This is a genomic window from Vibrio sp. ED004, assembly GCF_023206395.1.
In the GTDB taxonomy this organism is placed as follows: domain Bacteria; phylum Pseudomonadota; class Gammaproteobacteria; order Enterobacterales; family Vibrionaceae; genus Vibrio.
The window spans coordinates 2,537,367-2,998,739 of sequence record NZ_CP066149.1 but is presented as its reverse complement, the minus strand read 5'-3'; the positions used below and the strand labels follow the sequence as shown (position 1 = coordinate 2,998,739).

The window sequence follows — 461,373 nt, the reverse complement described above, 5'->3', positions numbered from 1 at the left end:
CCTTACTTTCTCTTGCTTAGCCTTACTTAGCCGAACTAGCCTGAATAGATAAACCCTGTAATCTTCACCACACTAATAATTAGAAAGTCCCGATTTAGGTAGTTTATGCAACACGACAACAACATGTACGCGTACGTTTATTCAGGTAACGATGGTACAGAAAACACACTCATCGCCACTGTCGATAACCAAGAGCAGCCACTTATCTCAAGCTGTGTTCACGAGATAAAACGCATGTCGAGCTTGGCGATCGATTTGGCGGCGCAACACAACCTGAAAGTGAAGCTCATCAAATATCAAAGAGAACAAGAGATCGACTTCGGTCTCTTCGTAAAGTAGTCCGTCAAAAGCACAAATTTGGTGGAATGATCATAGGCAGCGACTGCAACGGCGTTACGGACGCTGCCTCAATAGCAATAACAATGGCTGCCTAATTCGATCTGACAACCTTAACTGTGAAGCGTTATAATAAAGACAACGGTGCCTTTGCCGCTTTCCATTGTCCTAACACGGTCCACTATGCCCTCTCCAACCTCAAATCAAACTTATGTCTCTAAGTATCGCTCAAAGCTAAAGGCCTACTTCAACGAGTTATTGGATTTCCAATCGCGTATTTGGGTTGTGCATATTTTTGAAGATTCCATCACTGACCAATCATTTGTGATAAACGAAGATAGTTTTAAAGAGCCGTTAGAGTGGATGAAAAAACGTGATTACCAAGCCAAGATGCTTGATCGTGTTGATAAGATGAAAATCTCACAAGTGATTGAGATTCAATTTGAAGATAAGATGCACCGACTGATGCGAGTTAAATAACCTCTAGTATCGGTTCATTGTCGGCAATGCCTATATCAGAAAGGTGCTCACGACCAATCATACGCAAATGAACCAGAAACATATGAAGCAGCCACAAAAATGTATGGTCCGCCCCGTGATTGCAACTACAATTAAGTAATAACGGAGTTGGTTTGCGCTAATGTATTCGGAGTCCTTGTTGGGAGCACTAGCTTCCCAGCTCCACGATGATATCCGCGCCAGATTATCCTTAAAAAGCCCAAAGCATTGATTGCTATTTTTTGTGTCAGGTTCTTAATCTGGCCGATTGACCGTTTTTGTCATCACGTTCATTGGCGTTGCAAACTTGGTTATAGCTAAGCAGCCTTAAAAGCTTGGCGGTGATATAACACCGCCCAAGCTATCCTCACTAGCTTATTGGCTAATGCGACTACCACTACATTAAATGGTTTGGTAGCTCGTAAGTTCACAAGCCATTCTCCAAACACTTTCCCTGTCGTCTCTAGCCTAGAGAGTACAGCTCTTGCGCCATGGACAAACAGAGTTCTGAGGTGTTTATTTCCTCGTTTACTCATACCAAGTAGCTTGGTTTTTCCTCCTGTTGAGAATTGCCTTGGTACAAGCCCCAACCAAGCAGCCATCTCGCGGCCATTGGTGAAGTTACTCGGAGAGCTTACATCGGCAATACACAATGTGGATGTAAGATCGCCAATTCCAGGGATAGTTTTTAATAATTGAGCACTTTCGTTGTTATTAACAATTGTTTGAAGCTTGATATCTTGGGTTTTGATTTGTTCATTGAGGTACTTGTAGTGTTCGTGGATAGATATCAATTCACATAGCAAGCTTTTTGGTAGTGATACTGTTTGTTCTGCTAACCATTGAAACAGAGACTTCATCTTTGCATGCCCTTTGGGAAAGCTAAGGCCGAACTCAAGTAAGATCGCTCCGATCCGCGACATAGTGGCGGTTCTCTCCTTGATATAACTATCTCTGACTCGATGAATCGCTGCGATGACTTGAGCCTCCTCACTTTTTACAGCTACAAACCTCATGGTCGGTCGACTCGCAGCCTCTGCGATCGCTGATGCATCGATGAAATCGTTTTTATTGCCTTTGACATAAGGCTTAACATACTGAGGAGGAATAAGTCGGGGGTGATGACCAAGCTCACCACACTTTCGAGCAAGCCAATGAGCACCGCCACAGGCTTCGAAAGCAATAGTTGTTGGTTCTATTTTACTAAGAAAGATTAAGAGTTGGTTGCGATTAAATTTACGACGAAGCACCTCCACACCACAACGGTTATGTGCGATAGCATGGAAGCAGTGTTTACCTAGGTCGATACCTAAAATATGAATAGAAGACATATGGTTCACCTCATTCTGAGAGCCTACTCTAAGCTTAAGGGCTTGAGAGTGAGGCGGACCATATAATTAAGGCCAGCACTCGCTGACCTTCTCTTAATGATTTTTCGAACCGCTTTACACTTATGACCAAGTGCTAGCGCGCACAATACGCATCCCAAAGGCGGATTGCTTTTGTGTAGGCTTCGGTTTTATCGTGCGTTTCAGCGAAAAGAATCGCCGTCATACTGTCGACAACCGTGTTTGCCATCAATTCCATCTCATCTTCCGGCGTACCCAGTACACACTCGCTCGGCAATGAAATATCAGAGTTCATAATCTCTTCCCAATAGAAAGATTCAACCTTGTCAGGAGAACTCATCCACACTGTTTGGCTAACCTTAGGGTTGTATTCCGACTCGCCGTTCATGCCTTTAAATGAAATCACCGAGTGGGATTTATTGCCAATTACATTCTCTACTTCTGCATGAAGTTGTGGGAAGCCAGGGTGGAAACTGCCGCGCAAACCTAAACGACCACCGCCAGGGTTTAATGCACGAACCACAGTGTTGATTGGCGTACGCAAACCATAACGGTGTTTCCAACCAATCATCGTTTGAGCTTCCGGCGCAAAGTTGGCGAGAGGTAAGTAAGCAATACCATCCGCTTCTAAAATCTGCTTGGCCTCTTGCGGATCAGCTGCACTACGAACACCAACAAGGTCGAGGTGAGTCTCTACGTGTGTGCGTCCACTTGGCTTGTCCATGTAGCCATGCATCAATACCTTATAACCATCGTCAGCCAGTATCTTCGCTGCCAATAGATTCCAAGGCTTACCACTCGCACTATCATTACGCTTACCCGCATAGCAAGGCCAATCAATGTCGGCACCCAAGTCAGGTACACGAGATTGAAATGCTTTTACAAAGCCTGCAATTTCTTCATTGGTCTCATTCTGCACACGAATCAACATAAGTAGCATTGCCATTTGGTCGTCGCCGACCTCACCGCTTAAATACTCATCCATGATGCGATAGGCTTGTTCGAACGATAAAGGCTTGCGCCCTCTTTCCCCTCGTCCAACAGTACGAATACACTCTAAAATACTACTCATTGACTATTAATTCTCTTCCGTAGACATCAATAAAATTTAATACCTCTTCGATTCTATGACACCAATAGCGCGTTGCATAGCGATTCAAGTACTTCTCATCGCTATCCCACTCCACTTCCTCAATCTAAAGGCAACTGAATTCGGAGGAGAAAAGGAAACGGACTGCGGTTCTAAAAGTAAACTTAGTGGTGTAAAATTGGCGTATGCAATACTAACCGCCAGATTGAGTAGTACCCAAATGACTGTCAAAAAAACACTGAGCCAGAAGAAACGTGAATCTATCGTTGCTGCCGCTATCGCAGAGTTTACCGAGCGTGGTTATAAGGCCACCAGCATGGATAAAATCTCTAGCCGAGCAGAAGTGTCGAAGCGCACGGTGTATAACCACTTCGCCAGTAAAGAGCTACTACTGGATGAGATATTAGACAGCATTTGGAGCAAAACGCTCGCGGCGACCCATTTCCCATACCAAGCAGAACAACCACTGGCCGAACAACTTGCGTCTATTGCCAACCAAGAGCTTGAGCTTTTAGAGTCCGAAGGCTTCATCGACTTATCTCGTGTGCTGTTCTCTGAGTATTTCCATAACGCTGAACTTGCTCATCAAGCGATGGAGAAGTACTCCCAAGCCGAGAGTGGCCTGACGATTTGGATCAAAGCCGCTTTAGCTGACGGTCGTTTAGTCGAGCTCGACCCACTGTTTGCCTCAACTCAATTCATCGCCTTGCTTAAGTCGTTTGCCTTTTGGCCGCAGATCATCGGCCATGCACCGTCACCGGACGCACAACACAAGCAAGTGATCATTAACTCTAGTGTCGAGATGTTCCTTAAACAGTATCAAGCGTAATACTGGCGGTTAATAGGAATTCAACCACAATGAAACCATCACTGGTATCCATGGTGATTTTCCCTATACTGCAACCCAATTTCGTGACTCACGATTCAACAAATTCAAACTTTAGGTAGCCCTATGATTACTTTCACCACCAACTTTGGCGATATCGAGATTGAACTCAACCTTGAGAAAGCACCTGTAACCTCGAAAAACTTCCTGAAATACTGCCAAGATGGCTTCTATGAAGGCACCACATTTCACCGTGTGATCGAAGGTTTTATGATTCAAGGTGGCGGCCACACTATCGACATGACAGAAAAGCCAACGCGTGCACCTATCGTGAATGAAGCAAACCGCGGTCTAAAGAACGTGATTGGCTCTGTAGCTATGGCTCGAACCGACGCACCACATTCGGCAACGGCGCAGTTCTTTATCAACCTTGATGACAACGATTTTCTAGACCACACATCAACGACCAACGCTGGCTGGGGTTACGCTGTGTTTGGTAAAGTGTCGGCAGGTATGGATGTGGTAAATAAGATCGCAGCAGCGCCAACGACTATTCGTTGGGGACATGAAGATGTGCCGTGCGAAGACATTCTGATCTCGAAAGTCACCATCAACGACTAAATCAGATTCAATAAGCTACGAGCTATAAGTAGCAAGCAAGAAACAACTCTCAAATGGTGGGCCCCCTTCTCACCATTTTTACTGTCCATGTTATCAATTGCTCTTATATTTGTACGGTATATTTTCAATACCTACCATTCCCCTGCTATTAATCAGTATTAATGACGTGTTATTATCGCCGCTCGCCGACTATGAAAGTTGAATGCGATTCACTATACATTGGACGTAACACCAACCATGACTCGACACTCTTTTCTGACAGCAGCCTTCTCTTGCTCTGTTGCCAGTTTCTCTGTATCAGCCTTTGAAGTTGATACCAGAGAATCACAAGAACCTGAACTTGATGACCAATTTCGTGTCATTGCGATCCCCTTTTATGATCCAAGTGTCGACACTGGGCTTTCTGTTATTCCCATCTATAACTTCTATGCAGATGGTGAAACCAAAAATGCATCAACGTTATCAGCAACACTGACTTATACCCAGAACGACAGCTACTACATAAAAGGTAATGCCGACCTTTTATTGAACGGTGATTCCCTGCGCTTTACCGGTGAGATGGGCTTTTCAAGCACTAACATTACCTTGGTCGATTTGGTCGATACTAACCACCAAGAGTACAGCTTCGATGGTGACTTCTACTTTAAGGTTTACGACAACATCTACTTGGGTATGGGTTTAGACTACTCAACGGCTCGCTATCTAGCAGATACACCACGCGACAAACTTTTGCTTAAACTCACAGGGTTCAGTGAAGAGTATGAAGCGGACACGGGTGCCAAGCTTTCATTCTTATGGGATGAGCGAGAGCATTACTACTACCCGTACCATGGCTTCTTATTTGAGCTGACGTACGAAAACCACGGCGCGTGGCTTGGAAACGATGAAGACGCGACCTACTCTTCGCTATTCACTGACTATCGTTTTTTCTACAGCTTGACTCATAATGATAACCACATTATCGCTAGCCGATGGGTAACGCGTTACCTACTTGATGCCGAGAACGCCCCAAGCAGTGCCTACAGTACCTATGGTCGACAAGGACGAAACGTTCAACGCGGTTTTGTTGCCGGCGACCACATCGCCTCGCACATGACCAATCTTGAAATGGAATATCGCTACTCGATTTCAGGCTCGTCGATTAACTTCTTGAACAACGTAGCCGTCGTAGGTTTAACGGGTATAGGCAAGGTGTTTGGTGAAAGACTTAACCCGAAAGACCCTTATCATAGCTTTGATGATGGAGACCTTCTGACCATGGTTGGCCTTGGATTGCGCTATCGACTAATGCGCCAAGAACGCATCAATGTACGTATGGACTTCACCTACAACAACGAAGATGAAGTGCTGGCGTATTTTAGTTTGGGTGAGAACATTTAGCCTAGCTAACCTAAGCTCTGTACTTGCTAACTATTGATATTCCGTACCAAGCCTGTCGCGATTCGATTCGTACAGGCTTGATGTTTTTAAAGCCTCTCAAAATGACTTACCAACGCGAACGATAAGTACGATGGCATGCTCGGCATGTGTTGTTGGCCGCATCTAAACCACGTTCAGCCTTGCTAAGATCCTGTTCAATACTCGCTTGTTGTAACTCCGCAAAGCCTTGGTTCATCTGTAGCATCAGTTGATTGAATTTCTCCGGCTTACTCCACACCGTTTCTTTTGCCTTGCCACCCGTGTCGCTCTCAGAAAAACTGCTGTTCAATACAATTCCATGTTCAACCAAACTCTCACTTAACTCCTCAACCTTTTTCCAATCTGTATTTCGGTTTCCTAATTCTGAAGACACTTGTTTATTGAGTTTTTCAATTGAGCTGAAAGCCTGTTGGCGATTATTCACAACTTCAGTTGCAGCAATCGCCATTACAGGCACGGCGATAAGCAAAGCGATAGTCAGTTTTTTCATAGTGTTATTCCTATTCATTGGTCAGTTGATTTGTTGCTCTTTCAATCGCGAATCGATGAGATGCATTTAATTTACACAACAATAGTTGTGTGCGCAACTGTTGTTGTGTAAATTGATCTCACTTTGAAAATGACAAGCAGGAAATTGAACAATGAAAATTTGGGATCTACCAACTCGACTCTATCACTGGCTGCAGGCCGCTCTGTTTATTGGCCTTGCTGGATCAGGCTTTAGTGGCAATGGCCCGCACATTTATCTAGGGCTCGCACTGTTTAGTTTGATTCTGTGGCGCTTGGTCTGGGGAATGATTGGTAGTGATACCAGCCGGTTTTCGCAGTTTATGAGTTCTCCTCGATCTGCTTGGCAATACCAACGAGGCCGAGTTCAACCTAAGCCGGGGCATAATCCTCTAGGTGCTTGGATGGTTGTGGGGATGATTACAACCTTATTGGTCCAGTGCATCACTGGCCTAGCGATAGCGGGGTTCTTCGACACATTGCCGTATTCAGAAGTCATCATCACAGACGCTGTTTTTGACCTACTCGTCACCGCTCATGCTATTGCCGCACGTATGTTAATCGCTTTTGTAGCACTGCATTTATTGGCTATCTTGGTCTACAAACTGCACTCAAAACCTTTAGTGCTCGCTATGATCACAGGCAAACAAAATCAATCGTTATCTACCGCTCATTTCGGAAATGGCACTCAATTGGCTTTTTCATCAAATAGAAAAGCTTTGTTGGTGCTAATTGCGTCGGTATTAGTTACGATGGCAATAGTTGTTATGTCATAAGAATTAGGGACTAACCAATGCCAGAAGAGTTTGATAGACAGAATAGTTTTGGATGGATGATCAATGTGATCGCCAACAAAGCGACCAAAGATTTCGATCTTGAGCTAAAGAAACACGGCTTAAGCATCGCATTGTGGCCAACCCTGATGTGTTTATGGGAAGAAGAAGGCGTTACCCAGCGTGATATTGCCGCTAAGTCGAAAGTAGAAAACTCAACGACAACACGAACCTTAGATAAGTTGGAAAAGCTTGAACTAGTAGAACGCAGAGCGGATCCACACAGTCGCCGCTCTTTTAGAATCTACCTAACAGAGAAAGGTAAAGCACTTGAAGAAGTGTTAATACCCATCCCTGTGAAGTTGAATGAGGAGCTAATGGCCGCGCTTGATGCAAAAGAGCAGCAACAGATGATCGGTTTACTTAAAAAAATGGTCGCCGCTGTCTAGCTCAATAACTTAATAGTTCAATAGCGCACGCTAAAGTAACCACTTAGAAACTGAATAAAGCCCTCGCCCTCAACGAGGGTTTATTTTTTCCGCGACCATTTGATATAGCAAAACAGCGAAGCAATGATCACCGCTCCACCAATCAGTTTTTGCACCTCAACCGTTTCACCTAACATGCTCACACTGAGTAGCAGTGTCCATACTGGTTCTAGAATCATGATAAGTGCCGCCACTTCCATGTTCACCGAGTGTTGCCCTACCGTTTGTAATAGGTAGCGAATAGACGTCGCGACTACCGCCGACACAATGAACCAGAACACTAACGTTTTGGTGATTTCAAATTCCGGCTGTGTCGTCATAGACGCAAACGCCAAACCACTGACTCCTACTACGAAAAGCTGAATACAAATCGAGGCAATTGGCTTGATGTTGGTGATCACACGCTTGTTCATCACAAAATGAATCGAGAGCAACATTGACGCTAACAAGAAGTAGATCTGGCTTTGCTCAACATGCCAACCGTTGGTGAGAGTAAGCAGCAACATACCAAGGATTGCGATAGGAAATGACATCCAGAATGCACGATTTGGCTTAACTCGGAATAGAATCCAAGAGACAAACGGCGCAATAATCATCGCCAAGCTCATGATGAAAGCCCCTTCCGATAAACTCTCCGTAACCGAAACGGCAAACACCCACACCTGAAGTGAAGCAGACAAGAGTAAACCGACACCACACAATGATAGAATCTGCTTAAATGACAGCTTGCGAATATGATGAATACAGAATGGCATTAGAATCAGGCTCGCGATAACAAAACGCACACCAATGAACACAGGGCCCGGCATTTCCATGACCACCAGCTTAGATGCAATCCATCCTACCCCAGCCAGTAAAGTGGCACACAAGAGGTAAAGCTCGCCACGCATCGCTTTTACGTTCATCATTTTTATTCGTTCCAATAACAAAAAAGCAACCCGACTCTGCAAGGTTGCTTTTTATAAACTCTTAACAGGATCAAGATACTATCTTAATACTCTGTTTCAGGCAGCAGTTTTTAGCCTGCGTATTCAGGGTAATCCGTTAAGCCTTTTTCAGCACCGCCAAACAGCGTGTTTGGATCGTGCGGAGCTAGAGGGAAACCATATTGAATACGCGCTGGTAAGTCTGGGTTTGCTACGAATGGACGACCAAAGCCAACCATATCTGTCACGCCTTCAGCGACGGCTTGTTCGCCACGCTCACTGTCGTATTTACCTGCGTAAATCAGTACACCTTTGAATGCTTCACGAACCGCAGCTTTGAATGCTTTTGGCGTTTCAGGCGCATCGTCCCAGTCTACTTCAGCAATGTGCAGGTAAACAATCTTGTATAGGTTTAAGTACGCGGCTGCCGCTGTGTACGTTTCAACTGGCGTCGCGTCAACCGTGCCATTTAGCGAAGTAAACGGAGCAAGACGAACACCAACACGGTCAGCACCAATCGCTTCAACCATCGCTTCAACCACTTCACCTAAGAAACGTAGGCGGTTTTCAGTTGAACCACCGTATTCGTCGGAACGGTTGTTGGCTTCAGAATCAATAAATTGGTTAATCAAATAGCCATTTGCTGCATGAAGTTCAATGCCATCAAAGCCTGCTTCGATTGCATTAAGCGCCGCTTGACGGTATTGCTCAACCACTTCTTTGATGTCTTCTTTGGTCATTTCACGAGGTTCAACCACATCAACAAACCCCGGCTCATCAGTGCCGTTATCGATGAAGACTTTTACGTTTTCCGCTTTGATAGCAGAAGACGAAATTGGCTGTTCACCACCGATGTTATCTGGGTGTGTTACACGACCTACATGCCAAAGCTGAGCGAAAATAACGCCGCCTTTTTCATGTACTGCATCGGTTACTTTTTTCCAACCAGCAATTTGCTCGTCAGAGTAGATACCCGGTGTCCAAGCATAACCCTGACCCAATGGAGAAATCTGTGTGCCTTCTGCCACAATCAAACCCGCAGAAGCGCGTTGAGCGTAGTAAGCCGCCATCATTTCGTTTGCTGAGTTACCAGGTTGCGTTGCACGAGAGCGAGTCATCGGAGGCATAACAATACGGTTTTTTAGTTCGATATTACCAAGTTGAATTGGTTGAAATAGTGCGTTTGTCATTGTCATTTCCTCGATTAACCTAGTTGAATCAGTTCGATTTGGTAGCCGTCTGGGTCAGTGATAAAAGCGATGTGTGTTGAACCACCTTTTACAGGGCCCGCTTCACGAGTCACATTACCACCCAGCGATTTAATCTTGTCACATGCCGCGTAAATATCTTCCACACCCAATGCTAAATGGCCAAATGCGTTGCCCATTTCGTATTCGTTGGTATCCCAGTTGTAAGTCAGTTCGATGGTTGTGCCACCTTGCTCGTAGCCAACAAAAACCAACGTGTAGCGGTAATCATTATTGTCATGACGCTCAAGCTCTTTCATACCCAATACCTTGGTGTAGAACTCAATAGACTTGTCTAGATCAGCAACTCGAATCATTGTGTGTAGGAATTTCATATTTCACCCTTTTTAAGCCCAGCAACCTGAGCCGATATAATCGTGAGCGGAGCTTATCCACTTCTTTGTTAGGGTTAATATACGATTCGACAGCAAATAAATTAAATTATCATAAATTCTCATTGTGATAATTTTTTGTTATGACGAGTTCAATACAGATGGTTTGCTATGGAGATATGTGGCAAACAAAAGAGAGGGCTGAAATCAGAAAGTGGAACGCCAACTGTTTAGCGATTTAGACATGTCATTCGTAGTATTGATGATCTGCTCTCTGAACCACTTATGTGCCGGATCGGTGTTCTGCTTTTTCAACCAGATAAGATAATGAGAGATAGGTTGGTAATCGAAAGGCGGTTTGAACAACTGTAAACCAAGACGTTCCTGAAACTGGATCGCCATCGAGAGCGGCGCAACTGTGATGTAATCAGTCTGACTACACAGCATTAGATTACTGGCCATAGAGCTGCCGTGAATCACAATCTTACGCGAGGATAAGTCTAACGAAGTGTAGTGAGTCAAACTTCTTACTTGGCGACGTGTTCTGGCTAAAACCGCATGTTGCTCACTCAGATATTGCGCCTCGGTGATCTCACCTTTGATCCTAGGGTGTCCATTTCGGCAAACGATCACAAACTCACTGTCGTAGAGCTTCTCACTCATCATGCTTGGATGCTCAGGCAATACAATGTCGATCATCAAATCAAATTTCTGAGTTAATAGATCCTCATGGACTTGATCATCACTATCCGGTTGATCATACACCTCAAGAGATAAGCCTTGATTGGGTAACTGAGAAAATCGATCGAGCAACATCCACTTTAAATGCTCGGGAACCGAAGCCACAAACCTGCGCTCTGTACTCGCTTCATCAAACCCAGCCATACCTTGAAACACGCCGTTGAGCTCGTGTATTGGCGCTTTGATTTGCTCATACAAGCTTTGCGAGTAAGCCGTAGGCACAACCCCTCGGCCACTGCGCACAAACAACTCTTGGCCAATTTCATTTTTCAGTCGGCCGAGCGCTGTGCTGATCGTCGATTGATTGGTATTCAAATGATCGGCAGCCTTACTCAAGCTGCCTTGCTCCATCACCGCAGAGAACACAGCCAATAAGTTAAAATTCGGAATGTCATTACTCATGGTTCAGTGCTCATTTAGGCGATAGATTCAATTATCTTATCGTAAAACCGATAGAATAAAACAGCGAATGCTCATTGAGAAAACGAAACTGAGAAGGAAGCATCATGCGGTAAAGAGCAAAAATGTAAGAACAACTCACTCTTCCGAATAGCTGCCACATTCACCAGATTGGAGTCTAACGCTCTTCGCTGTGCCAGTAACGCTTAATCCATCCAGATCCCACATAGACTGGTCGGAGTATTTAATATTTCTTACCTGCCTTATTGATACTTTTATAGCCACTTCTATGATCCAGGCTAATTAAATAGACATATTTTATAAGCCGAGTTTGAGCCTGTTCAAATAAACCCACCTCACCTTTAAACAACCAATCAATTCATCGTAATTACGATAATTCAATATCGCAATAATGCGTAGATAACACCAGTTACACTTCCTATTATTTCGCCAACAAATCAATTCTTAACCTAAACAGAAAACCTAAAAATGTGTAGATGATGGTGTTGCACACATCACGGACGACGGCCTTAAAACCCAATGCAGCAAACGAACCTATCAATGGTTGACGTTACTTAAGAATGATTTCGCCAGGTGTTTTTAACACTCTATTCGCGAGAATGCGTTGTCTACGTGGTCAAAGCGATTTTTAATTGTCATCTAGTACTTTTGACTCCGTAGATCTATGCGGTTACGTGAGTTCAACACCTCTTTCAGATGTCATCTAAAAGTCTTGTACCAAGGCTGCACTTTCTCTCTCCTTATTTAGGTTGAGATATGAAATTTCTTAAAATTGTTCTGCAGAAAGTTGGGGCCGTCGCGATGGTTCTCATCAAATTCTGTCTATTTATGGCACTCATGCTAGCGGGTGCGTGGGCACTGGCTCCGATGGGTAAGATCCACTCCAAAGACATCGATCTCTCTCAGTTCAATAACCACCCGAACGAAATGATGATGAACTTCTTTCAAACCGAGTTCTTCTCTGGCTACCTATTCTCTGTAACGCTTGCTGTGGTTCTTGCTGCGATATATGGCATGTGGCAAGTCCACGAGTTGGGTGTTCATAAAGCAAAAGAACACAAAAGTGCACACGTTCAAATCGTCTTCGCACTCTCTCTTTGTGGCCTATTCATTAGCAAAACCTTCTGGGTTATCGCTTTGGTTATCGCCCTTGCCAACTGGAAACACATTGGTCAGTCGATCAGTGACGTGATTCGCCGTGGTATTCAACCTAAGTCTTCCGAAAATGAGTCTTCTAGTAATGAGGCTGTAAAAGCTGAAGGTTCGTCCAAGGTAAATAATGAACACAAGGTAAATAACGAGCAAGCAGCAATCGACGAGCAAGAGACAGAAAAAGCAACGTCTGAGCAGGCACCAACCAAACACGAGGCCGCATAATGAAAGAGATGATGATTCCATACATTTTGATTGTATGGTCCCTATTTGCGACTGGCGCATTAAAGAAGACGATTAAGAACTACACTTGGGCTGCCATTGGCGGTGCTGTGATTCTTGGATTATTGGCTATCGTGTCTCGCCTGTGGGCACCGGTTGATATGACCAACTCATCGACAGTGAAAGCACCACACGCTGTGATGTCTCCAATCTTTGGTCAGCAAATCGATAAAGTGTTTGTCGACCACAACCAAATGGTAAAAGAAGGCGACATCATCTACACACTCGTTGATATCGATTCTGCTGCAGACAAAGCGAAGATCGAATCTTCTATCGTGCAGAAAGAAGAAGAGATCAAACAGATGACTCGCGATTTAGACCGCGCAGAAACATCGCCAGAGATCTTCAACATGCGCGACGTAGAGAAATACAATTCAGACCTTCGTGTCATGCACGCTGAACTGACGTCATTAAAAGCCGACCTGCAGAAAGTTAACTGGGCACAAGAGAAGAAAACCATCCGAGCTGAATTTGATGGCCAAGTCTCTATCGTGAACATTGCGGAAGGCTCTGTCATGGGCAACATGCACCTTTATAACACCAGTAAAAAGTTCTTAGAGATGCGTATCTCAGATCAAACATACGGCTATGTTCAAGTAGGTGACTTTGCTGAGTTCTTCGTAGACGCTTATCCGGGTCACGTGTTCCGAGCAAAGGTACACAGTTTTACCGCGGGTACGGGTGAAGCAAGCATTTCACCACTTCAAGGACCACAAAGCGTTGGCCAACACGTAGTGCAAAATGGCAATGGCTTAGGCCGTACAATCGTCCTCGAAATCTTTGAACCAGAAGGTTACAACATCCCGATTGGCGCAGCGGGTTCGGCTTGGATTTCAGCAGAAAAGCCGCATCCATTTTGGGGCTTCATTGACGTGATTGGCGCAGCAACCGTTCGTCTACAATCGTACAAGTCTTACCTAGGAGCTTGGTAAACAAGCTACGCGTAAGAGTTAAATAAAAGACAAACAAAAATACCCCGCTCGTCGGGGTATTTTTGTTGCAGCAGCGCATAACTCTCAAAATTAACAAACGAAGAAACAGCATACCTCTCCTTTAAAAATACACAGTTAATCGACTCCTTCCCTTAAAGATGCACTCTTAATCAAGTGGTTCTCACACCCAACCTCAACAGCCACAAAAAACAAATCACAATTATAAAAAAGTGGCAATCAAACCAACCACTTATTTATGGGAGCAATGTTTTAATTTCACCAATAACCTTGTAATTTCCGTTCAAAAAACACCCTCATTACAAACAGTTACAAAATATGCGATCAAACTGATGTAAAAACGAACTGTTTCATCTAATCCCACATTAAAAGTGTGATTTCCTGCCATTCTTTGAAATAAATTTGTGATTAAATACGATAAATATCAATTAGAGATGGAGGAATAACGTGTCAGCAAAAGCGTTCGGTGATTTTTATTGTTACTTACATTGCCTCAATTTACTTTCAATCAAAGAGCAAGGAATAACGTCAAAAGAGTACCTAGATGATGTGCGAAAAGAGCCTTTTTACTACCGTGGCGGAACCTCTAAAGAAGCCCAACAAAAGTGGGCGGAACGCATCTTAGATTCGATCTACAAGTATCATGGAGCCCAGGGTGACGGACCAAACGGACACAATGATCTTCTGGTTCGAGAAGGAATCGCATCAAAAGCTCGCTATAAGGTAAAAGAAGGCGCGGAATTCAATGTGAACCCAGGGCTGAATGAATCGATCTCGATCCTAGGTATCATCGGTAGCCAAGTACTTGAACGTATACTGCCGTCCGCAGGAACGAAACTAAGTGAAGCGTTAACACTGCTTTCCAGAGCAAAGAATTTATCAAACTCGGCACCTTTTAAAATACAAGTCGGCAGTTACGATGTTGTTGCTCCCAAGGCCGATTATACAGTGCTAAGTAAGCTCGAGAGTGCGCTAGAAAATCGCAAAGTGGTCTCATTTGAATATGAAGGAAGCCGTTGCGAAGTCGACCCTTATGCCTCTTTTGTTTACCAAAAAGCCTTTTACCTCGTTGGATTAGAGCGTTATAAAAAAAATGCTGAGAGCAGTTCAATGCCCGGTAAATATCGCACCTACACTGTGCATAACATTAGCCATGTTGAGCTTCACTCAGGTCAGAACTTCTCTATGGGTAACCAAGAGAATTTTTGCCTCACAACTTACCTCTCAACAAGCAAAGGTAAAAAGGTCAACGGTGGTGAAACCTGTGAAGTGCTTTTAAAAATGACAAGAGATACTGATGGCAAAAACCGATTTGTCGACGAGTACAAACTCAGTGAATGTCAAAATATAGAAGAGACAGCTCAAAACCACTACATCGTAAAAGCCCAAGCTCAAGATAGTGTCGATTTCAAAAGATGGCTTATTAACAATGCCGATTGCGTTGAAATTCTAAAGCCAAAGCAGCTACGTACTGATGTAATACAAGATATTAAACACGCAATGAACGTCTATGCACATTAAGTTCAAACACCACCACATATGAAGTTCAATATTGGATCCTCCAATATTAAAAACCATTATAAATACAACATAAGCCAGTTATAATAAACACAAATACATAACAACGAACAATAGCATTCTAAATGCTACTCGATAATATTAAATTTAGTAGTTTTTGTTGTTTTAGACAGAAAATGTCAGATTTTGTTGCCACAATACTATTCCAAATAAAAATACAATTAGGCTTAACCGTGATAGACACTATAAAAAGATCATTTATTGATGAGCTTTATCACCTTAATTATAAATCAAACAGCTTAGTACATCGTCTTCCTTTTTATTGGTATCGACCTTTAAAAATATTTAGCCGACTGCTTGCGTTACCTGTTATTTTATTCTTCATGGTGTAAAAGTAATGAACCGTAATTTATCAAAGGTAGAATGGATTCTGCTGGCAATAGCTGCGATTTTTCTAAGCTTAAGCTTATTCCTCTACTACTCACTCTGTAAAAACCTATTCTATGGTGGCTTCAATGACATCATTGAAATCATTGTCGTTTTAGGGCTATTTTACTGCTCATTTGTTGCCGCAAACTACAGTATTACCATGCTTGCCGAGAAGTACTGCAGCAGGAGAAACCGTTATGAAGAGCTTTAAGTTACTTCTATCAATGTCGACTTCGCTTGCGTTATGGATATTCGTGCTATTTTACTTTTTCTCTAGCTCAATCAATACCAATACGGGATTAAGTATGGCGCCAACCTTTGAAGGTAAATACTGGACAACGGTAAGTGTCGTTCGACCGGGGCGATATACGCCAGAGTATGGCGATGTCATTAGGTTTCGACATCCACCTAAACATCGAAGTGAAAATATAACCTTTAGAAAGAGAGTGATTGGAATACCTGGAGATACTGTCACATTAGACAATGGTGATCTTTATATCAATGATAATAAATTATCCCATGGTGTCACTAAAAAAGAAAATGGGTTTGTTTATATAAAAGAACAAATAGGTAACAGCCAATATAATGTTAGGTATCTCAAAGAAGATTCAAACATACTTGAAAACAATATTACTTGGCATGTACCAGAAGGAAAGTTATTTGTTCTTGGCGACAATCGAGACTACTCATACGATTCAACCTATGAGAGCTTTGGTTATGTCGATATAAATAGCGTTAATGGTGTCTATAACAAAGTTCTACTCAATGTTGCCAATGGAAATCGCAAGTTCAATTGCTCCTTAACCATGGTCGAGAGCTACTCGCCTTTCCAAAGAACATGTTAGAAAGCACAGATATTAAATACACACCAAGCGACTAGCGCTGCTCAATCAGCAATAAGCTGAAAAAGAAAAACCGAGCTATTCAATATAGCTCGGTTTTTGTCATACTCGCGATTTATCTTACGAAAAAGGCAACGGAATCAGTTCTAGTCCGAGTACGCCACTGATGCTCATCACTACTAGCAGAGAGACCTTGAAAACGGTCTTTGACCATTGAATGTAGTTGAGGCAATCAACTTTGCGGAATGTCACTTTGGTCCACATAAAGCAAACGGCCGCCGACACCGCTAGGTATTCGTAACCCGCTTCTCCGAGCAAAAAGAGCCCCAGAGCAACTGCGCCAAACGCGACTACATACGCTTTCATGTGCTGATGTGCTTTGTCGACCCCCTCTTTCACCGGTAACACAGGAATGCCTGCATCACGGTAGTCTTGAATGCGGAACATAGCAATCGCATACGAGTGTGGCATCTGCCATAAGCAGAACATGATGAACAGTAGGACGGCTTCTAAGCTCAGATAGTTCGTCACGCCAAGGTAGCCAACCAATGGTGGAACCGCGCCAGAGATGCTTCCCACTAAGGTGCCGTAAACCGAATTACGCTTGTACCACATGGTGTAGAAAAAGACGTAGAAGACGTAGCCAAGCAACACCACCACCGCAGACATCGGATTAACGAATTGAAACAGCAACGCCGTGCCTGCCAACAACATGACTAACGAATAGATAAATGCCACGTCTGTGTTGATGTTACCCTGAACCAATTCACGGTTCTGGGTACGTTTCATTTTCTGGTCGATATCTCGATCAAAGATGTTGTTCACCACACAACCTGATGCAATCACAAGCCCTACACCCGCTAATGTCGTCAGTAACAACATCACACTGGCTGGTTCTGTTTTTGCAGCGAGGAAGAACCCCGCCGCAACAGAAATCAGGTTGCCGAAAATGATGCCCGGTTTGGTAATAGACAAATATTTTTTCAGCATACCTTGGCCTACAACTTCATGTTGACGTTCATGTTGTAGATGATCCATACCGAGCCAGCGATAAGAATCAATACAACAATGGCAGTAAACATCAATGACACCAAGTTCCAACGCCCATCGGAAGATTTCGCTTCCATATGCAAGAAGTACTTAAAGTGCACAAAGATTTGCACCAGCGCACAACCGAACAAGATCACGTAAGTTTCCGTGCTTGGTAGCGCATGTGACCACACAATGTAGAACGGAATAATGGTCAGAATTAGTGACGCAATAAAGCCTTTTACATAATCCGTTGCACCGCTGTCTAGATGCTGTTCCATTACATCACCCCCATTAAGTACACGATGGTAAATACACAAATCCAAACAATATCAAGGAAGTGCCAGAACAAACTCAAGCACTGGAAACGCATCGACATGTTGTCGTTCAAGCCTTTGGTTGAAAGCTGGTGATACGCCACCGCCATCCAGATAAGGCCGAACGTTACGTGCAAACCGTGTGTACCAACCAAGGTAAAGAACGCAGAAAGGAACGCACTCTCTTGAGGACCATAGCCTTCCGCAATCAAGTGATGGAATTCATAAACTTCCATGCAGATAAAGGCTAAGCCCAATACGAAAGTAACTTTGATCCATCGCTTCAATCCGGTCACGTCTTTGCGCTTCATTGCGATCATGCCAAAGCCAAAGGTGATACTACTGAACAGCAGCATCATGGTTTCGACAAACACGAACGGCAGTTCAAAGATGTCTTTGCCTGTCGGCCCTGCGATTGATCCACTCTCAAGCACGGCATAAGTCGCGAAAAGCGTGGCAAACAGGACACAGTCACTCATCAAGTAAACCCAGAAGCCAAATAACTTGTTGCCCGCGGCTTCGTGGTGATGATCATGCGAATGTGCAAGATCATAAGTGTGTGACGGAGTATTAGCTTGCATACGTCGTCTCCAAATCATCTTTGTTTTCGTTGTTATCACTGTCACTGTTACCACGACCTGAGTTGCCGCCTTTCACTGACTGTTTCTTAGCTTCCTCAAGCTGTGCACGTCGAGCCGCTTCAATCGCTTTGATCTCTTCAACTTCCACGTAGTAGTCCACATCGTCGTTGTAGCTGTGTTGAATACACGTCACCACGATGCCCACTAAGCTTGCTGCTGCTAGCCACCAGATGTACCAAATCATTGCGAAGCCAAATGCCAACGCCCATGCCGACACATAAATACCTGTCGGTGTGTTCTTCGGCATATGAATACGTTCGTATTCTTCTTCCTGAGTTGGGTCAAACTCGCCACTTTGCTTTTGGTACCAGAACGCGTCTAGTTCATCGCCCTTAGGCAGTTTTGCAAAGTTGTAGAACGGCGGTGGTGACGATGTTGCCCATTCAAAGGTACGTCCACCCCATGGGTCACCGGTTAGATCTCGGTTTTGGTCGCGGTCACGAACACTCACGTAAATTTGAACGAACTGACAAACAACACCCATCGCAATTACGCCTGTACCTGCAGCAGCAACCGCCAGTAGAGGGAAGAACTCAGGGTTGATGTCTTGGCTCAAACGACGCGTCATACCCATAAAGCCCAGAGCGTAAAGCGGCAAGAACGCCATTAAGAAACCAATGATCCAGCAGTAGAATGCGCGTTTGCCCCAAAGCTCGTTCAGAGTGAAACCGGTCGCTTTCGGGAACCAGTAACCAATCGCTGCAAAACAACCGAATACTACGCCGCCGATGATCACGTTGTGGAAGTGAGCAATCAGGAATACCGAGTTATGCAGAATGAAATCTGCGCCCGGAACCGCCATCAATACGCCCGTCATACCACCTACAGTAAAGGTGATTAGGAAACCGACCGTCCACATCATTGGTGTGGTAAAGCGGATACGACCTTTGTACATGGTGAATAGCCAGTTGAAGATCTTAACCCCGGTTGGGATAGAGATAATCATGGTTGCGATGCCGAAGAAGGCATTCACATTGGCGCCAGACCCCATGGTGAAGAAGTGATGCAGCCAAACCACAAACGCTAAAATAGTGATAGCCACCGTCGCCCATACCAGTGAGGTATAACCAAACAGTTTTTTGCGAGAGAAGGTTGCAGTCACTTCAGAGAACACACCGAAGATAGGCAAAATTAGGATGTACACCTCAGGGTGTCCCCATGCCCAAATCAAGTTCACATACATCATCACGTTGCCACCAAGGTCATTGGTGAAGAAGTGCGTGCCGATGTATCTATCCAAAGTCAGTAACGCGATGGTGACCGTTAGGATTGGGAAAGAGATGATGATCAGGATGTTGGCACACAGAGATGCCCAAGTGAATACGGGCATCTTCATCATTGGCATAGATGGAGTACGCATGCGCAAAATGGTCGCGAAGAAGTTCACACCCGTTAACGTGGTACCCACACCGGATATTTGCAGTGCCCATATCCAATAATCGACCCCGACTCCCGGGCTCGCCTCAATGCCAGACAACGGCGGATACGCCAACCAACCCGTACGGCCAAACTCACCCAAGCCAAGCGACATGTTGGTTAGGATAATACCCACCACAAACAGCCAGAAGCTCAAGTTATTCAGATAAGGGAATGCAACATCACGAGCACCAATTTGCAGCGGCACAATGATGTTCATCAGGCCAATAACCAAAGGCATCGCAACGAAGAAAATCATGATCACGCCGTGAGCCGTGAAGATCTGGTCATAGTGATGTGGCGGTAAATAGCCTGTCTCACCCGCTGCAGAAAGCAATTGCTGACTACGCATCATGACGGCATCGGCAAAGCCACGAACTAACATCACCATCGCGACCGCAATGTACATGAAGCCCAATTTTTTGTGGTCTACAGAAGTAAACCATTCATTCCAAAGGTATTGCCACTTACCGGCTTTTGTTACCGCATACACCACTAAACCACCCACTAAAGCGATCATGGTTAACGTGAACAAAATAATGGGTTCGTGGTAGGGAATTGAGTCTAGAGTTAATCTTCCAAACATGACGATTATCCTTGGGTTTCCGGCAAACAGTTCATTGAACCAGGGTGCTGGGTCACGACATCAGTGAATAAAAATGGTGGGATACTGGAGAACAAAGTCACAGGTTCAGCGATACTAGGCGCAGCCAATGAACGGAACTGTTCCCAATCTTCAATACGATCAGGACTTGCTTTCACTTTCTCTACCCAGTTTAGAAACGCCACTTGATCAGGCATCGCTGATGCAGTGAATTTCATCTGTGAGAAACCTTTGCCACTGTAGTTCGATGCAAAACCTTTGAAGTCACCTTCATGGTTAGCGATCAGGTTCAGCTTGGTCACCATTCCCGGCATCGCGTAGATCTGCGAACCAAGACGCGGGATAAAGAACGCGTTCATGATGTTGTCTGAAGTTAGCTTAAACGTCACCGGTACATCTTTCGGGAACGCAACATAGTTAACCGTCGCAATATTTTGCTCCGGATAGATGAACAGCCACTTCCAGTCCAGAGAGACCACTTCGATCACCATAGGTTGCACATCACTTTCCAAAGGCTTTGAAGGCTCTAGTTCGTGTGTTGTTCGCCAAGTGATGGTGGCAAGAATCGCGATGATGATGATTGGAATCGTCCATACCACCACTTCGATCTTGGTTGAGTGCGCCCAGTCAGGTGCATACTCTTCTGTGGTATTACTTTCTCGGTATCTATAAGCAAAGTAGATCGTCATCAGAATCACGGGGATAACGACAATCAGCATCAGCAATAGAGCTGTGATAATCAGCTCCTTTTCCTGAACGCCAACGCTACCTTTTGGGTCGAGCAATGCGGAGTTACATCCTTCGAGCATCAGGACGGTTCCCACCAAACCAATCCTCGACAGATTTGCTCTCGATAAAATGCGTTTATATCTTGAAGCTTCCATTAACTTTCTCGATGGTTATCCAGCCTCAGAACAAACGCTCGAGTACTGGTTGTCATGGTCATTAGAATATTTATGTGTTGAGCATGTGAAACGACGCATCTCAAAGCGAAACTGAATTAAACCCATCTCAGCACAGTTAAAACTGCCAAATTAAAACGACAGCACAGCGCAGCCGAAACATTGCCGCACGGTTAAAACCACACAAAAAATATGACTTAATTGTCACACTTTGAAACACATTGTTACATTTGGCGCATTATGAGGAGTCGAAATTGAAAGCTCACCAAACAAACTTGGAAACTAACCTTCCAGTTATGAAAGTAAGATGTGGGAAATTGATGCAATTCAGACGCACAATATGAACGTGCCACAAGAGTCGAACCATGTTCGGAAAAGGATTAAAGCGAAACGGGAGAGAAAAAGTAAACACGCAGTAGAAACAACAATGATTGATTACATTAGAAAGAGCGAATTAAGCAAAATGTGATGACTGTCAAATTTATGAATTCACATAGGATTTAAAAGGTATTTAGAAAAGGAATCATTTCAGACAGCAACCCATCAGGCACTCGAATGACACGTTGATTTTTATGATAATAATGTCAGCTATGTGCAGCAAAAAACGGCCAAAGATGAAGATAAAAAGCCAATTTTTGGGGTATTAAGATATGTTTTAAGCGGGTATTACTCCCCTCAAGGGAGAGGAGTAATAGTCATTAAGAGAGAGATTATGCTGTAGCTGTGACGACTTTCTTGCGCTGATTTTTAGTCATCAAGTGATAAACCACGGGTACAAAGTAGAACGAGATAAGAGTGGTTAATACTGTACCGCCAACAATCGCGACCGCGAACGGAGGCCAGAAGCCACCACCTGCAATGATCAGTGGCATAAAACCACCAACGGTTGTGATCGTGGTTGAGCTGATATGACGAGTACACGACATCACAGCTTCTACCACCGCATCCACATTGCCTGATGAAGCTTGTTCATCGAGTTTCAATTCCGTCAGAATCACGATGGCGGCGTTAATCGCTAAGCCCGCAATCCCAAGCATGGCGATGATCACCGTAAAGCCAAATGGATAACCGAAGATCCACACCGACAGCAAACCTAGGCCACCAGCCAATCCTGCTACCATGAAGATGATGCTACTCATTCGGAACGAGTTAAACGACATCACCACTACCAACACCATCAATACCACCACAACGGCGACATTCGAGATAAGGCTGTTGACTGAATTGTCACGCTCAGCGGATTCACCACCAAAACCAATCGTATAACCCGATGGCATCTCATAGCTTTCTAAGCGTTTCTGGAACTCATTAAGCACGGTTTGAGGTAAAACCCCCGCTTCAATGTAACCTTCAATAGTATTCACTCGTTGCCCGTTACGACGAGTAATCGCGCCGCGACTGGTCGTCAGTTCAAGCTCTGCTAAAGTTGAAACGTTAATCCCCGTCGAGTAGACCTCAGAGCTGATTGGCAAACGAATATTACTTAAGTGCGCCAAGTTTTCACGCGCATCATCCGCAACACGAACACGAATCGGCACCGACTCACTGCCCTCAATTACAGATCCACTTTCACGACCAGTCAACGTAGTTTGCAGCATGCCAGCAAACTGATTGAGTGAAATACCGTTAAGTTTCGCGGTGTCTTCATCGACCTTCAGCCACACCTTAGGCGTACCCGGTTGCAGTGTTTCCCTTGTGTGGGTCACATGAGGAACACCCGCCAGAATCAGGCGAACATCTTCGCCAATCATTTTCAGTGTATCGAGGTTTTCACCATAAACACGCAGCTCCACTGGCGCAGTAAATGGAGGCCCTTGGTTTAGCTTACGTACCAAGATTTGTGCTTCCGGCACCTCATTATCCAGCACCTTTTGTAGCTGCGGAATTAGCGCATTGGCTTGGTCAAAGTTCTCTGTTTTCACCATCGCTTGCGAGAAGTAAGGCGCGTTGTTTTGCCTTGCTTGCAAGTTGTAATAGAAAGATGGGAAGTTAGCGCCCACTAGCCAATCAATGCGTTCCACTTCTGGATAGCGATGAATGATATCGTCTATTTTTTCAGAGGTATTTTTCGTCGCATAAATGCTGGCTTGAGGCGGCATGTACACCTGAATCTCAAACATATCTCGGTCTGATGGCGGGAAGAATTGCTCTGTCAGCTGAGACATACTCCAATAGCCAGTAAACGGAACCAACAACACCAAAGCAATAGTGATGATTGGATGCGTTACACCAAAGCGGACAGAAGACGAGAACCAACGTGTTAAAGCAGGAATTCTTAAGCCCGTCATGTACCAATGGTGCTGGCCTTTCTTATCAACGTCGCTGAGTTGTTTCGGTAATAACTTGGTCGCCAAGCCTGCGATTAAGGTGTGCGAGATAATGTAAGAGCCGATCAACGAGAAAGAAACGGTAATCGCAATACCGCCGACAAATTCACCCGATGCACCCGGCATCAAAATGATTGGTGCAAATGCCAAAACGGTAGTCAAAGTGGAACCCAACAACGGCACCCATAAATGTTTCAACGCATTCATGGTTGCTTCGGCTCGCTGTTGCCCTTTGAGGCGGTAAGCTTGAATGGTATCGACCATCACCACCGCGTTATCCACCATGATCCCGAGCGCTACGATTAAGCCCGTCACCGACATCTGGTTGATTGGCACACCGGTCATTTTCATGATCGACAACGTAAGCAGTGAAGTTAATGGCAGAGAAATCGCCACCAATATTGCAGCGCGGACACCCAAGGTGACGAACAGCACAATTAAGATCAAGCCAAAACCGATCATCAAGCTCTTGCCTAAATCGTCTAAGCGGGTTTCGGTATAACCTTGTTGGTTGAACAACACAGTGACATCGATATTGCTGGGCAATTCTTGTTGGAATTTCTCAATCAGAGCATTCGCTCGTGATGTCCAGTTATCGACACGAAGATCAGGATGCATTCTTGCCGCGACAATCACACCTGGCTCACCATCAATAATGGCAATCTGATCTTGTGGGGTTTTCTCACCCCGTTTCACAGAAGCAATGTCTTCCATACGGATGATGTGACCTTTGCTATCAGTGGCTATTGGCACTTGCTTAATGCGTTCAATAGAATCGAGTTCAGATTTAATTTCTAAGCCAAAGCGAGAATAATCACTCACTAATTCACCTGCCGAGTTCTTAGCGTCTGCCCCTTCTAGCGACTCAGCAATATTGGCACTTGAGCGCCCTAACGCCGCTGCATCGGCAGTACGCAAGCTGATTTGAATCTCTTCTTGTGGCATCCCGTATTCATCAACGAATTCAGTACCCGACAAAGTTCTTAGTCGCTTAGCGAGTTCTTTGGCATAACGACCCAGCGTTAACCTGTCAGGCTCGCCTGAACCAGACCAAGTTAGAGATGCGATGGTCGTGAAAGCATAGGTGTGGTCACTGTCGAGATCGGGAGAATGAGAGCCCGCAGGCAAAATGGATTCGATGTCAGATAGCTTGTCGCGAGCTTGAGACCAAACCGGCTCTGGCTCGGTGATGGTGTCATTCAATTCTAGCGTGACAATAGACACGCCCGGCCTTGAGGTTGAGCTCACCAGTTTAACTTCACTCAGCTCACGCAGCTTATTCTCGATCACCTCAGTAACTAAGGTTTCAACTCGCTCGGCACTGGCACCGGGAAAACTGGTGGTAATGTTGGCGTAACGGTTGATGATGACTGGATCTTCTGCGCGAGGCAGCGTCATGAACGCAGAAATACCACTCACCATCAGCAGTGCGGTCATCAAAATAAGCAGTCGAGTATTGGAAATAGTCTCTATGATTTTCATACTATTTCCTATTCAGCCGTCACGCTGGCTGGCTTCACTGTTTGTCCGGGAACCAAACGATGTAAACCACTGGATATCACCTGCTCGCCTTCGCTGATTGCACCGCTCACGTAGGCTTGTTGGTTGTTGGCAAACAATACCTGCACGCTTCTACGTTCAACCTTATTATCTTGACCAATAACGAAGATATTCCACACACCACGTAGGCCGTCAATCAAACCCGTTAATGGAACCCAATAACCTTGATCATCAATTTGCTCATCAAACTGAAGATAAGCAAGCTGCCCTTCTAATACTGAAGCTTGCTCAGGAAAAAGGTAACGTAAACCGACACTGCGAGACCGAGTGTCGACCATTGCGCCGGGATTCAATAGCTCCACGGCATAATCTGTTCTCCCAACTCGGATGTTAGGCGCAGAAAGCGAGGTAACTTTTTGCATTTGATGTGCAGGAATACCAATGAACGCTTCTTTACCTTCAGAGGCAAGCAGTGTCAGTGTTGGGTTGCCCACATTCACTACATCTCCCAAAGAGACAAAACGCGTTGCAATAGTGCCCGAATAAGGCGCAAGCACTGTCGATTTCACCAGTTTCAATTGATTGCCTTTTACCGAAGCATCAATGCGCAGTAAGTTGGCTTGCAACACGCGTTGTTCACTGGTTAACGAATCAATTTCCGCCTCAGCACTGAAGCCTTTTGCTTTCAATGAACGCTGACGCTTTAAGTTCGCGGCAACAAGGCTCAGTTGAGCTTTCACTTCTTCGGCTTGTGCTTTCAATTGGCTAGACTCGGTTTCCAATAGTTGGGTATCCAATCGAATCAACGGCTGACCAATTGTGACTGTGTCACCGACATCCACCAGAATCTCGTTTACTTTGCCCGCCAGTTCGAAACCTAGATTAGCCTGCTGACCCGCCTTAACCACACCCACATATTCACGCTGCACTGCATAAGAGGAAGACAGCGCCAAGGCCATCGTTTCCACAGTTAAAATGGTTTGGACGCTCGAAGCCGTTTGATTGGTTGAATCAACCGACTCTTGGGCTTGTTCCTTTTCGCCACATCCAACAAGAAAAGCCGATAGAGACAACGCCACCGCACTTCCCTTCATCAATTTATACATACTCACTGTTCCTATGCAGTACTCAATCATGTTCTTTTTTTAGACTAACCAAACCAAACTAGACTGTCTAGTTTGATTGTGTTAAAAATAAGTTTCATCGTTAATGATTGATAAAACCATCACAAAAAGCATAATGCTTAGCGCAGAACGAAATGCATTGAACTGAGCAACACCAAGTACCAAGCAAGTAACGAGAAACAGCACGTGACAAAAATCATCAAGAGTGAACAGAAGAGATCGCAGATCCTAACCGCAGCAAGCCAGCTTTTCTCTGAGCATGGCTTCAAGATCAATATGGATCAGATAGCGAAAGCAGCGAACGTTTCAAAGCAAACGGTCTACTCTCACTTTAAAAACAAAGACGAACTTTTCGAAACCTGCATGCAAACCAAATGTGCGGAGCGCGAACTCAGCCCTGCAGCCTTTGATATGAATGCCACTTTGGAAGAAGAATTGGTGAAGTTTGGTGTGAAGTTTCAAGATTTGTTACTTGATGAGCAATCTAGACAGACCTTTCAGAATGCGGTTAGCCAATCCAACACACATCCAGAGATCGCCTCTATTTATTTAGAAACAGGGCCACAGAAGACCACTAAGTTACTCGCTGATTATTTACAATCGAAAATAGATTCGGGTGACTTAACGCTTTCAACATCAAGTTCACCAATCATTGCTGCACGCCAACTGTTGCTGATGTTTCACGGCAAATCGGCGTATTGGGGATTCTTCGGACACGATAGCGGTGAGTCACAAAATGAAAGACTTCACTACACGCGTGAATGTGTCGCACTATTCTTAAATGGCAATCAGCCTCGTTAATAGCTCATAGTTAATAGGTCATAACTAAGTTTCTCATAGCACTTAGTCCGCATTCTGGGCTGATTCAAGAAGCAGTTCATAGAAACGTTTTGCAGCTGGGCCTGTCTTCGCACCTTTCGGCAGAGTCAGATGCAGCGGCACTTGATAGCCACTGCCATTTTCCACATTTAACACAGTGATCTTGTCACTTCCTCGGCTATCGACAATATGTTTAGGCAGCCTGCAGTACCCTACACCCTGCTCTACCGCACCAAAGGCATGGTCGAAATTATCGACCGTAATACGCTGACTTGACTTCAACCAGCCCACATCCTTTTTCTCGCCCAACTTTTCAACCGAACCTAAATCTCTCACCACAATTTGTGGCAACGACGACAGCTGGTTGAGCGATATGGATGACATGCTAGCCAAAGAGTGCGAACTTGCGACAACAGGTTCCATCTTGGTAAATCCAAAGGCTTCTGCCGAATAATTGGTAATTGGCAGGTTGATGATGGCAACATCGGCTCGCTCTTGAGTGACCACTTCGATGGTCTTCGACAGCGATGTTTCAACCACTTGGATTGAGGTGGTGTTGTTCTCTGCCATAAACGCAGCCATCGGCTTATAAAGGCGCTCAAGGCAGCACAAATGATCAACAGCGACTACTATTTCAGATTCCACACCCTTTGCTAACTGTTCACTGATCAGCTCAAGCTCTCGCGCTTGTTCCAGCATGCTGCTCGCCCTACGCAGTAAGGCTTTGCCATCTTCCGATAACACAGCCCTGCGACCTTCAACCTGCACCAAAGACACACCCAATTGATCTTCCAATTTTCTCAACGCATAAATCAGCGTGGTGTGGCTCTTATTCAATTGCAGTGCCGCCGCCTGAATGCTGCCTGCGCGGTCTATCTCATAGAGTGTTTGCCATTGGTCGAGGGTGGTCTTTAATCTCATCGGTCTAAAATCCTGACAGTTAATGGTAATATTATAAACTTTTCTGTCTGTTTTTTACAGGTAATATCTATTTCAACAGGCAATATAAATCTCAACAACAAACGAGAATGGCTTGTTTGTCTTACACACCTATTTTTAAGCGAATTTTGTTAAACGAAATTTGTTAAACGGAGAAACACCATGAAACTACTACAAGTTGATTTTGAATTTAACGGCCCTTTCGGTGAAGAAATGTCGAACGCACTCGTAGACCTAGCTAAGTCCATCAACAACGAACCGGGCATGATCTGGAAAATCTGGACAGAAAACCAAGCCGAAAAACTGGGCGGCGGTGTCTACCTTTTTGAAGATCAACTCAGTGCTGAGGCTTACTTAGCCATGCATGCTGCTCGCTTGAAAGAGATGGGCGTAGAAGAAGTTCGCGGCGTGATTTTTGACGTAAACCAGCCATTAACTACCATTAACAAAGGCCCAATCAACGGCTAATGGAATGAATAAAGAATTAGCGAAAGGCACGAGATAGAGAGATAACAAATGAACAATAAAACGTTTTTAAGCCTACACGGCATCATTTACGCAGGGTTTGCCTTCGCGTTGTTTTTCCTACCGACGGTCATGTGGCCTATGTACGGCGTGGAAATTAATGACAAGTACGCTTATTTTCTATCTCAACACACCAGTATCTTCCTTGGTGGTATTGCTGCGATAACATGGTTATTGCGAGATATTGAAGCGGGCATCAGTGCTAAAAAACTCATCCAAGGCTTGGTTGTCACCAATATGCTGGGTGCCATTATCACTCTGTATGCCGCTTTCACGGGTATCTTTGTTGGCTTTGGTTGGAGCGATCCTGCGTTCTTCCTTTCGCTATCAGTACTGAGCGTATTGCAGGTTCGCAAGCAAGCTTAGTGAGTGTGATTTATAGGTAGCACAAACTAAAAAACACTCGGTATATGCCGAGTGTTTTTATATTCATCTTTCTATCAAGATTAAAGTTAGATTCGCTAAATAAGAGGTAATCTTGATGTCTGACTTTACTATTTGCTAGCAGACGATGAACGACCAAGCATACGGCTCAGTGTGCCATCTTTGTCCACTAATTGGTGTTTCAATGCACCCAAAACATGCAGAGCAAACACCACCATAATCAAGTTCACCGCATTCACGTGAACGAAAGAAGCCGCAGACTGCAACCACTCCGTTTCCTCACCAGCAGCAATCAACTCAATGCCGAATAGCTCTAATGCACGTCCACCAGCAACACTCATCACGACGCCAGAGATTGGCATCGCTAACGTCACGAGTAGCAAGAAATGATGAACGCCTTTCGCAGCAAGTTCTTGCGCTCTTGTTAATACAGCCACACTCTCAATTGCCCCTTCTTTCAAACGCCATACAAAGCGTGAAAGTGCGACAACTAAAACAATCAAACCTAACGATTTGTGCAGCCCCATTAACTCGCCTTTTTCGGGACCTCGAGGCATGCCTTCGAATTGAAGTCCAATAACAAACACAGCGATAAACAAAATGCCGGTAAGCCAATGGAAAATAACCGTCTGTTTCGATAATGATTTATTCATAATGACCACTCTATGTCTCTGACCTAGGTGTTATTTTTACTCATTATCATTACACTTAATATGGTCTTTTCGTAAAGTTACGTAAAGACCAAGAAACCGCTACATACCGTTATTTTGAGTGCTCGACGTAAATCAATTCATCGGTGTTAAAGCCACGCTCTTTCGACATCGCTTTAAACTTCTCCATGACCTCAGATGAGACTTCCGGAGTTCGAGAAAGCAGCCATAAATAATCGGTATCTGGGCCAGAAACAAACGCGTATTGGTAGTTCTCTTTATCCAGCTCGAACACCACATAAGCGCCATAGAATGGACCAAAGAACGACACCTTCAAATATCCCTGATCGCTGCCTTCGACAAAATACGCCTTACCTTCCGCTTCATTCCATTCGCCATCTTCATCCGAATAGCCGCGGTTAATCACCTTCACGCCACCATCATCACGCAGGCTATATTCAGCGCTAATGCTATTGAGGCCTCGCTCAAACGAGTGGTCCAAACGAGCCACCTCGTACCATTTGCCTAAGTATCTATCCAATTCAAACTGTTGAACGGGCTTTACTGTTTCGGGCATGCCCACGCATCCACCCAACAGAATGACACTCAGCAGCAATAATATTTTCTTCATCCTAACCTCGACTTGTTTTCATAGTAATTCGAGTAAGTCATGTGAGAGCCCTAACTTACATCCTTGGTAATACGTTAAATCCATTTTTATAGTTCATATAACAGTAAATTATTCAGAAGCTTATGGGAATTGTTTCGTTGGTGAATGAATCAGTGATGCTTCATTGCCGCGCGATATTGAGTCGGTGTGACCTGTTTATAAGATTTAAACTGGCGATTAAAGTTAGCTTGGTTGTCGTAACCCACCTTCTCCAGAATCAAACTAATAGGCAGTGATGTGTTGAGCAATAAATCACACGCCACGTTCAACCTAATTTTCTTTAACCGTTGGCTAAAACTCTCATTGTAGTGCTTTTGAAATAGCCGCCTAACGCTACTCTCACTGATATAGAGATGCTTGGCTAAATCGTTAACTGAGATATCGCGAATAAAGTTGTTCACCAAGAAGGCTTCAACCTTGTCCAACTTATCGCTAGCCTCATCTTCATCATCCGAATTGAAGACAGGGTTTATCAACTGCACCACGTCTTGATCCTCAAGCAAAAGCGCAAACAGAGAGAACAAGGTCAGCAGTTGTTGATGTGGCGACTGATCCATCACCTTGTTTAACAGTTCCGTCGCTTTCTCTGCGGTAACAGGCGAAAACTGCAGCCCTTTCTTTGAATCTTCCAACAAAGCACGCAGCGGTTCGAGCTCACGGCAGCACGCGATTAATTGCTCTATCCAGTCTTTGCGAAACCAAACCACATGCGTTTCACATATTCGTGAGTCGTCTGCGCTCTCTTCTGAATAGATAGCATGTGGCAAATCTGGGCCAACCAAAATCATGTGATTGTGGAACACATCGCTTTGGTGATGGCCGATAAAGCTATGTCCAGCAAAGTGACGATGTATCGCTATCTCGTACTCTTCATGTCTATGCCAACCGTAGCTTTTACTGTTCTCGACAATTTTCTTATAGCGCCATGATGTGCCAATTCGTTGTGGCACTTTTTCCAAGTAACCCTTCATTGCGATGCTCAGTGACTTTTTAATATTGAAAGTATACGCATCAAACCATTCAAATGAGCACATTGACTGAAAAGTATTGAACATTGCGCTAACGATACTCATCCGGAGGTCACCGATAAATATACTGCAGGTGAACTTAATCAGGAGAGCAACTATGGACACTTTATTATTAAAAATCCGCGCTATGATTCTTGCCACACGTCAGCAGTGGATCGGAGAGATCACCTACAACCACAACATTAAGGGTGCTCACACTTGGAAACTCTATGGCTATAACTCTTATGAGGAATACAAAAAAGATCTGCGTAAAAGCCTAAGGCAAGAGTCGTAAAAGCTCATTCAAACGACAGCTTGTTGATTAATCGCAGTTTTTATTTGTCATTCATGTAGAGTTTCACACTGGCCACTCGCTTTCTATACTTATTAAACAGTGGAACATGGGATACATAAGAATGAACAACAAGCTCACTTTGCCACACACTGCATGGATTGTATTACTCGCTAGCTTAGGCGCTGTTTCGCCCGTATTTGGACAAGACAACACCGTTGTGCAGCAGAAAGCAACTGCCCAAAGCCAAACTGCTGATCAAATCTTTACTAATGCCGACATCTACGGACATCGTGAATCGTATGTGTGCGAGCAAGGTTTGAATGCGACACCTCATAAGCATTAATTCTGATCAATAGAGTGCCTAATTAAAATACACTAACTACAGTCCTGCATAATCATCGACTTCAATATCTCTCTAATAGAAGTGAATACATTGTCAATAACACCAACATTCTGAATAATATCAACATTTTCAACCCATCCTAGATGTTCATGTTCTAAGACTAAAGGAACTAATTTCCCTTCTTCAACTGCCGACTTAGCAATAGGTGCAGGCAAAATTGTCCAACCTAAGGAAGCTTTAGCCATCTCTAAGAGAACATAGTAGTTATCGGCATACCAGATATCAGGAGAAATAGGTAACTGTCGAAATTTGTTCTCATTATTCTTAGATTCTATTTTCAGCTGTCTATGTAGCTTTAATGAGTCTTTAGTAAATTGAACACTTCCAGCTAAGGGGTGCTGTGAGCTCACATAAGCCTCGAATTTAATTGACCCTATATTCTCAGAGTTCATTTTATTCGGTTGTAAATGCTGACTGAATACAACACCCACCTGTGCTCGATCGTTAGACACCAGTTCTAAAACATCATGACTATTAGCAATAAGTACTTCGAGTTGTAACTGAGGATAATTGTTAACTAACTGGGGGAGTAGAGCGGCTAGTTGCGTATATGGAGCTCCTTCATCTAAGGCAATGGTAACCTTTTTCGACTCATTTACACCGAGTGCTTCCAATTGCATCTCAAGCCGATTGTGTTGCTCGACAACAGCTAAGGCATATGGAAGCAAGTTCATTCCTGCTTCGGTCAACTGAGGATAGCGACCAGTTCGATTAAACAAGATCTGATTACAATCAATTTCCATATTAATAATATTTTGACTAATTGTAGATTGTGCTTTGCCTAGCTCTCGCGCTGCTTTAGAAAATGAGCCAACTTTCACTGTAGTCGTAAAAGAAAGCAGTTGCTCCAATTTCAACATATCGTCCCAACCGATGGATTGTAATTTTCATAAAGATTAAAGGTCAGTGATAATTCTTGCAATAGCTTTATCAGACTTACTAATTTTTGGAGAATTAAATGAATGTACTAGGTTATCTACAACGGCTCGGCAAAGCCCTAATGTTGCCTATCGCCACCCTCCCAATTGCCGGGATTTTGTTACGCTTGGGGCAACCCGATGTATTTGATATCCCTTTCATTGCAGAGGCGGGCAATGCCATTTTTAGCCAGTTGCCGCTCTTATTTGCCGCAGCCTTAGCTGCAGGCCTGAATAAAGATAATGATGCAGCAGGAGCGATTGCTGGTATTGTTGGCTACTTTGTATTGACCGAAGCTCTTGCTGTTTTGGACCCGAGCCTAAATCTAGGTGTCTTTGGTGGCGTCATTATGGGTATAACTGCGGGCGAGTTATATCGTCGCTTCCATACTATTCGCCTTCCTGAGTTTTTAGGGTTCTTTGCTGGCAAACGGTTTGTTCCAATAATCACCGGAGTGAGCGCATTAGTGATAGCTCTCATCATGAGTGCCGTATGGCCGACAGTCAGTTCCGGTATAGACATCATGAGTAATTGGATGCTTGAGAGTGATATTGGAGGTAAGTTTGGTTATGGCTTCGTTAATAGGATGCTGTTGCCCATTGGTTTACACCATATTCTAAACTCAATTGTTTGGTTTGGTATGGGCGAATATGAGGGTGTTACAGGTGAAATGCTACGTTTTGCTGCAGGTGACCCATCAGCAGGCCTAATGCTATCTGGTTATTATGTCGTGACTTTATTTGCTCTACCTGCTGCCTGTTTAGCTATTTACCAATGCGCGCACAAAGATAAAAAAGCTGCAGTTGGTGGAATGTTAGCCAGTATCGCGTTTACCGCATTTTTAACAGGAATAACAGAACCGATAGAATATACATTCATGTTCTTAGCACCAGTTTTGTACTTCTTCCATGCAATATTAACTGGTCTAGCATTAGTTATAGCTGCTGCACTTAATATTCATATGTCATTTGGCTTCTCTTCTGGCCTAATTGATTACTTCATTTTCTTTAATGCACCTGCCGCCAATAATGCATGGATGCTACTTCCACTGAGCCTAGTGTTTGCACTTATTTATTACACACTATTTGTATTTGCAATCAAACGTTTTGATATCAAGACACCAGGCCGAGAAGATGAAGTAGAAGCAACGGTTGTTGCATCAAAAAATGAAGATGAGTTAGCACAACAATACTTATTGGCCTTAGGTGGTAAATCTAACTTAGAGTCAATTGATGCATGTATTACTCGCTTACGTTTAACGCTTATTAACCCAAGTTTAGTTGACGAAGATACGTTGAAACAACTAGGGGCAAAGGGAGTCGTCAAAGTGGGTGAAAAGAATTTACAAGTAGTTCTGGGACCCCTTGCAGAAATTATGGCTGGTAAAATAAAAAATACGTCAGCTTAACGAATCAAAGGGAATTCCCTCCCCTTTGCTGCACTCTAGTCAAGTGCGGGAGGGCTAATCAGCCCTTCGATTCAGGTGGTCATTTTATGGCCACCTTCTTCACTCTAATATCTTCAAAACGGGACACATCGAGTAGGGTGAGGCGTTACCGCCTCATCCCTCTCACAGAACCGTACGTACGGACCTCGTATACGGCTCATGCACACTTCCATTCAGCATATTGGCTGAACACATGCCCTGTCCTTATTGTTCCAAGATTTACCAACCCTTGGTCATTAAACCATTGATTTGGCATCGCATAGCTTGATAGGGGACTCGCTGCACTGACCCAACTTGTCATTGAGATATGTTGGAACGGCGGCTTATACCCTAACTGTTTTAACCTTCGGTGTAACCGTTGAGGCTTCTTCAAAGTTTCAACTGGATACTACGAAGTCTTCTTCGTAGCCACCTGCTAACCTTGAAACTCTCTGCTGCTATTGGTGATCCTGAAGTATTGACTGAACCCTCTTAACACTGGGTTTAAAGCTTTTATGACTTGCTCAAGTGGCTTACCGCACCTCGCTTTGTCAGTCGCTTTAACACTTTTGAACCCTTTCAGTTTCTTAGTTTGAATGCGGGTAAATTGACTCCCGATTTCTACACCTAAGAACTTCACGCCATCACGGCTGTGCGCTATATGTGATTTCGTCTGATTCACTGTGAGTTTAAGCTCTCCTTCTAGGATCTTCGTCGCTTGTGCAAGGGCATTCTCTGCTCCTGCCTTGCTACGACAAAAGATGAGTATGTCATCCGCATAACGAACGAGCCTATGGTCACGCTTTCGCATTTCCTGATCGAACGCATCAAGGTAGATATTGGCAATCAAAGGACTGATAACACCACCTTGTGGACTTCCTAGCTCTGTCTCCTGCCAACTACCGTCTATCATCACGCCACTTTTCAGAAACTGTTTTATCAGCTCTAACACGCTGCTATCTGTGACTCGCCTTCTGATGCTCTTGAGGATCAACTCATGGTCGAGTTTGTCAAAGCACTTCGACAAGTCCATATCTACGACGTGCTGTAATCCGTATCGGCGGATAAACATCGTGGATTTGTTGATTGCATCGTGACAACTTCGATTCGGTCTATACCCAAAACTTGATGGGTGAAATTGCTCTTCGAAGATGGGGGTGAGGATATCATTGAGTGCTTGTTGGACAACTCTGTCCCTAACGGTTGGGATCCCAAGCAATCGTACCCCTCCGTCTTCTTTGGGTATCTCTACTCGTTTGACTGGCTGAGGTTTGTATTGCTTGGTTTTGAGTTCAGAGAGGAGTTGATCGAGGTTATCACTCAGATTTTCGGCGTAGTCGCTCAGGCTCTGCTCATCTATTCCAGCCGCGCCTTTCGCTTTCTTTACCTTTTTAAACCCTTTATACAGCCTCTCTTTGTTGAGCAGATGACCATATAAACTGTAATAAACTCGCACTTTCTCTCCTTGGGTTGTGTGCTGTGTGGGGACAAGTGTTTCATGTCCAGTGTGGGTGTTATTTCTCTCTGCTATTCAGCCTTCTAGCTCAATGGCAATTTACTGAAGTGTGTCAGAGTTACTCCCCTATACGGTTTCTTAGCTCAGTATCTTGCTTCCACAATCAACCAAACTAGGAATACCCCGATAGCGATTCGGTTTGGGTATCACTGAAAAAAAAAAAAACATCTGTTCATCACAGACTTAAAGTGTACTTCCTCCCTTCGCAGCACTGAGTGCTTTTGGCATTTCAGTGCTCCATCAGACTTGATGCTGATGGTCAGCTAAGTTTTCTCCTCCACACCATTACTGGGCTTCTCGGGCTTAGCCTTACTCACTACTACGGATTCATCTGCCACCTCGCACCAACACAGCTCTTAGCTTTCGCTTCGAGTTTGTGCTTCCAGACTTTTGGATGTGGTGTCAGGCTTCCCAGTTACTGCACTGGCTCCCTGTTAACAATGCCACCCTCAAGCACAGCATAGGTCTGACTGAGTATAGGGCTTCGCGCTATTTCGGACGCTTACCCACCTATACTGCCGAAGCAGGTTTACTTGCGTTGTGTACTGTTAACTTCCTATCGCTTCCTTCAGACCCTGCCGTTAGCCAGCAACGCCCTTGCGATTCGGATTATCTTCCCCTCAGTCGGGGTGATTCAGGTTTCTTTCAACCTAACGGGTTTGCCAGCTTCGCTGGGCAAACAAAAAAAGGACTGGTATCTCTACCAATCCTCTTTAGGGGGTTTTTCTACCTATGGAAGGCAGTAACGCTATTACTCGTAATCAGTCGCGTACGTATCTTCGTATGTGTGCGAGTAGAATTCGAATAGGTTGCCAAACGGGTCTTCTAGGTAAACCATTTGTGCTTGTTTTAGTTCGTCTTCTGGGTGGTAACGGTGAATATCCATGCGTACCTTACCGCCAAACTCTTCAACGCGCTTGATAGCTGAATGAAACTGTTCTTTCGGAAGTTGTAAGCAGAAGTGGAAGATGCCTAGGCGAGAAAAATCTACTTCATGACGCTCTTCACGGTCAACCATCTCGAACAGCTCAACACCGATACCGTCTGAAGTTACTAGGTGTGCAATGTTGAAGCCTTTGAAGCCTTCGCCAAATACTGCAATACACATGCGGCCGATTGCTGATTCGCGCTCTTCCATCACTTTGGTGTTGTTCATTACAACTCTTAGACCTAGAGCCTTAGTGTAAAACTCAACAGCTTGGTCCATGTCGCCTACCATGATGCCTACGTGATTCATTTTCATAACTTTCTCCAATTCGTTTTTTATTCTGTGCTTTTCGAAGTCTAGCTTCGGTATTTCGTTTCGATGAAGAGAGTATAGGGAGAGACCGTGATTAACTGAAATTATCATAAATTATATTAATGATAATATTTCGTTATTTACAGATTGATAGGGGATCTCAGCTCACTTAAAGAAACACTGTCTACATAGATGTTCACGCTATACATAGATACTCACACTAGAAATAGACGTTAGCGCTAATAGAGATAAACCAAATGTAGAGGACAGCCTAAAGAGCATAGCTCCTCAAATGGGTGATGCTGATGTTTGATGGGTTTTGTTAATGTTTTTTGTTAATAGCTTTTATCGATAGCTTTCTTTTATCAAAGATAGGATTTGCCTATTGAATCTATAGAAATGTCCGATTTCACTAATTTACGGTGCAGATGCAATATATCTCCATCGACGCGGGATAGCGTTAAACACTACAAATTAGAAAGAGAGTCCAACATGATCAACACAGAAATCAAACCATTCAACGCAACAGCATTCAAAAACGGCGAATTCGTAGAAATCACTGAGCAAGACGTTAAAGGCAAGTGGGCTGTATTCTTCTTCTACCCAGCAGACTTCACGTTTGTATGTCCAACTGAGCTAGTTGACCTACAAGAAAAATACGCAGAGCTTCAATCTCGCGGCGTAGAAGTTTACTCAGTATCAACTGACACGCACTTCTCTCACAAAGCATGGCACGATACTTCTGACAAAATCGGCACTATCGAATACTTCATGGTAGGTGACCAAACAGGCAACATCACAAACAACTTCAACGTTATGCGTGAAGGTCAAGGCCTAGCAGACCGTGCTACGTTCCTAATCGACCCAGAAGGTGTTATCCAAGCAATGGAAATCACTGCTGAAGGTATCGGCCGTGACGCTGAAGACCTATTACGCAAGGTTAAAGCAGCACAATACGTAGCCGCTAACCCAGGTGAAGTTTGCCCAGCTAAATGGAAAGAAGGCGAAGAGACTCTAGCTCCATCTCTAGACCTAGTAGGTAAGATTTAATCTAAGCCTATCTAAAAAGAACAAATAAAACGGTTCTACAGGCGCGCTTCGGCCCCCCTCCTAAAGGGCAGTTGCGCGCCACCCTTTCAAAACATCAACACCACAATATTTGCCGACTTGCGCCCCCTTTTTATTTTCCTTTTTCAGCAAGAAGGTATTGGTCAATACCAAGACACAGAATTTAAGAGCAGGCACGATTATGTTAGATCAAGCAATGAAGCAGCAGCTAAAAGCATACCTAGAAAACCTAAAAACCAATGTTCAGTTAGTGCTGAGCCTTGATGACAGCGATACCGCAAACAAACTGCAAGACCTAGCGAATGATATCGCCTCTCTCACAGACAAAATTGAAGTAACTCGCGATGACAGCGCAAGCACTCGCAGCCCTATCATGCAGGTCGTGAACCAAGAGAAAGGCACTGCGATCGGTTTCGCTGGTTTACCAATGGGTCACGAGTTCACATCTCTGGTACTGGCACTGCTTCACAGTGGTGGTCACCCAATCAAGCTTGAAGCTGACGTTATCGAGCAAATTAAAGAATTAGATCAAGAGCTTAATGTAGAGATTTTCATCTCACTATCGTGCCAAAACTGTCCAGAAGTGGTCCAGGCATTCAACATGATGTCGGCAATTAACCCTCTGGTTAAGACTACCATGATTGACGGCGCTGCATTCCAAGAAGAAGTGAAGTCTCGCGACATCATGGCAGTACCAAGCGTGTTCATTAACGGTGAGCTATTTGGTCAAGGCCGTATGTCATTGGCTGAGATCCTTAACAAAGCTGATTCTGGCGCAGCTGAAAAGAAAGCAGCGAACCTAAATCAACAAGCACCATTTGATGTGTTAGTTGTCGGTGGTGGCCCAGCTGGTTCTTCAGCAGCAATTTATGCAGCACGTAAAGGCATTCGCACGGGTGTAGTTGCTGACCGATTCGGTGGCCAAGTCATGGATACCATGGCGATTGAGAACTTTATCTCAGTGAAAGCGACAACGGGTCCTAAGTTGGTAGCTAGCCTAGAAGAGCACGTAAAAGAGTACGGTGTTGAAGTCATGACTGAGCAGCGCGCTGCCAACATCATTGCTGCAGAAGACACGGAAGACGGCTACATCCACGTTGAGCTAGAGAGCGGCGCAACACTGCGAGCTCGCACCGTCATCACAAGTACAGGTGCACGCTGGCGTGAAATGAACGTTCCGGGTGAGCAAGAGTACCGCAACAAAGGCGTTGCTTACTGCCCACACTGTGACGGTCCACTGTTCAAAGGCAAGAAAACAGCCGTTATCGGCGGTGGTAACTCAGGTATTGAAGCCGCTATCGACCTAGCAGGTATCGTGGAACACGTAACCGTGCTTGAGTTTGCAGACACACTGCGCGCTGACCAAGTGCTTATCGACAAAGCGAACGCAACGCCAAACATCGAAATCATCAAGATGGCTCAAACCACACAAGTGTTGGGTGATGGCAACCGCGTAACGGGTCTGGAATACAAAGACCGCAACACAGACGAACTGAAACAGATCGAACTCGCGGGTATCTTCGTTCAAATCGGCCTAATGCCAAACAGCGAATGGTTGAAGGGAACGAAGGTAGAACTATCACCACGCGGTGAGATTGAGATTAACGCTCATGGCGCAACATCTATGAAAGGTGTATTCGCAGCAGGTGATGTAACAACCGTGCCTTACAAACAGATCATCATTGCGATGGGTGAAGGTGCTAAAGCAAGTTTAGGTGCGTTTGACCACCTAATCCGTAACTCAGCTCCGGTTAAAGAGGCTGAAACCGCTTAATCTTTTAAGCAAACATTCCTTAAAACGTTCTTGTTAACTTGCGAGTTATTAGTAACTTACTAATTATTGTTAACCACTTAGTCGATTTTTAGACACCACTCCTATGGATTTAGGAGTGGTTTTTTTATTTGTAGCGAAGCTTTATGCTGGTTGATAAAGCATAAAGGCAACCACTAGTGCGAGGCTTCCGCCCAAACAACGGTTTACCACCATCATCTGTTTTGGTGATTGAAGCAGCTTTTTAAGCATAGTGCCGCAATAAGCCCACACCAACATGCACGGTACGCCCGTGATCACCATGCCTGCAATAATGGTCACCACTTGAATCAAATAGTCTGCGTTCGGAGTGATGAACTGAGAAAACACAGTTAACGAAGCAATCCAACCTTTAGGGTTCAACACCTGAACCAACACACCCGACACAAAGCCCGAACGATTATCGGTGGTGCTCTCTTCGATTTGCATATTGGCAATCGACCACGCCATGAACAGCAAATAAGCCGCGCCCGCGTACTTCAAAATGTTATATAGCTCTGGGTAAAGAGTGAATAGGCTCACCAAACCGACACTGGATCCTGCCAGTACGATGATGATGCCAAAAGCGTTCCCAGAGATAAAAGGCAAAGTTGCAGCAAACCCATAACGACTTGAAATCCCAAGTAATGCGATATTCCCTGCCCCAGGTGTAATTGCAATCGATGTTGAAAATAGCAAGAACGCCAGCATTAATTGAGAGCTCATTTCCTCTCACTCCTAATAAGTAAAGTATTGATAGGGAGAGAGTTTACAGATTCGACTAGGAATTAAATTGCTATATAGGCTAATATTAATGCAAATTTGAGCAAGATTTTTCTAAAATTACCATGAAACAGAAAGAATCCACCAAAGAAGTATTAGATGACACAGATATCGCCATCTTAGGACATATCCAACAAGACGGTCGCATGAGCAACAGTAAGCTCGCCGAGAAGGTAAACCTCAGCGAAACCCCATGTTGGCGCCGTTGGAAACGCATGGAAGAAACAGGCTATATCGACGGTTATGCCGCCAAGCTCAATCGCAAGAAATTAGGCTTCCATGTAGCAGGTTTTACCTTAGTCACGCTAGGCAACCACGAAGTTGAAAACACAGAACCATTCGAAGAGTTTGTTGAAGTCACGGATTGGATTCCGATGTGTCACTGTATCGCAGGCGGTGCAGACTACATGGTGCAAGTATTAGCAAAAGATTTGGAAGAATATTTTGAGCGTATTAGCTCAATAAGACGAGTAAAAGGCGTGAGCGCGATTCAATCCAACATCTCAGTGAAAGAACTGAAAAACAGCTATCAACTTCCTCTTGAGGACTAGCTCACTTCTCCTGACAGTCCTTTTCTTTCAGCAAAACAAAAGCCTAGCTCCCTAGATTTCTAAAACTTAGGGACTGGGCTTTGTTTGAAACGAATATCGTTTAATTACGCTTTCTATTCACAAGGGTGAGCTAAATGAATCAGCGCTAAGCCACCAAGAGACGTTTCACGATACTTTTTATTCATGTCTTTACCCGTTTGGTACATGGTCGCGATGACCTTATCCAACGAGATCAAAGATTTGCTATTGCGTTTCAATGCCATGCGAGACGCATTAATCGCCTTCATCGCACCCATCGCATTTCGTTCAATACACGGTACTTGTACTAGGCCACCAATCGGGTCACACGTCATACCGAGTGAATGTTCCATTGCGATTTCCGCAGCAATGCAGATCTGCTCGTTACTACCACCGCGCAGCGCAGTTAAACCAGCAGCCGCCATAGAAGATGACACACCGACTTCACCTTGACACCCTACTTCGGCACCTGAAATCGAAGCGTTGGTTTTGTACAAAATACCAATCGCACCCGATACCGCTAAGAAGTCTTTGAGCTGCTTGGTATCCAACTCTTTAATGAAGCGATGGTAATACATCAGTACCGCAGGAATCACGCCCGCGGCACCATTGGTTGGTGACGTCACCACTTGGCCACCAGCCGCATTTTCTTCACTGACAGCAAAGGCAAACAAGTTAATCCAATCCATAATCTCCATTGGATCGTTTTCAACGGCTGCATTCGCTTCTAGCTTTTTCAATAGGTTTGGCGCACGGCGAGTGACATTCAACCCACCATCAAGAATACCTTCAGTTTCAAAACCACGTTCCATACAGCGCGACATCACACGCCAGATCTGATCCGCCTTTTCCGCAATCGTACCTGCATCTTGGAAGGCCGACTCATTTTTCAGAATCATTCCACCTAGGCTCATGCCGTTGTCTTCAGCTTGTTTCAGCATTTCATCGGCGTTCTTAAAAGGGTAAGTCACTTCTACCGATTCAGTTTTGGTACCGTTTTGCAGCTCATCTGCAGTTGCGATAAAACCACCACCGATCGAGTAGTAGGTTTCATCGATAATCGCATTTCCAGCTTGATCAAACGCGGTAATCATCATGCCATTTTCATGCAGGGGCAGATTGTCTTCATGGAATAACATGTCGGTTTGGTAGTTAAAGCCAATCGCGTGGCTGCCACTCAATTGCATTTCACCACTGTCGATAGCGCGTCGCATCGCTTCATTAGCACTGGTGATCTTAATCGTATCTGGCTTATTGCCAAGCAAACCCAAGATGGTCGCTCTATCGGTGTGGTGACCTATTCCGGTTAACGATAACGAACCATAAAGATCGACCTGAACACGCACCACCTCTGTGATTCTGTCTGCGACTAATTGAGTGAAATGGAAACCCGCAATCATTGGGCCGTTAGTGTGTGAGCTCGATGGCCCCACACCAATTTTGTAGATATCAAAGATCGATAACATAGATATACCAGTAAAGAATCGGTCAATTAAGAAAGAGCGGCATAAAGCCAATCAGGAATAACAGTACAAGCAGCAATCGTCACAACCGCAAAGACCAACAAGCCGTAATGACTCGCGGTAGGCTTAGCGAACAAATGCTTTTGCTTGGCAATAAATTCGTGTTGTTGCTGTGTCACCTCTCCCCAGAATCGGCTCACAACAATACCTAGAACTAAGAAAACCACCGTACCAATTAAGGCAAACCAAGGCCAAGATATACCACTGTATTTGGCAATAAATACCACTACGACACTGCCGATACTGCCCGCTATAACGCCTTTTTCATTCGCTTGCTTGAAAAACAACCCAAGGATGAAAGAGCCAAGGCGAATACCGACAAAAATCGAAGTCAGGCTGGCAATGGTTTTGAGTACAGATTCGTTAGAAACCGCAAGTAAAGCAGGCACAACAACCGAAGCGGCAGAAACGAGGCTCATTTTTCTTGCCACCGACTCATAGTGTGCGTCAGAGGCTTGCTTACGGAAAAAGCGCTTATAGAAATCGAACGTTGCGACTGTCGCCATTGAGTTATAAGTGGAATCCAGTGTCGACATCGCCGCTGCCGACAATGCAGAAATCACAAGCCCAACAATGATTGGGTTAGTGTGGTTAAACACGAAATCGAGAATCACTTCATTACTGTTCTCAAAACTGGTGTCTTGATAAAAGACACTCAACAGAACGCCCATCACAGCAAAAAACAGATAGATAAAGAATGCGCCGTAACCACAAAGCAGCATGGATTTTTGCGCTGTCTGAACGTTTTTTGTCGCCAGTGTTCTTTGGATAATCAGTTGGTTAGTGCCATAAACGCTCAGATGTAAAAAGCTCACCGCCACAACACCCGCCCACAATGTGGTGTCGACGCCTAAGTCAAAATCGAGGTTGATGATATTCAGATGCTCAGGAGACAACATCTCGCCCGCATCGATTTTCATCAGCAATAAAACAAAGATCGCAATGCTGCCAATAATCAATACTGCCGACTGCAGCATGTCTGTCCATATGACGGTTGAGATGCCCCCCGCATAGGCATACAAGGCCGTAAACAGGCTGATGTAAATGATCGCCTCGGAGATACTCACCGGCAACACTTGCACCAAGATCAATGCCACCGCATACAAAATCACCCCTGCCGAAATACACTGAACCACAATGAACACGATGGAATTGATCGTGCGAGCAACAACGCCAAAGCGGTGCTCCAGGTATTCATAAATCGAGGTCAGGCCAAGTTTGTAAAACACTGGAACAAAGAAAACCACAGCGAAAAAGATCACTATTGGGTAATTCAGATGAACGCTCATCGCTTCCATGCCTGAGCTATAAACCCAGCCCGGCATACCCACGAACGTCATCGCACTGATGTAGGTTGCAAGAATCGACACACCCGCCGTAAACCAACCAAATTGTTTTCCACCAGTCGAAAAGTCGCCACCAACGCTATAGCGCTTATTTACTAAGTAGCTGATAAATAAAGTACTTAACACATAAAGAGCAATAACCACAAAACTTGAGTACGTAACCATTTTTAGATTCCGTTTATTGTATTCTTCTAATCATTCGCCGCCAATATTACTCAAAATTGGATATATTCCCTCAAAAACCCACAGTAAGTGTGAGTATTGTCACTAATATAGACGAATAAACGCTCAAAACGCCCCAAAAAGCCCAAACGAACGATCTAACGGGATCCAGATCACTAAAATACACAAAATGGGTACGCACTCATTTTAAAATTGACTTTGATCACGGATCTAATAACCACAAAAACTCTATTATCTCTCCCGAAACGAAGACGGTGTAGTGAATATCAATAACCACTGCACAATAATCAAAACTAAAACCACCCTATATAAAATAAAGGTTTATCGGTCATGACTACTAAAAAACACATGAGCGAAGTTCCTATGATTCAAAGGGTAGCTGCTTATCTTGCAATTCTAGTGGGCTACTTTTTCTATTGTTATAACTTTGTAATTATTGACTACGTACGCCCATACATCGTTGATGCGTATGATGGTATTAACTTGGCGGATACCGCTCAGTTCTATACATGGCAGTCGGTTGGCGCACTTATTGGTGCCCTAAGCTGTGCATGGGTGGCATCAAACTTTGGTAAGAAATCGACTCTTATTGTCATCACTGCACTAAACGGTGGCGCAACCATCATCAACATGATGTTTACCGACTACGCGATGTGGGCAGCGATGCGTTTCATCATCGGTATTTCTTTGGGTGGTTACTTCACAGTAGCAGTAAGCCTGATGATCGGCCTATTCACACCAACCGTGCGCGGTAAGTTAACGGCATTCGCTTCTTCTATGTTCTCTGTTGCGCTAATGGCAATGGGTGCATACGCAGCGTTCATTTCTAGCATCGACGCACCTTGGCAGAGCCTAATGTGGGTGGGTGGTATTCCTCCTCTAGTTGCTGCTGCACTGATGATCTTTATCCTGCCTAGCGACAAGAAAGTGATCGCCTACGGTGAAGAAGATCAAGCCGCGGCGGAAGCATCTAACGCACCAGCGAAGAAAGGCTCTTGGGGTGAAATGCTAAGCGCGCCTTACCGCAAGCTAACGATCACTTGTCTATTACTGGCTGGCCTTAACTTCTACGGCTACCAATTCTTCTCTGGCTTCGTGACAACGTACCTAAAAGATGTTCGCCAATTCGACGGTGCGACCATCGGCATCATCTTCTCTATCTCGGCATTCGGTTCTCTATTCGGTGCTTGGGTATGGGGTGCAATCGCCGATAAATACGGCCGCAAAGTGAACGCGTTTGGCTTCATCCTTGCGGGTGTTATGGCTTCAGTATTCTTTGTCGCACCAAGCGACGTGATGATCGGCAGCCTAAACATGCTGGCTATCCTAGGTCTTATCTACAACTTCGGTCTGTCTGCTTCTGCGGTATGGGGTGGTTACTTCTCAGAGTTGTTCCCTGCTCACCTACGTAGCTTTGGTGCAGCTCTATTCCACGGCGGTCGTATCATCGGTATGTGGGCGCCAATGGTGTTGGTATTCATTCAAGAACGTAGCGACCTTGCTACAGCAATGTGGGGCTCACCAATCGTATGGATTGTGGCTGGTCTACTGTGGCTATCACTACCAGAGACATTGAAAGGCGGCATCTTCGACAAGAGCAAAAAAGCGGAAACAGCAAAAGCTTAATCCCCTTTAGTTGAAAACTCAAAAAGTTGAACGCCTCTAAAGACACGAAATAAACATCAATCCGGCTGAGTAGTCAGCCGGTAACAAAATCCAAATCGAGTCCTGTTCCGAATGTTGACTCGACAACAAAAAGAGAATGAATTATGTCTAAATATCAAGAAGCTAAACGCATTGTTCGCGAATACTTTGATGCAATGGAAAACGCAACTCACGAGAACGTTGCTGAAGTTTTAAAAGCACACACTTCTGAAGACTACTTGTGGCGCGGCGTTTACCCATTCCGTGAGCAAGAAGGCGCTCAAGCTGCGGCTGACGTTTTCTGGGCTCCAATGATGAAATCAATGACACGCATGCAGCGTCGTCAAGACATCTTCATCGGCGGTAACAACGAAGTTAACCCAGATGAGATTTGGGTAATGAGCATGGGTCACTTCATGGGTCTGTTCGACGCTGAATACCTAGGCATGCGCCCTACAGGTAAAATCATGAACGTTCGCTACGCAGAATTTAACTGTGTTGTTGATGGCAAAATCACAAAGACTGGCCTGTTCCTAGATCTACTAGGCATGATGGACCAAGCGGGTTGCTACCCACTGCCACCATCAACTGGTAAACACTTCGTATACCCTGGTCCACGTAACCACGATGGTCTGTTGTTTGAAGATGCAGATCCAGAAGAAGGCGTTGCAACACTAGCGCTTGTAAACAAAATGGTTGATGACCTTTCAGCTCTTAACGACAGCGGCGCGATGGGTTGCCCACCAGAAGTGCTAGCGAAGAGCTGGTCAAAAGACATGATTTGGTACGGCCCATGTGGTATCGGCGCGTCTTACACCATTCCTCGCTACCAACAACAGCACCAACTTCCTTTCCGTAACAACCTGAAAGATAAGAAGTTCAACGGCCACGTTTGTCGTTTCGCTGAAGGTAACTTCTCTTGTTTCTTCGGTTGGCCAAACCTATCAAACACACCAACAGGTGGCTTCCTAGGTATGACTGGCGGCGAAGTACGCGCAAACATGCAAGTGGTTGACGTTTACTACCGTGACGGCGACAAGCTATCTGAAAACTGGGTTCTTATCGACCTTCCTTACTGGCTGCAACAGCAAGGTCTAGACGTTTTCGAACGTACTTCAACCATCATGAACCCAACGCTATAACTGTGTCCTATTGTCTATCTAGTCCATACCTACACTAGATAAACATGACTGCCGAGGGCTCCTTCTCGCCCTCGGCAACTTGCTCCACCCAAGATAACCAACTTGTGCCTAACGGATGGGCACACCCTGCCAAACCATTACCTATATAACGGGCTTGAAAGCACGGCGGCTTTCTACGGCCTGAATAAAGAGAATAACAATGAAAAAGTCGATTCTTTCAGCAGTGATCCTGATAGCACTTACTTCGGGTTCTGCTTTTGCTGCACACACTTTTACCAATGACGCAGGCGACAGCCTGACTCTAGATGGCCGTTTTGACGTTCGTTACCAAGACAAAGGTGGCGACCATAACGGCGAATGGAACAGTGGTAGTTCTCGTTTCGGTCTTAAAGGTCAAATGGGACTAGATAACGACTGGACTGGCTTTGGTCATGCCGAATGGGGTTACAACTCAGGTGCTAACGGCGACAATATTTATGACCGACTTCTATACGCTGGCGTAGAGCACGAAAAATACGGCAAGATTGCTGCGGGTACTAAGCAATGGTCGACCTTCTACGATGTGGCTTGGTTTACCGATATGGGTCGTGTGTTTGGTTCACGTGGCTCTGGCTACTACAACCTATCTGACTGGGGTATTGCTTCTGGTACAGGCCGTGCTGAGAACTCAATCACTTACCGCAACAACATCAGCGACAACTGGAAATACGGCTTCACGTACCAAACCACTCGTGAAGATGTTGTCCTAGCTGACGGTTTAACCGCGACGCTGAAAAACGGTATGGGTGCGTCAACGCTTTACACTGTGATGGATGGCTTAACAATTGGTTTAGCTTACCACCAGAATGAGTTTGATGATGTTGATGCCGGCGTGCAAAACATTAAAGATGGCGATACCCAGCGCATCGGTTTATTAGGTGTAAACTACACCAATGATGGCCTATTTGTTGGTTTCACCTACAGCCAGGGCTCAAACTGGGAAACCACCAGCCAAGCTGAATTCTACGACCACCGTGGTGCTGAATTCTTCACGTACTACCACTTTGAAAACGGTCTGCGTCCAACCTTTAACGTTAACTACTTAACAGATACAGACGACAACGCTAATGGCTACGAGCGTCAGCTGATTATCCCTGGTCTTGAGTACCACTTTAAGAAAAACAAGTTCTTAGTGTGGACGGAATACCAATTCGACAACGGCAACGACAAGTCAGTGGGTAACCGCTACGAAAACAGCGATGACCAATTCGCGGCGGGTATTCGTTACTACTTCTAATGGCTGAATAAGGCGTTAGATAAGTAAGACGTATTGAACAACACTGTCCAACTAAAGCTCTACAATCTGCTGATGCATGTACGTAGAGCTTTCTTTTGGGTCATACCCAAGGTAATACCCAACAACCTCAATTAGCCCTTATCTTTCATAACATTCTCATGCATTGCTTTTTTGAATACGTACCTATCTATGATACTCTGTAGGTCGTTAAATTGGCTTAAAAGCATGGTCTATGAACTCACCAAAACACTCCACGGCGTCAAAGCCAACCGTTACCTCAAAAGATGTCGCTAAGCTCGCTGGCGTTTCTCAATCTACCGTTTCTCGTGTATTTGTTCCGGGCAGTTCGGTATCTGAAAAGACCAAGCAGAAAGTATTTGAAGCCGCGAAAGCACTCAACTATCGCCCTAATGCCTTTGCTCGAAGCCTAACCACCAACGAGTCTAAATTGATTGGCTTGGTCTTCCCTGATGCTGACTACCCAATTCACATGAAAACCCTGCAGCTTATCTCTACTGAGTTACAAAAACAGGGCTATTCTGCGGTGCTTATTCCGTGGCAAGTCGATGGTAATGACAACCACTCGATTCCTAACATCTTCCAGTATCGAGTTGATGGTGTGATTGCCGCTTCTGCAACCTTCAATAAGTCACTTTATGAAGAGTGTGAAGAGTTCGACATCCCAATTGTTCAGTATGCTCGCGTGGTTGAAGGTACTAAGAGTAGTCATGTGGTGAGCGATAACTATGCGGCAGGCCAAGTTGCTGCTCAGCATTTGCATAGCGTTGGAACAAAGTCAGCGGTTTATCTAACAGGTAACGTACCGACTTACACCAATGGCGAACGTGAAGCGGGCTTTTGTTCAGAGTTCGAAGACCTAACTGGCAAGCAAGCTCGTGTCATTGAAGCGGATTATGACTACCTTGATTCACTGGACACGATTCGCGCGATGTTTTCCGAGCCGACACAGCCGCAAGCGATTTTCTGCGCGACAGATAACCTAGCAATGGCGGTCATGGATGTAGCGCGCTTAGAGTTCAATCTGCGTATTCCTGAAGATCTGCAAGTGATTGGTTTTGATGATATTCCACAGACTCAGTGGTTAAACTACCAACTCACCACCTTTAAGCAAGATTTCAGACGCCTTGCCCGCGAGTCAGTGAAAATTGTCGTTAGCCAAATTCAAGAGCAAGACACCAGCTTGGTTAAGTTGATGGTGCCAGTGAAGTTCATAGAGCGAAAAACAACGCTAAAATAGAGCTAAATTTAAGACGCATTCCAATAAAAATCCCGCTCACACAGAGCGGGATTTTTTTTATTATGTTTAACTAATTCCCCACACCACCGGTTTTCTCGGCCGGAGATTCAGGAGTGACCGGCGGCCACTCTTCGAAGGTCGCTAAGTGTTGCTGAATAGCAGCTTGAGCAGGGCCAAATGCCCACATCTTCTGCCCCATCCATTTCAAGTACATACCCGACTCTTCAGCTGCTCGCTCGTAAGGATCACGACGCAGGTTGAACAGTAGTGGTGCGTTAAGTTCTTCTTTCGGGCCACTCCAACCGTGATTCTGAACCACGAAATGTGCTTTCCAATCTCCGACTCGAACGGCTTGTAGCTTGTCTCGTTCGTAGTAGTAAATCTCTTTACGATTCGACTCGCCTTTTTCCGTCAACATATCGACTTGGTTGTAACCATCGAGATGTGCTTTAAAACCATCGTGACCTTTCAACATTTTCTCTTTCAGATCTGTTGGGCCACCCGCCGCTGCAATCAGTGTTGGTAACCAATCCATACCGTCAAAGATGCCATTGCCGACACTGCCAGCTGGGATTTTGCCCGGCCAACTCACCAATGCAGGAGCACGAACACCACCTTCCCATGTTGTGCCTTTTTCGCCATGGAACGGTGTCATACCGCCATCTGGCCATGTCATGATTTCAGGGCCATTATCGGCCGTAAAAATGATGATGGTGTTATCTGCAATGCCGAGCTCTTCCATTTTGGCAAGCATCTCACCAACGTGATCATCGAGATCTTTCATCACCACTTCTTGCAGTCCCCACCCGTTCTGGCCAAGCATGGCTTCGTACTCTTCAGAAAGATGCGTCCAAACGTGACCTCGTGATGGGCAATACCAAGTAAAGAATGGCTTCTCCGCTTCAACCGCCCTTTCGATGAAGTTGATAGCGTGTTTATTGACTTCATCATCCAGTGTACGCATACGCTCAATCGACAGCGCACCATCATCCTCAATGGATTGTCCGCCCTTACCATCCGCTCTTGAATAGATCACGTTACGAGGTGCAAAGGCATCTAACGATCCATCTTTTGGCCAATCAGGGTCTTCGGTGTATTCCATCGCATTCAAGTGATACAACCAACCCCAATACTCATCAAAACCGTGCATTGTCGGTAGGAATTCATCTCGGTCACCTAAATGATTTTTACCAAACTGCCCCGTCACATAGCCCATGCTCTTGAGCATTTCTGGAAGCGTTGGGGTATCCGCACTCAAACCCACAGGGCCACCCGGTAATCCAACAGAGTGCATGCCCGTTCGTACTGGTAATTGCCCAGTTAAGAAGGCGGAACGACCCGCAGTACACGATGGTTGAGCGTAGTAATCGGTGAGTAACATGCCCTTCTCGGCAATACTGTCGATATTCGGTGTTTCACTGCTCATCACGCCATTGTGATAGGCACTCAGGTTTGAGATCCCCACATCATCAGTGAAGATAACAAAGATATTTGGCTGCTCTTGAGCTGACCATGCTGATAGCGAAAAGCTACTCAACACACTCAGGATAAGAAGATGGAAAATCCTTTTCATAGAATGTCCTTATACTGTTTCAGATTGCTCGTTATGAATCATTTTTAAACCGACTAAACCAAAGCCCAGTTCCAAGATCAGATAGACGAAAAGTAGCCAATGCGGCATACCATCCACCACCAAACTGATGACTCGTCCGGCAGCTAAACCCAACATGAAAACCACCAAACTATAGAGCGCTGGCAGCCGATACTTTTTGAACAGTGCGCCAAACACCCAAAACAACGCCAGAGCCAAATAAAGCCCCATTACTGCACGAAAGATATGAGTCACATTGATAGGGCTCGCGTCGATCCCAAAAAGGTAATCAAGAGAGACAACTGGCGCATAGCCGTAAGACAACGCAATGGGTGTTAGTCCCACAACTGCAACTAACAGGAAAATACTTTGTGGCTTCATACCCTTACTCTCAAAATTTGGCTCTTTAAAAAAAACATAGTCTACAATCAGGGATATACAAGTTGCATATAATCAAAGTAACTCAAAGATCTAATCATTCATTAAGGCGCTTTTTCACATCGAATATAGGGATATCAATATGGCTAAGTGGCATTACCTAATCGCACCAATGTTAGTTGTCAGTTCAACCGTTATTGCTCAAGAAGCAAGCTCAGAAACGAGCATGAAAAAATGGCAGCACAGCATTGAGATCTATGCTCAAGCTCTGAATATTCGTGGTGATACCACCATTGGAAATCTATCTAGCGATGTGGATGTAGACCCAGCATTCATCATGGATAATTTAGATATGGGCGCGATGCTTCGCCTTGAAGGCATTTATGACAATCAATGGGGTTACTACCTTGATTACAGCTTTATGGATCTCAGTGCTAAGTCCAACTCGGTCATAGGCAATGCGGGGCTCCTCAATGGTAAACTTGAGATTAGGCAAGGCGTGTTAGAGGCAAAAGGTTTCAAACGTTACCAATACGATATTGGTAATATTGATTACATGGTCGGATTACGTTGGTGGGACAACGATATTGATTCGAAGCTCTATACAAGCAACGGAACAACTTTGAACTCAAGGTCTTTGGAAGAAGATTGGATTGATTATCTTATCGGCGTTCGTTGGACCAAAGCACTCCACAAAAATTGGACCGTACACACCAGCCTAGACGTCGGGCTTGGCAGCGATACCAACTTCACCAGTTCATTACTTACCGGGGTTCGCTATCAAATCAACGACTGGTCAGATTTAAATATCGCGTACAAATCCACTTGGGTTGATTACGAAAACAAAGGCACTTATGAATACGATACAGCGACACAAGGTTTCTTAGTGGGCTGGGCTGCTCACTTTTAATCCAACCTTAGCGGGTGATTGATGAACCTCTCCCGCTAGATTTCGCATTAGGCGTTTAATACTTATTAAAATGTTGCCTCCACATGATCTAAGTTCCGGCGATAACTCAATCGCTGGAACTCACTCCAACGAATGTGAACCACTCCATTAAAAAATAAAAACACCTATAAATCAAACACAAAGACTCACCAACGTATCAGTCACAGATCTAAAAAAATATCTTTTTTGAACTAGAGAACCAATCTTCAAGTTTTGATTAATTTAATCTTTATTGAATATCTCACACATCATTTGAACAGTGTTTTTTATTTTTAAAATGTCGCTAGAATCCTCTCCCGAAATTTACAAACTTCGGGAAATAATATGAAAAAACTACACTTAGCAGCACTGACTTCTTTGGTGGCGATGGCAGCCACTTCGGCATTCGCGTCAAATGAGATGTATGTATTAGGTGGTGTCGCGATAGACAACAATGACATTGGTGGCGAATTCACATTCGGTAGTCAGATTGTACAAAGTAACTGGTATATTGAATCATCACTGCTCTTAATAAACGCCAATGACAAATACGGCTATACCAATAACCCAGCAATCACAGTCGAGCAAGATTTAGATTCCTTACTTGTTTCAGTAGCACCTATGTACAAACACAACATCAACAATAATTTTGCTATTTACGGCAAGCTAGGGGCTTACCATATAAAGTCAGAAATAAAATCAACATACGGAGACGGAAGAAGCAGTAAGAGCTCTACAGTTAACTTCGGCGCAACTTACGGGATTGGCGCAGAGTACAAGTCTCAAACGCCAATATTCGGTCACTCTCTATTCCTAGCTCGTGTTGGATATGATTGGTATGAGTTCCGTAGTGGTGACGCTTGGCATAACAGAGATTCAACCTTCGGTATCCAAGCTGGCTTTACCTTTTAAGCGTTATAAAACCATTAAGATAAATAAGCCTTGTGCTAAACAAGGCTTATTTAACGACACACTCTTTCTTCATGATCGTTAGACCAGCATCGAGAGTTTGCGCCCATGCTTGTTCAACTTGATCATTATAGTGTGGGTCGTATTTCTTGACGGTATTCAGTAAGGAGTGAAACCACTCGTTGAGCTCTTGTTCAGAAATGTCCATCCCGAGATCTTTGTGTTGCTTACCAAGCCTTTTTACGGAGCTCCGCACACTGGGTAAACCAGAAGAGTTATAAATCAGGATGATTGAGGCTTTGAGCATCTTAGTTTGTTGCTCTAACCCTATGTTTTCAAAACGCTCTGAAAACCTAGGATTATGCTCACAGAAATCAGCCAAGAATGTTTCTAGGAATTCCTGGTCGATTCTGCAACGCTCAAAGCTCTCATAAAACAGTTCGTTTGGTGTCATCTAGCCAATCCTTTGCAATGGTTCGTTCACCCTGAACAACCGAGATGACTTAATTATACGCCACTGTGGCATAAAATGAACTATGCCTTAAACCGAACTGAGGCATAAAACAAACTGAGGAATAAGGATAACTAAGGCATAAAGTGAGTTGCACAGATCTTGTTTCCATCAGGATCTCGCAAGTAAGCCATGTAAAGTCGACGCTCGTCAGAGCCTCTCGCTCCCGGACCATTTTCAATGCTCGTGCCGCCATTTTCTACACCAACACGATGCCATTCATCCACTAGCTCAGGAGAAGATGCTAAGAAGCCGATCGTCATACCATTACCGTGCGTTGCAGGCTGACCATCTATCGGTTTGGTTAAACCTAATACACCGGTTTGGCTCACGTAAATACAGCGACCTTTAGGGTCGACAGAACCTTCGCTGTAGCCGAGCACCTTCATGATTGGGTCATAGAAAGACTTCGCGCGTTCAATATCTTCGGCTCCAAGAAAAACATGGCTGAACATAACTAACCTCTTCTTATAGTGAAAGAACATCCTAAACTAGACCCTTAGTTCCGGTTTGTCTAGAGGCGCCTCTACTACAACTGCTGCTTCATCCATTGAGCAAAAACCTGGAACTTGGTGCGTTGTTCCATCCCTTTCGGGCACACCAAATCATAACCCTTACCAGATTCAATACTCATCAATGGAGCCACTAACAGCCCCTGCTCTATTTGCGGTTTCATAAACTCTAAACGCCCTAATGCGACGCCCATCGACAATATTGCAGCATCCATTGCTAGGCGGTTATCACTGTAGTAGTCGCACATTAGCGTGCAATCGACATCACTTTGCTTTTCAGCTAGCCAACGTTGCCAAGAGGTGACATCTCCACTATGAATAAATTGCACACCCGCTAATTGTTGCGAGCCCTTCTCAAGGTTAAACCTCTTGGCATATTCAGGACTACACACCGGTGTTCTAACCCCGGAAAAAAGCCGCTCACTGTAATGATTGGGGTAGTGACCCTCGCTGTAAAAAATCGCCACGTCATAAGGTTCAAATTGGAAATCAGATTGGTTCTGTTTGGTTTGCAGTTTCAGGCTTAAGCTTGGGTAGAGTTTTCTAAACTCAGGCAGTCGTGGCATCAACCAAGAAGATGCAAAATAAGGAGAGGTTGCGATATAAAGCTCACCACTCAGCTCACCCGTTTGAATATCCATCAGCTCTGAGAATATCGATTCAAAAGAGACATTAAGCATAGATAGAACTCTTTGCCCTTCCGGTGTGAGTTCCAGCTTGCGAGTTTTGCGCACGAATAAGCTGAATTTCAGCTGTTGCTCCAACTTTTTAATACGATGACTGACGCCACCCTGAGTTAAAAACAGCTCATCAGCAGCTACAGTAAAACTCAAATGTTTGGCAGCGACACTGAATGTGTGCAGCAATGACAGCGTTTGTTGTCTGTTCTCAAACAACCCCATGGATTACCTCTACTAATTCATCTGCAGCCAATACTGGTTTGCCGGCTTAGTTACTCATCATATAGATTAAACCACGTAATCTACAAATCTGATGGTGAAGAACATGAAACAAGAACAGAAATTGAAAGTCGTCGTGATTGGTGGTGGTTCAAGTTACACCCCAGAGTTAGTTGAAGGCTTGTTAAAAAGTCATCACGAACTGCCTATCTCGGATCTTTGGTTAGTTGATATCGAAGCTGGACTAGAAAAAGCACAGGTGATTGCAGATCTAACTGAGCGCATGATCAATAAAGCCAACTGTCAAATCAAAGTGCATCTCACCACTGACCGAAAATTAGCTTTGAAAGACGCGGATTTCGTCTGTTCGCAATTTAGGGCGGGTCGAATGGAAGCAAGATTACGTGACGAGAGGATTGCTCTGAAGTATCGCATGATAGGACAAGAGACCAACGGTTTAGGTGGTTTTTCGAACGCCTGTCGCACTATCCCCATTGCATTAGAAATCGCAAAAGAGATGGAAACACTGTGCCCTAATGCATGGCTACTTAACTTTACCAACCCATCAGGCATGGTCACTGAAGCGTTGGTTAAGCACTCAACCATCAAAACTGTCGGCTTGTGTAATGTCCCAGTGAACATGGAGCGCGGCGCAGCCAAAATGCTTGGTGCGAAACGTGAAGATATGACGATGCAAATTGCGGGCTTAAACCACTTAGTATGGGCTCGTAAAGTGCTTCACGAAGGCCAAGATAAACTTGGCGAGCTGATCGAAGAGCTTATTGTGGGAAATGACCAAATGATGCCGAAAAACATCCCACCTTTCGAGTGGGACGGTGAGTTGATTCGCTCACTCAACATCGTTCCGTGTGCTTACCTACGTTACTACTACCAGTCACGAGATATTCTAGACAAAGAGTTTGCAGCTTCAGAGAGCAAAACTAACCGTGCCGACTTAGTCGCTGAAGTTGAACAACAGCTGCTTGAGATCTATCAAGATCCGAAGCTAGACACCAAACCTCAATTGTTAGAAGAGCGTGGTGGCGCATACTACTCTGAAGCAGCCTGTGAGTTGATGAGCAGTATCTACAACAACAAACGTTCTATCATGCATGTAAACACCCGCAATAACGGCGCGATTCAAGGCTTGCCGAATGATTGTGCGGTCGAAGTGAGTTCCGTGATCACCAGTAGCGCAATCTTGCCACTGAACGTCGAGCCTTTTGACAGTGATACGCTACGCTTGATCCAACAAATGAAAGAGTTCGAAACCTTAACAGTGAAAGCGGCCATGACCGGAGATATTGCGTTAGCCAAGCGCGCTCTGATTCTAAACCCTATTGTCGATTCAGGCTCACACATCGATGAGGCTTTACTAGAAACGATTCGTGAGAACTTAGACTTCATGCCTGCATTTGCTCACCGACTCGCTCAAAGTGAGCAATAACCCAGCCCATATTAGCTCAGTTTACGCTGGGCTAATTTAAGTCGCTTAGCCCAACATAGCCAAAAGAATCTAACCATGAAACTGATACTCAACGCCGATGATTTCGGCCTCACAGAAAGCGTGAACCTTGGCATCATCGACTGCTTTAAAGCGGGTATGGTCAAATCCACCACCATTATGATGAACCAACCAGGCACACAACATGCCATCGAACTGTATCACCAAGGTATGGTTCCTGAAGTGGGGCTGCATTTTACAGTCACAGCGGGTAAACCCATAAGCTCACCAGAACTCATACCCAGCCTCGTCGATCATCAAGGGTACTTTTTAGATAAAACAACCCTACTCAACAAAGCAGATGTTGTCGAAGAAGAGGTGGTACTTGAGCTTAATGCACAATACCAAGCTGCACTTGATGCCGGTTTAAAAATCAATCATATCGATAGCCATCACTTCGGAGGCGTCTTTCAACCTCTTAAAGCTGCATTTACTCGGACCGCCAATGATATCGGCCTGCCCGTGAGACGAATCGACAATATTGTGAACGGGCAAGATTCACTTTTAGTGCCAACGCCAGATGCGTTTGATATGCGATTTTTTGATGACGGGGTTTCACTAACCGGCTTGCAAGATTTGTTGTTGAGCCACCAAGCCATGATGCCTAACGGCACGGTCGAGTTGATGTGCCATCCCGCGCTTTTTGCCAGTGACGAACTGAGATCACTCTCGAGCTATCTCACTAAGCGAGTGGAAGAACACGCCTTATTGACGAACCCGGCCTTACGACAGTGGCTCTCTGACAATGGTATTGAATGTATTGGATTCGATCAGCTTTGAGCTAAGGTTTTAACCTAGCTTAATCAACAATGCGCTGAGCACCCTGCCCTTGGTCATGCAGGATGTCTTCAGGATTTAATAGATGGCACTTCTGCATGCTCAAACAGCCGCATCCGATACAGCCTGTAAGGTTCTCTTGTAGTGAGCGAATTTGCGCCATCTTACTGTCGAGTTGTCCTTGCCATTTCTTCGCCACTCGCTCCCAATCACGCTTGGTTGCGGTGTGGTTCATCGGCAAACTAGACAGCTCTTCAGTGATCTCTTCAAGCGTAAACCCTATTGACTGGGCGACTTGAATCAAAGCGATTCGACGCAGCATCGCAGATTGATAACGGCGCTGATTACCATTGGTTCGAATAGAAGCAATTAACCCTTTGGTTTCGTAAAAACGCAGCGCTGAAGGTGCCACACCACTGCGCTCCGAGAGTTGGCCAATCGTTAAATACACGATGTTTTTCATGTTGTTTACTTTCCCTGAATGTATTGCTGATAGATTCAAATCCATTCTGGATTATAGCTAAAGTTAACCTTAAGTTTAGCCATATTGACTAAATTACGTTCACAACACGCAAACATCTTTACCTGACACAAAAAACAGCCGTCAAATGATGGCTGATTTAGCTTAGTGTGAAATATAAATCTTATATTCAGACCTTCTTCATGATCATTTTAAGATTGTCGATCATCTCTAGGTTGGTCATCTCCCCCGTCTCCATATCGAAGTTATCGTAGAAGCTCGGCACTGACATCGAACCTTTCACGTCAGCATCGAAGTAAGGCGCAGAATTAACCGCAGAAGACAACACCGAGGTCGCACCGCCCGGGCCCGGAGAGGTAGCTAGCATGACCACAGGTTTGCCTTGGTACACTTTCATATCAATGCGCGATGCCCAATCAAATACGTTTTTAAAGGCCGCGGTGTATGAGCCATTGTATTCCGCAAAGGAGATGACTACCGCGTCTGACTCTCCAATCTTCTCAAAGAAGCGTTGAGCGTGTTGATGAACACCTGAATCTTGCTCTCTTTTCTCGCTGTAAATTGGCATCTCGAAATCATTAAGGTCGAGCACCTCGACTTGCGCGCCTTCGACTAAACCTGCGGTGTACGCTGCAAGTTGTTGATTAATTGATGTTGTACTGTTGGTCGCGCCAATCGCTAATACTTTCATTATTTATCCTCAAATTTGATTAGAAACATTTCTTTAAAAGTGAAAAAGGTACGTTGAGTGTGAGCCCAAAGTAGGTTTGTAGGGCTGCAAAGTAAGACGCCTCGTCCTCTAATAACCACTCTTCGGTAATGCCATTTTTTGTCACCTTGATGGTTTGGTTGAGTAGCGTGACAATCCCATCGTCAATAGGCAGCGCCGCAATACAGTTCGATGTAAAAATCGATTTCGGGCTGTTAGAGGTAAAGAAGTTGCTCGACTCTAAATCGTTCGCACACACGTGAGTCATGTCTAGGCTGTATACCTTCATCCACTCTTCGCCCTGCTTGATTTGCAGTAGCAAGCCGTATAGCTCGTCTTCTACGAAGCGGAAGGTTTGTAAGTCATTAGATTGTTCAAGACCGGCTTCTAGCAGCAATGGAGCACGTGGTGTAAAAGTGCCAAAACCCGCATCCACCAACCACTGCTTGTCATCGATGGTCACCATGGTCACTCGATGGCTGCGCCCTGTCGGCTCGCCTGCTAGGTGAACACGGCCAAGCAGGCTTCTCGCTTCAAAGCCCAAGTGCGTCAGCACGTTCAACAACTGTCCATTTAACTCTTGGCAGTAACCACCTCGCTGATTCACCACCAGCTTTTCATGCAGTGCCTCTGCTGAAAGCTGAATCGGTAAGCCCTGAACCACATCAAAGTTTTCAAACGGGATATTTCTGTGTTGATGTTGATGAATCGCATTTAGGCTTTCGATTGCGGTGTCACTTGGCTGAGATAAGCCGATTCTTGAAAAATACTCGGTGATCTGACGCTGTTCCATACCTAACCCCTGATTCGTTTTCATCACCTAATGACTGACGTCTTCCAAGCTTACAATGCTCAAAAATGACAAGGTGATTGTTTCTGTTTTTAGATTGGGGATGATAATAAAACCTCAAGTTAACTTGAGGTAAAGCGATATTTTAAAAAAATAGAAAATAATTTAAAAGCGCTTATAAAGCAGATAATTACGATGGTTGGAGTATGGCGTTATATGACACAGGCAAAAATAAGCACACCCACAAATGCAGTAGGTGTGCTTTATTGAAAGGTTATTTACTTAAGTTTATTTAGTGAACTGATACCAGAATAAGTCACGCCCGATAGCTCCGCCATTTCGCGATTCCATGTTGCCAAATCATGAGGGTTAAATTGATTCAAATGATCATGCCCACACGCCCTCGCTATCACTTGCATTAATTCTGTCGAGGCTTCGAAAAAGTTCTTAAGCTGATTCGATGCCTTCTCGACATTTAAACGCTGGCGTAAGTCGGCCTTTTGAGTCGCAATACCCGCCGGACAATTATTGGTGTTACACATTCTCGCCGCCACACAATCTATCGACTGCATGGCACTGTTCGAGATAGCGACACCATCTGCACCAAGCGCCATGGCTTTTACGAAGTCCATCGGAACACGAAGCCCACCGGTAATGATTAAGGTGACTCTGTCACTTACGCCTTGCTTGTCTAGATAGGCTCTGGCACGAGCAAGCGCTGGAATGGTCGGCACACTGATATGATCACGGAACATCTCTGGCGCCGCCCCTGTACCGCCGCCACGTCCATCCAAGATAATGTAATCGGCACTGGCATCAAGCGCGAACTGAATGTCTTCTTCGATGTGATTGGCACTTAACTTAAAGCCGATCGGGATACCGCCTGTCACCTCTCGAACTCGGTCAGCGAACTTTTTGAAATCCTCGACTGTTTTAAGGTCGACAAAGGTGGGTGGGGAAATCGCAGCCGTGCCCGCTTCAATGCCACGCACCTCCGCGATTTTGCCTATGTTCTTCGCGCCCGGTAAATGTCCGCCCGTTCCGGTTTTGGCACCCTGCCCGCCTTTAAAGTGGAAGGCTTGAACGTTTTTGAGCTTAGCTTCATCGTAACCAAACTGAGCACTGGCTAACTCATAAAAATAACGAGAGTTTGCCGCTTGCTCTTCGGGTAACATACCGCCTTCACCTGAGCAGATGCCCGTCCCTGCAAGTTCAGCCCCTTTCGCCAATGAGACTTTTGCTTCTTCAGATAGCGAGCCAAAGCTCATATCAGACACAAACAAAGAGATGTCCAATTTAAGCGGCTTCTTCGCTTTGGGGCCAATAATCAGTTCGGTACCAACGGGCACATTTTCTAGCAAAGGCTTGGTGGCCATTTGCGCGACCATCACTTGAATATCGTCCCAGTGAGGCAACAAGTGTCTTGGCACACCCATAGAGGTCATTGGCCCATGATGCCCGACCTTGGATAAACCATCACGCGCTAGCTGATGAATAAACTCGACGGTAGGCTCTTCTTTGGTTGCGCTCGCAGCAGGAGACAAATCTGGCGCAGCCGCTTGAATATGAACCTCTGGGCCTTCTTGCCCAACTTGTTCAGCAGTAAACTGTTTATGAGTGCCATCGCAGAAAGGAAGGTTGTTGGAATACTTACAGCGGCAAAGGTTGGCGTCTCCGCTCTCTTCGGCGACAAAGCTTTTCGGTTTGAAACCCGTACCGGCATGGGAACCGTCACAAAAGGGCTGACTTTTAGATCGGCCGCAGGTACAAAAGTAATACTCTTCTCCCTCTGTCAGCTCGACTTTGACGGGTTTATTATCCGCGATTACTGGACTCTTCATAGTTCGTTCACCTTTTCTTTTTATGATTTGATGACTGAAGCGATGACTTGCTCACAAGAGTAAAGTAAAGGTGAGATACGCGGCTAATTCAATAAATGAGACAAATAGACAAGGTGGGTAAACCGACTAAAAACAGTCATGACCGACTCAACAGAAACAAAAATGGCCACCCAGTAGGCAGCCATTGTGTGTGAGAGCTTAGTCTAAACTAATGCATGAAGGGTTAATCGAACAGCTCGATGACCAGCTTATTGTCTCTGATCACTAGATTCGGTTCCGACGATTTAATCAACGACTCTTGAACCTTGTTGCTGTCGAGTTTGTAAACGGGAGACTGAGACAAAGCAAAACCGATCATCGATACCGCAGGTTTGAGTAGTGTCTCTATTTCTGGCGAAAGCTGTTTGCCCTTTTCTTCAAAGCGCTCTAATCGCAGCGACTTTAGATACACCTCGCCGCTTTCCTTGTCGTATTCAGGAATCGCGCTGAACTCTAAGTCTAAATCCAACCCCATGTTAGGCATATTGAACACTTGAACTTTTGCATTGGTATTCGCCAACACAGACACGCGTTGCGCATCGGCTCGGCCAATTTGTACTTCTAGATCATCCACAGCCACTTGTGCGTACATCACACTTTGCACACCAACCTCTTGTTCGAGCATCACGGAATCTTCAAGGTACTTCGTCATTTCTTGTTCGGTAATGCTATAGCTAACACAACCACTGAGCATCAGGACTGCCACAGCTATAATCAAACGGTTCATTAACTTTGTTGTCATTGGAGATAGGCTCTTATTTTTTAAATGCATGGAACGGATGTTACCTCGAGATGATACTGTAAATTAGTTGTCACAATAACAGTGTCGGATAACTGGGCAGAATGATCCACCTAAATGGTTATGTCGTATCAATGGGAATTGACAAAAATGGTAAGGAAAACAATGACTGCATTAACGATATTTTACGATGGAACCTGCCCACTTTGTGCAAAAGAGATGGCAGGGCTGACTAAGTCTGATTCCAAAAACCGGATCCAGACCATCGATATCTACAGTGAAGCGTTTTCAAACTATCCGCAAATAGATGCCGAGGCAGCCAATACAATCTTGCATGCACTGGACGAAAACGGAAAGCTACTGCTCGGTTTAGATGTGACTTATCAAGCGTGGAAGCTAGTAGGAAAGGGCTGGCTTTATGCCCCATTACGTTGGGCGATTTTCAAGCCAATGGCAGATTGGTGCTATCTACGGTTTGCCAAGAATCGATATAAAATTTCGTTCTGGCTAACCGGAAAGTCGCGTTGCAACGGAAACAGCTGCACTAAATAGCTGTACTAAATTGCATTGGAATTAAGACATGCCGCTAGCGACTTTGTAGTACACGATGCCAAACAGAGCTGCGAACACCAATACCGTAACGGCCACTTTCAACCAAATAAATTTCATGCTTTGTCCTTTTAATTCTGTTTACTGTTCCACGCGACAAGTTATCACAGCAAAACATAACGTTGTGTAATGATTGATAGAACTTTGTAGTCAACCTTGATTCCCAGAGAGAACCTTTATGTCCGCAAAAGAGAGAAACCTTCCCACACATCGAATTTCTAGATTCAGTAAGTTTGCCTCACTAGCGACAAGGGTAGCGGGTAATGTGCTCACGGAAGGCACCAAGCAGATAGCACAAGGCAACAGGCCCAAAGCAAAAGACTTACTATTAACGCCACAAAACATTGCTCGCTTGACCGATCAACTCGCACACCTGCGCGGCGCTGCGATGAAGTTAGGACAAATGCTGTCAATGGATGCGGGCGATGTCCTAGAACCTGAATTAGCCGACATTCTCTCTCGCCTGCGCTCAGACGCTGACCCACTGCCAACAAAGCAGCTCAATCAAGTCTTAGAAAGCTCTCTCGGAAACCATTGGAAAACCGAATTCCTTTCCTTCAACTTTAAACCGATCGCCAGTGCCTCCATCGGTCAGGTTCACCAAGCCTATAGCGATGCGGGGGACAAACTCGCCGTCAAAATCCAATACCCAGGGATTCGAAAAAGTATCGACAGTGACGTAGACAACGTCGGCACACTGCTCAACATTGTTGGCTTGATACCAAAGTCGGTCGACTACAAAGGCTTGTTAGAAGAGGCAAAGAAACAGCTCCACGATGAAGCAGACTATGCTCGCGAAGCTGACTACGCGACTCGTTATCATGATGCATTAAAAGCGCACCCTCACTTCGTCGTACCTAAGATTCATCCGCAAGTCTCTTCAGAATCGGTACTCGCTATGGATTTCATCGAAGGCGTCTCAATAGAACAGATAGAAGGTTACGATCAAAGCACCCGTGACTTTGTAATGCACAGCTTGCTCGAGCTTTTGTTCAGAGAATTGTTCAATTTCAAAATGGTGCAAACCGACCCCAATTTCGCCAACTATCTTTACGTTGAAAACACTCGCCAGATTGGGCTATTAGACTTCGGAGCAACCCGTGAATACAGCGACCGCTTCAGCGAGGGTTATCGCTTAGCCTTTTCATCGGTGATTAATAACAATGAACAAGGGCTCAACCAAGCGTTAGAACAAATTGGATTCTTCAGCGAGACGATTCTTCCCGATCAACGCCAAGCGATTCTAAACCTCGTAAAAATGGCGTGTGAGCCGATGTTGGTTGACGAAGAGTACGACTTCAAAGCGAGTGGATTGGCACAAAGGCTTCGTGAAGCAGGCACCATTTTGAGCATGGAGCAAGAGTATTGGCACACACCGCCCGCCGATGCGCTGTTCCTGCACCGAAAAATTGGTGGCATGTATCTACTCGCGGCTCGCCTTGGTGCAAAAGTGAATATCAGTCGTTTGGTCACTCCATATCTTATGTCAGAGAGCAAAAGCACAACTAAGAACGATAGGGAAAACGACAGTAAATAATGAGCAAAGTGATCATTTCAACGTGCTCAAGAGTAATAACCATTACGCCAACTAAAATGAGCCAAACCTATGAAATGTTCACTACTTTGCTCAACCGTATTGATTACCAGCCTAACAAGCTCTTTCGCTTTCGCAGCGAGTTGTCCTGAGATACTTAATGGCAAACAGCGCTTGTTAAACTCAACCGAAGAAATCGCCCTGTGTGATGAGTTTCAAGGCAAGACTCTCTTGATAGTTAACACTGCAAGCCAATGTGGCTTTACTTCGCAATTTGAGCAACTCGAGCAACTTCATCAAACCTATAAAGACCAAAGCTTCACGGTTATCGGCTTCCCAAGCAATGACTTTCGCCAAGACAAAGGAAGCGAAGAGAAATCGGCTAAAGTGTGTTATCTCGACTACGGTGTGACCTTTCCTATGATGGCGCGAGCTTCACTGTCTGGCAGTAGCGCCAACCCAGAATTTGCCGAGATACAGCAGCAAGCAGGTGTAACGCCCAAGTGGAACTTCTACAAATTCTTGATCAGTAAAGAAGGCAAAGTGGTCGCCACCTTCCCTAGCTCAACATCTCCAGTGAGTGCCACACTCAAAAACGCGATTGAGCAACAGTTATGAGGGCGGATTACATGGCGACAACTCAAACCCGCAATACCATGGCCAAGCTAGGTTATATGGGGCTAATCCCGTTTCTATTTGGCCTACTGCTGTCTCTGACCGACAGCCAACTCCTAGGCCTGAGTGGCGAGACACTCTTCATCACCTACAGCGTGGTTATCTTGAGTTTTCTTTCAGGAATCTTGTGGGGAAATGGCATCGAAAACTTCGAAAGCCAAACCAGTAACAAGGCGCTGATTCTCAGCAACGTGATTGTATTAATCGCATGGTTGGCAATGTTGCTTGGAGAGCAAAAAGAGTTTCTCACTACCCTGATTCTGATCCTTGGCTACATTGCGGTTTGGCGAGCAGAAAGAGCTATGAGAGAAGAGAACCAGAGCCAAGGCCCCGATGGCTACTTTGATATGAGAACTCGGCTCACCTCTAGCGTAGTATTAATGCACGGTATCGTGATGCTGACCTAGAGCTACGAGACTGTCTTTGAACTGTGAGCCTTCGATTAAAAACCGTTAGCAACAATCTAGATGATGAGCTGCATCACTAACCTCGGCTCATCATCACCGAAATAGTTTTCTTCTTGTTTGATCGTGGAAAACCCCATTGACGCGTAGAGCGCGCAAGCGGATGTGTTATTTGGATCTACAGTGAGCAAAAGCCTAGCGTCTCGCGGCAACTGCTCAACCGCATGTTGCATCAATTTCCGGCCAATTCCCATACCACGATAATTCGGGTCTACCGCTAATGATAGGACCCAAAACTCATTCTGCGTGTCCGTAGATGTCGTTAAGGCATAGCCCGCAATCTTTGAGTCTTACTTAGCAACTAATAAGCCTTTTCCCCAACAATCAAATGCCTGACGAATGAAAATTTGCGGATAGGCATGGTCACCAAACAAAGCATGTTCAAGCTGGTAAATTTCAGCCAGTTCCTGTTTTTCCGCACAGACAATATTCATAAATAGACCTTTATAGATTTGACTCCAACCTTGTTATAGCTGACCTTCCACAGTAGCTAGCCAAGTTGGCAATTGCTCCCTAAACCAGTGGATGTATTTCGAAGCTTCAGGGTTGTTACGCGAGACTAATATATTCGTGACTTCGACTACGATCCAGCTTTTCGCGATGATCAATTGCCTTAATAGATCTTCTCGGGAAATCAGATTGTTATGAAGTAGGTACTGGTCAACAATAAACTCATAGTCAGACAAAGTCCCCATACGAGAAACGAGCGGTGCCAAATCGATAGCTGGGCTGCCATAACCAAAACGCTCCCAATCAAATAATACGAGCTCACCATTGTCTCTTCGGCCCCAATTACCTTCGTTCGCATCACCAGAGATCAAGGTTCTATGGTCGAACAAAGTACCACTCAATTGCTGAATACGAAGTAAGCTGTCTTGAGTCACTTGAGGTAAATTCAGAGACATGAGCGCAGCTTCAGTGGCACAGGTACTCCATCTATGCTCTTTCACTGCAAAACTCAGCGAATATTGAGACTGATGAATGCGAGATAGTTGCTGATACACCTCTGGAGAGGCTTGAAGTTCATTTAATGTCAAAGAGAGTGGTATGTTCTCGATAAAGAGGTCGTTCCCTTGTACAGCCAACAATTTAGGGCTGTGTACACCAGACAAGTGCTGTGCAGCGTTTTGGTAAAAAGAAATCTCAACCTCACCCGCCCCTTGCTTTCGAATACAAGGTACGCCATTACGATTTACAAGAGTTACCTTAGCCGAACCCATTTTAGATAGATCTTTGTTACTCATTAGAGATCCCTGAGAATACAATGAAACACCTTACCGTTATCGCTTATTTACCAAGCGCGACTCTATCAATAACCATTGCTGAGCAAAAGGCAAAAAGTTCTTATGAGGTATGAATTTACGAGCGGCTAAGTTCTGTTTTAAATACACCTCTTCCAACGCCCAAATATGGTGGTCAGCAAAAATGCCCCAAGCATAGACTCCATCACAAATGCTCGTTTTTGAAAGTTCATTAATGGACAAGTAACCGCTCACAAATTCGACCGACTTCTTCACATCCATGTCAAACATGTACATGCAAGCCCGGGCTATTTCGTAGGCTGGTGGCATGTATTGAACTAAGTCCCAATCGATAATACCACTCACCTTAGAATGATTATCAAAGAAGAGATTATATTGATGAAAGTCGCCGTGAATCAGTACTCGCTCAGTTTTGGTCTTATAAGAGTGAACACTTTGATCACTTGCTAAAAAACAACGTTGCTGCATAGACCTTCGTCGCGCCCAGGCATCCTCCACGTTTTGCTCCCCTTTTGCTTCGATAGCAGCAATGATCTTATCAAGACGCTGTAGCCATTGCTCTCTATCCCATGACAGTTGGATAACTGGAAACATCTCGTTTTGCATTCCATTTCTAGGGTAGAGACTCAACTGACGATGAAGCTTCGCAAGGATAATACCGGCTTCGAATGCATGCTTGTCTGTCAAAGCATGCTTCTCAATCAAGGAGCCATGAGCCTCTGGAAACAACGCGTAGTATTCACCATTGACCTCAACAAAACTTTGGCCATATGAAGTGAGGCAGGGCGAAACAACAGTGGGTACTTTTTGAGATAAAAAGAACAGCAGTTTATGCTCATTAACTATACGGCTGACATCATGAGCCCTGTACTTCCTCAAAAAGAAAGCTGGTGTGGATTCAACCTTATACACTGTATTGTTTGCCCCAAGAGTAACTTCAGTTAGCGACATATGGGGTTTAGTTTCTAGCCAATGAGAAAGGATATCTGTGCTTACCATATTGCTTTCAGCCCTAATTCGTTACTGACGACTCACCAACAGATTCGCACCGGATAGAGCAAGAAAAACCGAGCACGCTTTGTTGAAACGCTTAGCCATTTGCGGCTTGGAGAACCAGTTTCTGAGGTATAAACCAAAGGCAGCGTAGATAGATATCGCGAGTAGCTCTAACACTAGGAATGTGCCACCTAGAATGAAGAACTGTGTGTTTACATTGGCTGAAACATCAACGAATTGAGGCAGGAATGCGGTAAAGATAAGTATCGCTTTGGGGTTACCAGCTGCAAGGGCGAACTCTTGTTTAACTAGACCAAACCAATTTTTATTGCGCTCGATGTCCGCGACAGGGCTGGCTTGTGAACGCCATAAGTTGAACGCAATCCAAAGCAAATACATGGCACCAAACAACTTGATAAGAAAGAACAAGGTCTCAGAAGTATAAAGCACCACGGCCAAGCCAGACGCCGCCAACGCAATCATTCCTGAGAAAGCAACGATTCTACCTAACCCAGCTATAAATGCGGCTTTAAAGCCATAGCAACGGGCATTATTCATCGACAAAAGATTGTTTGGGCCAGGCGTCATATTCAGCGCAAAGCACGCTGGAATAAACAGCAGCAACTTCCATATTTCCATCGGGGTGTCCTAGTCGTCATGTATTACGTAATTGAATCATAAAATGCGATAGAAGCTTTTATAACAGTATTTTATGTACTTTGTAATAGGACAAAAAAGCGCCTCTCGGTATATATAACCTCTCAGCTAGTTCTCAAAGAATTTTTCATATTCTGGAGTCGATAGGTTTTCAGCAACGCCCATTTCACCCAAGAAGTAGATTGCGCTGGTTATCGTATCTATCGTTGGGTTCGATTCGCGTTCAGGAAAATCCCCCGCAGAAGAAACTGATTGTGGTTCGGATATTGAACTACAGACAAGGCTGCTACAAACGCTGTGTTGCGTTTCCAGAGATGAGAGCTCTGGGGCATCAAAATGGTGAGACAATAAATCTTGGCTGACAAGCTCAGCAGAAGCATACGATAGAGTTGAGCAAAACGCTGAAAGTACAATCCACTTATTCATATATCTTTCCATAGTTAGCATTCATTGAATTTATAAATACTATCTAACTCAGCCAATAATGAACAGTGTTTTATTTAGTTTGCGTGCGAATGCTTTCCCGGTGTGAGCTTATCAAGTAGAGCCTGAGGGATAACGATCACCGAGTATTTCACAAAGACCACCAGCGTGATTAAACCAACAGCAGTACCCAGAATAAAGTCATGAACATCAACCAAAACCAACCCCAAAAGTTGATCACTAACTATCGCCACTAATGCGATACTGACTGCCATGACCCACTTGCTATGCTCGTAAGGCAACGGTTCCATCATTTGGCTTACAATATACAAAAGCATGAGTCGCACAATATAAGTGACGCAAAGAACAGTGATAACACCCCACACTCCATAAATAGGCGCTACCGTAAAATAGCCTATGGCAGCCAATACCGCACAACTACTTTGTATCCACATCTGTGATTGACTTGAGTCTCCCGCACTTTTAATAACAGTAATCGCTAGCAGTGAGACCACAATAACCCCAGCCTGATGATAGCTGCTTGGTAAAATAAGAGAAATGAAGCCCGGAACAGTTAAGATCATCAAGCCCCCTAACACTATGGCTAGGTTAACTCCGATTAACGCTCTGTCGCACACATTTTGCTGCCGTCGGGTAGCTGAAGCATGGCGACTCGGTTTGGAAACCACCAAAGCGCGTAAGGTTGCAGCAGCAAGCCTAAAATTAACGCAAACTTACCACTAACCGCATAAATGGCCAGCTCCTCTACTCCAACCAAACTTGCCATCACCCAGCGATCTAGCCCGGTGATCATGTAAATGGATGCCCCGCCAACCAAAGTTGGTAACCCAAATTTCAAGATCTTCGCTGAATATTGAAAACAACCTAAACTGCCCATTTGCTGCCACTGATAACTCACCAGACAAAGCATCAATAGCACACTGGAAGCAGCGGCAGAGATCAGCACGCCATCAATGCCATAACCCGCTTCAAGCAAGACAAACGTCATAATAGCCTGAACACCGGCTTTCAATACATTGAGTTGGCAGAAACGTTTCGCCATTGAGTTCATACGCATCAAAGTAAGCGGGATGGATATTGCCCCGTCAAGCATCGTAGGAATGAGTAGAAGAACGATCTGATAAGGTTTGAACTCAACAGGCAACATCAGTAGCAACAGAGGCATGCTGAGCGCGATGAGCACGCCGCCAAGTACACACACCACTAAACTAAGCGTAAAGCAGTTAGATACCAGCTTGCGCTTTTCATCGCTTTCAGCAACGCCAACGTAACGATACATGGCGTCGACAATACCGAAGCTGAACAATATCGTCCCAATGTCTGCCAACAAGACGATGGCTTCTAAGGAACCATACTCTGCCAACGTCATATTGTGCGTAATGTACGGGATCATCACCAATGAGATCCCTTTCATCATTAATATGCCGATGGCGTAATAAGCCGACTGCTTTAATGAACCCATAGTCGTCACCTATTCCTTACCAAGCTGGCTTTAGGAAACTTTTACAGTCTCCAATTAGGTGTCGCAATGTGCGTTTTTGAGGTGACATGACCAAAGAACGGAAACTGTAGGCAATAGCCTGTCTGTTCTGTTGTAAACCTCGATAATAGTCAGCGTAACCTTCAAGTATTCTCGCCTTGGCAATATTGAAGCTAGACTGCGGTAGGTTCCAACTTTCGCTATCATCTTGATAGCGTTGGAGAATGGATTCTATGGACTGCAAGTTCCTAAGTTTGAGAGTTTCAGTTTGGGTCACTGAGGTGGCTCTCATCAGGTAACCAACCTGCACTGAGTTCAACACACCTATCTGATGATTTTCACTCATTCTGAGCCATAACTCCCAATCTTCACCGTACTTGATGTCTGCATTAAAGCTGTCTGTTTTAGAGAACACCTCAGCCTTGACCATAACGGTCGAGGTCCCAATCACGTTGTTTTCTATGATGAACTCTAAAGGGTTTTCGATATTGATGAACAACTCGTCTTGGTCTTGAAATTGTGACCAATAACTAAAGCAGTCAACAATGACTTCGTAATCTTCAGTTAAGTGTTCGTAATTGGTAAAGCTCATCGCCAGATCAGGGTATCGCTGGTGAAACTCAAGTTGGCGTTCGATTTTTTCTGGAAACCAAAAGTCATCCGCATCTAAAAATGCGATGTATTCACCGGTCGCTTTCTCAATACCAAGGTTTCTAGCTTGAGGCGCGCCAACACCTAAGGTCGATAATTTAATAATGCGTTCGTCGTGTATCGTCGCAAGATAGGTCGACGTCCCATCGTTGCTGTTGTCGTCAATAATGATCAATTCGACGTCTTGATGAGTCTGTTTAAGCACACTACCGATCGCTTTCGGTAGATAGTCTAAACAGTTGTAGGTAGGAATAATGATACTTACTTTAGCCATAATGACGCTCTCGCAGTTATACGTTATATGACCAACATTGCATGTTCTGTGCCGATCGCTTATCTCTACTGGATTGCTTTTATATCAGCGACCTACAAGCCTATTCGCAAAATGACGACGAGACGTAAACAACGGAGAAACTCAAAATTCCAATTTGATTTCCATTTTGAGAAAACCGGCTCTATTTGAGCGATAACCGCAGGAAAATCATCCCTATCCCCTCTAAAACGCCCTTTAAAACCCCATTCAATCTTGGTTCGTATTTTGCTTTATTCCTTTTAATGACATGGATTTGAGGAGTAAGGAATGAAGAAAGTAGCATTTGTGGCGCCAACCTACCCAGTACTCAGTGAGACATTCATTCAAACAGAAGTCGAGTCTGTGAAAGCTTGTGGGCATGATGTTTGTGTAATGACGTTCAAAATTGAAAACAGTGATAAGCAGTTCGACTACGACATTGTCGAAATAGGTAAAAATGTTCGGATGGGTAAAATCCCCAGCATTAACTGGGTAGGGTTCATCAAGGCTGTTTCTTTTGTCTCCAAGCAAAACAGCATGCCCAAAAGATCGCTTTTCGTTTATGGCTTTAAACTGGCTCTGCAATTAGCAGAAAAAGACATCGATCATGTTCATGCACACTTCTGCCAACACACAACCGCGCATGCCATTGTTGCCGCGAAACTTCTCAACATTACTTGCTCGTTTGTCGCCCACGGACACGATGTGTACGAGTTTGCTTATGATATTGAACACAAGATTTCATCGAGCGATTTCGTGGTTGCGGTCTGCAAAGACATGCTCACCGATTTCAATAACATGGCAAAAGGCAACATCAAACTGCTGCATTGTGGTGTGAACACCAACCAATTTAAGCTGCAACCCAAAACGGATACCAAGCTTCTGCGCCTTGTGTTCCTTGGTCGACTCGTCGAGCAAAAAGGCATTCATTACTTGATAGATGCGTTGGCACCGATTGCTCAACCTCTGAATATCCACTTGGACATCGTTGGGACTGGGGATATGGAGCAGCAATTGAAAACCCAAGTAGATCAACACGGACTAACTCAACATGTCACCTTTCTTGGCGCACAACCTCACGAATGGGTAAAAGAGAACCTACCCAATTACGATAGCCTGATCGCCCCATTCTGCTTTTCAGAAACAGGCTGTGTCGACACAGGGCCACTCGTGTTAAAAGAAGCGATGGCTGTGGGTACGCCCGTGATCACGACCAACATTATGGGATGTAAGGAGATTGTCACGCCAGAGACTGGATTTTTGGTCAATGAGAAAAGTGTCGAGGAATTAAGAGATACCATTGAGCGTTTTGCACAGCTCAGCAGCAACGACAAAACAGAAATGGGGATGAAGGCAAGAACAAGAGTCGAGCACAACTTCAATTCATTTAAACAGGCACAACAGCTGTCTCACTGGATAGAGAACCCAGCTTAACGCCATAAGCAATAAGCAATAAGCAATAAGCAATAAGCGTTATAAAATGAGGCAGGAACAAAGCGTTACATTGATGCACACTGTAACGCTATGGCTGTGATGCTTTAACTATCGAGCCTTCTTATCCGGCGCGCAAAGCTAAGATTTCGGTGAGATCGTCAGTCTCTGAATATCGACTCAGGTTTTGCTCTTTAGAAGAAATCGCCACAATAGACATGCGGTCGGCCAGTTCGTTGCCTTCAATACCTACGTGACCATTAACGTGGTGGATGGTAATTCGAGAAGCAAGTTCTTGATAAAGCGCATAAGCAGGCTTGATGATATCGAGGTTTTTGATCTCGTCGCCCTGCTTCGTCCAACCTTTTTTCTCCCAACCTGATGCCCACTTAGTGATGCAGTCTATCGAGTATCTCGAGTCGCAATAAATCGCCACAGACAAACCGGATTGCAGCTTTTCTTGCGCGAGGATGAAGGCTTGCTTTAAGCCTTGCAGCTCTGCGGTATTATTCGTGCCCATCGGTTGATACAAGCCATACCACAACTCGGTTAGCTCATTATTCAAGTAGACCGCTAACCCCGTTCCTGCTTCACCAGGGTTTGGCTCACAGGCCCCATCGGTAAAGATCTTGATGTCAAAAGGCATATCCGTAATTTGCTGCTGAGAAAGAGGCGGAACCTTCGCTTTACTGGCTGTACGTGGCTTCGCAAATGCAGGCTTAGTACCTGAACTCGACTGAGATGCAGAAGACGCTTTACCACCGAAAGCAGACTCAGCTTCGCCTAGTGTTGGAAACGATTTATATCTTGCGCCTGCAAAGCCATCGACTTGCGCTTTACACTCGTTCCAAGTGGTAAAAATACCCGGTGTGCGACCTTTCCAAACCACATAATATTTCTTAGCCAAATTAACTCCTTACCAAAACCTAAATACACAGATGGTGAATCAATACATTAGAAGTCACCGCGCCATGCGTTGCAAGGTCAATCAGTCAAAAACAGGTCTAAAGAAGCTACGCTCATAGCTAACAATGCAATCGACTTCATCGGCATATTCAAAGGCCTTGATACACTCAGGATCGCTTAAAGACTGAATTCGGTACTCTTCATAAGCCGCCAAGCTATCAAAAGAGAACAGCGCCAAGGCTATATTGTTCGCGCCCTCTGATGGCAAGAAGTACCCATTTTGTTGACCGCCAAACTTAGCCACCAACGGAATCCACATTTTTGCGTAGGTCTCGAACTCCTTAATCTTTTTAGGATCAATTACATATCGAACATAACAAGTAATCATATTTATACAGCCCTTAAATTATGAGGAAGAAATAAACCTATATGGCAATTAAGAAAAAAGATAATCAACCGCGACAAGATTGTAGAACAAGAACACCGCCATGCTGACACCGATCGTTAGTAGTACATTGCCGGTTTTCCATATCAACAGACCTGTCACCACCGCGCCAATCAGGTATGGGTTCTCTAGGCTTGGCCAAAATGCTTGTTCTGGTGCAAACACAATCGGCCCCCAAATCGCAGTCAACACTGCTGGGCTTGAATAACGTAGCAAGCGTCGCGCTGTTTGGTTTAGTCGAAGCGGGATTGCAGGTTCTAGAAACAGATATCGGCTAAAGAACACAATCGCTGTCATGAGTAATATCGTTAACCAAATCATCTCTATTTCCCTTCCACTGCTGGCTTGTTGCCATTGTTTCGCTCTTGAAACGACTCACTGAAAAAGCCCGCTAACATGCCAGCAATCGCTGCAACCATGAGTCCACCTTCAACGTTGTTGACCGACATAGCAACCGATGTAACCAGTGAAACCACAACACACACGACAACAGGTAAAGTTCTGATTAATGGAAAAACCAACGCGATAAAGGTCGCAGCTACCGCAAAGTCGAGACCGATTTCATTGAGTGACGGGATTTGGCTTCCTGCGACAATGCCAACGAAGCTCGCGATATTCCAAACCAGATAAAAACCGCCTCCTACACCCGCCGCGTACCAACGATTAAACTCTTGTTGAGATTGCCCACTGCATATCGCAAACAGTTCGTCGGTGAGCCAAAAACCGAGCAACAAACGCCAACGCGTAGGAAGGTGACTGATTTTGTCGCGCATCGATACGCTGTATAAAAAATGCCTTGAGGTGATGAACAACGTGGTCAGCAACATAGTGCCAAGGCCAATACCCGCTTTGAACATGCCCGCGGCGACCAGTTGCGCTGAGCCTGCGAACAGAATCGCTGACATCGCTTGTGCTTGCAGTTGATTCAATCCGGCGTCTATCGCGTATGAGCCCGCAAGAATTCCCCACGGGATCACGGCGATACTCAGCGGCATTCCAGCTAAAACGCCCTTCCATAACTGAGTGCGCCTATCCATTTTTTGATTATCCATATGATTCTTTTCTCTCTTCACATTGGCTATTCAATGTAAAAACACCTGAGTGGGTTCGATTGTACAAACTTGCTCGATTTCGCGACCGAATTAACGTGTACGATTTAAAGCATTTTGATGTATTGCCCCGGCGTGTAGCCATTGGCTTTTTTAAAGTGTCGATGAAAATGGCTTTGGTCGTGAAAGCCACATTCTTGAGCGGTATCAGAAATCGTATGCCCTTGCTTCAGTAACTTGCGAGAAAGCCTCAACCGAGACTGAATCTGATACGCATGTGGCGGAAGACCGAACTCTTTTTGGAAAGAGCGCACCAAATGAAACGGGCTTAAAGCCGCCAGTTTAGAGAGTTCTTCTAAGGAGACATCGGCTTGCGGAAAATCATCTAAAAACTCTTTCACCAAAACAAGCTGACGCTGAGTTTTTCCATCCAGTTGAGGCTTAAGGCTCGATTTCCCATGTCGGCTAATCAGCTTAACCAACATTCCGTACATCAAGGTTTCGCGTAACAGGCGATTATCCGATTCATCAATCGCGTTGAACACCAACCTCAACTGATTAGCGAGTTCAGGGTCTTCAACCACAGCTCTAGGGAAATAAGGTGCACCATAATTGGGTAAGTTAAGCTCTTGAGTGATTTTGGCGAGTTGCTCAGGAAGTGGATACATCGCACGATACGCCCAACCACCTTCAGTGGCAGAGTGTCCGCTGTGAACTTCGTCGGCATTGACCAGAATGATGGCATCTTGTGGTGCAACATGATGCCCGCCCGTTCGATAGAAACGTTGAGCGCCCTGCTCGATAACACCAAGTGTATAGCCCTCATGGCTATGGCGTGAAAAGTTCTGCTTTTCATATTCAGCATTAAGAATTTCAAGGCCACCGAGTTCTTCTGTGATCTTATATTCGGCCTTTTCTTTAGAGCGTTTCTTGTTCTCCATAACAATTCCCAAGCCTGTTAATTATCGAGCGACTTATCAGTCTACTCTATAGGCTCTTTCAGCTTTTGTACAAAATTGCGCATTTGGTCGTTAATGCATTTTTTGACCGAGGAATTAAACGGCTCAATAAAGCGTTCTAATTGCGAGCAAGATCGTGCTCTTTAAGCAGTTGGCGAAGAATTGACAAATCAGTGACTTAATCATGCTCATAATTCCCGCCAACTATTGGTAACTGTTCAGAGATATGATGAAGAAAGCCTTAGCATTGATCTTTTTCTTGAGCCTTACAGGCTGTACGCACAATCAATCCAAAGCACTAAGCATGAACTCCTCGTCGGTTAATACATACCCACAGTCGATGTCGAACCTGCAACTGTGCGACACCTTGTATTACGGGCGCTCGAGCAATCAAACACTGGCGGCAATTGGCAGTGAGTTTAATCGAAGAGGATTATCGAAGAGTTGGTGTGATACCGAAACCAACAAACTTTATCTGACAAAGACAATTGATTGGGTAGCTGAACAAGTCGAAGATAAGGAAGATTCAGAGGAAGAAGCATCTGCGGTTGTGTTGCCTGCGAATTAAATTAGGAAATTAGAACTGAACGTCTCTTCGCACTTAATTACCTCGTTTTGCTTAGGTAACTGTGTGACCTATTTTTACTCAAAAACTCCCAAGTTAACCTTGCTGCGTTCGAAGAAAAACAACCACCTCTTTTCGCCACACAAATATTACGAGGGTACTCCGGCGCAAGAGGAATAACATTTACGCTGGGATGAGATTCTGGAACGGCAAGCTCTGCAACAATAGAAACACCTAAGTCCGCTCGAATCAAAGCAAGTATTGAGGTCAGTTGAACAATGGTGTGTTTTTCTTTAAGGCGAGATTTTGATAGCTTAAACCATTCTCTAATGAGCGCCTCGCTGCCCCCTTTACTCAATATAAAATCTCGGTCTTCGATATCCACAGCCGACAAAACTGGCAACTGGGATAAAGGGTCATCTTCATGGACTAAAGCCACCATTCGGTCAGTAAAAACTGGGATGATATCTAGATCCAAATATTCTTTATCAACCGCGATTGCAAAATCTACGCGCCCCTCTCGCAATGCCAATAATGCTCCCTCGTCAGTAAACTCGCTTATTTCAATTTTAATTTGAGGTAAGTGTTGGCTGATCGCATGAATTAGGTTAGGTAAAATATGCGTGGACGCGGATGCGCCAAAAGAAGCCACTTTCACCTGTCCAGCACCATCTTTTTGAATAAGTCGAAGCTGTCTCAATAACACTTCTTCCTGTAATTCTTGCTGTTTAGCGAACTCAGCAAATAGCCTTCCTTCCTCAGTTAACAGTAACGGACGACTGTCTCTTCGAATTAAAGCGAAACCTAACACATCTTCAGCACGTCGAAGTGCTTTGCTCGCAGCGGGTTGACTGACTCCTAATATCTGAGCGGCATCAGTGATACTTCCGAGCGCTATTAGCTGTAGAAGTAATTTAGGAGCTAATGATGGAATGCTCTCCAAGTCTTCAACCATTTATATAACCTCAAGTTATTTTGATATCTATCTCTATGCTAGCAGACTACTTTTTCCGAAAAATAGAGACTAGTCACCCGGAGAAAACAAATGACTATAGAAACATGGCTAACCTTCTGCCTCGCTTCACTTATCTTAACCATGACGCCAGGTCCCAGCATTTTGTTGGGAGTCATTCATTCAATGAAATATGGCGTTAATAAAGCTATTTTTACGGCACTAGGTGATATCTCAGCAAACTTCATACAGATGATCATTGTTGCAATTGGACTTGGCGTCATAATGTCAGCGTCTGAACTAGCGTTCGCCGTTATCAAGTGGCTTGGGGTCACAACATTGCTGTATATGGGTATCAAGATGTTGTTTGATAAACCTGAGTGTGAAGCACAAATAGTCAACAATCCTCCCACCGCGATTTCAGGCCACAGACTCTATTTAAGTGGGTTCTTCGTTGCAGCAGGCAACCCCAAAGCGATTGTGTTTTTCACCGCATTCTTCCCCCAATTCATTGATCCAACCAAACCCTTGTTATCACAAATGTTGGTGATGTGCCCCACAATGGCAGTGTTGGATTTTACGTGGGTTATGATTTACGCCATATCTGCCAAGAAACTTCTTGGATTTATGCAAGATCACCCAACATACCTGAATAAAATCGGTGGCTCAGCGCTGTTAATCGCAGCGGTTGTACTCGCTGTCACAAATCACGGTTCCAACCTATAGTCGAGCTAGTAAAGGAAAAAAAGTAAATTGGATTTCATTTGAGAGGAAAAATCGTCTGCTGTAGTGCTGCCTGCAGATTAAGAGGATAGCGTATTTAACATCCTTAAATACGCTAACAGTACTTCTGGCAAAAGAACTGGGGCTAACTAATTAATATGCATGCCTTTGCTCACATCAATATGTATTCGCATTGAAAAATGTTAACAAGTGGTTAATTATCAGTATCCATTATTACTATAAGGAAATAACAAATGAAATGGATACTTGTTGCATTCGTCAGTGTTTTCTCTGTGTTCACATACGCAAAAGATTGGAAGCAAATCCGATTTACGGTGGAAGGAGCATACCCACCATTCAGCTGGACGACACAAGACGGCCAATTAGAAGGATTTGAAGTCGACTTGGCTAATGCTCTATGTGTTGAGCTACAAGTAAAATGCGTCATCTCAAAAACTGACTGGGACGGGATTATCCCTTCGCTTTTAAGCAGAAAAAACGACGCAATCATTGCAGCGATGACTATCACTGAAGAGCGAGAAAAGAAAGTTAACTTCACCATTCCATATGCCAAAGTTCCTACTCGTTTTGTGATGAAAAATGATAGAGAGATCAACATGAATGATGACAGTCTCAATGATCTTACTATCGGGGTTCAACGTGCCACCATCGGTGACAAATATCTTTCGGAGATCTATCCAGATGTCGATATTCGCCGTTACGGTACATTCGATGAGGCCTTTACCGATTTGTTAAACGGTCGTCTCGATACTGTATTTGGCGGCTCTATGGGGCTCAACGCGGGCTTTCTTGAAACGGAACAAGGCAAGGACTATCACTTTACGGGTCCTAAATTTACAGAAGAAAAATGGTTCGGGCGTGGTATTGGTGTCGCAGTACGAAAACAAGATAATGAACTCAAAGATCTTATTGATGACGGTATCCAGCGCTTGATCGACAATGGTCAGCATCAAAAAATCGCAAGTAAGTATTTTTCATACAGTATTTACGAATAGTATGGTGGCTTTCAAACAGTGTAGACAATGATTGTTTGCACTTTTTGACAGGCTTTGCATTGATAGGATTTTGAAAATATTGAACTGGATAATCTGAAAGATTTAGACAATATTTGAAGAAACGATTTAAAAAGCTTCAGATAGCAAAAAGCCGCTCATTAAGAGCGGCTTTTTATATGGTGATGCTTGCAACGTAGAGTAAATTGCAGGCTTCAGAAGGTGATGCTTGCAGGATAAGTCAGCATAACTCGAACAAAACATCAAAGACTTACAATACTATTTGCAGCATAAGTTCGCATAACATTGCATCGAAAGTCTGCAAATTTGAACAACGACTAAGATTCAACGTAGTAAATTTACTACGCTCCAATTAATCCTCTAGCAGGACATAATCGACAAACATAATCGACATGTGTGTAACAAACTTTTGGACAGTTCCGAGTTGCGCATTTACTAATTTAGCAAAGCATAATAAATTAGATGAGATATGGCAAAACTCGCTTAGCCGAGTATCGCTTACGACTGAATTGAAGCAAAAACAGACCTGAATTAGTACACCAGACAGATGTTTTTGCTTCACACAAGAACGTCTATATATTTTTACCTTGATCGCAAAACTGTGTGAGGGTGGTCACTCTTGTCTTGAGATCGTCAGCTTTGTACGTCAATACGATGCTACCATCGCCAACACCATAAGTAATCGTCGCTTTGGGGTTCACTTTTAGGTCTTCGATATTGATGAGACTGCCCTCCATGGTGACAAAGACATGATTCAAATCCGACTTTTCTGTTACTTGACACGCCCCTTTAGCCACACTTTTATCATCAATTTTTACATCACAGTTCACCGTTTTTTCGGCATCTTTCTCTACATTCTGGGAAAAGGTCACTCCCATACTGTATGCATCGCAATGTGAACGATGAGTACGCGTTATCATAAGTTGCTGAGACTGTGTTTGATTAACGGTGAAATAGTAACCTTTCTCTTGATTGCTGCTTGATTCCCACGAGCAAGATTGATTAGTGTGATCGCCACATAAGTCATCATGTTTCGTTGTTAAATATTTCACATACCCCGCATTCATCTCGTCAATTAATTTGTCATAGGAAAATTGGCCACCAGCTTTGACCTGATTTTGATAACGCCATAGTAACTCATCCCTTAGATAAGACGATTCAGTGCTAATCGTCCCTGGCTCATTAACCGTTGTAAATTTTTCGGGAAAAACAGTAACACCGTGATTGGCATAAAACTCGACGATTTTTCTCTTACGACCAAAATCGGTCTGCAACAAATCGTCCCAATGCTGAGCGTTCTCTATCGTATATCTCTGTAATTTTTCACCATATGCCGTTGTAAACGTCAATATCTCAGGGAGTTTTTCGAAAAAATAGGGCACATGCTGTTTTACAACGTAAGGGTTTTGGTACGCATCCAACGTAGTTTTATCATCACTAAAGCTGTAGTCGAGATGGTGTTTTTTAAATGGACCTATGCTGTAGTTTAATCTACCAATTTGATGGCAAGATATATTGAATTGCTCATATGTCGGATCTTCTCTTAACTCATGACATGCTCGAAAAGATGCCGTTGTTACTAATTTATAAGGGTCTAGTTCTTCTGCGTTCCTATGAAATAGTTGAGGTTCTAAATCAAATACAATATTTCTTTTCCCTAAATACTCTTTGTAAAGCGCTTTATACTCTTCTTCACTCAATGATGAAGAAGTACAACCATTTAAAAGCATCGCAACAATGAGACCAAGTCCTCTAAACAACATAATCATCCTTAATATTTGAGTTCTAGACAGATTATACATATAGAAGTGATAGGTATTAGTAAGTATATAATTTATTTTTAATAAATAATTAATAAGGTGACTTTTTAGCAGTTTCGAATTTTGTGATTACGGCTAAATTCAGTTCATGAAAGTGGTTACCTCTTTGTATGGACATACTTTGGTATTATGAAAAGCAAGTCAAATGATGCTTGGGTGAAGTCAGTGTTTCACGTTCGAAACACATTTTGCGGCAATGTCGCGTTACGAATCGAAACAACACTAAACCCATTTGCATGAGAATATGGCCAAACCCTATCTCATTAGCCAATTTTTATGAACCACTACAGTTCTATGTTGTTGTCTTTGTGTTCTGAATCGATTAACTGTAAAAATTGATGACACTCAAGTACTAGTACTCTGCCGATAAGTTAGACTATGCCTCTTTACGAGGCAACCACACTTTAGGCGGTAGCGTATAATGACGCAGTGGACACTTACCACAAACTTTTTCGGTCGAATTTTCAAGAATCAGCTTGTCGTTGAGATCAGTGATGTAGGTATACAAGCTGATTCAGACGGAGAGGTGAGTTTCTTCAAATGGGAGGATTTGGATAGCGCCCCAAGTTTGAAAGCTACAATCGCTGGCGGTTGCTTAAGCTTTAGTGTTGGCGGTAAGCAACACAGCTTCTCTATGTTAAGCTATCTACTCCCTTTTAAATACCCACACAATTTTTTTCCTCACTGGGCTAATCAAAATGCAAAGCATTTGGTTGGGTTCTTAGATTCAGTGGAGAATCAATGCCAATCCAGATTTCTTCGCGACTCATCCATACAGAACATACAGAGCTTTGCCAAAACAGAACACAAGCGGTGGCGAGGTTGGAACAAAGCTTCGGGTCTATCCGACTCCGCAAAAAATACAGCAGCCCAGGTAAGTCGCATTGCTAATTGGAAAACGGCGGATGTTGAGCGTATTAGAAGTGAGTATGTGGAGCGCGAGCTTAACGCTTTTGATTCATTTTTTAACAGCGTGGAATCTAACCCGCTCACCACTAAGCAAAGAGCTGCTTGCATCACCGACAATGATAATAACCTTCTTTTAGCTGGAGCTGGTACAGGTAAAACTAGTGTAATGGTTGGTAAAACTGGCTACCTAGTGAAAAGCGGGCAAGCGCAACCAAACGACATTTTGATGCTGGCGTATGGTCGAATAGCTGCGGAAGAGATGGATGAGCGCATCAGGGAAAAACTAGGATTTGAAGATGTAAAAGCGAGTACCTTTCATAGTCTGGGCGTGAAGATAATTTCACAAGTTGAAGGCAAGGCGCCAAGTTTATCGCCCTTGGAGAGTGACGTACGCGCAAAAGTGAAGTGGATGAATGAGGCTATTGCCTCTCTGATGCAAAATGTTAGCTATAAGAAAGCGTTACTAGATTATTTCAGTGCGTATTATTTCGTAGATAAAGATCCATTTGAGTTCAAAACCCAAGGCGAACACTTAAAGTATCTCAATGATAACGATATCCGCACGCTGAAAGGCGAGAAGGTTAAAAGCTTTGGTGAAATGGTGATTGCCAACTGGCTTTATAGAAAAGGCATCAATTATCAATACGAAGCTAAGTATCGAATCGATGTAGCTACGGAGCAATACCGACAGTACGAACCCGACTTCTATCTTCCAGATTATGATATTTATATTGAGTATTACGGTACGGATGAAAACGGAAACCCTCCACCATATATCGATAAAGAGAGATACCAACAAGGCATTAAGTGGAAGAGAGAAACGCATTCCAAGTATGGAACAGGGTATGTTGAACTGTATTACCATCAACACCGAAATCGCTCGATGTTAGAAATTTTGGAGCGAGAGCTAATCACTCGCCAAGTGAATACAAATCCACTGCCCAATAATGAGTTGTTCGAAAGTTTAGAGAAAACAGGCCTAGTCACAGAACTGGCTCGCCTTTTAGGTTCGTTAGTTGATCTGTATAAAGCTGCTTGTCTTGATGAAATTGGTATTCAAAAAATAATAAAAAACTCTCTAGACCCCAAGCAAACAGCTAAGGCTTTGGAATTGTTGATGCCATTGTACCAGCGCTACCAAGATTACCTTTCAGAAGAGAACGTGATTGATTTTAACGATATGATTTCAAAAGCCTTGTCGTATGTCGAAACAGGTCAATTCGAGTCGCCTTGGAGTTACATACTCGTTGACGAGTTTCAAGATATCTCAGAGCCTAGGGCAAGGCTTGTAAAGGCACTTCGAGACAATAAAGAAAACTCTTCGTTATTCTGTGTGGGTGATGATTGGCAGGCAATCTATCGCTTTAGTGGTGCTGATGTTCGCTTAACGACAGACTTTGAAAAGTACTTCGGTGCAGCGTCTAAAACGACGCTTGATATGACCTTCAGGTTTAATAGCGCTATCGGAGATGTGGCAACGCGTTTTGTTACTCAAAACCCCGTTCAGCTTAAAAAAGAGATTAAGTCTTTAGTTCAGGTTAGCAAACCAGCGGTAAGCGTCATTCGACAGGGAACCGAGGAACAAGGGATAACGGCATTAGATAAAGCGTTAACATCGATTGCAAACCACGTACACCAATCCAACTCGCCACATAAAAACAAAGTCTATTTACTAGCAAGGTTTTGGTACCAAATGCCAGATGCTAATTACCTACAGTGGTTAAGACAGCGTTACCATATGTTAGACATTGAGAACCAGTCGTTCCACGCTTCTAAAGGTAAAGAAGCGGACTATGTTGTGGTTATGGGACTGACAACAGGCAAACATGGTTTCCCCTCCGAGAAACAAACCCCTACGCTTATTAATGCGTTATTACCGCAAGGAGATACGTTTGAACACGCAGAAGAGCGGCGATTATTCTATGTGGCGCTAACCCGTGCGAAACACAGAGCATACTTAATCGCGGACATGACCGATGCAAGTGACTTTGTTACAGAGCTGATTAAAGGAAACTATCCAGTAGAGACTAATGAGTTTGATACTTCCTTAACGCAACTGAATGCGGACAAAATGGTTTGTCACTCTTGTAAAGTTGGCGTTCTCAAGCCACGAGTTGGCCAATATGGTAAGTTTATGTCTTGTACACTTTACCCACGTTGTAAGCACAAGGAAACGCCTTGTGATAAGTGCGGTAGTGCCATGAGTCGTGAAACTAAAGATGATTATCAAGTTTGCATTAACTCCAGTTGTGAACATGAGCGCCCAATGTGTTTGAATTGTGGTAATGAGATGAAATTGAGGCGTGGTAAGTATGGTGAGTTTTGGGGGTGTTCTACTTATCGTAGAAACGTTGAGAATAATTGTTTGAACAAAATTAACGTCGATTAGATAGCGAAACCCAGAAACAACAAAGGGCTATCAGCCACTAGCTTTCTAGCCGTTTTAATATGACGCTCCCAACAGGATTCGAACCTGTGACCTGCCTCTTATGAGGGGCAAGTCAACCGCTCGATGGTCATCGTTTTGGGCCAAACGGTGTGTTCGAAAAAGCGTAAGAGAACACAAGTAAAAGGTTGTTGAATTTGACCATCTATCTAATTGTTGAAACACACAATGGGGCAAAGGTGTGTTTGCCCCGATCGGCTTCAGCACACCTCTGGACAGAAATCAGTTTCGGAAAATTGAACATTAGCAATTCATGGATAACTACAGGTATGGGTGAGTGACTCCTCCCGTCTCACTGATGAAGAACAGTCTCTTTTTAACGGTTACTATTATACTTATAGTAACCGTTAAGCTTTTGATGAGTTAGAACACAAAACTTAACATAATGGTGTAGAGCACAGCATCTTTATCATCAAAGCCAGTCATTGGATTAAATTGCTCGATAAAGGGGCCATTTTCTTTGCGAGCTTCGAAGTATTGAACCTCACCATTTATAGAAACATTAGGTAACACATCATAATCAACTCCTATTAAATAACTATTGCCTTCTAAGTGCTCGTTCGAGTCAAATTCTGCACCATAAACAATATAAGGCGTGACTGAAGTAAGCCTGTATCCCAAGCTTGCGTACAGTGATGATGAGAAATCATTAATTTGACCTTCACTTGTAAATACAGCTTGGCCAAATTCATATTCTGCACCTAATGACCAAAGCTGAATATGTATGTTTTCTTCTTTGTACTCAAATGGAACAGTAATTTCAGTCAATGTTCCTGGGATTTTAATTTTAGATGTACCAGAGGCGGTTTGATCAAAATTAGAATCGAGGAACGAGAAATTCCAACGATAGTGTTCAGCGCTTAATTGAAAGTTAGCACCAAACGTTCGATTGGTTTCAAACTCTAAATCTATACTCGAATTAAACTCAATATCATTTTTGTCTTTCACACCAAAAAATGGAGAGATGTATAGAGTCGTTTCGTCGCTCACATCATATGTCCAGTTGACTTTTATACCGTTGAAAGCAGTAATACCAAGAATAGCGTTATAAACCTCAGATGGGGGTCTAGCGGTCATGTATGCTTGGCCCACATAGTAATATTCAGATGAGAGGAAAAGGGGAATTCGTAGACGCCCAACATTGACATCGTAGTCGTTGAATTCATAACCAATATAAGCCCACTCCAGCTGAGGGTCACTCCATTCAAACCTTGGTACTTTCACAACCTGAACCGACGCTTTAAATGAATTGTAAAAGTAGTCCAATTGAATACCAAAAGTTATGTCACAATCGTAACAGTTCTCATCAGTAAAACTTCGAGTCAACACTAATGGGTTTTTATTGTCTGATTTTGTCCAAGATGTTGAACCAAAGCCACTCAAGGACAAGTTATCGGTGAGTTCAATGGCCGCCAAAGCCGGAGAGGATATTGAGGCACAGAGCATTGATATCATTATTCTTTTCATTTTATTTCTCCGCTTTTACAACGTAAAGTACATTGGCATTTTGAGGGATTAAAGATAGAGGAGAGTATCCAATGCGGTATGGTTTATCACCAAGCCAACCCACTAAACTGTTGATTGATGCAGTTTTGATTTCTCTTGGATGACGAGCTTTACCAGAAAAAGATAATCCCGCCCAGTGAGCATTCATTTGAGCTGCGTTTTTTCCAAGTAATAGCTGATAAAAGCGCTCTCTCTCGGCGCTGTTTTCCGGCCAATCAGATAACTCTACACGATTGCCATTCAGACGTTTAGTTTTTCCTCTGTATAGCTTTCTAGCTTTGTTGATTGATATCTTCTCAAACCCTGAATCTAAAGAGAATATGGCGTAATCTTCCGCTGCATGAACAGGGCTTATCAAGAGTAAGCTCCCTAGTAAACCGATAACTGCTGATAGCAGTGCTCTGCATTGGAGTGTTTTTAATGTTTTTTTCCAATCCATTGGTTTCTCCTAACTAATCGCGCTGTCTATTTGATGAAATAATTTTTCTTTCCTAACGGGCTTTGCTACGTAACCATCCATTCCGGAATCAAAGCACTTTTGTATATCATCATCGATAACGCTGGCGGTTAACGCGATAATAGGAGTTTTGCATAAGTTTAATTTTTCTTCGTGTTCGCGAATATTCTTCGTTGCAGTGAAGCCATCCATCACCGGCATCATGCAATCCATTAAAATAATGTCAAAGCTATTATCCTTCTGGTACATATCCACAGCGATTTGCCCGTTGTCTGCGATTTCAAATGTATACCCTGCTTTCTTAAGCATGACTGACGCGACTTTTTGATTGACACGATTATCCTCGACCAAGAGAATTTTCTCAGACTTCGTGGTTACTTGAACTTCCTCAGCTTCTTCTGGTCGTGTGTTCTTAGCAGAATTTGTCTTGTGTGTGGGGGCGGTTGTTGAAGAGGTGAGTGCTTGCTTTACATTATGCGCAGTCGGCAATGGCATAGCATCCACAGCAGTAAGGACTTTCTCTTTTAACACTTCGAATTTGAAGGGTTTTGGGACGTAGTCGTCCATCCCCACATCGAAACATTTTTGAATATCGTCATCAATAACACTGGCAGTTAGGGCGATGATTGGGATACGACGCGTCGCTTTGGTCTCTTTTTCGATGCGTCGGATATGTTCTGTCGCTTCAAAACCATCCATAACGGGCATCATGCAATCCATCAGTATCGCGGCGTAATTAGGGGTAGCGGTAAACATGTCCACCGCTTCTTGCCCATTATTCGCGAACTCAAATTCGTATCCACTTTTTCCGACATGCAACCCGGCAATCTTTTGGTTTATTTTGTTGTCTTCAACAATCAATATTCTATGTTGAGCGGTATCGGGTTGTTGGTTGGCTTCTAATAATTCAGCTCGCCCCTGCGTATCGCAAAGCTCTATAGCTTTTATCAGGCGTGAGCCAAGTAAGGGCTGTGACACTTGAGCGGTAATACAGTTGCCTATATCAGCAGCGTTTCCTAAAAAAGAGCGAATTAAACAAATCGTCGCGCCGCTCTCATGAAGTTTATCTAGGCTGTCAGAATAGCCACTCGCTTGAAAATCATCGTCTTCAGCAAAAATGACCGTGATTGGCTTTGCTTGCTTGGTCGCTGAAATCTGCTTATGGATGCTATCGACACTATTCGTTTGTTGAGTCACCTTCAAACCATAAAGATTGAGGTCGCTTTCTATGCGGTCGGAGAGTCCATTATCGTTACCCAGAATGTAGATATTGGCTGAGGCAGTGCTTTGCTTTGCTTGCATCATGTCTATAGGTAGCGTTAGGTCAAAGTAGAAGCAACTGCCTTCGCCTTTCACAGAATCGAGTTGTATCTGCCCCCCCATCAATTCGACAAGTTGGGTACTGATAGCTAGGCCAAGTCCGGTACCTCCAAATTGTCGGGTTGTGGAATCATCTTCTTGAGCAAACGGTTCGAATATTTGTTTTTGTTGCTGCTTATCGATGCCAATCCCCGTATCACGCACCGCAAAACGCAAGGTGACATTGTCATCGGACTGATTCAGGGTCTTAACTGATAGAGTAGCACCACCTTTTGACGTAAATTTAACCGCATTCGACATAAAGTTCATCAAGATTTGTCTTAACCGGTGATCATCGATCATCACTCGTGCGGGGGTATCTGGACTGATATCTACGTTCACAGAGATCTTTTGTTCTTTCGCTTTTGGCGACACAATCGATGCGATGTCGTATATCGACTCTCGAACAGACGTTGAGTGAGGGCTGATTAATAACATACCAGACTCTATTTTAGAGAAGTCTAATATATCATTAATTAAACTCAAGAGCAGCTGAGATGAAGTCTCAATGGTATCAACATAATCACGTTGTGTTGCTGTTAAGGGGGTATCAGAAAGGATTTCTGAAATGCCAATGACGCCATTAAGTGGTGTCCGTATTTCATGGGACATGTTGGCCAAGAAGCTACTTTTAGCTTTACTTGCTTGAATTGCGTGCTCTTTAGCTTCTTCCGCGTTTCTTCTGGCGTTTTCTGCCTCTTCCTTTGCAATGGTGAGCTTTTCTTTTGCCAGCTCTCGTTCGAGCGTTAACTTTTCTACTTGCTGAGCAAATAGGCTAAGTTCGTCTTTACCTTGGATCAGTTGATATAAACAAGGTCTATTAGTTTCATCCTCATTTTTTAAGAAATCCAAGACTAATTTTAAATTATTGGTGACCTGCCTTGCCAAGCTGAGAGCTAAGCCCATAACGATGGCCGCAAGTACGGCAACGATGGAGATGAAGAGTGTTCGCTGTATTTTTGCCTCAGAGATGGACTCATCAACCTCTTGCTGGAACTCTTGTTTGATAACATTGCCAAGAGTTTGTAACAAGCTGAGTCGTTCTCTCATCGCTTCGAGACCAACAGACATCTGTTGTGGAGTAAGTTGCCTAAACATATTAAGGTTAAGCAACGCATTTCTAATCTCTTGGCTTTGAGCAAACACTTCACTTCTAAAGACTTCGACCATTAGGGAAACTTGATTTTCATTCGCGTTTAAAGAGACAAATCGCTCTAGAAACAATAGTTGCCTTTCGCTCAATGTCTCTATCTGCTCGGCAAGCTCAGGGTCGTATTCTTGGCTGCTTTGGAATATCTCGATTAATGAGGAACTCAGTTTGAACTCTTCCTTAGACCAAAACATTAACCATTCAAGTTGTTGTAATGCCGTGAGATGTTGTTGTATTTCGAGCTTAGTCTTTTCGAAGGGGACTTTTTCTGTTTCAAGCAACAACTGTTTGTATAAATCGCCCTGCCATTCCAGAGCATCCAATTTATCGTAACTATCAGTTGCCTCTATTGTTAATAAAGTCGCTTCACTGAAATCATCGACCAATTGATTCATTTCCTCAGAAGCGTCTAAAAAAATGGTAGGTGAGAGAATTTCTAATTCTGTTTTTACCTGACTACTTTGCGTAGAAAACTCATCCTGAGTGGAGGAAAGTGAGCTTTGATACAAAACTGAAATGTCTTGAAGATACACAGACAATAGATTAGCTCGTTCAAAATCGGCTAATTGAGTAGTTAAGAAATAAACTTGTCTACCAGCAAGGAAAAGCAGCAAAGAAATGGGAAGCAGAACTAGGCTAAATATTTTATGTTTAACTGACAGGTTATTCCAGACTTTGGTAATCATATATGAGGGTCCATCCAAATGATTCTTTTAAGTTTTTATTTTAGGGTGGAAATGTTGAGGTGGATACCTTAAGCAGCATAATTTATTGAAAGTGTGCGCAAGGATATATAAACCATTGGTTTTGGGATAACGCTAAATTCCTTGAACTTGAATGCCGGAGGAGCTTATTTAGAATTATGATTATAGCTTTTGATTGCTTACCCTTTCTTCAAATCGGATTAGATTTGGTAGGGGAATGCACATTAACAAGATGTGAATGAGTATTTACTCTGTGTGATAATGGGGCAAAAATGCGCTAGCTGAGATCAAGCTAGTATTGAGATCAAGCTAGTATTGTGATCATCAAGCGCTTAATTACCGAAGGCGCTTGTCAAAATTCGATAACTAAGAGCTTTCTTTACTTTCCTGATCTCCACCATCATCATCGGCTACGGTTAAACATATCTTCTCAACCTGGTTTAACGTTGCTTGATCTACAGCACCACTTTCGTATAAGTCGTTTACTGTCTCATGCACCATATTCAAAACATCACTCATCTCATACTCACTTTACTACTTAGAAAAATTTTGTCTTAACAGTTTAATATCAACATGCCCAACAAAAAACCATCAAGCCTAAACATGATGGTTTTGATTATTAACTGCTTGTTCAGCAGGAAGGTTGCTTTCTTCCTGGCCTATTCTTAGCTGCCTATTCGGCAGGACACCACGAGCTTAATTCTATTTCTTGTTGTTGATGTTTCTTAGCTGCCTATTCGGCAGGACACTGTAGAATATAGTCTCTAACCTTCTGATTCTGCGTGCTTAAGGTCACAATTTATCAAAATACCCTTTTTCTCCTTACTTCTGTAAGCCCTTGTTTTTACTTCTCTAAAAAAGAGCTTTAGAAAAAGGGGTTAAAAACGTAACTCAGGTACTGTGCCTTTTCTTTCTTGATTGGTGGCTAAACCATAGCTGTTAAAGTTTGCTGCATCGCGCTCACTAACAAGCTCCTTTTGTACAAACAAAATATAACTTTCCCCTGATGAACCGCTGGAGATTGGGATTCGATGAAAACTATCGATGGCACGCTCTTCATTAGTGGCTGGTAACGATGGTTCAACACCAGATAGTTCGGATCTAGCCATGCTACGTTTGATTCGACGTTTCTTGGAGCCCAGAAAACTTTTCCCAATCGTTTGATTACGGGTAAACCTCACCTCAACCGCAATGTCAGGCACCTCACAAACACTGGAGATCTCAAACAAACCTTCATTTACCATCACAGAGAAATAGGGCTGAAAAGAGAGTCCAACCATCATATCTTTATCTTCGGCAACAAAAGCTATGGTTTGACCAACCGTAACATCACTCCAGTAGGGAAAGCTCACACCTATTTTATTCATGGCTTGTCGGTTATTCACCATAAACAAGTGCATTTGGGAGATACAACGCCCTGCTAACAGCTCATAGTCGGCTTGTGCAGGTATGTAACGTATTAAGAAGTAGTAACGCTTAGTCATAGCTCTCCCTTACTTAGCCTTCGTTTTAGACTTTGAACTTGAGCAATTGAATAGGCCGCCTTTGATCAAGACAGACATGATAAAATGAACATCATTGGGAATGGCCTGAGTAGCAGTCATGCTTTCAGTCCAATTCTCGGTATTTCTAAGCAGCTGATAGAAATCGTTCTTAAGTGTTACGTGTCGCCTTGCTATAACGTATTCTCTATCAGCGCCATACTCATTCACTCTTAATGGCTTATCTGCGTCTTCATGCCACCAATCGTCAATCGATTGCAAAGCTGCACCAATTTTTTGACCATGAAATGCAACAGTTTCCTGTCCGTTCAATAGTTTTATGGTGGCAAGCTGCTTAGTAGGAACACCATCTTCTTGGCTATCTAAAAACTCTTGGCTTGGGTAAACCTCATCTCCCCAACCAACTCCAATTTTAGCTTTGACATCCATGTAGGAGTATTCGGTTGGGTCAGAAAGGGCTCGCATCAAATAGGCTGTGAGCTTTTCTAGACATCCTGCTGAATCTTCGTCCCAATGACCATACCAAGAAAGCCTTGTTGCGTTTTCTATAATCAAGGTTTGTGAATCACTGGTGGTCACTTCTATCGACAATTGTCGACACTCTCTGTTTCTCCAAAGCCAAGTGCCAAGCAGGATGTTCTTTGCGTATCGATGAGCTAGCTCCTGATACCCATTGAGCTCTTTGTAAGTTTTAGCCAGTAATGAAAGTTTACCGCGTACTTCACCGTCACTACAGATATATGGGGTTAGAGAATTGGCTCGAATTCGAAGGGGGAATGCACAGTAGATATCATCTACACCCGGCTTTACATAACACTCTTCAATGAACGGACGATTGGAATAAGCTAAATCTTGTGGAGCAACATTCTTTTCAGCAAACTTGTCTCCCTTATATGCTTCTGCATAACCCCCTTTTGGTGCGCGCAACCTAGTTCTATCAATTTCAAGGGGACACATCTCACCACTTTTCGAAAGATGGTAGAAATATGCTTTGCCAGCGGAAAGAGAGCGTACGTAGTTCAGCTGAGTACAAAGTTCCATAAACGATTAATCCCTATAGTTTTTTATAAGAATAGTTTCGCTACTGCATTCTATCGACCAAAAGGCATGGTTTAAAAAGTGATCTCTTCCACTAAAACGTACTTCTATTGGATTCACTTTTTTAGCTAACCCTATCGCATTCTCTGCATAAGCGTGATAATTGGTGATTGAGTTGCACCGTTTAGTGGGGCGTTCTAACAAATAGTAGCCAATAGAAACTGGCAAATTATCAGCGTCTTTCGTTATTAAATGCTCTAGGTCATCAAAGTCACTCGGCTGGTTCTCACTTGGATATAACCATCGTCCGTATGCTGGCAACCCTTTTATGACATGGAAAAGCTCGCTCTTACTGGTAAACGTCCTTAGCCACTCAATCTGCGTCGATAGCTGTGGTTGGTATAATGCCCCTCCGGCAAAAACTACGGGAAGAGCTGTTTTAAGCGCTGACTTAAAATCTGAAATACGACTATCACTATGGACTCTGATAACTAAGTCTATTTCAATATCCGCCAATCGTTCTGTGCGGATAGCAGGCCGTTTTACGCTAGAAACCGTTCGCGCTTTGGCGACTGAGTTAGGTTCTGTAAGCTTAGCTGTCGGTTGAATGTTCTCGCTTCGAACATAAAAAGAGAAACTCGAAAACTCAAACGGGGAATCACAATTAACTAGCTTGTTAAACTCTCTTTGATAGCGGTGCATAAAACCCCAAATAGCCGTCAAAGAAGGAGCACCACACAGATATGGGCTACTCATTGCGACCGCATCTTGCACTCTCATTGATGACAAATAGATATACTGCTCACCCGCTACCTTATCTTCATTGCCATTTGGTTTACTAAGTTGTTCAAGTACCCATACAATTTGGGCTTTGGCGACCTGCATAAGCTTAGGGTGATAGGCAAACTTTGCGGCATACGTATTATTCTGAAACGTGAGATGCAAGCGACGGTTAAACTCATTAGCTAAAGAGCCTAGATCCGATTCTGGTAGCGCCAAAAAGGCTTGAGCTAAAGTGTCATCATGTTCCAATTGCTGTTGATTAGAGTCAGCATCAACGATATCTCTTAACTCAATTAATGGTAGCATCCACAGGGCTATCTGCTTTCGCAATATCTTACTTCTAACCTTACGAGCGTTCTCTCTTTGCTTCTGTGTTTTTGATGGCTCTGAACCAATTAGATGATTTAACACCTGACAACTTTTAGCGTTAGTTACCTGATAGTCATCAAAGTAGTGGCCACTCTTTTTGCGACTTTCAGTTAACGTCCCACCCTGCGCTGGTTTGACGTCTAGCGGGTAGTTTAGGACTTTCATATGCCCACCTAAACTGCCACACAGATTCCCGATACTTGCCGAGTTTGGCAATGACGAAGACACAAAGCAGAGCTTACTTTCCTGACTTCGCGATCTCACTTCTAGCTCACTTTGGATGGTATGACTGACCACTGGGGTCACCGAAACATAATCATCCCCCCATGGAAACCGTAGTTGCTTGCTGTAAGTACTGACTCTGTCAGGGAGGCTATTTTCAGGTAGCTGTTCTGCCATTGTGTTTTGTAAGCGAGCAAGTGACTTAGTGCCTAAACCAAAACCTTTAAGCAGCTCGAGCCAAACAGGGGTTTCTTGCTGAATAAGTGAATGAAGACTCACGGACTGTGATTGCCAACGAAAAGGATTCAATAACCACAATGTATGGCGATACACCGCAGAGTTATGCGCCCACCCCAAACGTTGCTCTAATACTAAGCTTGAGATAAACGCCTCGGTTGTAGCAAGAGGTTGTGCAATTATCCGCTGATCTTTAACTCGGCAGTCTGGAAACTTGAGATTATGAGTATGGAACCATTTGATTTCATCAAGGGACGCCTCTAGGTTCTCAGCCGCTTTTAAATGCCTTTTAGCGCGGGTAATATCCAACCAATCCGAGCATCTATCCGCTTGATGGCTTGAACTGAGATTGAGCAAAATCGTTAACGCTTCTTTTTCACACCCTTCAACACAGACATCTTCCGTATAGGCCATGAACATCTTCTTTAGCGTAATCTGCTTTACTGTCTCGTCTTCAATTGCTAATAAGTCTCTTAATTTCGTCATAATTACCACTCAGGTAGATACACACTTAAACCATCACTTTCAGAGCTCATTCGAGTCAACTTTGTCTCGATGACACTTCTTAAAGTAAATGCCGATTCATGACTTGCAATTTTGGTATGCATTCGCGGCCTGATAGCGGCTTTGATCTCACCAAACTCATACAACCGATATACCTCATCTGTTGTACAAGAAAGCAATGTAGAAGCTTCTAAGGGGCTGAGCAGTACATCACCGATATTTCCTTTCGCGCTTGGAGGCACTGTTGCCATTAGCTTTGTAAAGTAAGCTAACACCTGTGTCAGTACGATATTGTGACTCAACTGCCGACTGGGTAACTGACGGCAATCTTTAAGCAGAGCACCAAAAGCTTCATTGAAAAACATCTTCTTCCAATCTTTTACTCGGACGAGCTCTGCCTTCTCTTTCAAAACATCGAGGTCTTGCCACAATGACGTTGGCCAAGCGCCACAATATTCAATGAATGACTCAAAACAGAGATCATCATCAAACTCACCATAGCGATTTACATACCAAAGTAAAAAACCATAGCGCTCAGATAACGTCATTTCTGTTTTTAGTAATCCCAAGGGTTTTGAATCATTTCCCGATAACCATCTAGCGACCAAAAGCTCAGCCTCTGGCGCATCTTCGACTGGCGAGTTTCGGAGTTCAAAACCACATTCACATTGGCTACTACTCTCGGTACTTTGGTATTCAAGCCTCGACTTACACTCAGGGCAGTGATGAATCAGTTTACAGCCATGATGCTCACAGGCTTGGTGAGAGATAAATTGCCACTGCTGATGAATGTAAGGAGCTTCGCCAATACATAGGGGACAAATAGGCGTGAAGCGCTTACGAACAAAAGCATAAGGGTAATCAGCCCCGAACCTATGTACAGCTTTATATTGCGGAGAGAATTGAGATTTTGAATGTGATAGCGCTAGGCGCAATACACCAAAGTTGTTGAGCTTTAATTGGTTCTCAAGGTGGATAAGAACCCGCACTCGCATTTGGCTTGTGGTTTGAGCGTGGTAGATATTGACTCGTTCGAGCTCTAAGGGGAAAGCACCAGCAATCGCCTCATGCTGATCCATGGTGTCGAACCAGATATCTTCGGCGAAATGAGAAAATCGCTCGTAGCCTTGTTCTTGCGATAAACGCAACAAGAAGCTTTCGAGCGATTCGTCAGGGTAAAGTTGAATATCCGCTTTCACATGCCACCACTAAAACTTAGAGTATCTAAGTTTTAGTGTGAGCCTAATTCCCTGAAAAGCAAATCTAGTTATGTGAATTTGTTAAGTGGTTGCGAACTTTAGTCAAAATCATCCAAAGAACCAACCACTTGGCCTTCTTCTACCGCTCCTAATCCATACTTACCGACAATAACATCACACTTCATTTCTACGGAGATAGTCATCGTTCTTCCAGGTATTCCACTTTCTCTTCGATGTTCTCCACTAGCTGCAACTATAACCTTTGCAGAAAAACCCTCATCAAAAGTGGAACTATCAACATGTATGTCGTCTATATCTCCAAAGATCGTATCGGATTCAGCCCTTCCACCTGAAGTTCCTTCCCCATTCAATAGGTCATAGGAATTATTCTCTATTGCCTCTCTACTATATTCTTCCAGTCGATCACTAGTAACGAGCTCAAAGGGTTCATCTTCGAAGAGGTTCTGTAGGTGATCAAAAATTAGGTCAGCTGATAAGTCTTCATTTTCTGAGTCTTCACCTAAAATAATTTGTTCCAATCTTTTCGCAAGCCCATCATCGTAGTAAACATAATTAACTCTTTCTAACGAATCATTATTAAATTTTTCATCTGCTAAGACTTCTTCAAAGTTCTCATATCCAAATAACGCCGCTACAATTTCGCCTGACGCTTTCAAAGAAAGTTGAACATTATCTTGGCCAAGGCTTTCCTCTATTTTGAGCATAAGAAAATAAACCGATGGGAAGCGATGTGATGCTAGTGTAGCTCTTGCTTTAGCACTGTTACTTTCAAACCGGACTCGTTCTAATTCTGCTTGTTTGGTCTTTTTATCTAGTTCCAACTCCATCGCTTTAGCATTACTTTGAGCTTCTTTGGTTTTAGCCTCTTGTTCTTTTTCTTGGCTCAATGCTTCATTAGCTTTAGCTTCAAGACGCACCGTTCGTTGTTTTATGTGCTCAAGTATTTCATTTCTTTTATCGATATCTTGCTGAACAAGTTGTTCCAAAAACTGTTTATCTGGGTCAGCCCTAAGTCTGGCTTTACTCAAACTTTCTTGTTGATCAACTTTATCTTCTTCAATCTCGACGGCTTGTTGATGCAGTTTATCATTAACCGATTTTTGTATCCTTTTCACGCACAGTGACAACCAAGGGAAAGCAAACAAGTAAAATAGAGTCACTAAAAAAGGAAAGACAAAAAGGCTATTCCACCCTAGGATCGATGTCCTTGAAAGGTAGATGTAAAAAGCGCCAACTCTCTCAGTAGCATTTCCTTCTCCCCAAAAAAGCAGAGCAACATAATTCCAATTACATACAAACCAAGAAAATATGAATGTTCCTATAAATGGGTCACTCACTCTTGTTTTTGCCGTTCCTGCTATGGAGGAACAAAAATCTTCGATTAACTTCATCATTTCTATAAAGCTCTAATTAATGACATTGCCCAAACTACTTTATTGCTTCTCAAATTTGATCTCGCAGAACCTTAATCATCACTTTTTCATGATTCTGAATATTTTCACGTGCCACACCATCGGGTCCCCAATCGTCATAACTCATCATGATGGCTTGCTTTAAACTCTCTGCACGATTGTTTTCTTTATAGAATTTCTTCTTATCTTGAGGAGAGTAATTGCTAAGTCTTGAGTTGCTGCTTGGCGAAATAAGGCAAAGGTTACCGAAACGATCCACGTCCTGCATCTTACTTGCACCAGATGGGTCGGTTTGTGGGAAGTAGTGCTCAACTGAAGTCCTGAACGCAAAATGAAAGCTTGTGAAGTGGGCTCCTAGAGTCTCTTTAGTAATGTCGCCAACTGGCTTCCCGTCTGATAGGTTGCGCCAAAGTAGGTAATCCAAACGGTTAAATACGAAGTTCTGAACACCTGTACCTTGATGTAATACACCGACATTGTTCTCTGTAAACTCAAGTTGAGAGCCACCACAGATCTCATCAAAATACTTGTCACTCTGCTTTTCAAGTGCAGCTAAGTACGAACTACCATCAACTTCCAATCGGTCTTCTGTAGCGAGATCGTTCAATACCCGTAAAGCGTCATTCAACCAACGCTTATATACCAAAGCAGGATTCGATACATGGAACATTGCCAAGATCATACGAATCTTTTCGTTGTTATCGCTACTGAAGGCATTTGGGTACTCTGGACTCAAACTATTTTTGTTTATGTAAGAGCTAAGTCTTAACAAGCTCCACTTACGCTTTTCATCGTGCTGGTCAGGCTTAATTACGTAACTATCAAACAGAATTCGGCATTTAAGCAGTTCATAGACAAAAGCTTTAGCGCCAACCTTCAGACCATCATCTTTAGAGATAAATGCGTCGATCAACTTCTTATCATCAAGCGAAACGTTCTCTTCCATCTTCATCAATTTTAAGACATGAAGTAAGAAGTTTGAGAAGTCGATAACCGAACCAAAGCGTTCTTCTTTCTCTCGCTCGTCATCGTCAGTATTTGAGCGAGATGCCTTGTTACTGATGATTTCTCGCAGCGTCATTGCATCTTCTTTTTGCTGCTTGCTCGTGTGCTTTTCTTGAATCGCTTCAAAGCTTGTTGGCATTGTCTGCCAATCTGAGCCAAATACGTCTTTTCGTAAGTCCGATTGGAAACCCATTTGGGTATAGCGCGTCATATTCGCACAAGCATCCCAAACAGTGGAAAAGCAGCCTCTTTCCTCATCATCACCAAGCGTTGCCATGAATTTTGCTTTCAATACTTCATGCTTTTCTAGCTGCTCACCACGGTTATTCATGATCTCAAAGTAGTGGTTAAGATCGGTTTGTGGTGGCACGACGACTCTAAGGATAGTGACGCTTTCTAATAGATAATCAAAGAACTGTTGAGTCTTCGCTTGTGCATCTAAGCCTTTGGTTTTGAAATAACGTTTAATGATGTTGAAAGCAGCATGGATGTTAGGCTCTTCTGACTCACCATTGGTTCTGCCTGTATATATGTCATCTAATGCTCTGGAGGATTTTGGACGACTATCAAAGGTGAGATTAATGTCTAACCCTTCTAGCTCATTCTCTGCGAGCACATTACGATTTTTGAGGTACGCCAACAAGATAGAGAGCGTTGTATGTCTTTGCTGTCCATCAATGGTTTCGTATACCACATTCGATTGGTGTGAATGCGTTGTGCGCTGATAAACCACAAGGCTACCTAGATAATATTTTACTTGTTTGGCAGTAGCGGTTTCATCAGATTGAGTTATAAGCCCTGCAGCATCACTGATATCTTGGATAAGCTGCTCAATCTCTGTCGCGCCCCAAGCGTAGTTACGCTGATAGATAGGAATGACATATTGGGTTTTGCTGTCGAAAAGTGCTCTAACGGATAACTGCTCTACTTGGTTCGAATCACTCATTTACACTTCCCGATTTCATTGCGTCAATAGATGCCTGCACGTTCTTCGCGTTCTTGAACTTAGGCTCTTGAATGTAAGGAGGCTGAAAGTTCAACACCTGTTGAGGGTGAACAGCTTTGCTGATTGCTCTAAACAGCCCACTACGATCCTTAGCGTGGTTATCTACCGACTCCATACCGATACGTTGTAGCTCAAGGCGAAGGAAATAACTCCAGCGATAACAAACCTGTGCGGCTTTCTCTAACTCCACATCACCGAACTTGTCGTAGTAATACATCACCACACACAAAAATAGGTTTCGTACATAGCTATCCCCTTTACGGCTACTGCCTTTGTACTTAGCGTGCTTATCGACGAATGAAGATAGCCTTGCATCATCACCAACGAACAAGGTCGAGTGAATCGCCATGTAGTGCTGAATGTACTCAAAGAAGCGCTTGCCGTTGATCATCACCTGATCCACTTGGAACGGATAGCCCTTGGTTTGCTTGTCCCATTTACGTGCAGGATCGGCATTAAAGGTTTCAATCGCATAATCAAGCGCAAGCATAGAATCTACATAGGCGTATTGAGTGCTGTCTAGGTTAATGCCTTTGAATACATCAATGTTATGGCGACTGAACTGTATACCGTAGTCACCATCAATCCAGCGGCGTATACGGAACAAGAACTCTCCCATGATAGTGTGCAAATTCGCAGAGTCATCATCTGGGTTAACGCCCTGCTCCCACAAGCTTACATGGTGTAGGCGCTCTGTTTGCTCTGTCGAGTCCATCATTTCACGTAGATGGTAAGCTTTGAGCAGATCATGAGGTGCAAGCGCTTTACCGCGAGCATTTTGTGAATCGAAAAACTGGAAGGCTTCACTGAGATAATCTAGCGTAACTTGAATAAGCTCGCACTTGTTAAGAACGAAATCGAGTAGTTCCTGCTTTTCTGTAGATGAAAGACTTGCTACTCGCTCAGAGATGACTTGCGCATTATTCTTAAGGTTTTCGATACTGACTGATGATTCAAATTTGTGCTCAAGAAGCGTTGATGAGATACGTTTCTGTTCAGTATCCAGAATGGTGCAAATTAACGTTAGGGTAAGAAGACGCTGCTGACCATCAACGATGTTGAGAGCCTGATTTTCTTCGCCACTTTCTGAATCTTTATCTTGATGCAGTACCACCGTACCAAGCCGATAACACGGCTTAGTGCGGTGGTTAAAGATGTCATCAATCAGTTGATTTACGTGCTTTGGCTGCCACTTGTATGGGCGCTGGTACTCAGGAATTGTAAGCCTTTGTTCCAGTAACTGAGATATCGTTTGAGGCTGATTGAAGACAATTGCCATGCTTACACCGCCTGCTCAACAATAGCGTCAGTGAGGTGTAGCTGCGTGCTTTGAGACTCTTCTAAGCGAGTTTTTAGAAACTTACATAGATCTAATAGTATGTCGACTAACTCAACTAACCTTTTTTGCTCTTCAATACCAATAACTGGAATAAGCAAATCACGGCATTGTTCTAAAGACAGATTGTCTTGCCCAGCAGTCCCTTTCACTTCTTTTAAAACTGAGTTTAAAGTCAAGTCACAAGATAATACGTAATAAAGGTAACGGTTGAAAACTACATCTACTGGTTTAAAAACAGCTAATGCCTGATTCATATTCCATTGTGTATATTGATCAGTAAGAACCGTCACTTTACCTAAAGGCGGTCCAACAATGTTCATTATCACATCTCCAGGGCTTGCCATAGATCGCTTTAGTTTTCCTTCATGTACACCTTGAGAAATAAAAATTGGTCTGTAATCAAAGTCTAATTGATTATCTACAATGTTATAAACTTTTAAGAAAGGCACATCTCCGATTTCTAGTAACTCTGTTTTACTTGGTGTTGTTCCCTTTGTAATGAAATCACAAAAACATCGGGCTTTTAACATAACCCTGTTAGTATCAACTTCAACTTTGGTATTTGCTAGTTCAGCCTCTATGAGCTTAAACTCCTTGGCTGAAGCAGTTAGCTTTTGTTGCTCTAGGATACTATCCAAATGATTTGAAACAGGTGTATCAGAATCTAGAGGCTTTGATAGCTTACCCATTACCGCCAGTTGCAAGATGGTTTGTTTTAGCTGTTCGATGCTCGCTTCTGTGGTGAACAGAGTATCGAAGTGCTCGCTGATGCGCTCCCAGTTTTGCATTAGCTCGTCGGCATCAGCAGAGTTGGTGAGCGTGTCTAACAGCGTTGTAACCAGTACCTGATGCGCTTCAATGCTGGCTTCGGTTTGTTGCTCTAGTTGGTCGCAGAGAGTCATGAGTTCATCGACTTTGGCGACGATGCGGTTTTGTTCAACTTCAGAAGGAACAGCAAGCACAAAGTTATTCATAGCTTTTAAGCCGAGGTTTTTTATTGTGCTACCAGTAGCTGCAGAAAAAGCATAATTCCTAAAGTAAGGTGATTCTATTAAACGCTTAATGTAGTCCTTTGAAATACCTTGGAATAAGTTAAAGTAGCAAGCACTCTTTCCAAGCATTACTGCTTCATTGTTATAGAAACCAACATTACCCAGCGTTCCATTGATTGAAACTAATACAGTTCTGTCATTCAAATCTTTTTTATGTTTCAGATATTGTTCTTCGGAGACTCGTTTTGTTTCAGGTTTGATTTGTATCGAACCATTCGACAGATTATTCCCATTGACGAAAAAATATTCACCATTTTCAGAATATTCGGGAGTACCATGTAAGCCATCACCTAAAACTGTCACGAGATGAACTAGTCTTCTCCACTCCCAACCAACAGGAAGTTCAAACGGAGCTTCATCACTACCAATCTGTTCCGTTTTTAAAGGTTTTCTTATTTTCTTTTCTTTGATTAGGCTGTCTTTTTCTTTCTCTATTCTCTCAAGCAAAACAGAAGCAGGCTCATCATTCGAATCTTGCGGTACCAACTTACCGCGCACCGCCAATTCTAAAATCAGCTCACGTAGTTTCTTCACGCCATAAAGCTCACGCTTTTTGCTGCTACCGCGACCAGAGGCAGATTTGGTTTTAACGGTTGAAGTCCAAATGTCGATATTGTCTGTAATCAACTGGTTCATCGAGGTTTGTTCTACACTCATTATTTACTCTCACCTGTTGTTTCTGATGTTGAATCTACAGATGATTTAAGCGCACTGCCTAGAATGTCTTTCAGCAGATTACGAAGCTGTGAGATCTCTTGCTGTTGCTGTTGGTAGTTTGCGAGCAGCTCTTGTGGATCGTGGCTTATCACTTCACCTTGATATGGGTTTTTAATATCTAGGTTGAAGTTACGCTCAATGATGTCGCCGATTGGCACTTTCCAAGCGTGGTTGTTTTCAACGCGGCTTGCAAAACCGTCTTCTTCATTGCCCCACCAATCAATTTCTTGTTGGAACTCTTCAAACTTCATTGGTTTGGTTTTGCTGTAGTTCTTCACGCCTTCTGGGTATGGGTGCTCGTAGAACCATACGTCTTTAGTTGGCTTGCCTTTGGTGAAGAACAGAATGTTGGTTTTGATGCCTGTGTATGGGTTAAATACCCCATTAGGTAAACGCACAATGGTGTGCAGGTTACATTCTTCGGTAAGCATCTTTTTGATTTTGGTTTTAACGCCTTCACCAAACAATGTGCCATCTGGCAGTACTACGCCTGCTCGACCGTTGTTTTCATCAAGTACTTCAATAATAAGCTGTAAGAACAGATCGGCAGTTTCACGCGTCTGCATTTCTGCCGGGAAGTTTTTCTCAATGCCATCTTCTTCGGTACCACCAAACGGCGGGTTGGTCGCAATCACATTGATGTTGCTGTCCCAGCTTGAAAGCGGCTTGTTGAGCGTATTGCCGTGTTTGATTTGCACAGGTACTTCAATGCCGTGCAGCATCATGTTGGTGATACACAGTAGGTGTGGCAGTTGTTTCTTTTCGACACCGTGGATCTGCTTTTGCAGTGTTTGGTGATCCGCTGCAGTCTTCACGTAGTTGTCTTTCACATGGTCAAACGAACACGCTAGGAAGCCGCCCGTACCCGTTGCTGGGTCCATAATCGCTTCGCCCAGTTTTGGGTCTAAACGATTAACGATGAAGCGTGTAACAGCACGTGGAGTATAGAATTCCCCCGCGTTACCTGCACTTTGTAGGTCTTTTAAGATCTGCTCGTAGATATCACCAAATAGGTGGCGCTCTGAAGAGTCAGTAAAATCAATTTCATTCAGCTTGTTGATCACTTGGCGCAGCAACGTACCGTTTTTCATGTAGTTAAACGCATCGCTAAAGGCTTCTTTCACCACAAAGCCTCGCGGGTTTAGATCAACAGGTGCAGTTAAGTTTTTCAGTTTGTAGAACAAGTCATCGTTTACGAACTCAAGCAGCGCTTCACCGGTAATGCCTTCGGCATCTTGCGCCCAATTACGCCATAGATATTGTTCTGGGATTGGTGATTTGTAGTCGTCCAGTTCTAGTTCTAACTCTTCTTCTTGAGCGTCAAATACTTTAAGAAAAAGTAACCAAGACATTTGACCAAGGCGCTGTGCATCACCGTCGACACCCGCATCTTTACGCATGATGTCTTGAATGGATTTGATAACTGAACTGCTAGACATGTTTTTCTACTTTTAAACAACTGAAATTTGTGGCGAATTATAGCAGAACTAGGTCAAAAAAAATGAAGTTAGTTCTATGAAACCATAGATATAAGATTCATTAATCTATAGCCTGAACTTATAAAATCATAATTATAATCATAAATACAGTTGGCTAAATAATGAAAATAGAATGCCCTCGTTGCCAGAAGGACAATGAGATTGAATTTGCAGAAAACATATCGTGTTCAGAGTGTGAGAAGAGTTTTAAAGGGTTTAAGTTCAGCAAGCGAAAGCTCGTTTCTGCTAGCTCCGCTTTACTGGTTGGAGCCCTAGGAGGTTACGCTGTTGAAAGTGGGTTAGACAAAGAAAGGTATCCTCTCGAAGTGGAATACGCGATTGTCGATACTTGCGTGAATTCTAGCAAAAACATGGTGTCCGTAAGTTGGTATGAAAGTAAACGGGAAACTTGTTTATGCGCATTAGAAAAAACAGAAAATGATGTGGCATATTCAGACTACAAATCAGATCAAGCTATATTTCTTCGCACATTCAAGCAACACGCCAACAGATGCTCATAAAAAGAGAGGCAGCATAATGCTACCCCTCCTTTAATTATTAGCGCTTAGGTGTGTTTCCGCGGCCATCGCCTGATGGTTTGCCCGTCGTGCTTGGGTAATTTGGATTCGGCTTAGCGCCACCTTTTGGTGTACTTGAAGCGGGTTTATTCATGATGAACTCCTATTTCCCTTGTTTTTGGTTGTGAGCAGCTGCGCGTTGAGCTCGGCCAGCAAAGTCGCCTTTAGGAACTTGCCCACCGTTTTGTTTTGCGGCATTACCTTGAATGCGAGCAGCGGCTTCTGGTGTCATTGGTGCTTTTGATTTAGTCATGATTTTATCCTTAAAAATATCGTTATTAATGTGTCTTCGCTAAGACCAGGTAATATTAACTAAGGGGTTGGGGAACTATGGGGACAACTACAAAACAAAAGCAAAAACAGATTCAAAATACTTTAGACGCATTAGGTTGGAGCCATCATCGGTTTGCTGATGTACTCTACGAAGAGCTCAATGATAACGACGATTTTAAAGAAACAGACAAAGAGAATATCCGTAAGCTTGGTCAAAACATCAAAAAGCAGCTAAAGCGTGATTCGACGCCTGAAGAGCGCCTTAATAAGTATTTACAAGTACTGTTTGAACACCCTGACTACCAAGCCCTCAACTTAGGCAATATTTTACCTAGATATATTGATCACAACTGCATAAGCGGAATGTTAGCCGATCAGCTTGCACTACTCTCATCTGAACTGGATCTCTTCGATGAAGACAAAAAAGGCCGCTAAATTAGCGGCCTAAAGGTTTTCGTATCTACACGGTGTGAATATTGTTAAGCAGATTGGTAGATAGCAGCTTCCAGTTCATTAACCGCTTCTAAATATTGCAGTTTGCCACCAAAGCCTTTCTTAATGATTTCTAACGGTCTGCCCATTTCATCGAAAGGTTTCACTTTAAGAACATGAATGTTTTCGATCTCTTGCACACCTTCATCAGCATACTTATCAAGAAGGTTGTTCAGCACCTGCTGCGCTGTATCACCATATTTAGTGAAGTAGTTACGCTTCTTCACGTTATCGGCGCGCTCTTTACGAGTTAAAGCGGGTTGATCGTAAACGACATGGCAAATCATATCGAATGGGTCCATGTCTTTACCCACTTCGTCTTCTAGCGCTTCCCATAGAATACCGGCTTCGGCTAGCTCATCGATAATAGCTTGCTTGCGGTCAGATTCGTTCCAACGCTTGGTGAACTCATCTAAAGAGGAGAACTGTTTCACCATAGTTTTACGGGTGTAATCTTTAAATGACTCGGTTACAAGCTTACCGTCTGAATCGTAATATTGGACACGTTCAGCGAGCGCTTTTACTGGAACTCCATTCACATGGAATTTGCGAACTCGATTCTCATCATCCCAATCGTCTGCACCGCCTGTACTTTCAGGGGAGTTTCCAAAATCTTCGCCATAGGTAGCCTCTGGCTCTTGAATTGAATCAGGGTCAATGTCTTCATCACCGAACGGGTTATCAGCATCGACATCATCAACACCGTCGATGATGTCATCTAAATCGTCTTCATCTTCAAACTGCTCTGGCGTAGTGACCTTCACGCGTTCCGGAGTTCCGTCGAAGCGTTCATCAGCAAACAGTTCTGTCGCTTTTTTGAAATCCAAGATAGTGAACCAAAGCTTGCCATAGCGATCATCAATACGAGTACCACGACCAATGATTTGCTTAAACTTGGTCATCGATTGAATACCTTGATCAAGCACCACTAGCTTGCAGGTTTTTGCATCAACTCCCGTCGTCATTAACTCCGAAGTCGTGGCAATAACAGGGTACTTTTTCTTAGGATTGATGAAGTTGTCTAGCTGATCTTTGCCAATGTCATCATCACCCGTAATTTTCATTACGTATTTATCGTTCTTCTTAACCTGTTCTGGATTCAGGTTTACTAACGCACGGCGCATGCGATCAGCATGATCGATGTCATTACAGAACACGATGGTTTTGGCCATTGGGTCGGTACGTTTCAGATAGTTGGTGATGGTTTGTGCGACAAGCTCGGTACGCTCATCAATAACCATAGTGCGATCAAAATCTTTTTGGTTGTAGATTCGATCTTCAATCACTTCGCCATTTTTGTCAGTTTGCCCTTTGGTTGGTCTCCAACCTTGGACGTCCACATCAATATCGACACGAACTACCTTATAAGGGGCTAAGAAGCCATCCTCAATACCTTCTTTAAGAGAGTAGGTATAAATTGGGTCGCCAAAGTACTCGATGTTAGATACTTCATCGGTCTCTTTTGGTGTTGCCGTCAAACCGACTTGAGTCGCACAGCTAAAGTATTCAAGAATTTCACGCCAAGCGCTGTCTTCTGAAGCACTACCACGGTGGCACTCGTCAATGATGATTAAGTCAAAGAAGTTAGGGTCTACTTGCTTGTAGGCTTTTTGTTCTTCTTCTGGCCCCGTAAGCGCTTGATAAAGGGCTAGATGAACCTCAAAGGCAGGGTCGACTTTGCGACCTGTAATCTTGGTCATCGCCGTCCCAAACGGTTGAAAATCATTAGTTTTAGTTTGATCGACAAGAATATTTCTATCCGCTAGGAACAGAATTCGCTTCTTGGCTTTGGCTTTCCAAAGTCGCCAGATAATTTGAAATGCGGTGTAGGTTTTACCTGTACCCGTCGCCATGACCAGTAAGGCTCTGTCTTGGCCAGCAGCAACGGCCTCTACTGTTTTGTTGATAGCTTGAAGCTGGTAGTAACGCGGTGATTTACCGCTGCCATCATCATGGTAATCTTGGGTGATAATTGGCAGATGTTCTTCTTTATACCCTTTCCAAGCACAATACTTTTCCCACAACTGTTGAGGTGTTGGGAAATCCTCTAAACGAATTTCCGTTTCAAGTTGAGTTGGGTTGGTTAAGTCTCGGAAAATAAAACCATCACCATTCGATGCAAAAACGAATGGCACCTCTAGCAGGCCAGCGTATACCATGCCTTGTTGCATGCCTTTGCCAACTTCATGCTTATTGGCTTTTGCCTCAATCACTGCAAGCGGCATACTAGGCTTATGATAAAGAACGATATCAGCTGATTTTACTTTCTGACGAGCAGCAGCTTGGCCTCGAACAATCACTTTACCATCTCGCAGCTTCACCTCTTGGCGAATCTGAGTCATATCATCCCACCCTGCCTCTTTAATCGCAGGAAGTATGAATTTGGTAATGATGTCGGTTTCAGATAACTTAGCTTTATTAATGCTGCTGACCATTAGGATTACTCGTAGAGAGACTCAATAGCTAATCAGTATATCGTAAAGCCTATATAAATCCGAGTGCGCATTATTCACGGTGTGATTAAGTGAATGTTGCGATAACTCTTTGTTTAAAATCACCTAAACGTAACTCATCATAACCTTCGAAATCAGAGTAAAAAGCGTTTTGAACCCCATCGATTTTTGACCAGTTTAGTTGAATTGAGGACTCCCCAGATACCATAATCTTATCGTTCGACAAATCTGTAGGAGTAAAACTCTGCGCCTTATCTGATTCATCAGTCTGTTCATTCGATTTAATAAATAGACACGACTCTGGAATGTCCTGCTCTATTCTTTCAGCAAACCCAATCAAACTTTCTTCGGCAAAGGTATACAACCACGCTTCTTGATTGGGTGAATCATTGATTCTTAAAATTCGCCCGAGCACTTGCCTAAAATAGAGTTCCGTTTTTACCGAACTCATATGGCAGCAAACTTGAAGCCTTGGAATATCCGTTCCTTCACTTATCATCCCAACGCTGACTATCCACTGAACCTTTGAGTGACGAAACGACTCAATTTCGTGTAACGGATTATCATGATGATAAGTCACTATGCATGTTGATTGATTAAAGTGCTCAACAAGTCGCTTTTGAATGTCTTTAGCGTGCTTAATAGAAGCGGCAACTACTAAGCCTCCAGCACTTGGAGACTTTTGCCTTAACTGAGCTAGCTTTTGGCACCCACTATTTAATATGTAATTCATAGCGTCTTTGTTGTGAATGACGCTTTGATAAGAGACATCGGATTGTTTAAGGCAATCAAGAATAGAGGCGAAGTGTTGACTGTCACTGCCAGCCTTAACGCTGAGGTGTTCATTATCTATTAGAACAACTTTAGGGCGGCGGCATACCTTATCTTCAACAGCCTGTTGCAAGCCGTATTGATAATCGCAAACAACCTTACCCTCAGGGTCGGAATATTCAGCCATGACAATCGGTAGTCGATCAGAACGCCAAGGAGTACCCGATAGCGCCAGAGTGTAACGAGCAAAGCCTTGGATCTTCGAGACAATTTCTAGCCCCCATGAGTTTGACCGCCCCTCACCATCAAACGAACAATGGTGAATCTCATCAAATACGACTAAGACTCGATATTTACTGACGGTGTTCCAAAAGTTCTGTTCTAAAAAACGGATTGATTGATAGGTGTAAGAGCCCCCAAGAGAACCCAAGCCTCCATTAAAGGAACATTCTAGTTTCCATGAAAAGGTCTTTTTCATCCCTTCCGCAACAGTCAGTGAAGGAGAGAAACACAGCACTAAGTCAATCATGCCTTGTTCAAATAACCTACTCGCCACCTCGGCGGCCATAACGGTTTTACCAGCTCCAGGAGTCGCTTGGCAGAAGAAGTGTGAATGCTTGTTTGAAGTGAATTTCTCGATAGCTTGAGCTGCACACTCGGCTTGCCATGCTCTTAACATTGAGGAGCCTTACTTTGGGCGACTTGCATCCAGTTGGTTAGTGCATTAATTTTGCCTAATAGCTTGGCTGAGCGTTCTCTTGCCGCATTAAATAGCGGCTGCATATCTTGCTTGTTATTTGGGAAACGCGTCAATAATGATTGGTACTCCTCAATCTCGCCTAGAGTAATCGCCAACTCGCCTTCATGTTGCTTCTTCTCTTGCGCTAATGCATTTAGAGAGCACTTTGGAGTTTGATCATCCATTGAATCGACCTTAGCTTGCCTATTTCTAGCTACTCTAGGCTCAATTGTGAGCGCTTTGAATTCGTTAGTTTGATGGTAGCGTTTGTCTCTACGAGCCCCAATGACAGAAAGCCAGCCTTTCTCCTCAAATGATAGAAGTTGCTTATAAACATACTTCCGCGCATCGTCCTTGCTCGGGAAGGCTGAAGCACTGTTTAGCAAAGCATCTCTAGCTTCTGTGACGGAGAAATTATCCATCCCTTTTTCAATCAATAGGTTAAACATGTGAGGGTTAATTCTGGTTACTTTCTTCATGTGACTCTTACAGGCAATAAAAACTTAGGATTGCTAAGTATACAAAAATCAGTAAAACTTAGACAATCTAAGTTATCTAAAGGTTGAAAAGAAATGTGTAAGTGCAAAAAGACAACCCCATCCCTGCGAGGCTCAAAGCTGCGCGTAAAAAAGCCAAGATCACCCAAAAAGATTTAGGGGTGAAAATCGGTATGGAACAAAGTTCTGCTAGCGGTCGTATGAATCATTACGAAAAAGGCAGGCATGTACCTGATATTGGTACGCTTGAGCGCATGGCTGAAGAGTTAGATGTGCCACTAAACTACTTTTTCTGTAGGAGCGAATTGAGCGCTGAGTTAGCGTGCGCCATTGATAAGATGAGTGATGAAGAGAAGGTGGTGCTGTTGGAGAACCTAAAGAGCGAGAAGTAATACTTAAGCTTTAAGTCCATTTTTGCTCAATAACATACTCAATGGAATTGCATCCGTAAATCGCGGAGCAAGTATCTTATCTTCTACGGCAATGGCATTCAGGTTGTAAGACGATCCAGAGTCAATTTGATGAAGACGAAGCTCCTCGATAGAACAATTAAAAGGGTTGTCCAAGTAGGGGAACTTAAATGAAAAGGTACGTGACAATATCTCTTTGTCTATCGTATCAACGTTCTCACTGAAACTCATAAGTAGTGCGTCTTTCAAGAAGTGCTTTAACGCTCGGCACTCCCCTCTACACATAATAAACAAAGGATATAACACTTCATTTTTTGTAAGCACCGGCGGTTCATCAAAGCCCATTCTCGCACTCAAACCAGCGACAAATTTAGCAAAGTGCTTTTTTTGCTCCAAGTCAAAACTATAAGATGCCGTTCCACTCGAATGGCTGTTAGCTTTCAACAGCTTGAAATAGTTAATCTTTCGTCTCCAACTTAATCGTGAGTTCCATTGCGGCTCTGTCGCTATCACATCAGCATAAGGCATACCAACCAACACAAACGAGACTTTTGCTTCTTCACTTATGTATTTGAACGTATTAGCAATAGCCTGCCTTTCTTCTGCTGTAGAAAACTCCACAAGCTCTTGAATTTCATTGACGATAATCAGCTCAACAGATTTACGTTTAAGTTGCTTTACGACAGCCTCACCAAGAGCAATTTCATTACGTCGTCGGGTACCTCTTCCACCTGACTTTCCATCTAAATCGACTAAAAACTGCGTAAGCGTGTTCTGTTCATTTATGCGGCTTGGAACTCTAGTGCTAAGAACAGGTTGTTTACTCCAAGTTGAACTCGGCGGAAAGCGTGATAGATAGTTGTTAATCAAAGCCGTCTTTCCACTTCCGGCCTCACCAGTTAACAAGAAAGACTCCGGTTCACCGCCAAGGGAGTGATTAACACGAAGCTGATCGAAAATGGAGTAGATTTCAGTTATAGCTGGATACTCGATAAAGCTGGTTTCAAAGAATTTTAGTTGCTCAAACTGTCTAGATGTTAAGTTCAAATCAATACCCCTCAATATCTTCAAAATCATCATCAGCTACTTGTTCTGAAACATCGAACACGACCGCAGCTTCTTTTTTGGCCGGAGCCGTACTGATTGAGCTTGGTCCCTCTGAGCCCACATCATTAAATTTTGCTAATTTCGAAGTGTTACCCGTTTTAGGCAAGCTACCCTTATTACTTTTGGCACTGCGGAACCTATCGGTTTCTTCCTGAATACGCTTCTTCATATACAGAAATGTATCCACAAGCGCCTCATCATCAGCAAGCTGCTTAGTGTTAAGCCTGCGTACTTTTTGTATGCGCTCATGTTCAAAAAGGGACAGTCCTTTTGTATATCCACAGTTGTCTACCGCTGGAACTTTTATGTACCTCTTTTCCGATTCTAGGTAAACATGGATGTAGCTGATATCAGAGGGGTCTGTTTTGGTCCTAACAAAAAGCTTTTTACCATTGTTAGATGCCCAATATTTACGGTATTCAATAAGTTCGGAGGACTGATAACGTAAGTTATGTAGTCTAATCCCTACCACTCCAATAGTTCGGTGTCTAAGCAAACCTAGCTCAACTCTCAACTGCTCCTTCTCAGCACCAACGTAGTAGGAGGGAGTCCATTCCGATTGGTTCCACTTGTGGTATGGAATATCACGTTCTCTTGAATCTGGTGCCATGTGGTAATAATCGACAATCCATTTATGAAGTAATTCAAGAAATACAGAAACTCTAACCACCGCATCCTTCTTTGGGTTGTAATCTTGTAGTTGAGTAGGGTTGGTGAATGTTTTTCCAGGTAGTGAATTCACTAACCCTTTATTCATCTGATCAAACAGCTTTTCGATCCCTGACTTTCGCCAAGGTTTAGCTGCTTGACTGTATTGGATGTCAGACACTAGAGGCCGTAACGAATCTTCCAAGCTTTGACTCCAAAATTCAGCACCATTATCGACAACTAAACAGTCAATTTTGCCGTGACAAGGCCATTCATTATCAATGGATGGATACCTTTGCTTTACCCAACTCTTATCTAGTAGCGAGTTCAATAGCGCCTTTCTGACAGAGTCAAAACTAGGCTCTCTAAAGTTGATACTGCACCCAACGATACATTTACTGAAGCGGTCATATAGCATCGTCAGATAGGGTCGTCCCAAAGGAATATCTAGCTCGTCATCAATCAAAATTACTGGGACTGGTGTATGGTCAATTTCGACATACTCCATTGGTTTGGTCGAAACTACTTGCTGACCAACCGAGCGAAATTCTCGGTCTGCGTATCGTTTACCAAACCTTGCAATCGCTACCTCATAAGGAGGTAAGTCGTGTATTCGATTGTAAAAAGAACGTTCGGAAATTGGTTTTATTTTCCCCTCGACAATCCCACGATTTAATTGAATCACTCGACTCTTATAGTATCGGTATGCTTCAGCAGCACTTAAGCGTTCACGAGTCAGGTATACGCTGTTAATTGCTTCATCAACTAAAGATTGAGAATCGAACTCTTTTTGTCGATTGCCTTTAAACGTATGCTTAGGAATAAGCGCACATGGGTCTTTACCCACTTCAAAGTAAGATTTTTTCCAAGTTGCTAAAGTTCGCCAACTCGGGGGAATGAGTTGTAATTCCGATTCCACAAGAGTTAAGAGAGGGTTCAAGTTTTTCTCGGTCCATCCGCCTTTTAAACGCTTCTCTACGAACGCGATGATTTTGATACGACGGATAACTTCTTGCTGTACCTTCGGTGATTGAGAATCAATAGTTGAGGAGATTTCAATAGGTTCATGAATTAGCTCTATTGGAAGCTGCTGAGACTCTCCCTCTGAAGCTTCAAATTCATCAAAGAACCCAAATATGTTGTTAGAGTCCGATGGCATAGTTAACACCAAACGTAGGTTTCGAGGCCAAAGCCAATATTGTTGAGGTCTGTTTTGATTTGCCCCGAAGAGATCCAAGGAAGAGTAGAGATAAGTGTGTCTTGCTCCGATAAACCGAAATACAAAGACACCTCTTGTAGCTGCACCATTTGTTTTCGTTGAATAAACGCCAATACTAGCTTTTGAAACTCAGTCACGGTTCGCAATCCGGAATAACGGTGTAGTAACTTAAAGTTATCTAACGTCGGTCCCATTCTAATTTGTTTCTCCGTAACCAAAACTAAGCGTCTGTTGAACTCATTCAACGCAACCCTTTGTTTCTCTTCAAATCTATTCCTGAAATCAGGTTTGAGAATCTGACTAGAGTGTTTTACTTCGAAGAGGGTTGACTGCTCGTTGTGATCTGTTACTAAAAAATCTGGGGTATATCGGCACTTACGATTATTGAATTGATAGTGGAAGCCAAAAGGTTGAGAGGTAAAACTTTTAATGTTTGCGTTATATTCGAGGTGAAAGCAGAAATCGAACTCCAAAATGGAGAGAGTGCGAACAACAGCATCATTCTTCAAGCTCATGAACTTACAGATGTTGTGTACGTGAGATGATTTCTTGGTTTGGTCGAACATAGCAAATCACTTTTGTTGTAAACCTACAACAAAAAATAGACTATGAAGACTTATGGTGCAAATATGAAGACTTATGATGCAGAAATGAAGAAAGCCTGCAATTTATGCGAACATATATTGCAGGCTTCAGAAGGGTGGAAGCCCCAGCCACATCCCGGCACACACGTCGCCTGCTGCGGCTGCTCCCTTCCAGGCCTGACCGAGTTCACAAGTTAGTGTTGCGGGAGGACCAGAGCCTCCATAGATTCTTTTTCTAAGAGGCTTGCCTCAAAGAGTGATTGGATTATTAAGCATCGCAGCAACCATTGCAAGCACAAAGCGACTCTTTTTAAACAAATGTGGTTTAAGTGATTACCCTTTACCCAACACACGGTAAAAGTGTCGGATAAAGCATCACCTTTGTCCTTGTTTCATAACACATTCATTCAAGCTGCCAGTGCTTAGCTCTGTTCAGGAAAAACGAACCATTACCGACTCACAACTAGAGATCGGCGTCTTCGTTCTCTTCCGTTCGAATGATGTAGTCTGTCATCCATGCAGTACCCAACAAACACAACCACACCACAAACACAGGGCTTGGTACTTCAATGCTTGGCGTTATCACCAGAGCAGCAAAGCCGACCGTGGGCAGAGTCCAACACAAGAGCTTGTTCCAACGGAAAGTTTTCAATCGATTGAGCGTTTCCATCGATGCCATTATACCCGTGACACACAAGGCCACCAAAGCTGCATAAGGTAAGTCGGCTATCCATAATGGCAATATCAAGCCCAATGACCACCAGCTGTGTCGACTCGCGGGTTTCAGATGATTCGCTGCCCACCAAATCACGATAATAGACAGCGTCTGCAGCGTGGTGATCCAAGGTGCGCCATCAAGCTTTCCTGCCGATTGCGTAACCATGATCCCGACCTGTAAGGTGGTGACAATCAAACCTGAAATAATCACGACGGACAAACTGCTGCGTCTTGAGAAAACAACCATAAGCAGTGGGAATAGCACCCATGCACTGACTGAAAGCGTGATTGGCTGTAAAGGAAGGGTTAAACCGTAAGTCGTCATGGCTGCAAGCAAAGCTAAACCTGCGATACCACCCTGCGGCAGAATCCATAATGCAGGAATGACCATAGCAAGCACTGGGATGTCCCCTTCACTTAAACTGATTGCTCTAGCGCAAACAACGGCTAATAATGTTGTAATTAGAAATTGAAATGTCGAAAAAACCATAGCTCTCTCCTTCTACCGATCCGTGGTATTAATGAACTAGGAACATTTAGTATGGACCAATTTTTGAGCCAAATCTTTGCTGTGATTCACCAAATTCCATATGGGAAAGTAACAACTTATGGAGACATAGCACGTTTTTCAGGATTTCCGGGCTATGCTCGACATGTAGGAAAAGCGCTGGGGAATTTACCAGAAGGTAGCAAACTGCCTTGGTATCGGGTGATCAACAGTAAAGGCGAGATCTCTTTGAAGGGTGATTCGTTTGATCGCCAGAAGAAACATCTGGTTGAAGAAGGGATTGAAGTGAGTGACGCAGGAAAGGTCAAACTCAGAATATACAAATGGCAGCCCTAGAGCTGCCATCTATCGAAAGACGTTAATTAAGATGCCTTAACAGTGGCATCCATTTCTAATTAACGAACACCAACCAAGCGTAGGTCTGCTTGTTGCGTGTTTTCTACATCTGTAATCACTGACTTAATCGTGTCCGTTGTGAAACGCAGTTTGCCGTCAACATGAATCGATGCGCGCATGTTGTAACGGTGGTTAGGTTGAATTTTGTTGTTGTCGTAGCTCAGCTCGAATGCGAACGGTACTTGCTTACCGTCAGTGGTGAATTCTTGAGTTGCGATAACAGTCGATGGTGCGTCAGCCAGTGAAATATCTTCTAGCGTTACGGTAACCACTGCATTCTCTGGCAATGCAATTCTTTCGCGATAGCTTACTGTTCCTGAAATCACTTGAGTGTTCTCTGCAGCCACTTCCTGAGAAGCGTTCGTTTCTGATGTTGCTTGGCAGCCAACAAGTAGGCCAAACGATACTAAAGACGTAATAAGAATTAGAGCCTTTTTCATATTCAATTTCTCTCAACATGTTTGCCGGACTCGGCAAATCTACCCACCAATTATAAGAGAGCTTTCATACTCTGTCTTGAAACCCTATGATTTATTGACAGATATCTGACTAATCTTAATGATTAACACCATAATCTGACATCCATTTTACGAAGAGGAATGCTGGCGATGAGTCAACCTTTACAAGAATTACTAAGTTTACTTCAGCTAGAGAAACTGGAAGAAGGTTTATTCCGTGGGCAAAGTGAGAACCTTGGCCTGCCACAAGTTTACGGCGGTCAGGTATTGGGACAAGCGCTTTCGGCTGCTCGTTACACTGTTCAAGATGACCGCAGTGTTCACTCGTTCCACAGTTATTTTCTGTTTCCCGGCGATCCTGAAAAGCCAATTATTTACGATGTTGAGAACCTAAGAGATGGACGCAGCTTCAGCACACGCCGTGTTAAAGCGATTCAAAATGGCCGCCCTATTTTCTATCTCACGGCTTCTTACCATGGTGACGCTCCAGGTTTTGAGCACCAGAATGAAATGCCAAACATCCCCGGGCCAGAGAACTTTGCCTCTGAAACTGAGCTCGCGAGCCACATTGCTGAGTTCTTGCCTGAAAAGCTACGTAAGACTTTCTGTGGCGAAAAGCCGATTGAGATGCGCCCAGTAACGGTTGTTAACCCGCTAAAGCCTAAAAAGACCGAAGCAAAGCAGTACCTTTGGGTGAGAGCGAACGGCGCGCTGCCAGATAACCAACTTATTCACCAATACCTGCTAGCTTACGCATCGGATTGGGGATTCTTGGTGACGGCGCTACATCCTCATGAAGTTTCTATCATGACGCCCAACTTCCAAGTTGCGACGATTGACCACTCAATCTGGTTCCACCGTCCATTCAAGATGGATGAGTGGTTGCTTTATGCGATTGAAAGCCCGACAGCGGCTAACACTCGTGGCCTAGTGCGCGGCGAGATCTATAACCAGAAAGGTGAGCTAGTAGCGACTGCTGTTCAAGAAGGTGTGATGCGCTTTACTAAGTAATGAGCCGACGCTTTTTACCAACACAGCACTGCACCACCAATTAATAAGGGGCTAGGTATCATACCTAGCCCCTTTTCTTTTTCATTACGTCAACGAAAAGCCGTTGTTCAAGAATCAGTAACTTCTATTCAGCTTCAAGCGTAGGCTCGAATTCACTTTGAACTCGCGTTTTAATGCCGTCTCCCGCATCTCTAAGCAGGTTGAATGGTGACAGCACTACCCCTTTCACAGCACCTTCGGCAGCGCCCTGAGCGAGTGCTTTACTCTTATCTGCTAGTAAGTTTGCTTGATCCAAGATACCCGGCACTTCGGCTCTCAGCATTTCAGATTCAGCCACAACAACAGGGATAGTTTGTTCGCGGTAAGATTTACTTTCCGCAAGCATTGGTGGCATCACATCGACACGGTAGCGTTTCAATTCAGTCAGCGTTGGTGGGATAACTTCGGTTCTTACCTGCTCAACTTCGGTGCGAACGTTTTTCACTTCATCCAAAATCGCGGGAATTTTGCCATCAACAGACGAAACGGTTTGGTTAACTTGGTCAATGGTCTTTCTCACTTCATCAACCGTGTCTAACACCTGAGGAGCCAACTCACTCACATGCTCAGCAAACGCTAACATTTCTTCGACTTTTAACCCTTTGGTGAGGCCTGATAAATCCTCGATAACCTGAGGGTAAGTATCGACGATTTCACCGACTTTATTGGTGAACGAGTAGATGGTGTAGCCCAAATAAAAAATGGAGACAGCTAACACCAATTGGATAGCGGTAGAGACTTTTGCAAACATGAATAATCCTTTTCTTTATCGCAGAGGCGATGTCTAAACTGAGACAAGATGTAGCGTGGTGCTAAGGCTAACTATAGTGGTAATGCAGTTGTGTATTTCAATGGTTCCATAGCAAACGTTGAGGTCACATTTGAAATCCCATCAATGCTGTTAACTAAGCGCTTATAGAAGTCATCAAAGCACTTCATGTCTTTAACCTGCACCTTCATCATATAATCATACTCACCAGCCATGCGATAGAACTCCATCACTTCTGGAAAGTCCGACACAGTATTCACAAAGCGCCCATACCACTCATGAGAATGGTCACTGGTCTTCACCAATACGAACGCGGTAAAAGAAAGATCTAACTTCTCAGGATTCAGCAGCGCCACTCTCTTTTCGATGATTCCGTTCTCTTCAAGACGCTTGAGACGCTTCCAGCAAGGCGTTGTTGTGAGGTTAACGGCTTCAGAAATATCGTTCAGTGACAGCGTGCTGTCTTCCTGTAACAACCCTAATATTTTTTTATCTACGGCATCTATCACACTTTCACCAAATCGCATTTAAATAGAATAATTTTCTACATTTTAGTCAAAATAAAGCAAATATGGCAAAGTTTTTCTCTCCAGTTCTAGCTACATTATAACCATACCAATTACAAAGAATTCCTACACAAGATCAGGAGAACGCTTATGTGCACTGACCATCAATGGATTAACAACGCGATTCGTAAAATTGAAGCCGACTACCAACGCTCAGCGGATACGCACCTTATCAAACTAGACCTTCCAAGCATCGAAGGCATTGATATCTACCTTAAAGATGAAAGCACACACCCAACAGGCTCTTTGAAGCACCGTTTGGCGCGTTCTCTGTTCTTATACGCTATCTGTAACGGTTGGGTTGGCCCAGAAACAACAATCATTGAATCGTCATCTGGTAGCACGGCTGTGTCTGAGGCGTACTTTGCTCGCCTACTTGGTCTTCCATTTATTGCGGTAATGCCAAAATGCACAGCGAAAAAGAAGATTGAGCAGATTGAGTTCTACGGCGGCCAAGCACATCTTGTTGATCGCTCAGATGAGATTTACGACGAGTCTCGCCGCTTAGCGACGGAACTTAATGGCCACTACATGGACCAATTTACTTACGCTGAACGCGCAACTGACTGGCGTGGTAACAACAACATCGCGAACTCGATTTTCAATCAAATGCAGATGGAAGATCACCCGGTTCCAACTTGGGTAGTAATGAGCCCGGGTACAGGTGGCACTTCCGCAACGATCGGCCGTTTCATTCGTTACCAACAACATGAGACTAAGCTTTGTGTTGTCGACCCTGAGAACTCAGTATTCCATGAGTACTTCAAAACGGGCAATACCAATGTGAAAGGCAACACATTCAGCAAGATTGAAGGCATTGGTCGCCCACGAGCAGAACCAAGCTTCATTCCAGGTGTGGTTGACGAAATGCGTAAGATTCCAGACGCAGCAAGCATCGCTACCACACATTGGTTATCTGACATTCTAGGTCGCAAGGTTGGCGCATCTACGGGTACGAACATGTACGGTGTGCTTCAACTGGCAAGCGAGATGAAAGCGCGCGGTGAGAAAGGCTCTATCGTGACTTTGCTTTGTGATAGCGGCGAGCGTTACCTAGACACTTACTTCAATGACGAGTGGGTGAACAACAACATTGGTGACCTACAGCCTTACGCTGCGAAGTTGGAAGCTTTCTCGCAAACCGGTGAGCTAGCGTAAGCGCGAGAATAAGCACCCGTTCCAAAATAAAAAAGAGCCCTTAATGGGCTCTTTTTGTGTGTCATCGGTGACCAATGACACGAGATTATTCTGGTTTTTGCTTCGCTTCAAAAGCGGCCAGTTGTTCTGGTGTTGCTTTTGGTTGGTGGTTTTGTTTCCACTCATCGTAAGTCATGCCGTATACACGCTCACGAGCGTCATCGATATCAAGATCTAGTCCTTGTTGCTCAGCTTCCGCTTTGTACCATTTGCTGAAACAGTTACGGCAGAAGCCAGCCAAGATCATCAGGTCGATGTTTTGTACATCTTTGTTGTTGTCTAGGTGTGCTAACAAGCGACGAAAGGTTGCTGCATCCAGCTTGTCTTGTTCTTCTTGAGAAAGATCTTTGTATTTAAATTCAGCCACTTTGGTGTCCCTTAATAGTTTTCATTTTTTAATGTGTTGAGCAGATATTGTTATACAAAAAAAGCCCGCATTTCGCTAGGAGCAAACGCAGGCTTTTCAAAACATTCATCAATAAACCAAGCCTATTACACCTCGTGTGATGGGCATTTTTTGTCACTACACCGATAAACCGGAACTCCCATGAAACAATTTCAAGCCATACTTTTCTTATTAGCGTCTATCATTTTTAGCTCAGTCACTTATGCGTCTCCTACCGAAGGAGAGCAATACACACTTCTAAAGAATCCTTATTCTACAGACCATCAGATAGACAAGTTTTTCTCATTAACCTGCACACCTTGTTGGCAGATGACTGAGCTACTCAAAGATAAAGAAGCTTCTGGCGAACTAACATTGCACCGTACTCACGTTATTTTTAATGAATCGACACAACAAGCGGCCAGCCTTTACTACACGGTATTGGTTCAACAGCCGAACCTATCTCACGAAGTGCTCAATGAACTGTTCTTGATGGTTCAAACCAAGAGCCCACTCCAACCGACCGACATCGATACGTTTTTTAAAAAGCATAAGCTTGTGAAGCTAGAAGATATGACGGAAAGCCAACAGCAACAATGGGCCAAGTTGATGGAAGAGGCAGCATCGAAAACAGAACAAACCGCCATTGCTAGCATTCCTACTTTCATCGTCAATGGCCGCTACATGGTGAACTTGAGAGGTCATCGCTCGATGGATGAACTGCTTGAAACCCTCAAATACCTAAGGATTCAATAGATAAGCTTGTCTTTCTAAACTCATATCTCATATCTCATATCTCATATCTCATATCTCATATCTCATATCTCATATCTCATATCTCATAAGCAACAAAATGTATGGTCCGCCCCGTTATTGCAACTACAATTAAGTAATAACGGAGTTGGTTTGCGCTAATGTATTCGGAGTCCTTGTTGGGAGCACTAGCTTCCCAGCTCCACGATGATATCCGCGCCAGATTATCCTTAAAAGCCCAAAGCATTGATTGCTATTTTTTGTGTCAGGTTCTTAATCTGGCCGATTGACCGTTTTTGTCATCACGTTCATTGGCGTTGCAAACTTGGTTATAGCTAAACAGCCTTAAAGCTTGGCAGTGGTATAACACCGCCCAAGCTATCCTCACTAGCTTGTTGGCTAATGCAACTACCACTACATTAAATGGTTTGGTGGCTCGTAGGTTCACAAGCCACTCTCCAAACACTTTCCCTGTCGTCTCTAGCCTAGAGTACAGCTCTTGCGCCATGGATAAACAGAGTTCTGAGGTGCTTATTTCCTCGTTTACTCATACCAAGTAGCTTGGTATTTCCTCCCGTTGAGAATTGCCTTGGTACAAGTCCCAACCAAGCCGCCATCTCGCGGCCATTGGTGAAGTTACTCGGAGAGCTTACATCAGCAATACACAATGTGGAGGTAAGATCGCCAATTCAAGGATAGTTTTTAATAATTGAGCACTTTCGTTATTATCAACAATAGTTTGAAGCTTGATATCTTGGGTTTTGATTTGTTCATTGAGGTACTTGTAGTGTTCATGGATAGATATCAATTCACATAGCAAGCTTTTGGTAGTGATACTGTTTGTTCTGCTAACCATTGAAACAGAGACTTCATCTTTGCATGCCCTTTGGGAAAGCTAAGGCCAAACTCAAGTAAGATCGCGCCGATCCGCGACATAGTGGCGGTTCTCTCCTTGATATAACTATCTCTGACTCGATGAATCGCTGCGATGACTTGAGCCTCTTCACTTTTACAGCCACAAATCTCATGGTCGGTCGACTCGCAGCCTCTGCGATCGCTGAAGCATCGATGAAATCGTTTTTATTGCCTTTGACATAAGGCTTTACATACTGAGGAGGAATAAGTCGGGGTTGATGACCAAGCTCACCACACTTTCGAGCAAGCCAATGAGCACCGCCACAAGCTTCGAAAGCAATAGTTGTTGGTTCTATTTTACTAAGAAAGATTAAGAGTTGATTGCGATTAAATTTACGACGAAGCACCTCCACCCCACAACGGTTATGTGCGATAGCATGGAAGCAGTGTTTACCTAGGTCGATACCTAAAATATGAATAGAAGACATGTGGTTCACCTCATTCTGAGAGCCTACTCTAAGCTTAAGGGCTTGAGAGTGAGGCGGACCATATAATTAAGCCCGACAACGAGTAAGTTGTCGGGCTTTATTAATTAGTGTTGCTGCTAATCAGCGTTACTAAGCAATCAGATTAACCGTGGCTGGTTCTGCCCACGTTGTCATGGCTTAGCTCTTTGTTTAGAAGCGCTTCTACGTGACCCGGAGAACGTGTTGTGCCAGAAATCAATCGATACATCGCAGGGATTACGAACAGAGTAACCAAAGTCGCAAAGCCCATACCGAAGAAGATAACCGTACCCACTGCCACTCGGCTTTCATAGCCCGCACCCGTTGAGGTAATCAATGGAATTGCGCCTGCTAACGTAGTAAATGCCGTCATCATGATTGGACGTAAACGTCGAGCCGAAGCATCAATGATCGCCTTTTCAAACTCGATACCACGGTCGCGAAGTTGGTTGGCAAATTCTACGATCAAGATACCGTTTTTGGTTACCATACCGATCAACATGATCATACCAATCTGGCTGTAGACGTTGAGCCCTTGACTCATCACCACTAAGCCTAAGAAGCCACCAAAGATCCCCATAGGTACGGTGAACATCACGACTAGTGGGTTAATGAAGCTTTCAAATTGCGCGGCCAGCACCAAGTACGCGACTAGCATCGCCAGCGCAAATACCACTAGGATACTTGATTGGTTCTCTTTGAAGTCTTTTGACTCGCCAGAGTAGCTCACTGAAATATCACCCGGTAGCTGTTCAATCGCTTGTTCATCAAGGAAATCGAGTGCGTCACCCAGCGTGTAACCTTCCATTAGGTTCGCTTTGATGGTCACCGATTTCTGCTTGTTGTAGTGCGATAAACGAATCGATGAAGCGACTTCTTCAATGTGCGTCAGCGTATCAAGCGTTACTAGCTCGCCAGACTGAGTTCGCATATAGATTTGGCTTAAATCGTTGGCGTTATTGAAGCTGTTCTCATCACCACGCAGGTACACGTCGTACTCTTCACCACGGTCAACGAAGGTGGTTTCACTGCGTCCACCAAGCATGATTTCTAACGTATCTGAAATATCTGAAACGCTAACACCTAACTCTGCTGCACGCTGCTTATCTACGGTTACCAATAGCTCTGGTGTTTTCTCAGAGTAATCGATGTCCGCGCCTTCCATCATTGGAGACTCTTCAGCGGCTTGCTTTAATAGCTCGGCCCATTTTTGAAGTTCAGTGTAATCAGAACCGCCAAGTACAAATTGAACTGGCTCATTTGAACCACCTTTGAAGCCAGGCATAAATGGGAATACACGCACATCAGGAATGCCATTCAAAGATTTGCGAACTTCGTTCAACGCTTCTTGTGCTGTAACGTCACGCTCATCCCAGTCTTCTAGGATCATGATAACGAAGCCCGTTTGGTCGCCCGCATTACCACCAAATGCTGGTGATTGAATACTGAATGACTTTAAGAATCCTTGACCAAGCAATGGCATTAAGCGCTCTTCAACGATGTCCATGTTGGCAGACATACGGTTGTAACTGGTTGCATCGGCACCACGAACGAACGCAAAGATAACACCACGGTCTTCTTGTGGCGTCAGTTGCGACGGTACTTGTTGCATCAAGCCATAACTACCGCCCATACACGCGATAATGATGATTGGAGCTGCCCAACGCCAGTTTAGAGCACGACGCAAGACCGAGCGGTATCCAGACTCAAGCTTGCCAAATACGCGCTCGACAAACAGGTTAAAACGGTTTGGTTTAACGTTCGCTTTTAGGATTTTACTACCTAACACTGGCGTTAACGTTAATGCGACTAGCGACGAGAAAATCACCGACATCGCGAGCAATACAGAAAACTCGGTAAATAACAGGCCAACCATGCCGTCCATGAACGAGATTGGTAGGAATACCATTACTAATACAAGCGTGGTTGCGATTACCGCGAAGCCTACTTCACGTGTACCTTTATAGGCAGCAAGCAGCGGTGACTCACCACGTTCAATGTGGTGGAAAATGTTCTCAACCACTACAATCGCGTCATCTACTACCAGACCGATAGACAGGATAAGTGCCATCAAGGTAATCAGGTTGATAGAGAAACCAAAGTAGTACGCCGCAATAAACGACGAGATCAGAGATACAGGCACGGTTACCGCAGGAATAAGTGTTGCACGTGCTTGACCAATAAAGATGTAAAGCACAAGGATAACCAAGCCACCCGTGATAAAGAGTGTGTTGTAAACTTCTGAGATTGAACGGTCGATGAAGACTGTTGAGTCATAGTCGACCGCCAGACGAGTACCATCTGGCAAGAACTTTTGAATTGCTTCGACTTCTTTATGGACTAAGTCAGCCACCTCAAGTGGGTTCGCATCTGACTGAGGCACGATACCCATACTTACGTTAACAACGCCGTCACTCTTAAAGGTCGAGTTCTCGTTTTCTGCGCCAATGTAAACATCCGCTACGTCTTTCAAATAGATAGGTGTGTTATCAGAGGCACGTTTAACGACTAGGTATTCGAAATCTTCCGCTTCAGTGTAAGAACGAGCAGTACGAACCGACATCACAATCGCATCGTTACGAACTTCACCGCCCGGGCTTTCAATGTTCTCACTGTTCAACGCAGATGTGATGTCCGAAGTCGTCACGCCACGACCCGCCATCTGCGCAGGTTTCAGCTTGACGTACATTACTTTGTACAAGCCACCTGAGATATCCACCGAGCTCACGCCAGAAATCAAACTAAAGCGGTCAATCAACACACGTTCGGTGTAATCGGTTAACTGCGTTCGGTCCATCTCCGTCGAGCTTAAGTTGATGTAAACCGATGCTTCGCCACTACCGTTGTTCTTATAAACAATTGGGTCGTCGGCTTCATCGGGCAATGAACGCTGCGCACGAGCTACGGCATCACGAACATCACTCACACCGGTATTGAGGTCGTAACCAAGCTCAAAGGTAATGGTGATACGCGACATACCGTTACGGGTAGTAGACTCGATCTCGTCAATACCACTGATGCCGGATAACTGGTCTTCAAGGTTGGAGGTTATTTGGCTCTCAATGATGGTAGCCGAAGCACCCTCATAACGAGTACTGATCGATACCACCGGGCTTTCAATATCTGGCATCTCTCGAACCGCAAGCTTATTGAAAGAGACAAGACCAAACACAACCAATAGTAGGCTCAATACGACAGCCGCTACTGGTCTCTTTACAGAAACATCAGATAACAACATTAGTTAGCGCCTTTTTGTGCTTTTTTATCACTTGCAGCATCCGCTGGGCGATTAACAGCAAGCTCTTGAACCAATACGCCGTCACGCATGTTCACGATACCTTGCACCACGATCTTCTGACCAATCTCGATACCTTTGTCGATCACAACTTCGTTATCAATACGAGCCCCAAGGAAGACTTCTGTACGAGTTGCTTTGTTATCTTCGTCGATAACATAGACAAAACGCTTCGTACCTGAGTATTCCAACGCTTGTACAGGGATGATCGGCGCTTCAACCGGTGGGAAGTCCATATCCGCTGCCACTAGCATGCCTGGTTTTAGATAATCATTATTGTTGTCGAAGTGAATTCGAACTCGAAGGTTCAAGGTTTCAGCGTTAATACGAGAATCAATGCCTACGACAGTACCAGTGAACTGAGTGTCGCCCCATGCACTGGTACGAGCCGTCACTTTCATGCCTTTTGATAGCATAGAAAGATAACGTTCAGGGATCTGAAGGTCTAATTGCATGACTGAAAGGTCATCTAGAGTCACCAGCTCAGTACCTGCTGTCACCATTTTGCCGCGGCTAAAATCGATAAAGCCGACTGTGCCTGAGAATGGTGCACTAATGTGAAGATCTTTTAGGTTGGCATTTGCAGCAGCTAAACGAGCATTGGCGATTTCTACATTGGTTTTCTGAGCGTCAATTTCAGTTTGCGTGATCGCGTTACGTTTCACTAGGCGTTGAAATTCCGCTAGCTTACGTTGCTCGTCTTTTAGATACGCTTGCGCTTCTGCAACTGCCGCTTTTGCCTTATCGTCATCTAACTGAACCAACATCTGACCTTTAGTCACATCTTGATTAGCTTTAATGTTAATTGAGTCAACGCGTCCAGCCACCTCAGAGGTAATGATCACAGATTGTTCTGCTTCTAACTTACCGACCAACGAAAGAGATTGGCTAACTTGGTGAATATCAACCTGCTCAGTAACAACAGTGACAGTGCTAGGGCCCATACGCTTTGCAAGTACGGCCGGAGACGCCATAAGAATAGACAAGCTAAGCAGGGTTAAAACAGATTTATGCTTCATAATAATGGTCTGCAAGTAAGGTTATACCAATCACAGTGAGCGAGTGGTCAGAAATAGCGCAGGAAAAAGGCTTGAGAACAAGGCAGGATTTTCGATAAGTAGTTATTCTACAATCAAAAATTCTAACGCCGTTATCGAGCATTTTAACAAGCTAAGATGACACCTTGATTTACTACAATTGGTATTATTATCTATAAATGAAATTAACCGTATTCTATCAACTAATGAATACTGTAACGTCAAGAAGTGTAAATCTAGATTAAATTCCATTTACGTTTCATCACGCTTTAGACACATTGAACACAATACAGAAATCCAGTCACCTCAAGGTGTTACCCCTCAGTACGTAAACCTTAGTACAGATGTTCACTTCACGAGCAATATGCGTACTTTTCGCCATCTTTGCCCAAAAAGGCAGCATTTAACACAAAACCATAAGAAAAACCCTTTACACGTTTAACGTGTTTGCTATGATGCGCTCCGCACTTGAGAGATGCGTTGGGAAAAACATCTCTTTAGCCTATCCATTATGAGTTAGGAAAAAACACCCTGGAGGGGTTCCCGAGTGGCCAAAGGGAGCAGACTGTAAATCTGCCGGCACTGCCTTCGATGGTTCGAATCCGTCTCCCTCCACCATATTTCTTCTTACCTCTTTTAAGAGTTAAGAGAACAACCTGATTGATGGGCTTATGGGAAAACATCAATTTAGGCTTACTTTGTGAAGAGTAAGACACACCCTGGAGGGGTTCCCGAGTGGCCAAAGGGAGCAGACTGTAAATCTGCCGGCACTGCCTTCGATGGTTCGAATCCGTCTCCCTCCACCATATTCTTCTTACCTCTTTTAAGAGTTAAGAGAACAACCTGATTGATGGGCTTATGGGAAACATCAATTTAGGCTTACTTTGTGAAGAGTAAGACACACCCTGGAGGGGTTCCTGAGTGGCCAAAGGGAGCAGACTGTAAATCTGCCGGCACTGCCTTCGATGGTTCGAATCCGTCTCCTCCACCATATTCTTCTTACCTCTTTCGAGAGTTAAGAGAACAACCTGATTGATGGGCTTATGGGAAAACATCAATTTAGGCTTACTTTGTGAAGAGTAAGACACACCCTGGAGGGGTTCCCGAGTGGCCAAAGGGAGCAGACTGTAAATCTGCCGGCACTGCCTTCGATGGTTCGAATCCGTCTCCCTCCACCATATTCTTCTTACCTCTTTCGAGAGTTAAGAGAACAACCTGATTGATGGGCTTATGGGAAAACATCAATTTAGGCTTACTTTGTGAAGAGTAAGACACACCCTGGAGGGGTTCCCGAGTGGCCAAAGGGAGCAGACTGTAAATCTGCCGGCACTGCCTTCGATGGTTCGAATCCGTCTCCCTCCACCATATTCTTCTTACCTCTTTCGAGAGTTAAGAGAACAACCTGATTGATGGGCTTATGGGAAAACATCAATTTAGGCTTACTTTGTGAAAAGTAAGACACACCCTGGAGGGGTTCCCGAGTGGCCAAAGGGAGCAGACTGTAAATCTGCCGGCACTGCCTTCGATGGTTCGAATCCGTCTCCCTCCACCATATTCTTCTTACCTCTTTCGAGAGTTAAGAGAACAACCTAGTTGATGGGCTTATGGGAAAACATCAATTTAGGCTTACTTTGTGAAGAGTAAGACACACCCTGGAGGGGTTCCCGAGTGGCCAAAGGGAGCAGACTGTAAATCTGCCGGCACTGCCTTCGATGGTTCGAATCCGTCTCCCTCCACCATATTCTCCTTAATTGGAAAATCGAAAAGCCAACTAATTGAGTTGGCTTTTTTCGTTTCTGAACGCTTTATTGGTAAGCCCTGCCTTATCAAGGTTAGACTTAAAGTCGCTTCTGTCTAAGTTCAACACTTCAAACTTCTATCCGTCGATGTCACAACAAGATTGAATCTCTTTAAGATCACTGAGCGCTCAGTCTCTCCAGACTTCCATGTGGCGTTCACATACCAAGTAAGCAGCGCAACCTAAGCAGTTTGTTGATACATACTCCTCACACTCATCCGCTATTTGTTGTTTCTGCTGTAGTGGTATTTCAGGTTCTAGTATCGGCTCGAAAAACTCAGTCGTCACGATTAACACCTCTATTTCGGTTAGATACCCCGATTGAATATCTAAATAGAATGAGTAACTTACGTTCAGCTTAACTCACCATTAGCACAAAGTATCACTCTAAATAATTGTCGTGATGATACTTTTATTACAAACGCGAATATCGACAGAACTGCATATTCTGTAAGCTGAAAGCATCCGCCCTTCTTAAAATTTACACTTCCAAACAACCGGACACAAAAAAGGTTCATCGCGGCTTTCCGGGGAAAGCCGCTTTTATCTTCAAGAAGAAGTAGTCTGTATCTCGATATCCATACCCCATTCGCTTGATTAACTTTATTTTGTTGTTTATCCCTTCCAATGTGCAGGTGTTGAGCGGATAAGTTGCCGATGCAATAATACCGTGAAGATAAGGCCTCAGTTTTCGTGCAAACTCTTTCAATGGCTTAATTCCACTCTCTTGCACTTGTGCCCACCATACCTCCCAGAGCCCCTTAGCATGTGCTTCTGATTTACAGTACCAAAGCTCTTTGAGTTGTGAGCCGAGTATATAAGTGGCCATCAAGTCCTTATTGATATTCAATATTTCAGTAAGATAGCTATCTTGTCGTGCATTTAAATTACCTCTGTTTTTCAGCAGTACCCAGCGTGAGCGCTTCACCCATTGCCTCGCTTTTTTATCCTGCTTGAGTTTGTTAGCTTGGTCGACTCTGACTCTATCCATCACCTCACGACCGAACTTAGCAACAACATGGAATAAGTCGTAAACGATTTTTGCATTCGGGCAGTGCGCTTGAACTTCAAGGTCAAAAGCCGTATTCATGTCCATTGCGACCGCTTCGATATTGTTACCATGCTTGCCTAACTGCTCGAAAAACGGTCGTATGTCCTTGCGGCTACGACCTAACCCTATCAAATGACTTGGTGAGTCTTAGCATCAGCGATGACTGTGGCATATCGGTGCCCTTTAAAGATGGCTCGTCCATGACGAGTTGCCTTAGCCCTTCCCATTTCACTGACGGTACCACTTGGCGAAGTCGACGTTTATCTATCTCTTTAATGGTGTGCCAATGAACGCTCGTTAACTGGGAGATATGCTTAATGGGAAGAAGAGGCAGTAGTTGTTCTATATAGCTTTTTAGACGCGTCGTTATACGAGCATAAGGCTCTAACCAAGATAGAAACTCTGTTTTTATGCCGCAGTCACGACACTTGATCCTTCGAGTTTGAACGGAAAGCTCAACAGGAACATTGAACAACATGGCCTCTTTCACATGACGCCATTGATACTCATGGATAGCCTCAGCTTCAAGACCGCAAAGGCATTTAGCCTCAGAATTAGGTTTAAGAGTTAGTGTAACAAGTGATGCTGTCTGGTGAGACTTTACTATTTTAAAGCCTTCCCAGAATGAAGATAGGAAAGTATGATTCGGCATGAAAACGGTAGTTTGTGTATGATTTTTGTTTGGCGACTAAACCATATCACTTACTACCGTTTTTTTGTTTTTAGTTCCCGCTAATCCGCGATGAACCACAAAAATGTATGGTCCGCCCCGTTATTGCAACTACAATTAAGTAATAACGGAGTTGGTTTGCGCTAATGTATTCGGAGTCCTTGTTGGGAGCACTAGCTTCCCAGCTCCACGATGATATCCGCGCCAGATTATCCTTAAAAAGCCCAAAGCATTGATTGCTATTTTTTGTGTCAGGTTCTTAATCTGGCCGATTGACCGTTTTTGTCATCACGTTCATTGGCGTTGCAAACTTGGTTATAGCTAAACAGCCTTAAAAGCTTGGCGGTGGTATAACACCGCCCAAGCTATCCTCACTAGCTTGTTGGCTAATGCAACTACCACTACATTAAATGGTTTGGTGGCTCGTAGGTTCACAAGCCACTCTCCAAACACTTTCCCTGTCGTCTCTAGCCTAGAGAGTACAGCTCTTGCGCCATGGATAAACAGAGTTCTGAGGTGCTTATTTCCTCGTTTACTCATACCAAGTAGCTTGGTATTTCCTCCCGTTGAGAATTGCCTTGGTACAAGTCCCAACCAAGCCGCCATCTCGCGGCCATTGGTGAAGTTACTCGGAGAGCTTACATCAGCAATACACAATGTGGAGGTAAGATCGCCAATTCCAGGGATAGTTTTTAATAATTGAGCACTTTCGTTATTATCAACAATAGTTTGAAGCTTGATATCTTGGGTTTTGATTTGTTCATTGAGGTACTTGTAGTGTTCATGGATAGATATCAATTCACATAGCAAGCTTTTTGGTAGTGATACTGTTTGTTCTGCTAACCATTGAAACAGAGACTTCATCTTTGCATGCCCTTTGGGAAAGCTAAGGCCAAACTCAAGTAAGATCGCGCCGATCCGCGACATAGTGGCGGTTCTCTCCTTGATATAACTATCTCTGACTCGATGAATCGCTGCGATGACTTGAGCCTCTTCACTTTTACAGCCACAAATCTCATGGTCGGTCGACTCGCAGCCTCTGCGATCGCTGAAGCATCGATGAAATCATTTTTATTGCCTTTGACATAAGGCTTTACATACTGAGGAGGAATAAGTCGGGGTTGATGACCAAGCTCACCACACTTTCGAGCAAGCCAATGAGCACCGCCACAAGCTTCGAAAGCAATAGTTGTTGGTTCTATTTTACTAAGAAAGATTAAGAGTTGATTGCGATTAAATTTACGACGAAGCACCTCCACCCCACAACGGTTATGTGCGATAGCATGGAAGCAGTGTTTACCTAGGTCGATACCTAAAATATGAATAGAAGACATATGGTTCACCTCATTCTGAGAGCCTACTCTAAGCTTAAGGGCTTGAGAGTGAGGCGGACCATATAATTAAGCCCCTGCTGATTTCTCAGCAGGGGCTTTCAATTATTTGGTGTCATTCCGAATAACTACATCATATTGATGTTGAGTTAAATCTTGGAATTAGCCTTGAATACCAACAATTAACCAAGGTGCATTGTCAGTTATTAGGTCACGCTCTAGGTGCCAGATATCTGTGATATCTTCTTCAACGCCATCCGCAGTGTCACGGTAACGACCACTAAACTGAAGGCTTAGCTGTGCTTTGCTACCATCGTGGTCTGCACGAACGATTTCAGCATCAACGTACATTACGTCTGTGTGCTGATCACCGTCTAGCTTATTACGCTCAGCTTTTAGGTCTTCAAATAGGCTTGGAGATACGTATTCTTCAATCGTGTTTAGCTCGTTGTGGTTCCATGCACCTTGTAGTGTACGGTAGTGCTCACGAGAACCATTGATGAATGCCGCTTGATCAAAGCCCGGTGGGTAGTTATGTGGAACATCGCTTTGTGCACCAAAACCGAAGCCACCAGCAGTGCCTTGTGATTGAGGTTGTGCTTGCTCGAAGTTATGAACATTTGGTTGTTGCTTAGGTTGTTCAAACTTGTTCTGACCCATGCCGCCGAATGCTGGCTGTTGGCCACGTGCATTCTGCTGATTCATTGAGCCCTGCTTCGCACCCAACATTCCGCGTAGGAATTTGAACGCAAGGAAAGCAATCAGACCCATGATCAGAATATCCATGAACTGGATACCTTCAAATGCGCCACCAAAGAATGCTGCTAATAGACCACCCGCAAGTAAACCACCTAGCATACCGCCCATAAGCCCTTTACGGCTAGAGTTAGCTGCTGTGTTCTTACCCGTTTGATCTTGACGGATCGAATTCGTGTTTTGTTGTTTTGGTGCTGGAGCCGTTTTAAAGCTTTTGCCAAATGACTTACCACCACCAAACTTTTTCGCTTCCGCGATTGGCGTCACCGCGACTGTTACCAACAGGATCGCGACTAGTGAGAAAAATCGTTTCATTATTATCCTTTATAGGTTTTTTATCTTTCGACACCTTAATCATACTCGTTAACAAAGAACAATGAAATATTCACTGTGTTTACACATGTATCATAATATTGCGGCTATTAATTGATTACTAAATTAGCGAAGGGATTGACGGCACTCTGGGGCAGCATTAAAATATTGAACGATGTTCATTTAATAGAAAGTACCCATGGCAAGACGAAACGATCATACTCGCGAACAATTAGTGCAATTAACCTTAAAAACGGTGACCGACTTCTTAGAAGAGCACTCTTATCACGAGTTAAGTCTACGTAAAATTGCCAATATGATTGGTTACGTTCCAAGTACGTTAGTGAATGTATTCGGTAACTACAACCTACTGCTTTTACATGTGGTAGCTCAAACATTAGATGAACTGGCGTCAGAATCTGCTGTAGCTGTTGAACAATCGAGCAATCCTCAACAAGCTCTATTCAACCTTGCCTACTGCTACCACGATTTTGCACAGAGAAACCCTCACCGTTGGCAGCTTATCTTTGAGCACAACATGAACGGTGAAAACCTTCCTGAATGGCAATCAAATCGCATCGATAGAATGACAGGCATGCTAGAACAGTTGCTAGTAGCGATTGCTCCTGAACATACTAAAAGCGAAGTTGTTAAAGCCAGTCGTGTATTATGGTCTGGAGTACACGGAATTACTCTTCTTAGCGTTGATGATAAATTTTTCGCCTCTGAGCCCATTGATGGTAAAGAGCTGATCAATAACCTAGTCTCAAACTACTTAACCAACTGGTAATCATCCAAGGAAAGACAATGAACAACAGCAGCCAATCTTCGCTGTTAACGCAAAAAAGGTTCCTCCCCTACTTTATTACCCAATTTCTAGGAGCCTTTAACGACAACATATTCAAAAATGTCCTGTTACTGTTTGTTGCTTTCGCAAGCGTAGACACGCTGCCTATTTCTAGCAATCTATTCATTAATTTGGCCGCAGGCCTTTTTATTCTGCCCTTCTTCCTATTCTCTGCTTTAGCCGGTGTACTGGCCGACAAATACGAAAAATCGTGGTTTATCCGTAAAGTTAAGCTCCTTGAAGTAGTGATTATGTCACTGGGTGCGATCGGCTTTATTTACGAAAGCTACGGAATATTACTTCTGCTCCTATTCCTTATGGGAACGCAAAGTGCTTTCTTTGGCCCGGTGAAATACGCCCTGCTTCCACAACAGTTAAAAACAAAAGAACTGGTATCAGGTAATGCTCTTGTCGAGACAGGTACATTCTTGGCGATCCTGATTGGTACTCTAGGCGCAGGCATCATTGCGTCTGAAGAAGGCGCGAAGCTCATTGCTGCGGTGTGTATTGTTTCATTCGCTGTGCTTGGCTATGTATCAAGCTGCTTTATCCCACAAGCGCCAAGTAATGCACCAGACCTTAAAGTAAAGTGGCAGCCTGTAAAACTAACTCGCGCGACACTGGCGATTGCCAAAAAAGACCGCCCGACCTTTCGAGCACTGATGTCTATCAGCTGGTTCTGGTTCCTTGGTGCGGCTTACCTAACTCAGTTTCCCAACTTCACCAAACTGCATCTAAATGGCACTGAAAGCTCAGTCGCCTTTTTACTGGCATTGTTCTCGGTAGGCATTGCAATCGGCTCTTTGGCTTGCGATAAGTTATCTAATCACCGAATTGAAATCGGCATCGTGCCAATGGGCAGCTTAGGTATCTCGATCTTCGGTCTTTTGATGGCGATATCCATTCCGGAGTCTTTGCCTGACTTTAGCTCTTTCCACCAATTCGTCACCCACTCAGAACTTTGGCCACTGTTTGCTTACCTTCTGCTACTGGGTATCTCTGGTGGTATCTTTATTGTTCCTCTGTATTCACTGATGCAGTTACGTGCCAAGCCAGATGAACGTGCCCAAGTGATTGCCGGACTCAATATTTATAACTCACTGTTCATGGTGGGAAGTGCGGTTTTAGGTATTGTTTGCCTTAGTGTTCTAGAGCTTTCTATTCCACAGCTGTTCGCGTTGCTCGCGATAGGCAACACTTTGGTGATGCTGTACCTGTTTTATCAGGTGCCTATCTACGCTTTCCGCTTTTTTACGTGGGTGGTCACTCACACCATGTACCGAGTTAAACATAAGAACTTACATCACCTGCCAGAAAAAGGCGGCGCGTTGATTGTCTGCAACCATGTGAGTTATATGGATGCACTGCTGCTGAGTGCGGTTTGCCCTCGCTTGATCCGTTTTGTGATGGAAGAGGATTACACCAAGTTGCCGCCAATTCGACGCTTCTTGAAAAGAGCAGGGGTTATTCCAATCTCCGCGACCAACCGCAACTCGATTCGAAACGCTTTTAAAGAAGTAGAGCGTGCCTTGCATGAAGGCCATATCGTGTGCATTTTCCCAGAAGGAAAGTTAACCTCTGATGGAGAAGTTGCTGAGTTCATGCGTGGTATGGAGCTGATTATCAAACGCTCCCCTGTCCCAGTGATTCCAATGGCTCTCAAAGGATTATGGGGCAGTTACTTTAGTCGTTACAAAGGTCGTGCCTGCAAAGGGTTACCAACTCGCTTCTGGACCAAGTTAGAGATAGAAGCTGGCGAGCCTATTTCACCTAAACAAGCATCTTGTGAAACTCTTCGACAGTCAGTGTATGACCTTCGCGGCTCACTACGCTAAATAACCAACTCTTTATTCATATCAGCTGAACAAACGTTAAGTTTTCCTTAACGTTTGTTCAATTCATTTAGACTTACTTATCATTTTATTGAACGTATAGTGGTCTCATCATAATAACGCCACAACCAAACAAGACTCTAAACACAATGAATCTAAAAAAGTCTGTTCCATTTTATCTTGCTGCTCTGTTTTGCTTAACCCCATGGGTGAGTTCACCAACGGCACTCGTGATCGGTTTCCTTCTTGCGAGTTTAGGTTTAGTCCCTGAGCACCTAGAAGTAGGCAAGCTCACCAAGAAGCTCTTGGCCTACTCGATTGTCGGCTTAGGTTTTGGTATTCAGTTTGAAAAAGCACTGGCAGTAACAGGCGACGGTATCGGTTTGATTGTCACGACCATCATTGGCACACTAGTCATTGGTTGGTTCTTGGCGAAACGAATGGGACTAGACCGCACAACGGGCTACCTTATCTCTTCTGGTACCGCGATTTGTGGTGGTAGTGCGATAGCAGCTGTGGCACCTGCGATTAAAGCAGACGATGAACAGATTGGCTTGGCGTTAGCCACTGTATTCGTGTTGAACTCGGTCGCTCTATTTTTGTTCCCGATGATTGGTCACGCGCTTGAACTCAGCCAACAAACATTCGGAACTTGGGCAGCCATCGCGATTCACGACACATCTTCTGTAGTTGGCGCGGCTTCAGCGTATGGCGAAGAAGCACTGACGACAGCGACCACATTGAAGCTCGCTCGTGCACTTTGGATAATCCCAATCGCTTTGGTCAGCTCGATGATCTTCAAGAACGATCAAAAGAAGATTACGATTCCTTACTTCATTTTCTTCTACTGCGCTGCTATCGCTGTCAGTGACTTATTGCCACAGTTTGAGATGGTGTATCAGGGGATCTTTGATGTGTCTAAGCGTGCGTTGGTTGTGTGTCTATTCTTGATTGGCTGTGGCATCTCTGTAGAGAAACTGAAAGCGGCCGGACCAAAGCCATTGATGTTTGGTATTTCGATGTGGGTGATGATTTCTACAGGTTCGTTAGCTTGGTTAACCCTCGCTTAATCTACCTAAAACTTAGCCGCTCGTAAAAATGGCGAACAACAAAACAAAAAGGCAAAGCTCGTATGGGCTTTGCCTTTATCGTTTGTCATCTATATTGACTAAACTACTATCCAAACAGGGGCTTATCACTCTTCTTGCTCTCTCTTTTCATCAAAACAAGTACCACAACCAATACAAATGCGGTGAGCTCTGCCAACGATCGCGTAAGCCCAGACGAAGTCACTGCTTGGCCTATCTGCAGTAAAACCGCAATGATGAGGGCAATTTTCATAATAAGACCTTATTCTATAATCCGTTATTTATAGGGCTTATTATGATGGATGGTTATAAAGATAATAAATTCTGTTTTGAACTATCTAATTGCTAAATTAACTAACCGTCTTCCAATCTAGCAAACCACAAACACCCTCCAGAGATGTGCGGCTTTCTAGTTCCTATGCTGAAACAACCAAGATCTTAAGCCCGACCTAGATACCTTAATGCCCTGCTGCTCTTGCTCAGGCATTTGATAATACTCGATAGGAAATTTGAATCGCTCTAAGCTCCCTTGTAACTGTTTTGCAAACCAGTCTTTGGTCGGTAGTTCATCACAGTCAACGATCGCAATCGGTCTAAAGCCAAATTCACTGTCTTCAATAGGGATCACAAAGGCTTGTTTAACTTCAGGTAATTGGTTGAGTGCTCGCTCAATTTCTTCACAGTGGATATTCTCTCCCCCAGAAATAAACTGGTTATCAGCACGACCAATAATCGATACTTGTTCGCCATCCCATTCGCCGAGGTCTTTGCTATCGAACCAACCTTGGTCATCCACCAGTGGCGTTAAATCACCTTGATAGTAATAACCAGAAGCAAGCGTATTTCCGCCAATAAAGATTCGTTGATCTTCAATTTTCAACTGGCGTTGGTCGAGAACAAAACCTGCAGTATTACTAGAATCGACTTGCTTCGCGGTCACTGTTGAAGCCGCTTCTGTCATGCCGTATCCAAGCCAAGTTTCAATGCCCATTTGTTGAGCTTCAAGCCCTAGCGCTTCTGGGATATGGCTACCGCCTAAAAGCACATGAGTTAGAGTAAGTGCTTGCTTACTCTGCAATAACCTATGTAGTTGAGTAGCCACTAAAGAGGCATGACTGCAACCTTCGATGTCTGACTCAAGCTTACCTGACCCTATTTTGATGCAGCCACCAGCCGCCAACCAACGATGGACAATCGCCAATCCTGACACATGGTACATAGGTAGGCTAAGCAACCAAGTGTCAGCTTGTTCAAAGCTGAAAACGTCGAGTAAACCCTGAGCTGAACATAAGTGTTGCTGCAGCGTGTGAGCCACCGCTTTCGGGTTTCCGGTAGAGCCAGAAGTAAATACGATGCTCGCAAGGTTTTGAGGATTAAAATTAGGATTTTGCGGTGTTGTTGGTTTGTCATCACCATCGATCTTAACTTCGTTCAAGCAAGGTAGCGTCACCAATACAGTCTTGAGGTCAACAACATCAGAATGATCTAACCCACAGCTATCTAATAGCCAAAGGTAACGTCTGCCTAGCTGACCATAGAGGGATTCAAGCTTCTGCGTTAAACGAGCTTTCGGCTGAGGCATGGTAAACGCACAAACCACACCCAAATTGAGTGCGGCAAGATAAACCGGAATCACTTCAGCTTGGTTCTTACCGACAATCGTCAGTACATCACCTGCAGATAGGCCTTGATGAGATAGCTGTTGTTGGTACTCACTCACCAGCACAGACACTTGCTGCCAAGTGTAAGCGCGGTTAGGAATCACTAACGCTGTTTGATGTGGGTTCTGCTGCGCCCACTGTACCCAGAGCGGGTGATGATTAGATTGTGGGCGCATCATAAGATAACCAAGTTATAGATTGAGAACGGTCTAAGCCAACCGAAGAGTCGGCCTAAGAAGACCAAATCAGTTGCTGCTGTTCAAGAGTCGCAACAGGAAGTTGGCAACTTGGCCATGACACTTCTAGCTGTTGTTGATACAAGCCAATCGTATCAAGCCCCGGCACTTCATTAGGTAAGTATTGCTGTGCTAATCGTGCAATCTGAGTTAAGCCAAGACTCGACTCAATGCTTGAGCTTAATACTGGTTTAATCCCAAGCTTCTGTGCACGCTCAATAATTGCCACACAGCGCTCTACCGAGCCAATCAAGGTTGGTTTAATCACCACAGCCTTAACACCGGTTAAGTCGCTGAGATCAAACTCTGGGCTTCTTACCGCTTCTTGCAGGGTTTCATCCCACGCAATTGCAACGCCGTGGTCGATGGCAAATGCCAAGCTGTCTTCTGGTTTTTGGCAAGGCTCTTCAATAAAGCTAATACGCTGACGCAGTGACGGCGATATGTACTTGATGAACTGCTTTGCTTTTTCTGGTTTCCAAGCTCGGTTAGCATCAAGCCTTAGCGTTAAGTCAGGAATCGATTCAAGGAATAAGCTCACCAGCATACCATCACGGATCGCTTCATAAAGGCCAACTTTTACTTTAGCGACCTTCTCACCTTCCATCTCATTAAGCACCGGAATAAGTTCATCAGGGTCACCGGTACATAAAGGTGCAGCTCGGTAGTTACCTTCCGCGTTGAGTTCGCCTCTCAGCTCCATCAATGCCATTGAAAAGCCAAACGCCACTGACGGATATAACTCATCGAATGAGGTGTGAGGCTTATTGTGACTCCAAAGCTCTAGCTCGTTTTGCAACTGAATACCGGCTTGCTCAGCATCTTCTTGACTAAAACCTGGCAAAGGCGCAACTTCACCAAAACCAGTTTTACCATCACACTCAAGTTGGATGATGTAACCAACGCGCTCGTTCAGCTTATTGTCACGCAGCACCACACCGCTATCCATAGGTAATTGATAACGGTAGAGTTTAGCGTGACGCTGGGAATTCATTGAATTCATAAGATTTCCTAAAAAACGGGAATATCAAAACAAAACGAGCCGCTATTTAGCGACTCATTTTGAAGAGGATAAAGCTATGGGTTACGCGGGAATTTGTCGAAATCAGGTCGACGTTTCTCGTTAAATGCGTTTCGGCCTTCTTGGCCTTCTTCTGTCATGTAGAACATCATGGTTGCGTTACCCGCCAACTCTTGAAGACCGGCTTGGCCGTCACAGTCTGCGTTTAGTGCGGCTTTCAAGCAACGCAGTGCCATTGGGCTGTGTTGAAGCACTTCACGACACCAACGAACGGTTTCTTTTTCTAGGTCTGCGACAGGAACAACCGTGTTCACGAGGCCCATGTCCAATGCTTCTTGAGCATCGTAGAAACGACACAAGAACCAGATTTCACGCGCTTTCTTTTGGCCAACGATACGAGCCATGTAAGAAGCACCCCAACCGCCATCGAATGAACCTACTTTAGGACCCGTCTGACCGAACTGAGCGTTTTCAGCGGCAATAGTAAGGTCTGCCATCATGTGAAGTACATGACCACCACCGACTGCCCAACCCGATACCGCTGCGATAACTGGTTTTGGACAAGTACGAATTTGACGCTGGAAATCAAGCACGTTCAGGTGGTGTGTACCTGAATCATCTTGATAACCGCCGTAGTCACCACGGATACTTTGGTCACCACCAGAACAGAACGCCTTCTCACCAAGACCCGTCAAAATGATTACGCCAACCTTCTCGTCATAACGAGCATCAGCCAGTGCATTGATCATCTCTTTTACGGTTTGTGGACGGAACGCATTGTGGACTTGAGGACGCGCAATCGTGATTTTCGCAATACCGTCGTCAGACTTATGGTACTGAATATCTTCAAATTGACTGCTTTCATCGCGCCAGTTAACTGCTGCGTAAAGTTCTTCTTCTGTGATGCCTACTGTTTTAGCCATGGTGATTCCCATTGTTCTATTAGAGACCACGACTAACAAATAGTCGTGACGGTGTTGCTCTGCTTTTGATAGTGCTTGATACGAGAGAATCGCTCAGTCAGATTAACGACGACTGGCGATACATTGGATGATCAGGTTGGAAAACAGCTCAGGTTGCTCAAAATGAACATTATGACCAGCGTAATCAACCTGACTATATTCAAAGCCACTATTCTCAGCTAGCTCCATGAATTTACGATCTTTTTCACCACACACATAATGCAATTGATGCTCATGAGACTTCAATGTGGCACGTAAATCCGGTTGCTTAGCTAACGAAGTAGATAACAACATATTTGCTACGGATACTCCAAGGTTACCACTACGCTTTATGACCAAAGTTTGTCTTTGCTCATGATTTAGTGAAGAAAAGACGCTTTGTTGATACCAATCGTCTAAAACATCTTCAATCGACTGCTGCGCAAAGCGGACAGCCCATTGCGTATCATGTACTAACCTTTGTGCTCGTTCTTCATCACGCTCCAGACCAAAGTTGCCACCTTCAATAATGACTTTCTCAAGATTGAGTGTTTCGAAGCAAGGGCTTGTCACCCCATACATGGCAAGCCTGCCACCCATAGAGTAGCCAATCACCACGATAGGGTAATCCGCAGGAAGATCGTTGAGCGCAAGTTGAGAAGTGATGCACTGAACGATTTTCTTGCAGCAATGATCAAAGCCTACCGGATCGATAAAGCGACTTTGTCCGTGCCCGGGCAAATCTATGCAAAGACGAGGAAAATCCTCTAGATATGGATGACATGCGCTCCAATCATCCCCGCTTCCGAGTAAACCATGTAGAAAAACAAGCAAAGGTTCGTCAGAAGATTCTTGTACAGCTGGGTAATAATTGGAGTAAAGCATGTAAAGTCCTTAGGCTAATGCCTCGGTGAGCATTGAACTGAATTGTTTCAGCAAAGTAGACGCTTGTTCGGGAGGCGTCTTAACTTCAACGAGCAAGGTACCCTGACCCTGTTCGAAATGTTGTTCGACAATCGTTTGATAGCAATTCAAAGTTTCTGGTGCCGCATAACCAAGCTGGAATTGCGCAGCGGCATGTTCAAAACCGAAACCATGGGGCATTTGATATAGAGATTGTTTTTGCTGCTCAGGAACGGGCAACAAGTCAAAGATTGCACCGCCATCATTGTTGGTCACAACTATAACCATCGGCGTTACATTGTGAGTAAGCAGAGCCAGTGAGTTGAGGTCGTACAACAAAGAGGTATCGCCAATCAACATAATCAAAGGGTTCTTGTTGGCTTTTACCACGCCCGCAGCCGTCGCCACCAAGCCATCAATGCCTGATGCGCCACGATTACTGTAAACTTGATTCGCAGATATTGATGACAGCATATCCACCAGCCTTACCATCAAACTATTTCCCACAAATAGCTCTCTGTCTTTAAGTCTAGTCGACAAGTCAACTGCAACGCTCAACTCGGTTAGCTGGTCATTATTGGATATTTGCGCCAACGCTAATTGTTGAACCGTATTCGCGATTTCGACCAAAGGTGCCGCCCAACCTGCATGTTGACCTAACAAGGTAGGTAAATGCTGCTCTGACACCCATAACTCGATATCAGCAACGATATGGGTTTGAGGCAGATGATCTTGGTTGATTCGGTGCGAATCCGGTGACACAACAATGTATTGTGATGAGCAGAATGATGATGCTTGTGACTTTATCCAATGATTAAGGCGCTTAGAAACAATGCGCTCACCGAACTGAAGAATGAAATCACATTGGTTAAGTTGTTCTTTCGCTACGTCACTCTGCATCCACAGATCATAATGTTTCCAATCACTTGTGACACCTGATTGAGGATCGCAAAAAACTGGCCAACCTAATGCTGCGGCAAACTGCTGAGCTTTTGTCGCTTGTTCAATATCTAGCGAACCGAGAATAACCACACCCTTACGCCCAAGGTACTCACCTAGAGCGATGGGTTGCATGTTCAATTGATTAGGTAAAAACGTTTGGCTGTAACAACTTATTCCCGATTTCCACCCAGCGACACTAGAAGTGTATTCCGCATACATTTCCGCGCTATTCGCAGAATATAGAGGTTCTGGAAACGGACAGTTGATATGAATCGCACCACCAACATTACGTTGTTTCGCCAGCACGTTATCAACTGATGTCAGTAGCCAGTTCAAAGAAACTTGTGTACTCGGGCTTGGTAGGTTTAAAGTACTTTCAACATGGGAAGAAAAGATACCCTGTTGCTGAATCGCTTGATTAGCACCACAGTCGACCAAGTCGATGGGTCTATCAGAGGTCAGCAAGATCAGTTTTTCTCGTGTCAGCCCAGATTCAGCCGTCGCAGGAAGCAGGTTTGCGACAGCAGTACCGGAGGTCACAATCACGGCAACGGGCTTATCGCTGGCTTTTGCTAAACCTAGCGCAAGAAAACCAAGCCCACGTTCATCAAAGTGCGTATGTAAGGTTAGCTTAGGGTTGGCTTCAGCTTCGAGTGTTAATGGTGTTGAGCGCGAGCCCGGCGCAACACAAACATGTTCAACGCCACTGCGTGCTAACTCTTCAAGTAATGTGTGACACCAAACTCTGTTTAATACGGCTTGGTCGTGGTTCATGACGCCACACCCAATGGTGGGTGATCAGAAATGAGGCTGAGTAAAGTCGACATCTTCTTGTTCAGCTCTTGCCACTCATGCTCGGCAACCGATCCCGGCACGATCCCCGCGCCAGCAAATAGCTGTACTTGATCGTTTACAATCAAGGCACTGCGAATCGCCACGCAGAATTCCGCTCGCTGATGACTGATATAACCCACAGAGCCTGCATACCAACCTCGAGCAAACGGTTCGTGTTCAAGAATGAAATCCATCGCCTCTTTACGCGGCAAACCCGCTACCGCAGCAGTTGGCTGTAAGGCAGCAAGTAACTGCACACCATTAACGCCAGTATTAAGCTGAGCATGGATATTGCGCTTAAGATGCTGCACCTTACGCAAACGCACTAGGCGAGCGTCTTTTTCAACATCGACCGTTTGAGAATGAGGAGTGAGACGCTCAATGATGTCGTCGACCACATACTGGTTCTCGTTGAGGTTTTTGCTGTCTTGAGAAAGCCAGTTGGCCAGTTCCATATCCTCAGTAGCACTCTCTCCGCGACCAATGGTTCCAGCAAGCGCTTCTGTATCGAGCTCAGTACCGTGTCGGCTATATAAGCGCTCTGGTGTTGACCCAATGAAACTATGTTTAGAATCTAGCACCAACATAAAGTGGAAACTGTGGTGATTTTGCAGATAACTGGCTTTAAGTAATTGAGCTGCGCAAATAGGCGCGTCGAGTTGCAGTGTAGTTTTACGCGCTAAAACGACTTTTTTATACTCTTCGTCGCTAATGCCTTTGAGCACTTTATCGACAAGGTTGTCCCATTGCTCTCTTTCTGGAACGTGGTTAATCTCTTCGATATGAGCAGATAACGGTGCCAATATCGCCGCTTCAACAGATAGCTTATTTAATGCATTGATAGAAGCAACGCGATCAGGAGATAAGTTAACGGCCAGTGACCAAGTATTGTCAAAGCGGATCAATTCAACCTGAGGAAGGAAGAAAAACGATTCCATGCAACGGCGATTCTTTGCGGTATGCCCGTCAAATGAGCGCCCACCCCAGATGCGTTGATCTTCACCTAAAATCGCATACGCGGGTGCTGGGTCAGAAAATGTATGTAACTGCCCGAGCGCAACAACCTCTTCACGAGTGTCGCGTGACTGCCAGTAGAACTTAGGAAAGAGCGGTTGAGCATGAAGCCATTCAATAAATGCAAACGATGGGTTTTGCGTTAGAACTTCAACACAACGAACTTCGCTTACTTGGGCATTTTGTACTCGCTCAATCAAAGCGGAGATAGTTTGCTGGAAATGTGACAAATCGACCTCGTTCACATCTAAATTATTATTATATTAGTTTGATACTTTAAGGAGAGCACCCACTTAGATCAAGAATGTACTGTATCTTTTCAACATTCCTGTGATTTTAAGCGATCCTACCCCTTTATTCATTTTAGCCAATAACCAAGAAAGCGATTAATTAAAATTTAGAAAACAGTGACAACAAAAAGACCAAACGTGACACTGAAATGCGACATTCATCAGATTTTTATTCTATCAAACGCCATTTTGCGGTACTTTAATAAAGTATTTAAATTAATTTCAGGAAATCGGCAATGCAAAATATCGGGATGTCGTCAAAACTCAACAGCGTATGCTACGAAATCAGGGGGCCTGTACTCAAACATGCTAAGCGCATGGAAGAAGAAGGGCATAAAATACTAAAGCTTAATATTGGTAACCCCGCCCCATTTGGTTTTGACGCCCCTGATGAAATCCTTGTTGACGTAATCCGTAACCTGCCGACATCTCAAGGTTACTGCGACTCAAAAGGCATCTACTCAGCCCGTAAAGCGGTTGTTCAACACTACCAGAAAAAAGGCCTACGTAACCTTGACGTAGAAGACGTTTACATCGGTAACGGTGCGTCTGAGCTTATCGTTATGTCTATGCAGGCGCTACTGGATAATGGTGATGAAATCTTAGTTCCCGCTCCAGACTACCCACTATGGACAGCATCAGTGGCACTTTCTGGCGGTACTCCGGTTCACTACATGTGTGATGAAGATGCCGATTGGTATCCAGACCTTGATGACATGCGCGCGAAGATCTCTCCAAAGACTCGTGGCATCGTTCTTATCAACCCGAACAACCCAACAGGTGCGGTTTACAGCCGTGATTTCCTGCTGCAAGTTGTCGAGATTGCCCGTGAACACGGCCTAATCATCTTTGCTGATGAGATTTACGACAAAGTACTTTACGACGGTGCGGTACATACCTCTGTCGCAACGCTTGCTGAAGACGTATTAATGGTCACGTTCAACGGTCTGTCTAAGGCTTACCGTGTATGTGGTTTCCGTGGTGGTTGGATGTTCTTAACGGGTCCTAAACACCTAGCAAAAGGTTATGTCGAAGGGCTAGAGATGCTCGCCTCGATGCGTTTGTGTGCCAACGTACCAATGCAGCATGCAATCCAAACGGCATTAGGTGGCTATCAGAGTATCAATGAGTTGATTCTTCCTGGTGGTCGACTGCTTGAGCAACGTGACCGAGCATGGGAACTGATTAACAAGATCCCTGGTGTTTCTTGTGTGAAACCAAAGGGCGCGATGTACCTGTTCCCTAAGATCGACACCAAGATGTACAACATCAAAGACGATCAGAAATTCGTACTCGACTTCCTGAAACAAGAGAAAGTGTTATTGGTTCAAGGCACTGGCTTCAACTGGCCTAAGCCTGATCACTTCCGTATTGTGACTTTGCCACATATTGAAGACCTTGAAGTGGCAATTGGTCGCCTAGAGCGCTTCTTGCAAACTTACAGCCAAGACGATCTCGTCGACGCTAAATAAACACTACGAGTGATGGCTACAATTTGCTGTTTTAAAAGACTTTAACTTGTATTCAATCACTTCTATGCTTAAAAGGCTCCTGTTTGGGAGCCTTTTTTGTATCCGCTGTCTCGTACTGTTTGAGTTAACATAAGGTACGAGTGGAGCACTGTTTATACCAATCACAGTAAGTAAGTGTTCAGAAATAGCGCAGGAAAAAAACTTGAGAACAAGGCAGGATTTTTTGGTAAGTAGTTATTCTACAATCAAAAATTCTAACAAAGTTATCGAGTTTTTTAACAAGCTAGGATGACCAGTTACTTACTACGATTGGTACTATAAGGACGCTTATGAAACAGAGCCATTTCTTCGCCCATCTCGCACGCATGAAACTAATCCAACGCTGGCCTTTGATGCGCTCAGTCTCAAGCGAGAACATTTCAGAACACAGCCTACAGGTCGCTTTCGTTGCCCACGCCTTGGCGCTTATCAAAAACAAGAAGTTTGATGGCAAACTCAACCCAGAACACATTGCCCTACTTGGCATGTACCATGACACCAGTGAGGTGCTTACTGGAGATCTACCAACGCCGGTTAAATACTACAACCCAGACATTGCCCAAGAATATAAAAAGATAGAAGCCGCAGCAGAGCAAAGACTGCTTTCGATGCTGCCAGAAGAGTTTCAAGACGACTTCGCCCCCTTCTTAATTTCAGGAACAGCCAGTAAAGAAGAACAAAGCATCGTAAAACAAGCCGATACTATCTGTGCTTACCTCAAGTGTTTGGAGGAGCTCAGTGCGGGCAACCATGAATACGAGCAAGCCAAGCGCCGACTCGAAGAGACACTCGAACAGCGTAAAAGCCCAGAAATGGACTACTTTCTCACCACATTTGCGCCGAGCTTTGAATTATCACTAGACGAGATAAGCTAGCTGGGTATAAGTTGTTTTTAATTAGCTAAATAAAATCAATTTGATAGGTGCTATTTTGAATTCTCAACTCGAACCACCCTTTGTACTCGAACAAGAATGGCAACATCGAAATGACGATGAACATAAGATAAGACGTGACGATCACCGTAGCCCGTACCAACGAGATCGTGCGCGCGTGCTTCACTCTGCTGCTTTCCGTCGCCTACAAGCTAAAACCCAGATTCATGGCACTACGGTGAACGACTTTCACCGTACACGCCTCACCCACTCGCTCGAAGCAGCGCAGCTTGGCACTGGTATTGTCGCTCAGCTTAAGAAGAAGCAGCCCGAGTTTAGAGACCTACTACCCTCAGACAGTTTGATTGATTCTTTGTGTTTAGCTCACGATATTGGTCACCCACCCTATGGGCATGGCGGTGAAGTGGCGCTGAACTACATGATGCGCGATCACGGCGGCTTTGAGGGTAATGCCCAAACGTTTCGCATTGTCACTCAGCTAGAGCCTTACACCGAACACCATGGGATGAACCTGTCTCGACGCACGCTACTCGGGCTAATTAAATACCCTTCTCTGCTCAGCCAAGTCCAAGCGAGATTACAGTCGGAACCTGTAAAACATCAGCGTCAGTTAAGAGCAAAAGATTGGATGCCAGCAAAAGGCATCTACGATCATGATGAAGAGCTGTTCAATTGGGTACTTGAGCCGCTTTCAGCTAACGACCAACAGCTTCTCAAACAGAAAAGAAAATCACACACCGAGCCTCTTGAGCACAATAAAACCAAGTACAAATCACTCGACTGCTCCATTATGGAGTTGGCTGATGACATCGCTTATGGCGTGCACGATTTAGAAGATGCGATTGTGCTCGGTTCAGTGACCAAAGCGCAATGGGTTGAATCTGCTTATCCTCAATTGAAAGAGATGGCCGACCCTTGGATTTGCGAACACCTAGATTCAATTACTGAAATGCTGTTTTCTGGAGAGCAATACCGCCGTAAAAATGCCATTGGCGGAATAGTTAATGCGCTGCTGACCAGCATCTCGATTAAGCGAGTGGATGAAGATTTTGAGAATGTGCTGCTTGCCTACAATGCCGTACTTGAACCAAGCATGGACGCCACGCTTGATAAGCTGAAACACTTTGTCAGCGAGTTCGTGATTCAAGTGCCACAGGTTCAGGTGATCGAATACAAAGGTCAGCAGATCATTATGGATATGTTTGAGGCATTCAGCGCCGATCCTGAACGCTTGTTGCCACTACCGATCAAAAAGCAGTGGCTACTGCATGACGATGAATCGAGAAAGATGCGAGTGATCGCTGATTACATCTCATCAATGACCGATGATCTTGCGCAGAAAATGCATCAGCAATTGTTCTCCGCTCATACCGAGTTTTAGCTGCTGATTCATTCGACTAAAGCAGCTTAATCTAGGTAGTTTTTCTCAAATACACCGGGCGGCATTTGATTAATTTGAAATTGAATCATTTGGTCAAATGCCGTTAGCAACGGACTGAAGTCTCGGTCGCCCTCTAATAAACTCAACAAGTGGTATCCGGCTTCTACCGTCGACAAGCTGTTTTCACTCGGCGCCTTACGGATTCGATAGTTACCTTTAAGATCTTTGGGTAGGTGAACGGTTTCCAGCTCGTGCAAGTTACTCGACACCTGCCACATCTTGAATGCCTTCTTCCACGTACCATCCAATAAAATCACACGCATTTTTTTGCTTGGGTGTGTTGCAGACTCAACAGACACAGAATGCTCACTTGGATACAAAATCACGTGTTGGTAATCCTCATCGTCCAGCAACGCGTTCAGTTTTGTATTATCTGAAAAGTCTTCCCCAACAAGCGTCACGCTGTTTTTTAGAGATAACGAGAGAATACGCGCGGTTCCCATCGGGCGATGCTCTTCTGATGAGTGCTGAAGAATGATAAGCTCAACGTTCGATTCTAGTGGCGTAACCCACTGACAAATACAAGCTTTCAAAGCCTTGCTGCATTGGCGGCAATAACGAGACATGGATTTAATGTGTACCCTGTTTTAATTTTCACTTCACTTTTATGCGTCTTATTCCAACTAGAGCCTGTGCAGGCTTGGGTAGTTTGGAATAACAATGCGATTGCCGATGGGCAATGGTGGCGGATCCTAACAGGAAACTTTTCACATACCAACTACTCGCACCTTGTGATGAATTTAGTAGGCTTGTGGATCATCAGTTATCTGTTTCAACCGAGCAAAACACAGCTTGTTGTTGCTTTGCTTGTGATTAGTTTAGTCATGGGATTAGCGCTGTTGCTGTCGAGCATTCAAATCTATGTGGGTTTGTCGGGAACCTTACATGGGCTGTTTAGTTTATTCGCACTCAGAGAAGCGTTAAACGGCAGAAAGTCGAGTTGGCTGTTAGTGGCAGGATTAGTAGCTAAGATAGCGTGGGAGCAGTTTGTCGGCCCTTCTAGCACGACTGGCGAGCTGATTAATGCTCGCGTTGCGATTGAAGCCCACCTAGCAGGAGCACTGGCTGGAGGCTTCATGGCTATCGCTTCATTCGTAATGAATAAAAAAACCGATCAAAGCTGAATTCTTTCGCGGTTCTTTTCAACCGTTGCCTCACCTATCCCTTTCACATTAACCAAGCTATCTGCCGAGGAGAACTCTCCGTTCTTCTCTCTGTAATCGACGATCTCTTTCGCCTTCTTATCACCCACGCCCACCAATAATGCTGATAGCTCTTCTGCTGTCGCTGTATTGATGTTTACCGTGATCTCAATACCATCGTAAAGCTCAGCCTTAGTCGGGCTGTCTGCAAACACGGCAGAGCTGAGAGTAATAAGAAATGAAATCAGTAGTGTTGAATATATCGCGCGCATAAACCGTTCCTTTGTACAAAAAACGTAACTTATGCATTTGTAACGAGAGAGAACACAATCGCTAGATAAAAATAAAGCGGGTCACCTAAATGACCCGCTTTGTTATACATCTTGTTTTCATCAGCTTGCTTGTTGGCTCACAAATCTCTTTTATCACCCAACCATCGCATGATGAATCTCGGTAGTCAGTCGTTAAACAGGCTTAACTACCAAGGTAATCGATGCTTACTGACCTTGACCTACTACGTAGTATTCAACGTCTGCGTTTTTGCGTAGTACGTTAAGTACGTTAGTTAGGTCTTGCTGGTTACCAACACGCTCTAACTGTGCACCAATTTGAGTGCTGTAAGCTGGGTTGATTTCAGCTGTCACTTTAGAAAGCTCAACAACAACGATGTTGCCGTCTTGGTCTTTCGATTGACCGAACACCGCTTGGCCTTCTTCTGGTTTCGCTAGAGCGAATACAGAAGCTGCTAGTGGAGAGTTACGGTCAATGGTTTCAAGTTCAGTGAACTCAAGGTTATTGTCCGCAAGCACTGCTTCATTGCCAGCTTTAAGTTCGTTCACTAGAGAAACACCTAGCTCAACCGCTTGTTGCTCTGCTTGTACCGCAGACAGTGCAGCCACAACCTGACCTTTCACTTCAGCTAGAGGAAGAACAGTCTCGTCACGAGTCTCTTCTACACGAACAACAATTACGTGCTCAGGAGCTACTTCGATAACTTCAGAGTTTAGACCGTCTTCTTTCACTTCAGGACTCAAGATAGCTTGCATTACTGCAGGCGTCATCAGAACTTCTGGCGCATCAGCTTGAGAGATAAAATCAGTCGTCGTAATCTTCGCATTAATCGCTTCAGCAGAATCATCTAGAGAATCTGGGAACTCAAACGCTACTTTTTCAAGTTCAGTTTGTTGCTCGTAGAACTGATCAACTGCATGTTGGTCTAGAAGCTCTGTCTTAATCTCTGCCGCTACTTCTGCGTAAGGCTGAGCTTGAGACGCTTTTAGTTCGTCTAGCTTAATGATGTGGTAGCCGAAATCAGATTTAACTAGGCCAGTCGTGTCACCAATATTCTCAAGAGCGAAAGCCGCGTCTTCGAATGCTGGGTCCATAACATCACGTTCGATCCAACCTAGGTCACCGCCAACGTCAGCACTGCCAAAGTCGTCAGATTTCTCTTCCGCTAGCGTAGCAAAATCAGCGCCTGCATTTAGTTCGTCTAGGATAGACTGAGCTTTCGCTTCGTCATCGCCTTGAACTAGGATGTGGCTAACTTTACGTTGCTCTTCAGTTGAGTACTTGTCTAGGTGCTCTTGGTAGTATTTCTGCGCTTCTTCATCGCTTACTTCAAGCTGAGACTTAAGTGCTTCAGCAGAAAGCTCAATGTAAGATACCTTCGCTTGCTCTGGACGAGTGTAAGCTGCAGGGTTCTCTTGGTAGTACTGTTCGATCTGTTCGTCAGTTAGCTCGATGCCTTTCGCAAGGTCAGCAACAGACAGTGTCACTGTACGAATGTCACGAGTTTGAGCAATCAGTTTGCTTTGCGTGTCGATTTCGCCTTCAAGAACAAATTCACTGCCTTGAAGTGCAGTCACAAGCTGGTTGCGCATTAGGTCACGACGCATGTATTCAGCGAAGCTTTCTGCGCTGAAACCTGCACGACGTAGTGCTGATTGGTAAACTTCTTGGTCGAATTGACCAGCCGTTTGGAACTGAGGCATTTCTAGAATCATGGTACGGATTTGAGAATCACTGATTCGTAGGCCTAGAGACTCTGCTTGCTGCTCAAGTAGAACGTCGTTGATCATGCGATCAAGGACTGATTTACGGAAAGACTCTACGTATGCAGGGTCTGCAAGCATTTGAGCAAAGTAATCGCCAAGTTGAGATTGCATGCGATTACGTTCGTTTTGGTAAGCTTGTTCGAACTCACCACGAGCAATTTCTGTGTTGCCAACTTTAGCTGCTGCGTTGTTACCGCCACCGGTGATGTAGCTGCCTACACCTGCGAATACGAATGACAGGATAATCAACCCAAGGATAATTTTTACCGCGATGCTATTCACGCCTTCGCGTAATCGATCCATCATAATTTAAGTGCTCTCCGGATATGAAGCATTGGCTTCAAAATAAAAATCTATTCACGCGATATTATCAGAAAAAGAAATGCGCATCAGTAGGATGCGCATAATTTAAATAAGTTCAATGTGCTTTGCACACTTACTGTTTAAGAATGAAACATCATTTTTCAAACAGTAAACGCATTTTACAGCCTTCCCCTCGCAAAACCGAGGTTTCAGCCGTAGAAATTAGTTACATGCGTCTTTAAGTGCTTTACCCGCTTTGAAGCCAGGTACTTTAGCTTCTGCGATTTGGATCTCTTCACCAGTTTTTGGGTTACGACCTGTACGAGCAGCACGAGTACGAACACTGAAAGTACCAAAGCCAACAAGTGCAACTTGGTCGCCTGATTGTAGCGTTGTGCCAACTGCTTCGATGAAAGCGTCTAGAGCGCGACCAGCTGAAGCTTTAGAGATGTCTGCGTTTTCTGCGATTGATTCTACTAGTTGTGTTTTATTCACTGTTTTTCCCCTATGTGTCATCTGTGACTACTTCTCGATGACTGTACGTTCCATTTTGGTTTTAATTTAGCCGCAAGCCTTATTGCAAAAGGGCTGCCGCTTTAGTCAAATAACTTAGCGTCCAAAAAAAACGCTGACAAGCCTTTTCGAGCCTATCAGCGTAATTCTTTACTTATTTTTGCTATGCATCACTATTTTTTCACGTCAAACTCGACCCCTGACGGATCTCGTTCTAGCGCGACTTTCAGTACTTCATCAATCCATTGGACCGGGATCACCTTCAGGTCAGCGATTACGTTGTCTGGAATCTCTTCCAAATCACGCTCATTGTCCTTAGGAATCAGTACAGTTTTGATGCCGCCACGGTGTGCAGCAAGCAGTTTTTCTTTCAAGCCACCGATAGGTAAAACTTCACCACGAAGGGTAATTTCACCTGTCATACCGACCTCTGCTTTAACCGGGTTACCCGTTAAGCTAGAGACAAGTGCCGTACACATTGCGATACCCGCACTCGGGCCATCTTTCGGTGTAGCACCTTCCGGTACGTGAACGTGAATGTCGCGTTTTTCGTAGAAATCCGAGTTGATACCCAGTTTTTCAGCGCGAGAACGAACCACGGTCATTGCCGCTTGAATCGACTCTTTCATCACGTCGCCAAGTGAGCCAGTTTGCGTTAGCTTACCTTTGCCCGGCATTGCTTCAGTCTCGATAGTCAGTAGATCACCACCCACTTGAGTCCACGCTAAGCCCGTTACTTGACCAATACGGTTGCTTTCATCCGCTTTACCGAAGTCGTGACGTTGAACGCCTAAGTACTCTTTCAGGTTATCAATGTTAACCGTTACAGACTTAAGGTCGCTGTCTAGCAAGATGTTCTTCACTGCTTTACGACAGATCTTAGAGATTTCACGCTCTAGGCTACGTACACCCGCTTCACGCGTGTAGTAACGAATGATGCCGATGATTGCAGAGTCTTCAATCTCAATTTCATGAGGCTTAAGACCGTTGCGTTGAACTTGCTTGTCCAGTAAGTGGCTCTTAGCAATGTTCAGCTTCTCATCTTCTGTGTAACCAGATAGACGAATCACTTCCATACGGTCCAGTAGAGGCCCAGGAATGTCCATCGAGTTCGATGTTGCCACGAACATAACATCTGACAGATCGTAATCTACTTCTAGGTAGTGATCGTTAAATGCGTTGTTTTGTTCTGGATCTAGTACTTCTAGAAGCGCTGAAGACGGGTCGCCACGCATATCAGAAGACATCTTATCGATCTCATCTAATAGGAACAGTGGGTTCTTAACACCAACTTTAGACATCTTCTGAATCAGTTTACCCGGAAGTGAACCGATGTACGTACGACGGTGACCACGAATCTCAGCTTCATCACGTACGCCACCTAGTGCCATACGTGTGTACTTACGACCCGTTGCCGCAGCAATCGAACGACCTAGTGAGGTTTTACCTACACCAGGAGGACCAACAAGACAAAGAATTGGGCCTTTTAGCTTATTGATACGGTTTTGTACCGCCAAGTATTCAAGAATACGTTCTTTAACACGCTCTAAGCCGTAGTGATCTTCGTTTAAGATCTCTTCCGCTTTCGCTAGATTCTTCTTAACTTTTGAACGCTTAGCCCAAGGAACGCCCACCATCCAATCAATGTAGCTACGTACTACTGTTGCTTCAGCAGACATTGGCGACATCATTTTCAGTTTTTGCAGTTCTTGCTCGGTTTTTTCACGAGCTTCTTGAGGCATCTTCGAATCTTCGATCTTCTTCTTCAAAGTCTCGAATTCATCAGGAGCGTCGTCCATCTCGCCAAGTTCTTTCTGAATCGCTTTCATTTGCTCATTCAGGTAGTACTCACGCTGAGATTTTTCCATTTGCTTCTTAACGCGGCCACGGATGCGTTTTTCAACTTGCAGGATGTCAATTTCTGACTCCATTTGGCCCATCAAGAATTCCAGACGTTCTGTCACATCTAAGATTTCTAGAACGTGCTGCTTGTCTACCAGTTTAAGTGGCATGTGCGCAGCAATCGTATCAGCAAGGCGAGCTGCCTCATCAATACCGTTCAGAGATGTTAGAACCTCTGGTGGAATCTTTTTGTTTAGCTTAATAAAGCCTTCGAATTGATTGATCGCACTACGAACAACCACTTCTTGTTCTTTTTCGTCAAGTTCTGAGGTTACAACGTATTCTGCGTCCGCTAAGAAAAACTCACTTTCTTTGAATTGGTGAATTTTTGCACGCTGCTGACCTTCGACAAGTACTTTAACAGTACCATCAGGGAGCTTTAGTAACTGAAGAATGGTAGCGACAGTACCTACTTTAAATAGGTCGTCAATTGAAGGCTCATCAGTGTCCGCTTCTTTCTGCGCTACAAGTAGTACTTGTTTGTTAGCTTCCATTGCCGATTCAAGGCAAGTAATCGATTTTTCACGACCAACAAACAATGGAATAACCATGTGTGGGTAAACCACTACATCACGTAGAGGTAGCACGGGGATTTCGATACGCTCGGAACGTTCCAAGTTCATATATTTCTCTCTTCCGCTTTAACTTATAAAGCAGTATATGGGGCTTAAACGACTGGATTCAATGGAAGAATAAAAAAAAGGAGGTAATTGCTTACCTCCTTTTTCAATTTGAGTGACTTGTCTAAAAAAGACCTACTCTGCAACAGCTGCTTGGTTATCTGAGTTGCTGTAAATTAATAGTGGTTCTGACTCACCATTAATTACCGACTCATCAATCACAACCTTGCTTACATCAGTTGAAGATGGCAGTTCGTACATAGTTTCTAGTAGAACACCCTCCAAGATAGAACGTAGACCACGAGCACCTGTTTTACGGTTCATTGCTTTCTTAGCAATGGCACGTAAAGCGTCTTCACGGAATTCTAGCTCTGTATCCTCAAGCTCAAATAATGCAGCGTACTGTTTTGTCAGTGCATTCTTTGGCTCACAAAGGATTTGGATTAGCGCTTCTTCATCAAGCTCTGTCAGTGTTGTTGTAACAGGTAGACGACCAATGAATTCTGGAATTAGACCATACTTCACTAGATCTTCAGGTTCTACTTGAGTGAACAATTCACCGATAGTTTTGGTTCCGTCTTTTGAACGCACTTCTGCGCCGAAGCCGATACCTGAACCTGTTTCTACACGCTGCTCAATCACTTTATCTAGGCCTGCAAATGCACCACCACAGATAAATAGGATCTTAGACGTGTCCACTTGCAAGAATTCTTGCTGTGGGTGCTTACGACCACCTTGAGGTGGAACTGAAGCAACTGTACCTTCAACAAGTTTTAGTAGAGCTTGCTGTACACCTTCACCAGACACGTCACGCGTGATTGATGGGTTTTCAGCTTTACGAGAAATCTTGTCGATTTCATCGATGTAAACAATGCCGCGTTCCGCTTTCGCTACGTCGTAATCACATTTCTGAAGCAACTTCTGGATGATGTTTTCAACATCTTCGCCCACGTAACCGGCTTCGGTTAGTGTTGTTGCATCTGCCATTGTGAAAGGAACGTCTAGGAAACGAGCCAGTGTTTCAGCAAGTAGCGTTTTACCACTACCAGTAGGACCGATAAGAAGAATGTTACTCTTACCTAACTCTACGCCTTCAGCCGTTGTATCACCATTGCGTAAACGCTTGTAGTGGTTGTATACCGCAACTGCTAGCACTTTTTTCGCGTATTCTTGACCGATTACATAGTCGTCAAGATGCTCACGAATCTCACGCGGCGTTGGCAGCGATTCCGATTCTTTCTTAGGAAGAACATCTTTAATTTCTTCACGAATAATGTCGTTACAAAGATCGACACATTCATCACAAATGTAAACAGAAGGACCTGCGATTAACTTGCGAACTTCGTGTTGGCTTTTGCCACAGAAAGAGCAGTAAAGCAGTTTACCGCTACCACCCTCTTTGCTTTTATCTGTCATTCGCTAACCTCTTAGCCTTAACTCTCTATGCTTGAGTGTATATCAATTTGAATCACTTTGCGTTAAACAATTGCCCTGCAATTATTGACCGCGGTGATTAAGAACTGAATCCACTAAGCCGTATTCTACTGCTTGATCAGCAGACATGAAGTTATCACGATCTGTATCGCGCTCAACAACTTCTAGAGGCTGCCCCGTGTGCTCTGCCAATAGTTTGTTTAGCTTTTGTTTGATCGTTAGGATCTCTTGCGCGTGAATTTGAATATCAGACGCTTGGCCTTGGAAGCCGCCAAGTGGCTGGTGAATCATTACACGTGAGTTTGGAAGCACGTGACGCTTACCAGGAGTACCACCTGCTAGTAAGAATGCACCCATAGAGCAAGCTTGACCCATACATACTGTGCTCACGTTTGGCTTGATGAACTGCATTGTGTCGTAGATAGACATGCCTGCTGTTACGCTACCGCCAGGTGAGTTGATGTAAAGATAGATATCTTTGTCTGGGTTTTCTGATTCCAAGAAAAGCAGTTGCGCCACGACAAGATTTGCCATGTGGTCTTCCACTTGACCTGTTAAGAAAATGATACGTTCTTTTAATAGACGAGAATAAATATCGTAAGAACGTTCACCACGGGAAGTCTGTTCAACCACCATAGGAACTAGTGCGTCCATAATCGATGGCATTGTGTTTTTTTCTTGGTAGCTCATATTCTTATGTCCCTAAAATAAATGGCCCGAATGATTAAATCATACGGACCATTGTTAGCAGAATTGTTGACCGTACGTCAACCTTCTACGTCAGATATTACTATATTAAGCAGGTTGCTGATTCATTAGCTCGTTGAAGCTAACTTCTTTATCAGAAACTTGAGCTTTAGCGATGATTGCATCAATAGCTTGCTCTTCTAGAGCAACATTGCGCATGTTGTTCATCATTTGCTCGTTTTGCTCGTAGTAAGCAATAACTTCTGTTGGATCTTCGTATGCTGTAGCCATCTCTTCAATGATAGCTTTAACTTTCTCGTCGTCAGCTTTTAGCTCTTCAGTCTTGATTACTTCACCAAGAAGAAGACCTACAACTACGCGACGTTTAGCTTGCTCTTCGAACAGCTCACGTGGAAGTTGGTCAGCAGCTTCAGTGTTGCCACCGAAACGTTGAGCAGCTTGTTGACGTAGAACACCGATTTCTTGATCGATAAGAGCAGAAGGTACGTCGATGTTGTTTTCGTTAACTAGACCGTCGATAGCTTGCTCTTTGATGCGGTTCTTAACAGCTTGCTTAAGCTCACGCTCCATGTTCTTACGAACTTCAGCTTTAAGGCCTTCAACACCGTCAGCAGCGCCGAACTTAGAAACGAATTCTTCGTTTAGTTCTGGAAGTTCACGAGCTTCAACTTTATTCAGCTTGATAGAGAACTTAGCCGCTTTACCTTTTAGGTTTTCAGCGTGGTAATCTTCTGGGAAGTTTACGTCGATTTCGAATTCCATACCTGCTGTTTTACCAACGATACCGTCTTCGAAGCCAGGGATCATGCGACCAGCACCCATCTCTAGTGGGAAGTTCTCAGCTTTACCGCCTTCGAACTCTTCACCGTCGATAGAACCAACGAAGTCGATAGTTGCACGAGAACCAGCGTCAGCTGCAGCTTCAACTTCAGTCCAAGTTGCTTGTTGCTTACGTAGAGTTTCGATCATCTCTTCAACGTCTGCGTCTTTAACTTCTACTGCTGGTTTCTCAACAGTGATGTTTTCTAGACCTTTCAGCTCAACTTCTGGGTAAACTTCAAAAGTTGCGTTGAATACTAGGTCAGCGCCTTCGTTGTTTTCAACTGGTGCGAAAGTTGGTGCGCCAGCTGGGTTGATTTTCTCTTTAACGATCGCTTCGATGAAGTGACGTTGCATTACTTCGCCCATCACGTCTTGACGTACTGCTTTGCCGTACATTTTAGCAACCATCTTCATTGGCACTTTGCCTTTACGGAAACCATCGAAACGACGGTTTTTCGCGATGTTGCGTAGTTCAGCTGTAACTGCATCTTCGATGTTAGCAGCAGGAACAGTAATATTAAGACGGCGCTCTAGGCCTTCTAGCGTTTCAACAGTAACTTGCATTATATAAACCTCAAAACTGGCTCAGTAATCTGAGCATATGAGCCGTAACTTAGCTTTAATTCAAAAGCCGACGTTGTTGGCTGCATCCTTGTGTAGTGCTCTATCCGAACACCTAATTTAAAATCGAGCATTGATGTCTGAATTGATTATTCAACCAAACACCAGACTAATCAGCGATATCTTCGTTCTTCACGCGCCAATTAAAACGCAACAAAGCTTGTTTTCAGAAACAAGAAAGGTATCTCCGATTAGCCTCAGGACAGAAATTTTAGACGCGACATTCTAGCGATCTGTTTAATCTCTGTCGAGCCGTTCACCTCTGCTTGATGATGAATGCTCTAAATTCGTCCAACTAAATGATACAAAAACGATCAAAACATCACTTAGCACAACAGAAATGGGGACAATAGCGACTTTTTCAAGGGAATCGAGGGCTTTTTTTCCTAAAAACCTTAAAAAGAGATCTTGCTCTTGTTTTACCCCTCAGAGTCGATAACTTTTTCAACAATCCCCGTTACAAACCCTTAACCTACACCCATCTGTTCACTCTCGGCTTTCAGCAAAAACTACCGCTATTTGCTACCATAAACGAGAGAAGACAGGCTTGATTGTCTACCAAAGAAATTAGCGGAGAGCCTTCATGTTTCAAGCTTTTAGAATCCCAATACTGTTAATGGCCACATACAGTTTACTGATGGTGTTTGGCGGTCATTGGGTGTGGAGCACAAGCCATGAAAGTTTGTTAAATGATCATCAATCTAACTTAGACCGTTTTTCCGTTCACGTTGCCAGCCAATTGGACAAGTTCGCCCACATCCCAGAACTACTTTCAAAAGATAAAGAGCTGATCGATGCCCTACACTCGCCAAGCAATTCTGCCCAGATAGAGCTAACCAACCGCTATCTAGAGCACGTCAACACAGTGATTCAGGCATCCGATACCTATTTATTGGATAACATTGGCACCACTATCTCGGCCAGTAATTGGGACTTAAAGCACTCATTTGTCGGGCGTAATTTCGCCTTTCGCCCTTATTACCAACAAGCCATTCAAGGGCATGAAAAACAATACTTTGCCTTAGGCTCAACCTCGGGCAAGCGTGGTTACTATTATTCTTACCCTGTTTCCTATGCCGCTGAAATCATTGGTGTAATTGTGGTAAAAATGGATTTGTCTTTGATTGAAGCAAGCTGGCAAGGCAAACAGAGTTTTTTTGTCGCTGATGATAAAGACCAGATTATTTTCATGTCGAGCAATCCAGAGTGGCTATTCAAAAGTCTTCAACCTCTTGATGCAGCACAGCAAACTCGCATTCGAGAGAATCAACAATACCTCGATACTCAAATTGAAAGCCTGCATTTCTCTGGCGACCTAGAAAGCCCCACCAGCAGTATTCGCTCGTCTCACCGCTTAGTTAAAGAGAAGTTCTTCACCTCTTCACGCTTTCTACCTGATCCTGGATTAACGGTTAGGGTCTTCTCTCCCACCCACTTGGTTTGGTGGGACTTGGTCGCCTATATGGTGGTGTTGAGTTTGGTCTTTGCGATCATTTATCTGGTCATCCAACTTAATCTGCACCGTCAACATAGGCGTGCTCAGATCGACAGGCTGCAGTCAGAAGCTAACCAAAAACTAGAGTTTCAAGTACTCGAAAGAACCTCTGAACTACACGTTGAGATCAAGCAACGTATCGAAACCGAGCGGGTACTCAGACACACTCAAGACGAGCTCATCCAAGCGGCAAAATTGGCGGTATTAGGTCAGATGTCAGCAAGCATCAGCCACGAACTGAATAACCCACTCGCTGCGATTCGTAGCTACGCCGACAATGGCCGACTTTTTCTCGCCAAAGAGAAAACCGATCGTGTCGATGACAACTTATCGCGTATTTCAGCCCTCACCGATCGCATGGCGAAAATTAGCCACCAGCTTCGCTCCTTTGCTAAAAAGTCGACCGCGGAAGAGCTGCACATATTACAGATCCTCCCTGTATTGCATTCATCTAGGGAATTGATGAAGCCACAACTCAAGAGTGAGCGAGTCAAGACCAATGAGCTGCCTGAAACCTTTGATGCATGCATACTCGCCAATGCCATCCAGCTCGAGCAGGTCATTATTAACCTACTCACCAACGCGATTCAGGCGATGGAAAGCCAAGACGACAAGCAGTTGGCTATCCTATTAGAAGTTAAAGAGACAGATGAAGCCAACACGCTACTGATCCACGTCGATGATAATGGCCCCGGCTTTACTTCCTCTTCGAGCGGAAACTTTTTCGAACCCTTCCATACGACAAAGAAGAATGGCTTAGGGCTTGGGCTATCGATATCTCAACAGATAATCAGCGGGATTAACGGCAAGCTCACGACAGGAACAAGTCCACAAGGCGGTGCTCGATTTAGCATAGAGTTACCCGTTATGAAACAACAGTAAGAGCAACAGAAAGAACAAGAACAGCAAAGAACAAAAAGAATAAAACCCAGCACACGAAGCAAAAATAACAGACTGAGATGAGTCCGTTCAAATACGGCCTAATAAACAAACTCAGCGATAATCAGCATAAAAGAGTAAAGGAACAACTATGTGTCACGTCTACTTCATTGATGATGAATCTGACCTAAGAATGGCGATTGAACAGAGCTTCGAACTCGCGGATATTGATGCCGAATTCTTTCCCGATGCGGAATCGGCCCTGATCGCGATTCAAGAGAATGGATTGCCTCACGTGATCATCACTGATATCTGCTTGCCGGGTATCTCTGGGCATGACCTGCTCAACACCGTCATGCATAAAGACAAAGAGATTCCCGTCATTATGATCACTGGCCATGGTGACATCTCGATGGCGGTGCAAGCGATTCAAGACGGGGCCTATGATTTCATTGAAAAACCGTTCGCTAATGAACGTCTTATCGAAACCACCAAACGCGCAATAGAAAAGCGCCAACTGACCTTGGAAAATCTTGAGCTTAAGCGTTCGCTCAAAGCCAGCAAAGCGCTGGGCCCGAGAATCATTGGTGACACGCAATCCATGACCGAGCTGCGTTCCATCATCACCCATGTTGCCGACACCAATGCCGATATCTTGCTCTTTGGTGAAACAGGCACAGGTAAAGAGCTGGTTGCACGTTCTCTGCATGAACAAAGCAGCCGCCGAGAACAAAACTTTGTCGCGGTCAACTGCGGTGCGGTGCCTGAGAACCTCATTGAGAGTGAACTCTATGGCCACGAGAAAGGCGCGTTTACTGGCGCAGAAAGTAAGCGTGTCGGTAAGTTCGAGTTTGCTCAGGGCGGCACCCTATTTTTAGATGAAATCGAATCCATGCCGATGCAAGCACAAATTCGTTTACTGCGTGTATTGCAAGAACGTGTCATCGAAAGGGTTGGTTCAAACGGGTTAGTTCCCTTAGATATCCGCGTAATTGCGGCAACCAAAGTCGACTTAAAAAAAGCGGCTGAAGAAGGCACCTTCCGCCAAGATCTTTATTACCGACTCAATGTCGTCACCCTAGACTTACCCCCATTGAGAAACCGACAAGAAGACATCCCTGCCCTTTTCCACCACTTCCTATTGGTGGCGGCGGCTCGCTATGGCAAGACAGCCCCAGCACTTCCTCAAAAAGAGCTTCATGCCCTTCTCGCTCATGATTGGCCGGGAAATGTTCGAGAATTACGTAATACTGCAGAGCGTTTTGTGCTTTTAGGTAAGCTTTCTCACTTATCAGACAGCATCAGTAAAACGGCTCAAGAGCTGTCCTTAGCTGAACTGGTATCTGACTTCGAAAAAAACACGCTGAAGCAAGCACTTATTGAATGTAATGGCAGCATAAAAGAGACCATGGAGAGACTGCAATTACCTAGAAAAACCCTCTACGACAAGATGCAAAAACACCAGCTAACGAAAGAGTCTTATAAGGTAGAACCAAACTAAATTAGATTTGCGAGCAAGATCACCTATACTTATTTCAATAACAGGATGTTATGCAATAAATATAATAAGGAAGTGGTTATGGGTGAGAAAACGAGAGTACCATCGATTACTGACACTTTTGAGATAGATGGCATTTACTATACAGATCATCACGTCGATTTAAATACGCCAGAATTAGAAGCCAAACGCGCTTTGTATGAGCAGATAAACCCTCAATCAAATCGTGGCAGAAATATAGATGAGGAGGTCTAGCGACCTCCTCATTTTTTATGGATTAAATTCCATGTCAGTGAATGGTTCAAATAGCTACTTGGAGCAAATAGCTACTTGGAATAACTACGTGGAATAGTTACTTGGTTATGATTTCCGGTCCCATCAATGTGGTCGGTAACCATGTAGATACCCACGGCACGTAAGTGACGATAATCAGGAATAAGAACATCACGCCCACCCACGGCAGTGCCGCTTTCACCACGTTCATCATCGACATCTTGGCGACCCCGGCAGTCACAAACAAATTGAGCCCGACAGGCGGCGTTATCATCCCTATCTCCATGTTCACTACCATCATGATACCTAGGTGGATTGGGTCGATACCGAGTGCAATAGCGATTGGGAATACCAATGGCGCAACGATGATCAGCAAGCCTGATGGCTCCATGAACTGACCACCAATCAAGAGTAAAACGTTCACTACAATCAAGAAGGTGATCGGCCCTAAGCCCGCAGAGAGCATAGACTCAGTGATCATTTGAGGAATGCGTTCTTCGGTCAGTACATGCTTAAGAATCAGAGCGTTGGCAATGATAAACAGCAGCATGATCGTCAGCTTGCCTGCATCGTAAAGCGTGTCTTTAGTGTCTTTATGGAAAAACGTTTGGAACACTTTTACCAGCGCTGGTTTTGTATTGTTCTTGTCCGCAAACGGACCCATATCTTTGTAGATAAAGTTGGCAATAAAGAAGGCATACACCGCTGCGACGGCCGCCGCTTCTGTCGGTGTAAAGATACCGCCGTAGATACCACCTAAAATGATGACAATCAGCAGCAAACCCCAACTCGCATCTTTCGCAGCTGCGAACATCTCACCCCAACCCACAAATGGCTGTGCCGGAATCTTCTTAATCCGTGCTGCAATGTAGATAGCAATCATCAGCATCACACCCGCCAATAGGCCAGGAATAACGCCACCTAAGAACATACGACCTACCGATACATCGGTCGCCGCTGCGTATACCACCATCACGATTGACGGTGGAATCAAGATCCCTAAGGTACCCGCGTTACAGATAACCCCTGCCGCGAACTCTTTTGAATAGCCGTTTTTGATCATGCCCGCAATAACAATACTACCGATAGCCACTACCGTTGCAGGAGATGAACCAGAAAGGGCTGCGAACATCATACATGCCACAACCGACGCCATCGCCAAGCCACCGCGGAACCAACCCACCATTGCGATAGCAAAACGGATAATACGTTTCGCCACGCCACCAGTAGACATGAAGCTAGAGGCCAAGATAAAGAAAGGAATCGCTAAGAGTGTGTAGTGGCCAGCAAAAGCATTAAACAGCGTTTGTGCGACTGAAGCTAATGACGCATCTGAATGCATCAATAAGAATATTACGCTCGATAAACCGAGGGAAATTGCAATTGGTACACCGACCAACATGAAAGCAATTACCATTAAAAATAGAAATAACATTGCCATGATTAGTCTTCCTTACCGTTAGATTTTGTACTCGACTCATTCGCTTTGTTCTGCGGAGTCGAATTCAATACCGCTGTCGCATCTTCGTCAGAGCCCGCTAGCACGTCCGCTTTCAACGCATCCAGCTCTTCTTCGGCTTCGTGTCCTGCAATCATGCGATCAAGCTTGCCCGTTACTACTTGGTAAGCAACTTGAGCAAAACGGAACGTCAGCATTGCCATACCAATCGGCAGCGCCATATAAGGAATAAAACGTGGCAGTTTCTCGTATCGCTCGCCTTCATTCAGCCAATCAGCAAGAAACTGAAGTATCTCTGGCATTGGGATATCATCAGTTTCATACCATGCGCGATCGGTCGCGAATGGATACCAATAATTCCAAGAGCCGATAAGAAGTAAGATTGAAAATGCTAGGCAGCTTGTCACAGCGATTAGCGCATACACTTTGCGTAGCTTTTCTGGGGCAAGGTTGATGATCACATCAACACCGATGTGGAAGTGTTTTTTAACGCCATAAGATGCGCCCACTAACACCATCCAAGCAAACATGAACACCGTCAGTTCCAGTGCCCATAAGATGTTGTCATTGAATGCGTATCGAAATACCACATTGGCAAAAGTAAGTAGCGTCATTGCGCCAAGGAAAAATGCGATTAATGACTCTTCAATCACATCCGTAACTCTTCCGACTTTGGAAAAAAGAGAGGTTTCCAGTGCTGATTCGCTAGAATTTGGTTGTTCCATTTGAGGCTTTTCCATAATTGACTCCGCTTATAATTGTTTTAATAAGGAGTGACGAATACTCGCCACTCCCTTAGCGGTGTTATTGGTTTGAAGCTAACGCTGCATCGATAAGGTCTGAACCGATGTCTTTTTCAAACTTCTTCCATACTGGTTGAAGCGCAGTTACCCATGCTTCACGCTGTTCAGGCGTAAGCGTACGAACCTCACCACCCGCTTCGATGATGTTGTTTTTGTTCGCTAGGTTAACTTTTGAAGATTCTGCGTTACGCGTCTCAGACACTTCTTGAACGATAGTACCAAGCTGTGTACGTACATCTTCAGGTAGGTCTTTCCAGAAGTCGTTTGACGTTACGACTAGGTAATCCAAAATGCCGTGATTGGTTTCAGTCACGCCGTCTTGTACTTCAAAGAACTTCTTACCGTAGATGTTTGACCATGTGTTTTCTTGGCCATCGATAACCTTAGTTTGCAGGCCACCGTACACTTCTTTGAAAGACATCTTCTGTGGGTTAGCGCCTAGTTGTTCAAACTGAGCCACCAATACATCTGATGCTTGAACACGGAATTTCAAACCTTCCGCATCTTCAGGGTTGATAAGAGGTTTGTTCGCCGACATCTGTTTCATGCCATTGTGCCAAAACGCTAGACCCTGTAGGCCACGACGTTTCATTGCATTCTTCAGTTTTTCACCAGATTCTGAGTTTTGGAAACGGTCAACAGCGTCTACATCTTCAAATAGGAACGGAAGGTCAAAAATGCGGTATTTCTTGGTGAACTTCTCAAATTTAGACAGCGAAGGTGCCGCCATTTGAACATCACCATTTAACAGGGCTTCCAGTACCTTATTATCATCGTAAAGCGTCGAGTTAGGGAAAACTTGCATACAAGCTTTACCATTCATTTCAGTGTTTACTCGCTCTTCTAGTAGAGAAGCGGCAATGCCTTTCGGGTGCTTATCAGTATTAGTTACGTGACTGAATTTAATCACGATTTCACCAGGGTCACAGTTTGCAGCAGCATTAAAACTTGTGAGTGCCAGAGCAGATACAGACAGTAGGGTAAGAGGCTTAAACATTATTATTCTCCTTAGTAAACAAAGCAGCCCTTCAATGGGAACTGCGTGCTTTCACTAAGGCAATTAGCGCGCCATATTGATACAAAGCATTAACAACCCTTTAACCACAAGGCTTCATCATAGTTGCCAACATGAGTCGTCCACTCTTTGCAAAATTTAATGGGTGGAAAATGACACATAGAATATTTATAAATGGGTGGGAGTTGACCAAAGCATCAGTGATAAATGAGGTCTGACCAAAAGCCCCTTTCACGATGATGCCTTGAAGTAATTTCAACCTATCCTGTAGAGTGCTGCACAACTTAGTCAGATTTACTGATCCACTACTTACCAAGAGTTGCTACCCATGAGTCAGATCTACCATCACCCAGTACAGATTTACTACGAAGATACCGATCACTCAGGTGTGGTTTATCACCCTAACTTCCTTAAATACTTTGAGCGTGCGCGCGAGCATGTGTTGGGCAGCGATAAACTGGCGGAGTTGTGGAATGATCATGGACTGGGGTTTGCGGTATATAAAGCCAATATGACCTTCCAAGACGGGGTCGAGTTCGCTGAGATCTGTGACATCCGAACTTCTTTTGAACTCGATGGCAAATACAAAACCTTATGGCGACAAGAAGTGTGGCGTAAAGATGCGATTAAACCTGCCGTGATTGGTGATATCGAGATGGTTTGCCTAGATAAAGACAAACAACTTCAGCCTGTACCCGCTGAAGTATTAAAAGCGATGCTTGGCGAAACGAGTTAGGCAATATTACGAGTGGCTGAGAGCGCGAGTGGCTGAAAATACGAGTAGTTGAGAGTGCACCTTGTTCCAGATTAGAAGCTCAAGGTTCTAGTGTAACGAGCGTAAACTCAGCCAAGTAGCTTAAATTTGGGGAAGCACTTCATCTCTAATTGCATAGGAAGCGTTGCACCACCAAGAGTCACGGCAAATCGGAACTGGTTATCCAGCCTTCCTAAACTGCATTGCCAATCTGTTGAAGCATTGCCTTGTTCAGCAGCATCCAACCCAACTCCGTTAAGTACAATGATTTCGTCATGTAACTCTGGTTGTAAACCCGATGAATGAAGTGGCAGTGTTTGTTGAGTTAGATTGGAAAAGTCGAACGAAAAACTTTTCAATGATGTGGCTAACCCCTTTCCTGTCGCTTTGATATACGACTCTTTCAGTGCCCACAAATCAAAGAAACGCTCTCTTTGAGATACCTCATCCAGCCCGAGTAAATCGTTAATCTCAAATTCCGAAAAGTAATGCTTCATTATCGCAGTGATGTTGGTCGAACTTCTTGCATGTTCAATATCCACCCCAAGCTGTAGTGGTTGCCCTTTCGTGTGGCAGACAGCAATCAGTAAATGCTCTTGGCTGTGGCTAATATTGAAATTCAGTCCGGTTTTGTGTTGTTGCTCTGCGATCAAGCGTGGTTTTCCTTTCTCACCATATTCAAACCGCCACTCTTCAGCCGCTAAATCAGAGTAGAACGACAACACCTCTCGCAAATAATTACGAACATAGAGCGCTTGGATCTTAGATGAAGGCATTCGATAACGCTCCACCTTGGCGACTTCATCGTCAGTCAGTTTCTGTTTAAGGCGCGACACATGATCAGTACCTTCATCCAAATCGCTTAGAGAACAAAGCCACAAATCAACGACTGGTGTTTCCATCTTTTTAGCACTCACTTATTAAAAATCACTCTTCATAAAGCCATCAATAAAACATCAAAACGAACAAATTTAACTCACCTATGTTTTGAGAGAAACATAGAGAATTTGGGCAGGAAACACCCTTCATATGCGGACTTAAAACTAATTTTTTAAATAATAACAAATTAAAACACAGATCACACTCAGCCTTACGGAACAGGCATCTATTAAATGTTACTTACAAAAATCTGACATAGATCTCACCAAGTCAAAATATAGAGTATAAACACTAAAAAACAAGTCATACCCATTAATTATCAATAAGTTAATTACATTAAAAATACAAAATTCAAAAACACACAAATTTCATCTGGTCTGAACAGATCATAGTGGCCTCTGGGAGCATTGTATCGGCAACTCACCTCGGGTAGCCTGCTCAACCATTAAACAAATTCACACGTTTTCATTGCGGATAACTGCTTTCCGTTAAGCGGTACTTTGGACAGGATTTAAATGGACATTACCCTCACATTCGAATACCCCCTTCACGCATGAAACACGTTCTCAACGTCTGCAAGTCAATGAACTTCGCACTCCCTATTTCAGTTAGGTGGCCAACTTTCGGCAGCCTTACTCTTCAGCTGCGTTTGCCAAAATCTGTTTCAGATTTATTTTCGATTCAATTAAAAGCGCAGCCTCAAAACACGACATCGCCCTCAGTGATTTCAAGTGGAGACTCATAATGAGCCAACCCGAAAAAAATACACCGGAATCAGTCGACGACACTCGACTTAATAAACGTCTTAAAGACATGCCTATTGCTATCGTTGGTATGGCAAGCATGTTTGCTAACTCTCGTTACTTAAACAAGTTCTGGGATTTGATCAGCGAAAAGATCGATGCAATTACCGAAGTGCCAGATACGCACTGGCGTCCAGAAGATTACTACGATTCAAATCGTACAACGCCAGACAAGTCTTACTGTAAGCGTGGCGGTTTCATCCCAGAAGTCGACTTCAACCCAATGGAGTTCGGTCTTCCGCCAAATATCCTAGAACTAACTGATACTTCACAGCTGCTTTCTTTGATCGTTGCAAAAGAAGTACTTGAAGATGCCAAACTGCCTGAAGGCTACGATCGCGATAAGATCGGTATCACGCTCGGTGTTGGTGGCGGTCAAAAGATTGCTCAAAGCTTGAATGCTCGTCTTCAATACCCTGTTTTGAAAAAAGTCTTCAAAAGCAGTGGCATCAACGACGAAGACAGCGAAATGCTGATCAAAAAATTCCAAGACCAATACATCCACTGGGAAGAGAACTCATTCCCTGGCTCATTGGGTAACGTAATTTCAGGTCGTATTGCTAACCGCTTTGACCTTGGTGGCATCAACTGTGTAGTAGACGCCGCTTGTGCAGGTTCTCTAGCCGCAATGCGCATGGCTCTTAGTGAACTGGTTGAAGGCCGCAGTGAAATGATGATCACTGGTGGTGTGTGTACTGATAACTCACCAACCATGTACATGAGCTTCTCGAAAACGCCAGCATTCACCACTAATGAAACCATTCAACCTTTCGACATCGACTCAAAAGGCATGATGATTGGCGAAGGCATTGGCATGGTTGCTCTTAAGCGTCTTGAAGATGCAGAGCGCGATGGCGACAGAATTTACTCAGTGATTAAAGGTGTTGGTTCATCTTCGGATGGTAAGTTCAAGAGTATTTACGCGCCTCGCCCTGAAGGACAAGCAAAAGCACTAAAACGCGCTTACGATGATGCTGGTTTCGCACCGCACACGCTTGGTCTTTTAGAAGCACACGGCACAGGAACAGCAGCAGGCGATGTTGCTGAATTCGGTGGCTTAAACTCAGTATTCAGTGAAAACAATGAAGAGAAGCAACACATTGCATTAGGCTCTGTGAAATCTCAAATTGGCCACACTAAATCAACCGCAGGTACTGCTGGTTTAATCAAAGCAGCATTAGCATTGCACCATAAAGTACTGCCGCCAACGATCAACGTGTCGAGCCCGAATCCTAAACTGGACATCGAGAACTCACCATTCTACCTAAACACACAAACGCGTCCTTGGATGCAACGTGTCGACGGCACACCACGCCGTGCAGGTATCAGCTCATTTGGTTTTGGTGGTACGAACTTCCACGTTGTTTTAGAAGAGTACACGCCAGAGCACGCTCGCGGTGACAAATACCGTCAGCGCCAAGTGCCGCAAACTCTGTTGTTCAGCGCAGAATCTAGCCAAGCACTGATCAACGAGCTAAAACAGGTTTCAACTCAAGCTGCTGATGCTGTGTTCAAGTTGGAAGCACTTGCAGAACAACACGCTCTACGCGAAGTTGACGCTAAGCATGCTCGTCTTGGTTTAGTTGTGACTGACCAAGCAGACCTTCAAGCGCAACTGACTCAAGCGGTTTCAATGCTTGAGAGTCAAACCAAAACACATTGGCAGATGCCAAACGGTACTAGCTACCGCGAATCGGCACTGATTGCTGAAAACGGTGCAGGTAAAGTGGCAGCGCTATTTGCAGGTCAAGGTTCGCAATACCTCAACATGGGTCGCGAGCTTGCTTGTCATTACCCTGAGATGCGCCAACAGCTTGCTCAAGCGGATCAAGTATTTGGTCAGCACAAGAAAACAGCTCTGTCGCAAATTCTATTCCCAATTCCAACCTTCACACCAGAAGCAACCAAAGCTCAAGAAGCGGTACTAACCAACACGGCGAATGCGCAAAGTGCGATTGGTACTGTTTCTATGGGTCAGTTCGACATCATGACTCAAGCTGGCTTCAAAGCAGACATGGTCGCAGGTCACAGCTTTGGTGAGTTAAGCGCACTATGTGCATCGGGTGTTATCTCGCAAGACGATTACTACCAGTTAGCTTTCGCTCGTGGCGATGCGATGGCAGCGACACCTGAACAAGGCGACAGCGGTACTATGTTTGCGGTCATCCTAGACGCAGACAAACTTCCAGCCGTTGAAAGTTGCATCAGCCAATTCGAAGGTATGAGCATTGCCAACTACAACGCTCCAACTCAACTGGTTATTGCAGGCCCAACAGCGACGGTTCAACAAGCAGCACAAGCGCTAACAGAACAAGGCTTCAAAGCGATTGCTCTGCCAGTATCTGGTGCTTTCCACACACCGCTTGTTGCTCACGCTCAAAAACCATTTGCTGCTGCAATTGATAAAGCTTCATTCAGCGCTCCAACGCTGCCGCTTTACTCAAACGCAACAGGCAAACTACACAGCAAAGACGCGAAAGCGATCAAGAAAGCATTCAAACAGCACATGCTGCAATCGGTTCGTTTCAGTGAGCAAATTGAAGCAATGTATGAAGCAGGCGCGCGCGTATTTGTAGAATTCGGTCCTAAAAATATTCTTCAAAAGCTGGTTGAAAAAACATTGGCTGATAAGAACGAAGAACTTTACGCAATCAGCATCAACCCAAGCCCAAAAGGCGACAGTGATCAACAGCTTCGTTTAGCTGCGGTTCAACTGTGCGTGGCAGGTGTTTCATTGGACAACATTGACCCTTACCAAGCTGACATTGCTGAACCTGCAAAGGCATCACCAATGAACATCAAGCTGAATGCAACCAACTACATCAGCCCAGCTACTCGTAAGAAGATGGATCAATCATTGGCTTCGGGCAACGTCACCGAAAAGACTGAGATTGTTGAAGTGAAAGTTGAAGTCGAGAAAATCGTGGAAAAAGAAGTGATTAAAACAGAAATCGTTGAAGTACCTGTGGCTGCTCCTCAAGCTTCAAATGTACAACAGTCAGTTGTTCCAGTACCAAGTACACAAGTAGCAACAGTAGCTCAGCAACCTCAAGTGGCACAACCTGCATCGGCGACTATTCAGCCTGCAGCTCAAGTAACGGTAGATGAGTCTTCATTGCAGTCGTTCTTCAATGCTCAACAACAAGCAGCAGAAGTACATCAGCAATTCTTGGCGATTCCTCAGCAATACGGTGACACGTTCAACACCCTAATGTCTGAGCAAGCGAAAATGGCAACAGCTGGCGTAGCCATTCCTGAGAACCTACAGCGTTCTATGGAGATGTTCCACCAGCACCAAGCAGAGACTCTAAAAGCTCACGCTCATTACCTAGAGATGCAAGCGCACAGCAACAGCTCTGCACTTAATATGCTGACGCAAGGTTCAGTGCAAACGGCACAACCAACCTTCGTTGCGCCAGTAAATGCCCAGCCAGCGATTCAATCTCCAGCTACTCCAACAGCTATAGTCCAACAGCCTGTAGCTCAAGCACAAGCGACTCCAGTACAAGCTCAGTCTTTTCAAGCTGCGCCGGTTCAAAATACAACAACTCAGAAAACTCCAGTACAGAAAGCCGTTCCTGCACCGCAAGTAGCGGCTCAAGCGGCAGCGCCTGTTGCAGCTCAACCTGTGCCAGTTAAAGCGCAACCGGCTCCTGTGGCTGCGCCAGTAGCAGTACAAACAGCCGATGCTGAAAAAGTGATGCTAGAAGTGGTCGCTGAGAAAACGGGTTACCCAACGGAAATGCTTGACCTAGAAATGGACATGGAAGCAGACCTTGGTATCGACTCAATCAAGCGCGTAGAGATCCTTGGTACCGTTCAAGACGAAATGCCAAACCTACCTGAGCTGAACCCTGAAGATTTAGCTGAGTGTCGTACTCTTGGTGAAATCGTTACTTACATGAACAGCAAGATGCCAGCATCAACGCCTGCTGCCGCACAGCCAAGCGCAACCGCTCCTGTTCAAACAGCTAACGGTCTTGATGCAAAAGTCGTTCAACAAACCATGCTTGAAGTGGTTGCTGAGAAGACAGGTTACCCAACGGAAATGCTTGATCTAGAAATGGATATGGAAGCAGACCTTGGTATCGACTCAATCAAGCGTGTTGAGATTCTTGGTACGGTTCAAGATGAACTGCCTACCCTTCCAGAGCTAAACCCTGAAGATTTAGCTGAGTGTCGCACTCTTGGCGAAATCGTTAACTACATGAACAGCAAGCTTCCAGCTTCTGCTCCCGTGTCTTCACAAGCACCAGTAGTTGCTCCGGCAGCAGCTAGCAATGGTCTAGATGCGGCTGTCGTTCAAAAAACCATGTTAGAAGTAGTCGCAGAGAAAACGGGCTACCCGACTGAAATGCTAGACCTAGCAATGGATATGGAAGCTGACCTTGGTATCGATTCAATCAAGCGTGTTGAAATTCTAGGTACGGTTCAAGACGAGCTACCGACTCTTCCAGAACTAAACCCTGAAGACCTCGCTGAGTGTCGTACTCTAGGCGAAATCGTTGCTTACATGAATACTAAAAGCATGAACAGTAAGCTTCCTGCTTCTGCTCCAGTAGCAACTCAAGCATCTGAACCAGCGCAAGCAGTATCAAACGGTTTAAACGCAGAGCAAGTTCAAAGCACAATGCTGAGCGTAGTAGCGGATAAAACCGGCTACCCAACAGAAATGCTCGACCTAGCAATGGACATGGAAGCAGACCTTGGTATCGACTCAATCAAACGTGTTGAGATCCTTGGTACGGTTCAAGACCAGCTACCAACACTGCCAGAGCTAAACCCTGAAGACCTAGCTGAGTGTCGTACTCTGGGTGAAATTGTTGACTACATGAATAGCAAGTTGGCTCCTAGTTCGGAAGTAACGACAGTAGCACCTGCTCCAGAAGCAACTGCAACCGCTGTACAAAGCGCGAGCAACGACCTAAACCCTGTTCATGTTCAATCAACAATGATGGAAGTGGTTGCCGACAAAACAGGTTACCCAGCAGAAATGCTCGATCTAGCAATGGACATGGAAGCAGACCTTGGTATCGACTCAATCAAACGTGTTGAGATTCTAGGTACGGTTCAAGACCAGCTACCAACGCTGCCAGAGCTAAATCCTGAAGACTTAGCAGAGTGTCGTACGCTTGGTGAAATCGTTACCTACATGCAAAGCAAGCTATCCGCTGCTGCACCCGTAGCGACTCCAAAAGCTGAATCAGTCACGCCTATCGCAGAAACAGCGACAGCGGAGCTTCCTCCACACAAGGAGGTAGCGCTAAAAAAGCTACCAGCGGCAGATAAACTCGTCGATTGTTTCTCAAAAGACGCTTGCGTCGTGATCACCGATGATGGTCACAACGCTGGTGTTCTAGCAGAAAAGTTGACCGCTAACGGCATTCAAGTTGCTGTAGTACGTAGTGCTCTTTCTGCCGCGTCACCTTTAAACAGTGAAATCGCAAGCTACACACTCAACAGCGTCGATGATGCTGGTGTGACTGCGGTAATTAACGACATCGAAGCAGACCTTAAAACGTCAAACAAAGTGATTGCTGGTTTCATTCACCTGCAAGCTATCGTTGATGCAAAACAAAGCAACGAGCAAGCGGTTAACTTGAATGCAGACTCAAGAGCTTCACTGACGACAGCGTTCTTATTCGCTAAGCACCTAAATGGTCAGCTGAATGCCGTTTCAGGTCGCAGCGTGTTCTTCACGCTAAGCCGTATCGATGGTGGCTTTGGTTACCTAGATACTAAGCAATTAGCAAATGCAGAACTTAACCAAGCCGCGTTGTCTGGTCTAACTAAGACACTGAGCCATGAATGGTCAAACGTGTTCTGCCGTGCATTGGATGCTGACGCTTCTATTGATGCTCGTCACCTATCTGAGGCTATTACAGGCGAACTGTTCGATATCGATACCAACACGGTTGAAATCGGTCTTAGCCATGCGGAAAACGGTGATTCTGGTCGTGCAACATTGATCGCTGCAACACCAGGTGCAGCACAAACCAAAAACGCAGGCGCTCAGCTCACCAAGAGCGACAAAGTTCTCGTAACGGGTGGCGCTAAAGGCGTGACGTTTGAATGTGCACTAACGCTTGCTAAGCAATGTAAGTCTCACTTCATTCTTGCTGGTCGTAGTAAACACATTACATCACAAGAGCTACCTCAATGGGCTCAAGGCAAACAACAGACTGAATTGAAACCGGCAGCGATTGCTCACCTACAAGCAACGGGTGATAAGCCAACGCCGAAGAAAGTTGATGCCTTACTAAAACCTGTATTGAGCAGCCTTGAAATCAATGCAGCACTAGCTGCTTTCAACGAGATTGGCGCAAGTGCTGAATACCTAAGCCTAGATGTATCGAACCATGAGTCAGTAGCGAAAACGCTGGCAAACTTCAACGACATTACAGGTCTTATCCATGGTGCAGGTGTACTGGCTGACAAGCATATTCAAGATAAAACACTTGATGAACTGAACATGGTTTACGGCACCAAAGTGGGCGGACTAGAAGCGGTTCTTGGTGGTCTTGATAGCAGCAAGCTAAAGCTGATTGCGATGTTCTCTTCGGCAGCGGGTTTCTACGGAAATACAGGCCAAAGTGATTACTCGATGTCTAACGAAATCCTAAACAAAGCGGCTCTGCAATTGTCTGCTCGTAACCCTCAAGCGAAAGTGATGAGCTTCAACTGGGGACCGTGGGACGGTGGCATGGTAAACGCAGCACTGAAACGTATGTTTACAGAGCGCGGTGTGTACGTGATTCCTCTTCAGGCAGGTGCTGAACTATTTAGTTCTCAACTACTGAACGAGACTGGCATTCAATTGCTGGTTGGTACGAGCATGCAAGGTTCTGACAACAAGGAAGCTGCTGTAAAAAAGCTTAATGCGGAGTCTGTGCATCTTGCAAAGAGTCCGCTGAATACAAGCATCACTGTGACACGTCATCTTGACCCGAAGGCATTGCCTTTCATTCAAGATCACTGCATTGCCGGTAACCCAGTGTTACCGACAGTGTGTGCCATCCAATGGATGCGCGAAGTAGCAGAGCAACTGTTAGGTGTGAACGTTAGCGTTCACAACTACAAACTGCTTAAGGGTGTGATTTTTGATACCGATGAAGTACAAGAACTAAAACTGGTTCTTTCCTCTGACGCTAAATCAAAAGCTCAGCTAAAAGCGGTGATCAGTTGCCAAGGGCGACCACAGTATCAAGCTCAGTTGCAAGTTGCCTCTGTGCAAGGGGCTGAAGATGCTCAACAAGCGTCAGAAAAGCGTTTTGAAGCTAGCACTTCAACACCTGTAACAACGGCACAAGCTCTATACAGTGACGGCACTCTGTTTCACGGACCAAGATTGCAAGGTATTACCTCAGTCGAACGCTTTGACGACTTAGGCTTATTGGCTCAATGCAAGTTGCCTCAGATTGAAAACAGCGACTGCGGATCGTTTATTCCTAAGCAAGGTTTTGGTGATAGCCAGCCATTCGCGGAAGATTATTTACTGCAAGCCATGTTGGTATGGGCTCGATTGAAATACGGTGCAGCAAGCCTACCGTCTGCAATTAGTGAGTTTATTTGTTACGCACCGATGCACAATGGTGACCAAGGTTGGCTGGAGCTGAGCGTGATAAAAAGCATGGCTCGTTCACTGCAAGCTGATATCTCGCTTTACCACCAGGATGGTCGTTTAAGCGCAGTAATGAAAGGTGCCAAAGTCACCATCAGCAAGGGCTTAAATGACGCGTTTTTGCCGAAATCTAGCTCAGCAGTATCGAAGAAAGAGTCTAATAAGAACGCAGAAAAGGAGCAATTGTCATAGTGACTGTTCCTACTAATAAAGCGATGCCATTACGCATCGCTCTTTTAGCTCAGCCAGCAAACGCGGCTGAGCTTTCTGCCGACTTATCACCTTCGCTTCCTGAGATGATGACTGTTGTGATTGATGGCAGTTTTAATCAAGCGCTTACTCAAGCGATTGAGGCAGTCAATCAAGGTAGTGCTGTTAAGCTTTGTTTGGATTCTCTCGCTCCATCATTGGTGATGTTGAGTGCACTGACCGCTGCTCAGAACAAGATTCATCCACACGCTTATCTAGCGAGTTTTGCAGATGCAACTATCGAAGATAGCGTTGAGCTTGCTCTGGATATTGCACGCCGCCCCGCGACAGATTTAAGCCATCAACAGCAATACTCAGCACTCTCTGCTTCGCAGCAGTTTGATGAATTGCTGAATATGGTTAATGCGATATCGAGCCGTTCATCAGCTAATCATTACTGGTTCACTGAGCCGAACAAAGCACGTGTTGCTTCATTGACCTTCAATGACGATAGCCAAAACGCCACCAGCCTGATACTGACTCAAGCGACCGGTTTGCAAGAACCAAAAACCTTGCTATCCAGCGAACGCTTAATGTTTGTGGTTTCTGGCAATGACCAAGCTGAATTAGTTTCTCAGCTAACCTCGTTAAGAGAAGAGCTTAATTGCATTAGCAATTCAGCGGACAGCGAAATTGCTATCGCCACCTTAATGCATTCAAACCTAAGTCACTTCCAAAACGTTCAGCACAATGCTGGCCTTAACGCGAACATCGTGATTCAGGCGGCTTCAATTGAGGCTGCACTACAAGAAATCACAGCGCTAGAAAATGCGTTGCCAAAAGTAATGGCTGACAATAGCCAATACAAGACTCCAGCGGGCAGTTGTTTCTCACCGAAGCCTCAAAGCAAAGGTGGCGTTGCATTTGTTTACCCAGGTGTTGGCACGGTTTATCCCGGTATGTTGCGTGAATTTCACCACCATTTCCCACAGTTATTTGCTCGTTTAGAACGTGAAGGTAACTTGAAAGAGATGCTGCAGGCCGAGAAAACTTACGCTGACGACTCGCAAGAAATGTCGCTCAGTGAGTTGGCAATTGCAGGTGTGGGCAGTAGTTATCTGTTAACACAACTGCTGTGTGATGAATTCAAAGTGCAGCCAGATTTCGCCTTAGGTTACTCCAAAGGTGAAGCCTCGATGTGGGCAAGCTTAAATGTTTGGAAAAATCCACATGCGCTGATTGAGATGACTCAAACTAGCCCAATTTTCACCACGGCTATTTCTGGCGAACTCACAGCAGTGCGTCAAGATTGGCAGCTGAACAGCGACGAAAACATCCAATGGAATAGCTTTGTGGTTCGCAGTGATGCACAAGCGATTGAGGCTCTGTTACCGGAGTTTCCACGTGCTTATCTTGCAATCATCCAAGGCGATACTTGTGTACTGGCCGGTTGTGAAAGCACATGCCGTGCACTACTCAAAAAACTGGGTAAACGTGGCATTGCAGCGAACCGTGTTACCGCAATGCACACCACACCAGCGCTAAGTCAGCATAACCAAGTGCGAGAGTTTTACACGCAACCACTGTTCGACGAGTTGCCAAAGCATATCCGCTTTATCAGCGCAACAGGTCTACCGACGGGCGCACCAATCAATATCGACAGCGATAGTATCGCCCTTTCGATTGCCGACACTTTCTGTTCAACGCTGGATTTCACCGCGTTGATCCAGAGTGCACGTCAGCAAGGTGCTCGCCTGTTTGTTGAAGTGGGTGCCGATCGTCAAACCAGCACATTGATCGACAAGATCAATCGTAGCGACAACGTAGCCGACCAGTACAGCTCAATCGCTTCCAATGCCAAAGGCGGTGACGATGTTGTCACGCTCATCAAATGCATTGGTCAGCTCATTACTCATCAAATCCCACTGTCTGTCGAGCCACTTATTCAAGGGTTAGAGCAACAGATCACCGCCGCTAAACAATTAAGCGGTGTGGCTCAAGGCAGCGCAGTGAATCATCAAGGAGAGCTAGTATGAGTTCTCAATATCAGGCTCAAGCCAAGACTAAGCAGCAAGTGAAGTGCAATAAGATCGCGATTGTCGGTATTGCCAATCAATACCCAGAAGCTGATACGCCAAAAGATTTTTGGCAAAACTTGCTGAACAAAAAAGATTCTCGAACCACATTAAGCGCTGAAAAGTTAGGCGCTAAACCTGAAAGCTATCAGGGCGAGCAAGGTGAGTCAGACCGCTTTTACTGTGATAAAGGCGGCTACATCGAAAACTTCAATTTCGACAGTAATGGCTACCGTTTAACAGCCGAGTCATTTAAAGGTGTCGACCAGAGTTTCCTTTGGGCTTTGGATACCAGTCGTAAGGCTTTAATCGACGCCGGTATTGATCTGAATGCCGATGTTTTAGAGCGTACAGGTGTGATCATGGGAGCGCTTTCGTTCCCAACAACACGTTCGAACGATCTGTTTCTGCCGATGTATCACTCGGTGGTCGAGAAAGCACTACAAGCTAAATTGGCTAATGACCAGTTTTCACTGCTACCAACCAATGAAACGGCTCAAGACCTCAACCCGATCAACGGTGCGGCAGCACACAACGCCTCTAAGTTAGTGGCTGATGCATTAGGTCTAGGCAACGTGCAACTTAGCCTAGATGCGGCATGTGCAAGTTCGGTGTATTCATTGAAGTTAGCGTGTGACTACTTAAACACAGGCAAAGCCGACATGATGTTGGCAGGTGCGGTATCAGGTGCTGACCCATTCTTCATCAACATGGGTTTTTCCATCTTCCACGCTTACCCAGACCACGGTGTTTCGGTTCCGTTTGATAGCAACAGTAAAGGTCTATTTGCTGGCGAAGGTGCCGGTGTTTTAGTGCTAAAACGTTTAGCTGATGCAGAGCGTGATGGCGACAACATTTATGCGGTAGTGAGCGGCATTGGCTTGTCGAACGATGGCCGTGGCCAGTTCGTATTAAGCCCAAACAGCAAAGGACAAGTACAAGCCTTTGAACGTGCTTACGAGGCTTCAAACCTAACACCAGACAGCATCGAAGTGATTGAGTGTCACGCAACCGGCACACCATTAGGTGACAAGGTTGAGTTGACCTCAATGGAGCGATTCTTTACTGAGAAGTTGAATGGTTCTAACCCGCCATTAATTGGCTCTGCGAAGTCAAACCTCGGTCACTTACTGACGGCAGCAGGTATGCCAGGGATCATGAAGATGATCTTTGCGATGAAAGAAGGCGTTCTTCCACCAAGTATTAACTTAGACAAGCCACTGTCTTCACCAGAAGGTTTATTTGGCTCACAGACGCTACCAACACAAGTCCAACCTTGGCCAAGTAAAGCGGGTAACCAAGAGCGCTGTGCGGGTGTGTCTGTATTTGGTTTCGGTGGTTGTAACGCTCACTTACTGCTTGAAGCGTATTCAGATACGAGTCATGTAAACCAGACTCTAGAGTCAGCTTCTCCAAGCCTACAGCCGTCTAATTTAAGCATTACTGGTCTAGCGTCTCACTTCGGTTCTCTGCAAAGCATCAATGCGCTAAGCACTGCGATTGAGACCAACAACGATGCTTTCATTGCTTTGCCTAAGAAACGCTGGAAAGGCTTAGACCAACATCCAGAACTACTGAATCAGTTTGGTTTGCACGGCATTCCAAACGGAGCTTACATCGATCAATTCGATCTCGACTTCCTTCGCTTCAAAGTGCCGCCTAATGAAGATGACCGTTTGATCTCTCAGCAGTTGTTACTGATGAAAGTTGCAGATGAAGCCATCAAAGATGCCAAGCTCGTAGCGGGCCAAAAGGTTGCAGTACTCGTAGCGATGGAAACAGAGCTTGAGATGCACCAATTCCGTGGGCGCGTAAACCTGCATAGCCAACTGGCTGACAGCTTTGCCAACATGGGTATTGAGCTAACACAAGATGAATACCAATCGCTAGAAACCATCGCGATGGACAGTGTGATGGACGCAGCCAAGCTGAACCAATACACCAGTTTCATCGGCAATATCATGGCTTCGCGTATCTCTTCATTGTGGGACTTTAACGGCCCTGCCTTTACGATTTCAGCCGCTGAGCAGTCAGTTGCACGTTGTATCGATGTCGCACAAAACTTGATGTCTCAAGAATCAATGGACGCTGTTGTAATTGCAGCCGTTGACCTTAGTGGCAGTGCAGAACATGTGATTCTGAAGAACAGTGTGAGCCCTGTGTCGCTTGCTCCTAAATTCGGACAGCCGCAAGAAGGCAGTTGGAATGTGGGTGAAGGCGCAGGTGCAATCATTCTTGTTGAAGAGAATCAAGTAACAAGCAACCAAGATACAGCTTACGGTAGCATCAATGCATTGGCCTTTGGTGCAAGCGAGCGTAACAACGCCGTTACCGATGAATTGCTGACTCAAGTCGGCATGAGCTCGAACGATATTTCTCTGCTTGAGCTTAACCATGCTCCTGAATCTACATTACATCAGTCTTCGTCTCTAAGTTTCACGGACACAAAAACGACTCAAGCGAGTCAACGTGTTGGTCATTGCTCCGCTGCTTCTGGCATGGCGAGCCTACTACACGGCCTGCTCAATCTGAACCTTGCACCTCTGAATCCAAGCATCAGCTCTAAGAACGCGATTGTTGCCAACATCAGCGAAGGACAATGTTCACAGCTACTACTAAGCCAATCGAGTATTGAATCTCAATCACTTTCTGTTCGTTTAAGGAGTGAACTGGCAAGTGATGCTAAGCGTCAATTGGTTAAACAAGTGACTCTCGGTGGTCGCGATATTTATCAACACATCGCAGAGACACCAATCGCTAATCTAGCGCACATTCAACAAAAAGCTTCTGGTAAACAAGCAGCAAGAGTGGCGTCGGTTCCTACGACAGCAAGCATTCAAGCAGCGATTGCGCCAAAAGAGTTAGAGAAGAAAGCATTAGCGCAGAACGCGCTAGAGCCAGTCATCGAAACTCCTACATCAGTATCCCCTACTCTGGCGCCAACTCGCCACAGTCAGCTAACAGGTAACCACAGCAATATGACTCATGTCCTATCCGCTAAAAATGGCGTATCAAACATCAACGCTAATACGGATGAAGCACCACAGCTATCTGTAACACCACACAACCAAGCCTTTGCTCAAAACCAGCAGGCGGCACAGCAAGTTCACAAAGCCTTTTTGCAAACACGTGCACAAGGCCTGCAGATTGCCGATGCTCTATTAAAAGCACAGCTAAACGCAGTGACGTCTGGTTTAGATAGCAATGCCCTGATTCAACAAACGAGTGGTCAACAAACGAATGGTCAACAAACGGCAGCTCAATCTGTTCAAGCTCAACCGGATCAGGTTCAGGAAGCGCCAGTCAACGTACTTGCAACGCCAACACCAGTAAAACCAATCCGTAAGCCGTGTATCTGGGATTACGATGATTTGGTTGAGTACGCGGAAGGTGATATTGCGAACGTGTTTGGTCCTGACTACGCGATCATTGATAGCTACTCGCGCCGTGTTCGCTTGCCAACCACTGACTACCTATTGGTATCTCGTGTTACTAAGCTCAACGCGACAGTGAACGAGTACAAGCCAAGTACCATGACCACAGAATACGACATCCCAGTTGATGCGCCGTATCTTGTCGATGGTCAGATCCCTTGGGCTGTTGCAGTTGAATCTGGTCAGTGTGACCTAATGCTGATCAGCTACTTAGGCATTGATTTCGAAAACAAAGGTGAGCGTGTTTATCGCCTACTTGATTGTACGCTGACCTTCCTTGGCGACTTGCCTCGTGGTGGCGATACGCTGCGTTACAATATCTCAATCAACAGCTTTGCTCGCAATGGCGACACGCTGCTGTTCTTCTTCTCATACGAATGTTTCGTTGGCGACAAGATGATCCTGAAAATGGACAACGGCTGTGCGGGCTTCTTCACTGATGAAGAGCTAGCTGACGGCAAAGGTGTGATTCACACTGAAGACGAAATTAAGGCTCGTAAGCTTGCGACTAAGCAACGCTTCGACCCAATGTTACACTGCCCTAAAACTCAGTTTAACCACCAAGAACTGCGCCACCTACTGACTGCCAACATTGCAGAGTGTTTTGGCCCGACTCACCAATCTGATCGCCACCAACCTTCTCTATGCTTCAGCTCAGAGAAGTTCATGATGATCGAAAAGGTTAGCCGTGTTGAACCGCAAGGCGGCACATGGGGACTTGGTCTGATTGAAGGTCACAAGCAGCTAGAGCCTGAGCACTGGTACTTCCCTTGTCACTTTAAAGATGACTCAGTAATGGCTGGCTCTTTGATGGCAGAAGGTTGTGGTCAACTGCTTCAATTCTTCATGATGCACCTTGGCATGCACACGCTTGTTCAAAATGGTCGTTTCCAACCGCTTGAAAATGCGCCTCAGCAAGTGCGCTGTCGTGGTCAAGTTCTACCACAATCGGCAGAACTGACTTACCGCATGGAAGTGACCGAGATTGGTCTAAGCCCTCGTCCATACGCGAAAGCTAACATCGATATTTTGCTGAACGGCAAGGTGATTGTTGATTTCCAAAACTTAGGTGTGATGATCAAAGAAGATGACGAATGTACTCGTTATCTGCCTTCTTTAGAAACAGCTGTCGCGACCCCTGTTATCGAAAACTTGGGCCATACACCAGCAGTGAACCAACAGGCTTCAGCAAATGCGCCGTTGATGGCACAAATTGAAGACCTAGAAACTGCACCAAATAAAGGCGTAGTTCCTCTTCAACACGTTGAAGCTCCAGTAACGCCTGATTACCCAAACCGTACACCTGATACGGTTCCATTCACGCCATACCACATGTTCGAATTCGCGACTGGCGATATCGAGAAATGTTTCGGCCCTGACTTCTCTATCTACCGTGGAATGATTCCACCACGTACTCCGTGTGGCGATCTGCAGTTAACCACTCGTGTCGTTGAGATCGACGGTAAACGTGGCGACTTCAAGAAACCTTCATCGTGTATCGCTGAATACGAAGTGCCAGAAAATGCATGGTACTTTGATGAAAACAGCCACCATACCTTGATGCCTTATTCGGTATTGATGGAGATTTCGCTGCAGCCAAACGGCTTCATCTCTGGCTACATGGGCACAACACTGGGCTTCCCAGGTGAAGAACTGTTTTTCCGTAACCTAGACGGCAGCGGCAAAATGCTGCGTAACGTCGACTTACGTGGCAAAACCATCACCAACGATTCTCGCCTGCTTTCAACCGTAATGATGGGTACCAACATCGTACAGAGCTTTAGCTTCGAGCTGAGCACAGATGGTGTGCCTTTCTACGAAGGTACAGCGGTATTTGGTTACTTCAAAGGTGCTGCACTGAAGGACCAACTGGGTTTGGACAACGGTAAGGTGACCCACCCTTGGCACGTTGATAACAACCGTACACCGGATGTAAACATCAACCTGCTAGACAAGACGACTCGTTACTTCAATGCACCTGTCTCGTCTACTGGTGAAGTGCAAGAGCACTACAAATTGGCTGGCGGTCGTTTGAACTTTATTGATACCGTGCAGATCACAAGCGACGGTGGTAAAGACGGCCTTGGCTACCTATACGCTGAGCGCACGATTGACCCAAGCGATTGGTTCTTCCAGTTCCACTTCCATCAAGACCCAGTAATGCCAGGTTCTCTAGGTGTCGAAGCGATCATCGAGCTGATGCAAACCTATGCGCTAAACAAAGATCTTGGCGCTGGCTTCCGCAATCCGAAGTTTGGTCAAATCCAATCTGAAGTGAAATGGAAATACCGTGGTCAGATTAACCCTCTGAACAAACAGATGTCTCTGGATGTACACATCACTGCGATTAAAGACGAAGACGGCAAGCGCATCATCGTTGGCGACGCAAACCTGAGCAAAGATGGTCTGCGTATTTACGAAGTGAAAGACATCGCGATTTGTATCGAAGAAGCCCCTGCTAGCGATAAAGCTTCTGGTATCAAGAAAGCATAAGCCGCCATTAGAGACAAAGAATTAGGAAAGAATTTAGTATGACAACTCAAACTACAATTAATAACGAAAAGCTATCTCCGTGGCCTTGGCAGATTGAAGAGAACACAACTCACTTTGATAGCGCGGCAATGTCGACCATCTTAAAAGACTTAAGCCTTGCTTGTTACGTAGTGAACCACCCAGAAAAAGGCTTAGGCGTAAGCCAACAAGCTGAAATCACATCGGGTGACTCAGCAAGTGCAGCGAACAGCCAGCCTGTTAGCGCATTTGCTCCTGCACTCGGAACACAAAGCTTGGGCGACGAAGAGTTTCGTCGCTGCCATGGTGTAAAATACGCGTACTACGCAGGCGCAATGGCCAACGGCATCTCATCAGAAGAGCTTGTAATTGCGCTTGGTCAGGCGGGTATTCTTTGTTCATTTGGCGCGGCGGGCTTAATCCCGTCGCGCGTTGAGCAAGCAATCAACCGTATTCAAGCAGCGCTGCCAAACGGTCCTTACGCGTTTAACCTGATTCACAGCCCAAGTGAACCAGCACTAGAACGCGGCAGTGTAGAGCTGTTTTTGAAGCACAAAGTGAAAACGGTTGAGGCGTCAGCCTTCTTAGGTCTAACACCGCAAATCGTTCACTATCGTGCTGCTGGCCTAAGCCGTGATGCTAAAGGTGAAATCCAGATCGGCAACAAAGTCATCGCAAAAGTGAGCCGTACCGAAGTGGCAAGCAAATTCATGCAGCCTGCTCCGGTGAAAATGCTGCAAGCCTTGGTTGATGAAGGTCGAATCACAGCAGAACAGATGGAGCTAGCACAGTTGGTTCCAATGGCGGATGACATTACTGCAGAAGCGGATTCTGGTGGTCACACCGATAACCGTCCGTTAGTAACACTGCTACCAACGATTCTGGCACTGAAAGAGCAAATCCAAGCTCAGTACCAATTCAAAACACCGCTGCGTGTTGGTTGTGGTGGTGGCGTAGGCACGCCTGACGCGGCTCTAGCTACATTTAACATGGGCGCTGCTTACATTGTTACCGGTTCAATCAACCAAGCGTGTGTTGAGGCTGGCGCGAGCGAACACACACGTAAGCTGCTTTCGACAACCGAAATGGCTGACGTGACTATGGCTCCGGCAGCAGACATGTTCGAAATGGGTGTGAAGCTGCAAGTGGTTAAGCGCGGTACCTTGTTCCCAATGCGTGCAAACAAGCTTTACGAAATCTACACACGTTACGACTCAATTGAAGCGATTCCAGTTGAAGAACGTCAAAAGCTTGAGAAACAGGTATTCCGTTCAACATTGGATGACATCTGGGCTGGTACAGTCGCGCACTTTAACGAACGTGACCCTAAGCAGATCGAACGTGCTGAAGGCAATCCGAAACGTAAGATGGCGTTGATTTTCCGTTGGTACTTGGGGCTTTCTAGCCGTTGGTCAAACACCGGTGAACAAGGTCGTGAAATGGATTATCAAGTATGGGCTGGCTCTGCACTTGGCGCATTCAACGCGTGGGCAAAAGACAGCTACCTAGATGATTACCAACAGCGTAATGCGGTCGACCTTGCTAAGCACCTGATGCACGGTGCGGCTTACTTAGCACGTGTTAACCTGCTGAATTCGCAAGGCATCAAGCTAGATCCAGAACTAGCACGCTGGAAGCCAACTCAAAGAATGGCATAAATGGCCGAGATGGGCTGTTTGACGAGTAACTAATTACTCAGCGACACGAAACAAAAAAGCGACCTTATCGGGTCGCTTTTTCTTTGGACGTTCTTACCTAAATTAGATAGACGATTAAGACTTCTGCATACGCTTTTTCAAGCGCGCTAAGTCAATTGCACTTGAGCGTACAGTAAGCTTGATGCACTCGTAGTCGTACTCTTCCTTCACCACACTCATGTTTGAGCGAATTTCGCCGATGATGCCTTGTCCTGAATAAGGAATCGTGATCTCTTCTTCGATCATGCCTTGTTCAGCCACACCCACAATGTACTTGTGCAGTTTGGTGATATCGAGCGGGTCACGAGTCGAGGTCAGCATCGCATCTGGGAATTCTTCAATCAGCTCTAACTGTTCTTCTTCGCTCAGTCTATCGCACTTGTTCAGCACCAATAGTTTTTCGCTGCCTTCAACGCCCACTTGTGCTAATACTTCGTGTACCACATCAAGCTGCGCGCGGAATGAAACGTCAGAAGCATCAACCACATAAAGCAGTAACGAAGCATCGTGCGCTTCTGCGAGCGTCGAGTGGAATGAAGCAACAAGATCGTGTGGCAGTTTCTTGATAAAACCCACCGTATCTGACACTAGGATACGCGGCTGAGTGATCGGCTGAAGTGCACGAACCGTGGTGTCTAGGGTTGCGAAAAGCTTATCCTCACCGCTCACTTCGGTTGCGGTCATAGCGCGCATCATCGAAGATTTACCCGCGTTGGTGTAACCAACTAGAGCAACAGTGAAAAGCTCCGCACGCCTTGTGCGTCGGGTCTTCATTTCATCTTGTACGCTTACTAGCTCACGCTTAAGCGCAGCAATTTGGTCACGTACGTTACGACGGTCTAACTCTAGTGAAGTTTCACCGGCGCCCTGACCCATTTGACGCTCTTTATCACCCTCAGCCGTTTCACGAAGTCGTGGCACTAAGTAATTTAGACGAGCGATATCAACTTGCAGACGAGCAGTACGAGTACGAGCGTGACGGCTGAAGATTTCGATGATGATGCCAGTACGGTCAAATACTTCCACACCCAAACTCGCCTCAACAGTGCGCAGTTGAGATGGGCTTAAATCACAGTCAAAGACCACAACATCAGCGGCACCGTATTGGAAATTGCCCGTTGGAAGATCATCAAAATCTAGCTCGTCGATTTCTGAATCAAATAGACCTGATTCATCAAGGAAGTCTTCATCTTCGGCTTCTTCAATCGAACCTTGGTAACCGGTTAGGTGTGCAATTTCCGCAAGCTTACCAGCACCCAACACGTTTTGTCGTTGTGTTGAACTGTGGTGCTGTGATTGTGTACCGACCACTTTAAACCCTAGGGTTGTTACTAAGCGAGCAAGTTCGGCAAGAGACTCTTTTGCTTCGTCACCTTTGAAGTCCGGTGTCGTAATAGAAATAAGTAAAGCGTTACTAGCTGAGGGTTTTGCTGTTAGTTTCATGTATTCTTCTGTTTATGCACTAATGTGCAACCTAGTATTTGGTCTAAAGTAGCGCGATCCTACGCTGTTCTCGGTCAGCTTTATAGAGCTAACGGAGGCTAATTAGCGATATTATTGCAGTTAATCCATTTATCTCGTTTATCCCTCTGTTTTCGTGAGGAAATAAAACAGGCTAAAACAACAAAAAAGACAGCACCACGTTACTTATTAGTAATTAGTGATACTGCCTTTGCTTAAGCTTAGACTCTCATTGAGCTACTGTCTCAAAAACTAAAAATCAATTCTCGCTTCAGTCTGAGCATCAAAGAATACCGCCTTTGATAAATCAAAATGCAGCGGCGCCATTTGCCCAACTGACACTTCAAATTCCGGCGACAAGCGACAAGCCACTTCTTGGTCGTTCACTTTTACCATCGCAATCGTATCTGGCCCTGTCGGTTCCAATACTTCCAGCTGTAAATCTAGCTTGGTCGTTGCCGACACATCTTCACTTTCCTGCTCGGTGATGTGTTCAGGACGCAGGCCAATCACTACTTCTTTACCATCTTGCTCACGCATGCTTTGTGGCAAGCGAATATGGTGCTCTTGCTCAGCTGTGCCCGTTACTTTGATGATCGGATTCTGCTCATCATCCAAATCCACCATGGTCTTAATGAAGTTCATTGATGGTGAACCCATAAAGCCAGCCACGAACATGTTATTCGGCTTGGTGTAGATCTCTTGCGGCGTACCAAGTTGCTGCAATTCGCCGTCTTTCATTACTGCGATGCGATCCGCCAGAGTCATAGCTTCAATCTGATCATGGGTCACGTAGACAATGGTGGTGTTCAGCTTTTGGTGCAGTCGTTTAATCTGATGACGCATTTCAACACGCAGCTTGGCATCCAAGTTAGAAAGCGGCTCATCGAACAGATACAGCTTAGGACGACGTGCCAAAGCGCGCCCCATAGCGACACGTTGACGCTGACCACCAGAAAGTTGCGACGGTTTACGATCCAGCAACTGTTCGATTTGCAGCATTTCCGCTACTCGGTTTACCTCTGCATCAATCTCTTGCTGTGGCATCTTACGGATCTTCAAACCGAAAGCGATATTGCCGCGTACCGTCATGTTTGGGTAAAGTGCGTATGACTGAAATACCATCGCGATGTCGCGGTCTTTAGGTTCAACCTGGGCCACGTCAACACCGTCAATCACGATTTCACCCGAGCTAATATTCTCTAGCCCAGCAATGGTGTTCATTAGGGTGGATTTTCCACACCCCGAAGGGCCGACAAGTATCAAAAATTCCCCCGAATCGATACTGATGTCGATGCCCTTTAACGTTTCGTTGTCCGCGTTGCGATAGGTTTTACGGATCTGTTTTAAATCTAATGTTGCCATGGGTAATTATCCTTTTACTGATCCTGCCGTTAGGCCACGAACAAAATATTTTCCTGCGAAGACATACACCAACAGCGTTGGCAGTGCGGAGATGATCGCGGCAGCCATATCGACGTTGTATTCTTTAACGCCCGTGCTGGTGTTGACTAAGTTGTTTAATGCCACGGTGATTGGTTGAGTCTCTGAGCCTGAATACACCACCCCGAACAGGAAATCGTTCCAGATTGCAGTGAACTGCCAGATCACCGTCACCATGATGATAGGTGTAGAGATCGGTAATAAGATCTTAAAGAAAATGGTAAAGAAGCCTGCACCATCCAGTTTTGCCGCCTTGATCAATTCATCAGGAATCGAGATATAGAAGTTACGGAAAAACAGTGTGGTAAATGCCATGCCGTAGATAACGTGCACAATCACCAAGCCAATCGTAGTGTTCGCTAAACCCATCTTGCCAAGCATGGTTGCCATTGGCAGTAGTACCACTTGGAACGGAATGAAGCAGCCAAAAAGCAACAAACTAAAGAACAGGTTTGAACCTCTAAATTGCCATTTCGTCACCACATAACCATTGAATGCCCCAAGCAATGTTGAAATCGCAACCGCAGGAATCACCATTTGGAATGAGTTCCAGAAGTAGCCTTTAATGCCTTCACATTTCACGCCCGTACAAGCGGTGTCCCACGCTTTATACCAAGCATCGAACACCCACTCTTTCGGCAAGCTCATCAAGTTACCCGCCTTGATATCAGGCAGAGTTTTGAATGAGGTCAGCACCATCACGAACAATGGCATTAGATACACTAAACAGAAGAAAAGCAGTGCTGAATAGATAAAGGTTCGTGCAAAATTGATGTTATTCATCATGACTTTTTCTCCCTAAGTTCAGAGTAAAGATAAGGCACGAGAATCGCTAAGATACCGGCAAGCATCATCATGGCACTGGCGGCACCAAGGCCGACTTGTCCACGAGTAAAGGAGTGTGCATACATGAATAGCGCAGGAAGATCCGATGAATAGCCCGGGCCACCCGCTGTCATTGCGGTCACAAGGTCGAAGCTCTTAATCGCAATATGTGACGTGATGATCACCGCGCTGAAAACCACTGGGCGTAAGCAAGGCAGAATGATTTTGAGATAGATAGTAGGTAAGCTTGCTCCATCAATTTGAGCGGCTTTGATGATTGATGAATCGATGCCGCGAAGACCCGCTAAGAACATTGCCATCACAAAGCCTGAAGACTGCCACAGTGCCGCGATAACCAAGGTATAGACCGACATTTCAGAGTCGACTAACCAATCAAATTTGAAGTCAGTAAATCCCCAATCTTGCATCAGCTTTTCAATGCCAAGACCCGGATTAAGAATCCATTTCCACGCCGTACCTGTCACGATGAATGACAAGGCCATTGGGTATAAATAGATGGTACGAATCGCGCCTTCTTGGCGGATGTTCTGGTCAAGCAATACCGCCAAACCCACACCTAACAAGATAGCAATCGCCATGAACAGAAAACCAAACACACCGAGATTGGTGATTGAGGTTATCCAGCGATCGTTGTCCATCAGTTTTTCATATTGAGCTAAACCAACAAAGTTAAAGCTCGGTAGAAATCGAGAGTTGGTGAACGACAGCGCTGCCGTCCAAAAAATGTAGCCGTAGATACAGACCACGGTCACTAACGCGGTCGGCGCCAGTACAATTTTAGGTAACCAATGTTGCAACCTGTCAGCAAAACTAGGCTTGGGTGCAGGCTGGCTCCTTATGGGTTTTGGAGTCGACTCAGTCAAAACATGCTCCATAACTTATCCTTGTTGCACAATCGAGCCGATGGCCTACCTCTCGGCACCACATCAGCATCACGCATATTAGAATTGGGAATGAAGAGTAGATAGGCTCCCTACGAGCCTACCCACCCTGGGGGTTTGGTGTTAAAGCAAATGAGATTAGATAGCCGCTTTCACTGCTTTCGCTAACTTAGCTGCCGCTTCTTTTGGATCGGCATCTTTCTCATTGAAGAAGTTGGTCACAACGTCATAGATAGCGCCTTGAGCGTAGCTTGTCGTCGCTAGACCGTGAGCCATACTCGGAACTAGATCGCCAGACTCCGCACTTGCTTTAAAGGTTGCCATTGAATCCAACGCACATTGGTCGAACTTAGACATGTCCATATCGAGACGTACAGGGATAGAACCTTTGTTCAGGTTGAAGACTTCTTGGAAATCTTTGGTAAGAATGGTTTTCGCTAGATCTTGCTGCGCTTTTTGGTTTTCTTTGTCGCTTAACTCAAAGAAGGCAAAGCTATCGATGTTGAAGGTAAATTGGCCGTCAGTACCCGGAGCTGGTGCGCAAATGTAGTCTTTACCCGGCACTTTGCCTGCTGCAGCAAACTCACCTTTCGCCCAGTCACCCATGATTTGCATCGCGGCTTCGCCATTGATAACCATAGAGGTTGCGACGTTCCAATCACGACCCGGAGAATTGCTGTCGATATAGTCACGCATTTTTTTGAACTTGGTGAACACTTCCACCATTTTGTCGCCAGATAAAACGTCCATATCAAGATCAACGAACGCTTTGTTGTAGTCTTCACTGCCTAGTACATCAAGTGCTACCGCTTCGAAGACTGTCGCGTCTTGCCAAGGTTGGCCACCGTGAGCCAGAGGAATAAAGCCAGCCGCCTTGATCTTGTCTGCCGCCACAAAGAATTCGTCTAATGTGGTTGGAACCGTCACACCTGATTTTTCTAATACAACAGGGTTAGCCCAAAGCCAGTTAACACGGTGAACGTTAACAGGAACCGCTACATATTCGCCGTCCCACTTCATCACTTTAGTGACAACTTCTGGCAGTAGTTCATCCCACTGCTCTTGTTTTGCTGTTGCATCGAGAGACGTTAGAAAACCTAAACCACCCCACTCTTGAATATCATGACCTTTGATCTGCGCTGCAGACGGTGGGTTACCTGATACTGCTCGCGTTTTCAAAACGGTCATCGCACTTTCACCGCCACCACCAGCCACTGCAAAGTCTTTCCATGTATGGCCTTGTTCTTCAATCATCTCTTTCAGTACCGCGGCAGATTTTGCTTCGCCACCGGCAGTCCACCAGTGGAGCACTTCCACTTCACCAGCTTGAGAAAATGTTGAGGCAGCAAGAAGAGATAGAGTAAGTAGGGTTTTATTGATTTTCATTATTATCTTCCATGTTTAGCGGACTCGACGTCCGGTTCAATACAGAGTCTACTTATTTTGATTTTTAGGATTGAAACAAAAGGTAAGCCCAATGTAACACAATTGTTACATTACACATCTAAGCCTCTAGGGATATAGACTTTGGCCTCTAAGCCGCCTTGAGGAGAGTTGCGAATAATGAGATCTCCGCCGTGTCCGTGCAGGATATTTCGGCAGATCCCGAGCCCTAAACCGTGTCCTTGGTCGTCGGTCGCAAGCCTAAAGTAAGGTTCAAACACCAGCTCAAGTTTGTCTTCAGGAATACCTTTTCCGTGATCTTGAATCGTCACGATAACCCACACTGAATCACTGCTGATATCGACCTCAGCTGATGTCCCATATTTCACAGCGTTGTCGATAAGGTTGGTTAGCACACGTTTAATGGCTAATGGTTTGGCGACTAACGGTTCAACCACAGTGGGCTCAAACTCAACCAAGGTTTGATGTTGGTTGTGAAGTTCAATCACGGAGAGCATCATCTCATTGAGGTCGATAATAGCGTTGTTTTCGTGAAGGTCAGTGTCTCTTACCGCTTGTAAAGCGCCCTTAACCATCATCTCAAGCTCATCCAAATCCTTGTTGAACTTGTCTTTCTTAACTTCGCTTTCCAACAGCTCAGCTCTCAACCTAAGCCGAGTTATGGGTGTCTTTAAGTCATGAGAGATAGCAGAAAAGAGATGCTCCCTATCGGCAACATAGCGACGAATACGCTGCTGCATACGATTAAACGCCCGAGTCGCCGTGACCAGTTCAGTCGCCCCCTCTTCGTTAAGCGGCGGCTGTTGAATATCCATACTCATCTCGTTAGCAGCCCTTGCGAGCTTTTTAAGCGGGCGCACTTGGCGACGAATCATTAAGTAGGTCAACACCAATAGAATCAGCGTTGATGAGAGCAAAAAGATCACCTGTTCACGGCCGAGAATAGTGTCATCCAGTTTTACGTAGGGTGCAGGCAACAGTGCGGCAATGTACACCCATTCATGACTAGCTAATTCAATCTGAACAACCAGTATTGGAGGATTAAGAGGCTCTAAGGTTAATGTGTGATGCGCCCACGATCGAGGGAGATCGCTCAAGTAGATGTCATTTTTAAGTAATCGAAGGTGCTCTGGGCTAGAGAAATCGACGCGCACCGATTCCACCTTATTAAGCTTGCTACTTAACACGCTTTCTATGGCTTCTATCGAGGCCATTTTTAAACGAGTATCGGGAATGGGCTCAACAATCAGCGCCTCTTTATTGAAAGAGACGAAGAAACGCGTCCCGCCCATATTTCGAATTTGGTCTAACACGATATGGCGATATTTGACGGGCAGAGACTGGAAGAAAGTCACTGTTGAAGCAAACATGTTCGCCATGCTGGATGAGGCCGAACGAATCCCTTCCAATTCCTTATGTTTAGATTCGCTGTACCAAATAGAGGTTGCGATACCTTGAGCAATGACCACCGCCAACAAGGTTAATAACAAGGTTCGAGCAACCAGGGAATTTGGCTTTAAACTTCTCAACCACTTCATACGGACTTCTTACTCAGTGCTCATAATGCACAGGCACAGCCAGAATATAGCCGTTACCACGCATGGTTTTGATGTAGTGAGGATATTTACCACTGTCGCCTAATCGGCTTCTCAGGCGACTTAGCTGTACATCAATACCACGTTCAAAAGGCAGCGCTTCACGGCCTCTAGTGGCGAAAGAGATAGTATCTCGGTCTAACACTTCATTAGGGCGAGTAAGGAACAACATTAACAATGAGAAATCACTGCCCGACAAGTCCATCTCTTCTGAGCTTTCATTGTGAGAAATTCGATGAGCGAGCGTATCGAGCGTCCAGTCACCAAAGATGATCTGCTTTGGCAACGCATCACTCGGTTTGTCATCGACGACTTGAACGCGGCGCAGTAATGCTTTGATACGCGCCATTAATTGACGAGGGCTAAACGGCTTAGCGATATAGTCATCTGCACCAATTTCCAAGCCAATGATCTGGTCGGTTTCATCCGATACCGCAGTCAGCATGATGATCGGTACATTCGATTGTTTGCGGACGCGCTGACACAAAGTAAAACCGTCATCACCGGGTAGCATCACATCAAGAAGGATCAGGTCAGGGTAACCTTGGCTTTGCAGGTGAGTTTCAAGTTCAACACCATCTCCAACAGAGGAGACATCGAAGCCTGATTTTGTGAGGTACTCTTCCAGCAGCTCGCGGATTTCTTGATCATCATCCACCACGAGAATTCGACTATTTGTTGGCATCGCCCAAACCTATTAAATTTACAACTTATTCACATAGTCTATAGGCAGGTTGAGCATTTGATTATTGATATGTTTGTAAAATTAGAAGAACAAACAGACAGAGATCACAACTAAGTGACCTCCATCCACTCGTTTGAATAGGCGAATCGATTTACGACGAGCAGCTGATCTCCATCGCTTTACCCCACTCAGGTGGTAACGCGGCAAGATGTTCGTAGTCAGGGTGTTCCGCATAAGGATCGGCTAGTACCACCATCAATGCGTCAATATCACTGCTATCACCACGCTCGGCTTTATCTATCGCAAGCTGAGCTAGGTAGTTTCTGAGGATGTATTTGGGGTTTACCTGCCTCATATTTTCACAGCGCTCTGCCACTGAACTCTCTTCTAGTTCACAGCGTTGCAAATAGTTATCCAGCCATAGTTTTGCGGCATCACGATCGATAACCAAATCAATCACCTCCTGCGCAGGCAAGGTATCTAGGTTAGACAGCGTTCTAAAGAACCTTGGGTAATCGACTTTGTTTTGCGACATCAATTCGAACATAGATTCAAACAAACGGCTGTCGCCTTCATGTTTTGCAAGCAGCCCAAGCTTTCTACGCATCAACTGGCTGAAATAACCGTTCATTTGTGGCTCATACTGTTCTAACGCTGCCTCTAAATCAGCTTTCTCCACCAGCGGCGACAGAGAGTGAGCCAGAGCTGACAGGTTCCACAATCCAATTCTAGGTTGTTGATTAAAGGCATAACGACCTTGGTAGTCGGAGTGATTACAGATCAACCTCGGGTCATATTCATCTAAGAATGCAAACGGGCCGTAATCAAACGTTTGTCCAATAATCGACATGTTATCGGTATTCATCACCCCATGAGCAAAGCCATTTGCTTGCCACAACGCAATCATCTCTGCGGTACGGTCAACAATCTGATTAAACATAGCAGCGTAGGGCTTGTCTTCATCAAGGCATTCAGGGAAGTGCCACTCGATGACTTTATCAGCCAACAATTTATGCTCGGCCAACTGATTGGTATAAAACAGATGTTCAAAGTGACCGAAACGAATGTGTGACTCAGCAGCACGCACCAGCAATGCGCCCCACTCTTGCTTCTCTCGATAAACTGGTGTGTCACTGGTCATCATAGCCAACGCACGTGTCGTTGGGATATTAAGCCCAGCCATCGCTTCACTACATAAATACTCGCGCACCGTTGAGCGAATCACGGCGCGCCCATCCCCCATGCGCGAATATGGCGTTTTACCTGCTCCTTTGAGGTGTAAATCGAACGTTTCACCACTTTTCGCGACAACTTGCGCTAATAGCAGACCTCTGCCATCACCTAAATCAGGATTATATGAACCAAATTGGTGGCCTGCGTATTTCATTGCTACAGGTAAAAACTGCTCTGGTTCAACGTTGCCCGATAAAGTTTCAAGCAACTCCTCAGAGACGTCCTCAAATGACGGAAAGCCGAGTTCACTCGCAAGGTTTTGGTTCCATGCAAGCCATTGGACATTATTTAAAGGTGTAGGTTGAATTGGGGTATAGAACAGTCGAGGTAACGTCGTAAATCGATTGTTAAATGAAATTGAATCCCAGACAGACATGAGAGATACACTGTAGGTAATAGATAACTTAAGATTATCACAGTTTGATAACAACTTCAGATCAGGTTAAACAATGAATCTATTTGAAGAAATGGGATAACACGTCAAAGCGATTATTCAGGGAAAATGGTTAATCAGAGAAAGGTACAGCGAGAAAAGGTTAAGTGGCTAGCCTGATGAGAAAAGCCACGTTTATGAGATAAAGAGTTCTGACTTTGAAGACTTTTTAACAAGTGATTTCATAATAAAAACTGAAAATATAGAGCCATTAAGCTGACTACATTAGAGCAAGAATACCCACTAGAGAAAGGGTAGAGAAAATCCAAGTGCGGCTGATAACGCCAAAGTTACTGTGTTGAATCATTTCTTGATGCTGCATATGTCTCTCCTTGAGAACGTGATGGTGTAACTACAATATATCGGCTTTTCACCAAAATCAGCAAGCACATTAATATTAACCTTTTATGACAGCATTAAGAATTTTCTGTAACTATTCAGCCCTCTGATAAATCAAAAAGTTATGCTCGGCTTGTCGTCGAAAGCAGCGCGCCAGCACCAATAAACACGCCCCCTGTAACACGATTGAAAACCTTAGCTCTGCCTTTCGCAAACAGCCAGTTTGAAGACTTCGCACCTAAATACGCGTACACCAACAGCCAAGACAACTCCATCACAGCAAAGGTTAAAGCAAACACCGCAAACTGGGGAAGCAAAGCGAGTGACGGGTCGATAAACTGAGGGAAAAGTGCGGTAAAAAACAAGATCGCTTTCGGGTTACTCGCGCCAACAATAAAACCACTTAAGTAGTGTTGCACCGCGCTTTCTTTAACAAGTTGAGAATCGGTTTGTTGACTGGATAGATCGTCGTAATCTTGCTGGTTAGAACGTAAAGACTTCCAGCCAAGATAGATAAGATACGCAGCGCCTGTCCATTTAATGACATTAAACACCACTTCCGATGAAGCAATGATCACCCCTAAGCCTGTGAACGATAACGTTAAGATTCCAGTGATCGCCGTTAAGCTACCCAGCGCAGTAAATATTGATAATTTAAAACCCGATTGCACACCTTTGGTCATGCACAATAAAGAACTGGGGCCCGGCGATGCCGTTAAAATCAGTACTGCCAACAAATAATAAACCCATGTATCAAAGCTCATCGCGAATTCTCCTTAACTCACTAAAACGGCTAAACATTAGCCACCAATATGTAATAGCTATTCATATTAGGCAACTAAATATTGAACATTATTTATTCTGCGTTGATGACTTAACCCCAAAACTAAGGCAATAAAAAACGCCATGCATTGCGGCATGGCGTTTAAATTAAAACGTTTCAAATAGAACGTCTTACTAAGTACTAAGCTAAAAACTAGCCATCATTACCTAGTCTTTGTAGATAGAGAACTCGTCAGCGCAAGCCACTAGCTGCTCGCGAGTGATCATGAATACACCGTGACCACCGTTTGAGAATTCAATCCAAGTGAATGGAATCTCAGGGTACTGATCCATCATATGAACCATTGAGTTACCCACTTCACAGATCAGAATACCATCATCAGTTAGGTAGTCTGGTGCATTAGCTAGGATACGGCGAACCAATTTCAGACCATCAGTACCCGCCGCTAAGCCAAGTTCTGGCTCATGAGTAAACTCATCTGGCAGGCTGTTCATATCTTCTTCGTCCACGTAAGGCGGGTTAGATACGATCAGGTTGTATTTCTCTTTCGGCAGATCACGGAAAAGATCTGAACGGATTGGGAACACTTGTTGCTCCATGCCGTGATCTTGAACGTTCTGCTCAGCAACTTGAAGTGCGTCAGTAGAGATATCAATCGCGTCTACTTCAGCATCTGGGAATGCATGAGCACAAGCGATAGCAATACAACCACTGCCCGTACACATATCCATGATGCGAACTGGCTCTTCAGTTAACCAAGGTTGGAATTGAGCTTCGATCAGCTCACCAATTGGAGAACGAGGCACAAGAACGCGCTCATCAACGAAGAACTCAAGGCCACAGAACCAAGCTTTGTTGGTCAGGTAAGCCGTTGGTGTACGATCATTAATACGCTTGATCACACGCTCAACGATACGCAGACGTTCACTGCTCGTTAGACGAGAGTTCATTACATGCGAAGGAACATCAATCGGCAGATAAAGAGTAGGTAAGATAAGTTGTACTGCCTCATCCCACGCGTTATCAGTGCCGTGACCATAAAATAGGCCAGCTGCGTTAAAGCGGCTAACAGTCCAACGAATCACATCTTGAAGCGTGTGTAGTTCTGATACCGCTTCTTCTACAAAAATCTTATCCAAAATTGTCTCCGAAAAGCGCTACAATACTGCTAATTACGTTTCTAATTAGAATTCATAACCTGATGAGCAAAAAAGACACCGACTTCGATGACGATTTCGCCCTATTCAACGATGCAGTAAAGGGCGTTAAAAAGTTGCAACAGGATACCATAGTCCAGCAGCCAAAAAGAAATGCCAAGCAAAAAGAAATTACTCGAACGGCAAGACAAGCCAGTGATAGCGAGTTTTATTTCTCAGATGAGTTCATTCCACACCTTAGCGAAGACGGCCCTACACGTTATGCGCGTGATGATGTCTCTAAATACGAGGTGAAGCGCCTGCGTCGTGGTGTCTACGTACCAGACGTGTATCTCGATATGCATGGTATGACTCAGCAAGAAGCCAAACGTGAGCTTGGAGCAATGATTGCGCACTGCGTAAAAGAGAGCGTGGCGTGTGCCTGCGTTCAACACGGCATTGGCAAACACATCCTTAAGCAGAAGGTGCCTTTGTGGTTAGCACAGCACCCAGACGTGATGGCTTTTCACCAAGCGCCATTAGAATTTGGCGGTAACGGTGCGTTGCTGGTACTGCTTTCGATTCCTGAGAAGTAATGCTGGTTTGCAAATCGCTTCATCACCAAAAACCAAAAGGGCATCTCAAATCATTGAGATGCCCTTTTCACTTTAGCCTTCCAATTAAAAGGTTTTCTTCACCTTCACTATGGATTGATGTTCCAAAGTAACTCACCTTTCTGTGTTTCAAGGTTAAAGTCGATGCAGGCTAGGCCTGACGTTGGGAACATCGGCGGAGCCATACCAGTGGCAAATTCTGCTGTTAGGTAGCCCACTAGAGGTAAATGAGAAACAAATAAAATGGTCTCTAGTTTTTCTACTTCAGCCATTGCCAAGGTCAAATCAAACACATCGTCGGACATTCCATAAGGCGTAATATCATCACAGGTTTCTACTTTCGTGCCAGAAAACGCCTGAGAGATCTCTAACCACGTTTCTTGTGCCCTTAAATATGGGCTCACCAGCACTTTATCGAATTGACTAATCCCCTGCTCATTTGCAGCTTGTGCCACTGCAAGAGAAGCCATTTTCCCGCGCTTGGTCAACGCTCGTTCTGCATCCGAATCCGCAAAATGTTCTGCTTCACCGTGGCGCATAATGAATATTTTCATGTTCAATCCTGTCTTCGTAACATGTCGAAAGTCGATATATCCCATATATCAGCGAAACGCTACTTAGGTTTGGCTCTCAATCCAGAGAAACCGCAGTCAATATAAATAATTATATCAAGTCACTTGCCAAAGAGTTCGACTTTCTTAACAATCTTGTTAAAAGAAAATAAATTACTGATAAAAATCGATAAAAGTGATTTAGAAATCGCCAAAAAGCACTTCATATCCCAAAATATGATTACAAGGTTTGCACGCCGAATCATCGGGTACATAATTTAAAAACCACCTTCTCTGGAGATGCTCCTGTGCACTTAAGCCCAAATGATGAACATCAATACCGTTACATAACCTTAAATAACGGGTTACGCGTACTGTTAGTTCAGGACCAAAATTCTCAAAAAGCAGCAGCCGCATTAGCCGTTAATGTGGGGCACTTTGATGACCCTACAGACCGAGAGGGTTTAGCTCACTACTTAGAGCATATGCTATTTTTGGGAACTGAAAAGTATCCAAAGGTCGGAGAGTTCCAAAGTTTTATCAGCCAACATGGTGGTAGTAACAATGCTTGGACGGGAACAGAGCACACCTGCTTCTTTTTTGATGTTGAATTGAATGCGTTTGAAACCGCACTCGATCGCTTCAGCCAATTTTTCACTGCTCCCCTGTTCAACGAAGAAGCATTAGATAAAGAACGCCAAGCCGTTGATTCAGAATATAAGATGAAACTCAACGACGATTCGCGACGCTTGTACCAAGTTACCAAAGAACTGGTGAACCACAATCACCCATTCTCGAAGTTTTCTGTCGGTAATATCGATACGTTGGGCGACAGGAATGGCGAGACGATTCGACAAGAGATCTTATCGTTCCACCAGCAACAATATTCTGCAGACCTAATGACACTCACGCTGTCTGGCAATCAATCCTTAGATGAGATGCAAGGCTGGGTTGAAGATCGCTTTAGCTCGATTACCAATCACAACCTACAAGGCAAGAAGGTGGAAGTACCGATTGTTGGCGAGTTGAGCACAGGCGTTCAAGTGCACGTCGAGCCGATAAAGGAAGTGCGTAAACTCATATTAACCTTCCCTATGCCAAGCATGGACGAGCACTACGGCGTTAAGCCTCTGTCGTTCTTTGCACACCTTTTAGGTTATGAAGGCGAAGGCAGTTTGATGATGCAGTTGAAAGAGAAAGGTTGGATTACTTCTCTCTCAGCAGGTGGCGGCGCAAGCGGCAGTAACTACCGTGATTTCACAGTCAGTTGTTCATTGACCATCGAAGGTTTAACCAAAACCGATAACATCATCCAAGCGGTATTCCAGTACATCAAGTTGATTGAACAACAAGGTATTGAAGAGTGGCGTTATCTAGAAAAGCGCGCCGTTTTGGAGTCCGCTTTCCGCTTTCAAGAGCCAGCAAGACCACTTGATGTGGTGAGTCATTTGGTGATCAACATGCAGCACTACCAAGAACAAGACGTAGTGTATGGCGACTATAAGATGTCGCACTTCGATGACGAATTACAGCGTTCTTTGCTTCCCTACTTAACCGTCGACAATATGCGCGCGACCATTGTTGCCCAAGGTTTCGAGTATGACAGAGAAGCGAAATGGTACTTTACGCCCTACTCTGTGACACCTTTTAGCTCAGAGCAAACCCAATGCTTTATGTGCATCAATCCCGGTTGGAAATTTGAGCTACCAAGCAAAAACCCGTTTATTTGCTATGACTTGGATCCTGCAGAGCTCGAAGGTGATGCTAAACATCCACAACTGTTAGAAGAGTTGGACGGATTTAAGCTATGGCACCTTCAAGACCATCAATTTCGAGTACCGAAAGGTGTGGTGTATATCGCTATTGATAGCCCGCACTCAGTGGCTAGCCCTAGAAACATCGTCAAAACACGCTTATGTGTAGAGATGTTCTTAGATTCTCTGGAAAAAGATACCTATCAGGCTGAAATTGCAGGTATGGGTTACAACATGTATACCCACCAAGGTGGAGTCACGCTGACGCTGTCTGGATTTAGCGAAAAGCAGCCACAACTGCTCAATATGATCCTTGAACGCTTCCAAGCACGCGACTTTAGTCCAACACGCTTCGAAACAATTAAGCATCAATTACTCAGAAACTGGAATAACGCGTCACAAGATCGCCCTATCTCGCAGCTGTTTAATGCAATGACAGGTATCTTACAGCCCAACAATCCTCCTTATGCGGTGTTGATTGAAGCGCTAGAAACGATTGAAGTCGATGAGTTGTCGTCATTCGTTCAGTCTATTTTGGCTGAACTTCATGTTGAGATGTTTGTATATGGCGACTGGAAAAAAGCCGATGCACATAAGATGGCTGAGACGCTAAAAGATGCCCTACGTGTTCAAGACCAAGCTTATGAAGAGTCACTGCGACCATTAATCATGCTGGGTGAAAACGGCAGCTTCCAACGTGAAGTGGTCTGTAATCAAGATGATTCAGCTATCGTGGTTTACTACCAATGCCCTGATATTTCACCTCAGAATATCGCGTTGTACTCATTAGCTAACCACCTTATGTCGGCCACTTTCTTCCACGAAATACGCACAAAACAACAACTTGGATACATGGTTGGCACTGGCAATATGCCGCTAAACCGACACCCAGGTATTGTGTTGTACGTGCAGTCTCCTAATGCGGCTCCAGCTGATTTGTTAGCTTCAATCGATGAGTTTCTCAATGCCTTTTATATGGTGTTATTGGAGCTGAATGACTACCAATGGCATAGCAGTAAGCGTGGTCTCTGGAATCAGATTTCAACTCCCGATACAACATTACGAGGCCGTGCTCAGCGCTTATGGGTTGCGATTGGCAATAAGGATGGGGAGTTCAACCAGAGAGAGCGTGTGCTTGAAGAACTCAAGGGGCTCACTCGCTCTGACATGATGCGTTTTGTGGTCAGCCAGCTCAAGCCACGCACGGCCAATCGTTTGATTATGCACGCTCACGGTAATGCGCATCAGGACGAAGAGAAGCTGTCGGCGGGTGTGGAAATAGGCTCTATTGATGAGTTTCAGCTGCGCCCGAAAGATACTGAGCTTGGCTAATAAGAGTTTATAAGAGTCAATAGGTTGATGTGAGAGCATCAACCTTTTTTATTGGGTGAAGCACAAAAGCAGATCTCCTATTACGCTCCTTCGTCGCTTTAGGAGATGACGGTAGTTTTGATTACTATGCATTTAGCTACAATCTCCCTATTCACACTAATAGCTTACTTTCTATCTCTCTTTAGTCATTCCCAAGAGGGAGGAACGACCGAGTTGGGAAGCTCCCATACCGACCAGCTCTACCAGACAGAACACATTACTCTCCCCCGTCATTCCCGAGAAGAAAGAGTGACTGGCTCAGGAATCTTACAAACCACACGATACTATCTAGTCGAATATTCCCCCCTCTCTTATCATTCTCTCGATGTAGAGACGACTGAATCAGGAAGCCTTCGCACCACTCAATATTTCGCGGTCAAACACATTACTCCCCGTCATTCCCGAGAAGGAAGAATGACTGAGTCGGGAATCTCATTCCTTTCGCTCGCCCATTAAACAGAAAAAGCCCGCATCAATAGCTTGATACGGGCTCAATAATTAGCGTACTAGAGAGTTACTTGTAAAAAGACTCATCCAGACCAGCTCGTGTCAGTAGGCCATCACATGGCGCAAAACGATCGCCGTACTTCTTAGCGAAGTCGTTCATCATCTCAACCAGTGACTTAATACCGATTTGATCCATATAACGGAACGGGCCACCTAGGAACGGAGGGAAGCCGATACCGAAAATAGCACCAATATCGCCATCTCTCGGGCTACGGATAATGCCATCGTCTAGACAACGAACCGCTTCGTTGAGCATTGGTAGCACACAACGCATTGCGATGTCGTTGTCACTGAGCTTAGGTTCAGGTTGCAGCTTAAGCAGTTTGTAAACTGACTTATCGACTTCCTTCTTCTTACCTTTGTAGGTATAGAAACCTTTACCACTCTTACGGCCTTTACGATTGTCGTTCAGAAGAATGTCGAACACATCAGGACCTTGGAAACGATCGCCTAATTCATTAACCAGAATCGGAATGATCTTCGCACCGATATCAACACCCACCTCGTCTAATAAGGTGATAGGACCAACCGGGAAACCGAAGTCCAATAACGTGCTATCGAGTTTTTCAATCGGCTCGTTCGCTAGTAATAAGTGCGCGGCTTCATTCATGTACGGAGCAAGAATACGGTTCACATAAAAACCTGCCGTGTCTTTAACAACAATCGGCGTTTTACCTTGTTTCTTCGCTAATGCCACCACCGTCGAGATTGTCTCTTCTGACGTTGTTTCATGAGGGATAACCTCAACTAGCGGCATTTTCTCTGCAGGGCTGAAGTAGTGAAGACCGACCACGTTTTCCGGTCGTTGCGCTTTCTCTGCAATCTTATGGATTGGTAGCGAAGATGTGTTGGTCGCGAAGATCGTTTCTGGCTTGGCATTTTCTTCAATGTCTGCAACCATCGACTGCTTAAGGTCGAGATCTTCAAACACCGCTTCGATTACTACGTCAGTATGGTTGAAGCTCGTAAAGTCGATACCACCAGAAAGCTGAAGCATCTTACTTTCTAGGCCTGCACGGCTCAGAATACGACGCTTACGCTGCTTATCGAACAACTTGTAGTTGTAGTTAAGCGCATTTAGCACGCCTTCATTTGATACGTCTTTGATACGCACAGGTACTTTCGCTTTAGCCACGCTCACATGGCTGATACCTGCGCCCATAAGACCGCCGCCTAAAACGCCAACACGCTTAACCGCTTTCGGCTCTGCATCTGCACCGTGTTCTTTCTTCATTTCAGTCGTTGCAAAGAAGATTGAACGAAGGGCTTTTGATTCAGAAGTCATTACTAACTCAGAGAAACGCTTCGCTTCGTACTGAAGACCTTTTTCAAAGCCGTTCTCTAGACCATAACGAATCACATCAAGAATCGCGTCAGCTGCTGGGTAGTTACCACGAGTTTTCTGGTTCGTCTTCTTCGAAGCTTGTTCAAAAATCACTTTGCGGCCAAGGCCATTACGCGAAATCAGTTTCTCTTTAGTCGAAGCTTGGCTTTTAGACGCTAGACGCTTACCTTTTTTGCTGCCCGTATTCTTTTCAACAAAGCTTTTCGCCACTTCAAGCAAAATAGTATCTGGCACACAAGCATCCACAACACCAAGCGATTTCGCTTTCTTAGCGCGAAGCTGTTTACCTGTGAGAATCAGATCGAGCGATGGTAGCAAGCCAATCAAACGAGGCAGACGCTGCGTACCACCAGAACCCGGTAATAAGCCTAACTGCACTTCTGGCAGGCCAAGACGTGTCTTATCGGAATCGGTACATACGCGGTAGTCACATGCTAATGCGAGCTCTAAACCGCCACCGAGACATGGGCCATGAATTGCCGCGACGACTGGATAAGGAAGATCAGACAGCGCTTGGAACATCTCTTGACCTTGGCGAGCAAGAGACTGCGCTTCATCAGCGGTTTTACACGCATCCAGCATTCGCACATCAGCACCAGCAATAAAGTTATCTGGCTTAAGAGAATGAACGATTAGGCCTTTAACTCGGCTCTGCTTTTCTTTTAGCTGCTCGAAGATGGCTTTCATTTCTTCCGCAAAAGCCGCTTGCAGTGTGTTCATTTTCTCGTTTGGCACATCGATCGCTAGCCAAGCAATATCTTGGTCATCGATGTTAAGAGAGAATGCCGTCGCTTTCTTTTTGGTTGATTCAGTCGCAGACGTTGAATCTGGTTGAGCGACTGTTTCTTTTTCTGTTGTTGCATCAAGAGTCGTAGACATTATTCTACCTCCAAGATCATTGCTGCACCTAAACCACCAGCTGCACAAGCTGTGTTCAGTGCCAAGCCGCCACCGCGACGTTTCAGTTCACGTAATGTTTGAGTCATCATACGCGCGCCAGTTGCTGCAAACGGGTGACCATAAGCAATTGAACTACCCAGCACGTTGAACTTCTCCATATCAATCTCACCGATCGCTTTGTCGCGGCCAAGATTTTTCTGAGCAAACTCGTCACTTGCAAACATTTTTACATTCGCCAGCACTTGCGCCGCGAATGCTTCGTGCATCTCAATCAGCGTCAAATCTGACAGTTCTAGGCCTGTATTCTTCAATACTTGAGAAGTCGCGTAAGTCGGGCCCATCAGCATATCTGTTTCAACACCAATGGCTGAGAACGCGTAGCCACGAATATAACCAAGCACTTCTAAGCCTAGCTCTTTCGCTTTACCTTCGCGCATCAACATAACCGCAGCGCCGCCATCAGTAAGAGGTGTTGCATTGGCTGCCGTTACGCTACCGTATTTTCTATCAAATGCAGGACGCAGCTTGGCGTAGCCTTCAACGGTTGAGTCGTGACGAATGTTGTTGTCTTCCGCTAGGTATTTTTTGCAAGGCGCCGGGAATGCCGTCATCACTTCATCTTTAATCTTGCCTTCTTTCCATGCTTGAGAAGCCAAAGAGTGAGAACGGTGAGCAAGTGCATCTTGAGCTTCGCGAGTAATACCGTGCGTCTTCGCCATCTGCTCGGCGGTTTGACCCATGGATAGACCAGTCGAGTATTCAGCAACGGCTGGCGGTACTGGCATAAGGTCTTTCACTGAAAGGGTTTTAAGAATCTTCAGCTTTTGCCCCATGGTCTTGGTTTTGCTCAGCGCTAATAAATTTGCCGCTAACTTTTTCGAAACACCGATTGGCAATACAGAAGACGAATCCGCACCACCCGCAATGCCGACATCAATCGTGCCCGCCATAATGCTCTCGGTCACGTTGACTGCCGCTTGGAAACTGGTCGCACACGCTCGTGTCACACTGTAGGCATCGGTATTGATATCCATACCTGTGCCCAACACGATTTCACGCGCGATGTTTGGTGCTTCTGGCATCTGAACAACTTGGCCGAAGACGACTTGTTCAATAAGCGCAGGATCGACATCAGTTCTTGCAAGCATTTCGCTCACAACCATTTTGCCTAAGTCGACCGCAGGCACTTGACTAAATTCTGTGCTCTGACGAGCGAATGGGGTTCGTAATCCAGCGACAACGGCAACACGTTCTCCAGAACGCGTTTTGACTTCCTGTTTGCCCATGGTTTCTCCTTAAAGTTAAGAGGTCTGACCTGAAGCATTGTAAAGAAGTTGTTAATTAAATCAAACAAGCGTTTAAATAAACGTGATACGAGTATCTCACTGTTTGAAAATATAACTGCACATTCAGGCGAACCTTTTTGGGGGTAAGGTTGTCGTAAGAGACTAAACTATTGTAAGCAAATACTGTTATCGCTTTGTAGAGATTGGTTTTCTTGAGGCAAAAAAAAACCACACAAAGCTGTGTGGTCGGAATGTGTATAAAGCAATTAACTTGACGCCAATTGAAATAATCAGTTTCCTGATTAGGAGAAAGTAAAGTCAGCCTTCAAAAGGAAGTGTCGTCTTGCTCAACATGCTAGCCACGAATGACTAACTAGACGACAAGGTGTACTATAACGGGTTCGACGCCTTAGATTTTGAAGTAGATCAATTTTAATGTGATTTTACGATTTCCTGCCGATCGTTAGATCTAAAAACGAAACAGAATATAAAAACGAAGCACAACGTGTAGAGGACAGCTATACGCAGAGCAATTATGGAGGCTCGTGTGTCAATAATAAAAATGTTTGGAAAGAAAACAGCCAAGCGTCCGGTCAACTCTGATATGGACAAACAAAGAAAATACGAAGCACTCGTGCGTGCCTATCATCGTGACCTCTTTCGCTACGCCTATTGGTTATGTAAAGACAAAAGCATTGCCGAGGATTTAGTGCAAGAGACTTGCCTTCGTGCATGGAAGTCACTCGATAGCCTACAAGATGAAAAATCCGCGAAATCTTGGCTGATTACCATCTTGCGCCGCGAGAATGCTCGACGTTTTGAACGCAAACAGTTTGATCTAGTTGATATCGACGATCATGGTAACGATGCTAGTGTCAGTGATGACCCGCACCATCAGCACCTGTGGTTGCAAGCTCAGATCATGAAACTTGAAATTGATTACCGTGAGCCTCTCTTCTTGCAAGTGATTGGTGGTTTTAGTGGTGATGAGATCGCAGATATTCTCGAACTCAACAAAAACACGGTGATGACACGTTTATTCAGAGCTCGAAATCAGTTGAAAGAGATGCTGGATACAGAAGAGGCAGAGAGGGGGCAACATAATGGATGATTTGGAATTTCGTCGTCGTGTATTGTCGGAACCTAAACAGCGTACACAAGATATTATTGATGCGGCAGCAAACAGCGAAGCCAATAGTAACTTCTTAGACGATGTACTATCGCTTGATAAACAGATCCACTCTGCGATGAACGTGGATGTGCCAGACGATCTTGCTGATCGCATTCTATTCAATCAGACCTCAAGCGAAGAAAGCAAAGTGGTAAGGCCGACGTTTGCGAGACGTGCAATGGCAATGGCTGCCTCAGTGGCATTTGTTGCTGGGTTATTAGTTGGCCAAGTGAATTGGGGAAATGCATTCGTTTCACCCGCTCAAGCGAGTTTGGTTGATACCGCGATGAAGCATGTTGTTGATGAAAAGAGCTTTGTGAGCTCCATCGATGAACAGGTCACATCGCAGCAGATCAACGCAAAAATGAATCCATTTGCTTTTCAGTTTGATGATGCTTTCCCATACCACGTTTATTACCTAAACCACTGTGGCTTTGGTAAATCCAACGCGGTACATATGGTCTTCCAAGGCGCAGAAGGCAAAGTAACACTGTTTTTAACCGGTATTCCGACAGACAAACCTATCGACTTTGATGAAAAAGGCATGTCCGGCTCGGTAACACCCGTCGATGGTAGCAGCTTAATCCTTGTGGGTGAAAATGGTGAGGATGTTTCCAAAATCGCCGAAAAGCTGACAAAAATGATCAAACCGATGAGCTAATTCGCTCTTAAAGCCCCGTCACAAAAGGCCCAGCAATTATATTACTGATATTGCTGGGCTTTATTTATAAATAAACCGGAAAACCATTCACCCCACCAATACCTCTAGAGTTAAAACTCTAAAAAACAGCATTTCGCACCATTTTCGTGCCAGATAGGCGTCATTTCCATAATTTTCCACTCAAAATTTCCAATGGTCGGATTTGTATATCGTATACTTGCGAATAGGATCAGCCACCATTGAGCAATTGCTCAAATTAATCGCCCTGTAGAGGCGGATATATAAAGGAATAAATGAATGACTACCAACAACACGCGTCTGTTTAAAAAGTCTCTTTTAGCAGTAACAATTACACTGGCGTCTTCGCAAGCGATGGCAGCAGGTTTCCAACTTAACGCACAATCAGCAACCGGCATCGGCCGTGCTTTCGCTGGTGATGCTGTTATCGCAGATAACGCGTCAGTAATGGCACGTAACCCTGCAGCAATGGCACTATTTGATAGTGTTGAACTTTCTCTTGGTTTTGAAAGCATCACTTCGATGATCGAAGTTAAAGATGCGAAATACTACCCAGGTGGTATTACCGCAAACCCTAATGCACCCTCAGCTAATTACGATGATGCTGGTGACACATCAATCGCGCCAAACATTCACCTGATCGTGCCTGTTAACGATAAATTCGCTTGGGGTGTGAACGCATACTCAAATTTTGGTACGAAGACTGAATTCTCTGCAGACTACGCAGGTAACGAGTTTGGTGGCCTAACAGATGTACAAAGTGTTAACTTTGGTCTTGCTGGTTCATACCGTCTAAACGAACAATGGAGTTTTGGTGCTGGCCTTGACCTTATCTACGGTAAAGGTGAGCTTCAGCGACCAAACCCTCTTGGCCAGCCAGGTGATGCTTTAAATGTTGATGCTGACGGTTGGGCGCTAGGCTTTAACGTAGGTACAGTATTTGAACTAGATGAAAACAACCGCTTCGGCTTAGCGTACCACTACTCTCCAGAGCTTGAAGCTAAAGGCGATATTAGTTACACAGGTACTGAATATAAGAACGATACCTTGTTAATGCCATTGCCAGACCTACTAGAGTTCTCTGGTTACCACCGCATTGAAAATACAAAATTTGCAGTACACTACTCTGTTCAATGGATCGGCTGGAGCTCATTTGACAAGCTAGAAGCTAAAGATGCTGGTGTATTAAATGACTACGAATGGCAAAATGGTATGCACTACGCTATTGGTGGTACGTACTACCTAAACCAAACTTGGACATTACGCGCAGGTTACATGTACGACACAAGCGCACAGGATGAGCTAACTTCAATCTCTGTTCCTGACTCAGACCGTCAGTGGTTCTCAGCAGGCTTTACATACCACCTAGATGAAAAGTCAAACATCGACTTTGGTTTCACTTACCTGATGGGTGATGATGTTGACGTGAACGAATCGACAGAATTTGGTCCAATCACCGTTTCATCTATTTCTGGTACGACTCATGCCGATGCTATCCTTCTAGGTCTACAATACAGCCGTAGCTTCTAATATAAGCTAGGTCATAAATATCCAAAGGGTCGCTTTATGCGACCCTTTTTTATAGCCTAGGTTACTGACCCACATCAATTTAAGCTTACAGCTGTAGCCTGGAGGGGCCATATATGACTACAAGTGTACGCTCAAATTTCGCAACACAGACGAAACATTCAGACTATTTACCTAATAATCAGTCACAATTGCTCATTAAATCCCTAAAACACTGTTTTATTCGAATTTCATTTTTAAAGTAATGACTCTAAAAGTAGAATCACGCCACTAAATACTTATGATTCAGCGAACATAATAATGAAAATGAATAAGACTCTTCTATCTGCAGCAGTGGCAGTTGGACTACTTTCGACTTCTACCGTAACTCAAGCGGCAGGTTTTCAGCTTGCAGAATACTCGGCAACAGGTCTTGGCCGTGCATATGCTGGTGAAGCAGCAATGGCTGACGGTGCTGACGCGCAATGGCGTAACCCAGCAATGTTGACTTACCTAGAAGGCACTCAGGTTTCTGTTGGCGCTATCTATGTTGACCCAAACATTGATATCGACGGCACATCTACTTCAGTTGGTGGTGCTTCAACGACTCCATCAAATTCAAGTGATTTCGCTCACAGCGCAGTGATCCCAAACTTCTATGTTTCTCATAAGTACAACGAAAAATTTGCTTTAGGTTTTGCTGCAGGTACTAACTACGGCATGGAAACAGATCTAGGTAAAGACTTTGGTGGTGCTAACCATGGTAACGAAGCAAGTGTTACCACGATGGAGCTGAACCTAAACGCAGCTTACCAAGTACTTGAAAGCGTATCTATTGGTGGTGGTGTTCGCTATATCATGGCTGAAGGTAGCTTTGGTGCTATTGCTAGCCCTCAATCTCCGTTAGCTGGTACCACTTTAAAGTACATGGAAGGCGACGATACTGCATGGGGATGGCAAGTTGGTACAGCTTGGCAGATCAATGAAAATAACCGCCTAGGCTTTACCTACAAATCGGAAGTAGACCTAACACTTGAAGGCCACGCTAACGGTGTCGCTTTTGATGCTGTTGCTGGCGCTTTAGGTTCTCCAGTGAAGTCAAAATACAACGGCTCAATGGAACTAGCATTACCAGCTACCGCCGAACTTGCAAGCTTCCATCAACTATCAGATAAAGTCGCTGTGCATGCGAGCGTAAACTGGACTAACTGGAGCAGCTTTAAAGAGCTAGTGGCTGATATCCCTGAATTTGGTCCTGCGCGAACCCAAGATATCAAGCAAGAAAACTGGGAAGACAACTACCGCTTTGCTGTAGGTACTACTTACCAAATGACGCCTAAGTTAGCTCTACGTTCTGGTATTGCATACGATACTTCAGCTGTAAGCGAAGAGCACCGTACAGCAACTATCCCAGAAACAGACCGTACTTGGTTGAGTATTGGTGCTGGCTACCAATGGTCTGAGCGACTAACTCTAGATGCTGGCTTCACGTACATTCTAGCTAAAGACGCAAAAATGGTTGAAGATGACGCAAGTTCTGCCCCATTTGGTGGTGACTTCGAAGGTGAAGTAACAGGTAGCATCTGGCTAGTTGGTATCCAAGCTAACTACCGCTTCTAATCTGTTTGACTTAATTTGAAGTCATACTAATTGAAAAGGCTCGATGTTGTTTCCAACATCGAGCCTTTCTTTTACCTGTTATTCAGGGGCTTCTATTTAGTAATCTTCTAAATAGCCATCAATGAAGTCTTCTTCATCAAGGTCAACCTCTTCTGGTTCAATCTCCGCTTTAAAGTCACGACGTTGAATATAAACATCACGCGTTAAAGCGTATGGATCCGGAGAGTCATCTAACAAGGCTTCTTGCGATACTAACTGAGCTCGAGTTTCCATTCCCTCAAATGCCCACTTGCCTAGACTCGCCCAAAAGTTCAAGAAAGACAAAGGTACATACAAACCATCGACAGTTTCAGTTACTTCACGTGTTGTTAATGGGCCATAACCCGGCACCATGAAGTACGGTCCATTCCCTACTCCATAATGGCCAATCGCATCAGAGAACGACTTGTCATCGTATTTGGTGATCCCTGCTTCGCTGGCAATATCGATCAAGCCTAACAAACCAAAAGTCGAGTTAATCCAAAAGCGGTTAAAGTGGTCGAGTGCTTTCTCGCCATTGCCCATAATGAGGTTGTTCACCATGCTTGATGGCTCGTCTAAGTTGGCTAGAAAATTGGAGATACCAGAACGAACCGGTACAGGGGTGTAGTCAACATAAGCGAGAGAAACAGGACGAACCAAGTAAGGGTCTAGATATTCGTAGTTGATATCCCACATCGCTCGGTTGAAGCCTTCAAAAGGATCATTTGGGTGGGACTCTTCGACGTATTCAGAGGTTTCGAAATTATCATCGTTAACGCTCTCATCTGGTGCGCTAGAGCAGCCCACAGTCAAGCTTGCGATAAAGAGTAAACTCGAGAGTCTTAAAACACTGATAGACATATCACCTTTTCCATAAGGAATTCAAATAATAAAAAAGGCCAGCAATCGCTGGCCTCAATTGTTTAGCTAAGTCTATACCGTTTATCAACAAATCGGAATAGCTAACACCTATGCAAAGTGATGATTAATATTGCTTATTGATATCAATGGTCACTGGAGCCCCCAGTTCAACCACTTCACTTTCACCGTACCAATCACCGTCGCGTGTTGAAACGTTACCATCAGTATCAAGCCTAGCTCTAACCATCAGAGTTTCAAGGCTAGACAGCTTCTGACCTTCCATCATGCTGTTGCCATCATCAAGCACAACGGTTCGAGGGAAAGTACCCAATGGGTAACGAGCAGCAGCAACAGGCATTGGAGAGCCATCAGCTCTGTGTACTGAAACAACTAACACTGAGTTTGGATCCGCGTTCACATCACCAGATAACTCAAGCGTTACTGCAACAGTCTTGCCTTGGTCAACACCCATGGCATTGCCCATTTTCTGCTGAGCGCTTTCGATACTGCGTGAAAGCATTTCGTAACGACTGTCTTGAGGACCAATCATCTGTTGCATGATGCTCCAGTACTTCACAGCACCAGGGTAGTCTTGACGCTCAAATGCATCGAACGCTAGTAATGAGAACACACGAAGGTCAACGTAATCGTTTTGAATCAAACGGCTCAGAAGCAGACGAGCTTGGTTTTGGTCTGCTTCATCAGGAGAAAGCATCAGCGCTTGTGCGAAACCTAACTGAACATCTTCATTCTTAGGTTCAAGCTTGTACGCTCGTTCCATTGAATCTTTAGCTGTTTCAGCGTCGCGGTTAGCCAGAGCAATTCGACCTAATAGTAACCAACCCGTCGAATCTTCCGGTTGATAATGCAAACGAGTTCGAAGAGCTAGCGTCAAATCTTCTAGTTCGTCATCCGTTAGCGCGCCACCTTCCGATGACATTAGCTTTTTAGACAATTCAGGAAGGTTCGAGCTCACTTCTTGCCAGTGTTGAACTTTATCCAATGCACCGAACTTAAAGTACATACCATAAGTTACAACAACGACAAGAATGATCGACGGTACAACTACACCAACCGTTGAGATATGAGTCTTCTTCATCTCTTCTTGCGCAGGTACATCATCAAGCAGAGATTGTTTCAAATCAGCGATCAGCTCTTGCTGGTTATCGACAAGACCTTCTTCTGCTTCTACTTCTAGCTCAACTAGACGATCTTTATAGAATGCTTTGTTCAACTCGTCGCGAAGCATTTCATCGTTGTTCGCCTTCTTGTTAATGAAGGGCAGAACAATTAAGAAAATTGCCGCTAGCGAAAGGATAATGGTAGAAATCCAAAATAGAGTCATTACTGTTTGTCTCCGTCGTTCTCTTCATCGAGTAACGCTTTTAAACGTGCTTCTTTGTCTGCATCCCAGTCTTTATCTGACTCTACTGCCGCTTTCGATTTTGACTTTCTGCTGCGTAAGATGATCAAACCAAATCCAAACACAACCACGGCAAATGGACCAATCCAAAGGATTGAAGTTGCTAGTGTCAGCGGTGGATTGTAAGTAACAAAGTTACCGTAGCGAGCAATCATGTAATCAATGATGTCTTGCTTCGACTTACCGTCTTTTGTCATCTCGTACACTTTTTGGCGTAGATCGACCGCCAGTTCAGCGTTCGAATCACCAATGGTGTTGTTCTGACATTTAGGACAACGAAGCGTATTGCTCAACTCTTTGAACTGTTGCTCTTGGTCAACGTTATCAAATTCATGAAACTCAATTGGCGCAGCCGAAACTGTCGCTGAAATCGCAAACGTAGCGAATAGAGTAATCAGTGCCTTCTTGATCATTTCGCTTCCTCCAACAAGTCTTGATACATCGGCTCAAGCGTCGATGCCCAGTTGGTTGGATTCACATCACCCACATGGCGGTAACGAACAACGCCGTTAGCGTCAATTAGGAATGTCTCTGGAGCGCCATACACACCGAGGTCTAGACCTAGCATACCGTTGCCATCAAAAAGACTGATTAGATAAGGGTTACCTAGCTCATTTAACCAACCAACCGCTTTGTTGCGGTCATCTTTGTAGTTAAGACCAATAATCTTAACGCCTTGATCAGCGAGCTTATTCAGGTAAGAGTGCTCTGCATAACAAGTAGGACACCAAGTCGCCCACACATTAAGAAGCAGCGGCTCACCTTTAAAGATCGCTTGGTCATGCAGCTTACCTGGTTGCTCTAGATCTTCTAGGTCAAACTCAGGGACAGGCTTACCAATCAATACGGATTCAAGCTTAGTCGGGTCATCGCCCGACTGATTGCGCATTAATTGCGTTGCAAAGATTCCAGCTAGAACCATGAACGCAATCAAAGGAATGAATAAAATCTTCTTGTTCATTCGAATTAAGCCTCCTGCTCTTGAGCCGACTTTTTGGTTGGCTTACGGAAACGGTAACGACGGTCACTGATAGCGATAGCACCACCAATCGACATGATCAAAGAACCAGCCCAGATCCAACGTACAAACGGTTTGTAGTAGATACGAACAGCCCAAGACTTGTTGTCGTCCAAACGCTCGCCCATTGCAATGTATAGGTCACGTGTTACGCCACGGTCAATCGCAGCTTCTGTCATCATAGACTTAGCAGTAGTGTAGAAACGTTTTTCCGCGTGAAGCGTGTTGATGTACTTACCTTCTTTAGTAATTTCAAAGTCAGCAATGTAACCATCGTAGTTTGGACCATCTTTGTCACGAACGCCCGTGAACAGGAAGCTGTACTCTTCAAGCTGGTAGCTTTCGCCAGGTGCCAGACGAACATCACGTTCGATGCTATAGTTTTGCACCATTGCGATACCAATCACTGTTACCGCTAAACCGATGTGACCACACACCATCGCCCAGTGGCTACGAGGCAACTTAGTTAGACCTTTCATAAACGTATGACGGTGAGTCGCACGCTCATGCAGCTCAAAGCCGTGCATGAAGATGATCCAGAATGCCATTACCCAACCAGCAAACGCAGTACCACTGAAGCGGTCAGCCAATAGAGCAACCATTAACGCACTCAAGCCCAATGAGAATGCACCTGAAATCAGCATTGGTTTAACAAGCTTAGACAGGTTGTCGCGTTTCCAGCGGATTAGAGGACCGATACCAAGCAAGAACGAGAACGGAATCATCAACCAGAAGAACAGCATGTCAAAGAATGGAGCACCGATAGATACAGAGCCCAAGCCTAACTGTTTGTGAACTAGAGGTAATAGCGTACCTACTAACACAACCACTAGGGCCGCGATCAATAAGATGTTGTTACCAAGCAGCGCGTTTTCACGAGAAACCAGATCGAAATTACCACGAACACGAACCGATGCACCTTTAACAGCAAACAACAGCAGTGAACCACCAATAACGAAGACTAGGAAGCCAAGGATAAACATACCGCGAGCAGGATCCGACGCGAATGCGTGAACCGATACCAAGATGCCCGAACGAACTAGGAACGTACCTAGTAAGCTTAGTGAGAACGCAGAGATCGCCAGTAAAACGGTCCAAGCTTTAAACGTGCCACGCTTTTCTGTTACCGCAAGCGAGTGCATTAGTGCTGTACCTGCCAACCAAGGCATGAATGAAGCGTTTTCTACTGGATCCCAAAACCACCAGCCACCCCAGCCAAGTTCGTAATAAGCCCACCATGAACCTAGTGCGATACCTACCGTTAGGAATAACCAAGCTGCGATTGTCCAAGGACGCGACCAACGAGCCCATGCCGTATCTAAACGACCGCTCATTAGAGAAGCGATTGCGAAAGAGAACGCAACAGAGAAACCTACATAACCCATGTAAAGCATTGGCGGGTGAATAATCAAACCCGGATCTTGCAGTAGTGGGTTCAAGTCACGCCCATCGACAGGGAAGAAAGGCAATGTACGTAGGAACGGGTTAGACGTTACGATAATGAACAGCAAGAAGCCGACAGTAATCAAACCCATGATAGCCAATACGCGAGCCACAGACTCTTGAGGCATACCACGGCTAAACGTCGCTACTGCAACCGTCCAACCCGCTTGGATAAGAACCCAAAGCAGTAATGAACCTTCGTGAGCGCCCCAAACCGCCGTAATTCGGTAGTACCAAGGCAGTTGGCTATTCGAGTTACTTGCTACGTATTGAATCGTAAAATCATTGGTGTAGAACGCGTAACACAAGATAAAGAACGAAATCGCTAAGAATCCGAACATACCCCACGACAACGGTCGTGCGCTGTTCATCAATAATGTGTTATTTCGAGCGGCTCCGTACAGTGGGAGCACGCTCAGCAGCAATGCAAGTCCCAAGGACAGGATCATCGCAAAATGGCCGATCTCGGCTATCATTGAGCTTTTCCTTCTTTTTGTTCAGTCGTGTATTGCAAAGGCTCATGGGTTTTCTTCATTGCTTCCGCAACTTCCGAAGGCATGTACTCTTCATCGTGCTTTGCCAACACCTCAAACGCTTCGATTGTCGTTGCATCTTTAAGAACACCCTGAGCAACAATACCTTGGCCTTCACGGAAAAGATCAGGAAGGATGCCATCGTATAGAATCGTTACTTTAGGGCCCACATCTTGCAAATCAAAGCTTACACGTAGTGATTCATTGTCACGGCTTACAGAGCCGACTACGACCATGCCACCAATACGTAGGCGTTGACCAACTTCAGGTTTTTTACCGTCTTTGCCGTTAACCAGCTCAGTTGGCGTGTAGAACAGATCCATGTTCTGGTTAAGTGCGTAAACCATCAATCCAACAGTCGCACTGATACCAAAAAAGATCGCTAAGACAATGCCCAGCCTCTTTTTGCGTCTTGGGTTCATAGAGTGTTCTCCATATTTTTTGCTGCATCGATACGAGCTTGACGATCAATCTTAGCTTGTACTTCATTTAGTAATTGCTTACCACGACGAACGCTTACTACCAGTAAGATGATCATCGCGAGGAATGTGATTCCAAATGCACTCCATACATATGAGGCGTAGCCCCCCATGGCAAAGAAATCACTCAACGATTCAAAATACATAATTACCTACCCTACTACGCTTTTTCGGCCGCAAGCTTGCGGACCCATGGACGGTGACTCTCTTTACTGATGATTTCGTTACGGAAACGAACCATAGTCACAGCACCAAAGAAAAAGGCGAAGCCGAAAATGTTAAGAAGAAGCGGCCATAGCATGTCACTTGAAATAGAAGGCTTGTCGAATTTAGTGATCGTCGCGCCTTGGTGAAGTGTGTTCCACCACTCTACTGAAAAGTGAATGATAGGTAGGTTGATAACACCAACGATTGCCAAAATGCCTGCTGCTTTCGCGGCTGTTTTTTGGTCGTCAAACGCGTGGTGAAGTGCAATCACACCCAAATATAAGAATAGAAGAATCAGCTCTGAGGTTAAACGTGCATCCCAAACCCACCAAGCACCCCACATTGGTTTACCCCAAACCGCACCCGTTAATAGTGCAATGAAGGTAAATACAGCACCAATCGGCGCCATAGCCAGTGCGGCCATGTCTGATAGCCTTACCTGCCATACCAAACCGATAAATGCAGCAATCGCCATCGACATGTAAACGCCCATAGACCAGATTGCAGACGGAACATGGATGTAGATGATTCGGAAACTGTCACCTTGTTGGTAATCTGAAGGCGCGAATGCAAGCCCCCACACGGTACCGACGGATAGACACAATAGCGCTAGGATCGAAAACCACGGCAGAAGTTTACCAGCAAGCTGATATGAGGTTTCTGCTTTGGCATAGGGATGGAGCCATTTCCACATGTTGTAATCTCACTCTTACTTCATATTGCTTACAGCTATTAAAGCTATAATTATAATAATTTATTTTGTCTTGCTTTCAGTTTTGCTGACTCTATGAGTCCAATCGACACATTTGGTTCACATTAGCTATACGATAACGGAACCCTTATCAGTTCACACTCACTCTAAGTGCGGCACTGATCGCAAAAGGTGTCAGAGTCATCGCACCCATTAACATCGCACCAAGCACAGCTAGCTGGCCATTGTACGCAACGCCCAATGCCGCAGCGTCAATCGCTGACGTCGCGAAAATCAAAATGGGGATGTAAAGCGGCAGAATTAACAGGCTTAACAGGACTCCGCCCTTCTGTAACCCAACGGTCAATGCAACACCAATCGCACCAATAAAGCTCAATGCGGGTGTACCTACCAGCAAGGTCAACACAACTGAGAGCCATGTATCAAAATCTAAAGACAACAAAACAGCCAACAATGGGCTGATTAGAATCAATGGTAACCCGGTCAACAACCAGTGTGCTATGACCTTGGACAATACTACCAACTGCAACGGGATGGGCATAAGCATCATCTGTTCGAGGGCACCATCTTGAAAATCATCGCGGAAAAGGCGTTCCAAAGAGAGCAGTGCAGAGAGTAAAGCGGCTACCCAAACAATACCCGCAGCAATGCGCGCAAGTAGGTTGGGCTCAGGGCCGATACTTAAAGGGAAAAGCGTAATAACAATGATGAAAAACCACAGAGGGTTAAAGATATCCGCTTGGCGTCGGAATGCGATAAGCAGTTCACGTCGGATAATCGTGGTCATAGAAGAGATCATATTACTCACCCAACTTTATTTTTCTTAGTTTCGGGCTATCAGCAAACATATCTTGGTGCGTGGTTAATAACACGATGCCACCGTTGTCTGCATGCTGAGAAAAAAGAGATTCGAGAACTTTCACGCCCTGCTTATCAATCGCAGTCAGCGGCTCATCGAGAATCCACAACATTTGTTTGCTCAACCAAAGACGAGCCAACGCCACTCGGCGCTGTTGACCTGCAGAAAGCTGCCCAGCAGGGACATCTTCTCTACCTGCAAGACCTACTTGAGCCAGAGCATGGTAAAGGTCTTCCTTGATCGAACCACCACTGTGAATCGATTGATAGAAACTTAGGTTCTCATAAGCACTAAGCTCGCGCTTCACGCCCGTTTGGTGACCAAGAAAAAGCAAATTTTGATGATAAACATCTCGACTCGATTCGATGGACTCACCATCCCAAGAGATAGTGCCGTCATCGCGATCACCTAGCCCTGTAATAATCCTAAGGAGTGTCGTTTTCCCAGTACCGTTACGACCTTCAACCTGAACCAGTTCACCTGGTTTTAATTGAAAAGACAACGATTCAAACAGAACCCTGTCGTCACGAATAGCAGTTAAATTTGAGACTTCTAGCATAGGAAAATTTAGTCGAGTAATGAGAGGGCTATAGTAGCACACCAACATGGTGACAAAACAGGACTAGGCGTTTTCGATAGAACAAACTCCGTAAGAAACTGTTACCACCGCATCACAATTTACACATTTAAATCAACAAACAAGATATTGTCGTAGATACAAGCACTTATAAACATCGTTCTATATACAACAGACAGGCATAAAAAAAGAAGCCGAAGCTTCTTTTAAGAGGAATGCGTGATAAACATCAAGTGCTCGATACGCAATAAGCGCTCAATTTATCGGCGTCGAGGAGGGTCTCTGCGATCATGAGAAGACGCAGGTTGTTCATCAAATGATGAAGGATTACTTCTTAGCGAAGGAATTTTCTCTTTGCCAGCGAGCTTATTTTGCAGAGACATCATTAGCTCAGCTTCCGCTTTTGGCAATTCGCATTCTTCGATCAGTTCGTTAATCCCAGCACCAAGTTGAACCATTTTCGTTGCACGCGTGTACAAACGTCCATCGGTATCCGCATGTTCCAACTCAACAATACGTTCATTCAAGTGCTTGATCAGATCTTGTTGCTCAGTCACTTTCTGACCAAGACCAACCACAACAGAGCGAACCTCAAGTAATTGCTTACTCGATTTTTGTAGCTCTTTGTCCAAGTTACGAACTTGAAGACGTGACTGATCAAGCTGCTTTTGAATCGCACGTTTTACTTTGCTAATCAAAATCAGGATGAATAACGTAAAAACCCCGACTCCGGCAATCAGAGCAACTGGGGTTAAAGGAAGCGCTTCAAACATTACAGGTGAGCCATCTCATCCCATTCGTCTTCGCTTAGTAGTTTGTTTAGATCTACTAAGATAAGCAGCTTGCCATCACGGTTGCTTACACCTTGGATGAACTTCGCGCTTTCATCAGTACCAACACTTGGTGTTGTATCGATTTCAGAAGAACGTAGGTAAACCACTTCAGCAACGCTATCTACTAGAATACCAATTACTTGACGCTCAGATTCGATAACGATGATACGAGTGTTGTCTGTAATTTCACCTTGCATCAAGCCAAAGCGAGAACGAGTGTCGATAACAGTAACAACATTACCACGCAGGTTAATAATACCTAGCACGTAGTCTGGAGCACCCGGTACCGGAGCAATTTCGCTGTAACGCAGTACTTCACGTACTTGCATTACATTGATGCCGTAAGTTTCTTCTTCTAGCTGGAATGTTACCCATTGAAGTACTTCGTCATTAGTTTGATCTTTTCTTACTTCAACTTCACTCATTTGAGACATAGATAATCCTCTTGCCGTCGTTACCGACCACTATTATTAACTTGATGCTTTTGTTGTACCAATCGTAGTACTAGCTCAATGCTTTTACATCTAGCCCTGCATTTAGCATGGCGATTAATGCTTCGACATGGATCAAAGCACACATTTTTTCTTTTACCATACCAGCGAGCCAAGGGCGTTTTCCCGCCGTTTCTCGCCAGCGTACTTTATCTGTATTCAGCAACTCGGTGCCTTTGAGCTCAGTGCCCGCAAGGCCCCACAAGCTTTCTCCAAGCATCACTATATATTGATAGTTTTCTTTGTATTCGTCACCTGATAGTTTCTCAGACATCACCCATTTTGCGGTATCGACCACATCTAGCTGACTATCACGATTGGTTTGCAACCCCAAATACCAAGTCGGTTTACCAATAATGTGATTGACCTCTTCTAGGCGATGGATACCACCGAGTTCTTCAAGCGGCACCGCAAAGGTCACACCATTCACATCAAAATACAGTACTTGAAAATCTTCTGTTCGAGTTTGGCTTTCCCAAGAAGTAAATTGGTCAGCGCCTCCAGCTTGAGTTTCAAGCTCAACAACTGGCTCGATAAAAGGAGCTTCAAGCTCAGGTTCTATCACTTCAGCTTGTTCAGTTTTTACTAACTCAGATTGAGCGGCGAACTCAACTTCAATTTGTTGTTCTTCAATTGACGGTGATTCAGCCAAAGGCTCCACAGCAATTGATAAATCGGTTTCTGGAAGATTCCAATCTTGAATTTCTGGTTCTTCAAACACTTGAACAGATTCGACCGCAGCATCAAACATTTGCATGTCTGTTTGCTGAGCGATTTTCTGAGTGTTCTGCTCCATCAACTCATCAAGATTCAGTTCATCAACCACATTGGTTGCTTCTAAGCGACTCAGTAGCTTTTGAACATCCTCAAGATTAGGCACTTCAAACTCAGCTGCGCGAATTTCTGCGTAGCTTGAATGATGACTCGCCAATTGGCGCTCTGGCTCTGGCTCTGGCTCTGGCTCTGGCTCTGGCTCTGGCTCTGGCTCTGGCTCTGGCTCTGGCTCTGGCTCTGGCTCTGGCTCTGGCTCTTCAGATTGTGATTCGTCGTTAGACTCGTCAACAAAAAAATCATCTGATTCAAAGCTTTCATCGCCTAACAGCGCGGTAAAATAGTCATCCAGTGCTTGTTCACTCGATAGATTTGGTCGCGCCATTGTTGATTCTTTATTCGCGCTCATTTATCGCCAACCTTTCGAGATAAATAAGCAGTTGTTTGTAAGCAAATACACCACGACTACCCGATGCAAAATGAGATGCTGGCAAGCGCTTTAGGCTCGCGTCTCTAAACTTGGTATCAATCGGCACAGCAGACGTCCAAACTTGGTTCGGATAATCCTCTTTGAGCTGCGTTAATGTTTGCAGTGAAGCCTTGGTTCGCTTGTCGTACATGGTCGGGACAATTGTCACCTTAAACGGTGTTTTACGAGACTTCTGCATAATGGTTAGAGTGCGAATCATGCGCTCTAGGCCCTTCATTGCGAGAAACTCAGTCTGTACCGGAATCAAAATACGGTCGCTGGCCGCCAACGCATTCACCATCATCACACCAAGAATTGGCGGACAATCGATCAACACGTAGTCATAATCATCTTTCAACGCCGCTAAAGCACGCTTCAAGATTAACCCCATGCCGCTTCGATTTCCCATCACTCGGTCAAGTGTTGCCAATGACATGTGTGCAGGAATGATATCGATGCCTTCTACGTCGGTTTGCAACGTCAGTGGTCTTACCGTTTGCGCAGAAAACTCACGAAGCTGAAACAGATCGAACAAGCTCGACTCCACCGCATCTGAGTCGTAACCCAGATAGGTGGTCAGTGATGCATGTGGGTCAGTATCAACCAACAGAACACGAAGCCCTTTTAAGGCAAGCAAGCCTGCCAAGGTCACTGTCGTGGTTGTTTTACCAACACCACCTTTTTGGTTTGCAACACTCCAAACAATCATCTCGATTTACCTAAGCTAACCCAACTTCAACCAAGATCCTTTCCGCGATGCGGTCTAGAGGTAGGTCTTCAGTAGAAATGCCAGCTTTTGCTACAGCTTGAGGCATACCATATACAACACAGCTATCTTCGTCTTGTGCCCAAATTGTCGAGCCCGCAGTCTTCAACATACGCGAACCTTCTCGACCATCTGCGCCCATACCGGTCAGGATCATAGACAGGACTTTGTCGCCGTAGATCTTGGCAGCAGAGCCGAAAGTAACATCCACACATGGTTTGTAGTTCATGCGGTCGCCGCCATCGATAATTCTTAAGCGGGCAGAACCAGGGCGTCCATCAACCATCATCTGTTTGCCACCCGGCGCAAGATAAGCCACACCAGGCTTCAACACGTCACCATCTTGAGCTTCACGCACTTCAATCTTACACAAGGTATTCAATCGGCTAGCAAAAGCAGCAGTAAAGGTTGCAGGCATATGCTGAACTAACACAATCGGATGTGGATAGTTGGCAGGGATGCGGGTCAAAATCTTCTGTAGTGCAACAGGGCCGCCAGTCGACGTACCAATTGCCGTTAGCTGATACTTCTTACCCGAAGCCCTAAACTTGGCTGCTGATGCAACTGCAGGCTTCACAGATGAAGTAGCAGCCGAAGTCGCTGCTGACATCGGTTGGCGTAATGGCGTTGATGTTGAAGTCGTTGCAGTAGCTCGCGGTGCAACAGGTGTACGACGCATGAATGCACGCTTAGCGGCAATCTGAATCACACGCTGTTGAAGCAATGCGACTGCGTCATCACGGTTACGAGCGATGTCTTCAAACTTCTTAGGTAAGAAATCTAGAGCACCGGCGTCTAACGCATCTAACGTTGCTTTCGCGCCGTCATGCGTTAACGATGAAAACATCAAAATAGGCGTTGGAGACGCAGCCATAATTTCACGAACGGCTGTGATGCCGTCCATGACGGGCATTTCGATGTCCATCGTAATCACGTCAGGTCTTAGCTTCTTTGCTTTCTCGACCGCTTCTTTGCCGTTTACTGCTACATCGATGACTTCTAGGCGAGCCTCTGAATTGATGATCTCGCTAACGCGACGACGAAAAAAGCTCGAATCATCAACGACTAATACTTTAATCGCCATATTTATCCTTAAATTAAATTCTTGACGCAGCTGCGTACTGCTTCAACAAGTCCGGCACATCTAGAATCAATGCAATGTGTCCGTCACTTGTGATTGTCGCGCCTGCCATTCCTGGCGTGCCTTGCAGTAGTTTATCAAGTGGCTTGATGACTACTTCTTCTTGACCGATCAGTGTATCGACAACAAAACCAACACGTTGGCTGCCCAGTTGTACGATAACAACATGGCCGTGTCCTTTGCGTAGTTCAACAATACCCGCTTTAGGCGCAAGCCAGTTTTGCAAGTAGAACAACGGAATAGACTTGTCACGAACGATGATAGTCAGTTGACCATCAACCACGTTAGTGCGGCTTAAATCTAGGTGGAAGATCTCGTTTACAGATGCCAATGGCAACGCGAATGGGTGACCAGCAACACCGACCATCAAGGTAGGTAGAATCGCTAGCGTCAGTGGAACCTTGATCGTGATCTTGGTGCCCTGTCCCATCTCTGAATCGATATCAATTGAGCCATTCAGTGTGTTGATCGCTGTTTTAACAACGTCCATACCTACACCACGGCCTGAGATATCAGAGATCTGCTCTTTGCTTGAGAAGCCAGGAGCAAAGATTAGGTTGAAACACTCTTTGTTTGATAAGCGAGACGCAGCGTCTTCGTCCATCAGACCACGTTTAACCGCAATAGCGCGAAGCTTATCTGGGTCCATACCGCCACCGTCATCAACGATAGCCAGTTCAATGTGATCGCCTTCTTGGGAGGCAGACAGAATCACTTTACCCGTTCTCGATTTACCGGCAGCAACACGATCTTCCGGCATTTCAATACCATGGTCGACAGAGTTTCTCACCAAGTGAATCAGGGGATCAGCAAGAGCTTCAACTAGGTTTTTATCAAGGTCCGTCTCTTCGCCGCGCATCTCAAGAACAATGTCTTTCTTCAAGCTACGAGCAAGGTCACGGACAACTCGTGGGAAGCGACCAAATACTTTCTTGATCGGCTGCATACGAGTCTTCATTACCGCACCTTGTAGGTCTGCAGTAACAACATCTAAGTTAGAGACAGCTTTCGACATTTCTTCGTCGTTGCTGTTTAAGCCAAGGCTGACAAGTCGGTTACGAACCAATACCAATTCACCCACCATGTTCATGATGGTATCGAGTGTTGATGTATCGACACGAACAGTTGCTTCAGCTTGTTGCTTCTTCGCTGGCGCTTTCACTTCAGCTTTTGCTGGAGCGCTCGGCTTCGGTTCAGCTTTAACCGCAACTGGGGCAGCAGGCTTAGGCGCAGCTTGTGGTGTAACTGGTGCAGGCTTCACTTCTGCAGGTTTAGTCGCTGCATCAAGCTCTTCAATTGAAGGCCCGTTACCTGAACCATGCAGTTGGTCTAGTAACTTCTCGAACTCTTCGTCCGTCATCAGATCATCGCCTTCAGACATCGCCGAAACAGGTGCTGCAGGAGGCGCTGGCGGTGGAGGAGGCGTTGAACTTGCCGCAGTCGGGCTCTTACCCGCACCGTGCAATTCATCTAATAACTTTTCAAATTCGTCGTCAGTAATGTCGCCACTGTCTGCGACTGGCTGAGGTGCAGCTGGCGCTGGCGGCGGTGTTGGAGCAGAAGCCGATGTTGGTGAACCACCTTTACCATGAAGTTCATCAAGTAGGCGTTCAAACTCGTCTTCAGAGATATCATCAACAGAAGACGCGCTGATGCTTGCGCTTTCAACAACAGGCTCAGGCGCTGCAACAATAGGTTCTGGGATTACAGGTGCTGGTGCTTCTACTGGTGCAACTTCATCAGCAGACTCTGGTTTGCAGAGGCGATGAAGCTCATCCAATAGAGATTGGTCAGCTGGTACTAGAGGTTCCTGATCTTGCACGGCTCGAAACTGTACATTAACTGTATCTAGCGCCTGCAGCATAGTATCCATCAAGCCTGATGTTACGCTGCGTTGGCCGTTTCTTAGAATGTCGAACACATTCTCAGCACCATGACAAGTATCCACCAGCTCAGTCAATGCTAGGAAACCAGCACCACCTTTTACTGTATGGAAACCACGGAAAATAGCATTTAATAGGTCTTTGTCGTCAGGGTTATTCTCAAGCTCTACCAGTTGCTCTGATAGGAGTTCAAGGATCTCTCCTGCTTCGACTAAAAAGTCCTGAAGAATATCTTCGTCTAAATCGTAGCTCATACGTTACCTTTAAAATCCAAGACTGGATAACAAATCGTCGACTTCATCTTGAGATGCAACAGCGTCTTCGCGCGCTTCCGGGTTCATGATTGGACCCTCAGGAGCAATAGATGCTTTCTTCTCTTTTTCAGGCGTTGGTTCGATTTGATTCGCCCCGAATACGGTGAGAATCTCTACCAAACGTCCTTCAACCTCATTTACCAAGGTAATAACTTTGCTGATTATCTGCCCAGTTAAATCTTGGAAATCCTGAGCCATCAAGATTTCAGTCAGTTGTCCACGTAGTTCAGTACTATCGCCTTCTACTTGGACAAGTAATCCATCAATGCGGTGACATAAAGCTTTAAATTGTGCCAGCTCAATGCGGCCATGCATCAGTTCATTCCATTGAGGCCTTACTTGAAGTAAACACTCGTGTAGGTTGTCTGCAATTGGCATACAGCGATCGACAGCGTCCATCGTTTTATTCGCCGCAACTTCCGTTTTATCAATGACATACTGAAGGCGATCCCTAGCGTCAGGGATTTCATCATTTGCGATAACGCTGATGCGCTCGTCAAAGTTGAATTGTGTCAAAGAGTCATGGAGGTCGCGAGTCAGACTACCTATTTCTTGAAGCATTGGATTGCCTTGAAGACTATAAGTATCTTCATAAATGCTTCTAACAAGAGAATCAGCACCTTGCTGCTCATCGTTCTCAAGCAGCTCTACTAATTTTTTTGCTTGTTCTAATGAAATCATCCTGAGTTCGGCCTTACTCCGCATATTTTGTGACGCTTCAGCTATAGAGATAAACGGGAAACTGAAAAGTTAATGTCCCTCTAGAAGCGCCTAAAACAGGTTATTATGAGTGCTTATAAGCGCTCAAAAATCTTATCTAGTTTCTCTTTCAGAGTTGCGGCAGTGAAAGGCTTCACAATGTAACCATTAACACCCGCTTGCGCTGCTTCGATGATCTGCTCACGCTTCGCTTCAGCTGTGATCATAAGCACTGGAAGGTGCTTAAGTTCTGCGTCTGCGCGAATGTGTTTAAGCAGGTCAATACCTTGCATGCCCGGCATGTTCCAGTCAGTTACCACGAAATCAAATTCGCCTTTTTTCAGCATAGGTAACGCGGTCAAGCCATCATCTGCTTCTTGAGTGTTGTTGAAACCTAAGTCACGAAGTAGGTTTTTAACAATTCGGCGCATCGTTGAAAAATCATCAACAATGAGAATTTTCATGTTTTTGTTCAAATTAGCCTCCACTGAATAAAATCAGTGTTGTTAGTCGTTCTGTGTCCAAGCACTTAACTTAGTGCGTAAACGCTGCATAGATTGGCTCAGTATTTGGCTGACACGAGATTCGCTGACACCTAGTACTTCCCCAATCTCTTTTAAATTGAGTTCTTCGTCGTAGTAAAGCGAAAGCACAAGGCCCTCCCTTTCCGGAAGCTGTTTTATCGAATCGATCAAAGCTTGGCGGAATGACTCATCAGCAACCCCTTGAAAAGGCGCATTATCTTGAGAGTCTTCGTTCGGAGATATTACATCATCTGAAACGCCTAAATCTTCGATCCCAACCAGTCTTGAGCAATTAATGTCAGTTAAAGCACTGTGGTACTGCTCTAAACTGAGTCCCATGTGCTTTGCCACTTCGGCATCGCTTGGGTCGCGGTTGAGTGTTCCCTCTAATTCCGCGATTGCACTACTGATTTCTCGATTGTTTTTATGAACCGATCTCGGTACCCAATCTCCTCGGCGAATGTCATCTAACATTGCCCCTCGAATTCGAATACCAGCATACGTCTCAAAGCTTGCGCCTTTGGTACCATCATAGTTTTGTTGCGCTTCAATCAAGCCGATCATGCCAGCTTGAATCAAGTCATCAACCAATACATTAGGCGGTAATCGCCCCAACAAGTGATGAGCGATACGTTTAACCAACACAGAGTACTTCTCAAAAAAAGCCTGTTGGCTATTGTGATTAGCGTGTTGGTCGTAAGTAAGCGCTTTATTCACCAAATGGTTCCTCTACAAATTCAGTACGGTTCAGCAGCCTTTCAACAAAGAACTCCAAGTGTCCGCTTGGTGTTTTTGGTATTGGCCAGGTCAATGCTTTGTTAGCCAAAGAGCTGATTGCCAATGCAGCTGGAGAGCGAGGGAACGCATCGACTACGATCTTCTGTCTCTTGACTGATTGACGTACTTTATCATCTAAAGGAATACATGCTACGAGTTCGAGGCTCACATTCAAGAAGCGCTCTGTGACCAAAGTCAACTTTGCAAATAATTCTCGGCCTTCGCGGTAGCTTCTGACCATATTTGCAACAACTTTGAATCGCTGAACCTGATGTTCTCTGCTCAAAAGCTTAATTAGCGCATATGCATCAGTGATTGAAGTTGGTTCATCACAAACCACAACCACTACGTCTTGCGCCGCTCTTGAGAAGCTAATCACCATGTCCGAGATACCCGCAGCGGTATCAACTAACAAGATGTCCATCTCGTCTTCAAGCGAACCAAACGCTCGAATCAAACCCGCATGCTGTGCATGTGATAACTCAGTCATGCTTTGTGTACCCGATGTCGCTGGAATAATTTTAATTCCGTGCGGACCTTCGACAATCGCATCCTTAAGTTCACATTCACCTGCCAACACATGTCCGAGGTTTCGTTTAGAACGAATTCCCAGCATGATGTCGACGTTCGCAAGGCCTAAATCGGCATCCAGTACCATGACTTTTTTACCTTGGCGTGCCATACAAATAGCCATACCTAAGGTCACGTTAGATTTACCAACGCCGCCCTTACCACCCGTTACAGCAATAACTTTTGTGAGTGAAGGCTTGGTTAAGCGACGGAGGCCGCTAGCTTGATCATGTATCATATTTTCGTTCATATTTATCCGCCGCCTAGAGCCCTTCAGAATCGCTGTTCCAGTAATGAGGTTCATTCTCTGTAGATTTTTCTAATAACTCATTTGCCTTAGCAATCATGTACTTTGGCTGAGCTATAACGATATCTTCAGGAACTCGTTGACCATTTGCTATGTAAGCAACTGGTAATGCATTTTGTATTACGACACTGATGAATTCACCTAGACTTAGGGATTCATCCAGCTTAGTCATGATGCACCCCGACAACGGGATTCTTCTAAAGTGTTCAATTGTTTCTTGTAGCACTTTGCGCTGCGCGGTTGCTGGCAACACAAGGTAACTATTAATAACGGAACCACTCTCTTGCATCAGTGTGTCTAACTGCTCAGATAGGCGAACATCTCGTTGTCCCATGCCTGCAGTATCGACCAGAATTAGGCGACGATTACGTAACTGATATATTACATCGGCCAATTCACTAGAATCTTTAGCAACTCTTACAGGACAACCCATAATTCGACCATAAATCGATAACTGCTCATGTGCACCTATGCGATATGTGTCCGTTGTCACTAGTGCTACATTGTCGGCGCCATATTCCATGGCTGCACGTGCAGCGAGCTTTGCAACCGTCGTTGTTTTACCTACGCCGGTCGGGCCAAGCAGAGCCACAATACCGCCGCGTTTTAAAATATCTTTTTGTGTCACAGAGATTTGGTCAGCAACAAGCGCCAACAACGCCTTCCAAGCTCGTGCGGGTTTGGTATCTTCCGGAATATAGCAAGCCATTTGATCCGCAAGCTCAGCCGAAACACCCATACGTTCGAGGCGTTTGATAAGCATGGCTCTGAGGGGTTCACGACGCTCAACTTCTTGCCACATTAATCCAGATACTTGATGTTCTAAAAGACGGCGAATCGAGGTCATCTCTTCGCGCATCGTTTCCATTTCAGTATCTGAACCTTTGGACTGAGTATTCTCACGACCACGATCATAGCGAGTAGGATCCAAGCGAGGAGCTGGGCGCTCAACTCGACGGTCTTCCGCAATCAGTTTGGATAAACCCGTTTCGCGAGCAAATGCAGAATCGAGGTTACCGCTCGATTGCTGATTATTTTGCGACAAGTGACTGTTGCCTGATTGGCGATTCAGTAGGGCTGACAACGAATCTTCGTTTTCAGCACGATGTTGTGGCTCGTCGTCTGCACCATGACTGTACTGCTTAAGCATGTTGGCAAAGCGTTTAGTCATTGAGCGACCACCTTCAGTACTCGACTGAAGGCTAACCTTGTCATCGTCTAGTTGACGTCGCCCGGCAGGAGCTGCGGGCGCGGCCATTTGCGTATATTGGCTTTGTGCAGGCTGCTGAGGTTTATTTAGTCTCTGGCTCGCTGTCGACGGGCTGGATTCGCCATCAATAGCGGCAACAATTTCCACGCCACCTGCGACCTTTTTGTTAGACATGATCACTGCTTCCGAACCAAGTTCTTCTTTAACTTGGAGCAGCGCAGTTCGCATGTCTTTTGCAAAAAATCGTTTAATTTTCAATTCGATCGTCCGTTCTAATTAGGCGGCTTAATTACCAACAGCTTGTACTATGCGTATCTGCTTTTCGTCCGGTATCTCTTGGTAAGATAATACTCTCAAGCTTGGGATCGTGTTTTTCACGAACTTAGCCAGAGTGGAACGCAATACACCAGAGGTCAGTAACACCGCTGGCTCACCTTTCAGCTCTTGCTCTTGTGTGGCATGGCTGAGGGAAGTCTGTAAACGTTCGGCTAAACCAGGTTCAATACCAGCAGATTCTCCGCCGGATGCCTGCATGGTTTGATGCAAGATTTGTTCCAGCTCAGGGATCAAGGTTATAACAGGCAATTCTGGCTCTATACCATTGATTTCCTGAACAATTAGTCGTTTCAATGAGATACGAACAGCCGCGGTTAGTATGTCAGGTTCTTGACTCTTACCTGAGTACTCCGACAAAGTTTGGACTATTGTTCGAATATCACGAATTGGAATGGCTTCATTAAGTAGGTTCTGAAGCACTTTCACAACCACACCCAGTGGTAATTGATCTGGTACAAACCCTTCCACCAGCTTAGGTGTTGAACGGCTAAGCATCTCAAGCAGGTTCTGAACTTCTTCGTGACCAATCAACTGCGATGCGTTGTTGGTGAGCAATTGGCTGAGGTGTGTTGCCAGCACGGTCGATGAATCTACAACCGTGTATCCGAGGGCTTGTGCGTGTTCACGTTGCTCCTCACGAATCCATACCGCTTCTAACCCGAACGCAGGATCGATTGTCGGCTCACCATCGATCATTCCGTATACTTGGCCCGGGTTAATCGCGAGCTCCATATCTGGCTTAATCTCAGCCTCACCTACCGCAACACCCATTAGAGTGATTCGGTAGCTGTTTGGTGTCAGCTCTAGGTTATCGCGGATATGTACCGCAGGAATCAAGAAACCAAAGTCTTGAGACAGCTTCTTACGTACGCCTTTAACGCGTTCTAGTAGTTCACCGCCTTGGTCTCTGTCTACCAATGGAATCAAGCGGTAACCTACTTCTAGGCCAATAATATCAACGGGTTGAACGTCATCCCAAGAAAGCTCTTTCTGAGAGCCTGTTTCTCCACTGGCTTCAACTGCCGCCGGAAGGTTTGGCTCCAGTGCTTTCTTCTTCTGTTTCTTATCGATGTAATACGCACCCGCGCCCGCAACAATAGCTAAGCTCAAGAACGAGAAGTGCGGCATGCCCGGAACAATACCCATGATGCCAAGGATAGCGGCAGTGATCATCAGAGCTTTTGGATTGTCGAACATTTGGAAGACAAGCTGCTGCCCCATGTCTTCATCGGTATTTTGACGCGTTACCATCATCGCGGCAGCGATAGAAAGTAATAGCGATGGAATTTGTGCAACCAGACCATCACCGATAGTCAGTAGCGTATAGATTTCGATTGCTTCACCAAAACCAAGGTCAAACTGAGCCATACCAATGCTCAAACCACCAATGATGTTGATGAATAAGATAAGGATACCGGCAATCGCATCGCCTTTTACGAACTTAGAAGCACCGTCCATTGAACCGTAGAAGTCAGCTTCTTTGGTTACTTCAAAACGTCGCAGACGTGCTTGATCTTGGTCGATCAAACCCGCGTTCAAGTCGGCATCGATTGCCATCTGTTTACCCGGTAACGCATCCAAGGTGAAACGTGCACTTACTTCCGAAATACGGCCTGCACCTTTGGTAACAACCATGAAGTTAATGATCATCAAGATCAAGAACACCACTAAACCAACCGCATAGTTACCACCGATAACCACGTTACCGAAGGCTTCAATTACGTTACCAGCCGCGTCGCCACCTTCGTGACCATGCAGTAAAACCACACGCGTAGAAGCAACGTTCAAGGCTAATCGAAGTAGTGTCGCAATCAGAAGGACTGTCGGGAAAGCGGCGAAATCCAAAGGTCTGCGGGTATAAACCGAAACCAGTAACACAACCATAGACAGTGCAATGTTGAAGGTGAAGAACATATCCAGCAAGAACGCAGGAATGGGCAACACCACCATAGCAAGCGTTGCAAGTACCATAACAGGTGCGCCAATCGCAGGCATGGCACGGTTAGGGATTTTCGGTAGCTTGTCCGCAAAAGGCAGGGTGAATTTCATAAATCTAGACAGGTTCGCTATGTTGTAGCTATCTCACCAAGCGTATTGACGCTCAGATCTAAGCTATGTTGCTATGTTTAATAAAAAACAGGTTTATAATGCACAGGTTGATAATACACAGGAGTAATAATGAACCAGTTATTATGTTCGGAATTGATATAGCAAACACTGTACCAACATCTTACGTCAAATTATCGCCATCACCTCTTAGAGAAGAGCAATAACTATGTCCCTATTATCAGGGTTCATCACGCTGAGCTCAAGCAATTGATCTAATGACGTAAATCAGGTGGGATCGGCATATTAGAATCTTGCAGTTTTGGTCTCTCTCCCCCGCGTTTTCGATACTGTTTCAGTTGGAAAACATAGGCGAGTACTTGGGCTACTGCTGTAAACAGACCGTCAGGAATTTGTTGTTCGAGCTCTGTTGTGTGATAAAGCGCCCTCGCCAATGGCGGTGCTGGGACAATATAGATATCATTTTCGCGGGCAATTTCACGAATCTTCATCGCCATATGGTCCACACCTTTGGCGACCACAATTGGCGCTTTATCTTGGTTCTGCTTGTATCGCAAAGCCACCGAGAAGTGCTCCGGGTTAGTGACGATCACGTCCGCTTGAGGTACATCGGCCATCATTCGACGCTGAGCCGCTTCCCTTTGTAACATACGAATTCGACCTTTAACCTCAGGCTTACCTTCAGTGTCTTTGAATTCGTCTTTCACTTCTTGCTTTGTCATCTTCAGCTGATCGGCGTGTTGCCAGATCTGGAATGGGATATCAATAGCCACCACAATCAACAAAGAGCAACTGATCAACAGAATGAAATTAAGCAAGATATCCAAGGCATGGAAGATGTTTTGCGGATACACATCCATGCTCAGCTGCATCAAGTCATGTTGAGAGGCTTGAATCAGATAAATCGCCATACCCGACACAAGCGCTACTTTCAAAATAGATTTGAGCAGTTCAACCCAGCTTTGTAGGCCAAACATCCGCTTAATACCGCTGAGAGGGTTGAGCTTAGACGCTTTCGGCATCGCAGCTTGCATCGAGAAGTTAATCCCGCCGACACCCGCCGCGCCAATGACGGCAGCAACGAACAAGGTGATTAGAATTAAGAACAGCGGAAACAGCAAGTTCACCAATGCACCACCAGCGATTTCTAGGAGTTTGTTGGTGTCAAAGATCTCGTCGCGACTTAAAGAGAACAAGCGCTGCATGGCCTCGAACAAAGCCTTCGCCATCGATTCGCCAAACCACATTAATGCAATCGCACCGACAATTAATACCGACGCTGACGCTAGCTCTTTTGACCTTGCAACCTGCCCTTTCTCTTTGGCCTGTTGCAAGCGTCTGGGCGTGGCGTCTTCTGTGCGTTCTTGACCGTCTGACTCTGCCATTTCAGTCTCCTAGCAATCTAACCGGATTAGACGACATATCTGTTGCTCGCCTTGCATCCAGAATAGCTCATAGTGACTATACAAGCCGCCAAGGATGTACCAACAAAGTAACAGACCCACGAGTAGCGCAAATGCAAAACCCAAAGAAAAGATGTTTAGCTGAGGTGCAGCACGCGTCATTACACCAAACGACAAGTTAATCGTCAGCAGCGCAATAATTCCCGACAGTGACATCGCCAACGCTGTTTTGAACATGATGCCGAGCCACAATGCCAGCTCTCTAAAATCCACTGAAGTCAGAGAGCCACTGCCAATCGGCAAGGTTTTAAAACTGAATACCACCAGCTGTAACATCTTCAAATGACCGTCGGTCGCCAAGAAGAACATGGTCGCAAGTAGCATAAAGAGTTGGCCAAGTACTGGCGTGTTCTGCCCGTTTGCTGGGTCGACCATCGAGGCGAAGCCCAAGCTCGACTGCATACCGAGGATTTGACCGAGCATAACGAAGGTTTGAATCATGAACTGAGTGACAAAACCCATCGCCACACCAATCACGATTTGCTCAAAGACGGTTAGAAAACCTTGGAAAGAGAGCAGTTCAATCTCTTTGGGAACAGCAGGAATCGCGGGCATCACTGCAAAGGTAATCGCTAAACCTAAATACAGACGAATACGCGGCGACACAAAGCGTGCACCGGTGACCGTCATCACCATCAGCATGGCTGAGATGCGAGTGTAGGGCCAAAAATAATTGGCTAACCACTCTAGTACAAGGCTCGTTGGGTATTCCATATCGGTTTAATACAGAACTTGAGGTAAGCGTTCGATGAGTTCAAAAAAGAACTCCATCATCATCTGAGTCATCCAGTGTGCAAACAGCATCAAGGCCAATAAGGTCACGATCAAACGCGGCAGGAAACTCAATGTTTGTTCGTTGATCGAGGTCGCCGCTTGGAAGATAGCCACGACCAAACCGATCAGCAGGCTGGGGATAATAATGGCACAAACCATGATTAACACCATCCAAAGTGCGTCTCGGAACAACTCTACGAATATTTCAGGATTCATTATTCCCCCAGCTACAAGGCAAAACTGCCGGCGAGTGTGGAGAGTATCAAGTTCCAACCATCAACAAGGACAAACAGCATCAACTTAAACGGCAAGGATACAATCATCGGTGACAACATCATCATACCCATCGCCATCAATACCGACGCCACCACTAAGTCGATAATGAGGAATGGCAAGAACAGCATAAAGCCTATCTGGAAAGCCGTTTTCAATTCCGATGTGATAAACGCAGGGATCAATACTGCCATCGAAACATCTTCTGGGTTAGTCACTTCAGTCCCTGAGATTTCAACAAAGGTCTCTAGATCTTTAATTCGAGTCTGTTTCAGCATAAATGATTTGATCGGGCCTTGGGCAACATCAAATGCCTGTCGCGCCGATATTTGTTCATTCAAATAGGGCTGAACTGCTTGCTCATTAACCTGATTGATCACGGGTGACATGATGAAAAAGGTCAAGAATATCGCGATACCAATGATCACTTGGTTGGACGGCGTTTGTTGCAAACCCATCGCCTGACGCAAGATAGACATCACCACCACGATGCGGGTGAACGAAGTCATCAATATCACCATTGCAGGCAAGAAGCCAAGCATGGTCATTAACGCTAGGATTTGCAGGTTTATCGAGTAGTCTTCACCACCATTGGCATTGGTTGTCATGGTGAAAGCAGGAATACCGCCCCCATTACCCGTCAAACTGCCAGTGGTCATGGTGGTCGATTTGGCTTGGTCTTGTTCCATCGTGCTGATGGTGACCGATTCTGAACCCGCGGTGTTGGCAGGGATTACAGTGCCGTCTTCAGCCTGTGCGAATACCGACACACTGAATACTAGGGTACAGAGAAGAGTAAGCTGAACCAGCAGCACTTTTACCGCGCGGAAAGCTCCGGCATGGCAAAAGTAAGATGAGTTCAAAAGTCCGTTATTTGTTTGCATCTTTTTTCATGAGCTGGGAAAGCTGACTTGAGAATGTACTTTTTTCCAGCATCTCCTGAGTAAGAGGTTTATCAAGCTTAGAGATCAGCTGAATAGAATGTGTGGTAATGCCCACCAAGAACTGCTCATCACCCGCTTGCACGATAGCGATACGTTCTTTTGTGCCCACAGGGATTTGTCTAACAATCGCCAAACCTTGCTGATTGGACATAGCTGGCACTTGCATGCGCTTCAGTAGCCAAGCAATAAATAAGATGAAGGCTATAACGAAAATTAGCGACCCAAAGGTGGTCGCTAAATCAAGAGATGGCGGCGTTGCAGCAAAGGCAATAGAAGGAGAAGATAACAAAGCTCCCCCCATACTTAGCCTAGCCAATCTTGGAGACAAAAAGCTCATTAACGCAGCTTCTTAATTCGTTCTGTTTGGCTAATAACGTCAGTCAAACGAATACCAAATTTGTCGTTTACTACAACCACTTCACCGTGAGCAATCAGAGTTCCGTTGACCATCACGTCTAGTGACTCACCAGCGATTCGATCAAGCTCAACAACCGAACCTTGGTTCAATTGGAGTAAGTTGCGGATACTGATCTGAGAGCGACCAACTTCCATCGAAATAGTCACGGGGATATCCATAATGGTATCCAGCTTACGACGCTCATCTTCAGAAATCGGAGATGATGAATCGGTTAGCTCATCAAGTGGCGCCGCAAGCACATCATCAACATCAATTGATGGCGCTGAAGGGTCTTCACCAAGTGCTGCAGCCCATTCGTCTGCCAGCTTTTGATCTTCACTAGGTTCCATTACCAATTCCTATACTTTTATCTATTTTGCTATTCGTCATCATCGCTATTTTCTAGCTCAGACATTAAGTCTTTGCCTAGAAAAGCGAGATCAGTTTTAACCACATGGGGTCTTTGAATTTTTTCCGAAATCTGTACTGCAAGCTTCTCACCAGAACGTCCCATTTTCACACGATAAGTCGGCAGTTCTTCGACAAACATGGTTGCGTGCTCAGGCATATTCATTGGGATAACGTCACCAGGGCGCAGTTCCATCAGATCTCGAAGGGAAATATCTTGCTCTAGTAAATTCACACGGAAGTTAACGGGCACGTCCATGATTTCATCACGCAGTGCGGTACTCCAACGAACATCGGTTTCCATCTTGTCTGATTGAACACCCGCATCAAGCAGCTCACGGATCGGCTCAACCATCGAGTAAGGCATGACAACGTGGAAGTCACCACCACCGCCATCCACTTCAATGTGGAACGAACTCACAACAATCACTTCGGTTGGGCTCACAATGTTCGCCATACTTGGGTTCACTTCAGAATCCAAGTATTCAAACTCAACCCCCATAACTGGAGACCAAGCTTCTTTGTAATCTTCAAAAACAATTTTCAGCAGTAACTGAATGATTCGTCTTTCAGTAGGCGTGAATTCACGACCTTCAATCTTGGCGTGGAAACGACCATCACCGCCAAAAAAGTTCTCTACGAGAATGAAAACCAGACGAGCTTCCATGGTGATGAGTGCCGTACCTTTCAGTGGACGGAAACGAACCATGTTTAAACTGGTGGGTACATACAATGTGTTTTGGTACTCACCAAACTTCATCATTTGTACGCCGTTGATCGACACTTCAGCCGTTTTACGTAACATATTAAACAAGCTGATACGCATATGACGTGCGAAACGCTCGTTAATAAGTTCAAGGGTCGGCATTCGACCACGGACGATTCGATCTTGAGATGAGAAGTCGAAATTGACCGCATTGTCATTTTCGGTTTCTAAGACATCTTCAACTTCTTCAACATCATCAACGCCATGTAACAGCGCATCAATTTCGTCTTGGCTTAATAAATCGGTCACAAATTACCTATTGAATTACGAAGTCAGTGAATAACACTTTTTCAATCACAGGCTGGCCAACAGCTTGAGCCAGGCTTGCTTTAATATCTTCTGTTGCCTTGTCACGCAGTTCAACTCGTCCGGTTGGTGAACGCAATTGGTCGACCGTTGCCGAAGCGAACGTGGCCAGCAGCGTACTTTCTACAAGTGGAGAGTGGTAACGAGCCAGGTCTTCATTCTTACTGCCACGTACCATGAGCTGTGCTTTTATCTGAACTAGGCGATCTTTTTTGTCACCTGTCACATTAAACAAGAATGGCTGAGGAATATTAACATACATAACAGGCTCTACCGCGACCACAGCCGTTGCTGGCTGAGACTGAGATTCAGAGGCGCTATCGTCAGAACCTAAGAAAAAATACAGCGCACCACCTATACCAAGCAGTAACACGACTACGGCAATAATGATTATAAGGAGCTTACTCTTCCCTTTAGGTGCATCTTGTTCTTCTGCCATACTTTACTCTAACTTCCTGTTCTTTCGATTAACTAAGCGTTCTTAGCCTGATATTAGGCATAATAACTAATTCCATCACGCTTTGATGCGACATTCAATTCAAGATTGCTGCCACTATCAAGGTTTTCATCACCTTGCGTATCATTTGTGCGGTTAGCGCCTGATTGTTGCTCACCATTGTTGTATCTATCTTGTCCCTGACCGGAGTTCTGTTGTTGAACAGACGAATCGGCAAGCTGCAGACCTTGCTGAGCAAGCATCTCTCTCAAGCGAGGTAAGGTTTGCTCAATCACATCTCTCGCTTGCTGATTGCTCACGGTAAAGTGCACGTTTGCCACATCATTATTCATGGTCATGCGAATTTTCATTTGGCCCAGTTCTGGTGGGTCGAGACGAATGTCCAAGTTCTTAAGGTTCTTAGACATCATCATTTGTACTTTTTCAGCCACTTGCTCATTGGCTAGCTCTTTGGTGAGCTGTAAGGGCACTTGTTGAGCAGCTTGAATTTCAGCTCGCGTAGGTGCTGAACCCACCGTTGCCGTACCTTGTGCACCAGCCGCTGAAGCGATCTGCTGAGCAAAGGTCGAATCTTTAGAATCTTCTTTAGCACCCGCTTTACCCAAACCAGACAGTGCTGCTGCACCGGCGCCCGCTTTAAGAAGCGTATCAGTAGAGCCTGCTTTTGTGGCAGCTGGCGTTGCATTCATCGCCATTCCTTGCGCGGTTAAAGCTGGATCCAACGTTGCTTGCTGCTGAGGTGAAGCAACATTAGCTTGTTGAGCTGCGGCCTGTTGGGCTGCATGTGCATTATTGGCGTGCAGCATTGCCGCCTTGTCCGTAAGAGCATTGTTTGCTGATTGAGAAGCGGCCTGCGCTGACACTTGTTGTGCCGCCGTCGCTACAGCTGCTGTTGATGCTGCCGCAGCTAAGGCTTTAGTTTCGCTTGAACCCGTATTATCCCAATCGATAGCAGCGGGTTCACCGGACACACTGTTCGCAGTCGGAGCTTGACTTAGCAAAGCCGTTGCTTGTTGTTGAACGTTAGTGAGCTGTTGATTCAACAGGTCTAGGTTAGAGCTCGCTTTAGCCAAAGCGGCTTGCTCATCAACCGTCAACTTAGCGCCACTTTGTTGCTTCTCAAGCAAGCTATCGACAACAGACTGCTCTGATTCGATTTGTCCATTCAATTGGTTTAGCGCTTTGGTATGGGCATCTACTTGCTTTGCCAGTTCAATATCCGCAGCTGACAATGCTTGGCTCTGCTCGGCAGCAACCGCACTAGCTGCATTCTTTTGGCTCAGCTCTCGGCTCATACTGGCTTCAATTTGTTCTGGTGTGACGCCTTTATCCATCAACTGTCGAATTTCAGCATCAGTTAGCTGAGAAACACCCTTACCTCCGGTAAGTACAGCGATTTCAGAATCGACTTCAAGGCTCTTCTCTTGATTTTCTGCCTTAGCTTGTTGTGTCGCCTTATCCGTAACGGAAGCTCCTACAACAGAAGCACCGGTGATATTACCTTGGGCTTGATCTACCTGACCTTGTTGAGGCAAGCCTTTGCCGTTTGGCGCTTGATTTAGAGTTTTGTTTGCCTCATCCAATTGACCAAGCAATTTATTACCTTCACTCATCGCTGCATTGGCTTGCGATGCCTGCGCAGCACCATCTACCGTTGATGAACCCTGAGTCTGGGATTGAGCAACCTGTTCTTTAGAATCGTTAGTCGTAGCCTGCGCATCTTTACCATCAGCCTTATCTGCGACAGTTTTATCAGCAACACTGCTATCAGTGCCCGAATTGGCTTTGAGCTTAACCTCAGAACCAGACTCAGCCTCTGCTGATGTTTTATCAGCAGCTTTCTCGCCTTCTACTTCTGAAGCAGCTTGCTTGCTTTGCGCTTCGCTCACTTCGTCAGTAGCCTTTGATTCAGCTGAATCGGCTTTGTTCGTTTCGGCTGAGGCTTCACCTTCGGTAGAGGCCTGTTTAGCATCAGGTTTCGCGGTGCTTCCTGTGTCTTTTGCTGCGGCTTTACTGCCACTTTCTTCAAAGCCAAGCGCTTCTTTAAAGGACTCAAAGAAACCTTTAGAGTCGCCGGTTTCTTCTACCTTGGAAGAGGCAGAACCGGTGTCCAACAACGATGACGTTTTGTTGGTCGCTGAATTTGAGGAAAGACTAACATTCATATATACAAGCTCTATCTACTAGCTTTGCTGCCATGAATCAGGCAACAAAAAGAAAGTCGGATGCTTTTCATGCCTTTGGTGGGCATAACGCGCAATTTTATATAAAACGGAGCAAGAAACATGCCTATAAGTTCGGTTCTCACAATATCAAGAACAGTACCTACGTCATTCGTGGCTTAGGATCACATCTTCTTTCGGCTGTATAACAGAGTCGAGAACTCATCCATTTGCTTTTGCTCTCTTTGATCTTGCAGCTTTGCTTTCTCTTTCTGCTTTTTCTCCATCAACCACTCGTAGGATTTACGTTTTTTGCGTAACTCCATCCAGTAGTTTTGGCAGTTGTCGACTTGATTTTTAAAGTGGTGTTCGGCTTCTCTCTGCTTGGATAATGTTTCATCCAACTGAGTTAAGAAGCGGTTCAAGTGACCATATTGGCTCGCCGTTAAGCCTGCCTTGCCGCGGTCAACGAGCTGCTGACAGTAATCCAGTCGATACTTTTCAATCTGCGCAACTTGCTCATAGTAACCTTGCAGCTCAGAGTTCGCTTTGTTGAGCGCAAGTACAGCTTGGTTCTCTTGATCTTTAGCTTGATCGAGCAAAAATTCTAATGCGTTATCCATGACTAACCTTATTCACTCGTTAGCCACCCAATACATGCTTCAACATGTTGACGCACATATCGTATGGAACGGTCTCTTTCATCTTCTGCTGCAAGTACTCATCTAGTTTTGGCTTCAACGTGAAGGCACTGTCGATTGCTGGATCCGTTCCTGGCTTGTAAGCACCAATCGAAACCAAATCTTGGTTTTTACGACAGATAGACAGCACTTGCCTTACCGCTTTCGACATCAAGACATGTTCTTCAGTGGTGATTTGCGGCATAACACGGCTGACGGATTTCTCAACGTCAATCGCCGGGTAGTGACCCGCATCGGCCATCTCACGAGATAACACAACGTGACCATCGAGAATCGCTCGCGACGCATCCGCAATCGGATCTTGTAAGTCATCGCCTTCGGTTAACACGGTAAAGAAAGCTGTGATAGAACCTTGTTCATCATTGCCGTTACCTGCTCGTTCCACCAGCGCAGGAAGCTTAGCGAAGACTGATGGCGGATAACCTTTGGTTGCTGGCGGCTCACCCACAGACAGAGCAATTTCACGCTGAGCTTGAGCAAAACGGGTCAATGAATCCATGAGCAGCAGAACATCTAAGCCTTGGTCGCGGAAATACTCGGCGACAGCCAGCGCGGTTTGACAGCCTTTTAAGCGCATCAATGGTGATGAGTCGGCAGGAGCGGCAACAACAACCGAACGCTTACGGCCATCTTCACCAAGAATTTCTTCAATAAACTCTTTTACTTCTCGTCCACGCTCACCAATTAGACCTACAACCACCACTTGCGCGGTTGTGCCTCGAGTCATCATCCCCAGCGTGACCGACTTACCAACACCAGAGCCAGCAAACAGACCGATACGTTGCCCTTTACCAACGGTTAGCAAACCATTAATCGCTTTCAAGCCGACATCAAGTGGTTCAGAAATCGGTTTACGTGCTAACGGGTTGATTGGCTCAGCATTAAAGGAAGCGCGTTGCTCGGTGTATATTGGACCTAAACCGTCGAGTGGATTACCTACGCCGTCGATCACTCGACCAAGCAGTTCCATTCCAACAGGGATACCACTTTCGGTGGTCATTGGTGTGACACGAGCGCCAGGTAAGATCCCGGTAATTTGCTCACTCGGCATCAAAAATAGGTTATCGCCAGAGAAACCGACGACTTCGGCTTCCATCTGACCAGACATGGTTTCCACTAAACACAAACTGCCGATTGGCGCTTTACAGCCGGTCGCTTCAAGCGTTAAGCCAACAACACGTACTAACTTACCTGAGGCAATCGGTCGCGATTTTAGTCCTTCGACTTTGTATTGACTGAGACGGTTCGCTAACTCAAGCATTACTCATGACCTTGGTGACGATTTGCGCCGCAGAAGTTTTGAATGACGTTCTTTACGCGATCTTCCATACGGTAGTTAACGCTCGACTCACCCGCTTCAATTTGTACATCACCACGGTTGAGTGCTGGCTCTGCGACCAGCGTCCAATTACGGTAATCCAACTCAGTTTCACCATACGCAGAGCGAATGATCGCGACATCTTCAGGGTTAAGCTTCAATGTGATTGCGTGACCAGAGATCGGCAACGACTCTACCGATTCTTTAACGGTATCTAATATGATTTGTGGATTGGTTTGCACTTCAACATGAACCACTTCTTTGACCATGGTAAGCACCATGTCGACCAATTGCTTCTCCACCTGAGCGTTCATCAGCTCTAATGGTTGAGCAAACTGGTTTGCCAGCCCCATAAAGACGGCCACTTGTTGTTGAATGTATTCTTGACCCGCGGTTACGCCTTCAAGCTTGCCGGCTTCGTTGCCTTCTTCGTGACCTGCGGCAAAACCTTCTTCTTTGCCTTTTTCATAGCCTTGCTTAAAGCCCGCCTCTTGGCCTTGATGCAGCCCTTCCTGATAAGCGCCTTGTTTAATCAGCTCGATTTGCTCTTCAGTCAGAACCAGCTCTTCATCTTCAATGGCTTCTTCAACCGTTGGCATCCAACTAGGGTCGTAGTTAAAAGCGGTTTCTTTGGCTTGTTTGCTCACGTCAGAGGTGTAGTCAGGCAGCCCCCATTTCTGAGGTTGGGCAACCGTATTATCTTCTTCAGGGCGAAGGAAGCCGCGTTTTCTATCACCTGACATATCAGTACCTATCTAAGAGTGAGCTTAACTGTATTGTGAATTCAAGCAGTTAAACTGAGTTAATCTGTGGTTCGAGATTGGATAAAGAAAAGCCCCAACAGTGTGGGGCTTTTGAGGTTTCTGTATTAAAGGAACTCGTCGGCGCCACCAGACAGCATAATTTCGCCACTGTCTGCCATCTTCCTCGCGATACCCAAAATCTCTTTCTGAGCCGCTTCAACATCAGAGACTTTGACTGGCGGCATCGCCTCAATATCGTCTCTCATCATATCGGCAGCACGTTTAGACATGTTCTTGAAGATCTTCTCACGTAGGCCTTCATCGGCACCTTTAAGTGCTTTCTGTAGAATGTCTTGTGGAACATCACGTAGTAGACGTTGAACACCTTGGTCATCAACTTCAATAAGGTTTTCAAAGACAAACATCAGATCTTGAATCTGCGTTGCCATGTCTTCGTCTTGATCACGGATTTGATCCATCAAGACGCCTTCCACGTTGTTATCCATGTAGTTCATGATCTCAGCCGCGGCTTTCAGGCCACCAATTTTGGCCGCTTGAGCACCCGCTTGACCCGCGAACTGTTTCTCCATGATTTCGTTCAGTTCAGCAAGCGCCGAAGGTTGAACTTCTTCAAGGTTGGCAATACGCATCATCAGATCCAGACGAACTCGCTCTGGGAACTGAGACAAGATCTCAGCCGATTGATCGGCATCGAGGTACGACAACACAATGGTTTGTATTTGAGGGTGCTCGTTGATGATAATGCTCGCCACCTGACGAGGATCCATCCACTTAAGCGAATCCAAACCTTTCGAACCTGTGCCGAGGAGGATTTGGTCAACCAGGTTATTCGCCTTGTCTTCACCCAGAGCAGCAACTAACGCATTACGCATGAAGTCTTCGCTGCCCATACCAATGTTGGTGTACTTCTGAATATCATCTAAGAAAGCACGGTGCACCGCGCCTACTTTCTCTTGGGATAGGTCTGTAGCTCGCGCCATCGCACTACCCACACGCTGAACCTGCTTTGGCTCTAGGTGACGAATAATACCAGCAGCATCTTCTTCATTTAAACTGAGCAACAAGATCGCAGCGCGCTCATCGCCTGAGATAGAGCCGATATCCACGCTAGAGACATCAAGCACTTCACCGCCTTCAGTTTGTTGTGGAACAATTTCGTTAGCCATCTGTCATCCAATTCTTAACTACTTGAGCTGCTAGCTCTGGTTCATTCGCTACAAGTGCACGTACTGCTTTCAGCACGTCCTCGTCTTTATGAAGGTTTGGTAAGTCGATGCTTGAACCAAATTCAAACAGCTCACCACCTTCAATATCACCACCAATTAAGCTGGTTTCGCCGTCGGCACCAATTGGCATACCATCAGGGCCGTACATCTGTTCATCGTTGTCTGCTGCTGGGTTAAGCAGTTTCTTCATTGCAGGGCGAACAAGTACCAACACCACCACAATAATAACCAACGCACTTGCAAACCAACGAACCCAATCATTGAAGTTTGGATGCTCCCAGATTGGTACATCAGCAACAACATCTGTTACTTGAGGTGCAAACTGCATGCTTAATACGTTTAGCAAATCACCACGAGTTTCATCAAAGCCCACCGTACCAATCAATACTTGGCGAATCGCATTGATCTCGCTCGCCGGGATCGGAGTATGAACCACTTCACCCGTATCTGGGTTCAAGGATTGACGGTCTTTGATCGCAACAGAAACCGTCTGGCGATTAACCGTGCCGCTCTGTTTACGTTCATGACTGATGGTGGTGTCTAGCTCAAAGTTTCGGGTCGCTTCTTTGTGAACAGAGCCTTGGCCTGTCATCGCGCCGTCTTTCATCTGAGCAACGTCTTGCGGGATTGAAGCATCAGCAGGAGGCTGATTACTCAAGGCACCCGGAATGCCTGCAACAGTATTGCCGTTGTTATAATCTTCTAATGTGTATTCGCTTCGTGTTGCTGGCGTGTTCGGGTCAAAACGTTTTCTCGTTTGCTCGACAGCACTGAAATCGAGTTGAATATCAACCTGAGCGGTATAGTTACCAAACCCAAGAATCGGAATCAGGATAGAGTCAATTTTCTCACGCAGCGCTTGCTCTTGGTTACGCTCTAACTCATGTTCTTTACGACGCGCAGCTGACATCGGGTCTTGAGAACCTGAACTCAGAAGTCGACCGTGTTGATCGGTTACGGTAATACGTGAAGTTTTCATTCCCGGAACGGCACTCGCCACCATATCCACAACAGAATCGACTTCTTGCTGCTTGAGGTTAGTACCTGTTTTTAGAGTTAAGAATACTGAGGCAGAGGCTTCTTGATTATGACGCACGAACACACTTTGCTTCGGCAAGGCTAATAAAACCTGCGCTTTACGCACTTGTTTCATCTGCTCAATGGCTTTTGCAAGCTGTCTTTCTCGACTTAACTTAAGACGCTCTTGCTCTAAACGCTGTGATACACCGAAGCCCATGTCTTGCATGAGGATGTCATCACCCGCGTTTCGTTCTTGATTCAAACCAGCTCGTACCATATTCAGCTTCAACGAGTTGTACTCGCTAGCAGGAACAGAGATGGTATTACCTTCAAGAGAGTACTCGATCTTTTGTAGATCTAAGTAATCAAGAACTGGGATTAATTCTTCTGTTTCGTAGGCCCCTAATGGACGCATTTCTGGCTCTTTAACCCAGAAAAATAGCATCACAATCAGCGCTACACAGATAGAGATAGAAAGCACTAAGACGACCTGACGAAGTAAATCGAGGTCACCTACGGCCATATCGAACTTCGATGAACTGCGTTCACCTAGATCGGGATTCTGCCCTTCGCCGTCTAGCTCTGAGCCTGCAATAAGTGCGTGGTCGTTGCTATCGCTCACGGTTAAATCTGTTGTTTGACTATTATCTGCCACTATTTAACTACCTAACTTATACCGGCATGTTCATCAGCTCTTTGTACGATTCGACCAATTTATTTCTAATTTGGATCGTCGCCTCAAAAGCCACACTAGATTTATTACGAGCAATCATCACGTCTGATAGAGACACGCTTTGGTCACCGCTATCAAAACGAGCTTGAAGATCACCTGAGGTCTTCTGTAATGAGTTCACATTATTGATGGCATTAGTCAGCATGTTGCCAAAATCTGCACCGACCGCATGCCCCGTTGCTGCGGGACGCGCGCTGGCAGCTTCGACCATCATTGCCTGCATTTCGCCTTGTAAACCATCTATTCTCATCTACTACCTCAGGAGTCAAAATTATGACTATCTATTTAGCTGTATTATTGACAGAGCAATTAGCGTGCCACACATTAAATTGACTAGATATCGTATTACACTAGTCAGAAAGCTGACACTACTAATCTATCCTCAGTTTGGGATATCTATTCCAGCATCGCGCATTTTCGCCAACTTATAACGCAATGTACGAGGGCTAATACCCAGCTTTTCCGCCATATCTTTGCGTCGGCCATTACATGCGATCAAGGTTTCAAGAATGATCGCATACTCTTGATCTCTAAGCTCATTACCAAGCCCTTCACTGCTAGCCGCCACTTTACTGATTGGATTGGCTTCAGCAATCGGCTTAATGTCTGGTGTCGCAACGTCATTACCTTCAACGATTTGTTGTAGGCTGCTTGCATCTTGCCAATCGACACCTTCAAGCAGAATGTGCTCACCAGAGATATTCTCTTGTTCGCTTAAGATTAACGCACGCTGTACCACATTGTCTAATTCACGAACATTGCCCGGCCACGGATAATTGACGAGTTTGCTGATCGCTTGTGCTGACATCACAGGCACTGGCATACCAAGTTTGGTGCAGTGGCGCTCAACTAAATGCTTGGCTAAAGGCTCAATATCCCCTTTACGTTCACACAGTGGTGGCCAAGAAATTGGGAACACATTCAGTCGGTAGTATAAATCTTCACGGAAATTCCCTTCAGAAACATACTGTTTAAGATCTCGGTTACTGGTCGCTAACACACGAACATCTAACTTGATGCTCTTACGGCTGCCTAAACGCTCAACCTCGCGCTCTTGCAATACACGCAGTAATTTGGCTTGAAGGCTAAGATCCATTTCACTGATCTCATCCAACAAAATAGTGCCGCCTTGCGCTTGTTCGAACTTACCCGGACAAGCTTGAATAGCGCCAGTAAATGCGCCTTTTTCGTAACCAAACAATGTTGCTTCCAACATATTGTCTGGGATTGCTGCACAGTTAATCGCGACAAATGGACCATCTTTACGACTAGATGCGTTGTGAATATAGCGAGACATTACCTCTTTGCCTGAACCACTAGGTCCAAGCACCATGACATTGGCATCTGTTTTCGCAACTTTATCAGCCAGCATCATTAGCTTGATGCTTTTTTCATCGGCAACGATGGCATCCCCATTGTCGTCCGATTTTACGGGAGCATAACGGCTCACCATGTTTAACAATACTTCCGGCGCAAATGGCTTCGCCATGTAATCAATCGCGCCCTCTTTCATTGCTGCAACGGCGTCTTCGATGTTGGCGTAAGCAGTCATCAACAACACCGGTAAATTTGGCCAGTGCTGCTTGATGTTTCTCAGCAATGCCAAACCGCCCATGCCTGCCATTTGAACGTCAGACACAACAATATCAACGGAGTTGGATTTTAATTTGACCAGAGCATCTTCCGCACTATCCGCTTCCAGCCATTCATAGCCAGCCAGCGCGAGAGTGTCGACAAGGGCTTCGCGTAGACCTTCATCATCTTCGACGATTAACACTTTGCTTTGAGCCATAGGATTCTCCAGTGTAAATTCAGTTAAAACTTATTAGTCTTCAGTAGAAGCGCTTCTTTCTAGCGGTAAGCACATGGTAAAACATGCGCCATCACCTTCTTCTGAGATCAATTCCAGTCGGCCTTCATGCGCTCGACATACCATTTGTACAACCGCTAAGCCTAAGCCTGTCCCTTGAGAGCGAGTGGTAAAGAATGGTTCCATAATTTTACCTTGAAGCTCTTTCGGTACGCCGGGGCCACTGTCTTGTACTGATATCTTAAGCTCGCCGTTTACTGGTCTAAAAAACACATCAATCTGCGATTCCTTGCCAGCAATTTGAACCGCGTTCAAAACCAGATTACTTAACGCTGACGCGATGGCGTTGGCGTTGCCAAACATTTGAGTCTCTTCGCCTTCAACTTCCTGACAATAATCAATCTGGTTGGATTTCAGTGCCGCTTCCACCATAGGGTGAAATTCGGTTATCAATTCAGCGACAGTAAATGGCTTAACCACCTTGTTGTCGCCGCCTTTGGCAAACAACAGCATGTCATTCACTTGCTTCTCTAGGTCATGCAATCTATCCATAAGCTTAGATTGAAAACGTGTCTTTGTTGCCGGTGGTAGATTTGGCGCGGCAAGGTTGGAAGCATACAACATCGCACTAGAAAGCGGCGTACGAACCTGATGGGCAAGCGAGGCTACCATTCTGCCTAACGACGATAAGCGTTGAAGATCACTCACACGAGACTGAAGAAGACGAGTTTCTGTCAGATCGGTAATCAAGATAAGTTGACCCGTGGTTGAAGCTGAAATCGCCAAACGTACTTTTCGTCCGTTCTTCAATGAGATCTCATGTCCATCATCGTCTTTAGGGTCAAAAGCACTTTGAATGACCGAAAACCACTTCTCGCCTACGAGCTCAACCCCAAGAATACGGTGCGCTTCTGGGTTGGCTTCTCTCACTTCGCCATGTGTATCTAACAAGATGACCCCTGCTGGCATCACATCGAGCACTTGCTTATAGCGCTCAACCTGCTGTTCAACAGAATCTAGGTGTGATTGATTTTCTGGTTCGTTAGATACGTGCATGTCAAAAATTTGCCTCAAATACTAAAACAGCCTGACACGTAAAACACGAATCAGGCTATTTGCTATATTTATCACATAGTTAAGCAAGCAACAACTCGACTATGGTTTATCAATTCACTTAGCTAGCGTTAGGAAATAGCTAAAATGTGCGTGCTAGTTTTCACTTTCGTATAAAACTGGACACTAACGCTGCAAGTTATATTTACGCATTTTTTCAACCAAAGTGGTTCTGCGCATTCCAAGCATGTCAGCCGCACGAGCAACAATACCGCCCTGCGCCTCCAAAGCTTGGTTGATCATATTCACTTCCATATCCGCAAGCAGTTCTTTCAGGTTAACCCCTTCTGGAGGTAACTCTTGAGGTGCATTCGCGTTGTCAGCGATATCATCTTGCTGATCAAAGCTGAAATCTTCTGAGAACAAGTCAGCCAGTGCATCACGCTCTTGCTCTTCTTCAGACACAAAGCTATTAAACTCAGGCTGGAACTCAGGAATATCGCTGTATCGATACTTAGTTGGCAGATGGTTTACATCAACCAAGCTATTTGGATAGAGGATAACCATGCGTTCCACTAAGTTTGCTAATTCACGAACGTTACCTGGCCAGTAGTGCTCCATCAAAGAGTTAATCGCGCGAGGTGTGAAGCAAATAGGCATGCTGCCTTCCGCTTCCATTCGTGTCATTAGTTCTTGAAGCAACAGTGGAATGTCTTCTTTGCGATCTTGCAGCGCTGGCATCTCAATCGGGAATACATTCAAACGATAGTAAAGATCTTCACGGAACGAGTCATCATCGATCATGTCTTCAAGGTTGCGGTGTGTTGCCGCTATCACGCGAACATCAGCTTGAATGGTGCTGTTGCCACCTACACGCTCAAAACATCGTTCTTGTAAGACGCGTAGCAGCTTAACCTGCATCGCCATTGGCATATCGCCAATCTCATCAAGAAACAGTGTGCCACCTTCAGCCAATTCAAAGCGGCCTTTACGTGCAGTAATCGCACCAGTAAATGCGCCCTTCTCATGACCGAACAGTTCGCTTTCCAATAAGTCTGGTGGAATTGCGCCACAGTTCACTGGCACGAAAGGTCCAGAACGACGCTTAGAATGATAATGAATATTACGTGCTACGACTTCTTTGCCCGTACCTGATTCACCAAGAATCAGTACATTCGCTTCTGTCGAAGAGACTTGTTCAATTAAGTGACGTACTTCTTGAATGCCAGCACTTTGACCGACTAGGCTACGAAACAGTGTGTTCTTACGTGCCGAAGAGACAACTTGAACACCCTTGCGACCTAAAAAGTCTTTACAGTGTCTTAATGCATCACTTAATTGCGGGTAGTTAAGAGGAAGTTCAAGTTCACCAACAAAGTTAGTGAGCTCGTCAACCGGGTGATTATTTTTGCCAATCACTAATAGTGGGATGTGATTGGCGTGAACAAGCTTTTCATTCAGTAATGCGTTGAAGCCTTTACCTTTAATTGAGCCAATGATGCAGCCGGCCCACTGTTGTGACCAGTCAACCTTGCGCGCTTGTTCAGAGCTGATTACTTCGCAGCTCTCTCCTACAAACTCTAATATTGTGCTTAAATTGTGACGATCTTGAGCGTTATCGTCGACGACAAGCAGTTTTGCCAAACCTTGCATAAGTAGGAATTATTGCCTTTATTTTGGTGCGATGCGGAAAAACGGTGAGCGACGTAATCTATAAAACAAAGATATGTATCAATGATTATGTTTTACGTGGACAAATTTAGGAAATCAGCAACGAAAAAAAGCCATTAGGCTATCTAATGGCTTCTATTTTATTTGATTAAAAAAATAAGGCAACCAACCAATTAAGGGATATGAGATTGGTTAAAACTGCAATTTTTCTTTAAATACCTACGTCAGCAGACGTCAAGTTGTGATATTCATTCGGAATTTGGTCCCAAGCGCTCTTAATTTCGCGGATAATATCGATAACATCATCAATAGGCTGTGGGTCATTTTTGTGATTTGCCGCAGAAATTTGCGTGATCATGAACTCATAAAGTTGATCTAGGTTTTTCGCAATGTCGCCGCCATCGTCCATAGACAGGCAACTACGTAGGCTAATAATGATATCTAGAGCCTTACCAAGTCGCTCACCTTTCACTGGAATGTTGCCAGCTTGCATTGCCGCTTTGCCTTGAATCAGACGCTCGATAGCACCTGACATTAGCATTTGTACAATTTTATGCGGTGAGGCAGCTGTTAGCTGACTATCCACTGATACCTTTTTATATGCCTGTAAAGAACCGCGCATAGTAAACCTCTTCTATAAAAACTTTTTGTATTGTTGAACTGATTTAGCGCCATGACGGTATTTGTGTAGGGTCTTACCTACTCGACTCGTCTTAGACTGCATCAATTCGACCAATTTTCTGGTTCTGGTAATGGCTTCAAACCATTCAGAACTTTGCTTAACGTCGGGGTGTGAGTCGATTAATTGAAGCACGTTTTGCAATAACTGTTCTCTGTTATCGACAAGCTGCGTTATTTCTTCAGCATTAATTTCACTAAATTCGAGCTTAGAGATAATTAGTTGATCTAGTTCACAAAGCTCTTGAAGCTGGCTATTCATCGATTAGCCCAACGCATTCATCATACTGCCCAACTGAGATTGCATCTTACTGGTCGCATCTTGCATCGCGGTGAACTTAGAGTGGGTACGGCTCTCCAAGCTATCCATGCGTCGATCGAGCGCGCTTTGGTCATCCGCTAGGCGGTAATTTTGCTCGACTAAGCTCTTTTCTCTTGTACGAATCGAGCCTGTGATACCTGTGATACCTTGAATCGCATCTTCGACTTTTTTAGCAAAACCGTTGTTGCCACCAAAGAACTCTCCCAACTTGTCGAAGTTGTTGTTCAGTTGGCGGTCGAGCATGTCGTAGTTGATCTCTAACGAACCTTGTCTTGTGGTCGTGATACCAAACTCGGTCAAAGACTTTAGGTTGTCCGGCGCGCCTTCAATGCTTGATGAGAACACACCTTTTAATCGTGAGTCAGCGTTACGCACGGTACTGTCGCCAGACAGTGGCCCTTTTTGGCCAGTCGTTGGGTCAACACCTGCCAAGTTTTTAGACACTTGGTAAAACTGATTGTAAGAATTAACAAAAGCTTCAATGTCTTGGCGAACACTATTACGGTCGTACTCCACGCCAATTTCTGCCGGCGGCTTATCTTTGGGTGTTTTTCCTTTTACCGTAATATCGATGCCTTCCACGGCATCTTCAATCACATTGTTGTTACTTGAGAGCTGAGCAACGCCATCCAAGACAACCATTGAATCTTGTCCGGCTTGAACTTCCGTCATACCACTGTAGGTATCGAAAGACTCTTGAGCCTGAGCAAGATCAGCTTGTGCTTTATCGACCTTCTCTAATTGTTCACGCTCTTCCGGATCAAGTTTGGCACGTTCAATCTTTTTGGCTTGTTCAGCCGTCAATTCGCCTTTTTGAACTTTCTCTGCGAGCTCTGCTTTTTCTTGTGAGATCTTTTCTTCGATACGCGCTTGTTCCGCCTCAAGCTTTTGCTGGGCTTCTTTTGGCGTCACGTAGGAATCTGTCAACGTACCTGAGGCAGCATTTGACCACCCCGGAACATCGGGTGCTTTCTCTATCGCTTTTTCATCAAGCTCAAGCTCTGGTGTGTAGTAAGAATCAAGAAGCGTACCAGAGGCAGTTTCCGTCCAACCTGGGATATTGTCTTCAGGCATGACAGATTTTGCCGCTTTAGCTGCATCAAGGGCAGCTTGGCCGTCGGCAGCGGCTTGTTCGCCGTAGCTAAGACTTTGAGAGTCTTCGTCAGCAACGGAGGTGGAATCGGTTTGGGATGCAGGGATGACATTGCCGTCTTCATCGAGTGTTTCACTCGCATTTGGGTCATCGTTCGAAATCGCGTCATCAACGAGTTGTGCAGCTTTTCCTGCAGGAGTCAGAGCAAGAACGTCTTGAGCGGCAAGGCGAGCTTTCTCTAGTGCTTTAACACGCTCTTCTAGGGTTTTATATTCGAGTTTTTTGAGAGGATTGGCAGCATCAGATTCGACGTTAATGCTGATTTGTTGATCGGAGCCAGACTGGTTCGAGGCAACAATAAGTCGAGGGCCTTCAACATCATTAATAACAGATGCGCGAACACCTGGGTTGCTATCTGCACCGTTTATGCTGCGAACGATATCGATCAGTTTCGATCTATCGCCAACTTGCACATCAAAGCTGTCATCGCCAAGCGAAACCTGCAGCTTACCTGGGCCAAATTTCATGTCTTCTGATAGCACATCAGAAGCCACTTTATGGCTTTGGGCAAGCTGCAACACATCGATGGCATATTTGCCAGCGATCGCTTCGGTAGTCGCCGTTGCAGAGACAAGAGCTTCATCGGTACTTTCTACTGTTCGTACAGCAAAAGCTTTTTCCTGACGAAAGTTTGTCATCAGGTTTTTCATCGAATCAAGGGATTCTCTGAGTCTTCCATAGGCACTAATGCTGGTATCGATTCGCGTTCGTTCATTATCGATTCGTTGCTGTTTAGGTACACGCTCCGAATCAACAATTTTGCTGACCATGGAATTGATATCCATGCCAGACGAAATCCCCATTGGGCCAAAACTCATTAAACCACCTCAATAATACGACTTAAACCTTCACCTCAAATATTCGACTATTCGAGTTTTGGGCTGCTAGGCGTCTTAGAATTTCAAGCATTTCTTCATCGGGTATTTGGCGAATAATATCACCGGTTGTGGTCTCATAAATGGTCACCACATCCCTACCTGACTCTTCATCGACTTTAAAGGCAACACCCTTATTGAGAGAAGAGATAAACTCGTTTACCTTCTCCACCATCTTGACTCGCTCTTCATCATTCAGCTCTTGTCTATGTTGAGCTAATTGAATCGCCGCTTCGGTAGCTTCCTCTTTCGATTTCTCTACCTTGCCATAAGGTGTTGCTTCTTTCAGTCGTGAAGTGCTCGACGCACTACTACCTTCATCGCTTGCAAATTTAATGCCATTAGGTGAGCCATAAGGCTGGATGTTCGATGCGTTGGATGATATTTCCATAACACTCTCCCTCCCTCCTTTATGAGCCATACAGTAAAACTCTACCCAGAGTAGAGTTTACCGCTACTTACCGAAGTAAGTTTAGCCCAATAAGCTTAGAGCTGCTGATGGTGATTGTTTTGCTTGAGCTAAGATAGAAGTACTCGCCTGTTGTAGGATTTGAGACTTCGTCATTGCCGTTGTTTCTTTCGCGTAATCGGTATCCTTGATACGGCTCTTAGATGCATTAACGTTTTCGTTGATGTTGTCTAAGTTGCTGATTGCGTGGTCAAAACGGTTTTGGAAAGCACCAAGAGATGCACGGTTACTATCAACAGATTTTAGTGCGCCATCAATGATCGATACCGCTTCGTTTGCACCAGCAACCGAAGTTACGTCGATGTCGTTAACGGTAACGTCTTTACCAGCTCCGATACCTAGTTCACCAGCAAGGCTGCCACCGAACTCAACATCGCCTTCAACTTTTTGGCTTGAGGCGAAAAGTTGCAGTTTACCGCCTTCGCCTACTGACGCTTTAACGTCTTGGCTTTGACCGTTGATGTAAGTTGCTAGCTCTTCCATGTCGTTGCCTTCCTTCGCAGAAATAGACAACTCTTGTGCTTCACCAAACTTATCGTTGTATTTGATCGTTAAGTCAGCACCTGCACCTACACGCCAAGAAGCATCTTTGCCTTCTGTAACGCCGTAGCTCTTGCCACCCATGTCTTGAGTGTCAGTACGCATGTTATTCATTGTAAGCATTACTGCTTCACCAGAATCTGCACCGATTTGGAAAGATTGGCTGCCGTAAGTACCGTTAAGAAGCTTGTTACCACCAAAAGAGGTCGTTTCAGCAATACGGTTAAGTTCTGTGTTTAGAGCAGAGACTTCTTCTTGGATCGCAACACGTTCAGATTTGCTGTTCGAACCGTTTGAAGATTGAAGAGAAAGGTCACGCATACGTTGCAGAATGTTGGTTGACTCATTCATTGCACCTTCAGCTGTCTGTGCAATAGAGATACCGTCATTCGCGTTTTTTACAGCCATATCTAGGCCACGACTTTGCGACGTTAAGCGGTTAGAGATTTGTAGGCCTGCAGCATCATCTTTTGCGCTATTGATTTTATAGCCAGAAGACAAACGCTCCATTGATTTTTGAGTACCTTCAGCTGCGCTATTTAGGTAGCGCTGAGCCGTCATTGCAGACACATTTGTGCTTACATTAATCGCCATAGTTGATCTCCTTTAGGCATTTTTTAATGTACTTATGTGACTCTCACCTCACACAAATACATGTCAATTTTGTTTATGCACCAGTGTCTCTCTCACCTTACATTGGTACATATCATTTCTCTCAATCCCTTTAACGGCCCCTTAATTAGAAGCTTTAATAAAAAATGCGCTTTTTTTCATATTCTTTTCAACAACAAAGGAAAGTGTGATCGGGCTTCAATTAATAGGGCGACATTCGCTAAAGTTGCCCCATTATTTAAGTTAATGAGCGTGGTGTTGAATATAAAACCAAAAGAGACCCCTGATATCTCGTTCTACTCGATTCTGGGATGACGAAAGACTGCTTCGATGTAGTGAGCGAGGAAATCATTTTCCAATTCCCGTCATTCCCTACAATGAGGAACGTATATGGACTCCCCTAGTATTGCAAGGAAACGAGTAAAGGTACGCAAGTGCACGTATATTCGGTTTCTTTATGGGGAGCTACCCCGAACCTCTATGGCTTAATCCACTCAGCAAAAGTTCTTATCGAGCGTGTGGTGTATTATCACCTTCGTCCCTCTCAGAGTTTCTCTTGCTTGCTATGCTCACTCTTTACCATAATTTACTTGCTTACATGGGGGATTGATGTCTCCCTTAACCTTATAAAATCAATTGTTAAGCGAGTAACGTTTCATTATAAGATCGATTGCTCTTCAGCATGGCACAAGCCATTCTGATCGTTTTGTTAGCAAGGGCGACAACTACTTGGTTAAACGACTTTCTTTCTAACAAGTTTCGTATCCAGCAACTTAAGCGATCTTCTTTATCTCGGATATTCGCTACCACTGCTCTTGCTCCATGAACGACAAGAGAGCGTAAGGTTTTATCACCTGATTTACTTATTCCGTGGTTTTTGTTCTTACCACCACTGCCAGTATGAGCCGGAACTAAACCTAAGCTCGCACTAGCCCCTCGCCCATTTCTATAGGCCGAAGCGTCACCTAGGCGGGAAAAAATGGCACTTGCAATCACCCAACGTACACCTCGTAAAGTGATTAATAACTGGCAAGCGGGTATTTGCTTTGCAAAGTCTATAAGTTGCAATTCAACTCTCTCGATAGGCTCATCAAGACTTAGTAGCTGAGCATGTAATTCTCGGAGAACGAATCGAGTTGTCAGTGTTAATTCATTCTCTGCATCTTCGATAACGAGAGGGAGCAGTTCTCGCAGTTTATTGGCTCCTTGTGGGAAGGTAATTCCACATTCCGCTGCATAGCCACGGATCCGTAGACTTACTGCTGTGCGTTGTTTTATATAGCTTTGTCTTAAACTCAGCAGCATAGCGATATCTTGCTGCTCAGGTGTTTTTACTGGTACCGCATGAATATCGGAGCGTAAGGAAGCTTCGTAAATCGCGATAGCATCATTAGCATCGTTCTTATTACCACAGCGATATGGCTTCACTTTTTGGGGAGGTATCATTTTGACGGTATGACCACGGCTTTGAAACGTTCGTCCCCAATAATGAGATGCCGCACAGGCCTCTATGCAAATGGTCGCGCCAGGGTGTTGGCTGATGACCGTTAGCATTTTCTTTTTTTAGACATAGCTTGGTTCAACTTACGCTTTCCATGGCGGTTAAATACCGCGACTTGAAAGACGGATTTGGCTAAATCAATCGAGATTGTGTTAAATTTATTCATAGTATGGGCTCCTGTTTTGGTTCGCACCTGTAACTTTAGCTGACACTGTCAGTTAAGGTGGGGAGTCCATACCATTGAGCGTGATAGGGAATCTCGCTTTCCAATCAACTACCAACACCAAAACTCCCCCTTATCCAAATTGCAGGCAATAAAAAACCCAGCCGAAGCTGGGTCTGTTTAGCGCTCATCTCTCACCACGAGCTAATTTGTGGAAGCCTAACGTTAACGCTTTTTCTCAACAACGCTTATAGTCAACGTGGCTTTTTAATCGATTAACCTAGTAGGCTAAGTGCCGAGTTCGGAGCTTGCTTCGCTTGAGCAAGAATCGAGCTTGAAGCTTGAGAAAGGATCTGAGACTTAGTCATCTGAGTCGTTTCTTTCGCGAAGTCCGTATCTTTAATACGGCTCTTAGATGCATTAACGTTTTCGTTAATGTTGTCTAAGTTGCTGATAGCGTGGTCGAAACGGTTTTGGAAAGCACCTAGCTCAGCACGGTGGCTGTCTACGTACTTAAGTGCCGCATCGATTACTGCTACAGACTCTTGTGCGCCGCCAACAGATGTTACATCGATAGTATCAACCGTTACGTCTTTAGCTGCTTGAATACCTAGCTCACCCGCAAGACCGCCAGAGAAAGACACATCGCCGCTCACTTTGTTGTTGCCTGTGAACATTTGTAGCTTGCCGTCTTCAGTAACAGACGCTTTAACAGAATCTTGTTGACCGTTGATGTAAGTCGCTAGCTCTTCGATGTCGTCACCCGCTTTTGCGCTGATGTCGATCTCTTGTGCTTGACCGAAGTTGTCAGTGAACGACAATTTTAGGTCGTTAGAGCCCGCTTGAACGTTCCAGTCTTTGTCTTTCGCGTTCTCAGTTTGGTAGCTCTTACCACCCATCTGAGCGTTATCAGAGCGCATGTCTTTCAGTTGAAGCATTACCGCTTCACCGTTGTCTGCACCGATTTGGAATGACTTAGTACCGTGAGTACCGTTAAGCAGCTTGTTGCCACCAAAAGACGTCGTTTCCGCGATACGGTTTAGTTCGTCGTTCAGTGCTGTTACTTCTTCTTGAATCGCTACACGCTCAGATTTTGAGTTTGAGCCGTTTGAAGATTGTAGAGACAAATCACGCATACGTTGCAGGATGTTCGTTGTCTCGTTCATTGCACCTTCAGCAGTTTGTGCAATAGAGATACCGTCGTTCGCGTTACGTACAGCAACATCAAGACCACGACTCTGAACGTTTAAACGGTTCGAGATTTGTAGGCCTGCAGCGTCATCTTTTGCGCTGTTGATTTTAGAACCTGAAGCTAGACGCTCCATTGATGTTTGTTGTGCGCTGTTTGCGTTGTTTAGGTAACGTTGCGCTGTCATCGCTGAAACGTTTGTATTTACATTCACTGCCATGGTGATTTCTCCAATTGATTTTCCGGTATAGCGGTTTCCGACGTCTCGGAAAACCAAAGTAGTTCTCTCAAAGTTACTTTTAATAACGGCGCGAAATTCAGAAGCTTTAGAAAAACTTTTAAAAAACCACAAAAAAATTATTAAATTAATATTTTTCAGATACTTAAATATTACATTTTTCTATAACAACTGCAGACTTCAATTAGTACAAGATCTCGAACTGTTCAAAAAAAAGGCTGATCGCCGTAGAAATTGGTCAACGTATAGAAATGAGCGATCATCAAAGATCCTCTATGCGGACAGATTTAGTACATTGAGGTGGGATATTTTCCGCGGTAGTAGGTGAAGTTAATTCAAGGTTGAGAACTGGAGTTGAGAATCGGCTAGGCAAACTCAGTAGATAGTAAAGAAACAGAAAGGTAGACGTCAGAAAGGAAAAAGCCCCTTTTCCTTTGAGAGAACCGGGGCTAGTTGGCGCGTCAGAGCCTGTGTGGAGATCATCGAGAAATGAACACATTTCCGACTTGCCGTTGCATTCTTACCGTAAAAATGGATAGCAGGTGAGAGATGAGAGAGCTAAACACTCAATAGTAAGTATGCTTGCCAGTTTCCCTTGCTGCATGGCTCACGTCTGAACACGAGAAGCAAGTTCAACCAATAACTATTGCAATAATGTCATTGCAGAGTTAGGCAACTGTTTTGCTTGAGCAAGTATCGAAGTACCTGCTTGTTGCAGAATTTGTGACTTGGTCATTTGCGTCGTCTCTTTCGCAAAGTCCGTATCTTTGATTCGGCTGTTAGAAGCGTCTACGTTCTCTTGTACGTTTGCCAAGTTATTAATGCTGTGGCTTAGACGGTTCTGTTTCGCACCCAAATCAGCACGCTGTGAATCTACGTACTTCATTGCAGAATCAATCACACTGATTGCGTTCTGTGAACCTGCAACGCTTGTTAGGCTGATATCTTGAACTGATGTTGCACGGCCTTCACTCTTAATACCTAGCTCAGATGCTAGACCACCAGAGATAGACATTGAGCCCTCAAGATCTGGTTCAGCAACGAACAGCTGTAAACGGCCTTCATCGGTAACCGATGCGTTCACTAGATCAGATTGACCATTAATGTAAGTCGCCAGTTCTTCAATATCGTCACCTGCTTTGGTGTTGATATCTAGAATGATGTCTTCGCCCGCTTTAGTCTTAAATTCAAACTTAAGATCGCTTGCGGTTGGCGGCACTTGCCAATCTTTATCTTTCGCGTTTTCTGAATCAAACGTAGTACCACCCATGCGGAAATCATCGGCACGAATGCTAGTTAACGCCATGATCATCGCTTCACCAGAGTTAGAACCAATCTGGAACGAGGCTTCACCAAATGAACCGTTCAATAGACGACGACCACCAAAAGAGGTTGTTTCCGCGATACGGTTAAGCTCATCTTGAAGTGCCATTGACTCTTGATTCAGTGCTGTACGCTCTGCTGGAGAGTTAGTACCGTTTGATGATTGAATCGCTAGATCACGCATACGTTGTAGTACGTTGGTCGATTCATTCATCGCACCTTCAGCGGTTTGAGCAATCGAAATACCGTCGTTAGCATTACGCATTGCTACATCAAGACCACGCGATTGTGCCGTTAAGCGGTTCGAGATTTGCAGACCCGCTGCATCGTCTTTCGCGCTGTTGATCTTGTGACCAGATGACAAACGCTCCATAGAAGTCGCTAAGTCATTAGACGCTTTATTCAGGTAACGTTGTGCTGTCATAGCAGATACGTTAGTGCTTACATTGATAGCCATTTTGCTCTCCTTATGAGTTCGCAAACTTTCTGCGAAGCGGCCAGCTTTACTCTCATATGGATAAGCACTGACCGTGTATTACTCGATAAACCCTATTCAGGGTTTAAGATCTGTATTAATCATTTATAACCAACACAGATACAAGTTGTATGCCAAGTTTAATCTTGTATAAATAATTTTTTAATTAAATAAAAATCAAAAACTTACACAAAATTAAACGCGATTATGATTGTTTGTTCTTTGAGGGTGAAACAACGTATACCCTCCTGATTGCCGTTTTTTGCCGCTATCTCGAAAAACAAAATGTTTCGTACAAAAAAGCGGCAAGCATTGGAGTCATTCGCACGTATGGCATAGCACATAAGGCAAAGAATCGACTCCGTGATGAACAGCAGTTCACCACTAGATCGTTAAATATAGTTAAACAAGGTCAGGTCTTTAGTTTTACCAAACGCTTGTTGTGAAGCTTGGAGCGCTCGAGAGTTTTCATTGAATTCAATGATGGCTTTCGAATAATCCAAGTCTTCAAAGTTGCTTTTCGCTTTCGCCAAAGACAACTTAAAATCTTCATGTTGTTGTTCTTGAATATCCAAAGTACTCAAGCGTGCACCGACATCGGTTCTCGCCTTAGTTAAATGGATAAACGCAGCATGAAACTCTTCTGTTACTTGGTGCAATTTCGCCGTTGCCGATGCATCCGATACTGGGTTTTCAGCCTGTTCAGCGGCTTCTTTAAACGTATCAAAGATAGAGAATGTCTTTCTCGGCTCTAAGGTGATCGAGTCACCTTTCGTGATCTGGCCTTTAAGTTGGATATTCAGCCCTTCGTAGACAATGCCTGTCGAAGGATCAAAATCTTCCGCGGCGACTACTGTCCCATCTTTCTCAAGCTGGTAGGCGTAGTTTCCGGTCTGCATATCAACAAACGTCACTTTGTACGTTGATGAATCTTTAGTTCTGTTGGTCGCGCGCTCTAGCAATAACTCAGAAGCAGACTCTAGTTCATACTGAGGCTCGTAGTCACCGAACGGGTTGTCTATTTCCATAAACATCTTGCTGCCCGGATCATTCATTGCCATTTCAAAGCTGCTTGCCACTCGCATCTTGCGTTGGTAGTCATCACCTTGATAAGTCACGTTTCCTTGATTATCTCGAAAGAAAGGCTGATTCTTTGGTTTAGTGCCCGCAAATGTGTAGTTACCCGACTCATCTTGAGAGTTGGCTAAATGCAGGAAGTTATTCGCCAGTTCTTGAATTTCACGCTTCTTAGCTAAACGGTCTTCTGGAGAAAGCGCACCGTTGATCATTTCCATCACGGTTCGTTTTGCTTCATCAGCAAAGCCTTCAGTGTTAGAAACCAATACCTCATGATGCTCAAGACGGTTTCTGACTAGCGTAATCGCATCTACATACTGTTTAAGCTGTTCTGACTGCTGACCAATGTTCTGTAAATAGTGCGTCGCTAATGGGTCATCACTTGGCGACTGTAACTTCTTACCCGAAGCAAGTTGCGCTTGGTTGTGATGCACCTTGTTCTCTTGACGGCGCAAGTCGTTTTGTACTGACTGATAATTATGGAAGCTAGAGATACGATTCAACATTTATACCTTCCTATCTCAGAGCCAAAATAGTGTTAAACGTATCGTTGGCTGCTTGCATGATGCGTGAAGAAGCCATATACGCTTGCTGAAATTTCATCATATTTGCCGCTTCTTCATCGAGGTTTACTCCCGAGATAGAAGCTATACGTTCTTGAGCCGACTGTTTTTCTAACGTCGCAATATCACTCAAGCGATTTGCCGTTGAAGACTTCAAGCCCGTATTAGTATTCAAGTTGTGGTAAAGGTCTAAAATCGTAGACTCACCATCATTCAACAGCTTTCCTGTTTGAAGATCTTGCAGCTTGCGCAGGTTACCGTTGTCACCTTCTGATGGGACAAGGTTTGCCGTAAACTTATCGTTTGCCACCGCGCCGGATGTGAGCTCAAACGTTGTTCCATTGATGGTCACAGGGCCTTCAGGAGGATACGGTTGAGGCTGCATTAAAATGTTACCCTTCGGATCCGTCACAGCAAACTGCTCACCTTTTGGTGAGACAATCACTTCAAACTCACGCAATTGACCTGCTTCTAGGATTTTGAATCCCGCTGTACCCTTGGCAAACGTGGTCGATGCCTCATAACTTTGCGCAGCAATGTCTTTCGGGTCTTTGGTTTCCATCTGCATTTGAGCAGCAAAATTACGCGTTGGACGCAGTAACAGTTTCTCTCCCAGTTCAGGAGGGGTACGTACTTCCACTCGCATGCCATCAAGATAAAAAGCGTTGCCACTCGAGTCAGTCGTCATCTTAACGGTTTCGCCATTCGGCTTGGTCACGACATAATCACTGCCGTCATACTTAAGGCCGTATTCACCACCTTTCAAGGCAGAGGTGTCATCGATATATACCGCAACATCGGCTTTCGACTGCCCACTAGCCGTAACACGAGACTTTGCCACCAGCTCTGAGTTCACATCGGTAAACAGGTCCTTACCCACGTTGCCGTTGAGATCCAAACCTTGCTCTTGAAGACTATTTACCTTGTACGAAAACGCCGTCGCCAAACGGCCAAGCTCATCCATAATTGCTGGAATATGCTCGTCTCGCATGTCTAACATGGCACCGATCTTTCCATCGATATCACTGCTGGTGATCGGTTTTAAAGACTTTCCTTCAACAATCGCTAAGCGACGCTGATGCGCATCGGGCAAGCCATCAACCATTTTCAGTTGGCTTGCTTCACTACCTGAAACCAAGGTGTGACCATTGCCGATATGGACGTTAAATCCTTCAGCGTTTGAGCGCGGAGTTACCGTGACTTTGGTGTAACCAGAAAGCTCATTAATTAACTTTTCGTGCTGATCTCGTAGGTCATTATGTGGCCCAGGAGTTCGCATCATTAAGCGTTGTACGTCACGGATCTCGTAAGCCAGTTGGTTAACTCGCTCGATACCCATGTCTAATTTTTTGTTCGTAGAATCAGACTGTTGGCGAACCGTTTCATGAAACTCATTCAACGTTTTACTCAATAGCCCAGCCTTTTCTAATACAACCTTTCGCGCACCAACATCATTCGGTGTATCGGCCAATGTTTTCACCGAGTCAAACCACTCGTTGAGGTTTTCAGGGATCTTCTTCGAAGCAACCGATGACAACATGCTCGACAGCATATCTAGGTTCGCTTCAGTATCACCTTTGTTAGCGGCATTGGTTGTCGATAGGTTAAGTTCATTGACGGCAAATTGGTCCCAAGAGCGGCGAACATTTTCCACATGCACACCCATACCGTAGGTTTGACCACCGTACTGGCGCGGGTCATTCACACCTTGAATCACAGATTGGCGGCTATAGCCCTCTGTGTTGGCGTTAGAAATGTTATGACCTGTGGTGTTTAACTGTCTCTGAGCGGTAAGAACACTTTGTGCCCCTACATTCAGAAGATCCGACGCCATAATGCCCCCAAAAAAACTTAACAAAATCAGGATGAACTGATTAACTACAAGTTTAAAAAGCAATATATGTGCCAATAGAGACAAACAAGGACTAAAGGACAATAATTTATTGAAGTGTAAGGAGATAACTTTGAGTAACGCGGCAAGATTTGAGGTGATGGATAAGAAAAGAGCCAGCCAATGGCAAGCTCTCAATGTTCATTAAAGGTGATTAGTTCATCTCATCAATCTTGGCTTTAACGCGCAATACCTTATCTGCATAGTTAGGGTCAGTTGCGTAACCCGCTTGGTGGATACCTTTGATGAAGTTCTCTGAATTACCTTGATGCTGTAGCGCCGTTTCGTATCTTGGGTTTTCGTTTAAGAACTTCACATAGTCATTAAAGCTATCTTCAAAGTTTGAGTAAGAACGGAAAGATGCCGACTCTTTAACGGCGGTTTTACCGTGGAACTCAAGAGTTTGAGTCGCGACCTTATCGCCCTTCCAGCTTCTGTCCGCTTTGATGTTGAATAGGTTATTACTGTTACCCAATGAGTTCTTAACCATTTTAGAACCCCAACCTGTCTCAAGTGCCGCTTGTGCCAATAGAAGAGATGAATCCACACCAAGCGCGCTTGCTGCTTTTTCAGCATAAGGCTTCATTGAGGTAACAAACGACTCTGGAGAATCGAAAGAGACGGGTTGTTTAACCGCTGACGCAGATTGAACTTCAGATGCTCTATCTTCTGAACGACCTGAGTATTGAGGTCTTTGCAGTGAAGTATCAAAGCCTTCATTACGAACTTTATCTTCTGTCGCGTCGCTTGCTTGACCCGCGCTTAACTGAGCCACAATCATATCCGCAAGACCTAACGAACCTGAAGCACTCAGCTCACTCGCCATTTGGTCATCTTGCATCTGACGATAGAACTGTTCGTTCTGGCTGTTCAACATGTCCGACTTGAAGCTTGAGTTCGCATCGCGCATCGACTTAAACAACATCGAGGTAAAAATCGATTCAAATTGTTTTGCTGCAGCCGTCAGTGCTTCTTTTTCGCTGCCCTCTTCACCATTTACCGCTTGTTGACGAAGGCGGTCTAAGCTGCCGATGTCGTGAATAAAGCCGATGTCATTGTTATTCTTAATCATGCTTTATCCCTTAGATAATGATCAATTGGCCTTCAATCGCACCTGCTTGTTTCAGTGCTTGAAGGATTGCCATTAAATCAGAAGGCGCTGCGCCTACTTCGTTGACTGCACGAACCAAATCATCCAGCGTTAAGCCAGGCTCAAACTTGAACATCTTGCCATCAGCTTCAGTTACTTCGATATCTGAATCAGGAACAACTACCGTCTGACCACCAGAAAATGCATTCGGTTGGCTTACGTTTAGGTTTTCTTTGATAGCAACCGTCATACCACCGTGCGTTACCGCTGCCGCTTTTAGGCGAACGTGCTTACCAACCACGATCGTGCCCGTACGAGAGTTTACGATGATCTTTGCAGAGCCTTCAGCAGGGTCGAACTCGATGTTTTCGATAGCCGATAAGAACGCAACACGCTGGCTGATTTCACGCGGTGCACGAACTTTTACTGAAGTTGCGTCTACCGCTGAAGCCATTTGTGGGCCTAGGAAATTATTAACCGCATCAGCCATACGCTGCGCTGTTGTGAAATCTGATTGGATTAGGTTGAAGGTGATGTAGTCACCACGACCGAATGGCGTTGGGATCTCTTGTTCAACCGTAGCACCGCTAGAGATGATGCCAACGTTAGGGTTGTTACCGACAATCTTAGAACCGTCGTTACCTTGTGCACTAAAACCACTTACTACCAAGTTGCCTTGCGCTACCGCATACACTTGGCCATCCAGACCTTTTAGGAAGGTTTGTAGCAACGTGCCACCACGTAGGCTTTTTGCCGAACCGATAGAAGAAACCGTTACGTCAACTTCCTGACCTTGCTTAGAGAAGGCTGGCAATTCAGCTGTAACAATAACGGCCGCTACGTTTTTGGTTTTTGGCTTAGTGCCGGGCGGCAATTGAATGCCAAAATTTTGCAGCATTGCGTTAAATGTTTGATCGGTAAAGGGAGTTGTCTCACCGGTACCCGGCAAACCCGTGACCAAACCATAACCGACAAGTTGGTTACTACGAACACCCGCCACTTTTGCCACGTCTTTGATACGCGCAGCATGAGCACTGGTGGCAAGAAATAGCATGCCGAATAGTACGAGTGTCAGTTTTTTCATTGAGTAACCTGTCTGTATTGCTTTAATTTATAATGAGTTAGCTTGAAATTAGATATTTACGAGAGAGTCAGTAAGCCGACGCGCTCTCAAGCTCTACAGAGATACATTAAAGAATCGTGCCAAGAATCCAGGCTCTTGCATATCTTTTTGCACGCCAGTGCCTGAGTACTGAATTCGTGCGTTAGAAACACGGTTTGAAGCGATGGTGTTTTCGAAATCAATATCATCAGGTCGAATAGTGCCGCTTAGGCGGATATACTCATCACCCGTGTTCAGTGTCATCCACTTTTCGCCACGAACCACTAGGTTGCCATTAGCTAAGACTTCGATAACTTCAACGGTAATGTAACCGCTGATGCTGTTACTTTGGTTGGCTGATGCATCACCAGCAAAGGTATTGGTGTTGCTCAGGTCATAAGAGAAGTTGTACTTGTCGATCGTCAGCTCTTGGCCACCCACAGCCAGAGGTTCCATCGATGCATCGTTCGACTTAGACATGTCAGCATTGGCTTTTTTGGTCGCTCGAGTGTTCTCATCCAGCGCTACGGTAATAATGTCACCAATGCCACGCGGTTTTGAATCATCGTACATGCTGCCAATATGGTTAATATTAAACAGAGAACCTGTTGCCGCTGCATAATGCTCTGGTTTTTCTTTTGGATTGATTGGTGCCCACGCTGGGTCACCAGCAATAGGATCGGTTCTGCCACGAAGCGTGTCGATAATGCCTGAGCTTTCTTCTGCCGACTTATCGCCTTCTACCGCATCAACCACTGTGGTCGCGTTCTCTTGCGCTGGCGTCTCAATTGGATCCAGCACTGTACAACCAGTCATCGAAGCTAACAGGGCTAAACAAAAAATACGTTTCATGGCGATATACTCTCAACAAGTCGTTGTAAATAGTAGACAGTGGCAAACACGTCGATTAATGCGAAACAAGTAAGCGGCAAATAAACCAATTAAAGCTGTTGGTTAACAAAGCTCATCATCTTGTCTACTGACGAGATAACTTTCGAGTTCATTTCGTAAACACGTTGAGCTTCGATCATATTTACTAGCTCTTCGGTTACGTTTACGTTCGATGTTTCTAGCATCGACTGGCGAATGTTACCTAGGCCATCAAAACCTGGAACACCTTCTTGTGGGTCACCACTTGCACCTGTCGGTAAGTAAAGGTTTTGACCGACTGGTTCTAAACCGCCTGGGTTTACGAAATCTGTAATCGTGATTTGGCCAACTACGACGTTGTTTTGCTCACCACGAAGACGAACCGATACTTCACCGTCGTTGCCAACCGTTACCGAGATCGCATCTTCAGGGATAACGATTTCAGGTTGTAGAGGGTAGCCTTGACCCGATGTTACGATTGCGCCGTCACCGTTCAGAGTGAACTGACCATTACGGCTGTAGCCTGTTTCACCGTCTGGCATCTCAACTTGGAAGAAGCCGTCGCCTTCAATCATCATATCTAGGCTGTTCGACGTTGTTTGTGCGTTACCGTGCGTGTGAACCTTTTGGGTTGCCACTACCTTAGAACCGGCACCCAACATCAAACCACTTGGCAGCTCAGTGTTCTGAGACGATTGGCCACCCGGTTGGTTGATGTTTTGGTAGAACAAGTCTTCAAATACCGCGCGGCTCTTTTTAAAACCAATAGTCGAGGCGTTGGCAAGGTTGTTCGAAATCGTTGAGATATTGGTTTGTTGGGCGTCTAAACCTGTTTTACTTACCCATAATGCTGGATGCATAGCAATTTCCTTTAAATTCTATTAGCTCATACGAAGCAGTGAATCAGACGACTTGTCCATTTCCTCTGCTGTGCTCATCATCTTGACCTGCATTTCAAACTGACGTTGTAGGTCAATTAGGCTGGTCATTTCACCTACGGCATTTACGTTACTGCCTTCGATAGCACCTTTTAGCAACGTTACCGCTGCATCTGCTTCGTATGCCTGATCTGGGTTTTTCGAACGGAATAGACCATTCGTATCTTTAAACAAACTTTGGTTGTCTGGACGTACAAGCTTAATACGATCAACCACGGCCAATTCTTCAGCTGGAGCGCCTTGAGGAATGACAGAGATCGTACCGTCTGTACCAATTTCTACTTTGCTGATTGGGATTGGCAGCGTGATTGGTGCGTCGTTTTCACCAAGCACTAAGTGACCACTTGCGTTGGTTAGTAAACCGTTTTGATCAACCCTTAGGTTACCGTTACGCGTTAAACCTTCACGGCCAGTATTGTCCATCACTGAAATCCAACCATCACCTTGAATGGTGACATCTAGATCTCGGCCAGTAGTAACCACACTACCCTGAGCGAAATTATGACCCGGACGCTCTGTCATGCTGAAAACACGAGTAGGCATGCCTTCACCATACGCTTGCATTGAACGTGCCTGTGCTAAATCAGCACGGAAACCCGTTGTACTTACGTTGGCAAGGTTGTTTGCACGTAGCTGCAAAGCTTGCATATTTTGCTTAGCGCCACTCATGGCAAGAAACAGTGCGCGATCCATAATTTTGCTCCAAAAATCATCTTCTGGGGCTAATAAAGCAAACACTGTGCCAATATTTTTAACTGTTATTTATCAATAATTTAAATAGAAAACGAACAAGAAAGGTGATCATTCAAGAGAATTGTTGCCAGTGGCATTACCGTGCGGCAATAGGGGCGGCAAATAAGAAGACAAACAACAATACCCAATTCAATAACATTGAATTGGGTATTCGCAGATGATTTAAACGCTTTAAACGATTAACGAATCTGAAGAATATTCTGTTGTAGCTGGTTGTGTACTTCTAGAGAACGCGAGTTCGCTTGGAAGTTACGTTGAGCAGAAATCAAATCAACCAGTTCTTGAGTCATATCGATGTTCGACTGCTCTAGAGAGCCGTTGTTGATGCTACCAAATGAACCTTTATTCGATTCACCCCAGATTTTGTCACCTGAGTCGTTAGTAGAATCCCATTGAGTGCCGCCTTTCTTGTCTAGACCTTGCTCATTTGGTACACGAACCAAGCCTACACGGCCAAGCATCACGTTTTCACCATTTGAGTAAGTACCTAGAACACTACCGTACTCATCGAAATCGATTTTGGTTAAGAAACCTGTTGTCGCACCATCTTCATCAAACTTAGTCAATTCAAACGGAGCAGCAAACTGAGTTGAAGAATCTAGACCAAACTTAAGCACTTGTGTTGGATCCGCACCGTTCAAATCAATTGGGTTCGCGCCAGCACCTAGAGGATCAGAGTTAATCGGCTGACCACTGTTCAGGCTTGCTAACGTACCATCATTGTTGAACTTCATTGTATGACCAACATGACCTGTTGCATTCGTCGCATCACCGCCTGTAATGTTCAATGGTTTCTCGCCATTCTCATCTGACATGGTGTAGTACGTTTGCCAAGTGTTTGGTTGGGTCTGATCTTTGAGGTAGTAAGTCGTTAACTTGTAAGACTGACCCATAGAATCGTATACCGTCGAAGACGTTGCACGGTTGTATGTGTCAGCATCTTGGTAGTTAAATGCAGCTGGGTCTTTAAGATCACCGTTTGCAGGCAGGTTAACCCCTACTTCAATGTTTTCTGTCTGTTTTGGCTTACCAAACTCAGCAGGAATGTCGAGAGGCTTTGGCGCGTAAGAAAGAACTTCACCCGAATTAGGATCAACATCGTAGCCTAAAAGAAACTCATCGTTAGCTGTAACCATGTAGTTATCTTTGTTTAGGTGAAATGCACCATTACGCGTTAGTTCATTAATCTCTGGCACCATGCGATCTTTCGCTACAGCAAAGAAACCTGTACCACTGACACGTAAGTCCATTGGGTTGTTTGTATAAATACTCGAACCTTCGTGGAACTGTTGCGCCACTTGGCTAGCTTGCGCACCGCCACCTGACGTCGTTTTTGCGTTAGTGAACAACGAGTTTGAGTAAACATCACCGAACTCAGCACGAGACTCTTTAAAGCCAAATGTGTTTGCGTTCGCAATGTTGTTACTGGTTGTATTCAGGTCTAATTGTGCAGCGGATAGGCCGCTTAAAGCTACATATGACATTCCAATATTCTCCTAATCTATCTAGCTAGCATAGTCACTCAATAAAGAGCTACGCTTTACCAACTTCTAGTACTTCAGCAAGTCGTACTGGCGATGTGAAACCAGCCAGATTGAGTAGTACGTTGCCATCACCCTTACCAAGAAGCACACTGTTCACGTTCGCATAACTGGAAACTTGGAACTCTGTGTTCTCACCATCCAGCAAACCCGACGCTTTCACGTTGTATTTACCGGCCGGCAATGGGTTACCGTCTTCGTCTTTTCCGTCCCATTCAACACGTGTGTCACCAGAAGGTTTAGAACCGATATCAAATGTGCGAACTAATTGGCCAACTTCGTTCTCAACACGGACCATTACATTGTCCATTGCCTGAGGAAGCTTAACCATTGCCGCCATACCGCCGTCACCGGGTTTCACACCTGCCGCACCAGGAACCAATACATCACGGCCAACCAAAGAAGAGGCCTGCAGTGCTTGGTTAGAGGTCATTGATGAATTCAAGCTTTCAAACTGTGTATTCATTTTGCCAATGCCATCTACGGTCGCAAATGAAGCCATTTGCGCAATCATCTGGTCATTGCTAACCGGCTTGAAAGGGTCTTGCTGTGCTAATTGCTTAGTCAACAAAGATAAGAAATCTTCTTGTTTAAGATCCTGCTTACCTGTTGTTTCGTCGGACTTCTTAGCGCCATCTTGAAGACTCTTCAGCTGGTCAACATAGGACAAGCCGCTTTGACCAACATTGTTGTTGATTCCAGCCATGTGCTACCTCCTTATCCTTATTGACCCATCTGCAGCGTACGCAGCAGCATTTGTTTACTCGAGTCAGCAACCTGTACGTTTGTTTGGTACGCACGTGATGCCGAAATCATGTTTGCCATCTCTTCCATAACGTTTACGTTCGGCTTGTAGATGTAGCCTTCGTTATTCGCTAATGGGTGATCAGGGTTGTACTCCGCGCTTAGCGGCTTATCGCTTTCAACAATACCTAATACTTTCACAGGCACAGTGTGGTCACTGTTGCGTGCTCGATTTAACTCAGCGCCGAACACTGCGTGGCGAGCTTTGTAAGTTTCTTCAGCAGAACTACTTACACTGTCCGCGTTCGCTAGGTTGCTCGAGGTCGTATTTAGACGAACAGATTCAGCACTCATCGCAGAACCAGTCACATTGAATACATTAAATAAGCTCATCTAATTATTCCCCTTTAATCGCTTTAGTTAAATTCTTGAACTTACTTCCTAGGAAGTCGAGAGAGGCTTGATGCCTAATTTGGTTTTGCATGAAAAGGTTTCTTTCCAAATCCAAATCAACCGTGTTGCCATCTCCTGTATCAGGTTGTGTAGGAATTCGATACTTCGTTTCCCCGTTCACCGTTGTTGAGGCAGAAATGTGCCGACCATCTGTGCGGCTAAGACCAATGCTTGCCCCAGAACTTGCCGCTTGCAGCGATTTCTTAAAGTCTAATCCCTTTGCCTTATACCCAGGCGTGTTTGCTTGCGCGATATTGGTGGAAAGCACCTCAGCATTACGCTCACGTACACCAACTGTGTGTTGGTGAATGCCTAAAGCATTGTCAAAAGAAATAGCCATGTAAACCTCAACTCAAGAACTGACTGTTATGAAATAACCAAAGCAATATATATACCAACTTTTAAAACAAAGCGGTCTATCAATACTTTTACAGGTTACTCGTGGGTAAACTTGCAATATACAAGCCAAAAAATAGAGTAAATTGGAATGTCACTCTGACTTAAAGATATAGGTTAAGCAGGAAAAAGAAAAACCAGCACTTGGCTGGGTTTTGAAGTTAGACAGTAACGCCGCACCTGATTCTGGTGCCAACCATTACTTTAATTTGTAGATGATGCCTGGATTACAGCGAACCATTTCAAAACGATCCGTTAAGCCTGTTAGTGATTCCGACGCACCTAATAGCAGGTAACCACCAGGGTTGAGGCTATTTGCCATCTGGTTAAGTACCTTTGACTTCATATCAGGTGAGAAGTAAATCAGCACGTTACGACAGAAAATGATGTCGAACTTGCCTAACAGTGCATAGCTGTCCATCAAGTTTTGAGGACGGAAGTTCACCATGCGCTTCACGTTGTCTTTCACTTTCATGCGACCATCGCCCGCATCTTCAAAGAAAGTACGACGACGCTCTGGAGAAAGTCCGCGTCCCAAAGCAAGGTTGTCGTACGCGCCCGTGCGGCACATATCCAACATACTTGCTGAGATGTCAGTTGCGGTAATCGATACATTTGGCAGCATACCCGGCTTACGAGCTTGAGTCTCAAGCACCGTCATTGCCATTGAGTATGGTTCTTGGCCTGAAGAACTTGCCGCAGACCAAATCTTAATAGGACGTTTATTTGCCGCTATTTCCGGTAGAAGTTTATCCGCAAGCACAGCAAACGGGTAAGTATCTCGGAACCAAAGTGTCTCGTTCGTCGTCATAGCATCCACTGCTGCCACTCTCAACTCACGGTTTCGACCTGTCACTACATCTCTCAGCAAATCAGATAACGACGCTACATTGAACTTCGTTACTAATGGGCTTAGACGGCTGCGCACTAAGTACTGTTTGCTGTCACCTAATACAATGCCACATTGAGATTCTAAGAAACGGCTGAAATCGCGATACTCTTGATCACTTATTGTTATAGCAGTCATTAATGTCTCTTTTAGTTAGTTAACGCAGCTTTAACCGCTGCACCAAGCTCATCAGGGTTGAATTTCGCGATGAAGGAGTTAGCCCCTACACGCTCAACCATGGCTTGGTTAAATACACCACTCAATGATGAGTGTAAAATTACGTATAAATCTTTCAATTCTGCGTGACGACGAATCTCAGCAGTCAGCGTGTATCCATCCATTTCTGGCATTTCGATATCTGAAATCACCAATGAAATCTGATCGTAAATACTGCCCTCGGCTGACATCTGCATCAACTTCTCATAGGCTTCTTTACCATCTTTCACTGAGATAACTTCAAAACCAATCGACTCGATAGCACGTTGAACCTGCTTACGAGCAACCGTCGAATCATCAGCAATCAAGATACGGCGAACCAATTCTTTCTCTTGTTCTACTTCTGCGATTTCTTCAGCAATTTTGCTGTCCATTGTTTCATCCACTGGTGAAATCTCAGCAAGAATCTTTTCAACATCCAGAATTTCGACTAATTCATTATCGATGTTGGTTACCGCTGTCAGGTAGTTGGCTTTACCTGCGCCATCTGGCGGCGGAAGAATCGATTCCCAGTGCATGTTAATAATGCGCTCAACTGAACTTACCAAGAAACCTTGAATGGTTCGGTTAAACTCAGAGATAACCACAAAACACTTTTCAACATCCGTTGTAGGACGGCCACCAATCGCTAAGCTCAAATCAATCACAGAGATCGTTTGACCACGAATGTGTGCGACACCTTTAACCAGTGGGTTCAAGTTTGGCATCTTCGTCAGCTTAGGGCATTGAAGCACTTCTTTTACTTTAAAAACATTAATGCCGTAACGCTGACGCCCCATTAGGCGAAAGGTTAGTAATTCTAATCGGTTTTGACCGACGAGTTGCGTACGCTGATTCACCGAATCAAGAATACCCGTCATGAGCTCATCTCCATATCAAACTTTTTTGTATAAAAAGTGTTAGTCTACTGCAGGCTACGAACCACCAGAGAAACGGAATGACGTATTATAAAACAAATTTGCCACCTCTTTCCATAGCAATGTGTAGAGCTACTTTTAAAACTGTCGCTAAGTTTATCGGCATTTTATCAATATTGTTTAGTTTTTTTGTGCAAGCTGCGACCCCAGAACAAATTGAGATGATTCAGTCGGCGGCGGAGCAACACATCCTTGATACCGTTGAACAGCCACGAGGCGGCGAACTCTTTGTTAATTCAGCAAATGTTGACTCAAGAATCAAAGCAACAGACTGCCCAATCCCTCTCGAGACAAGTGCCTCAACCACCACCAATACCCGCAGCAGTATTACGGTTTTAGTGCAATGTGTTCCTGATGAGTGGCGAGTTTATGTGCCGGTGCGTCTTTCGATGTCAGTGCCGCTTGTGACGACAACCAGAGCACTCGCGAGAGGCGAAATTGTCGGTCAATACGATGTGACCACCGCGATGATTTCTCTTAACAAGTTTCGTCGCCAAGGTTTCACCGCTCCAGAGCAAGTCGTCGGCGCCAAGGTTAAAAAGAACCTAAGACCGGGTGATGTTGTTGAAAGAGGCGATATCTGCGTCGTATGCCGAAATGAGAAGGTTATCATACAGGCTGTAAAAGGTGGCATGACCATTACTACCAAAGGCACAGCACTCACCGATGGTTCGATGGGCGATCAAGTAAGAGTGAAAAATGATAAATCACAGCGTATAATTGAAGGAATTGTTACCAGCATGTCTGAAGTCACGGTTTACTTTTAACTCTTTACTTCTAAATTGACGGTATCGTTAGCGATTTTGCTCTCCAATCTAATGCTGAAAATCACAGCAGCAGTGTTTGGTCCCTTTTCGACTATTGAGCTAAAAATTGCTAAAGTATTCGAACCCTTGGTCGATATTGACTGTACAGGTTCCCATTTTTGAAGAAAAAGGCTTAACTATGGCAGGCATTGATAATATTCGTTCAGGGCAAACCCTAACGACCACCAACCGATCAGCAGTACGCTCTGATTCTAGTTCTGAGGCATCACGTTCTGATGTGTCAACTAAATCACCAGCAAGCAAAGATGCGGTTTCTCTAAGCCAACAAGGCAAAGCGATTGGTCAACTCCATCAAGACATGGCAGCACAGCCAAGCTTTGATTCTGTGAAAGTAGCAGCGATCAAAGAAGCAATAGCGAACGGTTCATACACGGTTGATCCAGAAAAACTGGCTGACAACATGATCAAGTTCGAAAACGAATTAAAAGGCCTTTAAGCACTAACCCTTAGATTGAGTGGTTAACTTAAAGTACACGAGGTTATTGATAGGTTTACGTTATGGCGGCACTAGCAGACTTAGTTAATTTTCAACTTCAAAATGCCAAAGCCTTATCTGAATTATTAAGTTCAGAGAAAACCGCGATCACGAGCCGACAATCCAATGATATTGAGCGAATCGCCAAAGAAAAAGTGGTTCTTGTCGAACAGCTAAGATCAACCGATCAACGCATCGCAGCCCATACCAATATCTCAGAACTGACCGAGAACCCTGAGCTGGCTCAGTTAGTCTCAACCATCAAGTCCATAGTGCACGATTGCCATCAAGCGAACCTGGTTAATGGCGAAGCCTTGAATCGAGCACACCTTAGCTTCAAAAAACTCAGCAATATGATGCAGCAAAGCCACGGAAAAATTGGCATGACCTACAATGCCGGTGGTCAAACGCATACTATTTCTACGCTGGGAACTAACGTAAAAGCCTAGTTAAGCCTCCCTTTTCAGTAATACCCATTGTTAACCTTCTGCCTGTATCTGTATCTGTATCTGTATCTGTATCTGTATCTGTATCTGTATCTGTATCTCAGACTATTCCCATCATTATCTTTTATCAAAACACCTAATCAGCCTTTGAACGCCCTGACAAAATCGATAAACATCGAGTAGGGTGAGGCGTTACCGCCTCATCCCTCTCACAGAACCGTACGTACGGACCTCGTATACGGCTCATGCACACTTCCATTCAGCATATTGGCTGAACACATGCCCTGTCCTTATTGTTCCAAGATTTACCAACCCTTGGTCATTAAACCATTGATTTGGCATCGCATAGCTTGATAGGGGACTCGCTGCACTGACCCAACTTGTCATTGAGATATGTTGGAACGGCGGCTTATACCCTAACTGTTTTAACCTTCGGTGTAACCGTTGAGGCTTCTTCCAAAGTTTCAACTGGATACTACGAAGTCTTCTTCGTAGCCACCCTGCTAACCTTGAGAACTCTCTGCTGCTATTGGTGATCCTGAAGTATTGACTGAACCCTCTTAACACTGGGTTTAAAGCTTTTATGACTTGCTCAAGTGGCTTACCGCACCCTCGCTTTGTCAGTCGCTTTAACTTACTTTTGAACCCTTTCAGTTTCTTAGTTTGAATGCGGGTAAATTGACTCCCGATTTCTACACCTAAGAACTTCACGCCATCACGGCTGTGCGCTATATGTGATTTCGTCTGATTCACTGTGAGTTTAAGCTCTCCTTCTAGGATCTTCGTCGCTTGTGCAAGGGCATTCTCTGCTCCTGCCTTGCTACGACAAAAGATGAGTATGTCATCCGCATAACGAACGAGCCTATGGTCACGCTTTCGCATTTCCTGATCGAACGCATCAAGGTAGATATTGGCAATCAAAGGACTGATAACACCACCTTGTGGACTTCCTAGCTCTGTCTCCTGCCAACTACCGTCTATCATCACGCCACTTTTCAGAAACTGTTTTATCAGCTCTAACACGCTGCTATCTGTGACTCGCCTTCTGATGCTCTTGAGGATCAACTCATGGTCGAGTTTGTCAAAGCACTTCGACAAGTCCATATCTACGACGTGCTGTAATCCGTATCGGCGGATAAACATCGTGGATTTGTTGATTGCATCGTGACAACTTCGATTCGGTCTATACCCAAAACTTGATGGGTGAAATTGCTCTTCGAAGATGGGGGTGAGGATATCATTGAGTGCTTGTTGGACAACTCTGTCCCTAACGGTTGGGATCCCAAGCAATCGTACCCCTCCGTCTTCTTTGGGTATCTCTACTCGTTTGACTGGCTGAGGTTTGTATTGCTTGGTTTTGAGTTCAGAGAGGAGTTGATCGAGGTTATCACTCAGATTTTCGGCGTAGTCGCTCAGGCTCTGCTCATCTATTCCAGCCGCGCCTTTCGCTTTCTTTACCTTTTTTAAACCCTTTATACAGCCTCTCTTTGTTGAGCAGATGACCATATAAACTGTAATAAACTCGCACTTTCTCTCCTTGGGTTGTGTGCTGTGTGGGGACAAGTGTTTCATGTCCAGTGTGGGTGTTATTTCTCTCTGCTATTCAGCCTTCTAGCTCAATGGCAATTTACTGAAGTGTGTCAGAGTTACTCCCTATACGGTTTCTTAGCTCAGTATCTTGCTTCCACAATCAACCAAACTAGGAATACCCCGATAGCGATTCGGTTTGGGTATCACTGAAAAAAAAAAAAAACATCTGTTCATCACAGACTTAAAGTGTACTTCCTCCCTTCGCAGCACTGAGTGCTTTTGGCATTTCAGTGCTCCATCAGACTTGATGCTGATGGTCAGCTAAGTTTTCTCCTCCACACCATTACTGGGCTTCTCGGGCTTAGCCTTACTCACTACTACGGATTCATCTGCCACCTCGCACCAACACAGCTCTTAGCTTTCGCTTCGAGTTTGTGCTTCCAGACTTTGGATGTGGTGTCAGGCTTCCCCAGTTACTGCACTGGCTCCCTGTTAACAATGCCACCTCAAGCACAGCATAGGTCTGACTGAGTATAGGGCTTCGCGCTATTTCGGACGCTTACCCACCTATACTGCCGAAGCAGGTTTACTTGCGTTGTGTACTGTTAACTTCCTATCGCTTCCTTCAGACCCTGCCGTTAGCCAGCAACGCCCTTGCGATTCGGATTATCTTCCCCTCAGTCGGGGTGATTCAGGTTTCTTTCAACCTAACGGGTTTGCCAGCTTCGCTGGGCAAACAAAAAAGCGGCAAGTATTTTCATACTTGCCGCTTTTACACTCACATTAGTTATTGGTTGCCGATACGCCATCTGGAAAGCGAGTGGCAGCCAATATCACTGAATATTCGATTCAAACACCGAAACTAGAACAGCGTTTGTTGTCTCTTCTCAGGTACTGCCTGAACTTCACCGTAGTTACGGAGCTGATCCATCTTGCGAATATCCAACTGAAGCTCGGTCACGTAGCTATCACCTACTGGGTAACTACGCACCACTTCTGCACCACGGATAACGCCATCAACCGCACCTGAGGTACGTTCGGTACCAAGGCGCTGATCTTCAAGTTCAGCACGGCCGCTTACTCGCATACCATAAACCTGTTCAGCCAACTCACGATAAGCATCGATCTTAGAGGCTCTCATCGCACGGATGCGTCTCTCTTCGTCGTTACGACCTTTCTGTTCACTGATACTCGCGTAGCCAACAGCCACTAAGAAATCATCAGGTCTCATGCTCTGCAATGGCTGACAGCCAACAAGCAATAAAGCGGCAACAACAAACATTAACTTCTTCATCTCGAACTCCTAAGGGCGAAGAATAACAGTATAAGGCTGGCTGATCGTTGGGTCAGAACGAATGATCACACCATCTTGAGTTCGAATACTGTTCAGAGTATCGAGGTCACGACCAATACGGTCAGCAGGCAAGAAGCCTTGTGCAGAAGCCACCACGATACGTGTTTGCATTCCAACCACACGAGCATTCACTAGAACACCGCCTTCTTGGCGAAGCATAGTACCTGTCAGCACGTATTGAACGTCTTGCTCTTGAGCTAAGTCTTTCCAATCACGGCTTAACGCAAAATCACCTTGGTGAGTCACTTGGATAGAACCCGTCGTTTTAAAATCAACAACCTTGAAGCCGCGACGCTGAAACTGATGAATGAAACCTTCTGATACTGAGTTACCGAGCCAGTTTGTTGTGTCCATGTGTTGCAGGTCAACAAACGAGGTAATCGCAATCGGCGTTCTTGCAGAAATACTCGTATTCGACACGATCAAATCTTCGGTCATGCTTTCAACGAAAAAATCCATGGTATGACGAGGGCTGTCCATCAACATAAACTGACTACCTGAATACTCAGACTTGCCGTTATAGATTGGCGAATAAGCGCATGAGGTCAATAACATGACACTCACTACTACGAGCCATTTTTTCATTCTCTTATCTCCAGATAGTTTTAGTGCTACCTGTTCCAATATGTTCTCACCATTATTCTTTTCAATGGATTACAATGTTGGAACAGTCTTTGCTTTTCATTAATGGTTCAGATTAAGAAAAACGCACTTAAGTCAGCTTCAAGCTTATAGTTATTTGTTAAGCAATATTTATACCCAACTGGTAACGAATAGATGAAAAAAATAATTTATTACTTATTTTCAATAAGTTCACTGATAACCATAAGCTTCAGTGCTCATGCCTCTTGGTATGAAGTTACCGGTACAGCAGCGATCGTATCGACAGAAAAAAGTGCAAGGGTCCACGCTCTGGAAGACGCGGTTTACAAGGCTGTTCAGTTCTCAGGCGCTGATATTGGTAGTATCTCCAACCTCACGCCCTATCTAGATTCGAGCAAGAAAGAGTTCCAGTTTACCAACCACGAAGTACGCTACATCTTGGTTGATAAAGAGAGAACACGCGGTGGCAATTTAATGATCACCGCCAGGATCGACATCTACCCTTCGGCAAATGCTTGCCATGAGAGCCAATATAAGAAGACATTTTTGGTCGGCAATATTGATGTGACCTCGCCTCAACAAGCCGTGATGGGAAGAATCTATAACATCGGCGATGATTTCAGCCATGTGGTTGACAGGCAGCTTGCGCAAGAGTCTCGCAGTTTTGTTTCTGTCGGCACAACCAATTACGACATCGATAAGCGTCGACCTGAAGTGATCAAAATGATCGCTCAAGATACAGGTGCGCAGTACATCATTGGTGGTGATATTACCGACTTAACGGCGACCATCGAATCTAAACTTTTGAAAGACGATGTTATCAACCGTCAGTTTGCACTCGAGATGCAAGTGTTCGACGGTAAAACAGGTCACCAAGTTTATAATCGTAGCTATCGTGAAGTGGCTAAATGGCCATTTGCTAAAACCAGTGAAGTCGATACACGCAGCGCGCGCTTCTGGGCATCTACCTACGGCAGCATGATGCTTCGCGTCAGTCGTAATATCATGCTGGACTTGGAATCAGAAGTATCGTGTAAGATCACTCTTCCAGAGGTTGCGGCGGTCTACGGCAATACAGTGACCATCGATTTAGGCCGAATGCATGGTGTTCAGCAAGGTGACAAGCTTCAGTTATGGCACACAGGTTCGTTTATCGACCAACGCGGTTTGCCACGCAACAAGGTGTCTCAAAGTGATATCACCCTAACGGTTTCTCGCGTTTACGAAAACGAAGCAGAACTGACGATTGATCAGCCAAGCCTTGCGGGAAGCATTCAAATTGGTGATGTGATGCAGAAAATCATGTAGTTAGCGACACGCTCGTCTCAGAGTTTCTAATAAAGCCTTAGCACTTTTGTTAAGGCTTTATTTTTTTCATGATGATTAGTTTCGGTTTTAACGTATTTGTCGTAACCTTATTAATAACATAATCATCATTTAGCAAACTATGAGCCAGAATAATCTAATTGGTGCTACCGGTTACCGCTTTATCTCGAAAGGTAAAACCGCTTTTAAGATCCACATTCATACACCCGAAGACACAGTACTACACAGGTCTGTCGGCTTTGTTCGTATGGGTGAAGACAAAGCACTGAAGAAAACCATTAAGTTAAGAGATGAGCTGGGCAGAGAGCTTTGGGGTAAATTTTGGCCTAAAGTCCTCAAAGAGCCCTACTTAATGACGCGCCTGCCTCATAGTTTAGAGCCTAAAATCGTATTCAAACCAAACCCAACGCAGAGTGACCCCGAACACCGTGATGAGTGTTATATCGCCAAATGGCGTGTGTTCTCTGAGAATGGTGATTACAAATACAAAACTAAGGTATGTTCGATCAGAAAGCACGGTCGACTTGCCGCGTATAGCCAGACCAAACGCGCACTGCTTGATGCTCACAAAGATGTGATTGATCTGCTCGTTTTTATGGGACGATTGAACAGTATTGACTTGAAGTAACCTTCGCTCGATTGAATTGACTTCCCATATTGTCAGATACAAAAACAGCCGCATTTGCGGCTGTTTTTATTTTTAGATTAGTTAACTTAGCGCTTTAGCATGTTGTCCATACGCTAAATCGACCACCTAGCTTCGGCAGATCTCTGCCAATGTCGTCAATCGGCGTTTTGAGTCTTTCACATAAGGATTGGTTTGATCCCATGCGTAGCCCGCCAAAATAGAGCACACCATTTGCTTAATCTTCGGGTTTGGATCTTGATAGATAATCACATCCTGCAACGTACCTGAGTACCATCCTTCAACATACGTTCTAAAGGTGTTTACGCCAACCATCAATGGATCCGCATAATCGCGCTCCCAATCAACCTTCTCACCGTTAAGCTGCTTTTCCACACACTCAACCGCAAACTGTGCCGACTTCATCGCAATCGTGACACCCGAAGAGAACACAGGATCAAGGAACTCACCCGCGTTACCGAGCAATGCGTATTTGTCTGTCGCAAGGTGCTTCACGTTAGCTGAATAACCACCAATTTCACCCGCAGGGTTAGGGTATTCTGCATTCGCCAGTATTTCAGCCAAACCCGGCTCTTCCATTGCCAATTGCTTAATCGCGGCAATCTTATCTTGTGGGTAGGATTCAAAGAACTTAGGCTCCCCTACCACACCAAATGAAGATACTCCGTTGCTAAACGGGATCAACCAATACCAAACGTCAGGGTTGGTTGGGTGCACAGAGATAAGAATTTTATTTCGGTCATATTCAAGGTCGGTATCCACTTCTGCAATATGATCGTTGATGTGCGTGAAAATGGCTTTGCGAGGAGGAAGCGATGACGGCTCTTCCAAATCAAGTATTTTTGGTAGTACTCGACCAAAGCCACTGCCATCCAGAACGTACTGCGCTTCTAGCTGATAGCGTTCTCCATCAACTACTTGAACCTCTAAAATCGTGCTGTTGCCGGTGAAGTTAATGCCCATCAACTCATGTTGGTAATCAATAGCGACACCTTGCGCCTCAGCAGTGTCTGCTAACACCTTATCAAAGGCGCCGCGCTGAACCTGAAAGGTAGTTCCCGGCCCAGCAGAGAACTTATCTTCAAAATCAAACGCGGTATAAACGCCATTCTTACGAAAGGCTGCGCCATCTTTGTATTGGAAGTTGGCGTTGATTACTGCGTCAGTCATCCCAGCCTGTTCAATCACTTCCATGCAAGCGGGTAATAGGCTTTCACCAATAGAAAAACGCGGGAATACGCTCTTTTCAATCACTCGAACATCGATGCCTTTTTTATGAAGCAAAGACGCGGCAATAGACCCTGATGGTCCAGCTCCGATGATCACAACTTGAGTTGACAGTTTTTTCATTAATTTAAGCCATGTTTGTTATTTTTTATTGCGCGCCAGCTTTCAATTCAAGCAGTGTATGACCAAGACCGATATCGTCGGTACGTGTCACTACTTCAAAGCCAGCTTCTTCAACGATCTCTAAGAAGTCTTCACTGCGGTAAAAACGGCTGTTGCCATTGGCCAAGCACGTAAAGTACAGCGAAGTCGCGTTTAAGCTATGAGAAGCCGCATCGTATTTCTGTGCATCCCAGAACAGTTCAAGGATATAGACCGTCGCTTCTTCTGACATATGAGAGCGAACACGCTTTAATATGCTCAGAATCTCCATTGGCGAGAAGCAATCAAGGAATTGGCTCATCCACCACACATCCGCGCCTGTCGGCAACGTTTGCTGTTTGTCGAGCATATTGGCAGGGAATGGCGTCACTCTATCTTGATGACCATGTTGCTTAGCGTTTGTCATTGCCATTTCTAACTGCTGCGGAAGATCGACAATGGTGACTTCAACGTCTGCATCGTGGTTACAACACTGCATTGCCCATTTACCGGTGTTACCGCCAATATCCACCAGCGATTTAGGTTTCTTGCTAAAGACTTTCTCGAGCAACACAGGGAATGAACGATCGGAATAGAAGTGATCAAACTTGAACCAGCTCTCTTTTGCTTTTTCTGGCAATTGAGATAAGCCCTGATAAATGGTTTCCCAGTCACCCAGCTCTTTTAAACCCGCAGGTGTGCCTTCTTCAATCGCTTCGGTAAGGTGCATCATCGCGGCGTAACAAACATCGGCAGTGAAATCCATGTTTGCGTTCGTCATACCATCGTGCAGAAGGTAGAAGCCAAGGTTAGCCATTTTGTAGTTAGGCTTTTCCCAAGTCACAATATGAGCACTCAACGCCATATCGAGCAGAACTTTTACACCGTACTCGGATACTCCGGTTAATTCAGAAAGCGTCTCTGCTGGTAAACCATCACAACCCGCATCATCTAAGGCTTTTAAAATACCTAAATCACGAAGTGTACGAGCAGTATGAAAAACAATAGGAGCGAAAGACAATTTTTGAGCTTCTGTTTTTGCTTCTAATGCATTGAATGGATCTAATTTATATTCCGACACGAAAAACCTAACTTTAAAATAATAGAGGGTTACTCTGCAGCCATTTGTGCAAGCTTACGTTTAATATCAACGTTTAAGTTATTAACCCAGCGGTTGTAATTACGGTGTATTTCACCATCGTCATACTTCAAATTCTCTGATTCAACGTAAAGAATAGAGTAAAACTTGTCGCTATAAGGAATTTCAACCACAGCATGGTGTGAGCGAACATACAGTTCTGCACGGATCAATCCAGGCTTTATTTCTGAAACCAACCAGCCTCGATTCTCAGCCGACTCATAAATAGCTGATTTCACCTGTTTACTTTGAAGATTAAGTGCAACTGGAGTATCCTCAATATTCATTACAGGTTGGACACGTCCACACCCTGCAAGAACGAATATGAATAACATTGAAACGGCTATTTTTAGTAATTTCATTTAAATTCCTTATCTGTGTTTATTTATAAGCACGCATAGTATTTAGTTAGACCCAAAGCAAATCAATACTCTATGTCAAATCAGTCCCAATTAATGTCGTTTAATATTGAGAAATGGTCTGCAAATTCTGCCGGTCTCAATTCCGATGCCGAATGGCAAGCGTGGAGCACTCATTTAGATTGGCCACAAGATGGCTCAACTGAATTCAAAGCGATCCCGCCTATGATGCGCCGTCGAATGAGCTTGCAAAGTAAGCTTGCCGTCCAAACCGCATTAACGCTATTAAAAGACACCTCGATTGATTATCTGGTTTTTGCCAGCCGACACGGTGAATTACACCGAACCGCCACATTGATTCAGTCGATATTAGAAGGTGACGATGCCTCACCAATGGCGTTCTCACAGTCGGTACACAATACCGCAGCCGGGCTAACCACCATTGCCGCAAAAGCGCCGATTCCATTGACCTCTATTGCAGCTGGGCAAGATACTTTCCATAACGCTCTGATTGAAGCCTATCTTTACCTTCACCAATACCCATCACATCGTGTATTAGTTATCGATTTCGACCAACCTTTGCCAGAGCTCTATCAAGAGTTCGAAACTCAAAGCTATGCCGACTATGCGTTGGGCTTAGTGCTTACTGCTGGTTGTGAGTACTCTATATCTAGAGTAACAGATGCCAAAATGTTGAACGCTGAGGACTCACTTGCTGACTTACCACAAGCTCTGAAAGCACTGCATAATATTCTTCAGAAGACACCAAACTGGACTATTGCGGGCAAGCAGCAACAATGGTCGTGGGTAAACAACGTAAGATCTGAGGCACTATAATGAGTAAAGTCGACCAATATTGGCGAGTATTTGCGACAGGGCTCTGCTTTACCATCTTTGGTCTCGGAGGCTTAATATTAAGCTTCTTAATCTTACCGACTATCGCTTTAACGACTCCCAATACTATTAAAAGAGAGCTTAAAGCACAGCGATTAATCCGTTTCTCATTCAACGCCTTTTGCCAGATCATGAAATTTACCGGTGCAATTGATTACCGAATTGATGGTGCGGATCTATTACGTGAAGATCGTAACTGCATCATCGTCGCCAATCACCCTAGCTTGATTGACTATGTATTGATCGCCTCTCAACTTCCTCAATGCGATTGTCTCGTTAAGGCCGCTATTTGGGAAAACCCTTTTATGAAAAGGATTGTTAAAGCAGCAGGTTATATACCCAACCAAGCCCCTGACGATCTTTTAGATCGCTGTGAAGAACGCTTCTCACGTGGCAATGTCCTGCTGATTTTTCCCGAAGGAACTCGCACAACGCCAGGAATTGAACCATCCTTACAGCGTGGGGCGGCACAAATCGCGACTCGAACACAAACCGATTTACGCGTGATTCATATTACAGTTTCTCCGACATTCTTAACGAAAGAGAAAAAATGGTATCAAGTTCCTGCGACGAAGCCCTTTTTTCATGTCGCGGTGAAAGGTAAAATAGAAGTCGAGCCATTTATTGAAGGCTCAAATAATTTAACTTCGGCAGCAAGGCGCCTTAATCATCACCTTGCACAAACAATTTTCCCTTCCGAAGAAAACATTTAGCGTATCAATAACATAACAGGCGATATCGGCATTTCGAAAATACCTCATATAATGTAGAATCGCCCCCTTAAAGCAGCATTCAAATAAAGCATTAAGTAGGCCAAAGTGGAAACATTACACAACGAACTGAAAGAACTGATCATCGACGCATTGAATCTTGAAGACATGAGTATTGATGAGATTGAAACGGAAGCTCCACTATTTGGTGATGGACTTGGATTAGACTCTATTGATGCACTAGAGCTTGGTCTTGCTATCAAGAAGAAGTACAACATTGTTATCGATGCCGACGATTCAAACACTCGCCAGCACTTTGCATCCGTTGAAAACCTAGCAAACTACATCTCATCTCAAACGAACAACTAGACAGATCTTTATGACACAAGCGAACCAACAAGAAGTATACAACCAGGTTAAAGATGCGCTGATTGAGCTGTTCGAGCTTGATGCTGAAGATATCACGCCTGAAGCACACCTTTATCTTGATCTAGACCTAGACAGCATTGATGCGGTCGATTTGGTCGTTCACCTACAGAACGTAACAGGTAAGAAGATCAAACCTGAAGAGTTCAAAGCAGTACGCACCGTTAATGACGTTGTAGAGTCTGTAGTTGAACTATTGAAGGACGCATAATGCGTCCTCTGCTGACTTTACTGTCGGCAATCATACTTTTCACTTATCCAATAGCGGTTTACTTTGGACTCAACAAGTTTGGCTTACAAACCGTTGGAATTGCCTTGGCCGCTATCTTTGCTGTCCGTATTTTCACTGGCGGTCAGGCCAAAATCAAAGAGCTAAAACACCTAGCTTGGATCAGTGGTAGTGCCGGGATTGTTCTGCTGGCATTAGGATTAACCTTCAAGCAGCATGGCTGGTTAACCTATTACCCCGTCATCGTTAACGTTTGTATGTTGGTTGTGTTCGCTTCAAGCCTTTGGCAACCGCAAACGATTATCGAGCGTCTTGCTCGCCTTCAAGAGCCTGCTCTTCCACAAAGTGGCATTGATTACACCAGAAAAGTCACCAAAGTCTGGTGCTTGTTCTTTGTTATCAATGGCTCTATTGCTTTTTACACCTGCTTCCAACCGCTAGAAGTATGGACCCTATACAATGGCTTACTCAGCTATCTGTTTGCAGGGGTGCTCTTTGCCGGGGAATGGATAGTGAGACAACGCATTCGTCAGAGTTAAATTGTTATGACCCAAACCGTATCTTACACCTCGTTGTCTGAACTTCTCAGCCAGAACAGAGCCCCTGAATCTATTGTATGCTTTGACGACAATAGTGAGATTACGTGGCAAGCCTTTAACGACGACTTATCTCAACTCGTGCACCTTTTATCTTCATCCCCTTTTCAACGAGTTGCGATTTGTACCCAAGATAGCTACCTATTTTCGATAGCATTTTTAGCGTGTGCAGCAGCGAACAAACACATCATCTTACCGGGTAACTACCAACCTTGTGCACTTGCTGAGTTAAGTGAACAGTTTGATTGCCTGCTAGTTGATGGCTCGATTGGCGAAGTTGAGGTGAGTGACGTTCGCAATATCCAAACCTTATTGGACTCAAGCACCGAACTACAAAAGCCTCTAACCGATGCTCTTACGACCATTGATTTGGCAACAGTCCCATTAACTCTGTTTACTTCAGGTTCAAGCGGTACGCCAAAAGCGATAGATAAAACGTTAGAACACCTAGATATTGAGACCACTCAGTTAAACAAAAACTGGGGCAAATTACTCAAGAATAACCGAGTCCAAAGTACGGTCTCGCACCAACATATCTATGGTTTACTGTTTAGAATTTTATGGCCACTCTGCTCTGGTATTCCGTTTGCTAGCAACAACCTCGAGTACCCTGAACAAATTCTGTCTCATGCCAATAAAAACTGTGTTCTGATCAGTAGCCCTGCACTACTGAAGCGATTAAAGCATGAGACCAACAAGGTACAACTTGCAGGAATCTTCTCTTCGGGTGGCCCATTGCCTACCGAGTCGGCTCACCAGTCACGAGATCTACTAGGACATTTACCTATCGAGGTATTTGGCAGCACAGAGACCGGTGGCATCGCCTTTCGCCAACAAGAGAGCGCTCAAACCCCTTGGCAGCTTTTTGATTGTATTGAGGCTAGTCTCAACAGTGAGAATTGCATTAAGTTATTGTCGCCGTATATCGATAAGAACAACTGGTATCAAACCGCTGATGAGTGCGAGATGGTCTCGGAGAATCAATTCATATTGAAGGGCCGAACCGACCGAGTGATCAAGATAGAAGAAAAACGAGTATCACTGGTTGAAGTGGAGAAACGACTGGAGCAACTGCCTTGGATAAGTGAGTGCGTGGTGATTCCATTTGAGGAGCCTGAGCGATTAATCTTAGCCTCTGTTTTGGTATTATCAGATGAAGGCCAAGCCGCTCTATCGACCATGAGCAAAGGCAAATTCTGGTTGATGCTGCGTACAGAGCTCAGAAAGTGGTTAGAGCCAATCGCTATCCCACGAAAGTATCGTATTATTGATGAGATTCCTCTCAACAGCCAAGGCAAGCGATTAACATCTCACATAGAACAGCTAATAAAATCATAGAAACCGCTGATCGTATTTTACACTGAGATTATCTTTTTATATTTTTGTCAAAGAACCAATATTTGCCCAAGGATTCTAAGCACGCCCTATGGATAAAAGAAAACCAAACATCATTGCTGTAGACACGGTAGAAAATGAAGCGACCCTGACACTTCATGTTAGCGGAGATATCACCGATTTTAAGGGGCACTTCAAGAGCTTCCCTATTCTACCGGGCGTCACGCAAATAGACTGGGCACTTCACTACGCAGTCCAAGAGTTAGGCGTTCCTGGTTTCTTTAAAGGCATGGAAGTCATTAAGTTCCAAGAGCCTATCCTGCCTGACGCTACAATCCAGCTATCACTCAAATGGGATGCTGACAAAGACAAGCTGAGCTTTAGTTACACCTCGAACAACGGTGAACAGACCCACTCTTCAGGCAAAATGAAGTTGGGAGAAAAAAGTGAATAGCGCTCCCGTCGAGGCTACTTCTCAACATCCAACAGAAGAAAGCAGCTACAAGGCTTGCTTCCTTATCCCGTGCTTTAACCATGGCGCAACCATGCCTACTGTGGTCTCGTCGCTCCATCACTTTGAGTTGCCGATCATCATCGTCGACGATGGCAGTGAACTGACCACAAAACAGTTTCTGGCTCCTCTTGCAGAGCACTCACACGTAACCTTGGTGACACTTGAGCAGAACCAAGGCAAAGGCGGTGCAGTAAAGGCCGGAATCAAAAAAGCACACGAACTCGGCTTTAGCCACGCCATTCAAATTGATGCTGACGGACAACACGACCTTGAAGCCTTACCAACATTAATTGAGGCCTCACAAGCTAAGCCACAACGTCTGATATCAGGCCAGCCTGTCTACGACGAGAGTGTGCCCAAGGCGAGACTGTACGGGCGCTACGCGACACACATTTGGGTATGGATAGAAACCCTTTCTTTATCAATTAAAGACAGCATGTGTGGCTTTAGAGCGTATCCGATCAACCAGACACAAGCAGTGCTCAGCAAATACGATGTTGGGTCTCGAATGGACTTCGACATTGAGATTCTGGTTCGCCTGTATTGGGAAGGCTGCGACATCAACTTCGTTGAAACGCGGGTTATCTATCCTGAAAACGGCATCTCTCATTTCGATGCGCTGTGGGACAACGTAAAAATCAGCTGGATGCACACGCGATTGTTCTTCGGCATGCTACCAAGATCTCCCAAACTGATTGATCGCCATTTCAAATCAACGTCTGCTGAAGATGGTCAAAAACAAGATTCATCGACTGGATCAAACAACAACGAGTCAGAACAGCCCCATTGGTCCCGCACTCAAGAACGCGGCACCGTACTTGGCATCAAGCTGTTACTAGCCATTTACACCCTGTTAGGTCGCCGTGTATTCAACCTGATTTTGCGTGGTGTGATGCGTTACTACCACCTAACGGGCAAACGCGCACGAAACGCTTCAGAACAGTACCTGTTTCAACTAAAGACTTACGCAGAGCAACAAAACATTGAGTTACCTGCGGAGCTAACTAGCTATAACCATCTACTTTCGTTTGGCCATACGATGCTAGATAAACTGGCGGCATGGAAAGGTGATTTCTCGGCAGATAACCTGACTATTCATGGCCAAGACCAATTCGAGAGCATGGTTGCAAATAAACAAGGTGTGTTAATCCTTGGATCTCACCTTGGCAATATTGAACTGTGTCGAGCTTTGGGTCGCAGACACTCGAACATCAAAATCAACGCGTTGGTTTTTACAGAACACGCCGAACGTTTTAATTCAGTTATGAAAGCGGTCAACCCGCAGTCTGATTTAAACCTGATTCAGGTGACATCAATGGGGCCTGATACCGCTATCTTGTTGCAACAGAAACTGGAACAAGGTGAGTGGATTGTGATTGTTGGCGATAGAACTTCCACTAGCAAAGAGAGCCGCTCGGTATGGGCAGAGTTCTTAGGTAAGGAAGCTCCGTTTCCTCAAGGACCATTTATGTTAGCCTCTGTACTCAAAGCTCCCGTATTTTTGCTATTTGGGTTACGTGACGATTCACAAGCAAAGCCGCACTTTAATGTCTATTTTGAGCATTTTAGCGACAAAATCGAGCTACCTAGAAAGACACGCGAACAATCTTTAAAGCAAGTCGTTCAACAATACGCAGACCGGCTTCAGCACTACACACTGAAAGCACCGCTTCAGTGGTACAACTTTTTTAATTTTTGGACATTGAGCAAGCACCATGACGAAAAAGAATCCAAATAGCATCACCTTTGGTGCCGAACGCCTCACGATTGAGGACGTTGTCGCTATCTCACAAGGCGCTAAAGCCTCGATGAACTCAAGTGAAGCATTCACATCTAAGATCGACCGTGGTGTCGCTTTCTTAGAGCGCCTACTGAAAGAAGAAGGCGTGATTTACGGCGTAACGACAGGTTACGGTGACTCTTGTACGGTTGCGATTCCGCCAAGCCTTGTTGATGAACTTCCTCTGCACCTAACACGCTTCCACGGTTGTGGCTTAGGTGAAATACTGTCTCACGAGCAAGCGCGCGCAGTACTTGCAACTCGTCTCTGTTCGCTATCACAAGGCGTTTCTGGTGTGACTCACGATCTACTTAACCAGATCGTTACCCTTATCAACCAAGACATCTCACCGCGTATTCCTCAAGAAGGATCGGTAGGTGCCAGTGGCGACTTGACACCTCTGTCTTACTTAGCAGCTGCACTGATTGGTGAGCGTGATGTCATCTACAAAGGTGAAGTGCGCCCAACCAGTGACGTCTACAAAGAGCTAGGCATTAGCCCTATCAAGCTGAAGCCAAAAGAGGGCTTGGCATTGATGAATGGCACATCTGTAATGACAGCATTAGCTTGTATCGCTTACAAGCGCTCAGAATACCTAGCTCAGCTATCAACCAAGATCACCGCTATGGTATCGGTCGGTATGCATGGCAATGACTTCCACTTCGATGAAGCGCTGTTCGCAGTGAAACCTCATCCAGGTCAACAACAAGTTGCAGCATGGCTGCGTGATGATCTGCAAGCGGATCGCCCACCACGTAACAGTGATCGCCTACAAGATCGATACTCTCTGCGCTGTGCTCCACATGTTATCGGTGTGGTTCAAGACTCTCTGCCTTGGCTTCGCCAAATGATTGAGAACGAACTAAACAGTGCCAACGACAACCCAATTATCGATGGTGATAATGAGCGCGTACTGCACGGCGGACACTTCTACGGTGGTCATATCGCAATGGCAATGGATACACTAAAAACTGCCGTAGCCAACCTTGCTGACCTGCTTGATCGCCAAATGGCGCAGTTGATGGATTACAAGTTCAATAACGGTTTACCATTCAACCTAACCGGTGCAGAAGGCGAACGTAAACCGATTAATCACGGCTTCAAAGCAGTACAGATTGGCGTTTCAGCTTGGACAGCAGAAGCATTGAAGCACACCATGCCAGCAAGCGTGTTCTCTCGTTCAACCGAGTGTCACAATCAAGACAAAGTCAGCATGGGCACCATTGCAGCTCGTGATTGTCTGCGTGTTCTTGAACTAACGGAACAAGTAGCTGCAGCATCACTACTAGCGGGTACACAAGCGCTTGAACTTCGTAAACTCCACAATGAGCTTGATGAGCACCACATGAGTGAAAACCTAAAGCACATTCGCGACGAAGTGCTTAAAGAGTTTGAATTTATCGTTGAAGATCGACCACTTGAAGGCGATCTACGCCACTTCATTGCTCGTATTCAAAGTCAGCACTGGTCACTTTACTCATAAAGTAGCCACCCTTTACGCAATATTGTTGAGAGCGATTTATGTCTGAAATCCTTCATCCATTACAATCTGAGGTGACGCTTATCACCTCATTCCAAGATGCCGACCCAATGGGCGTGATCTATCACGGCAACTACTTCCGATTTTTTGAGGAAGTAAGACGCATCATGATGGATAAGATTGAGTACAACTATCATGAGATGAAGGATTCTGGCTACATGTGGCCTATCATCGATACCCGCGTGAAATACATTAAGGCGATACCGTTTAATCACGAGATTAAGGTCACAGCGAAACTCACCGAGTGGGAAAACCGCCTGCGTGTCGATTATGAAATTCATGATGCTCTAACCGGTGCTCGAATGACACGAGCACACACCATGCAGGTTGCCGTGACCATTGAAGAGCAAGAAATGTGCTTCGCTTCACCGAAAGTGTTTACTGATAAAGTCGAGCATTGGCACCAATTCGGTTGCTTGCCTCTAGCTGAACATCAATCCCAAGCCTCTAACCCACAACAGGTGAATCATGAGTCTGTTTAAACGCAGTCGTAAACACATTAGCGTCTTGCTGCTAGGGCTTGCTTCTATGGCGATAAGTGGCCTTGCTACCGCTAATCAGAACATAGTTTCCGTCGGTTCTATTTCAGAGCTGCAAACGGTGTTGAGTGAAAATAGCATTGTTCGTGGCAAGTTTACTCAAACACGCAATATGGAAATGTTTGCCCAACCTTTGACGTCGCAAGGTACATTCCTATTAGACAAATCAAGTGGCCTACTTTGGACGCAAACCACACCGTTTCCCGTGAACTTAGTGCTCACTGATAACAAACTGAGCCAAAGGTTTGCGGATCAACCCGCGAAAGTCATCACCGATAAAGAAAACCCAATGGCGTTTTATTTCAGCCATATTTTCCTATCGGTGTTCCACGGTGATACACAAAAGCTTAAAGAGCAGTTCTCACTGTCATTCGAGCCTGCAACAATACAAAGCCCAGACGAGAATACAGGCAACAATTCATGGACACTTATCCTAACGCCAAAAAGTGCACCAATGAATGCGGTATTTGAAGCCATCATGCTACAAGGCAACAGTGATATTGAGCGAATCGAGCTAAAAGAGATTCGTGGAGATAGCACGGTGATCGAATTCAGCCAGCTAAGCCATCAACCGGAAGTATTGTCAGATGCCGAAGCGCAACAATTTCAACTCTAAGCTTGCCCTTGTTTGGCTAGTTATCGTGGTGCTTTTTAGCGGACTGTTGATCAAACAGTTCGCTTTTTCTTCTTCAATGCCCATCGAAAGCAACATCATGAAATTGCTACCTGAGAATCAGCAAGATCCTATGGTTGAACAAGCTTTTCAGCAGATTTCCAACTCGATGAGTGAGCAAGTGGTGTTCATCTTGAGCGGCTCTGATATCAAGAGCACTATGGCGGCAACCCAAGCCTTTGAGAAATCGCTCAATCAAGATGCCTTCTCTGACAGTTCAGTACTCTTCAAGCATGTTCAAGGCAAGATCAACGCCAGTACACAAAGCCAATGGAGCGACTTCTATTTTCGTCATCGCGCTCAACTGCTGACCGAACAACAGAAAGAAACATTAACTCATACACCAGAATCACGTGCTCAATATGTGATTCAATCCTTGTATAACCCTTTTTCTGGCGTGACAGCAACCGAGTTAACCTTAGACCCATTCCTGTTATTTCGTGACTATATAAGCGAGGTTGACACCCGTTCGAGTAACTTTGGGATTAAAGAAGGTTATCTAACCGCACAATCACAAGATCAATCACACATTCTTGTTACTGCGACGTTAGCTGGCTCTCCTTATAGCTTAGCGATTCAAGAACAACTTCCCGCACTTGACGCTTTAGAGCGAGAAATTGAGAAGAAATTTGACGTCAAAGTTCAGCACACTGGCGTGGTTTTCTACGCAAATTACGGCACCCAAAGTGCAAAATCTGAAATCAGTACCATTGGCTTAGGCTCATTGGCGGGCGTGATTCTATTAGTGTGGCTGACGTTTCGTAGCGCACTGCCGCTTGCCTTATCTTTACTCTCAATCAGCACGGGATTATTGGTCGCATTGGCGAGCACCGTCGCTATTTTCGGTAAGGTCCACCTATTCAGCTTGGTGTTTGGCGCAAGCTTAATTGGCGTATCCATCGATTACTCTTTTCACTACCTCACTGACCGTTTGGCAGCGGGAAGTCAGTGGCAGAGTGATAAAGGCCTAAAGCATATCTTCATTGCGATTACTCTAGGTTTAATCACCAGCTTGATCGGCTACTTAGGGCTGCTGGTTGCACCCTTCCTAGGTCTACAACAACTAGCTCTGTTCTCATCTATAGGGCTTATTGCCGCTTATGCCAGTGTGGTGTGTTGGTACCCAGTATTGGCCTTCAAACCAAGCCAAGAGCGTGCGCTACCGTTGGCTAGCCTTTGGTGCACATGGCTAAACTTGTGGAGCAATCCCAAATTTAGAATCGGCTTACCTTTAGTAGTGACCGTGGTGAGTTTGGCGTCAATCAGCCAAGTTCGTTATGACGACGATATCCGCCAGCTACAAGCGATGCCTGAACAACTAAAACAGCAAGAGCAAGCCATCTCAGAAATCTCTGGCCTAGGTAGCGCTCAAAACATGCTTTTAGTGACGGCGAACAGTAGTCAGGCGTTACTGAACAAATTAGCGTTGATCAGCTCGAAATTAGATTCGTTGGTCGATCAGCAAGGCATCTCAGGTTATCGCAGCGTCAATCAGCATCTGCCAAGTGAGCAAGAACAACACCATAACTATCAGCTGGTTAAGCAGCTATACGCTAACCAAAGCGCGACCTTGCAAACCACACTCGGTTGGTCGAGCTTCCCAGAGCTACCAAAATACCATCCCATCACACTGGATGAGTTTTTGGCATCTCCGGTATCCGAGCCGATCCGCCCACTTTGGTTGCAACCAATCAATAACCAAGCGGCGTCGGTTATCATGATCACAGAGGTTACTAATTCTGAGCTATTCTCGAAGTGGTTAGATTCAAGCTTTGCTCAACAACAAGGTGTGAAATACCTCAATAAAGCAGATGAAATCTCATCTTTATTTGCTGAGTACCGCGTTAAAATTACCGAGCTGTTATTGATAGCATTAGCGGCTATTGGCATGGTGTTAGGTTGGCGCTATGGCGTGAAACAAAGTCTGTTGATGCTACTGCCGTCATTGATTGCAGGCGTAGCGGGTTTGGCGGTGACTGGAATTTTAGGCTCAACATTGAACCTGTTTAATCTGCTTGGTTTGATTCTGATTTTAGGGATTGGCATCGACTACACCCTGTTCTTTGCTGAACAGAAGAAGTCACTGAGCACCTTATTAGCGATCACCTTATCTGGCCTTACAACATTGCTTTCATTCGGCTTACTGTCGCTGAGCCAGACTCACGCCATTCATAGCTTCGGTATTACCGTGTTAACTGGTATTTTTGTGGCGTGGCTGCTTTCTCCACTCGCAATCAACAGCGAACAAGCCACAGAAAAAACCAAACCTCGCGAGGCCTTCAGATGAACAGAACAATCAAAGTAGCAGTCGCCGTCATACTAGGCTTACTACTCAACGCCTGTTCAATGGTTTCTCAACAACCGACAGGTGCAAGTGTCACTATCGATCAAGACACAGAATTAGCCTTGCCTCTTCCTGCGGATCTTGGATACTCATTGACGGCAAGTCAGTTGATCAGCGCGACTTGGCAAGACGATACCCAACAGTTGCCCGTTCAAGTTGAAGTCACTCCCGAAAAGGTCGTTTTAGCGGGCTTCTCTTCTTGGGGTACGCGTATCCTATCGCTGCAATACCAAAATCAAGCTATTGAAACACAAGTGCTATCTGGCCTTGGGGCTACACTGCCGCAACCCGAACAGGTGCTATTTAATTTAATGCTCACCTTATGGCCAACAGAAGCGTGGGCTCAGCCTCTGCAAAGTATCGGCTGGCACTTGGTCGACACAGACAACAGCCGCACCGTGTTTGATAACAACCAACAGGCAATCATTCGAATTGATTACCAAGCCGACCCTGGTACACACAAAACGACAGGCAACATTGTGTTCAAACATTTAACCCAAGGCTACACCATCACCATACAAACATTGAATTCAACGATTGTCGATAACCCAAGTAAGAGCTAAATACTATGCCTATTTATATCCAAGACTGTGGTTTCCACTCAGCGTTAGGCTCAAATATTGCTGACATTCATGGATGTCTCAAAGACGAAAGCGCATCAAACATGGTTGAAGTGAGCGATATGCTGAACGACGGCAAGCACACTGTCGTTGGCAAAATCGCAAGTGAGCTACCAGACATACCCCCAGCTCAAGCGCAATATGCCACTCGCAACAATCAATTGGCACTGTCGGCTCTCAATCAAATCAAAGACTCTATCGAGAAAGCAAAGTCACAATTTGGCGCAGACAGAATTGCAGTAGTTATCGGCACCAGTACTTCAGGAATTTCGGACGGTGAGGCTGCATTCAAGCATAAACTGGCAAACGGCGAATTTCCGGAGCATTACCACTACTCGAAACAAGAGTTAGGCAATACCTCTGAATTCGTTAGCCAGTATTCATCATTAAGCGGGCCAAGCTACGCGATCTCGACGGCCTGCTCATCGAGTGGCCGTGTATTTCTCACTGCCCAACGTTTATTAGATTCAGGAATGGCTGATGCTGTGTTGGTTGGCGGTGTTGATACGCTGTGTAAGCTGACGCTCAATGGCTTCCATGGTCTTGAAGCCCTTTCGACCACACATTGTAAGCCATTTAGCCAATCTCGAGATGGCATCAACATTGGTGAAGCAGCGGCGTTTATGTTGCTCAGTAAAACAAAACTGAATGTTGCTAATACAAACCAGAATATACCTAGCATTGCCTTGTTAGGCTGCGGTGACAGCTCTGATGCACACCACATTTCAGCGCCTCACCCTGAGGGAAATGGTGCGGAGCAAGCTATGAGAAAAGCGTTAAATTCTGCCAACTTACAAGCAGAAGACATTGGATATATCAATGCTCACGGAACTGCAACACCACTCAATGATTCAATGGAAAGCAAAGCTATTTACCGTATTTTTGCAAACAAGGTTCCCGTTAGCTCAACCAAGCCACTCACCGGGCATACTCTAGGAGCAGCAAGTGCGATTGAGGCTGCAATTGCGTGGCATATTTTGAAATATGACTTACCGCTTCCCTTACAAAAATGTCAGGATAAAGCTGAAGATATTGAGATTGATTTGGTAAACTGTTCGCAGAAACTTAAAGTAAAGAACATCTTAAGCAACTCGTTTGCTTTTGGTGGCAACAACATTAGCCTGATTTTTGGTGTAGTAAATGACTGATATCCCTTCTGTAGACCAACTCCTCCCTCACGATGATCCGATGATATTAATCGATCGTGCTATCAGCGTAGAGGCGTTGTCGATCCACTGTCAGGTTGATATTGGTGACCATAATCTGTTCTTTAATGCCGAATCTCAAACAGTCCCAGCTTATGTTGGCATCGAGTTTATGGCGCAGTCTGTAGCGGCTTGGTCTGGATACCATGCTCTGAAAAGCGGCACCACTCCCCCTATCGGTTTCCTACTTGGATCTCGTCGCTATAAATCACTGTGTGATGAGTTTACTCAAGGTCAGACCCTTGATATCTATGCTGAACAGCTTATGGAAGACAGTGGTATGGCCGTATTTACCGCAAGAGTCGAAGACCAAGGCGAGTTGGTAGCTCAATGCCAACTCAATGTTTACGTGCCAACCGAACAAAAATTACAAGAAATGAAAACTAGGAGCCCATCATGACCCGTCAGGTTTTAGTCACTGGTGCCAGCAAAGGCATTGGTAAAGCGATCGCTATTCAACTCGCGAAAGACGGATTTGAAATCGCCGTTCATTACATGGGTGACAAGCAAGGTGCTGAAGAGACTCTACAATCGATCACCGAGCAAGGTGGCGGTGGACGTCTTATCCAATTTGATATCAGCAACCGCAGCGAATGTCGTGAAAAGCTAGAGTCTGATATTGCTGAACATGGCGCTTACTACGGCGTAGTAAACAACGCAGGCATTACTCGCGACACTGCATTCCCAGCGATGACAGAAGAAGAGTGGGATGGCGTGATCCATACCAACCTAGACAGCTTCTACAACGTACTTCACCCTTGTGTCATGCCTATGGTGCAAAAGCGTAAAGGTGGCCGTATCGTCACGCTAGCGTCTGTATCAGGCATTATGGGTAACCGTGGTCAAACTAACTATGCGGCGGCAAAAGCGGGGGTGATTGGCGCGACTAAGTCTCTAGCCCTAGAACTCGCAAAACGCAAGATCACTGTAAACTGTGTCGCTCCAGGCTTAATTGACACCGGTATGGTTGACGAGCACGTGAAAGATCACGCGCTTCCTCAAGTACCACTGCGCCGAATGGGTGAGCCGGAAGAAGTGGCAGGTCTAGTCAGCTACCTAATGTCTGATATTGCAGGCTACGTAACTCGCCAAGTGATTTCAGTAAATGGAGGCTTAGTATGACCCGCCGCGTTGTTGTAACTGGAATGTCTGGTGTTACTGCTTTTGGTAACGACTGGCAACAGATAGAGCCAAAACTAAAGGCCTGTGAAAATGCGACTCAATATATGCCAAGTTTCGAGCAATATGATGGTCTCAACACTAAGCTAGCAGCGCCTATTGATGACTTCCAACTGCCTAAACACTACAAGCGTAAGCAAGTGCGTGGCATGGGCCGAGTATCACGCCTAGCAACCGTTGCTACTGAGAATGCATTGGAGCAAGCCGGCTTAATTGGTCACGATGTATTGACCAATGGTGAGACTGGTATCGCTTACGGCTCTTCAACCGGCAGTACTGATGCGGTAGGCGCTTTCGGAGTGATGCTGAACGAGAAGTCGACACGAGCAATCACAGCAACCACTTACGTTCAAATGATGCCGCACACAGCAGCCGTTAACGTTGGTCTGTTCTTTGGTCTACGCGGCCGCGTGATTCCCACCAGCAGTGCGTGTACTTCAGGAAGCCAGGCGATTGGTTACGCCTATGAAGCAATCAAACACGGCTACCAAACCGTGATGGTTGCCGGTGGAGGTGAAGAGCTGTGCCCAACTGAGTCTGCCGTTTTCGATACCCTTTTTGCTACCAGTTTAAAAAACGACACACCCAAGAAATCCCCTAGCCCATATGACAGCGAACGTGATGGCTTGGTTATCGGTGAAGGTGCCGGTACGCTTGTTCTTGAAGAGTATGAACATGCTGTTGCTCGCGGTGCAAAGATCTACGCTGAAATCATTGGTTTCGCTAGCAACTGCGATGCCGCTCATGTGACCCAACCTCAGATGGAAACCATGCAAGTTTGTATGGAGAAAGCGCTGAGAGACGCACAACTTCCAGCCGAGAAGATCGGCTATGTTTCTGCGCACGGTACTGCAACTGAAAAAGGCGATATTGCGGAGAGTAATGCGACAGCGAATATCTTTGGCGAAGTGCCTATTAGCTCTCTTAAGAGTTACTTTGGTCATACGCTTGGAGCCTGTGGTGCGATTGAAGCTTGGTTAAGCCTAGAGATGATGCACAGCGGTTGGTTCAGCCCAACCCTAAACCTTGAGAATGTCGATGAGCAGTGCGGCAAGCTCGATTACATCACAGGCTCTGGTCGCGAATTGGATGTTGAATACCTGATGAGCAACAACTTTGCTTTTGGTGGAATCAACACCTCAATCATCTTCAAAAAAATCTAGGATAGATAATGAAAAATTGGTTAGTAGCTGGTGTTGTCGTTTTACTCGCAGGTTGTAGTGCCCCTAAGTATTCAGGAAACGCACTTCCTGAAGCAAATACCATAGAGCAGGTGACAATAGTTGAGGACGAGAAAACTCGTGCGGTCTTCCTCGATTCAATGCTCGACTGGTGTCTGAATAATCAAGTCAAATGTAAGGTTGTTGCAGATGGCTCAGAGCACAATCCAGAAGATATTACGCTAGATTACGTGTCCCGTTGGAGCTGGGATTTCAGAACCTTTGTGGCAGACGCTAAGATCTCGGCTTATCAAGATCAGCAGCGCGTAGGCAATGTTGATTTTAAAGCGCCGAATAGCGGCAACTTTTCAAAATTTGGTGACGATATGGAGCGCATCAAAGCGATGATGGATATCTTATTCGATAAGAAAACAGCCGCGCAAGCGACTCAAATGATTGCCGACGACCAGCTATAACGAGTTGTTGAGATCATAAAGATCGAGACAAATAAAAAGGGTCAGTAACCAAGTTACTGACCCTTTTTGAATCTAGCCATCGCTCAATTAAGCGTTAGCTTCACGCTCAGCGATGAACTCAAGCGCCATCTTGATACGAGCGATTACGCGCTCTTTACCAACAAGCTCCATCACAGCATCAACAGAAGGAGACTGACCGCCACCTGTTACTGCTACGCGAAGTGGCATACCGATTTTACCCATGCCGATCTCTAGCTCTTCACATACTGCTGCAATCACACCATCTTTGATGTTTGCAGTAGTGAAATCTTCAAGTGCTTCAACCTTAGCAAGAGCAAGCTCTAGTGGGCCTTTAGCAACACCACGTAGGTGCTTCTTAGCTGCGCCAGCTTCAAACTCAGAGAAATCTTCGTAGAAGTAACGAGATTGCTCAGCAAGTTCGATAAGTGTGTTACAACGCTCGCCAACTAGCTTGATCACTTCAGTGATAGCTGGGCCGTTTGTTGTATCGATCTTCTGTGCGTCTAGGTGCCATTGCAGGTATTTTGCAACGTACTCAGGCTCAGAAGTCTTGATGTAGTGGTTGTTCAACCAAAGTAGCTTGTCAGTGTTGAATGCAGATGCAGACTTGCTGATTGCGTTTAGGCTGAAGAACTCAATCATCTCTTCTTGAGAGAAGATCTCTTGGTCACCGTGAGACCAACCTAAACGAACTAGGTAGTTGTTTAGTGCATTTGGTAGGTAACCTTCGTCGCGGTATTGCATTACAGAAACAGCACCGTGACGCTTAGAAAGTTTCGCACCGTCATCACCTAGAATCATTGCACAGTGAGCGAACGTTGGAACTGGCGCGCCTAGTGCTTCATAGATGTTGATTTGACGAGGTGTGTTGTTGATGTGATCTTCACCACGAACAACGTGTGTAATACCCATATCCCAGTCATCCACTACAACTACGAAGTTGTATGTTGGTGCGCCGTCTGTACGACGAATGATTAGGTCATCAAGTTGGCTGTTAGCGATTTCGATGCGACCACGGATTTGGTCATCAAATACTACGCTGCCTTCTTTAGGGTTACGGAAACGGATAACGCACGCATCGCCTTCTTTTGCTGCTTCGTTTGCTGCAACAATTTTAGGGTGGTTAGCATCGTAGCGAGCCATCTCTTTGTTTTCTTCTTGCTCTGTACGAATTTCATCAAGCAGCTCTTTGGACGCGTAGCATTTGAATGCTTTGTCTTCAGCAAGTAGCTTATCAACCATTTCGTTGTAACGGTCAAAACGCTTAGATTGGTAGTAAGGACCTTCGTCCCATTCCATACCCATCCATTGCATGCCTTCTAGAATTGCATCAACCGCTTCTTGAGAGTTACGCTCAAGGTCTGTGTCTTCGATACGTAGAACGAATTCACCGCCTTGGTTTTTAGCGAATAGCCAAGAGTAAAGTGCAGTACGTGCACCACCAACGTGAAGATAGCCAGTTGGGCTAGGAGCAAAACGAGTTTTAACCGTCATTTAAATACCTTGATTATGTAGGTGATTCTTTTAGTGGAGCCGATTACAAAGCCTGTAATGGCCAAATATCACTAAATTTTGGGCGCTATTTTATCACCACCGCTTAAATCTACAATCAGTAGTGAATGATTAATGTGCTGTTGTTGTACGAAAGCGATTGTAGAAAGCCGAATTCCGCCTTCGAAGTAGCAAATCTATTGCCTTAGCCAGTAGATTATAGTCGCGCATCCTTTATTCCCCTCTCTCATTCCCAAATTGAATCCACCAGCTAATGCACCACTAAGATCAAATTCTTGAATTTATGTTTGACCTTACCCTTACGGGAAGGTTTATGTTAGGCGTAGATGAGAATTGGAGTATCGATATGAACCACTACACAACCGCGCTCAACGGCCTAAATTGCATGGGTTGTGCGAAGAAAGTCCGCACACTGTTTGCTGATCTCGACAACACGACGATCAATGATATATCGCCGACCTACATCGATATTTCAGCTCCATTTAGTTACGTTCAACTCAACGAGCAGTTAGCGACACTTGGCTACAGCATGGGTAACAAGCTGCACCTCTCGCTATCCGGACTTAACTGCGGTAAATGCGTGAACAAACTGACTCAAGCGCTTGAGCAAACCGAACAAGCTTCAAACCTAGAAGTCAGCAAACAAGAATTAGCACTGGTCACTCTACTTTCTGAATCTGAGGTGATTGAGTTGGTCGAAAGTGTGGGTTATCACGCAGTTCCCTACTCTGAAGCAAATGAGCTCTTACCTAGTTCAGATTTAGAAGAAGATAAAGAATCTGCACCTACAAAAACAACGCCTACTGAACCCGTTGCGAGTCAATATACTTATCACCTTGTACTTGAGGGGATGACGTGTGCGAGTTGTGTATCTTCAGTCGAAAAAGCACTGAAAAATAACGAGTTCGTCGACCAAGCTCAGATCAACCTCGCCGAACAAACGGCCTTGATTTTCACCTCTAAAACACGCGACCTGATCGAAAACGAGCTCATCCAATCGGTGAAAGCCGCAGGTTATGGCGCCGAGTTTGTTGATGATGCGGCAACACAACAGCAAAAGCAGCAAGAACAACAACTTCGCACTCAACAGGCCTTCCTGAAAAACTCAGTAAGTGCGCTATTGCTTGGGGCTCCGCTAATGGCTTGGGGCGTGTTCGGTGGCAGCATGACCATTACTACATTTAACGATCAACTGGCTTGGGGATTAATCGGTGTGGTCTGTTTGGTACTGCTGGCCACTTCAGGTCGTAGCTTCTTCACTAACGCGTGGCAATCACTGATGCACAAGCGCGCGACCATGGATACGTTAGTTGCTTTGGGTACAGGCGCAGCATGGTTCTACTCAATGCTGGTCGTACTGATTCCATCATGGTTCCCAGAAGCCTCTCGCCATGTCTACTTTGAGGCGAGCGCGATGATCGTTGGCCTTATTTCTTTAGGTCACTACATAGAAGCTAAAGCCAAAGCTCGCACCACGAAATCGCTACAAGCACTGATTAATTTACAGCCTCAAAAAGCAGTAGTCATCGTCGATGGCAAAGAACAAACCATTGCTGTAGAAGCTATCCAAGTCGGCATGCAAGTACGCGTCAAACCGGGTGAGAAAGTGCCAGTTGACGGTGTTGTGGTATCTGGCGAGTCTTATATCGATGAATCCATGCTGACCGGTGAACCACTTCCCAACGTTAAATCGGTGAGTGATGGCGTTTCTGCGGGCACCATTAATGGAGATGGCAGCTTAGTTATTGAAGCGACAGGAATTGGCTCAAGCACCATGCTGGCTCGAATCATCCAGATGGTTCGCCAAGCACAAAGCAGCAAACCTGCGATTGCGAAGCTTGCTGACTCTATTTCTGCCGTGTTCGTACCCGTTGTGGTCGCGATCGCAGCTGTTGCCGCCCTAGTTTGGTTTTTTGTTGGCCCACAACCAAGTGCCAGTTACATGCTTGTGGTATCGACTACCGTGCTGATCATCGCTTGTCCGTGTGCCTTAGGCCTAGCGACACCGCTCTCTATTACTGTCGGCGTGGGTAAAGCCGCTGAGTTTGGCGTTCTGATCAAAGATGCCGATGTGTTGCAATCAGCCAGCAAAATCGATGCTGTCGTGTTTGATAAAACAGGCACTCTAACCCAAGGAAAACCAAGCGTTCAACAGGCGTTTTATCACAACCTATCAGAACAAGAACTGCTGGCTTACGCCTATTCGGTTGAAGTCGGTTCAGAACACCCGCTTGCGAAAGCCGTTTGTCAGTATGCCGAAAACTTAGAAGTTTCAGCACTCCCACACAGCGACTTTGAAAACCGCCGAGGCCTTGGAGTACAAGCCAATATTAACGGCAAACACGTTCAAGTCGGCTCTCTTAAATACCTAACCCAACTTGGTATTGATACTCAAATGGGCAATGACTTTATCGAACTTTGTCGTACACAAGCATGGACGCCAATCTTCGTCGTCATCGACCAAAAACTGGAAGGCATATTAGGCATTTCAGACGCATTAAAAATAGATAGCAAACAAGCCATTGCTCAACTAAAATCCGCCGGAATTCACACAGTGCTACTCACTGGCGACAACGATTCAGTTGCTCAAGCGATTGGCAAAAGCGTCGGTATCGATGAGGTTATCTCGGAAGTACTACCAGAGCAGAAAGCTCAGCATATTGTTCAGCTTCAACAACAATATAAGAGTGTGGCTATGGTTGGAGATGGCATTAACGATGCACCAGCGCTTGCTCAGGCCGACATAGGTATCGCAATGGGCAGTGGCAGTGATGTTGCGATTGAAAGTGCACAAATGACACTCCTCAACTCGTCGCCACTGTCTGTAAGTAACGCGATAGAACTGTCCCAAGCGACCGTGAGAAACATGAAGCAAAATCTATTTGGTGCCTTCATCTATAACTCGCTTGGCATCCCTATTGCCGCCGGTGTGCTCTACCCGTTTTTTGGATTTCTGCTTAGCCCAGTAGTAGCAGGAGCAGCTATGGCGATGTCGTCAATTACTGTCGTAAGTAATGCCAACAGGCTGAGATTGTTCAAACCAACTCATTCTAATATTAATAAAAACCATATTCATGAGGTTAACCATGATTCGTAAAGTTATGACTCTTACTGCACTCGCTGCAATTTCAGGACAAGCTTTGGCTACTGATGTTCTAAACCACAAATCTCCATACTGCGGCTGCTGCACAGAATGGACAGAGCATATGCGTGATGCCGGGTTCGATGTAACAGAGAAGCTCCACGATGATATGAACCCTATCAAACAAAAGTTAGGCGTAACGCAAGAGCTGGCTTCTTGCCACACCGCAGAGATCGACGGTTATGTGTTTGAAGGTCACATTCCGGCGGAAGACGTAAAAGCCTTTTTAGAAAACCCACCACGTAATGCGATTGGTTTGGCAGTTCCGGGTATGCCAATGGGCTCACCGGGTATGGAATATGGCGATAAGAAAGACGAATACTCTGTGTACGCGTTTAATGATAAAGGTCAGGTGTTTGAGTACCGTCACTATAAAGGCAACTAAAGTACACGAACACTAAGCTAGAAATGAAAGCATAAAAATAGAGCCTAGTATTAAGCAAACCCAAGACTGTGGTTTACTTACTAGGCTCTTTGCTTTTGGACAGTAAAGCAAATCTTGTCGCGACACTAACCGGGCTGTTAGTGCCGCTTAATCCCCTCGCTCATTCACGAAGGAAGTGCTTTGGCAAAAAAGCTATTTCGCGAATAGTCTCATTAACTAAACCGCCAAATAAATCCGCTTAGAAGCCGTAAGAAGCACCGAATACGAAAGCGTTGTTTTCGTTGTCAGCTTGGTTACGGTACTCAAAGTAAGGTTGAACGCCTTGACGAGTCCATGTCGCACGAAGCTCGTGGTCCATCTTGTTGTCGCCCTCGTTGATTACGTATACGTTGTTGTAGCTTACTGCTAGTTCAGCATTTACTGCGTAGCCGATACGGTTATCAAAACGAGTTTGGTCGTCAGCATTGCTGTCTTCCATTGCGTGGTAACGAGTACGGTTACTGATAGAAATACCGTTGTCGAAGTTGTAACCGATCTTAACTAATGGACGGTACTGAACCGTTTCGCCGTTGTTTAGTAAGTGGTGGTAACCAGCAGCAACCCATAGGTTGTCATTGATGTTGTACATCTGCTCTACACCAAGAGTGATGTATGGAGAGTTACCTAGACCGCTGTCTTGGATTGCGTCATTGTCGTATTTACCAAGAGAGATACCATCAAACTCAGTCAATAAAGTTGTGCCTGTATCAAATGTGTGGCCCGCTTCTAAAGTAGAAGTTGCTGACGGATCGAAATCAGAGTGAAATTGAACGTTACCTGTAACGTAAGAAGAACCAGCAAAAGCACTAGAAGCGAAAGCAAGAGAAAGAGCACTTAGAGCGATAATTTTTTTCATAGTAAACTGCCTTAGTTTGATTTTTTCAGCGGCATATCTTCGGTACATCATTCACCTTCACCGCTTGAGTAGTTGGTCGCCTCCCTGGCATGAAATCTATGTTGCTCGAATTAATTTTCGTTTCAAAATAAAAGAACAGGCAGAGTGATCTCTCTCACTATCAAAAAAAGAAAGATTATTTAACACATTAAAATCAAATACTTAAAAACATAAAAATTGATAAAAAACTCAAGATGGAAAAACGTACAGATCAGGATCACATTATTTTACGGTAAAAAATTAGATTCGGTTATTTGAATCACATCTGATTTAGAGTTTTTTATAAGTGACTTATTTTTCGAAGAGAATAATGAGAAGTGCGTCACTTTTGCGATGGAGCTCACCTTATGTGCATTGTTGACGTTATAAACAAAGACGGTTTCTATATGTTTCAGTTTTGAATGAGAGCCTAATTCGCGGCAAATAAAAAGAGCTCCCACTTTTAACCTTAAGTAAGGTAATAGCTAGGGAGCTCTTCTATTAATGTTGCTTATCGATTATTTAACTGACGTTACTCGACTTACTTTCTCGCCACTTTCAGAGATAGAGCGGATGTACGTTTCACCAGAAACCGATGGTTGTTGCTGCTCATCATACGTTAGCCAGTTTTCGCCATCAGCAGAGTATTGCAGCTCTACGCCTGGGAATTGAACGTTCATCGCCAGCTTGCCATCAACAACTTGAGCACCCGGTACTGGTAGTCGGTAATCAATACCTGCTTTCTCAAGCTTAGCCAGTTCACGTTGACCAACAATATTCGCGAAGCGATTGAAGTCACTGTTTAGAGCCTGCTTATTCACTAGGTTAGTTTCTTGAGAGTACTCAACGCCCACTTTGTAGTCGTTTTCCCAATCTGCTCTGTGCCATGCGCGCTCTGCTGCTGCCAATACGCGAGGGAACACCATGTATTCATATTGCTCGTCAGTACGTACTGTTTCAGACCAAAGCTGTGCAGACAAACCGTAGAAAGGTTTCGCTTCAATTTCACCTTTACCAGAGAAGCCATTACCGTCACGGTCTAATGACGTTTCTGCGTTTTGTGGCATGTTTTCTGGTGCGAAGCCAAACATCTTGCGAGTATCGGTTGCACGCGTTGCCCAGTAGTAACCGCGCTCTGCTGCATCAACTTCGTATGGCATATCCATGTATACGTAGTCTGGGTTAGAAACAATCACGTCATACCCTTTCGCAGACCAATCGTATACTGATGAAGTGCCGCCCCAGTAAAGAACGTCCCAGAAGTTCACGCGAGTGCTTTCGGTTGCAAATGCTTTCTCGCCTTCGCTGTATTTCAGGCCATCTTGCCATGCTTGGAAGTGAGGAATGCCTTTGTCAGCAACAATCTTAGATACCTGCTCTGCAAAGTGACTTGGCAGATGACCGAAGTCGCTGACAGTACCATCAGCGATCAAAGACTGACACTGTGGCGACTGTTGGAATGGCTTATCTTGCTTAGACAAATCGATGTTGCCTTTCCAAGCCACTTTATCTTCTGCGTTAATATCTTGTAAGCCAGCGCCTAACTTGATGTTTTTCGCTTCATCGCCGCCGAAATGCCAAGTCGTTAGTGGAACGCCCGCTTCTTGGTGCATTGCCGCCACTTCAGAGATCACTTTATCGACAAAGTGAGTCGAAGATTCCATACATGGGTTGATGAAGCTTTGCTTATCGTAGAACTGAACCGTGGTTACGTTCGATGTATCTTGTGGATCCATCAAGCGGTATTCATTTGCTTCCGCTTCCTTACCTTCCGCCATTAGGCGAGTGTAACGCGCTTCCATTGATACCACAGCAGAACGGGCGTGTGCTGGCATATCAATTTCTGGAATTACTTCGATGCTGCGCGCTTTTGCGTAGCTTAAGATCTCGACGTAATCCGCTTTGCTAAAGAAACCAGAGCCAAAGTTGTCTGTTGTTGGACCTGAACCTAGCTGAGGCAGTAAACAGCTTTGCTCATCCAAATCAAAACAACGATTAGACCCTACATCCGTTAGCTCTGGTAAACCTGGGATTTCTAAACGCCAGCCTTCATCATCTGTTAAGTGAAGGTGCAGTTTATTCATCTTGTATGCTGCCATTTGGTCTAGCGTTGCTAGAATGGCATCTTTTGAGTGGAAGTTTCGAGCAACATCCACCATCACACCACGGTAATCAAAGCGCGGTGCATCTTTGATCGACAGTTGTGGTAATGATTCAGCGTTCTGACTGTCTATTAGGCCAAAAATAGACTGAACTGCGTAGAAAGCACCTGTTTTATCAAACGCTTTAATCGCAATCCCCTCTTCCGAGATGCTTAGTTCATAAGCGCCAGATTTCGCTAAATCACCCGTAAACTGAGTAGGAACAACGGTAACACTTACTGGAAGGTCACCACTCACATCTACGTTTACCACATCTGCACGTTCTTCAATTGCAGCGAACTGATCAGCATCGAATGCGTCTTTTGGTAGGGCAATACCACCAGCAATACTCACAGAACCTTCGCCTGCTTCTACCGACATTGGCGTTGGTAGTAGCGTTGTTGATACATCTTGAGTTGCTAGATCAGCATTCTTTTCGAAACGCGTCACCGCTGTAGCCATTACGTTATTGTCATCAGGTGTACGTTTAAGGTTGTTACCTTCTAGACCCGTTACGAACGACGCGACGTCTTCTGTATTCAGTGAAGCAATCATCTTTGGTTCTGCATTTGGCGCAGTAACAAATGCACCCGGCATGAAGTCGGTTTCAAACAGTTGCCAGTATTCACTCGTCAATGGAAGAATCACTTCTTCACCCGCCGCAAAGCCATCGAACTTATCTGTAGGTTCTAGTTTGTGTAGGTCACCCGTGACACGAGTGATTTTAAATTGTTCATTATCAACATCTAAGATAAGGCGAATACTATGGAAGTAGATGGTCCAATCTTTCGAATCAATCGCTTCACCGTCATTAGTTAGGGTCATGTTCACTTTGTTACATGAAGCCCATTCAGCGCCGAGGTCCTGACAAGCCATACCCTCATTCGCACCGTGATTGGTCAGAATTTCATATTGCACATCAAGGTTATCAGCCAGTGCATTAACAACCTGCTGTTCTGGTGCTTGTGTTACTGCACAACCCGTCAGGCCAGCTAATACCGCTACAGATAGTAAGTTTCTCTTCAACATCGTATTCACCCATAAATTTAAAAATTGAGTAAGAAGCAAAGTGGAGCGCTTCTGAAAGTTAGATAAACTATATGGCCTTATTTTTTGGCGTGAATTAAATCAAGCCAATTCAGTGATCGGCTTCAAATCTAAAAAATATTGATAAATTTAATTTTAATAAAATCATAAGGTTATACTTAACGGCACTTCCGTCACTTTTATTTTGACGTAATAACTGAGAATTAAATCACAATCTTTTCACCGGATTTCATAAAATCGTGTCGTTCGCAGAGAGAAAAGTTTTAGAGTTTGCTCGTGTTGTTATACTTTTCGTATAAACAACGTGACATCGTTCTCAAAAAAAACCGTTAAAAAGCTCCGTCAAAATCTTTTTTAACGAGCTTATGTCTTTCTAAAGGAGCTTTCTTTGCGCACATTCTTGTACCTTACGCTACTCACACTTGCCTTTTCAGCAAAACAAGCTATCGCCGAACCACTTTATTGGCAGGCAAAAAAGGATGATCTGACCCTCACCATCTTAGGTTCTGTGCATGTTGGAGACGAGAGCATGTACCCGCTTCCTGCACAGATCACAGACACGTTAAAAGAGAGTAACGGATTAATTATCGAGACAGATGTAAGGAAGTCAGAAGGCGTTGTGTACCCTACCACCACGGTAACCACAGCCGATGTATTAAGCGAAGAGCAAAAACAGTTATTAACAAGCATTTCTAAGTCTTTGGGTATGTCGACAAAACAACTACTGAGCTCCCCGCCTTGGGCGACATCTCTGTCGATACAAATGCAGCAGTTAAAGAACCTTGGTTACGGTTCAGCGGGCGGTGTAGACGCAACACTCGCCTATAAAGCGACAATACAAGACGTTCCAGTGATCAGCTTAGAGCCACTACAATTTCAAATAGACCTCATTGCAGGGCAACAAGATTCTGGCAAAGAGTGGCTAGTGACAAGCATTGAAGAATTTGACCAAACGGACCGTGTCGTACATTGCCTCATTGAAAGCTGGAAAGCGGGCGATGAATCCAAACTTGAGGATTTTGCAGAGCTGTCTGAAATGCCCACCGAGCTTGAGAAAGCATTCCTAACGGATCGCAACGTTGATTGGGCAAACAAACTATCTGCCAATGACTGGAAACTCAACTCAAAAGGACACTACGTGCTGGTCGTCGGCACTTTACACCTGATTGGAGATGGTAACCTTTTACAGTTGTTAGAAGATAAGGGGTTCAGTGTGACTCAACAATCACAAAGCCAACAAGCTCAGTGTCAGTTCGAGGTTGACGAAGACAGCTAGTTAGTTAGTTAGTTAGTTAGGACATGACCTTTTCATTATAAAAGCATGTCCTTAATAACAGAATCTTTACATTTAATGGCACCATAGAGGTGCTATTATCTTTCGCTCTTTTTACATACGGTGTTGTTCTCATGAAACCAGTACTTTTTGCTTTCCTTTTAGCCCTAGCAATCTTGATGCCCACAGCAGCGTCTGCCAAAGAAACTTGTACTATCGAACAATTCCAGCCGATAGACATTCAGCCAGACACCAAAGGCGGTGTGTTAGATAAAGAAAGCGGACAGTTCTTGATTACTGAAAAGCCACCAATGCGATGCGCTAATATTACGTTCACGACATCAACGACACGCAACCGTATCGCAAGCCAAATGAATGGTAATTTTGAAGCAAGCTTCTACGATGGTCAGACGGGTAATTCTCACTCGGTGACTTTTAACGAAGATGAAGTACAGGCCGGTTACATTCGAATTGGTCCCAATAACCCTGTTTACGCTTATGTTTGTTTTGTTACCTCAGAGACACCAATCAAAGACATTACCTGTGATGTTAAGTAAATAGATTTGGGGCTGGCTTATTGAGTCAATCCTTTTCTCTATGCTAGATATAGAACAAAAATAGATTCCCGACTCATACCTTCGTCGTTCTAAGGAATGTTACATATATCAGAAAGCAAAAAAGCCGTAGCCCATTCTAGTTCAAAACCTGTTTACAATCGCTCAAAACGACGAAAGCCTGCTCATTGAGCAGGCTTTCTAAATGTGGTCGTTGAAGAGCTTATTTTGAACATCAGGCGAACCCCGCTTGGGCTCTAAACCAAAACGAAACGTTCAAATGCAAAAAAGCCGTAGCATTTCTGCTACGGCTTTCTTTAATGTGGTCGGTGAAGAGGGATTCGAACCCCCGACCCTCTGGTCCCAAACCAGATGCGCTACCAAGCTGCGCTATTCACCGAGATATCTAACTGGCTCATTGCCTGTCGATGGAGCGTATAATACGGGTTCTGAATTTATCCGCAAGGGCTTTTTCTCATATTTATTGCGATTTTGAATCGTTCGAACAAAAGACATACAACAACGAGCATGATGTGACGAAAAACACACAGTTGCCAACAAGTATTTAACTTATGAAACAGGATTGATCCAGATCAGTGAATTGATAATGCTTGTTAATACACTAACCCATGTCATATAACTTTGAGGTATACACATGGACTTTTGGCTAGATCTCCTATTTGGTAATGCGGTGGGACTATCTTCAATGATAGTAATCTTCGGGGCTCTGGGTCTCATGATGTTTTATGGAGGCTTCTTCATCTACAAAGTTATGACTGACAAATCTCCTCACTAGAGTCGCTCAGCCTAAATCATTTGCTGTTAAGTATCATTTACTTGATAAGTAAACGTTAAAACGCTTTGCACCGGAGCTGACTTCCCTTGTCTCCTCCGGTTTTTTCATTTTTAAACCCAGCCCCAACTTAGGTATACTTAACCTATCCTTCTCTAGCTTGAGATGCACACTATGTCTCATGATGACGATTTAGACCTATTCCAAGAAATGATGGGCGATGTGAAACGTATCGACCATGACACCGCTGAACACCAGAAAGTACACCGCGTAACGGAATCTCACCTAGCCAAGCGTGAAGCCGCAATGTGGCTGTCTGATGACGAGAAAGATTACCTCTCGCTCGACTACTCTCCGATGGTGAAGCCAGATGATGTTATCGCCTATAAGAAAGATGGCGTTCAAGAAGGCGTATACAAAAAGTTACGTCTAGGTAAGTACCCTATTCAAGCCAAGCTTGACCTGCATAGAAAAACACTCAAAGACGCACGTAATGAAGTACTTTCATTTTTACGTCAATGTCTAAGGATGGATGTTCGTACCGTCATCATTGTTCATGGCAAAGGTGAACGTTCGAATCCACCAGCGATGATGAAAAGCTATGTCGCCAACTGGTTGACTCAAATTAACGATGTCCAGTGTGTGCATTCTGCGCAACAATTTCATGGTGGAACCGGCGCAGTCTACGTCATGTTGAGAAAGAGCAATGACAAAAAGCTCGAAAACAGAGAGCGACACCAGAAGCGATCAAGTTAGTGCAAGTTGTATTGATAGACTCAACTACACGCTCATTGTCACGCCAATTTGCTAGACAATAGATATTTAGTGCCGAAGTAGACACTAGGTGCTAAAATTGTCGTCAGTTAACGAATTCAAACGTAAAAGCAACTGCCCTGTAGTTGCTTTTTGTTTATCTAAATTTCCGTTGTGAAACGCTAAGAGAATATCATGTCACAAGAATCCCAAGCTAAACGCCTTAATAAGTACATCAGTGAAACTGGTTTTTGCTCACGCCGCGAAGCCGACAAACTCATTGATGCTGGCCGAGTTACTATCAATGGTAAAATCCCAGAGATGGGTACGAAAGTAATGCCAGGTGATGACGTTGAGATCGACAACAAGCCCGTTCGTTCGAAAGAAAAGCCTATCTACATCGCACTGAATAAGCCGACCGGTATTACTTGTACCACTGAGCGAGATATTCCTGGCAACATCGTTGACTTTATTGGTCACCACAAGCGTATTTTCCCAATTGGCCGCCTTGATAAACCGTCTGACGGTCTTATCTTCCTGACCAATGATGGCGACATCGTAAACAAGATTCTTCGTGCGGGTAACAACCACGAAAAAGAGTACGTGGTTCGTGTCGACAAGCCGATTACGGGTGAGTTCTTACAGAAAATGGCGGCTGGTGTTCCTATTCTGGATACGGTGACTTTGCCATGTAAAGTAGAGAAAGAGACTAAGTTCTCTTTCCGAATCACACTAACGCAAGGCCTTAACCGCCAAATCCGTCGTATGTGTGAAGCGCTTGGTTATGAAGTTTTCAAACTTCGCCGTGTACGTATCATGAACATCTCTTTAGACGGCATTCCAAATGGCAAATGGCGCTACCTGAGCGACGAAGAGATCACTGAAATCTTAACGATGTGTGAAGGTTCAGTAAGTACTGAAGATGCGTCAAAAATGAACGCGAAAGGCCAACGCATTCGCAAAGCGACAGATGCTAAACTTTTTGATAGCCGTGAAGAGAACCAAACTTCAACAGCGCGCCGTAACCAAAAAGAGAACCGTACTCGCACGTACCGCGGTAACAATGCCGATGAATTCCGCCATGCGCCTAATTCAAAGCGTGGTCGTAACTCATCGAATAGTGAAAGCGGTGGAAATACTGAGAACTGGAAATCGAACTCTCGTTCAGAGCGCTCTAATTCAGATAGAAACAGCTCGGATCGCAATCGCACAGACCGTAACAACAACGATCGTAGAAGCGGTAAACCTGCAAACCGTAGCCAAGACTCAAACAGACCAAACAAACCGGCACCTAAGCGCGTTGGTGGAACATTAGGTCTTAAGAAGTAATATTTACTCTCTAATACAGAAACGCCCGCTAGGTTATCTTAGTGGGCGCTTTTTGTTGTTAGCTAAGCCAAAGCTGCGTACGAAAATCGGTATTTAGCTCGGCAAATTAATGTCTTTTATGACCGTTCGTCTGCTACAAACACAGATCAGTAAATTGAGCTCGGGTTAACAGTGCTAAATCTTTTGGATCTAGTTCGATTTCCAAGCCCCTCTTTCCTGCACTCACACATATCGTTTCAAAATTCGTCGCAGTGGAATGTACAAAGGTAGGTAGTGCTTTCTTTTGACCAAGCGGACTGATTCCACCCACCACATAACCCGTGGTTTTCTGTGCAATTTCAGGGTTAGCCATCTCTGCCTTTTTTCCTTTCGCCGCTTTTGCTGCAAGCTTTAAGTTGAGCTTTTGGTCCACAGGAATAACCGCCACAGCCAAGTCTTTAGCCACACCGTTCAAACAAAACAAAAGCGTTTTGAACACGCGTTTAGGGTCCTGACCAAGCGCTTCAACCGCTTCTAATCCATAGTTGGTATTGTTGGCATCGTGATGATACTGATGAACGCTGTGAGCGATTTTCTTTTTCTTGGCAAGATTGATTGCTGGGGTCATAACAAATCCAAACGATAGATAAACAAAAAGCGACGCCGAGGCGTCGCTTTAGTTAAATTTATCATGGTGCTAGAGTCAATCTAATTCAGCACCTAGTGATTAAATTTATTGGGCTCAATTACTTGTAAACCATTTGACCTGAAGGTGCATACTTGTTCACGTCTACTGGGCTGTTTGCTTCTAGGTACTCTTTCAGTACTTCTGCATCAACAAAACCAGTGTTTACGTAACCAGGGTGGTCAGACAGTTTAGGGTAACCGTCGCCACCAGCCGCGTTGAAGCTTGGTACTGTGAAGCGGTATGTTTCGTCTAAACGAAGTTGCTTGCCACCGATGAATACATTCGATACTTCACCGTTTGCAACTGTCATTGAGATACCAGCAAACTGTGCGTAAGCACCAGAATCGATTGGTTTAGTCGCAACTACATTTAGGTAATCTAGAACTTCTTTACCCGTCATGTCTGTGTAAGTCAGGATGTTTGCAAAAGGTTGTACTGTTAGTACGTCTTTGTAAGTTACATCACCGGCTTCAATTGAATCACGTACACCACCCGAGTTCATCACAGCGAAGTCAGCTTTTGCGCGCTCCATGTGAGAAGTCGCAATTAAACGACCTAGGTTAGTCTGTTGGAAACGAACAACGTTACGGTCACCTTCAAGCTTGCCATTAGTTTCAGCAATTTGAACTTCTAGCTGTGCTTGGCCTTGCTCTTGGAAAGGACGTAGGAACTCAAGTAGATCTGGGTCTTGTGCGATTTCATCTTGAATAAAGACACGCTGTTTCTTGCCGTCAATCTTAACTTTTTTCTTAAGGTTAACTGGAACAAGATCGTAGCTCACCATTTCTAGCTCGCCATTGCGGAATTCGTAGTCAGCACGGCCTACGTATTTGCCCCACTCGTGAGCTTGAACGATGTAGGTACCGTTTTGAAGGTCAGGCTTACACTCATCACCAGGCTTGAAGTTTTTCTTCGCAACGTTAGGGCCTTCCATACAAACAGGCTCTTGAGAGTGACCACCAACGATCATGTCTAGGTCACCTTCATCTAGGTAACGTGCTAATGCCACATCACCCGGTGCGTTAACGCCACGCTGACCATTTTCGTAGTGGCCCATGTGAGTCACTGCGAAGATAAGATCTGGTTTTTCTGTTTCTTTAAGTTCAGCGATCAGTTGCTTCGCTTCTTCTTTAGGATCACGGAAGTCGATGCCAGCAATGAACTCAGGGTTACCAATCTTTTGGGTATCTTCAGTTGTTAAACCGATAACCGCAATCTTGATGCCTTGCTTTTCGAACATCTCGTAAGCTTGGAACTTACGTTCGCCTGTCGCTTTATCGTAGATGTTTGCAGACAGCATTGGGAAGTTAGCCCAATCGATCTGCTTTTGTAGTACGTCTAGTGAGTTATCAAACTCGTGGTTACCCAATGCCATTGCATCGTAACCAATCTTGTTCATGCCTTTGAAATCAGGTTCAGCATCCTGAAGATCTGACTCTGGCACACCTGTGTTGATGTCACCGCCAGATAGAAGCAACACGCTACCGCCTTCTGCTTCAACTTCCGCACGAAGTTGATCAATTAGCGTTTTACGCGCAGACATGCCGTATTCGCCGTATTTGTTCTGCCAGAAACGACCATGGTTGTCGTTAGTGTGAAGAATAGTTAGCTTGTAAGTTTCGTCTTGGTTCCAATCATGGGTCGATTGAGACGCACAACCAGCTAAAGTAGCTAGGATTGCAGCACTTAGTGCTGTCTTTAGAATAAGGCGTTGCTTCATTGTCATACCTTTGAACTTTTTAGGGGAATCCACTGCTTCAACCGCTCTCATTTAGGCAATGTCGACTTAATAAACATCGTTAGAGAATGGTAAAACTTGAAGTAGTTTAAATTAAGACAGTAAACCTAACAGAGTGATTTCATATTTATGTAGGATAGATCACCTTAATCCGCTATCGAGTGTGTAACAAAGCGGCAAAGTTGCATTTGAGCAAATAAGTGATCACAGGCAAACGTTTTCATAATTTTTTAGATTATTTGTGATTTACTCAATCCAACGCCGTAATTAAGTAATCCTCGTTAAATTTATTTTATTATTCAAAGCCTTAAATGATACGTTATAACGCTTCAAAATATACATTGGCTTGGTTTGAATATGTCGAAATACCGATAGCTCATTTTACAATAGGTACAAAAATGTATGGTCCGCCCCGTTATTGCAACTACAATTAAGTAATAACGGAGTTGGTTTGCGCTAATGTATTCGGAGTCCTTGTTGGGAGCACTAGCTTCCCAGCTCCACGATGATATCCGCGCCAGATTATCCTTAAAAAGCCCAAAGCATTGATTGCTATTTTTTTGTGTCAGGTTCTTAATCTGGCCGATTGACCGTTTTTGTCATCACGTTCATTGGCGTTGCAAACTTGGTTATAGCTAAACAGCCTTAAAAGCTTGGCGGTGGTATAACACCGCCCAAGCTATCCTCACTAGCTTGTTGGCTAATGCAACTACCACTACATTAAATGGTTTGGTGGCTCGTAGGTTCACAAGCCACTCTCCAAACACTTTCCCTGTCGTCTCTAGCCTAGAGAGTACAGCTCTTGCGCCATGGATAAACAGAGTTCTGAGGTGCTTATTTCCTCGTTTACTCATACCAAGTAGCTTGGTATTTCCTCCCGTTGAGAATTGCCTTGGTACAAGTCCCAACCAAGCCGCCATCTCGCGGCCATTGGTGAAGTTACTCGGAGAGCTTACATCAGCAATACACAATGTGGAGGTAAGATCGCCAATTCCAGGGATAGTTTTTAATAATTGAGCACTTTCGTTATTATCAACAATAGTTTGAAGTTTGATATCTTGGGTTTTGATTTGTTCATTGAGGTACTTGTAGTGTTCATGGATAGATATCAATTCACATAGCAAGCTTTTGGTAGTGATACTGTTTGTTCTGCTAACCATTGAAACAGAGACTTCATCTTTGCATGCCCTTTGGGAAAGCTAAGGCCAAACTCAAGTAAGATCGCGCCGATCCGCGACATAGTGGCGGTTCTCTCCTTGATATAACTATCTCTGACTCGATGAATCGCTGCGATGACTTGAGCCTCTTCACTTTTTACAGCCACAAATCTCATGGTCGGTCGACTCGCAGCCTCTGCGATCGCTGAAGCATCGATGAAATCGTTTTTATTGCCTTTGACATAAGGCTTTACATACTGAGGAGGAATAAGTCGGGGTTGATGACCAAGCTCACCACACTTTCGAGCAAGCCAATGAGCACCGCCACAAGCTTCGAAAGCAATAGTTGTTGGTTCTATTTTACTAAGAAAGATTAAGAGTTGATTGCGATTAAATTTACGACGAAGCACCTCCACCCCACAACGGTTATGTGCGATAGCATGGAAGCAGTGTTTACCTAGGTCGATACCTAAAATATGAATAGAAGACATATGGTTCACCTCATTCTGAGAGCCTACTCTAAGCTTAAGGGCTTGAGAGTGAGGCGGACCATATAATTAAGCCGGCACTTATGCCGGCTCTTAATTATTGTAATTCGATTATTTGATATCGATGTGCTCGAAGCCTTTGATAAGATCATCAAGTGCTTTCATCTGCTTCAAGAACGGCTCTAGTTTATCTAGAGGCAGTGCAGATGGACCGTCACAACGAGCTTGGTCAGGGTTCGGGTGAGCTTCGATAAACAGACCGGCAATACCTGTCGCAAGACCCGCTTTCGCAAGTTCAACAGTTTGCTCACGACGACCACCAGATGCAGCACCTGAAGGGTCGCGCATTTGTAGAGAGTGCGTCACGTCGAAGATGATTGGGCTACCGTTTGAAGATTTCTTCATCACGCCAAAGCCAAGCATGTCCACAACAAGGTTGTCATAACCCATACAAGCGCCACGTTCACATAGGATGATCTTGTCGTTGCCACACTCAGCAAACTTATCAACGATGTTGCCAACTTGGTTCGGGCTCATGAACTGAGGCTTCTTCACGTTGATTACAGCGCCTGTCTTCGCCATCGCTTCAACTAGGTCAGTTTGACGAGCTAGGAATGCTGGAAGTTGGATAACATCAACCACATCTGCAACTGGCTGAGCTTGTGCTTCAGTGTGAACATCAGTGATGATCTTCACGCCGAATGTGTCTTTTAGCTCTTGGAAGATTTTAAGACCTTCTTCCATACCTGGACCACGGTACGAGTGAACAGAGCTGCGGTTCGCTTTATCGAAAGACGCCTTAAATACATAAGGGATACCCAGCTTTTCTGTTACTTTCACATAGTGCTCACAGATCTGCATTGCTAGATCGCGAGATTCAAGAACGTTCATGCCTGCAAATAGCGTGAATGGCTTGTCGTTAGCAATTGGCATATCGCCAATGTGAACTGTTTTCTGTTCCATCATATTCTCTCTAAATAATTATTAATTAGTGAACGACCACTGTCTTTTCGTTCATGACGTTCACTTGAGATTTCAGTAACTCAGATGCAGGGTCATCTGGGCATTGGTCGATAAAATATTGATAATCCGTTGCTGCTACTTGGTGACAGTCTAGCTGTTGATAGATAAAGCCACGATCGCGGATTTCATATGGGTCATCCGGTACAAACGTTAATGCTAGGTCAGTACATTTCAATGCAAGCGTATAACGCTCTTCTCTTAGCAATGCACTCTTAAGCAGTGCTAGCCACTTACCAATAATGGTTGGGTGGTCGGCCACTTCTAAATGCTCCGCTTTAAGCTTAGCTAATGGGCCATCATGTCCAATCAGCCATGCACGCAACGTCTGCTCGCCAACATACTCACCGTTGTAAGGGTTAATATAGACAGCAGCTTGCCCGTACCAGCTCACTTTAAGCAAGAACTGAGTTGGGAAAGAGACACCTTCTACAGGAAAGCCTAGCTTGCGACCTAGAAAAAGAAAGATCGCGCCAAGGCTTACTGGAATGCCTTTCTTTCTCTCAAGCACTTTGTCAATGAATGCGTTTTCTGAAGAGAAGTACGCGTCTTTATCGCCAGCGAAGCCCCACTCGTAGAAGAAGAGTCGAATAAAAGACTCAAACTTCTGCTGTTCGTCGGTTTCATGAACCAAAGCAAACTCAGCTTCTTTAAACAATCTTGCCAGCTCTTGCTCAGCCCAACTGTCTTGAGTTTCTGGGTTAATCGCTTTATTTAAGATCAATGCACCTTCAGCTAATTCTAGCTGGTCAAAGTCTTCATCAAAAAATTCGTACATAGATAGTTAACCGAAAATAAGGAGATAATTAACCGAAAAATGTTGGTGTCTTCGTCATTGCGATTTTGCCTGCCATTGCTAACCAGCCAAGTGCACCGAAGAAAGAGAAAACTCTCAATAGCTTGTTTTTACCTAGCTTAAGCGCAAAGAAACCCAATGCGATGTAAGCCATAACACAGGTTAGTTTTTCGGTTAACCATGGTGCTGCAGGTGTAAATGGAATAAAGCCAGTGATAAAAATCAAACCAATACCCGATAGCAGTAACAATGAGTCATTGATATGAGGAAAACGCTGCAAAAAAGGATGCTTAAGCTTCGGAGAGTTAGCCATCATAAGAGCGAAACGAATCGAAAGCAGCAGTGCGCTTATCGCAATCGTTAGTAAGTGAAAATGTTTCAAACCTTCGTACATGGTATTCCTTTATATTTTTATATGTGCTTTCGTCAACACGAGCCACACAATACCCGTTAATGCTCTGTATTTCTGCGTTAAATGCATCACCGAGTGAAATGTATTGTCGAGTTAAAGGTATATATCTAGCAAGTTCGCCATCTATTGCTCACAAGATGATTAACCGCAGTCGATGGACAGTCACTATCTATGAGCAGTCACCACCTATGAACAGTAACGACCCAAAGTCACTCGGTCATTACCACCGTAATCTTTCTCTGTGGCAACGTCGAGATAACCGAGCGCCTGCATTATCTCACGTACCGCCAAACCTTGGTCGTAGCCGTGTTCAAATGCCAACCAGCCTTCATTTTCCAAAAAGGCACGTGCATTTTCAGAAATGTATCGAATGTCAGCCAGTCCTTTCTCTTCAGCAACCAATGCGGTAATTGGCTCAAAACGCACATCCCCTTGAGATAAATGAGGGTCATCTTTCTCAATATAAGGTGGGTTAGAGACAATTAAAGAGAACTTGGTATCGTTGCCATCAGAAGCTAGCTCGCTTAAAGGCTCAAACCAACTGCCATGTAAAAACGTAGCGTTGGTGATGTTTAAGCGCTTCGCATTTTCTGTCGCAAGCTCTTGAGCTTCAGGACGCAGATCAATACCCGTCACAGGGCGATTTGGCATTTCAGACGCTAGCGCCAATGCGATCGCACCTGTACCCGTCCCCAAATCGAGAATTGCACCTTGTTTGCCATAGGTTTTATCCAAAGCTACTTCAACCAAACGTTCAGTGTCTGGACGAGGGATTAAGGTAGAAGGAGAAACTTTTAACGGCAATGACCAAAACTCTCGCTCACCAACAATGTAAGCCACTGGCTCACCGGTTAAACGACGTTTTAGTAGGGTATTGAATTCAGATTCTTGTTCTGAGGTGAGATGCTTCTCAGGCCAAGTAAGTAGGTAAGATCTTGGTTTGTCTAAGGCGTGACATAGCAGTACCGCAGCATCAATCGAGGGCGATATATTATCGCCCTCTTGTAGCTGCACGATTGCTGCTTTTAATGCACTTTCAACCGTATAAGCAGACTGCATATCGTTAGTTATTTTCTGCCAATGCTGCAAGTTGGTCAGCTTGGTGTTCTTGTAGAACAGGATCAAGCAGACTTTGCATATCACCTTCTAGAACTTCGTTCAGACGGTAGATAGTTAAGTTAATGCGGTGGTCAGAAACACGGCCTTGTGGGTAGTTGTACGTACGGATACGGTCACTACGGTCACCGGAACCTAGTAGGTTACGACGTGTGTCAGAGATTGCTGCCGCACGACGCTCTTCTTCAGCTTGAACGATACGAGCCGCAAGAACCGCCATCGCTTTCGCTTTGTTTTTATGCTGAGAACGCTCGTCTTGACACTCTACTACTGTACCTGTTGGTAAGTGAGTAATACGGATTGCTGAATCCGTGGTGTTAACGTGCTGACCACCCGCGCCTGATGCACGGAAGGTATCAATCTTAAGATCGCCCGCTTTGATTTCTGGAAGATCCGCTTCTGGGATCTCAGGCATAACAGCAACAGTACATGCAGATGTGTGAACACGACCTTGAGATTCTGTCTCAGGCACACGTTGTACACGGTGACCACCTGATTCAAATTTCATTGTACCGTAAACACTGTCGCCACTGATCTTAGCGATCATCTCTTTGTAGCCGCCTTGTTCTGAGTCATTGCTGCTCATTACTTCAACGCGCCAACCTTTCTTCTCTGCAAACTTAGAGTACATACGGAAAAGGTTACCAGCAAAGATACCTGCTTCATCACCACCCGCGCCTGCGCGGATTTCTAGGAAACAGTTACGCTCATCGTTTGGATCTTTTGGAATAAGAAGAATCTGTAGCTCATCAGTCAGACGCTCAATCGCTGCTTTCGCATCTTTGATTTCATCTTGAGCCATTTCACGCATTTCTGCGTCATCTTCGTTTGCCATCTCTTCAGCAGCTTCTAGATCTTCTTTAGCTTGCTGGTATGACTGGAAGCAAGCTGTCACTTCTTCAAGTTGAGAGTACTCTTTTGAAAGTGCACGGAATTTATCTTGATTCCCGATTACATCTGGATCACCAAGTAGATGTTGAACTTCTTCATAGCGTTCAACAAGTGTTTCAAGCTTTACTAGAATCGAGGCTTTCATAATGTCTTATCTTGTTGGAGGTCTAATATTATTGAGGGTTTTCTAAGCCCAAACTCTGTCTAATGACCATTAATTTTGCAGGTTCTCCTTGCTCAGCTGCACTTTGAAGTGCGCGCGTTGGAGCATGGATCAATTTGTTTGTGAGCTTATTGCTGAGCTCGAGTAAAACTTTTTCAGGGTCACCGCCAGCGGCAAGTGATTGTAAACTTTTACTTAATAATTCTTCGCGGATTTCGTTAGCCGATTTACGGTAATCTCGAATACTGTCTACCGCTTGCAGTGAGCGCATCCAACTCATGAACGCGGCACTTTCTTCACTGACGATCGCTTCAGCTTGAATCGCTTCGACTTTACGTTGCTCTATATTGCCATCAACGATCGACTGCAAATCATCAACCGAATACAAGTAAGCATCGTTCAGATCGCCAACCTGCGATTCAACATCACGAGGCACAGCAATATCAACCAATAACATAGGCTGATGCTTTCTTGTTTTTAGAGCACTCTCAACCATACCCTTACCAATAATAGGTAACGGACTTGCGGTTGAGCTAATCACGATATCCGCTCGATGAAGATGATCAGGGATCTCATTCAAACTGATCACTTCAGCGCCAAACTCTTCTGCCAGCCCTAAAGCACGCTCTCGAGTTCGGTTCGCCACTATCATTTTTGTACAGCCATTCGCCGAAAGGTGCTTAGCCACCAGTTCAATGGTTTCACCCGCCCCCACCAATAACACGGTTGAATCGGCGATGGATTCAAAAATATGCTTGGCTAAGGTACAGGCTGCGTAAGCAACAGAAACCGCGCTTCCGCCGATTTCCGTTTCAGTTCGAACACGCTTCGCAACAGAAAATGATTTCTGGAATAATTTTTCCATTGAAGCATCAACGGATTTGTTCTCTCGCGAGTCCGTATACGCTTGCTTCACCTGACCTAAGATCTGCGGTTCCCCCAAGACTAAAGAGTCCAAACCACATGCAACGCGCATTAAGTGTTTAATCGCGGCTTGCTCTTCATGGATATAAAGGCTTGGCTTTAGCTCTTCAGGGCTAACTTGATGGAAAACCGACAACCAATCGATGAGTTTGTTTTTAGCCACGCCTTTAACGTCGCAATACACTTCAGTTCGATTACAGGTAGAAAGTATGACACTTCCATTCACGTGTGCATTTGCGTTAAGTTGCTTGAGTGCCTCAGATAATTTATCTGGACCAAAAGCGACTTTTTCTCGCAATTCAACCGACGCTGTATTGTGATTGATACCTACGGCAAGCAAAGACATGTATCAGAAGTTCTCGATCAGGGAATGGAAACAAGGGGCGAATTTTACTTGATGCATGGCTCTATTTAAAGAGCAAGCGGGATTTGTTTTCCTGAGTTCGTGAATTCAATGCTATAGTTGAAGCGTTTTTTAGATAAATTTGAACAAGTTGTGAGCAAATATGAGCAAACTTCGTAGAATCACGTCTCTTATTTTTATGACCATAATTATGGTGGGTTGCTCGTCTATACCTGAACAACCGACCAGTGTTGAGTGGCAAAGTCACCAAAACCGACTTCTACAGATAGAAAACTACCAAGCCTCGGGCAAGCTCGCCTACATTTCTCCAGAGCAGCGCCAAAGCCTAAACTTCATTTGGAAGCATTCACCAAATCACAGTCAATTAAGGCTCACGACGTTCCTCGGTCAAACCGCATTGAACCTGACTATAGATCCGTCGGGTGCCAAAGTGGTGACCTATGACGACCAAGTATTTACTCACGCAAGTGCCTCTGTATTGGTTGAGCAACTGACAGGTTTGCAGATACCTATTGATCACCTGCCTCAATGGTTCCTTGGCATTCCAGACCAAGCTGACAGCTACCAGTTAAATACAACTAACACGCTTGAGTCTCTAACCAAACAAGTCAGCAGCCAGCTATGGACACTGAACTTCGCTAATTATCGAAATACAGAGATGCCGAGTAAGCAGCTATCAGATGAAGACAACACTAAGGTAGAGACAATCCCACTCCCTACTCGATTGTCATTCAAGCAAGACAATAACAAAATCAACATTGTAGTTTCGAAGTGGACACTGAAAAAATGATAACAACGCCAACCCATTGGCCTTCTCCGGCTAAACTGAATTTATTTCTCTATATCACTGGTCGACGTGACAATGGCTATCACGAACTTCAAACCTTATTTCAGTTTGTCGATTTTGGTGATGAACTGACGGTTACCGCAAACTCAGAAACTAGCTCGATAACAATCACACCAGAAATTCCTGGGGTCGCACTTGAAGACAACCTGATCTGGAAAGCCGCTACTGCGCTGCAGCAATATACCTCAACCTCTTTCGGTGCCGATATTGAACTCAAGAAAGTACTGCCTATAGGTGGCGGTATTGGCGGAGGCTCTTCAAATGCAGCAACCGTGTTGGTCGCTCTGAATTATTTATGGCAACTCAACCTGTCGGATGATCAGCTCGCCGAGATCGGTTTGAAGCTTGGTGCTGACGTTCCTGTCTTCGTTCGAGGCCACGCCGCCTTTGCTGAAGGGGTTGGAGAACAGCTACAGCCCGCTAATCCGGATGAAAAATGGTATCTTGTGGTTAAGCCTCAAGTGAGCATAGCAACTGTAGACATATTCACACATTCAGAATTAACTCGAAACACTCCAAAGCGAGCGCTATCAACGCTTCTAGAGCAAGAATACGTAAACGATTGCGAAAAAATTGTGCGAATGCTGTACCCAGAGGTTGATAAGCAACTTTCATGGCTGCTACAATACGCGCCGTCGAGATTGACTGGCACAGGTTCGTGCGTTTTTGCTGAATTTAACAGCAAAAAAGAAGCCGAATTGGTGCGAGAACAACTGCCTGACACAGTTTCCGCTTTCGTAGCGAAAGGAAGAAACATTTCTCCTTTAAAAGAAACTCTGGCTGAATACCAATCAGCCCACCCACAATCTATTTAAAACTGGACGCAACCCGAGGTTTCCACCGTGCCTGATATGAAGCTATTTGCTGGTAACGCAACACCTGAACTAGCCCAACGTATTGCTGATCGTCTATACATCTCTCTTGGCGATGCTACTGTAGACCGTTTTTCTGATGGCGAAGTCGCTGTTCAAATCAATGAAAACGTTCGTGGTAGCGATGTATTCCTGATTCAATCAACTTGTGCACCAACCAATGACAACCTTATGGAATTGGTGGTAATGATTGACGCAATGCGCCGTGCTTCTGCTGGCCGTATTACTGCTGTAATCCCTTACTTCGGTTATGCCCGTCAAGATCGTCGTGTACGTTCTGCTCGTGTGCCAATTACTGCAAAAGTTGTTGCAGATTTCCTTTCTAACGTTGGCGTTGACCGCGTTCTTACTATCGACCTACACGCAGAGCAAATCCAAGGCTTCTTCGATGTACCTGTTGATAACATCTTCGGCACTCCAGTTCTTCTAGAAGACATGGCTAACCGTGGCCTAGAAAACCCAGTAGTGGTTTCTCCAGACCTTGGTGGTGTTGTACGTGCTCGTGCAACGGCTAAAGCGCTAGGTGATGTTGACATCGCTATTGTTGATAAGCGTCGTCCACGTGCTAACGTTTCTGAAGTAATGAACCTAATCGGTGATGTTGAAGGCCGTGACTGTGTTATCGTTGATGACATGATCGATACGGGTGGCACACTATGTAAAGCAGCTGAAGCGCTTAAAGAGCGCGGTGCTAAGCGTGTATTCGCTTACGCAACTCACGCTGTTTTCTCTGGTACTGCTGCGAACAACATCAAGAACTCTGTTCTAGACCAAGTTATCGTAACGGATTCTATCTCTCTATCTCCAGAGATGGCTGCGACGGGTAAAGTGACAACACTTAGCCTTTCTCGCATGCTTGCTGAAGCGATTCGTCGTATCAGCAACGAAGAATCAATCTCAGCGATGTTCAACTAATCAAAGCCCAATAGCTTTGCTTTAGGAACACACGAGAGAAAAACATTAAGCACTTCATTCAATGAAGTGCTTTTTTTATGTCTGAGTAATATTGCACTGCTAGTTATCACAAACCGGAATAATCGCGCAGCTATCAGCTAGCTCGCACCTTTTTCATAAACTGTGATATCATACGGCGCTTTTTGAAATCCCAAGAGAGATCCATACCTTGAGCCAACAAATAAAACTTCTCGTTGGACTGGCTAATCCAGGTCCAGAATACGCCAAAACTCGCCACAATGCGGGTGCTTGGGTAGTTGAAGAATTAGCGCGTGTACATAACGTGACACTAAAGAACGAACCAAAGTTCTTTGGCCTAACGGGTCGTATCATGGTTCACGGTGAAGATCTTCGTTTGCTGATCCCAACGACTTTTATGAACTTGTCAGGCAAAGCAGTTGCAGCCTTAGCAAAGTTCTACCAAATTAAACCAGAAGAGATTATGGTCGCTCACGATGAGTTAGATCTGCCTCCTGGTATTGGAAAGTTTAAAAAAGGTGGTGGTCATGGTGGACATAATGGTCTGAAAGACATCATCAGCAAGCAGGGTAACAATAAAGAATTCTATCGTCTTAGATTAGGCATCGGCCATCCAGGACACAAAGATAAAGTTGCAGGTTATGTATTAGGCAAAGCTCCTCAAAAAGAGCAAGAGTGTATCGAGGCCGTCGTTGACGAATCGGTTCGCAGCCTAGACATCTTATTAAAAGATGGCCTACCAAAAGCACAAAATCGCTTACATACGTTCAAAGCAGAATAAGGTTTATATCATGGGTTTTAAATGTGGCATCGTTGGTCTACCAAACGTTGGTAAGTCAACTCTGTTTAACGCACTGACTAAAGCAGGCATCGAAGCAGCAAACTTTCCATTTTGTACGATCGAACCAAACACAGGTATCGTTCCGGTTCCAGATCTACGCTTAGATGCATTAGCAAAAATTGTTAATCCACAGAAGATCCTTCCAACAACAATGGAATTCGTAGATATCGCAGGCCTAGTTGCTGGCGCATCTAAAGGTGAAGGTCTTGGTAACAAATTCCTAGCTAACATCCGTGAAACTGACGCTATCGGTCACGTTGTACGCTGCTTTGAAAATGAAAACATCGTTCACGTTTCTGGCAAAGTATCTCCAATCGAAGATATCGAAGTGATCAACCTTGAACTTGCACTGGCTGACTTAGACAGCTGTGAGCGTGCAATTCAACGTAACGCTAAGAAAGCAAAAGGCGGCGACAAAGACGCTAAGTTCGAAATCACTGTACTAGAAAAGCTACTGCCAGTTCTTACTGAAGGCGGTATGGCGCGTACTGTTGAACTAGGCAAAGAAGAAGCGGCAGCAATCGGCTACCTAAACTTCCTAACGCTGAAACCAACAATGTACATCGCAAACGTTGCTGAAGATGGTTTTGAAAACAACCCTTACCTAGACGCTGTTCGTGAATACGCAGAAAAAGAAAACAACGTCGTTGTTGCTGTTTGTGCGGCTATCGAATCTGAGCTTTCTGAGCTAGATGACGAAGATCGCGAAGAGTTCCTAGCAGACATGGGTATCGAAGAACCAGGTCTTAACCGAGTGATCCGCTCTGGTTACGAACTACTGACTCTTCAAACTTACTTCACAGCTGGCGTTAAAGAAGTTCGCGCATGGACAATCCCTGTAGGTGCAACTGCGCCACAAGCTGCCGGTAAGATCCACACTGACTTCGAAAAAGGCTTCATCCGAGCTGAAGTTGTTGGTTTTGATCACTTCATCGAATTTAACGGTGAGAGCGGCGCAAAAGATGCAGGTAAATGGCGTCTTGAAGGCAAAGAATACATCGTAAAAGATGGCGACGTTGTTCACTTCCGTTTCAACGTATAATTGTTGATTCAACATCAAATAAAAGGCCAGTGAATTCACTGGCCTTTTTGTTTTTACCCTTTCGAAATAGTCCTGCATCAGAAAGTTAACTTCCTATATGTATCGCCTTTTTGACCTGTTTTTTGCCGACAAATACGCCTCTTTGCCTAAAAAGAAACCGAACAGATGTTTATTCGCGATTTATTCAAAAAAAAAGTTGACGGGTTTCACTCAACTCCGCATAATGCGCCCCGTTCACAACGAAGCGGCAACGTTTCAAAATGAGCGACAATATGGAAATGGCTACTTAGCTCAGTTGGTTAGAGCACATCACTCATAATGATGGGGTCGCAGGTTCAAATCCCGCAGTAGCCACCATTTCCTAAGCACTCTATTTGATATTAAAGTTTGTCTTTAGTAACAAAGAGTTTTTAGGAAATAACGCGGTCGTGGCGGAATTGGTAGACGCACCAGATTTAGGTTCTGGCGCCGAGAGGTGTGAGAGTTCAAGTCTCTCCGACCGCACCATATTGAGATGTCTTCAAGACATCATTGTTGGGCTATCGCCAAGCGGTAAGGCACCGGCTTTTGATGCCGGCATTCCCTGGTTCGAATCCAGGTAGCCCAGCCACAATTTAAAGTGTAATTATCTTTAAAAAGATAATGGCATTGAAAGCAAGATTATATTATATTGTCTCGCTCTCAGATGGCTACTTAGCTCAGTTGGTTAGAGCACATCACTCATAATGATGGGGTCGCAGGTTCAAATCCCGCAGTAGCCACCATTCTTTCTTCGAGAAAGAAAAGACAACGTTATATTGAATCACCAATATTCAGTATGACTATAAAGATTTGCTGCGGTCGTGGCGGAATTGGTAGACGCACCAGATTTAGGTTCTGGCGCCGAGAGGTGTGAGAGTTCAAGTCTCTCCGACCGCACCACTATTTAATAATGAATCTATTAGATTTATTATTGGCTACTTAGCTCAGTTGGTTAGAGCACATCACTCATAATGATGGGGTCGCAGGTTCAAATCCCGCAGTAGCCACCACTTTTTCTTTTGAAATAGAAAGACAACGTCTTATTGAATCACCAATATTCGATATGACTATAAAGATTTGCTGCGGTCGTGGCGGAATTGGTAGACGCACCAGATTTAGGTTCTGGCGCCGAGAGGTGTGAGAGTTCAAGTCTCTCCGACCGCACCATTATTTAGAATGCGTTTCTTTTAGTAGATGACCATTCATTGTTGGGCTATCGCCAAGCGGTAAGGCACCGGCTTTTGATGCCGGCATTCCCTGGTTCGAATCCAGGTAGCCCAGCCACTATTACAACGTCTTATTGAATCACCAATATTCAGTATGGCTATAAAGATTTGCTGCGGTCGTGGCGGAATTGGTAGACGCACCAGATTTAGGTTCTGGCGCCGAGAGGTGTGAGAGTTCAAGTCTCTCCGACCGCACCATTATTTAGAATGCGTTTCTTTCATTAGATGACCATTCATTGTTGGGCTATCGCCAAGCGGTAAGGCACCGGCTTTTGATGCCGGCATTCCCTGGTTCGAATCCAGGTAGCCCAGCCACTATTACAACGTTATATTGAATCACCAATATTCGATATGACTATAAAGATTTGCTGCGGTCGTGGCGGAATTGGTAGACGCACCAGATTTAGGTTCTGGCGCCGAGAGGTGTGAGAGTTCAAGTCTCTCCGACCGCACCATTATTCAGAATGTGTTTCTTTTAGTAGATGACCATTCATTGTTGGGCTATCGCCAAGCGGTAAGGCACCGGCTTTTGATGCCGGCATTCCCTGGTTCGAATCCAGGTAGCCCAGCCACTATTTATAACTCCTTGCAAAAGCAAAGAGCACAACGTCTTATTGAATCACCAATATTCAGTATGACTATAAAGATTTGCTGCGGTCGTGGCGGAATTGGTAGACGCACCAGATTTAGGTTCTGGCGCCGAGAGGTGTGAGAGTTCAAGTCTCTCCGACCGCACCATCATTGAATGAAACCCAGCTTTTTAGCTGGGTTTTGTTTTATCTGGAATATGTAAATCTGCTATCCAGGTCACCAAGTATTTTCTCTTACCTAATCACTTCATGACTTTTTTATAAGACAATGTCTGCTCCATTTTCTAATTGAGTATGACTGCCCTATGAAAACCCTACCTTTAACGATTGGTTGCTACACATATACTCCAAGTAAAAGCCAAGGCGTGTATCAGACTCAATTAGATTTAGATAACGGAAAGCTATCACCGTTAGAACTCGTTGCTGAATGTACCAATCCATCTTTTGTCGTAGCGACACAACTCGGTATCTACACGGCTTCTGAAGTTGACCAACCCAAACAGCCACAGTTGATCCATATCGCGAATGCTAGCTCAAAGACCGCTAGTAACTCAGGTGCTATCTCTGGAGATCATCCTTGTCATATCACCATAGATCCTAGCCATAAATTTGCTATTACGTCGCAATACTCATCAGGCACATTCGATATCTTTAGTTTAAGTATCAACGGCAATATCGATAAACGACTCAAAACAATCAAAATGGTCGGCTCTGGTCCAAACAAAGAACGACAAACAGGGCCACATGCTCATCAGTGTCTGTTCTTACAAAAATCACCACAATTTGTCACCGTCGATCTTGGCGCTGATCGAATCAACTTCTATTGCTTCGATGAAGAACAGGAAGAGTTTCTAGACGAACCAATGCAATCCATAAAAGCTCCTGCTGGTAATGGACCTCGTCATTTAATCTTCAATAAGGCTGAAGATAAGGCCTATGTGATCTGTGAGCTCTCTGAAACGATACTAATATTGGAAAAGGTTTTAGGTGTATGGAGCATTGTGGAGGAAATAGACGCCCTTCCCAATATGGAGAAAGGTGAAGCAACAGCTGCAATAAAACTATCACCGGATGAACAATTCCTGTGTGTGTCTTGCCGACACCAATCAAGGATCAGTAGTTTCAAAATCGAACCGACCACCAAAATGCCTATTTTTATTGATAGCTATAGCACTGAAGGTAATTTCCCTCGTGATTTTCACATTACCGACTGCGGGCAATGGCTTATCGCCGCAAACCAACACTCTAATAGCATCACCTCATTCAAACGAAATATTGAAGATGGCTCTCTGGTTTACACAGGCTACTCTTTGGAGCTGGATGCACCTGTTTGTGTAACACAACAGCGATAGTAATCATCGGATACAAAAAAGGAGAGCACTCGCTCTCCTTCTCTTTATAAAAATCCTAGAAGTTCGACTAAAGACCCAAGGCGTATTTCAATACTTGAGCTTTAACCGGCCCGGAGTTCTCTGCAAGCTTTAGAGCAGCATTACGCACAAATTTCAGTGAGCCAATATCATTACTGAATGTTTTATAGAAGAAATCCATACCGCTTTGCATCATCAGGTTATCGCCTCTTCTCATCACCTCATAGCGCCTTACGACAGAATGATTCAGCTCACCTTTTTCTTTGGTCACATCCAATAGAGCGGCAACATCTTTAAAGCCTAAGTTCACGCCCTGCCCTGCTAATGGGTTGATCGTGTGTGCCGAATCTCCAACCAAAATACAGTTGTTCTTAGCATAAGATTGCGCATGCCGACGAGTGAGAGGGAACGAACCAGAATTGAGGACTTTGATGTCTCCTAATTCCGCAGGGAAGTTAGCAAGAACTTCATTACGTAACTTATCTGGGTTCATTGCCGACAGTTGCTTGATGCGAGATGGCGAGTCATACCAAACCAAGGAACCCTGCCCGACTTCTTTCCCTTCAGAAACGACTGAACACAAAGGAAGAAACGAACGAGGGCCACTCGGTAAAAACTGTTGCCAAGTAATGTCTTGCTGAGGGAGCTCAGTTTCCACATTGATAAGCATACAGTGCTGGCGGTAGTCCCAAGCCGTGATACCTATACCAGCCTGCTGACGAACAGCGGAGTTAGCGCCATCAGCACCAATTACCCATTTAGTCGATAACTGAGCACCAGATTGAAGCTTAACGATATTGATTTCACCAAATTCAATAGAATCCAACTTTTCAGGGCACAACAGTTCTAAATTGTCATAAGCATCAAACTGAGACCATAAACCTAATTGAATGAGTCGGTTTTCAACAATGTAACCTAAACGAGGTAAATCCAGAGACGCAGCATCAAATCGAGTACGACATTCTGGGTGTTCCCACGTCTCTAAGCGCTTATAAGAACATACTCGCATCGCTTCTATGTGCTGCCATGCGCCAAGATCTTCAAGCAAATCGACCGATGCTTGCGAAATTGCGGAAACACGAATATCCATCGCTTGTGACTGTTCAAAAGCTTGTGGGGCAAAACCTTCGATCACCGCAACATTCAGACCTTGCTTTGCAAAACCAATCGCTGTTGCTGCACCAACCATGCCGCCGCCGACGACCACAATATCGTAACTGTTCATATTTTGTACTTATCAGTTTGATTCTTTGACTGTTTTTGATTGTACTTTTTCATAACTAACTTGTAACCAAAAACCTTATTTGAAAAAAGGGTTATCCCTTGCTGTGTCTAGCGTTAACGATAATAAAAACCACTACATAAGAGATTTTATCAGACTACTAGTCAGTCGGTTTTGAAACCAGTACAATACGCCGCTTGCTGCTAGAGCCAGTCATAAAATGAATACCTAATTATGACAAATGGTCCTCGTAGATGAATACTGGGCGATTTGCTCCCTTAAATTAAACTAACGATCGAGCGAACAAAAAATGAGTAAGAAACTGCTAATTAAAACTTGGGGCTGTCAGATGAACGAATACGATTCATCAAAAATGGCCGACCTGCTTAACGCTGCTAATGGCTATGAGCTAACTGAAGTACCTGAGGAAGCAGATGTACTACTACTGAATACTTGTTCTATCCGTGAAAAAGCGCAAGAGAAAGTATTCCACCAGCTTGGTCGTTGGAAAACGCTAAAAGATAAGAAAGAAGGTGTGGTGATCGGTGTGGGTGGCTGTGTAGCAACTCAAGAAGGCGATCACATTCGTCAACGTGCACCATACGTAGACGTTATCTTTGGCCCTCAAACACTGCACCGTCTTCCTGAGATGATTAAATCTTCTCTCTCTAATGACGCGCCAGTGATGGACATCTCTTTCCCTGAGATCGAAAAGTTCGATAGCCTGCCTGAACCTCGTGCTGAAGGTGCAACGGCGTTCGTTTCTATCATGGAAGGCTGTTCTAAATACTGCACTTACTGTGTTGTGCCTTACACGCGTGGTGAAGAAGTTAGTCGCCCAATGGACGATGTACTGTTCGAAGTTGCTCAACTTGCAGAGCAAGGCGTACGTGAAGTTAACCTGCTAGGTCAAAACGTAAACGCATACCGCGGTCCAACTCACGAAGGTGATATCTGTTCATTCGCAGAACTGCTTCGTCTTGTGGCTTCTATCGATGGTATCGACCGTATTCGTTTCACAACAAGCCACCCGCTTGAGTTTGGTGATGACATCATCGCAGTTTACGAAGACACACCAGAGCTAGTGAGCTTCCTTCACTTGCCTGTACAAAGTGGTAGTGACCGTATTCTTACTATGATGAAGCGTCCTCACACAGCGATTGAGTACAAGTCAATTATTCGTAAGCTACGTAAAGCGCGTCCAGACATTCAAATCAGCTCTGACTTTATCGTTGGTTTCCCTGGCGAATCTAACCAAGATTTCCAAGACACGATGAAACTGATCAAAGACGTTGATTTCGATATGAGCTTCAGCTTTATCTTCTCTCCTCGTCCGGGTACACCGGCTGCAGATTACCCATGTGACGTGCCAGAGCAAGAGAAAAAAGATCGCCTATACGAACTACAGCAAACCGTGAACACACAAGCAATGCGCTACTCTCGCCTAATGCTTGGTACAGAGCAACGCGTATTGGTTGAAGGCCCATCGAAGAAGAACCTAATGGAACTGCGTGCACGTACTGAAAACAGCCGCGTAGTGAATTTTGAAGGTTCTGCTGACCTTATCGGCCAGTTCGTAGATGTGAAAATCACAGAAGTATTTGCTAACTCACTCCGTGGTGAAGTAGTACGTACTGAGAAAGACATGGATCTTCGCAGCGTGATCTCGCCGACTCAAATGATGGCGAACACAAAACGCGAAGACGAGCTGGGTGTAGCGACATTTACGCCATAGGCAATACAACTGTTTGAGCACAAAGCGCAAACACAAAGCTTGAAATTACCTAACTAAGTGACCATCTTAGAAATAGGGATATCACCATCAGAAGCCCGGTCTAAATCGGGCTTTTTGCTCTTTGTTTTATTTAAGAGCGAGTGGCACAAAATGAGAGGCTAATTTGAGCAATAAAATCGTTACCTTAGAGATAAATCTAGAGCCAGCCGACAACAAGCGCTTGGCTAGCTTATGCGGACCATTCGACGACAACATCAAGCACCTTGAGCGTCGTCTTGGCGTTGAGATTAATTACCGTAGCAACTTCTTCACCATCGTTGGTAAGCCTCACACTACTGCTGCTGCTTTAGACATCATCAAACACCTCTATGTTGAAACGGCTCCAGTTAAAGGCAACATCATCGATATTGAACCAGAGCAAGTGCACTTAGCGGTCACTGAGTCTGGCATTTTGGAGCAACACGTCGAGTCTGAAATTGACTACGGCAAAGAAGTCACGATTAAGACTAAAAAAGGCGTGATTAAGCCACGTACTCCGAACCAAGCACAGTACCTAATGAACATGGTCACCCATGACATCACTTTTGGTATTGGCCCTGCAGGTACAGGTAAAACGTACCTAGCGGTTGCGGCGGCTGTCGATGCACTCGAACGCCAAGAGGTTCGCCGTATTCTACTGACTCGCCCTGCTGTTGAAGCTGGTGAGAAGTTAGGTTTCCTTCCTGGTGATTTGAGCCAGAAAGTCGATCCATATTTGCGTCCACTTTACGATGCACTTTTTGAGATGCTCGGTTTTGAACGTGTTGAAAAGCTGATTGAACGTAACGTGATTGAAGTCGCTCCACTGGCTTACATGCGTGGCCGTACTCTGAATGATGCATTTATCATTCTTGATGAGAGCCAAAACACCACGGTAGAACAGATGAAAATGTTCTTAACCCGTATCGGTTTTAACTCACGTGCAGTTATCACAGGTGATATTACGCAAATCGATTTACCTCGTGGCGCGAAATCTGGTCTACGTCATGCAACTGAAGTGTTGAGTGAAGTCGATGACATCAGCTTTAACTTCTTTATGTCTGAGGATGTGGTTCGTCACCCTGTTGTTGCTCGTATCGTTAACGCCTACGAGAAATGGGAAGCAAAAGACCAGAAAGAGCGTAAAGAGTTTGAGAAGCGTAAACGTGAAGAACGCGAAGCCAAACTTCTTGAGGCTCAGCAAACAGTTACGACACAATTAGCAACACAAAATAGTTCTGAGATTACAGAACAAGGTGATAAATAGATGTCTATTGAACTAGACCTGCAAATTGCGGTCGAAAATGAGCAAGGTCTTCCAACCGAGCAAGATATTCAGCTTTGGTTAGACAAGACAATTCCTCAGTTTCAAGAGAACGCCGAGTTGACGGTTCGTATCGTTGATACGGAAGAGAGCCACCAACTCAATCATGAATACCGTGGTAAAGATAAGCCAACTAACGTGCTGTCTTTTCCATTCGAAGCTCCTCCAGGGATCGAATTAGATCTTCTGGGCGACCTCATTATTTGCCGCCAAGTTGTCGAAAAAGAAGCAGAAGAGCAAAATAAGCCTCTGCTAGCACACTGGGCTCATATGGTTGTACATGGCAGTCTGCATCTGCTAGGTTATGATCATATCGAAGATGATGAAGCTGAAGAGATGGAGTCACTCGAGACAGAAATCATGCAAGCTATGGGGTTTGAAGACCCTTACATTCTAGAAAAGTAAATTGATTCTAGGTCAGTAGTTTGCAGAGAAACAATGACTCATCGAACCTGTTATTTTCAGGAATCTGAGTTGTGATGTGTGCTATCACACTTCTGATAGCGTTATTTTTTGAGAAATCATGAACGAAGGTAACCCCCCCACTTCTGAGGGAAGTAAAAAATCTGAAGGTCCGAGTAGAAAGTCCTTCTTTGAACGCCTAGGCCAACTATTTCAAGGCGAGGTAAAAGACCGCCAAGAGCTCGTAGATGTAATCCGCGACTCAGAAATTAATGACCTAATTGACCACGACACACGCGACATGCTCGAAGGTGTTATGGAAATTTCAGAGATGCGAGTACGCGATATCATGCTGCCTCGCTCTCAAATGGTTACAGTTGAACGCACCGATGACTTAGATACATTGATTGCGCTTATTACTGATGCTCAACACTCTCGCTACCCAGTGATCAGTGAAGATAAAGACCATGTTGAAGGCATTCTATTAGCGAAGGACCTACTTAAGTACTTGGGCTCAGACAGTGCTCCATTTGACATCGAACAAGTGATTCGCCCTGTAGTTGTTGTTCCTGAAAGTAAGCGTGTTGATCGCCTACTCAAGGAATTCCAAGAAGAGCGTTACCACATGTCTATCGTTGTCGATGAGTTTGGCGGTGTCTCTGGCCTAGTAACCATTGAAGATATCCTCGAAGAAATCGTTGGTGAAATTGAAGACGAGTTCGACGATGAAGAAGAGTTAGATATTCGTAAGCTGAGTAAACATACTTTCTCTGTTAAAGCTTTAACCACTATTGAAGAGTTCAACGACACGTTTAACACAGCCTTTAGTGATGATGAAGTGGATACAGTGGGCGGTATGGTGATGACAGCACTCGGTCACTTGCCAGTTCGTGGCGAAATTGTAGAAATCGAAAACTACCATTTCAAAATTACATCTGCAGATAACCGTCGTGTGATTCAGCTACAGGTAACCATTCCTGACGAACAGCCTCTTCCGACTATCGAAGAATAACAACTTCTCTCTAAAGAGATGACAGAAATTAGATGACTAAGACTTTTATTCATCGCCTATTACGGCCGCTTGCGGCCGTTTTTGTTGGCGCTATAACAACCCTTTCATTCGCTCCATACTCAATATGGCCTCTTGCTATTCTCAGCCCAGCTTTGTTGCTGCTACTGATCCATAATCGCCCTCCTAAAAGTGCACTTTGGATAGGTTACGCATGGGGTTTAGGCCAATTCACAACGGGTATCAGTTGGGTATACGTCAGTATTGATGGCTTTGGTGGAATGCCACTGGCAGCCAACTTATTCTTGATGGCACTGCTTGTGGGCTATCTAGCCGTTTACTCAGGGCTTTTTACCTGGAGTTTAAACAAGTTTTTCCCTGCTAATAACCTAAGCCGTTTTTTCCTAGCAGCACCCGCGTTGTGGCTCATCAGTGACTGGTTGCGTGGCTGGGTAATGACGGGCTTCCCGTGGTTGTGGCTAGGTTACAGCCAAATTGATTCTCCGCTTGGCTCTTTCGCACCGATTGGTGGTGTAGAACTAGTAACGCTTGCAATTATTGTTTCTGCTTCTGCGCTCGCTTATACGGTCATCAACAAAGCATGGAGTGTCGCTGTCATCCCTGCTGTTGTGTTTAGCACCGGTTTTGGTCTTCGCAATATCGACTGGGTAACGCCGAACCCTGACAAAACAACGTCAGTGGTATTGATTCAAGGCAACGTCGCTCAAGACAGCAAATGGCTACCAAGTCATCGCTGGCCGACAATGATGAAATACACCGATCTGAGCAGAGAAAACTGGGATGCGGATATCATAATCTGGCCTGAAGCGGCTATTCCTGCATTTGAGGTAGAGATTCCGTCTTTCCTACGTAACTTAGACAGTGCAGCCAAGATGAATAACAGCTCGATCATCACGGGTGTATTGAATCAGTCTGAAGATAAGAAGTACTACAACAGCATTTTATCGCTTGGTGTAAATCCATACGGCGAGTACAGCTACGATCCAAACGAACGCTACCACAAACATCACCTATTACCATTTGGTGAGTTTGTACCGTTTGAAGATATCTTACGACCGTTAGCGCCGTTCTTTAACTTGCCAATGTCATCGTTTAGCCGTGGCGATTATGTTCAACCAAACATCGTTGCTAATGGCCGTCACCTAGCGCCAGCACTGTGCTATGAGATCATCTTTAATGATCAAGTTAGACAGAATGTCACCGATGAAACGGACTTTATTCTCACGCTCTCTAACGATGCGTGGTTCGGCCGTTCAATTGGTCCGTTGCAACATATGGAAATCGCACAGATGCGTGCTCTAGAGCTTGGTAAGCCGCTTATTCGCTCGACCAACAATGGTGTAACGGCAGTAACGGATCACAAAGGCAAGATCATCAAGCAAATCCCGCAATTTGAAACCGCGGTATTGAAAGCTGAACTTGTTTCAACAGATGGTCAAACCCCTTATCACGTGGTCGGTACTTGGCCGCTGTATATCTGGGCTTTGTTGAGCTTAGTGATTGGCTGGCTTGTGAGAAGAAAAGACTAGATTAAACGTTCAAAGAAAAGTGTTTGAGGGTTGGCCAATTTTGGTCAACCCTTTTTTATTGTTACGATTTTGAACTGGTGACGCTGATTTGAACTAATGACGCTATCGCTCGGTATTTACGGCTTCAGCGCTTTGCGGCTGAATCCTTTCGAACCACATTTGATGCACGGAATAATCGTGGTTGGGTGATTATATTCGGTTTGATGACCACACTCATCGCAGACCAATGTACCAAGACCAATAACCTCATCCGCTTGATACAAGCCTTGATGCTCTAAATCTTGGAACAACTCAACCCACTCCACCTTAGTGCGGTCCGTGATATCCAATAGACCTTGCCAAATGGAATCAGCAATCATCAAGTAGAACGGGCCGCTTTTACTCTCTTCATAACTTTCAGAGAATTCTTTTAAGTCCGATTTCACATAGGCTGAAATCAGCGATAGTTCATCCTTAGTCATGTCATTGGCTGCTTTCGCAAACTTACCTGACGTTTCGATTTTGTTGTTGAGCTCTTCAGGACTATGCTTCAGCGTTTCGATGACCTCTTCAACCACTTCTTCATAGAGTGCTTTTTTCTTCGGCATAACAACCTCCTTAAGATAACCAACTTTTACGCGTGCAAACGGATGTGCCGCAATGCACTCCCGCTCACAAACAAATGCAATTCATACTCTTAAGTATAGTTGCCCTGCGGAATTCAGCGAAAATTACGCCATCTACTAGGCAGCAACTGCAAGTATGAAGGGTATAACTATTGTTGTACTAGGCTCCTTTAGGTATTCTATGACGATCTGTAAGATTCTGTTCTAACCGAACTCACAAATTCCAAGATAACCGGATACCATCGATGCAAGAACAATATAACCCGCAAGAGATTGAACAAAAGGTTCAACAACACTGGGATGACAGCGAGACTTTCGTTGTAAGTGAAGACCCAAACAAAGAAAAATTCTACTGTCTTTCTATGTTCCCGTACCCAAGTGGCCGACTGCACATGGGTCACGTGCGTAACTACACCATCGGTGATGTGGTATCTCGTTTCCAACGTCTACAAGGCAAAAACGTAATGCAGCCAATCGGTTGGGATGCATTCGGCCTACCTGCAGAAAACGCAGCTGTTAAGAACAACACAGCGCCTGCACCATGGACTTACGAAAACATCGAGTACATGAAAAACCAGCTTAAGCTTTTAGGCTTTGGTTACGACTGGAACCGTGAATTCGCAACGTGTACGCCTGAGTACTACCGTTGGGAGCAAGAGTTCTTCACTAAGCTTTACGAAAAAGGCCTAGTTTACAAGAAGACTTCTTCTGTTAACTGGTGTCCGAACGACCAAACTGTACTTGCAAACGAGCAAGTAGAAGATGGCTGCTGCTGGCGTTGTGATACTCCAGTAGAACAAAAGAAAATCCCACAGTGGTTCATTAAGATCACTGAGTACGCTCAAGAGCTACTAGACGATCTAGACAACCTAGAAGGTTGGCCTGAAATGGTTAAGACCATGCAGCGCAACTGGATAGGTCGCTCTGAAGGTGTTGAGCTGTCTTTCGCTGTTAACGGTGAAGAAGCGCCACTAGAGGTTTACACAACTCGTCCAGACACGCTAATGGGTGTTTCTTACGTTGGTATCGCTGCAGGTCACCCACTTGCAGAGAAAGCATCTCAAAACAATCCTGAGCTTGCTGCGTTCGTTGAAGAGTGTCGTAACACTAAAGTTGCTGAAGCTGAATTAGCGACGATGGAAAAGAAAGGTATGGATACTGGTCTAACGGCTATCCACCCTCTTAACGGTCGTGTTGTTCCTGTATACGTAGCAAACTTCGTTCTTATGGATTACGGCACAGGTGCGGTAATGGCGGTTCCTGCTCACGATCAACGTGACTACGAATTCGCAAATAAGTACGGCATCGATATCATTCCAGTAATCAAGCCAGAAGACGGCTCTGAACTAGATGTGTCTGAAGCGGCTTACACAGAGAAAGGCGTATTGTTCGACTCTGGTGAGTTCGATGGTCTTGCTTTCCAAGAAGCATTCGATGCAATCGCTGCGAAGCTTGAAGCTGAAGGCAAAGGTAAGAAGACAGTAAACTTCCGTCTACGCGACTGGGGTGTATCTCGTCAACGTTACTGGGGTGCACCAATCCCAATGGTAACCACTGAAGACGGTGAAGTTCACCCAGTACCAGCAGACCAGCTACCAGTCATTCTTCCAGAAGACGTGGTAATGGACGGCGTGACGAGCCCAATCAAGGCAGACAAGTCTTGGGCTGAGACAACATTCAACGGCGAACCTGCTCTACGTGAGACAGATACATTCGATACGTTCATGGAATCTTCTTGGTACTACGCTCGTTACTGTTCACCACAAGCTGACGATATCCTAGATCCAGAAAAAGCAAACTACTGGCTACCAGTAGACCAGTACATCGGTGGTATCGAGCACGCTTGTATGCACCTATTGTACTCTCGTTTCTTCCATAAATTGCTACGTGATGCAGGTTACGTAACGTCTGACGAACCATTCAAGCAGCTTCTCTGTCAAGGCATGGTTCTAGCTGACGCATTCTTCCACACGAATGAAAAAGGCACGAAAGAGTGGATTGCTCCTACTGACGTGACTATCGATCGTGACGGTAAAGGCCGTATCGAAAAAGCTGTCGACAACCAAGGCCGCGAAGTTGAACACTCAGGCATGATCAAGATGTCTAAGTCGAAAAACAACGGTATCGACCCACAAGAGATGGTGGACAAGTACGGTGCTGACACAGTACGTCTATTCATGATGTTTGCTTCTCCTGCAGACATGACACTTGAGTGGCAAGAATCTGGCGTTGAAGGCGCAAACCGCTTCCTTAAGCGTGTTTGGAAACTCGTTCACGCTCACTCTTCTAAAGGCGCTGCTGAATCTGTTGATGCTTCTGCTCTGTCTGGTGACCAAAAAGCACTTCGTCGTGATATCCACAAGACTATCGCGAAAGTAACGGACGATATCGGCCGTCGTCAAACGTTCAACACCGCAATCGCTGCAATCATGGAACTGATGAACAAACTAGCGAAAGCACCTCAAGAGTCTGTACAAGATCGTGCAATCCTTGATGAAGCATTAAAAGCTGTCGTTCGCATGCTTTACCCAATGACGCCACACATCTCTTACGAAATGTGGATTGCACTGGGTGAATCAAACGTAGACTCAGCAACATGGCCAACTTTCGATGAGAAAGCGCTAGTTGAAGACGAGAAGACTATCGTTGTAATGATCAACGGCAAGCTTCGTGCGAAACTAACCGTTGCTGCTGATGCGACCGAAGAGCAAGTTCGTGAACTTGGTCTAAACGATGAGAACGCTAAGAAGTTCCTAGATGGCCTAACTATCCGCAAGGTTATCTTCGTACCTGGTAAGCTTCTGAACATCGTTGCTAACTAATTTCGTTAGCACAATGCAATTGCTAAAGAATTAACGAACTTAATTCATCAAAAGCAGTCTGTAGACAGGGTAGCTAATTACCCTGTCTACTTATTTAAGCGCTTTACTTTCAGTGACTAACTTCACGCCAACAAACTAAAGCCTTTAAATAAGTATTCTACCTTCATGAGAGCCATCAAATAATGCGCCTGATTTCACTATCTTCATTGAAAGTTACTATTGTTGTTCTAACCGTTAGCCTATTGAGTGCCTGTGGTTTTCACCTGCGTGGTGATTACTCCGTGCCAGAAGAACTTAACAAGATTTCTGTGACCAGTTACGACCAATACAGCACGTTTACACGTATGATGAAAAGCCAGCTGCGCATGAATGATGTAGAAATTGTTCCACCTGCGGAAAACACTCCTAACCTACATATCATTAGCGAAGGCGTTGGTGAGCGAACTCTGTCTCTGTACCAAAACACTCGTGCGGCAGAAATTGAACTGACTTTCTACGCTTCGTACCGTGTAACTATCCCTGAACTAGGCTCAAAGACATTTTCAACCAGCGTAACCCGTAGCTACCTAGACAACCCGTTAACAGCTCTCGCGAAATCGGTTGAGCGTGACATGATCGAAGATGAAATGCGTAAACTAGCGACTAGCCAAATCCTTCGTCAAATGGCTCGCCTCAAGGCTAATATTGCCGCTGATAGCATGGATCTAGAAGCACTTGAACACAATCAGGTTAAAGAACTTGAAAAACAGTACAACATCAAAAATATCGAAGTTGAAGACGTTGAGATTGCTCCAAGCTCAGAAGAGCAGCCGGTACTCAGCGAATCTGTTGAATAATAGGTTTATCTGATGCGTATTTTTGCCGATCGTCTATCGGAGCAACTGTCTAAACAGCTGAACAATGTTTATCTGATTTTTGGTAACGAACCCCTGCTGTTACAAGAAAGCCGAGAAGCGATTCTGAAAGCAGCTAAGCAACAAGGCTTCGAAGAACGTCACCGCTTTGCGATCGATAATAGTCTCGATTGGAATGAGGTTTACGATTGCACTCAAGCACTCAGCCTATTCTCTAGCCGTCAGGTCATCGAACTTGAGCTTCCGGAGTCGGGTGTCAATGCGGCGATAGCAAAAGAATTGCTCGCCATTTCTGAGCATATTCATAGTGATATTCTATTACTCTTGGTTGGCACTAAGCTAACTAAAGCTCAAGAGAGTGCAAAATGGTTTAAAGCGCTCTCTAATCAAGGACATTGGGTCAGCTGTTTAACTCCAGATGTAGGCCGATTACCTCAATTTGTCCAAGCTCGTTGCCGCCAAATCGGCTTATATCCAGACCCTGAAGCCGTTCAAATGCTGGCACAATGGCACGAAGGCAACCTTTTTGCGTTGACTCAAAGCCTAGAGAAACTGGCGCTACAATACCCAGATGGAAAGCTCACTTTAGTGCGCTTGGAAGAATCGCTGAGTCGCCACAACCATTTTACTCCGTTCCATTGGAGTGATGCGTTACTGGCAGGTAAAGGCAATCGAGCACAGCGGATACTAAGACAGTTAGAGGCGGAAGGTGTCGAGCCTGTTATTCTGCTGCGTAGCATACAACGTGAGCTTGCTCTGCTATTGCAGATGCAGCAACAAATGAAACAGATGCCGATTGGTCAGGTTTTCGAAAAACACCGCATCTGGCAATCTAAAAAGCCTCTTTATAACGCCGCGCTAACAAGAGTTTCGATTTCTCGATTACACTCCTTGTTCGCGTTGCTCACTCAAGCTGAATTGATGACAAAAACTCAATATGAGCAGTCGCCATGGCCACTAATTCATCAGTTAAGCGTAGAGTTTTGCATCCCTTCAGCTTCAATACCATTCCACGCATAAAAGCGTGTTATATTCTAGGGTCAACAAGCCCTAAACAAAGCTAAATTCAGATTAAAGGAACACCCAGTGTTACGTGAAGAACTAAAAGATTTTCTTGCAGACAAAGCCGATGACATGAAAGCAGAATCGATTGTAACTATCGATGTAGAAGGCAAATCAAGTGTGACTGATTACATGATTGTTTGTACTGGCACCTCTAAACGCCATGTTGCCTCTATTGCACAGCATGTTGCTGATGAAGTGCGTAAAGCGGGTATGCAGCCTCTAGGTATGGACGGTCAGCAAGAAGGTGAATGGGTTGTTCTAGATATGGGCACAAGCATGCTTCACGTTATGCAAGAAGAGCATCGTGAGCTGTACCAACTAGAAAAACTTTGGGGCTAAGCTTTGAAGATCCAGTTAATCGCAGTTGGCACAAAAATGCCAAAGTGGGTTGAAGAAGGGTTTCAAGAATACAAACGCCGCTTTCCTCACGATATGCCATTAGAACTCATTGAAATTACTGCCGGAAAACGCGGTAAAAATGCCGATATTGCACGCATTCTTCAAAAAGAAGGTGAAGCGATGCTGGCTGCAGTTCCAAAAGGCAACCGTATTGTCACGCTCGACATCCCAGGTAGAAAGTGGGATACCCCTCAACTTGCTGAGCAATTAGAAAGTTGGAAGCTGGATGGGCGTGACGTATCTATCCTAATTGGCGGGCCTGAAGGATTAGCACCTGCATGTAAAGCGGCTGCAGACCAAAGTTGGTCTCTGTCTGCGCTTACTCTCCCTCACCCATTAGTACGCGTTATCATGGCTGAAAGCTTGTATCGAGCTTGGAGCATCACTGCTAACCACCCTTATCATCGAGAATAAGCGTTAATGTTACGTAAACGTAGCCAAATCCGTGATTACAAAGCAGAAGCACGACTATTTACTAGCCGTGCTTTTGTTGCGTTTGCGGGGATCATAGTCATGATGTCGATGTTGGTTGTTAACCTGTACAACATTCAGGTCAATCAATACCAAGACTATAAAACTCGTTCTAACGACAACCGTATCAAGGTCGTTCCAATAGCCCCTAACCGCGGTTTGATTTACGATCGCAACGGTGTACTTCTTGCCGAAAACCGTCCTGTTTTCAACCTAGAAATCATACCCGAAAGAATCAAAGATATGGATGACACGCTTGCCCGTCTGCAAGCATTAATCGAGATCCCACCAGAACGTATCGAGCGCTTTAATCGTGATCGTCGTAATTCACGACGCTTTAAATCAGTACCGATTCTGAATCAACTCTCTGAAGAACAAGTTGCCGTCTTCTCTGTAAACCAACACAAATTCCCAGGTGTTGAGGTTACGGGAACATTGAAGCGTTTCTACCCGTATGGCGATGTGCTCACTCACGTGATTGGCTATGTATCGCGCATCAATGATCGTGATATGCAGCGCTTGATGCGAGAAGAAAAAGACGCTAATTACCAAGCAACTCGTGATATCGGTAAGTTGGGGATTGAGCGTTATTACGAAGACATGTTACACGGTACAGCTGGCTACCAAGAAGTTGAAGTTAACAGCCGTGGACGAGTGATTCGTACCCTCAAATTTGTGCCTTCGGTTCCGGGCAAAGATATCGTACTCAACTTAGATATTAAGCTACAGCTATACGTACACAAGTTACTTGATGGCCGCCGTGGTTCAGCTATAGTTCTCGATCCGAAAGACAATGGCGTTTTAGCTATGGTATCAAGCCCAAGCTACGACCCAAACGCATTCGTGCATGGTATCTCGTCTAAAGGCTATAACGCGCTACTTCAAGACAAAAACCGCCCTTTGGTTAACCGTGCCACGCTAGGTATTTACCCACCAGCATCCACGATCAAGCCATTCATTGCTGTTGCTGCTCTTCAAGAAGGTGTGATTACACCAAACACTACGCGCAATGACCCAGGCTATTGGAAGATACCAAACTCAAAAACGAGACCATTCCGTGACTGGTTACGTTGGGGACACGGTGTCGTGGATATAGAGAAAGCGATTGAAGAGTCGGTGGATACCTTCTTTTACCAAATTGCTTATGATCTCGGCATCGATCGCATATCCAAATGGATGATGATGTTCGGCTTTGGTGATTATACTGGAATCGATATCTACGAAGAAAGCAAAGCCAATATGCCAACTCGTGATTGGAAGATGGCCAGACACCGTGTGCCTTGGTATCAGGGCGACACAATCCCTGTTGGCATCGGCCAAGGCTACTGGACTGCAACACCAATGCAGATTGCGAAAGCAACCTCTGTATTAGTCAATGAAGGTGAAGTGACAGCACCTCACCTACTGCGTTCAACCATTGATAATGGCCGTCCATTCGATGAACAAATCATGTCCGACATTGAAACTTACCCACCGCTAACTGGGGTTAAGAAGAAGTATTGGGATATCGCTCAGGAAGGTATGAGGCTGGCTAACCACGGTAAGAAAGGTACGGCAAGACGTTCATTCCAAAAGATGTCTTACCAAACCGCGGGGAAATCGGGTACTGCACAGGTATTCGGCCTTAAAGAAGATGAAGAGTACAACGCGGACGAAATCGCAGAGCACTTACGCGATCACGCCCTCTTTACTGGCTATGCGCCTTTTGAAGATCCAGAAGCCGTCGTGACTATCGTTCTAGAGAATGCAGGTGGCGGTTCTTCTAACGGCGGCCCAGTAGTAAGAAGGATTTTAGACCATATTATCCTTGCAGAAGATTATCAAAGTGAGCCAATTAAATAATGAAACTTGATCCCTCAACTGGACGAAATAGAGCCTTATTCGAAAGGCTACATATCGACCTACCATTATTGCTCGGCATTCTGGTTTTAATGGGCTTTGCCTTATTGATCATGTACAGCGCAAGCGGACAAAGCCTTGCGATGATGGACCGCCAAGCAATGCGTATGGCTCTGTCTTTGGGTGTGATGATCTTTTTAGCGCAAATATCACCACGGACCTACGAAACCTTAGCTCCGCTGCTGTTTGCAGGCGGTGTCATCTTGCTGTTGGGCGTATTGTTCTTTGGTGAGGCCTCTAAGGGGGCTCAACGTTGGTTGAACTTCGGCTTCATTCGATTCCAGCCCTCTGAGCTATTGAAGCTAGCAGTACCTTTGATGCTGGCACGATTTATCGGTAAGCGCTCACTACCACCGACTTTCCAAACGCTCGCGATCTCACTAGTGATGGTGTTTGTCCCGACGATTTTAATCGCGAAGCAACCCGATTTAGGTACTTCTATTCTTATCGCTGCATCGGGTATCTTTGTAATATTCTTAGCGGGTATTAGCTGGAAGATAATCGCCAGTGCAGCGATAGCACTTGGGGCGTTCATACCAATTCTGTGGTTCTTCTTGATGCGTGAATATCAAAAAGTACGTGTAAGAACCCTTTTTGATCCTGAATCAGATCCATTAGGTGCGGGCTACCACATCATTCAGAGTAAGATTGCGATAGGTTCTGGTGGCATATCAGGAAAAGGCTGGCTGCAAGGTACTCAATCTCAACTGGAGTTCATCCCAGAGCGTCACACCGACTTCATTTTTGCGGTTATTGCCGAAGAATGGGGCATGATCGGTATTTTGTTCTTGCTTGCTATCTACCTGTTTATTATTGGACGCGGTTTAGTACTAGCTAGCCAAGCTCAAACGGCCTTTGGTCGAATGATGGGCGGCAGTATTGTACTGAGCTTCTTCGTCTATATTTTTGTAAACATTGGCATGGTAAGCGGCATCCTACCGGTTGTAGGTGTCCCTCTTCCTCTGGTCAGTTATGGCGGCACTTCAATGGTTACCCTTATGGCTGGTTTTGGTATTTTAATGTCGATCCACACACACAGAAAAGCATTCTCAAAGGCGACTTAATCGATGTCTATTACAACGTTTTCAAAAAAAACATCCTTGGTTGATGAGCTGCCAATTAAAAAAATCCTCTCTATTGTTGGGCTAGCAATTTTAATCAATGGCTGTTCTTCACAGAAACCAACAGGTCGCTACGATATTGATTCAGATATTGCGCCAGATGCGCCGATCTCGGTAGAGCATTTAGAGGATGCTCATCCTCAATATGAACCCTACAGTTTAGGTGGTAACAATAACTACACACTGCGCGGTGAAGACTACAAAATCGTCAAAGAGACGGAAGGATTTACCGAGAAAGGTAAAGCGTCTTGGTACGGTAAGAAATTTCATGGCCATTTAACCTCAAATGGCGAGATTTACGACATGTATTCGATGTCTGCAGCGCACAAAACATTGCCGATTCCAAGCTATGTAAAAGTGACCAATACCGACAACAACAAAACCACGATTGTTCGTATCAATGACCGCGGCCCATTCCACGAAGGCCGAATCATTGACCTTAGTTATGCCGCCGCTTACAAGCTCGATGTATTAAGAACTGGCACTGCAAATGTTGAGATAGAAGTCATTACTGTAGCTATGCCAACCGACGCTAAGAAAAAGGCCGCTTTGCCGCAATTTATTATTCAAGTTGCCACATCTCCGCATGAGGATAGAACAGAGAAGTTGGCCAAAGATCTAAGCGAAAAGCTAGAAGTAGCAACGTTCTTGCAGCCAAATGATGACAACTACCGTCTGATGCTTGGGCCATTTCATGACTATGCTCTGACTCAAGAGAAATTAGAACAAGTTAAGCTAATGGGTTACCCGTCAGCTTATATAAAAAAACACACCCTAACTCGCTAATTAATCTAACAGTTACTTCTGGTAATCAGCGCTCTGGTGTGACAGAGTGATTCTGTTAATATATGAATAGTTCACCAAATAATTGCATTCAAAATGATTAAATCTAATAAACTTGTTAAATCGATTTTTGCTACTTCTGTTGCACTTTCTGCAACGATAGCTACATCGTCATTCGCCGCTCCTATTGTTGTTCCTGATGCACCTCAAATCGCCGCTAAAGGTTTTGTTCTGATGGATTACCATTCAGGCAAAGTACTAGCAGAGAAAGAGATGAATACTCAACTTTCTCCAGCAAGTTTAACCAAGATGATGACGAGCTACGTGATCGGCCAAGAGCTTGATCGTGGCAACATCAACCTAAACGACGATGTTGTAATCAGTGAAAATGCTTGGGCTAAAAACTTCCCAGATTCATCTAAGATGTTCGTTGAAGTTGGCACAACGGTTAAGGTTGAAGAGCTAAACCGCGGTATCATCATTCAATCAGGTAACGATGCTTGTGTTGCAATGGCTGAACACATTGCTGGCTCTGAAGATGCATTCGTTGACCTAATGAACGCTTGGGCAAGCTCTATCGGCATGAAAGACACGCACTTTGCTAATGTGCACGGTCTAGACAATCCGAACCTATACTCAACGCCTTACGATATGGCGCTACTTGGTCAGGCGCTAATTCGCGACGTTCCTGATGAGTACCGTATCTACTCAGAGAAAAAATTCACTTACAACGGCATCACCCAATACAACCGTAACGGTCTGTTATGGGATAAGAGCATGAACGTTGACGGCATCAAAACCGGCCACACAAGCAACGCAGGTTACAGCCTAGTAAGCTCAGCAACCGAAGGCAAAATGCGCCTAGTCGCTGTTGTAATGGGTACTAAGAATGCGAACGCTCGTAAAACAGAAAGCAAAAAGCTTCTTAGCTACGGTTTCCGTTTCTTCGAAACAGTGGCACCACACACAGCTGGTGAAACCTTCGTAGAAGAGAAAATCTGGATGGGTAGCAAGGACACAGTTGCGCTCGGTGTCGACGAAGATACTTTCGTGACTCTACCTCGTGGCCAAGCTAAGAACCTAAAAGCAAGCTTCGTGCTTGAGAAAGAGCTAGAGGCTCCGATCAGCAAAGGCGATGTGGTTGGTAAACTGTTCTACCAAGTTGATGGCGAAGATGTTGCTGAATACCCGCTACTAGCACTTGAAGACGTAGACCAAGGCAGCCTATTTAGCCGTCTGTGGGATTACCTAGTACTGCTGTTCAAAGGCTTATTCTAAGTAAGTAAAAGGTTTGTTCTAAACAAAACCTAAGCTTATTGGAAAGCTAACCTAATGAGTAAGTTCATTATTTACTCATTAACGAAACAAAAGCCGCCATGTGCGGCTTTTGTTGATCTTGAGTTCGGTGATATTTACACGTAATATTCCGCCTTATTTCTCGTGTCTGTAGACCGAACACGCTTTTTATCGACTATCGCCAATTTGCGAAAGTCTAGCCTTTTGGAGCTAATCATGAACATCAATTCTGATGCAAAACTAAAAGACCTCTTAGAGTTCCCTTGTTCATTCACTTACAAAGTAATGGGCCACGCTAAGCCAGAACTGACTGAGCTAGTGCTAGAAGTGATCCAGCGTCATGCTCCTGGTGACTACAGCCCAACGCTAAAACCGAGTGCGAAAGGCAACTACCACTCTGTTTCTATCAATATTACTGCGACGTCAATTGAGCAGGTAGAAACGCTATACAAAGAACTGGGCGAGATCGAAATCGTTCGTATGGTTCTGTAATCTTCGATTACGCATGAAAAACAGCGGCTTATTGCCGCTGTTTTTGTTTAAAGCACAGTATCGACACCAAATTCATTCAACTTAATTTTAAATAAATACAAAGAAAGTTGAAAAACCTTGCAGTCCGTCTGTAGTTAGAATCATGTTTCGCGTTTATAATGCGTTCACTTTATTAATCCTTGAGGGAGTGCCGCTTTGCAAAATAAGCTAATCGTAAAAAAATTAGGCCGTCAGGATTATGAACCTGTATGGAAAGCCATGCATAAGTTCACAGACGAACGCACGGAAGAAGACGTAGACCAAGTTTGGTTGGTTGAACACAACCCTGTCTTTACTCAAGGACAAGCAGGCAAAGCTGAGCATGTATTAAATGCCGGTGATATCCCTGTGATACAAAGCGATCGCGGCGGCCAAGTGACTTATCACGGCCCAGGTCAGTTAGTTGCTTACTTTCTGATTAACATCCGCCGTAAAAAATTCGGAGTGCGTGATTTGGTTACTCATATTGAGAACCTCGTAATCAATACTCTGAAAGCTTACAATATAGATTCAGCTGCCCGACCTGACGCTCCTGGTGTTTATGTCGATGGCAAGAAAATCTGTTCACTCGGATTACGTATTCGACGCGGCTGCTCGTTCCATGGGCTAGCACTGAACGTTGATATGGACCTGTCTCCATTCCTACGTATTAACCCATGTGGTTATCAAGGAATGGAAATGGCACAGGTCAGCCAACTTGGCGGACCAAGTGAACTAGAAAACGTTGAGCAACAGTTAATACAAGAGCTCGTAGAGCTACTCGGCTATGACCAAGTAGACATTCAAGCCACCAGTAACATTACAGCAGAAGCATAAAATCATGAGCAAACCAATCCAAATGGAAAAAGGCGTTAAATATCGTGACGCTGACAAAATGGCATTAATTCCCGTAAAGAATATGCCTGCTGAACAGAAAGAAGTTCTACGTAAGCCTGAATGGATGAAGATTAAACTTCCTTCAGACAGCCATCGTATCCAAGAAATCAAATCAGCAATGCGCAAAAACAACCTGCACTCAGTTTGTGAAGAAGCGTCTTGCCCGAACCTAGCCGAGTGTTTCAACCACGGTACGGCAACGTTTATGATTCTTGGCGCTATCTGTACACGTCGCTGCCCGTTCTGTGATGTTGCTCATGGTCGTCCAGTTGCTCCTGAAGCGGAAGAGCCGAAGAAGCTGGCTAAGACAATTAAAGACATGAAACTGAAGTACGTGGTAATCACTTCAGTTGACCGCGATGACTTGCGTGACGGCGGTGCTCAGCACTTTGCTGACTGTAACCGTGAGATTCGCGAACTAAACCCAAATATTCGTATCGAAACACTGGTACCAGACTTCCGCGGTCGTATGGACGTTGCGCTTGACCTAATGAAAGACAACCCGCCAGATGTATTCAACCACAACCTAGAGACAGCGCCACGCCTATACCGTAAAGCGCGTCCAGGTGCGAACTACAAATGGTCTCTAGATCTACTGAAGAAGTTCAAAGAACAACACCCAGATATCCCAACAAAGTCTGGTGTAATGATGGGCCTTGGTGAGACGAAAGAAGAGATCGTTCAAGTACTGAAAGATCTTCGCGAACACGGTGTAACTATGCTGACACTAGGTCAATACCTAGCACCAAGCCGTCACCACTTGCCAGTAGAACGCTACGTGCCGCCTTCAGAGTTCGACGAGCTGAAAGAGATTGCTCTTGAACTTGGCTTCACACACGCTGCATGTGGTCCGTTTGTACGTTCTTCTTACCACGCAGATCTACAAGCTCAAGGTATGGAAATTAAGTAATCACGATTGCTTAACTAAAAATACAAAGGCGCTGAATATTATGTTCAGCGCCTTTTTTCTATCTTCTTAGTGCCGCTAAAAACAACAAAGCCACTCATTAAGAGTGGCCTTGAATAGCAAATATAATGATGTAGCCGTTAGCTGGTCACTATCCGAAAGAAGCCCAGATTACTGTTGCAACTAAGATTGGGCACACGAACTTCACATACATCGGCCAAACCTTACCAAACCAACCAAGCTGAAAATCAGGGCAACCTTGCTCAAGCTCTTTCACTTTTGAAGCTCGGCTCCATACCCAACCGCCAAACAGACAGAACATCAATGCAGCAATCGGTTGAAGGTATTGAGTCGCTATCATCGCCACCATGCCAAACATCGCTGCAAAGTTGTAAACAATCACCACACTAAATAGCGCAATAGCACCACCAATCACCCAACTTGTTGGCGTTCGTCTAGTATTGAAACGCTCACTCACTAGCGCTACCGGACCTTCTAGCATTGAGATAGAAGAAGTCAGTGCGGCAATCGTTAGCAATAAGAAGAAAACAATCGCAAAGATCTGACCAAGCACACCTAAGCTATCAAACATCAAAGGCAGAACTGTAAACACTAGCGTGTCAGAACTTAACAGCGAGCCATCTTCTGCGTAGATTTGAACGCCTTTTTGCATCGCAACAAACATCGCAGGCATAACCACTAAGCCCGCAATAAAGGCAACAGCAGTATCAACCAAAGTTACGTTCATCGCCATTTTTGGCAGGTTCTCTTTCTTACTTAAATAAGAGCCATAAACCAACATTGAACAGCCACCAATGGTGAGCGAGAAGAAGCCTTGTCCCATCGCCGCTAGGATCAGCTTTCTATCCCACACCTTCTCAAAGTCTGGAACTAGGTAATGTTTTAAGCCTTCCATCGCACCAGATTGCGTCATGATGTAGACAAACAATAGGCCGAACAATACAAACAATGCCGGCATTAAACGCGTCGACCACTTCTCGATACCTTGCTTAACACCGCCCTGCACAATCAAAATCGTCAGTACGTAGAACGCAACTGTACCAAAGACATTACGCTCAACGCTGAAGCCTTTAAACCAATCCGAAATCGCCTCTAAACCAATCAGATCAGCAACAGCGCCGATTAGGAAGCAGATCAACCAACCGCCGACAATGCTATAAAACGCAAGCACTGCGCTTGGAACACTGAGACCAATCCAACCAACAAATTCACCGACTTTCTTGCCTAGCGGGTTAGCAGTTAGTGAACGCATACTATCGACAGGGTTCGCTTGACCATGACGACCAATCGCCATCTCAACCACCAGCATAGGGAAAGCAACCACGAAGATCATGATTAGGTAAACAAGCAGAAAAGCACCACCGCCATTGCTTGCAACTTGGGTTGGGAAACCCCAAATATTACCCAAGCCAACCGCTGCACCAGCCGCTGCTAAAATAAAACCCAAACGAGAACTAAATAGCTCTCTTGAAGAGGAAGATTGTTGGTCCATATTGCCCGCATAAAAATCAGTGAACTAGTTGAAAAGTACAGTAATCAAAAGTAATGATAGACACAACCAATAAATGAACAATTCTCTGATTTTTACAATCAATACGCTATTTAGAACCACAAAATTAACAACAACCCAGTTCGATAGTTTTCCGTACATAAACACCAAAGGATTATCAACAAAGCTCGACCACAAAATTGATACTTATCACAAGGCGAACAATACAAACAAAAAGAGCACCAACCGGTGCTCTTGCTATTCATTACTAGACTCGAATTAAATCGTGAATACTTGGTAATCTTTTAGGTTCGGAATAATTTCATGCAGTTCTTGCTCTTGCTCTGCCATCTCATCAAGTGAATCACAGAACTCAGTGCCTTCTTCTTGCATTTGCTGAGCATGTTCTTTCATTCGCTCTTCAACTTTAAGCTTGAGATCCGCCATGCTGTCAGCCAATTCAGTCAGGTTTAGCCCGCCCTCTTGCTTCATCTTTTCAGACATTGCATTGAAAGCACTCGAGATAAACTCTTGGTTAAAGATCTCCTTAGCCTTCTCGAAATCTTCAGACCAGCCATTTGCCATCGAGTCGAAACTGTCTGCTGGCAGTACTAGCTCGCCATCTTTGTAGTAACGCGCCTCAAGTTCAGCAAAATACGTCTTCATTGACTCTTTTACGTTATCAAACGACTCAGGCGAATCTAGGCTAGCAGCAATATCATCAATAACGTCATTGGCTAATGCTAAACTCTCGTTAGCCATTTGCTTTGCGCGAGGTAAATACTCACTCATGCTGTCACGATACTTCTCTATCGCGGCTTGTTGATCAGCATCGAGCTCAACTTTCTCGCCATGAATATAGAGGTCATTGTTTTCATCGAAGACCGCTGTATCGCCATTCACCTGATGGATTTCGACTTTTTGGTCGTCGATTCGTAATTCATTCTTCAAATCAACTCGACACTGCGCTGCAAACGTTGGCAGACTCACAACAGCAATAACCGCTGTTAGTGATGCAATTAATACATTATTTTTCATAAATACATTGCTTTTCATAACACCCTCTCATCAATCTGACAAATTACTATACCTTGGGTTTATGCTTCTTTGTCAGAGAAACGTTTTATATCTATTAGCCAGTTAGTTAGTCGATAGATATAACTTCGTAGCAAAACTGTTTATCAGCGACCTTAAACTCAATTTCATCGCCAACTTCTTTACCCATTAGAGCCTGACCAAACGGCGCGTTCGCGGTCACGATAGCAACTTCATGATCATTCCACATAACAGAGAGTCCACCAACTCTCGGCCCCATGAAAAAGTGTTTATATTGGTTATGCTCGTCAATCACCACCACATAACTGCTCACCGTAATCTTTTCACTATCACGCAATACAAGGTTACGGTAACACTGAATATCATCTTCACACTCTTGCACTCTAACCGCTTGTCCATGGGCAAGATACGAAGCTTCTAGAGCCAAGGTGTCGTACTTGTGTTCTGGCACTGTCTCTTCATCGGTCGCGGCGTCAATGGCACGCTGGGTAGCGGACTGCGCGATACGTAATCGGGTTTCGAGTTGCTCAATGATTATTTGTCGAAGCTCAGACTTATTCATACTATTGGGGTGCTTTTCTATAGGAGCTACAGAATAGAATTAGGTACAATCAGGTGCAAGACATTTGATTCAACGAGCGACGCTATCATGAATAGACGCGCGCTTTAACATCAATACGACACTTATTAAATCAGGTAGAACATAAATGATTGAGCAGAAGCTAAAACAAGTATTCGGATTCGATTCACTGCGAAACGGACAAAAGCAAGTCATTGATAATGTTCTATCTGGTCATTCGACAGCCGCGATATTCCCGACGGGATCAGGCAAGTCGCTTTGCTACCAATTGCCCGCATTAGAGCTTCCTCATTTAACCTTGGTGATATCGCCACTGTTAGCCTTAATGAAAGACCAACTCAGCTTCTTACACAGTAAAGGCATCAGCGCGGCTGCCATCGAATCAAGCCAGGACAGACAAACCACACAACAGGTTATGCAGTCCGTACGAAACGGTGACACAAAAATCCTTATGATCTCGGTTGAGCGCTTGAAGAACGAACGCTTTCGTCAGTTTATCTCCCAAGTACCTATCTCGTTACTTGTGGTCGATGAGGCACACTGCATCTCGGAATGGGGTCACAACTTCAGACCTGATTACCTAAAGCTTCCTCAATACCAAAAGCAGCTTAATATTCCTCAAGTGCTACTGCTCACAGCAACCGCGACGACCTCTGTTATCCAAGATATGAAGTCTAAGTTTGACATCGATGAAGAGCGTGTTGTGGTTACTGGCTTCTATCGTCAAAACCTAGACCTTTCAATTCAACCTTGTGAACAAGCCAGCAAACTAGAAACCTTGTGCAATGTCGTCAACCAAGCTTCTCTCGCTCCGACTATTGTGTATGTCACTCTTCAACAAACAGCAGAGATGGTCGCTCAGCAACTTCGTAATGCTGGCGTAAATGCCGTGGCTTATCATGCCGGTCTCAAGCCTGAAAATAGAGACGCTATTCAACATCAGTTCATGAGTGATGACGTTAGCTGTATCGTGGCAACCATTGCATTTGGTATGGGTGTCGACAAGTCGAATATTCGCAGAGTGATTCACTTTGATCTTCCTAAATCGATAGAAAACTACTCACAAGAGATAGGCAGAGCAGGACGAGACGGACAAGCTTCTGAGTGTATATTGCTCGCGAACAAACACGGCTTGAGCACACTAGAGAACTTTGTATTTGGCGATACGCCAGACAACATATCGATCCAAGCAGTATTAAAAGAGATCTACGAAAACCAAAACACTAATGCTTCAGGCTCGAATCAATGGGAGATCATGCTTAATCAACTATCGCGTGAATCCAACATTCGTCAGCTGCCGCTTAAAACACTGTTGGTTTACCTCGAAATTGAGGGAGTGATTGAGCCAAAGTACAGCTACTTCGCGGATTACAAATTTAAGTTCATTCGCCCTAAGCAGCAGATCTGCGAGCAGTTCCAAGGTGAACGTCGTAACTTTGTTGAAGCGATTTTCCAATGCTCACCACAAGCAAGAGTCTGGTGCCAAGTCGACTTCGAGGCGCTCTGGACACACTTCCAAGCGGATCGCCAACGAGTTATCGCAGCTATTGATTACTTCAACGAACAGGGTTGGATTGAGCTAGAAAGCAAACAGATCACGGATGTCTACGCGATTCACAATACCTCTGAAGATATGATGCAATTATCTGAGCGATTAACTGAGTTGTTTAAGGCAAAAGAGAACAGTGAAATCAATCGTCTTAATCAGATGCTGAACTTCTTTGAAGCCGACACCTGTCTAAGCTCACGCCTTGCAAGTTACTTTGCCGATGACAAAGCACCAGCCAAGTGTGATCACTGTTCTGTATGCCGCGGTCAAGTAGCAACCTTACCAACCGTTGATGTTGAGCCCGTTGATGACGAAACGGTAATGACATGGATTCATGAGTTCATTTCTGCGAGCCAACAGTTGATTACCGACGAAGCGATTACTCGTTTTCTCTGTGGAATCGCCACCCCACTTTCAACCAAGCTTAAAGCCAGCAAAATGGTCGGCTACGGAAAGTTAGAGCAACAACCATTCAGTGATACCTTAGCGCGAGTGAAGCAGCTCCCTAGGTAGCTCTTACCTATAAAAAAACCGACTAGGCTATGAAGCTTAGTCGGTACAACTAACTCATTATCTTTAAAAGAAGCTCAGTTGACGCATCTGATCTTTGGGTTGTAACATCACACTTAGGCCTAGTAAGCGTATCTCTCTTCCTTGCTGTCTTTTCAGTATTTCACTCAAGAGCTCTTTGAAATGTTCACGATCGAGTGATGCATGTATGTGCTCGATAGTGGTTTGCTGAAAGTCGGCAAACTTGAGTTTTATCCCCTGCTTTATGATCGCTTTACTTGGGCTAGCCTTTTCTAATCGAGTTTCGAGCTCAGGAAAGAGCTTGTCTTCTATCACCTGCCAACACTCAGCATAGGTCGATATGTTTTGAGTGAAGGTTCGCTCTACGCCTACCGACTTTCTTTCACGCTCAATGATAACTTCTCGGTCATCAATGCCGTGGCTGCGTTTCCAAAGTGACGCACCTTGGCGGCCAAACTTGAGCAGCAGGTCGCGATAGTCAGATTCTTTAATATCTTTACAGGTAAAGAAGCCCGCTTGATGCAGCTTTTCAATACTCACCTTGCCAACGCCCGGGATCTTTTCGAGGGGTAATTCATCGATCACCGCTTGCACGTCTTGAGGAGGGATAACAAATTGCCCATTAGGCTTATTCATATCCGATGCGACTTTCGCCAAGAATTTTATCGGTGCAATACCTGCGGAAGCCGTTAGGTTGAGTTCGTTCCAAATATCACGACGAATCGACTCAGCAATGAGAGTCGCCGAGCCATGGCACTGTTTTGAGTCAGTCACATCAAGAAACGCTTCATCCAAAGAAAGCGGCTCAATCACTGAGGTATATCGAGAAAAGATTTCGCGGATCTTCTTAGATATCTCGACATATACTGACATTCTTCCCGGCACAACCAGTAAGTTAGGGCAAAGTTGCAGCGCTTTACCTGTAGGCATAGCAGAACGAACGCCAAACTTACGCGCTTCGTAGTTACACGTGCTCAGCACACCGCGTTGTTTTTCATGCCCACCCACCGCGAGCGGTCGATTTCGGTAAGATGGGTTGTCTCGCATTTCTACAGCTGCGTAAAAACAATCCATATCGACATGGATTATTTTTCTGACTTTCTCTTGGCCCGAACTACACATTTGGAAATAACTCAACCTTACAACTGTATCTATAAACAGTATAATCAATTATTCTCAGATTTAAAATGATCTGGAGTCCAGCTCAACAGGTTTCACTTCATTCGCCGCCCACTATTCTGATAGTATTGTTAGGAGTATTTAGTCTATAAGTAGGGATAGCTTTTGAGTGAAAAAATACTAGTGGTAGAGGATAGTCGCGCATTCAGAAACTATCTTTACCAGCAATTTAAGAACGATGGCTATGAAGTTGCGCTGGCGGAATCTATAGAAGAAGCCAAAGCGATCTTAGAGCAAGAAACGGATTTCTTGTGTGCAGTCCTCGACTATTGTCTACCTGACGGCCAAGACGGCGAGATCATTGATCTGGTACTCGGTTATCAGCAAAAGATCATCGTGCTGACCGGTATGTTCAACAACACACTTCGAGAGCAAGTGCTCGCCAAAGGTGTGCTTGATTACATCCTCAAAGACAGTATGTCATCAGTCAGCTACTTGCTTCCGCTGGTTAATCGAATCTCCAATAATCGCTACCACAAAGCGCTAGTCGTAGATGATTCTGCTGTAGTTCGCCGATATGTCGTTCAGCTTCTCGAACATCAATATATTCAAACCGTTCAAGCCGAAGACGGTGAGCAAGCACTCACGCTTCTTCAGAACGATCCTGATATCACTTTTGTTGTGACCGACCATGATATGCCGAATAAAGATGGCATTTCGATGACCCGTGATATTCGAGTCCATCACGACCGTAATCAACTCGCGATTCTTGGACTGTCTGGTAGCGATGATCGCACCATGACAGCACGCTTCCTCAAAGCTGGCGCTAACGACTTCCTATATAAGCCTTTCAACCAAGAAGAGTTTTTCTGCCGCATCCACCAATTATTGGATATGAAAGAAGCCACTAATGAACTATTTCGTCATGCCAATGAAGATGCCCTCACCGGATTATGGAACCGTCGTTACCTGTTCAATCAAACGTGTAAGGGGTGTGAGCAGCGCAGTATCGCTATGATGGATATCGACTTCTTCAAGAAAGTGAACGACACCTACGGTCATGATGGTGGTGATGCTGTACTGGTAGAAGTCGGCAAGATCATCAAAGACCACTTTAAAGATGATGTTGCGGTTCGTTTCGGTGGTGAAGAGTTTTGTATTCAATCATGCGGCCCATTTGAAGACTTTGTCGAAACATTAGAGTTGATGCGCATGGCAATACAAAACCAAAACGTCATGCATGATTCACAGCTAATCAAGGTCACTATGAGTATCGGCGTCACTGACTTGGTTGGCAGCTTAGATGAACAAATCAAAGCCGCTGACGAACTGCTCTATACCGCAAAAGAGCAAGGCAGAAATCAGTTAGTATGCGCTCGCAATAATCTTCAACTTGCTAACGAGTAGCTCCAATACCCTAGGAATTTAATACAGATAATTGTGTAGCACAAAGAAAGCGTAGAAACGAAAAGAACCCAAGGCGTTAACCTTGGGCTCTTTGCTTTTTGGGGAACCGAATTAGCTCCTAGTCAGCATCGCAAATTAAGCGATGCGATCTTTATTCCAAGCCGCTTCTTTTTGCTGACGCTCCGCAAGCTTCTCTTCACGGTATGCTTCACGTGCTTCACGTTTTTTACGTGCATCACAAGGTTCTGGGCAGTTACATACTTTATCAATGCCAACAGCACCCAAGCCACCACAGCTGCCTTTCACAACTTTCTTTTGGATAATGTAGCCAATCGACATTGCTGTGATCACTGCTAGAAAAACACCAAATGTAATCAGAAATGTATTCATAATTATCTCGCTTACCTTATTTACCTAAGTATGGCTTAAATGCTTCAGAAGCAATCTCTTTAAAGCCATCTGCTGTTTTTACCACCATGAACACAGGGATGTTATGTTGGTTTGCGACTTCCATTCCTTTCTCCTGACCTAAAACCATAAGGCCAGTAGATAAGCCGTCTGCAGTCATTGAAGACGGGTTTAAAACAGTCACAGAAACCACTTTATGATGAAGAGGCTTTCCTGTTTCTGGGTTGATGATGTGTGAGTAACGAACACCATCACGTTCAAAATAGTTACGGTAATCACCCGATGTTGCGATTGCCATATCACCCGGTTCGATGATCTCTTGAATGTTGCGTTCATCAACACTTGGCTTCTCGATAGCAATACGCCAGCCCACACTTTCACGGTTTAGGCCTTTTAGGCGGATTTCACCACCGACTTCAACCATGTAGTTATGAATGCCGATTGAATCAAGGTAGTCAGCAACCACATCCACACCCCAACCTTTTGCGATGGTTGAAAGGTCAACATACAGGTTCGGTAGATCTTTAGTCAGCTTATTGCCTTCAACACTTAGGTGGTGAATACCTACTTTTGCTTTACGAGCTGCCAGTTCTTCATCTGTTGGCACCACTTCAGGACGCGCTTCAGGACCAAAACCCCAAAGGTTAACTAATGGACCAACCGTCACATCCAATGCACCTTCAGTAAGACCGTTCAAACGAATCGCTTCTTTCACAACCGTCGCAGTTTGTTCAGATACTTCGAAAGCATCTGCACCTTTGTGTTGATTAAAACGGCTGAGTTCAGAGTCTTCACGGTAGGTCGACATCTGGTCGTTCACTTCTTCAAGTAGACGATCGATCTCGGTATGAACTTCATTAGACTCAGGAAATTCATCACCGTTGATGTATTTAATATTGTAACTAGTACCCATAGTTGGGCCACTTAAATGCACTTGCTCTCTTGGCTGCTCACAGCCCGCAAGAAAAATCAAAGAAGTTAATGCAACAAGCCAAATTCTCACTTGCTTACTCCTATCTAATGTTGAGGATTTATATAAGGAAAAATAAGAGTAAAAAATAGGTCTTTTGAATACCTTACTCTTTCTTATATAAGTCAGTATGTTGTCAAAATCAGTCTTAGAAAAACAAATGGCTGACTCGCAGGAGTCAGCCATAATATCAATCACTTAAGTGGATTAACCACCGAAGTCATCTAGTAGAATGTTTTCATCTTCTACACCAAGATCTTTCAGCATGCCGATAACAGCAGCGTTCATCATTGGTGGACCACACATGTAGTACTCACAGTCTTCAGGAGCTTCGTGATCCTTCAGGTAGTTTTCGTACAATACGTTGTGGATGAAACCAGTGTAACCGTCCCAGTTGTCCTCTGGTTGAGGATCAGACAGTGCACAGTGCCACACGAAGTTCTCGTTTGCAGCCGCTAGGCCATCGAAGTCTTCAATGTAGAACATCTCACGCTTAGAACGCGCACCATACCAGTAAGACATCTTACGAGTAGAGTTAAGACGCTTAAGTTGGTCGAAGATATGTGAACGCATTGGCGCCATACCTGCACCACCACCGATGAATACCATTTCATTGTCTGTGTCTTTAGCAAAGAACTCACCAAATGGACCAGAAATAGTACATTTGTCGCCTTCTTTAAGAGACCAGATGTATGAAGACATCACACCAGGAGCTACGTCAGGGTTGTTTGGCGGCGGAGTTGCGATACGCACGTTAAGCTTGATGATGCCTTTCTCTTCTGGGTATGAAGCCATAGAGTAAGCACGGATCGAATGCTCTTTAACGATAGACTCGTAACGGAACAAGTTGAACTTATCCCAGTCACCACGGTATTCCTCAGGAATATCGTAATCTGCGTATTTCACGTGATGTGGTTCAGCTTCAATCTGAATGTAACCACCCGCGCGGAACGGAACTTCTTCGCCTTCAGGGATTGCTAGTGCAAGTTCTTTGATGAAAGTAGCTTCGTTGTTATTCGAGATAACAGTACATTCCCACTTTTTAACACCAAAGATATCTTCGTCTAGTTCAATCTCCATGTCAGTTTTCATAGCAACTTGACATGCAAGACGTTCACCTTCGCGAGCTTCGCCTTTTGTGATGTGATCAAGTTCAGTTGGTAGGATGTCGCCACCACCAGACTTAACTTTTACACGACACTGACCACAAGAGCCACCGCCACCACAAGCAGAAGATACGAAGATACCAGCGCCAGCTAGGGCACCAAGTAGCTTGCTACCAGGTTGAGTAACGATCGCCTTTTCAGGGTCGCCGTTTACAGCAATAGTGATGTCACCTGATGGTACCAGCTTAGATTTAGCGAAAAGAATCACTAGCACTAGAGCCAATACAATAATGGTAAACATCGCTACGCCAAGAATAATGCTTTGCATTTGTTATTCCTTATTACTGGGTGCTTACCCTACAGTTGAACACCAGAGAAAGACATAAAGCCTAACGCCATCAGACCAACAGTAATGAACGTGATACCAAGGCCACGAAGACCTGGAGGTACGTCAGAGTACTTCATCTTCTCACGGATACCCGCAAGAGCAACGATAGCTAACATCCAACCCACACCAGAACCGAAGCCGTAAACAACAGATTCAGCAAAGTTGTAGTCACGAGTTACCATGAAAGATACACCACCAAAGATTGCACAGTTAACTGTGATCAGTGGAAGGAAGATACCTAGTGCGTTGTACAAAGGTGGGAAGAAACGGTCTAGAACCATCTCTAGGATTTGTACAAGTGCCGCGATAACACCGATGAATGCGATGAAGTTAAGGAAACTTAAATCGACACCTTCAACAAGCGCGTTTTCTTTTAGGATGTGCGTGTAAACAAGGTTGTTTACAGGAACAGCGATTGTAAGTACTACAACTACCGCAACACCAAGACCAAAAGAAGTTTTAACTTTCTTAGATACCGCTAGGAATGTACACATACCTAGGAAGAAAGAAAGCGCCATGTTTTCGATGAAAATCGATTTAACTAGCAGACTAATATAATGTTCCATGACTACCTTACCCCTTCGCTTCTACTTGTTCTGGTTTGAACACACGAATTGCCCAAATCAAGAAACCAATTAGGAAGAATGCAGAAGGTGCTAGAAGCATCAAGCCGTTTGGCTGATACCAACCACCGTTGCTCACTAGAGGTAGTACTTCCATACCAAATAGTTTGCCAGAGCCTAGAAGCTCACGGAAGAAACCAACAGTGATAAGAACGAAACCGTAACCAAGACCGTTACCAAGACCATCGATTAGAGATGGGATTGGCGCAGACTTCATTGCGAATGCTTCAGCACGACCCATTACAATACAGTTAGTAATGATTAGGCCTACGAATACAGATAGCTGCTTAGAGATATCGTATAGGTATGCTTTAAGCACTTGGTCTACCACGATTACTAATGATGCGATAATTGCCATCTGAACGATGATACGCACACTGTTAGGAATGTGGTTACGGATCAAAGAAACGAAGAAGTTAGACAGAGCAGTAACGAACATTACCGCGATAGTCATAACAAATGCTGTTTCTAGCTTAGTGGTTACCGCAAGAGCAGAACACACACCAAGAACCTGTAGCGCGATTGGGTTGTTGTCCAACACAGGCGCTAAGATGCTCTTTTTAATTTCTTTTGCACTAGACATTAGTTCAGACCTCCGTCACGAACTTTTGCTAGGAAAGGACCAAAGCCCATTTCACCTAACCAGAAGTCAAATGTATGTTGAACACCAACGCTAGTTAGTGTTGCACCAGATAGGCCATCTACACCGTGCTCAGAACCTTGAGGAGCGCCACCTTTAACAACCTGGATAGCAGGTTTGTGGTTTTCGTCGAATAATTTCTTACCAACGAATTGAGCGCGCCAAGTTGGGTTCTCAACCTCACCACCAAGTCCAGGAGTTTCACCTTGCTCGTAGTAAGTGATACCAGAAACTGTGTTGCCATCAGTTTCTACCGCAACGAATGCGTACATCATTGACCATAGGCCGTTACCGTGAACAGGAATGATAACTTTAGAAGTTTCAGCACCATCTTTCACAAGGTATACAGTACCCGTGTTAGCACGACGAAGGATCTTAGCAATGTCTTCTTCAGCAGAAAGCTTGATTGACTGAGCTGGATCTTTTGCCGCTTTACGTTGGTCGTATGCAGCAGCATCGCCGTCAACGAAATCGCCAGTAGCGAAATCAACTAAACGAGGTTCGATGTTCTCTGCGTACAACGCTGGAATATCACCTGCAAGGTCAATGCCCGCAACTTCAAGGATCTTAGTTTGCTGATCCAGAACTGCGTTAGCTTGTTGCTTAGGTTTAAGAACAACTGCAGCTGTTGAAACGATGATTGAGCACACTAGGCTCAATGCGATAACAACAAACAGCGTCTTTTTAATGCTATCGTTATTACTTGCCATAGCGCGCTAGTCTCCGCTTAATGTTCTTCTCGATTACAACGTGGTCAAACAGAGGAGCAAATAGGTTTGCGAATAGAATCGCAAGCATCATGCCTTCTGGGTATGCAGGGTTAACTACACGGATCATTACACACATTGCGCCGATTAGGATGCCGTACCACCACTTACCATTGTTGGTAAATGAAGCTGATACTGGGTCTGTCGCCATGAAGAACATACCGAATGCGAAGCCACCTAGAACTAGGTGCCAGTGCCAAGGCATGCTGAACATTGCGTTAGTATCAGAACCGATCACGTTAAACAGCGTAGACACAGCAATCATACCGATCATTACACCAGCAATGATGCGCCATGAAGCGATACGCATGTAAACGATCATCGCTGCACCAATCATAAGTGCTAGAGTCGATACTTCACCGATAGAACCTGGGATGTTACCAATGAATGCGTCCATCCAAGTGATTGCTTCACCAGATGTAACGTTCATTAGTGCGCTACCGCCGCCTTGAGCCCATTGGCTAAGAGCAGTTGCACCAGAGAAACCGTCTGCAGCAGTCCAAACTACGTCACCTGAAATCTGTGCAGGGTATGCAAAGAATAGGAACGCACGGCCAGCAAGTGCAGGGTTCAGGAAGTTACGACCCGTACCACCGAAGATCTCTTTCGCTACAACAACACCGAAGGTAATACCTAGTGCTGCTTGCCATAGAGGAAGTGTTGGCGGAACGATAAGCGCGAATAAGATAGAAGTAACAAAGAAACCTTCGTTTACTTCGTGCTTACGCACCATACAGAACAGAACTTCCCAGAAACCACCAACGATGAATACCGTTGCGTAGATAGGTAGGAAGTAAGTCGCACCAAGTAGCATCTTACTGCCAACACCAGCATCGGCTCCTAAGGAGGCGCCAAGCATTTCAGTTAGCCAGTAGTGCCAGTTACCATCGATAACAGATGCTAGTTCAGCGCCTGCGTACATATGGTTAAGTGCTGCGATAGCTTGGCCACCCGCGTTGTACATGCCCCAGAACATTGCTGGGAATACCGCGAACCAAACCATGATCATGATACGTTTTAAATCAACGCTATCACGAACGTGCGAGCTTTTCTTTGTAATAAGACCTGGTGTGTAGAACACAGTCGCTGCTGCTTCGTAAAGCGCAAACCACTTCTCGTGTTTACCACCTGGCTCAAAATGATGCTCGATGTCTTCAAGAAACTTTTTAAGGCCCATGAAAATTACCCTTCCTTCTCAATCGTATCTAGGCATTCACGAAGTAGTTGACCGTACTCGTACTTACCTGGACATACAAAGGTACACAATGCTACATCTTCTTCGTCTAGCTCTAGCGCACCTAGTGCTTGAGCACTATCAACGTCGCCTGCACATAGATCACGAAGCAGCAATGTAGGTTCCATATCTAGAGGCATTACGCGCTCGTAGTTACCGATTGGAACCATTGAGCGGTCACTACCGTTTGTCGTCGTTGTCATGTTGAACAACTGACCTTTAAACAGGTGACCAAGGAATGAACGAGTAACAGAGAACTTGTTCTTACCAGGCATAGCCCAGCCGAATAGCTCTTTATCACGACCTTCACGTAGAACAGAAACTTGCTGATGGTAACGACCAAGGAAAGCATGCGGACCTGTAGCTTCAGTACCCGTAAGTACAGAACCAGAAATCACACGAACTTCGCCTGGCATTAACTCGCTGTCAGTCAACTCTTCAAGGCTAGCACCAATTTGAGTACGAACTAGACGTGGGTTGTTAACCACTGGACCAGCCAGAGAAACAACACGCTCAGAGTAAATCTCACCAGTAAGGAAAAGCTTACCGAATGCGATAACATCTTGGTAGTTAATGCTCCACGCTACATTTTGTGCATTTACCGGGTATAGGTAATGCATATGCGTGCCTGCAAGACCTGCAGGGTGTGGGCCATCAAAAACATGTTCTTCAACGTTAGACTGAGCTGAACGAGGTAAGCTAGTACCTTTTTTACAAACGTACACTTTACCGTTAGTCAGAGTTGAAAGAAGATCTAAACCAGCAACGAAAGCATCAGACTGCTCGTTAATGATTAATTCTGGCTCAGCTGCTAGTGGATTAGTATCCATAGCAGTAACGAAAATAGCCTGAGTTTCAGAATCAACTGCTGGAACCTTGCTGAACGGACGAGTTCGCAAAGCGGTCCATGCGCCAGACTCAACTAACTGAGTTTTAACCGTTTCACGGTCAAGACCTGCTAGTTGGTTAGCTTCATAGCTATTGAACGTGATTTGCTCATTGCCTGCTACTTCAATCACTACTGATTGAAGAACACGCTTAGCACCACGGTTCACTTCAATAACTTTACCGCTTGCTGGAGAAGTAAATACAACACCTGGGTTCTTTTTATCTGCAAAAAGAACTTGGCCTTTCTTCACTTCATCACCAACGCGAGCATGCATCGTAGGACGCATACCAACGTACTCTTCGCCAAGCAAGGCGACTTTAGTGATGGACTTACCATCATTAATCACCTGGGATGGAGTTCCTGCGATAGGAAGATCCAAACCCTTCTTTATTGTAATCATACGCACTTGCACTACTTTATCGGGAAAAAGATTCTTTTAATTGCGTAAATTCAGGACGTTTTAAAATCGCCCTTAGACACGACATTACAGTGTCCGGTTTTGGTAAATTTGAGATACCAAAATCGCAACATTATCTTAATAAACTCATCACACAAAACATGTGAGATTTATCAGGTGCCGTATTCTAGCATTTTTTGACAACTTGATGCCATGACCAATAACTTGAATACCGCCTTTATTTGGTGAGATTTGAAGCATATGGACTCTCAAATATGTATAAATTTGACGAGCCGCACAGATAAAATGGCTTTTGAAACGTGTTTTAAACAAGAGATTAATACTCTGTCACAAACTAATATTTTACGAGTTATGTTGAAACACTGTTAATAAAAACATTACTCATTGTAGGTATTTTTAGTCGTTCAAATTGCCATCAGTTTGAGTGATATAACAACGAAAAACACATAGGTTTGGCGACAAAAAAGGCGGCATCGCCGCCTTTTCTCAATATGCTCGTTGTGTTACTTGCCACCACCCATACACATAGGGCTGTCTGGCACATTATCGAGCTGCTTCATCCATTCATCTTTTGTATAAGTGTGAATGGACAGTGCGTGAATATTATTCGCTAACTCTTCTGAAAGTGCTTTATTTACCGCTCGATGACGAGCAATAAGACGTAAACCTTCAAACACATCACTGACAACAATCACTTTAAAATGACTCTCAGAACCGGCCGGAACATTGTGCATATAGCTCTCATTGACCACGTTTAAATGACTTGGTGAAAACTCATTGTGCAATTTTGTTTCGATAACTTCTTGGATCATTGTGATTCCTTAATAACGTATTGGCATTATCCGTGGGGTGAGTATAAACCCTAAGCGGTCGACTGTCTGAGTATTTGATAGAGAATGGCGTAGGTTTGCTTGAGTTTTTTCTATCTTGTTTAGCCTGCATTTGAGACAATATCCTTGTTATTCCTTACATAAGTATCTCAAGCAATGAAAACCGAACTTACCCTTCACGATAGAACTTTGACCTTACATCGTTTCCCTAAACGTTCAAATGAAACCCTTCAAGCTTGGGATGCGGGCGACGAATACCTGATCAGTCATGTTGAAGAGATGAATCTTGAACCTGGCAAACACATCCTAATCATGAACGACAGCTTTGGTGCCCTATCCGCTTGGTTCTCGAAAGATCATGATGTCACTATGATGAGCGACTCATTTATTTCTCATCGCGGTGCGCTAAAAAACTTACAGCGTAATCAATGTAATCGAGTCAACTTTTTAAACACCATGGATGATATCCCGCACGGTATCGACCTTGTGATCATGCAACTACCAAAGACCAACCGCCACCTTGTATGGCAGTTAAGTCAGTTACGCCAAGCACTGCCTGAAGGCTGCCAAGTGATCGGTGTCAACAAAGTAAAAGAGATCCACACCTCTACGCTTAACCTTTTCGAGAAGTACCTAGGCGAGACCAAAACCTCGCTAGCGAAGAAAAAGCACCGCTTGGTTTTCTCTTCTCCAAATTGCCAACCAGTTCAAACTGTCGAGCCGTTTGTGGAGTGGGATGTAGACGGTGAAGATATCCGCTTGAAAAATTTACCAAATGTTTACTCAGGCGAAGCACTCGATCAAGGCGCTCGCTATATGCTAGAGCACATCCCTCAAGATCCAGAGCTACGTCATATCATCGACCTAGGCTGTGGTAACGGTGTATTGAGTGTTAAAGCAGGACAGTTGAACCCTCAGGCTCGTATCACTTGTGTTGATGAGAGCTTCATGGCGGTGGAATCAGCACGCCAAAACGTCAAGGATAACCTTGGTGAAGAAGGTAACTTCCAGTTCATCGCCAACAACTGTTTAGATGGTTTTAAGAAAAACAGCACTTACTTAGTAATGTGTAATCCTCCGTTCCATCAGCAACAAGCGATTACTGATCACATTGCATGGCAAATGTTCTGTGATGCAAAGCATGTTCTAAGCAATGGAGGCAAATTAATTGTTATTGGCAACCGACACCTCGGATACGATGTCAAACTAGCAAGACTATTTGGTGAAGCTAACGTTGAAACGCTTGAACTAAACCAAAAATTTGAGATATTACAAGCAACAAGAGAACCTGCGAATTTTAATAAATAAGCAGAAACGACTTCACAAGAATTTAAGATACCGAGCTTCTGGTGTGAATTTAGAAAGGATAAAGGAATGAAAAAACTGATTTTGGCTGCTTCTATTATGGCTTTGACAGCATGTTCAGCCCCTCAGCAAGAACAGATCAATGTAATGCCAGAAGCTTCACTAAGCTCAAGCAACCTAGTACAAGGCAAAACATACACACTAACAAGTAAAGATGTTCGTGCCGCTCAATACGTTGCACTGGTTGATAGTGGCCGTTCAAATATTCAGCCAATTCACGCTAAGCAGAACATGCGTATTTCTCTAGAGAACGCTGTAGCACAACAGTTAGAGTCTCAAGGTTACCGTGCAAGCGTAAACAGCGAAAACTCAATTGTTTTAGAGATTCAAGAAGCACTTGTTACCGTAGAACACACCATTATGGAAAACCAAATGGACGGTAAAGTAACGCTTGAAGTAACGGCTGAGACACCGGAAGGTAAGCTAGTTAAAACATTCAATGGTACTGCAACTCGCACAGGTGCATTAAGCGCTTCAAATGATGATATCGCGATGGTGCTTAACGATGTAATCAACTTGGTATTGAAAGAGATTGCCAACGACCAAGAGCTACAAACTTACATGAAGGAACGTTTCTAATGGGTCGCATTTTATCTTCTATTGCACTAATGCTGGTGAGCGTGAGCGTTTGGGCTGGTCCTAAAGTGAACGTAGAAACAACATTAGGCAACTTCACTATCGAGCTTAACCAAGAGCAAGCACCAGTGAGTGCTGAGAACTTTCTAAAGTACGTTGCTGACGGCAGCTACGAAGGTACTATCTTCCACCGTGTTATTCCTGGTTTCATGGCACAAGGTGGCGGTTTCGATCAAGACATGAATCAACAAGCGACTTATGCTCCTATCAAGAATGAAGGCAGCAATGGCTTGAAGAACGATACAGCAACAATCGCTATGGCTCGTACTAATGCGCCAGATTCTGCAACTCGCCAATTCTTCATTAACTTCTCTGATAATGATTTCTTGAACGCAAAAGGCGGTAACCCAGGTTACGCAGTATTCGGCAAAGTAACTGAAGGTTTTGATGTTGTTCAAGAGATGGCAACGATTCCAACCAAGCGAATGGGCCGCATGTCAGACATCCCAGTCGACCCAATCGTCATCACTAAAGTGACCCTTCTTAAGTAATCCAATGTAACGCCCTTATTTCTTAAGGGCGTTTTTCTATACAAGGACGCCCTATGTCATCAGGCACTCCCTCTCTTTCTTGGATGCAGACTTTCCGCAGCTACCTTGATAAACGCTTACTTTGGGTGTTTATGCTCGGTTGTTCGAGCGGCTTCCCATGGGTTCTTATTGGATCCAACATGTCTGGTTGGCTAAAAGATGCAGGTTTAACACGAGCGGCCATTGGCTACTTTGGTAGTGTGTTTGCCGTCTATGCGATTAACTTTTTATGGGCACCATTGGTAGACCGTGTAAAGCTACCGGTGCTTCACGCAATACTCGGCCAGCGCCGCAGTTGGATCTTTTTCTGCCAAACCATTGTTTTGATCGGCACCTTATTCATCGCAGGCGTCAATCCCGCAGAGAATTTAGCGTTTACCTCAATGTTGGCGCTCGCTATTGCCATAGCCTCAGCCACGCAAGACATCGCGATTGATGCATTTCGTATTGATACCTTCCCAAAATCCGAAGCATCAAAACTGCCGCAAGCTTCTGCAATGGCCGTAATTGGTTGGTGGACAGGATATTCTCTACCAGGCTACCTTGCCTTTATTAATGCAGATTCAATCGGTTGGAATGGCGTGTATTACGGGATGGCAGGTGTCGTTGTCGTATTAATGCTGTTTACTCTTTTTGTCGGAGAGCCAAATACACAACGCGAAGTCCTACAAGAGCAAGCACAGCAGCGCCACAATAAAGTGGTCGGCTCAAAGCTTCTCGCTTGGTTAAGTGTAACGGTAATTGAACCGTTTTATGATTTCTTCAAAAGAAACGGCGTTCAAGTTGCTATTACTCTATTGCTGTTTGTGTTCCTATTTAAGATAGGTGAAGCCTTCTTAGGTCGCATGTCGATCACCTTCTATAAAGAGATAGGTTTCAGTAACGAACAGATCGGTCACTACTCCAAGTTAATTGGCTGGGGAGCTACCATATTCTTCACTTTGGTAGGCAGTGTCTTCAATGTGAAATTCGGTATTGTACGCGGGCTGATGATCGGCGGTGTGGCAATGGCAGCAAGTAATCTAATGTTTGCGTGGATCGCTCAGACTGGCCCGAGTGAAACCTTGTTCTTGGCAACCATCATTGTCGACAACTTCACAACTGCCTTTTCTACCGTTGCGTTTGTCTCTTTCCTAACGTTATTAACAGGCCAAGCGTTTTCAGCAACACAATACGCCTTACTCGCATCCTTAGGTAACTTCGGTCGCACCACACTGGCTTCCTTCAGTGGTGAGTTGGTTGATTACCTCAATGACTGGTCAACCTTCTTTATACTTACTGCACTTATGGTGATTCCAAGTTTGATCATGCTCTATTCGTTGCGCCACTTTTTCACAGATTTACTAGAAAAAGCGAAAACCAACCACGAATAAGAGAAAAAGAAGACAGAATAGAAAGAGGGTAGCATCACGCTACCCTCTTTTACTTTGTCACTAATGATTTAGTAAACGCTAGTCTGTTGCATCACTCACAATAAGGTTGAAGCCTGTGCCAGCCGAATCGTCGATCGCCACAACTTGATATACCACGCCATCAGCTAATATCGCCTGTGCTGAATTAACCGCTATTGTTGATGGGTCACCTGCAACGGTAATCGTTACATAATAGGTTCCAGCTGCAACATAAATACCATTCACATAATCTTTAAATTTCACATCACTCAGCGCAGGAGTGCTGCCAGCAATACCCGTATTCTCGGTCAAGTAAATATCAACCGAAGCCGCAATTGGATTAGCCGCCGCGTGCGTAATATTCAATACTGCACTGGTCGCAACCGGGCGACGGTTTTCTGGAACAACCAAAGCTTCCAGATTCAGTGGACTCACTGTCCCTACCGCATAGATGCTGTAATCCATACCCGCAAATACAGCGACACCATCTGCATCAATCAGCGCATTAGTTGTAGTACCATCTGCAAAGATATCAATATCGTAACTTCCCACAGCCAAATCGATAAATCCTCGGATTTCCTTGAACATCAAATCAGCTAAAGGCGCAAAAGCCGAACCATTTACAAATGGGTCTACATCCGGAGCACCATCAACTAAATGTCCTACTCTGACTTCTGCCGTTTCTGCCATGTCGTAGATTAAAGATGATCCCGAGCCATCCATTACCATCAATTTAACAGGTGAAGCACTATTAGAATCTGCTCTCGGTACAGCTGCAATGGTTAGCTCACTACCTGCTGGGAGCGTGATCTCTCCTGAATCAAACGCGATAGCACTACCGCTTACAGTTTCAAGTCTCACGCGATATTGACCAGCAGGAATATTGAGCACATCGGTAAAATCTTTATAAGCCAACGTCCCCAACGGTGCACCCAATGGATCACTAGGACCTGTGACGTACAAATTTACATCGCCGACACCTGTTGCTGCATGAACTACTTGCACATCTAAACTTGAACTCGTTGCCGTGCCCGCAGCAGGACGAGTAACAACTAAAGCTTCTACAGGGTTATTGGAACCATCTGCATCGCCCACCACCATCACCGTATAATCTAGGTCTTGGCTCAGGTCAAATTGGTTTTGAGGTATGACGGTTGCGACAGCCTCTCCGGGAAGTTGAACATCAACTTGCACTGAAGTCTGCCCTTCTGTCACTGAAGCGTACCCAGACGCTTGAGCATAATCGACACCAATCCATCGAGCCTGACTGTTGACGATAACATTAGCCAAAGGAGCATCGGGTGATGCATGAACAGCTTGAAGTTGTGTGGTAGGTTCATCGTCATCATCACACCCGACAATGAACAGCGCTGATATTGCTACCGCTAATAATGGTGAATATTTCATCGGTCTTCTCTCCAAAAAGTTAGACCAGTTCGTCACACAAAAGATAAGCTCAGTAAAAAATCTTCAAATACTCTCTCTCAGTATTTAGTGCAGTGAACTGTCTCAATAATATCTGTGATGGGAAAAGTAATAAGGCTCACATTCCAAATTACTCATCACATGAGTTGTTCATCAATTGATTCCACCACCATTACGGAGTTGGTTAAAAATAGATCAAAGAGAGGATCTAACTGAGGAGAGATTTAGTCGTTTTCTGGGGATAAACTACATAGAAAAGAATACTGTTGATTTTGATATGCATATCACTCTATTTAGTATAATCGTTTGCTTAGAGCAGCAATTCACCAATTTATCTACAAAATAATCAGATTTCACAAAATCAATAGAACTCAGGATGCATCAAGATGCATTGCCACCTTAAAGTTCCATCATTTAGATCGTTAGTGTGATCGAGCTCACTATAATAATTGCAATTTTCACTCCGTCTCACTTTTATTTGAGAACAAAATCGCTATGATGCTCGGCATTCGGACATATAAACACGCACGGATTAGCGGGTTACTTATTTCAAACATAGAGAGTTCCATTATGCGTAAATCACTTTTAACTCTTGGCCTACTTGCAGCAACTTCTGCTCCAGTAATGGCAGCAGATTATTCTGACGGCGATACTCACAAAAATGATTACAACTGGATGCAATTTAATATCATGCATACAGTTAATGAAAAGCCAGGCAGTATCGATCATACTTACCTAGAGATGGAATTTGGTGGACGCTCAGGAATCTTTGACCTTTACGGTTACATCGATGTATTTAATCTAGACAGCGATAATAAAGACAAATCTGGTGCTGATCAGCTGTTCTTGAAACTTGCTCCACGTATGTCTATCGATGGCCTAACTGGCAAAGATTTATCTTTTGGTCCTGTTCAAGAAATTTACCTAGCAAACTACACGACTATTGATGGTGGTGCAGACTTAGAGCTCGCAGATGGTTCGACTAAAACTCCAGGTTACCTAACTAAATGGGGTATCGGTTCTGATATCATGGTTCCTTGGTTTGGTAAAATGCAACTAAACGCTTACGCGACTTACGATGTAAAAGCGAATGAGTGGAATGGTTACCAAATTTCTACGAACTGGTTCAAACCATTTATCAACTTTGAGAATGGCTCATTCATCGCTTACCAAGGTTACATCGATTACGAATTTGGTATCGATGAAGTAACTATCCCTAACGTTGGTCAATTGAAAACATCTAACGGCGGTGCTATGTTCAACGGTATCTACTGGCACAATGACCAATTTGCTCTGGGTTACGGTTTGAAACTGTACAAAGACGTGTACGGCCTGAAAGACGGTGGTGTTGCTGGTGATACTTCAGGTGTAGGCCACTACTTCGCAGCTACTTACAAGTTCTAATCGAACTTCTAAGAAAAGTTTCCTAAATGGCACCCTCGGGTGCCATTTTTTATTGCTTTCATTTAATGCCTCGCTATCCTTGCAGCATCACTTTCTTATCTCGGTATTGCTGTGAACATCACGATTGTTGGACCCGGAGCGATTGGTTCTTTGTGGGCCATTAAACTACTTAAAGCTGGTCATAATGTCTCTTTGTGGAGTCGTTCTTCTGAAACCGCTACAGACCTATCACTTGATGAGCAAACCTCACTCTCCTTCAGTAACAACAATATCGAAAAGCTATCTGCGAGTGACTTAGTGATCGTCACGGTCAAGGCTTGGCAAGTAAAAGAAGCCACCACTCCGTTACTTCAATATCTCGACCCTGACACCATTCTTATGTTCATGCACAACGGAATGGGAGCAGTAGACGAGATAGCCACTCAAATTGATGCTCATCCGGTAGTATTAGCAACCACCACCCAAGCAGCCTTTAAACCTGACCGTAACAGTGCCTCTCACACAGGGTTAGGCCAAACTCAACTGGGAGCATTTAACCTCCAAGGTCAGCAGTGCACTTTTTTGGTTGATGTGTTGGAACACGCTCTACCGACCGTGAATTGGAACCCTGAGATAAAAACTGCGCTTTGGACTAAGCTCGCCATCAATTGTGCTATCAACCCACTGACTGGATTGGAACAGGTCAAGAATGGAGACCTGTCCGAACCACGCTTTAGCAAAACTCTAGCCGCCATCATTGAAGAGTTAACGCACGTTATGCAGGCTGAGGGCATTAGTTGCTCGTTCGACGAATTGGAAACTAACGTCAACAAAGTTATTCAAGCGACGGCAAAGAATAACTCCTCTATGAAACAAGACATGTTCTATCAAAGAAAGACTGAGATCGACTTCATTACAGGGCACCTTATAAAGACTGCACTCAAGCATCAAATAGAAGTACCCACGAACCAAAAGCTGTTCGCAATGGTTAAAGAACGAGAAAATAGCTGGAATCATCAAGATTAGTCAGCAACGCTTAACAAGTCGCGATAAAATAACGATACCGCTCAGCGTAGTGCTGGCACCAATTCCCAAGATTTAGGTAAGAATAGATGTTTGATATCAATCACATCCGAGAGCAGTTTCCTGCGCTATCACAAACTATCAACCAGCAACCACTGATTTACTTAGACAGCGCGGCAACCACACAGAAACCTCAGGTGGTTATTGATGCCATTAGCCAATATTACTCTAAGCAAAATGCCAATGTTCACCGTGGTAGCCACAGCTTAACCGCGCAAGCCACCAGTCAATTTGAAGCCGCAAGAGATAAGGTCGCTCAGTTTATTGGCGCTACGTCTTCAAAGGAAATTATTTGGACTCGCGGTGCCACCGAAGCACTTAACCTCATTGCTCAAACGTACGCAAGAAGTACCCTTCAACCTGGCGATGAGATCTTAGTTAGTGAAATGGAACACCACGCCAACATCGTGCCTTGGCAAATCGTGGCTGAACAAACCGGTGCTAAAGTCATCAAGGTGCCAATGACACCAGACTGCGAATTCGACCTTGATGCCTTCGATTCTCTATTAACTAAACGAACTAAAATTGTTGCTCTGGCTCAGATAACCAATGTTACTGGCACTCGCCAACCGATTGAGCAAGTAATCGAGAAAGCCCATAAGATGGATGCTATTGTTGTAGTCGATGGCGCGCAAGGTATTGTTCATGAGCCAGTAGACGTTGCCACTCTGGGTGCGGATTTCTACGTATTCTCTGGGCACAAACTCTATGCCCCTGCAGGTATTGGTGTGCTTTACGGCAAACTTGAATTGCTCGAAGCCATGCCACCTTGGCATGGTGGTGGAAAAATGGTTGAGCGTGTATCTTTCTCTGGCACTACTTTTTCTGAACTTCCAGGCAAATTTGAAGCGGGCACACCCAATGTCGCTGGTGCTATTGCTTTAAGTACAGCAATAGAGTGGTTGCATCAATTTGAGCAACAAGACGTGGAAGAACATATCCACCAGCTACAACACAAAACCTATCAAGCCCTCATCCAGTTGGACGACATCCAGATCCTTGGTTACAAACCAAATTCTAGTGTGATTACGTTTGTTATGGATGGCGTTCACCATCAAGACATTGCGACGCTATTAGATCAACAAGGTATTGCCGTTCGTGCAGGTCATCACTGTGCACACCCATTAATGGATGCGCTCAACGTAAAAGGAACCGTCCGAATTTCTTTTGGCATTTACAACAATATGGATGATGTCGAAAAGCTCATTGCAGCCATTGAAAAAGCCGTCGATATGCTCTAAATCACCACCAAAGATATTAATGTCTGGTTCAATTATTCGAGCCAGACATCCCCTCCTCCAGAATAGTTCCACTTTCCAAATAAATACTGCTCTCTTTTCAAATCAACGCACACCAACATAAAATACTGATATTAAATAACTTTATATTTTCTTTATATCCCTCTTATTCGTTTTTATCGATTTCTAAGACTTCATTGATGAGTCATTTCTAAAAAAAGACACAATGCACCCCGTTCTTGTTAACCGCAGATAACAAACTGACTATCGCCATTAATAACAAGAACCGCCATTTATCATGGGTGACCTAGAGCTGACGGAATAGCACTTTAAATACAAATTTTTTAGATAGAGACAACACAATGAAACTTAAAACAATCGTTCTTCCTCTAGTAATGCTAACTGCCGCTCAACAAGCTTCAGCAGATCCATACATTGGCGCAAGCTACTTGTATTCTGAGTACCAAGTAGAGAACGAAAACATCGATATGACAGATGAGAATAGCGGATACAACTTGTACTTAGGTTACGCATTCAACGACCTCCTTTCTATCGAAGCTGGCTACGCTGACTTTGTCGATACGCACAAAGATTTCGAGCACGTTTACTCGAATGCATGGTTGACTAGCGCGAAAGTTTCTTTGCCAATCACTATCTTTGACATCTATGGCCGTGCGGGTATTGGACACTTTGAAAGTAACCTAGGTGACAGTAACGACGTTTACTACGGTGTGGGTGCGGGTGTAATGATTGGCCCTGCTCGTGTTGCTCTTGAATACACAATGTACGAAGCAAAAGTTATCGAGAATGGCTACGCGGTAAGCGCTGAATTCCACTTCTAATTCTTCTCTCGACGTATTCAGTTATCCGCTAAAACGAAAAACGGTGCCACTGGGCACCGTTTCTTTTCAATACTGTCGCTTGCTTATCTGTACGAAGAAGTTCTTAAGCGAAGGAGATCTCAAATAGGAAGAAGTTCTCAAACGGATAGACGCTTAAGCGGAGAGGTTCTTGATCTGCTCAACAATCGCTTTAAGTCCATTTCCTCTTGAAGGGCTCAAATGCGTAATCAAGCCAATCTCTGCGAAATAGCCATCAATGTCGAACGCTTGAACTTGCTCTGATGTTTTACCATCATATGCCGCCATCACTAACGCAATAAGCCCGCGCACAATACGTGCATCTGAATCGGCGCAAAAATACCAAACACCGTCGATGTTCTGGGAAACTAGCCACACTTGGCTTTCACAACCAGACACCACAACCTGTTCACTTTTCAGTTCCTCAGGCATTGCTGGCAGCTTCTTACCCCATTGAATCACTTGACGATAACGGTCTTCCCAACCGCTGAAAGTCTGCATTTTTGCGACAATATCATCACTGGTAATTTCTTGGCCGAATGGAGAACTTGGGAATGACGTCATTTTTATATCCAGTAAATTCTTAGTAAGCGTAAAGTCAGTGTTACTTACTGTGCTTTTGAATGATCTTTTCTACGATACGTGAAACAGCAACAAAACCAAAAGTCGCGGTTACTACCGTTGCTGCGCCAAAACCTGTCGCACAATCCATTCGTTTTGGACCTTCGGCTGTCGCTTTCGCAGCACATACACTGCCGTCAGCTTGCGGGTATTTCAGCTGTTCTGTCGAGAACACACAGTCGATACCGAACTTACGCGCAGGATTTGTAGGGAAGTTATGGTGACGACGCAAAGTGTCTTTCAGTTTCTTCGCTAGTGGATCTTGAATCGTCTTAGTCAGATCAGCCACTTTGATTTGAGTCGGGTCGACTTGACCACCCGCGCCACCAGTGGTGATCACTTTGATTTTGTTACTACGGCAATACGCCAACAACGAAGCCTTAGCTTTCATACTATCGATCGCATCCAGAACAAAGTCGAACTCTTTCGACAGGTATTCCGCCTGATTGTCTGGGCCGATAAAATCGTCAATCAGGTTAACTTTACACTCAGGGTTAATCAGCTTAACGCGCTCAGCCATCACTTCGATTTTACTCTTACCAACCGTGCCTGACATTGCGTGGATTTGACGGTTGATGTTAGTCACACACACATCATCCATATCGATCAACGTTAGCTTACCTAAACCAGTACGAGCAAGCGCTTCAACCGCCCATGAACCGACACCACCAATACCGATCACACACACATGTGCCGCTCTAAGTATGTCGACTTCACTATTACCATATAGGCGACGAGTACCACCGAATCGTTGGTCATAGTTTTCTGAAGCTGGAGTGGTCAATTCACGCATTGTTGCCGCCAATTTATTTCTGAGAAAAAGAAAAGAGTGCGTTTTATACGCACTCTTGAATAAAAAGTCTAGGGGATTAGCGATTCGCTTTCAATGCCCTATTTTATTGCCGCTTACTCGACCTTTTCAGGTGGTAAAGCCCAAGGTGCTTCAGTCGCACTGCCATCTAAGCCAAGTTTCCACACACGACCAAAATGCTTGTAATGACCCGCTTCAGTACCCGCTCGTGGGCCCATGCCATGGTAAAGGTCTAAGTGGTTCTGCTTAACCGCACCGCCTGTATCCAAAACAAGTAACAGTCTTAGTTGGTGTGCGCCACTCCAAGTACCATCGGCATTTAATAGTGGTACTTCAGCAAGAATCGGCGTACCCATCGGTAAGATAGAGCGATCACCCGCAACTGCGGCCATTGGTAACAGTGGAATGCCTGCACTGCCCATTACCGATAAATCATCTCTTGCGCTAAAGAATACGAAAGAAGGGTTTTGCTCAAGCAGCTCTTTCACTACTTCAGGCTCGTTCGCCAATACCCACTCTTTGATTGCTTTCAGCGACATTTTCTCACGCGGAACTAAGCCTCGTTCGATCAGAACACGGCCAATACTCACGTAAGCCTTATTGTTCTTACCCGCGTAAGCGAAATACTGCAACGTGTCATCATCGCCAAAATGCACAAAGCCACTGCCTTGCACTTCCATCATAAATGGGTCGATTCGGTTAGCAGCGTAACCAAGTTCGAGACCTTGACCTTCTAGAGCGCCGTTGTAGATCTCTTCACGAGTTGGACAATTTTTATCACAGTCAGGAAGCCCATAAACAGGGAATCGATACTCTTCATTCGCTTCATGGCGCAATTCCATCACTGGAGAGAAGTAGCCCGTGAACAAAACATTGCCTTGCTTATCACCACCACCAAGTTGAGCAGTTTGAACGCCAAAGTTAGCCAGTTGGCTTGGATCACCACTTTGCAGCGCCCACTCATTGAGCTGCTTATAAAGCGGCTCATAGATTTTTGCCATCGAAGGGGATTTGGACACCACCATCTCAGCTTGTTCAGCGAATGCGGTGTAGTCTCTTGGTTTATTGGATTCAACCTGATCGACCTTATTTAAGGTGCGAGGAAATTCATCATCAAGATGTTGTTGGGCAAGATCGGTAGGTTGAGCACAGCCAAATAGTACAGAGGCGGCAACAAGGGGAAGCCATTTTTTAATCACAAGAGTCATCCTAAAAATTCTATGCATCGAGGATGACAAAAACAGTCAGATAAAACAATCTTAGATTGTAAGAGTTTACAGTAAGATAACCTATCGGACTGAGTGAACGATATGGCCTTTAAGGCGAAAGACAGGATTATAGTGACTGTAAGAATCGAGCACCATTTCTGTATTGTCAGAATTGGTCATGCGGAAACGATACGTTTGATCACCCGCCTTATATTCAAAGTAGCGACCGTCAAAGTCAAAGCTCGTCGAAACAACAGACCCACGAACTGACACACCATTAGCATTCAGTACGAACTCATCCGTCGCGTAATGCGCAACATCTTGTTCAATCCAAGTACCATAAAGCAAGTGATTTGGCGTTGCTGAATCTTGCAATCGAGTGATCACATCACCAAAAAGTGACACCACTGCGAACGAACCGACCAGTGCCAAAACCATGAGACAGCGCTCGATGATCTTACGCTTAAACTTAGATTGGTTGCGTTGTTCTGCCTCACTGTAGAGACCTGTGGTTATCTCGTCGATTTTGTTCTTTGTTGCTGGAGCTTGTTGCATTCGGTAACTACTCATAAAGATGCTATGCGCATTCTACACTGAGACCGTTTATATAATGAACCCTAGATGAGCATAGTTTGCGCTTTATTCCAAAAAGGTGTTGTTTAAATTTGAATTTAAATGCTAAATTACCGAATAAATAAACAAAATGGACTTGTTCTGTGAAATTAAGAAGTACAGCGCTAGTAAAAGGTTTCAGACAATCAACCCCTTACGTAAATGCTCACCGTGGCAAGACCATGGTAATTATGCTAGGAGGCGAAGCCGTTGCCGATAGAAACTTTGGCAACATTATTAGTGATATTGCCCTACTCCACAGCCTTGGAGTCAAGATTGTGCTTGTTCATGGCGCAAGACCGCAGATCAACCAACTGTTAGCAAAACAAGATTGTCATACGCCTTATCACAAGAATATTAGAGTCACCGATGAATATTCTCTGGGTGTGGCTATGCAGGCTGCTGGGCAATTACAACTTGCTATCACAGCTCGTCTTTCTATGAGCTTAAACAACACACCTATGGCGGGTACTCAACTCAACGTGATGAGTGGCAACTTTATTACCGCTCAGCCATTGGGCGTTGATGATGGTACGGATTACTGCCACAGTGGACGGATTCGTCGAATCGATATTGAAGGGATTAATCGTACACTCGACCAAGGCTCTATTGTATTGCTTGGGCCTATTGCCAGTTCCGTAACAGGCGAAAGCTTTAACCTACTTTCTGAAGAGGTTGCGACTCAAGTAGCGATTCGTTTAAAAGCCGACAAGCTGATTGGTTTTTGCTCTGAGCAAGGGGTCACCGATCAAAACGGCAATGTCCTTGCTGAACTTTTCCCAAAAGACGCCAAACTCATTCTAGAACGCTTAACTCAATCTCAAAACCCAGCCGAAGACATGAGCACTGGCACACTTCGATTCCTAAAAGGTGCCATTTCAGCGTGCCGTGCTGGCGTACCTCGTTGCCACTTAATCAGCTACAAAGTCGATGGTGCACTGATCCAAGAGCTTTTCTCTTTCGATGGTATTGGAACCCAAGTGGTTATGGCGAGTGCCGAGCAAGTAAGACAAGCTCAGATCGACGATATTGGCGGCATCTTTGACCTTATTCGCCCGCTTGAAGAACAAGGCATTCTCGTGCGTCGCTCAAGAGAGCAGTTAGAACAGGAGATCCACCGATTTACTATTATTGAGAAGGATGGGCTGATTATCGGCTGTGCGGCGCTCTACGCATATCCGGAAGATCATATGGCAGAGATGGCGTGTGTGGCTATCCACCCAGATTACCGTGATGGAAACCGTGGGCAGTTATTGCTGGATTACATGCGTCACCAGTCGAAATCTCGCGATATCGACCAGATTTTTGTCTTAACGACACATAGCCTTCATTGGTTCCGTGAACAAGGTTTTTACGAGATCGGTGTGGATGAGTTGCCGATGGAAAAACAGGGGTTATACAACTATCAACGCAACTCAAAGATCTTAGCGTTAAACGTGTAAATAAAGTTTTGGACTAAAATCTCAGTTCAAAAGAAAAATAATTGCAAATGTAATCGTTTTCTATATGAGATTTATTAAGTATGCACTTTCACTCACACGAATTATTGTATAGAATTTAAGCGCTTTAATAATATTAACAAATGTTTTTATAGGAATTGCCATCTCGATAGTCACATCGAACTTATTGAGATGGTAACTGCACGGATTGCTATACCCGTTAACGGTCAGCACGCTAGCAGTAGCTCTGCCGTTAGTATAAACAGCAAAAAGAGCAACATTGATATGAGAACCATTGTTTGTAACTCGCTGCAAAGTTTTTGGGATATGGCTGATAACCAATTCTTAGAAGGGCTAGACGTACACTGCGTGTTCCCTGTGAGCGAGAATCTAAAAGAGTTTATTTTGAATTGCCAAGCAAAATACAAAATAAACCACATATCGTTTACTCGAGCGTTTTTAGGCACTGATTCCTAGCACGCTCAAAGCAACCAGGGATGGTTGCTTTGTACATGTACCCCAATCACCTTTAGCTAGTTAAGCGACTTCCTAAACCACTGACTCGCTCTGTTTTTACCTTAATACCACGCTTCAATACATTCGTATCACTGAACATCATCAGTCGTTTCTTGGCACGCGTAATACCCGTATAGATAAGCTCTCGCGTTAGAATTGGGCTGAAATCAGGCGGTAAGATCATCAAGGTCAGATCAAATTCACTACCTTGAGATTTGTGTATCGTCATCGCATAGGCGGTTTCATGATCAGGCACTCGGCTTGGTAGCACCGCTTTCACGCTGCCATCTGGCAACTCAAAATAAACCTTCAAACGAGGTGCAGAATCAGGTTGGCTTGAATCCGATTCAAGCATACAGATACCAATATCACCATTGTATAAGCCCAAGCCATGATCATTGCGCGTTACCATTACTGGTCGCCCGTGATACCACAATTCATCATTGTGCGGATTCACTAAACGTCTTGCGGCAAGCGCCCTTTCGATTCTGTGGTTGAGGCCTTTAACACCAAAGTCACCTTCACGAATGGAGCACAGCAATCGACACTGGCTGAACAAGTCGAGCACCGATTTCGCTCTCGCTTCTTGAGTTTCCAATTCTTCTAACGGTACATTCATTCTATTGAGATACGCACCATACTCATTGACTAAAGTACGCAGCATCAAGTTATAGCTGTCACTCGACAAGGGATGATTTTCGATATCCTTAAACCCTTTCGCAAACACTTGATCGACCTGATTAGCAGAGCCGTTATTGATCGCTTTTGCCAACTGTCCGATACCTGAACGCGCATCAAAACGGTAACTCTTCTGCAGCATACACAAGCTATCTGCAATCGCAGGAGGATTAGCCGATCCTGCTTTGGCCTGTCTGGGTTTAGCTATCGCATCAAAGCCTGTCATCTCCGCAATCAAGTTACCTTGCGCTGTGCTGTAGCCTGTTGAATTAAACGAGCAGATATCACCCAACACCGCGCCAGCTTCAACGGAAGCCAGTTGGTCTTTATCTCCCAACAAGATAAGCCTTGCGTGTTCAGGAAGTGCATCCACCAGCTTATACATCATCGACAAATCAACCATCGATGCCTCATCCACCACCAAGATATCAAGGTGAAGTGGATTACGTCGGTTGTGTCTAAATTCCGCTCGATTAGGAATCGCGCCGAGTAATCTGTGTAAGGTGCTCGATTCCGTTGGTATGTTGTCTTTTACTTCAGGCTCTAAAGGCAGTTGCTCAATCGCTTTACCAATCGATTCTGTTAAACGTGCCGCCGCTTTACCTGTTGGTGCAACTAGCTTAATCGTTGGTGTTTTGCCTTGGCTTAGTGATTGCTCGACCATCGCCGACAGTAATTTGGTTACCGTGGTCGTTTTACCGGTACCCGGCCCACCAGAAATCACTGCGAAGCGACGACTTAACGCCACCGCTGCCGCTACTTTTTGCCAATTCAAGCAAACAGATAAGGGCACTAGGCTATCCAGTACATCTAAATCGATCACTTGCTTGGCTTGAACAATTGCTTGGTCAATTGCACCCCAATTCAAAGATTGCTCATCGACAATATCAAGATGATCACACACCAGCTGTTGGCGTAATACCTGAGACGTTTGTTGGTTTGCTTCAGCCTTCGCTAAAGCGTTAAACAGAAAATGATAACTGCGAGCAAAGAGCTGATTGAGCGTTTCTGTCAGCGCCTTCTTCTGTTCAACATTAAACTCAACTGGCTTACTTAAACGGTTTAACGTGTTTGCCAGTACCACCTCGTAGTTCCAATAACGCTGTAAGTAGACACGCTGTCCATCAAACATCAGCGGCTTAACACAGTCATTGGTTGTGCCTACTAGGTTTGACGATTGAAGTACCGTCACCCAGTCAATGCCTAACAATTTTTGGTTCAATTGCAGTGCCGTTTCACCGTAAAAACCGAGTAACTGAGCTAAATCTGCTGTTTGAGCTTGTATAAGCTGAGTACAAATGTGCCCTTTGCCTAATTCATGGCTTACTACCCCAGCGAGAAAGCCGATCTCTTGAGAGTGACTCGTGGATTGCTGAGCAATAAAACGGGCAAATTGATAATCCAACTGACGAATCGAACCCTTATCCGCAAGAAACTTGAGTACATCCATAAGTTGCTCAGGAATAAGTGAAACGGGCTTCACCGTGTTCGCAGCTTCTATGCTGGTATTAATGGTCGTTGTTGTCATTATAAAAGCCCCATCTGTCCAGTTTCATCGTCATTCAGTTGTGCTGAACGTCTGTCTATCACTTTACCGTCAATCAATTGATCCATTTCATCAAGTAACGCCAGTGTTGGTTTAGCCGAGAAAATGCCCTGCTGAGATTGGCCGTCCATGCCTCGCAAGAACAAGTAATAAACACCACCAAAATGTTGTTCATAGCTGTAATTCGCAACACGACTACGTAAGAAACGGTGCAGCGCCAATGCATAAATTTGATATTGCAGGTCATAACGGTGGTCGGCCATCGCCGATTTCAATGCCTCACCATGGTAGACGGCAACATCATCACCTAAATGATTCGATTTCCAGTCAAGTACATAGTATTTACCTTGATGCTCGAACACTAAATCGATGAAGCCTTTCAGCATACCTTGCACAGTTTGGAAACCTAGGTCGCCCGCTTTGGCCGATAATGGATCATGATATTGAATGGTTTGATTCAGTTCAGATGCGGCCAATACTTCGATCGGTAGTAAGAACTCCATCTCAACTAAGCGTTGCGTCGAATCTTTCTCACTTAGCTTTAAGTTCTTGCCATCCAATGCTGTGTTAAGAACGGTATCGACCAGTTGCTGAAGCACAGGTAGCCACTCTAGTTCGTATTGTTCAGACTCTAATAAGTGAGTAATTACTTGCGTGTTATGTTCGCTGGTTGCTGGCTCGGTAAACTCAACATCCTCAAACAAGGTGTGCAAGAAAGTACCTGGGCGAGCACCACGTGGGAACGTAAAGATAGAGCGTTCAGGTTCAATCAACTCAGACTCATCCTGTTCATCAGCCGAGTCAATATCAAAGCCAGACACCTCAATAGTCGCGTCATGACTCGCACCGTGACTGCCTTGCTTTACAAGCCCCGAGTAGCTGGTGATTCGCCAAGCTCGGTCGATTGAAGCCTTGAGTTCATTAGCATGTAAGTCTTCACTCACTTGCTCTGTTTGTACAAACACTTGCTCGTGAGCGGTTGGTGTTTCGGCTAACAGCACACTTGAATTTTTGCCTTCAATTGCCGCTAGAGCTTGATGCAATTCGGCAATACCCTGCTCTTGACCATTTTGAACCAAGTAGCCCATCGCACTCAAATGCACGCCTGTCGGTTCTTTGGTTGAACGCCCTTTACGCAGTGGCGCCATACCAATAAAACAGCCATAAACTGCACGAGTCAGAGCTACATAAATCAGGCGTAGATCTTCCGCCAATCGCTCTTTATCCGCTTGAGCTAAGGCACTGTCACTACCTGTAATATCCAGTACTGTGGTATCTGAATCATGATCGTAGAATTTGCCTTCACTCGCTTCTCGATAACTCGCGACAAATGGCAGAAATACTAAGTCATATTCCAAACCTTTCGACTTATGAATGGTAACGATTTGAACCAAGTTTCTCTCTGATTCAAGACGTTGAATGTCGTCTTCACTGCCGCCTAGACCATTTTGCGCATCTGAGATCGCTTCTGCTAACCAGCGCAGCAAGCCATAATCGCTATCAAGCTCTTGTCTTGCCTGTTGCAGCAATTCGCCTATGTGCATCAAATCAGTAAGTGAGCGCTCACCATTTTCTTCTTCCAGCAAGCGTTCCGCGAGATGTCGCTTGCTAATCACGCTGCGCAGCATTGGCAGCACGCCACGCTGTAGCCACAACTTACGATACTCACGAAATTCGTTAACGACGTTTTCCCACACCACTTCATCGTTGTTGAGTTCATCCAATGATGCCGCATCCAGAGCAAACAGCTCAGAGGCTAAACTCGCGCGCAATGCACGATCATTTTCAGGTGTCAGTACCGCTTGTAGCAGGCGTTGAATATCTTGTGCGACTAAGCTGGTGAACACACTGTCTCGGTTCGACAAATACACACTCGCGATACCCTGTTCAGACAGAGCGTTCTTGATTAGACGGCCTTCACTGCCGGTTCGAACCAAGACAGCAATATCACCCGCATTCACGGCATGTTGTTTTTTGCCGTTATCAAAATAAGCTTGCTGGTTTTGAGAAGCGGTCAGAATGGTTTGAATTTGACTCGCCGTCGCCTCAGCCATCGCCTTATGATATTCACCCTTTGGTAACGGCTTGTCTTCAGCCTCTTGCAGCCAAAAGGTAAGTGCGCGCTGAGTTTCTCCGTTCATCACCCATTGCCGTTTATCGGCCGATGGACTCGCAGCAACAGGCAAAAATGGAATGTCTTGGTCGTAGATAAACGGACTGTCCGAATTCATAAACACTTGGTTTACTGCACTGACCATATCGGCACTTGAACGCCAGTTAGTGCCTAAGGTGTAGTGAGCACTAACTTGGTTTCTCGCCTTGATATAGGTAAAGATATCTGCGCCACGGAAGCCATAAATAGCCTGCTTCGGGTCACCGATCATAAACAAGCCGCACTGCGGGTTATCGAGATAGATTCGGCTAAAAATACTGTATTGCAGCGGGTCGGTATCTTGGAATTCATCGATCATCGCAACTGGGTAGAGTGTGCGAATTCTTTCCACCAGCAAGGATTGCTCATCGACATCAATCGACGCAGATAACTGGGTCAACAAGTCATCAAATGATAGCCACTGCTTTTGCTGTTTCGCCTTGGCTAGCATAGTTCGACAGTGAGTAATCGCATGCGCCAACAATGGGGCTTTCAAGTCGGCTGGGTGATTTAAGAAATCTTCAATCGCTTCGAAAACGGCATGCTGAGGTGCGGTGCCTTTTGGTGTTTTTTCAATTAGGGTTGCTTGAGAGAACTTCTCTAATTTATCTGGAAACTGGTAATCATGAGTGTCGCTCTGTGCCCATGCTGTTACCGCTTCTAACCAAGTAGGCAAAGACTTCTTGGTGTAGCTGCGCTTGTTCACATCTGAACCTGAAATCAGAGCCAAAAAGTCCGCTTCGGATTCACACCACAACGCTTTAAGCTGCTTCACTTTATCTAAGTTTTGATTGTGCAGAGTTTGCAAGTCACCCGACATCGCATCTACCGTCAATTTCAGCGGAGACCCCGTCAGATAGCGATTTACGTCAGCCAATAACGAAGCGGGAGAGCCCCAAATATTTCGCACCTCACCTGCAAGTTGAATGGGCAACGGATAAAACTGTTTACGCCAATAGTCGGCAACCACTTGTGCTTTCAGATGGCTTTCATCGGTCACAAATTCATTATCAAAACGGCTTCCAGACTCGAAGGCATTCTGAGTCAACATTCTCTGACAGAAGCCATGAATGGTGTAGACCGCCGCTTCATCCATTTGCCTTTCAGCATTGAGCAGAGTTTTCGCCGCGCCAGCATGATCATCGATAGCTTGTAACAAAGGAGCAATTACTGGGTCGTCACTTTGCCCGCGAGCAAACGCAATGCGTGCATCATGGATTCGCGCGCGAATACGATCACGTAGCTCTGCCGTTGCTGCTTCAGTAAAGGTCACCACCAAAATTTGGTCTACGGTTAGCGGCTCATGATGTCGCGTAGCTTCCGCGAGCTCACCTTGTGGTGCTGCCGTACCATGTCCGAGCAGTAGGCGTAAGTACAAGCCAGCAATGGTGAATGTTTTACCAGTACCCGCCGATGCTTCAATTAAACGCGCGCCATGAAGTGGAAACGTCATGGTATCGAGTGTCTGTGGAGCGATTACCTGAACACTGCTTGTGGTCGTCATGCCTTACTGCCTTCTGATAAATGTGTTGTTACAAATGTGACCTAGCGTGGAAAACGTCATTCAATTTACGTCCTACGCTGATTTGTTAATAGTTAGTGCGATCTCTCTCACGGATCAATTCAGATCGCCTCGCTACTATGCGCCCACGAGTTCAGGAGCGCGATTCGAGTTTTATACTCATGCGTTACTTTGAACCACAGAATAATGGTCCCTCTGACCTGTGGCCGTACAGCGAACGCCCTACACTAATAATGATTTACTGGCGGCCACTTTATTTCCTGTACCCTGACTTCCCGCAAGTCACTATCTATCACTTTTACTAAACTTATACCTCGATTATCTCTAACCTTTTGATAAGTCAAGCACTCCAAATTTACATCTAACTCTTTATTTTCCATGCCTTTATTCAAGCACATCTCTTTGACGTTAGTATCATTGGCGATCTTGCTGATCACTGCCGATTATTCCTGATCTTCAAGATCGGCAGCGGCAAGTCTTGTGGCCTGTAACACAAGCGTTGAATACATACGCGACTCAGCAGCCAGTTCATCATCCCACTTAGGCCAAATTCGAGAGATGTAAGTATCTCTGCCCTCGCCCGTAAAGGCGAAGCTGTCATTAAAGGTATCAGCCATTTTCTTAAGTGACTTTTCTTCGTCATCGACCCACTTACCACGACTAAAGCCCGCTTCAACACCAGCCAATGCGGTTTTCGGAAAATAAGGCAATGGTGCAGTCATGCCTTGATAAAACAGTCGCACTAATTCAGCCAACAAGCTCTTCGCCTGCTGCGCATCGCCGATAGGTTGTAGCGTTTGGTGAACCACGCCCTCTTTTCTGTCGTAGCCAATAATATGGGTCGTTTTTCCGTGCCCCATCACTGCACAACATAGATGATCAATCCACGCGGCCAAATAATCTTGAGAGCGTATTTTACCGCTACGGAAACGCACTAGACCTGATTGATAGTTTTGAGTTAACCAACCCATCAAACGAACAGGTTTGCCTTCGCCTAACACATCAAATTCGATATTCACTTCGAGATCTTGTTGCGGTGATCCGCTCACAAATCGAATCTCTTTGGCTAAGTCTTCCGCTTGAACACGGTTGGTTTCAAATTCGATATCACCAAAGGCGCCGACCGGTAAACGACCCTGTGCTTTTTGCTCAGAGACAAACAATCGAACGGCTTCGTCTGCGCCTTCAGGGTGGTCCAGTAACACTTGCAGCAAAGCATCCTTAAGTTGGAAACTCTCTAAACCATTAAGTACAAATGGCTCATCGTCTTCCATCACAGGAAGTGGCGGCTCAAACACCACTTTTAGACGGCGATTAAAGAAGTACTGCACTGGCAAACGCCAAAAACGCTGTAATTCAACCAAATCGAGTTCTAACGGGTACGTCGCACCCAACAAATAGTCATCCAATGCACGATTGAATTCACCACTGCGTTCACCGGAACGGTTAGCCGCTGGAAGCCACTCTTTGGCGTAACTCAGCACATGGCTCGCATCACCTTGAGTAAACGCAGCAGGGCTGAACGGTGTCATGGTGTGTTCAAAGCTGATCGCTTGAGTCAGGTTGATACCAGAATCATCGCTTGGCAACGCTTGGTCTTCACTTAAGCAGTAGTTCTGCTGGCAGTACTCGATCAACTCTGAAACCAATACCGACGGCACTCGCTCGGTATTATCTTGAATCGAGCGGCCGACATAGCTGATGTATAAACATTCTTGCGCTGACAACATCGCCTCTAAGAATAGGTAGCGGTCATCATCACGGCGAGAACGATCGCCAGGTCGTGTGCGTCCGTTCATTAGATCAAAACCTTCTGGCGGCATTGAGCGAGGGTAAACACCATCATTCATGCCTAACAAACAGACGGTTTTGAACGGAATAGAACGCATCGGCATCAAGGTACAAAAGTTAACTTGGCCAGCTAAGAAGCGCTGGCTAATGCGCGCGCCAGATAACTTATTATTGAGGTACTGGTAGATAATGCTTGGCGACAGTTCTTGTTCGTACAAGGCATCATCAAGCTGTTCGTTCAGTTGCGAAAGTGCATCACGAATCGACTTAAGCACCACCTCACCTTCTAGCTCAACCGCAAAGAAATCATCAATCATTTGCAGCAAGGTTTCACGCCACATATCGATAGGTTGTGTTTCAGTTAAGCGTTGACGGTAATGAGCAATGCGATCGATAAAGTGCGCTAACTTACCAGCAAGTTCGGCGTTAATGCCTTGAACTTCGTTATAAGCAGCAATCGGAGAGTGTTCGGTTTCAAACAAACCTGCGGAATCCGACATCGCATAGCCTAAGAGCATGCGCTGGATACCGAATAGCCAAGTGTTTTGCTTGGTCGCAGGTAGATCAAATTCTGTCGCCGTTGAAGCGTCAACACCCCAACGAATGCCCGCTTCTTCAACCCATTGCTTGGCTTGCTCAAATTGGAATTCATCAATACCAAAGCGTGCCATCATCGCAGGAATTTCTAATAGTTCTAGCAACTCAGAGGCTAAGCAGCGCGTATTCGGTAGCGCGACCAACTGCATGAAGGCGGTCAGAATTGGGCTTTCTTGGTCTGCGGTTCTATCAGAGATCGAGTAAGGGATATAACGCTCGCCCGGAGCATTACCAAATACAGCCTGAATCGCTGGGCTATAAGCATTAATGTCAGACACCATTACGATGATATCGCGTGGTTTTAGTGTCGGATCGGCATCAAACATCGCCAATAGCTGGTCATGAAGAACTTCCACCTCGCGCATTGGGCTGTGACAAGCATGCACAGTCAACGAGCGATCACCCAGTTCAACCACTTGTTTGTGGTTGCTGGAATCTAAGATGTGATCATCTTGATGTTCTTCTAACTGGAGAATATCGGCTTGCAGTTGATGCAGCAGACTGTCTCTCTCAACATCAATAAAGAACTCGTGCTCTTCACTGTCTGATTGAGACAGTAAGAACAGGTTATCTCTGCCCAGCTTACCCATAGACGCAAGCAAGCTATTGCCAACCGCTTGGCTGGTATGTAGTTCATCTTCGACATTCGCTTCAATGCCATCTTTCAATGGTGATACTTCACCTTCTAGCTGAGGTAAACCATCAACCAATGCAAACTGCTTGCGACGCTGCGCTTCAACTCTTGCCAAGTACTTACGGTCGCGGATGTCGCCCCAGTAATGCTGACAAGGGTTAGTAAACATCAGGTGGACATCAATCTGTTCGCCAAGTGCTTTCAAAGCATCCATGTAGCGAGGAGGCAGCGACGAAATACCAAATACAAACAGACGTTTCGGCAGGTGTTGTAACTGGCCTTGTTGATTAGCTAACGCTTCAATGAAGTCGTGATACAAATTACCACGGTGATACTTTGATTGACCTTGAGACAGCGTTTGATCATAGAGTGCCTTCCACAAAATCGGCTGCCAAGGGTGTTCTTGCTGCCCTTCACTATCAATCAACTCTGTAACGGGCTCTCCCGCTTCCCACATCGCCATCCACTCAGGTCGGTATACCAAGTAGCCATCAAAGATATCGGCAATTTTCTCAGCTAATTGATACAGCTTTGAATCATCTTCGTCGTTTTCAAGATAGCGCTGTAGGGGTAAGAAATCAGGGTGGCCAAGTTTCGCGGGTAGCAAACTCATCAGCTTCCACGTCATCGCTTCTTTGTTAAAAGCACTGCGTTTAGGTACATCAGGAAGCACTTGGGTAAACATATCCCAAATGAATGTTGCTGGAAGAGGAAAATCGATATTTGCTGCTACACCAAATTCTTTGGCGAGTTCCATCTTAAGCCATTGAGACATACCCGGGCTCTGAACCAGAATCTGCTCTTTTTCGAAAGGATTGGCTAAAGGGTCACTTTTGATCAAGTGAACGAGAAGAATTTTTAAAGTATCAACTTTATTGGAATGGTAAACAGTAAACAAAGTGCACTCACGCTAATCTTGCCACAATATACTGCCAGATTAGCATAAGTGCTGAGTTTGGATGAGGAATATAAGCTTATGAAATACCGAAAGCTTAAGGTCCGTTTATCTTTTGAACTATTGCCCTTTACAATCTGCCGGCTACCGCACTTAAAACACGATGAGGTTTGTAGTTCATGTAGTAACGAACAGCGACATAACCAACGACGAAGGTTGCCACTATGAGTTCTAGGTACGCTAGATTGAACACTTGGCTGATGTAGTGCGCTTCAACACCTTGTACTTGCATCCAAGCCGCCAATTTAAATAACGCTGTTGCACCAATCACGATTGGGAAAGTAAACGCTGCATAGCCTGGGCTGAATGGCAGACGAAGTAGTTTGAAAAACGCGATGTAGATAATAAACGTCATCAACACTGCAATACCAAATAATAAACCAATGATCACTGGTGAAGGGCTAGCAGTAACGGTTAAGTAACCCGCCAAAGATAGGCTCGCTGGTGCTGCCATAATCGCAATCGTTGGTTTTGCTGCATCTGGCACTTCGTGAGAGAAGATCAAGCGGTAAACCATCAGTGGTAACATCACAGCGTAAACCAATAAACCGAATACCAAAGTCGCGTTCGCTACTGGCTCTAAAACTGGATTACCAGAGAAAGAAACGTCAGCTACGATAATACCGATCGGTGGCACAAACCAACTTGGCACCATGTGGTGAATCTCAAAGTTTTTAGCTCTGTGGTACAAAAAGCTCACTAGAAATACAACGTGCAAAGCCACAGATGCCAACCACATCGCTTCTTGTAAGAATTGAGAGATTGGCGCCAAAGACGCAGATACCACCATGCACCCCATAGCAAATGTTGGTACCACACTGCCGACAACAGGGTGAGCAAGATCTTCACGCAATAGGTGGCCATGAATCAAAAATTTCACAGCCAAAACAAGAAGCAATACCGCTGCAATACCCGCACTGATCCACTGCACTAAGCCAGAAGTGTGCAAAATACCTTGTGCGACTAAAACGCCATCCCAGCACCAACCTAAGCTTGCGATTGCTAGTGCTAACCCTGCCATGGGTGTTGGAGCTCCTGTTAATCTATATTTAATACGTTGAATCATGTCAGCCTCTCTTAAACTTAATTCACTAAACTTGTGAACTCATCAGCTTGTTGAAGCCATAATACGCTTGCGCTTCGTTAAACAATATCCAATTATATATAACAAGTGTTCATCAATACTGAACAACCCTTTCCACCAGCAGCGCAAAACTAGGAACCTGATGGCTAATATCTCAATCAAACAACTCAAAGTGTTTGTCACCATTACCCAGCATTCGACGCTTACCGCCGCATCCGAAGCGCTGTTTTTGTCTAAAGCAGCGGTCAGCATGGCACTAGGCGAAATGGAGAAACAGTTAGGTCACTCTCTATTTGACCGGGTCAACAACCGATTAATTCTCAATCAGGAGGGACAAAAGTTACTTCCTTTGGCCGATGAGATACTTCACAGAGCTGCAGGCATCGATGTTTTGTTCCGCGACGACCAACCATTAAGTGGCAATCTCAAGGTTGGCGCGAGTGACACAATTGGTAATCAGGTCGCACCCTTTATTCTGTCTGGCTTTCGCGAACGAACTCAGCATCAAGACCAGAGCTTGTTCATTTCAAACAGTGCGCTGATATGCCAAAAGTTGGTGGATTATGAACTGGATATCGCACTAATTGAAGGAAAAACACTCCACCCTGAATTGATATCTAGCCAGTTCAGTAGCGATGAGATGTGTATTATCGTTAGTAATCAACACCCTCTCGTTTCACAAAACAAAGTTGCTCTGCATGATTTAGAAGACAGCCATTGGATATTGCGCGAGTCAGGCTCAGGTACACGTGAGTTTTTCTTGCGTGCCGTTGCACCGCGTATCGAGCACTGGTACGAATCATTTGAGCTCAACACCACCGAAGCGATCATCAACTCTGTTTCTGCAGGTCTGGGCTTTGCCTGTTTATCGCGTTTAGCGGCACAGCGCGCGATTGATTCAGGCCGAGTGAAAGCACTAGATGTACCACTCGATATGAAACGCCGATTCTGGATGCTGGTCCATAAAGACAAATATCAAAGCCCACTGCTGAAATCTTTCATGGGTTATTGTGAAGACTGGGCTACACATCAAGATTGAGGCCGCATAGTTCGGGCTCCAACTGGACTTTTCGCATCAGAAACTGTATAAAAAGCCAGTAAAATTTATCAAACTTAGAGGATTAACCATGGCTGTTATCGTCAAGTACGTGGTGGAACGCAACGGAGAAGAGAAAATGACTTTTACCTCTAAAGCCGAAGCTGACGCATACGACAAAATGCTGGATATGGCTGATGAGCTTTTTGAACTGTTAGGCAAAAGCGATTTAGTTGAAGATGAAGGCAAGCAAGAAGAACTTGCAATGTACCTAGCGAAGAACAAAGAAGAAGTTCTTTACGCATTAGGTGCTAAGCGTAAGCCAGCTCCGAAAAAAGCTAAGAAGCTTGAAGCTGTTGAAGACGCAGAAGAAGATGCAGCATAACTAGCTGATACCTTTCTAAAAAACGTCAATGACGCCTCTAATCAGAGTTCGTTATTGGCGTTTTTTTTATACTTATCGAAATATAATGAAGCTTGTTTATAGTCGAAATCGCTCTAAACATTCGCTTGCATGAAAGTGTGATAAAGATCTAATCTATAGCCATCAGGTGATGGGGTTCCACCTAAGCTTTTGCTTCAACCGCCCGTTCTTTCCGAACAGTGCTAATGACTCCTACAGAATCGAAAACAGGTAATACTGTTGGACGTATCGCTATTCCTCCATTTTGCAATGGACTTAGTCTATTAAGACCAAGATCCATGACACCTTTGGATTATCGATACTCAAGATCTGTAGTGAATTAGCCGCACCTCTTCCAACACGTCCTGTTTTCTCAACGCCCTAGGTCTTAAACGGCTCTATAAGTGAGAAAACATTATGCACTACTCTTCAGAAATTCAATCAATGTGCCCTATTCAAAGGGGTGATCTTCACAATTCAGCTCCAATTCCAGTTGAAGGCGCAATGGTTAGCCCAAAAGATGTCATCGCTATTTCTGGCTTAAGCCATGGCGTAGGCACTTGTGCACCACAACAAGGTGCTGCAAAACTGACTCTTAACGTAAAAAACGGCATCATCGAAGAAGCATTAATCGAAACCATTGGTTGTTCCGGCATGACGCAATCTGCCGCGATGGCTGCTGAAATCCTCACCGGAAAAACCATTCTTGAAGCGCTGAATACTGACTTAGTATGTGATGCTATCAACGTAGCGATGCGCGAAATCTTCCTACAGTTTGTTTACGGTCGAACTCAGTCTGCTTTCTCTGAAGGCGGCCTAGAGATCGGCGCAGCGTTAGAAGACTTAGGTCAAACACAGCGTAGCCAAGTCGGTACCAGCTATTCAACCTCAGCGAAAGGCGTTCGTTACCTAGAGCTTGCAGAAGGTTACGTGACCAAGCTTGCACTTGATGATCACAGTGAAGTGATTGGCTACGAATATCTCAACCTCGGCAAAATGATGAAGGCGATTAACCAAGGCGTACCAGCGAACGAAGCTGCTGACCTTGCGACGGGTACTTATGGTCGCTTCGACGAAGCCGTAACCACCATTAACCCACGCCAACAATAATTTTGCCAATTAAGAGGAAAGATATGATGAACACTCAATTTAATGAATCAGTAACTCGCGTATTGGCAGAAATGAACTTCGACTCTTTAGAGCAAGCAAACCAATACTGTCTATCACACAATGTCGATCCAAAAGCATTAGTGATGGACACTCAACCTATCGCATTTGAAAGCGCAGCTGACGCTTACACTCTTGGTGCTGCATTAGCTCTGTTCCGTAAAGCGAACAACGCAGAACAAGCGGCGAATATCATTGGTGAAGGCCTTCAAGCATTCACAAAACCCGGCAGTGTTGCAGAGCAACGCCAAGTCGGTATCGGCCACGGCGCACTGGCTGCTCGCCTACTCAATGAAGAGAGCCACTGCTTTGCGTTCCTTGCTGGCCATGAGTCTTTTGCTGCTGCAGAAGGCGCGATCAAGATTGCGCTGAACGTGAACAAATCACGCAAAACACCATTGAAAGTTATCTTAAACGGTCTAGGTAAAGATGCGGCTTACTTAATCTCTCGTATCAATGGCTTTACTTATGTTCGTACTCAGTTTGATTACCAAACGGGTGAATTGGTTGAAACCGAGCGTCGCCGCTTCTCACAAGGTCCTCGTGGAGAGATCTTATGTTATGGCGCTGATGATGTGCGTGAAGGCGTAGCTATCATGCACAGAGAAGAAGTGGATGTGAGTATCACGGGTAACTCAACCAACCCAACACGCTTCCAACACCCTGTTGCAGGTATCTACAAAGCAGAGCGTACTCGCCAAGGCTTGCCTTACTTCTCAGTCGCTTCAGGCGGCGGCACAGGCCGTACATTACACCCAGACAACGTTGCCGCTGGCCCTGCGTCTTACGGCATGACAGATACCATGGGTAGAATGCATGCTGACGCTCAATTCGCTGGTAGCTCTTCTGTTCCAGCTCACGTAGCAATGATGGGCTTCATCGGTATGGGTAACAACCCAATGGTAGGTGCTACGGTTGCATTGGCTGTCGCAGTGAGTGAATCTCAAAACGCATAGCGACAAAACGAGCTCTATAGTCGGCCTGTCATGCAGAGCCTTTTGTGGAGCTTTTTAATTGAGAAACGCGCAATAACGCACGACCAAAACTCTACACCTATCACTAAAACCAAACAGCCAGCCTTATGCTGGCTGTTTTTTATTCACACTTGCTCTACTATCTATTTCTAATAATTATTTGTATCTAAGATTAAATACACCAACCATTAGTATTTAACTGCATATTTTCAAAGGAATAATATGAAAGAGCTCATCATTCATACCATTACTGTGTTCATGGGCTTTTTTGCCATCATGAACCCAATCGCCAACACCCCAATCTTTCTTGGATTAACTGGTGATAACGACAGGGAAACGGTCAAGTCCATCGCCTTCCGTTCAGTGTTTATCGCATTTGTCATCGTCAGTACGTTTGCGCTATCTGGCAAACTGATTTTTGACCTCTTTGGTATCACGCTGTACGCACTGCGCATCACGGGCGGTATTCTGGTCTTTTTGATTGGCTTTCACATGCTACAAGGTGATTCAACACACGCCAAAGCAAAAGAGAAAGTGAACTCAGACGCCCAACGCGACGCAGCGCTTAGCATCGCAGTATCACCTTTAGCCATGCCGATACTGGCAGGCCCGGGCACCATCGCCACTGCGATGAACTTCGCCAGCACTGAAGGCATTTACGAAACCATCATTACCATCGTCGCCTTTGGTCTTCTGTGCACCTTAACCTACGTATTATTTGTATTCGGCGAACGCTTCGTGAAAGCCGTAGGGCCAAGCGCACTGAACGTGATTACTCGAATGATGGGGTTGATACTCGCAGTTATCGGTATGCAGATGTTGATTGAAGGAATTGAACAGGCTTATAAGGCGCTGTTTGTCTAAAGAAGCTATTCACAGGAGGATGTTGATTAACGCACCAATCAATTTGTGTTGATCTGCAGTGTTTTCTCATTGCAGAAAAATATCTCTCAAAAGACAAGCAATATCATTTTACAGACTTTATCCCGATGCGCCCTTTCATAACGAGGGCGCTCTCTTTATGATGAACGCAATTAAATTAACTTTGCTAACGGCAGCGCTTGTTATTCGAGCCGCTGTTATGAAATAGCAAAATCAAGACTCAACACATGGAGATTCAACATGGCTTACTTTTCACTAGCCTTCGGTACGGCAACCAAAAACCGCGACAATAAAATCATTGAAGCGTTCTTCCCTAACCCACTTCTAAACCCAAGCGACGCTCTAGTAGCGGCTGTTGGTGAAGTTGCAGGTTACACTGAAGGCAACCAAGCTATCGAAATCTCTGCTGCACAAAGCGCAGAACTAGCGAAAGCATTCGCAGCAAACGACGATGCAGCAAACGCATCTTTCGCAGAAAAAGCAGCATCTGAGCAGCCACTTGTTCTTGTTGTTCTTGCAACTGACGAGAAGCCAGCATCTGTTGCTGAAGGCTTCCTTAAGCTACAACTTATCTCTAACCGCCTAGTTCAACCACACGGTACGGTACTAGACGGTATCTTCGGTCTACTGCACAACATCGCATGGACTAACGAAGGTCCAATCGATCTTCCTGAGCTGGCTGAGCGTCAAATCGAAGCTCGCCTAGCTGGTCGCGCTCTATCTGTAGATTGCGTAGACAAGTTCCCTAAAATGGTGGATTACGTGGTACCAACAGGTATTCGTATTGCTGATACTTCTCGTGTTCGTCTTGGCGCACATGTGGGTGAAGGCACAACAGTTATGCACGAAGGCTTCATCAACTTCAACGCAGGTACAACTGGCGTAAGCATGGTTGAAGGTCGTATCTCTGCTGGTGTTGTTGTGGGTAACGGTTCAGACATCGGCGGCGGCGCTTCTATCATGGGTACGCTATCTGGTGGAGGTACTATGGTTATCTCTATTGGCGAAAACTGCCTTCTAGGCGCAAACGCGGGTCTTGGCTTCCCAATGGGCGATCGTTGTACTGTTGAATCGGGTCTTTACGTAACTGCGGGTACGAAAGTTCGCATGCTAGATAAAGAAGGCAACGAAGTAGAAATCATCAAAGCGCGCGACCTAGCTGGCGTATCTGATCTTCTGTTCCGTCGCAACTCGATCACTGGTCAAATTGAATGTCTAGCGAACAAATCTGCTGTTGAACTGAACAGCGAGCTACACAGCAACAACTAATCTAAGCGCTAGATGCTAGATGCTAGATGCTAGATGCTAGATGCTAGATGCTAGATGCTAGAAAATACGAAGCCGCTGGGGTTAAATCCAGCGGCTTTTCTTTTATTAGTATCTAGCTGAAAGAGTTACGCTTTCTCTGCGGCTAGCTGATCAAGCGCTTGAATAGAAGTTTCTGATACTAGCGTGCCATCCATGTAGTAGCTAACCTTGTCGCCATCACGAACACCTGTCAGAACGGCTTTCTGACCATCGTTGTAAGTGATGTCCATGCGGATCGTGTTCTCATCGATTTGTTGCATCTCACCCCATTCGATCTGACGATTATTGAAACCAAGTGGGGCTTCTTTTAGTGAATCGTCTAGGCTATCGTTCACATCAATCATGGTATCGACTTTGCTATCAAAGATGTGAGGCGCGCCTGTGAGTGGGTTCTTACCTACCCAGAATTCGATTGAGTTAAAGACAATGTAATCGGCTGCGGTGGTAAGTGCGTAAACCGGAGCAAGCAAGAAGTTGACGCCCGCACGAGCGTAACGGTTATCCACCACCTCGACGTTGAACTTCATTAATTTCCCAGTAACCGCGTTACTACCTACACACCCAGCTAACGACATGACAATCGCTGCCACTGCAACGGCTTTTATAATTGTTGTTTTCATAGTTCCCTCTTATGCCACAATGATTGATTCAGTTTTTGCATAGCCGAACGAAGCTTTCCTTGATCGAGTGCAAGAATTATTCGTCTAACAAATTGATTCCATAACATTTAGCGTAGTGGAGATTTTTAGAACAGCAAACTGCAAACCTCAATTGTTTCACACTGGTTCCTAAATCTTAGGAAATAAAAAAGCGCAGACCTTTCGATCTGCGCTTTTTTATTTTTGATTAACCTAGCCTAGATTAATGCGACCTGTAAGAAAGTGATTAACCTACATTCTTACGAGCGTTTTGGAACATACGCATCCAAGCGCCATTCTCGCCCCAGCCTTCTGGAGACCAAGAGTTTGCAACTGTGCGGAACACACGCTCTGGGTGAGGCATCATGATAGTCACGCGGCCGTCAGTCGTTGTTAAACCAGTGATAGCGTTTGGCGAACCGTTCGGGTTATTCGGGTATTGCTGCGTTTGGTTACCGTTGTTATCAACGTAACGTAGAGCAACCGTACCTGAGTTTTCAATCGCGTTTAGGTGGTCGCTATCACGTACTTCTACGCGGCCTTCACCGTGAGAAACAGCGATTGGCATACGAGAACCTTCCATGCCGTTGAAGAATACAGAATCAGACTTCTGAACTTCTACTAGGCTGAAACGTGCTTCAAAGCGCTCAGATTCATTGCGAACGAAACGTGGCCAGTACTCAGCACCAGGAATTAGGTCACGTAAGTTAGACAGCATCTGACAACCGTTACACACACCTAGAGAGAAGGTATCTTCACGTTTGAAGAAGTTTTCAAACTGGTCACGAGTCGAATCGTTAAACAGAACCGACTTAGCCCAACCTTCACCTGCACCTAATACATCACCGTAAGAGAAGCCACCACAAGCTACAAGGCCGTTGTACTCTTCTAGTACTGCTTGACCCGTTAGGATGTCGCTCATGTGAATATCAGTTGCTTCGAAGCCTGCACGGTCGAATGCTGCTGCCATTTCAACGTGAGAGTTAACACCCTGCTCACGTAGAATTGCCATCTTAGGCTTAGCACCTGTGTTGATGAACGGTGCTGCGATGTCTTCGTTTACGTCGAAGCTTAGTTTCACGTTCAGACCTGGGTCTGAGTTGTCTTTCTTCGCTTCGTGCTCTTGGTCAGCACATGCTGGGTTATCACGTAGACCTTGCATCTTATGCGTTGTCTCAGCCCAGATAGTACGTAGCTCAGTACGGTTACGTTCAATCACTACAGACTCGCCAGACTTAATCACTAGCTCATCCGATGCTTCAACAGAACCAATTACGTGTGAACACGCTTCTAGACCGTTTGCTGCAAGAGTAGAAAGAACTGCGTCTAGGTCGTCATTACGAACTTGGATTACCGCACCTAACTCTTCGTTGAATAGTGCTGCTAGTGTGTCTTCGCTGTTCTCTGATGCAGCTAAAAGAGCTTCAATGTTTGCATTAACACCACAGTGACCTGCGAATGCCATTTCAGCTAGAGTAACAAATAGACCGCCATCGCCTTTATCGTGGTAAGCCACAACTTGGTCGTTAGCAACCAGTGCTTGAACGCCTTCGTAGAAACCTTTCAGTTGTGCTGCGTTGTCTACGTCAGCTGGCTTATCACCAAGCTGCTTGTAAACTTGCGCTAGTGCCGTTGCACCTAGACGGTTTTTGCCGTTACCTAGGTCGATAAGAACTAGTGATGTGTCACCCTTGTCAGTGCGAAGCTGAGGCGTAATCGTCTTACGAACATCTTCAACACGAGCAAACGCAGTGATAACAAGAGATAGCGGAGACGTTACTTCTTTCTGCTCGCCGTTCTCTTCCCACTTCGTCTTCATAGACATTGAGTCTTTACCCACTGGGATAGTTAGACCCAGTGCTGGACACAGCTCTTCACCGACTGCTTTCACCGCTTCGTAAAGACCTGCATCTTCACCTGGGTGACCCGCTGGAGACATCCAGTTAGCCGACAGCTTAATGTGTTTGATATCGCCGATGTTCGTCGCTGCGATGTTTGTGATTGCTTCACCAACCGCTAGACGAGCCGATGCACCGAAGTCTAGTAGTGCTACTGGCGTACGCTCACCAAGAGACATAGCCTCACCGTGGTAAGAGTCGTAACTTGCCGCAGTTACAGCACAGTTAGCAACAGGAACCTGCCATGGACCAACCATTTGGTCACGAGCCACAAGGCCAGTTACCGAGCGGTCACCGATAGTGATAAGGAATGTTTTCTCAGCGACGGTTGGTAGACGAAGAACACGGTCAACCGCTTCGTTCATTTCGATACCAGAACGGTCAATCGCTGGGTTATTTGCTTTGAGCGTTTTCGCGTCACGGTGCATCTTAGGTGTTTTACCTAAAAGGATGTCCATTGGCATGTCGATTGGCGTGTTGTCGAAGTGTGAATCTTCAAGCTTAAGCTCACGCTCTTCCGTTGCTTTACCAACCACTGCGTAAGGTGCACGTTCACGCTTACAAATTGCGTCGAACGTTGCCATGTCTTCATCAGCAACGGCCATTACGTAACGTTCTTGAGATTCGTTACACCAGATCTCAAGTGGGCTCATGCCTGGCTCATCGTTTGGCACGTCGCGTAGGTTGAAGATACCGCCACGCTCGCCATCGTCTACTAGCTCAGGAAGTGCGTTTGAGATACCGCCTGCGCCCACATCGTGGATGAATGCGATTGGGTTCGCATCACCTAGCTGCCAACAACGGTCGATCACTTCCTGGCAACGACGTTCCATCTCTGGGTTTTCACGTTGTACAGAAGCGAAATCTAGATCTTCAGAAGAAGAACCAGAATCCATCGAAGATGCCGCACCGCCACCAAGGCCGATGTTCATCGCAGGACCACCAAGAACGATTAGGCTTGCACCTACTGGGATCTCTTTCTTCTGAACGTGCTCATCACGGATGTTACCAAGACCACCAGCTAGCATGATTGGCTTGTGGTAACCACGTACTTCTTCACCTGCGTGAGAGTTAACTTTCTCTTCGTAAGTACGGAAGTAACCTAGTAGGTTTGGACGACCAAATTCGTTGTTGAATGCCGCGCCACCAAGAGGACCTTCAAGCATGATATCCAGAGCAGTAACGATACGGCTCGGCTTACCAAAGTCGGTTTCCCAAGGTTGAACGAAGTTCGGGATCTTAAGGTTAGAGACAGAAAATGCCACAAGACCAGCTTTCGGTTTGCCACCAATACCTGTTGCGCCTTCATCACGGATTTCACCGCCTGAACCTGTAGATGCGCCCGGCCACGGAGAGATTGCCGTTGGGTGGTTGTGCGTTTCAACTTTCATCAAGATGTGTGTTTTCTCTTGATGGTAGTTGTATTGGCGAGTTTCTGGATCTGGGAAGAAACGACCTACTTCAGAACCTGTCATTACTGCTGCGTTATCTTTATAAGCAGACAGAACGTGCTCTGGTGTCGTTTCAAAAGTGTTCTTAATCATCTTGAACAATGATTTTTCTTGCTTAACGCCATCGATAGTCCAATCAGCGTTAAAGATCTTGTGACGACAGTGCTCTGAGTTCGCTTGTGCAAACATCATTAGCTCGATGTCAGTCGGGTTACGACCTAGCTTCTCAGTAAAGCTTTCAAGAAGGTAATCAATCTCATCTTCTGCAAGTGCTAGACCTAGGGTTACGTTTGCTTCTTCAAGCGCTTTACGTCCACCAGTTAATAGGTCAACTTCCGCATAAGGAGCAGGCTCAGCAACTCTAAATAGTGCCGCCGCTGATTCGAAGTCAGTGAAAACCACTTCCATCATACGGTCGTGCAGAATTGCTTTCAGCTCAACAAGTTGAAGCTCAGAAAGTTCAGAAGACGTTTCAATGTAGAAAGCAGTACCGCGCTCTAAACGTGACACTTTAGCCAGTCCACAGTTATGTGCGATATCTGTTGATTTTGAAGACCAAGGCGAGATAGTGCCCGGGCGTGGCGTTGCAAGCAGCAATAAACCTTCAGGTTCATGCTCTTCAATCGTTGGACCGTAAGTCAGTAGCTTTTCTAGCTTCTCAACTTCAGACTCATCTAGGTCTGCCGTTAAATCAGCAAAGTGGGCAAACTCAGCGTAAATACCTGTTACAGGTAAGCTTAATTCACGACAAAGCTCTAAAAGCTTGTTAACACGAAACTCAGATAGAGCTGGGGAGCCACGCAAAATTCTCATGTGCTTAGGTCTCTTATGCAGTTGATTAAGGTAGTATTGGAATAAATTCAGTGGGTTATAGGAACAACCTAACTGTTTTCTTCGAAGCTATTCCCGAAGGTTGCCAAACCTATGCCGATTCCACCTCTTCAATGCGAGCGCATTATAAAGCATTTCTTTTTGTGACGTAACACCAAAAGCAACCGTTTGCGTTATTTTTTTTATGTTTCTGCGTAAATGGTATTTTTGCTGCATTTATCACCACTTTTACATCTGTTTAATTAAACCTGCTTTGCCAGCCTTGCGGGGTTTGGTATAAAGGGGCTTCCACTTTTCGAGATTTCATTTTGATGCCTAAATTTACGCTCATCTTTTCGTCTAAATTCATTCTGCTCGTTATCGCTCTGGTTGGGCTCGCGGGATGCCAGATTGAATCTGAACCTAAAAGTGTCCTTGAGCAGATACGAGATCGCGGCGTTCTTCGTGTCGGCACCCTTAACAACCAACTCTCTTATTATATTGGTCCTGATGGCCCAGCAGGCTTGGATTACGAGTTAGCTCGTGAGTTTGCGCAGGAGCTTGGTGTAAAGCTTGAGGTTAAACCCGCTTACCGTCTATCTGGCCTATTCCCTGCGTTGAAGAAAGGCGAAATCGACCTTATCGCAACTGGCTTAACGCAAAACAACAAACTGACACGCGCTTATCGCGCCGCGCCTGCTTATTACTATGTAAGCCAACAGGTCGTGTACAAAAAGGGACAATGGCGCCCAAGAAACCTTGAGCAATTGATCAATTTTGAGAATGAGCGTCAGGCTGAGTTTGTAAAAGCACAAGCTGAATCAGAAGCTGCGGTATCAAGTGACACACTATCGCCCTCTTTGGTAGTGGTGAAAGACTCACACTTTGAACCAACACTTAAACTGCTGCAAAAAACGCACGATGACTTCATCTACGATGCGGTTGGCAATGCAGACATCAATGACCTGCTAAAAGAAGTATCAACAGGCGAACGTTTATTCACAGTGGCTGACTCTATCGAGCTATCACTGGCGCAGCGTTTGTATCCAGACGTTGCCTTGGCATTTGAGTTGACAGAAGACCAACCTATCTCTTGGTACCTAAATAGATCGGAAGATGAAAGCCTGTATGCTTTGCTGATTGAGTTCTTCGGTAACCTAAAACAATCTGGTGAACTGGCTTCACTGGAAGAGAAATACATCGGTCATATCGGCACCTTTGACTACGTTGATACTCGTGCCTTTATCCGCGCACTGGACAGTAAGTTACCAAAATGGTCACCGCTGTTTCAGAAGTACTCACAAGAATTTGATTGGCGCTTGATTGCTGCATTGGCATACCAAGAGTCACACTGGAACCCTGTTGCGCGCTCGCCAACGGGTGTACGTGGCATGATGATGCTGACACTACCTACTGCGAAAAGCGTTGGTGTGACCAACCGTCTCGACCCGAAACAGTCGGTACAAGGTGGTGTTGAATACCTACGTCGCATCGTGAATCGAGTGCCAGATTCAATCACTCAACACGAAAAGATCTGGTTTGCCCTAGCTTCATACAATGTCGGTTACGGGCACATGATGGACGCTCGTCGCCTCACGAAGGCACAAGGTGGCGATCCCGATGCTTGGGGCGATGTGAAAGACAGACTGCCGCTGTTACGACAGAAGAAGTACTACAGCCAAACTCGCTACGGCTATGCCCGTGGTGATGAAGCTAGAAATTACGTTGAAAACATTCGCCGTTATTACCAAAGCATCATCGGCCATGTAAATAAGCGTAATAAGGAACAAGAAGAGAGTCTTGAAGGGTTGATCGTCATCCCACCTCTAGAGACTTCTGGTGCTGAATCAAGCATTAGCGCTGCTGAATCGACAGTAAGCAGTTCAGAACCTTCGCAGTAGAGACTAAAAGAGCAATGCCATTAAGCATTGCTCTTTTTTATTGTGCTTTTTATAACTGCGTAAAAGAATAAGAAGCTCGACAAAAGGTCGTGAAAATCGATGTGTCATATTGCAGTAACAATCGAACTTTATAACGGCACACCATAATCAAAATTACGCTCTGTTGCACTTGGGGGCTGGGTTTTAGCTAGAACTGCTCTTCTGGGTAAGCCAAGCGCGCGACAGCGCCAAATAAACGAATAACACTATAATTAAATCGTTAGTCCAAACTACAAAGTCAGACGACAAATAGGAAATCATTGAAATGATGAAGAAACTGAAATCGAAGCGCCTTGATAAGACCGTTGCTGCAAACCGTCGTAAGCGTATGCTTTCAAATAACAAGAAGAAGATCATTTGGCGCAACCGTGCGTTCATGCAGATGATTGCTGAGTAAATACGATAACCAAGTCACTTGGCGCGGGCACTCTTGGAGTTGAGAGTGCCTAAAGCTCGCAGCTATTTCTTATTACTGACCTTATTATCGCTACTTACCTTATCAGCTTCTAGACGCTGCTCTTCCAACAGACGCTCTTGCTTTCGCTTCTCTTTGATCTCTTTTCTACGGCGCTTGAAAAACGCCTGCAGCTGCTCACGACACTCTTCTTCTAATAGGCCGTGTTCAACATCGGCATAGTGGTACGAGGCTTGGCTTTCAAACAAGTTCAAGACAGTACCCGCCGCACCCGCTTTTAAGTCAGGTGCACCAAAGACAATGCGTTTTACTCGGCTGTGTAACAAAGCACCGGCACACATAGGGCACGGCTCTAGCGTGACGTATAAGGTGGTATCGAGCAGTCGGTAATTTTCCAGAGCTTGCCCCGCTTTACGCAAGGTTTCGATTTCTGCGTGTGCCGTGGCATCGTGGCTACCAATCGAACGGTTCCACCCTTCAGAGATAATCTCACCATCTTTTACCAACACAGCACCCACGGGAACCTCTCCCTCACTCTCAGCTTGCTTGGCTACCTCAATGGCGCGTCGCATGAAGATTTCATCTTGAGGGGTGAATTGATGGTCTGACAAAGGGAACTCCCGAAAAACAAACAATAAGAACAAAAAAGTATGCGGTGAAGCATACCTAATCTTGGTGGCTATGAACAACAAAGAGATAATGAACAATAGCCACCATCTAGATGATTAGCTCTTTATTTAGCTTGCTGCTTCAACGACATCATTAACGGTTTGCGTCGCTTTAACACTCACAATGCGGTTGTTCTCAACTGAGATGATTTCAAACTGCCACTGCTGGCACTCCACGAATTCACCGACTTCTGGTAAGCGGCCTAGTAGCCACGTGATAAGGCCATTCAGCGTTTGGAAACCCTCGTTTTCACCTTCTAGTTCCGAAAGCTCTAAGCGGTTTTTCAGCTCACAGAGGGGGATTAACCCGTCCACCAGAAGTCCGCCTTCGACTTGCTCTGTCCAAAGGTCTTTCGGGTTGTTCGATAACTCTCCGGCAATCGCCTCAAGAATATCGTAGTGAGTCACCAAGCCTTGCACATCACCATACTCATCGACAATGAATGCCATCTCGGTACCCGACTCTTTAAAGTAGCCAAGTAGACGTAATGCCTTCATCGATTCCGGTACATAGATCGGCGATTTAGACAGCCCCATGATCACTTGAATACTCAGATTACCCGCCTGATTCAATAAAGCCTTGGCCGACACTGTGCCCACCACCTTATTTAGATGGTCTTGGCATAGAGGGAATACGCTGTGCTTTGATGAGCGGAGCTGCTTCAAGATGTTCTCAACAGGTTGGTCGATATCCAGAAAATCGATGTCTCTGCGAGGAGTCATCAATGAGCTGACAAGGCGATCATCAAGCTGCAAGATATTACGAATCATCTCTTGCTCACCTCGCTCTATCACACCAGATTCAGAGCCTTCTTTCACCAGCGCATGAATATCATCTTCAGTCACGCTGTCTTCTTCACCGCCACGTCCCATCAGCTTAAGAATGCGTTCGGTTGAAGCCGATAGCGCAAACACAAACGGCGTTGCGATTTTAGATAACCAGAAGATAGGCAGAGCCACTAACACGGCGATGTTTTCAGCTTGAGATTGAGCGAAACGTTTTGGTACTAGCTCACCGACAACTATCGCGAAGTAAGTAATACCCACCACCACAACCGCAGTAGATAAGATATTCGCTTGTGTTGGGTCTAAGCCCCACAGTTCAAGTTGAACGGCCAATGGAGCAGACAATGTCGCCTCGCCCACAATACCGCTGAGCAGGCCGATTACTGTGATACCGATTTGAATGGTTGAGAGGAAGCGGGTTGGGTTTTCTTTAAGCTCAAGCGCAACCTGAGCGGAACGGTGTTTTTCGGCTAAGCGTTTCAGCCGACTATTCTTTGCTGCGACCAATGCAATCTCTGACATGGCAAACAGACCATTTAAAACAATTAACCCTACTAAAAGCAGAATCTTCATGTGGTTTGGATTTCCTAAATTTACCGGCCAACAATTAGCCGTAATCCGGAGTATAAGCTGAGTGTCTTTGTCTTGGATATAAAAAGTTTTGGATACAAAAAAAACAGAAAAAAATAGCGAAAAAAAGCCCGCACATTTCGGTGCGGGCTTAGCAATGAATAAAGCTTAATTTTGCTTAGTTCAATCTTACATTGTGTAAGTGTAAGGTGCTTGGATACCTAGTGGGATACCAAGAGCCCAGTAAGCTAGCAAGAAGATAGACCAACCGATTAGCATAGCAATCGAGAATGGCATCATTAGAGAAGCTAGAGTACCGATACCTGTCGACTTAACGTAGCGTTGACAGTAAACAACAACCAGTGGGAAGAACACCATTAGTGGAGAGATGATGTTAGACACTGAGTCACCTACACGGTAAGCCGCTTGAGATAGCTCAGGAGAGATACCTACAACCATTAGCATTGGAACTAGGATTGGACCGATAAGAGCCCACTTAGCTGAAGCAGAACCTACAAGAAGGTTAACTGAAGCTGTTAGCAGAATCATACCAACAACCGTTGCTTCACCAGGAAGGTCCATCGCTTTCAGGCCTTCAGCACCGTAAAGCGCAAGCATAGTACCGATGTTTGATTGACCGAATGCCGATAGGAACTGTGCACAGAAGAACGACATTACAATGTATGCGCCCATCGTTGCCATCGTCTCAGACATTGCTTTGATTACGTCATTGCTGTTCTTGAAAGTACCCGCTACACGGCCGTAGACGATACCTGGAATGATGAACAGGATGAAGATCAGAGGAACGATAGACTTCATTACTGGTGCAGAGAATGCTGTTAGCTCACCTTCAGGCGAACGAAGCGCTGAGTTTTCAGGAATAAGAGCCGCGATAAGTAGACCAATACCTGCAACCATTGCCCAACCTGCAAACTTGAATGCTTTAGATTCAATTGCAGTGAACGTACCTAGATCTGGTGCTTCTTCTGCATCTTCATCAACTGGCGTGTTAGCAAGGCGAGGCTCGATGATCTTCTCAGTTACGTACCAACCGATAGCAACAATAAGAACTGAAGATAGGCCAGTAAAGAAGATGTTCGCTAGAGGGTTAATCACGTATTCAGGGTCAAGAACGTTTGCCGCTGTTTGAGTGAAACCAGCTAGTAGCGGGTCAATACCTGAAGGAATGAAGTTCGCTGAGAAACCACCTGATACACCAGCAAACGCTGCTGCAATACCCGCTAGAGGGTGACGGCCCGCTGCGTGGAAGATGATACCGCCAAGAGGGATTACTAGAACGTAACCTGCATCTGCTGCTGTGTGAGACACGATAGCAACAAGGATTAGCATTGGCGTTAGTAGCTTAGCTGGCGTGAAGTTAAGCATCTTCTTAAGGCCAGTCGTAATGAAGCCTGAAGAATCTGCAACGCCAACACCTAGCATAGCAACAAGTACGATGCCTAGCGGTGCGAAGCCTGTGAACGTGGTAACCATATTCGCTAGGAAGCTAGCAAGTGCTTCACCAGTAAGTAGGTTGTTAACTTCTAGAGCAGCACCCGTTTGAGGGTTGATTAGGTCGAATGAAAGGTTCGACAAAAGTGCAGATGCTACCCATACGATAACTAGAGCCCAGAAGAACAGGATTGCTGGGTCTGGAATTTTGTTGCCGGCGCGTTCAATGAAGTTTAGAAAGCGGTCCATTCCACTGATTTTCTCAGTCGATGGTGCTTTTTTTACGGCTTGGTTACTCATTGTAACTCCATATGTGATGTTGTTTTGTTTAGGCCTAATATAAGTTTTGACCACGGCCTATTGGTACAGCACATATTCTATTTAAATCGCCATTAAAAAGCACAAGATTCCACCTCATTTTCCATAAATGGAGACATATTTTGCAAAAACACCATACAACAGCAACAATATAAAAACACAAAAAACACCATTCCATATACAGAGTTTTAACTAGCACGCAAACAATGTCCGAGAAGTGAAAATTATCAGTAAAAGGAGTGGCATGAGCCTTGGCATACAGTAAACGTTTACTTGAGAGTCAATCAAACTCACTGTACTTGGAGAGCATAGTTTCGAGGTAAATATTTTGTACGTGGTTCATTCGATCTTGCCATGCAATTGTGACAGTAATGTTTTTCAGAGCGCCAGACAAAGCACCGCCTGCATTAGTCACCTCACAGGTCATTGCATAGGCAGAACCCGACAAACCGGATAAAGGATCTGAACTTGCTATGTTGAGACAATGGTTCGCCTCATTTAGTTCCGAAAAAGGAATGAGCCCGACCGCCCCACTCACACTAGACGCCCGAGTTCGATAATACTCCATCTGCCTTTCAGCAAAATGCAGCGCCTCTACGCTGTGGAGCGCAAAATCCGATTTTTGTTCAGCGTAGATCTGCAATTTAACTAGCCCTAGTGAGGCAACACCAATGAGTATAAAAGAGATAAGCACCTCAATCAGGCTGAAACCTTGTTGTTTAGAAGTCATTCCATGAGCCTCGCTTCCACTTCGCTTTCAAAGGAGCACTATGAGGATTGTATTCACCGGTATAATCTAAATTGATTGAACCCTGAATTGTCGATAGCCCTCCAGTGGAATCAAAAAACATCCCGCCTTTCGGGAAAAAAGAGGCAAATCCAATATAAACCGAATTGCTTTGTACTAAACCAGTGATAGGAATTGTATCTGGGACTTTAGCCCACAAGTCACTCAACAAGTCGGTATCAAGATCGGGAGAGTTAGGGTTATCGAATATACTCATATCATTTAGATGATAAAAAGATCCATCAAATACGCTTACGTTACCGTTCGCAACAATGCCATCTTGAATCACCAGTGAGCGAGGTGTAACAACGCCAGGGATAGGCTCAACAACATTAATCGCAGGTGAATAAACGACGCAATCACCGATAACCCATACCTTATTCTCTCCACTTGAAAAGGCATCATTAATAGCTTTGCTACACTTATTTCCTTCGTACTCACCCTTAACTAAATCTATATGCTTGGGCGGAGATACAGTCCGATCAATCAGGTCGACAACATGGTAATCAAGCTTAATTTGGTCAATATTCTCTGATGTTTTAGGGACTCCAAAGTAATTAGAGAACGTATCGATATCAGGATCGAACTTGAAGTCTGACTGAAAAGAGTTTGAAGGCAATGCCCCAACAGAATCGATGGTTGCGTCACTGCTAATATCAGTGGTTGGTTGACAAGACTCAAAGGTAGGAAAAGGTGGTGTCTCCGGAGTAATGGTCTTTAAACGTCCCCCTCCCTTGTTCTTATAGATGACACTATCTAGAAATCGAACTGAGACACACTCGTTAATACCATCAACAGCGGTAAGAGCGATATCGGGATTAATGTCGATGTTGTGATCTGAAATAAATTCTAAGCTCGAATTGGTTTGCATTACTCCTAGCCCCGAAGCATCTTCAAAGCTAATCTCTTTGTTCAGCGATAAAGACTCTGAACTCGACACCAATATATTCGGTGTGAGGGCTTCTGATTCCAACGTAACGACTTTCGATTGCTGACAATGATCCATTAAATCATTGGGAATAGCAGTCAGGTCATTTTCGGCGATGTAAGTGAATCCACACTCTAAACCACCTTCCGATCGCCAGTGGGCTTTGCGACCTTCGACCTCGTTTTGAGCCACTTTGATCTGATGAAAAACACTGCGGTATGAACCTAACGTCACTGCCAGCGCACCAATTAAAAGCACAGATGTAATCAACAAGGTCACCACACCACGCTGGTTTCTCAACATCATCATTGCCAGTTCCTTTGTTTAATGGAGACCGAAAGCGATTTGGAAACACCCGCGGTTGGAATTGAAGCTGTGATATTGATATCAGTGAGCGTGGTCTTGATAGAGTTTTGCTCTAATGCCTGAGAATTAATGTTGAACTCGTCCACTTCGATAAGACTGTCATCGAACAATGAATAACACGATGTGACGTCATTGAACGAAAGGAGGTCATCTGAAACAAGCATGCCTTTTTCACATATTTGTAGCCGAATCCCATCCTTGCGGTAAACGATATGTCGATGATCTTTATCGCTACTCGACCCTTCTCGGAAATAAACAAAACCCACCGCCACACCGCCACTGACTTGAATTGTGTCACTCGCGCCAGATAACTTGATTGAGTAACCGTTTGAACCATCGTAACCCGCTCGTTGAATATCCTCTTTCATCACCTGCATGGTGCTTGTTAGATTTTGTAGCAGCAATAATTCAATGCCTTTGTCTTTGGCAATTCTCTGCCCTGTTATAAAGACACTACCGATAATCGAAATCGCAAATACACCAATCACAGACGCCACCATTAACTCAATTAATGATGTGCCTTGCTGTTTACTCGGCGCTATCGCGGTCGGTCTAACACGCATCATAGCCATACTGCGCACTGGACTCTCCGCACACCTTAATTCGCCCTGGAGGGCTAGATAATTTAACCAACAGTCGGTCTGTAGACGCCGTGTTTGGAGAAAGATAAATCGTCCCTCTGGCTGGTCGTCCTCTTACACTCTCAAAACTAATTCTTGCTCCTGTATAGTTATGAGAGAACGAGACATCTCGAAACGGTTGACCCGATAGCATCACCAGCGTTTCGCCAGAGAGATCTTCGGTCGGTTTCAACAACAAGCTCCATTCCCCTGTTGATTGCTCTTCATTTTTATCCATGGAGAAATGAACCCAAAGATCTTGATTCCTTTTCACCGATTCCGACTTAGCTTGAATTAAAAAACCATTCAACTCACCAGCGAGTCGCTGCATCTTGACGGTTTGAGTCACCGAACTAAAACTCGGGGCAGCCGTCGCTATCAGTATCGACAAAACCGATACTGTTATTAACAGCTCTAATAAAGTAAACCCGCGAGTCATTTCCCAAATTCCTATGTAATCTGATGCGTAACCGTATTTAATCTTGCGCCGATGCTACCACCGGAGAAAAATAGACAGAGTTATGAAAGGAAACTACTCGCGATGATTCGAATAAATATATGCAACAACAACAACTTAAGCATTAGAGGAATGACATTGATCGAATTATTGCTCGCTGTCGTCATCGTGGGGATACTTGGTGCCATTGCGTACCCGACTTATACCAGCCATGTTACCAAGGCGCATCGAGTTACAGCGATGGCCGACTTAACCAAGATACAACTGGAGATAGAAACCCTATACACAGGGAACTATGCATCGGCAGCGGAGAATATTATTTCAGGAGGGACATGCTTGTTTTGCGATACCGATACTAGCCGGTACACGCTAGCGATCTCTGCGAGTAGCACCACCTATTCGATTCAAGCTGAACCACTTTCACCACAAAAAACGATGAGTGCTTAGATTCAACGACCGATATCTTGGAATTACACCACTCAGGGGTTTCAGAACCAGAAGCGTGTTGGAAGTAGCAAGGGCAACCACCAAAGGGCTCTAAAATTTTTCTGTGCAACCTCAGTTCTTTCCTCTATGAGCTTCTTTTCTCTAACCTAAAGACACAAAAAAGCCTGCTACATTGAGCAGGCTTTTCCAATTTTATCAACAACTTAAATTATAAAAACTCAAGGTGTTAATAACCGAAGACGTCAATAAATTGATTACTTAGTTAGGTCATCGAAGAAGTTTTTAACGCCGCTGAAGAAACCTTCAGACTTTGGCTTGTGCTTGCTTGCCGCTTCGCCACAACATGTTTCTTCGAATTCACGCAGTAGTTCTTTCTGACGAGAGCTTAGCTTAACTGGAGTCTCAACCACTAGCTTAACGATTAGGTCACCTACGCCGCCGCCACGAACGCCTTTCACGCCTTTGCCACGCATACGGAACATACGGCCCGTTTGTGTTTCTTCTGGCACTTTAAGGTTTACACGACCATCCAGTGTTGGAACTTCAACTTCACCGCCTAAAGCAGCCATAGAGAAGCTTACTGGAACTTCACAGTAAAGATTGTTGCCGTCACGCTCAAAGATGTTGTGCTCTTTTACGTGTACTTGTACGTACAGGTCGCCAGCTGGAGCGCCTTGCTCTCCCGCTTCGCCTTCGCCAGAGAGACGAATACGATCGCCAGTATCAACACCTGCAGGGATCTTAACATTAAGTGTTTTGGTCTTCTGCTTACGGCCTTGACCGTGACAAGAGTTACATGGGTCTTTGATGATCTTGCCTTTACCATTACAAGTAGGACAAGTCTGTTGAACCGCGAAGAAACCTTGACGCATTTGTACTTGGCCGTGGCCATGACAAGTGCCACAAGTTTGCGCTGAAGAACCTTTCTTCGCGCCGCTACCATCACACGTATCACACTCAACCAGTGTTGGAACTTCGATTTCTTTAGAAACACCACGAACTGCTTCTTCTAGAGAAAGCTCCATGTTGTAACGTAAATCAGAACCACGTTGTGCACGTGCTTGACCGCCACCACGACGACCGCCGCCGAAGATGTCGCCAAATACGTCACCGAAGATATCGCCGAAGTCACCTTGGCCACCGCCGCCGAAACCGCCGCCGCCACCCATGCCGCCTTGTTCAAAAGCTGCGTGGCCGTATTGGTCGTAAGCTGCTTTCTTTTGAGGATCGGTTAGGATCTCGTACGCTACTTTTACTTCTTTAAACTTATCTGCTGCGGTGTCGTCACCCTGGTTACGGTCCGGGTGGAATTTCATCGCTAAGCGTTTGTACGCTTTTTTAATATCGCGCTCTGATGCATCGCGGCTTACGCCTAATACTTCGTAAAAATCACGTTTTGACATGTTCTAGGTCACCAAAATAATTGCTACTACCGAATGATCACTTCAGTAGTCTGTGTATCAATCTAGATAAAAGTTCTGCCGGCTGAAACGCCGAATAAAGCTATTATCTAGATCGACAAGTCTAAATACAAATTTACGGGCGTGAGAGTTACCTCTGACGCCCGTATATTTAGAAATCGAAAAACGACTTTTCTAAGCTAAAACACGTTAGTTCAAGGAGAAGGCACAGAGCTTACAAGTGTAAGTGAGTACCTTCGACGCAGAAATCACGTGTTATAGCGACGAAAAATTACTTTTTGTCGTCTTTAACTTCTTCAAACTCCGCGTCTACCACGTCGTCGTCTTGCTTAGGTTGCTCACCCGCTTCAGCGCCAGCTTGCTGTGCTTGAGCTTGTTGTTGAGCGATTTCCATTAGCTTCTGAGCTGCTTGCATAAGTTCTTGAACTTTAGCGTCGATAGCTTCTTTATCGTTACCAGACTTAACTTCTTCTAGTGCCGTGATAGCTGCTTCGATCTTCTCTTTCTCTTCTGCAGGTAGAGCTTCACCAGCTTCTTCTACTTGCTTACGAGTACCGTGAATCATTTGGTCAGCTTGGTTACGTGCAGTTACTAGCTCTTCGAACTTCTTGTCCGCTTCTTTGTTAGCTTCTGCTTCTTGTACCATTGCTTCGATCTCTTCCTCAGACAGACCGCCTGATGCTTGGATAGTGATCTTCTGCTCTTTACCAGTCGCTTTATCTTTAGCAGATACGTTCAGGATACCATCAGCATCTAGGTCGAATGTTACTTCGATTTGTGGCATGCCACGTGGTGCTGGTTGGATACCTTCTAGGTTGAACTGACCAAGAGACTTGTTGTAAGTCGCTTGCTTACGCTCACCTTGAAGAACGTGGATAGTTACTGCGTTTTGGTTGTCTTCAGCTGTAGAGAACACTTGATCCGCTTTAGTCGGGATAGTTGTGTTTTTCTCGATAAGCTTAGTCATCACGCCGCCCATCGTTTCGATACCGAAAGATAGAGGAGTAACGTCTAGTAGTAGAACGTCTTTAACGTCACCAGCTAGTACACCACCTTGAACAGCAGCACCCATTGCAACAGCTTCGTCAGGGTTCACGTCTTTACGTGGCTCTTTACCGAAGAATTCAGTTACTTTAGCTTGAACCATAGGCATACGAGTCTGACCACCAACTAGGATAACGTCAGTGATTTCGCCTACAGATAGATCAGCATCTGCTAGAGCTACTTTTAGTGGCTCAAGAGAACGTTGAACTAGGTCTTCAACTAGAGACTCAAGCTTCGCACGAGTCACTTTGATGTTCATGTGCTTAGGACCAGTCGCATCAGCAGTAACGTAAGGTAGGTTTACGTCAGTTTGAGTAGTAGAAGAAAGCTCGATTTTCGCTTTTTCTGCTGCTTCTTTAACACGCTGCATTGCTAGTGGATCAGCTTTAAGGTCGATACCTTGCTCTTTCTTGAACTCATCTACTAGGTAGTTGATCATGCGGTTATCGAAATCTTCACCACCAAGGTGAGTGTCACCGTTAGTTGAAAGAACTTCGAAAGTCTTCTCGCCTTCTACTTCATCGATTTCGATGATAGAGATATCGAATGTACCACCACCAAGGTCGTATACAGCGATAGTGCGATCACCGCCTTGCTTGTCTAGACCGTAAGCTAGAGCAGCAGCAGTTGGTTCGTTGATGATACGTTTAACATCTAGACCAGCGATACGGCCAGCATCTTTAGTTGCTTGACGTTGAGCATCGTTAAAGTAAGCAGGAACAGTTACTACTGCGCCAGTTACTTCTTCGCCTAGGAAGTCTTCAGCTGTTTTCTTCATTTTCTTAAGAACTTCAGCAGATACTTGAGGAGCAGCCATTTTTTGGCCTTGCGCTTCAACCCATGCATCACCGTTATCAGCCTTAACAATGTTGAAAGGCATGATTTCGATATCGCGTTGAACTTCTTCATCTTCAAAACGACGACCGATTAGACGCTTGATAGCGAACAGTGTGTTTTGAGGGTTAGTAACAGCTTGACGTTTTGCAGGTTGACCAACTAGCGTTTCGCCTTCTGTGTATGCGATTACTGATGCTGTTGTGCGTTCACCTTCAGCATTTTCAATTACGCGTGGTTTGTCGCCGTCAAGAACAGCAACACAAGAGTTAGTAGTACCTAAATCAATACCAATGATTTTACCCATCAGGCCATCTCCGAAATATATTCTATTAAGTTTTTGCTATACCCACATATGTGGGGGTGGTAATTAGAGAATCAACCCTAATACACAAAATTAAAGTGCAAATGTAATTTGCTTTCGTATGCACCATAGATAAGGGCTGCAAACTGGTTTTCAAGGGAATAAGTGAAAAAAATCTATTTTTTCGCGCATCTTTTTACATAAATATAAAAAGTGGCCTATCCCTTACCCCTTATGGCTCGAAAGTAGAGATATTCGCGTGTTTGCTATGCAAAGAAAATATCCGTCATATTCTCTTTCACATAAAAAAAAGACCTTCACTTAGAAGGTCTTTTTTAAATAGGTGTCAATCGATATGGATATCAGCCAATATCGATATCAATCGAATACTTATTGATTTAACACTAACTGGTAGAAGCTTGCTTGAGTGTAGTCACCCGCTTCCATACCACGCCATTCACAAGCCGAACTCGACTTCTTGGTGTTGCACTGGTTGTAGGCGCCCGCTTTGAAATACATCCAATCTTGGCCGTAACCAAGGTCGATGTCGTGTCCTTGATATTTACCCTTTGCCAAATCAACATCGTATGTCTTCACGATTGGGTCAGATGAGTTTGGATTCTTAGTAAAGGTTAAGTGCATGATGTTGTCTTTGATATTCACATCGTATGAGAACACCTCACCTAATTTAATACCATCGACTGGGTCAGCACTGCCCTTCTTCAGGTTGTATTGACCAAACACATCATGGCGAATGTCTTTACGAAGTTTCTTGCCGTTTTCGTCCTTCGCATCTTTCATCTCTGTCGGCGGGTTCAGTTCATAGTTCCACGTTAAAGAACCGTGCTCATGCTCTGGCAATTTACGGTAAACGATCTTGAGAGGCTCATTATCTGAACCATGAATTTGACCAATCACCACTGAGAATGCGCCTGTCTTTTTGTAGTTACCACTGGTACTAACTTGGTCGACAGAAAGCGTTGCCGTCATTTGACCGCCAATAGAACCAAACTCTTGCGCATTGTCATGGCTTGAAATCGCGAAGTTATTATTTGGAGCCGAGTAACTCTCTGCCAGCATTGCTCTTAGTTCACTGCGCGTATTCTTACTGTTTGGTGTGGTTGGCGCGGTATTTGGAGCCACAAACACCATCGCACCAGATTCCGCATCTGTGTAGAACCATTTAGGGTGAACATAAGGCGTTTCTACATTCGACAATTCCTTCTTACCAATCTCCAGAGTTTTACCTTTACGGTCTCCCTCGGTTGTCAGCTCAGGTAAGTTAATTTTCCATTTAGATAAATCGAAGTTCTGTGCCGGTGCTTTTGCCGGATCAAGGTCAAACTGTTGACCAACATCGTGATTAGAAGCAAGAGCAGGCGCAGCTAAAAGACCAGCAGTCAGTAGGCTAAGGTAGGACAACTTCATCATTTGGTTTCCTTTATGTCGTCAGAATGTAGGTTGCCAGAACAATAAAATAATATTGTATTATTATATGTGATCTATATTAAATATTGAAAACTGATGACCGATAAGGTGTCTATAAAAATAAAAAATGAGACTTAGCACCAACCAGAGGTCCTCTTTTAACCTACTAACTAGCCAAGCAACACCGAGCACTTATTAGCAGCAACAAAAATGTATGGTCCGCCCCGTTATTGCAACTACAATTAAGTAATAACGGAGTTGGTTTGCGCTAATGTATTCGGAGTCCTTGTTGGGAGCACTAGCTTCCCAGCTCCACGATGATATCCGCGCAGATTATCCTTAAAAAGCCCAAAGCATTGATTGCTATTTTTTGTGTCAGGTTCTTAATCTGGCCGATTGACCGTTTTTGTCATCACGTTCATTGGCGTTGCAAACTTGGTTATAGCTAAACAGCCTTAAAAGCTTGGCGGTGGTATAACACCGCCCAAGCTATCCTCACTAGCTTGTTGGCTAATGCAACTACCACTACATTAAATGGTTTGGTGGCTCGTAGGTTCACAAGCCACTCTCCAAACACTTTCCCTGTCGTCTCTAGCCTAGAGAGTACAGCTCTTGCGCCATGGATAAACAGAGTTTCTGAGGTGCTTATTTCCTCGTTTACTCATACCAAGTAGCTTGGTATTTCCTCCCGTTGAGAATTGCCTTGGTACAAGTCCCAACCAAGCCGCCATCTCGCGGCCATTGGTGAAGTTACTCGGAGAGCTTACATCAGCAATACACAATGTGGAGGTAAGATCGCCAATTCCAGGGATAGTTTTTAATAATTGAGCACTTTCGTTATTATCAACAATAGTTTGAAGCTTGATATCTTGGGTTTTGATTTGTTCATTGAGGTACTTGTAGTGTTCATGGATAGATATCAATTCACATAGCAAGCTTTCTGGTAGTGATACTGTTTGTTCTGCTAACCATTGAAACAGAGACTTCATCTTTGCATGCCCTTTGGGAAAGCTAAGGCCAAACTCAAGTAAGATCGCGCCGATCCGCGACATAGTGGCGGTTCTCTCCTTGATATAACTATCTCTGACTCGATGAATCGCTGCGATGACTTGAGCCTCTTCACTTTTTACAGCCACAAATCTCATGGTCGGTCGACTCGCAGCCTCTGCGATCGCTGAAGCATCGATGAAATCGTTTTTATTGCCTTTGACATAAGGCTTTACATACTGAAGAGGAATAAGTCGGGGTTGATGACCAAGCTCACCACACTTTCGAGCAAGCCAATGAGCACCGCCACAAGCTTCGAAAGCAATAGTTGTTGGTTCTATTTTACTAAGAAAGATTAAGAGTTGATTGCGATTAAATTTACGACGAAGCACCTCCACCCCACAACGGTTATGTGCGATAGCATGGAAGCAGTGTTTACCTAGGTCGATACCTAAAATATGAATAGAAGACATATGGTTCACCTCATTCTGAGAGCCTACTCTAAGCTTAAGGGCTTGAGAGTGAGGCGGACCATATAATTAAGCCCCGCTCTCATTGAGCGGGGCTTCCAGTTATCGAGTCTTAATTAAGAATTAAGCTTCTGCTTTCTGTAGTTCAGCTTCTTCGTTTGTTTCAACGCCGATTTCGCCTTCAGACTTAGCAACGATAGTGTTAACCGCTGTGTCGCCCACTACGTTAGATGAAGTACAGAACATGTCACAGATACGGTCAACAGCAGCAACAATCGCTAGACCTTCTGGTGGCAAACCTAGTTGGTGCAATAGAACACCTACCATCACAACACCGCCACCTGGAACACCACCAGCACCGATAGACAGTAGCAGGATAGTTAGGCCAAGAGTGAAGATGTCAGCTGTATTGATTGGTTGACCGAAAGCGTTCGCAACGAACATTGTCGCTAGTGCGATGTAGATAGATACACCAGACATGTTCATTGTTGCGCCTAGTGGTACACCGAAACCTGCTACTGACTTAGATACGTTTAGTTTGTCAGTTAGAGTACGCATTGTTACTGGGATTGTTGCATTCGAACTTGCTGTAGATAGTGAGAATAGAACTTGCTCACGAGTTGCACGTAGGAACTGCTTTGGAGAAATGCCAGTGAATGAACCAACCATCATTGGGTAGAAGAAGAAAATCCAGAACACAAGCATTGCAACCACAAGCGCCACATAGCCAGCAACTGACATTAGCGTGTCTGCATCCAGTGTTGCGCCCAGCTGAATCATCAGAGCAAATACACCGTAAGGCGCCAAGCTCATTACTAGACCGATAAGCTTCATCATGATTTCGTTAGCCATCTTGAATGTCTTGATAGCTGGACCACCACGAGAATCAAGCGCTTGAATCGCAAGACCTGTCAAAATTGCCATGAAGATGATTTGTAGCATATCGCCGCTTGCGAACGCTTCTACAGGGTTGCTAGGAACGATGTTAACAACAAGAGAGAAGATGTCTGGTGTTTCAGTGGTTGTAAGCGCAATTGTCTCAGAAACCGTACCTGCTAGGTTTGCACCAGCACCAGGTTGGAAAATAAGACCAATCGTTAGAGCAGCAGAAATCGCAATGATGGTGTTAATAATGTAAAGACCAAAGGTTTTACCACCAAGGCGACCAAATGAGCGGATATCTTTTAGTTCAACGATACCGCAAACAATAGATACGTATACAAGAGGCACTACCAGCAACTTGATAAGTGATACGAACATACCACCAGCGCCTTCCGCAGCACCAAGTAGGTAAGTGTCAAAAATAGCAATACCGCTGAATAGGTACTGAATAGCAGTACCAATAAGTAGGCCGGCAAACAAGCCTACAAAAATCTTACTTGAGAGCGATTTATCCATCGTTCTTCTCCAGTCTGTTGTGTTTAAATTTTGTACTTTTATAGTTATATATGCGACTAAAATCGCTATATGGCAGTGGATTTTACATACAAAGATAACAATTAAAAGTATTTATTTACAAAAACATTACAAATGTGACATCAAAACATTTCTTCATTAACAACCAGTTTCATAATATAAAACTCTAAATCGTTGATATAGGTAAAATAAAAAGAACGACATTCTTAATGCGGTTTTGATGACTGTTTACGTGGACTCTCAAATGACAGGCACAAAAAAAGAGAGACCTATGCCTCTCTTTTCATTTTACGGTAGCCAGTGAATTGTGTTGCAGCCCCTACTTATTCAGTAAGTGCGCCAGTCAATCACTTGGCGACTTAATTACTTAGCAACCATAACCATTGCCGGACGAACTACACGACCGTTTAGTTCGTAGCCTTTTTGCATCACGAACATAACCGTGTTTGATTCGTGATCTGGGCTTTCTTGGATAGACATTGCTTGGTGGAATTCAGGGTTGAACACTTCACCTTCAGGGTTGATCTCTTTAAGACCAAACTTAGCCACTGTGTCTACAAACGTTTTGTGCGTTAGCTCAACACCTTCAAACAAAGGCTTAACCACTTCGTTTTCAGCATCTGCCGCTTGCATTGCACGCTCTAGGTTGTCGATTACAGGAAGTAGACCTTCAGCAAACTTGTTCAAAGCGAATTTACGCGCTTTATCAATTTCTTGCTCGCTGCGGCGACGCATGTTTTCAACTTCAGCTTTCGCGCGAAGAACAGAATCTTGCTGCTCTTTCACTTTAGATTCGCTAGATAGCAGTGCAGCTTCTAGTTGAGCGATTTTTGCTTCCTGCTCATCAGCAGCGTCTTCGCTCAGTTCAGCAGCTTCCACTTTTTCTGCTTCAGCAATGATCTGATCTAGCTCTTCTTCGGTTACTTTGTTTTCTTCGTTGCTCATGATATCTCCAGAATTCGTTTTCAATGCAAGTGACAGGCGTGTTTGCACCCCAAATTGATATAAAACACTCGCATAGACGTTCAACTTGCCTTTATTATGGGGATGAAGAATTTTGATTCAAGCCTAATTCGTTTGGAAACGTTATGAAAAAGCCATTTGAAGTCATTGCCATTATCGGTAAACCTCGAGATCAGCAAGCAATTCAGACTCATAGAGAGCTCTATCAGTGGTTAAGTGCTGAGGGTTATCAAGTGTTTGTTGATGACAGACTCGCCACAATTTTAGACGATATCCCAAAAGAACATTTTTCTAGCCTGATTGAATTAGGGAAACGCGCCGATCTTGCGATTGTGGTCGGTGGTGACGGAAATATGCTTGGTGCCGCTCGAATCTTGTCACGCTTCGATATTTCAGTGATCGGTGTTAACCGAGGCAACCTTGGTTTCCTAACCGATCTTAACCCTGAAAACTTCCAGAGCGCGCTGACGGATGTGCTTAAAGGCGAGTTCATGGAAGAAGAGCGCTTCTTACTTGAAACGGAAATTCATCGCCACGGCCAAATAAAAAGCCACAACGCCGCACTCAACGAAGCAGTACTTCACCCCGGTCAAGTTGCACACATGATCGAGTTTGAAGTGTACATCGATGACAGCTTTGCTTTCTCTCAACGTTCTGATGGTTTGATCGTTTCAACTCCGACAGGTTCAACGGCCTACTCGCTTTCTGGTGGCGGTCCTATTTTGTCATCAAGTTTGAATGCGATCTCTTTGGTACCCATGTTCCCGCACACGCTTTCAAGCCGCCCACTAGTGGTCGATGGCAAACGCCGCATCAAGCTGATCGTATCGCCTGATAACCGCGGCACTCAAGAAGTCAGCTGCGATGGTCAAATCTCACTACCTGTGTCTCCGGGCGACGAGATCCACATTTACCAAAGCCCGAATGTGCTAAAGCTGATCCACCCGAAAGACTACAACTACTACCATGTCCTACGTAACAAACTGGGCTGGTCGAGTAAGTTGTTTTAGCTAAACGACTCTAGCAATAACCGAAAATTTTAAAGGCTGGCGACACTCGTCAGCCTTTTTTATTGCCCACTGAACACCCGTCGGCTCTCACTTCTCGTCAATTTGCTTATACCGTCATTCCCAAAAGGGAGGAACGACTGTGTTGGGAATCTATCGTGCTTTCAGTGATCTACAGACAAATTCAATTCTGAGAGCTATCGCAAAAAATTTTCACCTGCCGACTTTACTGTATAAAGAAACAGTATATACTGAACTTATATACAGTATTGTTCAGTTATACAGGTAAATAAAAATGCTGGCTCATTTAAGTGTTAATAATTTCGCTATTGTTAAGTCTTTACAGCTAGAACTATCTAAAGGCATGACAACAATCACCGGGGAAACGGGTGCGGGTAAATCTATCGCTATCGATGCTTTAGGCTTATGTCTTGGAGGAAGATCAGATGCAGGAATGGTTAGGCAAGGTGAAGAGAAAACCGAAGTCAGTGCCGCTTTTTTACTTGAGAACAATCTGCATGCAACTCGCTGGTTAGAAGACAACGAACTGCTTGATGGCGGTGAATGCATATTACGCAGAACCATCTCTAAAGAGGGCCGTTCTCGCGCATTCATCAACGGCAGCCCGGTTCCTCTTTCGCAACTGAAATCATTGGGACAACTGCTGATCAACATTCATGGTCAACACGCGCACCATCAATTGATGAAGAGCGACTACCAAATGGCCATGCTTGATCAATACGCAGGCCACTTGAACCTATTGAAGTCGACCCGTAACGCTTACCAAGCATGGCGACAAGCGGATAACCATCTAAAAGAGTTGCGTGAAAACAGCCAACAAAACCAAGCTCAAAAACAGCTTCTTGAATATCAAATCAAAGAGCTAAACGAGTTATCTATTGGGGAGGAAGAATATGAAGAGCTCGAACAAGAGCATAAGCGCCTCTCCAATAGCGGAGAATTGGCCTCAACCTGCCAGCAAGCTATCGAACTTATTTACGAAGGTGAAGAAGTTAATGCGCTTGGTATTTTGCAATCGGCCAATCACTCCCTAATTCAACTTGCTGATTTGGATGAAAGACTAGCTGAGCTACCAAACCTGCTCTCTGAAGCCATCATTCAGATTGAAGAGACCAATAGTGAGTTAAGAAGTTACTTAGACAGCATTGATGTCGACCCTGCTCGCATGGCTTACGTGGAAGAACGCTTCTCTAAAGTGATGTCGATGTCGCGTAAACACCATGTGTTGCCAGAAGAACTTTATAAGCACCACCAAGACTTGCTACAACAGGTCGAAGCGCTGGATTGCTCTGATGAAAAGCTGGATGAATTAGCTAACGAAGTTGAGAACCAATACCAGTCTTTCGTGGCGAAATCAGAAAAGCTGCATAAGTCTCGTGCTCGTTACGCGAAAGAGCTGAACAAACTGATCACACAAAGCATGCACGAACTGAGCATGGAAAAAGCGCAGTTTGCCATTGAAGTGAACAACACCAATACACACCCATCACCACTAGGTATGGATAACGTGACCTTTATTGTGTCGACGAACCCTGGCCAACCAATGCAGCCAATTGCTAAAGTTGCCTCTGGTGGTGAACTATCACGAATCTCACTCGCAATTCAGGTCATCACGGCACAGAAAGTCGACACACCAAGTCTGATTTTCGATGAAGTCGATGTGGGTATCAGTGGACCAACGGCTGCGGTTGTCGGAAAAATGCTGCGTACACTAGGTGAATCAACACAAGTTATGTGTGTGACTCACTTACCTCAAGTCGCAGGCTGTGGTCACCAACAACTGTTCGTGGCGAAGAGTACCAAGTCGGGTAAAACAGAAACGCAAATGCACACGCTTGATGAGCAACAACGCGTTTCAGAGCTTGCTCGCCTGCTTGGTGGCAGCCAAATTACAGAATCGACCCTTGCCAACGCAAAAGAGTTATTAATCGCAGCTTAGGTCAAATATTCAGCAACTTTCTGATAATTTACCGAAAATTCTTGGCAATTTTGCAACTAAATTCAAAATTGCCAGTCATAACAAGCTCAAAGCGCAAGGAGCTTTTTACTTCTTGCTGGAGCTTGTTTATTATCAGGCAGTATTTTAGCGAAGAAAGATCTCAAACTATGCGAATTAAAAAGTGGTTAGTTGCAGTTCCACTTGCACTAACAATGTTGACCGGTTGCTCTCTACTAGAGAAGTTGGTTTATCGAATTGACATCAATCAGGGTAACTATGTTGAACAAGAAGCTGTCGACCAGCTCAAGTTTGGCATGACAAAAACACAAGTTCGTTACGTTATGGGCTCACCTATGCTTATCGAAAATGGCTACCCAGATACGTGGTACTACATTTACCACCATCAAAAAGGTCACAACGACCCTATTCAGAAAAACCTTGTCGTGAACTTTGATGCTACTGGCACTCTAGTAACGATCAACGGTGATTTTGAAGCCAGTGATGAGTTCTTCGAAAGCCTTCGCTAGCTTTCCAGTCAACAAAGCTCTCAGCCGATAAAACTATCGGTCGACAAAACTATCAGTCGACAAGGTATGAATCGCAAAAGCCTGCTCAATGAGCAGGCTTTTTAATATTCGCTAACAAATTAACTCACCGTGTCCAACCCGCGGGCACAAAAAAGCTCGCTAATATAGCGAGCTCTTCTTAATCAAATCGGTTTTACAATACTACTTGGCAGCAGCTGCTTTCGCTTGTTCGGCACGCTTACGGCGAATCTCTTTTGGATCAGCCAATAGTGCACGATAGATTTCGATACGGTCTTTATCACGAACCGTCGCATCTAACTTAACGTTACGGCTGAATACACCAACCTTGTTTTTTGCCAAGTCGATCTCTGGATACAGCTCCAAAACACCAGACTGCGCGATGATCTCTTCAACGGTCGCGTTCTTGTTCACAACTAAGGTAAACACACGCTGCTCGTGTGGAAGCGCAAACACAACTTCTACGTGGATCATATCTGATTCAATAGTCATGGCTTAGTAAACCTGTTTCGCGCGTTGAGTAAAAGCACTGACCATATTGCTCGTCAGTTCATTGAAAATCTTACCAAAAGCCATTTCAATCATTCGGCTAGAAAATTCAAACTCCAACTTAAGCTCAACCTTACACGCCTGATCGTCAAGAGGAGTAAAGTACCAACCACCCTGCAATTTTTTGAATGGGCCGTCCACCAGCTCCATCAAAATCTCAGCGCCTTCCGCTAAGCGATTAGACGTAGTAAATGTTTTGCTGATACCGGCTTTAGAGACATCAACCGAAGCCACCATAGTTGAATCTGAAGATTCGATCACACGTGAACCAGAACACCCTGGCAAAAACTCGTGATAACGAGCAACATCATTGACCAAGCTGAACATCTGGTCGGCACTAAACGACACTAATGCTGAACGAGTAACCTTTGGCATATAGACTCCTGTTAAAGACAGCGTTACATTAACACAAACTGCAATTTTAATTGTATTGGGCCAGAGCGCAAATAAAAAGGATTCCCCAACTAGGGCGCAATCCGTATAATGAGGCCATTATGGCAAAGAATAAATCAAAATCAAAAGCCGGTAGTAATACCATTGCGCTTAATAAGAAAGCTCGCCACGAATATTTCATCGATGATGAGATAGAAGCGGGGCTTGAGCTACAAGGCTGGGAAGTAAAATCCCTACGTGAAGGCAAAACTAATATCGCAGAAAGCTACGTTTACATCCGAGATGGCGAAGCATTCATCAGTGGTATGACGATCACTCCGCTTACTCAAGCGAGTACTCATATCGTGGCGAACCCAACACGTATCCGTAAACTCCTTATGTCGAGAAAAGAACTCGACAACCTTATCGGTCGTATTAACCGTGAAGGCATGACACTTGTCGCAACTGCACTTTACTGGTCTCGCTCTTGGGCGAAGATTAAAGTTGGCGTAGCGAAAGGTAAAAAGCTGCACGATAAACGTACTGATATGAAAGAAAAAGATTGGGCGAGAGATAAAGCACGAATTATGAAGAGTAATTTGCGTTAATTTTAAGCACTTAAACGCACAGTGCTAGACAGGTTAAGCTTTTCTGGTACTATGCAAATAACACTTGGGGCTGATTTAGGATTCGACAGGAATTTTGAAGTCTGAGGTGCATGCCGTGGGGCGGTTGGCCACGTTAAAAGCCGCAAAAAAATAGTCGCAAACGACGAAAACTACGCACTAGCAGCTTAATAACCTGCTCAGAGCTCTCTTACCCTAGCTTCCGCTCGTAAGACGGGGACCAATAAGAGATCAAACCCAAACTAGCTAGCGCGGATTCTCCCACCTGAGAGGAAAAGCGCGAATAACAATTCAGGTTAGCCTTTAACTAGCGTGTCGGTTCGCAGGTTGCTGGTGAAATTAAAGATCGACTAAGCATGTAGTACCAATGATGAATGATTTTTGGACGCGGGTTCAACTCCCGCCAGCTCCACCAATTCAATAAACTAAGACGTCCCAGGACGTCTTTTTTTATGCCTTAAATCCCTGAATTCTCTACTATTTACCACTTTTTTCTGTCCCAGACCATCCCAGAGTGTCCCAGCCTATTCCAACTTTCTTTCTCCCCATTCCATTCCCCAAAACATATAGTTATAGTTTTGGGGAGATTTGGGGAATGCAGTTATTCCCCCAGAAAGTTGGAACAACACAATGAAAAAAAATACTTACTATAAAAACCTAACCCTACCAGAAAACAAAACCGAATTGCTTGTCAGCGATGGTGAAGGTCTCTCTCTTCGAGTTCGCAGCGGTAAGAAAGGGATCACTAAGAATTGGCTCTTCACATTTACTAGCCCACTCACTAAAAAGCAAACGAAAATGAGCTTAGGTAAATACCCTGCTCTGTCATTGGCTGAAGCTCGTAGAAAAACCTATGCTTTGAACGAAATGATTGCCAATGACTTAGATCCAAAAGTTAAGGTTGAAATTGCGAACATCATGACCGATGGCAAAGTGACGGAAAGTAACTTTGACGAAATGCATGATTACTTGAATCAAAGTTTCACTTTCAAGCAAGTAGCAGAGCTTTTCTTAGTCAAGAGAGAGCGTGAAGATCAGATAAGCATCGACAGCGAGATTAAAGAAGCACGCAAAGAAGCGGATGAGCAAGGTCGCACTGTTTCTGAATCGGTACTTAAAGACATCAAAAGTAAACGCAGAGCCACTCAGGACATCAAGAGTCGCTTAGATAACTACCTACTTCCTAAACTTGGCAAGATTCCGATCAAGAAGATAGAGAAGCCACTGGTTGTCAAAGTACTTGAACCCATCGAAAAGCGAGGCAACTTAGAAACCGTTAAACGCTGTTGCCAGATTGTTCGCCAGATAGCCGAGTTTGCTGAGAGTAAGGGATACATTAGTTCAAAGGAGTACGCTAACTTTATTACGCTTAATAATGCATTCTCAAAGCCGAAGTCTTCTAATCAACTCACCGTTAACCCTGAGCGTCTTGGCGAAGTCATGGAGAAGATGGGGAATAGCAATATTCAAATCACGACTCGTGCGGCTTTTGAGCTAATGTTGCATCTACTGTCTCGAACTGGCGAAATATCAAAATTACGCTGGGATGAGTACAACGAAGCGGAAGGGATTATAAAAATTGGGGGCTATAGAATGAAGGGCAACAATAGCCATATCATTCCATTAAGTCCGCAAGCTAAAGCAATCTTAGACTATATGCATCCTATTACGGGTGACTCCGAATATGTTTTCCCATCCTGTAAACCAGGAGGAAAAAAACCTTACATGAACCCTCAAACTGTCAATATGGCAATGAAGCGCTCAGGCTTGGGCGGAACCATAGTCGCTCATGGGCTGAGATCCGTTGGTAGTACCACGCTTAATGACTGTCAGAAATTCGGACATATTGAACGCTTTGATCCTGAGCAAGTCGAAGTGTGCTTGGCGCACATGGATAAAAACAGTGTGCGACTTATTTACAATGGTGCAGAGTATGTTGAAAAGCGTAGAGAAATTCTGTCATGGTGGAGTGAGTTCATTCTTAAGCAGACGGGAAACTTCTACTCTCTGGCAGGTCAAGTATCCGCAGGAAAATTAAACGCGACTTAAGTCTCATTTCTAACAATGGGACTTTACTCTCCAAATAGACGATCATACGATTAATCAGTCATCCATAATGTGGATGCGCAAAAGCATAAACAGTGCTGTGAACACTTAAAACATCACACCTATATAATAAGCAAAATTGCGAAAGATAACGATAATAACTAAAACAAACACTTATATAAACTTAGCCGTTAATAATAGCTGTTATGATTTTATGAAGTGCGACTATCTTTTAACCGTTTTTGCTTTTGCTTATTAAATAGGCAACGTGTAATGAAAACACAAAAAATACAATTACAGTTTATGAGTTTTGCTGCTGTACTAAAACTTGTTCCAATGTCTCGCTCAAGTATTTATCGAAAAATTGAGCGTGGTGAATTTCCCCCAAGCGTTTCACTTGGTGGAAGCAGTATTACTTTTTTACGATATGAAATTGAACACTACTTGGTTTCTTTAATTGAAAATAAAGATAAAAAAGATACCGTTCAAGAGTTGATAGAGATGAGAGGACAGCTAAGAGACAAGGTCACTTATCCCATCTAAAACTGAATTAGACTAACCCGCACTTGTTGCGGGTTTCTTGCATCAGGAGGCTCTACTTTCACGAATATACTCAAATAAAAGCCCATCAAATAAAGCATACATACTTTTATGTTCGCTCTACCTCGAAGCATACACTCAACAATGGTCGCTATCCCCCTAAGCAAACACAAAACTAAGAAAATATGTGTCACTATAGCGAAAGTGCGTAATAACGCAGTAGAAATGCTGAATAGCGCACTGAAAGTGCGGAATGACGCAATAGAAGTGCAGTTTGACGCACTGCTTTTTGAGAGGAAAATGAAGATTTAGGAGTGTACTAAAGCAAAATAACGCTTGAGCCTTATATTAAATTTATAACTTTAAAATAGTTATAACCGTTATAATAGTTATAACACATTTTCTTGAGGGAATAAATGATAACGTGTATCATTTGAAATGACACTTACTCTTCTCACAGAACTTTGAATCAAAATCATCATGAAATTACTTAACACATACGAAGATAAATATAGTGCAGAAGAAGCTCTCAAAAAACTTGACGGTCAAAGTCGGCTAGCAAGTGAACGTGATTCAACTGAAGTAATATACAACTTGTTTGGTCAAGCGACTTGGGGAAATTTCTATCGCCTTGGTATGTTTAACTTATCAGAGCTTCAGCAGTTAGTCTCACTAAAACAAAACGGTCAAGGATATGACAAACAACGCCATTCAGAGATCATGTCTATGCTGACCTATGCCGCTTCCACATTTGATCTAACAATTCCTGAGCATTGGAAATAAATAGAAAAGCCAGGTAGAACCTGGCTTAAATCTATATGATATTGACTATCTGAATACGATGCTTACTTAGCTAGTTCTCGAACTCAGAAGAACCAAATTTCAAGGAATTACAGTTTTCTTTAATGGTTCTCTGTAGGCTTTCATCAAAACCTGAACTAGATGTCTTCGCTCTGATTTCAACAGCAATCTCAACTTCGACACCTAACTTAGAAGAGAACTGATCCACAACTTCATTCATAACTTCCATGAAATCCATCTTCGCCTTGATCGGGTCTAATTCTACCGTTCCATAGAAACTACGTTTTGGAGCAGTTTGTGGTTTACCGTTGCCCGTGTTTGTAGTTGTGGTGCCAGTTGTTGATGAACCAGTTGAGCTTTCTCCTGAAGATTCAGACGCACCTGGCTTCTCACCAGTTCCACTAACTTCACTAACTCCAGTTTCGCCATCAGAATTAGTTGGCGTTGTTGTCGGCTTTATACTTTCTGCATAAGAAGTCGCATGATCTGATTCAATTAGAATGCTTGAATCGTCATAGCTAAAAACATTTACGCCATGTTGATGACTAAAGCCAAGGTATCTATCACCATCCTTGCCTTCAGCAAAGCCAAAGTACTCTGCATGTTGTACACCGCTCTGAATAGCTCTTAAAAGAACATCTCCATTTGCTAACCTTGGGAGGTACAAATAGCTACAGAAGTCTTGCCATATACGTACAGCGCCCACTTCTTTGTTGTCATCTTTGAAGTACCATTGATTTAACGTATTATTGAGGTGAAGACCATTCCATTCAGTAATGAGCCATTCATTATCAAATAGCTTCTTCTCAATTTCATGGGCAAATACAGATGCCATAGGAGAAATCGAGTCTTCTTCCCAAACTAAGTCAAGCTTACCTCTAAACTCTTCTTCAAACGGGTTTAATAGCCACTTGTATGTAGATCGGATGGACTGCTGGACTTGCTTATCAGCAGCATCTCTACTGTCTTTCGCTTGTTTTAGTTGGATACGATCCAGATTCAATCTGTCATTTTCAACATCGGTAACAATACTACGCCATGCAAGTAGTGTACTTACTTGGTCTTTTAGTAGTTGCGCAGTGTCTAAATCAGCAGCCAAAAACACGATACGGTTTCGTTTTTGGCGAGCTTGTTGCCCACGATTAAATAGAACATCCTGCGCTGCTTCCTCAGCTAAATCTTTCTTACGCTGACGCATCGCTGCATCAGGGCTTAAAACAACTAACCTTAGAGAGTTATCATCAGGGACGTCTTCCGAACGTGTAAATATATGGACACTATCAAAACAATGTTGCCCTGAGAAAAGTTTTCTAAGTGATTGCTGAATATGAGGGTATATATCATCCTTCTTATTCAAGTTTACTTTCCTACTCTCCATCTCACGCCTTAAGTTTGGTTTAGTGTCAAACCAGTAACTGTCTTGTGAAGAGTCTGCATATAAGTATTGTTCACGGTCTCTGAGCCTACGCAGCGCATCTTGATAAGTCCCCAGCACCTGACCAGGCAAAGCACAACCTAGCAAAACACGCTCAGTTTTGATCCCTCTAACCCCCTGATTAGAGTTAGATGGCGCACTACCAAGAAATATTGTTCTAGCTACACGTCTACCCGCTTGAATTGAGCCAAACCTAGAATCTAAATCGAGATCATGTGGAGTAGACTTAGGACCATCAACCTCCGACTCAATTACAGGCTCCCAACCTTGTGGTAAGTAGTGAATGCTCTTATTTGCGACCGTAGAATCGTAGAGTGGCAGAGAGCCAGGCATAATCATCGGTTCTCTGTCATTTTCTTGCCACAAACGATGGATAACAATAGCCATATATTGCAGCACACCACGAGTTCGCTGAAACTTCTCTAAGTTTGACCAATCTTCATATAAACGGTCAAAGATCTCTGGGTGGATTGGATATGAGCTAACCAATCGTTCATAATAATCATTATCCTGAACATCTATAGGAAGGATATCAGCATGTTCTTTGTAGAACTGAGCAAATGCACGGCAAGTTGATTCGATTTCATTAGAATCCCCTGTCGTGTCAAATAAGCGCCTTCTAACGATTTCAAATGCTTCATTTGTAGCAACAGGTTTCCAGACTGACTCTACTCGTGCGAAATACTTCTCCAATGAGTCAAGAGTAACTTTCCCCATCGTCCCACCGACTTCTAGCTCTGATTCAGGTAGAGAAGCTAATAAAATTGCATTAGGGACTGCTTTCATCGCTTCAGTTAAAGCTTGAATAAATGATAGGTTTGAGTCAAACGTACCACCTGGGTAGCTCTCTCCTGAGTCAAACTGACGAATATAAGCTACAAGCTCGTCCATTAGGATAACGCAAGGCGAAGCTTTCTCTACCAGTTCACGTATCACTCCCTTACCTGGAGATGTCCCATCTTTATCTGAAGCTTCTACTAGTGCATAACCCTCTGCCCCTAATAATTGGTAAGCAAGTTCGCCCCACAATGTATTGATTGTGAGATTACCTTTCACTTGAGGTTGGCTTGGGGAGAGTTGGATTCCATCAATCACAGCTACTTTTGCTAATGGAAGCTCCGTGATGTTTGCATCATCTAAAATAGGCGACACACCTGGGAGGTCACTAACAGGGACTTTACGATTTGCTAGGTGGTATACAGCCAACATTGTATGTGTTTTACCACCACCAAAAGCCGTTTGTAATTGAATAACTGGATCGCCACCATTACCAGTTAAACGTTCTGCTACAGATCGTAATAACAAACGCATTCCTTCAGTGATAAAAGTTCTCTGAAAGAATTTTGATGCATCTTGATATTCAGCGGGAGCCGTTCCCGTTGCTACTTGTGTTATGTCTGCTGCAAATTCCGATTGCTTAAAGTTGCCATGGCGCACATCTTGGTGCGGCTGAGCGAGTTCTCGCCAAGGTTTCATTGCCATCTGATTTTTCTCAAAAGTATTTAATACTAGCTTTCATACTAAGGTAGAAATATTAGCTCCTTATAAGGAGCTAACTTCTTCTATTTATAAGTCAAAGCCCATCTGTTCATTCTTATGACCAGCTTCCAGAGATGCTTCAACAACAGAGTGCCACGCTGTAATAAGTTCGTTGTACGCTCTTGCATCTTCAGCCCACTTCTTACGCTCACACAAAGTATACATGTGATAAGCAAGTTGACGAATAGCTTCACCATGCTCAGGCATTCTAGCTAACAATGCACCTGCTGCTGACTCGCCTTTCTGGTTAAGCTCTCGGATTATTTGGTGGCACGCTTCCCATACAGGTACTCGGTTGTCAGACTTAGGATCCCAATCACTATCCATATCTTCCCAGCGAAGTAGCCTTACTTTACCTGCACCAGCCTCAATAACTCCTGCTTCATGAACACCTTCTACAGATGTTCCTTTCGCACGAGCTAATGTATCAGCGATACCAAACTCTCCCTGACTCCAACCATATTGATCAAACCAATCCGAACAGAACAGAGTATCAGCATCATAAGCACCTGCATCAGGGTTAAGGTAATCCGTAATTTCCTTATTGATCATGATCAGTGCGTCATGAACACTCATTTTTGAGCCATCCTGGTTTAGGACAGCATTGTATTTAGAGTAGATTGCCATACCTGGACCAATAGCAGCCTGCGCTAAGTCAACAGGAGCAATTGGTGACTGACCAGTTTCCCCCCCAATCATCGCCTCAAGAGCTTCGGGCATATCAGCTTTTAGTACTCGCTGGAAATGTCGTCTTGAAATGGTTTCAGCATCTTCGGATCTTTTATTACATACAAGTATAATTGACGATGCTAGAGCATTAGAACCAATACTAACTGTACGACTTTCCCTTTCAGTTCTCATTGGCCAAGTACCTTGTATACCAAAGCCAGCGCCAATTGTTGCCTCTAAAAAAGTTTCCCAACCAGAATTAGATGTCTTCGAGTCTTTTGTATCTGATTGCTTAAAAGCATAATAAATCGTTGTCGGAAATGCTGGGTGACACTGACTCGCCACTTGCTTCATAGCATTGGTCATACCATTCATGAAAAAGCTTTCTGCACCTTTACCATGTCTATGAGGGCTTGCAACTAATTCCTCTGCCTTTGGAACAGCTATAGTCCCAAAAACATCTGGCCATACATTTCTCAGGTTTTTTCTCATCCAAACATAAAAATAATCCGCGAGATCAGCATAAGCTATATTATCAAAATATGGAGGATCACAAGATACTACCTTTAATTTTGAGATAGTTTGATTTGTTGCATCAGCTTGTTCTACATGACCTATACTGGATGCAGGTAACTTCTCTATTACTTTAGCGACTTGTTCAACACCACTAACAAAACAACCTGTTGAGTTACCTATTGGATTTGCTTCTGCGAAATCCCAAACCATAGGAATAGCTTGGCGACCAAAAGTATTCCTCATAGTTTGACCACCACTGATCCAACTGCAAAGTGTAGAGTTATAATCAACTGCTTTTCCTACAGCTAAACCTAAGTATACTGAAATCGCTTCTAAATACGCAGCAGTTCCTAAACCACCATCAGCAAGACTCTCACCATCAACACCTATGTTAAACTCTTTTGAAACATTATCTTTTAAATTAATAACTTCATGAGAAAATGCATTCAAAGCTAGTAGCTGGCGATCCGTAAATAGATCACTATATTTTGTTAGACCATATAACTGTGTTCTAATGTCTCTTGGATTATGGTTTATATCCAAGCTTGGTTGCCATAAATTAGCTTTATCAATATCTATTTTTTCATCATGTTCAGAAGGTGATATGTACACGCGTCCTTTCTTCCCTTCTAGAACTATCCCCATCAACTTAGAGCCTAGCTTCCCTTCTTTTCCTTGCTCTCTAATGTACTGAACAGGAATAGGCACTCCAGATAGTAAGCAAGTGAAGTTACCACCTCTGCCTGCTTTGGTTCCTTGTTTAGCATCTTCAGGAATAGAGGTTCCCGTTTTAACTTCAAAAGCATACGCGCCTTTTTTAATCACTGGCTCTACCCATGAGAGATTTGATTTCTTAGAAGACAGTACAAAACTAGAAGCTAACGGGACAGGTTGACCATTAAAAGCTGGATTAGGACTTGGAACAGTTCTAGCCCAAATCCAAGCAATAACATTCAACTCTTGTCCTAAATAGGGTTCTAAATCAGGTCTTTGTTCAATTTTACTTTGATCAATAACGACCTTTGGGTAATAAGAAGAAATTTTTTGTTCGACTCTTGAACGTATCCACTCTCCAAAATAGCGTACATCTTCAGCCATCCCAAGCGCTCTATCCCATTCTTTTATTAATGATTTTTTACAGGGCTTAGCGTTCAAAGTAGATAAGCTATGAGACAATGGCTCTTGTTCTCTGAACCTACCTGGCAACTCAATCATAGCTTTGTTTAACACGATAGGAACAGGATTTAAATCTGAAGCTGAGCTGTTCAAACCTAACCTTTGAGCTTCAAGAGGAATAGTTCCTCCACCTGCAAAGGGATCGTGACTCCCTGGTAGGGTAGTCGGATCAAATAGGGAGCTAGCTTCGGGGTGATTACGGTTTAAGTGACATACCTCTCGCCAACTATTCCATATTTCATTCTTTGCACGTTCAAGAACATCCTCATTATTGGAGTTTTCCCATTTAACTAAGTCTCTAATAATGTCAAACAATTCTTCTCGTTTCTTCTCTGCTTCTTGTTTATTTACTCCAAATCCGAGTTCTCGTTGGTACCCTGGATCATTAACCATTTGTGCAAAGAGAACAGCTCGTGCTGCGGCAAGTGGTCGTCTTGCCCACCAAAGGTGTAATGTGCTCGGATGCCCCTGTCTAATTGACTTTTCCTTACCAGCAGCTACGTTAATATCATCCAAAGGTAAAGCTACTTCAATAAGTTTTTTGGGTACTTTAATTTCAATCATAAAATTCTCTATTGCGATAGTTCGCTAATAAGATGAAGCTGTTAACAGCTTCATCTTTCTATATTGTTTGTTCTGCTGTTGTTGCTTTTTCTAGTAACTCACTAAGCTCGTAATTAATGCTAGCAACACCAAAATCAGGCTCTTTGGTAAACGGATTTCTCACATAAAAAGGACCTGCGTATGTATCAGCATCAACTACTACTATTGCCAACCAAAACTTATCTTGTTGGTTTAGCGCATACATAATTTCATTACGACTCACAGTTATAGTAGTTTGACCTTTAGAACGCCCTTTTACTTCAATATGTCGATCCTGTACGACAAGACCCCCTTCAGCCTTTGGAGGTACTCTCGAAGTAATATCCCAACCACATTTGTCAATTGAAACATCTTTAGTTATGTGACCTAAGCTTTGCTCTGCTTTAAAAACGGCATTCATTGCTACTTTTTCAACTCTAGAGCGAGCTTCTGCATCTGCGGTAAATTGGGTTTCACCTTTCCTCATAGCTAGAAGCCCTTGAGGGATCACCAAAGCGCCACTTATCACTACAGGTGTAGATGATACTACATTTGCCATTGACACAAGCTCACGTTTTCGTTGTTCTAGGCGAGAAGTTAACTCTTCAACTCGTCTTTTTGCCATCTCTGGTTGCATTCGAGGCTGTTTACCTGCTTGCATATCCATTTCTAGCTTTAGGTATCGATCTTGCCAGTAACTAATTTCTTTAATTAAGCGCTCATGAACTGCTGCCATTATTTTTTCTGACTGCTGCTTATAACGAGAACTAACCTCTTGATAGTGCTGAGGGACAATTTCCCCCGAGGCATATTTTAATGCTGTCGTTTCTAGCCCAGACTGAACCCAAGACGCTTCAACAATATCCCTCACTAATTTTCTGTCGTAGTTATCGATAGGTATTAGATCTAAGTGCGGAGCATAGCCTGAGTGGGATGGATTCCCATCCTGGTCAATGCTAACGAATTGGAGACGTCTTGATACTGTTAATGGACTATCTCCCTCTCCTTCACGGATACTATGATCAATCGTAAATAGTACTGACGGCTCTGTACCATCGTCAGTAGGGTCAACTAAAACAGCTCCCTGTTTTAGTTTACTTCTATGCGCAGATAACACTAAATCAGTTGCTGCGTGCATTAACGGATGAGCAGGGTGCATCAAAGCAGCCATAGGTTTACCATCCACTCGAATATTTTCTTTATCGAAACATATTCGCTCATAGCGCTTCATCACTGGGGTTCGGGTTTCACCTATTACACGATCTCTTTCTCGTATATCGGATGGTACATGACGAATTTCAAATCGATTAGATTCTCTGAGGCGAAGTTGCCCCCCTAGATGTTCAAATGCTTCTGTGAAAAACGCCCTGATAAAGTAAGGCTGTAATTTTCTCGCTTCTGCTTTCTCCATCTCTTCTTTAACAGCATACAAATCTTCCATCGTCATGTGCTGTTCAGTGAGTGCATTTCGTTTAAGTATTCCTGTCAGGTGCTCCGTATCTAATGCTCCTTCAATTTTCTCATTTAACTTTGCTTTGACTTTAGGGTCTTCACCATATCGAATCGCTTCAAGGAGCATTTCTTTCAGAGATACATTTTCAAATGCCTCCCCCAAAATGTCGAAGACCTTTCCGCCCAAGGATTGTTTTTCAATTTCTAACTTATCGAATAGTTTTTGAAAAACATCCCCTTCTCTTGTTTCAGAAGCAACAATATTCCAAAGATGACAAACCTCTGTTTGACCAATTCGGTGAATTCGTCCAAAACGCTGTTCTAGTCGATTAGGGTTCCACGGAAGGTCGTAGTTAACCATCAAGTTAGCGTTTTGTAAGTTAACACCTTCACCTGCTGCATCTGTCGCTATTAGCACTAGCAACTCTGGGTTGCTTCTAAACTCTTCTTGTATCTTTCTTCTTTCATCTCTATTCGTTGAACCAGAGATGGTATTCACAGCTCTCGGGTTACCCAAGAGATCCATGATACGAGCTTGTAGATAGTTTAAAGTGTCTTTATGTTCGGTGAAGATTATAAGCTTACGTCTATTACCACTTGCAGTCTTCATTTCAGGTCGGTCTTGAAGCAAGCTTGAAAGCTCTTCCCATTTTTTATCGTTCCCTGACTTTGCAACTCGACTAGCTTTTTCTTCTAAACCTTTAAGAATTTCAATTTCAGCTTCAAGCTCTGGAATTGTTTCAGCCGCTGTCGCTTGATCGACTAATTGCTCAGCATATAGTTCGTATTCTTCTGCTGTTAACTCTTCTTCAAGATCATCAATATTTTCTGGGATATGTGTTTTATATTTACCATAGGTTTCCGCAATCTGATGACCTCGATGCAATAGTTTTTCTTCATTTAATCGAGATTCAAGGCGCTTTCCACGCCTTTTAATAGATTGATAGATCGCTTCAGGACTTGAAGCTAAACGTCTTTGAAGCTGTGTTAATGCAAAACCGACCGTCCCTTTTCTTTTACCACCGACTTTATCAGCTCGATTCATTTCTTCTCGAACATAATCAGTCACATCGGTGTAAAGCTCAGCCTCAAGCGGGGATAAACTGTAGTTAGCGGTATAAGCTCGTCTTTCTGGAAATAGAGGTGTTCCGTCAAACTTTAAAAGCTCTTCCTTAACCATTCGTCTCATCATGTCAGTGACATCAACTTTATGCGCACCTTCTCGGAACTTTCCGTAAAACCTATCGCTATCAAGCAGAGACATGAACAACTGAAAATCTTCTTCTTTTCCGTTATGCGGAGTAGCTGTCATAAGAAGGTAATGACGGCATATTGAACCTAATAGCTTTCCAAGTTTAAATCGTTTAGTTTCATTGATTTTACTACCAAAGTAGCTTGCTGACATCTTGTGTGCTTCATCGACAATGATTAGGTCGAACTCGGTATTTTTGAGTTTTTCTTGGTAATCTTCGTTTCTTGAAAGCTGATCGAGTCGAACAATTAAAAGGTCTTGTTCATCAAAATAGTTCCCTGATGAACACTGTTCTTGCTTCTCTTTACTAAAAATTTCAAATTGAACACCGAACTTCTCTAGCAGTTCATCTTGCCACTGCTCGGTCAGAGAACCTGGCGAAACAACCATGATCCTCTTGGCATCCGATCTCATTAATAGTTCACGGATCAGTAGACCAGCCATGATTGTTTTACCCGCCCCAGGATCATCAGCTAAGACATAGCGAAGAGGTTGCTTTTGCAGCATAAATTCATATACAGCAGATATCTGGTGAGGAAGAGGCTCTACACTTGAGGTATGTACTGCCATCATTGGATCAAACAAATGTGCAAGGCTGATTCGAAAAGCTTCAAGACCAAGCTTGAATTCTTGACCAGCGGCATCAAAACTCCATGCTCTTCCAACTGTGGCTAGATTTAGCTTTGCTTCATCTGAGCGAAATAGCATTCGCTCTCCAAGCCTCCCTTGGCTAGTCTTATAAACAATCTCTAGAGCTGCATCCCCAAGAGAGTCTACTGAGACAATTTTCACAATCTCGTCTGGCTCGATTCCATTGATCTCAGAGCCTTTTTTGATGTCTTCTAGCTTTAGCATGGATTTTTATCATTCTGGATTTTTTAAGTATTCTAGCAAATTTAAAAAATCAAACTTTAATCTTTATCCTCTTTAGAAAAAGAAAATGCTGCTAAGAACACTGTTCAAGCGCTTTTTTGTTTTTCATCATGCGATTTCAGAAAAGTAAAATGTGAAAACCACATTAGAACAGTGTTCTCTTCTAATTTTGACTAAAAAAATACCAACAATCAGAAATATCAGCAACTTAACAGTCACCACATTGGTCATGTTGACTTTTATCGTCACGGATATCTAATCAAAAAGAAAAATGTGAAGAAAAAGAAAAAGGCTATGTTGACTTCGATTGCCTGTCATATCTAATGCCATAAATTCAAACAACATATATCAGCTTCATACAGCTTGGTTACAGCAACCAAGCCATAAACAAGGCTTAAGCTAGTAAAACTACAGAGAAGCTCTTTCACATTGAAGCCTGCACACATTAAATACCTCTATGAACACTGTTCCTAGTCAGTATGAGTTCAGAGGAAACATCCCTCATACAGAGCTGAATAAGTAGTAAAGCTAAAGAGCTGGCTCTTTAGCTTATTCTATATAAACATTGATATTCATATGTAAGTTCCTTGGAACACTGTTCAACAGCCTATAACCAAAATTCCACAGATGGCATTAGGGGACGAGTATTTAATTACCGATGAACATGGACGCTTATGTTTAGTGCCTATCAATTTGATATTAAGGTTACGTTGCCTATGCCAGAACTCCACTGGTGGAATTTTGGGGGTGGTGTTGCATTATCAATGAATATTGAAGCTTATGTTCAACACCTACCAAATTGAGATTAAGGTTACGTTACCTATGCCAGAGTACCACTGGTGGGGTTTTGGGAATTGGTGTTTCACTACAAATGAATATTGAAGCTAATGTTCACACCTACCAAATTGAGATTAAGGTTACGTTGCCTATGCCAGAGTCCCACTGGTGGGATTTTGGGAATTGGTGTTCACTACCAATGAATATTGAAACTGATGTTCAGCACCTACCAAATTGAGATTAAGGTTACGTTACCTATGCCAGAGTCCCACTGGTGGGATTTTGGGCATTGGTGTTTCATTATCAATGAAAATTGAAGCTGATATTCAACACCTACCAAATTGAGATTAAGGTTACGTTGCCTATGCCAGAGTCCCACTGGTGGGATTTTGGGAACTGGTGTTCACTATCAATGAATATTGAAACTGATGTTCAACACCTACCAAATTGAGATTGAGATTAAGGTTACGTTGCCTATGCCAGAATCCCACTGGTGGGATTTTGGGAATTGGTGTTTCACTACCAATGAATATTGAAGCTAATGTTCAACACCTACCAAATTTAGATTAAGGTTACGCTGCCTATGCCAGAGTCCCACTGGTGGGATTTTCATATACTCCCTCCCCCATGAACACTGTTCTTACCCTAACTATAGACTTTGGTATTTCTAGCTACAGAAACTTAGCCTTAAATAATGGTTCTTATGGGTATACCCATCACATCTATACGAACCAATAGTTCATTTGGTTTAAAACACAACTTAAATGAACTATAGTTCATAAAGATATCTAAATGAACTAGCGGGTAATGACGGTATGATTTATGGCTATTTGAGAGCTTCAACTTCAGAACAAGATGCAAATCGAGCGAGAGCTTACATCGATACATTTGCTGATAAGCAAAAGGTTAGAGTGGATAAGTACTTCGTTGAAAACGCATCTGGTCGAGATTTTGACCGACCAGTTCTGAATCAGATGATCGACATTGCCAAAGATGGCGACACCATCCTTGTTGAGCAGTTAGATCGATTAACGCGTCTGTCTTCTGATGATTGGGAAAGACTGAAAAACAAGCTAGTTCAATCTGGAGTATCTATCGTTGCGCTTGATATTCCTACAAGCTATCAACTTCTGAAAAAAAGCGACTCAGTCACTGATGAACTTACCAGCATTATCTTCAAGAAAATTAATGAACTTCTTTTTGATGTGCTCGCTGTTATTGCTTCAAAGGACTATGAAGACCGCAGAAGAAGGCAGGCAGAAGGGATTGAGAAAGCCAAAAAAGACGGTAAATACAAAGGTAAGCAACAAACTCAAGAAACCATTGATAAATGTACTTTGGCAAACGAGTACATATCCAAAAATGGTCTTTCACAAGTAAATGCTTGTCAGCTAGCTGGAGTGTCTATTTCAACTTGGCGGAGATTTCACAAAAGCAACTAAAACTAACTCTTGATACGTATCTAATCATTAAGGGACGTGTATTCTATCGTTGCGCACGTAAGTAACGAGTTGGGGTGATCTAAGGATCGCTTTAATTAATACTAAACTTTCAGTAGTTCTGCACCAGTACTGTGCAGATATGAAGAGATTGATCAGAAGTTCCGTTAATTTAAATGAATTATACTGAACTTTCGATCTTTCAGCATAAAATTTGAGTAATTACAGCGATCCTTAGATCACCTTGCGTTACCACGTTTTGCTTCTTGACCGTCCGAGCTTTCACTCACCGAGTGACGCGTAGTGTAAAGTGCTTTTGATTGCCATAATTTTAGTCGCGGGTCATTCCGTTGCGCTTCAAAATCAGTATTTCTCATTAACTCTTTTATGTCATATTTTAACGGCTTACGTTTCATCATCAAAAACACCTTAATCAATCATACTAATAGTCTAGCTTCACTTTAACTGCAATCACAATGTTTGATCTCATAAGCAAACAATGGACAGCATCCACCCTTATGTAACTTCAGTCTCACTCAACTACTCAGATGCAGTATCTACAGGCAAGTCTAATGAAGGCTGATAACCACGTCCTTGTACTTCCTCTTCAAAACCAAGGGCTTTATAGCCTTTCTCTCGCTTCTTAAACATTCGTTGTAGCATTGGTAATTTAGTATCTACGTAGTCAATCACCTTCACTTCTGTTTTACCTTGATATTGCCTTTGAATTCGTCCTATATACTGTATTAACGAGCCTTTCCACGATACAGGTAGCGCTAAGATCAATGTATCAAGTCTCGGTAAATCAAACCCTTCACCGACAAATTTTCCTGTGGCAACAAGTACCTGAGCTGAATCGAGCTGCTCCATTACTTGTTTCAAAGACTTTTTCTTCATAGCTCCAACAAGTAGCTGAGCTTTAACGCCCTCTTCAATTAAAGCATTATAGAGAGTGGCAGCATGCTCTCTTCGTTCAGTCAAAATGATAGGAACTCGACCTTTCAAGATTTCAGATTGAGTATCAGATAAGATTTGCTTGTTTCTCTCTGGGTTCTCCATAAGCCAACGATAAACTTCTGAGATATGTGGCTTTGATTCATCATTAGTCAGAGCAAGCTGTGGGACATACGCTAGTTTTCTACAATGCAGTATCTGTTGGAATTGAAATGCTTTATCAACCTTGATCGTGTGTCTCACCCTACCCAATTGCATGAAAATAATGGGTTGATGCCCATCTCTACGTTCTAAAGTCGCGCTTACTCCATAGACATATTTCGCATGAGCCTCTGACAACACGCGTTCATATTGCGGTGCAGATAAATGATGGCATTCATCAACAATGATCTGACCATACTCCTGTATTATTGGGTTTACAGTATTATCACTTCGGCTTATCAGGCTTTGATAGGTAGCAATATCGACTTGAGCTGTTGGTTTTTTCCTTGCCCCAGTATAAATACCGATATCAATGCCGTCAGAGAAGGCTGTTAGACGTTCCTTCCATTGGTCTGCGAGTTGCTTGCTATGCACTAAAATCAGCGTATTAACTTTGCGTTGAGCTATCAGACCGATAGCCGTCACCGTCTTACCGAAAGCAGTTGGAGCATGTAGCACACCGCAATCAAACTTAAGCAAGGAGTCCACTGCTTTTTGCTGTGATTGTCGTAACTCACCCTGAAAGTTAACTAACTCCAACCTCTGCCCAAGCGTTCTTTTATCAACGAGATCTACCTTGATATGCAGATCCGCCAAGATTTCCTGTACATCATCAAGGCAGCCTCTAGGTAAGCTTAAATAGCCATTATCTAACTCCGCTAAGCATATAAAGCGAGCTATACCATTAGTTGAAAGACGCATGCCTTGCGCTTTAAAAAACTTGGGGTTAGAAAATGATGCTAACTTTTTGAGTCTAGCGACTAATGGATTAGGAAGCTCTGAGAGAGGTAAATAAATGCGGTTTGCCAATACTACGGTTACGTTTGACGGACACCCATCAATGCCCGATGTTGGCAATACGTTACGTTCCCATGGTTTCAAGTCATTAACGTCTGGTTGTTTAGCTTTTTTATCTATAGCCGATATCAGCTTTTCAAGTTTAGATACTGGTACTTTCTGAACTGATTTTAGTGCCAACCATTGATCGGCATAGGCTTGACCAAAACGATCCAAAAACACTGAGTTTTGATTAGCCCTTGCTTGTTTTTGTAAGGGTAAAGCGATTAGATTGCCGATACCGCCAGTGGGTAAAACATCCTGATTAGGGAAGAGTCGGTCATAAGAATCAAAAGCTAATGCACTATGGATTTGCATCGCTTTGTCTAAGAGAAGAAAGCCTAACTCTCTTGCATCCTTTGCTGTTGTTGCGGATTCAAAGAAAATCCAGACATGCGCTCCTTTACCTGAACGAGAGCGCTCCCACAAACAATCCAGAGCATAAAACTCACACGCTTCAACATAAGCTTGAGATGCCTGAAGCCAGTCGCTTTTATCAAAATCTATGGCTAATAAGAAACACGAATTGTCAGGCTGTATAGGATATAAGCCAATGACTTCAGCGCCAGTTAAGTGACGATAGATCGCATCTCTATCCAAAGGTTTAAAAGCTTGATTCAAGCACTCTAAACACTTTACCTTCGGCTTTTCACATATCCCTTGCTGCCACTCATTGGAGCAAGCTATTGAGTAACCATTTCGACCTGCCGCGTTTTGCCAACGATTAGCGAAACAGTGGTGATTTCCTCGGAAGTAACTTTGAAATAGTTCGATTTTCTGTCCTGGAGTTAACAGAGTTTGCTCTGGATTCACAGTACTAGACAGTAACTCATTTCGTCTTTTCTCAAGCTGAGATAGCTCGGATTTCAACTGTTCAATTCTTTGATTTACTGACTCAAGCTCATCCATGCTAAATATCATCCTGTATATAGATAAGTCAAAGCCAAGGGCTTTGATTGTTCTACTTTATTCCCTAGTAGAGCGACTCTTGGTTTTATCCCAACAAAGGTATAATGTTAATAATATACCCTAGTAGGGATAGTGCTGCTTGAATCCCTTGTGAAAAGTAAGCATCAATAATCGTAAGGAATGACGAATTGTGATTTATAGTCCACAGCAACTCGCTAATAGTTTACTGCTAATACGACAAAAAAATAAATGGACTCAGTCCGAAGTGGCAAAGAGAGTCGGCATAAAGCAAGCTACCATTTCTAACTTTGAAAATAGACCAAATAAAGCCACGCTCTCTACCATGTTTAAAATCATTCAAGCCTTAGATCTGACAGTAAAGATTGAAACAAGAAATGAGAACAACGGCATTCTTGATGAGGAAGATTGGTAATATCGCAACGTCCCTTGTATCAAATCAAAAATCAACATTTTAATGCGCATACAAAAGAACATTTCCCACACTTTTATGCGCATAAAAGTGTAATATCAATACACAAACAAGCGCATTAATATGATAAGGTGAGATTAAGCGTAACCAAAATACGAGCAACATGGTATGAAACGATCAATCTTAGACAAACTGCTGAGCTGGAAAAATAAACCATCAAGAAAACCGCTCTTGATCGATGGTGCCAGACAGACGGGTAAAACTTATCTGTTACAGGAACTACTAGGTCAAAATTTTAACAAAGTTATAAGAATTGATTTCTTAGAAGAGCCGCAGTTCAGAGAAGCATTTTCTAACTCTCTAAATCCTGACGATATCATTACCAATATTGAACTATTAACGGGAGAGGTATTTGACCTCGCCACTGATCTACTGATCCTCGATGAGATAGGTGAGTGTCCAAAAGCGGTCACTGCCTTGAAGTATTTTTCCGAGAAAGCACCACAAGCTTATATTGCAGCAAGTGGCTCTAACATTGGTTTACTTACATCCTTTCCTGTCGGTAAGGTTGAACAACACAACTTAAGACCATTAACATTTAAAGAGTTTCTTTGGGCAAGTGAAGAAAAGCCACTCATTAAAGCATTTGAGCAGCAAGTGAACTCTGAAGTTGCACATACAAAGCTATTCGGCATGCTTACTGATTATTACTTTGTGGGCGGAATGCCTGAAGCTGTTGATGCTTGGTTTACTCATTCAGACAGAAGTATCATTGAACGAACGGAGCTTGTTTCAGACGTTCAAAGCAACTTAATTCAAGGTTACTTAAGAGACTTTGGCAAGTACTCGGATAAAGTCGATGCCACACTTATAGAGTCCGTATTCAGAAACATTCCTTCACAGTTATCGTCAGTATTTGATGATTCAGTAAAACGTTTCAAGTTTAAAGGCGTCCATCAGCGTAAATCTCGATATGCTGAATACGAAAGTGCCATTACATGGCTACATAAATGCAGACTAACCTTGAAGAATTACCCTATCGATGGGCAACCTAGATCGCCCTTATCAGCCTATCAAAAAGAGAATGCTATAAAGCTGTTTCTATTTGATGTAGGACTACTTAATCACATGCTCGCGACAAATTACCGTGAAATAAAGCAACAAGGGTACGAATACAAAGGCTACGTTGCTGAAAACTTTGTTCAACAAGAACTTGCAGCACTGGGCTACGAACCGACTTTTTCATGGGGGGATGCTAGAGCTGAGATTGAGTTTGTCATTGCCGATGAGGTTGGTCGTATAATTCCTATAGAAGTAAAGAGTGGCAAAAGGACTCGTGCTAGGTCACTGCAATCCTATATATCGAAGTGTAAGCCACACAAGACAATCAAACTAACAGGAACACAAGGCTCCAATGCACTAGAGCAAGACAATGTTGTAATGCCTTTGTATTACACACAATACTTGAACGACCACCTTAAGGTTCCGATAGAGAGTTAGCCATACTTTAGGTAGCTCAAAGCCCCATGGCTTTGAGTTCTCTATTGTTCTTTCATTACATAAAGTAAGTCACATTAGACTTTTAATAAGATCGCCAAGTTTACAAGCATAAAAGCTCACTACTGTAGACTTTTATGGAATAACTCAATGTACTCGCCATAAAGGTTAACTTTAATAGACTTTTATTTAAAATCTACGTATAAACAACTTAAAAGTCTACCAAGGTATACTTTACCGTATCATGCTATATGGAGGTTCCATGGTTAAGAAAGTAAAAGCAACTGAGTCACCAGATCTAAGCCAGGTGTTCACACCATCACTACTTGGTGAGGCGATCAAAGCAAAAAGAACTCAAAGTAAAATCACCCAGCAAGATGCAGCATTGCTTTCTGGTGTTTCAAAACAAACCTACATAAAAATTGAACAAGGCAGCTCCGATATTAAACTAACCTCTTTAATGAAAGTTGTGTCTGCTCTAGGGATAAAGATATCGATACAACCATGGCAAGACTTAGATGCTTCAGTCCCATCACAGGAGAAAGGTAATGACGTCTGGGTCTAATCAATACATCCTCGATATAGTCTATAGCCAGCAAGTCATAGGCAAGCTATCACTGAGTAAAGAAAGTGATGCTCTATCTGTAATCTACAAGCAAGATTGGATTGATAATGGGTTTCCCATATCGCCACACCTTCCATTTAACTCTGATATACCATCAGTCAATATCAGGAGGTTCTTACAGAATTTGCTCCCTGAAAATAAAGGGTTAGATTATTTGATCGACTTTCTTGGCGTATCACGTTCAAACGTATTTGCACAAGTTGGTGGTATTGGAACAGATACATCAGGTGCCATGATGTTCTTATCCGAAGGTGTTTCTCCTGTTCAAACTGAAACCTCTTTCAACCCAATCAATGATAGTGAATTAATTAAGAAACTATCTGACCCTGAGCTTTGGTATTTAGAAATATGGGAAGGAAAGCCAAGACTATCTGTAGCGGGGGTTCAATCTAAGCTAAACGTTTTATCTATCGATGGAAACTTAGGGTTTGGAGAGGGTGAACTATGCTCAACTCATATTGTGAAGTTCGAAAAAAATGACCAACAACACCTTGTCATAAATGAATTTGTGACGATGAAGTTAGCGAAGCTAGTTGAACTAGATGTTGCTGATGTTGAGTTGCGGTATTTTGACCAATTTCCAGCCTTAATTGTAGAGAGGTTTGATCGAAAGCTATTTAGCTCAACAAGTGTGAAACGAAGGCATATGATCGATGCCTGTCAAGCTTGTAACCTAGGTGTCGATAGAAAATATGAACGAAACTTAGGTAAACAAAGGGATGTCAGTCATATTCGTGATGGTGTCAGCTTTGCCCGACTTTTTTCGGTAACAGAGCAATGTGAAAACCCATTAGCGGCAAAACTAGCGATCCTAAAGTGGGCAATGTTCAATCTCTGCATTTATAACGCAGATGCACATGGCAAAAACTTCAGTTTCTTTGTCCAAAAATCGGGCTTAACACCAACGCCACTTTACGATCTAGTCAATGTAAGAATGTACCCTGAATTTGAGCAGGATCTTGCGATGGCAATTGGGGATGAATTTGACTCAGATTCTATTAATGCCTACCAACTTGTAGAGTTTGCTGACGATTGTGGTATTTCACCAAAATTGCTTCAACAGAGCCTAGTAAAGATCGCAAATGACGTTATAAAAAACATTGATGATGCTATATCTCTCGTCACTCCTACTTCTGATTCACAATTACCTTATTTAAACCGATACCGTGAAATCGTTGTGGCTAGATGTAAGCACTTCCTTAAACAATCACCACTCATCACTGAAATTGAGCTTTAATTTATAGATAAGCTATCTAATCAGAACATAGAAAGCACAAAGAGCAAAAGCTCTTTGTGTTACCTACTTGATGATTATCGCTGCCAGTTCAGTTCCTGATTAGGAAGTTGAACCGATAGTAATCTGAAGAAAAGCGTGATTTACGTATCAAAATCAGACATAAAATCACGTATTCCCCAGTTTATTCCCAAGCTATATTCCAATTAGCACAAAGCCTTATACAGCAAGGGATAGAGCCATCTGTTTGCTTTTCAAAATGCTCCACCAAACGTTTGGAAAGGGCGGTAACTCACTGAGTTATCGCCCTTTTTGTATTTATAATCATTAATTATGCTATTCGTACTAAAAGAAGGTACTAAACGCGCCACCTTTCACTCCCGGTAAAAGGTACCTTGCACTTTCGCTTTCAAGCCCCCTCTCGCTTTCAACACACCTTCAAAAGTCGTAAATAAATCAAACGTAGCCTCCGCACATCCAACTTGGATGATGCTAATGCCTTGCGTTACCATTATTTATTTCTTAATCGCCTGTGCTTTCACTCACAGGGGGACGTACAGTTTAAAGTACTTTTGATTGCCATGACTTTAGTTTCGAACCACCTCATTGCGCTTCAAAATCAGTATTTCTAATCAACTTTGTGTGGCATATTTGATCTACTTACGTGTAACCATCATCTCACCTTACCCGCACGGATAATCGCTAGTCGACAGAAGAACTTAGCGACAAGTCTAACAAAGGCTGGTATCTACCTTCTTGCAATACCTCTTTAAGCTAAAGGCTTTGATAATCCTACTTTATCCTCTACAAGGTATATAGCTTGCAATATCCCCTATAAGGTATAAAGTTATATATATCCCTTTGTTGGGATAGAATGACCAATATCCTCTCATGGGGATGAAACCTCATAGTAAGGAGTGATAACTTGTGATTTATAGCCCACAACAATTAGCCAATACTTTACTGCTAATACGCCAAAAGAATAGGTGGACTCAGTCTGAGCTAGCAAAAAAAGTAGGGATAAAACAAGCAACCATTTCGAACTTTGAAAATAGACCAGAAAAGGCCACTATTTCAACAATGTTCAAGCTTATCCAAGCATTAGATCTCACCCTTAAAATCGAACCCAAAGATGCAAAAAATAGTCAAAGCACTGTTGATGAGGAAGATTGGTAATGCAACAGCTTAATGCCTATATGAATGGTGAGTTGGTCGGTACTCTAACAAAGCAAAACAATGGCTCTCATGAATTTAAATATAATGAGTCTTGGCTAAGTAACGACAAATCTCGCCCATTATCTTTATCTCTTAAGCTACAAGTACCTACGATAACTTCTGATGCCGTTATCAACTACTTCGACAACCTACTACCAGACAATATTGCTATACGTAATAGGATTGTTGCTCGCTATCAGACAGCTTCAAACCAGCCTTTTGATCTTCTAAAGGAAATTGGTAAAGACAGCGTAGGTGCCATTGCTCTGCTCCCACCAAGTCAACCATATATCGAGAACAAACTATCATACGAACTTCTTGATGAATCTCGGCTTGAAAAAATCTTAGCTGCCCATCATTCCGATATACCATTAGGTATGATTAAGGAAGAAGATGACTTCCGAATATCTGTTGCTGGCGCTCAAGAAAAAACAGCATTACTAAGGTTAAATGGAGCTTGGTGTTTGCCCAAAGGGAACACACCTACAAGCCATATCATTAAACTGCCTATAGGTGAAATTAAACAGCCCACCTCTATTTTAGATCTGACTGAAAGTGTCGAGAATGAGTTCATCTGTATTGAGTTAGCTAGAGAGCTGGGGTTTGATGTGCCGAAAGTCGAGATCATCACAACCCATAATTATAAAGCCATTGCTGTTGAGCGCTTTGATAGACGTTGGATTAAGGATCGTACACAACTATTGCGCCTTCCTCAGGAAGATATCTGTCAAGCTAAAGGGATCCCTTCATCTATAAAGTACGAAAGTGATGGGGGACCAGGAATAGCCGATATTATGAAGCTACTTGAAGGCTCATCAAATGCACTGGAAGACAGGTATAACTTCATGAAGTTTCAAGTTTTCCAATGGGCTATAGGCGCTATTGATGGGCATGCAAAGAACTATTCAATATTTGCGTATTTCGGAGCATTCCGAACAGCCATTTCGGTATGACCCGAACACCTATTTCGGTTTAATCCGAACGCACATTCCGCGATTATCCGAACACTTTTAAGCGAACTCCGAAATCAGCGTTCGGAATAGCGAAAACCGCGTTCGGAATCCCCGAAATCCTTCCTTTTTCTCTTTTAAATCAATAGCTCGCTATTCTTTACTTCTTAAACAAGAACGTAAGGAAGCGACAATGGCTAAAAAGAGAACTCCAATGAACAAAATCAAAGAGATATTACGCCTTAAGTATGAGTGTGGGTTGTCCTACCGTAGTATTGCTAGTTGTCTCAATGTCAGCCTTGCAACAGTCTCAGAGCTTGTCGCTCGCTTTAAGCAAAGTCAGATAGGCTGGCCTCTCCCAGATGGTTGCAGTGATACAGACCTTACCAAAGCCCTATATCATTCGAAGCAAGCCAGTCGAAATAAGGTTATGCCAGACTTCGCTCAGTACGCTGTCGAACTTAAGCGTAAAGGCATGACAAAGATGTTGTTGTGGCAGGAATATCACGAGCAATATCAAGAGCAAGCCTACGCTTACACTCAGTTCTGCGAGCACTTTACTCGTTGGTTCAAAACCCAAAAGCGCAGCATGCGCCAGCTTCATGTTGCGGGTGATAAGTTGTTTATCGATTACTGTGGGCCGAGGCTTCAGGTGGTCAACCCTGATACAGGTGAAGTGCGCGAAGCAGAAGTGTTCGTGGCGACCTTAGGTGCGTCCAATTACACCTATGTTGAAGCCTTCCCAAGTCAAGGTAAGTCATACTGGTTAGAGGCGCATGCCAATGCGTTCGAACACTTCGATGGTGTACCACAGCTCTTGGTTCCCGATAATCTTCGCAGCGCGGTCAGCAAAGCTAACCGTTATGAACCGAGGCTTAATGAAAGCTATCAAAAACTGGCAAATCACTATCAAACTGCCGTAATGCCAGCTCGCCCCTACAAACCGAAAGACAAAGCCAAGGCAGAGAATGCTGTCCTCCTCGTTGAACGTTGGATCATGATGCGACTTCGCCATCAAACCTTCCATACCTTCAAAGAGTTGAACCTCGCCATCCGTGAGCTTATGAATGACTTAAACGAACGTGAGATGAAGCAGTATGGTGCGAGCCGCAAAGCACTGTTCGACAAACTCGATAAACCCGCGTTAAAGCCCCTTCCTAAGCAGAGGTATCTATATACCGAAACCAAGCGAGCCAAAGTTGGGCCCGATTATCACATCGAATATCGCCGCCATTACTACTCGGTACCCCATCAACTTGTTGGCCACTATGTTGAGCTGGAAGCCTCCAACCGTCTGGTGCAGATCTACCATCAAGGTAACTTAGTCGCCCAACATCCACGCAGCCAAAGAGAACGCGGAAATAGCACCAACGCAGAGCACATGCCGAGTAATCATCAACACCAGAAATGGTCGCCCGGACGCTTGCTCAACTGGGGATCCAATATAGGACCAGCCACACGAGAAGTCGTCAATAAGATGCTGAACTCCAAGCCTCACCCAGAGTTGTCTTATCGTTCCTGCCTTGGGTTGCTCAACCTAAGCAAAGCCCATGGCGAATCGCGCCTAGAGCAAGCCTGTAAAGATGCACTGATGCTGACAAAACCCAATTACACCTTCGTCAACAATCTACTCAAGAACAATCGTGAAGGGCAACTGAGTAAAGATAAAACAAACACGCCGAACCTTGTTCACAGCAATGTTCGTGGCCCGAACAGTTATCACTAGGAGAAAGGATATGAACGCACTTAATGACCAACTCAAAACCCTCCGCTTGAGCCATGCAGCGAAAGCGTTAGAGCAGCAACAAGAGCAACTGACCACTTACGCTGAGCTGGACTTCGAGGAGCGGTTAAGCCTGCTTCTGGAAAGTGAGATCTTGAACCGTAACCAGAACAAAATCCAACGCCTAAAACGGCAAGCCAAGCTCAGAGTGGATGCTCAGCCGAGCCAACTTATCTACAAAGAAGGACGAAACCTCAACCGCAAGCAGATGAGCGAACTTCTAACGGGTAGCTATCTACACAAGCACCAGAACATCTTGATCACAGGTCCAACAGGAGCAGGCAAAACGTATCTTGGCTGCGCACTTGCAACCAGCGCCTGTGAACAACAACAGACGGTCAGATACTACCGATTAACTCGCTTGCTTGATGATCTGACCGCAGGGCGTCTGGATGGTAGCTATCAAAAACAGCTTCAATCGTTGGCTAAGAAAGGCTTACTGATCCTCGACGACTGGGGGATGGAAAAACTGCCTCAAGAGCATGCAGGTCACTTGTTAGAAGTGCTTGAAGACCGCTACCAAAACAGCAGCACAATCGTCATCAGCCAACTACCCGTAAAGGAGTGGTACAACATGATCGGCAACGCCACCGTCGCTGACGCTCTAATGGATCGGCTGGTACACAATAGTCATAGAATAGAACTGGGAGGTGAGTCAATGAGAAAACTGGCGCAATCCGAACACTTAGAGTAAAAATAGGGAAAGAGAAAAAGTGTTGGTTCAGGTGTTCGGAATAAACCGAAACAAGCGTTCGCAATCACCGAAATACGCAATATTTATTGAAAAGCAAGGTAGTTATCGCTTAACACCTTTTTATGACATTTTGTCGGCTTACCCTATCACAGGAAAAAAAGGACTGAACATCAGAAAGTTAAAGTTAGCAATGGGGTTAAAAGCAAGCCGTGGTAAGAAATACCAGATAAGCAAGATCTACTCCCGCCACTTTCTTGATACCGCTAATTCAGTTGGCTTTAATTCTGATAGCATGCAAACCATATTAGATGACATGCAAACTGAATTACCTAAAGCAATTGAGCGCCTCGCTGCCCGCTTACCTGAAGGTTTCCCAAAACACATAACCGAAGCTATCTTTGATAACTCTATTGCTATGCTTAACAAATTAAATTTGAGCAAGAATTAGATCGAGAAGATAGAGCTTGATGTGTTTATTGAGCACTCAGCTCAAAACTCATGCAGTAGAGCACACCAAAAACAAGCATTGGTATTAATCTAAACCCGAGCTAACCAATAATAGAAGACTTTGGAAGCACCTCCCGCCAGCTCCACCAAACGTTTGGAAACAGCGTATTATCAGTTAGTTAACGCTTTCTGGTAATGCGCTGTTTTTGTATCTGTGTCATGAAAATCATAGATAAGCCTATAGCTCTTACCCCTCAGGTTATCGAGCTAACTTGGTTCTCCCCCTAGCTCTATATACCTACTATCAAAAGCCTGAATCTCAAATTCTGACCGTACACTTCTTTATTTATCATTCTCTGATTGACCACCATATCGAATTTACAACAAAGCCACGTATGGGATACGTGGCTTTTATAGTCAATGGACCCAATTATCAGCTTCCACTTTATGCTCAAATAATGTGGAGAATAAAACACCACGGATATAATCGACAAAGAGCGCAAAATCGAAGTTTTTAGCCTCAATATTGATAACTTCATCCTCAACGATTTGAATGACGTCTTGCTCCCTCATCATACAAAGTATGAACTGTGGAATTTTGATCGTTTTCGACACTAACTTTCCACATTGAAAAACCAAATTATCAAACTTCACGTCAACAACTTGGTTTGCGTCATAAGAAACTGGAGTGACGTTCATCAACGATGCAGAAATAGCATTAACGACATAATCTTCAAGTGCATCTTTTTTCTGAGTTTTCTGCCTGGCATGTTCAATAAAGTGAACATTTTCTAAGAGAATAAGTTCAATAGTTCGCTTAGGATTTAACAACGGAGAGCAATGTTCTTCGATGTAATCCACAATGACTTTATCAATCAAAACTTCACGTTGCTCTTCACCAACACCGTAAGCAAACTGTGCTTTTTTAGTTAGGCTACTTTTAGGGAAATGAGTACAAACATTCATAGGGCTTCTCCTTCAACTTTAATGTGCAACCAGTTTATCTACACACTCTCACATTGAAGAGGAAAGCTCCTATTTCCAAGCGCTCAAGATCTCATAAAACACGCGTGAATATGCTGTACTACTCTAGTTAAAAAACACCATTGTATTAAAATACAATGGTGGGGGCGTTCTCCAATACGAGTTAAAAAGGCCTTGTCGCTTTATGTGACAAGGCCTATCAAAGCACGCAAACCGGGCTCCAAAGTATAACTACTAGGTTAAAACTCGTGATTGTGTATTTTTACAACTCGACCGGTTCTTTTTTCCGGTCTTGCATCAACGAGTAATTAGGCAACCCATTACAAACAAAGATAGAAAGAGACATCCATACTAAAAGTACAAACATTGTGTATTGAACCGATGCAAGCCTTGAATCCGCAACAATATCTAAGACAGGCTGCCATTCAGATTTCTCAATGACACTATTCTTCATCATATCCACAATCATCTCATTCGATGAAAATGGGATAAGCTTTTGCTCTGATATAACTTGTTGTGTCTGTGGTGATAGCATTGAGTCCTGGATTGAACCCTTTTGAATTTCGCCCGTAAATGAGAACAGCATAATAGAACCTAGAATCGCCACTCCCATCGCTTGTCCGAAATTACGGAACGTTGCTTGAATCCCCCCCGACTGTCTCGCTTCTTTTTCTGGTAATGCATTAGTCACCACCAAAGATGATTGGGAAGCGACAATGCCGCACCCAGTGCCAAAAATGAGCAATGAAACATACTGCCACGCTGTAATACCTTCGACCGAGAAGCCAAAAAACATCAACAGTATACCCACAGAAACTAAAACAAATCCTAATTGGGTTACTCGTTTGCAAGATAGGTGACTTAGTGCTTTTGTTGTCGAGATTGAACCGATAATCATACCCGCCGCAAAGCACACTAATGCAGATGCAGACTCAATGGCGTTAAAGCCAGCGACTAACTGCATGTAGCTTACATTGACAAACGATGTGAAGCCAAACAACAAAAATACCGTCGCACAAAGATATAGACCACGTAGGACCTGTTGATTAGTAATAAAAATTTGGGGTAGCAATGGCGTACCACCAGTGAGTTCAAAGTGCTTTTCCCACTTGATCAGGCCAATCAAAATAGCCACACCAAGCAATACACTAGGTAAAGCCGGGGAAATTCCAAATAGTTGGAAATCACCTATAGGGTCAACAAGCCCCCACTCTGATACCTTCAACAACCCTGTCACAAAGAAAGCTAAACCAATCGCAGCCGCAGCAATACCAACGAAATCAACTCTTCCTTTAAACTTATCAGAATCAATATTTGGAATAATTATAAACACAGCGGCTGTCAAAACGGCACAGTAAATACCTTGCACTGCAAACGCTGCTCTAAAGCCTGCTATATCAATCATCACACCAAAAATGACAGGCGCTAGAGCACTAGCTACACCAAGAAATGCAGCAATAGCAGCAAATGCAATTGCCTGATCTTTTCCTTTATAAATACCTGCCACATTTGCAAGTACCGCAGGTATTAGAAGACAACCAGCAACCCCACAGGAAAATCGAGCAACCGTATTTAACACCATCATATTGGGTGCGACAGCACTAACAAATGCTGAGCTCGCCATTAAAGCAGCTCCTAACAACATTTGGCGTTTCCAACCGATTATTAGGCCTGTTAAGCCGCCTGTTATCATCCCGGCTGCAGCCACCAGTGGATAAATCGCATTTGCCATTTGAATTTCAGCCATGGATGCGTTGAATAATGCGATCATAGCTTCTGTAGATACTGCCAGCCCTGCATTGTCTGACATTGTAGAAAACTGTGCAGCAAGCAGAACAAACAACGGAAACCACTTTTTTAGCCCCGTGTTTTCTGAAGGTGCGAGCGTAGTAGATTTCATAACAAGCCTCTTTATTTTAAGAAAAATGTGCCGCAACTGCGGCACTGAATACAAGCTAGAACCAATATCAGCGGATGAGGTAGCCTCCATCTGCTGCATAGTATTCGCCAGTGATGAAGCTAGCCTTGTCTGAGCTGACAAAAGTCACCAGATCTGCGATCTCTTGTTCTTCTCCTAAACGTCCCATCGCATGAAGCGCTTTTAAGCCTTCGACTTGTTGTTCATTGAGTGCAGCAGTAACTAACGGTGTATTCACATATGCAGGCCCAACACAATTTACACGGATGCCTTCAGCTGCATGATCCAACGCAGCATTTTTAGTCAAACCAACGACTGCATGCTTAGTTGCAACATAGGCGCCTGCACCTTGAAATCCACGCTGACTAAGTACAGAACCGATATTCACAATACTGCCACCGCCACTTTTCCTCATCTGCTCTATTTGCGCTTTCATTCCATAGAACACGCCAGTTAAGTTCACATCCATAACAAACTTCCAGCTCTCAACAGAAATATCACCAGTTTGATGCAGCTCATGACTTACACCTGCGTTATTACATGCGATGTCCAAGTGACCATATTCAGCAACCGCACGCTCCACCAACGCTAAATTATCTTCTAAGCTCGCCACATTCGCATATTGGAAACACGCAGTTCCACCAAACGCCACAATGTGGTTTACAGTATCCATACCGCCTTGTTCGTTAATATCAGAGACTACGATTTTCGCACCTTGTTGGGCGTAATCAATAGCAATGCTTCGTCCAATCCCTGAACCCGCACCTGTAACCACTGCAACTTTATCGTTTAGCATTTTCATAATATTGTCCTCGCATATGGATGAAGAAAAATGAATGACTGATTGATGTTGTTATCGTAATTTTTAGCCTCACGGTGGGCGAGGAAACTCAAGATTTACCAGATGGAAGTAACTCATTATTCATCAAGTACGAAGGGGAAATAACACGAGGCTGGATATTGCAATTTTGAAGTAAATTGAGTAGTGGCCACTGTACTGTCTTGAGATACGTAAAGGTGAGGAGGGTGCGTACTGAAGAAAGCCTCATCATATTCAGAGCACCTAAGCGACCTGCTCTTCTTTTGTGAGTCCACAGGCTCACTGTAGGCCTCAACAAAGTGGTTGAAGTACCGGTGACCGATGTCCTTTTGTGATGACTCCAAGAATAAGCTCAAGGCACTCACCTGACCGATTGACATCCCATACAAAACAACTATAGAGAGAAATACTTTTTTCATTTCATCACCTTCACCTCACTCATATCCAAAGATATAAGTAAATTACCACCTTCTAAAGAAGGTGGCTTTATGTGAGCCCCCTAAAAGGGGGCCTTTGTTTAGTCCAACGCCAATTGCTGCTGCTCCACGCGCTCTTTTTTCTCTTGATGTCTTACATAGCGTCGAATGATTTCTTCATTAACCCCTACGCTATCGACAAAATAGCCCCTTTGCCAAAAGTGGTTACCCCAGAGTTTGTTTCTCCTTAAATATGGAAATTTACTAAAGAGTTTTAAAGCTATTTTGCCTTTCAATACGCCCATCAACTTGGATATCGATAACTTAGGCGGAACTTTTACTACCAAGTGCACGTGGTCAACTTGAACGTTTAATTCAACGACTTCACATCCAAGTTGATTACAGTAAACGTTTATACATCGATAAACTTCTTTACCTACATTGTTTTTCAAAATCCTAAATCGATACTTTGGTGTCCACACTATGTGATATTGACATCTCCAAAATACGTGGGAAGCTTGATTATATCTGCTCATGTTATTTGTCCTCTTTGACTTCGCTAAAAATCAAGGGAGCATTTAACATGGGTAGAACTACAGGCAAAGCCAAACTGAATGATAACCACCTATTGAAGTAGGTGGTTTAGGGCTGAAAACAAAAAAAAGACCAGCCCCGACGGCTGGCCAAAGAAGCGAATAAACGCTCGTTATGAAAAATAGGAGACCATAACAATAGATTTTTAAATAGCTAAATAACCACCATCCACGTTATAATAAGCACCGTTGATGAATCCTGCTCGATCTGAACCTAGGAATGCGACTAGCTCACTGATTTCACGAGGCTCTCCAATGCGGCCAATTGGATGTGCAGCCAATGTAGCAGCCGCTCGCTCTTCATCCGCATCTTCGGTTATCATTGGGGTGGCAATCACACCAGGAGCTACCATATTGATGCGAATGCCATACTTCGCATAATCCACTGCATAAGTTTTAGTTAACCCGACCACCGCATGCTTAGAAGCAATATAAGGAGCACAACCTGGGACTGCAGCTTGACCAGCAATTGACGAAGTATTAATGATCGCTGGGTTTTTAATCCCAGCTGATAAGAAATATTTGATCTGCGTATTCATTGCCAATGCCACGCCACGAACATTCACGTTAAATACTGTATCGAATAAGTTCATATCTTGATCAGCGCCTAAACTACCCGTATCACCAATAATGCCCGCATTATTAAAACAAATATCTACTTTGCCGAATTTTTCAATCGCTAGCTCAACCATCTTTTGATGATCACTTTCAGATGTCACATCCGCGGTCGTAAAAAGCAACGGCTGCTTTCTTCGCTGATAGAAAGAATCTCTGGAGAGATGTTAATATCACCGGCAATAACTTGAGCCCCTTCATCCAAAAAAAGGCGAACACAATCAAGGCCTATACCAGATGCTGCACCAGTGATAATGGCAATTTTGTTTGTTAGTAGAGTCATAATTTATCCTCACTGTTGATGTATTTTTAAACTAAATTCATCTTAATCATCGGCATAGCAATAAACGAGGAAAGCCAGTATTTACCAACCAGAAACTACTTTTATTCGATTGATTTAAAAGAACAAAGCCAGCTATCTAAGCTGGCTTTGGTTACGGTTTTATGACGCATTATTCTCTTAAGCGCTCACATTTTCTTTTACTTGCTCGGCTTCAAACTTTTCAATGAAGTGCCAGAAAGCACTGTTTATTTCATTGAACGCCTCTTGCGCGTTATCCGGAGTGAACTCTTTGTATTTCCAATCAATACCAAAAGTTTGTTCGACTAATTCGACTGTTCGAGCTGTTGCAACCATGGTCCCGTCCTCTCTAATTTCTTGGAAGCCTTCAGCAACATTTCCCTCATTGTTGATAGCAACAAGTTCTTCCAATGTCGTTCCTGCAGGAATCACCACTTCAACGCCATTTGCTCCAACTCTTGCTGGATAGCAGCCTGGCAGACCTTGAGGAGCCGGAACGTTGAGCATTTCTTGAGAATCAAACAATATCGCTTTCGCAATTCGGACAGCGTGAGCGGCAGTTTGTTCTTGATCACTAGCTTGGGCATTGGTCGGCCATGATGTTTCTTTCGGGATATGAGGGAATACGTCTTTCTCAAAGTCGATCTCGTTACTTACGTTTCGACCATTTACAGTGACATCAATATAATAAGGCACCCCCGAGGTTTCTCCGAAGAAGCTCAGAGGCATAACGATAGAGTGGTGCCCAGCCATACGCATTGAAATATCGCGCGGTGATACATTAAATTGCTTAGCTAAAATACGAGTTACCGACGGCTCAATCAGAGCAAA

388 protein-coding genes, 21 tRNA genes, 2 other RNA genes, 13 pseudogenes and 1 riboswitch (1 of these 425 cut by a window edge) are annotated in these 461,373 nt (G+C 44.6%); of the genes and pseudogenes, 178 read left to right on the top strand and 246 right to left on the bottom strand.

All coding sequences use genetic code 11. The features are described 5' to 3' along the window. The first annotated feature begins 105 nt into the window (after positions 1–105). Both ITG10_RS13525 and ITG10_RS13520 read left to right on the top strand, forming a co-directional pair. Complete coding sequence (locus tag ITG10_RS13525; RefSeq protein ID WP_017632180.1) at positions 106–339, top strand: hypothetical protein; 234 nt, start codon at positions 106–108, stop codon at positions 337–339. 180 nt (positions 340–519) lie between these two features. Further along, a complete protein-coding gene (locus ITG10_RS13520; protein WP_017632181.1) occupies positions 520–816 on the top strand; it encodes a hypothetical protein in 297 nt (98 codons plus the stop codon). A gap of 335 nt (positions 817–1,151) precedes the next feature. Here the strand turns inward: ITG10_RS13520 and ITG10_RS13515 are convergent, their stop codons facing one another. Then, the gene (locus tag ITG10_RS13515; RefSeq protein ID WP_248386443.1) at positions 1,152–2,165 is read right to left on the bottom strand and encodes an IS110 family transposase; all 1,014 of its coding nucleotides are present in this window, start codon (positions 2,163–2,165) and stop codon (positions 1,152–1,154) included. Between the two features lie 133 nt (positions 2,166–2,298). Then, positions 2,299–3,255 carry a glycosyl transferase family protein gene (locus tag ITG10_RS13510; RefSeq protein WP_026084472.1) on the bottom strand — a complete coding sequence of 319 codons (957 nt, stop codon included), beginning with the start codon at positions 3,253–3,255 and terminating at the stop codon, positions 2,299–2,301. Positions 3,256–3,493: 238 nt separating this feature from the next. Here ITG10_RS13510 and ITG10_RS13505 point away from each other — a divergent pair, with 238 nt between their 5' ends. The 3 genes from ITG10_RS13505 (at position 3,494) to ITG10_RS13495 (ending at position 6,100) form a co-directional block, all read left to right on the top strand. Further along, the gene (locus tag ITG10_RS13505; protein ID WP_017633077.1) at positions 3,494–4,102 is read left to right on the top strand and encodes a TetR/AcrR family transcriptional regulator; all 609 of its coding nucleotides are present in this window, start codon (positions 3,494–3,496) and stop codon (positions 4,100–4,102) included. A gap of 123 nt (positions 4,103–4,225) precedes the next feature. Further along, complete coding sequence (locus tag ITG10_RS13500) at positions 4,226–4,720, top strand: peptidylprolyl isomerase (protein ID WP_017633078.1); 495 nt, start codon at positions 4,226–4,228, stop codon at positions 4,718–4,720. A gap of 237 nt (positions 4,721–4,957) precedes the next feature. Continuing rightward, positions 4,958–6,100 (top strand): BamA/TamA family outer membrane protein, encoded by a 1,143-nt coding sequence (locus ITG10_RS13495; protein WP_017633079.1) that lies wholly within the window; start codon positions 4,958–4,960, stop codon positions 6,098–6,100. Between the two features lie 106 nt (positions 6,101–6,206). Here the strand turns inward: ITG10_RS13495 and ITG10_RS13490 are convergent, their stop codons facing one another. Further along, positions 6,207–6,629, bottom strand: coding sequence for a cytochrome c (locus ITG10_RS13490; protein WP_017633080.1), 423 nt, complete (start codon positions 6,627–6,629; stop codon positions 6,207–6,209). Between the two features lie 151 nt (positions 6,630–6,780). Between ITG10_RS13490 and ITG10_RS13485 the strand changes: the two genes are divergently transcribed. After that, positions 6,781–7,422, top strand: coding sequence for a cytochrome b/b6 domain-containing protein (locus ITG10_RS13485; RefSeq protein ID WP_017633081.1), 642 nt, complete (start codon positions 6,781–6,783; stop codon positions 7,420–7,422). A gap of 17 nt (positions 7,423–7,439) precedes the next feature. Next, positions 7,440–7,868, top strand: coding sequence for a MarR family transcriptional regulator (locus ITG10_RS13480; protein WP_017633082.1), 429 nt, complete (start codon positions 7,440–7,442; stop codon positions 7,866–7,868). Between the two features lie 80 nt (positions 7,869–7,948). Here ITG10_RS13480 and ITG10_RS13475 read toward each other — a convergent pair whose 3' ends face one another. The 4 genes from ITG10_RS13475 to ITG10_RS13460 all read right to left on the bottom strand — a co-directional run bounded on the left by ITG10_RS13475 (position 7,949) and on the right by ITG10_RS13460 (position 11,555). Continuing rightward, positions 7,949–8,815 (bottom strand): DMT family transporter, encoded by an 867-nt coding sequence (locus tag ITG10_RS13475; RefSeq protein ID WP_017633083.1) that lies wholly within the window; start codon positions 8,813–8,815, stop codon positions 7,949–7,951. Positions 8,816–8,925: 110 nt separating this feature from the next. Next, positions 8,926–10,023 (bottom strand): alkene reductase, encoded by a 1,098-nt coding sequence (locus ITG10_RS13470; protein ID WP_248386442.1) that lies wholly within the window; start codon positions 10,021–10,023, stop codon positions 8,926–8,928. A 14-nt stretch (positions 10,024–10,037) separates the two neighbouring features. After that, positions 10,038–10,415 (bottom strand): lactoylglutathione lyase, encoded by a 378-nt coding sequence (gloA, locus tag ITG10_RS13465; RefSeq protein ID WP_008221701.1) that lies wholly within the window; start codon positions 10,413–10,415, stop codon positions 10,038–10,040. A 204-nt stretch (positions 10,416–10,619) separates the two neighbouring features. Continuing rightward, the gene (locus ITG10_RS13460; RefSeq protein WP_017633084.1) at positions 10,620–11,555 is read right to left on the bottom strand and encodes a LysR family transcriptional regulator; all 936 of its coding nucleotides are present in this window, start codon (positions 11,553–11,555) and stop codon (positions 10,620–10,622) included. 774 nt (positions 11,556–12,329) lie between these two features. On the opposite strand from ITG10_RS13460, the gene ITG10_RS13455 reads away from it, so the two are divergent. The 5 genes from ITG10_RS13455 to lepB all read left to right on the top strand — a co-directional run bounded on the left by ITG10_RS13455 (position 12,330) and on the right by lepB (position 16,749). Further along, on the top strand, positions 12,330–12,950 hold the full coding sequence (locus ITG10_RS13455) for a hypothetical protein (protein WP_017633085.1): 621 nt from the start codon (positions 12,330–12,332) through the stop codon (positions 12,948–12,950). Next, positions 12,950–13,939 (top strand): biotin/lipoyl-binding protein, encoded by a 990-nt coding sequence (locus ITG10_RS13450; RefSeq protein WP_017633086.1) that lies wholly within the window; start codon positions 12,950–12,952, stop codon positions 13,937–13,939. Before ITG10_RS13455 ends, ITG10_RS13450 begins: the two co-directional genes overlap by 1 nt. Before the next feature lie 465 nt (positions 13,940–14,404). Further along, complete coding sequence (locus ITG10_RS13445) at positions 14,405–15,478, top strand: WYL domain-containing protein (protein ID WP_017633087.1); 1,074 nt, start codon at positions 14,405–14,407, stop codon at positions 15,476–15,478. A gap of 394 nt (positions 15,479–15,872) precedes the next feature. After that, positions 15,873–16,115, top strand: coding sequence for a hypothetical protein (locus tag ITG10_RS13440; protein WP_017633088.1), 243 nt, complete (start codon positions 15,873–15,875; stop codon positions 16,113–16,115). Continuing rightward, a complete protein-coding gene (gene lepB, locus ITG10_RS13435; protein WP_017633089.1) occupies positions 16,102–16,749 on the top strand; it encodes a signal peptidase I in 648 nt (215 codons plus the stop codon). The genes ITG10_RS13440 and lepB overlap by 14 nt, the downstream gene beginning before the upstream one ends. 117 nt (positions 16,750–16,866) lie before the next feature. Here the strand turns inward: lepB and cyoE are convergent, their stop codons facing one another. From cyoE to ITG10_RS13400, 7 genes are all read right to left on the bottom strand, one after another. After that, complete coding sequence (cyoE, locus tag ITG10_RS13430; RefSeq protein WP_206598122.1) at positions 16,867–17,736, bottom strand: heme o synthase; 870 nt, start codon at positions 17,734–17,736, stop codon at positions 16,867–16,869. A gap of 8 nt (positions 17,737–17,744) precedes the next feature. Further along, on the bottom strand, positions 17,745–18,056 hold the full coding sequence (gene cyoD / locus ITG10_RS13425; protein WP_010439794.1) for a cytochrome o ubiquinol oxidase subunit IV: 312 nt from the start codon (positions 18,054–18,056) through the stop codon (positions 17,745–17,747). Beyond that, entirely contained in the window at positions 18,056–18,673 is a 618-nt protein-coding gene (cyoC, locus tag ITG10_RS13420; RefSeq protein WP_010439790.1) for a cytochrome o ubiquinol oxidase subunit III, read from the bottom strand. The genes cyoD and cyoC overlap by 1 nt, the downstream gene beginning before the upstream one ends. Beyond that, complete coding sequence (gene cyoB / locus ITG10_RS13415; protein WP_017633091.1) at positions 18,663–20,735, bottom strand: cytochrome o ubiquinol oxidase subunit I; 2,073 nt, start codon at positions 20,733–20,735, stop codon at positions 18,663–18,665. The genes cyoC and cyoB overlap by 11 nt, the downstream gene beginning before the upstream one ends. Positions 20,736–20,740: 5 nt before the next feature. After that, complete coding sequence (gene cyoA, locus ITG10_RS13410; RefSeq protein WP_128644446.1) at positions 20,741–21,637, bottom strand: ubiquinol oxidase subunit II; 897 nt, start codon at positions 21,635–21,637, stop codon at positions 20,741–20,743. A gap of 728 nt (positions 21,638–22,365) precedes the next feature. Further along, positions 22,366–25,464, bottom strand: coding sequence for an efflux RND transporter permease subunit (locus ITG10_RS13405; RefSeq protein WP_248386441.1), 3,099 nt, complete (start codon positions 25,462–25,464; stop codon positions 22,366–22,368). A gap of 8 nt (positions 25,465–25,472) precedes the next feature. Further along, positions 25,473–26,588: an efflux RND transporter periplasmic adaptor subunit gene (locus tag ITG10_RS13400; protein ID WP_017633094.1), complete on the bottom strand. Its 1,116-nt coding sequence runs from the start codon at positions 26,586–26,588 to the stop codon at positions 25,473–25,475. A gap of 204 nt (positions 26,589–26,792) precedes the next feature. Between ITG10_RS13400 and ITG10_RS13395 the strand changes: the two genes are divergently transcribed. Continuing rightward, positions 26,793–27,407 (top strand): TetR/AcrR family transcriptional regulator, encoded by a 615-nt coding sequence (locus ITG10_RS13395; RefSeq protein ID WP_017633095.1) that lies wholly within the window; start codon positions 26,793–26,795, stop codon positions 27,405–27,407. A gap of 42 nt (positions 27,408–27,449) precedes the next feature. Here the strand turns inward: ITG10_RS13395 and ITG10_RS13390 are convergent, their stop codons facing one another. Beyond that, positions 27,450–28,346, bottom strand: coding sequence for a LysR family transcriptional regulator (locus ITG10_RS13390; protein ID WP_017633096.1), 897 nt, complete (start codon positions 28,344–28,346; stop codon positions 27,450–27,452). Positions 28,347–28,526: 180 nt separating this feature from the next. Between ITG10_RS13390 and ITG10_RS13385 the strand changes: the two genes are divergently transcribed. Both ITG10_RS13385 and ITG10_RS13380 read left to right on the top strand, forming a co-directional pair. Further along, positions 28,527–28,832 (top strand): monooxygenase, encoded by a 306-nt coding sequence (locus ITG10_RS13385; RefSeq protein ID WP_017633097.1) that lies wholly within the window; start codon positions 28,527–28,529, stop codon positions 28,830–28,832. 48 nt (positions 28,833–28,880) lie between these two features. Next, positions 28,881–29,255, top strand: a complete 375-nt coding sequence (locus ITG10_RS13380; RefSeq protein ID WP_017633098.1) for a hypothetical protein — start codon at positions 28,881–28,883, stop codon at positions 29,253–29,255. Positions 29,256–29,383: 128 nt separating this feature from the next. Here the strand turns inward: ITG10_RS13380 and ITG10_RS13375 are convergent, their stop codons facing one another. From ITG10_RS13375 to ITG10_RS13365, 3 genes are all read right to left on the bottom strand, one after another. Further along, on the bottom strand, positions 29,384–29,926 hold the full coding sequence (locus ITG10_RS13375; RefSeq protein ID WP_017633099.1) for a cytochrome b: 543 nt from the start codon (positions 29,924–29,926) through the stop codon (positions 29,384–29,386). A gap of 109 nt (positions 29,927–30,035) precedes the next feature. Continuing rightward, on the bottom strand, positions 30,036–30,554 hold the full coding sequence (locus ITG10_RS13370; RefSeq protein WP_026084473.1) for a lipocalin family protein: 519 nt from the start codon (positions 30,552–30,554) through the stop codon (positions 30,036–30,038). Between the two features lie 149 nt (positions 30,555–30,703). Then, on the bottom strand, positions 30,704–31,666 hold the full coding sequence (locus ITG10_RS13365; RefSeq protein WP_017633101.1) for an AraC family transcriptional regulator: 963 nt from the start codon (positions 31,664–31,666) through the stop codon (positions 30,704–30,706). 52 nt (positions 31,667–31,718) lie between these two features. Here ITG10_RS13365 and ITG10_RS13360 point away from each other — a divergent pair, with 52 nt between their 5' ends. Both ITG10_RS13360 and ITG10_RS13355 read left to right on the top strand, forming a co-directional pair. After that, complete coding sequence (locus ITG10_RS13360) at positions 31,719–31,895, top strand: hypothetical protein (protein ID WP_017633102.1); 177 nt, start codon at positions 31,719–31,721, stop codon at positions 31,893–31,895. Positions 31,896–32,016: 121 nt separating this feature from the next. Next, positions 32,017–32,190: pseudogene (locus ITG10_RS13355) on the top strand (amidohydrolase); the annotation flags it as partial. Between the two features lie 80 nt (positions 32,191–32,270). Here the strand turns inward: ITG10_RS13355 and ITG10_RS13350 are convergent. Beyond that, positions 32,271–33,158 carry a LysR family transcriptional regulator gene (locus tag ITG10_RS13350; protein ID WP_017633104.1) on the bottom strand — a complete coding sequence of 296 codons (888 nt, stop codon included), beginning with the start codon at positions 33,156–33,158 and terminating at the stop codon, positions 32,271–32,273. A gap of 98 nt (positions 33,159–33,256) precedes the next feature. Here ITG10_RS13350 and nagE point away from each other — a divergent pair, with 98 nt between their 5' ends. Continuing rightward, the gene (gene nagE, locus ITG10_RS13345; protein WP_248386440.1) at positions 33,257–34,624 is read left to right on the top strand and encodes an N-acetylglucosamine-specific PTS transporter subunit IIBC; all 1,368 of its coding nucleotides are present in this window, start codon (positions 33,257–33,259) and stop codon (positions 34,622–34,624) included. Positions 34,625–34,820: 196 nt separating this feature from the next. Here the strand turns inward: nagE and ltrA (ITG10_RS13340) are convergent. Then, positions 34,821–36,098 (bottom strand): annotated as a pseudogene (gene ltrA / locus ITG10_RS13340) (group II intron reverse transcriptase/maturase). An 811-nt stretch (positions 36,099–36,909) separates the two neighbouring features. Beyond that, complete coding sequence (locus ITG10_RS13335; protein ID WP_017629769.1) at positions 36,910–37,401, bottom strand: VOC family protein; 492 nt, start codon at positions 37,399–37,401, stop codon at positions 36,910–36,912. Between the two features lie 489 nt (positions 37,402–37,890). Between ITG10_RS13335 and ahpC the strand changes: the two genes are divergently transcribed. Next, a complete protein-coding gene (gene ahpC, locus ITG10_RS13330; protein ID WP_017629768.1) occupies positions 37,891–38,448 on the top strand; it encodes an alkyl hydroperoxide reductase subunit C in 558 nt (185 codons plus the stop codon). Positions 38,449–38,647: 199 nt separating this feature from the next. Continuing rightward, the gene (ahpF, locus tag ITG10_RS13325) at positions 38,648–40,240 is read left to right on the top strand and encodes an alkyl hydroperoxide reductase subunit F (RefSeq protein WP_248386439.1); all 1,593 of its coding nucleotides are present in this window, start codon (positions 38,648–38,650) and stop codon (positions 40,238–40,240) included. Positions 40,241–40,381: 141 nt separating this feature from the next. Here ahpF and ITG10_RS13320 read toward each other — a convergent pair whose 3' ends face one another. Beyond that, a complete protein-coding gene (locus tag ITG10_RS13320; protein WP_017629766.1) occupies positions 40,382–40,981 on the bottom strand; it encodes a LysE family translocator in 600 nt (199 codons plus the stop codon). 122 nt (positions 40,982–41,103) lie between these two features. Here ITG10_RS13320 and ITG10_RS13315 point away from each other — a divergent pair, with 122 nt between their 5' ends. Next, complete coding sequence (locus ITG10_RS13315; RefSeq protein WP_017629765.1) at positions 41,104–41,589, top strand: Lrp/AsnC family transcriptional regulator; 486 nt, start codon at positions 41,104–41,106, stop codon at positions 41,587–41,589. Between the two features lie 113 nt (positions 41,590–41,702). Here the strand turns inward: ITG10_RS13315 and ITG10_RS13310 are convergent, their stop codons facing one another. Beyond that, a complete protein-coding gene (locus tag ITG10_RS13310; RefSeq protein ID WP_017629764.1) occupies positions 41,703–43,073 on the bottom strand; it encodes an L-serine ammonia-lyase in 1,371 nt (456 codons plus the stop codon). A gap of 26 nt (positions 43,074–43,099) precedes the next feature. Next, positions 43,100–44,641, bottom strand: coding sequence for a sodium/solute symporter (locus ITG10_RS13305; RefSeq protein WP_017629763.1), 1,542 nt, complete (start codon positions 44,639–44,641; stop codon positions 43,100–43,102). 348 nt (positions 44,642–44,989) lie between these two features. Here ITG10_RS13305 and ITG10_RS13300 point away from each other — a divergent pair, with 348 nt between their 5' ends. The 4 genes from ITG10_RS13300 to ITG10_RS13285 all read left to right on the top strand — a co-directional run bounded on the left by ITG10_RS13300 (position 44,990) and on the right by ITG10_RS13285 (position 49,979). Then, positions 44,990–46,285 carry an MFS transporter gene (locus tag ITG10_RS13300; RefSeq protein ID WP_017629762.1) on the top strand — a complete coding sequence of 432 codons (1,296 nt, stop codon included), beginning with the start codon at positions 44,990–44,992 and terminating at the stop codon, positions 46,283–46,285. Positions 46,286–46,428: 143 nt separating this feature from the next. Then, the gene (locus tag ITG10_RS13295; RefSeq protein WP_017629761.1) at positions 46,429–47,445 is read left to right on the top strand and encodes a nuclear transport factor 2 family protein; all 1,017 of its coding nucleotides are present in this window, start codon (positions 46,429–46,431) and stop codon (positions 47,443–47,445) included. A 199-nt stretch (positions 47,446–47,644) separates the two neighbouring features. Continuing rightward, a complete protein-coding gene (locus ITG10_RS13290) occupies positions 47,645–48,721 on the top strand; it encodes a porin (protein WP_017629760.1) in 1,077 nt (358 codons plus the stop codon). 232 nt (positions 48,722–48,953) lie between these two features. Then, complete coding sequence (locus tag ITG10_RS13285; protein ID WP_248386438.1) at positions 48,954–49,979, top strand: LacI family DNA-binding transcriptional regulator; 1,026 nt, start codon at positions 48,954–48,956, stop codon at positions 49,977–49,979. 70 nt (positions 49,980–50,049) lie between these two features. Here ITG10_RS13285 and ITG10_RS13280 read toward each other — a convergent pair whose 3' ends face one another. Continuing rightward, positions 50,050–51,552 carry an arylsulfatase gene (locus ITG10_RS13280; RefSeq protein WP_017631180.1) on the bottom strand — a complete coding sequence of 501 codons (1,503 nt, stop codon included), beginning with the start codon at positions 51,550–51,552 and terminating at the stop codon, positions 50,050–50,052. Between the two features lie 9 nt (positions 51,553–51,561). Next, positions 51,562–51,951, bottom strand: coding sequence for a DUF4345 domain-containing protein (locus tag ITG10_RS13275; RefSeq protein ID WP_017631181.1), 390 nt, complete (start codon positions 51,949–51,951; stop codon positions 51,562–51,564). A 139-nt stretch (positions 51,952–52,090) separates the two neighbouring features. Here ITG10_RS13275 and ITG10_RS13270 point away from each other — a divergent pair, with 139 nt between their 5' ends. Next, complete coding sequence (locus ITG10_RS13270) at positions 52,091–52,858, top strand: hypothetical protein (RefSeq protein WP_017631182.1); 768 nt, start codon at positions 52,091–52,093, stop codon at positions 52,856–52,858. Positions 52,859–53,221: 363 nt separating this feature from the next. Then, positions 53,222–53,788 carry an outer membrane beta-barrel protein gene (locus tag ITG10_RS13265; protein ID WP_017631183.1) on the top strand — a complete coding sequence of 189 codons (567 nt, stop codon included), beginning with the start codon at positions 53,222–53,224 and terminating at the stop codon, positions 53,786–53,788. A 46-nt stretch (positions 53,789–53,834) separates the two neighbouring features. Here the strand turns inward: ITG10_RS13265 and ITG10_RS13260 are convergent, their stop codons facing one another. The 3 genes from ITG10_RS13260 to ITG10_RS13250 form a co-directional block, all read right to left on the bottom strand. After that, entirely contained in the window at positions 53,835–54,239 is a 405-nt protein-coding gene (locus tag ITG10_RS13260; protein ID WP_017631184.1) for a globin, read from the bottom strand. A 131-nt stretch (positions 54,240–54,370) separates the two neighbouring features. After that, complete coding sequence (locus ITG10_RS13255) at positions 54,371–54,751, bottom strand: VOC family protein (protein ID WP_248386437.1); 381 nt, start codon at positions 54,749–54,751, stop codon at positions 54,371–54,373. Positions 54,752–54,825: 74 nt separating this feature from the next. Beyond that, complete coding sequence (locus ITG10_RS13250; protein ID WP_017632603.1) at positions 54,826–55,710, bottom strand: LysR substrate-binding domain-containing protein; 885 nt, start codon at positions 55,708–55,710, stop codon at positions 54,826–54,828. A 103-nt stretch (positions 55,711–55,813) separates the two neighbouring features. Here ITG10_RS13250 and ITG10_RS13245 point away from each other — a divergent pair, with 103 nt between their 5' ends. Continuing rightward, positions 55,814–57,154, top strand: a complete 1,341-nt coding sequence (locus ITG10_RS13245; protein WP_248386436.1) for a 6-phospho-beta-glucosidase — start codon at positions 55,814–55,816, stop codon at positions 57,152–57,154. A 75-nt stretch (positions 57,155–57,229) separates the two neighbouring features. Continuing rightward, positions 57,230–57,991 (top strand): carbohydrate deacetylase, encoded by a 762-nt coding sequence (locus ITG10_RS13240; RefSeq protein ID WP_017631001.1) that lies wholly within the window; start codon positions 57,230–57,232, stop codon positions 57,989–57,991. A gap of 19 nt (positions 57,992–58,010) precedes the next feature. On the opposite strand, the gene soxR is transcribed toward ITG10_RS13240, so the two are convergent. The 5 genes from soxR to ITG10_RS13215 form a co-directional block, all read right to left on the bottom strand. Next, positions 58,011–58,451: a redox-sensitive transcriptional activator SoxR gene (gene soxR, locus ITG10_RS13235; RefSeq protein WP_008220909.1), complete on the bottom strand. Its 441-nt coding sequence runs from the start codon at positions 58,449–58,451 to the stop codon at positions 58,011–58,013. A 187-nt stretch (positions 58,452–58,638) separates the two neighbouring features. Continuing rightward, a complete protein-coding gene (locus ITG10_RS13230; protein ID WP_017631002.1) occupies positions 58,639–59,160 on the bottom strand; it encodes an NAD(P)H-dependent oxidoreductase in 522 nt (173 codons plus the stop codon). A gap of 19 nt (positions 59,161–59,179) precedes the next feature. After that, positions 59,180–59,971 (bottom strand): arylamine N-acetyltransferase, encoded by a 792-nt coding sequence (locus tag ITG10_RS13225; protein ID WP_017631003.1) that lies wholly within the window; start codon positions 59,969–59,971, stop codon positions 59,180–59,182. 275 nt (positions 59,972–60,246) lie between these two features. Continuing rightward, a complete protein-coding gene (locus tag ITG10_RS13220; RefSeq protein WP_017631004.1) occupies positions 60,247–61,809 on the bottom strand; it encodes a glutamate synthase-related protein in 1,563 nt (520 codons plus the stop codon). 223 nt (positions 61,810–62,032) lie between these two features. After that, positions 62,033–62,590 (bottom strand): DUF1439 domain-containing protein, encoded by a 558-nt coding sequence (locus tag ITG10_RS13215; protein ID WP_017631005.1) that lies wholly within the window; start codon positions 62,588–62,590, stop codon positions 62,033–62,035. Between the two features lie 162 nt (positions 62,591–62,752). Between ITG10_RS13215 and ITG10_RS13210 the strand changes: the two genes are divergently transcribed. The 4 genes from ITG10_RS13210 (at position 62,753) to ITG10_RS13195 (ending at position 65,812) form a co-directional block, all read left to right on the top strand. After that, positions 62,753–63,139 carry a DUF393 domain-containing protein gene (locus ITG10_RS13210; RefSeq protein ID WP_026084262.1) on the top strand — a complete coding sequence of 129 codons (387 nt, stop codon included), beginning with the start codon at positions 62,753–62,755 and terminating at the stop codon, positions 63,137–63,139. Between the two features lie 235 nt (positions 63,140–63,374). Then, entirely contained in the window at positions 63,375–64,733 is a 1,359-nt protein-coding gene (locus ITG10_RS13205; protein WP_026084263.1) for an AarF/ABC1/UbiB kinase family protein, read from the top strand. Positions 64,734–64,802: 69 nt separating this feature from the next. Beyond that, positions 64,803–65,348, top strand: coding sequence for a glutathione peroxidase (locus tag ITG10_RS13200; RefSeq protein WP_017631008.1), 546 nt, complete (start codon positions 64,803–64,805; stop codon positions 65,346–65,348). Then, positions 65,345–65,812, top strand: a complete 468-nt coding sequence (locus ITG10_RS13195) for a DUF3429 domain-containing protein (RefSeq protein ID WP_017631009.1) — start codon at positions 65,345–65,347, stop codon at positions 65,810–65,812. Before ITG10_RS13200 ends, ITG10_RS13195 begins: the two co-directional genes overlap by 4 nt. 56 nt (positions 65,813–65,868) lie before the next feature. On the opposite strand, the pseudogene ITG10_RS13190 reads toward ITG10_RS13195, so the two are convergent. From ITG10_RS13190 to ITG10_RS13160, 7 genes and pseudogenes are all read right to left on the bottom strand, one after another. Next, positions 65,869–66,303 (bottom strand): annotated as a pseudogene (locus tag ITG10_RS13190) (N-acetyltransferase). A gap of 33 nt (positions 66,304–66,336) precedes the next feature. After that, a complete protein-coding gene (locus ITG10_RS13185) occupies positions 66,337–67,113 on the bottom strand; it encodes a phosphotransferase (protein WP_017631012.1) in 777 nt (258 codons plus the stop codon). 36 nt (positions 67,114–67,149) lie between these two features. Continuing rightward, positions 67,150–68,130 (bottom strand): phosphotransferase, encoded by a 981-nt coding sequence (locus tag ITG10_RS13180; protein WP_017631013.1) that lies wholly within the window; start codon positions 68,128–68,130, stop codon positions 67,150–67,152. A 21-nt stretch (positions 68,131–68,151) separates the two neighbouring features. Beyond that, a complete protein-coding gene (locus ITG10_RS13175; RefSeq protein ID WP_017631014.1) occupies positions 68,152–68,766 on the bottom strand; it encodes a LysE family translocator in 615 nt (204 codons plus the stop codon). Positions 68,767–68,892: 126 nt separating this feature from the next. Further along, positions 68,893–69,210, bottom strand: a complete 318-nt coding sequence (locus ITG10_RS13170) for a hypothetical protein (protein WP_017631015.1) — start codon at positions 69,208–69,210, stop codon at positions 68,893–68,895. Positions 69,211–69,284: 74 nt separating this feature from the next. After that, positions 69,285–70,690, bottom strand: a pseudogene (locus tag ITG10_RS13165) (oligosaccharide flippase family protein). A 16-nt stretch (positions 70,691–70,706) separates the two neighbouring features. Continuing rightward, a complete protein-coding gene (locus ITG10_RS13160; RefSeq protein WP_017631016.1) occupies positions 70,707–71,633 on the bottom strand; it encodes a glycosyltransferase in 927 nt (308 codons plus the stop codon). A gap of 306 nt (positions 71,634–71,939) precedes the next feature. On the opposite strand from ITG10_RS13160, the gene ITG10_RS13155 reads away from it, so the two are divergent. Further along, positions 71,940–73,085, top strand: coding sequence for a glycosyltransferase (locus ITG10_RS13155; protein ID WP_017631017.1), 1,146 nt, complete (start codon positions 71,940–71,942; stop codon positions 73,083–73,085). A 121-nt stretch (positions 73,086–73,206) separates the two neighbouring features. Here the strand turns inward: ITG10_RS13155 and ITG10_RS13150 are convergent, their stop codons facing one another. The 5 genes from ITG10_RS13150 to ITG10_RS13130 all read right to left on the bottom strand — a co-directional run bounded on the left by ITG10_RS13150 (position 73,207) and on the right by ITG10_RS13130 (position 76,423). Further along, positions 73,207–73,989, bottom strand: coding sequence for a ribonuclease H family protein (locus tag ITG10_RS13150; RefSeq protein ID WP_017631018.1), 783 nt, complete (start codon positions 73,987–73,989; stop codon positions 73,207–73,209). Between the two features lie 81 nt (positions 73,990–74,070). Beyond that, the gene (locus ITG10_RS13145) at positions 74,071–74,376 is read right to left on the bottom strand and encodes an NIPSNAP family protein (RefSeq protein WP_026084264.1); all 306 of its coding nucleotides are present in this window, start codon (positions 74,374–74,376) and stop codon (positions 74,071–74,073) included. Between the two features lie 48 nt (positions 74,377–74,424). Further along, entirely contained in the window at positions 74,425–74,754 is a 330-nt protein-coding gene (locus tag ITG10_RS13140; protein WP_017631020.1) for an AzlD domain-containing protein, read from the bottom strand. Positions 74,755–74,756: 2 nt separating this feature from the next. Continuing rightward, positions 74,757–75,485 carry an AzlC family ABC transporter permease gene (locus tag ITG10_RS13135; RefSeq protein WP_248386435.1) on the bottom strand — a complete coding sequence of 243 codons (729 nt, stop codon included), beginning with the start codon at positions 75,483–75,485 and terminating at the stop codon, positions 74,757–74,759. A 104-nt stretch (positions 75,486–75,589) separates the two neighbouring features. Then, on the bottom strand, positions 75,590–76,423 hold the full coding sequence (locus tag ITG10_RS13130) for an AraC family transcriptional regulator (protein WP_017631022.1): 834 nt from the start codon (positions 76,421–76,423) through the stop codon (positions 75,590–75,592). A 247-nt stretch (positions 76,424–76,670) separates the two neighbouring features. Between ITG10_RS13130 and ITG10_RS13125 the strand changes: the two genes are divergently transcribed. After that, a complete protein-coding gene (locus tag ITG10_RS13125; RefSeq protein ID WP_017631023.1) occupies positions 76,671–77,009 on the top strand; it encodes a hypothetical protein in 339 nt (112 codons plus the stop codon). Positions 77,010–77,046: 37 nt separating this feature from the next. Here the strand turns inward: ITG10_RS13125 and ITG10_RS13120 are convergent, their stop codons facing one another. Continuing rightward, positions 77,047–77,961: a LysR family transcriptional regulator gene (locus ITG10_RS13120; RefSeq protein ID WP_017631024.1), complete on the bottom strand. Its 915-nt coding sequence runs from the start codon at positions 77,959–77,961 to the stop codon at positions 77,047–77,049. A gap of 90 nt (positions 77,962–78,051) precedes the next feature. On the opposite strand from ITG10_RS13120, the gene ITG10_RS13115 reads away from it, so the two are divergent. Both ITG10_RS13115 and ITG10_RS13110 read left to right on the top strand, forming a co-directional pair. Beyond that, on the top strand, positions 78,052–78,684 hold the full coding sequence (locus ITG10_RS13115) for a LysE family translocator (protein ID WP_026084265.1): 633 nt from the start codon (positions 78,052–78,054) through the stop codon (positions 78,682–78,684). Positions 78,685–78,935: 251 nt separating this feature from the next. Next, positions 78,936–79,697: a transporter substrate-binding domain-containing protein gene (locus ITG10_RS13110; protein WP_017631026.1), complete on the top strand. Its 762-nt coding sequence runs from the start codon at positions 78,936–78,938 to the stop codon at positions 79,695–79,697. A 590-nt stretch (positions 79,698–80,287) separates the two neighbouring features. Here ITG10_RS13110 and ITG10_RS13105 read toward each other — a convergent pair. Next, positions 80,288–81,478 (bottom strand): hypothetical protein, encoded by a 1,191-nt coding sequence (locus ITG10_RS13105; protein WP_017631027.1) that lies wholly within the window; start codon positions 81,476–81,478, stop codon positions 80,288–80,290. A 478-nt stretch (positions 81,479–81,956) separates the two neighbouring features. Here ITG10_RS13105 and ITG10_RS13100 point away from each other — a divergent pair, with 478 nt between their 5' ends. Then, on the top strand, positions 81,957–84,833 hold the full coding sequence (locus tag ITG10_RS13100; RefSeq protein ID WP_017631028.1) for a UvrD-helicase domain-containing protein: 2,877 nt from the start codon (positions 81,957–81,959) through the stop codon (positions 84,831–84,833). Between the two features lie 420 nt (positions 84,834–85,253). On the opposite strand, the gene ITG10_RS13095 is transcribed toward ITG10_RS13100, so the two are convergent. The 13 genes from ITG10_RS13095 to ITG10_RS13035 all read right to left on the bottom strand — a co-directional run bounded on the left by ITG10_RS13095 (position 85,254) and on the right by ITG10_RS13035 (position 103,911). Beyond that, the gene (locus tag ITG10_RS13095) at positions 85,254–86,357 is read right to left on the bottom strand and encodes a hypothetical protein (protein WP_026084266.1); all 1,104 of its coding nucleotides are present in this window, start codon (positions 86,355–86,357) and stop codon (positions 85,254–85,256) included. A 1-nt stretch (position 86,358) separates the two neighbouring features. After that, positions 86,359–86,835, bottom strand: a complete 477-nt coding sequence (locus ITG10_RS13090; protein WP_017631030.1) for a hypothetical protein — start codon at positions 86,833–86,835, stop codon at positions 86,359–86,361. Positions 86,836–86,844: 9 nt separating this feature from the next. Further along, positions 86,845–90,048, bottom strand: coding sequence for a response regulator (locus tag ITG10_RS13085; RefSeq protein ID WP_248386434.1), 3,204 nt, complete (start codon positions 90,046–90,048; stop codon positions 86,845–86,847). A gap of 384 nt (positions 90,049–90,432) precedes the next feature. Continuing rightward, entirely contained in the window at positions 90,433–90,585 is a 153-nt protein-coding gene (locus ITG10_RS13080) for a hypothetical protein (protein ID WP_017108320.1), read from the bottom strand. A 359-nt stretch (positions 90,586–90,944) separates the two neighbouring features. After that, positions 90,945–91,550, bottom strand: a complete 606-nt coding sequence (gene cas6f / locus ITG10_RS13075) for a type I-F CRISPR-associated endoribonuclease Cas6/Csy4 (RefSeq protein ID WP_017631031.1) — start codon at positions 91,548–91,550, stop codon at positions 90,945–90,947. A 9-nt stretch (positions 91,551–91,559) separates the two neighbouring features. Further along, on the bottom strand, positions 91,560–92,609 hold the full coding sequence (csy3, locus tag ITG10_RS13070) for a type I-F CRISPR-associated protein Csy3 (RefSeq protein ID WP_248386433.1): 1,050 nt from the start codon (positions 92,607–92,609) through the stop codon (positions 91,560–91,562). 6 nt (positions 92,610–92,615) lie between these two features. After that, on the bottom strand, positions 92,616–94,703 hold the full coding sequence (locus ITG10_RS13065; RefSeq protein ID WP_017631032.1) for a type I-F CRISPR-associated protein Csy2: 2,088 nt from the start codon (positions 94,701–94,703) through the stop codon (positions 92,616–92,618). A 2-nt stretch (positions 94,704–94,705) separates the two neighbouring features. Beyond that, a complete protein-coding gene (locus ITG10_RS13060) occupies positions 94,706–95,920 on the bottom strand; it encodes a TniQ family protein (RefSeq protein WP_017631033.1) in 1,215 nt (404 codons plus the stop codon). Positions 95,921–96,018: 98 nt separating this feature from the next. After that, on the bottom strand, positions 96,019–97,335 hold the full coding sequence (locus ITG10_RS13055) for a hypothetical protein (RefSeq protein WP_248386432.1): 1,317 nt from the start codon (positions 97,333–97,335) through the stop codon (positions 96,019–96,021). A 49-nt stretch (positions 97,336–97,384) separates the two neighbouring features. Then, positions 97,385–99,304, bottom strand: a complete 1,920-nt coding sequence (locus ITG10_RS13050) for a DUF262 domain-containing protein (protein ID WP_017631035.1) — start codon at positions 99,302–99,304, stop codon at positions 97,385–97,387. Beyond that, the gene (locus ITG10_RS13045) at positions 99,297–100,643 is read right to left on the bottom strand and encodes a DUF262 domain-containing protein (protein ID WP_017631036.1); all 1,347 of its coding nucleotides are present in this window, start codon (positions 100,641–100,643) and stop codon (positions 99,297–99,299) included. Before ITG10_RS13045 ends, ITG10_RS13050 begins: the two co-directional genes overlap by 8 nt. A 2-nt stretch (positions 100,644–100,645) precedes the next feature. Then, positions 100,646–102,412 carry a restriction endonuclease subunit S gene (locus ITG10_RS13040; protein ID WP_017631037.1) on the bottom strand — a complete coding sequence of 589 codons (1,767 nt, stop codon included), beginning with the start codon at positions 102,410–102,412 and terminating at the stop codon, positions 100,646–100,648. Then, positions 102,412–103,911: an N-6 DNA methylase gene (locus tag ITG10_RS13035; protein WP_017631038.1), complete on the bottom strand. Its 1,500-nt coding sequence runs from the start codon at positions 103,909–103,911 to the stop codon at positions 102,412–102,414. The genes ITG10_RS13040 and ITG10_RS13035 overlap by 1 nt, the downstream gene beginning before the upstream one ends. A gap of 161 nt (positions 103,912–104,072) precedes the next feature. Between ITG10_RS13035 and ITG10_RS26485 the strand changes: the two genes are divergently transcribed. Next, positions 104,073–104,471: a hypothetical protein gene (locus ITG10_RS26485; protein ID WP_008220703.1), complete on the top strand. Its 399-nt coding sequence runs from the start codon at positions 104,073–104,075 to the stop codon at positions 104,469–104,471. 160 nt (positions 104,472–104,631) lie between these two features. Here the strand turns inward: ITG10_RS26485 and ITG10_RS13030 are convergent, their stop codons facing one another. Beyond that, a complete protein-coding gene (locus ITG10_RS13030) occupies positions 104,632–104,781 on the bottom strand; it encodes a hypothetical protein (RefSeq protein ID WP_008220701.1) in 150 nt (49 codons plus the stop codon). 77 nt (positions 104,782–104,858) lie between these two features. Here ITG10_RS13030 and ITG10_RS13025 point away from each other — a divergent pair, with 77 nt between their 5' ends. Then, positions 104,859–105,236 carry a hypothetical protein gene (locus ITG10_RS13025; protein WP_017631040.1) on the top strand — a complete coding sequence of 126 codons (378 nt, stop codon included), beginning with the start codon at positions 104,859–104,861 and terminating at the stop codon, positions 105,234–105,236. A 44-nt stretch (positions 105,237–105,280) separates the two neighbouring features. Here ITG10_RS13025 and ITG10_RS13020 read toward each other — a convergent pair whose 3' ends face one another. From ITG10_RS13020 to ITG10_RS13010, 3 genes are all read right to left on the bottom strand, one after another. Further along, entirely contained in the window at positions 105,281–107,728 is a 2,448-nt protein-coding gene (locus tag ITG10_RS13020; protein WP_248386431.1) for a DEAD/DEAH box helicase family protein, read from the bottom strand. A gap of 85 nt (positions 107,729–107,813) precedes the next feature. Next, a complete protein-coding gene (locus ITG10_RS13015; RefSeq protein ID WP_017631041.1) occupies positions 107,814–109,196 on the bottom strand; it encodes a DEAD/DEAH box helicase family protein in 1,383 nt (460 codons plus the stop codon). Beyond that, positions 109,190–109,735 carry a hypothetical protein gene (locus ITG10_RS13010; protein ID WP_017631042.1) on the bottom strand — a complete coding sequence of 182 codons (546 nt, stop codon included), beginning with the start codon at positions 109,733–109,735 and terminating at the stop codon, positions 109,190–109,192. The genes ITG10_RS13015 and ITG10_RS13010 overlap by 7 nt, the downstream gene beginning before the upstream one ends. A 101-nt stretch (positions 109,736–109,836) precedes the next feature. Between ITG10_RS13010 and ITG10_RS13005 the strand changes: the two genes are divergently transcribed. Beyond that, positions 109,837–110,145, top strand: a complete 309-nt coding sequence (locus ITG10_RS13005; RefSeq protein ID WP_017631043.1) for a helix-turn-helix transcriptional regulator — start codon at positions 109,837–109,839, stop codon at positions 110,143–110,145. 3 nt (positions 110,146–110,148) lie between these two features. On the opposite strand, the gene ITG10_RS13000 is transcribed toward ITG10_RS13005, so the two are convergent. From ITG10_RS13000 to ITG10_RS12980, 5 genes are all read right to left on the bottom strand, one after another. After that, complete coding sequence (locus ITG10_RS13000) at positions 110,149–111,243, bottom strand: TniB family NTP-binding protein (protein WP_017631044.1); 1,095 nt, start codon at positions 111,241–111,243, stop codon at positions 110,149–110,151. Further along, the gene (locus ITG10_RS12995; RefSeq protein WP_017631045.1) at positions 111,212–113,077 is read right to left on the bottom strand and encodes a Mu transposase C-terminal domain-containing protein; all 1,866 of its coding nucleotides are present in this window, start codon (positions 113,075–113,077) and stop codon (positions 111,212–111,214) included. Before ITG10_RS12995 ends, ITG10_RS13000 begins: the two co-directional genes overlap by 32 nt. Before the next feature lie 2 nt (positions 113,078–113,079). Beyond that, complete coding sequence (locus ITG10_RS12990) at positions 113,080–113,703, bottom strand: TnsA endonuclease N-terminal domain-containing protein (RefSeq protein WP_017631046.1); 624 nt, start codon at positions 113,701–113,703, stop codon at positions 113,080–113,082. Positions 113,704–113,841: 138 nt separating this feature from the next. Further along, positions 113,842–113,938: signal recognition particle sRNA small type (gene ffs, locus ITG10_RS12985), an RNA gene on the bottom strand. 246 nt (positions 113,939–114,184) lie between these two features. Continuing rightward, a complete protein-coding gene (locus ITG10_RS12980) occupies positions 114,185–114,928 on the bottom strand; it encodes a hypothetical protein (protein WP_017631047.1) in 744 nt (247 codons plus the stop codon). 51 nt (positions 114,929–114,979) lie between these two features. On the opposite strand from ITG10_RS12980, the gene ITG10_RS12975 reads away from it, so the two are divergent. After that, positions 114,980–115,282, top strand: a complete 303-nt coding sequence (locus ITG10_RS12975) for an MGMT family protein (RefSeq protein WP_017631048.1) — start codon at positions 114,980–114,982, stop codon at positions 115,280–115,282. Positions 115,283–115,341: 59 nt separating this feature from the next. On the opposite strand, the gene ITG10_RS12970 is transcribed toward ITG10_RS12975, so the two are convergent. After that, positions 115,342–115,782, bottom strand: a complete 441-nt coding sequence (locus ITG10_RS12970) for a YbaY family lipoprotein (protein ID WP_017631049.1) — start codon at positions 115,780–115,782, stop codon at positions 115,342–115,344. A 168-nt stretch (positions 115,783–115,950) separates the two neighbouring features. On the opposite strand from ITG10_RS12970, the gene tesB reads away from it, so the two are divergent. Next, the gene (gene tesB, locus ITG10_RS12965) at positions 115,951–116,811 is read left to right on the top strand and encodes an acyl-CoA thioesterase II (protein WP_026084268.1); all 861 of its coding nucleotides are present in this window, start codon (positions 115,951–115,953) and stop codon (positions 116,809–116,811) included. A gap of 124 nt (positions 116,812–116,935) precedes the next feature. Here the strand turns inward: tesB and ITG10_RS12960 are convergent, their stop codons facing one another. Continuing rightward, a complete protein-coding gene (locus ITG10_RS12960) occupies positions 116,936–117,601 on the bottom strand; it encodes a hypothetical protein (protein ID WP_017631051.1) in 666 nt (221 codons plus the stop codon). Positions 117,602–117,672: 71 nt separating this feature from the next. Beyond that, the gene (locus ITG10_RS12955) at positions 117,673–118,146 is read right to left on the bottom strand and encodes an Lrp/AsnC family transcriptional regulator (protein WP_017631052.1); all 474 of its coding nucleotides are present in this window, start codon (positions 118,144–118,146) and stop codon (positions 117,673–117,675) included. Positions 118,147–118,275: 129 nt separating this feature from the next. On the opposite strand from ITG10_RS12955, the gene ITG10_RS12950 reads away from it, so the two are divergent. After that, the gene (locus ITG10_RS12950; RefSeq protein WP_017631053.1) at positions 118,276–119,343 is read left to right on the top strand and encodes a PLP-dependent cysteine synthase family protein; all 1,068 of its coding nucleotides are present in this window, start codon (positions 118,276–118,278) and stop codon (positions 119,341–119,343) included. An 85-nt stretch (positions 119,344–119,428) separates the two neighbouring features. Here the strand turns inward: ITG10_RS12950 and ITG10_RS12945 are convergent, their stop codons facing one another. Further along, positions 119,429–119,749: a DUF1244 domain-containing protein gene (locus ITG10_RS12945; RefSeq protein WP_004736423.1), complete on the bottom strand. Its 321-nt coding sequence runs from the start codon at positions 119,747–119,749 to the stop codon at positions 119,429–119,431. Positions 119,750–119,929: 180 nt separating this feature from the next. Between ITG10_RS12945 and ITG10_RS12940 the strand changes: the two genes are divergently transcribed. Then, on the top strand, positions 119,930–120,523 hold the full coding sequence (locus ITG10_RS12940; RefSeq protein ID WP_017631054.1) for a thioredoxin domain-containing protein: 594 nt from the start codon (positions 119,930–119,932) through the stop codon (positions 120,521–120,523). A 361-nt stretch (positions 120,524–120,884) separates the two neighbouring features. Here ITG10_RS12940 and ITG10_RS12935 read toward each other — a convergent pair. The 3 genes and pseudogenes from ITG10_RS12935 to ITG10_RS12925 form a co-directional block, all read right to left on the bottom strand. After that, positions 120,885–121,863, bottom strand: a pseudogene (locus ITG10_RS12935) (IS110 family transposase); the annotation flags it as partial. 142 nt (positions 121,864–122,005) lie between these two features. Next, complete coding sequence (gene vexH / locus ITG10_RS12930) at positions 122,006–125,119, bottom strand: vibriobactin export RND transporter permease subunit VexH (RefSeq protein WP_017633233.1); 3,114 nt, start codon at positions 125,117–125,119, stop codon at positions 122,006–122,008. Beyond that, positions 125,119–126,195, bottom strand: a complete 1,077-nt coding sequence (locus ITG10_RS12925; RefSeq protein ID WP_017633232.1) for an efflux RND transporter periplasmic adaptor subunit — start codon at positions 126,193–126,195, stop codon at positions 125,119–125,121. Before ITG10_RS12925 ends, vexH begins: the two co-directional genes overlap by 1 nt. 551 nt (positions 126,196–126,746) lie before the next feature. Here ITG10_RS12925 and ITG10_RS12920 point away from each other — a divergent pair. From ITG10_RS12920 to ITG10_RS12890, 7 genes are all read left to right on the top strand, one after another. Further along, positions 126,747–126,831 (top strand) — tRNA-Tyr (locus ITG10_RS12920). Positions 126,832–126,934: 103 nt separating this feature from the next. Beyond that, positions 126,935–127,019 (top strand) — tRNA-Tyr (locus tag ITG10_RS12915). Between the two features lie 101 nt (positions 127,020–127,120). After that, positions 127,121–127,204 (top strand) — tRNA-Tyr (locus ITG10_RS12910). Between the two features lie 102 nt (positions 127,205–127,306). Beyond that, positions 127,307–127,391 (top strand) — tRNA-Tyr (locus tag ITG10_RS12905). Between the two features lie 102 nt (positions 127,392–127,493). Continuing rightward, a tRNA-Tyr gene (locus ITG10_RS12900) sits at positions 127,494–127,578 on the top strand. A 102-nt stretch (positions 127,579–127,680) separates the two neighbouring features. Beyond that, a tRNA-Tyr gene (locus ITG10_RS12895) sits at positions 127,681–127,765 on the top strand. Between the two features lie 102 nt (positions 127,766–127,867). Next, positions 127,868–127,952: transfer RNA gene (locus ITG10_RS12890), tRNA-Tyr, on the top strand. A gap of 573 nt (positions 127,953–128,525) precedes the next feature. Here the strand turns inward: ITG10_RS12890 and ITG10_RS12885 are convergent. The 3 genes and pseudogenes from ITG10_RS12885 to ITG10_RS12875 all read right to left on the bottom strand — a co-directional run bounded on the left by ITG10_RS12885 (position 128,526) and on the right by ITG10_RS12875 (position 132,134). Beyond that, a pseudogene (locus ITG10_RS12885) lies at positions 128,526–129,714 on the bottom strand (ISL3 family transposase). Positions 129,715–130,053: 339 nt separating this feature from the next. Beyond that, a pseudogene (locus ITG10_RS12880) lies at positions 130,054–131,066 on the bottom strand (IS110 family transposase). Between the two features lie 159 nt (positions 131,067–131,225). Next, on the bottom strand, positions 131,226–132,134 hold the full coding sequence (locus ITG10_RS12875) for a TIM44-like domain-containing protein (RefSeq protein ID WP_017630368.1): 909 nt from the start codon (positions 132,132–132,134) through the stop codon (positions 131,226–131,228). A gap of 196 nt (positions 132,135–132,330) precedes the next feature. Here ITG10_RS12875 and ITG10_RS12870 point away from each other — a divergent pair, with 196 nt between their 5' ends. The 3 genes from ITG10_RS12870 (at position 132,331) to ITG10_RS12860 (ending at position 135,880) form a co-directional block, all read left to right on the top strand. Then, positions 132,331–132,921 carry a TetR-like C-terminal domain-containing protein gene (locus ITG10_RS12870; RefSeq protein ID WP_017630369.1) on the top strand — a complete coding sequence of 197 codons (591 nt, stop codon included), beginning with the start codon at positions 132,331–132,333 and terminating at the stop codon, positions 132,919–132,921. 17 nt (positions 132,922–132,938) lie between these two features. After that, complete coding sequence (locus tag ITG10_RS12865) at positions 132,939–134,813, top strand: MFS transporter (RefSeq protein ID WP_248386430.1); 1,875 nt, start codon at positions 132,939–132,941, stop codon at positions 134,811–134,813. Positions 134,814–134,959: 146 nt separating this feature from the next. Next, positions 134,960–135,880: a putative sulfate exporter family transporter gene (locus ITG10_RS12860; protein ID WP_017630050.1), complete on the top strand. Its 921-nt coding sequence runs from the start codon at positions 134,960–134,962 to the stop codon at positions 135,878–135,880. A 106-nt stretch (positions 135,881–135,986) separates the two neighbouring features. On the opposite strand, the gene ITG10_RS12855 is transcribed toward ITG10_RS12860, so the two are convergent. The 7 genes from ITG10_RS12855 to ITG10_RS12825 form a co-directional block, all read right to left on the bottom strand. Further along, on the bottom strand, positions 135,987–136,151 hold the full coding sequence (locus ITG10_RS12855) for a hypothetical protein (protein ID WP_017630049.1): 165 nt from the start codon (positions 136,149–136,151) through the stop codon (positions 135,987–135,989). Between the two features lie 156 nt (positions 136,152–136,307). After that, entirely contained in the window at positions 136,308–137,738 is a 1,431-nt protein-coding gene (menE, locus tag ITG10_RS12850) for an o-succinylbenzoate--CoA ligase (RefSeq protein ID WP_017630048.1), read from the bottom strand. Between the two features lie 52 nt (positions 137,739–137,790). Then, positions 137,791–138,798 carry an o-succinylbenzoate synthase gene (menC, locus tag ITG10_RS12845; RefSeq protein WP_248386429.1) on the bottom strand — a complete coding sequence of 336 codons (1,008 nt, stop codon included), beginning with the start codon at positions 138,796–138,798 and terminating at the stop codon, positions 137,791–137,793. A 74-nt stretch (positions 138,799–138,872) separates the two neighbouring features. After that, complete coding sequence (gene menB / locus ITG10_RS12840) at positions 138,873–139,739, bottom strand: 1,4-dihydroxy-2-naphthoyl-CoA synthase (RefSeq protein WP_010439547.1); 867 nt, start codon at positions 139,737–139,739, stop codon at positions 138,873–138,875. A 102-nt stretch (positions 139,740–139,841) separates the two neighbouring features. Then, positions 139,842–140,642 (bottom strand): 2-succinyl-6-hydroxy-2,4-cyclohexadiene-1-carboxylate synthase, encoded by an 801-nt coding sequence (gene menH, locus ITG10_RS12835; protein ID WP_017630000.1) that lies wholly within the window; start codon positions 140,640–140,642, stop codon positions 139,842–139,844. 9 nt (positions 140,643–140,651) lie between these two features. Continuing rightward, positions 140,652–142,376, bottom strand: a complete 1,725-nt coding sequence (gene menD / locus ITG10_RS12830) for a 2-succinyl-5-enolpyruvyl-6-hydroxy-3-cyclohexene-1-carboxylic-acid synthase (protein WP_017630001.1) — start codon at positions 142,374–142,376, stop codon at positions 140,652–140,654. Further along, complete coding sequence (locus ITG10_RS12825; protein ID WP_248386428.1) at positions 142,373–143,680, bottom strand: isochorismate synthase MenF; 1,308 nt, start codon at positions 143,678–143,680, stop codon at positions 142,373–142,375. The genes menD and ITG10_RS12825 overlap by 4 nt, the downstream gene beginning before the upstream one ends. A gap of 296 nt (positions 143,681–143,976) precedes the next feature. Between ITG10_RS12825 and ITG10_RS12820 the strand changes: the two genes are divergently transcribed. The 3 genes from ITG10_RS12820 (at position 143,977) to ITG10_RS12810 (ending at position 147,525) form a co-directional block, all read left to right on the top strand. Continuing rightward, positions 143,977–145,212, top strand: a complete 1,236-nt coding sequence (locus ITG10_RS12820) for a pyridoxal phosphate-dependent aminotransferase (protein ID WP_026084153.1) — start codon at positions 143,977–143,979, stop codon at positions 145,210–145,212. Positions 145,213–145,541: 329 nt separating this feature from the next. Beyond that, positions 145,542–146,126, top strand: coding sequence for a 5'-deoxynucleotidase (gene yfbR, locus ITG10_RS12815; protein WP_017631686.1), 585 nt, complete (start codon positions 145,542–145,544; stop codon positions 146,124–146,126). 55 nt (positions 146,127–146,181) lie between these two features. Next, entirely contained in the window at positions 146,182–147,525 is a 1,344-nt protein-coding gene (locus ITG10_RS12810) for an anti-phage deoxyguanosine triphosphatase (RefSeq protein ID WP_017631687.1), read from the top strand. Between the two features lie 26 nt (positions 147,526–147,551). Here the strand turns inward: ITG10_RS12810 and ITG10_RS12805 are convergent, their stop codons facing one another. Then, positions 147,552–148,151 (bottom strand): DTW domain-containing protein, encoded by a 600-nt coding sequence (locus ITG10_RS12805; protein WP_017631688.1) that lies wholly within the window; start codon positions 148,149–148,151, stop codon positions 147,552–147,554. A gap of 9 nt (positions 148,152–148,160) precedes the next feature. On the opposite strand from ITG10_RS12805, the gene rrtA reads away from it, so the two are divergent. Further along, a complete protein-coding gene (gene rrtA, locus ITG10_RS12800; protein ID WP_248386427.1) occupies positions 148,161–148,709 on the top strand; it encodes a rhombosortase in 549 nt (182 codons plus the stop codon). Here rrtA and ITG10_RS12795 read toward each other — a convergent pair. The 8 genes and pseudogenes from ITG10_RS12795 to ITG10_RS26480 all read right to left on the bottom strand — a co-directional run. Then, entirely contained in the window at positions 148,700–148,999 is a 300-nt protein-coding gene (locus tag ITG10_RS12795) for a ComEA family DNA-binding protein (RefSeq protein ID WP_017631690.1), read from the bottom strand. The genes rrtA and ITG10_RS12795 overlap by 10 nt on opposite strands. A gap of 225 nt (positions 149,000–149,224) precedes the next feature. Beyond that, positions 149,225–151,090 (bottom strand): peptidylprolyl isomerase, encoded by a 1,866-nt coding sequence (gene ppiD, locus ITG10_RS12790; protein ID WP_017631691.1) that lies wholly within the window; start codon positions 151,088–151,090, stop codon positions 149,225–149,227. A gap of 219 nt (positions 151,091–151,309) precedes the next feature. Beyond that, positions 151,310–151,603, bottom strand: coding sequence for an HU family DNA-binding protein (locus tag ITG10_RS12785; protein ID WP_012604504.1), 294 nt, complete (start codon positions 151,601–151,603; stop codon positions 151,310–151,312). A 170-nt stretch (positions 151,604–151,773) separates the two neighbouring features. Beyond that, on the bottom strand, positions 151,774–154,125 hold the full coding sequence (lon, locus tag ITG10_RS12780; protein ID WP_017060619.1) for an endopeptidase La: 2,352 nt from the start codon (positions 154,123–154,125) through the stop codon (positions 151,774–151,776). A gap of 132 nt (positions 154,126–154,257) precedes the next feature. Next, positions 154,258–155,538: an ATP-dependent protease ATP-binding subunit ClpX gene (clpX, locus tag ITG10_RS12775; protein ID WP_248386426.1), complete on the bottom strand. Its 1,281-nt coding sequence runs from the start codon at positions 155,536–155,538 to the stop codon at positions 154,258–154,260. Between the two features lie 81 nt (positions 155,539–155,619). Further along, positions 155,620–156,246: an ATP-dependent Clp endopeptidase proteolytic subunit ClpP gene (clpP, locus tag ITG10_RS12770; RefSeq protein WP_004736080.1), complete on the bottom strand. Its 627-nt coding sequence runs from the start codon at positions 156,244–156,246 to the stop codon at positions 155,620–155,622. Between the two features lie 105 nt (positions 156,247–156,351). Then, positions 156,352–157,650, bottom strand: coding sequence for a trigger factor (gene tig / locus ITG10_RS12765; protein WP_017631415.1), 1,299 nt, complete (start codon positions 157,648–157,650; stop codon positions 156,352–156,354). Positions 157,651–157,944: 294 nt separating this feature from the next. Next, a pseudogene (locus ITG10_RS26480) lies at positions 157,945–158,127 on the bottom strand (hypothetical protein); the annotation flags it as partial. 163 nt (positions 158,128–158,290) lie between these two features. On the opposite strand from ITG10_RS26480, the gene ITG10_RS12760 reads away from it, so the two are divergent. The 3 genes from ITG10_RS12760 to ITG10_RS12750 all read left to right on the top strand — a co-directional run bounded on the left by ITG10_RS12760 (position 158,291) and on the right by ITG10_RS12750 (position 161,834). Then, positions 158,291–160,084: an ATP-binding protein gene (locus ITG10_RS12760; protein ID WP_017631413.1), complete on the top strand. Its 1,794-nt coding sequence runs from the start codon at positions 158,291–158,293 to the stop codon at positions 160,082–160,084. A 148-nt stretch (positions 160,085–160,232) separates the two neighbouring features. Further along, entirely contained in the window at positions 160,233–161,582 is a 1,350-nt protein-coding gene (locus ITG10_RS12755; protein ID WP_248386425.1) for a sigma-54 dependent transcriptional regulator, read from the top strand. A 78-nt stretch (positions 161,583–161,660) separates the two neighbouring features. Beyond that, positions 161,661–161,834: a hypothetical protein gene (locus ITG10_RS12750; protein WP_017631412.1), complete on the top strand. Its 174-nt coding sequence runs from the start codon at positions 161,661–161,663 to the stop codon at positions 161,832–161,834. A gap of 97 nt (positions 161,835–161,931) precedes the next feature. On the opposite strand, the gene ITG10_RS12745 is transcribed toward ITG10_RS12750, so the two are convergent. The 3 genes from ITG10_RS12745 to ITG10_RS12735 form a co-directional block, all read right to left on the bottom strand. Beyond that, on the bottom strand, positions 161,932–163,293 hold the full coding sequence (locus tag ITG10_RS12745) for a TRAP transporter large permease (protein WP_017060625.1): 1,362 nt from the start codon (positions 163,291–163,293) through the stop codon (positions 161,932–161,934). 2 nt (positions 163,294–163,295) lie between these two features. Continuing rightward, a complete protein-coding gene (locus ITG10_RS12740) occupies positions 163,296–164,051 on the bottom strand; it encodes a TRAP transporter small permease (protein WP_017631411.1) in 756 nt (251 codons plus the stop codon). A gap of 64 nt (positions 164,052–164,115) precedes the next feature. Beyond that, the gene (locus tag ITG10_RS12735) at positions 164,116–165,111 is read right to left on the bottom strand and encodes a TRAP transporter substrate-binding protein (RefSeq protein ID WP_017631410.1); all 996 of its coding nucleotides are present in this window, start codon (positions 165,109–165,111) and stop codon (positions 164,116–164,118) included. A gap of 346 nt (positions 165,112–165,457) precedes the next feature. Between ITG10_RS12735 and ITG10_RS12730 the strand changes: the two genes are divergently transcribed. Beyond that, the gene (locus tag ITG10_RS12730) at positions 165,458–165,865 is read left to right on the top strand and encodes a thioesterase family protein (protein ID WP_017631409.1); all 408 of its coding nucleotides are present in this window, start codon (positions 165,458–165,460) and stop codon (positions 165,863–165,865) included. Positions 165,866–165,972: 107 nt separating this feature from the next. Here the strand turns inward: ITG10_RS12730 and ITG10_RS12725 are convergent, their stop codons facing one another. Further along, on the bottom strand, positions 165,973–166,785 hold the full coding sequence (locus ITG10_RS12725; protein ID WP_017631408.1) for a 4'-phosphopantetheinyl transferase superfamily protein: 813 nt from the start codon (positions 166,783–166,785) through the stop codon (positions 165,973–165,975). Positions 166,786–167,506: 721 nt separating this feature from the next. Here ITG10_RS12725 and ITG10_RS12720 point away from each other — a divergent pair. Genes ITG10_RS12720 through pfaD form a run of 4 tightly spaced genes read left to right on the top strand, consistent with a single transcriptional unit; the run spans position 167,507 to position 185,053 of the window. Beyond that, positions 167,507–175,378, top strand: a complete 7,872-nt coding sequence (locus tag ITG10_RS12720; protein WP_248386424.1) for a type I polyketide synthase — start codon at positions 167,507–167,509, stop codon at positions 175,376–175,378. Further along, complete coding sequence (locus ITG10_RS12715; RefSeq protein WP_017633143.1) at positions 175,378–177,411, top strand: PfaB family protein; 2,034 nt, start codon at positions 175,378–175,380, stop codon at positions 177,409–177,411. The genes ITG10_RS12720 and ITG10_RS12715 overlap by 1 nt, the downstream gene beginning before the upstream one ends. Further along, complete coding sequence (locus ITG10_RS12710; RefSeq protein ID WP_017633142.1) at positions 177,408–183,377, top strand: beta-ketoacyl synthase N-terminal-like domain-containing protein; 5,970 nt, start codon at positions 177,408–177,410, stop codon at positions 183,375–183,377. Before ITG10_RS12715 ends, ITG10_RS12710 begins: the two co-directional genes overlap by 4 nt. Positions 183,378–183,415: 38 nt before the next feature. Continuing rightward, positions 183,416–185,053 carry an eicosapentaenoate synthase subunit PfaD gene (pfaD, locus tag ITG10_RS12705; RefSeq protein WP_017633141.1) on the top strand — a complete coding sequence of 546 codons (1,638 nt, stop codon included), beginning with the start codon at positions 183,416–183,418 and terminating at the stop codon, positions 185,051–185,053. Positions 185,054–185,167: 114 nt separating this feature from the next. On the opposite strand, the gene hflX is transcribed toward pfaD, so the two are convergent. The 10 genes from hflX to prmB all read right to left on the bottom strand — a co-directional run bounded on the left by hflX (position 185,168) and on the right by prmB (position 197,335). Then, positions 185,168–186,535: a GTPase HflX gene (hflX, locus tag ITG10_RS12700; RefSeq protein WP_017633140.1), complete on the bottom strand. Its 1,368-nt coding sequence runs from the start codon at positions 186,533–186,535 to the stop codon at positions 185,168–185,170. A 270-nt stretch (positions 186,536–186,805) separates the two neighbouring features. Next, positions 186,806–187,918 carry a sn-glycerol-3-phosphate ABC transporter ATP-binding protein UgpC gene (gene ugpC, locus ITG10_RS12695; RefSeq protein WP_017633139.1) on the bottom strand — a complete coding sequence of 371 codons (1,113 nt, stop codon included), beginning with the start codon at positions 187,916–187,918 and terminating at the stop codon, positions 186,806–186,808. 6 nt (positions 187,919–187,924) lie between these two features. Then, positions 187,925–188,782 carry a carbohydrate ABC transporter permease gene (locus ITG10_RS12690; RefSeq protein WP_017633138.1) on the bottom strand — a complete coding sequence of 286 codons (858 nt, stop codon included), beginning with the start codon at positions 188,780–188,782 and terminating at the stop codon, positions 187,925–187,927. Then, on the bottom strand, positions 188,779–189,717 hold the full coding sequence (locus ITG10_RS12685) for a sugar ABC transporter permease (RefSeq protein ID WP_026084478.1): 939 nt from the start codon (positions 189,715–189,717) through the stop codon (positions 188,779–188,781). Before ITG10_RS12685 ends, ITG10_RS12690 begins: the two co-directional genes overlap by 4 nt. 144 nt (positions 189,718–189,861) lie before the next feature. After that, positions 189,862–191,109: an ABC transporter substrate-binding protein gene (locus ITG10_RS12680; protein WP_017633136.1), complete on the bottom strand. Its 1,248-nt coding sequence runs from the start codon at positions 191,107–191,109 to the stop codon at positions 189,862–189,864. Positions 191,110–191,219: 110 nt separating this feature from the next. Further along, on the bottom strand, positions 191,220–192,665 hold the full coding sequence (locus ITG10_RS12675) for an ATP-binding protein (RefSeq protein WP_017633135.1): 1,446 nt from the start codon (positions 192,663–192,665) through the stop codon (positions 191,220–191,222). A gap of 13 nt (positions 192,666–192,678) precedes the next feature. Then, positions 192,679–193,407: a response regulator transcription factor gene (locus tag ITG10_RS12670; protein ID WP_017633134.1), complete on the bottom strand. Its 729-nt coding sequence runs from the start codon at positions 193,405–193,407 to the stop codon at positions 192,679–192,681. 151 nt (positions 193,408–193,558) lie between these two features. Continuing rightward, entirely contained in the window at positions 193,559–195,016 is a 1,458-nt protein-coding gene (locus tag ITG10_RS12665) for a protein adenylyltransferase SelO (protein WP_017633133.1), read from the bottom strand. A 518-nt stretch (positions 195,017–195,534) separates the two neighbouring features. Then, complete coding sequence (locus ITG10_RS12660) at positions 195,535–196,176, bottom strand: LysE family translocator (RefSeq protein WP_017633132.1); 642 nt, start codon at positions 196,174–196,176, stop codon at positions 195,535–195,537. A gap of 226 nt (positions 196,177–196,402) precedes the next feature. Continuing rightward, positions 196,403–197,335 carry a 50S ribosomal protein L3 N(5)-glutamine methyltransferase gene (prmB, locus tag ITG10_RS12655; RefSeq protein ID WP_017633131.1) on the bottom strand — a complete coding sequence of 311 codons (933 nt, stop codon included), beginning with the start codon at positions 197,333–197,335 and terminating at the stop codon, positions 196,403–196,405. Positions 197,336–197,397: 62 nt separating this feature from the next. On the opposite strand from prmB, the gene smrB reads away from it, so the two are divergent. Next, a complete protein-coding gene (gene smrB, locus ITG10_RS12650) occupies positions 197,398–197,928 on the top strand; it encodes an endonuclease SmrB (RefSeq protein ID WP_017633130.1) in 531 nt (176 codons plus the stop codon). A gap of 107 nt (positions 197,929–198,035) precedes the next feature. Here the strand turns inward: smrB and sixA are convergent, their stop codons facing one another. Further along, positions 198,036–198,500, bottom strand: coding sequence for a phosphohistidine phosphatase SixA (gene sixA / locus ITG10_RS12645; protein WP_017633129.1), 465 nt, complete (start codon positions 198,498–198,500; stop codon positions 198,036–198,038). Positions 198,501–198,805: 305 nt separating this feature from the next. Here sixA and ITG10_RS12640 point away from each other — a divergent pair, with 305 nt between their 5' ends. Next, on the top strand, positions 198,806–201,583 hold the full coding sequence (locus ITG10_RS12640) for an insulinase family protein (RefSeq protein WP_248386423.1): 2,778 nt from the start codon (positions 198,806–198,808) through the stop codon (positions 201,581–201,583). A gap of 553 nt (positions 201,584–202,136) precedes the next feature. Here the strand turns inward: ITG10_RS12640 and fadJ are convergent. Further along, positions 202,137–204,353 (bottom strand): fatty acid oxidation complex subunit alpha FadJ, encoded by a 2,217-nt coding sequence (gene fadJ, locus ITG10_RS12635; RefSeq protein WP_017631745.1) that lies wholly within the window; start codon positions 204,351–204,353, stop codon positions 202,137–202,139. After that, the gene (fadI, locus tag ITG10_RS12630; RefSeq protein ID WP_017631746.1) at positions 204,353–205,660 is read right to left on the bottom strand and encodes an acetyl-CoA C-acyltransferase FadI; all 1,308 of its coding nucleotides are present in this window, start codon (positions 205,658–205,660) and stop codon (positions 204,353–204,355) included. The genes fadJ and fadI overlap by 1 nt, the downstream gene beginning before the upstream one ends. A gap of 562 nt (positions 205,661–206,222) precedes the next feature. Between fadI and ITG10_RS12625 the strand changes: the two genes are divergently transcribed. The 4 genes from ITG10_RS12625 (at position 206,223) to ITG10_RS12610 (ending at position 210,636) form a co-directional block, all read left to right on the top strand. Further along, the gene (locus tag ITG10_RS12625) at positions 206,223–206,771 is read left to right on the top strand and encodes a sigma-70 family RNA polymerase sigma factor (protein ID WP_017631747.1); all 549 of its coding nucleotides are present in this window, start codon (positions 206,223–206,225) and stop codon (positions 206,769–206,771) included. Next, positions 206,764–207,492 (top strand): DUF3379 domain-containing protein, encoded by a 729-nt coding sequence (locus ITG10_RS12620; protein ID WP_017631748.1) that lies wholly within the window; start codon positions 206,764–206,766, stop codon positions 207,490–207,492. The genes ITG10_RS12625 and ITG10_RS12620 overlap by 8 nt, the downstream gene beginning before the upstream one ends. Before the next feature lie 297 nt (positions 207,493–207,789). Next, complete coding sequence (locus ITG10_RS12615; protein WP_017631749.1) at positions 207,790–209,040, top strand: outer membrane protein transport protein; 1,251 nt, start codon at positions 207,790–207,792, stop codon at positions 209,038–209,040. A 297-nt stretch (positions 209,041–209,337) separates the two neighbouring features. Further along, positions 209,338–210,636: an outer membrane protein transport protein gene (locus ITG10_RS12610; protein ID WP_248386422.1), complete on the top strand. Its 1,299-nt coding sequence runs from the start codon at positions 209,338–209,340 to the stop codon at positions 210,634–210,636. A gap of 96 nt (positions 210,637–210,732) precedes the next feature. On the opposite strand, the gene ITG10_RS12605 is transcribed toward ITG10_RS12610, so the two are convergent. The 61 genes from ITG10_RS12605 to ITG10_RS12305 all read right to left on the bottom strand — a co-directional run bounded on the left by ITG10_RS12605 (position 210,733) and on the right by ITG10_RS12305 (position 273,094). Beyond that, a complete protein-coding gene (locus tag ITG10_RS12605; RefSeq protein ID WP_017631751.1) occupies positions 210,733–211,518 on the bottom strand; it encodes a VacJ family lipoprotein in 786 nt (261 codons plus the stop codon). Between the two features lie 124 nt (positions 211,519–211,642). After that, positions 211,643–212,863: a c-type cytochrome biogenesis protein CcmI gene (gene ccmI, locus ITG10_RS12600; protein ID WP_017631752.1), complete on the bottom strand. Its 1,221-nt coding sequence runs from the start codon at positions 212,861–212,863 to the stop codon at positions 211,643–211,645. Next, complete coding sequence (locus ITG10_RS12595) at positions 212,863–213,354, bottom strand: cytochrome c-type biogenesis protein (RefSeq protein ID WP_017631753.1); 492 nt, start codon at positions 213,352–213,354, stop codon at positions 212,863–212,865. Before ITG10_RS12595 ends, ccmI begins: the two co-directional genes overlap by 1 nt. Then, entirely contained in the window at positions 213,351–213,902 is a 552-nt protein-coding gene (locus tag ITG10_RS12590; RefSeq protein WP_017631754.1) for a DsbE family thiol:disulfide interchange protein, read from the bottom strand. Before ITG10_RS12590 ends, ITG10_RS12595 begins: the two co-directional genes overlap by 4 nt. A gap of 5 nt (positions 213,903–213,907) precedes the next feature. Continuing rightward, positions 213,908–215,878 carry a heme lyase CcmF/NrfE family subunit gene (locus tag ITG10_RS12585; protein WP_017631755.1) on the bottom strand — a complete coding sequence of 657 codons (1,971 nt, stop codon included), beginning with the start codon at positions 215,876–215,878 and terminating at the stop codon, positions 213,908–213,910. Further along, complete coding sequence (ccmE, locus tag ITG10_RS12580) at positions 215,875–216,357, bottom strand: cytochrome c maturation protein CcmE (protein WP_017631756.1); 483 nt, start codon at positions 216,355–216,357, stop codon at positions 215,875–215,877. Before ccmE ends, ITG10_RS12585 begins: the two co-directional genes overlap by 4 nt. Further along, the gene (gene ccmD / locus ITG10_RS12575) at positions 216,354–216,560 is read right to left on the bottom strand and encodes a heme exporter protein CcmD (protein WP_009848525.1); all 207 of its coding nucleotides are present in this window, start codon (positions 216,558–216,560) and stop codon (positions 216,354–216,356) included. Before ccmD ends, ccmE begins: the two co-directional genes overlap by 4 nt. A gap of 14 nt (positions 216,561–216,574) precedes the next feature. Beyond that, entirely contained in the window at positions 216,575–217,315 is a 741-nt protein-coding gene (locus ITG10_RS12570) for a heme ABC transporter permease (protein ID WP_017064107.1), read from the bottom strand. Between the two features lie 148 nt (positions 217,316–217,463). After that, positions 217,464–218,132: a heme exporter protein CcmB gene (ccmB, locus tag ITG10_RS12565; RefSeq protein ID WP_004736228.1), complete on the bottom strand. Its 669-nt coding sequence runs from the start codon at positions 218,130–218,132 to the stop codon at positions 217,464–217,466. 1 nt (position 218,133) lies between these two features. Further along, the gene (gene ccmA, locus ITG10_RS12560) at positions 218,134–218,751 is read right to left on the bottom strand and encodes a cytochrome c biogenesis heme-transporting ATPase CcmA (protein ID WP_017631757.1); all 618 of its coding nucleotides are present in this window, start codon (positions 218,749–218,751) and stop codon (positions 218,134–218,136) included. A gap of 278 nt (positions 218,752–219,029) precedes the next feature. Further along, positions 219,030–219,542 (bottom strand): DUF2802 domain-containing protein, encoded by a 513-nt coding sequence (locus ITG10_RS12555; RefSeq protein ID WP_248386421.1) that lies wholly within the window; start codon positions 219,540–219,542, stop codon positions 219,030–219,032. Continuing rightward, positions 219,542–220,036, bottom strand: coding sequence for a chemotaxis protein CheW (locus tag ITG10_RS12550; protein ID WP_004739873.1), 495 nt, complete (start codon positions 220,034–220,036; stop codon positions 219,542–219,544). The genes ITG10_RS12555 and ITG10_RS12550 overlap by 1 nt, the downstream gene beginning before the upstream one ends. A 70-nt stretch (positions 220,037–220,106) precedes the next feature. Beyond that, positions 220,107–221,273, bottom strand: coding sequence for a chemotaxis protein CheW (locus ITG10_RS12545; RefSeq protein WP_017631759.1), 1,167 nt, complete (start codon positions 221,271–221,273; stop codon positions 220,107–220,109). Then, positions 221,260–222,042 (bottom strand): ParA family protein, encoded by a 783-nt coding sequence (locus ITG10_RS12540; RefSeq protein WP_017631760.1) that lies wholly within the window; start codon positions 222,040–222,042, stop codon positions 221,260–221,262. The genes ITG10_RS12545 and ITG10_RS12540 overlap by 14 nt, the downstream gene beginning before the upstream one ends. 10 nt (positions 222,043–222,052) lie before the next feature. Next, on the bottom strand, positions 222,053–223,183 hold the full coding sequence (locus ITG10_RS12535; RefSeq protein WP_017631761.1) for a chemotaxis response regulator protein-glutamate methylesterase: 1,131 nt from the start codon (positions 223,181–223,183) through the stop codon (positions 222,053–222,055). A gap of 13 nt (positions 223,184–223,196) precedes the next feature. Beyond that, entirely contained in the window at positions 223,197–225,377 is a 2,181-nt protein-coding gene (locus ITG10_RS12530; RefSeq protein ID WP_248386420.1) for a chemotaxis protein CheA, read from the bottom strand. Between the two features lie 9 nt (positions 225,378–225,386). Continuing rightward, positions 225,387–226,118, bottom strand: coding sequence for a protein phosphatase CheZ (locus tag ITG10_RS12525; protein WP_017631762.1), 732 nt, complete (start codon positions 226,116–226,118; stop codon positions 225,387–225,389). A 113-nt stretch (positions 226,119–226,231) separates the two neighbouring features. Continuing rightward, positions 226,232–226,600 carry a chemotaxis response regulator CheY gene (gene cheY, locus ITG10_RS12520; protein ID WP_008218307.1) on the bottom strand — a complete coding sequence of 123 codons (369 nt, stop codon included), beginning with the start codon at positions 226,598–226,600 and terminating at the stop codon, positions 226,232–226,234. 42 nt (positions 226,601–226,642) lie between these two features. Then, positions 226,643–227,377, bottom strand: a complete 735-nt coding sequence (locus tag ITG10_RS12515) for an RNA polymerase sigma factor FliA (protein ID WP_017631763.1) — start codon at positions 227,375–227,377, stop codon at positions 226,643–226,645. Beyond that, complete coding sequence (locus tag ITG10_RS12510) at positions 227,370–228,257, bottom strand: MinD/ParA family protein (protein WP_017631764.1); 888 nt, start codon at positions 228,255–228,257, stop codon at positions 227,370–227,372. Before ITG10_RS12510 ends, ITG10_RS12515 begins: the two co-directional genes overlap by 8 nt. Positions 228,258–228,270: 13 nt before the next feature. Further along, positions 228,271–229,782: a flagellar biosynthesis protein FlhF gene (gene flhF, locus ITG10_RS12505; protein ID WP_026084344.1), complete on the bottom strand. Its 1,512-nt coding sequence runs from the start codon at positions 229,780–229,782 to the stop codon at positions 228,271–228,273. A gap of 27 nt (positions 229,783–229,809) precedes the next feature. Continuing rightward, positions 229,810–231,909 carry a flagellar biosynthesis protein FlhA gene (gene flhA / locus ITG10_RS12500; protein ID WP_017631766.1) on the bottom strand — a complete coding sequence of 700 codons (2,100 nt, stop codon included), beginning with the start codon at positions 231,907–231,909 and terminating at the stop codon, positions 229,810–229,812. 272 nt (positions 231,910–232,181) lie between these two features. Continuing rightward, the gene (flhB, locus tag ITG10_RS12495) at positions 232,182–233,312 is read right to left on the bottom strand and encodes a flagellar biosynthesis protein FlhB (RefSeq protein ID WP_017631767.1); all 1,131 of its coding nucleotides are present in this window, start codon (positions 233,310–233,312) and stop codon (positions 232,182–232,184) included. 9 nt (positions 233,313–233,321) lie between these two features. Then, positions 233,322–234,104, bottom strand: a complete 783-nt coding sequence (gene fliR / locus ITG10_RS12490) for a flagellar biosynthetic protein FliR (RefSeq protein ID WP_017060672.1) — start codon at positions 234,102–234,104, stop codon at positions 233,322–233,324. Between the two features lie 6 nt (positions 234,105–234,110). After that, complete coding sequence (gene fliQ / locus ITG10_RS12485) at positions 234,111–234,380, bottom strand: flagellar biosynthesis protein FliQ (RefSeq protein WP_004739854.1); 270 nt, start codon at positions 234,378–234,380, stop codon at positions 234,111–234,113. Positions 234,381–234,391: 11 nt separating this feature from the next. After that, positions 234,392–235,321: a flagellar type III secretion system pore protein FliP gene (gene fliP / locus ITG10_RS12480; protein WP_017631768.1), complete on the bottom strand. Its 930-nt coding sequence runs from the start codon at positions 235,319–235,321 to the stop codon at positions 234,392–234,394. Further along, positions 235,308–235,718: a flagellar biosynthetic protein FliO gene (fliO, locus tag ITG10_RS12475; RefSeq protein ID WP_026084345.1), complete on the bottom strand. Its 411-nt coding sequence runs from the start codon at positions 235,716–235,718 to the stop codon at positions 235,308–235,310. The genes fliP and fliO overlap by 14 nt, the downstream gene beginning before the upstream one ends. After that, positions 235,718–236,128, bottom strand: coding sequence for a flagellar motor switch protein FliN (fliN, locus tag ITG10_RS12470; protein ID WP_004739851.1), 411 nt, complete (start codon positions 236,126–236,128; stop codon positions 235,718–235,720). The genes fliO and fliN overlap by 1 nt, the downstream gene beginning before the upstream one ends. 29 nt (positions 236,129–236,157) lie before the next feature. Beyond that, positions 236,158–237,201, bottom strand: coding sequence for a flagellar motor switch protein FliM (gene fliM, locus ITG10_RS12465; RefSeq protein WP_017631770.1), 1,044 nt, complete (start codon positions 237,199–237,201; stop codon positions 236,158–236,160). Positions 237,202–237,208: 7 nt separating this feature from the next. Further along, positions 237,209–237,697: a flagellar basal body-associated protein FliL gene (fliL, locus tag ITG10_RS12460; protein ID WP_050621056.1), complete on the bottom strand. Its 489-nt coding sequence runs from the start codon at positions 237,695–237,697 to the stop codon at positions 237,209–237,211. 53 nt (positions 237,698–237,750) lie between these two features. Beyond that, the gene (locus tag ITG10_RS12455) at positions 237,751–239,880 is read right to left on the bottom strand and encodes a flagellar hook-length control protein FliK (RefSeq protein WP_017631771.1); all 2,130 of its coding nucleotides are present in this window, start codon (positions 239,878–239,880) and stop codon (positions 237,751–237,753) included. Between the two features lie 182 nt (positions 239,881–240,062). Continuing rightward, entirely contained in the window at positions 240,063–240,500 is a 438-nt protein-coding gene (gene fliJ / locus ITG10_RS12450) for a flagellar export protein FliJ (RefSeq protein WP_017631772.1), read from the bottom strand. A gap of 19 nt (positions 240,501–240,519) precedes the next feature. Then, positions 240,520–241,839: a flagellar protein export ATPase FliI gene (fliI, locus tag ITG10_RS12445; RefSeq protein ID WP_017060680.1), complete on the bottom strand. Its 1,320-nt coding sequence runs from the start codon at positions 241,837–241,839 to the stop codon at positions 240,520–240,522. Further along, positions 241,839–242,639 carry a flagellar assembly protein FliH gene (gene fliH, locus ITG10_RS12440; protein WP_017631773.1) on the bottom strand — a complete coding sequence of 267 codons (801 nt, stop codon included), beginning with the start codon at positions 242,637–242,639 and terminating at the stop codon, positions 241,839–241,841. Before fliH ends, fliI begins: the two co-directional genes overlap by 1 nt. 125 nt (positions 242,640–242,764) lie before the next feature. Continuing rightward, on the bottom strand, positions 242,765–243,826 hold the full coding sequence (gene fliG, locus ITG10_RS12435) for a flagellar motor switch protein FliG (RefSeq protein ID WP_017060682.1): 1,062 nt from the start codon (positions 243,824–243,826) through the stop codon (positions 242,765–242,767). Beyond that, the gene (fliF, locus tag ITG10_RS12430; protein ID WP_017631774.1) at positions 243,819–245,561 is read right to left on the bottom strand and encodes a flagellar basal-body MS-ring/collar protein FliF; all 1,743 of its coding nucleotides are present in this window, start codon (positions 245,559–245,561) and stop codon (positions 243,819–243,821) included. The genes fliG and fliF overlap by 8 nt, the downstream gene beginning before the upstream one ends. A gap of 16 nt (positions 245,562–245,577) precedes the next feature. Then, positions 245,578–245,889, bottom strand: coding sequence for a flagellar hook-basal body complex protein FliE (gene fliE / locus ITG10_RS12425; RefSeq protein ID WP_026084346.1), 312 nt, complete (start codon positions 245,887–245,889; stop codon positions 245,578–245,580). A 132-nt stretch (positions 245,890–246,021) separates the two neighbouring features. Continuing rightward, positions 246,022–247,431: a sigma-54 dependent transcriptional regulator gene (locus tag ITG10_RS12420; RefSeq protein ID WP_017631776.1), complete on the bottom strand. Its 1,410-nt coding sequence runs from the start codon at positions 247,429–247,431 to the stop codon at positions 246,022–246,024. Between the two features lie 33 nt (positions 247,432–247,464). After that, complete coding sequence (locus ITG10_RS12415) at positions 247,465–248,505, bottom strand: ATP-binding protein (RefSeq protein WP_017631777.1); 1,041 nt, start codon at positions 248,503–248,505, stop codon at positions 247,465–247,467. Between the two features lie 183 nt (positions 248,506–248,688). Then, on the bottom strand, positions 248,689–250,155 hold the full coding sequence (locus ITG10_RS12410) for a sigma-54 dependent transcriptional regulator (protein WP_017631778.1): 1,467 nt from the start codon (positions 250,153–250,155) through the stop codon (positions 248,689–248,691). Between the two features lie 229 nt (positions 250,156–250,384). After that, positions 250,385–250,795, bottom strand: a complete 411-nt coding sequence (gene fliS / locus ITG10_RS12405; protein WP_017631779.1) for a flagellar export chaperone FliS — start codon at positions 250,793–250,795, stop codon at positions 250,385–250,387. A 12-nt stretch (positions 250,796–250,807) separates the two neighbouring features. Further along, positions 250,808–251,113 carry a flagellar protein FliT gene (locus ITG10_RS12400; protein ID WP_017631780.1) on the bottom strand — a complete coding sequence of 102 codons (306 nt, stop codon included), beginning with the start codon at positions 251,111–251,113 and terminating at the stop codon, positions 250,808–250,810. Between the two features lie 3 nt (positions 251,114–251,116). Continuing rightward, on the bottom strand, positions 251,117–253,144 hold the full coding sequence (fliD, locus tag ITG10_RS12395; RefSeq protein WP_017631781.1) for a flagellar filament capping protein FliD: 2,028 nt from the start codon (positions 253,142–253,144) through the stop codon (positions 251,117–251,119). Positions 253,145–253,166: 22 nt separating this feature from the next. Next, positions 253,167–253,592 (bottom strand): flagellar protein FlaG, encoded by a 426-nt coding sequence (gene flaG / locus ITG10_RS12390; RefSeq protein WP_017631782.1) that lies wholly within the window; start codon positions 253,590–253,592, stop codon positions 253,167–253,169. A gap of 81 nt (positions 253,593–253,673) precedes the next feature. Beyond that, positions 253,674–254,804 carry a flagellin gene (locus tag ITG10_RS12385; protein ID WP_017631783.1) on the bottom strand — a complete coding sequence of 377 codons (1,131 nt, stop codon included), beginning with the start codon at positions 254,802–254,804 and terminating at the stop codon, positions 253,674–253,676. Between the two features lie 657 nt (positions 254,805–255,461). Further along, positions 255,462–256,376, bottom strand: coding sequence for an IS110 family transposase (locus ITG10_RS12380; RefSeq protein WP_248386419.1), 915 nt, complete (start codon positions 256,374–256,376; stop codon positions 255,462–255,464). 385 nt (positions 256,377–256,761) lie between these two features. Further along, the gene (locus tag ITG10_RS12375; RefSeq protein ID WP_102300543.1) at positions 256,762–257,895 is read right to left on the bottom strand and encodes a flagellin; all 1,134 of its coding nucleotides are present in this window, start codon (positions 257,893–257,895) and stop codon (positions 256,762–256,764) included. Between the two features lie 661 nt (positions 257,896–258,556). Continuing rightward, on the bottom strand, positions 258,557–259,693 hold the full coding sequence (locus ITG10_RS12370; protein ID WP_017631732.1) for a flagellin: 1,137 nt from the start codon (positions 259,691–259,693) through the stop codon (positions 258,557–258,559). Positions 259,694–260,103: 410 nt separating this feature from the next. Next, entirely contained in the window at positions 260,104–261,294 is a 1,191-nt protein-coding gene (gene flgL / locus ITG10_RS12365) for a flagellar hook-associated protein FlgL (RefSeq protein WP_017631733.1), read from the bottom strand. 10 nt (positions 261,295–261,304) lie between these two features. Beyond that, entirely contained in the window at positions 261,305–263,185 is a 1,881-nt protein-coding gene (gene flgK, locus ITG10_RS12360; RefSeq protein WP_017631734.1) for a flagellar hook-associated protein FlgK, read from the bottom strand. 211 nt (positions 263,186–263,396) lie between these two features. After that, positions 263,397–264,314: a flagellar assembly peptidoglycan hydrolase FlgJ gene (gene flgJ, locus ITG10_RS12355; RefSeq protein WP_017631735.1), complete on the bottom strand. Its 918-nt coding sequence runs from the start codon at positions 264,312–264,314 to the stop codon at positions 263,397–263,399. A gap of 10 nt (positions 264,315–264,324) precedes the next feature. Next, positions 264,325–265,416: a flagellar basal body P-ring protein FlgI gene (locus tag ITG10_RS12350; protein WP_008218243.1), complete on the bottom strand. Its 1,092-nt coding sequence runs from the start codon at positions 265,414–265,416 to the stop codon at positions 264,325–264,327. A 93-nt stretch (positions 265,417–265,509) separates the two neighbouring features. After that, the gene (gene flgH / locus ITG10_RS12345; RefSeq protein ID WP_017631736.1) at positions 265,510–266,286 is read right to left on the bottom strand and encodes a flagellar basal body L-ring protein FlgH; all 777 of its coding nucleotides are present in this window, start codon (positions 266,284–266,286) and stop codon (positions 265,510–265,512) included. An 89-nt stretch (positions 266,287–266,375) separates the two neighbouring features. After that, on the bottom strand, positions 266,376–267,164 hold the full coding sequence (flgG, locus tag ITG10_RS12340) for a flagellar basal-body rod protein FlgG (protein WP_004739713.1): 789 nt from the start codon (positions 267,162–267,164) through the stop codon (positions 266,376–266,378). 21 nt (positions 267,165–267,185) lie between these two features. Continuing rightward, positions 267,186–267,935, bottom strand: coding sequence for a flagellar basal-body rod protein FlgF (flgF, locus tag ITG10_RS12335; protein ID WP_017056855.1), 750 nt, complete (start codon positions 267,933–267,935; stop codon positions 267,186–267,188). Between the two features lie 239 nt (positions 267,936–268,174). Further along, entirely contained in the window at positions 268,175–269,479 is a 1,305-nt protein-coding gene (flgE, locus tag ITG10_RS12330; protein WP_017631737.1) for a flagellar hook protein FlgE, read from the bottom strand. A gap of 49 nt (positions 269,480–269,528) precedes the next feature. Continuing rightward, entirely contained in the window at positions 269,529–270,242 is a 714-nt protein-coding gene (gene flgD / locus ITG10_RS12325) for a flagellar hook assembly protein FlgD (RefSeq protein WP_017631738.1), read from the bottom strand. Positions 270,243–270,259: 17 nt separating this feature from the next. Beyond that, positions 270,260–270,673 (bottom strand): flagellar basal body rod protein FlgC, encoded by a 414-nt coding sequence (flgC, locus tag ITG10_RS12320; RefSeq protein WP_017631739.1) that lies wholly within the window; start codon positions 270,671–270,673, stop codon positions 270,260–270,262. A gap of 4 nt (positions 270,674–270,677) precedes the next feature. Further along, positions 270,678–271,073 (bottom strand): flagellar basal body rod protein FlgB, encoded by a 396-nt coding sequence (gene flgB, locus ITG10_RS12315; protein WP_004736175.1) that lies wholly within the window; start codon positions 271,071–271,073, stop codon positions 270,678–270,680. Between the two features lie 255 nt (positions 271,074–271,328). Continuing rightward, on the bottom strand, positions 271,329–272,156 hold the full coding sequence (locus ITG10_RS12310) for a protein-glutamate O-methyltransferase (protein WP_017631740.1): 828 nt from the start codon (positions 272,154–272,156) through the stop codon (positions 271,329–271,331). Positions 272,157–272,167: 11 nt separating this feature from the next. Next, positions 272,168–273,094, bottom strand: coding sequence for a chemotaxis protein CheV (locus tag ITG10_RS12305; RefSeq protein ID WP_017631741.1), 927 nt, complete (start codon positions 273,092–273,094; stop codon positions 272,168–272,170). 77 nt (positions 273,095–273,171) lie between these two features. Here ITG10_RS12305 and flgA point away from each other — a divergent pair, with 77 nt between their 5' ends. The 3 genes from flgA (at position 273,172) to flgN (ending at position 274,902) form a co-directional block, all read left to right on the top strand. Next, positions 273,172–273,918 (top strand): flagellar basal body P-ring formation chaperone FlgA, encoded by a 747-nt coding sequence (gene flgA, locus ITG10_RS12300; protein WP_026084342.1) that lies wholly within the window; start codon positions 273,172–273,174, stop codon positions 273,916–273,918. A 178-nt stretch (positions 273,919–274,096) separates the two neighbouring features. After that, the gene (gene flgM / locus ITG10_RS12295; RefSeq protein ID WP_017631743.1) at positions 274,097–274,414 is read left to right on the top strand and encodes a flagellar biosynthesis anti-sigma factor FlgM; all 318 of its coding nucleotides are present in this window, start codon (positions 274,097–274,099) and stop codon (positions 274,412–274,414) included. A gap of 62 nt (positions 274,415–274,476) precedes the next feature. Beyond that, positions 274,477–274,902, top strand: a complete 426-nt coding sequence (gene flgN / locus ITG10_RS12290) for a flagellar export chaperone FlgN (protein ID WP_248386418.1) — start codon at positions 274,477–274,479, stop codon at positions 274,900–274,902. Positions 274,903–275,142: 240 nt separating this feature from the next. On the opposite strand, the pseudogene ltrA (ITG10_RS12285) reads toward flgN, so the two are convergent. The 3 genes and pseudogenes from ltrA (ITG10_RS12285) to ITG10_RS12275 form a co-directional block, all read right to left on the bottom strand. Next, positions 275,143–276,427: pseudogene (gene ltrA / locus ITG10_RS12285) on the bottom strand (group II intron reverse transcriptase/maturase). Between the two features lie 864 nt (positions 276,428–277,291). Further along, positions 277,292–277,723, bottom strand: a complete 432-nt coding sequence (flgP, locus tag ITG10_RS12280; RefSeq protein WP_016791311.1) for a flagellar assembly lipoprotein FlgP — start codon at positions 277,721–277,723, stop codon at positions 277,292–277,294. A 9-nt stretch (positions 277,724–277,732) separates the two neighbouring features. Next, entirely contained in the window at positions 277,733–278,368 is a 636-nt protein-coding gene (locus ITG10_RS12275) for a FlgO family outer membrane protein (RefSeq protein WP_016791310.1), read from the bottom strand. A gap of 192 nt (positions 278,369–278,560) precedes the next feature. Between ITG10_RS12275 and ITG10_RS12270 the strand changes: the two genes are divergently transcribed. Continuing rightward, on the top strand, positions 278,561–279,694 hold the full coding sequence (locus tag ITG10_RS12270) for a flagellar assembly protein FlgT (RefSeq protein WP_248386416.1): 1,134 nt from the start codon (positions 278,561–278,563) through the stop codon (positions 279,692–279,694). A 139-nt stretch (positions 279,695–279,833) separates the two neighbouring features. Next, the gene (locus ITG10_RS12265) at positions 279,834–280,340 is read left to right on the top strand and encodes a hypothetical protein (RefSeq protein WP_016791308.1); all 507 of its coding nucleotides are present in this window, start codon (positions 279,834–279,836) and stop codon (positions 280,338–280,340) included. Positions 280,341–280,466: 126 nt separating this feature from the next. Here the strand turns inward: ITG10_RS12265 and ITG10_RS12260 are convergent, their stop codons facing one another. Genes ITG10_RS12260 through ITG10_RS12250 form a run of 3 tightly spaced genes read right to left on the bottom strand, consistent with a single transcriptional unit; the run spans position 280,467 to position 283,226 of the window. Beyond that, positions 280,467–281,708 (bottom strand): NAD(P)/FAD-dependent oxidoreductase, encoded by a 1,242-nt coding sequence (locus ITG10_RS12260; RefSeq protein ID WP_017631226.1) that lies wholly within the window; start codon positions 281,706–281,708, stop codon positions 280,467–280,469. Between the two features lie 25 nt (positions 281,709–281,733). After that, a complete protein-coding gene (locus tag ITG10_RS12255) occupies positions 281,734–282,807 on the bottom strand; it encodes a methyltransferase (protein WP_248386415.1) in 1,074 nt (357 codons plus the stop codon). Positions 282,808–282,836: 29 nt separating this feature from the next. Then, complete coding sequence (locus ITG10_RS12250) at positions 282,837–283,226, bottom strand: hypothetical protein (protein ID WP_017631224.1); 390 nt, start codon at positions 283,224–283,226, stop codon at positions 282,837–282,839. 72 nt (positions 283,227–283,298) lie between these two features. Between ITG10_RS12250 and ITG10_RS12245 the strand changes: the two genes are divergently transcribed. The 18 genes from ITG10_RS12245 (at position 283,299) to ITG10_RS12160 (ending at position 299,443) form a co-directional block, all read left to right on the top strand. Beyond that, the gene (locus tag ITG10_RS12245; RefSeq protein WP_128644374.1) at positions 283,299–284,060 is read left to right on the top strand and encodes a beta-ketoacyl synthase chain length factor; all 762 of its coding nucleotides are present in this window, start codon (positions 283,299–283,301) and stop codon (positions 284,058–284,060) included. Further along, a complete protein-coding gene (locus ITG10_RS12240) occupies positions 284,060–284,830 on the top strand; it encodes a lysophospholipid acyltransferase family protein (protein ID WP_017631222.1) in 771 nt (256 codons plus the stop codon). The genes ITG10_RS12245 and ITG10_RS12240 overlap by 1 nt, the downstream gene beginning before the upstream one ends. A 105-nt stretch (positions 284,831–284,935) precedes the next feature. After that, the gene (locus tag ITG10_RS12235; protein WP_017631221.1) at positions 284,936–285,196 is read left to right on the top strand and encodes a phosphopantetheine-binding protein; all 261 of its coding nucleotides are present in this window, start codon (positions 284,936–284,938) and stop codon (positions 285,194–285,196) included. A 10-nt stretch (positions 285,197–285,206) separates the two neighbouring features. Beyond that, the gene (locus ITG10_RS12230) at positions 285,207–285,464 is read left to right on the top strand and encodes an acyl carrier protein (RefSeq protein ID WP_004739745.1); all 258 of its coding nucleotides are present in this window, start codon (positions 285,207–285,209) and stop codon (positions 285,462–285,464) included. Beyond that, the gene (locus tag ITG10_RS12225) at positions 285,464–286,021 is read left to right on the top strand and encodes a septation protein IspZ (RefSeq protein ID WP_017631220.1); all 558 of its coding nucleotides are present in this window, start codon (positions 285,464–285,466) and stop codon (positions 286,019–286,021) included. Before ITG10_RS12230 ends, ITG10_RS12225 begins: the two co-directional genes overlap by 1 nt. Before the next feature lie 6 nt (positions 286,022–286,027). Beyond that, on the top strand, positions 286,028–287,416 hold the full coding sequence (locus ITG10_RS12220) for an AMP-binding protein (RefSeq protein ID WP_017631219.1): 1,389 nt from the start codon (positions 286,028–286,030) through the stop codon (positions 287,414–287,416). 88 nt (positions 287,417–287,504) lie between these two features. Then, complete coding sequence (locus ITG10_RS12215; RefSeq protein WP_017631218.1) at positions 287,505–287,867, top strand: hypothetical protein; 363 nt, start codon at positions 287,505–287,507, stop codon at positions 287,865–287,867. Beyond that, positions 287,860–289,665: a glycosyltransferase family 2 protein gene (locus tag ITG10_RS12210; RefSeq protein ID WP_017631217.1), complete on the top strand. Its 1,806-nt coding sequence runs from the start codon at positions 287,860–287,862 to the stop codon at positions 289,663–289,665. The genes ITG10_RS12215 and ITG10_RS12210 overlap by 8 nt, the downstream gene beginning before the upstream one ends. Then, positions 289,643–291,190 carry an aromatic amino acid ammonia-lyase gene (locus ITG10_RS12205; protein ID WP_248386414.1) on the top strand — a complete coding sequence of 516 codons (1,548 nt, stop codon included), beginning with the start codon at positions 289,643–289,645 and terminating at the stop codon, positions 291,188–291,190. Before ITG10_RS12210 ends, ITG10_RS12205 begins: the two co-directional genes overlap by 23 nt. Positions 291,191–291,228: 38 nt before the next feature. Beyond that, complete coding sequence (locus tag ITG10_RS12200) at positions 291,229–291,729, top strand: acyl-CoA thioesterase (RefSeq protein WP_017631055.1); 501 nt, start codon at positions 291,229–291,231, stop codon at positions 291,727–291,729. Beyond that, a complete protein-coding gene (locus ITG10_RS12195; protein WP_017631056.1) occupies positions 291,716–292,402 on the top strand; it encodes an outer membrane lipoprotein carrier protein LolA in 687 nt (228 codons plus the stop codon). Before ITG10_RS12200 ends, ITG10_RS12195 begins: the two co-directional genes overlap by 14 nt. Beyond that, entirely contained in the window at positions 292,374–294,746 is a 2,373-nt protein-coding gene (locus ITG10_RS12190; RefSeq protein ID WP_017631057.1) for an MMPL family transporter, read from the top strand. Before ITG10_RS12195 ends, ITG10_RS12190 begins: the two co-directional genes overlap by 29 nt. Then, positions 294,743–295,366 carry a DUF3261 domain-containing protein gene (locus tag ITG10_RS12185; protein WP_017631058.1) on the top strand — a complete coding sequence of 208 codons (624 nt, stop codon included), beginning with the start codon at positions 294,743–294,745 and terminating at the stop codon, positions 295,364–295,366. The genes ITG10_RS12190 and ITG10_RS12185 overlap by 4 nt, the downstream gene beginning before the upstream one ends. A gap of 5 nt (positions 295,367–295,371) precedes the next feature. Then, the gene (locus ITG10_RS12180) at positions 295,372–296,571 is read left to right on the top strand and encodes a beta-ketoacyl-[acyl-carrier-protein] synthase family protein (RefSeq protein WP_017631059.1); all 1,200 of its coding nucleotides are present in this window, start codon (positions 295,372–295,374) and stop codon (positions 296,569–296,571) included. After that, the gene (locus ITG10_RS12175) at positions 296,564–297,028 is read left to right on the top strand and encodes a hotdog family protein (protein WP_008218193.1); all 465 of its coding nucleotides are present in this window, start codon (positions 296,564–296,566) and stop codon (positions 297,026–297,028) included. Before ITG10_RS12180 ends, ITG10_RS12175 begins: the two co-directional genes overlap by 8 nt. Continuing rightward, positions 297,025–297,750: a 3-ketoacyl-ACP reductase FabG2 gene (locus ITG10_RS12170; RefSeq protein ID WP_008218191.1), complete on the top strand. Its 726-nt coding sequence runs from the start codon at positions 297,025–297,027 to the stop codon at positions 297,748–297,750. Before ITG10_RS12175 ends, ITG10_RS12170 begins: the two co-directional genes overlap by 4 nt. Beyond that, positions 297,747–298,970 carry a beta-ketoacyl-ACP synthase gene (locus ITG10_RS12165; protein ID WP_017631060.1) on the top strand — a complete coding sequence of 408 codons (1,224 nt, stop codon included), beginning with the start codon at positions 297,747–297,749 and terminating at the stop codon, positions 298,968–298,970. The genes ITG10_RS12170 and ITG10_RS12165 overlap by 4 nt, the downstream gene beginning before the upstream one ends. A gap of 8 nt (positions 298,971–298,978) precedes the next feature. Beyond that, on the top strand, positions 298,979–299,443 hold the full coding sequence (locus ITG10_RS12160) for an Sbal_3080 family lipoprotein (protein ID WP_017631061.1): 465 nt from the start codon (positions 298,979–298,981) through the stop codon (positions 299,441–299,443). Between the two features lie 87 nt (positions 299,444–299,530). Here ITG10_RS12160 and gltX read toward each other — a convergent pair whose 3' ends face one another. Next, positions 299,531–300,958 (bottom strand): glutamate--tRNA ligase, encoded by a 1,428-nt coding sequence (gene gltX / locus ITG10_RS12155; RefSeq protein WP_017631062.1) that lies wholly within the window; start codon positions 300,956–300,958, stop codon positions 299,531–299,533. A gap of 301 nt (positions 300,959–301,259) precedes the next feature. On the opposite strand from gltX, the gene ITG10_RS12150 reads away from it, so the two are divergent. Continuing rightward, on the top strand, positions 301,260–304,073 hold the full coding sequence (locus ITG10_RS12150) for a copper-translocating P-type ATPase (protein ID WP_248386413.1): 2,814 nt from the start codon (positions 301,260–301,262) through the stop codon (positions 304,071–304,073). Further along, positions 304,063–304,503 (top strand): DUF411 domain-containing protein, encoded by a 441-nt coding sequence (locus ITG10_RS12145; RefSeq protein ID WP_017631063.1) that lies wholly within the window; start codon positions 304,063–304,065, stop codon positions 304,501–304,503. The genes ITG10_RS12150 and ITG10_RS12145 overlap by 11 nt, the downstream gene beginning before the upstream one ends. 238 nt (positions 304,504–304,741) lie before the next feature. On the opposite strand, the gene ITG10_RS12140 is transcribed toward ITG10_RS12145, so the two are convergent. Then, the gene (locus tag ITG10_RS12140) at positions 304,742–305,398 is read right to left on the bottom strand and encodes an oligogalacturonate-specific porin KdgM family protein (protein WP_017631064.1); all 657 of its coding nucleotides are present in this window, start codon (positions 305,396–305,398) and stop codon (positions 304,742–304,744) included. 536 nt (positions 305,399–305,934) lie between these two features. Continuing rightward, positions 305,935–308,586 (bottom strand): beta-N-acetylhexosaminidase, encoded by a 2,652-nt coding sequence (locus ITG10_RS12135; protein WP_017629452.1) that lies wholly within the window; start codon positions 308,584–308,586, stop codon positions 305,935–305,937. Between the two features lie 406 nt (positions 308,587–308,992). Here ITG10_RS12135 and ITG10_RS12130 point away from each other — a divergent pair, with 406 nt between their 5' ends. Together ITG10_RS12130 and ITG10_RS12125 are read left to right on the top strand one after the other, a co-directional pair. Further along, complete coding sequence (locus ITG10_RS12130) at positions 308,993–309,880, top strand: TraB/GumN family protein (RefSeq protein ID WP_017629451.1); 888 nt, start codon at positions 308,993–308,995, stop codon at positions 309,878–309,880. Positions 309,881–310,011: 131 nt separating this feature from the next. Next, positions 310,012–310,434 (top strand): hypothetical protein, encoded by a 423-nt coding sequence (locus ITG10_RS12125; protein WP_017629450.1) that lies wholly within the window; start codon positions 310,012–310,014, stop codon positions 310,432–310,434. Between the two features lie 320 nt (positions 310,435–310,754). On the opposite strand, the gene ITG10_RS12120 is transcribed toward ITG10_RS12125, so the two are convergent. Continuing rightward, a tRNA-Pro gene (locus ITG10_RS12120) sits at positions 310,755–310,831 on the bottom strand. Between the two features lie 255 nt (positions 310,832–311,086). Between ITG10_RS12120 and ITG10_RS12115 the strand changes: the two genes are divergently transcribed. The 3 genes from ITG10_RS12115 (at position 311,087) to rluF (ending at position 313,306) form a co-directional block, all read left to right on the top strand. Beyond that, entirely contained in the window at positions 311,087–311,227 is a 141-nt protein-coding gene (locus tag ITG10_RS12115) for a DUF3149 domain-containing protein (protein WP_004739790.1), read from the top strand. Between the two features lie 171 nt (positions 311,228–311,398). Beyond that, positions 311,399–311,980, top strand: coding sequence for a DNA endonuclease SmrA (smrA, locus tag ITG10_RS12110; protein WP_026084095.1), 582 nt, complete (start codon positions 311,399–311,401; stop codon positions 311,978–311,980). A gap of 192 nt (positions 311,981–312,172) precedes the next feature. Beyond that, positions 312,173–313,306 (top strand): 23S rRNA pseudouridine(2604) synthase RluF, encoded by a 1,134-nt coding sequence (gene rluF / locus ITG10_RS12105; protein ID WP_017629448.1) that lies wholly within the window; start codon positions 312,173–312,175, stop codon positions 313,304–313,306. A gap of 133 nt (positions 313,307–313,439) precedes the next feature. On the opposite strand, the gene ybaK is transcribed toward rluF, so the two are convergent. The 9 genes and pseudogenes from ybaK to hemA all read right to left on the bottom strand — a co-directional run bounded on the left by ybaK (position 313,440) and on the right by hemA (position 323,024). Further along, the gene (ybaK, locus tag ITG10_RS12100) at positions 313,440–313,913 is read right to left on the bottom strand and encodes a Cys-tRNA(Pro) deacylase (RefSeq protein ID WP_248386412.1); all 474 of its coding nucleotides are present in this window, start codon (positions 313,911–313,913) and stop codon (positions 313,440–313,442) included. Between the two features lie 118 nt (positions 313,914–314,031). Further along, positions 314,032–315,693 (bottom strand): bifunctional UDP-sugar hydrolase/5'-nucleotidase UshA, encoded by a 1,662-nt coding sequence (ushA, locus tag ITG10_RS12095; protein WP_248386411.1) that lies wholly within the window; start codon positions 315,691–315,693, stop codon positions 314,032–314,034. A gap of 653 nt (positions 315,694–316,346) precedes the next feature. Further along, positions 316,347–317,359: pseudogene (locus tag ITG10_RS12090) on the bottom strand (IS110 family transposase). 108 nt (positions 317,360–317,467) lie between these two features. Next, a complete protein-coding gene (kdsA, locus tag ITG10_RS12085) occupies positions 317,468–318,322 on the bottom strand; it encodes a 3-deoxy-8-phosphooctulonate synthase (RefSeq protein WP_174571129.1) in 855 nt (284 codons plus the stop codon). A 22-nt stretch (positions 318,323–318,344) separates the two neighbouring features. Continuing rightward, positions 318,345–319,154: a SirB1 family protein gene (locus ITG10_RS12080; protein ID WP_017632900.1), complete on the bottom strand. Its 810-nt coding sequence runs from the start codon at positions 319,152–319,154 to the stop codon at positions 318,345–318,347. 28 nt (positions 319,155–319,182) lie between these two features. Further along, positions 319,183–319,566 carry a SirB2 family protein gene (locus tag ITG10_RS12075; RefSeq protein WP_009848726.1) on the bottom strand — a complete coding sequence of 128 codons (384 nt, stop codon included), beginning with the start codon at positions 319,564–319,566 and terminating at the stop codon, positions 319,183–319,185. A gap of 204 nt (positions 319,567–319,770) precedes the next feature. Further along, positions 319,771–320,643, bottom strand: a complete 873-nt coding sequence (prmC, locus tag ITG10_RS12070) for a peptide chain release factor N(5)-glutamine methyltransferase (RefSeq protein ID WP_017632899.1) — start codon at positions 320,641–320,643, stop codon at positions 319,771–319,773. Between the two features lie 4 nt (positions 320,644–320,647). After that, complete coding sequence (gene prfA, locus ITG10_RS12065) at positions 320,648–321,736, bottom strand: peptide chain release factor 1 (protein ID WP_017632898.1); 1,089 nt, start codon at positions 321,734–321,736, stop codon at positions 320,648–320,650. A 28-nt stretch (positions 321,737–321,764) separates the two neighbouring features. Then, positions 321,765–323,024 carry a glutamyl-tRNA reductase gene (gene hemA / locus ITG10_RS12060; protein WP_017632897.1) on the bottom strand — a complete coding sequence of 420 codons (1,260 nt, stop codon included), beginning with the start codon at positions 323,022–323,024 and terminating at the stop codon, positions 321,765–321,767. 160 nt (positions 323,025–323,184) lie between these two features. Here hemA and lolB point away from each other — a divergent pair, with 160 nt between their 5' ends. From lolB to ITG10_RS11965, 19 genes are all read left to right on the top strand, one after another. Beyond that, positions 323,185–323,832: a lipoprotein insertase outer membrane protein LolB gene (gene lolB, locus ITG10_RS12055; protein WP_026084452.1), complete on the top strand. Its 648-nt coding sequence runs from the start codon at positions 323,185–323,187 to the stop codon at positions 323,830–323,832. Continuing rightward, positions 323,829–324,704, top strand: a complete 876-nt coding sequence (gene ispE, locus ITG10_RS12050; protein WP_017632895.1) for a 4-(cytidine 5'-diphospho)-2-C-methyl-D-erythritol kinase — start codon at positions 323,829–323,831, stop codon at positions 324,702–324,704. The genes lolB and ispE overlap by 4 nt, the downstream gene beginning before the upstream one ends. 27 nt (positions 324,705–324,731) lie before the next feature. Then, entirely contained in the window at positions 324,732–325,676 is a 945-nt protein-coding gene (locus tag ITG10_RS12045) for a ribose-phosphate pyrophosphokinase (RefSeq protein ID WP_004739814.1), read from the top strand. A 208-nt stretch (positions 325,677–325,884) separates the two neighbouring features. Then, entirely contained in the window at positions 325,885–326,475 is a 591-nt protein-coding gene (pth, locus tag ITG10_RS12040; RefSeq protein ID WP_004739815.1) for an aminoacyl-tRNA hydrolase, read from the top strand. 10 nt (positions 326,476–326,485) lie between these two features. After that, the gene (gene ychF, locus ITG10_RS12035) at positions 326,486–327,577 is read left to right on the top strand and encodes a redox-regulated ATPase YchF (protein ID WP_017632894.1); all 1,092 of its coding nucleotides are present in this window, start codon (positions 326,486–326,488) and stop codon (positions 327,575–327,577) included. 280 nt (positions 327,578–327,857) lie between these two features. Next, positions 327,858–327,934, top strand: a tRNA-Met gene (locus tag ITG10_RS12030). Between the two features lie 65 nt (positions 327,935–327,999). Next, a tRNA-Leu gene (locus ITG10_RS12025) sits at positions 328,000–328,084 on the top strand. 28 nt (positions 328,085–328,112) lie between these two features. Beyond that, a tRNA-Gln gene (locus tag ITG10_RS12020) sits at positions 328,113–328,187 on the top strand. 77 nt (positions 328,188–328,264) lie between these two features. Further along, positions 328,265–328,341 (top strand) — tRNA-Met (locus ITG10_RS12015). 72 nt (positions 328,342–328,413) lie between these two features. Next, positions 328,414–328,498: transfer RNA gene (locus tag ITG10_RS12010), tRNA-Leu, on the top strand. Positions 328,499–328,531: 33 nt separating this feature from the next. Beyond that, positions 328,532–328,608 (top strand) — tRNA-Met (locus ITG10_RS12005). A gap of 72 nt (positions 328,609–328,680) precedes the next feature. Beyond that, a tRNA-Leu gene (locus tag ITG10_RS12000) sits at positions 328,681–328,765 on the top strand. 42 nt (positions 328,766–328,807) lie between these two features. Further along, a tRNA-Gln gene (locus ITG10_RS11995) sits at positions 328,808–328,882 on the top strand. Between the two features lie 55 nt (positions 328,883–328,937). Further along, positions 328,938–329,022: transfer RNA gene (locus tag ITG10_RS11990), tRNA-Leu, on the top strand. Positions 329,023–329,064: 42 nt separating this feature from the next. After that, positions 329,065–329,139, top strand: a tRNA-Gln gene (locus tag ITG10_RS11985). Positions 329,140–329,194: 55 nt separating this feature from the next. Further along, positions 329,195–329,279: transfer RNA gene (locus tag ITG10_RS11980), tRNA-Leu, on the top strand. Between the two features lie 42 nt (positions 329,280–329,321). Then, positions 329,322–329,396 (top strand) — tRNA-Gln (locus tag ITG10_RS11975). A gap of 81 nt (positions 329,397–329,477) precedes the next feature. Continuing rightward, positions 329,478–329,562, top strand: a tRNA-Leu gene (locus tag ITG10_RS11970). Positions 329,563–329,719: 157 nt separating this feature from the next. Continuing rightward, complete coding sequence (locus ITG10_RS11965) at positions 329,720–330,766, top strand: lactonase family protein (RefSeq protein WP_017631903.1); 1,047 nt, start codon at positions 329,720–329,722, stop codon at positions 330,764–330,766. Positions 330,767–330,833: 67 nt separating this feature from the next. Here the strand turns inward: ITG10_RS11965 and ITG10_RS11960 are convergent, their stop codons facing one another. Beyond that, positions 330,834–332,009 (bottom strand): 2-octaprenyl-3-methyl-6-methoxy-1,4-benzoquinol hydroxylase, encoded by a 1,176-nt coding sequence (locus tag ITG10_RS11960; protein ID WP_017631904.1) that lies wholly within the window; start codon positions 332,007–332,009, stop codon positions 330,834–330,836. 307 nt (positions 332,010–332,316) lie between these two features. Here ITG10_RS11960 and miaB point away from each other — a divergent pair, with 307 nt between their 5' ends. From miaB to lnt, 5 genes are all read left to right on the top strand, one after another. Next, complete coding sequence (miaB, locus tag ITG10_RS11955; RefSeq protein WP_176681864.1) at positions 332,317–333,741, top strand: tRNA (N6-isopentenyl adenosine(37)-C2)-methylthiotransferase MiaB; 1,425 nt, start codon at positions 332,317–332,319, stop codon at positions 333,739–333,741. A 163-nt stretch (positions 333,742–333,904) separates the two neighbouring features. Further along, positions 333,905–335,026: a PhoH family protein gene (locus tag ITG10_RS11950; RefSeq protein ID WP_017631905.1), complete on the top strand. Its 1,122-nt coding sequence runs from the start codon at positions 333,905–333,907 to the stop codon at positions 335,024–335,026. Then, a complete protein-coding gene (ybeY, locus tag ITG10_RS11945) occupies positions 335,027–335,488 on the top strand; it encodes an rRNA maturation RNase YbeY (protein WP_017631906.1) in 462 nt (153 codons plus the stop codon). It abuts the gene before it with no gap. 118 nt (positions 335,489–335,606) lie between these two features. Further along, positions 335,607–336,497 (top strand): CNNM family magnesium/cobalt transport protein CorC, encoded by an 891-nt coding sequence (gene corC, locus ITG10_RS11940; protein WP_017631907.1) that lies wholly within the window; start codon positions 335,607–335,609, stop codon positions 336,495–336,497. 32 nt (positions 336,498–336,529) lie between these two features. Next, positions 336,530–338,044, top strand: a complete 1,515-nt coding sequence (lnt, locus tag ITG10_RS11935; protein WP_248386410.1) for an apolipoprotein N-acyltransferase — start codon at positions 336,530–336,532, stop codon at positions 338,042–338,044. Positions 338,045–338,160: 116 nt separating this feature from the next. Here lnt and ITG10_RS11930 read toward each other — a convergent pair whose 3' ends face one another. After that, on the bottom strand, positions 338,161–338,631 hold the full coding sequence (locus ITG10_RS11930; RefSeq protein ID WP_017631908.1) for a zinc ribbon-containing protein: 471 nt from the start codon (positions 338,629–338,631) through the stop codon (positions 338,161–338,163). 263 nt (positions 338,632–338,894) lie between these two features. Here ITG10_RS11930 and leuS point away from each other — a divergent pair, with 263 nt between their 5' ends. The 12 genes from leuS to lipA all read left to right on the top strand — a co-directional run bounded on the left by leuS (position 338,895) and on the right by lipA (position 351,676). Further along, entirely contained in the window at positions 338,895–341,471 is a 2,577-nt protein-coding gene (gene leuS, locus ITG10_RS11925) for a leucine--tRNA ligase (RefSeq protein ID WP_017631909.1), read from the top strand. 182 nt (positions 341,472–341,653) lie between these two features. Then, the gene (gene lptE, locus ITG10_RS11920) at positions 341,654–342,307 is read left to right on the top strand and encodes an LPS assembly lipoprotein LptE (RefSeq protein WP_017631910.1); all 654 of its coding nucleotides are present in this window, start codon (positions 341,654–341,656) and stop codon (positions 342,305–342,307) included. 12 nt (positions 342,308–342,319) lie between these two features. Then, positions 342,320–343,345 (top strand): DNA polymerase III subunit delta, encoded by a 1,026-nt coding sequence (gene holA / locus ITG10_RS11915; protein ID WP_017631911.1) that lies wholly within the window; start codon positions 342,320–342,322, stop codon positions 343,343–343,345. Positions 343,346–343,411: 66 nt separating this feature from the next. Next, positions 343,412–343,729, top strand: a complete 318-nt coding sequence (gene rsfS, locus ITG10_RS11910) for a ribosome silencing factor (protein ID WP_004735247.1) — start codon at positions 343,412–343,414, stop codon at positions 343,727–343,729. Positions 343,730–343,732: 3 nt separating this feature from the next. Beyond that, on the top strand, positions 343,733–344,203 hold the full coding sequence (rlmH, locus tag ITG10_RS11905; RefSeq protein ID WP_017068506.1) for a 23S rRNA (pseudouridine(1915)-N(3))-methyltransferase RlmH: 471 nt from the start codon (positions 343,733–343,735) through the stop codon (positions 344,201–344,203). Positions 344,204–344,209: 6 nt separating this feature from the next. After that, on the top strand, positions 344,210–346,102 hold the full coding sequence (mrdA, locus tag ITG10_RS11900; RefSeq protein ID WP_017631912.1) for a penicillin-binding protein 2: 1,893 nt from the start codon (positions 344,210–344,212) through the stop codon (positions 346,100–346,102). Further along, positions 346,102–347,223, top strand: a complete 1,122-nt coding sequence (gene rodA / locus ITG10_RS11895; RefSeq protein ID WP_017631913.1) for a rod shape-determining protein RodA — start codon at positions 346,102–346,104, stop codon at positions 347,221–347,223. The genes mrdA and rodA overlap by 1 nt, the downstream gene beginning before the upstream one ends. A 3-nt stretch (positions 347,224–347,226) precedes the next feature. Then, positions 347,227–348,066 carry a septal ring lytic transglycosylase RlpA family protein gene (locus ITG10_RS11890; RefSeq protein ID WP_017631914.1) on the top strand — a complete coding sequence of 280 codons (840 nt, stop codon included), beginning with the start codon at positions 347,227–347,229 and terminating at the stop codon, positions 348,064–348,066. 93 nt (positions 348,067–348,159) lie between these two features. Then, positions 348,160–349,341, top strand: coding sequence for a serine hydrolase (locus tag ITG10_RS11885; RefSeq protein ID WP_017068508.1), 1,182 nt, complete (start codon positions 348,160–348,162; stop codon positions 349,339–349,341). Between the two features lie 231 nt (positions 349,342–349,572). Continuing rightward, on the top strand, positions 349,573–349,851 hold the full coding sequence (ybeD, locus tag ITG10_RS11880) for a DUF493 family protein YbeD (protein WP_026084358.1): 279 nt from the start codon (positions 349,573–349,575) through the stop codon (positions 349,849–349,851). 195 nt (positions 349,852–350,046) lie between these two features. Then, entirely contained in the window at positions 350,047–350,706 is a 660-nt protein-coding gene (gene lipB / locus ITG10_RS11875; RefSeq protein WP_004737632.1) for a lipoyl(octanoyl) transferase LipB, read from the top strand. Between the two features lie 4 nt (positions 350,707–350,710). Then, the gene (gene lipA / locus ITG10_RS11870; RefSeq protein WP_017059920.1) at positions 350,711–351,676 is read left to right on the top strand and encodes a lipoyl synthase; all 966 of its coding nucleotides are present in this window, start codon (positions 350,711–350,713) and stop codon (positions 351,674–351,676) included. A gap of 148 nt (positions 351,677–351,824) precedes the next feature. On the opposite strand, the gene ITG10_RS11865 is transcribed toward lipA, so the two are convergent. The 3 genes from ITG10_RS11865 to ITG10_RS11855 all read right to left on the bottom strand — a co-directional run bounded on the left by ITG10_RS11865 (position 351,825) and on the right by ITG10_RS11855 (position 354,801). Next, complete coding sequence (locus ITG10_RS11865; protein ID WP_017631916.1) at positions 351,825–353,186, bottom strand: sodium-dependent transporter; 1,362 nt, start codon at positions 353,184–353,186, stop codon at positions 351,825–351,827. A gap of 276 nt (positions 353,187–353,462) precedes the next feature. Further along, positions 353,463–354,239 carry a YggN family protein gene (locus ITG10_RS11860; RefSeq protein WP_017631917.1) on the bottom strand — a complete coding sequence of 259 codons (777 nt, stop codon included), beginning with the start codon at positions 354,237–354,239 and terminating at the stop codon, positions 353,463–353,465. Positions 354,240–354,327: 88 nt separating this feature from the next. Continuing rightward, a complete protein-coding gene (locus tag ITG10_RS11855; protein ID WP_017631918.1) occupies positions 354,328–354,801 on the bottom strand; it encodes a GreA/GreB family elongation factor in 474 nt (157 codons plus the stop codon). A gap of 145 nt (positions 354,802–354,946) precedes the next feature. On the opposite strand from ITG10_RS11855, the gene ITG10_RS11850 reads away from it, so the two are divergent. Then, positions 354,947–356,881 (top strand): RecQ family ATP-dependent DNA helicase, encoded by a 1,935-nt coding sequence (locus ITG10_RS11850; RefSeq protein WP_017631919.1) that lies wholly within the window; start codon positions 354,947–354,949, stop codon positions 356,879–356,881. A gap of 63 nt (positions 356,882–356,944) precedes the next feature. On the opposite strand, the gene dinB is transcribed toward ITG10_RS11850, so the two are convergent. Further along, the gene (gene dinB, locus ITG10_RS11845; protein ID WP_026084359.1) at positions 356,945–358,021 is read right to left on the bottom strand and encodes a DNA polymerase IV; all 1,077 of its coding nucleotides are present in this window, start codon (positions 358,019–358,021) and stop codon (positions 356,945–356,947) included. 162 nt (positions 358,022–358,183) lie between these two features. Between dinB and ITG10_RS11840 the strand changes: the two genes are divergently transcribed. Then, positions 358,184–359,425, top strand: a complete 1,242-nt coding sequence (locus tag ITG10_RS11840; RefSeq protein ID WP_017631921.1) for a diguanylate cyclase — start codon at positions 358,184–358,186, stop codon at positions 359,423–359,425. Between the two features lie 135 nt (positions 359,426–359,560). Here ITG10_RS11840 and nqrM read toward each other — a convergent pair whose 3' ends face one another. The 9 genes from nqrM to bolA all read right to left on the bottom strand — a co-directional run bounded on the left by nqrM (position 359,561) and on the right by bolA (position 367,680). Beyond that, positions 359,561–359,815 carry a (Na+)-NQR maturation NqrM gene (nqrM, locus tag ITG10_RS11835; protein ID WP_004737624.1) on the bottom strand — a complete coding sequence of 85 codons (255 nt, stop codon included), beginning with the start codon at positions 359,813–359,815 and terminating at the stop codon, positions 359,561–359,563. Between the two features lie 16 nt (positions 359,816–359,831). After that, entirely contained in the window at positions 359,832–360,836 is a 1,005-nt protein-coding gene (locus ITG10_RS11830; RefSeq protein ID WP_017631922.1) for an FAD:protein FMN transferase, read from the bottom strand. Positions 360,837–361,010: 174 nt separating this feature from the next. After that, entirely contained in the window at positions 361,011–362,237 is a 1,227-nt protein-coding gene (gene nqrF / locus ITG10_RS11825; protein WP_017631923.1) for an NADH:ubiquinone reductase (Na(+)-transporting) subunit F, read from the bottom strand. A gap of 29 nt (positions 362,238–362,266) precedes the next feature. Then, positions 362,267–362,863, bottom strand: a complete 597-nt coding sequence (nqrE, locus tag ITG10_RS11820) for an NADH:ubiquinone reductase (Na(+)-transporting) subunit E (RefSeq protein WP_009848375.1) — start codon at positions 362,861–362,863, stop codon at positions 362,267–362,269. Between the two features lie 7 nt (positions 362,864–362,870). Next, positions 362,871–363,503: an NADH:ubiquinone reductase (Na(+)-transporting) subunit D gene (locus ITG10_RS11815; protein WP_008223083.1), complete on the bottom strand. Its 633-nt coding sequence runs from the start codon at positions 363,501–363,503 to the stop codon at positions 362,871–362,873. After that, positions 363,503–364,270 (bottom strand): Na(+)-translocating NADH-quinone reductase subunit C, encoded by a 768-nt coding sequence (locus tag ITG10_RS11810; protein WP_017631924.1) that lies wholly within the window; start codon positions 364,268–364,270, stop codon positions 363,503–363,505. The genes ITG10_RS11815 and ITG10_RS11810 overlap by 1 nt, the downstream gene beginning before the upstream one ends. Continuing rightward, positions 364,260–365,504 carry an NADH:ubiquinone reductase (Na(+)-transporting) subunit B gene (locus ITG10_RS11805; RefSeq protein ID WP_123306317.1) on the bottom strand — a complete coding sequence of 415 codons (1,245 nt, stop codon included), beginning with the start codon at positions 365,502–365,504 and terminating at the stop codon, positions 364,260–364,262. Before ITG10_RS11805 ends, ITG10_RS11810 begins: the two co-directional genes overlap by 11 nt. A 5-nt stretch (positions 365,505–365,509) precedes the next feature. Continuing rightward, on the bottom strand, positions 365,510–366,850 hold the full coding sequence (locus ITG10_RS11800; RefSeq protein WP_128644399.1) for a Na(+)-translocating NADH-quinone reductase subunit A: 1,341 nt from the start codon (positions 366,848–366,850) through the stop codon (positions 365,510–365,512). A 521-nt stretch (positions 366,851–367,371) separates the two neighbouring features. Then, complete coding sequence (gene bolA, locus ITG10_RS11795) at positions 367,372–367,680, bottom strand: transcriptional regulator BolA (RefSeq protein ID WP_017064186.1); 309 nt, start codon at positions 367,678–367,680, stop codon at positions 367,372–367,374. 174 nt (positions 367,681–367,854) lie between these two features. Between bolA and ITG10_RS11790 the strand changes: the two genes are divergently transcribed. The 4 genes from ITG10_RS11790 (at position 367,855) to ITG10_RS11775 (ending at position 371,602) form a co-directional block, all read left to right on the top strand. After that, entirely contained in the window at positions 367,855–369,006 is a 1,152-nt protein-coding gene (locus tag ITG10_RS11790) for a methyltransferase (protein ID WP_017631926.1), read from the top strand. A 66-nt stretch (positions 369,007–369,072) separates the two neighbouring features. Further along, positions 369,073–369,642 (top strand): YajG family lipoprotein, encoded by a 570-nt coding sequence (locus ITG10_RS11785; RefSeq protein WP_017631927.1) that lies wholly within the window; start codon positions 369,073–369,075, stop codon positions 369,640–369,642. Further along, positions 369,642–370,190, top strand: coding sequence for a peptidylprolyl isomerase (locus tag ITG10_RS11780; protein ID WP_017631928.1), 549 nt, complete (start codon positions 369,642–369,644; stop codon positions 370,188–370,190). The genes ITG10_RS11785 and ITG10_RS11780 overlap by 1 nt, the downstream gene beginning before the upstream one ends. Before the next feature lie 53 nt (positions 370,191–370,243). Continuing rightward, complete coding sequence (locus ITG10_RS11775) at positions 370,244–371,602, top strand: MFS transporter (protein WP_017631929.1); 1,359 nt, start codon at positions 370,244–370,246, stop codon at positions 371,600–371,602. 78 nt (positions 371,603–371,680) lie between these two features. On the opposite strand, the gene ITG10_RS11770 is transcribed toward ITG10_RS11775, so the two are convergent. Then, complete coding sequence (locus ITG10_RS11770; protein WP_017631930.1) at positions 371,681–373,027, bottom strand: DUF4397 domain-containing protein; 1,347 nt, start codon at positions 373,025–373,027, stop codon at positions 371,681–371,683. A 516-nt stretch (positions 373,028–373,543) separates the two neighbouring features. Between ITG10_RS11770 and ITG10_RS11765 the strand changes: the two genes are divergently transcribed. From ITG10_RS11765 to ITG10_RS11750, 4 genes are all read left to right on the top strand, one after another. Continuing rightward, positions 373,544–374,449 (top strand): outer membrane protein OmpK, encoded by a 906-nt coding sequence (locus ITG10_RS11765; protein ID WP_164913289.1) that lies wholly within the window; start codon positions 373,544–373,546, stop codon positions 374,447–374,449. A gap of 111 nt (positions 374,450–374,560) precedes the next feature. Beyond that, positions 374,561–375,454 carry a 2-dehydropantoate 2-reductase gene (panE, locus tag ITG10_RS11760; protein ID WP_248386409.1) on the top strand — a complete coding sequence of 298 codons (894 nt, stop codon included), beginning with the start codon at positions 374,561–374,563 and terminating at the stop codon, positions 375,452–375,454. A gap of 86 nt (positions 375,455–375,540) precedes the next feature. Further along, positions 375,541–376,752: a cysteine desulfurase CsdA gene (csdA, locus tag ITG10_RS11755; protein WP_017631932.1), complete on the top strand. Its 1,212-nt coding sequence runs from the start codon at positions 375,541–375,543 to the stop codon at positions 376,750–376,752. Between the two features lie 359 nt (positions 376,753–377,111). Further along, positions 377,112–377,591, top strand: a complete 480-nt coding sequence (locus ITG10_RS11750) for a porin (protein ID WP_017631933.1) — start codon at positions 377,112–377,114, stop codon at positions 377,589–377,591. Between the two features lie 153 nt (positions 377,592–377,744). Here the strand turns inward: ITG10_RS11750 and csdE are convergent, their stop codons facing one another. From csdE to ITG10_RS11730, 4 genes are all read right to left on the bottom strand, one after another. Continuing rightward, positions 377,745–378,173 carry a cysteine desulfurase sulfur acceptor subunit CsdE gene (gene csdE / locus ITG10_RS11745; RefSeq protein ID WP_017631934.1) on the bottom strand — a complete coding sequence of 143 codons (429 nt, stop codon included), beginning with the start codon at positions 378,171–378,173 and terminating at the stop codon, positions 377,745–377,747. Positions 378,174–378,213: 40 nt separating this feature from the next. After that, complete coding sequence (tcdA, locus tag ITG10_RS11740) at positions 378,214–379,023, bottom strand: tRNA cyclic N6-threonylcarbamoyladenosine(37) synthase TcdA (RefSeq protein WP_017631935.1); 810 nt, start codon at positions 379,021–379,023, stop codon at positions 378,214–378,216. A gap of 113 nt (positions 379,024–379,136) precedes the next feature. Then, a complete protein-coding gene (gene mltA / locus ITG10_RS11735; RefSeq protein ID WP_017631936.1) occupies positions 379,137–380,249 on the bottom strand; it encodes a murein transglycosylase A in 1,113 nt (370 codons plus the stop codon). 81 nt (positions 380,250–380,330) lie between these two features. Continuing rightward, positions 380,331–380,804, bottom strand: coding sequence for a DUF2850 domain-containing protein (locus ITG10_RS11730; RefSeq protein ID WP_017631937.1), 474 nt, complete (start codon positions 380,802–380,804; stop codon positions 380,331–380,333). A gap of 161 nt (positions 380,805–380,965) precedes the next feature. Here ITG10_RS11730 and argA point away from each other — a divergent pair, with 161 nt between their 5' ends. Both argA and ITG10_RS11720 read left to right on the top strand, forming a co-directional pair. Next, positions 380,966–382,303: an amino-acid N-acetyltransferase gene (gene argA, locus ITG10_RS11725; protein WP_017631938.1), complete on the top strand. Its 1,338-nt coding sequence runs from the start codon at positions 380,966–380,968 to the stop codon at positions 382,301–382,303. Between the two features lie 282 nt (positions 382,304–382,585). After that, positions 382,586–382,777, top strand: coding sequence for a hypothetical protein (locus ITG10_RS11720; protein WP_008223046.1), 192 nt, complete (start codon positions 382,586–382,588; stop codon positions 382,775–382,777). A 52-nt stretch (positions 382,778–382,829) separates the two neighbouring features. On the opposite strand, the gene recD is transcribed toward ITG10_RS11720, so the two are convergent. The 4 genes from recD to ITG10_RS11700 all read right to left on the bottom strand — a co-directional run bounded on the left by recD (position 382,830) and on the right by ITG10_RS11700 (position 393,712). Further along, a complete protein-coding gene (gene recD / locus ITG10_RS11715; protein WP_017631940.1) occupies positions 382,830–385,022 on the bottom strand; it encodes an exodeoxyribonuclease V subunit alpha in 2,193 nt (730 codons plus the stop codon). Continuing rightward, positions 385,022–388,696 carry an exodeoxyribonuclease V subunit beta gene (gene recB / locus ITG10_RS11710; protein ID WP_017631941.1) on the bottom strand — a complete coding sequence of 1,225 codons (3,675 nt, stop codon included), beginning with the start codon at positions 388,694–388,696 and terminating at the stop codon, positions 385,022–385,024. Before recB ends, recD begins: the two co-directional genes overlap by 1 nt. A 461-nt stretch (positions 388,697–389,157) precedes the next feature. Next, a complete protein-coding gene (recC, locus tag ITG10_RS11705) occupies positions 389,158–392,634 on the bottom strand; it encodes an exodeoxyribonuclease V subunit gamma (protein WP_017631943.1) in 3,477 nt (1,158 codons plus the stop codon). Positions 392,635–392,761: 127 nt separating this feature from the next. After that, complete coding sequence (locus ITG10_RS11700; RefSeq protein WP_017631944.1) at positions 392,762–393,712, bottom strand: TDT family transporter; 951 nt, start codon at positions 393,710–393,712, stop codon at positions 392,762–392,764. Between the two features lie 205 nt (positions 393,713–393,917). Here ITG10_RS11700 and ITG10_RS11695 point away from each other — a divergent pair, with 205 nt between their 5' ends. The 6 genes from ITG10_RS11695 (at position 393,918) to dapD (ending at position 399,506) form a co-directional block, all read left to right on the top strand. Beyond that, the gene (locus ITG10_RS11695; RefSeq protein ID WP_017631945.1) at positions 393,918–394,814 is read left to right on the top strand and encodes a LysR family transcriptional regulator; all 897 of its coding nucleotides are present in this window, start codon (positions 393,918–393,920) and stop codon (positions 394,812–394,814) included. An 88-nt stretch (positions 394,815–394,902) separates the two neighbouring features. Further along, entirely contained in the window at positions 394,903–395,196 is a 294-nt protein-coding gene (locus ITG10_RS11690) for a YebG family protein (RefSeq protein ID WP_008223840.1), read from the top strand. 156 nt (positions 395,197–395,352) lie between these two features. Next, a riboswitch (Fluoride riboswitch) is annotated at positions 395,353–395,437 on the top strand. Positions 395,438–395,631: 194 nt separating this feature from the next. Continuing rightward, positions 395,632–396,324 carry an iron-sulfur cluster assembly scaffold protein gene (locus ITG10_RS11685; RefSeq protein ID WP_017068533.1) on the top strand — a complete coding sequence of 231 codons (693 nt, stop codon included), beginning with the start codon at positions 395,632–395,634 and terminating at the stop codon, positions 396,322–396,324. A gap of 23 nt (positions 396,325–396,347) precedes the next feature. Then, positions 396,348–397,337 (top strand): GGGtGRT protein, encoded by a 990-nt coding sequence (locus tag ITG10_RS11680; RefSeq protein WP_017631946.1) that lies wholly within the window; start codon positions 396,348–396,350, stop codon positions 397,335–397,337. A 240-nt stretch (positions 397,338–397,577) separates the two neighbouring features. Then, a complete protein-coding gene (locus ITG10_RS11675) occupies positions 397,578–398,219 on the top strand; it encodes a MarC family protein (RefSeq protein ID WP_017631947.1) in 642 nt (213 codons plus the stop codon). Positions 398,220–398,477: 258 nt separating this feature from the next. Next, positions 398,478–399,506, top strand: coding sequence for a 2,3,4,5-tetrahydropyridine-2,6-dicarboxylate N-succinyltransferase (gene dapD, locus ITG10_RS11670; RefSeq protein ID WP_248386408.1), 1,029 nt, complete (start codon positions 398,478–398,480; stop codon positions 399,504–399,506). Between the two features lie 125 nt (positions 399,507–399,631). On the opposite strand, the gene ITG10_RS11665 is transcribed toward dapD, so the two are convergent. Both ITG10_RS11665 and purL read right to left on the bottom strand, forming a co-directional pair. After that, positions 399,632–400,165, bottom strand: coding sequence for a DUF3332 domain-containing protein (locus ITG10_RS11665; RefSeq protein WP_017631948.1), 534 nt, complete (start codon positions 400,163–400,165; stop codon positions 399,632–399,634). Positions 400,166–400,430: 265 nt separating this feature from the next. After that, positions 400,431–404,345 (bottom strand): phosphoribosylformylglycinamidine synthase, encoded by a 3,915-nt coding sequence (gene purL / locus ITG10_RS11660; protein WP_017631949.1) that lies wholly within the window; start codon positions 404,343–404,345, stop codon positions 400,431–400,433. 329 nt (positions 404,346–404,674) lie between these two features. Here purL and mltF point away from each other — a divergent pair, with 329 nt between their 5' ends. Further along, positions 404,675–406,243 carry a membrane-bound lytic murein transglycosylase MltF gene (gene mltF, locus ITG10_RS11655; protein ID WP_017631951.1) on the top strand — a complete coding sequence of 523 codons (1,569 nt, stop codon included), beginning with the start codon at positions 404,675–404,677 and terminating at the stop codon, positions 406,241–406,243. 304 nt (positions 406,244–406,547) lie between these two features. Then, complete coding sequence (locus ITG10_RS26310; RefSeq protein WP_017059878.1) at positions 406,548–406,679, top strand: hypothetical protein; 132 nt, start codon at positions 406,548–406,550, stop codon at positions 406,677–406,679. A gap of 62 nt (positions 406,680–406,741) precedes the next feature. Here the strand turns inward: ITG10_RS26310 and tadA are convergent, their stop codons facing one another. From tadA to ITG10_RS11620, 7 genes are all read right to left on the bottom strand, one after another. After that, positions 406,742–407,308 carry a tRNA adenosine(34) deaminase TadA gene (gene tadA / locus ITG10_RS11650; protein WP_017631952.1) on the bottom strand — a complete coding sequence of 189 codons (567 nt, stop codon included), beginning with the start codon at positions 407,306–407,308 and terminating at the stop codon, positions 406,742–406,744. 126 nt (positions 407,309–407,434) lie between these two features. Further along, positions 407,435–408,724, bottom strand: a complete 1,290-nt coding sequence (locus ITG10_RS11645; protein WP_017631953.1) for a hemolysin family protein — start codon at positions 408,722–408,724, stop codon at positions 407,435–407,437. Between the two features lie 186 nt (positions 408,725–408,910). After that, the gene (locus ITG10_RS11640; RefSeq protein WP_123322668.1) at positions 408,911–410,473 is read right to left on the bottom strand and encodes an AbgT family transporter; all 1,563 of its coding nucleotides are present in this window, start codon (positions 410,471–410,473) and stop codon (positions 408,911–408,913) included. Between the two features lie 298 nt (positions 410,474–410,771). Then, positions 410,772–411,221 carry a prepilin-type N-terminal cleavage/methylation domain-containing protein gene (locus ITG10_RS11635; RefSeq protein WP_017631955.1) on the bottom strand — a complete coding sequence of 150 codons (450 nt, stop codon included), beginning with the start codon at positions 411,219–411,221 and terminating at the stop codon, positions 410,772–410,774. Then, on the bottom strand, positions 411,211–412,515 hold the full coding sequence (locus ITG10_RS11630; RefSeq protein WP_017631956.1) for a hypothetical protein: 1,305 nt from the start codon (positions 412,513–412,515) through the stop codon (positions 411,211–411,213). Before ITG10_RS11630 ends, ITG10_RS11635 begins: the two co-directional genes overlap by 11 nt. Further along, a complete protein-coding gene (locus ITG10_RS11625; RefSeq protein WP_017631957.1) occupies positions 412,512–413,144 on the bottom strand; it encodes a hypothetical protein in 633 nt (210 codons plus the stop codon). Before ITG10_RS11625 ends, ITG10_RS11630 begins: the two co-directional genes overlap by 4 nt. After that, positions 413,125–413,631, bottom strand: coding sequence for a GspH/FimT family pseudopilin (locus ITG10_RS11620; protein WP_017631958.1), 507 nt, complete (start codon positions 413,629–413,631; stop codon positions 413,125–413,127). The genes ITG10_RS11625 and ITG10_RS11620 overlap by 20 nt, the downstream gene beginning before the upstream one ends. A gap of 102 nt (positions 413,632–413,733) precedes the next feature. Between ITG10_RS11620 and ITG10_RS11615 the strand changes: the two are divergent. After that, positions 413,734–414,164: pseudogene (locus tag ITG10_RS11615) on the top strand (type IV pilin protein). A gap of 186 nt (positions 414,165–414,350) precedes the next feature. Here the strand turns inward: ITG10_RS11615 and dnaJ are convergent. The 6 genes and pseudogenes from dnaJ to grpE form a co-directional block, all read right to left on the bottom strand. Further along, entirely contained in the window at positions 414,351–415,499 is a 1,149-nt protein-coding gene (dnaJ, locus tag ITG10_RS11610; RefSeq protein WP_176681898.1) for a molecular chaperone DnaJ, read from the bottom strand. Between the two features lie 289 nt (positions 415,500–415,788). After that, on the bottom strand, positions 415,789–417,702 hold the full coding sequence (gene dnaK / locus ITG10_RS11605; RefSeq protein ID WP_017631959.1) for a molecular chaperone DnaK: 1,914 nt from the start codon (positions 417,700–417,702) through the stop codon (positions 415,789–415,791). Positions 417,703–418,089: 387 nt separating this feature from the next. Beyond that, the gene (locus ITG10_RS11600; protein WP_026084362.1) at positions 418,090–419,127 is read right to left on the bottom strand and encodes a polysaccharide lyase family 7 protein; all 1,038 of its coding nucleotides are present in this window, start codon (positions 419,125–419,127) and stop codon (positions 418,090–418,092) included. 445 nt (positions 419,128–419,572) lie between these two features. Further along, positions 419,573–420,587, bottom strand: a pseudogene (locus tag ITG10_RS11595) (IS110 family transposase). Positions 420,588–420,707: 120 nt separating this feature from the next. Continuing rightward, on the bottom strand, positions 420,708–421,982 hold the full coding sequence (locus ITG10_RS11590; RefSeq protein WP_017629404.1) for a dicarboxylate/amino acid:cation symporter: 1,275 nt from the start codon (positions 421,980–421,982) through the stop codon (positions 420,708–420,710). A 381-nt stretch (positions 421,983–422,363) separates the two neighbouring features. After that, complete coding sequence (gene grpE, locus ITG10_RS11585; protein WP_017629405.1) at positions 422,364–422,945, bottom strand: nucleotide exchange factor GrpE; 582 nt, start codon at positions 422,943–422,945, stop codon at positions 422,364–422,366. Positions 422,946–423,088: 143 nt separating this feature from the next. Here grpE and nadK point away from each other — a divergent pair, with 143 nt between their 5' ends. The 3 genes from nadK (at position 423,089) to bamE (ending at position 426,457) form a co-directional block, all read left to right on the top strand. Next, complete coding sequence (gene nadK / locus ITG10_RS11580; RefSeq protein WP_017066747.1) at positions 423,089–423,973, top strand: NAD(+) kinase; 885 nt, start codon at positions 423,089–423,091, stop codon at positions 423,971–423,973. A 292-nt stretch (positions 423,974–424,265) separates the two neighbouring features. Beyond that, entirely contained in the window at positions 424,266–425,930 is a 1,665-nt protein-coding gene (recN, locus tag ITG10_RS11575; protein WP_248386407.1) for a DNA repair protein RecN, read from the top strand. Positions 425,931–426,097: 167 nt separating this feature from the next. Further along, on the top strand, positions 426,098–426,457 hold the full coding sequence (gene bamE / locus ITG10_RS11570) for an outer membrane protein assembly factor BamE (protein WP_009848326.1): 360 nt from the start codon (positions 426,098–426,100) through the stop codon (positions 426,455–426,457). Positions 426,458–426,658: 201 nt separating this feature from the next. On the opposite strand, the gene ITG10_RS11565 is transcribed toward bamE, so the two are convergent. Continuing rightward, positions 426,659–426,967: an RnfH family protein gene (locus ITG10_RS11565; RefSeq protein WP_004737569.1), complete on the bottom strand. Its 309-nt coding sequence runs from the start codon at positions 426,965–426,967 to the stop codon at positions 426,659–426,661. Between the two features lie 3 nt (positions 426,968–426,970). Then, on the bottom strand, positions 426,971–427,399 hold the full coding sequence (locus ITG10_RS11560) for an SRPBCC family protein (protein ID WP_016767156.1): 429 nt from the start codon (positions 427,397–427,399) through the stop codon (positions 426,971–426,973). A 119-nt stretch (positions 427,400–427,518) separates the two neighbouring features. Here ITG10_RS11560 and smpB point away from each other — a divergent pair, with 119 nt between their 5' ends. The 5 genes from smpB to ITG10_RS11535 all read left to right on the top strand — a co-directional run bounded on the left by smpB (position 427,519) and on the right by ITG10_RS11535 (position 431,391). Next, positions 427,519–428,004 carry an SsrA-binding protein SmpB gene (smpB, locus tag ITG10_RS11555; protein WP_004735156.1) on the top strand — a complete coding sequence of 162 codons (486 nt, stop codon included), beginning with the start codon at positions 427,519–427,521 and terminating at the stop codon, positions 428,002–428,004. A 66-nt stretch (positions 428,005–428,070) separates the two neighbouring features. Then, positions 428,071–428,437: a transfer-messenger RNA gene (gene ssrA / locus ITG10_RS11550) on the top strand. 215 nt (positions 428,438–428,652) lie between these two features. After that, complete coding sequence (locus ITG10_RS11545) at positions 428,653–430,071, top strand: integrase arm-type DNA-binding domain-containing protein (protein ID WP_248386406.1); 1,419 nt, start codon at positions 428,653–428,655, stop codon at positions 430,069–430,071. A 270-nt stretch (positions 430,072–430,341) separates the two neighbouring features. Next, entirely contained in the window at positions 430,342–430,611 is a 270-nt protein-coding gene (locus ITG10_RS11540) for an AlpA family phage regulatory protein (protein WP_017088944.1), read from the top strand. A gap of 477 nt (positions 430,612–431,088) precedes the next feature. Beyond that, a complete protein-coding gene (locus ITG10_RS11535) occupies positions 431,089–431,391 on the top strand; it encodes a hypothetical protein (RefSeq protein WP_017631420.1) in 303 nt (100 codons plus the stop codon). Between the two features lie 70 nt (positions 431,392–431,461). On the opposite strand, the gene ITG10_RS11530 is transcribed toward ITG10_RS11535, so the two are convergent. From ITG10_RS11530 to ITG10_RS11520, 3 genes are all read right to left on the bottom strand, one after another. Then, the gene (locus tag ITG10_RS11530; RefSeq protein WP_248386405.1) at positions 431,462–434,326 is read right to left on the bottom strand and encodes a DUF499 domain-containing protein; all 2,865 of its coding nucleotides are present in this window, start codon (positions 434,324–434,326) and stop codon (positions 431,462–431,464) included. Between the two features lie 84 nt (positions 434,327–434,410). Then, complete coding sequence (locus ITG10_RS11525; RefSeq protein ID WP_248386404.1) at positions 434,411–437,308, bottom strand: DUF1156 domain-containing protein; 2,898 nt, start codon at positions 437,306–437,308, stop codon at positions 434,411–434,413. 58 nt (positions 437,309–437,366) lie between these two features. Continuing rightward, positions 437,367–440,885 carry a helicase-related protein gene (locus tag ITG10_RS11520; protein WP_248386403.1) on the bottom strand — a complete coding sequence of 1,173 codons (3,519 nt, stop codon included), beginning with the start codon at positions 440,883–440,885 and terminating at the stop codon, positions 437,367–437,369. Positions 440,886–442,495: 1,610 nt separating this feature from the next. Between ITG10_RS11520 and ITG10_RS11515 the strand changes: the two genes are divergently transcribed. After that, on the top strand, positions 442,496–443,122 hold the full coding sequence (locus tag ITG10_RS11515) for a recombinase family protein (RefSeq protein ID WP_017632365.1): 627 nt from the start codon (positions 442,496–442,498) through the stop codon (positions 443,120–443,122). Between the two features lie 236 nt (positions 443,123–443,358). Here the strand turns inward: ITG10_RS11515 and ITG10_RS11510 are convergent, their stop codons facing one another. Further along, positions 443,359–443,538 carry a hypothetical protein gene (locus tag ITG10_RS11510; protein ID WP_017632364.1) on the bottom strand — a complete coding sequence of 60 codons (180 nt, stop codon included), beginning with the start codon at positions 443,536–443,538 and terminating at the stop codon, positions 443,359–443,361. 121 nt (positions 443,539–443,659) lie between these two features. After that, positions 443,660–446,020 carry a DEAD/DEAH box helicase gene (locus tag ITG10_RS11505; RefSeq protein ID WP_248386402.1) on the bottom strand — a complete coding sequence of 787 codons (2,361 nt, stop codon included), beginning with the start codon at positions 446,018–446,020 and terminating at the stop codon, positions 443,660–443,662. 190 nt (positions 446,021–446,210) lie between these two features. Between ITG10_RS11505 and hipB (ITG10_RS11500) the strand changes: the two genes are divergently transcribed. The 9 genes and pseudogenes from hipB (ITG10_RS11500) to ITG10_RS11460 all read left to right on the top strand — a co-directional run bounded on the left by hipB (ITG10_RS11500) (position 446,211) and on the right by ITG10_RS11460 (position 454,896). Next, on the top strand, positions 446,211–446,453 hold the full coding sequence (gene hipB, locus ITG10_RS11500; protein ID WP_017632363.1) for a type II toxin-antitoxin system antitoxin HipB: 243 nt from the start codon (positions 446,211–446,213) through the stop codon (positions 446,451–446,453). A gap of 165 nt (positions 446,454–446,618) precedes the next feature. Continuing rightward, positions 446,619–447,950: an AAA family ATPase gene (locus tag ITG10_RS11495; RefSeq protein WP_248386401.1), complete on the top strand. Its 1,332-nt coding sequence runs from the start codon at positions 446,619–446,621 to the stop codon at positions 447,948–447,950. A 259-nt stretch (positions 447,951–448,209) separates the two neighbouring features. Then, positions 448,210–448,512, top strand: a complete 303-nt coding sequence (locus tag ITG10_RS11490; RefSeq protein WP_017104942.1) for a helix-turn-helix transcriptional regulator — start codon at positions 448,210–448,212, stop codon at positions 448,510–448,512. Beyond that, positions 448,496–449,809 carry a HipA domain-containing protein gene (locus ITG10_RS11485; protein ID WP_248386400.1) on the top strand — a complete coding sequence of 438 codons (1,314 nt, stop codon included), beginning with the start codon at positions 448,496–448,498 and terminating at the stop codon, positions 449,807–449,809. The genes ITG10_RS11490 and ITG10_RS11485 overlap by 17 nt, the downstream gene beginning before the upstream one ends. Positions 449,810–450,733: 924 nt before the next feature. Further along, positions 450,734–450,982: a type II toxin-antitoxin system antitoxin HipB gene (gene hipB / locus ITG10_RS11480; protein WP_017110259.1), complete on the top strand. Its 249-nt coding sequence runs from the start codon at positions 450,734–450,736 to the stop codon at positions 450,980–450,982. After that, positions 450,982–451,935 (top strand): annotated as a pseudogene (locus ITG10_RS11475) (HipA domain-containing protein); the annotation flags it as partial. The gene hipB (ITG10_RS11480) and the pseudogene ITG10_RS11475, both read left to right, overlap by 1 nt. Before the next feature lie 229 nt (positions 451,936–452,164). Beyond that, the gene (gene istA, locus ITG10_RS11470; protein ID WP_017632332.1) at positions 452,165–453,697 is read left to right on the top strand and encodes an IS21 family transposase; all 1,533 of its coding nucleotides are present in this window, start codon (positions 452,165–452,167) and stop codon (positions 453,695–453,697) included. Between the two features lie 10 nt (positions 453,698–453,707). Further along, positions 453,708–454,448 (top strand): IS21-like element ISVch3 family helper ATPase IstB, encoded by a 741-nt coding sequence (gene istB / locus ITG10_RS11465; protein ID WP_016785948.1) that lies wholly within the window; start codon positions 453,708–453,710, stop codon positions 454,446–454,448. A 19-nt stretch (positions 454,449–454,467) separates the two neighbouring features. Beyond that, a complete protein-coding gene (locus ITG10_RS11460; protein ID WP_348983556.1) occupies positions 454,468–454,896 on the top strand; it encodes a HipA domain-containing protein in 429 nt (142 codons plus the stop codon). A 416-nt stretch (positions 454,897–455,312) separates the two neighbouring features. Here ITG10_RS11460 and ITG10_RS11455 read toward each other — a convergent pair whose 3' ends face one another. The 7 genes from ITG10_RS11455 to ITG10_RS11430 all read right to left on the bottom strand — a co-directional run. Further along, entirely contained in the window at positions 455,313–455,861 is a 549-nt protein-coding gene (locus ITG10_RS11455; protein ID WP_017631304.1) for a hypothetical protein, read from the bottom strand. 280 nt (positions 455,862–456,141) lie between these two features. Next, positions 456,142–457,779 carry an MFS transporter gene (locus ITG10_RS11450; RefSeq protein ID WP_017631303.1) on the bottom strand — a complete coding sequence of 546 codons (1,638 nt, stop codon included), beginning with the start codon at positions 457,777–457,779 and terminating at the stop codon, positions 456,142–456,144. 67 nt (positions 457,780–457,846) lie between these two features. Next, the gene (locus tag ITG10_RS11445; RefSeq protein ID WP_017631302.1) at positions 457,847–458,599 is read right to left on the bottom strand and encodes a glucose 1-dehydrogenase; all 753 of its coding nucleotides are present in this window, start codon (positions 458,597–458,599) and stop codon (positions 457,847–457,849) included. 535 nt (positions 458,600–459,134) lie between these two features. Then, entirely contained in the window at positions 459,135–459,569 is a 435-nt protein-coding gene (tnpA, locus tag ITG10_RS11440; protein WP_017633274.1) for an IS200/IS605 family transposase, read from the bottom strand. A 203-nt stretch (positions 459,570–459,772) separates the two neighbouring features. Then, on the bottom strand, positions 459,773–460,345 hold the full coding sequence (locus ITG10_RS11435; protein WP_017632211.1) for an SDR family oxidoreductase: 573 nt from the start codon (positions 460,343–460,345) through the stop codon (positions 459,773–459,775). After that, positions 460,342–460,524 carry an SDR family NAD(P)-dependent oxidoreductase gene (locus ITG10_RS26305; RefSeq protein WP_017632212.1) on the bottom strand — a complete coding sequence of 61 codons (183 nt, stop codon included), beginning with the start codon at positions 460,522–460,524 and terminating at the stop codon, positions 460,342–460,344. The genes ITG10_RS11435 and ITG10_RS26305 overlap by 4 nt, the downstream gene beginning before the upstream one ends. Positions 460,525–460,701: 177 nt before the next feature. Next, positions 460,702–461,373, bottom strand: the 3' portion of a protein-coding gene (locus ITG10_RS11430) for a hypothetical protein (protein ID WP_017632213.1). 525 nt of this gene lie beyond the right edge of the window; only the last 672 of its 1,197 coding nucleotides appear in the window; its start codon lies beyond the right edge, outside the window; its stop codon occupies positions 460,702–460,704.

Excerpts from the sequence above, each read along its gene's own strand:
- ITG10_RS13525 (WP_017632180.1), top strand. The coding sequence starts at position 106 with ATGCAACACGACAACAACATGTACGCGTACGTTTATTCAGGTAACGAT.
- ITG10_RS13520 (WP_017632181.1), top strand. The coding sequence starts at position 520 with ATGCCCTCTCCAACCTCAAATCAAACTTATGTCTCTAAGTATCGCTCA.
- ITG10_RS13515 (WP_248386443.1), bottom strand. The coding sequence starts at position 2,165 with ATGTCTTCTATTCATATTTTAGGTATCGACCTAGGTAAACACTGCTTC.
- ITG10_RS13510 (WP_026084472.1), bottom strand. The coding sequence starts at position 3,255 with ATGAGTAGTATTTTAGAGTGTATTCGTACTGTTGGACGAGGGGAAAGA.
- ITG10_RS13505 (WP_017633077.1), top strand. The coding sequence starts at position 3,494 with ATGACTGTCAAAAAAACACTGAGCCAGAAGAAACGTGAATCTATCGTT.
- ITG10_RS13500 (WP_017633078.1), top strand. The coding sequence starts at position 4,226 with ATGATTACTTTCACCACCAACTTTGGCGATATCGAGATTGAACTCAAC.
- ITG10_RS13495 (WP_017633079.1), top strand. The coding sequence starts at position 4,958 with ATGACTCGACACTCTTTTCTGACAGCAGCCTTCTCTTGCTCTGTTGCC.
- ITG10_RS13490 (WP_017633080.1), bottom strand. The coding sequence starts at position 6,629 with ATGAAAAAACTGACTATCGCTTTGCTTATCGCCGTGCCTGTAATGGCG.
- ITG10_RS13485 (WP_017633081.1), top strand. The coding sequence starts at position 6,781 with ATGAAAATTTGGGATCTACCAACTCGACTCTATCACTGGCTGCAGGCC.
- ITG10_RS13480 (WP_017633082.1), top strand. The coding sequence starts at position 7,440 with ATGCCAGAAGAGTTTGATAGACAGAATAGTTTTGGATGGATGATCAAT.
- ITG10_RS13475 (WP_017633083.1), bottom strand. The coding sequence starts at position 8,815 with ATGATGAACGTAAAAGCGATGCGTGGCGAGCTTTACCTCTTGTGTGCC.
- ITG10_RS13470 (WP_248386442.1), bottom strand. The coding sequence starts at position 10,023 with ATGACAAACGCACTATTTCAACCAATTCAACTTGGTAATATCGAACTA.
- gloA (WP_008221701.1), bottom strand. The coding sequence starts at position 10,415 with ATGAAATTCCTACACACAATGATTCGAGTTGCTGATCTAGACAAGTCT.
- ITG10_RS13460 (WP_017633084.1), bottom strand. The coding sequence starts at position 11,555 with ATGAGTAATGACATTCCGAATTTTAACTTATTGGCTGTGTTCTCTGCG.
- ITG10_RS13455 (WP_017633085.1), top strand. The coding sequence starts at position 12,330 with ATGAAATTTCTTAAAATTGTTCTGCAGAAAGTTGGGGCCGTCGCGATG.
- ITG10_RS13450 (WP_017633086.1), top strand. The coding sequence starts at position 12,950 with ATGAAAGAGATGATGATTCCATACATTTTGATTGTATGGTCCCTATTT.
- ITG10_RS13440 (WP_017633088.1), top strand. The coding sequence starts at position 15,873 with ATGAACCGTAATTTATCAAAGGTAGAATGGATTCTGCTGGCAATAGCT.
- lepB (WP_017633089.1), top strand. The coding sequence starts at position 16,102 with ATGAAGAGCTTTAAGTTACTTCTATCAATGTCGACTTCGCTTGCGTTA.
- cyoE (WP_206598122.1), bottom strand. The coding sequence starts at position 17,736 with ATGCTGAAAAAATATTTGTCTATTACCAAACCGGGCATCATTTTCGGC.
- cyoD (WP_010439794.1), bottom strand. The coding sequence starts at position 18,056 with ATGGAACAGCATCTAGACAGCGGTGCAACGGATTATGTAAAAGGCTTT.
- cyoC (WP_010439790.1), bottom strand. The coding sequence starts at position 18,673 with ATGCAAGCTAATACTCCGTCACACACTTATGATCTTGCACATTCGCAT.
- cyoB (WP_017633091.1), bottom strand. The coding sequence starts at position 20,735 with ATGTTTGGAAGATTAACTCTAGACTCAATTCCCTACCACGAACCCATT.
- cyoA (WP_128644446.1), bottom strand. The coding sequence starts at position 21,637 with ATGGAAGCTTCAAGATATAAACGCATTTTATCGAGAGCAAATCTGTCG.
- ITG10_RS13405 (WP_248386441.1), bottom strand. The coding sequence starts at position 25,464 with ATGAAAATCATAGAGACTATTTCCAATACTCGACTGCTTATTTTGATG.
- ITG10_RS13400 (WP_017633094.1), bottom strand. The coding sequence starts at position 26,588 with ATGTATAAATTGATGAAGGGAAGTGCGGTGGCGTTGTCTCTATCGGCT.
- ITG10_RS13390 (WP_017633096.1), bottom strand. The coding sequence starts at position 28,346 with ATGAGATTAAAGACCACCCTCGACCAATGGCAAACACTCTATGAGATA.
- ITG10_RS13385 (WP_017633097.1), top strand. The coding sequence starts at position 28,527 with ATGAAACTACTACAAGTTGATTTTGAATTTAACGGCCCTTTCGGTGAA.
- ITG10_RS13380 (WP_017633098.1), top strand. The coding sequence starts at position 28,881 with ATGAACAATAAAACGTTTTTAAGCCTACACGGCATCATTTACGCAGGG.
- ITG10_RS13375 (WP_017633099.1), bottom strand. The coding sequence starts at position 29,926 with ATGAATAAATCATTATCGAAACAGACGGTTATTTTCCATTGGCTTACC.
- ITG10_RS13370 (WP_026084473.1), bottom strand. The coding sequence starts at position 30,554 with ATGAAGAAAATATTATTGCTGCTGAGTGTCATTCTGTTGGGTGGATGC.
- ITG10_RS13365 (WP_017633101.1), bottom strand. The coding sequence starts at position 31,666 with ATGAGTATCGTTAGCGCAATGTTCAATACTTTTCAGTCAATGTGCTCA.
- ITG10_RS13360 (WP_017633102.1), top strand. The coding sequence starts at position 31,719 with ATGGACACTTTATTATTAAAAATCCGCGCTATGATTCTTGCCACACGT.
- ITG10_RS13350 (WP_017633104.1), bottom strand. The coding sequence starts at position 33,158 with ATGTTGAAATTGGAGCAACTGCTTTCTTTTACGACTACAGTGAAAGTT.
- nagE (WP_248386440.1), top strand. The coding sequence starts at position 33,257 with ATGAATGTACTAGGTTATCTACAACGGCTCGGCAAAGCCCTAATGTTG.
- ITG10_RS13335 (WP_017629769.1), bottom strand. The coding sequence starts at position 37,401 with ATGAAAATGAATCACGTAGGCATCATGGTAGGCGACATGGACCAAGCT.
- ahpC (WP_017629768.1), top strand. The coding sequence starts at position 37,891 with ATGATCAACACAGAAATCAAACCATTCAACGCAACAGCATTCAAAAAC.
- ahpF (WP_248386439.1), top strand. The coding sequence starts at position 38,648 with ATGTTAGATCAAGCAATGAAGCAGCAGCTAAAAGCATACCTAGAAAAC.
- ITG10_RS13320 (WP_017629766.1), bottom strand. The coding sequence starts at position 40,981 with ATGAGCTCTCAATTAATGCTGGCGTTCTTGCTATTTTCAACATCGATT.
- ITG10_RS13315 (WP_017629765.1), top strand. The coding sequence starts at position 41,104 with ATGAAACAGAAAGAATCCACCAAAGAAGTATTAGATGACACAGATATC.
- ITG10_RS13310 (WP_017629764.1), bottom strand. The coding sequence starts at position 43,073 with ATGTTATCGATCTTTGATATCTACAAAATTGGTGTGGGGCCATCGAGC.
- ITG10_RS13305 (WP_017629763.1), bottom strand. The coding sequence starts at position 44,641 with ATGGTTACGTACTCAAGTTTTGTGGTTATTGCTCTTTATGTGTTAAGT.
- ITG10_RS13300 (WP_017629762.1), top strand. The coding sequence starts at position 44,990 with ATGACTACTAAAAAACACATGAGCGAAGTTCCTATGATTCAAAGGGTA.
- ITG10_RS13295 (WP_017629761.1), top strand. The coding sequence starts at position 46,429 with ATGTCTAAATATCAAGAAGCTAAACGCATTGTTCGCGAATACTTTGAT.
- ITG10_RS13290 (WP_017629760.1), top strand. The coding sequence starts at position 47,645 with ATGAAAAAGTCGATTCTTTCAGCAGTGATCCTGATAGCACTTACTTCG.
- ITG10_RS13285 (WP_248386438.1), top strand. The coding sequence starts at position 48,954 with ATGAACTCACCAAAACACTCCACGGCGTCAAAGCCAACCGTTACCTCA.
- ITG10_RS13280 (WP_017631180.1), bottom strand. The coding sequence starts at position 51,552 with ATGAAAAGGATTTTCCATCTTCTTATCCTGAGTGTGTTGAGTAGCTTT.
- ITG10_RS13275 (WP_017631181.1), bottom strand. The coding sequence starts at position 51,951 with ATGAAGCCACAAAGTATTTTCCTGTTAGTTGCAGTTGTGGGACTAACA.
- ITG10_RS13270 (WP_017631182.1), top strand. The coding sequence starts at position 52,091 with ATGGCTAAGTGGCATTACCTAATCGCACCAATGTTAGTTGTCAGTTCA.
- ITG10_RS13265 (WP_017631183.1), top strand. The coding sequence starts at position 53,222 with ATGAAAAAACTACACTTAGCAGCACTGACTTCTTTGGTGGCGATGGCA.
- ITG10_RS13260 (WP_017631184.1), bottom strand. The coding sequence starts at position 54,239 with ATGACACCAAACGAACTGTTTTATGAGAGCTTTGAGCGTTGCAGAATC.
- ITG10_RS13255 (WP_248386437.1), bottom strand. The coding sequence starts at position 54,751 with ATGTTCAGCCATGTTTTTCTTGGAGCCGAAGATATTGAACGCGCGAAG.
- ITG10_RS13250 (WP_017632603.1), bottom strand. The coding sequence starts at position 55,710 with ATGGGGTTGTTTGAGAACAGACAACAAACGCTGTCATTGCTGCACACA.
- ITG10_RS13245 (WP_248386436.1), top strand. The coding sequence starts at position 55,814 with ATGAAACAAGAACAGAAATTGAAAGTCGTCGTGATTGGTGGTGGTTCA.
- ITG10_RS13240 (WP_017631001.1), top strand. The coding sequence starts at position 57,230 with ATGAAACTGATACTCAACGCCGATGATTTCGGCCTCACAGAAAGCGTG.
- soxR (WP_008220909.1), bottom strand. The coding sequence starts at position 58,451 with ATGAAAAACATCGTGTATTTAACGATTGGCCAACTCTCGGAGCGCAGT.
- ITG10_RS13230 (WP_017631002.1), bottom strand. The coding sequence starts at position 59,160 with ATGAAAGTATTAGCGATTGGCGCGACCAACAGTACAACATCAATTAAT.
- ITG10_RS13225 (WP_017631003.1), bottom strand. The coding sequence starts at position 59,971 with ATGGAACAGCGTCAGATCACCGAGTATTTTTCAAGAATCGGCTTATCT.
- ITG10_RS13220 (WP_017631004.1), bottom strand. The coding sequence starts at position 61,809 with ATGAAGAGTCCAGTAATCGCGGATAATAAACCCGTCAAAGTCGAGCTG.
- ITG10_RS13215 (WP_017631005.1), bottom strand. The coding sequence starts at position 62,590 with ATGACAACAAAGTTAATGAACCGTTTGATTATAGCTGTGGCAGTCCTG.
- ITG10_RS13210 (WP_026084262.1), top strand. The coding sequence starts at position 62,753 with ATGACTGCATTAACGATATTTTACGATGGAACCTGCCCACTTTGTGCA.
- ITG10_RS13205 (WP_026084263.1), top strand. The coding sequence starts at position 63,375 with ATGTCCGCAAAAGAGAGAAACCTTCCCACACATCGAATTTCTAGATTC.
- ITG10_RS13200 (WP_017631008.1), top strand. The coding sequence starts at position 64,803 with ATGAAATGTTCACTACTTTGCTCAACCGTATTGATTACCAGCCTAACA.
- ITG10_RS13195 (WP_017631009.1), top strand. The coding sequence starts at position 65,345 with ATGAGGGCGGATTACATGGCGACAACTCAAACCCGCAATACCATGGCC.
- ITG10_RS13185 (WP_017631012.1), bottom strand. The coding sequence starts at position 67,113 with ATGAGTAACAAAGATCTATCTAAAATGGGTTCGGCTAAGGTAACTCTT.
- ITG10_RS13180 (WP_017631013.1), bottom strand. The coding sequence starts at position 68,130 with ATGGTAAGCACAGATATCCTTTCTCATTGGCTAGAAACTAAACCCCAT.
- ITG10_RS13175 (WP_017631014.1), bottom strand. The coding sequence starts at position 68,766 with ATGGAAATATGGAAGTTGCTGCTGTTTATTCCAGCGTGCTTTGCGCTG.
- ITG10_RS13170 (WP_017631015.1), bottom strand. The coding sequence starts at position 69,210 with ATGAATAAGTGGATTGTACTTTCAGCGTTTTGCTCAACTCTATCGTAT.
- ITG10_RS13160 (WP_017631016.1), bottom strand. The coding sequence starts at position 71,633 with ATGGCTAAAGTAAGTATCATTATTCCTACCTACAACTGTTTAGACTAT.
- ITG10_RS13155 (WP_017631017.1), top strand. The coding sequence starts at position 71,940 with ATGAAGAAAGTAGCATTTGTGGCGCCAACCTACCCAGTACTCAGTGAG.
- ITG10_RS13145 (WP_026084264.1), bottom strand. The coding sequence starts at position 74,376 with ATGATTACTTGTTATGTTCGATATGTAATTGATCCTAAAAAGATTAAG.
- ITG10_RS13140 (WP_017631020.1), bottom strand. The coding sequence starts at position 74,754 with ATGATTTGGTTAACGATATTACTCATGACAGCGATTGTGTTCTTTAGC.
- ITG10_RS13135 (WP_248386435.1), bottom strand. The coding sequence starts at position 75,485 with ATGGATAATCAAAAAATGGATAGGCGCACTCAGTTATGGAAGGGCGTT.
- ITG10_RS13130 (WP_017631022.1), bottom strand. The coding sequence starts at position 76,423 with ATGGAGAACAAGAAACGCTCTAAAGAAAAGGCCGAATATAAGATCACA.
- ITG10_RS13125 (WP_017631023.1), top strand. The coding sequence starts at position 76,671 with ATGAAGAAAGCCTTAGCATTGATCTTTTTCTTGAGCCTTACAGGCTGT.
- ITG10_RS13120 (WP_017631024.1), bottom strand. The coding sequence starts at position 77,961 with ATGGTTGAAGACTTGGAGAGCATTCCATCATTAGCTCCTAAATTACTT.
- ITG10_RS13115 (WP_026084265.1), top strand. The coding sequence starts at position 78,052 with ATGACTATAGAAACATGGCTAACCTTCTGCCTCGCTTCACTTATCTTA.
- ITG10_RS13110 (WP_017631026.1), top strand. The coding sequence starts at position 78,936 with ATGAAATGGATACTTGTTGCATTCGTCAGTGTTTTCTCTGTGTTCACA.
- ITG10_RS13105 (WP_017631027.1), bottom strand. The coding sequence starts at position 81,478 with ATGTTGTTTAGAGGACTTGGTCTCATTGTTGCGATGCTTTTAAATGGT.
- ITG10_RS13100 (WP_017631028.1), top strand. The coding sequence starts at position 81,957 with ATGACGCAGTGGACACTTACCACAAACTTTTTCGGTCGAATTTTCAAG.
- ITG10_RS13095 (WP_026084266.1), bottom strand. The coding sequence starts at position 86,357 with ATGAAAAGAATAATGATATCAATGCTCTGTGCCTCAATATCCTCTCCG.
- ITG10_RS13090 (WP_017631030.1), bottom strand. The coding sequence starts at position 86,835 with ATGGATTGGAAAAAAACATTAAAAACACTCCAATGCAGAGCACTGCTA.
- ITG10_RS13085 (WP_248386434.1), bottom strand. The coding sequence starts at position 90,048 with ATGATTACCAAAGTCTGGAATAACCTGTCAGTTAAACATAAAATATTT.
- ITG10_RS13080 (WP_017108320.1), bottom strand. The coding sequence starts at position 90,585 with ATGAGTGATGTTTTGAATATGGTGCATGAGACAGTAAACGACTTATAC.
- cas6f (WP_017631031.1), bottom strand. The coding sequence starts at position 91,550 with ATGACTAAGCGTTACTACTTCTTAATACGTTACATACCTGCACAAGCC.
- csy3 (WP_248386433.1), bottom strand. The coding sequence starts at position 92,609 with ATGGAACTTTGTACTCAGCTGAACTACGTACGCTCTCTTTCCGCTGGC.
- ITG10_RS13065 (WP_017631032.1), bottom strand. The coding sequence starts at position 94,703 with ATGACGAAATTAAGAGACTTATTAGCAATTGAAGACGAGACAGTAAAG.
- ITG10_RS13055 (WP_248386432.1), bottom strand. The coding sequence starts at position 97,335 with ATGATGAAGTTAATCGAAGATTTTTGTTCCTCCATAGCAGGAACGGCA.
- ITG10_RS13050 (WP_017631035.1), bottom strand. The coding sequence starts at position 99,304 with ATGAGTGATTCGAACCAAGTAGAGCAGTTATCCGTTAGAGCACTTTTC.
- ITG10_RS13045 (WP_017631036.1), bottom strand. The coding sequence starts at position 100,643 with ATGGCAATTGTCTTCAATCAGCCTCAAACGATATCTCAGTTACTGGAA.
- ITG10_RS13040 (WP_017631037.1), bottom strand. The coding sequence starts at position 102,412 with ATGAGTGTAGAACAAACCTCGATGAACCAGTTGATTACAGACAATATC.
- ITG10_RS13035 (WP_017631038.1), bottom strand. The coding sequence starts at position 103,911 with ATGTCTAGCAGTTCAGTTATCAAATCCATTCAAGACATCATGCGTAAA.
- ITG10_RS26485 (WP_008220703.1), top strand. The coding sequence starts at position 104,073 with ATGAAAATAGAATGCCCTCGTTGCCAGAAGGACAATGAGATTGAATTT.
- ITG10_RS13030 (WP_008220701.1), bottom strand. The coding sequence starts at position 104,781 with ATGACTAAATCAAAAGCACCAATGACACCAGAAGCCGCTGCTCGCATT.
- ITG10_RS13025 (WP_017631040.1), top strand. The coding sequence starts at position 104,859 with ATGGGGACAACTACAAAACAAAAGCAAAAACAGATTCAAAATACTTTA.
- ITG10_RS13020 (WP_248386431.1), bottom strand. The coding sequence starts at position 107,728 with ATGGTCAGCAGCATTAATAAAGCTAAGTTATCTGAAACCGACATCATT.
- ITG10_RS13015 (WP_017631041.1), bottom strand. The coding sequence starts at position 109,196 with ATGTTAAGAGCATGGCAAGCCGAGTGTGCAGCTCAAGCTATCGAGAAA.
- ITG10_RS13010 (WP_017631042.1), bottom strand. The coding sequence starts at position 109,735 with ATGAAGAAAGTAACCAGAATTAACCCTCACATGTTTAACCTATTGATT.
- ITG10_RS13000 (WP_017631044.1), bottom strand. The coding sequence starts at position 111,243 with ATGATGATTTTGAAGATATTGAGGGGTATTGATTTGAACTTAACATCT.
- ITG10_RS12995 (WP_017631045.1), bottom strand. The coding sequence starts at position 113,077 with ATGCCATCGGACTCTAACAACATATTTGGGTTCTTTGATGAATTTGAA.
- ITG10_RS12990 (WP_017631046.1), bottom strand. The coding sequence starts at position 113,703 with ATGTTCGACCAAACCAAGAAATCATCTCACGTACACAACATCTGTAAG.
- ITG10_RS12980 (WP_017631047.1), bottom strand. The coding sequence starts at position 114,928 with ATGGTTTTTTCGACATTTCAATTTCTAATTACAACATTATTAGCCGTT.
- ITG10_RS12975 (WP_017631048.1), top strand. The coding sequence starts at position 114,980 with ATGGACCAATTTTTGAGCCAAATCTTTGCTGTGATTCACCAAATTCCA.
- ITG10_RS12970 (WP_017631049.1), bottom strand. The coding sequence starts at position 115,782 with ATGAAAAAGGCTCTAATTCTTATTACGTCTTTAGTATCGTTTGGCCTA.
- tesB (WP_026084268.1), top strand. The coding sequence starts at position 115,951 with ATGAGTCAACCTTTACAAGAATTACTAAGTTTACTTCAGCTAGAGAAA.
- ITG10_RS12960 (WP_017631051.1), bottom strand. The coding sequence starts at position 117,601 with ATGTTTGCAAAAGTCTCTACCGCTATCCAATTGGTGTTAGCTGTCTCC.
- ITG10_RS12955 (WP_017631052.1), bottom strand. The coding sequence starts at position 118,146 with ATGCGATTTGGTGAAAGTGTGATAGATGCCGTAGATAAAAAAATATTA.
- ITG10_RS12950 (WP_017631053.1), top strand. The coding sequence starts at position 118,276 with ATGTGCACTGACCATCAATGGATTAACAACGCGATTCGTAAAATTGAA.
- ITG10_RS12940 (WP_017631054.1), top strand. The coding sequence starts at position 119,930 with ATGAAACAATTTCAAGCCATACTTTTCTTATTAGCGTCTATCATTTTT.
- vexH (WP_017633233.1), bottom strand. The coding sequence starts at position 125,119 with ATGTTGTTATCTGATGTTTCTGTAAAGAGACCAGTAGCGGCTGTCGTA.
- ITG10_RS12925 (WP_017633232.1), bottom strand. The coding sequence starts at position 126,195 with ATGAAGCATAAATCTGTTTTAACCCTGCTTAGCTTGTCTATTCTTATG.
- ITG10_RS12875 (WP_017630368.1), bottom strand. The coding sequence starts at position 132,134 with ATGAAACGATTTTTCTCACTAGTCGCGATCCTGTTGGTAACAGTCGCG.
- ITG10_RS12870 (WP_017630369.1), top strand. The coding sequence starts at position 132,331 with ATGGCAAGACGAAACGATCATACTCGCGAACAATTAGTGCAATTAACC.
- ITG10_RS12865 (WP_248386430.1), top strand. The coding sequence starts at position 132,939 with ATGAACAACAGCAGCCAATCTTCGCTGTTAACGCAAAAAAGGTTCCTC.
- ITG10_RS12860 (WP_017630050.1), top strand. The coding sequence starts at position 134,960 with ATGAATCTAAAAAAGTCTGTTCCATTTTATCTTGCTGCTCTGTTTTGC.
- ITG10_RS12855 (WP_017630049.1), bottom strand. The coding sequence starts at position 136,151 with ATGAAAATTGCCCTCATCATTGCGGTTTTACTGCAGATAGGCCAAGCA.
- menE (WP_017630048.1), bottom strand. The coding sequence starts at position 137,738 with ATGATGCGCCCACAATCTAATCATCACCCGCTCTGGGTACAGTGGGCG.
- menC (WP_248386429.1), bottom strand. The coding sequence starts at position 138,798 with ATGAATTCAATGAATTCCCAGCGTCACGCTAAACTCTACCGTTATCAA.
- menB (WP_010439547.1), bottom strand. The coding sequence starts at position 139,739 with ATGGCTAAAACAGTAGGCATCACAGAAGAAGAACTTTACGCAGCAGTT.
- menH (WP_017630000.1), bottom strand. The coding sequence starts at position 140,642 with ATGCTTTACTCCAATTATTACCCAGCTGTACAAGAATCTTCTGACGAA.
- menD (WP_017630001.1), bottom strand. The coding sequence starts at position 142,376 with ATGAACCACGACCAAGCCGTATTAAACAGAGTTTGGTGTCACACATTA.
- ITG10_RS12820 (WP_026084153.1), top strand. The coding sequence starts at position 143,977 with ATGCAAAATATCGGGATGTCGTCAAAACTCAACAGCGTATGCTACGAA.
- yfbR (WP_017631686.1), top strand. The coding sequence starts at position 145,542 with ATGAAACAGAGCCATTTCTTCGCCCATCTCGCACGCATGAAACTAATC.
- ITG10_RS12805 (WP_017631688.1), bottom strand. The coding sequence starts at position 148,151 with ATGTCTCGTTATTGCCGCCAATGCAGCAAGGCTTTGAAAGCTTGTATT.
- ITG10_RS12795 (WP_017631690.1), bottom strand. The coding sequence starts at position 148,999 with ATGCGCGCGATATATTCAACACTACTGATTTCATTTCTTATTACTCTC.
- ppiD (WP_017631691.1), bottom strand. The coding sequence starts at position 151,090 with ATGATGGATCGATTACGCGAAGGCGTGAATAGCATCGCGGTAAAAATT.
- ITG10_RS12785 (WP_012604504.1), bottom strand. The coding sequence starts at position 151,603 with ATGACACATAGGGGAAAAACAGTGAATAAAACACAACTAGTAGAATCA.
- lon (WP_017060619.1), bottom strand. The coding sequence starts at position 154,125 with ATGAACTTGGAACGTTCCGAGCGTATCGAAATCCCCGTGCTACCTCTA.
- clpX (WP_248386426.1), bottom strand. The coding sequence starts at position 155,538 with ATGACAGATAAAAGCAAAGAGGGTGGTAGCGGTAAACTGCTTTACTGC.
- clpP (WP_004736080.1), bottom strand. The coding sequence starts at position 156,246 with ATGAGCTACCAAGAAAAAAACACAATGCCATCGATTATGGACGCACTA.
- tig (WP_017631415.1), bottom strand. The coding sequence starts at position 157,650 with ATGCAAGTTACTGTTGAAACGCTAGAAGGCCTAGAGCGCCGTCTTAAT.
- ITG10_RS12760 (WP_017631413.1), top strand. The coding sequence starts at position 158,291 with ATGTTTCAAGCTTTTAGAATCCCAATACTGTTAATGGCCACATACAGT.
- ITG10_RS12755 (WP_248386425.1), top strand. The coding sequence starts at position 160,233 with ATGTGTCACGTCTACTTCATTGATGATGAATCTGACCTAAGAATGGCG.
- ITG10_RS12750 (WP_017631412.1), top strand. The coding sequence starts at position 161,661 with ATGGGTGAGAAAACGAGAGTACCATCGATTACTGACACTTTTGAGATA.
- ITG10_RS12745 (WP_017060625.1), bottom strand. The coding sequence starts at position 163,293 with ATGGCAATGTTATTTCTATTTTTAATGGTAATTGCTTTCATGTTGGTC.
- ITG10_RS12740 (WP_017631411.1), bottom strand. The coding sequence starts at position 164,051 with ATGGAAAAGCCTCAAATGGAACAACCAAATTCTAGCGAATCAGCACTG.
- ITG10_RS12735 (WP_017631410.1), bottom strand. The coding sequence starts at position 165,111 with ATGTTTAAGCCTCTTACCCTACTGTCTGTATCTGCTCTGGCACTCACA.
- ITG10_RS12730 (WP_017631409.1), top strand. The coding sequence starts at position 165,458 with ATGAGTCAGATCTACCATCACCCAGTACAGATTTACTACGAAGATACC.
- ITG10_RS12725 (WP_017631408.1), bottom strand. The coding sequence starts at position 166,785 with ATGGAAACACCAGTCGTTGATTTGTGGCTTTGTTCTCTAAGCGATTTG.
- ITG10_RS12720 (WP_248386424.1), top strand. The coding sequence starts at position 167,507 with ATGAGCCAACCCGAAAAAAATACACCGGAATCAGTCGACGACACTCGA.
- ITG10_RS12710 (WP_017633142.1), top strand. The coding sequence starts at position 177,408 with ATGAGTTCTCAATATCAGGCTCAAGCCAAGACTAAGCAGCAAGTGAAG.
- pfaD (WP_017633141.1), top strand. The coding sequence starts at position 183,416 with ATGACAACTCAAACTACAATTAATAACGAAAAGCTATCTCCGTGGCCT.
- hflX (WP_017633140.1), bottom strand. The coding sequence starts at position 186,535 with ATGAAACTAACAGCAAAACCCTCAGCTAGTAACGCTTTACTTATTTCT.
- ugpC (WP_017633139.1), bottom strand. The coding sequence starts at position 187,918 with ATGGCAACATTAGATTTAAAACAGATCCGTAAAACCTATCGCAACGCG.
- ITG10_RS12690 (WP_017633138.1), bottom strand. The coding sequence starts at position 188,782 with ATGATGAATAACATCAATTTTGCACGAACCTTTATCTATTCAGCACTG.
- ITG10_RS12685 (WP_026084478.1), bottom strand. The coding sequence starts at position 189,717 with ATGGAGCATGTTTTGACTGAGTCGACTCCAAAACCCATAAGGAGCCAG.
- ITG10_RS12680 (WP_017633136.1), bottom strand. The coding sequence starts at position 191,109 with ATGAAAATCAATAAAACCCTACTTACTCTATCTCTTCTTGCTGCCTCA.
- ITG10_RS12675 (WP_017633135.1), bottom strand. The coding sequence starts at position 192,665 with ATGAAGTGGTTGAGAAGTTTAAAGCCAAATTCCCTGGTTGCTCGAACC.
- ITG10_RS12670 (WP_017633134.1), bottom strand. The coding sequence starts at position 193,407 with ATGCCAACAAATAGTCGAATTCTCGTGGTGGATGATGATCAAGAAATC.
- ITG10_RS12665 (WP_017633133.1), bottom strand. The coding sequence starts at position 195,016 with ATGTCTGTCTGGGATTCAATTTCATTTAACAATCGATTTACGACGTTA.
- ITG10_RS12660 (WP_017633132.1), bottom strand. The coding sequence starts at position 196,176 with ATGAGCTTTGATACATGGGTTTATTATTTGTTGGCAGTACTGATTTTA.
- smrB (WP_017633130.1), top strand. The coding sequence starts at position 197,398 with ATGAGCAAAAAAGACACCGACTTCGATGACGATTTCGCCCTATTCAAC.
- sixA (WP_017633129.1), bottom strand. The coding sequence starts at position 198,500 with ATGAAAATATTCATTATGCGCCACGGTGAAGCAGAACATTTTGCGGAT.
- fadJ (WP_017631745.1), bottom strand. The coding sequence starts at position 204,353 with ATGTCTACGACTCTTGATGCAACAACAGAAAAAGAAACAGTCGCTCAA.
- fadI (WP_017631746.1), bottom strand. The coding sequence starts at position 205,660 with ATGGGCAAACAGGAAGTCAAAACGCGTTCTGGAGAACGTGTTGCCGTT.
- ITG10_RS12625 (WP_017631747.1), top strand. The coding sequence starts at position 206,223 with ATGTTTGGAAAGAAAACAGCCAAGCGTCCGGTCAACTCTGATATGGAC.
- ITG10_RS12620 (WP_017631748.1), top strand. The coding sequence starts at position 206,764 with ATGGATGATTTGGAATTTCGTCGTCGTGTATTGTCGGAACCTAAACAG.
- ITG10_RS12615 (WP_017631749.1), top strand. The coding sequence starts at position 207,790 with ATGACTACCAACAACACGCGTCTGTTTAAAAAGTCTCTTTTAGCAGTA.
- ITG10_RS12610 (WP_248386422.1), top strand. The coding sequence starts at position 209,338 with ATGAAAATGAATAAGACTCTTCTATCTGCAGCAGTGGCAGTTGGACTA.
- ITG10_RS12605 (WP_017631751.1), bottom strand. The coding sequence starts at position 211,518 with ATGTCTATCAGTGTTTTAAGACTCTCGAGTTTACTCTTTATCGCAAGC.
- ccmI (WP_017631752.1), bottom strand. The coding sequence starts at position 212,863 with ATGACTCTATTTTGGATTTCTACCATTATCCTTTCGCTAGCGGCAATT.
- ITG10_RS12595 (WP_017631753.1), bottom strand. The coding sequence starts at position 213,354 with ATGATCAAGAAGGCACTGATTACTCTATTCGCTACGTTTGCGATTTCA.
- ITG10_RS12590 (WP_017631754.1), bottom strand. The coding sequence starts at position 213,902 with ATGAACAAGAAGATTTTATTCATTCCTTTGATTGCGTTCATGGTTCTA.
- ITG10_RS12585 (WP_017631755.1), bottom strand. The coding sequence starts at position 215,878 with ATGATAGCCGAGATCGGCCATTTTGCGATGATCCTGTCCTTGGGACTT.
- ccmE (WP_017631756.1), bottom strand. The coding sequence starts at position 216,357 with ATGAACCCAAGACGCAAAAAGAGGCTGGGCATTGTCTTAGCGATCTTT.
- ccmD (WP_009848525.1), bottom strand. The coding sequence starts at position 216,560 with ATGTATTTTGAATCGTTGAGTGATTTCTTTGCCATGGGGGGCTACGCC.
- ITG10_RS12570 (WP_017064107.1), bottom strand. The coding sequence starts at position 217,315 with ATGTGGAAATGGCTCCATCCCTATGCCAAAGCAGAAACCTCATATCAG.
- ccmB (WP_004736228.1), bottom strand. The coding sequence starts at position 218,132 with ATGATCTCTTCTATGACCACGATTATCCGACGTGAACTGCTTATCGCA.
- ccmA (WP_017631757.1), bottom strand. The coding sequence starts at position 218,751 with ATGCTAGAAGTCTCAAATTTAACTGCTATTCGTGACGACAGGGTTCTG.
- ITG10_RS12555 (WP_248386421.1), bottom strand. The coding sequence starts at position 219,542 with ATGTTTGAAGCGCTTCCTTTAACCCCAGTTGCTCTGATTGCCGGAGTC.
- ITG10_RS12550 (WP_004739873.1), bottom strand. The coding sequence starts at position 220,036 with ATGTCTCAAATGAGTGAAGTTGAAGTAAGAAAAGATCAAACTAATGAC.
- ITG10_RS12545 (WP_017631759.1), bottom strand. The coding sequence starts at position 221,273 with ATGAGCGCGAATAAAGAATCAACAATGGCGCGACCAAATCTATCGAGT.
- ITG10_RS12540 (WP_017631760.1), bottom strand. The coding sequence starts at position 222,042 with ATGATTGTTTGGAGTGTTGCAAACCAAAAAGGTGGTGTTGGTAAAACA.
- ITG10_RS12535 (WP_017631761.1), bottom strand. The coding sequence starts at position 223,183 with ATGGCGATTAAAGTATTAGTCGTTGATGATTCGAGCTTTTTTCGTCGT.
- ITG10_RS12530 (WP_248386420.1), bottom strand. The coding sequence starts at position 225,377 with ATGAGCTACGATTTAGACGAAGATATTCTTCAGGACTTTTTAGTCGAA.
- ITG10_RS12525 (WP_017631762.1), bottom strand. The coding sequence starts at position 226,118 with ATGATTTCATTAGAACAAGCAAAAAAATTAGTAGAGCTGCTTGAGAAC.
- cheY (WP_008218307.1), bottom strand. The coding sequence starts at position 226,600 with ATGAAAATTCTCATTGTTGATGATTTTTCAACGATGCGCCGAATTGTT.
- ITG10_RS12510 (WP_017631764.1), bottom strand. The coding sequence starts at position 228,257 with ATGAACGAAAATATGATACATGATCAAGCTAGCGGCCTCCGTCGCTTA.
- flhA (WP_017631766.1), bottom strand. The coding sequence starts at position 231,909 with ATGAAATTCACCCTGCCTTTTGCGGACAAGCTACCGAAAATCCCTAAC.
- flhB (WP_017631767.1), bottom strand. The coding sequence starts at position 233,312 with ATGGCAGAGTCAGACGGTCAAGAACGCACAGAAGACGCCACGCCCAGA.
- fliR (WP_017060672.1), bottom strand. The coding sequence starts at position 234,104 with ATGGAATACCCAACGAGCCTTGTACTAGAGTGGTTAGCCAATTATTTT.
- fliQ (WP_004739854.1), bottom strand. The coding sequence starts at position 234,380 with ATGAATCCTGAAATATTCGTAGAGTTGTTCCGAGACGCACTTTGGATG.
- fliP (WP_017631768.1), bottom strand. The coding sequence starts at position 235,321 with ATGCAAACAAATAACGGACTTTTGAACTCATCTTACTTTTGCCATGCC.
- fliO (WP_026084345.1), bottom strand. The coding sequence starts at position 235,718 with ATGAGCTTTTTGTCTCCAAGATTGGCTAGGCTAAGTATGGGGGGAGCT.
- fliN (WP_004739851.1), bottom strand. The coding sequence starts at position 236,128 with ATGGAACCTAGTGAAGATCAAAAGCTGGCAGACGAATGGGCTGCAGCA.
- fliL (WP_050621056.1), bottom strand. The coding sequence starts at position 237,697 with ATGGCAGAAGAACAAGATGCACCTAAAGGGAAGAGTAAGCTCCTTATA.
- ITG10_RS12455 (WP_017631771.1), bottom strand. The coding sequence starts at position 239,880 with ATGAATGTTAGTCTTTCCTCAAATTCAGCGACCAACAAAACGTCATCG.
- fliJ (WP_017631772.1), bottom strand. The coding sequence starts at position 240,500 with ATGGATAACGCATTAGAATTTTTGCTCGATCAAGCTAAAGATCAAGAG.
- fliI (WP_017060680.1), bottom strand. The coding sequence starts at position 241,839 with ATGCTTGAGTTAGCGAACCGTCTCAGTCAATACAAAGTCGAAGGACTA.
- fliH (WP_017631773.1), bottom strand. The coding sequence starts at position 242,639 with ATGTCAGGTGATAGAAAACGCGGCTTCCTTCGCCCTGAAGAAGATAAT.
- fliG (WP_017060682.1), bottom strand. The coding sequence starts at position 243,826 with ATGGCTAACGAAATTGTTCCACAACAAACTGAAGGCGGTGAAGTGCTT.
- fliE (WP_026084346.1), bottom strand. The coding sequence starts at position 245,889 with ATGAGAATAGATGGTTTACAAGGCGAAATGCAGGCAATGATGGTCGAA.
- ITG10_RS12420 (WP_017631776.1), bottom strand. The coding sequence starts at position 247,431 with ATGGCTCAAAGCAAAGTGTTAATCGTCGAAGATGATGAAGGTCTACGC.
- ITG10_RS12415 (WP_017631777.1), bottom strand. The coding sequence starts at position 248,505 with ATGCACGTATCTAACGAACCAGAAAATCAATCACACCTAGATTCTGTT.
- ITG10_RS12410 (WP_017631778.1), bottom strand. The coding sequence starts at position 250,155 with ATGCAAGGTTTGGCAAAACTGCTTGTCGTCGACGATAACGCTCAAGAT.
- fliS (WP_017631779.1), bottom strand. The coding sequence starts at position 250,795 with ATGCGCGGTTCTTTACAGGCATATAAAAAGGTATCAGTGGATAGTCAG.
- ITG10_RS12400 (WP_017631780.1), bottom strand. The coding sequence starts at position 251,113 with ATGAATAGCCAGCTTCAAGAGCTTTGTGAACTAGATCAACTAATTATC.
- fliD (WP_017631781.1), bottom strand. The coding sequence starts at position 253,144 with ATGAGTTTTGGCCCAATGGGGATTTCGTCTGGCATGGATATCAATTCC.
- flaG (WP_017631782.1), bottom strand. The coding sequence starts at position 253,592 with ATGGAAATATCATCCAACGCATCGAACATCCAGCCTTATGGCTCACCT.
- ITG10_RS12385 (WP_017631783.1), bottom strand. The coding sequence starts at position 254,804 with ATGGCGATTAATGTAAGCACAAATGTGTCTGCAATGACGGCTCAGCGC.
- ITG10_RS12380 (WP_248386419.1), bottom strand. The coding sequence starts at position 256,376 with ATGCTAACGGTCATCAGCCAACACCCTGGCGCGACCATTTGCATAGAG.
- ITG10_RS12375 (WP_102300543.1), bottom strand. The coding sequence starts at position 257,895 with ATGGCAGTGAATGTAAATACAAACGTTTCAGCGATGACAGCGCAACGT.
- ITG10_RS12370 (WP_017631732.1), bottom strand. The coding sequence starts at position 259,693 with ATGGCTATCAATGTAAGCACTAACGTATCTGCTATGACAGCACAACGT.
- flgL (WP_017631733.1), bottom strand. The coding sequence starts at position 261,294 with ATGTTGAATCGTATCTCTAGCTTCCATAATTATCAGTCAGTACAAAAC.
- flgK (WP_017631734.1), bottom strand. The coding sequence starts at position 263,185 with ATGGCGTCGGATCTTCTGAATGTAGGGGCACAAAGTGTTCTTACCGCT.
- flgJ (WP_017631735.1), bottom strand. The coding sequence starts at position 264,314 with ATGATTAAGAATAACAATGACATCGGCTTTATTCACGACATCGGCAGC.
- ITG10_RS12350 (WP_008218243.1), bottom strand. The coding sequence starts at position 265,416 with ATGAAAAAACTGACACTCGTACTATTCGGCATGCTATTTCTTGCCACC.
- flgH (WP_017631736.1), bottom strand. The coding sequence starts at position 266,286 with ATGAAACGTATTTTTTGTTTAGCCCTGTTAGCTTCGATGACTGGTTGT.
- flgG (WP_004739713.1), bottom strand. The coding sequence starts at position 267,164 with ATGCATCCAGCATTATGGGTAAGTAAAACAGGTTTAGACGCCCAACAA.
- flgF (WP_017056855.1), bottom strand. The coding sequence starts at position 267,935 with ATGGATCGCGCACTGTTTCTTGCCATGAGTGGCGCTAAGCAAAATATG.
- flgE (WP_017631737.1), bottom strand. The coding sequence starts at position 269,479 with ATGTCATATGTAGCTTTAAGCGGCCTATCCGCTGCACAATTAGACCTG.
- flgD (WP_017631738.1), bottom strand. The coding sequence starts at position 270,242 with ATGGCTGGAATCAACAACAATGTTGGTCAAAGCGGCTTGTCCTATGTT.
- flgC (WP_017631739.1), bottom strand. The coding sequence starts at position 270,673 with ATGAGCTTATTTAATGTATTCAATGTGACTGGTTCTGCGATGAGTGCT.
- flgB (WP_004736175.1), bottom strand. The coding sequence starts at position 271,073 with ATGGCTATTTCTTTTGACAATGCTTTAGGCATTCACCAACACACAGTT.
- ITG10_RS12310 (WP_017631740.1), bottom strand. The coding sequence starts at position 272,156 with ATGACTGCTATAACAATAAGTGATCAAGAGTATCGCGATTTCAGCCGT.
- ITG10_RS12305 (WP_017631741.1), bottom strand. The coding sequence starts at position 273,094 with ATGACGGGTATTCTTGATTCGGTGAATCAGCGTACGCAACTCGTCGGT.
- flgA (WP_026084342.1), top strand. The coding sequence starts at position 273,172 with ATGACGTATTATAAAACAAATTTGCCACCTCTTTCCATAGCAATGTGT.
- flgM (WP_017631743.1), top strand. The coding sequence starts at position 274,097 with ATGGCAGGCATTGATAATATTCGTTCAGGGCAAACCCTAACGACCACC.
- flgN (WP_248386418.1), top strand. The coding sequence starts at position 274,477 with ATGGCGGCACTAGCAGACTTAGTTAATTTTCAACTTCAAAATGCCAAA.
- flgP (WP_016791311.1), bottom strand. The coding sequence starts at position 277,723 with ATGAAGAAGTTAATGTTTGTTGTTGCCGCTTTATTGCTTGTTGGCTGT.
- ITG10_RS12275 (WP_016791310.1), bottom strand. The coding sequence starts at position 278,368 with ATGAAAAAATGGCTCGTAGTAGTGAGTGTCATGTTATTGACCTCATGC.
- ITG10_RS12270 (WP_248386416.1), top strand. The coding sequence starts at position 278,561 with ATGAAAAAAATAATTTATTACTTATTTTCAATAAGTTCACTGATAACC.
- ITG10_RS12265 (WP_016791308.1), top strand. The coding sequence starts at position 279,834 with ATGAGCCAGAATAATCTAATTGGTGCTACCGGTTACCGCTTTATCTCG.
- ITG10_RS12260 (WP_017631226.1), bottom strand. The coding sequence starts at position 281,708 with ATGAAAAAACTGTCAACTCAAGTTGTGATCATCGGAGCTGGACCATCA.
- ITG10_RS12250 (WP_017631224.1), bottom strand. The coding sequence starts at position 283,226 with ATGAAATTACTAAAAATAGCCGTTTCAATGTTATTCATATTCGTTCTT.
- ITG10_RS12245 (WP_128644374.1), top strand. The coding sequence starts at position 283,299 with ATGTCAAATCAGTCCCAATTAATGTCGTTTAATATTGAGAAATGGTCT.
- ITG10_RS12240 (WP_017631222.1), top strand. The coding sequence starts at position 284,060 with ATGAGTAAAGTCGACCAATATTGGCGAGTATTTGCGACAGGGCTCTGC.
- ITG10_RS12230 (WP_004739745.1), top strand. The coding sequence starts at position 285,207 with ATGACACAAGCGAACCAACAAGAAGTATACAACCAGGTTAAAGATGCG.
- ITG10_RS12225 (WP_017631220.1), top strand. The coding sequence starts at position 285,464 with ATGCGTCCTCTGCTGACTTTACTGTCGGCAATCATACTTTTCACTTAT.
- ITG10_RS12220 (WP_017631219.1), top strand. The coding sequence starts at position 286,028 with ATGACCCAAACCGTATCTTACACCTCGTTGTCTGAACTTCTCAGCCAG.
- ITG10_RS12215 (WP_017631218.1), top strand. The coding sequence starts at position 287,505 with ATGGATAAAAGAAAACCAAACATCATTGCTGTAGACACGGTAGAAAAT.
- ITG10_RS12205 (WP_248386414.1), top strand. The coding sequence starts at position 289,643 with ATGACGAAAAAGAATCCAAATAGCATCACCTTTGGTGCCGAACGCCTC.
- ITG10_RS12200 (WP_017631055.1), top strand. The coding sequence starts at position 291,229 with ATGTCTGAAATCCTTCATCCATTACAATCTGAGGTGACGCTTATCACC.
- ITG10_RS12195 (WP_017631056.1), top strand. The coding sequence starts at position 291,716 with ATGAGTCTGTTTAAACGCAGTCGTAAACACATTAGCGTCTTGCTGCTA.
- ITG10_RS12190 (WP_017631057.1), top strand. The coding sequence starts at position 292,374 with ATGCCGAAGCGCAACAATTTCAACTCTAAGCTTGCCCTTGTTTGGCTA.
- ITG10_RS12185 (WP_017631058.1), top strand. The coding sequence starts at position 294,743 with ATGAACAGAACAATCAAAGTAGCAGTCGCCGTCATACTAGGCTTACTA.
- ITG10_RS12180 (WP_017631059.1), top strand. The coding sequence starts at position 295,372 with ATGCCTATTTATATCCAAGACTGTGGTTTCCACTCAGCGTTAGGCTCA.
- ITG10_RS12175 (WP_008218193.1), top strand. The coding sequence starts at position 296,564 with ATGACTGATATCCCTTCTGTAGACCAACTCCTCCCTCACGATGATCCG.
- ITG10_RS12170 (WP_008218191.1), top strand. The coding sequence starts at position 297,025 with ATGACCCGTCAGGTTTTAGTCACTGGTGCCAGCAAAGGCATTGGTAAA.
- ITG10_RS12165 (WP_017631060.1), top strand. The coding sequence starts at position 297,747 with ATGACCCGCCGCGTTGTTGTAACTGGAATGTCTGGTGTTACTGCTTTT.
- ITG10_RS12160 (WP_017631061.1), top strand. The coding sequence starts at position 298,979 with ATGAAAAATTGGTTAGTAGCTGGTGTTGTCGTTTTACTCGCAGGTTGT.
- gltX (WP_017631062.1), bottom strand. The coding sequence starts at position 300,958 with ATGACGGTTAAAACTCGTTTTGCTCCTAGCCCAACTGGCTATCTTCAC.
- ITG10_RS12150 (WP_248386413.1), top strand. The coding sequence starts at position 301,260 with ATGTTTGACCTTACCCTTACGGGAAGGTTTATGTTAGGCGTAGATGAG.
- ITG10_RS12145 (WP_017631063.1), top strand. The coding sequence starts at position 304,063 with ATGATTCGTAAAGTTATGACTCTTACTGCACTCGCTGCAATTTCAGGA.
- ITG10_RS12140 (WP_017631064.1), bottom strand. The coding sequence starts at position 305,398 with ATGAAAAAAATTATCGCTCTAAGTGCTCTTTCTCTTGCTTTCGCTTCT.
- ITG10_RS12135 (WP_017629452.1), bottom strand. The coding sequence starts at position 308,586 with ATGTTGAAGAGAAACTTACTATCTGTAGCGGTATTAGCTGGCCTGACG.
- ITG10_RS12125 (WP_017629450.1), top strand. The coding sequence starts at position 310,012 with ATGAAACCAGTACTTTTTGCTTTCCTTTTAGCCCTAGCAATCTTGATG.
- ITG10_RS12115 (WP_004739790.1), top strand. The coding sequence starts at position 311,087 with ATGGACTTTTGGCTAGATCTCCTATTTGGTAATGCGGTGGGACTATCT.
- smrA (WP_026084095.1), top strand. The coding sequence starts at position 311,399 with ATGTCTCATGATGACGATTTAGACCTATTCCAAGAAATGATGGGCGAT.
- rluF (WP_017629448.1), top strand. The coding sequence starts at position 312,173 with ATGTCACAAGAATCCCAAGCTAAACGCCTTAATAAGTACATCAGTGAA.
- ybaK (WP_248386412.1), bottom strand. The coding sequence starts at position 313,913 with ATGACCCCAGCAATCAATCTTGCCAAGAAAAAGAAAATCGCTCACAGC.
- ushA (WP_248386411.1), bottom strand. The coding sequence starts at position 315,693 with ATGAAGCAACGCCTTATTCTAAAGACAGCACTAAGTGCTGCAATCCTA.
- kdsA (WP_174571129.1), bottom strand. The coding sequence starts at position 318,322 with ATGATGGAACAGAAAACAGTTCACATTGGCGATATGCCAATTGCTAAC.
- ITG10_RS12080 (WP_017632900.1), bottom strand. The coding sequence starts at position 319,154 with ATGTACGAATTTTTTGATGAAGACTTTGACCAGCTAGAATTAGCTGAA.
- ITG10_RS12075 (WP_009848726.1), bottom strand. The coding sequence starts at position 319,566 with ATGTACGAAGGTTTGAAACATTTTCACTTACTAACGATTGCGATAAGC.
- prmC (WP_017632899.1), bottom strand. The coding sequence starts at position 320,643 with ATGCAGTCTGCTTATACGGTTGAAAGTGCATTAAAAGCAGCAATCGTG.
- prfA (WP_017632898.1), bottom strand. The coding sequence starts at position 321,736 with ATGAAAGCCTCGATTCTAGTAAAGCTTGAAACACTTGTTGAACGCTAT.
- hemA (WP_017632897.1), bottom strand. The coding sequence starts at position 323,024 with ATGTCTTTGCTTGCCGTAGGTATCAATCACAATACAGCGTCGGTTGAA.
- lolB (WP_026084452.1), top strand. The coding sequence starts at position 323,185 with ATGAGCAAACTTCGTAGAATCACGTCTCTTATTTTTATGACCATAATT.
- ispE (WP_017632895.1), top strand. The coding sequence starts at position 323,829 with ATGATAACAACGCCAACCCATTGGCCTTCTCCGGCTAAACTGAATTTA.
- ychF (WP_017632894.1), top strand. The coding sequence starts at position 326,486 with ATGGGTTTTAAATGTGGCATCGTTGGTCTACCAAACGTTGGTAAGTCA.
- ITG10_RS11965 (WP_017631903.1), top strand. The coding sequence starts at position 329,720 with ATGAAAACCCTACCTTTAACGATTGGTTGCTACACATATACTCCAAGT.
- ITG10_RS11960 (WP_017631904.1), bottom strand. The coding sequence starts at position 332,009 with ATGAACAGTTACGATATTGTGGTCGTCGGCGGCGGCATGGTTGGTGCA.
- miaB (WP_176681864.1), top strand. The coding sequence starts at position 332,317 with ATGAGTAAGAAACTGCTAATTAAAACTTGGGGCTGTCAGATGAACGAA.
- ybeY (WP_017631906.1), top strand. The coding sequence starts at position 335,027 with ATGTCTATTGAACTAGACCTGCAAATTGCGGTCGAAAATGAGCAAGGT.
- corC (WP_017631907.1), top strand. The coding sequence starts at position 335,607 with ATGAACGAAGGTAACCCCCCCACTTCTGAGGGAAGTAAAAAATCTGAA.
- lnt (WP_248386410.1), top strand. The coding sequence starts at position 336,530 with ATGACTAAGACTTTTATTCATCGCCTATTACGGCCGCTTGCGGCCGTT.
- ITG10_RS11930 (WP_017631908.1), bottom strand. The coding sequence starts at position 338,631 with ATGCCGAAGAAAAAAGCACTCTATGAAGAAGTGGTTGAAGAGGTCATC.
- leuS (WP_017631909.1), top strand. The coding sequence starts at position 338,895 with ATGCAAGAACAATATAACCCGCAAGAGATTGAACAAAAGGTTCAACAA.
- lptE (WP_017631910.1), top strand. The coding sequence starts at position 341,654 with ATGCGCCTGATTTCACTATCTTCATTGAAAGTTACTATTGTTGTTCTA.
- holA (WP_017631911.1), top strand. The coding sequence starts at position 342,320 with ATGCGTATTTTTGCCGATCGTCTATCGGAGCAACTGTCTAAACAGCTG.
- mrdA (WP_017631912.1), top strand. The coding sequence starts at position 344,210 with ATGTTACGTAAACGTAGCCAAATCCGTGATTACAAAGCAGAAGCACGA.
- rodA (WP_017631913.1), top strand. The coding sequence starts at position 346,102 with ATGAAACTTGATCCCTCAACTGGACGAAATAGAGCCTTATTCGAAAGG.
- ITG10_RS11890 (WP_017631914.1), top strand. The coding sequence starts at position 347,227 with ATGTCTATTACAACGTTTTCAAAAAAAACATCCTTGGTTGATGAGCTG.
- ITG10_RS11885 (WP_017068508.1), top strand. The coding sequence starts at position 348,160 with ATGATTAAATCTAATAAACTTGTTAAATCGATTTTTGCTACTTCTGTT.
- lipA (WP_017059920.1), top strand. The coding sequence starts at position 350,711 with ATGAGCAAACCAATCCAAATGGAAAAAGGCGTTAAATATCGTGACGCT.
- ITG10_RS11865 (WP_017631916.1), bottom strand. The coding sequence starts at position 353,186 with ATGGACCAACAATCTTCCTCTTCAAGAGAGCTATTTAGTTCTCGTTTG.
- ITG10_RS11860 (WP_017631917.1), bottom strand. The coding sequence starts at position 354,239 with ATGAAAAGCAATGTATTTATGAAAAATAATGTATTAATTGCATCACTA.
- ITG10_RS11855 (WP_017631918.1), bottom strand. The coding sequence starts at position 354,801 with ATGAATAAGTCTGAGCTTCGACAAATAATCATTGAGCAACTCGAAACC.
- ITG10_RS11850 (WP_017631919.1), top strand. The coding sequence starts at position 354,947 with ATGATTGAGCAGAAGCTAAAACAAGTATTCGGATTCGATTCACTGCGA.
- dinB (WP_026084359.1), bottom strand. The coding sequence starts at position 358,021 with ATGTGTAGTTCGGGCCAAGAGAAAGTCAGAAAAATAATCCATGTCGAT.
- nqrM (WP_004737624.1), bottom strand. The coding sequence starts at position 359,815 with ATGAATACATTTCTGATTACATTTGGTGTTTTTCTAGCAGTGATCACA.
- nqrF (WP_017631923.1), bottom strand. The coding sequence starts at position 362,237 with ATGCAAAGCATTATTCTTGGCGTAGCGATGTTTACCATTATTGTATTG.
- nqrE (WP_009848375.1), bottom strand. The coding sequence starts at position 362,863 with ATGGAACATTATATTAGTCTGCTAGTTAAATCGATTTTCATCGAAAAC.
- ITG10_RS11815 (WP_008223083.1), bottom strand. The coding sequence starts at position 363,503 with ATGTCTAGTGCAAAAGAAATTAAAAAGAGCATCTTAGCGCCTGTGTTG.
- ITG10_RS11810 (WP_017631924.1), bottom strand. The coding sequence starts at position 364,270 with ATGGCAAGTAATAACGATAGCATTAAAAAGACGCTGTTTGTTGTTATC.
- ITG10_RS11805 (WP_123306317.1), bottom strand. The coding sequence starts at position 365,504 with ATGGGCCTTAAAAAGTTTCTTGAAGACATCGAGCATCATTTTGAGCCA.
- ITG10_RS11800 (WP_128644399.1), bottom strand. The coding sequence starts at position 366,850 with ATGATTACAATAAAGAAGGGTTTGGATCTTCCTATCGCAGGAACTCCA.
- bolA (WP_017064186.1), bottom strand. The coding sequence starts at position 367,680 with ATGATCCAAGAAGTTATCGAAACAAAATTGCACAATGAGTTTTCACCA.
- ITG10_RS11790 (WP_017631926.1), top strand. The coding sequence starts at position 367,855 with ATGAAAACCGAACTTACCCTTCACGATAGAACTTTGACCTTACATCGT.
- ITG10_RS11785 (WP_017631927.1), top strand. The coding sequence starts at position 369,073 with ATGAAAAAACTGATTTTGGCTGCTTCTATTATGGCTTTGACAGCATGT.
- ITG10_RS11780 (WP_017631928.1), top strand. The coding sequence starts at position 369,642 with ATGGGTCGCATTTTATCTTCTATTGCACTAATGCTGGTGAGCGTGAGC.
- ITG10_RS11775 (WP_017631929.1), top strand. The coding sequence starts at position 370,244 with ATGTCATCAGGCACTCCCTCTCTTTCTTGGATGCAGACTTTCCGCAGC.
- ITG10_RS11770 (WP_017631930.1), bottom strand. The coding sequence starts at position 373,027 with ATGAAATATTCACCATTATTAGCGGTAGCAATATCAGCGCTGTTCATT.
- ITG10_RS11765 (WP_164913289.1), top strand. The coding sequence starts at position 373,544 with ATGCTCGGCATTCGGACATATAAACACGCACGGATTAGCGGGTTACTT.
- csdA (WP_017631932.1), top strand. The coding sequence starts at position 375,541 with ATGTTTGATATCAATCACATCCGAGAGCAGTTTCCTGCGCTATCACAA.
- ITG10_RS11750 (WP_017631933.1), top strand. The coding sequence starts at position 377,112 with ATGAAACTTAAAACAATCGTTCTTCCTCTAGTAATGCTAACTGCCGCT.
- csdE (WP_017631934.1), bottom strand. The coding sequence starts at position 378,173 with ATGACGTCATTCCCAAGTTCTCCATTCGGCCAAGAAATTACCAGTGAT.
- tcdA (WP_017631935.1), bottom strand. The coding sequence starts at position 379,023 with ATGCGTGAATTGACCACTCCAGCTTCAGAAAACTATGACCAACGATTC.
- mltA (WP_017631936.1), bottom strand. The coding sequence starts at position 380,249 with ATGACTCTTGTGATTAAAAAATGGCTTCCCCTTGTTGCCGCCTCTGTA.
- ITG10_RS11730 (WP_017631937.1), bottom strand. The coding sequence starts at position 380,804 with ATGCAACAAGCTCCAGCAACAAAGAACAAAATCGACGAGATAACCACA.
- ITG10_RS11720 (WP_008223046.1), top strand. The coding sequence starts at position 382,586 with ATGAGAACCATTGTTTGTAACTCGCTGCAAAGTTTTTGGGATATGGCT.
- recD (WP_017631940.1), bottom strand. The coding sequence starts at position 385,022 with ATGACAACAACGACCATTAATACCAGCATAGAAGCTGCGAACACGGTG.
- recB (WP_017631941.1), bottom strand. The coding sequence starts at position 388,696 with ATGACGACCACAAGCAGTGTTCAGGTAATCGCTCCACAGACACTCGAT.
- ITG10_RS11700 (WP_017631944.1), bottom strand. The coding sequence starts at position 393,712 with ATGGCAGGGTTAGCACTAGCAATCGCAAGCTTAGGTTGGTGCTGGGAT.
- ITG10_RS11695 (WP_017631945.1), top strand. The coding sequence starts at position 393,918 with ATGGCTAATATCTCAATCAAACAACTCAAAGTGTTTGTCACCATTACC.
- ITG10_RS11690 (WP_008223840.1), top strand. The coding sequence starts at position 394,903 with ATGGCTGTTATCGTCAAGTACGTGGTGGAACGCAACGGAGAAGAGAAA.
- ITG10_RS11685 (WP_017068533.1), top strand. The coding sequence starts at position 395,632 with ATGCACTACTCTTCAGAAATTCAATCAATGTGCCCTATTCAAAGGGGT.
- ITG10_RS11680 (WP_017631946.1), top strand. The coding sequence starts at position 396,348 with ATGATGAACACTCAATTTAATGAATCAGTAACTCGCGTATTGGCAGAA.
- ITG10_RS11675 (WP_017631947.1), top strand. The coding sequence starts at position 397,578 with ATGAAAGAGCTCATCATTCATACCATTACTGTGTTCATGGGCTTTTTT.
- dapD (WP_248386408.1), top strand. The coding sequence starts at position 398,478 with ATGGCTTACTTTTCACTAGCCTTCGGTACGGCAACCAAAAACCGCGAC.
- ITG10_RS11665 (WP_017631948.1), bottom strand. The coding sequence starts at position 400,165 with ATGAAAACAACAATTATAAAAGCCGTTGCAGTGGCAGCGATTGTCATG.
- purL (WP_017631949.1), bottom strand. The coding sequence starts at position 404,345 with ATGAGAATTTTGCGTGGCTCCCCAGCTCTATCTGAGTTTCGTGTTAAC.
- mltF (WP_017631951.1), top strand. The coding sequence starts at position 404,675 with ATGCCTAAATTTACGCTCATCTTTTCGTCTAAATTCATTCTGCTCGTT.
- ITG10_RS26310 (WP_017059878.1), top strand. The coding sequence starts at position 406,548 with ATGATGAAGAAACTGAAATCGAAGCGCCTTGATAAGACCGTTGCTGCA.
- ITG10_RS11645 (WP_017631953.1), bottom strand. The coding sequence starts at position 408,724 with ATGAAGATTCTGCTTTTAGTAGGGTTAATTGTTTTAAATGGTCTGTTT.
- ITG10_RS11640 (WP_123322668.1), bottom strand. The coding sequence starts at position 410,473 with ATGAGTAACCAAGCCGTAAAAAAAGCACCATCGACTGAGAAAATCAGT.
- ITG10_RS11635 (WP_017631955.1), bottom strand. The coding sequence starts at position 411,221 with ATGACTTCTAAACAACAAGGTTTCAGCCTGATTGAGGTGCTTATCTCT.
- ITG10_RS11630 (WP_017631956.1), bottom strand. The coding sequence starts at position 412,515 with ATGATGATGTTGAGAAACCAGCGTGGTGTGGTGACCTTGTTGATTACA.
- ITG10_RS11625 (WP_017631957.1), bottom strand. The coding sequence starts at position 413,144 with ATGGCTATGATGCGTGTTAGACCGACCGCGATAGCGCCGAGTAAACAG.
- ITG10_RS11620 (WP_017631958.1), bottom strand. The coding sequence starts at position 413,631 with ATGACTCGCGGGTTTACTTTATTAGAGCTGTTAATAACAGTATCGGTT.
- dnaJ (WP_176681898.1), bottom strand. The coding sequence starts at position 415,499 with ATGTCAAAACGTGATTTTTACGAAGTATTAGGCGTAAGCCGCGATGCA.
- dnaK (WP_017631959.1), bottom strand. The coding sequence starts at position 417,702 with ATGGGTAAAATCATTGGTATTGATTTAGGTACTACTAACTCTTGTGTT.
- ITG10_RS11600 (WP_026084362.1), bottom strand. The coding sequence starts at position 419,127 with ATGAAGTTGTCCTACCTTAGCCTACTGACTGCTGGTCTTTTAGCTGCG.
- ITG10_RS11590 (WP_017629404.1), bottom strand. The coding sequence starts at position 421,982 with ATGGATAAATCGCTCTCAAGTAAGATTTTTGTAGGCTTGTTTGCCGGC.
- grpE (WP_017629405.1), bottom strand. The coding sequence starts at position 422,945 with ATGAGCAACGAAGAAAACAAAGTAACCGAAGAAGAGCTAGATCAGATC.
- nadK (WP_017066747.1), top strand. The coding sequence starts at position 423,089 with ATGAAAAAGCCATTTGAAGTCATTGCCATTATCGGTAAACCTCGAGAT.
- recN (WP_248386407.1), top strand. The coding sequence starts at position 424,266 with ATGCTGGCTCATTTAAGTGTTAATAATTTCGCTATTGTTAAGTCTTTA.
- bamE (WP_009848326.1), top strand. The coding sequence starts at position 426,098 with ATGCGAATTAAAAAGTGGTTAGTTGCAGTTCCACTTGCACTAACAATG.
- ITG10_RS11565 (WP_004737569.1), bottom strand. The coding sequence starts at position 426,967 with ATGACTATTGAATCAGATATGATCCACGTAGAAGTTGTGTTTGCGCTT.
- ITG10_RS11560 (WP_016767156.1), bottom strand. The coding sequence starts at position 427,399 with ATGCCAAAGGTTACTCGTTCAGCATTAGTGTCGTTTAGTGCCGACCAG.
- smpB (WP_004735156.1), top strand. The coding sequence starts at position 427,519 with ATGGCAAAGAATAAATCAAAATCAAAAGCCGGTAGTAATACCATTGCG.
- ITG10_RS11545 (WP_248386406.1), top strand. The coding sequence starts at position 428,653 with ATGAAAAAAAATACTTACTATAAAAACCTAACCCTACCAGAAAACAAA.
- ITG10_RS11540 (WP_017088944.1), top strand. The coding sequence starts at position 430,342 with ATGAAAACACAAAAAATACAATTACAGTTTATGAGTTTTGCTGCTGTA.
- ITG10_RS11535 (WP_017631420.1), top strand. The coding sequence starts at position 431,089 with ATGAAATTACTTAACACATACGAAGATAAATATAGTGCAGAAGAAGCT.
- ITG10_RS11530 (WP_248386405.1), bottom strand. The coding sequence starts at position 434,326 with ATGGCAATGAAACCTTGGCGAGAACTCGCTCAGCCGCACCAAGATGTG.
- ITG10_RS11525 (WP_248386404.1), bottom strand. The coding sequence starts at position 437,308 with ATGATTGAAATTAAAGTACCCAAAAAACTTATTGAAGTAGCTTTACCT.
- ITG10_RS11520 (WP_248386403.1), bottom strand. The coding sequence starts at position 440,885 with ATGCTAAAGCTAGAAGACATCAAAAAAGGCTCTGAGATCAATGGAATC.
- ITG10_RS11515 (WP_017632365.1), top strand. The coding sequence starts at position 442,496 with ATGATTTATGGCTATTTGAGAGCTTCAACTTCAGAACAAGATGCAAAT.
- ITG10_RS11510 (WP_017632364.1), bottom strand. The coding sequence starts at position 443,538 with ATGATGAAACGTAAGCCGTTAAAATATGACATAAAAGAGTTAATGAGA.
- ITG10_RS11505 (WP_248386402.1), bottom strand. The coding sequence starts at position 446,020 with ATGGATGAGCTTGAGTCAGTAAATCAAAGAATTGAACAGTTGAAATCC.
- ITG10_RS11495 (WP_248386401.1), top strand. The coding sequence starts at position 446,619 with ATGAAACGATCAATCTTAGACAAACTGCTGAGCTGGAAAAATAAACCA.
- ITG10_RS11490 (WP_017104942.1), top strand. The coding sequence starts at position 448,210 with ATGGTTAAGAAAGTAAAAGCAACTGAGTCACCAGATCTAAGCCAGGTG.
- ITG10_RS11485 (WP_248386400.1), top strand. The coding sequence starts at position 448,496 with ATGACGTCTGGGTCTAATCAATACATCCTCGATATAGTCTATAGCCAG.
- istA (WP_017632332.1), top strand. The coding sequence starts at position 452,165 with ATGGCTAAAAAGAGAACTCCAATGAACAAAATCAAAGAGATATTACGC.
- istB (WP_016785948.1), top strand. The coding sequence starts at position 453,708 with ATGAACGCACTTAATGACCAACTCAAAACCCTCCGCTTGAGCCATGCA.
- ITG10_RS11455 (WP_017631304.1), bottom strand. The coding sequence starts at position 455,861 with ATGAATGTTTGTACTCATTTCCCTAAAAGTAGCCTAACTAAAAAAGCA.
- ITG10_RS11450 (WP_017631303.1), bottom strand. The coding sequence starts at position 457,779 with ATGAAATCTACTACGCTCGCACCTTCAGAAAACACGGGGCTAAAAAAG.
- ITG10_RS11445 (WP_017631302.1), bottom strand. The coding sequence starts at position 458,599 with ATGAAAATGCTAAACGATAAAGTTGCAGTGGTTACAGGTGCGGGTTCA.
- tnpA (WP_017633274.1), bottom strand. The coding sequence starts at position 459,569 with ATGAGCAGATATAATCAAGCTTCCCACGTATTTTGGAGATGTCAATAT.
- ITG10_RS26305 (WP_017632212.1), bottom strand. The coding sequence starts at position 460,524 with ATGACTCTACTAACAAACAAAATTGCCATTATCACTGGTGCAGCATCT.